This is a genomic window from Pseudooceanicola atlanticus (assembly GCF_000768315.1).
GTDB lineage: Bacteria > Pseudomonadota > Alphaproteobacteria > Rhodobacterales > Rhodobacteraceae > Pseudooceanicola > Pseudooceanicola atlanticus.
Window position 1 is genome coordinate 1 of sequence record NZ_AQQX01000002.1, and the last position, 449,702, is coordinate 449,702.

At 65.3% G+C, this 449,702-nt stretch carries 430 protein-coding genes, 3 tRNA genes, 3 pseudogenes and 1 riboswitch (1 of these 437 running past the window's edge); of the genes and pseudogenes, 204 read left to right on the forward strand and 232 right to left on the reverse strand.

What is annotated here, in order from left to right:
• The first annotated feature begins 447 nt into the window (after window positions 1–447).
• Together ATO9_RS04160 and ATO9_RS04165 are read left to right on the forward strand one after the other, a co-directional pair.
• Window positions 448–1,608, forward strand: coding sequence for a cation:proton antiporter (locus ATO9_RS04160; protein ID WP_420329709.1), 1,161 nt, complete (start codon window positions 448–450; stop codon window positions 1,606–1,608).
• 869 nt (window positions 1,609–2,477) lie between these two features.
• Window positions 2,478–2,798, forward strand: a complete 321-nt coding sequence (locus ATO9_RS04165; protein ID WP_162183056.1) for a hypothetical protein — start codon at window positions 2,478–2,480, stop codon at window positions 2,796–2,798.
• 54 nt (window positions 2,799–2,852) lie between these two features.
• Here ATO9_RS04165 and ATO9_RS04170 read toward each other — a convergent pair whose 3' ends face one another.
• The gene (locus ATO9_RS04170; RefSeq protein ID WP_081979444.1) at window positions 2,853–6,413 is read right to left on the reverse strand and encodes an ATP-binding protein; all 3,561 of its coding nucleotides are present in this window, start codon (window positions 6,411–6,413) and stop codon (window positions 2,853–2,855) included.
• Window positions 6,414–6,686: 273 nt separating this feature from the next.
• Here ATO9_RS04170 and ATO9_RS04175 point away from each other — a divergent pair, with 273 nt between their 5' ends.
• The 6 genes from ATO9_RS04175 to ATO9_RS04200 all read left to right on the forward strand — a co-directional run bounded on the left by ATO9_RS04175 (window position 6,687) and on the right by ATO9_RS04200 (window position 11,876).
• Entirely contained in the window at window positions 6,687–7,637 is a 951-nt protein-coding gene (locus ATO9_RS04175) for a homocysteine S-methyltransferase family protein (protein WP_043747329.1), read from the forward strand.
• Window positions 7,638–7,710: 73 nt separating this feature from the next.
• Window positions 7,711–9,423 (forward strand): tetratricopeptide repeat protein, encoded by a 1,713-nt coding sequence (locus ATO9_RS04180; protein WP_043745760.1) that lies wholly within the window; start codon window positions 7,711–7,713, stop codon window positions 9,421–9,423.
• Window positions 9,424–9,494: 71 nt separating this feature from the next.
• The gene (locus ATO9_RS04185) at window positions 9,495–10,094 is read left to right on the forward strand and encodes a GNAT family N-acetyltransferase (RefSeq protein WP_052418106.1); all 600 of its coding nucleotides are present in this window, start codon (window positions 9,495–9,497) and stop codon (window positions 10,092–10,094) included.
• 171 nt (window positions 10,095–10,265) lie between these two features.
• The gene (locus ATO9_RS04190) at window positions 10,266–10,787 is read left to right on the forward strand and encodes a GNAT family N-acetyltransferase (RefSeq protein ID WP_043745761.1); all 522 of its coding nucleotides are present in this window, start codon (window positions 10,266–10,268) and stop codon (window positions 10,785–10,787) included.
• Between the two features lie 8 nt (window positions 10,788–10,795).
• Window positions 10,796–11,464 carry a GNAT family N-acetyltransferase gene (locus ATO9_RS04195; RefSeq protein ID WP_081979447.1) on the forward strand — a complete coding sequence of 223 codons (669 nt, stop codon included), beginning with the start codon at window positions 10,796–10,798 and terminating at the stop codon, window positions 11,462–11,464.
• A 16-nt stretch (window positions 11,465–11,480) separates the two neighbouring features.
• Complete coding sequence (locus ATO9_RS04200) at window positions 11,481–11,876, forward strand: hypothetical protein (RefSeq protein WP_043745764.1); 396 nt, start codon at window positions 11,481–11,483, stop codon at window positions 11,874–11,876.
• Between the two features lie 448 nt (window positions 11,877–12,324).
• Here the strand turns inward: ATO9_RS04200 and ATO9_RS04205 are convergent.
• Window positions 12,325–13,671, reverse strand: a pseudogene (locus ATO9_RS04205) (transposase).
• A 229-nt stretch (window positions 13,672–13,900) separates the two neighbouring features.
• The gene (locus ATO9_RS04210; RefSeq protein WP_052418107.1) at window positions 13,901–14,818 is read right to left on the reverse strand and encodes a LysR substrate-binding domain-containing protein; all 918 of its coding nucleotides are present in this window, start codon (window positions 14,816–14,818) and stop codon (window positions 13,901–13,903) included.
• A 114-nt stretch (window positions 14,819–14,932) separates the two neighbouring features.
• On the opposite strand from ATO9_RS04210, the gene ATO9_RS04215 reads away from it, so the two are divergent.
• The 3 genes from ATO9_RS04215 to ATO9_RS04225 are packed head-to-tail and all read left to right on the forward strand — an operon-like array spanning window position 14,933 to window position 16,636.
• A complete protein-coding gene (locus ATO9_RS04215) occupies window positions 14,933–15,799 on the forward strand; it encodes a pirin family protein (RefSeq protein WP_043745767.1) in 867 nt (288 codons plus the stop codon).
• Between the two features lie 50 nt (window positions 15,800–15,849).
• Window positions 15,850–16,389, forward strand: coding sequence for an NADPH-dependent FMN reductase (locus tag ATO9_RS04220; RefSeq protein ID WP_043745770.1), 540 nt, complete (start codon window positions 15,850–15,852; stop codon window positions 16,387–16,389).
• 1 nt (window position 16,390) lies between these two features.
• A complete protein-coding gene (locus ATO9_RS04225; RefSeq protein WP_081979448.1) occupies window positions 16,391–16,636 on the forward strand; it encodes a DUF2798 domain-containing protein in 246 nt (81 codons plus the stop codon).
• A 241-nt stretch (window positions 16,637–16,877) separates the two neighbouring features.
• On the opposite strand, the gene ATO9_RS04230 is transcribed toward ATO9_RS04225, so the two are convergent.
• The 15 genes from ATO9_RS04230 to ATO9_RS04300 all read right to left on the reverse strand — a co-directional run bounded on the left by ATO9_RS04230 (window position 16,878) and on the right by ATO9_RS04300 (window position 30,767).
• Complete coding sequence (locus tag ATO9_RS04230) at window positions 16,878–17,681, reverse strand: HpcH/HpaI aldolase/citrate lyase family protein (RefSeq protein ID WP_043745775.1); 804 nt, start codon at window positions 17,679–17,681, stop codon at window positions 16,878–16,880.
• Window positions 17,678–18,529 (reverse strand): HTD2 family dehydratase, encoded by an 852-nt coding sequence (locus tag ATO9_RS04235; RefSeq protein ID WP_043745778.1) that lies wholly within the window; start codon window positions 18,527–18,529, stop codon window positions 17,678–17,680. Before ATO9_RS04235 ends, ATO9_RS04230 begins: the two co-directional genes overlap by 4 nt.
• A gap of 10 nt (window positions 18,530–18,539) precedes the next feature.
• A complete protein-coding gene (locus ATO9_RS04240; protein ID WP_043745780.1) occupies window positions 18,540–19,733 on the reverse strand; it encodes a CaiB/BaiF CoA transferase family protein in 1,194 nt (397 codons plus the stop codon).
• The gene (locus tag ATO9_RS04245; RefSeq protein ID WP_043745783.1) at window positions 19,730–20,881 is read right to left on the reverse strand and encodes a CoA transferase; all 1,152 of its coding nucleotides are present in this window, start codon (window positions 20,879–20,881) and stop codon (window positions 19,730–19,732) included. Before ATO9_RS04245 ends, ATO9_RS04240 begins: the two co-directional genes overlap by 4 nt.
• A gap of 16 nt (window positions 20,882–20,897) precedes the next feature.
• The gene (locus tag ATO9_RS04250) at window positions 20,898–22,121 is read right to left on the reverse strand and encodes an FAS1-like dehydratase domain-containing protein (RefSeq protein WP_202902103.1); all 1,224 of its coding nucleotides are present in this window, start codon (window positions 22,119–22,121) and stop codon (window positions 20,898–20,900) included.
• Window positions 22,122–22,320: 199 nt separating this feature from the next.
• Window positions 22,321–22,899, reverse strand: coding sequence for a cysteine hydrolase family protein (locus ATO9_RS04255; RefSeq protein WP_043745786.1), 579 nt, complete (start codon window positions 22,897–22,899; stop codon window positions 22,321–22,323).
• 54 nt (window positions 22,900–22,953) lie between these two features.
• The gene (locus ATO9_RS04260) at window positions 22,954–23,601 is read right to left on the reverse strand and encodes a GntR family transcriptional regulator (protein ID WP_043745788.1); all 648 of its coding nucleotides are present in this window, start codon (window positions 23,599–23,601) and stop codon (window positions 22,954–22,956) included.
• A gap of 48 nt (window positions 23,602–23,649) precedes the next feature.
• Window positions 23,650–24,450, reverse strand: coding sequence for an N-acyl homoserine lactonase family protein (locus tag ATO9_RS04265; protein WP_043745791.1), 801 nt, complete (start codon window positions 24,448–24,450; stop codon window positions 23,650–23,652).
• 9 nt (window positions 24,451–24,459) lie between these two features.
• Window positions 24,460–25,191 (reverse strand): ABC transporter ATP-binding protein, encoded by a 732-nt coding sequence (locus ATO9_RS04270; protein WP_043747334.1) that lies wholly within the window; start codon window positions 25,189–25,191, stop codon window positions 24,460–24,462.
• Complete coding sequence (locus ATO9_RS04275; protein WP_043745793.1) at window positions 25,184–25,963, reverse strand: ABC transporter ATP-binding protein; 780 nt, start codon at window positions 25,961–25,963, stop codon at window positions 25,184–25,186. Before ATO9_RS04275 ends, ATO9_RS04270 begins: the two co-directional genes overlap by 8 nt.
• Window positions 25,963–26,949, reverse strand: coding sequence for a branched-chain amino acid ABC transporter permease (locus tag ATO9_RS04280; protein ID WP_043745796.1), 987 nt, complete (start codon window positions 26,947–26,949; stop codon window positions 25,963–25,965). The genes ATO9_RS04275 and ATO9_RS04280 overlap by 1 nt, the downstream gene beginning before the upstream one ends.
• Entirely contained in the window at window positions 26,942–27,841 is a 900-nt protein-coding gene (locus ATO9_RS04285; RefSeq protein WP_043745799.1) for a branched-chain amino acid ABC transporter permease, read from the reverse strand. Before ATO9_RS04285 ends, ATO9_RS04280 begins: the two co-directional genes overlap by 8 nt.
• Window positions 27,841–28,725, reverse strand: coding sequence for an NAD(P)-dependent oxidoreductase (locus tag ATO9_RS04290; protein WP_043745802.1), 885 nt, complete (start codon window positions 28,723–28,725; stop codon window positions 27,841–27,843). Before ATO9_RS04290 ends, ATO9_RS04285 begins: the two co-directional genes overlap by 1 nt.
• 10 nt (window positions 28,726–28,735) lie before the next feature.
• The gene (locus ATO9_RS04295; protein ID WP_043745805.1) at window positions 28,736–29,485 is read right to left on the reverse strand and encodes an SDR family NAD(P)-dependent oxidoreductase; all 750 of its coding nucleotides are present in this window, start codon (window positions 29,483–29,485) and stop codon (window positions 28,736–28,738) included.
• Between the two features lie 73 nt (window positions 29,486–29,558).
• Complete coding sequence (locus ATO9_RS04300; RefSeq protein ID WP_052418108.1) at window positions 29,559–30,767, reverse strand: ABC transporter substrate-binding protein; 1,209 nt, start codon at window positions 30,765–30,767, stop codon at window positions 29,559–29,561.
• 257 nt (window positions 30,768–31,024) lie between these two features.
• Here ATO9_RS04300 and ATO9_RS04305 point away from each other — a divergent pair, with 257 nt between their 5' ends.
• A complete protein-coding gene (locus ATO9_RS04305) occupies window positions 31,025–32,254 on the forward strand; it encodes a CaiB/BaiF CoA transferase family protein (protein ID WP_043745809.1) in 1,230 nt (409 codons plus the stop codon).
• Window positions 32,255–32,514: 260 nt separating this feature from the next.
• Window positions 32,515–34,056, forward strand: a complete 1,542-nt coding sequence (locus tag ATO9_RS04310; protein ID WP_043745811.1) for a succinate CoA transferase — start codon at window positions 32,515–32,517, stop codon at window positions 34,054–34,056.
• 424 nt (window positions 34,057–34,480) lie between these two features.
• Here the strand turns inward: ATO9_RS04310 and ATO9_RS04315 are convergent.
• Window positions 34,481–34,570, reverse strand: a tRNA-Ser gene (locus tag ATO9_RS04315).
• A gap of 225 nt (window positions 34,571–34,795) precedes the next feature.
• Between ATO9_RS04315 and ATO9_RS04320 the strand changes: the two genes are divergently transcribed.
• The 10 genes from ATO9_RS04320 to ATO9_RS04365 all read left to right on the forward strand — a co-directional run bounded on the left by ATO9_RS04320 (window position 34,796) and on the right by ATO9_RS04365 (window position 43,945).
• On the forward strand, window positions 34,796–35,878 hold the full coding sequence (locus ATO9_RS04320; protein ID WP_043745814.1) for an SPOR domain-containing protein: 1,083 nt from the start codon (window positions 34,796–34,798) through the stop codon (window positions 35,876–35,878).
• 56 nt (window positions 35,879–35,934) lie between these two features.
• Complete coding sequence (locus ATO9_RS04325) at window positions 35,935–37,155, forward strand: D-alanyl-D-alanine carboxypeptidase family protein (protein WP_052418109.1); 1,221 nt, start codon at window positions 35,935–35,937, stop codon at window positions 37,153–37,155.
• Window positions 37,152–37,805 carry a dTMP kinase gene (tmk, locus tag ATO9_RS04330; protein ID WP_043745817.1) on the forward strand — a complete coding sequence of 218 codons (654 nt, stop codon included), beginning with the start codon at window positions 37,152–37,154 and terminating at the stop codon, window positions 37,803–37,805. The genes ATO9_RS04325 and tmk overlap by 4 nt, the downstream gene beginning before the upstream one ends.
• Window position 37,806: 1 nt before the next feature.
• Window positions 37,807–38,223, forward strand: coding sequence for a DUF7674 family protein (locus tag ATO9_RS04335; protein ID WP_052418110.1), 417 nt, complete (start codon window positions 37,807–37,809; stop codon window positions 38,221–38,223).
• Between the two features lie 59 nt (window positions 38,224–38,282).
• On the forward strand, window positions 38,283–39,410 hold the full coding sequence (locus tag ATO9_RS04340) for a DNA polymerase III subunit delta' (RefSeq protein ID WP_043745820.1): 1,128 nt from the start codon (window positions 38,283–38,285) through the stop codon (window positions 39,408–39,410).
• Window positions 39,411–39,432: 22 nt separating this feature from the next.
• Window positions 39,433–40,248: a TatD family hydrolase gene (locus tag ATO9_RS04345; protein ID WP_043745824.1), complete on the forward strand. Its 816-nt coding sequence runs from the start codon at window positions 39,433–39,435 to the stop codon at window positions 40,246–40,248.
• Window positions 40,248–41,045 (forward strand): MBL fold metallo-hydrolase, encoded by a 798-nt coding sequence (locus tag ATO9_RS04350; protein ID WP_043745828.1) that lies wholly within the window; start codon window positions 40,248–40,250, stop codon window positions 41,043–41,045. The genes ATO9_RS04345 and ATO9_RS04350 overlap by 1 nt, the downstream gene beginning before the upstream one ends.
• Window positions 41,045–41,980, forward strand: coding sequence for an AEC family transporter (locus ATO9_RS04355; RefSeq protein ID WP_043745831.1), 936 nt, complete (start codon window positions 41,045–41,047; stop codon window positions 41,978–41,980). The genes ATO9_RS04350 and ATO9_RS04355 overlap by 1 nt, the downstream gene beginning before the upstream one ends.
• A gap of 76 nt (window positions 41,981–42,056) precedes the next feature.
• On the forward strand, window positions 42,057–42,851 hold the full coding sequence (locus ATO9_RS04360; RefSeq protein WP_043747338.1) for an enoyl-CoA hydratase-related protein: 795 nt from the start codon (window positions 42,057–42,059) through the stop codon (window positions 42,849–42,851).
• A gap of 8 nt (window positions 42,852–42,859) precedes the next feature.
• The gene (locus ATO9_RS04365; protein WP_052418111.1) at window positions 42,860–43,945 is read left to right on the forward strand and encodes an alanine racemase; all 1,086 of its coding nucleotides are present in this window, start codon (window positions 42,860–42,862) and stop codon (window positions 43,943–43,945) included.
• Between the two features lie 23 nt (window positions 43,946–43,968).
• Here ATO9_RS04365 and ATO9_RS04370 read toward each other — a convergent pair whose 3' ends face one another.
• Entirely contained in the window at window positions 43,969–45,114 is a 1,146-nt protein-coding gene (locus ATO9_RS04370; protein ID WP_052418112.1) for an iron-containing alcohol dehydrogenase, read from the reverse strand.
• A gap of 93 nt (window positions 45,115–45,207) precedes the next feature.
• Window positions 45,208–45,486 (reverse strand): phasin family protein, encoded by a 279-nt coding sequence (locus ATO9_RS04375; RefSeq protein WP_043745834.1) that lies wholly within the window; start codon window positions 45,484–45,486, stop codon window positions 45,208–45,210.
• Window positions 45,487–45,622: 136 nt separating this feature from the next.
• Between ATO9_RS04375 and ATO9_RS04380 the strand changes: the two genes are divergently transcribed.
• From ATO9_RS04380 to speD, 3 genes are all read left to right on the forward strand, one after another.
• The gene (locus tag ATO9_RS04380; RefSeq protein ID WP_043745836.1) at window positions 45,623–47,014 is read left to right on the forward strand and encodes a bifunctional enoyl-CoA hydratase/phosphate acetyltransferase; all 1,392 of its coding nucleotides are present in this window, start codon (window positions 45,623–45,625) and stop codon (window positions 47,012–47,014) included.
• Window positions 47,011–48,153 carry an acetate/propionate family kinase gene (locus ATO9_RS04385; RefSeq protein WP_043745839.1) on the forward strand — a complete coding sequence of 381 codons (1,143 nt, stop codon included), beginning with the start codon at window positions 47,011–47,013 and terminating at the stop codon, window positions 48,151–48,153. Before ATO9_RS04380 ends, ATO9_RS04385 begins: the two co-directional genes overlap by 4 nt.
• A gap of 76 nt (window positions 48,154–48,229) precedes the next feature.
• The gene (gene speD / locus ATO9_RS04390; protein ID WP_043745842.1) at window positions 48,230–48,592 is read left to right on the forward strand and encodes an adenosylmethionine decarboxylase; all 363 of its coding nucleotides are present in this window, start codon (window positions 48,230–48,232) and stop codon (window positions 48,590–48,592) included.
• Here speD and ATO9_RS04395 read toward each other — a convergent pair.
• Genes ATO9_RS04395 through ATO9_RS04410 form a run of 5 tightly spaced genes read right to left on the reverse strand, consistent with a single transcriptional unit; the run spans window position 48,559 to window position 52,403 of the window.
• Complete coding sequence (locus tag ATO9_RS04395) at window positions 48,559–50,100, reverse strand: polyamine aminopropyltransferase (RefSeq protein ID WP_043745845.1); 1,542 nt, start codon at window positions 50,098–50,100, stop codon at window positions 48,559–48,561. The two genes, speD and ATO9_RS04395, sit on opposite strands and share 34 nt — an antisense overlap.
• 1 nt (window position 50,101) lies before the next feature.
• Window positions 50,102–50,320, reverse strand: a complete 219-nt coding sequence (locus ATO9_RS04400) for a DUF350 domain-containing protein (protein WP_043745848.1) — start codon at window positions 50,318–50,320, stop codon at window positions 50,102–50,104.
• A gap of 13 nt (window positions 50,321–50,333) precedes the next feature.
• Window positions 50,334–50,498 (reverse strand): hypothetical protein, encoded by a 165-nt coding sequence (locus tag ATO9_RS24525; protein WP_202902106.1) that lies wholly within the window; start codon window positions 50,496–50,498, stop codon window positions 50,334–50,336.
• A 1-nt stretch (window position 50,499) separates the two neighbouring features.
• A complete protein-coding gene (locus ATO9_RS04405; protein ID WP_043745851.1) occupies window positions 50,500–51,795 on the reverse strand; it encodes a DUF4178 domain-containing protein in 1,296 nt (431 codons plus the stop codon).
• The gene (locus ATO9_RS04410) at window positions 51,792–52,403 is read right to left on the reverse strand and encodes a DUF4178 domain-containing protein (RefSeq protein ID WP_043745853.1); all 612 of its coding nucleotides are present in this window, start codon (window positions 52,401–52,403) and stop codon (window positions 51,792–51,794) included. The genes ATO9_RS04405 and ATO9_RS04410 overlap by 4 nt, the downstream gene beginning before the upstream one ends.
• Window positions 52,404–52,586: 183 nt before the next feature.
• Between ATO9_RS04410 and ATO9_RS04415 the strand changes: the two genes are divergently transcribed.
• Together ATO9_RS04415 and ATO9_RS04420 are read left to right on the forward strand one after the other, a co-directional pair.
• The gene (locus ATO9_RS04415) at window positions 52,587–53,357 is read left to right on the forward strand and encodes a hypothetical protein (protein ID WP_043747341.1); all 771 of its coding nucleotides are present in this window, start codon (window positions 52,587–52,589) and stop codon (window positions 53,355–53,357) included.
• The gene (locus ATO9_RS04420; RefSeq protein ID WP_238318665.1) at window positions 53,354–55,324 is read left to right on the forward strand and encodes a sulfotransferase; all 1,971 of its coding nucleotides are present in this window, start codon (window positions 53,354–53,356) and stop codon (window positions 55,322–55,324) included. The genes ATO9_RS04415 and ATO9_RS04420 overlap by 4 nt, the downstream gene beginning before the upstream one ends.
• Here the strand turns inward: ATO9_RS04420 and ATO9_RS04425 are convergent.
• The gene (locus tag ATO9_RS04425; protein WP_043745856.1) at window positions 55,321–59,763 is read right to left on the reverse strand and encodes a Hint domain-containing protein; all 4,443 of its coding nucleotides are present in this window, start codon (window positions 59,761–59,763) and stop codon (window positions 55,321–55,323) included. The genes ATO9_RS04420 and ATO9_RS04425 overlap by 4 nt on opposite strands.
• A 287-nt stretch (window positions 59,764–60,050) precedes the next feature.
• Between ATO9_RS04425 and ATO9_RS04430 the strand changes: the two genes are divergently transcribed.
• From ATO9_RS04430 to ATO9_RS04440, 3 genes are all read left to right on the forward strand, one after another.
• Window positions 60,051–60,674 (forward strand): TetR/AcrR family transcriptional regulator, encoded by a 624-nt coding sequence (locus ATO9_RS04430; protein WP_043745859.1) that lies wholly within the window; start codon window positions 60,051–60,053, stop codon window positions 60,672–60,674.
• A 100-nt stretch (window positions 60,675–60,774) separates the two neighbouring features.
• The gene (locus ATO9_RS04435; protein ID WP_043745862.1) at window positions 60,775–61,740 is read left to right on the forward strand and encodes an NAD-dependent epimerase/dehydratase family protein; all 966 of its coding nucleotides are present in this window, start codon (window positions 60,775–60,777) and stop codon (window positions 61,738–61,740) included.
• The gene (locus ATO9_RS04440) at window positions 61,737–63,029 is read left to right on the forward strand and encodes a flavin-containing monooxygenase (protein ID WP_043745865.1); all 1,293 of its coding nucleotides are present in this window, start codon (window positions 61,737–61,739) and stop codon (window positions 63,027–63,029) included. The genes ATO9_RS04435 and ATO9_RS04440 overlap by 4 nt, the downstream gene beginning before the upstream one ends.
• A gap of 12 nt (window positions 63,030–63,041) precedes the next feature.
• Here ATO9_RS04440 and ATO9_RS04445 read toward each other — a convergent pair whose 3' ends face one another.
• The 16 genes from ATO9_RS04445 to ftsY all read right to left on the reverse strand — a co-directional run bounded on the left by ATO9_RS04445 (window position 63,042) and on the right by ftsY (window position 77,955).
• Complete coding sequence (locus ATO9_RS04445) at window positions 63,042–63,623, reverse strand: GNAT family N-acetyltransferase (protein ID WP_043745867.1); 582 nt, start codon at window positions 63,621–63,623, stop codon at window positions 63,042–63,044.
• Complete coding sequence (locus ATO9_RS04450; protein WP_043745870.1) at window positions 63,620–64,012, reverse strand: ketosteroid isomerase-related protein; 393 nt, start codon at window positions 64,010–64,012, stop codon at window positions 63,620–63,622. The genes ATO9_RS04445 and ATO9_RS04450 overlap by 4 nt, the downstream gene beginning before the upstream one ends.
• The gene (locus tag ATO9_RS04455) at window positions 64,009–64,407 is read right to left on the reverse strand and encodes an arsenate-mycothiol transferase ArsC (protein ID WP_052418164.1); all 399 of its coding nucleotides are present in this window, start codon (window positions 64,405–64,407) and stop codon (window positions 64,009–64,011) included. Before ATO9_RS04455 ends, ATO9_RS04450 begins: the two co-directional genes overlap by 4 nt.
• A 65-nt stretch (window positions 64,408–64,472) precedes the next feature.
• Entirely contained in the window at window positions 64,473–64,952 is a 480-nt protein-coding gene (locus tag ATO9_RS04460; protein ID WP_043745877.1) for a UPF0262 family protein, read from the reverse strand.
• A gap of 114 nt (window positions 64,953–65,066) precedes the next feature.
• Window positions 65,067–66,377 (reverse strand): histidinol dehydrogenase, encoded by a 1,311-nt coding sequence (gene hisD / locus ATO9_RS04465; protein WP_043745880.1) that lies wholly within the window; start codon window positions 66,375–66,377, stop codon window positions 65,067–65,069.
• 106 nt (window positions 66,378–66,483) lie between these two features.
• Window positions 66,484–66,684 (reverse strand): DNA gyrase inhibitor YacG, encoded by a 201-nt coding sequence (locus ATO9_RS04470; protein ID WP_043745883.1) that lies wholly within the window; start codon window positions 66,682–66,684, stop codon window positions 66,484–66,486.
• The gene (locus ATO9_RS04475) at window positions 66,681–67,736 is read right to left on the reverse strand and encodes a ribonuclease E/G (protein WP_043745886.1); all 1,056 of its coding nucleotides are present in this window, start codon (window positions 67,734–67,736) and stop codon (window positions 66,681–66,683) included. The genes ATO9_RS04470 and ATO9_RS04475 overlap by 4 nt, the downstream gene beginning before the upstream one ends.
• Window positions 67,733–68,308, reverse strand: a complete 576-nt coding sequence (locus ATO9_RS04480; RefSeq protein WP_043745889.1) for a Maf family protein — start codon at window positions 68,306–68,308, stop codon at window positions 67,733–67,735. The genes ATO9_RS04475 and ATO9_RS04480 overlap by 4 nt, the downstream gene beginning before the upstream one ends.
• A 22-nt stretch (window positions 68,309–68,330) precedes the next feature.
• On the reverse strand, window positions 68,331–68,549 hold the full coding sequence (infA, locus tag ATO9_RS04485) for a translation initiation factor IF-1 (RefSeq protein WP_005978431.1): 219 nt from the start codon (window positions 68,547–68,549) through the stop codon (window positions 68,331–68,333).
• A gap of 244 nt (window positions 68,550–68,793) precedes the next feature.
• Window positions 68,794–71,901, reverse strand: coding sequence for an efflux RND transporter permease subunit (locus ATO9_RS04490; RefSeq protein ID WP_043745894.1), 3,108 nt, complete (start codon window positions 71,899–71,901; stop codon window positions 68,794–68,796).
• Window positions 71,902–71,904: 3 nt separating this feature from the next.
• Window positions 71,905–73,179, reverse strand: a complete 1,275-nt coding sequence (locus ATO9_RS04495) for an efflux RND transporter periplasmic adaptor subunit (RefSeq protein WP_043745897.1) — start codon at window positions 73,177–73,179, stop codon at window positions 71,905–71,907.
• Complete coding sequence (locus tag ATO9_RS04500; protein ID WP_043745900.1) at window positions 73,169–73,654, reverse strand: GbsR/MarR family transcriptional regulator; 486 nt, start codon at window positions 73,652–73,654, stop codon at window positions 73,169–73,171. The genes ATO9_RS04495 and ATO9_RS04500 overlap by 11 nt, the downstream gene beginning before the upstream one ends.
• Window positions 73,655–74,103: 449 nt before the next feature.
• On the reverse strand, window positions 74,104–74,973 hold the full coding sequence (locus ATO9_RS04505; protein WP_043745903.1) for a carbon-nitrogen hydrolase family protein: 870 nt from the start codon (window positions 74,971–74,973) through the stop codon (window positions 74,104–74,106).
• A gap of 30 nt (window positions 74,974–75,003) precedes the next feature.
• Entirely contained in the window at window positions 75,004–75,615 is a 612-nt protein-coding gene (locus ATO9_RS04510; protein ID WP_043745906.1) for an inner membrane-spanning protein YciB, read from the reverse strand.
• A gap of 11 nt (window positions 75,616–75,626) precedes the next feature.
• A complete protein-coding gene (locus tag ATO9_RS04515) occupies window positions 75,627–76,535 on the reverse strand; it encodes a DMT family transporter (RefSeq protein WP_043745910.1) in 909 nt (302 codons plus the stop codon).
• A gap of 73 nt (window positions 76,536–76,608) precedes the next feature.
• Window positions 76,609–77,955 (reverse strand): signal recognition particle-docking protein FtsY, encoded by a 1,347-nt coding sequence (gene ftsY, locus ATO9_RS04520; RefSeq protein WP_043745913.1) that lies wholly within the window; start codon window positions 77,953–77,955, stop codon window positions 76,609–76,611.
• Window positions 77,956–78,279: 324 nt separating this feature from the next.
• Here ftsY and ATO9_RS04525 point away from each other — a divergent pair, with 324 nt between their 5' ends.
• Both ATO9_RS04525 and ATO9_RS04530 read left to right on the forward strand, forming a co-directional pair.
• Window positions 78,280–79,305, forward strand: coding sequence for an alkane 1-monooxygenase (locus ATO9_RS04525; RefSeq protein WP_043745916.1), 1,026 nt, complete (start codon window positions 78,280–78,282; stop codon window positions 79,303–79,305).
• A gap of 107 nt (window positions 79,306–79,412) precedes the next feature.
• Window positions 79,413–79,829, forward strand: a complete 417-nt coding sequence (locus tag ATO9_RS04530) for a hypothetical protein (RefSeq protein ID WP_043745919.1) — start codon at window positions 79,413–79,415, stop codon at window positions 79,827–79,829.
• Between the two features lie 41 nt (window positions 79,830–79,870).
• Here ATO9_RS04530 and xseA read toward each other — a convergent pair whose 3' ends face one another.
• Window positions 79,871–81,490 (reverse strand): exodeoxyribonuclease VII large subunit, encoded by a 1,620-nt coding sequence (gene xseA, locus ATO9_RS04535; RefSeq protein ID WP_043745922.1) that lies wholly within the window; start codon window positions 81,488–81,490, stop codon window positions 79,871–79,873.
• Window positions 81,491–82,007: 517 nt separating this feature from the next.
• On the opposite strand from xseA, the gene purD reads away from it, so the two are divergent.
• Window positions 82,008–83,273, forward strand: a complete 1,266-nt coding sequence (purD, locus tag ATO9_RS04545) for a phosphoribosylamine--glycine ligase (RefSeq protein ID WP_043745927.1) — start codon at window positions 82,008–82,010, stop codon at window positions 83,271–83,273.
• A gap of 4 nt (window positions 83,274–83,277) precedes the next feature.
• A complete protein-coding gene (locus tag ATO9_RS04550; RefSeq protein ID WP_043745930.1) occupies window positions 83,278–84,276 on the forward strand; it encodes a hypothetical protein in 999 nt (332 codons plus the stop codon).
• Window positions 84,277–84,283: 7 nt separating this feature from the next.
• On the opposite strand, the gene ATO9_RS04555 is transcribed toward ATO9_RS04550, so the two are convergent.
• On the reverse strand, window positions 84,284–85,096 hold the full coding sequence (locus ATO9_RS04555; RefSeq protein WP_202902107.1) for a VCBS repeat-containing protein: 813 nt from the start codon (window positions 85,094–85,096) through the stop codon (window positions 84,284–84,286).
• Window positions 85,096–85,419, reverse strand: a complete 324-nt coding sequence (locus ATO9_RS04560; protein WP_043745933.1) for a 2Fe-2S iron-sulfur cluster-binding protein — start codon at window positions 85,417–85,419, stop codon at window positions 85,096–85,098. The genes ATO9_RS04555 and ATO9_RS04560 overlap by 1 nt, the downstream gene beginning before the upstream one ends.
• Window positions 85,420–85,544: 125 nt before the next feature.
• Between ATO9_RS04560 and ATO9_RS04565 the strand changes: the two genes are divergently transcribed.
• Both ATO9_RS04565 and ATO9_RS04570 read left to right on the forward strand, forming a co-directional pair.
• Window positions 85,545–85,961 (forward strand): OB-fold nucleic acid binding domain-containing protein, encoded by a 417-nt coding sequence (locus ATO9_RS04565; RefSeq protein WP_043745936.1) that lies wholly within the window; start codon window positions 85,545–85,547, stop codon window positions 85,959–85,961.
• 131 nt (window positions 85,962–86,092) lie between these two features.
• Entirely contained in the window at window positions 86,093–86,644 is a 552-nt protein-coding gene (locus ATO9_RS04570; RefSeq protein ID WP_043745939.1) for a peptidoglycan-binding domain-containing protein, read from the forward strand.
• A gap of 112 nt (window positions 86,645–86,756) precedes the next feature.
• Here the strand turns inward: ATO9_RS04570 and ATO9_RS04575 are convergent, their stop codons facing one another.
• The 6 genes from ATO9_RS04575 to rpiA form a co-directional block, all read right to left on the reverse strand.
• The gene (locus ATO9_RS04575) at window positions 86,757–88,112 is read right to left on the reverse strand and encodes a Do family serine endopeptidase (RefSeq protein WP_238318677.1); all 1,356 of its coding nucleotides are present in this window, start codon (window positions 88,110–88,112) and stop codon (window positions 86,757–86,759) included.
• Between the two features lie 450 nt (window positions 88,113–88,562).
• Window positions 88,563–88,760, reverse strand: coding sequence for a DUF2065 domain-containing protein (locus ATO9_RS04580; protein ID WP_043745942.1), 198 nt, complete (start codon window positions 88,758–88,760; stop codon window positions 88,563–88,565).
• Window positions 88,757–89,821 carry a protease modulator HflC gene (gene hflC, locus ATO9_RS04585; RefSeq protein ID WP_043745945.1) on the reverse strand — a complete coding sequence of 355 codons (1,065 nt, stop codon included), beginning with the start codon at window positions 89,819–89,821 and terminating at the stop codon, window positions 88,757–88,759. Before hflC ends, ATO9_RS04580 begins: the two co-directional genes overlap by 4 nt.
• Window positions 89,822–89,823: 2 nt before the next feature.
• Window positions 89,824–90,984, reverse strand: a complete 1,161-nt coding sequence (gene hflK / locus ATO9_RS04590; RefSeq protein WP_043745948.1) for an FtsH protease activity modulator HflK — start codon at window positions 90,982–90,984, stop codon at window positions 89,824–89,826.
• A gap of 86 nt (window positions 90,985–91,070) precedes the next feature.
• Complete coding sequence (gene gor / locus ATO9_RS04595; RefSeq protein WP_043745950.1) at window positions 91,071–92,432, reverse strand: glutathione-disulfide reductase; 1,362 nt, start codon at window positions 92,430–92,432, stop codon at window positions 91,071–91,073.
• Between the two features lie 359 nt (window positions 92,433–92,791).
• Window positions 92,792–93,580: a ribose-5-phosphate isomerase RpiA gene (gene rpiA, locus ATO9_RS04600; RefSeq protein ID WP_043745961.1), complete on the reverse strand. Its 789-nt coding sequence runs from the start codon at window positions 93,578–93,580 to the stop codon at window positions 92,792–92,794.
• Window positions 93,581–93,883: 303 nt separating this feature from the next.
• On the opposite strand from rpiA, the gene ATO9_RS04605 reads away from it, so the two are divergent.
• Window positions 93,884–95,254, forward strand: a complete 1,371-nt coding sequence (locus ATO9_RS04605; RefSeq protein WP_043745963.1) for an L-serine ammonia-lyase — start codon at window positions 93,884–93,886, stop codon at window positions 95,252–95,254.
• 127 nt (window positions 95,255–95,381) lie between these two features.
• Here the strand turns inward: ATO9_RS04605 and ATO9_RS04610 are convergent, their stop codons facing one another.
• On the reverse strand, window positions 95,382–95,990 hold the full coding sequence (locus tag ATO9_RS04610; protein WP_043745965.1) for a hypothetical protein: 609 nt from the start codon (window positions 95,988–95,990) through the stop codon (window positions 95,382–95,384).
• A gap of 459 nt (window positions 95,991–96,449) precedes the next feature.
• Between ATO9_RS04610 and ATO9_RS04615 the strand changes: the two genes are divergently transcribed.
• Entirely contained in the window at window positions 96,450–97,400 is a 951-nt protein-coding gene (locus ATO9_RS04615; protein ID WP_043745968.1) for a DMT family transporter, read from the forward strand.
• On the opposite strand, the gene ATO9_RS04620 is transcribed toward ATO9_RS04615, so the two are convergent.
• Complete coding sequence (locus ATO9_RS04620) at window positions 97,318–97,938, reverse strand: thiamine diphosphokinase (protein WP_238318666.1); 621 nt, start codon at window positions 97,936–97,938, stop codon at window positions 97,318–97,320. The two genes, ATO9_RS04615 and ATO9_RS04620, sit on opposite strands and share 83 nt — an antisense overlap.
• A 277-nt stretch (window positions 97,939–98,215) precedes the next feature.
• Here ATO9_RS04620 and ATO9_RS23395 point away from each other — a divergent pair, with 277 nt between their 5' ends.
• Both ATO9_RS23395 and ATO9_RS04630 read left to right on the forward strand, forming a co-directional pair.
• Window positions 98,216–101,158: a hypothetical protein gene (locus tag ATO9_RS23395; protein WP_052418113.1), complete on the forward strand. Its 2,943-nt coding sequence runs from the start codon at window positions 98,216–98,218 to the stop codon at window positions 101,156–101,158.
• Between the two features lie 186 nt (window positions 101,159–101,344).
• Complete coding sequence (locus ATO9_RS04630) at window positions 101,345–102,190, forward strand: hypothetical protein (protein WP_043745974.1); 846 nt, start codon at window positions 101,345–101,347, stop codon at window positions 102,188–102,190.
• A 94-nt stretch (window positions 102,191–102,284) separates the two neighbouring features.
• Here the strand turns inward: ATO9_RS04630 and ATO9_RS04635 are convergent, their stop codons facing one another.
• Window positions 102,285–103,073 (reverse strand): crotonase/enoyl-CoA hydratase family protein, encoded by a 789-nt coding sequence (locus ATO9_RS04635; RefSeq protein WP_043745977.1) that lies wholly within the window; start codon window positions 103,071–103,073, stop codon window positions 102,285–102,287.
• Between the two features lie 181 nt (window positions 103,074–103,254).
• Between ATO9_RS04635 and ATO9_RS04640 the strand changes: the two genes are divergently transcribed.
• Entirely contained in the window at window positions 103,255–104,367 is a 1,113-nt protein-coding gene (locus ATO9_RS04640; protein WP_043745980.1) for a pyridoxal phosphate-dependent aminotransferase, read from the forward strand.
• Window positions 104,368–104,435: 68 nt separating this feature from the next.
• A complete protein-coding gene (locus ATO9_RS24530; RefSeq protein ID WP_202902108.1) occupies window positions 104,436–104,612 on the forward strand; it encodes a hypothetical protein in 177 nt (58 codons plus the stop codon).
• 214 nt (window positions 104,613–104,826) lie between these two features.
• Here ATO9_RS24530 and ATO9_RS04645 read toward each other — a convergent pair whose 3' ends face one another.
• Window positions 104,827–106,026, reverse strand: coding sequence for a pyridoxal-phosphate-dependent aminotransferase family protein (locus ATO9_RS04645; RefSeq protein WP_043745989.1), 1,200 nt, complete (start codon window positions 106,024–106,026; stop codon window positions 104,827–104,829).
• A gap of 259 nt (window positions 106,027–106,285) precedes the next feature.
• Here ATO9_RS04645 and ATO9_RS04650 point away from each other — a divergent pair, with 259 nt between their 5' ends.
• Complete coding sequence (locus ATO9_RS04650) at window positions 106,286–106,966, forward strand: tyrosine-protein phosphatase (protein ID WP_043745991.1); 681 nt, start codon at window positions 106,286–106,288, stop codon at window positions 106,964–106,966.
• 149 nt (window positions 106,967–107,115) lie between these two features.
• The gene (locus tag ATO9_RS04655; protein WP_052418165.1) at window positions 107,116–109,017 is read left to right on the forward strand and encodes an ABC transporter ATP-binding protein; all 1,902 of its coding nucleotides are present in this window, start codon (window positions 107,116–107,118) and stop codon (window positions 109,015–109,017) included.
• Here the strand turns inward: ATO9_RS04655 and ATO9_RS23835 are convergent.
• Window positions 108,953–109,567, reverse strand: a pseudogene (locus tag ATO9_RS23835) (glycosyltransferase); the annotation flags it as partial. The gene ATO9_RS04655 and the pseudogene ATO9_RS23835 overlap by 65 nt on opposite strands.
• A gap of 67 nt (window positions 109,568–109,634) precedes the next feature.
• On the opposite strand from ATO9_RS23835, the gene ygfZ reads away from it, so the two are divergent.
• The 4 genes from ygfZ (at window position 109,635) to ATO9_RS04680 (ending at window position 114,222) form a co-directional block, all read left to right on the forward strand.
• Complete coding sequence (gene ygfZ, locus ATO9_RS04665; protein WP_043745994.1) at window positions 109,635–110,390, forward strand: CAF17-like 4Fe-4S cluster assembly/insertion protein YgfZ; 756 nt, start codon at window positions 109,635–109,637, stop codon at window positions 110,388–110,390.
• Between the two features lie 123 nt (window positions 110,391–110,513).
• Complete coding sequence (locus ATO9_RS04670) at window positions 110,514–111,347, forward strand: fructosamine kinase family protein (RefSeq protein ID WP_043745996.1); 834 nt, start codon at window positions 110,514–110,516, stop codon at window positions 111,345–111,347.
• A 206-nt stretch (window positions 111,348–111,553) separates the two neighbouring features.
• The gene (locus ATO9_RS04675) at window positions 111,554–112,780 is read left to right on the forward strand and encodes a putative DNA modification/repair radical SAM protein (RefSeq protein ID WP_043745998.1); all 1,227 of its coding nucleotides are present in this window, start codon (window positions 111,554–111,556) and stop codon (window positions 112,778–112,780) included.
• Window positions 112,780–114,222 carry a UdgX family uracil-DNA binding protein gene (locus ATO9_RS04680; protein ID WP_043746003.1) on the forward strand — a complete coding sequence of 481 codons (1,443 nt, stop codon included), beginning with the start codon at window positions 112,780–112,782 and terminating at the stop codon, window positions 114,220–114,222. The genes ATO9_RS04675 and ATO9_RS04680 overlap by 1 nt, the downstream gene beginning before the upstream one ends.
• 219 nt (window positions 114,223–114,441) lie before the next feature.
• Here the strand turns inward: ATO9_RS04680 and efp are convergent, their stop codons facing one another.
• Window positions 114,442–115,005, reverse strand: coding sequence for an elongation factor P (gene efp, locus ATO9_RS04685; protein ID WP_043746005.1), 564 nt, complete (start codon window positions 115,003–115,005; stop codon window positions 114,442–114,444).
• 216 nt (window positions 115,006–115,221) lie between these two features.
• Between efp and ATO9_RS04690 the strand changes: the two genes are divergently transcribed.
• Complete coding sequence (locus tag ATO9_RS04690) at window positions 115,222–115,542, forward strand: DUF6280 family protein (protein ID WP_009805987.1); 321 nt, start codon at window positions 115,222–115,224, stop codon at window positions 115,540–115,542.
• A 103-nt stretch (window positions 115,543–115,645) separates the two neighbouring features.
• Window positions 115,646–117,100, forward strand: a complete 1,455-nt coding sequence (locus ATO9_RS04695; RefSeq protein WP_043746010.1) for a cobyric acid synthase — start codon at window positions 115,646–115,648, stop codon at window positions 117,098–117,100.
• Window positions 117,101–117,126: 26 nt separating this feature from the next.
• Here the strand turns inward: ATO9_RS04695 and ATO9_RS04700 are convergent, their stop codons facing one another.
• The 3 genes from ATO9_RS04700 to ATO9_RS04710 all read right to left on the reverse strand — a co-directional run bounded on the left by ATO9_RS04700 (window position 117,127) and on the right by ATO9_RS04710 (window position 120,580).
• On the reverse strand, window positions 117,127–118,383 hold the full coding sequence (locus ATO9_RS04700; protein ID WP_043746012.1) for a hypothetical protein: 1,257 nt from the start codon (window positions 118,381–118,383) through the stop codon (window positions 117,127–117,129).
• Window positions 118,384–118,456: 73 nt separating this feature from the next.
• The gene (locus tag ATO9_RS04705) at window positions 118,457–119,884 is read right to left on the reverse strand and encodes a TolC family outer membrane protein (protein WP_052418115.1); all 1,428 of its coding nucleotides are present in this window, start codon (window positions 119,882–119,884) and stop codon (window positions 118,457–118,459) included.
• 42 nt (window positions 119,885–119,926) lie between these two features.
• Window positions 119,927–120,580, reverse strand: a complete 654-nt coding sequence (locus ATO9_RS04710) for a protein-L-isoaspartate O-methyltransferase family protein (RefSeq protein ID WP_043746015.1) — start codon at window positions 120,578–120,580, stop codon at window positions 119,927–119,929.
• A 299-nt stretch (window positions 120,581–120,879) separates the two neighbouring features.
• Between ATO9_RS04710 and ATO9_RS23405 the strand changes: the two genes are divergently transcribed.
• Both ATO9_RS23405 and ATO9_RS04720 read left to right on the forward strand, forming a co-directional pair.
• The gene (locus ATO9_RS23405; RefSeq protein WP_052418116.1) at window positions 120,880–122,895 is read left to right on the forward strand and encodes a vWA domain-containing protein; all 2,016 of its coding nucleotides are present in this window, start codon (window positions 120,880–120,882) and stop codon (window positions 122,893–122,895) included.
• 169 nt (window positions 122,896–123,064) lie between these two features.
• A tRNA-Cys gene (locus tag ATO9_RS04720) sits at window positions 123,065–123,138 on the forward strand.
• Window positions 123,139–123,166: 28 nt separating this feature from the next.
• Here the strand turns inward: ATO9_RS04720 and ATO9_RS04725 are convergent.
• Window positions 123,167–123,664, reverse strand: coding sequence for a MarR family winged helix-turn-helix transcriptional regulator (locus ATO9_RS04725; RefSeq protein ID WP_052418117.1), 498 nt, complete (start codon window positions 123,662–123,664; stop codon window positions 123,167–123,169).
• Window positions 123,665–123,761: 97 nt separating this feature from the next.
• On the opposite strand from ATO9_RS04725, the gene ATO9_RS04730 reads away from it, so the two are divergent.
• The 7 genes from ATO9_RS04730 to ATO9_RS04760 all read left to right on the forward strand — a co-directional run bounded on the left by ATO9_RS04730 (window position 123,762) and on the right by ATO9_RS04760 (window position 130,549).
• Window positions 123,762–124,724 carry a nucleoside hydrolase gene (locus tag ATO9_RS04730; protein ID WP_052418118.1) on the forward strand — a complete coding sequence of 321 codons (963 nt, stop codon included), beginning with the start codon at window positions 123,762–123,764 and terminating at the stop codon, window positions 124,722–124,724.
• Window positions 124,725–125,231, forward strand: coding sequence for a hypothetical protein (locus ATO9_RS04735; RefSeq protein ID WP_043746019.1), 507 nt, complete (start codon window positions 124,725–124,727; stop codon window positions 125,229–125,231). It begins immediately after the preceding gene.
• Between the two features lie 84 nt (window positions 125,232–125,315).
• Window positions 125,316–126,263, forward strand: a complete 948-nt coding sequence (locus ATO9_RS04740) for an ABC transporter permease (protein ID WP_043746022.1) — start codon at window positions 125,316–125,318, stop codon at window positions 126,261–126,263.
• A 22-nt stretch (window positions 126,264–126,285) separates the two neighbouring features.
• Window positions 126,286–127,236 carry a sugar ABC transporter substrate-binding protein gene (locus ATO9_RS04745; protein ID WP_043746025.1) on the forward strand — a complete coding sequence of 317 codons (951 nt, stop codon included), beginning with the start codon at window positions 126,286–126,288 and terminating at the stop codon, window positions 127,234–127,236.
• Window positions 127,237–127,275: 39 nt separating this feature from the next.
• Window positions 127,276–128,028, forward strand: a complete 753-nt coding sequence (locus tag ATO9_RS04750) for an ATP-binding cassette domain-containing protein (RefSeq protein ID WP_043746029.1) — start codon at window positions 127,276–127,278, stop codon at window positions 128,026–128,028.
• A 77-nt stretch (window positions 128,029–128,105) separates the two neighbouring features.
• On the forward strand, window positions 128,106–129,557 hold the full coding sequence (locus ATO9_RS04755) for a xylulokinase (RefSeq protein ID WP_043746031.1): 1,452 nt from the start codon (window positions 128,106–128,108) through the stop codon (window positions 129,555–129,557).
• A gap of 83 nt (window positions 129,558–129,640) precedes the next feature.
• On the forward strand, window positions 129,641–130,549 hold the full coding sequence (locus ATO9_RS04760) for an MBL fold metallo-hydrolase (protein WP_043746034.1): 909 nt from the start codon (window positions 129,641–129,643) through the stop codon (window positions 130,547–130,549).
• A gap of 3 nt (window positions 130,550–130,552) precedes the next feature.
• Here ATO9_RS04760 and ATO9_RS04765 read toward each other — a convergent pair whose 3' ends face one another.
• The 14 genes from ATO9_RS04765 to ATO9_RS04830 form a co-directional block, all read right to left on the reverse strand.
• Window positions 130,553–131,614, reverse strand: coding sequence for a YeeE/YedE family protein (locus ATO9_RS04765; protein ID WP_043746038.1), 1,062 nt, complete (start codon window positions 131,612–131,614; stop codon window positions 130,553–130,555).
• Between the two features lie 54 nt (window positions 131,615–131,668).
• Window positions 131,669–132,898 carry a 5-aminolevulinate synthase gene (gene hemA, locus ATO9_RS04770; RefSeq protein ID WP_043746042.1) on the reverse strand — a complete coding sequence of 410 codons (1,230 nt, stop codon included), beginning with the start codon at window positions 132,896–132,898 and terminating at the stop codon, window positions 131,669–131,671.
• The gene (locus tag ATO9_RS04775; RefSeq protein ID WP_043746045.1) at window positions 132,895–133,326 is read right to left on the reverse strand and encodes a hypothetical protein; all 432 of its coding nucleotides are present in this window, start codon (window positions 133,324–133,326) and stop codon (window positions 132,895–132,897) included. The genes hemA and ATO9_RS04775 overlap by 4 nt, the downstream gene beginning before the upstream one ends.
• An 80-nt stretch (window positions 133,327–133,406) precedes the next feature.
• The gene (locus ATO9_RS04780) at window positions 133,407–134,669 is read right to left on the reverse strand and encodes an FCSD flavin-binding domain-containing protein (RefSeq protein WP_043746048.1); all 1,263 of its coding nucleotides are present in this window, start codon (window positions 134,667–134,669) and stop codon (window positions 133,407–133,409) included.
• A gap of 27 nt (window positions 134,670–134,696) precedes the next feature.
• A complete protein-coding gene (locus ATO9_RS04785) occupies window positions 134,697–135,404 on the reverse strand; it encodes a c-type cytochrome (RefSeq protein ID WP_043746051.1) in 708 nt (235 codons plus the stop codon).
• 1 nt (window position 135,405) lies between these two features.
• Complete coding sequence (locus ATO9_RS04790; RefSeq protein WP_043746054.1) at window positions 135,406–136,692, reverse strand: c-type cytochrome; 1,287 nt, start codon at window positions 136,690–136,692, stop codon at window positions 135,406–135,408.
• On the reverse strand, window positions 136,676–137,968 hold the full coding sequence (soxC, locus tag ATO9_RS04795) for a sulfite dehydrogenase (protein WP_043746056.1): 1,293 nt from the start codon (window positions 137,966–137,968) through the stop codon (window positions 136,676–136,678). The genes ATO9_RS04790 and soxC overlap by 17 nt, the downstream gene beginning before the upstream one ends.
• Window positions 137,969–137,993: 25 nt before the next feature.
• Window positions 137,994–139,691: a thiosulfohydrolase SoxB gene (gene soxB, locus ATO9_RS04800; protein WP_043746059.1), complete on the reverse strand. Its 1,698-nt coding sequence runs from the start codon at window positions 139,689–139,691 to the stop codon at window positions 137,994–137,996.
• A gap of 96 nt (window positions 139,692–139,787) precedes the next feature.
• Window positions 139,788–140,645, reverse strand: a complete 858-nt coding sequence (gene soxA / locus ATO9_RS04805; RefSeq protein WP_043746061.1) for a sulfur oxidation c-type cytochrome SoxA — start codon at window positions 140,643–140,645, stop codon at window positions 139,788–139,790.
• A 54-nt stretch (window positions 140,646–140,699) separates the two neighbouring features.
• Window positions 140,700–141,029 carry a thiosulfate oxidation carrier complex protein SoxZ gene (gene soxZ, locus ATO9_RS04810; RefSeq protein WP_043746064.1) on the reverse strand — a complete coding sequence of 110 codons (330 nt, stop codon included), beginning with the start codon at window positions 141,027–141,029 and terminating at the stop codon, window positions 140,700–140,702.
• Between the two features lie 17 nt (window positions 141,030–141,046).
• The gene (gene soxY / locus ATO9_RS04815) at window positions 141,047–141,463 is read right to left on the reverse strand and encodes a thiosulfate oxidation carrier protein SoxY (protein ID WP_043746065.1); all 417 of its coding nucleotides are present in this window, start codon (window positions 141,461–141,463) and stop codon (window positions 141,047–141,049) included.
• 25 nt (window positions 141,464–141,488) lie between these two features.
• A complete protein-coding gene (soxX, locus tag ATO9_RS04820; protein WP_043746068.1) occupies window positions 141,489–141,965 on the reverse strand; it encodes a sulfur oxidation c-type cytochrome SoxX in 477 nt (158 codons plus the stop codon).
• 100 nt (window positions 141,966–142,065) lie between these two features.
• The gene (locus tag ATO9_RS04825; protein ID WP_043746071.1) at window positions 142,066–142,635 is read right to left on the reverse strand and encodes a SoxW family protein; all 570 of its coding nucleotides are present in this window, start codon (window positions 142,633–142,635) and stop codon (window positions 142,066–142,068) included.
• A gap of 15 nt (window positions 142,636–142,650) precedes the next feature.
• The gene (locus ATO9_RS04830; RefSeq protein ID WP_043746073.1) at window positions 142,651–143,388 is read right to left on the reverse strand and encodes a cytochrome c biogenesis CcdA family protein; all 738 of its coding nucleotides are present in this window, start codon (window positions 143,386–143,388) and stop codon (window positions 142,651–142,653) included.
• A gap of 75 nt (window positions 143,389–143,463) precedes the next feature.
• Between ATO9_RS04830 and ATO9_RS04835 the strand changes: the two genes are divergently transcribed.
• The 3 genes from ATO9_RS04835 (at window position 143,464) to ATO9_RS04845 (ending at window position 145,323) form a co-directional block, all read left to right on the forward strand.
• The gene (locus tag ATO9_RS04835) at window positions 143,464–143,850 is read left to right on the forward strand and encodes a hypothetical protein (protein WP_043746076.1); all 387 of its coding nucleotides are present in this window, start codon (window positions 143,464–143,466) and stop codon (window positions 143,848–143,850) included.
• A gap of 96 nt (window positions 143,851–143,946) precedes the next feature.
• Window positions 143,947–144,240, forward strand: a complete 294-nt coding sequence (locus ATO9_RS04840) for an ArsR/SmtB family transcription factor (protein WP_238318679.1) — start codon at window positions 143,947–143,949, stop codon at window positions 144,238–144,240.
• A 36-nt stretch (window positions 144,241–144,276) separates the two neighbouring features.
• Window positions 144,277–145,323: a YeeE/YedE family protein gene (locus tag ATO9_RS04845; RefSeq protein WP_043746079.1), complete on the forward strand. Its 1,047-nt coding sequence runs from the start codon at window positions 144,277–144,279 to the stop codon at window positions 145,321–145,323.
• Window positions 145,324–145,340: 17 nt separating this feature from the next.
• Here ATO9_RS04845 and ATO9_RS04850 read toward each other — a convergent pair whose 3' ends face one another.
• From ATO9_RS04850 to ATO9_RS04890, 9 genes are all read right to left on the reverse strand, one after another.
• Window positions 145,341–146,129, reverse strand: a complete 789-nt coding sequence (locus ATO9_RS04850) for a creatininase family protein (RefSeq protein ID WP_043746081.1) — start codon at window positions 146,127–146,129, stop codon at window positions 145,341–145,343.
• On the reverse strand, window positions 146,126–147,058 hold the full coding sequence (locus tag ATO9_RS04855) for an isopenicillin N synthase family dioxygenase (protein ID WP_043746082.1): 933 nt from the start codon (window positions 147,056–147,058) through the stop codon (window positions 146,126–146,128). Before ATO9_RS04855 ends, ATO9_RS04850 begins: the two co-directional genes overlap by 4 nt.
• Window positions 147,055–147,681, reverse strand: coding sequence for an NAD(P)H-dependent oxidoreductase (locus tag ATO9_RS04860; RefSeq protein WP_043746085.1), 627 nt, complete (start codon window positions 147,679–147,681; stop codon window positions 147,055–147,057). The genes ATO9_RS04855 and ATO9_RS04860 overlap by 4 nt, the downstream gene beginning before the upstream one ends.
• A gap of 1 nt (window position 147,682) precedes the next feature.
• Window positions 147,683–148,264 (reverse strand): NAD(P)H-dependent oxidoreductase, encoded by a 582-nt coding sequence (locus ATO9_RS04865; RefSeq protein WP_043746088.1) that lies wholly within the window; start codon window positions 148,262–148,264, stop codon window positions 147,683–147,685.
• 16 nt (window positions 148,265–148,280) lie between these two features.
• A complete protein-coding gene (locus ATO9_RS04870) occupies window positions 148,281–149,681 on the reverse strand; it encodes an FAD-binding oxidoreductase (RefSeq protein WP_043746090.1) in 1,401 nt (466 codons plus the stop codon).
• The gene (locus tag ATO9_RS04875; RefSeq protein WP_043746093.1) at window positions 149,678–150,940 is read right to left on the reverse strand and encodes a cytosine deaminase; all 1,263 of its coding nucleotides are present in this window, start codon (window positions 150,938–150,940) and stop codon (window positions 149,678–149,680) included. Before ATO9_RS04875 ends, ATO9_RS04870 begins: the two co-directional genes overlap by 4 nt.
• Complete coding sequence (locus ATO9_RS04880) at window positions 150,941–151,807, reverse strand: ABC transporter permease (protein WP_043746096.1); 867 nt, start codon at window positions 151,805–151,807, stop codon at window positions 150,941–150,943. It abuts the gene before it with no gap.
• Window positions 151,804–152,589 carry an ABC transporter ATP-binding protein gene (locus tag ATO9_RS04885; protein WP_043746099.1) on the reverse strand — a complete coding sequence of 262 codons (786 nt, stop codon included), beginning with the start codon at window positions 152,587–152,589 and terminating at the stop codon, window positions 151,804–151,806. The genes ATO9_RS04880 and ATO9_RS04885 overlap by 4 nt, the downstream gene beginning before the upstream one ends.
• Window positions 152,590–152,842: 253 nt before the next feature.
• Entirely contained in the window at window positions 152,843–153,838 is a 996-nt protein-coding gene (locus ATO9_RS04890; RefSeq protein WP_043746102.1) for an ABC transporter substrate-binding protein, read from the reverse strand.
• Window positions 153,839–154,061: 223 nt separating this feature from the next.
• On the opposite strand from ATO9_RS04890, the gene ATO9_RS04895 reads away from it, so the two are divergent.
• A complete protein-coding gene (locus tag ATO9_RS04895) occupies window positions 154,062–154,457 on the forward strand; it encodes a RidA family protein (protein WP_043746105.1) in 396 nt (131 codons plus the stop codon).
• Window positions 154,458–154,489: 32 nt separating this feature from the next.
• Here ATO9_RS04895 and ATO9_RS04900 read toward each other — a convergent pair whose 3' ends face one another.
• The gene (locus tag ATO9_RS04900) at window positions 154,490–155,482 is read right to left on the reverse strand and encodes an isopenicillin N synthase family dioxygenase (protein ID WP_043746108.1); all 993 of its coding nucleotides are present in this window, start codon (window positions 155,480–155,482) and stop codon (window positions 154,490–154,492) included.
• A gap of 537 nt (window positions 155,483–156,019) precedes the next feature.
• On the opposite strand from ATO9_RS04900, the gene ATO9_RS04905 reads away from it, so the two are divergent.
• The 5 genes from ATO9_RS04905 to ptsP all read left to right on the forward strand — a co-directional run bounded on the left by ATO9_RS04905 (window position 156,020) and on the right by ptsP (window position 161,435).
• The gene (locus ATO9_RS04905) at window positions 156,020–156,493 is read left to right on the forward strand and encodes an NUDIX hydrolase (protein WP_052418120.1); all 474 of its coding nucleotides are present in this window, start codon (window positions 156,020–156,022) and stop codon (window positions 156,491–156,493) included.
• Between the two features lie 60 nt (window positions 156,494–156,553).
• Window positions 156,554–156,985 carry a DUF1178 family protein gene (locus tag ATO9_RS04910; protein ID WP_043746111.1) on the forward strand — a complete coding sequence of 144 codons (432 nt, stop codon included), beginning with the start codon at window positions 156,554–156,556 and terminating at the stop codon, window positions 156,983–156,985.
• 4 nt (window positions 156,986–156,989) lie between these two features.
• A complete protein-coding gene (locus ATO9_RS04915; protein WP_043746115.1) occupies window positions 156,990–157,637 on the forward strand; it encodes an SDR family oxidoreductase in 648 nt (215 codons plus the stop codon).
• Between the two features lie 117 nt (window positions 157,638–157,754).
• On the forward strand, window positions 157,755–158,990 hold the full coding sequence (locus tag ATO9_RS04920) for an aspartate kinase (protein WP_043746118.1): 1,236 nt from the start codon (window positions 157,755–157,757) through the stop codon (window positions 158,988–158,990).
• A gap of 201 nt (window positions 158,991–159,191) precedes the next feature.
• Window positions 159,192–161,435 (forward strand): phosphoenolpyruvate--protein phosphotransferase, encoded by a 2,244-nt coding sequence (gene ptsP / locus ATO9_RS04925; RefSeq protein ID WP_043746121.1) that lies wholly within the window; start codon window positions 159,192–159,194, stop codon window positions 161,433–161,435.
• A 243-nt stretch (window positions 161,436–161,678) separates the two neighbouring features.
• Here ptsP and ATO9_RS04930 read toward each other — a convergent pair whose 3' ends face one another.
• On the reverse strand, window positions 161,679–162,488 hold the full coding sequence (locus ATO9_RS04930) for a helix-turn-helix domain-containing protein (protein ID WP_043746124.1): 810 nt from the start codon (window positions 162,486–162,488) through the stop codon (window positions 161,679–161,681).
• Between the two features lie 162 nt (window positions 162,489–162,650).
• Here ATO9_RS04930 and ATO9_RS04935 point away from each other — a divergent pair, with 162 nt between their 5' ends.
• From ATO9_RS04935 to ATO9_RS04955, 5 genes are all read left to right on the forward strand, one after another.
• Entirely contained in the window at window positions 162,651–164,201 is a 1,551-nt protein-coding gene (locus ATO9_RS04935) for an ABC transporter substrate-binding protein (RefSeq protein WP_052418121.1), read from the forward strand.
• A 72-nt stretch (window positions 164,202–164,273) separates the two neighbouring features.
• The gene (locus tag ATO9_RS04940; protein ID WP_043746127.1) at window positions 164,274–165,218 is read left to right on the forward strand and encodes an ABC transporter permease; all 945 of its coding nucleotides are present in this window, start codon (window positions 164,274–164,276) and stop codon (window positions 165,216–165,218) included.
• A complete protein-coding gene (locus ATO9_RS04945; protein WP_238318667.1) occupies window positions 165,199–166,122 on the forward strand; it encodes an ABC transporter permease in 924 nt (307 codons plus the stop codon). The genes ATO9_RS04940 and ATO9_RS04945 overlap by 20 nt, the downstream gene beginning before the upstream one ends.
• A complete protein-coding gene (locus ATO9_RS04950) occupies window positions 166,119–168,212 on the forward strand; it encodes a dipeptide ABC transporter ATP-binding protein (protein ID WP_052418122.1) in 2,094 nt (697 codons plus the stop codon). Before ATO9_RS04945 ends, ATO9_RS04950 begins: the two co-directional genes overlap by 4 nt.
• Window positions 168,209–169,633: a C69 family dipeptidase gene (locus ATO9_RS04955; RefSeq protein WP_043746130.1), complete on the forward strand. Its 1,425-nt coding sequence runs from the start codon at window positions 168,209–168,211 to the stop codon at window positions 169,631–169,633. The genes ATO9_RS04950 and ATO9_RS04955 overlap by 4 nt, the downstream gene beginning before the upstream one ends.
• Window positions 169,634–170,007: 374 nt before the next feature.
• On the opposite strand, the gene ATO9_RS04960 is transcribed toward ATO9_RS04955, so the two are convergent.
• Together ATO9_RS04960 and ATO9_RS04965 are read right to left on the reverse strand one after the other, a co-directional pair.
• Window positions 170,008–170,541 carry an adenine phosphoribosyltransferase gene (locus ATO9_RS04960; protein WP_043746132.1) on the reverse strand — a complete coding sequence of 178 codons (534 nt, stop codon included), beginning with the start codon at window positions 170,539–170,541 and terminating at the stop codon, window positions 170,008–170,010.
• Complete coding sequence (locus ATO9_RS04965) at window positions 170,538–171,428, reverse strand: S-methyl-5'-thioadenosine phosphorylase (RefSeq protein WP_043746135.1); 891 nt, start codon at window positions 171,426–171,428, stop codon at window positions 170,538–170,540. Before ATO9_RS04965 ends, ATO9_RS04960 begins: the two co-directional genes overlap by 4 nt.
• 280 nt (window positions 171,429–171,708) lie before the next feature.
• Between ATO9_RS04965 and ATO9_RS04970 the strand changes: the two genes are divergently transcribed.
• On the forward strand, window positions 171,709–173,340 hold the full coding sequence (locus ATO9_RS04970) for a SulP family inorganic anion transporter (protein ID WP_043746138.1): 1,632 nt from the start codon (window positions 171,709–171,711) through the stop codon (window positions 173,338–173,340).
• Window positions 173,341–173,450: 110 nt separating this feature from the next.
• Here the strand turns inward: ATO9_RS04970 and ATO9_RS04975 are convergent, their stop codons facing one another.
• Both ATO9_RS04975 and ATO9_RS04980 read right to left on the reverse strand, forming a co-directional pair.
• The gene (locus ATO9_RS04975) at window positions 173,451–174,191 is read right to left on the reverse strand and encodes a sulfotransferase family protein (RefSeq protein ID WP_043746155.1); all 741 of its coding nucleotides are present in this window, start codon (window positions 174,189–174,191) and stop codon (window positions 173,451–173,453) included.
• Between the two features lie 70 nt (window positions 174,192–174,261).
• On the reverse strand, window positions 174,262–174,867 hold the full coding sequence (locus ATO9_RS04980; RefSeq protein WP_043746176.1) for a flavin reductase family protein: 606 nt from the start codon (window positions 174,865–174,867) through the stop codon (window positions 174,262–174,264).
• A 93-nt stretch (window positions 174,868–174,960) separates the two neighbouring features.
• Between ATO9_RS04980 and ATO9_RS04985 the strand changes: the two genes are divergently transcribed.
• Window positions 174,961–175,458, forward strand: a complete 498-nt coding sequence (locus ATO9_RS04985; RefSeq protein WP_043746179.1) for a GNAT family N-acetyltransferase — start codon at window positions 174,961–174,963, stop codon at window positions 175,456–175,458.
• 117 nt (window positions 175,459–175,575) lie between these two features.
• The gene (locus ATO9_RS04990; RefSeq protein ID WP_043747356.1) at window positions 175,576–176,346 is read left to right on the forward strand and encodes an EcsC family protein; all 771 of its coding nucleotides are present in this window, start codon (window positions 175,576–175,578) and stop codon (window positions 176,344–176,346) included.
• A gap of 6 nt (window positions 176,347–176,352) precedes the next feature.
• On the opposite strand, the gene ATO9_RS04995 is transcribed toward ATO9_RS04990, so the two are convergent.
• Together ATO9_RS04995 and ATO9_RS05000 are read right to left on the reverse strand one after the other, a co-directional pair.
• A complete protein-coding gene (locus ATO9_RS04995) occupies window positions 176,353–177,768 on the reverse strand; it encodes an FAD-binding oxidoreductase (protein WP_043746182.1) in 1,416 nt (471 codons plus the stop codon).
• A gap of 55 nt (window positions 177,769–177,823) precedes the next feature.
• On the reverse strand, window positions 177,824–178,693 hold the full coding sequence (locus ATO9_RS05000) for an MBL fold metallo-hydrolase (protein ID WP_043746185.1): 870 nt from the start codon (window positions 178,691–178,693) through the stop codon (window positions 177,824–177,826).
• A 318-nt stretch (window positions 178,694–179,011) separates the two neighbouring features.
• On the opposite strand from ATO9_RS05000, the gene trpA reads away from it, so the two are divergent.
• The 10 genes from trpA (at window position 179,012) to ATO9_RS05050 (ending at window position 188,612) form a co-directional block, all read left to right on the forward strand.
• Window positions 179,012–179,803, forward strand: a complete 792-nt coding sequence (trpA, locus tag ATO9_RS05005) for a tryptophan synthase subunit alpha (protein WP_043746188.1) — start codon at window positions 179,012–179,014, stop codon at window positions 179,801–179,803.
• A gap of 295 nt (window positions 179,804–180,098) precedes the next feature.
• The gene (locus ATO9_RS05010; protein WP_043746192.1) at window positions 180,099–181,265 is read left to right on the forward strand and encodes an alpha-hydroxy acid oxidase; all 1,167 of its coding nucleotides are present in this window, start codon (window positions 180,099–180,101) and stop codon (window positions 181,263–181,265) included.
• 146 nt (window positions 181,266–181,411) lie between these two features.
• The gene (locus ATO9_RS05015; RefSeq protein ID WP_043746195.1) at window positions 181,412–183,283 is read left to right on the forward strand and encodes a PhoX family protein; all 1,872 of its coding nucleotides are present in this window, start codon (window positions 181,412–181,414) and stop codon (window positions 183,281–183,283) included.
• Between the two features lie 324 nt (window positions 183,284–183,607).
• Entirely contained in the window at window positions 183,608–184,117 is a 510-nt protein-coding gene (locus ATO9_RS05020) for a CHAP domain-containing protein (RefSeq protein WP_052418123.1), read from the forward strand.
• A 350-nt stretch (window positions 184,118–184,467) separates the two neighbouring features.
• Window positions 184,468–185,124, forward strand: a complete 657-nt coding sequence (locus ATO9_RS05025; RefSeq protein WP_043746201.1) for a 50S ribosomal protein L25/general stress protein Ctc — start codon at window positions 184,468–184,470, stop codon at window positions 185,122–185,124.
• A gap of 135 nt (window positions 185,125–185,259) precedes the next feature.
• Window positions 185,260–185,709, forward strand: a complete 450-nt coding sequence (locus ATO9_RS05030) for an SRPBCC family protein (RefSeq protein ID WP_043746204.1) — start codon at window positions 185,260–185,262, stop codon at window positions 185,707–185,709.
• 11 nt (window positions 185,710–185,720) lie between these two features.
• Window positions 185,721–186,413, forward strand: a complete 693-nt coding sequence (gene pth / locus ATO9_RS05035; protein WP_043746207.1) for an aminoacyl-tRNA hydrolase — start codon at window positions 185,721–185,723, stop codon at window positions 186,411–186,413.
• On the forward strand, window positions 186,413–187,483 hold the full coding sequence (locus ATO9_RS05040; RefSeq protein WP_052418124.1) for a DUF2332 domain-containing protein: 1,071 nt from the start codon (window positions 186,413–186,415) through the stop codon (window positions 187,481–187,483). Before pth ends, ATO9_RS05040 begins: the two co-directional genes overlap by 1 nt.
• Window positions 187,484–187,581: 98 nt before the next feature.
• Window positions 187,582–187,962 (forward strand): DUF2237 family protein, encoded by a 381-nt coding sequence (locus ATO9_RS05045; RefSeq protein WP_043746210.1) that lies wholly within the window; start codon window positions 187,582–187,584, stop codon window positions 187,960–187,962.
• Window positions 187,963–188,075: 113 nt separating this feature from the next.
• Window positions 188,076–188,612, forward strand: coding sequence for a tetratricopeptide repeat protein (locus tag ATO9_RS05050; protein WP_043746214.1), 537 nt, complete (start codon window positions 188,076–188,078; stop codon window positions 188,610–188,612).
• Window positions 188,613–188,754: 142 nt separating this feature from the next.
• Here the strand turns inward: ATO9_RS05050 and trpB are convergent, their stop codons facing one another.
• On the reverse strand, window positions 188,755–190,008 hold the full coding sequence (trpB, locus tag ATO9_RS05055; RefSeq protein WP_043746217.1) for a tryptophan synthase subunit beta: 1,254 nt from the start codon (window positions 190,006–190,008) through the stop codon (window positions 188,755–188,757).
• A 154-nt stretch (window positions 190,009–190,162) separates the two neighbouring features.
• Between trpB and ATO9_RS05060 the strand changes: the two genes are divergently transcribed.
• From ATO9_RS05060 to ATO9_RS05080, 5 genes are all read left to right on the forward strand, one after another.
• On the forward strand, window positions 190,163–190,975 hold the full coding sequence (locus ATO9_RS05060) for a uracil-DNA glycosylase (protein WP_043746219.1): 813 nt from the start codon (window positions 190,163–190,165) through the stop codon (window positions 190,973–190,975).
• Window positions 190,975–191,586, forward strand: a complete 612-nt coding sequence (locus ATO9_RS05065) for a LysE family translocator (RefSeq protein WP_202902117.1) — start codon at window positions 190,975–190,977, stop codon at window positions 191,584–191,586. Before ATO9_RS05060 ends, ATO9_RS05065 begins: the two co-directional genes overlap by 1 nt.
• Complete coding sequence (gene moaB, locus ATO9_RS05070) at window positions 191,583–192,113, forward strand: molybdenum cofactor biosynthesis protein B (RefSeq protein WP_043746226.1); 531 nt, start codon at window positions 191,583–191,585, stop codon at window positions 192,111–192,113. The genes ATO9_RS05065 and moaB overlap by 4 nt, the downstream gene beginning before the upstream one ends.
• A 120-nt stretch (window positions 192,114–192,233) precedes the next feature.
• Window positions 192,234–193,697 (forward strand): efflux RND transporter periplasmic adaptor subunit, encoded by a 1,464-nt coding sequence (locus ATO9_RS05075; RefSeq protein ID WP_043746229.1) that lies wholly within the window; start codon window positions 192,234–192,236, stop codon window positions 193,695–193,697.
• Between the two features lie 3 nt (window positions 193,698–193,700).
• Window positions 193,701–197,105 carry an efflux RND transporter permease subunit gene (locus ATO9_RS05080; RefSeq protein WP_043746232.1) on the forward strand — a complete coding sequence of 1,135 codons (3,405 nt, stop codon included), beginning with the start codon at window positions 193,701–193,703 and terminating at the stop codon, window positions 197,103–197,105.
• A 5-nt stretch (window positions 197,106–197,110) separates the two neighbouring features.
• Here ATO9_RS05080 and ATO9_RS05085 read toward each other — a convergent pair whose 3' ends face one another.
• Window positions 197,111–197,917 carry a protein-disulfide reductase DsbD domain-containing protein gene (locus tag ATO9_RS05085; RefSeq protein ID WP_081979453.1) on the reverse strand — a complete coding sequence of 269 codons (807 nt, stop codon included), beginning with the start codon at window positions 197,915–197,917 and terminating at the stop codon, window positions 197,111–197,113.
• Window positions 197,918–198,062: 145 nt separating this feature from the next.
• Between ATO9_RS05085 and ATO9_RS05090 the strand changes: the two genes are divergently transcribed.
• Window positions 198,063–198,629 (forward strand): YqgE/AlgH family protein, encoded by a 567-nt coding sequence (locus ATO9_RS05090; protein ID WP_043746235.1) that lies wholly within the window; start codon window positions 198,063–198,065, stop codon window positions 198,627–198,629.
• A 14-nt stretch (window positions 198,630–198,643) separates the two neighbouring features.
• Here ATO9_RS05090 and ATO9_RS05095 read toward each other — a convergent pair whose 3' ends face one another.
• Window positions 198,644–199,585, reverse strand: coding sequence for an L-threonylcarbamoyladenylate synthase (locus ATO9_RS05095; RefSeq protein WP_043746238.1), 942 nt, complete (start codon window positions 199,583–199,585; stop codon window positions 198,644–198,646).
• Window positions 199,586–199,717: 132 nt separating this feature from the next.
• Here ATO9_RS05095 and ATO9_RS05100 point away from each other — a divergent pair, with 132 nt between their 5' ends.
• The 5 genes from ATO9_RS05100 to ATO9_RS05120 are packed head-to-tail and all read left to right on the forward strand — an operon-like array spanning window position 199,718 to window position 203,783.
• Complete coding sequence (locus tag ATO9_RS05100; protein ID WP_043746241.1) at window positions 199,718–201,445, forward strand: acyl-CoA dehydrogenase family protein; 1,728 nt, start codon at window positions 199,718–199,720, stop codon at window positions 201,443–201,445.
• Window positions 201,442–202,485, forward strand: coding sequence for an MBL fold metallo-hydrolase (locus tag ATO9_RS05105; protein WP_043746244.1), 1,044 nt, complete (start codon window positions 201,442–201,444; stop codon window positions 202,483–202,485). Before ATO9_RS05100 ends, ATO9_RS05105 begins: the two co-directional genes overlap by 4 nt.
• A 40-nt stretch (window positions 202,486–202,525) precedes the next feature.
• Window positions 202,526–202,990 carry a DUF6173 family protein gene (locus ATO9_RS05110; protein ID WP_043746247.1) on the forward strand — a complete coding sequence of 155 codons (465 nt, stop codon included), beginning with the start codon at window positions 202,526–202,528 and terminating at the stop codon, window positions 202,988–202,990.
• 57 nt (window positions 202,991–203,047) lie between these two features.
• Complete coding sequence (locus tag ATO9_RS05115; RefSeq protein WP_043746250.1) at window positions 203,048–203,182, forward strand: aa3-type cytochrome c oxidase subunit IV; 135 nt, start codon at window positions 203,048–203,050, stop codon at window positions 203,180–203,182.
• A gap of 43 nt (window positions 203,183–203,225) precedes the next feature.
• Window positions 203,226–203,783 carry a hypothetical protein gene (locus tag ATO9_RS05120; protein WP_043746252.1) on the forward strand — a complete coding sequence of 186 codons (558 nt, stop codon included), beginning with the start codon at window positions 203,226–203,228 and terminating at the stop codon, window positions 203,781–203,783.
• Window positions 203,784–203,795: 12 nt separating this feature from the next.
• Here the strand turns inward: ATO9_RS05120 and ATO9_RS05125 are convergent, their stop codons facing one another.
• Window positions 203,796–204,122 (reverse strand): AzlD domain-containing protein, encoded by a 327-nt coding sequence (locus ATO9_RS05125; RefSeq protein WP_043746255.1) that lies wholly within the window; start codon window positions 204,120–204,122, stop codon window positions 203,796–203,798.
• Entirely contained in the window at window positions 204,122–204,844 is a 723-nt protein-coding gene (locus ATO9_RS05130; protein WP_043747359.1) for an AzlC family ABC transporter permease, read from the reverse strand. The genes ATO9_RS05125 and ATO9_RS05130 overlap by 1 nt, the downstream gene beginning before the upstream one ends.
• Before the next feature lie 117 nt (window positions 204,845–204,961).
• Between ATO9_RS05130 and mobA the strand changes: the two genes are divergently transcribed.
• On the forward strand, window positions 204,962–205,558 hold the full coding sequence (gene mobA, locus ATO9_RS05135; protein ID WP_043746257.1) for a molybdenum cofactor guanylyltransferase MobA: 597 nt from the start codon (window positions 204,962–204,964) through the stop codon (window positions 205,556–205,558).
• Window positions 205,555–206,052: a molybdopterin-guanine dinucleotide biosynthesis protein B gene (gene mobB / locus ATO9_RS05140; protein ID WP_043746260.1), complete on the forward strand. Its 498-nt coding sequence runs from the start codon at window positions 205,555–205,557 to the stop codon at window positions 206,050–206,052. Before mobA ends, mobB begins: the two co-directional genes overlap by 4 nt.
• Before the next feature lie 27 nt (window positions 206,053–206,079).
• On the opposite strand, the gene ATO9_RS05145 is transcribed toward mobB, so the two are convergent.
• The 3 genes from ATO9_RS05145 to ATO9_RS05155 form a co-directional block, all read right to left on the reverse strand.
• Window positions 206,080–207,105: a hypothetical protein gene (locus tag ATO9_RS05145; RefSeq protein WP_043746263.1), complete on the reverse strand. Its 1,026-nt coding sequence runs from the start codon at window positions 207,103–207,105 to the stop codon at window positions 206,080–206,082.
• A 44-nt stretch (window positions 207,106–207,149) separates the two neighbouring features.
• A complete protein-coding gene (greA, locus tag ATO9_RS05150) occupies window positions 207,150–207,620 on the reverse strand; it encodes a transcription elongation factor GreA (RefSeq protein ID WP_043746266.1) in 471 nt (156 codons plus the stop codon).
• A gap of 107 nt (window positions 207,621–207,727) precedes the next feature.
• Entirely contained in the window at window positions 207,728–208,111 is a 384-nt protein-coding gene (locus ATO9_RS05155; protein ID WP_081979454.1) for a VOC family protein, read from the reverse strand.
• Window positions 208,112–208,184: 73 nt separating this feature from the next.
• On the opposite strand from ATO9_RS05155, the gene soxR reads away from it, so the two are divergent.
• From soxR to ATO9_RS05175, 4 genes are all read left to right on the forward strand, one after another.
• Window positions 208,185–208,655: a redox-sensitive transcriptional activator SoxR gene (gene soxR, locus ATO9_RS05160; protein WP_043746272.1), complete on the forward strand. Its 471-nt coding sequence runs from the start codon at window positions 208,185–208,187 to the stop codon at window positions 208,653–208,655.
• A gap of 117 nt (window positions 208,656–208,772) precedes the next feature.
• Window positions 208,773–210,422: an electron transfer flavoprotein-ubiquinone oxidoreductase gene (locus ATO9_RS05165; RefSeq protein WP_043746276.1), complete on the forward strand. Its 1,650-nt coding sequence runs from the start codon at window positions 208,773–208,775 to the stop codon at window positions 210,420–210,422.
• Window positions 210,423–210,552: 130 nt separating this feature from the next.
• Window positions 210,553–212,268 carry a tetratricopeptide repeat protein gene (locus tag ATO9_RS05170; protein WP_043746279.1) on the forward strand — a complete coding sequence of 572 codons (1,716 nt, stop codon included), beginning with the start codon at window positions 210,553–210,555 and terminating at the stop codon, window positions 212,266–212,268.
• Window positions 212,269–212,271: 3 nt separating this feature from the next.
• The gene (locus tag ATO9_RS05175) at window positions 212,272–213,102 is read left to right on the forward strand and encodes a 4-(cytidine 5'-diphospho)-2-C-methyl-D-erythritol kinase (protein WP_043746281.1); all 831 of its coding nucleotides are present in this window, start codon (window positions 212,272–212,274) and stop codon (window positions 213,100–213,102) included.
• On the opposite strand, the gene ATO9_RS05180 is transcribed toward ATO9_RS05175, so the two are convergent.
• From ATO9_RS05180 to rpsA, 4 genes and pseudogenes are all read right to left on the reverse strand, one after another.
• Window positions 213,081–213,740 carry a phosphoribosylanthranilate isomerase gene (locus tag ATO9_RS05180; RefSeq protein ID WP_043746283.1) on the reverse strand — a complete coding sequence of 220 codons (660 nt, stop codon included), beginning with the start codon at window positions 213,738–213,740 and terminating at the stop codon, window positions 213,081–213,083. The genes ATO9_RS05175 and ATO9_RS05180 overlap by 22 nt on opposite strands.
• 55 nt (window positions 213,741–213,795) lie before the next feature.
• A complete protein-coding gene (locus ATO9_RS05185; protein WP_043746286.1) occupies window positions 213,796–214,137 on the reverse strand; it encodes a lipopolysaccharide assembly protein LapA domain-containing protein in 342 nt (113 codons plus the stop codon).
• A 1-nt stretch (window position 214,138) separates the two neighbouring features.
• Window positions 214,139–214,423, reverse strand: coding sequence for an integration host factor subunit beta (gene ihfB, locus ATO9_RS05190; RefSeq protein WP_043746289.1), 285 nt, complete (start codon window positions 214,421–214,423; stop codon window positions 214,139–214,141).
• A 332-nt stretch (window positions 214,424–214,755) separates the two neighbouring features.
• Window positions 214,756–216,444 (reverse strand): annotated as a pseudogene (rpsA, locus tag ATO9_RS05195) (30S ribosomal protein S1); the annotation flags it as partial.
• Between the two features lie 333 nt (window positions 216,445–216,777).
• On the opposite strand from rpsA, the gene ATO9_RS05200 reads away from it, so the two are divergent.
• Complete coding sequence (locus ATO9_RS05200) at window positions 216,778–217,923, forward strand: sulfotransferase family protein (protein WP_043746295.1); 1,146 nt, start codon at window positions 216,778–216,780, stop codon at window positions 217,921–217,923.
• Window positions 217,924–218,000: 77 nt separating this feature from the next.
• Here the strand turns inward: ATO9_RS05200 and ATO9_RS24210 are convergent, their stop codons facing one another.
• The 19 genes from ATO9_RS24210 to coxB all read right to left on the reverse strand — a co-directional run bounded on the left by ATO9_RS24210 (window position 218,001) and on the right by coxB (window position 234,964).
• Window positions 218,001–218,150, reverse strand: a complete 150-nt coding sequence (locus ATO9_RS24210) for a hypothetical protein (RefSeq protein WP_156127799.1) — start codon at window positions 218,148–218,150, stop codon at window positions 218,001–218,003.
• A gap of 77 nt (window positions 218,151–218,227) precedes the next feature.
• Window positions 218,228–218,956, reverse strand: coding sequence for an SDR family oxidoreductase (locus ATO9_RS05205; protein WP_043746298.1), 729 nt, complete (start codon window positions 218,954–218,956; stop codon window positions 218,228–218,230).
• Window positions 218,953–220,278 carry an FAD-binding oxidoreductase gene (locus ATO9_RS05210; protein ID WP_043746301.1) on the reverse strand — a complete coding sequence of 442 codons (1,326 nt, stop codon included), beginning with the start codon at window positions 220,276–220,278 and terminating at the stop codon, window positions 218,953–218,955. The genes ATO9_RS05205 and ATO9_RS05210 overlap by 4 nt, the downstream gene beginning before the upstream one ends.
• Window positions 220,275–220,679: a GtrA family protein gene (locus ATO9_RS05215; protein WP_043746306.1), complete on the reverse strand. Its 405-nt coding sequence runs from the start codon at window positions 220,677–220,679 to the stop codon at window positions 220,275–220,277. The genes ATO9_RS05210 and ATO9_RS05215 overlap by 4 nt, the downstream gene beginning before the upstream one ends.
• A complete protein-coding gene (locus ATO9_RS05220; RefSeq protein ID WP_043746309.1) occupies window positions 220,676–222,130 on the reverse strand; it encodes a UbiA family prenyltransferase in 1,455 nt (484 codons plus the stop codon). The genes ATO9_RS05215 and ATO9_RS05220 overlap by 4 nt, the downstream gene beginning before the upstream one ends.
• A 114-nt stretch (window positions 222,131–222,244) precedes the next feature.
• Entirely contained in the window at window positions 222,245–222,868 is a 624-nt protein-coding gene (gene cmk, locus ATO9_RS05225; RefSeq protein WP_043746311.1) for a (d)CMP kinase, read from the reverse strand.
• Window positions 222,869–222,973: 105 nt separating this feature from the next.
• On the reverse strand, window positions 222,974–223,546 hold the full coding sequence (locus tag ATO9_RS05230; protein WP_043746314.1) for a PqiC family protein: 573 nt from the start codon (window positions 223,544–223,546) through the stop codon (window positions 222,974–222,976).
• A 1-nt stretch (window position 223,547) separates the two neighbouring features.
• Entirely contained in the window at window positions 223,548–225,938 is a 2,391-nt protein-coding gene (locus tag ATO9_RS05235) for an MlaD family protein (protein WP_052418126.1), read from the reverse strand.
• The gene (locus ATO9_RS05240) at window positions 225,935–226,555 is read right to left on the reverse strand and encodes a paraquat-inducible protein A (protein WP_043746316.1); all 621 of its coding nucleotides are present in this window, start codon (window positions 226,553–226,555) and stop codon (window positions 225,935–225,937) included. Before ATO9_RS05240 ends, ATO9_RS05235 begins: the two co-directional genes overlap by 4 nt.
• Before the next feature lie 14 nt (window positions 226,556–226,569).
• Window positions 226,570–227,184, reverse strand: a complete 615-nt coding sequence (locus tag ATO9_RS05245; protein ID WP_238318668.1) for a paraquat-inducible protein A — start codon at window positions 227,182–227,184, stop codon at window positions 226,570–226,572.
• A 283-nt stretch (window positions 227,185–227,467) separates the two neighbouring features.
• The gene (locus tag ATO9_RS05250; RefSeq protein ID WP_043746318.1) at window positions 227,468–228,052 is read right to left on the reverse strand and encodes a GNAT family N-acetyltransferase; all 585 of its coding nucleotides are present in this window, start codon (window positions 228,050–228,052) and stop codon (window positions 227,468–227,470) included.
• Window positions 228,052–229,314 carry a M16 family metallopeptidase gene (locus ATO9_RS05255; protein WP_043746323.1) on the reverse strand — a complete coding sequence of 421 codons (1,263 nt, stop codon included), beginning with the start codon at window positions 229,312–229,314 and terminating at the stop codon, window positions 228,052–228,054. The genes ATO9_RS05250 and ATO9_RS05255 overlap by 1 nt, the downstream gene beginning before the upstream one ends.
• On the reverse strand, window positions 229,311–230,699 hold the full coding sequence (gene thrC, locus ATO9_RS05260; RefSeq protein ID WP_043746325.1) for a threonine synthase: 1,389 nt from the start codon (window positions 230,697–230,699) through the stop codon (window positions 229,311–229,313). The genes ATO9_RS05255 and thrC overlap by 4 nt, the downstream gene beginning before the upstream one ends.
• A complete protein-coding gene (locus tag ATO9_RS05265) occupies window positions 230,696–231,382 on the reverse strand; it encodes an SURF1 family protein (RefSeq protein ID WP_043746328.1) in 687 nt (228 codons plus the stop codon). The genes thrC and ATO9_RS05265 overlap by 4 nt, the downstream gene beginning before the upstream one ends.
• A gap of 84 nt (window positions 231,383–231,466) precedes the next feature.
• Window positions 231,467–232,267 carry a cytochrome c oxidase subunit 3 gene (locus ATO9_RS05270; RefSeq protein WP_043746331.1) on the reverse strand — a complete coding sequence of 267 codons (801 nt, stop codon included), beginning with the start codon at window positions 232,265–232,267 and terminating at the stop codon, window positions 231,467–231,469.
• Window positions 232,268–232,300: 33 nt separating this feature from the next.
• Window positions 232,301–232,876 (reverse strand): cytochrome c oxidase assembly protein, encoded by a 576-nt coding sequence (locus tag ATO9_RS05275; RefSeq protein ID WP_043746334.1) that lies wholly within the window; start codon window positions 232,874–232,876, stop codon window positions 232,301–232,303.
• Window positions 232,876–233,037 (reverse strand): hypothetical protein, encoded by a 162-nt coding sequence (locus ATO9_RS24535; protein ID WP_043746336.1) that lies wholly within the window; start codon window positions 233,035–233,037, stop codon window positions 232,876–232,878. The genes ATO9_RS05275 and ATO9_RS24535 overlap by 1 nt, the downstream gene beginning before the upstream one ends.
• Entirely contained in the window at window positions 233,037–233,975 is a 939-nt protein-coding gene (gene cyoE / locus ATO9_RS05285; RefSeq protein ID WP_043746338.1) for a heme o synthase, read from the reverse strand. Before cyoE ends, ATO9_RS24535 begins: the two co-directional genes overlap by 1 nt.
• Window positions 233,976–234,055: 80 nt before the next feature.
• The gene (gene coxB, locus ATO9_RS05290; RefSeq protein ID WP_043746342.1) at window positions 234,056–234,964 is read right to left on the reverse strand and encodes a cytochrome c oxidase subunit II; all 909 of its coding nucleotides are present in this window, start codon (window positions 234,962–234,964) and stop codon (window positions 234,056–234,058) included.
• A 210-nt stretch (window positions 234,965–235,174) separates the two neighbouring features.
• Here coxB and tldD point away from each other — a divergent pair, with 210 nt between their 5' ends.
• From tldD to topA, 4 genes are all read left to right on the forward strand, one after another.
• Window positions 235,175–236,593, forward strand: coding sequence for a metalloprotease TldD (tldD, locus tag ATO9_RS05295; protein ID WP_043746347.1), 1,419 nt, complete (start codon window positions 235,175–235,177; stop codon window positions 236,591–236,593).
• Window positions 236,590–237,021 (forward strand): hypothetical protein, encoded by a 432-nt coding sequence (locus ATO9_RS05300; RefSeq protein ID WP_043746350.1) that lies wholly within the window; start codon window positions 236,590–236,592, stop codon window positions 237,019–237,021. Before tldD ends, ATO9_RS05300 begins: the two co-directional genes overlap by 4 nt.
• An 87-nt stretch (window positions 237,022–237,108) precedes the next feature.
• Complete coding sequence (dprA, locus tag ATO9_RS05305) at window positions 237,109–238,263, forward strand: DNA-processing protein DprA (RefSeq protein WP_081979457.1); 1,155 nt, start codon at window positions 237,109–237,111, stop codon at window positions 238,261–238,263.
• A 114-nt stretch (window positions 238,264–238,377) separates the two neighbouring features.
• Complete coding sequence (gene topA / locus ATO9_RS05310; protein WP_043746353.1) at window positions 238,378–241,035, forward strand: type I DNA topoisomerase; 2,658 nt, start codon at window positions 238,378–238,380, stop codon at window positions 241,033–241,035.
• Window positions 241,036–241,063: 28 nt separating this feature from the next.
• On the opposite strand, the gene ATO9_RS05315 is transcribed toward topA, so the two are convergent.
• Window positions 241,064–242,341: a Glu/Leu/Phe/Val family dehydrogenase gene (locus ATO9_RS05315; protein ID WP_052418128.1), complete on the reverse strand. Its 1,278-nt coding sequence runs from the start codon at window positions 242,339–242,341 to the stop codon at window positions 241,064–241,066.
• Window positions 242,342–242,554: 213 nt separating this feature from the next.
• Between ATO9_RS05315 and ATO9_RS05320 the strand changes: the two genes are divergently transcribed.
• From ATO9_RS05320 to ATO9_RS05330, 3 genes are all read left to right on the forward strand, one after another.
• Complete coding sequence (locus ATO9_RS05320; protein WP_043746356.1) at window positions 242,555–243,157, forward strand: L,D-transpeptidase; 603 nt, start codon at window positions 242,555–242,557, stop codon at window positions 243,155–243,157.
• Window positions 243,158–243,318: 161 nt separating this feature from the next.
• Window positions 243,319–244,026 (forward strand): CoA transferase subunit A, encoded by a 708-nt coding sequence (locus ATO9_RS05325; protein ID WP_043746359.1) that lies wholly within the window; start codon window positions 243,319–243,321, stop codon window positions 244,024–244,026.
• A gap of 61 nt (window positions 244,027–244,087) precedes the next feature.
• Window positions 244,088–244,711 (forward strand): 3-oxoacid CoA-transferase subunit B, encoded by a 624-nt coding sequence (locus ATO9_RS05330; protein WP_043746363.1) that lies wholly within the window; start codon window positions 244,088–244,090, stop codon window positions 244,709–244,711.
• A 180-nt stretch (window positions 244,712–244,891) separates the two neighbouring features.
• On the opposite strand, the gene ATO9_RS05335 is transcribed toward ATO9_RS05330, so the two are convergent.
• Window positions 244,892–245,707 carry a lytic transglycosylase domain-containing protein gene (locus ATO9_RS05335; RefSeq protein ID WP_043746366.1) on the reverse strand — a complete coding sequence of 272 codons (816 nt, stop codon included), beginning with the start codon at window positions 245,705–245,707 and terminating at the stop codon, window positions 244,892–244,894.
• Window positions 245,708–246,076: 369 nt separating this feature from the next.
• On the opposite strand from ATO9_RS05335, the gene ATO9_RS05340 reads away from it, so the two are divergent.
• The 12 genes from ATO9_RS05340 to ATO9_RS05390 all read left to right on the forward strand — a co-directional run bounded on the left by ATO9_RS05340 (window position 246,077) and on the right by ATO9_RS05390 (window position 256,849).
• Complete coding sequence (locus tag ATO9_RS05340; RefSeq protein ID WP_043747364.1) at window positions 246,077–246,256, forward strand: hypothetical protein; 180 nt, start codon at window positions 246,077–246,079, stop codon at window positions 246,254–246,256.
• A gap of 150 nt (window positions 246,257–246,406) precedes the next feature.
• On the forward strand, window positions 246,407–246,580 hold the full coding sequence (locus ATO9_RS24540) for a Flp family type IVb pilin (RefSeq protein ID WP_202902110.1): 174 nt from the start codon (window positions 246,407–246,409) through the stop codon (window positions 246,578–246,580).
• Between the two features lie 269 nt (window positions 246,581–246,849).
• Window positions 246,850–247,704, forward strand: a complete 855-nt coding sequence (cpaB, locus tag ATO9_RS05345) for a Flp pilus assembly protein CpaB (RefSeq protein WP_043746369.1) — start codon at window positions 246,850–246,852, stop codon at window positions 247,702–247,704.
• A gap of 172 nt (window positions 247,705–247,876) precedes the next feature.
• Window positions 247,877–249,301, forward strand: coding sequence for a type II and III secretion system protein family protein (locus tag ATO9_RS05350; protein ID WP_043746372.1), 1,425 nt, complete (start codon window positions 247,877–247,879; stop codon window positions 249,299–249,301).
• A 5-nt stretch (window positions 249,302–249,306) separates the two neighbouring features.
• A complete protein-coding gene (locus ATO9_RS05355; RefSeq protein WP_043747365.1) occupies window positions 249,307–249,975 on the forward strand; it encodes an OmpA family protein in 669 nt (222 codons plus the stop codon).
• A 192-nt stretch (window positions 249,976–250,167) separates the two neighbouring features.
• Window positions 250,168–251,412, forward strand: coding sequence for a CpaE/TadZ family protein (locus tag ATO9_RS05360; RefSeq protein ID WP_043746375.1), 1,245 nt, complete (start codon window positions 250,168–250,170; stop codon window positions 251,410–251,412).
• Between the two features lie 23 nt (window positions 251,413–251,435).
• A complete protein-coding gene (locus ATO9_RS05365; RefSeq protein WP_043746378.1) occupies window positions 251,436–252,932 on the forward strand; it encodes a TadA family conjugal transfer-associated ATPase in 1,497 nt (498 codons plus the stop codon).
• Between the two features lie 5 nt (window positions 252,933–252,937).
• A complete protein-coding gene (locus tag ATO9_RS05370; protein ID WP_043746381.1) occupies window positions 252,938–253,906 on the forward strand; it encodes a type II secretion system F family protein in 969 nt (322 codons plus the stop codon).
• Between the two features lie 11 nt (window positions 253,907–253,917).
• On the forward strand, window positions 253,918–254,916 hold the full coding sequence (locus tag ATO9_RS05375; protein ID WP_043746384.1) for a type II secretion system F family protein: 999 nt from the start codon (window positions 253,918–253,920) through the stop codon (window positions 254,914–254,916).
• A complete protein-coding gene (locus ATO9_RS05380) occupies window positions 254,913–255,479 on the forward strand; it encodes a tetratricopeptide repeat protein (protein WP_043746387.1) in 567 nt (188 codons plus the stop codon). Before ATO9_RS05375 ends, ATO9_RS05380 begins: the two co-directional genes overlap by 4 nt.
• Before the next feature lie 31 nt (window positions 255,480–255,510).
• A complete protein-coding gene (locus ATO9_RS05385) occupies window positions 255,511–256,356 on the forward strand; it encodes a tetratricopeptide repeat protein (RefSeq protein ID WP_043746391.1) in 846 nt (281 codons plus the stop codon).
• A gap of 1 nt (window position 256,357) precedes the next feature.
• Entirely contained in the window at window positions 256,358–256,849 is a 492-nt protein-coding gene (locus ATO9_RS05390; RefSeq protein ID WP_043746395.1) for a prepilin peptidase, read from the forward strand.
• On the opposite strand, the gene ATO9_RS05395 is transcribed toward ATO9_RS05390, so the two are convergent.
• Complete coding sequence (locus tag ATO9_RS05395) at window positions 256,846–258,294, reverse strand: cation-translocating P-type ATPase (protein ID WP_043746399.1); 1,449 nt, start codon at window positions 258,292–258,294, stop codon at window positions 256,846–256,848. The two genes, ATO9_RS05390 and ATO9_RS05395, sit on opposite strands and share 4 nt — an antisense overlap.
• Window positions 258,295–258,529: 235 nt before the next feature.
• Here ATO9_RS05395 and ATO9_RS05400 point away from each other — a divergent pair, with 235 nt between their 5' ends.
• Complete coding sequence (locus ATO9_RS05400) at window positions 258,530–259,843, forward strand: ATPase (RefSeq protein ID WP_043746402.1); 1,314 nt, start codon at window positions 258,530–258,532, stop codon at window positions 259,841–259,843.
• Between the two features lie 164 nt (window positions 259,844–260,007).
• Here ATO9_RS05400 and ATO9_RS05405 read toward each other — a convergent pair whose 3' ends face one another.
• The gene (locus ATO9_RS05405) at window positions 260,008–261,555 is read right to left on the reverse strand and encodes an MDR family MFS transporter (protein WP_081979458.1); all 1,548 of its coding nucleotides are present in this window, start codon (window positions 261,553–261,555) and stop codon (window positions 260,008–260,010) included.
• A gap of 160 nt (window positions 261,556–261,715) precedes the next feature.
• Here ATO9_RS05405 and ATO9_RS05410 point away from each other — a divergent pair, with 160 nt between their 5' ends.
• From ATO9_RS05410 to ATO9_RS05425, 4 genes are all read left to right on the forward strand, one after another.
• Complete coding sequence (locus tag ATO9_RS05410; RefSeq protein WP_043746405.1) at window positions 261,716–262,294, forward strand: MarR family winged helix-turn-helix transcriptional regulator; 579 nt, start codon at window positions 261,716–261,718, stop codon at window positions 262,292–262,294.
• Between the two features lie 37 nt (window positions 262,295–262,331).
• Window positions 262,332–264,734: a ligase-associated DNA damage response DEXH box helicase gene (locus ATO9_RS05415; protein WP_043746408.1), complete on the forward strand. Its 2,403-nt coding sequence runs from the start codon at window positions 262,332–262,334 to the stop codon at window positions 264,732–264,734.
• A gap of 151 nt (window positions 264,735–264,885) precedes the next feature.
• The gene (pdeM, locus tag ATO9_RS05420; RefSeq protein WP_043746411.1) at window positions 264,886–265,548 is read left to right on the forward strand and encodes a ligase-associated DNA damage response endonuclease PdeM; all 663 of its coding nucleotides are present in this window, start codon (window positions 264,886–264,888) and stop codon (window positions 265,546–265,548) included.
• Window positions 265,549–265,605: 57 nt separating this feature from the next.
• Complete coding sequence (locus tag ATO9_RS05425) at window positions 265,606–266,019, forward strand: PaaI family thioesterase (RefSeq protein WP_043746414.1); 414 nt, start codon at window positions 265,606–265,608, stop codon at window positions 266,017–266,019.
• Between the two features lie 18 nt (window positions 266,020–266,037).
• Here the strand turns inward: ATO9_RS05425 and folD are convergent, their stop codons facing one another.
• From folD to ruvC, 18 genes are all read right to left on the reverse strand, one after another.
• Complete coding sequence (gene folD / locus ATO9_RS05430) at window positions 266,038–266,940, reverse strand: bifunctional methylenetetrahydrofolate dehydrogenase/methenyltetrahydrofolate cyclohydrolase FolD (RefSeq protein ID WP_043746416.1); 903 nt, start codon at window positions 266,938–266,940, stop codon at window positions 266,038–266,040.
• A gap of 15 nt (window positions 266,941–266,955) precedes the next feature.
• Entirely contained in the window at window positions 266,956–267,510 is a 555-nt protein-coding gene (locus ATO9_RS05435) for an invasion associated locus B family protein (RefSeq protein ID WP_043746418.1), read from the reverse strand.
• Between the two features lie 76 nt (window positions 267,511–267,586).
• Entirely contained in the window at window positions 267,587–269,263 is a 1,677-nt protein-coding gene (locus ATO9_RS05440) for a formate--tetrahydrofolate ligase (protein ID WP_043746421.1), read from the reverse strand.
• Window positions 269,264–269,618: 355 nt separating this feature from the next.
• Window positions 269,619–270,215: an MOSC domain-containing protein gene (locus ATO9_RS05445; RefSeq protein ID WP_043746425.1), complete on the reverse strand. Its 597-nt coding sequence runs from the start codon at window positions 270,213–270,215 to the stop codon at window positions 269,619–269,621.
• A 36-nt stretch (window positions 270,216–270,251) separates the two neighbouring features.
• Complete coding sequence (locus ATO9_RS05450; protein ID WP_238318669.1) at window positions 270,252–271,025, reverse strand: methyltransferase domain-containing protein; 774 nt, start codon at window positions 271,023–271,025, stop codon at window positions 270,252–270,254.
• Between the two features lie 92 nt (window positions 271,026–271,117).
• The gene (ftsH, locus tag ATO9_RS05455; protein WP_043746431.1) at window positions 271,118–273,037 is read right to left on the reverse strand and encodes an ATP-dependent zinc metalloprotease FtsH; all 1,920 of its coding nucleotides are present in this window, start codon (window positions 273,035–273,037) and stop codon (window positions 271,118–271,120) included.
• A gap of 78 nt (window positions 273,038–273,115) precedes the next feature.
• A complete protein-coding gene (tilS, locus tag ATO9_RS05460; protein ID WP_081979459.1) occupies window positions 273,116–274,369 on the reverse strand; it encodes a tRNA lysidine(34) synthetase TilS in 1,254 nt (417 codons plus the stop codon).
• A complete protein-coding gene (gene ybgF / locus ATO9_RS05465; protein WP_043746434.1) occupies window positions 274,366–275,241 on the reverse strand; it encodes a tol-pal system protein YbgF in 876 nt (291 codons plus the stop codon). Before ybgF ends, tilS begins: the two co-directional genes overlap by 4 nt.
• 18 nt (window positions 275,242–275,259) lie before the next feature.
• Entirely contained in the window at window positions 275,260–275,775 is a 516-nt protein-coding gene (gene pal / locus ATO9_RS05470; RefSeq protein WP_043746439.1) for a peptidoglycan-associated lipoprotein Pal, read from the reverse strand.
• Between the two features lie 69 nt (window positions 275,776–275,844).
• Window positions 275,845–277,170 (reverse strand): Tol-Pal system beta propeller repeat protein TolB, encoded by a 1,326-nt coding sequence (gene tolB, locus ATO9_RS05475; protein ID WP_043746442.1) that lies wholly within the window; start codon window positions 277,168–277,170, stop codon window positions 275,845–275,847.
• A gap of 8 nt (window positions 277,171–277,178) precedes the next feature.
• Window positions 277,179–278,336 (reverse strand): hypothetical protein, encoded by a 1,158-nt coding sequence (locus tag ATO9_RS05480; protein WP_043746445.1) that lies wholly within the window; start codon window positions 278,334–278,336, stop codon window positions 277,179–277,181.
• Between the two features lie 13 nt (window positions 278,337–278,349).
• Complete coding sequence (tolR, locus tag ATO9_RS05485; RefSeq protein WP_043746449.1) at window positions 278,350–278,823, reverse strand: protein TolR; 474 nt, start codon at window positions 278,821–278,823, stop codon at window positions 278,350–278,352.
• A 1-nt stretch (window position 278,824) separates the two neighbouring features.
• On the reverse strand, window positions 278,825–279,520 hold the full coding sequence (gene tolQ / locus ATO9_RS05490; RefSeq protein WP_043746452.1) for a protein TolQ: 696 nt from the start codon (window positions 279,518–279,520) through the stop codon (window positions 278,825–278,827).
• 121 nt (window positions 279,521–279,641) lie between these two features.
• The gene (gene ybgC, locus ATO9_RS05495) at window positions 279,642–280,031 is read right to left on the reverse strand and encodes a tol-pal system-associated acyl-CoA thioesterase (RefSeq protein WP_043746456.1); all 390 of its coding nucleotides are present in this window, start codon (window positions 280,029–280,031) and stop codon (window positions 279,642–279,644) included.
• A gap of 119 nt (window positions 280,032–280,150) precedes the next feature.
• On the reverse strand, window positions 280,151–281,110 hold the full coding sequence (locus ATO9_RS05500) for a nucleoside triphosphate pyrophosphohydrolase family protein (protein ID WP_337588270.1): 960 nt from the start codon (window positions 281,108–281,110) through the stop codon (window positions 280,151–280,153).
• A complete protein-coding gene (gene ruvB / locus ATO9_RS05505; protein WP_043746461.1) occupies window positions 281,107–282,144 on the reverse strand; it encodes a Holliday junction branch migration DNA helicase RuvB in 1,038 nt (345 codons plus the stop codon). Before ruvB ends, ATO9_RS05500 begins: the two co-directional genes overlap by 4 nt.
• Window positions 282,141–282,809, reverse strand: a complete 669-nt coding sequence (gene ruvA, locus ATO9_RS05510) for a Holliday junction branch migration protein RuvA (RefSeq protein ID WP_043746465.1) — start codon at window positions 282,807–282,809, stop codon at window positions 282,141–282,143. The genes ruvB and ruvA overlap by 4 nt, the downstream gene beginning before the upstream one ends.
• Window positions 282,806–283,309 carry a crossover junction endodeoxyribonuclease RuvC gene (gene ruvC / locus ATO9_RS05515; RefSeq protein ID WP_043746468.1) on the reverse strand — a complete coding sequence of 168 codons (504 nt, stop codon included), beginning with the start codon at window positions 283,307–283,309 and terminating at the stop codon, window positions 282,806–282,808. Before ruvC ends, ruvA begins: the two co-directional genes overlap by 4 nt.
• Window positions 283,310–283,645: 336 nt before the next feature.
• On the opposite strand from ruvC, the gene ATO9_RS05520 reads away from it, so the two are divergent.
• Window positions 283,646–283,849, forward strand: a complete 204-nt coding sequence (locus tag ATO9_RS05520) for a DUF1127 domain-containing protein (protein WP_043746472.1) — start codon at window positions 283,646–283,648, stop codon at window positions 283,847–283,849.
• A 110-nt stretch (window positions 283,850–283,959) separates the two neighbouring features.
• Here the strand turns inward: ATO9_RS05520 and ATO9_RS05525 are convergent, their stop codons facing one another.
• From ATO9_RS05525 to ATO9_RS05545, 5 genes are all read right to left on the reverse strand, one after another.
• Window positions 283,960–284,322, reverse strand: a complete 363-nt coding sequence (locus ATO9_RS05525; protein WP_043746475.1) for a hypothetical protein — start codon at window positions 284,320–284,322, stop codon at window positions 283,960–283,962.
• Between the two features lie 104 nt (window positions 284,323–284,426).
• Entirely contained in the window at window positions 284,427–285,299 is an 873-nt protein-coding gene (locus tag ATO9_RS05530) for a 50S ribosomal protein L11 methyltransferase (RefSeq protein WP_043746478.1), read from the reverse strand.
• A gap of 72 nt (window positions 285,300–285,371) precedes the next feature.
• Complete coding sequence (locus ATO9_RS05535) at window positions 285,372–286,784, reverse strand: MATE family efflux transporter (RefSeq protein ID WP_081979460.1); 1,413 nt, start codon at window positions 286,782–286,784, stop codon at window positions 285,372–285,374.
• The gene (locus ATO9_RS05540) at window positions 286,741–287,973 is read right to left on the reverse strand and encodes an MFS transporter (protein ID WP_043746481.1); all 1,233 of its coding nucleotides are present in this window, start codon (window positions 287,971–287,973) and stop codon (window positions 286,741–286,743) included. The genes ATO9_RS05535 and ATO9_RS05540 overlap by 44 nt, the downstream gene beginning before the upstream one ends.
• Before the next feature lie 220 nt (window positions 287,974–288,193).
• Entirely contained in the window at window positions 288,194–290,389 is a 2,196-nt protein-coding gene (locus ATO9_RS05545) for a primosomal protein N' (protein WP_043746485.1), read from the reverse strand.
• A gap of 137 nt (window positions 290,390–290,526) precedes the next feature.
• Here ATO9_RS05545 and fsa point away from each other — a divergent pair, with 137 nt between their 5' ends.
• The 3 genes from fsa to ATO9_RS05560 all read left to right on the forward strand — a co-directional run bounded on the left by fsa (window position 290,527) and on the right by ATO9_RS05560 (window position 293,014).
• A complete protein-coding gene (fsa, locus tag ATO9_RS05550; RefSeq protein ID WP_043746488.1) occupies window positions 290,527–291,180 on the forward strand; it encodes a fructose-6-phosphate aldolase in 654 nt (217 codons plus the stop codon).
• A 191-nt stretch (window positions 291,181–291,371) separates the two neighbouring features.
• Entirely contained in the window at window positions 291,372–292,079 is a 708-nt protein-coding gene (locus tag ATO9_RS05555; RefSeq protein WP_043746491.1) for a DUF484 family protein, read from the forward strand.
• On the forward strand, window positions 292,079–293,014 hold the full coding sequence (locus ATO9_RS05560) for a tyrosine recombinase XerC (RefSeq protein WP_043746494.1): 936 nt from the start codon (window positions 292,079–292,081) through the stop codon (window positions 293,012–293,014). The genes ATO9_RS05555 and ATO9_RS05560 overlap by 1 nt, the downstream gene beginning before the upstream one ends.
• 3 nt (window positions 293,015–293,017) lie before the next feature.
• On the opposite strand, the gene ATO9_RS05565 is transcribed toward ATO9_RS05560, so the two are convergent.
• The 3 genes from ATO9_RS05565 to ATO9_RS05575 all read right to left on the reverse strand — a co-directional run bounded on the left by ATO9_RS05565 (window position 293,018) and on the right by ATO9_RS05575 (window position 295,938).
• Entirely contained in the window at window positions 293,018–293,743 is a 726-nt protein-coding gene (locus ATO9_RS05565; RefSeq protein ID WP_043746496.1) for an alpha/beta fold hydrolase, read from the reverse strand.
• A 104-nt stretch (window positions 293,744–293,847) separates the two neighbouring features.
• The gene (locus tag ATO9_RS05570) at window positions 293,848–294,591 is read right to left on the reverse strand and encodes an alpha/beta hydrolase (RefSeq protein ID WP_043746499.1); all 744 of its coding nucleotides are present in this window, start codon (window positions 294,589–294,591) and stop codon (window positions 293,848–293,850) included.
• A gap of 66 nt (window positions 294,592–294,657) precedes the next feature.
• A complete protein-coding gene (locus tag ATO9_RS05575) occupies window positions 294,658–295,938 on the reverse strand; it encodes an MFS transporter (RefSeq protein ID WP_052418172.1) in 1,281 nt (426 codons plus the stop codon).
• 460 nt (window positions 295,939–296,398) lie between these two features.
• Between ATO9_RS05575 and thrS the strand changes: the two genes are divergently transcribed.
• The gene (gene thrS, locus ATO9_RS05580; RefSeq protein ID WP_043746503.1) at window positions 296,399–298,378 is read left to right on the forward strand and encodes a threonine--tRNA ligase; all 1,980 of its coding nucleotides are present in this window, start codon (window positions 296,399–296,401) and stop codon (window positions 298,376–298,378) included.
• Window positions 298,379–298,581: 203 nt separating this feature from the next.
• On the opposite strand, the gene ATO9_RS05585 is transcribed toward thrS, so the two are convergent.
• From ATO9_RS05585 to ATO9_RS05595, 3 genes are all read right to left on the reverse strand, one after another.
• Window positions 298,582–299,229: an SGNH/GDSL hydrolase family protein gene (locus tag ATO9_RS05585; protein ID WP_043746505.1), complete on the reverse strand. Its 648-nt coding sequence runs from the start codon at window positions 299,227–299,229 to the stop codon at window positions 298,582–298,584.
• Between the two features lie 70 nt (window positions 299,230–299,299).
• The gene (locus ATO9_RS05590) at window positions 299,300–299,941 is read right to left on the reverse strand and encodes an NrsF family protein (protein ID WP_043746508.1); all 642 of its coding nucleotides are present in this window, start codon (window positions 299,939–299,941) and stop codon (window positions 299,300–299,302) included.
• Window positions 299,942–299,972: 31 nt separating this feature from the next.
• A complete protein-coding gene (locus ATO9_RS05595) occupies window positions 299,973–300,515 on the reverse strand; it encodes a sigma-70 family RNA polymerase sigma factor (protein WP_043746511.1) in 543 nt (180 codons plus the stop codon).
• 186 nt (window positions 300,516–300,701) lie between these two features.
• Between ATO9_RS05595 and ATO9_RS05600 the strand changes: the two genes are divergently transcribed.
• The 4 genes from ATO9_RS05600 to ATO9_RS05615 all read left to right on the forward strand — a co-directional run bounded on the left by ATO9_RS05600 (window position 300,702) and on the right by ATO9_RS05615 (window position 303,282).
• Window positions 300,702–301,022: a BufA1 family periplasmic bufferin-type metallophore gene (locus ATO9_RS05600; RefSeq protein WP_043746514.1), complete on the forward strand. Its 321-nt coding sequence runs from the start codon at window positions 300,702–300,704 to the stop codon at window positions 301,020–301,022.
• 90 nt (window positions 301,023–301,112) lie between these two features.
• Window positions 301,113–301,967 carry an MNIO family bufferin maturase gene (bufB, locus tag ATO9_RS05605; protein WP_043746517.1) on the forward strand — a complete coding sequence of 285 codons (855 nt, stop codon included), beginning with the start codon at window positions 301,113–301,115 and terminating at the stop codon, window positions 301,965–301,967.
• On the forward strand, window positions 301,964–302,722 hold the full coding sequence (locus ATO9_RS05610) for an HvfC/BufC N-terminal domain-containing protein (protein ID WP_043746520.1): 759 nt from the start codon (window positions 301,964–301,966) through the stop codon (window positions 302,720–302,722). Before bufB ends, ATO9_RS05610 begins: the two co-directional genes overlap by 4 nt.
• Entirely contained in the window at window positions 302,719–303,282 is a 564-nt protein-coding gene (locus ATO9_RS05615; protein WP_043746522.1) for a DoxX family protein, read from the forward strand. The genes ATO9_RS05610 and ATO9_RS05615 overlap by 4 nt, the downstream gene beginning before the upstream one ends.
• Here ATO9_RS05615 and ATO9_RS05620 read toward each other — a convergent pair.
• Both ATO9_RS05620 and ATO9_RS05625 read right to left on the reverse strand, forming a co-directional pair.
• Window positions 303,233–303,601, reverse strand: coding sequence for a hypothetical protein (locus ATO9_RS05620; protein WP_043746525.1), 369 nt, complete (start codon window positions 303,599–303,601; stop codon window positions 303,233–303,235). The genes ATO9_RS05615 and ATO9_RS05620 overlap by 50 nt on opposite strands.
• A 3-nt stretch (window positions 303,602–303,604) precedes the next feature.
• The gene (locus ATO9_RS05625; RefSeq protein WP_043746528.1) at window positions 303,605–303,925 is read right to left on the reverse strand and encodes an ArsC/Spx/MgsR family protein; all 321 of its coding nucleotides are present in this window, start codon (window positions 303,923–303,925) and stop codon (window positions 303,605–303,607) included.
• A 205-nt stretch (window positions 303,926–304,130) separates the two neighbouring features.
• Here ATO9_RS05625 and ATO9_RS05630 point away from each other — a divergent pair, with 205 nt between their 5' ends.
• Window positions 304,131–304,337 carry a cold-shock protein gene (locus ATO9_RS05630; protein WP_043746531.1) on the forward strand — a complete coding sequence of 69 codons (207 nt, stop codon included), beginning with the start codon at window positions 304,131–304,133 and terminating at the stop codon, window positions 304,335–304,337.
• A 30-nt stretch (window positions 304,338–304,367) separates the two neighbouring features.
• Here ATO9_RS05630 and ATO9_RS05635 read toward each other — a convergent pair whose 3' ends face one another.
• The 5 genes from ATO9_RS05635 to ATO9_RS05655 form a co-directional block, all read right to left on the reverse strand.
• Complete coding sequence (locus ATO9_RS05635) at window positions 304,368–304,652, reverse strand: hypothetical protein (protein WP_043746534.1); 285 nt, start codon at window positions 304,650–304,652, stop codon at window positions 304,368–304,370.
• A 148-nt stretch (window positions 304,653–304,800) separates the two neighbouring features.
• Window positions 304,801–305,076 (reverse strand): hypothetical protein, encoded by a 276-nt coding sequence (locus ATO9_RS05640; RefSeq protein WP_238318670.1) that lies wholly within the window; start codon window positions 305,074–305,076, stop codon window positions 304,801–304,803.
• Between the two features lie 105 nt (window positions 305,077–305,181).
• Window positions 305,182–305,589 carry a DUF2177 family protein gene (locus tag ATO9_RS05645; RefSeq protein WP_043746537.1) on the reverse strand — a complete coding sequence of 136 codons (408 nt, stop codon included), beginning with the start codon at window positions 305,587–305,589 and terminating at the stop codon, window positions 305,182–305,184.
• 126 nt (window positions 305,590–305,715) lie between these two features.
• Window positions 305,716–306,189: a dihydrofolate reductase gene (locus tag ATO9_RS05650; RefSeq protein WP_043746540.1), complete on the reverse strand. Its 474-nt coding sequence runs from the start codon at window positions 306,187–306,189 to the stop codon at window positions 305,716–305,718.
• On the reverse strand, window positions 306,189–307,004 hold the full coding sequence (locus tag ATO9_RS05655; RefSeq protein ID WP_043746543.1) for a thymidylate synthase: 816 nt from the start codon (window positions 307,002–307,004) through the stop codon (window positions 306,189–306,191). The genes ATO9_RS05650 and ATO9_RS05655 overlap by 1 nt, the downstream gene beginning before the upstream one ends.
• 212 nt (window positions 307,005–307,216) lie before the next feature.
• On the opposite strand from ATO9_RS05655, the gene ATO9_RS05660 reads away from it, so the two are divergent.
• The 5 genes from ATO9_RS05660 to ATO9_RS05680 all read left to right on the forward strand — a co-directional run bounded on the left by ATO9_RS05660 (window position 307,217) and on the right by ATO9_RS05680 (window position 311,754).
• On the forward strand, window positions 307,217–308,392 hold the full coding sequence (locus ATO9_RS05660) for a hypothetical protein (RefSeq protein ID WP_156127800.1): 1,176 nt from the start codon (window positions 307,217–307,219) through the stop codon (window positions 308,390–308,392).
• Between the two features lie 16 nt (window positions 308,393–308,408).
• Window positions 308,409–309,791, forward strand: coding sequence for a surface lipoprotein assembly modifier (locus ATO9_RS05665; RefSeq protein WP_043746549.1), 1,383 nt, complete (start codon window positions 308,409–308,411; stop codon window positions 309,789–309,791).
• Between the two features lie 105 nt (window positions 309,792–309,896).
• On the forward strand, window positions 309,897–310,325 hold the full coding sequence (locus ATO9_RS05670; protein ID WP_043746552.1) for a VOC family protein: 429 nt from the start codon (window positions 309,897–309,899) through the stop codon (window positions 310,323–310,325).
• Window positions 310,322–311,035, forward strand: a complete 714-nt coding sequence (locus ATO9_RS05675; RefSeq protein WP_337588271.1) for a DUF1194 domain-containing protein — start codon at window positions 310,322–310,324, stop codon at window positions 311,033–311,035. Before ATO9_RS05670 ends, ATO9_RS05675 begins: the two co-directional genes overlap by 4 nt.
• On the forward strand, window positions 311,020–311,754 hold the full coding sequence (locus tag ATO9_RS05680) for a DUF1194 domain-containing protein (RefSeq protein ID WP_043746555.1): 735 nt from the start codon (window positions 311,020–311,022) through the stop codon (window positions 311,752–311,754). Before ATO9_RS05675 ends, ATO9_RS05680 begins: the two co-directional genes overlap by 16 nt.
• Before the next feature lie 342 nt (window positions 311,755–312,096).
• On the opposite strand, the gene ATO9_RS05685 is transcribed toward ATO9_RS05680, so the two are convergent.
• From ATO9_RS05685 to ATO9_RS05695, 3 genes are all read right to left on the reverse strand, one after another.
• Complete coding sequence (locus ATO9_RS05685) at window positions 312,097–312,597, reverse strand: MarR family winged helix-turn-helix transcriptional regulator (protein WP_052418130.1); 501 nt, start codon at window positions 312,595–312,597, stop codon at window positions 312,097–312,099.
• Between the two features lie 71 nt (window positions 312,598–312,668).
• Window positions 312,669–312,917 carry a succinate dehydrogenase assembly factor 2 gene (locus ATO9_RS05690; RefSeq protein ID WP_238318682.1) on the reverse strand — a complete coding sequence of 83 codons (249 nt, stop codon included), beginning with the start codon at window positions 312,915–312,917 and terminating at the stop codon, window positions 312,669–312,671.
• Between the two features lie 58 nt (window positions 312,918–312,975).
• Window positions 312,976–313,386 (reverse strand): helix-turn-helix domain-containing protein, encoded by a 411-nt coding sequence (locus ATO9_RS05695; RefSeq protein ID WP_043746561.1) that lies wholly within the window; start codon window positions 313,384–313,386, stop codon window positions 312,976–312,978.
• Between the two features lie 90 nt (window positions 313,387–313,476).
• Between ATO9_RS05695 and ATO9_RS05700 the strand changes: the two genes are divergently transcribed.
• Genes ATO9_RS05700 through ATO9_RS05710 form a run of 3 tightly spaced genes read left to right on the forward strand, consistent with a single transcriptional unit; the run spans window position 313,477 to window position 315,471 of the window.
• Window positions 313,477–314,679 (forward strand): pyridoxal phosphate-dependent aminotransferase, encoded by a 1,203-nt coding sequence (locus ATO9_RS05700; protein WP_043747374.1) that lies wholly within the window; start codon window positions 313,477–313,479, stop codon window positions 314,677–314,679.
• Window positions 314,679–315,056, forward strand: a complete 378-nt coding sequence (locus ATO9_RS05705) for a bleomycin resistance protein (protein ID WP_043746564.1) — start codon at window positions 314,679–314,681, stop codon at window positions 315,054–315,056. Before ATO9_RS05700 ends, ATO9_RS05705 begins: the two co-directional genes overlap by 1 nt.
• A gap of 1 nt (window position 315,057) precedes the next feature.
• Window positions 315,058–315,471, forward strand: a complete 414-nt coding sequence (locus ATO9_RS05710) for a hypothetical protein (RefSeq protein WP_043746566.1) — start codon at window positions 315,058–315,060, stop codon at window positions 315,469–315,471.
• Window positions 315,472–315,636: 165 nt separating this feature from the next.
• Here the strand turns inward: ATO9_RS05710 and ATO9_RS05715 are convergent, their stop codons facing one another.
• From ATO9_RS05715 to ATO9_RS05725, 3 genes are all read right to left on the reverse strand, one after another.
• A complete protein-coding gene (locus ATO9_RS05715) occupies window positions 315,637–317,055 on the reverse strand; it encodes an MATE family efflux transporter (protein ID WP_052418131.1) in 1,419 nt (472 codons plus the stop codon).
• A 182-nt stretch (window positions 317,056–317,237) separates the two neighbouring features.
• The gene (locus ATO9_RS05720) at window positions 317,238–318,182 is read right to left on the reverse strand and encodes a nickel/cobalt transporter (protein ID WP_043746569.1); all 945 of its coding nucleotides are present in this window, start codon (window positions 318,180–318,182) and stop codon (window positions 317,238–317,240) included.
• Complete coding sequence (locus tag ATO9_RS05725) at window positions 318,164–318,829, reverse strand: DUF1007 family protein (protein WP_043746572.1); 666 nt, start codon at window positions 318,827–318,829, stop codon at window positions 318,164–318,166. The genes ATO9_RS05720 and ATO9_RS05725 overlap by 19 nt, the downstream gene beginning before the upstream one ends.
• Window positions 318,830–319,006: 177 nt before the next feature.
• Between ATO9_RS05725 and ATO9_RS05730 the strand changes: the two genes are divergently transcribed.
• Window positions 319,007–319,975, forward strand: a complete 969-nt coding sequence (locus tag ATO9_RS05730; protein ID WP_238318671.1) for a cyclase family protein — start codon at window positions 319,007–319,009, stop codon at window positions 319,973–319,975.
• A gap of 349 nt (window positions 319,976–320,324) precedes the next feature.
• A complete protein-coding gene (locus ATO9_RS05735) occupies window positions 320,325–320,753 on the forward strand; it encodes an SRPBCC family protein (RefSeq protein ID WP_043746576.1) in 429 nt (142 codons plus the stop codon).
• A 49-nt stretch (window positions 320,754–320,802) separates the two neighbouring features.
• Here the strand turns inward: ATO9_RS05735 and ppk2 are convergent, their stop codons facing one another.
• Entirely contained in the window at window positions 320,803–321,777 is a 975-nt protein-coding gene (gene ppk2, locus ATO9_RS05740) for a polyphosphate kinase 2 (RefSeq protein ID WP_052418132.1), read from the reverse strand.
• A 122-nt stretch (window positions 321,778–321,899) separates the two neighbouring features.
• Here ppk2 and ATO9_RS05745 point away from each other — a divergent pair, with 122 nt between their 5' ends.
• The 6 genes from ATO9_RS05745 to ATO9_RS05770 all read left to right on the forward strand — a co-directional run bounded on the left by ATO9_RS05745 (window position 321,900) and on the right by ATO9_RS05770 (window position 328,350).
• Window positions 321,900–322,775, forward strand: coding sequence for an alpha/beta fold hydrolase (locus ATO9_RS05745; protein WP_043746579.1), 876 nt, complete (start codon window positions 321,900–321,902; stop codon window positions 322,773–322,775).
• 57 nt (window positions 322,776–322,832) lie between these two features.
• A riboswitch (FMN riboswitch) is annotated at window positions 322,833–322,991 on the forward strand.
• A gap of 71 nt (window positions 322,992–323,062) precedes the next feature.
• On the forward strand, window positions 323,063–323,497 hold the full coding sequence (locus ATO9_RS05750; RefSeq protein ID WP_043746582.1) for a 6,7-dimethyl-8-ribityllumazine synthase: 435 nt from the start codon (window positions 323,063–323,065) through the stop codon (window positions 323,495–323,497).
• Between the two features lie 175 nt (window positions 323,498–323,672).
• Entirely contained in the window at window positions 323,673–324,332 is a 660-nt protein-coding gene (locus ATO9_RS05755) for a TIGR02453 family protein (RefSeq protein ID WP_043746585.1), read from the forward strand.
• Window positions 324,333–324,543: 211 nt separating this feature from the next.
• Complete coding sequence (gene parE, locus ATO9_RS05760; RefSeq protein WP_043746588.1) at window positions 324,544–326,502, forward strand: DNA topoisomerase IV subunit B; 1,959 nt, start codon at window positions 324,544–324,546, stop codon at window positions 326,500–326,502.
• A 154-nt stretch (window positions 326,503–326,656) separates the two neighbouring features.
• Window positions 326,657–327,049, forward strand: a complete 393-nt coding sequence (locus ATO9_RS05765) for a TadE/TadG family type IV pilus assembly protein (protein WP_043746591.1) — start codon at window positions 326,657–326,659, stop codon at window positions 327,047–327,049.
• Between the two features lie 47 nt (window positions 327,050–327,096).
• Window positions 327,097–328,350: a pilus assembly protein TadG-related protein gene (locus ATO9_RS05770; protein WP_043747378.1), complete on the forward strand. Its 1,254-nt coding sequence runs from the start codon at window positions 327,097–327,099 to the stop codon at window positions 328,348–328,350.
• Between the two features lie 222 nt (window positions 328,351–328,572).
• Here ATO9_RS05770 and scpA read toward each other — a convergent pair whose 3' ends face one another.
• Entirely contained in the window at window positions 328,573–330,702 is a 2,130-nt protein-coding gene (gene scpA, locus ATO9_RS05775; protein WP_043746595.1) for a methylmalonyl-CoA mutase, read from the reverse strand.
• 59 nt (window positions 330,703–330,761) lie between these two features.
• Window positions 330,762–331,769, reverse strand: a complete 1,008-nt coding sequence (locus tag ATO9_RS05780; protein ID WP_156127801.1) for a hypothetical protein — start codon at window positions 331,767–331,769, stop codon at window positions 330,762–330,764.
• Between the two features lie 132 nt (window positions 331,770–331,901).
• On the opposite strand from ATO9_RS05780, the gene ATO9_RS05785 reads away from it, so the two are divergent.
• Window positions 331,902–332,423 (forward strand): DUF4174 domain-containing protein, encoded by a 522-nt coding sequence (locus ATO9_RS05785; protein ID WP_081979463.1) that lies wholly within the window; start codon window positions 331,902–331,904, stop codon window positions 332,421–332,423.
• Window positions 332,424–332,451: 28 nt separating this feature from the next.
• On the opposite strand, the gene ATO9_RS05790 is transcribed toward ATO9_RS05785, so the two are convergent.
• From ATO9_RS05790 to ATO9_RS05820, 8 genes are all read right to left on the reverse strand, one after another.
• Complete coding sequence (locus tag ATO9_RS05790) at window positions 332,452–332,970, reverse strand: hypothetical protein (RefSeq protein WP_043746598.1); 519 nt, start codon at window positions 332,968–332,970, stop codon at window positions 332,452–332,454.
• Between the two features lie 142 nt (window positions 332,971–333,112).
• Window positions 333,113–335,158, reverse strand: coding sequence for an acetyl-CoA carboxylase biotin carboxylase subunit (locus tag ATO9_RS05795; RefSeq protein ID WP_043746601.1), 2,046 nt, complete (start codon window positions 335,156–335,158; stop codon window positions 333,113–333,115).
• Between the two features lie 137 nt (window positions 335,159–335,295).
• A complete protein-coding gene (locus ATO9_RS05800; RefSeq protein WP_043746604.1) occupies window positions 335,296–335,505 on the reverse strand; it encodes a hypothetical protein in 210 nt (69 codons plus the stop codon).
• A gap of 406 nt (window positions 335,506–335,911) precedes the next feature.
• On the reverse strand, window positions 335,912–336,301 hold the full coding sequence (locus ATO9_RS05805; protein WP_043746608.1) for a hypothetical protein: 390 nt from the start codon (window positions 336,299–336,301) through the stop codon (window positions 335,912–335,914).
• Window positions 336,302–336,403: 102 nt separating this feature from the next.
• Window positions 336,404–336,544, reverse strand: a complete 141-nt coding sequence (locus ATO9_RS24545; RefSeq protein WP_202902111.1) for a hypothetical protein — start codon at window positions 336,542–336,544, stop codon at window positions 336,404–336,406.
• Window positions 336,545–336,758: 214 nt separating this feature from the next.
• Window positions 336,759–337,175 (reverse strand): DUF6497 family protein, encoded by a 417-nt coding sequence (locus ATO9_RS05810; RefSeq protein WP_043746611.1) that lies wholly within the window; start codon window positions 337,173–337,175, stop codon window positions 336,759–336,761.
• Window positions 337,168–337,527, reverse strand: a complete 360-nt coding sequence (locus tag ATO9_RS05815; protein ID WP_043746614.1) for a hypothetical protein — start codon at window positions 337,525–337,527, stop codon at window positions 337,168–337,170. The genes ATO9_RS05810 and ATO9_RS05815 overlap by 8 nt, the downstream gene beginning before the upstream one ends.
• A 9-nt stretch (window positions 337,528–337,536) precedes the next feature.
• Complete coding sequence (locus tag ATO9_RS05820) at window positions 337,537–339,069, reverse strand: acyl-CoA carboxylase subunit beta (RefSeq protein ID WP_043746616.1); 1,533 nt, start codon at window positions 339,067–339,069, stop codon at window positions 337,537–337,539.
• A gap of 244 nt (window positions 339,070–339,313) precedes the next feature.
• Here ATO9_RS05820 and ATO9_RS05825 point away from each other — a divergent pair, with 244 nt between their 5' ends.
• Window positions 339,314–340,528 (forward strand): multidrug effflux MFS transporter, encoded by a 1,215-nt coding sequence (locus ATO9_RS05825; RefSeq protein WP_043746619.1) that lies wholly within the window; start codon window positions 339,314–339,316, stop codon window positions 340,526–340,528.
• Between the two features lie 87 nt (window positions 340,529–340,615).
• Window positions 340,616–342,016, forward strand: coding sequence for a helix-turn-helix domain-containing protein (locus ATO9_RS05830; RefSeq protein WP_043746623.1), 1,401 nt, complete (start codon window positions 340,616–340,618; stop codon window positions 342,014–342,016).
• Here the strand turns inward: ATO9_RS05830 and ATO9_RS05835 are convergent.
• Complete coding sequence (locus ATO9_RS05835; protein WP_043746626.1) at window positions 342,001–342,252, reverse strand: HP1242/YdcH family protein; 252 nt, start codon at window positions 342,250–342,252, stop codon at window positions 342,001–342,003. The genes ATO9_RS05830 and ATO9_RS05835 overlap by 16 nt on opposite strands.
• Window positions 342,253–342,421: 169 nt before the next feature.
• Between ATO9_RS05835 and ATO9_RS05840 the strand changes: the two genes are divergently transcribed.
• Window positions 342,422–343,210 (forward strand): SDR family oxidoreductase, encoded by a 789-nt coding sequence (locus ATO9_RS05840; protein ID WP_043746628.1) that lies wholly within the window; start codon window positions 342,422–342,424, stop codon window positions 343,208–343,210.
• A 257-nt stretch (window positions 343,211–343,467) separates the two neighbouring features.
• Window positions 343,468–344,241, forward strand: a complete 774-nt coding sequence (locus tag ATO9_RS05845) for a GntR family transcriptional regulator (protein ID WP_043746631.1) — start codon at window positions 343,468–343,470, stop codon at window positions 344,239–344,241.
• Between the two features lie 229 nt (window positions 344,242–344,470).
• Here the strand turns inward: ATO9_RS05845 and ATO9_RS05850 are convergent, their stop codons facing one another.
• From ATO9_RS05850 to ATO9_RS05860, 3 genes are read right to left on the reverse strand one after another with little or no spacing between them, the layout of a single operon-like run.
• The gene (locus tag ATO9_RS05850; protein ID WP_043746634.1) at window positions 344,471–345,040 is read right to left on the reverse strand and encodes a hemerythrin domain-containing protein; all 570 of its coding nucleotides are present in this window, start codon (window positions 345,038–345,040) and stop codon (window positions 344,471–344,473) included.
• A 55-nt stretch (window positions 345,041–345,095) separates the two neighbouring features.
• On the reverse strand, window positions 345,096–346,001 hold the full coding sequence (locus ATO9_RS05855; protein WP_043746637.1) for a DMT family transporter: 906 nt from the start codon (window positions 345,999–346,001) through the stop codon (window positions 345,096–345,098).
• Between the two features lie 56 nt (window positions 346,002–346,057).
• Window positions 346,058–346,687: a LysE/ArgO family amino acid transporter gene (locus ATO9_RS05860; protein ID WP_043746639.1), complete on the reverse strand. Its 630-nt coding sequence runs from the start codon at window positions 346,685–346,687 to the stop codon at window positions 346,058–346,060.
• Window positions 346,688–346,781: 94 nt separating this feature from the next.
• On the opposite strand from ATO9_RS05860, the gene ATO9_RS05865 reads away from it, so the two are divergent.
• Both ATO9_RS05865 and ATO9_RS05870 read left to right on the forward strand, forming a co-directional pair.
• Entirely contained in the window at window positions 346,782–347,666 is an 885-nt protein-coding gene (locus ATO9_RS05865) for a LysR family transcriptional regulator ArgP (RefSeq protein ID WP_043746642.1), read from the forward strand.
• Window positions 347,667–347,728: 62 nt separating this feature from the next.
• A complete protein-coding gene (locus tag ATO9_RS05870) occupies window positions 347,729–348,439 on the forward strand; it encodes a dienelactone hydrolase family protein (protein ID WP_081979464.1) in 711 nt (236 codons plus the stop codon).
• Between the two features lie 163 nt (window positions 348,440–348,602).
• Here ATO9_RS05870 and ATO9_RS05875 read toward each other — a convergent pair whose 3' ends face one another.
• A complete protein-coding gene (locus tag ATO9_RS05875; protein ID WP_043746649.1) occupies window positions 348,603–349,343 on the reverse strand; it encodes a YebC/PmpR family DNA-binding transcriptional regulator in 741 nt (246 codons plus the stop codon).
• 236 nt (window positions 349,344–349,579) lie between these two features.
• On the opposite strand from ATO9_RS05875, the gene ATO9_RS05880 reads away from it, so the two are divergent.
• Both ATO9_RS05880 and ATO9_RS05885 read left to right on the forward strand, forming a co-directional pair.
• Complete coding sequence (locus tag ATO9_RS05880; protein WP_043746652.1) at window positions 349,580–350,206, forward strand: MarC family protein; 627 nt, start codon at window positions 349,580–349,582, stop codon at window positions 350,204–350,206.
• Window positions 350,207–350,319: 113 nt separating this feature from the next.
• Window positions 350,320–352,092, forward strand: a complete 1,773-nt coding sequence (locus tag ATO9_RS05885) for an SLC13 family permease (RefSeq protein ID WP_043746656.1) — start codon at window positions 350,320–350,322, stop codon at window positions 352,090–352,092.
• A gap of 7 nt (window positions 352,093–352,099) precedes the next feature.
• Here the strand turns inward: ATO9_RS05885 and ATO9_RS05890 are convergent, their stop codons facing one another.
• The 5 genes from ATO9_RS05890 to ATO9_RS05910 form a co-directional block, all read right to left on the reverse strand.
• Complete coding sequence (locus tag ATO9_RS05890) at window positions 352,100–353,812, reverse strand: SLC13 family permease (RefSeq protein ID WP_420329714.1); 1,713 nt, start codon at window positions 353,810–353,812, stop codon at window positions 352,100–352,102.
• Between the two features lie 121 nt (window positions 353,813–353,933).
• Complete coding sequence (locus ATO9_RS05895; protein WP_043746658.1) at window positions 353,934–354,863, reverse strand: DMT family transporter; 930 nt, start codon at window positions 354,861–354,863, stop codon at window positions 353,934–353,936.
• A complete protein-coding gene (locus ATO9_RS05900) occupies window positions 354,860–355,681 on the reverse strand; it encodes a TIGR00282 family metallophosphoesterase (RefSeq protein ID WP_043746661.1) in 822 nt (273 codons plus the stop codon). The genes ATO9_RS05895 and ATO9_RS05900 overlap by 4 nt, the downstream gene beginning before the upstream one ends.
• 107 nt (window positions 355,682–355,788) lie before the next feature.
• On the reverse strand, window positions 355,789–356,580 hold the full coding sequence (locus ATO9_RS05905; RefSeq protein WP_043746664.1) for an SseB family protein: 792 nt from the start codon (window positions 356,578–356,580) through the stop codon (window positions 355,789–355,791).
• A complete protein-coding gene (locus tag ATO9_RS05910) occupies window positions 356,573–357,160 on the reverse strand; it encodes a uracil-DNA glycosylase family protein (RefSeq protein ID WP_043747382.1) in 588 nt (195 codons plus the stop codon). Before ATO9_RS05910 ends, ATO9_RS05905 begins: the two co-directional genes overlap by 8 nt.
• A 105-nt stretch (window positions 357,161–357,265) precedes the next feature.
• Here ATO9_RS05910 and ATO9_RS05915 point away from each other — a divergent pair, with 105 nt between their 5' ends.
• The 6 genes from ATO9_RS05915 (at window position 357,266) to ATO9_RS05940 (ending at window position 363,751) form a co-directional block, all read left to right on the forward strand.
• On the forward strand, window positions 357,266–357,616 hold the full coding sequence (locus ATO9_RS05915) for an ArsR/SmtB family transcription factor (protein ID WP_052418135.1): 351 nt from the start codon (window positions 357,266–357,268) through the stop codon (window positions 357,614–357,616).
• Window positions 357,609–358,658, forward strand: a complete 1,050-nt coding sequence (locus ATO9_RS05920) for a permease (RefSeq protein ID WP_043746667.1) — start codon at window positions 357,609–357,611, stop codon at window positions 358,656–358,658. Before ATO9_RS05915 ends, ATO9_RS05920 begins: the two co-directional genes overlap by 8 nt.
• A gap of 300 nt (window positions 358,659–358,958) precedes the next feature.
• Window positions 358,959–359,618, forward strand: coding sequence for an ABC transporter ATP-binding protein (locus ATO9_RS05925; protein WP_043746670.1), 660 nt, complete (start codon window positions 358,959–358,961; stop codon window positions 359,616–359,618).
• Window positions 359,596–361,395: a KpsE/RkpR family capsule polysaccharide export protein gene (locus tag ATO9_RS05930; protein WP_043746673.1), complete on the forward strand. Its 1,800-nt coding sequence runs from the start codon at window positions 359,596–359,598 to the stop codon at window positions 361,393–361,395. The genes ATO9_RS05925 and ATO9_RS05930 overlap by 23 nt, the downstream gene beginning before the upstream one ends.
• A 1-nt stretch (window position 361,396) precedes the next feature.
• Window positions 361,397–362,230: a 3-deoxy-8-phosphooctulonate synthase gene (gene kdsA, locus ATO9_RS05935; protein WP_043746675.1), complete on the forward strand. Its 834-nt coding sequence runs from the start codon at window positions 361,397–361,399 to the stop codon at window positions 362,228–362,230.
• A gap of 24 nt (window positions 362,231–362,254) precedes the next feature.
• The gene (locus ATO9_RS05940) at window positions 362,255–363,751 is read left to right on the forward strand and encodes a phosphomannomutase/phosphoglucomutase (protein WP_043746678.1); all 1,497 of its coding nucleotides are present in this window, start codon (window positions 362,255–362,257) and stop codon (window positions 363,749–363,751) included.
• A 75-nt stretch (window positions 363,752–363,826) separates the two neighbouring features.
• Here ATO9_RS05940 and ATO9_RS05945 read toward each other — a convergent pair whose 3' ends face one another.
• Window positions 363,827–364,276, reverse strand: a complete 450-nt coding sequence (locus ATO9_RS05945) for a nucleoside deaminase (protein ID WP_043746681.1) — start codon at window positions 364,274–364,276, stop codon at window positions 363,827–363,829.
• Window positions 364,277–364,337: 61 nt separating this feature from the next.
• Here ATO9_RS05945 and ATO9_RS05950 point away from each other — a divergent pair, with 61 nt between their 5' ends.
• The 10 genes from ATO9_RS05950 to dtd all read left to right on the forward strand — a co-directional run bounded on the left by ATO9_RS05950 (window position 364,338) and on the right by dtd (window position 373,229).
• Complete coding sequence (locus ATO9_RS05950) at window positions 364,338–365,336, forward strand: pseudouridine synthase (RefSeq protein WP_081979465.1); 999 nt, start codon at window positions 364,338–364,340, stop codon at window positions 365,334–365,336.
• A 285-nt stretch (window positions 365,337–365,621) separates the two neighbouring features.
• Window positions 365,622–366,509: a 5-bromo-4-chloroindolyl phosphate hydrolysis family protein gene (locus tag ATO9_RS05955; RefSeq protein ID WP_043746684.1), complete on the forward strand. Its 888-nt coding sequence runs from the start codon at window positions 365,622–365,624 to the stop codon at window positions 366,507–366,509.
• A gap of 37 nt (window positions 366,510–366,546) precedes the next feature.
• Complete coding sequence (locus ATO9_RS05960) at window positions 366,547–367,746, forward strand: toxic anion resistance protein (protein WP_043746688.1); 1,200 nt, start codon at window positions 366,547–366,549, stop codon at window positions 367,744–367,746.
• A gap of 7 nt (window positions 367,747–367,753) precedes the next feature.
• Complete coding sequence (locus tag ATO9_RS05965; RefSeq protein WP_052418136.1) at window positions 367,754–368,731, forward strand: DUF2927 domain-containing protein; 978 nt, start codon at window positions 367,754–367,756, stop codon at window positions 368,729–368,731.
• 16 nt (window positions 368,732–368,747) lie between these two features.
• Window positions 368,748–369,878 (forward strand): SPFH domain-containing protein, encoded by a 1,131-nt coding sequence (locus ATO9_RS05970; RefSeq protein WP_043746691.1) that lies wholly within the window; start codon window positions 368,748–368,750, stop codon window positions 369,876–369,878.
• A 5-nt stretch (window positions 369,879–369,883) separates the two neighbouring features.
• Window positions 369,884–370,255 (forward strand): nuclear transport factor 2-like protein, encoded by a 372-nt coding sequence (locus ATO9_RS05975; protein WP_043746694.1) that lies wholly within the window; start codon window positions 369,884–369,886, stop codon window positions 370,253–370,255.
• Window positions 370,256–370,318: 63 nt separating this feature from the next.
• A complete protein-coding gene (locus tag ATO9_RS05980) occupies window positions 370,319–370,906 on the forward strand; it encodes a cytochrome b (protein WP_052418137.1) in 588 nt (195 codons plus the stop codon).
• 117 nt (window positions 370,907–371,023) lie between these two features.
• On the forward strand, window positions 371,024–372,109 hold the full coding sequence (locus ATO9_RS05985; RefSeq protein ID WP_043746697.1) for a TFIIB-type zinc finger domain-containing protein: 1,086 nt from the start codon (window positions 371,024–371,026) through the stop codon (window positions 372,107–372,109).
• A gap of 9 nt (window positions 372,110–372,118) precedes the next feature.
• On the forward strand, window positions 372,119–372,790 hold the full coding sequence (locus ATO9_RS05990) for a nitroreductase (protein WP_043746699.1): 672 nt from the start codon (window positions 372,119–372,121) through the stop codon (window positions 372,788–372,790).
• Between the two features lies 1 nt (window position 372,791).
• A complete protein-coding gene (gene dtd, locus ATO9_RS05995; protein ID WP_043746702.1) occupies window positions 372,792–373,229 on the forward strand; it encodes a D-aminoacyl-tRNA deacylase in 438 nt (145 codons plus the stop codon).
• Between the two features lie 312 nt (window positions 373,230–373,541).
• Here dtd and urtE read toward each other — a convergent pair whose 3' ends face one another.
• From urtE to ATO9_RS06030, 7 genes are all read right to left on the reverse strand, one after another.
• Window positions 373,542–374,237 (reverse strand): urea ABC transporter ATP-binding subunit UrtE, encoded by a 696-nt coding sequence (gene urtE, locus ATO9_RS06000; RefSeq protein ID WP_043746705.1) that lies wholly within the window; start codon window positions 374,235–374,237, stop codon window positions 373,542–373,544.
• A 3-nt stretch (window positions 374,238–374,240) separates the two neighbouring features.
• Window positions 374,241–374,981, reverse strand: coding sequence for an urea ABC transporter ATP-binding protein UrtD (gene urtD, locus ATO9_RS06005; protein ID WP_043746708.1), 741 nt, complete (start codon window positions 374,979–374,981; stop codon window positions 374,241–374,243).
• Window positions 374,978–376,207 (reverse strand): urea ABC transporter permease subunit UrtC, encoded by a 1,230-nt coding sequence (gene urtC / locus ATO9_RS06010; protein ID WP_043746711.1) that lies wholly within the window; start codon window positions 376,205–376,207, stop codon window positions 374,978–374,980. The genes urtD and urtC overlap by 4 nt, the downstream gene beginning before the upstream one ends.
• A gap of 333 nt (window positions 376,208–376,540) precedes the next feature.
• Window positions 376,541–378,499: an urea ABC transporter permease subunit UrtB gene (gene urtB / locus ATO9_RS06015; protein ID WP_043746714.1), complete on the reverse strand. Its 1,959-nt coding sequence runs from the start codon at window positions 378,497–378,499 to the stop codon at window positions 376,541–376,543.
• 105 nt (window positions 378,500–378,604) lie between these two features.
• Window positions 378,605–379,888, reverse strand: coding sequence for an urea ABC transporter substrate-binding protein (gene urtA / locus ATO9_RS06020; protein ID WP_052418138.1), 1,284 nt, complete (start codon window positions 379,886–379,888; stop codon window positions 378,605–378,607).
• Between the two features lie 618 nt (window positions 379,889–380,506).
• Window positions 380,507–380,797 carry a hypothetical protein gene (locus tag ATO9_RS06025; RefSeq protein ID WP_043746716.1) on the reverse strand — a complete coding sequence of 97 codons (291 nt, stop codon included), beginning with the start codon at window positions 380,795–380,797 and terminating at the stop codon, window positions 380,507–380,509.
• Window positions 380,798–381,154: 357 nt separating this feature from the next.
• Window positions 381,155–382,081 carry an alpha/beta hydrolase fold domain-containing protein gene (locus ATO9_RS06030; RefSeq protein WP_043746719.1) on the reverse strand — a complete coding sequence of 309 codons (927 nt, stop codon included), beginning with the start codon at window positions 382,079–382,081 and terminating at the stop codon, window positions 381,155–381,157.
• Window positions 382,082–382,300: 219 nt separating this feature from the next.
• Here ATO9_RS06030 and ATO9_RS06035 point away from each other — a divergent pair, with 219 nt between their 5' ends.
• A complete protein-coding gene (locus ATO9_RS06035; protein WP_043746722.1) occupies window positions 382,301–383,605 on the forward strand; it encodes a M24 family metallopeptidase in 1,305 nt (434 codons plus the stop codon).
• Entirely contained in the window at window positions 383,605–384,282 is a 678-nt protein-coding gene (locus ATO9_RS06040) for a cysteine hydrolase family protein (RefSeq protein ID WP_043746724.1), read from the forward strand. The genes ATO9_RS06035 and ATO9_RS06040 overlap by 1 nt, the downstream gene beginning before the upstream one ends.
• Window positions 384,283–384,480: 198 nt before the next feature.
• On the opposite strand, the gene ATO9_RS06045 is transcribed toward ATO9_RS06040, so the two are convergent.
• Window positions 384,481–384,942 (reverse strand): SRPBCC domain-containing protein, encoded by a 462-nt coding sequence (locus ATO9_RS06045; protein WP_043746727.1) that lies wholly within the window; start codon window positions 384,940–384,942, stop codon window positions 384,481–384,483.
• Between the two features lie 179 nt (window positions 384,943–385,121).
• Between ATO9_RS06045 and ATO9_RS06050 the strand changes: the two genes are divergently transcribed.
• On the forward strand, window positions 385,122–386,357 hold the full coding sequence (locus ATO9_RS06050) for a ferredoxin reductase family protein (RefSeq protein WP_043746729.1): 1,236 nt from the start codon (window positions 385,122–385,124) through the stop codon (window positions 386,355–386,357).
• Window positions 386,358–386,597: 240 nt separating this feature from the next.
• Here ATO9_RS06050 and ATO9_RS06055 read toward each other — a convergent pair whose 3' ends face one another.
• From ATO9_RS06055 to ATO9_RS06070, 4 genes are all read right to left on the reverse strand, one after another.
• The gene (locus ATO9_RS06055; protein ID WP_043746733.1) at window positions 386,598–387,857 is read right to left on the reverse strand and encodes a hypothetical protein; all 1,260 of its coding nucleotides are present in this window, start codon (window positions 387,855–387,857) and stop codon (window positions 386,598–386,600) included.
• A gap of 25 nt (window positions 387,858–387,882) precedes the next feature.
• Window positions 387,883–390,426: a caspase family protein gene (locus ATO9_RS06060; RefSeq protein WP_043746734.1), complete on the reverse strand. Its 2,544-nt coding sequence runs from the start codon at window positions 390,424–390,426 to the stop codon at window positions 387,883–387,885.
• A 26-nt stretch (window positions 390,427–390,452) separates the two neighbouring features.
• On the reverse strand, window positions 390,453–392,765 hold the full coding sequence (locus ATO9_RS06065) for a caspase family protein (protein WP_043746738.1): 2,313 nt from the start codon (window positions 392,763–392,765) through the stop codon (window positions 390,453–390,455).
• Window positions 392,766–392,832: 67 nt separating this feature from the next.
• Window positions 392,833–396,156, reverse strand: a complete 3,324-nt coding sequence (locus ATO9_RS06070; RefSeq protein WP_043746741.1) for a c-type cytochrome — start codon at window positions 396,154–396,156, stop codon at window positions 392,833–392,835.
• A gap of 241 nt (window positions 396,157–396,397) precedes the next feature.
• Here ATO9_RS06070 and ATO9_RS06075 point away from each other — a divergent pair, with 241 nt between their 5' ends.
• Both ATO9_RS06075 and ATO9_RS06080 read left to right on the forward strand, forming a co-directional pair.
• A complete protein-coding gene (locus ATO9_RS06075) occupies window positions 396,398–398,197 on the forward strand; it encodes an autotransporter assembly complex protein TamA (protein ID WP_043746744.1) in 1,800 nt (599 codons plus the stop codon).
• Entirely contained in the window at window positions 398,194–402,387 is a 4,194-nt protein-coding gene (locus ATO9_RS06080; RefSeq protein ID WP_156127802.1) for a translocation/assembly module TamB domain-containing protein, read from the forward strand. The genes ATO9_RS06075 and ATO9_RS06080 overlap by 4 nt, the downstream gene beginning before the upstream one ends.
• A 30-nt stretch (window positions 402,388–402,417) precedes the next feature.
• On the opposite strand, the gene ATO9_RS06085 is transcribed toward ATO9_RS06080, so the two are convergent.
• Window positions 402,418–403,221, reverse strand: coding sequence for a DUF2189 domain-containing protein (locus ATO9_RS06085; RefSeq protein ID WP_043746750.1), 804 nt, complete (start codon window positions 403,219–403,221; stop codon window positions 402,418–402,420).
• A gap of 104 nt (window positions 403,222–403,325) precedes the next feature.
• A complete protein-coding gene (locus ATO9_RS06090) occupies window positions 403,326–404,744 on the reverse strand; it encodes an amidase (protein ID WP_043746754.1) in 1,419 nt (472 codons plus the stop codon).
• A gap of 139 nt (window positions 404,745–404,883) precedes the next feature.
• Between ATO9_RS06090 and map the strand changes: the two genes are divergently transcribed.
• On the forward strand, window positions 404,884–405,630 hold the full coding sequence (gene map / locus ATO9_RS06095) for a type I methionyl aminopeptidase (RefSeq protein ID WP_043746757.1): 747 nt from the start codon (window positions 404,884–404,886) through the stop codon (window positions 405,628–405,630).
• A 104-nt stretch (window positions 405,631–405,734) separates the two neighbouring features.
• Window positions 405,735–406,544 carry a lytic murein transglycosylase gene (locus ATO9_RS06100; RefSeq protein ID WP_043746760.1) on the forward strand — a complete coding sequence of 270 codons (810 nt, stop codon included), beginning with the start codon at window positions 405,735–405,737 and terminating at the stop codon, window positions 406,542–406,544.
• On the opposite strand, the gene ATO9_RS06105 is transcribed toward ATO9_RS06100, so the two are convergent.
• From ATO9_RS06105 to ATO9_RS06145, 9 genes are all read right to left on the reverse strand, one after another.
• A complete protein-coding gene (locus ATO9_RS06105) occupies window positions 406,545–407,432 on the reverse strand; it encodes an aldose 1-epimerase family protein (RefSeq protein ID WP_238318672.1) in 888 nt (295 codons plus the stop codon). It abuts the gene before it with no gap.
• Window positions 407,433–407,584: 152 nt separating this feature from the next.
• A complete protein-coding gene (gene prfB, locus ATO9_RS06110; RefSeq protein ID WP_043746765.1) occupies window positions 407,585–408,712 on the reverse strand; it encodes a peptide chain release factor 2 in 1,128 nt (375 codons plus the stop codon).
• Window positions 408,713–408,823: 111 nt separating this feature from the next.
• The gene (locus ATO9_RS06115; protein WP_043746768.1) at window positions 408,824–411,340 is read right to left on the reverse strand and encodes a penicillin-binding protein 1A; all 2,517 of its coding nucleotides are present in this window, start codon (window positions 411,338–411,340) and stop codon (window positions 408,824–408,826) included.
• Window positions 411,341–411,666: 326 nt separating this feature from the next.
• Window positions 411,667–412,908 carry an N-acetylmuramoyl-L-alanine amidase gene (locus tag ATO9_RS06120; protein WP_202902112.1) on the reverse strand — a complete coding sequence of 414 codons (1,242 nt, stop codon included), beginning with the start codon at window positions 412,906–412,908 and terminating at the stop codon, window positions 411,667–411,669.
• An 87-nt stretch (window positions 412,909–412,995) separates the two neighbouring features.
• Complete coding sequence (locus ATO9_RS06125) at window positions 412,996–413,358, reverse strand: nitrile hydratase accessory protein (RefSeq protein ID WP_052418139.1); 363 nt, start codon at window positions 413,356–413,358, stop codon at window positions 412,996–412,998.
• Window positions 413,345–414,001, reverse strand: a complete 657-nt coding sequence (nthB, locus tag ATO9_RS06130) for a nitrile hydratase subunit beta (RefSeq protein ID WP_043746774.1) — start codon at window positions 413,999–414,001, stop codon at window positions 413,345–413,347. Before nthB ends, ATO9_RS06125 begins: the two co-directional genes overlap by 14 nt.
• Window positions 413,998–414,645, reverse strand: coding sequence for a nitrile hydratase subunit alpha (gene nthA, locus ATO9_RS06135; protein ID WP_043746778.1), 648 nt, complete (start codon window positions 414,643–414,645; stop codon window positions 413,998–414,000). Before nthA ends, nthB begins: the two co-directional genes overlap by 4 nt.
• Before the next feature lie 78 nt (window positions 414,646–414,723).
• Window positions 414,724–414,800 (reverse strand) — tRNA-Arg (locus ATO9_RS06140).
• 94 nt (window positions 414,801–414,894) lie between these two features.
• Window positions 414,895–415,206 carry an ETC complex I subunit gene (locus ATO9_RS06145; protein ID WP_043746781.1) on the reverse strand — a complete coding sequence of 104 codons (312 nt, stop codon included), beginning with the start codon at window positions 415,204–415,206 and terminating at the stop codon, window positions 414,895–414,897.
• A gap of 579 nt (window positions 415,207–415,785) precedes the next feature.
• Here ATO9_RS06145 and uvrB point away from each other — a divergent pair.
• The 3 genes from uvrB (at window position 415,786) to ATO9_RS06160 (ending at window position 419,192) form a co-directional block, all read left to right on the forward strand.
• A complete protein-coding gene (gene uvrB / locus ATO9_RS06150) occupies window positions 415,786–417,957 on the forward strand; it encodes an excinuclease ABC subunit UvrB (protein ID WP_043747390.1) in 2,172 nt (723 codons plus the stop codon).
• A 215-nt stretch (window positions 417,958–418,172) separates the two neighbouring features.
• Window positions 418,173–418,538, forward strand: a complete 366-nt coding sequence (locus ATO9_RS06155; RefSeq protein ID WP_043746786.1) for a 4-fold beta flower protein — start codon at window positions 418,173–418,175, stop codon at window positions 418,536–418,538.
• A 63-nt stretch (window positions 418,539–418,601) separates the two neighbouring features.
• Complete coding sequence (locus ATO9_RS06160; protein ID WP_043746790.1) at window positions 418,602–419,192, forward strand: hypothetical protein; 591 nt, start codon at window positions 418,602–418,604, stop codon at window positions 419,190–419,192.
• Here the strand turns inward: ATO9_RS06160 and ATO9_RS06165 are convergent.
• Window positions 419,189–419,476, reverse strand: coding sequence for a TFIIB-type zinc ribbon-containing protein (locus ATO9_RS06165; RefSeq protein WP_043746792.1), 288 nt, complete (start codon window positions 419,474–419,476; stop codon window positions 419,189–419,191). The genes ATO9_RS06160 and ATO9_RS06165 overlap by 4 nt on opposite strands.
• Window positions 419,477–419,735: 259 nt before the next feature.
• On the opposite strand from ATO9_RS06165, the gene ATO9_RS06170 reads away from it, so the two are divergent.
• The 3 genes from ATO9_RS06170 to ATO9_RS06180 all read left to right on the forward strand — a co-directional run bounded on the left by ATO9_RS06170 (window position 419,736) and on the right by ATO9_RS06180 (window position 421,847).
• On the forward strand, window positions 419,736–420,437 hold the full coding sequence (locus ATO9_RS06170; RefSeq protein WP_156127804.1) for a response regulator transcription factor: 702 nt from the start codon (window positions 419,736–419,738) through the stop codon (window positions 420,435–420,437).
• Window positions 420,438–420,552: 115 nt separating this feature from the next.
• Window positions 420,553–421,290 (forward strand): hypothetical protein, encoded by a 738-nt coding sequence (locus ATO9_RS06175; RefSeq protein WP_156127805.1) that lies wholly within the window; start codon window positions 420,553–420,555, stop codon window positions 421,288–421,290.
• Window positions 421,291–421,331: 41 nt separating this feature from the next.
• Entirely contained in the window at window positions 421,332–421,847 is a 516-nt protein-coding gene (locus ATO9_RS06180; RefSeq protein WP_043746798.1) for a HugZ family pyridoxamine 5'-phosphate oxidase, read from the forward strand.
• Between the two features lie 27 nt (window positions 421,848–421,874).
• Here the strand turns inward: ATO9_RS06180 and ATO9_RS06185 are convergent, their stop codons facing one another.
• From ATO9_RS06185 to ATO9_RS06200, 4 genes are all read right to left on the reverse strand, one after another.
• A complete protein-coding gene (locus tag ATO9_RS06185; RefSeq protein ID WP_043746802.1) occupies window positions 421,875–424,166 on the reverse strand; it encodes a glycosyl hydrolase family 28-related protein in 2,292 nt (763 codons plus the stop codon).
• A 147-nt stretch (window positions 424,167–424,313) separates the two neighbouring features.
• Window positions 424,314–424,727, reverse strand: coding sequence for a DUF4864 domain-containing protein (locus ATO9_RS06190; protein WP_043746804.1), 414 nt, complete (start codon window positions 424,725–424,727; stop codon window positions 424,314–424,316).
• 67 nt (window positions 424,728–424,794) lie between these two features.
• On the reverse strand, window positions 424,795–425,523 hold the full coding sequence (locus ATO9_RS06195) for a DUF4336 domain-containing protein (protein ID WP_043746805.1): 729 nt from the start codon (window positions 425,521–425,523) through the stop codon (window positions 424,795–424,797).
• Between the two features lie 89 nt (window positions 425,524–425,612).
• Complete coding sequence (locus ATO9_RS06200) at window positions 425,613–427,187, reverse strand: lysine--tRNA ligase (protein ID WP_043746808.1); 1,575 nt, start codon at window positions 427,185–427,187, stop codon at window positions 425,613–425,615.
• Window positions 427,188–427,299: 112 nt separating this feature from the next.
• Here ATO9_RS06200 and ATO9_RS06205 point away from each other — a divergent pair, with 112 nt between their 5' ends.
• Together ATO9_RS06205 and ATO9_RS24215 are read left to right on the forward strand one after the other, a co-directional pair.
• Complete coding sequence (locus ATO9_RS06205) at window positions 427,300–427,725, forward strand: tellurite resistance TerB family protein (protein ID WP_043746811.1); 426 nt, start codon at window positions 427,300–427,302, stop codon at window positions 427,723–427,725.
• Between the two features lie 176 nt (window positions 427,726–427,901).
• Entirely contained in the window at window positions 427,902–428,039 is a 138-nt protein-coding gene (locus tag ATO9_RS24215; RefSeq protein ID WP_156127806.1) for a hypothetical protein, read from the forward strand.
• A gap of 99 nt (window positions 428,040–428,138) precedes the next feature.
• On the opposite strand, the gene dacB is transcribed toward ATO9_RS24215, so the two are convergent.
• The 3 genes from dacB to ATO9_RS06220 form a co-directional block, all read right to left on the reverse strand.
• Window positions 428,139–429,632 carry a D-alanyl-D-alanine carboxypeptidase/D-alanyl-D-alanine endopeptidase gene (gene dacB / locus ATO9_RS06210; RefSeq protein WP_043746814.1) on the reverse strand — a complete coding sequence of 498 codons (1,494 nt, stop codon included), beginning with the start codon at window positions 429,630–429,632 and terminating at the stop codon, window positions 428,139–428,141.
• Between the two features lie 62 nt (window positions 429,633–429,694).
• The gene (locus ATO9_RS06215; RefSeq protein ID WP_081979493.1) at window positions 429,695–430,297 is read right to left on the reverse strand and encodes a nicotinate-nucleotide adenylyltransferase; all 603 of its coding nucleotides are present in this window, start codon (window positions 430,295–430,297) and stop codon (window positions 429,695–429,697) included.
• Between the two features lie 135 nt (window positions 430,298–430,432).
• Entirely contained in the window at window positions 430,433–431,587 is a 1,155-nt protein-coding gene (locus ATO9_RS06220) for an AI-2E family transporter (protein WP_238318673.1), read from the reverse strand.
• A 368-nt stretch (window positions 431,588–431,955) separates the two neighbouring features.
• Here ATO9_RS06220 and ATO9_RS06225 point away from each other — a divergent pair, with 368 nt between their 5' ends.
• Together ATO9_RS06225 and ettA are read left to right on the forward strand one after the other, a co-directional pair.
• Window positions 431,956–433,383, forward strand: coding sequence for a YfcC family protein (locus tag ATO9_RS06225; protein WP_043746817.1), 1,428 nt, complete (start codon window positions 431,956–431,958; stop codon window positions 433,381–433,383).
• A 153-nt stretch (window positions 433,384–433,536) separates the two neighbouring features.
• Window positions 433,537–435,192, forward strand: a complete 1,656-nt coding sequence (gene ettA / locus ATO9_RS06230) for an energy-dependent translational throttle protein EttA (protein ID WP_043746820.1) — start codon at window positions 433,537–433,539, stop codon at window positions 435,190–435,192.
• Window positions 435,193–435,334: 142 nt separating this feature from the next.
• On the opposite strand, the gene ATO9_RS06235 is transcribed toward ettA, so the two are convergent.
• Window positions 435,335–435,772 (reverse strand): DUF4168 domain-containing protein, encoded by a 438-nt coding sequence (locus tag ATO9_RS06235; protein WP_043746823.1) that lies wholly within the window; start codon window positions 435,770–435,772, stop codon window positions 435,335–435,337.
• Window positions 435,773–436,152: 380 nt separating this feature from the next.
• Here ATO9_RS06235 and ATO9_RS06240 point away from each other — a divergent pair, with 380 nt between their 5' ends.
• On the forward strand, window positions 436,153–436,359 hold the full coding sequence (locus ATO9_RS06240; RefSeq protein ID WP_043746826.1) for a cold-shock protein: 207 nt from the start codon (window positions 436,153–436,155) through the stop codon (window positions 436,357–436,359).
• Window positions 436,360–436,463: 104 nt separating this feature from the next.
• Here ATO9_RS06240 and ATO9_RS06245 read toward each other — a convergent pair whose 3' ends face one another.
• Window positions 436,464–438,515: a calcium-binding protein gene (locus ATO9_RS06245; RefSeq protein WP_162183058.1), complete on the reverse strand. Its 2,052-nt coding sequence runs from the start codon at window positions 438,513–438,515 to the stop codon at window positions 436,464–436,466.
• Window positions 438,516–438,871: 356 nt separating this feature from the next.
• Here ATO9_RS06245 and cutA point away from each other — a divergent pair, with 356 nt between their 5' ends.
• A complete protein-coding gene (gene cutA, locus ATO9_RS06250) occupies window positions 438,872–439,183 on the forward strand; it encodes a divalent-cation tolerance protein CutA (RefSeq protein ID WP_043746828.1) in 312 nt (103 codons plus the stop codon).
• On the opposite strand, the gene ATO9_RS23845 is transcribed toward cutA, so the two are convergent.
• Window positions 439,180–439,617: a BrnA antitoxin family protein gene (locus ATO9_RS23845; protein ID WP_081979468.1), complete on the reverse strand. Its 438-nt coding sequence runs from the start codon at window positions 439,615–439,617 to the stop codon at window positions 439,180–439,182. The two genes, cutA and ATO9_RS23845, sit on opposite strands and share 4 nt — an antisense overlap.
• Window positions 439,618–439,918: 301 nt before the next feature.
• On the opposite strand from ATO9_RS23845, the gene ATO9_RS06260 reads away from it, so the two are divergent.
• A complete protein-coding gene (locus tag ATO9_RS06260; RefSeq protein WP_043746830.1) occupies window positions 439,919–440,482 on the forward strand; it encodes a L,D-transpeptidase in 564 nt (187 codons plus the stop codon).
• A 9-nt stretch (window positions 440,483–440,491) separates the two neighbouring features.
• Here the strand turns inward: ATO9_RS06260 and trxC are convergent, their stop codons facing one another.
• Window positions 440,492–440,920 carry a thioredoxin TrxC gene (gene trxC / locus ATO9_RS06265; protein WP_043746832.1) on the reverse strand — a complete coding sequence of 143 codons (429 nt, stop codon included), beginning with the start codon at window positions 440,918–440,920 and terminating at the stop codon, window positions 440,492–440,494.
• A 134-nt stretch (window positions 440,921–441,054) separates the two neighbouring features.
• Here trxC and ATO9_RS06270 point away from each other — a divergent pair, with 134 nt between their 5' ends.
• Together ATO9_RS06270 and ATO9_RS06275 are read left to right on the forward strand one after the other, a co-directional pair.
• A complete protein-coding gene (locus tag ATO9_RS06270) occupies window positions 441,055–441,945 on the forward strand; it encodes an alpha/beta fold hydrolase (RefSeq protein ID WP_043746834.1) in 891 nt (296 codons plus the stop codon).
• Window positions 441,945–443,093: a geranylgeranyl reductase family protein gene (locus ATO9_RS06275; protein WP_043746836.1), complete on the forward strand. Its 1,149-nt coding sequence runs from the start codon at window positions 441,945–441,947 to the stop codon at window positions 443,091–443,093. The genes ATO9_RS06270 and ATO9_RS06275 overlap by 1 nt, the downstream gene beginning before the upstream one ends.
• A gap of 177 nt (window positions 443,094–443,270) precedes the next feature.
• Here the strand turns inward: ATO9_RS06275 and ATO9_RS06280 are convergent, their stop codons facing one another.
• A complete protein-coding gene (locus ATO9_RS06280) occupies window positions 443,271–443,972 on the reverse strand; it encodes an arylesterase (RefSeq protein WP_043746838.1) in 702 nt (233 codons plus the stop codon).
• Here ATO9_RS06280 and ATO9_RS06285 point away from each other — a divergent pair.
• Together ATO9_RS06285 and ATO9_RS06290 are read left to right on the forward strand one after the other, a co-directional pair.
• Complete coding sequence (locus tag ATO9_RS06285; RefSeq protein WP_043746841.1) at window positions 443,971–444,657, forward strand: ABC transporter ATP-binding protein; 687 nt, start codon at window positions 443,971–443,973, stop codon at window positions 444,655–444,657. The two genes, ATO9_RS06280 and ATO9_RS06285, sit on opposite strands and share 2 nt — an antisense overlap.
• Window positions 444,654–447,197: an ABC transporter permease gene (locus ATO9_RS06290; RefSeq protein WP_043746844.1), complete on the forward strand. Its 2,544-nt coding sequence runs from the start codon at window positions 444,654–444,656 to the stop codon at window positions 447,195–447,197. The genes ATO9_RS06285 and ATO9_RS06290 overlap by 4 nt, the downstream gene beginning before the upstream one ends.
• A 422-nt stretch (window positions 447,198–447,619) precedes the next feature.
• Here ATO9_RS06290 and ccoP read toward each other — a convergent pair whose 3' ends face one another.
• The 4 genes in view from ccoP to ccoN are tightly spaced (at most 12 nt apart) and all read right to left on the reverse strand, a layout consistent with a single transcriptional unit that may run on beyond the window.
• Window positions 447,620–448,480: a cytochrome-c oxidase, cbb3-type subunit III gene (gene ccoP / locus ATO9_RS06295; RefSeq protein ID WP_043746847.1), complete on the reverse strand. Its 861-nt coding sequence runs from the start codon at window positions 448,478–448,480 to the stop codon at window positions 447,620–447,622.
• Between the two features lies 1 nt (window position 448,481).
• On the reverse strand, window positions 448,482–448,676 hold the full coding sequence (locus ATO9_RS06300; protein WP_043746850.1) for a CcoQ/FixQ family Cbb3-type cytochrome c oxidase assembly chaperone: 195 nt from the start codon (window positions 448,674–448,676) through the stop codon (window positions 448,482–448,484).
• Between the two features lie 10 nt (window positions 448,677–448,686).
• The gene (ccoO, locus tag ATO9_RS06305) at window positions 448,687–449,418 is read right to left on the reverse strand and encodes a cytochrome-c oxidase, cbb3-type subunit II (protein ID WP_043746852.1); all 732 of its coding nucleotides are present in this window, start codon (window positions 449,416–449,418) and stop codon (window positions 448,687–448,689) included.
• Between the two features lie 12 nt (window positions 449,419–449,430).
• Window positions 449,431–449,702: the 3' end of a cytochrome-c oxidase, cbb3-type subunit I gene (ccoN, locus tag ATO9_RS06310; RefSeq protein ID WP_043746855.1), read on the reverse strand. Its footprint extends 1,333 nt past the window's final position; the window shows 272 of its 1,605 coding nt (coding positions 1,334–1,605); its start codon lies beyond the right edge, outside the window; it ends in the stop codon at window positions 449,431–449,433.

A 449,702-nucleotide genomic window follows, 5' to 3' on the forward strand; every position in this document is an offset into this window, starting at 1 on the left:
ACCTGCAGACTCTCATTATGAACGAGGGACCAACAGGGGGCAGGTCACTGCCAATCTTTGTAACAAGCATGTCTGCAGGTCATCATTTGATGTTCCAGAGTGTTTCCAGAACTTCGAAGGTGGCGTGTTTCAGAGAGGCATCGATCGATTTCGGGCACGCCGGGCTGCAGCAAAGGATCCTTGGTTCGTGGCCTAACAGTGGAACCCGCAAGCGCTTGAAGTGTTTGAGTTTAGCACGCGAATTCTAAGAAAGGACTTCGAAAAGATGAGCGCCCCCTGTAGTGACAAGCCGATGACGCAATCCTGAGCGCCATGCTATTCCAGCAACTGTCGTCCTTTTTCGCATTCGAGACATACCACCTTCAACTCGCCTTCGTTGGCATGGTCATTATCGTTTCCTATTGGTTGCCTCGGATGGTGTCCAAGAGGGAACCTGTCGCGGCGCCGATGATGCTGATCTTCGGGGGTTTGGCTGCGTTCTTGCTTCCTGAGTTGCCACCGCTGCCGGATCCTGTCAGCTCGCCGGCGATTTGGGAACATGTTAGCGAGATGGCGGTGATTGTTGCGCTATTCGGTGCCGGGATGCGCATCGACGAAATCGGCTCGTGGGGCCGATGGCGCCCTGCTACAAGACTGCTGGCCGTCGCGATGCCGCTAACCATCATCGCCGTTGCGCTTCTCGGGGTGGGTGTTGCGAGCCTGTCCTTTGCAAGTGCGGTCTTGTTAGGAGCGATCCTAGCGCCCACCGATCCGGTGCTGGCTTCAGACGTTCAGGTCGGCCCGCCGCACAAGGGAGAAGAGCGCCCTGTACGCTTCGCACTGACGACAGAAGCGGGTCTGAACGATGGCCTTGCTTTCCCATTTGTCTACCTCGCTTTGTTCGTGGCTCACGAAGGAATAACGCCGGTTACTTGGGGGCTTGAGTGGATCGGCAAAGATGTCATTTACAAAATAGTTATCGGCGGCGTGGTCGGTTGGGCCGGTGGGCGCGCATTGGGCTTCGTGCTGTTCAACATTCCCAGAAATGCTGCCCTCGCTGAAACGGGCTCCGGCGTGATTGCATTGGCCGGAGTGTTCCTGTGCTACGGTTCGAGCGAGCTGATCGAAGGATATGGTTTCATCGCTGTCGCTGTAATGGGCTTCACTTTGCGACGGATCGAGAAAGAAAACGACTTCCACCGCAGGCTACACGATTTCTCCGAGGCTATAGAGCACGGGCTTACGGCCCTTATTCTGGTCGCTTTCGGAAGCGTCCTGCCCGTGCTTCTGGCGGACCTGATCTGGACCCATGTTGCAATTGCTCTGTTACTGATCCTTGTCGTAAGGCCAGTGACCGGATGGATCAGTCTCTTGGGAACCAGCTTGTCGGCGCGTGAGCGGCTAGTCGTCGCAATCTACGGCGTGCGTGGCATCGGTTCCATCTATTACCTCGCCTATGCAACCTCCCAGGGCGAGATCGAAGAGCAGGCCGAGCTTTGGTCTATCGTTGCGATAGTCGTGTTGCTGTCGACAATTCTGCACGGCTTTACCGGCGGGCGTGCAATGGAATGGTTGCGCCCGCCTGGGCGGCAGAACGAGAAAGCGGCGGGAGCGACAGAGCAGTTCTAAGCTTTGCGGCCGTTCAATCCCAGCGCAGGATGTTGCAGCGTAGCCCGCCGATACCTCCGTGCGCCGTACTTGCGAAACCTGGAATCAGGCCTAGGTCGGCAGAACTGGACGAAGAGGATATGCGATCACTCCAACGAATCGGTGAGGATTGTGTTCAGAATGGAATCGGAGCTTCATTGAGCCCCAAGAGACTGGCACTCGTCGGAATTTCAGAATGGTGTCGCATAAATGCGGTCCGGGAATTCGACGGTGAAGGCAGCTTCAGGCATCTTGCCGGCTCCTTCAAGGCGCTCTGGGGGGCAACCGCAGACCTCGTTAGCCCCATTGTGACGGTTAACCAAATCAGGAATCCCCACAAAACACTCTTCCAACCAATCCCGGCTGTAAATCTCCATTCGGCCAATGATTTAGGCTGTCACAGCACGCTCCTTCTTTGCGCATGAGCAGGCTGCCCAAGCAGCTTAGGATGCTAACTGGTCATCTGCCAGCGGGACGCTCCAATTGTCAGGTCCGGTAGAGGCACTCTACAAAGCTGTTTCCGGACAGTTGATGCCCGCCATGACAGTATGACCGAATATTTTCACGTTTATTTCACGCCGTGCCCCGTGCGGAATTCACTGCGACCTAGGAAACGACCTCATCATCGATTTCGAAAGTCTTGGCGAGGCCTCCATGATCCAGCATCTCCAACAACCGGGAAAATTCTCGGCTCTCCCTTTGCCAGCGCGCCACATCCGCGACTGGCGTGTGTGGCGCCTGCTCAATCTCATTTGCAAGGCGGAGATGTAGGGATGGGCTATCCAATTATCGAAAGGCCGGTCCTCGGCTCCGACGGCTGGCCCCTGTCCGGGGCAACGCAAGGCAGCGTTGTGCAATTCGACCGCGCGATCGGAATGCTGCGTTCTGCGCCCGGAGACGCCGTGCAGGCCGCCGCAATGGCGCTGCGCCTGGCCCCGTCTTTCATCATGGCGCATATCGTGATGGCGCATGCGTTAAAGGCCGACGACCCGACGATCGGCCGCGCCGCAAACCGCCTGCTGGCATGGCTTCCGGCAACCGACAGGGAAAAATCGCACCTGGCGGCTCTGGGGGACCCGATGCCCGTCGCGGCCCTGCAGCGACTCGTTCGGCGCTGGCCGGGCGACGCCCTTGCGATCAGTCTGCTGAGCGAGCCGCTGACAGTGGAATAATTCAATGGCGCCCCGCGTCCCGGCGGCGCGGGTTCAACCAAATCGCGCGACCTTTCAGGGTCTGACATAGCTTTGGTCTGGACGAAGCAGGATCAACGCACAATCCTCCAGCCCGGCGGCCCGGACGACCTCCGCGTGGCTTCGGCGATCCTGATCGGATGAGGGCCACAGGACCAATTCTGCGGTTCGGATATATAGCGACACGATCCCGATCGGTTCCTGCGCCGCGAAGGCCTTCATCGCCGCGATCTCCTCCTCGGCCAGGGCGTGGTCGCGGTCCATCACGGCACGTTCCAGAACGCTGGCGTGGTACCAGAAAACCGAATGGGCGAGAGAGCCACGCGCCAGGCATTCCCTGCCCTTCGCAATCCAGCCATCCCGCGCGGCGCGATCCTGTGCCAGCAAGGCGGCGAGGCCCAATATTTTGCCACCGATATAGGCATCGGAGCAGGCGTCATCGAGGAGCGGCTCGATGTAGTTGCGTGCCACATCCAACTCACCTCGCCGCATATGCAGCCAAGCGTAGCAGGTCTGCACATCCTTCATGAACCGGGTTTCACCCTTCGCCGTAGCCAGCTGTGAAATCGCGACGAGGTCTTCCTCCAGCCCCTTCAAGTCGCCATTGGCCGTGCGCATTTCAGCTCTTATTTCGCGGGCGATGAGCTCTGTTCGCGCGGCCCCGCACTGGACCGCACTGTCGACCGCAACGTCGGCCAGAAGGAATGCCTTCGGACCGGGATCGGCGAAGAACAGCGAAAAGGCCCGCATGAACATGTACTCTTCCCGCACCAGACCCAGCCCCGCCTTTTCCGCGGTTTCGATGGCCTTGGTGAAATGGTCGTAGGCGGTGGTGAACAGACCGGCGGCGTAGGTCGCATCGCCAAGGCCACCGTGGCCACGGGCGATGCCGCGCGGATCGCCCGCTGCTTCGGCTAGGTCCAGCGCAGCCGCATGATGCGCCCGGCAGGCGGCATGATCGCCACGCACGAAGGCCCGGTTGCCTCGCTGTTCATGGATTTCCGCTCGTACGGGGCCGCTCAGTCCGGCTGCATCGGCTATGTCCTCGGCTGCGTCCAGGGCCCGGTCGGCCTCGTCCCCCAGGCCAAGCCGATGCAGGACAAGCGCCTGGCGCGTCAGCATCGCCACGCGCGTTTCGGCCCGCGTGGCAAAAGCATGGGCGGTCCGGTAATCCTCCAATGCCCCGGCCATGTCGCCCCGGGTGCGGCGGATGCTGGCGCGGCACGAATGTAGCTCTGCCTGCGCTTCGGGGTCGCCGTCACGGGCCAGACCGGCCTCGATATAGGGAAAAGCAGCAGAGAACCGGCGCGCGGCGACCATGGCGTTCGCCGCAGCCACGGCCGCACGCCCGGCATCGACATCATCCGTCGCCCGCAACGCGTGATCGGCCCAGCTGAACGGTGCCACTCCGCGGAAATGGGCCGCCGCGCGCGCGTGCCAATCCTGCCGCGTCTCCTCGGGAATGGCCTCGTAGATCGCCAGGTGGATGAGGTCGTGACCGAAGGCAAGCCCGGTTTCCGTCTCGTGCAACAGGTCACCGCTGGATCGCAGACTTGCAGTATCGGGAAAGATCGCGGCAGCGTCGGCACGATCAAAGCTGACCCCGAGGATCGCAGCCTGCCGCAATCCGTTCCGCTCGACCTCGGGCAGGCGCTCAACCTGTTCCTGCACGAGTTCCGCGACGCTCGTAGGGAGCGCGCCGTCGATCCATTGCGCTTCGAGCAGGCGGATCAGGAAAAGCGGATGCCCGGCGGCCCGTTCGATAGCCGCCTCGGGGGTGGCGATATCAGGGGCCACGGCACGGACCAGGTCACGCGCCATCGCCTCGGGCAGCGGTGGCAGTGTGACCCGCACCAGACCCGACCGCGCCCGCACCGCAAGCCGACGATCAAGGCTGCGTGGTCCCGGCCGTTCGGTCAGCAGAAGAACGGTGCGACTGTCCTGAAGCTGCCTGACCAGGTCGAGGATGAAATCGCCCGCACCCATGGGACGCCAGTGACAATCCTCGATCACGACAAGCAGACCCGAGGGCTGCGCCGCGCGGGTCAGCGCGGCGGCAAGGACCTCCACGATCCGGGCCTGCTGTGCCTCGGGCGACAGCGCGCTCATCCGCAATTCCACGTCTTTGCCCGGCTCCGCATCGCGCAGCCACGACCAGACCGCCCGGTCAATCGACGACACATCGACCGGCCCCGGCAGGTTCGGTAGCCCGGCCATGATCCGTTGTGCCAGGTGACGCGTCCCGGAAGAGAACGCATCGAACCCGGCAGTCGCGATACTCATCCCGGATTGGCGGACGCTGCGGGCGATTTCCGTGGTCAGGCGACTCTTGCCAATCCCGGCCTCCCCGGCCAGGTGGATCGTCAGGCCCGTGCCCGCCGCCTGCGCTGTCGCGATCGCGGCTTTTACCTGAGCCAGTTCCGTGTCCCGTCCGATGAGCGGCAGATCAGGGCGCTTGCGCATCGCATCCGGCTGCAAGGCGACGGCGCGCTGGCCCGCCTCGACCGCGAGGCCAAGACGCGGCGCCAGGTCCGGGGCCACGAATACCTCACCAGGGGCAGCCATCGCCGCAATCCGTCGCGCCCGGACAAGCGAACGGGATGCCGCCTGCGCGTCAACGTCCTGAGCGGTCAGCCCGAAAGACAGCGCCTCTCCGGCCGCTTCAGCCAGTTGCAGAGCCGTATTCGACACGTCGCGCAAGGCCCGGTCGGTGAAGAGGAACGCCACCTCGCCCGGCCCTGTCTCCAGCTCCGTCGCACCTTCGGCACTCGCCCTGTCCCGCAGCCAGGCAAGATCGACCATGCCTTCGGCCTCCATGCAGATGAGCAGGAAGGCCGTGCCCGGCGTTGCTGCATCGGCCGTGTCGGGCATTGTTTTCGCTTCTGGCTCTTTGGGCGCAGCACCGGCCCCCCGGCGCAGCCGATCATAGAGCGCGCGCGTCTCGGCCGCGGGCTCCGCGCCAAGGTCGCGCCTCAGCGCGGCTTCCAGCGTTTCATACCGCGTCCGCACTGCCCCGCGCATGCCGCGCGCCGCATCCAGTTGCATCAGCCGGCGATGCGCCGCTTCGTTCAGCGGGTCCAGGCCCAGCAACCGATGTGCCAACGCCGCGGCCTCTGCACTGTCGCCCAAGCGATCCAGCTCCCGTGACAGGGCCTCCGTGGCGAGAGTTGCAAACCGCGCGCGATGCTCTGCGATGGCCTGCCCAAGGTCCGACGCATTCGCGTCGATGCCTTCCAGGAAGGATCCGCGATAAAGGCGCGCCGCCTCTGCCGGATCATTGCGCGCCAGTGCTGCTTGGAAAGCGTCGAGATCGGTGGACACATCCACGCCAAGGCGCAGCTCCTCACCTTCTGCCTCGACCCAGCCCCCTCCGCCGGCGCGCCGTATCTGGGCCAGCGCCTGGCGCAGACTGCCCCGCGCCTGGTCAGCGTCGCTGTCCTCCCACAACAAGGCGGCCAGCCGCTGGCGGGTCATCGTCCGATGTCGGGCAACCGCCAGAAGCCCCGCCAGCAGGCGCGGCTTGCGGGCGCTCAGCGGCACCTTCGCACCGTCCCGCGTCATTGCGAAACCACCCAGACATTCGAGTCGGAGACTCATCTTTCACGCACCTTTCACGCATGGGCCCCCGGGTGAATTCACGCAGACCGGGCAAAAGCCGTCTCATCAGACAATTTGAAAGAACCGACACATGACTCAATTCCATGCAATCCGCCGGCCTGGCCACAGGTCCGGACCGCCAAGGCCGAACATATTCTTCAGCCTGATCACACGCATGTTCGGCCTGCCACGGATCGATCCCCTCGACGAGGTGACCGGTCTGCCGCCGCAACGTCCGACGTTCCCTCAAAATCTCAACCTATGGTGACCCACATGACGACCTATCGCAATAATCTTCCCCAGCTCGAAAACACGCTGCTGCTGACAGATTCCGGCCTGGAAACGACGCTGATCTTTCATGACGGCCTCGACCTGCCGGCCTTCGCCGCCTATCCGCTGATGGAAACGCCTGAGGGGCGCGAGACGCTGGCGCGCTATTATCGCCGCCACATCAGCATCGCCGCCGATCACGGCACGGGTTTCCTGCTGGAGGCGCCGACCTGGCGCGCCAGCCGTGACTGGGGTGCGCAGCTGGGGCACAGCCCCGAGGACCTCGCGCGGATCAATCGCGCCGCGATCGGCTTCCTGTCCGACCTGCGCGGGGCCTCCGCTTCGGTTCGACCGATGGTGATTTCTGGCAATATCGGCCCGCGCGGCGATGGCTACCGGCCGGACACCGCCATGACGGCCAGCGAGGCGGAAGCCTACCATGCCGAACAGATCGGCTGGTTCGCTCAGACCGACGTGGACCTGGTGACTGCAGTTACCCTCTCGACCGTGGCCGAAGGCGTTGGCGTAATCCGCGCCGCGAAGAAGGCTGGCCTGCCCGTCGTGGTGGCCTACACCGTGGAAACCGACGGCCGACTGCCCGACGGCACCCAGCTGGGTCGCGCTTTCGAGGAAACGGATGCGCGGACCGACTGTGCTGCGGCTTATTTCATGGTCAACTGCGCGCATCCCGATCACTTCCGCGAAGCGCTCGAGGCCGGCAACGGTTGGCTGAAGCGGATTGGTGGCATCCGCGCCAACGCCTCCCGGCTCAGCCATGCCGAGCTGGACGAGGCAGAGGAACTCGATGCCGGCAACCCGGACGAGTTGGGCCGCGACTATGCCCGTCTGCGCCGCCTGCTGCCCAACCTCGCCGTGCTGGGCGGCTGCTGCGGCACCGATCACCGCCATGTCGAAGCGATGGCCGATTGCTGTGTCGGCGCCCACGCTGCCTGATCCGAACCTGACCGCCTGTCGCCCGGGCCGCGCCCGGGCGACGCTGCGACCTATTTCCAGAAAGGACTGACTAATGACCAACCGATTGACTTTGGCCGCCGTGCTTGCCGCGACAACCGCGCTGCCTTTTCCCGCCAGTGCCCATGACACCGACCGGCGGACCGAATTGTTCAAACCGGGCGTAGAACACGCCACGACCGACCTGCCCGCAGGCGACGCCGCCCGCTTGGCTGAATTTGCCGGATATGGCAATTTCGGCTTCGATCCGGGCACCGATGTGGCCGAAGCACGCAACGCATTCGAACAGGGCATTGCACTGCTCTGGGGCTTCAACCATGCGGCCGCCGTGCAGGCTTTTCGCGCGGCGCAGGCGGCCGACCCTCGGTGTTCCGCCTGCTTCTGGGGCGAGGCCTACGCACTTGGCCCGAACCTGAACGACGGGATGCACGAGGACAGCATCGATCGCGCGATCGAAGCCGCGCGCATGGCCGACGAAACCGCCTCGACCAAGAAGGAGCGGATGCTGGCCCGCGCCCTCCTGCAACGCTATGCTCCGCGCGACGCGGATCGTGCATCGCTGAACGCCGCCTTTGCCAATGCGATGGCCGATGTCGCCGCGGAGTTTCCTGAGGACGCCAACGTCCAGGTGATCCGCGCCGATGCGCTGATGAACCTGCAGCCTTGGGACTATTGGGACGCCGACGGCGTCACACCGAAAGGGAACGGGGCCGCGATCCTCGCCACGCTCGAAAGGGCGATGGCGCTTGATCCCGCGCATCCCGCGGCCCTGCACCTCTATATCCACGCGGTGGAGGCTTCGTCCGATCCCGCCCGGGCCGAGGCGGCGGCGGATGCCCTGCGCGGCAGCGTGCCGATGGCCGGGCACCTCGTCCACATGCCCGCGCATATCTACAACCGCATCGGGCGCTATCGAGACTCTATCGAGGTGAACAAGGCCGCCATTGCGGCGGACGAAGCCTATCTCGCTGCGACGGGCCACGGGGCCAGCGCGCTCTACCGCTACGGCTACTACCCTCACAACATCCACTTCCTGCTGGTCGGCGCACAGATGGCGGGCCTGAAAGACGAGGCACTGGAGGCGGCGGACAAGCTGGTCGCCGTGACCTCGGAAGAGGTGAGCGGGCAACTGGCCTGGGTGCAGGCGATCGAGACGGCGCCATATACAGCCCATGCCCAGTTCAGCGCCCCTGAGGAAATCCTGGGGCTAACCGATCCGGGCGACGCCTTCCCCTTCGTGAAGGGCCATTGGCACTATGCACGTGGCACGGCCTTCGCCCTTCTGGGCGATACCGACGCCGCGCTGGCCGAACAGAAGGCCATCGAACGGATCATCGCCGACGCCGACCTGTCCGGCCTTGAGGATCAGTTCCTGCCCGCCCGCGACGTCCTTGAAATCGCCAAGCACATCGTGGAGGCGCGGATCGCGCATGCGCAGGGCGACCTGCACCAGGCCGAACATCACCTCGAATCCGCGATCGAGCTGGAAGACACCATCGCCTACATGGAGCCGCCTTACTGGTACTACCCGGTGCGCCAGACGCTCGGTGCGGTGCGTCTGGAAGCATGGGACCTGCATGGAGCTCGCAAGGCCTTTGAGGCGGCATTGCGGACGCATCCGAACAATGCCTGGGCGCTTTGGGGCCTCTGGCAGGTCGAGAAGGCGGAAGAGGTCGACCAGCTGGACATTCCTACTGTTCAGAACGCCGAGCGCGCTTTCCGCGATGCGTGGCTGGGACAGGGTGAACCCGCTCTGAACCGTCTCTGATGACATGGGGTGCCGGCGCTCTCCGGCACCCTCAACCGACACAGGCCGCAATTCGGTCCAAGGACAAGACAATGACACACGCCACTCTGGCCACACTTTCGCCGCCCGCAAAGACGGCCTCCCGCACGCCCGCCGACCAGGCGCTTTCCATTATCCAGAGCGCCTTTGAACAGGACCCTCCCGTCCGCTGGCTCTATCCGAGTGACGCGGATTACCAGCGGTACTTTCCAGACTTCGCCGCCGCCTTGGGCGCGCCCGCCTTTACGGAGGGAACCCTGGCCCTCAACGCCGCTGCCGCCGCGCTCTGGGTTCAACCTGGCTCCGAACCGGATGAGGCCGCCTTGGGCGCACTCATCGAACGATCCATCCCGGCGCACCGCCAGGCGGACGTCTTCGCCGTGATCGAAGAGATGGGTGCGCATCACCCGGAGGAGCCGCACTGGTATCTGCCCGTCCTCGGCACGCACCCCGAGATGCAGGGGAGGGGTCATGGCGCCGCACTTCTCCGTCCCGTGCTTGAGGTCTGCGACCGCACCGGCGTGTCGGCCTATCTTGAGGCGACGACCGAACGCAATCGCGCACTCTACGCCCGCCACGGGTTCGAGGCGACGGCGGAAATCAGGGTTGCCGACTGTCCACCACTGACCGCGATGGTCCGCAGCCCCCGGTGACAGGACCAGAGCCATGACAGTCGAATTGTGTAAAACGATTGGCGCGTTCGACTGTCTGAATGCGGCCACAGACCGAAGCCCTGAACTTTTCACACGCCGCGTCGTCGTAACGCCTGGTACGACCCGAGCGGTGGACTTTCCACCGATCCACTTATTGTTGAGGCAACCGCGATGACATCCGGACTGACGCTACGACCCTACGAAAGCTCCGACGCAGAAGCCCTTTCTGCGATCTATCGCCGGGCCGTGTTCCAACTCGGGCCGCGCGCCTACCGGCCCGATCAGGTCGCGGCATGGCTCTCCATCGCGCCGGACGCCGGAATGTTGCACCAGATCTACACCGATGGCCGGCACGCCATAGTCGCTGCCAATGGAGCGAATGGGCTGATCGGGTTCGCTGATCTTGCCGACACCGGCCACATTCGATTTCTCTATGTGGATCCCGATCACGCCGGTCGCGGCATCGGCGGCGCCCTTGTGAACAATCTGCTTGAACATGCGCGCGATGCCAGGGTTTCCAGCGTTCATTCCGACGCCAGCGAACTGGCGCGTCGGGTGTTCGAGCGAGCCGGTTTTTCCTGCGTCTCTCGGCAGGAGCACGAGATCGCAGGCACCTGGATCCACAACTTCTTAATGCGCAAACGCGTGTTGGGCGCCCAGGCTTCAGCACGGCGTTCGCAGCCAAAGGAATAGATAGGCCAATGGGATTAAATCTCGAATTCGACATCCGACGTGCCGAACAGAAGGACGCCGCGGAAATCGCGAACCTCTTCCTCATCTCGTCGGACGGTCTGGCCACCTATATCTGGCGCAAGCTGGCCAAAGATGGCGCGTCGCTAGAAGACCTCGGTGCGGCACGCTATGCCCGCACGGAAACCGCCTTTTCCTATCAGAATTGCCTGCTCGCGACGCAGGGCGAAAGCATCATTGGAATGGCCCACGCCTATGAGATGCAGGTGGCCAGAGGGGAGCCGGAAACGGACCCTGTGCTCGCTCCCTACGCGGCGCTAGAAGAGCCGGGATCGCTCTACATTTCTGGACTGGCGGTGCACGCCCCGTTCCGCTCTCGCGGGATCGGAGCCGCCCTTCTAGACTGCGTCGAGGCCCTGGCCTTCACCCGCGCCATACCGCACCTGTCGCTGATCTGCTTCGAACGGAACACCCGCGCCATCGACTTCTACCTGCGTCTCGGATTTCGCGTCGCGGATCGGCGGCCCATCGTTCCGCACCCGGATCTGCACTATTCCGAAGGGGACGCGTTTCTCATGACCCGCACCGTTGGCAGAGTGCGGGCCGGCAAAGTGAGCGCCCCCCGCCGCGCCCTTGCCAGCCCTCACGGCGCCAGCGCCATCTCATCAACTCAGCAATGAACAAAGGCATAGCCCGATGACCTCCAGAATACTCCAAATCTGTCTTGCCGCGATCTTCCTTTTCCTCGGCGCCTGGTGCCTTCTGGCTCCGGGCATGGTGGTGCGCCTCACCTTCCGCCCTGAACTCGCAACCGCGACCGAACAGGCGCGCTTCCTGATGGGCTGCTTCGGCGCGCAGGCGGTGCTTTGCGGCACGATCATCGCCACCGCCCGTTTCACCCCCACGACTTTCCTGGTCTTCGGGCTGGTCGGTTCGGTCCCTTTCTTCGCATTCAACATCTGGTTCTGGCTGATTGAGCCGGTCCTCAACACCTGGATGCTCCTGGACCTTGCCGGCAACATCGGGATTCTCGCGACAGGTCTCTGGGGATGGCGTCTTTCGAAAAGAGAACTTCTGATCCCGTCCTATTGAACGACCCTGGCATCGACAAAATCCTGAAGGATCAGCACCCATACCACCCACAGTAATTACAGCGAAAGCGCAGACGGCCCCGTCAATGCCACGACGCCCAGATTCAGCCCATCGCGGTTTGGGCCGGCTACTCCGAAACGGCCTTCGCTGTGCGCAACGCCTTCGCTTCACAGGAGGCGCTGGAAGACTCGGCAAAATTGTCACCGAAGATCAGACATCGCGTTCCAGGACTAAATTGGTGCGCGCGCGGCAAACGTCCCGTCCCACCTACTTATTATCAACTTGCCAGCGCCAAACCGGGTAGACCGCTGAATATCCGCTTCGTTAGCCGCCTCGAAATACATTCGCACCGGCAGCGAAAGACCACTTTCCACCCATTCTATTGAAAAACACCTGTTCGCAAGCGCCGAAATAGCCCACCTGGTGCGAGCGTGAATGCATTTTTCTGTCAGGCTTTCCGCGGTTGATGCGGTGCGGGAAGGACCTCGGCCAGCTTGCGGATGTTCTGGGCGGTAGCAACGAGGAGGAATTCGTCATTTGCGCCGTATGGGCCGTGTAATCGGAGCCGTCCCGGGCCGGGTATCGGCTTGAGGCAGGCAAGTAGCATCTCGACCTTCTTCCGCAACCGCATCGAGCTCACATATTGTTCGGTCTTCGCGATCTCGCGGGCCACTTGCCGAACGTCTTCGTTCTCCTCGCGGGTGACGGACCGGAAGTCCATGTTTGGGCAGCAACGCGTCTTTAGGACAGGCCTTAAAGGTGTGCTTCAGGCGCCAGTATTTGGCCGTCCCTTTACCGGTCGGCCCCGCTAGGGATCTGAGTATTTCCGGCGGAATTGCTTCAGCGCGTGTCCTTCGGGGCAGATGTATTGGTCGTTCCAATTTGCGCGCCGACTTGTAAATGACGGGGATATGCGCGGCGAGCTTGCGATTGACCCGCCAATACTGCACCGGCCCGGTGCCACACGCAGTGTTTTCGATCAGGCATTCGGGAAGCAGGTCGACCTTGGTTTCAATGCCCCTAAGAATGGTTTTGGCTGATCCCACTTCAGTCTGCCGGATCGATCTGTCTCCACCACAATTCACGATAACACCATGGTCTCTGTCGACCAGGTAGTTATCGGAATAGCTGAAGAATGCCGGGCGTTTCCGGGCCGCAGTCCGTTGGTTTGCAGGGTCGGAATGCGAGGTGAACTTCGGGCTGGACTTCGGCGGCTTCGCCGAACGCTGCGTTATCCGGCGCGTCCAGATATTCTCGATCCGCCCGCAGCGCATCAGATGGATCGATCAGCCTGGCGCCCCGGTCCAGCTTCGGCGATGCGTTCTGCTTGTTCGCATCAGCTTCGATAAGGCCGGCGTCGACGGCCATACGCTGCCCGCTGACCATGCCCTCTTCGAGGCATCGCGCCACCGTCGTTTCGAGTACATGACGCAACGGTTCGCGGTCCCGGAACCGACCGTGCGGTTTCTTGGAAAAGGGTTGATTGATCGGGCACCCTTTCGCCAATGTCCAACCGACAGAACCAGCGATAGGCCAGGTTCAGATGCACCTCTTCGCAAAGCCGCCGTTCCCTCAGGGTGCCGAAGCAATACCCCACCAACAGCATGCGAATCATCAGCTCCGGATCGCCCGACGAGCGGCCCGTATGCCTGTAGAAATCGGCGAGATACGGGCGGATACCTGAGAGGTCGACGAACCGGTCAATAGAGCGGAGCAAATGGTCCTTTGGGACGTGATACGCCAGCGAGAACTCGTAGAACAGCGCCGGTTCCGCCTCTTGCCGCCGTCCCATCATTCCCGATCCTCCAACCCTATGAAAGAATTGCTTCAGCCGGGTGGGCGTCAAACAAGCACAAATTTTCAACGGAATACGCCCTCAGTGTCAGCGTCTGATTACTGGGTGCTCCTCGTGCGAATTTCTTGCAAGGGCCAATATCGGGTACTCTAACAGGGCCGAAAGCTGCTGTTCGCGGTCCCCAGGCCCCCACGTGATCAAAGCCACATTTTTCCACGCAGACAGAGCGCTAGCTTCCACCGGTTTCGTGCATCAATCCTGGCAAATGACGGATAAGGAACGTGGCAAGGGCGTCAACCTGTGGCGGGTTTCCCCGCCGTTCGTGCATGAGCAAGCTGATCTCGGGAGAACCCGCAGTCCAGTGCGGCAAGACGCGTCCCAGCCGCCCCAAGCTGATATCCTCGGCGCAGACATAAGCCGGCAGGGCCACCACACCCAAACCGTTGGCCGCCGCCTGTTTCAGGGTGGACATGTCGTCGCTACGCAGGCGCACGGCGTAGGGAACCGAGGCCGTGCTACCGCCCGGCCCGACCAGAGACCAGGAATTGCCCCCCGGGCGCCAGCCAAGAGCAAGCGCGGGTTCGCCGTCCAGATCGGTCGGAGAAGCCGAAGCATCCAGGCGTTTCGCGATGTCGGGGGCCGCGAAAAGGTGCCACGGCACTTCTGTGATGCGTCGTTGGATCAGACCGGAGTCGGGTAGCAGCTTGGCATGGCCCCGGATCGCTAGGTCGATGCCGTCCCCGATCATGTCCGCGTAGTCGTTAGAGGCCTGAAGGCGCAGCACCACGCGCGGGTTCTCGGCCAGGAAGCGCGGCAGGATGCGGCCGAGCGCGAACTGCGCGACCCCGACAGAGCATGACAGCGTGACCGTGCCCTCCAGAACGTCCGTGTCCTGGCGCACCGCCGCCTCGGCCGCGGCCATGCAGTCCAGCGCCATCTTTGCGTGGCGGTAGTAGGCCTCGCCCGCCTCGGTCAGGGACATGTGCCGTGAATCCCGGTTCAGGAGCCGGGTACCGAGCACTTCTTCCAGCGTTTTGACCTGCCGGCTGATCCGCGACTTGGGAATGCCCAGCGTGCGCGCCGCCGCGGAGAAGCCCTGTTTCTCGACGACATGCACCAGGTAATAGGCTTGGTTGAGGTCCATCATCTCTTTCTTACGCTTCGCATTACCGTTCTATTTTCAGAACGATGGGTTCCGAAATCAACGGATTTCCCAGCTATCGTCCCGCCCTTAGGTTCGCCATCAGCACAGGAGGCGAACATGAACGCACAAGACATACCCCGGATCGACGGGCCCCAGAGCACGATCACGGCGGTCCAGCATGGCGAGACAATGACTCGGAGCGAGGGATTCGAAGCGGTCAGCTTCATCCATCGCCAGCTTGACGGGCTGATGGACCCGCTGATCATGGTGGACCATTTCACCATGACCGCACCAACCTTTGCGCCCCATGCCCATGCAGGGATTTCGGCGGTCAGCGTGTTGTTCGAGGACAGCACCGGCCACTTCCGCAACAGGGATACGCTTGGCAACGATATCAACCTCGCGCCCGGCGATCTCTATTGGCTCAAGGCCGCGCGTGGTGCCGTGCATGACGAAGCACCGACACCCGGATCGCGCACCCATGCGCTCCAGGTCTTCGTGAACCTACCGGCGGCCCAGAAGTTGGACGCGCCCGATGCCCTTCACGTGGCCGCAAAGCAAATGCCGGTGATCGAGGGCCCCGGCCATCGGGTGCGGGTGATGACCGGCGCCAGCAATGGCGTGACCGGAGCGATGCCACCCGCCATGCCCCTCACCATCCTTGATATCGCATTGCAACCGAACGGCCGCTTCACGCACCACATAGCGGAGGGAGACGCGCTCTGGCTGCATACGATCCGAGGGGATGTCGAACTGGTCGTCGACGGCACCAGACAACGCCTCGGCCCTGACGAAGCGCTGGCGGTGCATGGCGTCGAAGAGATCAGCCTGCTGAGCACCCAAGGCGGACAGGCTGTTCTGCTGAGCGGCAGGCCCCTGCGAGAACCCTTCGTCCAGAAGGGCCCATACGCGATGAGCAATGCGCAGCAGCTGGCCTCGGTTATTGCCGCCCATGCTGCCGGAGAGCTTGGCGCGCTCGATTGAAGACTTCACCCGACAGCGAACCAACGACCTAAAATGAACGGAGAAAACCCATGAAAATCCTGGCCTTCGGCGCAAGCAACAGCAAGGCGTCCATCAACAAATCCCTGGCACGTTTCACCGCCACGCTGGTCCCCCACGCCGAGATCGAGGTGCTGGACCTTGCAGACTACGATCTTCCGATCTTCAGCACGGATCTTGAGGCCCAGATCGGGCATCCCCCGGCTGCCTTGGCGTTCTTCGACAGGATCGGCGCAGCGGACGGCGTGATCGTGTCCTTTGCAGAGCATAACGGCTCCTATTCCGCCGCATACAAGAACCTCTTCGACTGGGCCAGCCGGATCGACCCGAAGGTGTTTCAGGACAAGCCGACGGTCTACCTTTCGACCTCTCCGGGTCCAGGCGGTGCGGGCAGCGTTTTGGCCGCGGCCAAGGGCTCGGCTCGCTTCTTCGGGGCTGATCTGAGAGCTGCCGTGTCCGTAGCCAGCTTTTACGACGCCTTCGACAGCGAGACGGGATCCATCACCGAACCGACTGCCCTGGCCGCATTGACGGCCGCCGCCGAAACGCTGGCCCTGGCAGAGGTCGCCTGAGATGACCCGTAACATGAGCATTCACAGGCTGACCGGATCGTTCGTCATGTCGGCCTTCATGTCGATGGCCCTCTCGGGCGTCTTCAGCCTGCTTGAGTTCGGAGTGTCCTGGACCTGGCTTCGGACCTGGGGACAGAGCATCCTGATCGCCCTACCGATCGCTTTCGTGCTGGATATGATACTGGGAGAGAAACTCCGCGCTCTTGCCGATGATCTGGCGGACAAAGCGGCGAAAGCCTGGTCATGACGCCGTCCGTTACCGTGAGCCGGAGTCACTCCGCAGAAACGCCCAAGCCATTAGTTGAATATTGAAATTAGGCAACTGGGCGTTTCCGACACGACCTCATAATCGCCCGTCCGGCACAGGATGTCGATCCAGAACCACGTCCGATGCGCACGGGGGCTCCTCGACCTCATTGAGCCCCATGGGTCCGAGGACCTTGATTGCCGTCGCCGTGCGCAGGTCCAGGATCAAGCTGTCGACAAACTCATGGGGCCCGGCCGATATCGGCCAGGACCTGCCTTGCGCGTTCGATCACCGGCCGGTCGACCATCTTGCCATCGACCTGCACGACCGAGCCAGAGGCGACCGACAAGGCCGACAATACGCGGCTTGCCCAGTCGATCTCGGCTTCGGAGGGAGTGAACGCGTCGTTCGTGAAAGCGACCTGCGCGGGGTGAATGCAAAGCTTCGCGCTAAAGCCCAGCATGCGTGATCTCGCCACCTCGTCCTTCAGGAGCCCGCCGTCCTTGAGTTCCGGTGTCACGCCATCCACCGGCGGCACCAGTCCGCCAAGGCGCGAGGCCAGGACGATCTCGAACCGCGCGGGATCGAGGACCTGGCCGGTGCCGGGTATCCGAGTATCCGCGCCGAAATCCAGGTTGCCAAAGACCAGTCGGGTCACCCCGGGGCAGGTGACCGACCGGCGCAGGGCGGCAAGTCCCTCGGCCGTTTCGATCAGCGCGACCAGCGCGCGACCGGGCAGCCTTTCGGCCACAGCCACAAGGCTCTCCGGAGTGGCTTTCGGCACCATGACCGCCGAGACGTCGCAGGAGGCAAGGGCCGCGAGGTCATCTTCGAACCAGGGCGTATCCGCACCGTTGATCCGCACGAGGCCCGCCCCGCCGTTGCCGAACCAGTCGGCGACATGACCCCGTGCTTCGGGCTTCGCTTCGGGGCCGACCGCGTCCTCGAGGTCGAGGATGATGGCGTCGGCCCCCGACCCCGCCGCCTTGGCAAATCTGTCGGGCATGCGACCCGGAACGAAGAGGTAACTACGAGGGGTTTTCATGACGCGGGTTCGATCACGGCACTGGCCTGCATTGCAAGTTCACCGTCCGGTCCCTTTGCCCAGATCGGAATCGCGCCATCGGCCTCTTCCCCGGCCTCGAGCGTGAACGGGTGGTCGCCAAAGAGCGGCGCCATGCCGCGGAACTCGAAGCGGGTCAGTCGCCCAGCCCCGGAGGCCGTGGCAAAGCCCTGAAGCAAAGTGGCCGTCAGCGGGCCGTGCACGACCAGATCGCGGTAATCCTCTTCTTCGCGGGCATAGGTCCGGTCGTAGTGGATGCGGTGGCCATTCGAGGTCAGCGCGGAATAGCGGAACAGGAGCACGGGATCTGGGGTGACCTGCTCGAAACGGGTGGCGCCGTCGGGCGCAGCGGCAGGCGTCGGCTTGGGCGCACCAGGTGCAGGCGCCTCGCGGTAGACGATGTCCTGCTCCTCTTCGATGCAGAGCGTTCCACCCTGCGAGAGCGAGTGCTTCACGGTCACGAAGACGAGTTGCCCTGCGCGGCCGGACTTTGCCTTCACGGCGACGATCTCGCTGACCTTTTCGGCCTCGCGGCCGATCGTGAGCGGCGCGTGGTAATTGAGGCGTCCACCGGCCCACATGCGACGGGGCAATGTGACGGCGGGCAGGAAGCCCCCGCGCTTGGGATGACCGTCCGGCCCGATATTGCGGCGCTGCACGAACGGATTAAAATAGAGCCAATGCCAGCCGGGCGGCAGCGGGTCCCCGTCCGCTGGCGCGTGATCCAGGTCCAGCGTCGCAGCCAAGCCCGCGGCGCGGTCGGCCGAGATCGTCTGAACATGGCGTTCGGTCCGGCCGACCGCGTCGGAGTAATCAGGTGTAGATGTCATCTTTGGCCCTTCAGTAGATGGCCTCGTCCTCGATCAGAGCGCTGATCTGCGCCCCGCTGAGGCCAAGGAGTTCCCCGTAAACGTAATCTTCATCGCCGCCGAGCGCGGGCGTGCCTCGCGTGATCCCCGGGGCGTCATCCCCGGCGAACCGCGCGGGTCGGCCGACCGCGGCGCGCCGGTTGCCATCCGTTTCGGCGACGTCGAGGATCGCGCCCCGTGCCCTCATGTGCGGGTCTGACACGATGTCGGACGCAGCCCACGACAGATGCGCTGCAACGCCTGCTGCCTGCAACCGCTCCGCCGCCGCTTCGCCCCCCTGCCCCGAGGTCCAGTCGCTGATCGGCGCGTCAAGCGCGCGGCGGTTCGCGTACCGTTCGGCCTGCGTGGCAAAGCGGGGATCATCGGCCAAGTGCGGCTGCCCGATTATCGTCGTCAGCACCTTCCATTCTGCGTCGCTGGACACCGAGATCGAGAGCCAGCGATCGGTATCGGCCGTCGGGAAAAGTCCGTGCGGCGCGCGGGTCAAGTCGTCATTGCCCATGCGGCCGACGGACACGCCAGCGGACGCCGCCGTCAGAAAGTCGCCCACGAGGGACGAAGCAACCTCGCGCGCGGCGACATCCACGTGGCACCCCTCCCCCGTGCGCCGACGGCGATTGAGAGCGGCAAGCGTGGCCAGGGCCGCGTGCATTCCGACCGAATGATCCATGACGTGCCGCATCTCGACCGGCGGCCCATCGGCATGCCCCGAGAGATATCCCAGCCCTCCCCAAGCTCCGAAGAGCGGGGCGTAGCCGGCGAAATGGCTTTCCGGGCCGGTCTGACCCGATGACGACACGGAGACCATGACGATATCGCGCTTCACGCCGCGCAGGACCTCGTAGCCAAGCCCGAGGCGCGACATCACTCCGGCACGGAAACTCTCGGCGGCGACATCAGCGACACCGACCAGCTTCTTGGCCAGAGCGACCCCCTCCGGATGTTTCAGGTTCAGCCGCACCGAAAGCTTGTTCGACGACACCTGATCGAAGGTCGCCGGCCCCTGTCGCCCATAGACGGCATGTGACTTGCGGAAGATGTCGGGCCGCAGCGCGGTTTCTACCTTGATGACCTCTGCGCCCATCTGGCTCAGCATATGCGTGCAGAAAGGCCCGGCAGCATGGACCGTGAAATCGGCGATACGAAGACCTGTCAAAGGTTTCATGCGGTCGCCCTCCGACCTGGTTGGCAGGACAGGATCGACTGGTCCGCGCCGAGGCTGGCGAGCGTGTCGCGGACCGGCAGCGCGTCCGGCCCAAAGCGGAACGGCAGCGATTGCACCTGCACCGGCCCATCGGGCGTGTGGATCGTCGCGAAGATGCCGCGCGCGGTTTCCTGAAGACCCGTCAGAACCTGTTGCGGCGCATTGTAGCGCGCCATGGGAACACCGAGTGTCTGGGCCTGCGCCACCAGATCCTCGACCTTGCGATGGCGTGCCCAGTCGCGGATCCGCTGGTTGATCTCGGCGCCGCGCGCGCTGCGCCCGACCTCGTCGGCAAGTTCCGGGTCCTGCGCCCAGTCCTCGGCCCCGAGCAGGTCGATCAGCCCGAGCCACTGGCGAGTTTCCAATGTCAGCAGCTCAACGTAGCCATCGGCGCATTCGATCACGCCGCCGAACTTGAACGACCGGGTCAGGCGGTGCTCCACCGAACCGTCGCCGTAGCGCTGGATGGCAAAGGCCCCGACGGCGACGTTCGCATCCTGGACCGAAGCGTCGACGTACTGCCCCTCACCTGTCCAAAGCGCAGCCAACGCCGCCATTGCGGCGGTCGTTCCGCCCTGCATCTCGGCGAAATGACCGGCGATCTTCAGCGGCGGACGATCCGGGAACAAGTCAGCCGTCAACCCGTTCGGCAACAGGAAACCCTCTCCACCGGCATGGATCAGGTTGATCTCGTCCCCCTTCCAGCCCGCCTTGGGCCCGAAAGCGCCGAACGGCAGGACGGACAGATGCACGATATGCGGGTGCTCCCTTGCGATAGCCGCGTCATCAAGCGCCAACCCGGTGCGCTCCGCGACCGGTGTGTCGTCAATGAATATGTCGGCCTCCGCCAGGAGCTTATGCATATCCTTCCGAAAATCCGGTCCCGCCGGATCGCAAACGACGCTGCGCTTGCCGAGTGACAGGTAAGTGAACAATGCGCTTTGCCCCCCAGGGAGGAGAGGAGGCTCTTCCCTGAGAGGGCTGCCTTCGGAAGGCTCGGCCATGATGACCTCGGCACCCATCTGGCACAACAGGCGCCCGGCCTGAGCCGCGGCCACGCCAGTGGCACGCTCGATGACGCGAAGGCCGGAAAGAGGCTTGTCAGTCATGGCCGAACCCTTTTCTTCAACGAACGACCGGAAGGTCCAGTTCGAGGTTGCCGCAATCGAGGAACACCCGGAGCTCGGGATCCCGCGACTGGAGGGCGACGGTGGCGATGCCCGGCGTGGTGACTTCGCCGCGCTGGTTCTCACCCCAGATCTCGATGTCCACCAGGGCGTGACCGTCCTTGATGTATTTCTTCGACACCTTGCCCTTGCACCAGGTACTGTCACCCATGGTGTTGAAGCGGCGCATCTCGGTGCGGACGCGCTTGAGGAATGCCGCATCGCCCATCCAGTTGGTGACGAGCGACGCCATCCACGAAGATCGTTGCGGGCCGTAATCGTAGACCCCGGGCACGCCGACCTCCTTGGCCGTGCTTTCGCGGTGGTGACCGATACCGGTGTACTCGATGCCGCCTCCGGCCTCGGGATTGCGGAAGAAGTGACCAGGGTGCTTCATTGCATTCTGGAAGACCACGCCATGGGTATGACCGCGCCCAGAGCCCACGAGGAAACCCATGGTATCCATCAGTGACAGCGGGCCGCGCACGATGGTGTCGAGGCTTTCCCCTTCGGTCACGTCCTCCCAGTACCGCACCTTGGAGCCACGCATCTTCATCGGCTCCTCCATGATGCATGCGTCGAGCTCTTCGAACTCCTCCTGGGTGTACTCGTAGGTGGTGATATCCTTGTACTTGCCGGCGTCACGCGCGGCCTTGCGCTCGTGGCGGGTGCAGGTCCCCAAGGCGCGGGACAGCATGTCGCCGTGCTGGTTGAAGTAGGTCGCCTCGACGTACTGCAGCACGAGCCGGCCCGAGAACTTGCTTTCCTTCACGTCGATCCCGATCACGCGCTCGATTGCGTTGATGCGGTCGCCGGGGCGGATGTGGCGGAAGATTTCCCAGTCGTTGCCCGCGTAAAAGCCGTGCACGCCCGGCAGGCCCCAACGGGTCCGTCCGATCCAGCCAAGCGCCATCGGGAACATCGGATGGCTCAGCTGAGTACCGTAGCGCGATGCTGCGCCATAGCCCGGTTCCCGGTAAAGCGGGTTCAGGTCGCCGATCCCGTTGCACCAGTTGCGCAGCGTGTCCGCAGTCGCATCCTGAAGATACGGGCCTTCAGGGCGAAGCTGCAGCCCCACCATCTTTTCAGCGGCGGCAATCGCTTCGTCGGTGATTTTGCCTTCGGCCGGCGCGCCGCCCATGCCCTTGGCCTCGTCGTCCTTGATTTTCTCTGCGGTGGTCACTTTCAGGATCTCCCTATCAGTCTGGTGTCGGTGGCGTCATGCGCATCTTGCGCGATTATTTTTCATATAATGCATTCTTTTGACAGCGGTCAAGCGGGCACGTTGCAGGCATTTCGCCCTATTTTTCACTATTCCTGGGGAATTCCCCGCCCGTTTAGGCTCTAGTCCATCAATTTAATGCATTAAAATTGCATTCCGTCTAGAATGTCACGTCGGCTGCGCTGGTCACCTGCGCGAAGCGGCGCAGCCCGGACAGGGCGTGGTCATGCTCGTCGGCGGTTGCGCCGGCACAGCAGTCTTCAAGCAGCACGCATTCGTAGTCACGGTCGTGGCCTTCACGGACCGCCGCCGACACGACGCCGTTCGTCGATACGCCGGACAGGACCAGGCGCCGGATGCCCTGCGCTTTTAGGAGCGGTTCCAGCTTGGTCGCGTAGAACGGGCTGACCCTGTGCTTGATGATATCCGGGTCGCCGGGCTGCGGGGCAAATCGGTCCAGCACCTGGGTTCCCCAGTCGCCCAGCTTGAACACCCCGTTGTCGCGAGCCTTCGAGAAAACCGGCGATTCCGGCGGGCACTCGGCGTAGTCCGGGGAAAAACCGACACGTACATAACCGACCATCACGCCCGCAGCACGGGCCTTGGTGATCGCAAGTTCGGTCGCTTCGTAGACGCCGCGATCCTGCATGAGCGGGACATAGCTCTTGCCGCCCATCCCGTCGGGATGAACGAGGTCGTTCAGCATGTCCATGACAAGGAGGATAGAGTCAGATGCCATTGTGCAATCCTTTCAGGCTAGGGTTCGTCCCCGAGCCGGAAAGGGCGCGGAGGGCTATTCGGAGTAGCTGGCCTTGAACTCGTCCCAGGCAGAGCGGATGTGCGTTTGCAGGGCCTGGAGAAAGGCGGCCTCGTCGCGCGCGATGATGGCGCTCAGCATGTCCCGGTGCTCCTGCGAAGCTCGGTCGATGCGGTTGTCGAGGCGATTGATGAGGTCGAACGGGTAGCGCGCCCAGAGCGCCCGAACGAAGCGCAGCGTCTGCGGCAGTTCGGCCGCGATGTAGATAAGCTCGTGAAAGCGGTAATTGATCGTCCGGACCGCATCCTTGTCGCCGCGCGCCGCGGCGTCCTCGATCTGGGCCTGCAGGGAACGCAACTCCTCGATGTCCTGCGACGTCAGGCGATTGACCGCCTTCAGGCCCAGCTTGCATTCCAGCATGACCCGCAAATCGGTGATCTCTTCGGTCGCGTTGATGTCGAAGGGAGCCACGATCGCCCCGCGATGCGATGTGCCCAGGATAAAGCCCTCGGCCTCCAGCAGCTTGATCGCCTCCCGGACGGGGGTGATCGACGTACCGATCATCTCGGCGATCTGTGCCTGCTTGAGCTTGGAACCGCGCGCGAACTGACCCGAAATGATGCCTTCCCGAAGGAAATCCGCAACGAATTCTTCCTTGGTCTGATGCTTCGCCCGGCCTTCCATTACCAACTACCCCCAACAAGGTGACGCGTGAGTGCACAATGCATACCTTCATGCCCCGGCCTCCGGAGCCTGGTCAAGTCGGAGAATTCTGCCCTCCAGGTCGGGGCTGACAGCAGGGTAGAGGTCCAGAAGCCTTGGATCATGGGCTGGAAGGACGTGATCGTCGCTGTCGGCCAGGTCGCGGATGCGGTCGTGGGCCGCAATCATGTCAGAGATATTGAAGGCGACGGCGAAGGGGATGCCGCGTTCGTATTCTTCGTAATAATGCAATGCATCGGAGGCGAGCACGACCCAGCCCCTGTCGGTCCGGATGCGCAGCACCTCCTGCCCGGCGCAGTGTCCGCCAACCCAATGGGCGCTGATCCCGTCGGCCACATCATGGTCCCGTCCGTGCAGATGCAGGCGCCCCTCGTAGAGCAGATGTACCAGCCGGGCGATTTCATCCGGCCAATAGGCATGGCGGAAAGTCTGCTTCTCCATCCAGGGGCCCGTAACATAGGACATCTCTTCCGCCTGCATGTAGAAGCGCGCGTTCGGCAGAGCATCGAGATAGCCGAGGTGATCGTAATGCGCATGGGTCAGCAGAACGGTTGAGACCTGTGCGGGGTCGATGCCAAGCGCCGCCCAGCCGTCGGGCGGAGACATGACTTGCTCATGCCCGTTCCTGGCGCCCTTCTCGGGATCGATCCCGGTATCGACGATGATCACATCCTGACCGCTCCTGAGCACCCAGCAAAAGAAATCAAGCGTCAGGGGAGCCGTAGGGTCCGGGTCCGAAATGAAGTTGACCCCACGGGTACGAGTTTCGTTGGTCGCGTGCCGGATGGCGTAGATTTCCCAGGTTTTCATGGCATCCCTTCAAGCGGCGGCTGCGCCAAGATAGGCATTGATCGCCTCCTGGCGGGCAGTTTCATCCTTGAGTTCTTCGGCCCCGCGGTGCCCGACGATCCGTCCGCCACGCAGGAAGTGCAGATCATCGCACAGGCGCATTGTCACGGCCAGATTCTGTTCGACCAGCACGATGGCCAGGTCGCTTTCTTCGCGGATGGTGGCCAGACGGTCGAAGACCCGGCGCACAAGCAAAGGCGCAAGCCCGAGCGATGGCTCGTCGAGCAGCAGGAGCTTGGGATTAGCAACCAACCCGCGCCCGATGGCCAACATCTGCTGCTCACCACCCGATAGGCGCCAGGCCTGGCGGTCGACTTTCTCCGCAATTTCAGGAAACAGATCGAGAACCATCTCCATCCTTTCCTTTCGCTCTGCAGCCGGCTTCTGGTAGCCGCCCAGCACGAGGTTCTCGCGCACGGTCAGATCACCGACGATCTCACGCCCCTCGGGCACGTAGACGATGCCCTTGGCGACCCGCCTGCGGGCGGGTGACGATAGTAGCTCCTCTCCCATGAACCGGATCTTGCCGGTCGCTGGCGTCAGGCCCGAGACCGCCTTCATGATCGAAGATTTCCCCGCCCCGTTGGCGCCCAGCAGCGCGACCACCGCCCCGTGGCCGACGGTAAAGGAGACAGAGCTCACCGCCGGAGCTCCCGCGCCGTAGGCGACCGAAAGGTTTTCGACGCTCAGCAGGTCATTCATCGTCATCACTCCCCAGATAGATCTGGATCACGTCCGGGTTGCTGCGAACCTCTTCGGGCGACCCAACGGCGACGAACTCGCCAAAATTAAGCACGTAGATCCGGTCGCAGATCGACATCACGAGATCCATGTCATGTTCGACCACGACCAGGACGAGGTCCGTCGACGCAAGCTTGCGCAGCACGGTCGTCAGGTCGCGGGTTTCAGAGTTGTTGAGGCCGGCCGCCGGTTCATCCAGCATCAACACGGACGGCTTGCCGACCACGGCACGGGCAATTTCGACCAGGCGCTGCATGCCGGGTGGAAGCTCTGCGGGAAACTTGTCCCCGACATCTGGCAGTCCGAGATCGACAAGCGCCTTGTCGGCCGAGCGGGCCATTTCCTCGCGTTCGCGGGCGCCGGCCGGAAGGGGCAGGAAAGCCGACAGCCAGCCTGCCTTGCCGTAGCGTGCGATGCCCATCATCACGTTCTCGCGCACCGTCAGGTCCGGACAAAGCGCCACGTGCTGGAAACTCCGAACGATGCCCTTGTTGGCGCGCGCGGCTGGTGGCAGGCCGTTCAGCCGGTCACCAGCATAGGAAATCGTGCCTTGTTGCGGCGAATAGGCCCCGGTCAGGCAATTGAACAGGCTGGTCTTCCCGGCGCCGTTCGGTCCGATCAGGCCGGTGATTTCACCCGCGCGGAATTCTACATCGAGCCCCTTGAGGACCTTGATCCCGCCGAACGAGAGCGCGATCCCTTCGCCGCGCAGGGCGTTTGTCGTCTGGTCCATCACGCGACCTCCGATTTTTGGGCCATGGCTTTGCGGATGCGTGGCATGTAGTGACCGAGCAAGATCATCCCGAGCAGGGCCAGACCATAGAAGACGGGGATCCAAGCGCCGGATGCCGACAGAAGCTGCGGTACCAGTGTGACGAAGGCGCCACCGATCAGCACGCGAGGCAGGGAAAGGCCGTAAAAGCTGACCACCGAGCCAACGAGCAGGAAAATCGCCTGCCAGAAAGTGAAGCCGCCAGGAGAAACGGTGGAGCCGGAGAAGGCCAGCGTCGCCCCGCAGAGCGCACCGATCCCGCCCGAGATCCCCATGATGGAAATCCGCGCCCAGACCCTCCGCGTGCCGAAGGCGTCAGCCGCCGACGGATGCGTTTTGGCCAGCAACAGCGCCATGCCCTGACGCGACAACCGCAACCGCGCTACCGCAACACAGACGATCACCAGCATGACCAGCGCAACATAGTAGCGCTGCATTCCCATGCTCACGCCCGGAATGAACGGCGTCGATACGTAAAGACCCTCGTAGCCGCCGGTCAGTGCATCGAAGTTGTTGATCATTTCCGGCACGGCGAGGGCGAGCGCCAGGGTGGTCACAGCCAGGTAGATGCCGTGCAGGTTGCGCGAAGGCCATGCGAAAAGCAGGCCGAAGGTCACGCCAAGCAGCAGCGCCAGCGGGACCGACGCCCAGAGCGAGATACCGTACCGGACGTCCAGCACTCCAACGGAATAGGCGCCGAGCGCGGTAAAGAAGGTGTGGCCGATCGAAACCTCGCCACCGTAGCGAACCAACAACGAGACAGCGAGAACGCCGATCGAGTTGGCAAAGCAAAGGCCAAGCGTGAAGGTCCATGACCCACCCAGCAGGAATGGCATGAAGATCAGCGCCGCCACCAGGACAGTTGTTGTCACGCCGGAGGTCGCCACGCCGGACAGGCGTGACAGGACGGTTTGGTCCGGCGTCATATGCGTCGCTTGATCAGACACGGGAACCTCCGACCTTTTGCAGGATACCATTGGGGAAGATGTTCAGCGCCGCCAGGATCACCGCGAGCAGGAATGTCGAGGAGAACTCGGGCGAGACATAGAAGGTGAACAGGTTCATCAGCACGCCAACCAGGACACCGCCGACCAGAGCGCCGGGCAGCGAGGCGAAGCCGCCGATCACCGCCGCGGCGAAGGCCTGTAGCATGAATGTCGCCACGGTCGTCACCGACAGGAATGTGGTCGGCACGATCAGCAGGGCCCCGACCACGCCGAGGATGGCCGCCGTGATCCATGCAAAGTAATGCACGGAGCGAAGGTTCAGGCCGCAGACCTCGGCGGCAAAAGGGTTTTCAGAGATTGCGCGGAAAGCGATCCCCAGCTTGGTGTAGTCGATGATGATGAACAACGCGCCGATGGTCACCACCGCTACGGCCAGCACGGTCAGGTCATAGCCAGTGATCAACAATCCGAGGACCGAGAATGCAAAGCGCGGGATCGGCAGGTCGAGCGCGACGATATCTGCCCCGAAGATCAGCAGCGTGACGCCCTGCGCGATCAACCCGAAGCCAAGCGTTGCGATGGTCGATGTCAGATCGCTTTCGAACACCACCGGGGAAATAATGGAGTAGATCAGGAACGCGATGGCAACGGCAGCCAGCAAGGCGACCAGGACGGCCGCGCCCCAGGACAGTGACATCAGCACGCCCGACGACAGCCCATAGACGAGGAAGGCTGTCAGGCCGGCGACGTTGCCGTGGCTGAAATTGACGACCTTCGAGCACTTGAAGATCATGACCAGTCCGAGCGCGCCGAGCGCATAGAGGCAGCCAGTGATCATGCCTGACCAGATCAGAGGAAAAAGGTCGTAAAGCAGCGAATCCCAGAAACTCATCAGATTTTCTCCATCGCGTCTGACTCGACCAGTTGAATGACCGAGGGAAAGTATTTGTCTCCGAACCCGTTCTCGACCGCAGCCGCGTAATAGGCGCGCGCCTGGTTGGCCGTAGGCAGCGGAGTGTGGGTCTGGTCCGCCAGGTCAAAGACGTAGGAAATATCCTTGAGCACGTATTCGGCCGGGAACGACTGTGCGGGAAACTCTCGTGGGGCCATGGCTTTCATGCCGTGGTTGCGCAGGACGAAGCTGTCACCCGATCCTTTCGACACCGCTTCGAGCAGCGTCTCGGCCTTCACCCCGGCCCGCTCGCCCAGCACGATCATCTCGGCCAGCGCCACCGTATTGGCGAAAACCAGCATGTTGTTGACCAGCTTGAGCACCTGCCCCGCCCCGACATCGCCGCCGAGGGTGACGTCGGAGGCCATGTAGTCGAGCACGGGCTTGATGCGCTCATACAGCGCGGGCGGCGCGCCGACCATGATGCTCAGCTTGCCCTGCTGCGCGGCTTCGCGCGTGCGGGCGACAGGGCAGTCGGCAAAGCTGATCTCGTGCGCTGCGAGCAATGCCCCGGCCTCGCGGGCGTCGGCCACAGTCGTGGTGGACAAGTCGATAACCACGGTCCCCGCCCGGGCGGAGCCCGCGATGCTCTCGGCGACTTTCAGGACCTGCGGGCCGCCCGGCAGGGACAGGCAGACAATGTCGGCCTCTTTCGCCAGCGCCTCGACGCTGTCCATCTGCTCGACCTTCGTGTCCGCCAGCGCGGACCGCGCCGCGTCGGACAGGTCGAAGCAGAGGACGCGACCGGCATGCTTGGTCGCAATGTTGCGGCACATCGGGCCGCCCATGACGCCCAGTCCGATAAATCCGATTGTGTCGGTCATTGTCGTCCCCTCAATCCATCAACATGCCGCCGTTCACGTCGAGAACGGTTCCGGTGATCCAGTTCGAGGCAGGAGACGCGAGGAACAGGATCGCCTGGGCGATATCCTCGGGCTGGCCGAAGCGGCCAAGCGGGACGCTGCCGTGCGGTGATGGCGCTGCCCGTTGCGTCACGGTTTCCCACATGGGGGTCTCCACGGGCCCGGGTGCGATGACACTGGCATAGATGCCCTTGTCGGCCCCGTTCTTGGCGACCCATTTCATCAGCCCATGCACTGCGGACTTGGCCGCGACGTAGGACGGGCCCGAGGCCACGCCGCCGATCTTGGACGCGATCGACCCCAGGGCGACGATCTTGCCCATGCCCTGCTCTGCCATGATCGGGAAGATTTCCCGCACCGGGTTGACGACTCCCATGAGGTTCACGTTCAGGATCGACATCCATTCGTCATCCGTCGAGTCGACCAGGTGCTTGTGAGAGATCGTCCCGGCACAAAGGATCAGCGCGTCAATCGCCCCATGCTCGGCTTTCGTTTCGGCGATGATCGCCCGCGTTTCGTCGCGCGAGGTCACGTCGTAGCGGCGATAGACGACCTTGTCGGACTCGAACTCGGCCTGGTCCGCGATGTCGGTGGCGATGACCGTCGCACCGGCTTCGGCAAGGGCGAGTGTCGTTGCATGGCCGATGCCTCCTGCTGCGCCGGTGACGAGCGCAACCTTGCCATCAAGACGTGCGGGCGCGCTGACTGGGATGGTGGACATAGAGATCCCCGATTGTTGAATTTGAAAAAGTGTCGCCCGCCGACGGGAAGGCCCGCGGGCGACAGGACCGTCGTTACTCGCCCTTGGCGGCGTTGAATGCGACGTCGGGATAGGGCTGGAAGTCCCGGACGAGAACAAAGTCGCCATCCGTGTACTGTATGATGCCTTCCTGGCGGGTCCCGCGATGATCGTCGGCACTGAAGGTCACGCCGCGCGCACCTCCGACGGCCGCGTCGGTCATGGTGTTCATCGCCTTGACGAGGTTATCTCGCGTGATCTCGTCGCCGCTGTCGAGAAGCAGCTGGAACCCCTTGTGGAACAGGGCGGCGTTGCTCCAACCGTTCAGCCCCAGAACACCCACCGGGTCATTCGGAAAATACGTTGCAACAGCATCGCGGTAGGCTTTCACCTCCGGCTCGTCACTGGAAACCGGCAGCAGCCAGGACGAGAAATAGACACCTTCGAGCAGGTCTCCGGCCAGTTTCAGAGTCGACGGATCGGCCGTGAAGAAGGGCGCGAACCAGGCCACATCGACCCCTTGGAGATCAGCCGCCTTGAGCGCTGCCGCAAGGTTGGCGTTCGACCCGTAGAGCAACACCGTTTGCGCACCGGAGTTCTGGATGCGCCGGATATGTGCGCTGAAGCTGGTCGTCTTGACGTCGAAGGGGATGGATTCCGCGGGTGTAAGGCCGAGGTCTTCCATCACAAGATCGAAACCGCGCTTGGCGGATTTGCCCAGCTCGTCGTTTTCCCACAGCAGCGCGATCTTCTCATGGCCCAGGCCATTGGCAGCGTATTCAGCCGCAGACGCGGCGGACCACCCGTAATCGGGCAGGAGCGGGAAGACGGCCGGGACTTCGAAGAACTGGCTGGACCCGCCAACCGGACCAATGACGGGAACGCCGGCTTCCTTCGCATAGGGCAAGACCGCCACGTTGGTCGCGGTTCCGATCGGTGCGGACAGGGCGAAGACTCCATCATCCTCGACCAGGCTACGGGATACGGCGACGCTGCGCGCAGGATCATATCCATCATCCTTGGTCACATAGTTGAAAGTCCATCCATCTGCGTCGCCGGATTCGTTGAGCATCTTGAAATAGGCTTCGGCCGCATGGGTCAGAACCGCGTAGAACGGGACTGGCCCCGTCACCGGGGTAAAGGCCCCGATCGTGACCACTTTGTTGTCCAGGTCCACGCCGGTTTCGGCCAAAGTCGGACCGGCGGAAAGCGACGCTGTCGCGGCGACGGCAAAGGCCGCGCTTCTCCAAAAACTCTTGAGCATTTTGTCTCCTCCCTGAGACGTTGGTGCTGAATTTATCTTTCTACTGCGGCCGGGACGTCTCCCGATCGAAGCAACCCCAAGCACGGAACACGCAAAGTTTTGCTGCCGACAAGGCGTCCCTCCGGAGCCCCGCCCGTTCCGAGCCAAGAATGCACTTGACGCTCACATAATGCATTATGCATTCTATCGATGACAAGAGAAAATTGAAATTTCCCGATTTGGCGCTGCAAAGCGCCATCTGACAAGGAGAAGAATGCATGAAAACTGGTGTTCTCGCCGGCAAAACCGTGGTCGAACTGGGCAGCATGATCGCCGCGCCCTATGGCGCACATCTACTGAATCAGCTTGGCGCAGACGTAATCAAGATCGAGCCTCCCGCAGGTGAAACCACCCGCAAGCTGGTCCGCGGAGGCCCGAGCGGAAGCTACCTGGCGTTCAACAGGGGAAAACGGAGCCTCTGCCTCGACATGACTTCGGAAGACGGAAAGGAAGCCTTTCGGAGCCTGATCGCCAGCGCCGACATAGTTCTGCAGAACCTGTCGCCATCGGCCGCGCGCAAACTGGGCGCGACTTTCGAAGACTGCAACGCGATCAATCCCGACATCATCTTTTGCCATATCAAGGGATACGGCGCAGGACCGCTTGAAGAACAGGTCGCGTCCAACCCCATCGCCGAAGCGGCGACGGGTGTCATGTACTACAACCGCCCCGATGGCCGACCGGCCCGCCTCGGGCCATCGTATCATGACCAATTCGCAGGCTGTTACGCGGTGATTGCGATTCTCGCCGCGCTGCATTCGGACCGCTCCGAAGAGCGCCGCAATATCGAGATCGGCCTCTATGAAACCGGCCTGCACATCGCAGCGCGGGACCTGCTGGGCGTGCAATTGAAGTCGCAACTCCTGGGCCGACCCGAGCAGGAACCTTCGGCCGAATTCTCGATCCCCGGCTACGGCGCCTACGAAACGCAGGACGGGCGCTGGATCTACCTGGTCATGTTGACCGATGATCACTGGCGCAAGTTCTGCACAGCCGTCGGCCTTGCACACGACCCCGAACTTGCGACCTTGCGCCGACGGAGGGCCCGGCGCCCCGATGTCGAGCAGATCGTGAGCGGGGCCGTGGCGGCCTTCGGGTTCGACGCCCTGGTCGCCAAACTCGACGCCGCCGGCGTCGGCCATACCGAAGTGCTGCCCCTGGACCGCGTGCTCGACACGCCGCAGGCGCAGGCCGGGCAAAAGGTGTCCGACTTCGGGTTCGCGGGGTACGACTTCCAGACGCCAGAATTGCCCTTAGGTCCGTTGCTCGGTGACGTTGCGGGCTCCCTGCCCCCGCCGCTTCTGGGCGAGCACTCGACCCAGATCATGCAGGAACTCGGCTTCTCCGACGCGCGAATCGCGGATATTCTCGGCCATGGGTCGGCAGTCCAGGCTGACCCCGAGGCCACGCTCTGGGCCAAGCCGCGCCAGGCCGAAACCACCGGCTGACACGGCGTTCGTCGTCACGAAACCATCCGGAAATCTTCGCAAAGGCGGACCCACCAGCCGTGGGTCCGCCCTTTTCCGATCTTCGGCCCAGACCGCCTCCGGCCGACCGCTTTCAAAATGCATTATTTAGCCACACAAACAGCCACTCCAGCTGATATAATGCATTATAAGGGCAAAAATAACTATCGAATCGCCAATAGGCCCATAAATAATGCACCAAATCTCATTCCCTCGCTCACAGTCTCAAGTGGAGTTTACCGATGACCAAAATCCGATCCGACGCGCCGTGTGCTCGCATCCGTGACCGTTCGCTCTTAGCTCGCATCGTTTCGGCCGATGCGGCAGCGAACCTTATCCGTGACGGAATGGTCGTCGGCATGTCCGGCTTCACCAGGTCCGGCGAGGCCAAGGCGGTGCCTCTTGCCCTGGCGCGCCGGGCCACGACCGATCCGCTCGGGATCACCTTGATCACGGGCGCGTCGCTTGGCAACGACCTTGACGGGCTGCTGGCAGATAGCGGCGTGATCCGCCGCAGGCTGCCTTTCCAGTCCGACGCTCGGCTGCGCGCCAGGATCAACGACGGGTCGGTCATGTACCTTGATCAGCACCTGTCCGAGACGGTCGAACAGCTGCGCTCGGGGCAGATTCCGAAGCCAGACATCGCGATCATCGAAGCCGTTGCGATCACCGAAGACGGCGGGATCGTACCCACGACATCCGTCGGCAATTCGGCAGGCTTTGCAACCCAGGCCCGGCAGGTGATCGTCGAGCTCAATACATGCGCGCCCGCAGGTCTCGAAGGGATGCATGATATCTTCATTCCGGCCGACCGCCCTGCGCGCGAACCGTTGTTGCTGCGCAATCCTGACGACCGCATCGGTACACCCGTGATCCGGGTCGCCCGCGACCGGATCTCAGCCATCGTCCTTTCCGACCGCCAGGACAGCTATGCAAACCTCGGGGACCCGGACGACGACACGCGTGCCATTTCGCATCACATCACTGCCTTCCTAGAGCGCGAGGTCAGACGCGGCGCATTGCCGCCGTCGCTACCGCCGCTACAGGCGGGGATCGGCAGCATCGCCAATTCCGTGCTCTCCGGGTTGACCGATGCGCCCTTTAGCAACATGACCATGTATTCCGAAGTGCTGCAGGACTCGGCCTTCGACCTGATGGATTCCGGAAAGCTCGGCTTCGCATCAGCCTCCTCGATCACGCTGAGCGCCCCCCGGCATGCCGACGTCATGGGGCGGCTCGATCACTACAAGGACCGTCTTGTCCTCCGTCCGCAGGAAATCTCGAACCACCCCGAGATTGTGCGCCGCCTCGGCATCCTCGCAATCAACACTGCGCTGGAGTTCGACATCTACGGCAACGTGAATTCGACCCATGTGATGGGCAGCCACATGATGAACGGTATCGGCGGGTCAGGCGATTTCGCCCGCAATGCCGGACTGTCCATCTTCGTCACGAAATCCCAGGCCAAGGGCGGTCAGGTGACCTCAGTTGTTCCCATGGTCAGCCATGTCGATCACACCGAGCATGACGTGGACGTACTGGTCACCGAACAGGGTCTGGCTGACCTTCGCGGCCTGGCGCCGCGCGAACGGGCGCGCCTCATCATCGACACCTGTGCGCATCCGGACTGGCGCGACACGCTGAGCGATTATTTCGAACGCGCCTGCCAGCGGGGCGGCCAAACACCACACGTCCTGGAAGAGGCCTTTGACTGCCATTCCACCTTCAGGACGACCGGCTCCATGGTACGCAGTCCGGCTCGCGCCCGGCCTGCGATGACCTGATTTCAAACTGGCTTGCTCTATACTGACGCCACGCTTAGGTATCCACTTTACCGCTTCCTGCTTGAACGCGCGGCTGAATGCTTGTCTCGTCATGCAAATTCTACAGTTCCATGAACACCCTATCTCGGTGTCCACGAAACCGGCAGCAGTTCAGATCGATCAGGTCAGCAACTGCTCTTGACGAACCACAAGCCTCCGTAGCGTTCACCTTCAAGGCGAACCCGGACAAGCGAGCGAAGCTCGGTTCTCTTGAAAAAGAAGACCTTAAATTCATCGCAAGCACCTTACAAACACGGGCAAGACGCAGCGGGGCAAACCAATCGAACGTCGCGGCAAATCGCGATCAAACGCTTTTTCTGTTGGCCGGAAGTTTGGTGGGCAATCCACAATACTTCAGAATGAACGCCGCAAAATAAATATCATATGGCGGAGGAGGTGGGATTCGAACCCACGGTACGCTTTCACGCACGCCGGTTTTCAAGACCGGTGCATTCGACCACTCTGCCACTCCTCCGGTCCGCCTGCTCTAACGGGGTGATCGCGATTCTGGAAGAGGTGACGGGATACCCCTGACACGCCCGCTTCACACCAATGTCACAGGGGAAATGTCGCCGATCGGGCACGCCATGCTTTTCAGGCGGGCCGACACAGGATAGACTGCGTCAAAACAAATCGCGCAGGGCCGGGTATCGGCCGCATGGACCCAGCAAACCGGGCCATGCTGAGATAGGGGCAAAACATGGCAATCGCTCTCTGGAAACAGAAACGATCGGCGGTGCGGATTTCCGTGGCGATCGCGGCGCTGACCGCGTTGTCCGCCTGCATGGAAGACGGCGGTTCGCTGTTCCAGCCGGCCCCCGGGACCCAGACCAGCAGCGCCGGTTCGACCTCTACCCGCCTGGTGGAACGCGATGTCGAAGCCCCCGAAGTCTTTCAGAAAACCGAAGCCGGGCTCTGGGACGGGCGGCCGTCGCTCGGCGGTGTCTGGGTGGCGCATCCGGACGTCAAGGAACCGGAACGCGCGCTGATCCGCAATTCCTCGAATTCCAAGTTCGTCATCGGCGCGCTTTTCCGTCCCTCCGTCGAACGGCCCGGGCCGCGCTTCCAGGTCTCCTCGGATGCGGCAGAGGCGCTCGGCATGATTGCCGGGCAGCCGGTGAACCTCAACGTCACCGCCTTGCGCCGCGAAGAGGTGCCGAACGCAGCCCCCGCCGCCGCGGCGGAGCCGGCCGAGGACACCCAAGTCGCCAGCCTGCCCGCCTCTGAAGCGGTGGAAACCCAGACGCTCGACCCGGTGGCCGGAGCCGCCGCGGCCCTCGACCGGGCCGAAGCCGGGGCCGACGCCACGGCGGGCGCAGCCGCAGGCACCGCCGCGACCGTTGCCGCCGCCACGCACGAACCGGCCGAGGAACCGCGCAAGAAGCGCCGCTTCTTCTGGCAGAAGAAAGACCCCGAGCCCGAACAGACCATGGCCGACGCGGCGCCGGTCGAAAGCCCTGCCCCCGCCACCGCGCCGCAATCCGCGGCCAGCCCGGCGGTCGAGACGGCGGCGATTTCAAGCCCACCACCGGCCCGTCCGACGTCGAGCCTTGACAGACCCTACCTGCAGATCGGCATTTTCAGCGTCGAACAGAATGCCCGCAACACCGCCGTTGCCATGCGCCAGTCCGGGATCATCCCCACGGTGCTCAAGCAATCGTCGCAGGGAAAGACGTTCTGGCGGGTCATTGTCGGCCCTGCCACGACCACCGAAGAACGCGCCCAGCTGCTGACCAAGGTCAAGGCAGCGGGCTTCACAGATGCCTACGCGGTGACCAACTGACCCCATCCCCCACGGGGTGAGGCCGCCACCGCCCGCTGACGCTTGAAGGAGGAAGGATGCCTCACTCACCCCGTTTCCGGCCCGCCCTGCGGGCTTTGACCCTGACATTGCAGGGGGCCGTTCTGGCCGTGTCGCTGCTGGCCGCCGATGCGGCCCGCGCCTTCGACACCCAGGCCAAGGCCGCCTATGTCGTCGACCTGTCGACGCGCACGGTGCTGCTCTCCAAGAACGCGGACCAACCGCTGCCGCCCGCGTCGATGTCCAAGCTGATGACGCTCTACATCGCGTTCGAGGCGCTGCGCGACGGTCGCCTGCGACTGGACGAAAAGCTGCCCGTGTCTTCCCACGCGATGAGCTATGGCGGCTCCACCATGTTCCTCGACACCACCGACCGCGTCGCGGTCGAGGACCTGATCCGCGGCATCATCGTCCTGTCGGGCAACGATGCCTGCGCCGTCATCGCCGAGGCCCTGTCCCCCGACGGGACCGAGGCCGGCTTCGCCCGCTACATGACCCAACGGGCGCAGCAGATGGGCATGACCAATTCCACCTTCGCCAATTCCAACGGCTGGCCCGCGGCCGGACACCGCATGTCGATGCGCGATCTTGCCCTGCTGGCCACCCACCTGATCGAGGATTTCCCGAACTTCTATCCCCTCTTCAAGGAGCGGAAGTTCGAATTCGACGGCCGCGCCCCGCAGAACGTCAACAACCGCAACCCGCTGCTGGGGCTGGGGATCGGGGCCGACGGGCTCAAGACCGGCCATACCGAGGAAGCGGGCTATGGCCTGGTCGGCTCCGCCATGCAGGGCGACCGCCGCATCGTCTTTGCCTTTTCCGGACTGCAAAGCGCCGCACAGCGCGCCCAGGAATCCGAGGCGATCGTGAACTGGGCCTTCCGCCAGTTCACCCGCAAGAACCTGCTCAATGCCGGTGAGACGATCATGAAGGCGCAGGTCCATATGGGCGCCGCCCCCACGGTCGCGCTGACCACCGAAGAAGACCTCGTCGCGCTGGTTCCCGTCCTCGCCGGGCAGGAGCTGAAGGCAGAGGTCGTCTATAATGGCCCCATCGCCGCACCGGTCCGCGCGGGCGATCAGCTTGCCGAACTGGTGCTGAAACCGGGCGAATTGCCGGAAACCCGCGTGCCGCTGATCGCGGGTGAATCCGTGCCGCGTGGCGGCTTCATGGTGCGCGTCACCACAGCCATCGACCACCTGCTCAAGCGGATCGGCGACCGCGCGCAAGAGGTGGCGGAAGACGGGGCAACCTCTTGAGCGGAAAGGGATCCGCCCCTCGCGGGCTCTTCCTCAGCTTCGAAGGCATCGACGGGTCAGGCAAATCCACCCAGGCCCGGATGCTGGCCGACCGGCTGCGCGACCAGGGCCATGACGTGGTCCTGACCCGCGAACCCGGCGGCTCTCCGGGGGCCGAGGAAATCCGCGCCCTCGTCCTGCAGGGCGATCCCGACCGCTGGTCCGCCGAGACCGAGATCCTGCTCTTCACCGCCGCCCGCCGCGACCACCTGGAACGCACCATACGCCCCGCGCTCGATCGCGGCGCCGTCGTGATCTGCGACCGCTTCGCCGACAGCACCCGCATGTACCAGGGCATGTCCCGTGGCGACCTGCGCAAGACGGTGGATGACCTGCACGACCTGATGATCGGCGTCGAACCCGACCTCACCCTGCTGATCGACATGGACCCGGATCGCGGCCTGGCCCGCGCCAAGTCCCGCCAGACCATCGAGGAACGGTTCGAGGATTTCGGCGCTGCCCTGCAGCACAAGATGCGCGCCGGATTCCTTGGCCTCGCGGGTGAATTCCCCGGGCGCTACCGCATCGTCGACGGGGACGACACGCCCGAAAACGTGGCTGACCGCGTGGCCGATGTCGTGGCAGGCCACCTGCCCGCCATCGCCGGCTGAGATGATCCTGACCCGCAAAACCATGATCGCCCCGCTGCTCGACACGCATCCGGCGCTCGACGCGCCATGGCAGGCGTTTCGCGACGAATGGGAGCACCTCCCGCCCGAGGAATACCCGCTCTACCTCTTCATGGAGGATTTGGTCGGCGAATGTTCGGCCCTGCTCCACCGGGGCGACGAGGCGGCGGTGCAGGCCATCTTCGACGTGCTCGAAACCTGGCTGACCCAAGGCGACAAATACGTCACCGACTGCGCCATCGTGGGCTTCATCGAGGACATGCAGAACACCAATCTGCACGGCTCCGGCACCCGGCCCGACCAGTTCCGCCGCTTCCTCGGACCACAGGGCCGCATCTTCTGGCGCAAGGTCGACCGCTTCTGGTCGCACGGCGAAATCATCACCGACGACCGGCGCTGAGCCCTTTCCATTCCGCCCCCCGATCCGCATACTCTGCCCGCTGAAACGAAAGCCCGGCCATGAGCGACGACCTGCCTCAACCCGACCGCATCGAAGGCGCGCCGCATCCCCGCGACACGCCGCACCTCTTTGGCCAGGAACTTGCCGAGGCGGGGTTTCTCGACACGTTCAATTCGGGCCGGCTGCATCATGGCTGGCTGATCACCGGGCCGCGCGGCGTCGGCAAGGCGACATTGGCCTGGCGTATCGCGCGCTTCCTGCTGGCCACCCCCGCGCAGGAGGATGACGGCCTGTTCGGCGCGCCGCCCCCGCCCGAAACGCTCGATATCCCCGACGATCACCCGGTCGCGCGCCGCATGGCCTCGGGCGCGGAACCCGGGCTCTTCGTGTTGCGCCGCCCCTATGACGAAAAGGCCAAGCGCCTGAAACGCGAGATCACCGTCGAAGAGGCGCGCAAGCTCAAGGGTTTCTTCTCGCTCTCTTCCGCCGATGGTGGGCGCCGCGTCGTGATCGTCGATGCCGCGGACGAATTGAACGTCAGCGCAGCCAACGCGATCCTCAAACTGCTCGAGGAACCGCCCGCCAACACCACGCTGCTGCTGGTCGCGCACCAGCCCTCCGGCCTGTTGCCGACGATCCGGTCGCGTTGCCGCGAATTGCGCCTCTCGCCGCTGTCCCCCACCGATATCGCCCGCGCGCTGTCGCAGGCGGAAATCGACACCGATGCCGACGACACCGCGCTGGCCGCCCTGTCCGGCGGATCGGTGGGCGAGGCGGTGCGCCTGACCAATCTCAACGGCCTGCCGCTCTATGCCGATCTGATCACCCTGCTGGGCACCATGCCGCGCTTCGACCGTGCCCGCGCGCAGGCGCTCGCCGATGCCGCCGCCGCCCGCGGGCAGGAGGATCGCCGCGCCCTGCTCTACCACCTGATCGACCTGATGATGGCCCGCCTCGCCCGCACCGGCGCGATCGGTCAGCCCCCCATGCCCGAGGCCGCCCCGGACGAGGCCGCGATCCTTGCCCGGCTAGCCCCGACACCCGCCGCGGGACGCGCCTGGGCCCAGGCCGCGGAAGAGATCGGCGCCCGCCTGCGACATGGCGAGGCCGTCAACCTTGACCCTGCCGCGCTGATCCTTGATACCGTGTTCAAACTCCAAGGAATTGCTGGCGGTCAGGCCGCCTGAAACGGGTTCACCCAGAGGCATCATGACCACCGATACGGTCCAGATCACCGACAGCCATTGCCACCTCGACTTCGCCGATTTCGACGGCGAACACGACGCGCTTCTTGCCCGCGCGAAGGAGGCCGGGGTGACCCGCATGGTCACCATCTGCACCCGCCTGCGCAACGAACCGCAGGTGCGCGCGCTGGCAGAGGCGCATGACCCGGTCTTCTACGCCGCCGGCACGCACCCGATGTCCGCAGCCGAGGAACCGATGGCTTCGGTCGACGACCTCGTCGCGCTGGCCGATCACCCGAAATTCGTGGGCATCGGCGAGACCGGGCTGGATTATCACTACACCGCCGAAAGCGCCGAGGTGCAGAAGCAATCGCTGCGCATCCATTGCGCCGCCGCGCATCAGACCGGCCTGCCGCTGATCATCCATTCCCGCGCCGCCGATGACGACATGGCCCGCATCCTGGCCGAGGAACACGCCAACGGCGCGTTTTCCTGCGTGATGCACTGCTTCTCCTCGTCGGCAGAGCTGGCCCGTGCCGCGCTCGATCTGGGTTTCTACCTGTCGATGTCCGGCATCACCGCCTTCCCCAAATCCTCCGAGCTGCGCGAGATTTTCGCCGCCGCGCCCCTCGACCGTATCCTGGTGGAAACCGACAGCCCCTACCTCGCCCCGCCCCCGCATCGCGGCAAGCGGAACGAACCGGCCTACACCGCCCACACCGCGCGCAAGGGGGCCGAAACCTTCGGGATGGACTACGCCGACTTCGCCGCGGCGACCCAGGCCAATTTCGATCGTCTTTTCGCCAAGGCCGCGGCCTGGCCCGACCGAAAGGCCGCCTGATGGGAGAGCTCAGGTTCACCATTCTCGGCTGCGGATCCTCCGGCGGCGTGCCGCGCCTCGGCGGGCATTGGGGCGCCTGCGACCCCGACAACCCGCGCAACGTGCGGCGCCGCTGCGCCATGCTGATCGAACAGGAAACCGACGCCGGCATCACCCGCATCCTGATCGACACCGGCCCCGACATGCGGATGCAGCTGCTCGATGCCGGGATCGGCGAACTCGACGCCGTGGTCTACACCCATTCCCATGCCGATCACGTGCACGGGCTGGATGACCTGCGGATGATCGTCTTCAACATGCGCAAACGCCTGCCTGTCTGGGCCGACGGCGACACCCAGGCCGCGCTTTATGACCGTTTCGCCTATGCCTTCGTCCAGCCCGAGGGCTCGCCCTATCCGCCGATCCTGGAAATGCACACGATCGACGGGCCGGTGATGATCGACGGCGCCGGCGGCACCGTCACCCTGACACCGTTCCAGGTCAATCACGGCTCCATCGACGCGCTCGGCTTCCGCATTCGCGACCTGGCTTACCTGCCCGACGTCGCCGACATGTCCGCCGAGGCCTGGGAGGCCGTGCAGGACCTCGATTGCTGGATCCTCGACGCGCTGCGCCGCGACCCGCACCCGACCCATTCGCATCTCGAGAAATCGCTCGACTGGATCCGCCGGGCCGCGCCGAAACGCGCCGTGCTGACCAACATGCATATCGACCTCGACTACGACGCCGTCGCGGCCGAAACGCCTGATCACATCACCCCGGCCCATGACGGGATGCAGATCACCTATCAAATCTGATGGGATCGCTCATCACCGTCATCCTGCCCGTTTTCCTGCTGATCGGCGCAGGGTATCTGGCCACGCGCGGCGGCGCCTTCCCGCAGGTTGCCGTCGACGGGCTGATGAAATTCACCCAGAGCTACGCCTTCCCTTGCCTGCTCTTCCGCGCCGTGTCCGGCTTTGACATTGGCGAGGAATTCCACGCCCCCCTGCTGCTCAGCTATTACGTCTCCGCGACGCTCTGCTTCATCATCGGGGCTCTGGCCGCCTGGCTGGTCTTCAAACGCCCGGCCGAGGATTGCGTGGTCATCGGCTTCTGCTGCCTGTTCTCCAACACGCTGATGCTGGGCATCCCGATCACCGAACGGGCCTTCGGTGCCGACGCGCTAGAGGCGAACTTCGCCATCATCGCGATGCATGCGCCCTTCTGCTACACGCTGGGGATCGCGGTGATGGAAACCGTCCGCGCCCGTGGCAACGGTTTCAACCCGCTGAAGATCGCCGCGCAGATCGCGCGCCAGATGATCCGCAACCCGCTGGTCATCGCGCTGATCCTGGGCTTTGCCGTGAACCTCGGCGGCATTCCTCTGCCCCTGCCGCTGACCGACGCGGTCGACATGATGGTCGCCGCCTCCGTGCCGGCTGCGCTCTTTGCCGTGGGCGGCGTGCTGGTGCAGTACAAGATCGAAGGCGACTGGCGCGTCGTCATCGTCATCTGCATCATCACCCTGCTGATCCACCCCGCGCTGGTCTGGATGTTCGGCTCCTATGCCGGGCTCGACCGCGACGCCTTCCGCTCTGCGCTGATCACCGCTGCCGTGGCGCCGGGGATCAACACCTACGTCTTCGCCAACATCTACGACCGGGCCAAGCGGGTCGCGGCCTCTTCGGTCCTGGTCACCACCGCCGCCGCGCTCTTCACCGTCTGGTTCTGGCTGTCGATCCTGCCCTGACGCAGATTCCCGCCCACAGGATATGGACACCCATTCCGAAATGCGAAACATTATTCCGCAAATGGGAGGAACCAACATGACCGACTTTGTCCTGACCGAGCGCCGGGGCGCGATCCTGATCGTGACCCTGAACCGCCCCGAACGGAAGAACGCCTTCACCCGTGACATGATCACCGGGCTCGAGGACATCCTGCGCGACGCCGCAGAGGACGCGACCGTGCGTGCCCTCGTCCTGACCGGCGCCGATGGCACCTTCTGCGTCGGCGGCGACGTCAAGGCGATGAACGAAGGTGCGGGCCGCGATCTCAGCCTCGAGGAACAGCGCGCCTCCCTGCGCGCCCGGATGGAGGTCTCGGACCTCCTGCACAACATGCCCAAACCCACCATCGCCGCCATCGAAGGCGCGGCGGCGGGCGCGGGCCTGTCGCTGGCGCTGGCCTGCGATTTCCGGGTCTCCGCCTCCACGGCCAAGATCACCACCGCCTTTGCCAAGGTCGGCCTGTCCGGCGATTTCGGCGGCACCTATTTCCTGACCCAGATCCTCGGCGCTGCCAAGGCGCGCGAGCTTTACCTCTTCTCCCCGATTCTGTCGGGCAAGGAGGCAGAGACCATCGGCCTCGTCACCCGCTCCGTCGATCCCGGTGCGGCGCTGGATGCCGCGCTGGAACTGGCCGATCCGCTGGCCAATGGCGCGACCGTCACCCTGGGCCGGATGAAGGGCAACCTGAACCTCGCCGCAGGCGGCGGCACCCTGGCCGAGGTCATGGATCTCGAGGCCGACAACCACACCTTCTGCACCACCACCGAAGACCACCGCGAAGCCGCGGCCGCCTTCGTGGAGAAACGCAAACCCACCTTCAAGGGGGCCTAAACCCGCATATGACCGATCTACCGACCCCGGCCCTCCTGCTCGATCTCGACGCGCTGGAACACAACATCGCCACCATGATCGACATGGCGGCCGGGGCGGGGATCGGGCTGCGGCCCCACGGTAAATCGCACAAATCCCCGCAGATCGCCCGCATCCTGACCGAGATGGGCGCCAAGGGCACCTGTTGCGCCACCTTGGCAGAGCTTGAGGGCTTCGCGGCCGAGGATCTGCCGGGTCTGCTGCTGACTGCACCGATTGCGACGGGCGAACAGATCGCCCGCCTGGGCGCGCTGCATGCCAGGGGCGCCGACGTCATGGTCGTCGCGGACAATCCCGACATCGTGCCCGCCCTGTCGCGGATCGCCGGGGACCGCCCCCTGCCCGTTCTGGTCGATTGCGATGTCGGTCAGCACCGCACCGGCGTGGCCGATGCCGACGCGGCAGAGGCACTGGCCCGCGCCATCACCGACGCGCCCGGCCTGACATACGCGGGCGTACAGGCCTATTGGGGCCACCTGCAACAGGTCCCCGATGTCACCGACCGCCATGCCCGGGTCAAAGAGGCCGCCCGGATGCTGGCCGCGATCCTCGACCGCCTGTCCGCTGCCGGTCTGCCCGCCGGCATCGTCACGGGCGGCGGCACCGGCACCTTCGGGATCGACCGGCATCTTGGCCTTTTCACCGAATTGCAGCCCGGCTCATTCCTCGTGCTCGACAGTCTCTATGGCCCGCTGGCCATCGAAGCCGACGGCACCAATCCGTTCCGTTATGCGCTTTTCGTGCGGGCCGCGGTGGTCAGCACCAATCCCCGTGGCAACCTTGCGCCGCAGGTCACGATCAATGCGGGCCTCAAGGCCTTCGCTACCGACAGCGGCCTGCCTCGCCTTGCCACGGACCGCCCCGGCACGACCTTCCGCTACATGGGCGACGAACACGGCGCCCTGACCCAGCCCGACAACCAGCCGTTCAAACTGGGGGAAGAGGTCGACCTGATCCCTTCCCATTGCGACCCGACGGTGAACCTCTATCCCTGCTACCACCTGCTGCGCGGCGGCAGGTTGGAGGGCAGCTGGGCGATCACCGGACGGTACTGAACGGTCCGGCCTGGCGCCTACGCTCAATACATCTGCGCCAGCAGCGCGGTCAGTTCCGCCTCGTCCTGCGGGACCCGTGGGTTGATCGGCACATGCGGCAGCGCCATCGCCTTGGCTGACAGCCCGGTCACCTGGTCCTCGGTCACCTCCACCGCGTCGCGCACCCGACGTGGCAGGTCCAACCCTCGGATCAGCGCATCAACCGCGCCATGCCCCGGCCCGTCAAGGCCGCTGACCCGGCGCAGCACCGCATCCGCCTTGCCCCCGGCCGTGCCGTTCCACGCCATGACATGGGGCAGCGTGATGCAGGAACAGACGCCGTGCGGTACACCGAAATTGGCCCCCAGCAGGTAACCGATGCCATGGCTCAGCCCGGTCTGCGCGCCGGTACAGGCATTGCCCGCCAGCCAGGTCGCCTGCTGCACGTCCCCGATCGCCGCGATGTCCCCATGATCCGCATGGCAGCGCGGCAAAGCGGCAAACAGCAGCCGCAACGCCCCATCGGCCAGTGCGTCCGTATAGGCATTGGCCTGCGCCCCGCCCAACGCCTCCACCGCGTGATCGACGCTGCGGATGGCCGAGGACAGCCAAAGAAACGGTGGCGTATGGGCGACGACCTCCGGGTCCATCACCACCACGTCCGGCACGATGGCCGGGTTGCGCAGGGACCGTTTGTGCACCGCCTCCGGGTCCAGCACTCCCGCGCCCTTGGTGAATTCCGCGGCCGAGGCCGTAGTCGGCACCGCCACCTGCACCGGCATGCCCGGGATCGGCCGCCCGTCCTGCGCCGCCAGGTAATCGCGCAACCCCTGCGCATCCGCGATCCCCAGCGCCAGGCAGGCCGAGGCGATCTTGCCCGCATCCACCACGCTGCCCCCGCCAAGGGAAATCACCGCATCCGCCCCGGCCTCCCGCGCCGCCGCCATCGCCGCGACCAGTTCCGGCATCGGCGTATGCGCCCCGATTTCGGGATGCACCCCGGCAAATCGCGCGCCCAGCCCCGCCTTCAACCGCTCCAGCAGCGGTGTCCGCGTCGCGACAGACCGCCCCGTCAGCACGAAGGCGCGCGCCGCCCCCAGCCGGTCCAGCTCTGCACCGATGCCGCCCATGGCCCCCGGCCCGCGCAGCACCCGCATCGCCCGGGTCGTCTCGAATGTGGTGAAACTCATGCCCTGTCCTCCTCCGCGATCAGAAGACACGGACAGAACCGCCCTGTCGACCCTTGCGGACAGGACGTTCATACCCCCGCCGACCGGCAGATATCAGAGGTCGGGCATCCCGCCCTTATGCGCGATATCCACGAGGCGCCCGGCCTCTTCGTGGTAATCGTCCATCACGCCTTGCCAGAACTGCATCTGCAGATGCATCACTTCCTGCGGCTTCGCGCTCAGCAGCTCCTGCTGAAAGGCCACGTCCTTTTCCAGCCGCTTCGCGCCAAACGCGACGATCTCCGCGCCCATCGACATGCAGGTGGTCATCATCGCGGCCATAGGATTGCCCTTGGTCCAGTCCATCGTCGTCTCGGTCTTTTTCTGCGCCATCTTGCGCCTCCTCGCTTGTCCTTTGGTCACTCTCCCATCTTACCCTACGTCAGGTACGTCCGCGTTGATCAAAATCAACATCCTTGTCACGATCCCATGGCATTCCACCGCCAATGCCGACCCGCGAGGACCCGCCATGCATTTGGAAAACAAGACTTTTGATGAGCTCGAGATCGGCGCCCGCGCCGAAATCCGACGGCTCTGCACCACCGACGACCTGATTGTGTTTGCCAATGTTTCAGGCAATCACAACCCGATGCACCTGCATGACAAGGACGGCGACGGCGATGGCGTGGACGAGGCGATCTGCCCGGGAATGTTCGTCGGCTCCCTCGTCACGGCCGTTCTGGGCAATGTCCTGCCCGGTGCCGGCACGCTCTACCGCTCGCAAAGCTTCAGCTTTGTCGGCCAGGCCATGGCAGGCGAAGAGCTGATTTCGTCGGTCGAGGTCACCGCCCTCGACCGTGCCGAAAACACCGCCACTCTGCGGACCGAGGTGCGCCGCGCCACCGACGACACCCTCATCCTGACCGGAGAGGCGGTCGTGACCGCCCCCCGTCACAAGGTCAGCATGGACAGCGCCGACCTGCCCGGACTGATCGTGCAGCGCCACCGCCATTTCGAGAAGTTGCTGGACCTCGCCGCGCCCCTGCCGCCGATCCGCACTGCCGTCGTCTGCCCGGAGGATCCGAATTCGCTGGGCGGCGCGCTGCTGGCGCGGTCGCATACGCTGATCGAACCGATCCTCGTCGGCAACCCCGCGCGCATCACCGCCACCGCCGCCGAACTCGGCGCCGACCTGACCGGCATCGAAATCATAGAGGTCGACGACCACCCCCTCGCCGCCGCCCGGGCCGTGGCGCTGGTGAACGAACGCCGCGCCGATGCGCTGATGAAGGGGCACCTGCACACCGACGAACTGCTCCGGCCTGCACTGGACCGCGCCACCGGGCTGCGTGGCGGGCGGCGCTTCACTCATGTCTTCGTGATGGACGTGCCGGGCCTGCCCCATCCCCTGCTGGTCACCGATGCCGCAATCAATATCTCGCCCGACCTCAAGACCAAGGTCGACATCGTGCAGAACGCCATCGACCTCGCCCTGTCCATCGGGATCGAACAGCCCAAGGTCGGCATCCTGTCGGCGGTCGAAACCGTGAACCCCGACATCCCCTCCTCGATGGATGCGGCGCTTCTGTCCAAGATGGCGGAACGCGGCCAGATCACCGGCGGTCTGGTCGACGGGCCGCTGGCCATGGACAACGCCGTGGACCTCGCCGCCGCCCGCACCAAGGGCATCGTCTCCGAGGTCGCAGGCCGGGCCGAGGTGCTGGTCGTCCCGGGGCTCGACGCCGGCAACATGCTGGCCAAGCAGTTGACCTATATCTCCCATGCCGAGGCCGCGGGCGTGGTGATGGGAGCGCGGGTCCCGATCATCCTGAACTCCCGCGCCGATGACGACATGTCCCGCCTCGCCTCCTGCGCCGTTGCCGCACTGCATCACGCGCGCCGCAGCGGGGGCGCGGAATGACCCATATCCTGACGCTCAATGCCGGGTCCTCGTCCCTGAAATACGGGTTGTACGACGCGACGGATCCCCCCCGGCCCCTGACCACCGGAAAGGTCGGGCGCATCGGCGGCACCGCCCGTCTGTCGCCTGCGGACGGTCCCGCGCGCGACCTGCCGGGCGTGACAGATCACGCCACTGCACTCATTTCAGTATTATCAGAATTACACAACACTCACCCCAAGGCCCGCGTCACCGCCGTCGGTCACCGCGTCGTTCATGGTGGCCTCGACTACGACGCGCCCATCCGCCTGACGCCCGAGATCCTGACGAAACTCGACGCGTTGTCGCCCTTCGCACCGCTGCACCAGCCGCATAACCTGGCCGGGGTCCGGGCCGCGATCTCGGCCTTTCCGGACGCCGCGCAGATCGCCTGCTTCGACACGGCATTTCATCGCAACCACCCGTTTGTTAACGATACTTTCGCCCTGCCCCGCCGTTATTACGAGGCCGGGGTGCGCCGCTACGGCTTCCATGGCCTCAGCTACGACTACATTGCCTCCGACCTCGCGCAGCACGAACCCGACCTGTCCCGCGTGATCGTCGCGCATCTCGGCAACGGGGCGTCGATGTGCGCGATGCGTGATGGCCGCTCCATTGCGTCAACGATGGGGTTCTCTGCCCTCGACGGGCTTCCAATGGGCACACGCTCCGGCCAACTTGACCCCGGAGTTGTCCTCTACCTGATGGATCAAGAGGGAATGAGCCCCGGACAGATCACCGAGCTTCTGTATAATCAGTCTGGCCTGAAAGGACTGTCAGGACTGACAAACGACATGCGCGATCTTGAGGCGTCCTCCGATCCCCGCGCCGCCGAGGCCATAGATTACTTCACCTTCCGCATCCGCCGCGAACTGGGCGCGCTGGCCGTGTCGCTGGGTGGGCTGGACGGCGTCGTCTTCTGCGGCGGCATCGGCGAAAACTCTGCCATGATCCGCGCCCGCGTCTGCGAGGGGCTCGACTGGATCGGCATTTCCTGCGACGCCGACCGCAATGCGGCCAATGCACGGGTGATTTCGCCCGAGGGCAGCCCCGTCCGCGTCATGGCCATCCCCACGAACGAGGAGATCGTGATCGCCCGCGCCGCTCTGGCGCTTGGCTGATCGCCCCCGGAAAACCGACAGCGCACCGACGTAATACCGACGTGACACCGACGTGATACCGACCTATCAAAATCGCATGTCAGATTTCGTGCCCGGAACCCATCTCCTGATCGACCATCGCGGCGGCCGCTACGGCACCGACGCTGAAAAGCTTGAAGAAATCCTGCGCGGCGCCGCCGAAGCCGCAGGCGCCACCGTCCTGTCGGCCCATTTCCACGGCTTTCCCGACCACGCCGGTGTAACCGGCATGGTCATCCTCGCCGAAAGCCACATCTCGATACATACCTGGCCTGAACATCAATATGCTGCGCTCGATGTCTTCGTCTGCGGCCAGGCCAATGCCCAGAAGGCCGCCGATTATCTCGCCCGCGCCCTCCTCCCCGACTGGTCCAAGGTCACCGCGGTTCAGCGGAACCATTTCTCCCACCCGTCCACGTAATAGGCCACAAGTGCATGATCCCGCACGGAATTCACCCGTGCCGCCATGCGCTCGACATCGCTGCCAAAGACCCGCGCGGCCGCCCAGACCGGCCCGTTGAGGAACGCCAGCCCCTCCGGCAGGTCCAGCTCAAGCGATGCCGGGTCCTCCACCGTGGCCAGCACGAATCCCCAATCGCCGAAGGCCGGCACAAGCTCATGATAAGGCAGCACATTCAGCCCCTCGCCCGGCGCGTAGGGGTTGCGCGTCGCCTCCCATGTCTCGACCACGGACCAATAGGCCTGCCGGGCGTAGAGCGGCGATCCCGCCTGTGTCACCACCGCCCCGCCCGCCGCGACTCGCTCCATCAGGAGAGCATAGAACTCGCGCGAGTAAAGCTTTGACAAGGTTAGGTTCTTCGGGTCCGGCAGGTCGATGATGACCACGTCGAACGCGTCCCGGGTCTCCTCGACGAACCGCCATGCATCGCGATTGATCACCTCGACCCGCGGATCGTCAAAGCTGTGGTCGTTCAGCGGTGCCAGCTCCGGATGGTCGGAGAACAGGTCGGTCACCCGCGGATCGAGGTCCACCAACGTCACGGCCTCCACCGGATGGCGCAACACCTCGCGCAAGGCCATTCCGTCGCCGCCGCCCAGGATCAGGATGTTGCGCGGCGCGGGCACCAATCCCATGGCCGGATGCACCAGAGCCTCGTGATAGCGATGCTCGTCATAGCTGTCGAACTGGATCGAATGGTCGAGGAACAACCGCACCCGATCGCGGAACCGCGTCACCGTGATCTGCTGGTAGGGCGTCGCCTCGCTGAAGATGATGTCATCCTCGTAGAGCTGCGCCTCGGTCACCGAAACGATCCGCTCGGATTGCCATAAACCCAGCCCCGTCAGGCAGATGGCGACCAACCAGGCGGCCAGGGGGGCCACCCCGATCCGCCCCCGGAAAACCCAGAGCGACAGCCCCGCCACCACCAGGTTCAGCGCCCCGAAGGCGAGCGAGGCCGACATCAGCCCCAGATGCGGCACGATCAGCACCGGGAAGGCCAACGAGGCCACCAGCGCGCCCAGATAGTCAAAGGACAGCACGTTCTCGAACCGGAACTCCGGCGCGCCGATCTCCTTCAACACGCGGGCGATCAGCGGGATCTCCATCCCCGACAGGATGCCGATGCCGACCAGCATCGTGTAGAGCGGCAACGCAACGGCCCCGATCCACGCGTATAATGCAAAGATCACCGGCGCCAGGAACCCGCCCACCAGTCCCAGCAGGATCTGCGCCCAGGCAAAGCCGGGCAGCGGGTCGCGGACAAAGCGGGACACCCAGGCGCCCACGCCCATCGAGGCCAGGAAAATGCCCAGCACGAAGGAAAACTGGCGCACGGAATCCCCCAGCAGATAGCTGGACAGGGTCGCGGCGATCAGTTCGTAGATCAGCCCGGCCACCGCCACCAGGAAGGTCGCGGTCAGCAGCCAGACCTCGCGCGGGGATACCCGCGGGGCGGTCTGGGTCACGTCAGGACAGGATGACGGCGGCGATGATGATCGCCATGGCGACGAAGACCGCCCCGACCAGGATCGCGAGGGCGGAGTTCTGGTCCTCCTCGATCTCCTTGACGATCGGGAACGGCGTCAGCCAGGAAATCAGCATCCAGACCGCCGCCATCAGCCCCAGGCCGATGGCGGAATAGACGATGGTGCTGACCACCTCTGCCAATATGATCGTGTCGAACATGAAAGGTCCCTTTCTACTTGATGCGTCCGCCGGTGCCGATGACACGGCCCGCCGATCCCGCACGCACGGAAGTGTCCAGATCGGCGCTTTCCGCGCCGATCCCGTAATAGCCCATCCAGGTCGTGGTCCCGATCGCGGCCAGCCCGACGGCAAGAAAAACGATGCGGATCAAGGGCATGTCAGTCGTCCTCCTCGTCCACCCAATCGCTGCCGCTCCATTTGCGGCGCAGGGCCAGCATCCGGCGCAGCAGGAACAACGCCGGCACGACCGCAAAGATCGCCGCCAGCATGAACAGCCATTTGCCGCTGGATTCGCTTTCGAAGACCTCGACCCCGACGACGGTCAGCGCCGCGCCCTCGCGCAGCCATGTGCCGGCCTCGCTGACCTCAAGCTCGACGGTGTAGTCGCCCGGCTCCGGCGCGTGGAACAGCAGCGTCGTGCGGGTCGATCCTTCGGTCCAGCGTCCATCGGCATCGCGCCCGTGGTAATAGCCCACCTCGCGCCCCGCCTCGAAGACCGGCTGGTCGTCCGGGCCGGTCACCGCGATGTCCATGTAGGCCCAGGAATTCGACACATTTGTGTTGACCCGAACCTTGGTCAGCCGCTCCGTATCGGCGATCGCGAAGGGCACCTCCTGCGGCAGGGTGGAGACCGGAATGTCCTGCACCCGCGCCACCAGGGTCCCCGGCATCGTGCTGAGGACAAAACCCAGCAGCGCCGCCGCAATTCCCATCAACAGGGCAGACACCCAGAAGAAGGGCTGCGTATTCAATGCCTTGTAGGGCATCAGCGGGTGGTTGCGGCTGCGACCGGAGGGCAGTTCCGCCCCGAAATCCAGGTAGGTCTGCGGCGGCAGGTAGGAGGAGACCTCGACCTCCCGCTCCGTCGCGCTTTGCTGGAAGCTCAGCATCGTGCGGTCGCCCAGCAGGCTCACGGCGGTGGCCGTGTCGCCGATCCGCGGCATCCAGGTGAATTCGCCCTCGGCAAAGGTGATCTGCGCGGTGCTGGTTTCGTAATACCGGTAGCGCGCGCCGCCGGCCCGTGCCGTCGGGCGGCTCTCGGCGCGTTCGACCTGCGCCGGCGTGATGAACCCCGGAGAGACCGGCCCGCGATACTTGCGGGTGAAAACCAGGTGCCCCTCTTCGACGCTCATCCAGGCATAGCCGTGAGTGGGCGAAAACAGCTGGTGATCCACCCAGGTCCAGACCTGCCCCTGCCAGCGCTCCTCCCAGCCCAGCGTGCCGATGATGGTAAAGGTGACGCCCTCGATCTCGGCCTGCATGCCAAGGGCAAAGGGCGTGTCGGGCCGCGACATGCCGGAATATTCGCGCAGCACCTTGTAGCCGTGCACCGCATCCAGCGCCGCGCCGCAATAGCCGCAGATATGGGTTGTCACCCGGCCGCCGCCCAACACATCCAGCCCCGCCCCGCAGGCTGTGCAATTGATCGTGTGGGTCTGCGCGGCCAGCGTCATTGCGACGACTCCACCGTGACCTCGAACGGGTCGATCCACTCGCCGGCGAACCAGCTGTGACCGCCCGGCCAGAACTCACCGCTCAGCAGCACGCCCTCGACGGACAAGGCATTGACGAAATTGTAGGTTTCGCCAACCTTGAGTACTTCGTCGAATTCTCCGCGGATGGCCAGGCAGGTTGCCTCGTCGAACTCGGTGACACGGAAATGCATGCCGTCATAGCTGAAGGTACGGCCCAGGATCGGGGCCTTGGGGATGGCAGGCGCGCGGCCCTCGGGGATGACGCGCTGCACGGCGACGTCGCCCTCGTCGATGGACAGCCAGACGGGGTGGCCATCGGCATCGAGCGCCCAGAATTCATCCCACCAGCCGCGGCCATAGCTGAACCGCGCATGGCCCAGCACGTCGAACACCCCCGCCGCGCAACGCACCCTGTCGCCCAGCCCGAACAGCAACGGCGCGTCATGCATCACCCCGGCCTCGCCGGCCAGGCGCACGGCCTCGTCTTCGTGGAACAGGGTCGTGCCACAGGATGGACAGGTCAGCATCCGCACCCCCGAATGGGGCGTGATCCGGTCACCGCAATTGGGACAGCTGATCTGGGCCATGATGCGGCGAGTTCCCGTGACAAAAGGATCAAGTGAATGCCGTGCGACCATGGCCTGTCCAACCGGATATCGCAACCCGACACGGCGCAGCGATCCGCCGGTCCCAAGCTTGCCAGGCTGGCCGTTTCGCCTTACGAATTCCAGAAGGGCCGCGCCGGTCGCGTGCACCCTATGAGGCAAGCAATGCATTTTACAGTCAATTACTTCCGGGGTGATGAAGACCCCAAGAGCGGCCCGGTCAAGGTGGGCTGGCTTCTAGGTGAAACCGACAGTCCCGTGATCTACGATGCCCCTCGCCGCGTGAATTCCCGCAACGCCCGGCGCGAACATGCCAAGAGCGCCTCGCGCTGTCCGGCCGTCCTGAATCTGGAAAGCCGGTATTTCGAAGTGCCGGTGCCTTTCGACATCAATATCGGCTTCGAACGGGACCGAGACGGACGCCCGGTGCTCAAGAACCTGTCCGGCTCCGCCAGCACGATCCGCGGATCAACCCTGGGCAAGCGGATCTCGATCACCAACGAGACCGAGTGGCGCTATCCCGACCGGCCCATCATTCAATTGAAGCTGCCCTATCTCTTCATCGCCGACGAACCGGTCTACCTGACGCAGCTGGACGCCTACCTGCATTACCGCAGGCAACCCCTGCCCGGCACGATCTTTGGCGGGCGGTTCCCGATCAATGTCTGGCCGCGTCCGCTGATGTGGGCCTTCGAATGGCACGACACGACAAAACCGATCACCCTGAAACGGGGCGAGCCGCTGTTCTATTGCCAGTTCGAATTCGACAATCCCGAACGTACCGTCCAGCTGGTCGAAGCCGAGATGACGGACGAACTCAGCACCTATATCAAGCATATCGGCGGCGCGGTGAACTACGTGAACCAGACGTTTTCCCTGTTCGAGGCGGCTGAAAAGGTGCGACCCCAGACCCTTCTCAGCCCGCGCAAACCGTGACCGGACCGCAGCAGGCTACCGGACAGGCCCCGGGACAGACCGCGCCGGCAGAGAACGTCCCGCCGATCAAGCGCGCCCAGGACCTGTTCAATGCCGGGCGCGTGTCGGAATGCTACGCGATCATCAAGCCGATGATCGACACGCCACCCGCTGACGCGCGGGACCGCAGCAACATCGCCTATCTCCAGCTGGGCTGCGCGCTCTACAAGACCGGCGACATGGAGGCCGCGCGCAAGCTGAACGCCGCCCTGTCGACCGCGCATTGGCGGCCCATGCGGTATCGCCTGTCGCTGCGGCTGGGCGATATGACCACGGCGAAACGCATCCGCACCGCGCCCGACGTCACTGACCGCGAACGCGACGATTTCCGCACCACCGCCGGTCTGCACCTGATCTGGGCCAAGAAATACCGGCTGGGCTTTCCGCTCTATGCCTGCCGCCACAACGCGATCCTGTTCCCCAAGACGGTGCCCAACCGCTGCCGTCACGTGCCGCTGCCCGATGACCCGGCGCAGGACGAGACCACCATCGTTCTGGAACAGGGGCTGGGCGACGTGTTGTTCCACCTGGCCCACATCCGGGCCGAGGGGCAGCACGAGACCTCTCGCTTCATCGGGTTGCGCAAATACGGGCCGCTGATCCGGCGCTATTTCCCGCGCGCCACCTACCTCGCCCACGAGGACATGACGGATGCCCATGGCACGCCGCGCATCCACCTGGCCGCCGATTTCGTCGGGCGGGGGTTTCGCCGCAACTGGCACCTGGCGCCGGGCATCACCTTCGACACGCCGATCCGCCATGCCGGGGAACCGCCGGTCTGGGGGATTTGCTGGCGCGGCGGATCGGGGCAGAACCGGCGCGAGGAACGTCATATCCCGCTGCAGATCTTCCTGGACCTGCTGCCCCGCGACGCACGTTTCCTGGCGCTGCAATTCGACCTCACGAAAGAGGAACGCACGATCCTGCTGGCCGATGGCCGCTGCATGATCCCTCTGTCGGACATCACGCAGAACCCGGTCCACACGATCGACATGATCCGCCCCCTGGCCGGCGTGATCTCGGTCGACAGTGCGAACTGGCACATGGCGGGGCTGAGCGACGTTCCCATCTTTGCCATCATGAACCGCACCGCGCATTGGTTCTGGGGCAAGGAAAGCCGCGCCGAAACCGCCTTTCCCTGCGCCACCACGGTCCGCAAGGAAGATGTCGGTCCGGCCCGCGTCGGCGAATGGGTCCGCGACACCCGCAAGGCCTGGCGCGAACGCGAGGCGCAGGGCCATCCGAAACCCGCCAAGCTCAGCCGGACGGAGCCGCGCGACCGTCCCGTTCTGATCGTCGGCCTGCCACGCTCTGCAACCTCGATGACGACGCGGGTGCTGCACAGCCAGGGGCTGTGGCTGGGCGAAACCGTGCCGGGCAACCGCGAAAACCCGCAGGGCTATTTCGAAAGCCGGATGATCCGCGACCAGTTGATCAAGCCGACCCTGTCCGCACTTGGCGCAGACCCTCTCGGCGTGCGGCGGCTGCCGGCCTGGGATGTGCTGCCGCCCTTCCCCGCCCTGCGCGACACGCTGTTCGCGATGCTGCGGCGCGAAGGCTATGACGGGCGGCAGCCCTGGGGCTTCAAGGATCCCAAGCTCACGCTGCTCTGGCCGCTCTTTGCGCGGGCCTTTCCGCAGGCCCATTGGGTCATCGTCACGCGGGACCGGGACAAGGTGCTGGACAGCCTGTGCCGGACCTCATTCATGGCGCGGCATTCCACCAGCCCGGAATTCTGGCTGCCCTTCTGCAGCGCCTATGACCACCGCCTGAACCTGCTGCGCGCCAGTGGGGCGCAGGTGCACGAGGTGGACAGCGACGCGCTGTCGGGTGGATCACTGAGCCAGATCAAGGGCGTGATCCGCGCCGCCGGTCTCGGCTTCAATGCAAGGGATGCGCGGGCCGCGCTGGTGCGGGACGGCGGCTAGACCAGACGCGGCGCCATCGCCTCTGCCGAGGGGCGGGCAAAGACCCGCCGCAGCGACCGCGCCTCATGCGCGCGCAGGGTCAGTCGGGCCGGTTTCATCCAGTGGATATCGTCGCGCATCTGCGGGAAGACCTGGTAGAGTTCGGCCAGGTGATGATCCGGGATCGCATCCGCCCCGACGGCCCCGGGCAGGAAGCTTTCACAGGCCGCCCCTTCGGCAAAGATGACCTCGTGGCGGTCGAAGCACAGGTGGAAATACTCCACTTCTCCGCCATAGCGCCGATAGGTATTGTCGTAATCGATCAGGAACTTGGCCGGGACAAAGACCTCGGGCTCGCCGAACAGAACATCCGCCTGCCAGCCCGCGATCAGCATCCGGTGCTGTGGCGACACGACAAGCTCTCTCCGGTTGCCCAGCACGCCCTCGCCGATCACCACCGGGGCCGAAGACCCCATGGCGCTGACCGTGCGGCTGCCGATCCAGCGCAGCGGACGCATGCCGCGATCCTTGGTGCGCACCATGTCACCCGCGCGCAGCCGTTCGACCGGTCGATAGCCGTTGGCTGTCAGGATGTGGGTGCCGCGGGCGAAACAGATGACGTTCTCGAAGCCCGAGAATGTGGCCGTGTCCCCGCTGGTAAAGACGATGGTGCCGCTTTCATTGTCGCCGCCGCCATAGGTGATCGACGACACCTGGTTGCTGTCGCCAAGCGCCGACAGGTCCAGCGTGTCATTGTCGGTGTCGCCCGCATCCTCGCCGCCGAACAGCTGGTAATTGCCCGGTCCCGTCAGGGTGATGTAGTCGCTGCCCGACCCGCCATAGAGCGTATCGTCCCCACCGGCAGAGCTGATGCTATCATCACCCGACCCGCCATAGACTTCCTGTCCGCCGCCCGCGCTCAGCACGTCGGCCCCGCCGCCGCCCTGGATCGAGGACCCGGAGGCCGCAGAGGACCCGTCGATCGTGTCGCCGAAGTCCGAGCCCCAGACCTCTTCCACGTTGCTGGCGCCCATGTCGAAGGAAATGCCCGACCCCGCATCCGCCGCCGACACCGTGTCGCGCCCGGTGCCGCCGTCGATCACGCTGTCGGTCTCGTCGATGATCAGCAGATCATCGCCCGACCCGCCATAAAGGCTGTCGTCGCCGCTATTGCCGTCGATCTGGTCGTTGCCCGCGCCGCCGGCCATGCTGTCGCCCGCAGACGACCCGGACAACGTATCGGCCTGGTCCGTCGCCGCGACCTCTTCGATGCCGTAGAAGTTGATCGTGTCGCTGCCATGGGTGACGGTTCCGGACTCCGCGCTGGTATAGGTGATCGTCGCCCCGGTCGTGTCGAAACGGGTGAGGTCCAGTACGTCATTATCGGACCCGGCCTCGCCGCCATAGATCGTGTCGGTGCCGTAACCGTCATCCATGATGAACGTGTCATCACCCGACCCGCCGAACAGGGTGTCGGACCCGGTGCCCCCGTCGATCACATCCGCCCCGGCCTCGCCATAAACGGAATCGTCTCCGGAATTGCCCGACAGAACGTCTGCGCCAGAGCCGCCATAGATCGTGTCACCGGCCTGTCCGCCTTCGACGGTATCGGCGCCCTGACCCGCGACGATGCTGTCGGCCAGCGCGTAATCCCAATCCTCGACCGCGTCGCCCTGGCTGTCGATGTAGCCGCCGGTCATGACATCGTCGCCCGCTGTCCCGGTGACGGTGCCATCGGGGCGGTTGCCGCCGACGACGCTCTCCATCTCGGAGAAGCTCATGATGTCGCCGTTGGAGAACTTCACCGTCCCTGCCCCGTCATCGCCGCTGGCGAAGAAGACATAGGCGTCGCCCGACACGGCGCTCAGGTCCAGGATATCGTTATCGCCCGAGGTTTCGCCGCCCGCGACGCTGTGGTTGCCCGGCCCGGTGATGTAGAACGTATCGTCGCCCGACCCGCCGCTGAGGCTGTCATCTCCGGACCCGCTGGTGATGCTGTCATTCCCGGCACCACCGAAAACCGTGTCGCTGCCAGCCCCGGCCACCACGACGTCGTCCCCGGCATAGCCATAGATCACATCGTCGCTTGCCCCGGCCGTGACGCTGTCGGCCTGCGCGGTCAGGTCGATACGCTCGATCTCGGAGAAGGTGATCGTGTTGGTGCCGAAGGTGACTGTTCCGGCCTCCGGCCCGGAATAGGTCACCGTCACGGCAGAGGTGACGGCGGTCAGGTCCAGCACGTCGGTATCCGACCCGCCTTCGCCGCCCTCGATCGTGTCATTGCCCGCATTGTCGGCGATGCGGATCGTGTCCTCACCCGACCCGCCATACAGCTCGTCCGGGCCTTGCAGACCAGCCAGGTCATCATTGCCCGCGCGACCGTAGAAGATGTTCGTATAGGCGTCGCCCGACAGGCTGAAACCATCGAAACCGACCAACGTGTCGTCGTAGTCAGTACCATAGGCACCGTCTATGCCGGACCAGATCACATCCCCCGTGGCTGCCCCGCCCAGCGTATTCGTCGCCAGATTCAGAGAGACCGCAGAGGTTTCGTTGCCGAAGTCGATGTAATCCATACCGGTGCCGCCGGTATAGGTGTCGTTGCCCGGCCCGGAATAGAGCGTGTCCGACCCGTCCCCGCCGTAAAGCTGGTCGTCACCCGATCCGCCATCCAGCGCGTCATCGCCGGAATCGCCATACAGCGTGTCGGTGCCAGCCCCGCCATACAGCGCGTCGTTTCCAGCATTGCCATAGACGTAGTCCGTGCCAGTTCCGCCAAGGGCGGTATCGCTGCCGGCCCCGGATTGGATCGAGTCATTGCCGGAGCCCGCGAACAGGCTGTCATCGCCGGAATTGCCGTAAATGGTATCGTTGCCGGAATACGTCGCGATCGTATCGTTGCCGGTTCCGCCAGAAACGGTATCGTCACCGCTGCCGCTATCGAGACTGTCAGCCCCTGCGCCGCCGGAGATCGAGTCATTGGCCGTACCGCCGTATATCACGTCGTCGCCCGAGCCGCCGATCAGGCTGTCGGTCCCGCCTTCACCGTAGATGGTATCGGCCCCGGCCCCGCCATCCATCGTGTCGTTGCTGCTGTCTTCGGCCACACTGAACGAGTTGTTGTTGCCAGAGGTGCCAAGCGCCCAGAAGGCGGAGCTGGACTCGTCGTAGTAGACGAGGTTGCCGTCGGTCTGCATGACAAGCTCACCGGGCGATCCGCTGCTGGACCCAGTGGAGGCCAGGATATTTCCATCCTTGTCATAGGCGATCAGGTTGCCATCGGTGCCCACATGCAGGCGCTCGGCACCAAGGACGGTGTGCCCGAAGACGTTGTAGACCTCGAGCGTGCCATTGCCGTCATTGTCGATCTGCACGACGATTGATCCGTCCATACGGACGATCAGCCGGGCATCGTTGTTCGAGGAATAGAGCGCCTGCCCGATATAGAGGTCGTCGCCCGGCCCCATCCGGTCGGACGAACCGCCGAAATCGGGCGTTTCGTAACCGCCGCGCATGACGTCGTCGCCCGATCCGCCGGCCAGGTAATCTGACCCGCGGTCGGCGATCATCGTGTCGGACCCGGCCCCGCCGTAAAGCGAGTCGTTGTTCCAGCCGCCGCCAAGGTAATCGGCCCCGATGCCGCCATAGACGTTATCCGACCCGGCCCCGCCCTCAAGGCTGTCATCGCCCGTCCCGCCATAGACCCAGTCGCCATCGTTGCTGCCATAGACGGCATCGTCACCGGTGCCGGCGGTCACGGTGTCATTGCCGGCGCCTGCGTGGATCTTGTCGTTCTCGTTGCCATCGCCGCTGCCGATGGCGTCGCCTTCGCCGTCGGTATAGCCGTTGCCCATGTTTTCGGACCCGGAGCCGCCGGCGACGATCTTGTTGCTGTAATTCGTGAAATTCTCGATGCCGCGGAACTCCAGCCGCTCACCGTTGTAGAAGGTGATGTAGCCGTCGCTGCCGCTGTAGAAGCCGTAGCCCGAAATATAGGTGTCGGTCAGCCCGCTGAAATCGAGCGTGTCGTCGCCGCTATTGCCCTCGATATAGGCGCTGGTGCCCGAGGTGACGAAAATGATGTCGTTGCCGCGGCCACCGTAAACATCGTCATCGCCGCTATCGGAGTAGAGCGTATCGTCGCCGCTGTCGCCCTCTAGCGTGTCCTGCCCGGTGCCGCCATAGATGACATCGTTGCCGGAACTGCCCCAGAAACTGTCATTGCCGCTGCCGCCATACAGCCAGTCATTGCCGCCGCTGCCGCCATAGATCGTGTCGTCGCCCGACCCGCCATAGACGGTATCGTCCCCCGATCCGGCGTCGATCGTATCGCTGCCACCATAGCCGTAGACGGAATCGTTCCAGCCGTCGCCACCATCAATGGAATCACCATCCCCGTCCGAGTAACTGGACGAGATGGAATCATTGATAGATGTGCCGTCGACCTTGCCGTCAGCCATATCCCTACCTCAAACACCCATGTCCACTTCTACCGGCGGATCATGATCACTGCTGGGGATGCCGCGCATTGGTGGCTGACGTTTCGCCGTACTTCCCCGCGGCGACCATCAGGCAAAAATAGGGCCAAAATGTGGCGTCAACCTAAAGCCGCCACACTCAAGGGTTGTATTATTATTACAAATCAATGCTTAATTGAGTGATTGGACATGTGTACACCTGACGTTGAGGCAACGGTATTTCCTTCGACTTCTTGCAAGCTATACTTGTCGACAGGGAGAGTAACGCCATGGTCAGAGCAACGCAGGGCAGCCGAAAAGGCAGCTGGCGCAAGGATGAGATCATCGATGCAGCCGCGGAATGCTTCATGGAACGCGGCTACCAGGCCACCACGATCGACCATGTCGCCGCCCGGTTGAACGCCACCAAGGGCCGCATCTACCACCATTACGCCACCAAGACCGACCTCTTCTTCGAAGTGCACCGCGTCGGGATGGAACACCTGTTCGAGGCCATCGCCCCGGCGGAAACGATGCAGGGCACGGCGCATCAGCGGCTGAACGCGATGATGGTGGCGCATGCCAAGGCCATGCTGGATTACCACACCTATGAAAACGTCGTTGCACAGGGGGTTCAGCTGCACCGGTTCGAACAGATGTCGCCGGAACAACGCGCGACCCTGCGGGAACTGATCACCCTGCGCGATGATTTCGAGCAGAAATTCAAGACAGTGCTGCAACAGGCGATGGACGAGGGATCCATCGACCAGATGGATGTCTCGATCACCACCAAGACGCTGCTGGGTGGTCTGCAATGGTCGATCTTCTGGTATCGCCGCCAGCCGAACGAGACGCCGGAACACCGCGAAATGCTGGCCCGCAAGATGGTCGAGCCCTTCGTCAAAGGGCTTTGACCCCGGCGATGCGGAGGGGCGGTCCGGGGGCTGGGCGTAAGCGGCTGACGATTGACAGACCAAAAACATACTGACTAGTATCTTTTTGGGAGGACATTGCATGAAAGTCATGATCACCGGCGCCGCAGGGTTCCTGGGCCGCCGCCTGACGCAGGCGCTGATCGCGCGCGGGATGTTGACGGGGCCGGATGGCACGGACCAACCGATCACCCGCCTTATCCTGGCCGACCTGACCGAACCGCCGCTTCCCGAGGCAGAAGGGATCGAGGTCATTCGGCATACCGGCGACCTCTCCGATCCCGCGATCCGCGACGCGCTCTGCGCCGAACCCTATGACGCGCTGTTTCACCTGGCGTCCCAGTTGACGCTGCACGCAGAACAGGACCCCGACGGCGCGTGGGACGTGAACGTTGCCCCGCTTCGGGCGCTGATCGCCGCCGCGCAGGGCAGACCTCGAATCGTCTTTGCCTCTTCCATCGCGGTGTTCGGGGGGCACTTGCCGACCGAGGTGACCGACGATATCGCCCCGCTGCCCGAAACCACCTACGGCATCCACAAGGCGGTGAACGAATTGCTGTTGCTCGATGCCTCGCGCCATGGCCGGATCGACGGGCGCGCCCTGCGCCTGCCCATCGTGCTGATCCGACCCGGCGTGACCCAGCCCGTCGTGTCGGACCGCGTCGCCGCCATCGCCCGCGAACCGCTGGAAGGCCGCGACATGGAAGCCCCCCTCACGCCCGAGGCAGAGGTGCCCGTGATCTCGGCCGGGGCCGTGATTGACGGGCTGATCGCCCTGCATGACGCCCCCGCTCGCCTGCTGCCGCCGAAACGAGCGCTGAACCTGCCCGCGCTGACGGTCACCGTCGCCGAAATGGTCGCCGCCGCCAGCCGCGCGGGCGCGACGGGCAAGGTCACCTTTGCCCCTGATGAACAGATGCAGCGGGTGGTGAACAGCTGGCCCCGCCACTTCGCGTCGCATTACGCCAAGGGGTTGGGGATCGGGCCGGATGCCAGTTTCGACGCGATCATCCAGGATTACCTAACCCATAGGGAGGGCAGCGCATGACCGACACCTGCATCATCGGCGCCGGGTCCTCCGGCGTGACGGTTGCCAAGTCGCTGAAGGATGCGGGCCAGACGGCCGACATCTTCGAAAAGGGCAGCCAGATCGGCGGCATGTGGCGGTACGAGAACGATAACGGCCAATCGTCGTGCTACGCCTCGCTGCATATCGACACGAGCCGCCCTAACCTGGGCTATTCCGATTTCCCGATCGACCCGTCCCTGCCCGACTTCCTGAGCCACGCGCAGTTCTTGGGCCACCTTGAGGCCTATGCCGACCACTTCGGCATCCCGGAGATGGTCCGATTCAACACCGCCGTCACCTCGGTCGAGCCGGAGGGCGACCGCTATCGCGTGACGCTCGATACCGGGGAAAGCCGCGATTACGCGCGCGTCGTGATCGCCAATGGCCACCTCTCGGACCCGCGGATGCCGGATTTTCCGGGCCAGTTCGACGGCACCGCGATCCATTCGCACCATTACCGCAGCGCCGATCCCTATATCGGCAAACGGGTTCTGGTGGTCGGCATCGGCAATTCGGCCGTAGATATCGCCGTGGACCTGTGCCGTCGGGCAGAGCATGTGACCCTGTCGACCCGCCGCTCGGCCTGGGTGATGCCGAAATACCTGATGGGTGTGCCGATCGACCAATGGTCGGGCTTCCTGGGGCGGAAGCTGCGCCTGCCGACCCCTGCGGTGCGGCGCATCATGGCGCAGCTGATCAAGCTGGGGGTCGGCGACCAGCGCCGGTTCGGCCTGCCCCGGCCCGAACATCCGATGTGGCGCGAACATGCGACGCTATCGCAGGAATTGCTGCCCAATATCGGCCACGGCTATATCGACGTGAAACCCAACGTGAAGCGGCTGGACGGCACGCGCGTCGCCTTTGTCGACGGGACGGACGCGCCCTATGACGCGATCATCTACGCCACCGGCTATAACCTGACCTTCCCGTTCCTCGACAGGGGCGTGTTTGACCCCGACCTGCAAGCCGGAGAGCTGTATCGTCGCATGGTCGTGCCCGCCCATCCCGGCCTGATCCATGCCGGGCTCGTGCAGCCGGTCGGCCCGACGATCCCGCTGGTGGAAACGCAGGGAAAATGGATCGCCGCGCTCGCCTCCGGCCGGATGACCTTGCCCCCCAGGGCAGAAATGGACCGCGAGATCACCGCCCACAGGGATTACCAGCGCCGCACCTACCTGGACGCACCGCGCTATGCGCTGGAGGTCGATTACAAGACCTACACCAGGCAGATGCTGGCAGACATGAAGGCGGGACAGGCGGGCACCTGACCCGCCCGGGGGCTAGAGCGTCCGCATCCAGAATTGCAGTGGATGGGCGGTTTCGTCGGCCTCGCCCACGTCGCGCCAGTTGAAATGGGCGATCACGCCGGGCAGCGGGGCATAGCCACGGCCACGCCAGAACGGCTCGAGCGAGCGGGCAGCGGCGGGGCGCATCGGATGATCCTCGGGCCGCACGACACCGCAGAAGGCCGAATAACGGCGGCCCAGCTCGCGGGCATGGGCCTCTCGCGCGTCAAAGAACGCGTGGCCAAGGCCATGGCCCCGGTAGTCGGACAAAAGCACCGATTCCGCGCAATAGAAGATATCCGACAGCGCCTCGGGCCGGTCGGCGAAGGCCGTTGCGAAGTCTTCGTCCGACACTTCCAGCCCCATTCCGGTGGACGCGCCGACGATCCGCGGGCCGTCGAAGGCCGCCACGACAATGGCCGTGGGGTGGGTGTAGCCCGACAGGTACTTCCGCTCGTACTCGACGTCCCCATCGTAGAGATAGGGCCAGTCGCGAAACACCTCGATCCGCAGCCGCGCCAGGTCATCCAGCGCGGTCTCCAGCGCATCGCCTGTCAGCACGCGGGTCTCGATCATGAGACCTGCGCGATCCAGTCGGCGAGGTTGTAATAAGTGGTCACGCGGGCAATCTTGCCATCCTTCAGCGTGAAGAACGACCCGCCGGGCAGGCGGTAGGTCTGGCCGTTGGCTTCGGGCAGGCCTTCGTCGGTTTCAAGGTAGGTGCCGTTGACCATGAATTCCGCAGCGCCGCGCGTCCCGTCTTCCGAAACGAAGATCACCATCTCGGTCAGGCGTTCCTTGTAGCACCGCTCCATATGAGCGCAGAATTCGGCGAACAGCGCCTTGCCGGTGCGGATCTTGCCCTCGTTGACATGGTGGGCCACGTCGTCGGTCAGGCAGTCCAGCATGGCGGCGGTATTGCCGTCGTTGAACGCGTCGAAATAGGTCTGCAGGATAGTCGTCATAAGCTTACCAGGGGCGGACCGAACCGCCGTTGAAGGTTGTCGATGATCTGGTCGCGGCACTGGCGATAGGCGTTCAGCTTCTGCTCGCGCGTTTCGCCGATGGCTGTCGGGTCCACGATCGGCCAGAAATCGACCGAGAGGTGGTAGAACTTGGTCAGCTCCAGCGCCCGTTTCTGGGACATGCTCGACAGCGCGACGATCAGGTCGAACGAGGACAGGTCGTCCCCGAACCGGGCCATTTCGTCGAAGGACCGGGATTGATGCCGCGACAGCTCCACCCCGATCTCTTCACAGACGGAAATCGCGAAACCGTCGATTTCCAAGTCGTTGTAGCATCCGGCCGACTGCACGTAAGTGCCGGTGCCATAGAACTTTTTCATGATGCCTTCGGCCATGGGGGACCGAACCGCATTGTGGTCGCAGCAGAACAGCACAGACTGAGGAAGTTCTGCTGCCACGCTCAGACCCCGAAATGCAGGACGCAGATGAGGGTAAACAGGCGACGGGCCGTGTCGTGATCGACCTCGGCCTTGCCGTCCAGGCGTTCGATCAGGACGCGCGCGCCCTCGTCATGGATGCCACGGCGGGCCATGTCGATGGTTTCGATCTGCGCGGGCGGCAGGTCCTTCACGGCATCGAAATAGCTTTTGCAGATGGCAAAGTAATCCTTCACCACCTGGCGGAACGGCCCCAGCGACAGCAGGAATTGCGCGGCCGTGTCGCCGCTTTCCGTCTGGATGTCGAAGACAAGGCGCTTGTCCTGGATGGACAGGGCGATCTTGTAGGGGCCATCGGGCACAACCCGGTCGTCCCGCTTCGGCAGGGTAAAGCTGTTCTCTTCCAGCAGGTCGAACATCGCCACGCGACGTTCCTGTTCAATCTCCGGGGTGGGCGGCGGCAGATTGCGGTCGTCCAACTCGATTTGGGCAATATAGGACATCGGTCCGGTTCCCTCTGATCGGTTGCAGGTCTCCCTGCGCGCAATCTATGCTGCGCCGCAGCAAATTTCCACTTCAACCTGAAACTAAGTTAACATTTAGCGGATTGTCACCCGTTAATCTGTATCCTCGTTCAGGCGGTCCAGCCGGGCGCGGACGGAAAGCCCATGCGCCTGAAGGCTTTCCGAGGTCGCGAGCGTTTCCGCCGCCGGCCCGATAGCCGCCAGCGCGGCGGGCGACATCCGGGCCATCGTCGTGCGTTTGACGAAATCCATCACCGACAGGCCGGACGAGAACCGCGCCGACCGGGCCGTCGGCAGCACGTGGTTCGGGCCGCCCACATAGTCGCCGATCGCCTCGGGCGTCCAGGCGCCCAGGAAGATCGCCCCGGCATGGGTGCATTTCTCGGCCAGCGCCTCCGGATCGGCCACGCAGAGTTCAAGGTGCTCGGGGGCGATGCGGTTCGACAGGGCCGCGGCCTCGGCCAGGTCGTCCACCACGATCACCGCGCCGAAATCGCGCCATGACGCGCCGGCGATTGCACGGCGTTCCAGCGTTTGCAGCCGGGCCTCGACCGCGTCCGCCACGGCCTGGCCAAAGGCCGCATCATCAGTGATCAGCAACGATTGCGCGCTTTCGTCATGTTCCGCCTGGCTCAGCAGGTCCAGCGCGATCCAGTCGGGGTCGTTGTCGCGGTCGGCAATCACCAGGATCTCGGACGGGCCGGCGATCATGTCGATCCCCACCTTGCCGAAGACCCGGCGCTTGGCCGCGGCGACAAAGGCGTTGCCCGGCCCGGTGATCTTGTCGACCGGCGCGATCGTGCCGGTGCCATAGGCCAGCGCGGCAATCGCCTGCGCCCCGCCGATGCGATAGACCTCGTCGACACCGGAAAGTCGCGCGGCCAGCAGGACCAGCGGGTTCGCCACGCCATCGGGCGTCGGCACACAGATCGCCAGACGCTCCACCCCCGCCACCTTGGCCGGGATCGCATTCATCAGAACCGAGGACGGATAGGACGCCAGCCCGCCCGGAACGTACAGGCCAGCGGCAGACACCGGCGTCCAGCGCCAGCCCAGCGTCGCGCCTTCGGGGTCGGTCCAGCTGGCATCCTGCGGCATCTGGCGGGCGTGGTAGGCACGGATGCGTTCCGCCGCGGTAACCAGCGCCGCCCGGTCCGCATCGCCGACCTTTTCGCATTCGTCGTCGATCTCTTCGCGGGAAAAGGCCAGAGTTTCCGGGGAGAGGTCCATCCGGTCAAAGCGCGAGGTCAGTTCGATCACCGCCGCGTCGCCACGCGCCCGCACATCCGCGATGATCGCGGCGACGGTGTCGTCGACATCGGGGCTGTCCTCCCGCTTGGCGTTCAGCAGGGCGGTGAATCGGGCCTCGAAATCGGCGTCGCGACTGGACAGAAACTGCGGCATCGGCTTCTCCTTCCCGGCTTCCCTTACAGGGCGCTGCACGGGGCCTCAAGTGAGCGAATACAGATCGGGGCGATGCGCGATGACGCGCCCGGCAAGGCCCTGACGGTCAGTGATCGCGCCGGATCGTATCCTGGCCTTCGCCGCGTTCGAGGGCGTCGATCGCCTCTTCGATGTCCTCCGGGTCGGTCGAGGGCACGGCGTAGTTGCCTTTCAGCCAGCGGCCCAGGTCGACATCGGCGCAATGCTTCGAACAGAAGGGGCGGTATTTCGGGTCGGTATCCTTGGCGCAGATCGGGCAGCTGCTCATCGGATCATGTCCTCCGTCACAATCTCGGACAGGGGCTGGCGGGCGCGTTTGCGCTGCAATTCGTAATTGCCGAGCGGCGTCCAGCCGGCCAGCACCGTATCGGTTTCATCGGCGCGGAAGGCCGCGCGCAGGGTGGTTTCAAACCCCCGACGATCCTTTTTTGGCATCGGGGCCACGTCGAGGATGATCTGCCCGCCAAGCCCGCGCAACCGCAATTGCCGCGGCAGATCGCGCGCCGCGGCCATGTTCGCCTTGAGACCCGCGGCGAGCGAGGAATCGGTGCCGGTGTTGACGTCCACCGCGACGAAGGCGCGGGTCGGCTCAATCGCCATGGAGCCCTGGCCCAGCGACACCTCGGACCGCATCAGCGCCTCGATTTTCTCAATGACGCCATGGTCTTCGAAGCAGCCCGCGTTGTTTTCTACCTGCGCCGGGCCGGTCCATTCACGCCAGGCGGACGCATGGGGGCCGTCGCCTTCGAGAAGGGTTTCGACCTCGCCCTCGGCATCCGCCAGGACCTGCATGGCCAGATCGGCCATGGCCTGGATATCCTCGGCCACGGCCTCCGGGTCCGCGCCCTTGGCAGAGGACCGCACGATCAGCCCGCCGGCGGGGTCGGTCTGGGTGACCGGATGCCCCTCCAGCACGTCATGGGCGACCTCGAGCAGGGCGTCGCGTTCGTCATCGTCCTTGATCTGGCGCGAGACGTTCAGACCCGGCGCGCCGGGGGTGATGATCGCGTAGCGGCTCTTGAACAGGACCTTGGTCGTGACCGGGATCGCCTTGCCCGGTTCCGCATGGCCGGTGACCTGCACCAACAGCACCTGACCGGGGGACAAGCCCTTGACCTGGCGCAGGAATCCCGACCCGTCCGGTGTCTGCACGAACATGCCGCCCTGCCCTTTCACGGGGCGGTCGGCGCTGGCGCGGTAGATGGTGCCGGGGCGCGGGGCGTCGCTGTCGATCAGCAGATCCTCCAGCCGTCCATCGCGGATCAGGGCGGCCGATTCGGTATCGCCCAGGTGGTCGAGCAGGATGAGATCGCCTTTCATGAGGCCCTCCAGATTGGCCAGCCCGCCGCATCCAGCAGGGCGGCGGTTTCGGCCACGGGCAGGCCCATCACGGCGGAATAGCTGCCCTGGAGCCAGGGGATGAACGCCCCCGCCGGCCCCTGGATGCCATAGCCACCCGCCTTGCCCTGCCAGTCGCCCGTGGCAAGGTAGCCGTTCAGCTCGACATCCGAGAGGCGCTTCATCTTGACCTGGGTGACGACATCGCGTTCCCAGACCCGGTCGCCGCGACGGATCGCGACGGCTGTGATCACACGGTGCCTGCGGCCCGACATGGACCACAGGAACTGGGCCGCCTCACCGGCGTTTTCGGGCTTGCCCATGATGCGGCGACCAAGTGCGACGGTGGTGTCGGCACACAGCACGATATCGTCGCTATCCGCCTGAACTGCCTGCACTTTTTCACGCGTGACGCGGATGCAGTAATCGCGCGGAAGCTCGGCCTTGAGGGGCGTTTCGTCGATGTCTGGGGGGCGGATATCGTCTGGCACGACGCCAAGCGTCGCCAGCAATTCCAGACGGCGAGGGCTGCCGGATCCGAGGATCAGCTTCATCAGAACCCGCGCCGTCCGAGGCTTATTTAAAGCGGTAGTTGATCCGACCCTTGGTCAGATCATAGGGGGTCATTTCGACCTGCACCTTGTCGCCGGCCAGAACACGGATGCGGTTCTTGCGCATCTTGCCTGCCGTATGTGCGATAATCTCATGGCCGTTCTCGAGCTCGACCCGGAATGTCGCATTTGGCAGGAGTTCCTTCACGACGCCGGGGAATTCGAGAGTGTCTTCCTTGGCCATGTTGTCTCCATATCAGCGTTGCCCGCTTGACGCGCGGGTGCGCGTTAAATGGGCCTAAACGGGGTGGTTTTCAAGTCTCTAATGCGTGAGAGCGCATTTCATCCCAAGCCGGTGCAACACCCACCGAACGGGACGTCGGTATTGCGTCGGTATCACGTCGGTATCGCGTCGGTGCGAAACCGGACCCTAAGACGCGGCGAACCGGCGGGCACAGGCCGCCGGTCCGTTGGTGACCCGAACCGGGTCAGGCATGGGCATCGTCGGGTGCGCGGGGCAGCAGCGGCCGGATGACCCCCAGCAGGGCGTCGATATAGGTCAGCAGCACCGGCACCACGACAAGCGTCAGCAGCGAGGACGAGATCAGCCCGCCGATCACCGCGTGCGCCATGGGTGCGTTCTGGCCCGATCCGCCATGGATGTTCAGCGCCAGCGGCAGCATCCCGAAGATCATGGCGAGCGTCGTCATGACGATGGGACGGAACCGGGTGCCCCCGGCCTCGACCAGCGCGTCGAACAGGTTCATCCCCGCCTTGCGATGCTGGTTGGCATTGTCGACCAGAAGGATTGCGTTCTTCACCACCAGGCCCATCAGCATGATGAAGCCGATGATCGAGAACATGTTCAGGGTCGATCCGCCCACCAGCAGGCCCAGCATCACCCCGACCAGTGCCAGCGGCAGCGACGACATGATCGCGAAGGGCTGCACGAAGCTGCCGAATTGCGAGGCCAGCACGAGGTAGATGAAGACCACCGCCAGCAGCAGCGCCGCCGCGGCAGAGGCCCCGGATTCGGCGATCTGTTCGCTGTCACCACCAAAGCCGGTGCGATAGCCCGGCGGCAGGTCAAGCTCTGCCAGGGCCTCCTGGATGAGGGGCTGGGCAGTACGGATGTCGATCCCTTCCAGGCCCGAGGTCACCTGCACCGACCGTTCCCGGCCTTCGCGCGTGATCTCGCCCGCGCTGCGGGAGCTTTCGACGACGGCGATCTGGTCGAGCCGGACAAGCCCCGACCCGTCGGCATTGGCCGCCACGGGGAGCGAGCCCAGACGGCTGGCATCGTTGCGCACGTCCTCGGGCAGGCGCAGCACCACGTCGTAGCTGTCGCCATTGGGCGCGGTCCAGTCCGACACGGTTTCACCGGCGATCATCGGGGACAGGGCCTGCCCCACCTGGCTGATCGACACGCCGAGGTCCGAGGCCGCGTCGCGGTCGATCCGGATGCCGATGGTCGGCTGCGGATCGTCGAGGCTGGTGCGGACATCGGCAAAGCCGCCCTTGGAGGCGAGGTTGTCGGCCAGCTGACGCGACAGCCGGGTCAGCACGTCGAGGTCTTCGCCGAAGATCTTGATCTCGACCGGCGTGGCGACGCCCGACCCGAACGATCCCGGAGGACCGACGCGGAACCGCGCGCCCGGCACCGCCGACAGCGCGTCCCGGATCACCGGGGTCAGCGTGGTCGGGGTCAGCTCGCGTTCCGTCGGGTCGGTCATGCGCACGACGATGGCGGCGTTGTTCTCGCCGGAATTGGTGCCGGAATTGACAGTGGCATAAGTGCCCAGCACCTCGGGGAAGCCGCGCACGACCTCGTCGACCTGGGCGATCTTTTCGGCGGTGCGCTCGAGCGGGGTGCCGACCGGCATTTCGAGGTCGATCTGCATTTCGGAATTGTCCGCGGGCGGCACGAATTCCGCGCCCACCAGGGGGAACAGGCCCAGCCCGCCGACGAAGATCAGGAAGGCGGTGATCAGCGTCGTCTTGCGCCAGCGCAGCGTCACCTTGAGCAGCGCCCGGTAGCGCTGGCCCAGCCAGTCGAAGAAGCGTTCGAACTGGTGGATCAGCCGACCGATCGGCCCGCGTTTCACGTTCTGATCGGCGGCCGGGTCGTACCAGACCGAGGACATCATCGGGTCGAGCGTGAAGGACACGAAGAGCGAGATCAGAACCGCCACGGACACGGTGACGCCGAATTGCAGGAAGAACCGGCCCAGGATGCCTTCCATGAAGGCCACGGGCAGGAAGACCGCGACGATGGACAGCGTGGTGGCCAGCACGGCCAGCCCGATCTCGTTCGTGCCGTCCAGCGCGGCCTGGCGGTGATCCTTGCCCATATGCAGGTGCCGCATGATGTTTTCCCGCACAACGATGGCGTCGTCGATCAGGATGCCGACGGCCAGCGACAGGGCCATCATCGTCATCATGTTCAGGGTGAATCCCAGGAAGTAGATCGCCGCCATGGTCCCGATGATCGAGATCGGCAGCGTCAGCCCGGTGATCACGGTGGACCGCCAGGAGTTCAGGAACAGGAAGACGATGAAGGTCGCCAGCAGCGCGCCTTCGATCAGCATCGACTGCACGGTGTGGAAGCTGTTTTCGACCGGCACGGCATTGTCGCGGATGATCTCGAGGTCGATCCCGTCATAGAGCGGATCATGGCCCAGTTCTTCGATCTCTTCGCGGACGGCTTCGGCGACGGCAACGGTGTTGGCGCCCTGGGTCTTCACGATGTCCACGGCCAGCGCGACCTCGCCGTCGAGCATGGCAAGGCTGTCGCGTTCCGCCAGTTCGGTGCCGATCTGCGCGACGTCGCCCAGCCGGACCGGGTAGCCACCGCGCCGGGCGATGATGATCTCGTCGAAATCGGCCAGCGCCTCGATCCGGCCTTCGACCTGGACCGATTGCTTGGACGCGCCTTCGGTGACGGAGCCCGCGGGCAGGTCGGTGTTTTCGGCCGCCAGCGCTCCGGCGATTTCCGAGGCCCCGATGCCAAGCGCAGCCTGGCGGTCGGGGTCGATCTGGACATGCACCTCGCGCGGGACGCCGCCCACGACGGAGGCCCGGCCGACGCCGGGGATGTTCGACAGGCGGGTGGCCAGCTGATCTTCGGCCAGGGCGGTCAGGGTGCCGGGGCCGTAGCGGTCCGACGAGATCCCGACCGAGATGATGGGCAGTTCGGACGGATCGAAGCGCAGGATCTGCGGGTCATCGGCATTGTCCGGCAGTGTGCCCTGGATCTGCGCGATCCGGTCGCGCACGTCCTGCGCCGCGACCGAGCTGTCGACCTCGAGCTGGAACTGGATCAGCACCATGGAGGAACCGGTCTGCGCGGTCGAGGTGATGGTGTCGATGCCCGACAGGGTCGACACCCCGTCCTCGATCGGCTTGATGATATCGGCCTCGACCGCCTCGGGCGTGGCGCCCGGGTAGGAGGTGACGACGGCGACGACGGGGAAGTCGACCTCGGGCAGCTGTTCCACCGGCAGACGCTGGTAGGAGAACAGGCCGATCACGAAGATCGCCACCATCACCATGGTCGCAAAGACCGGCTGGTTGACGGAGATACGGGTCAGGAACATGGGTCAGTCTCCGATCACGGTGATCTTCATGTCCGGCTGCAACCGGTCCAGCGGCGCGGAAACGACCACGTCGCCCGGCGACAGCCCCTCGGCGATCTCGGCGATGCGATCGCGGTCCCAGGTGCGGGTCACCTCGACCGGCTGGCGGATCACGCGGTCACCATCCTGTTTCAGCACGAAGCTGCCCTCGTCATCCTCGCGCAGGGCATCGGCGGGGATGCCGATCGCGTCGGGCTTCTGTTCCAGCACAAGCGCGCCGGAGGCGAACATGCCGCCACGCAGCACACCATCGGGGTTGTCGATCGTGGCGTAGATCGGCAGCATCCGCGTGCCGCTGGCGGCGACAGGCGCGATGCGTTCCACGCTGCCTTCGAATTGCTGGCCGGCAAAGCCGTCGACGACAACCTCGACCGTCTGGCCTTCGCGGATCTGGGGGGCGTAGAGCACCGGCACCGCTCCTTCCAGTTCCAGCGAAGAGATATCGACCAGCGTCATCAGCGCCGTGCCGGGGCTGACATAGGCGCCCGGATCGACGTTGCGGTCCGAGATGTAGCCCGAGAACGGTGCGGTGATCGTGGCGTTTTCCAGCGAACGTTCGGCATTGGCGACCTGGTTTTCCAGCGCCGCGAGGTTGGCCTGAAGCTGCTGCACGTTGGCCGCGTCGGAATCCAGCGTCGACGATGTCGCGACGCCGCGATCCACCAGGCTCTGGGTGCGTTCGTACTTGGCCTCGGCGAATTCCAGCTGCGCACGCGTCGCATCGGCGGTGGAGCGTTGCTGTTCCAGCTGGTTGCGCAGGGTTTCGATGTCGATGCGCACCAGCACCTCGCCTTCCTCGGCGAATTGCCCGGCGCGTTTGGCGACCGCGTCGACCCGGCCCGAGACCTCGGCCGGGATGCCGAGATGCCGGTTCGGGGCCAGCGCGCCGGTCAGGCGCACGGTTTCGCGCAGCGTCGCGGCCTCGACCGTGGTCAGTTCCGAGGGCAGCAATTGCATCACCACCTCGCGGCCCTCTTCGGGCTGCGCGGCTTCCTCTGCCTCGGCCGGGGCGGCGTCTTCGTCCGACGGCTCCTGAAGGGCGGCAACCTGGTCGGTCGGGATCAGGCCATTCTGGCTGGCCCAGATACCACCGGCGACGAGCGCGGCGAGGACCAGCACGACCCAGGGCCAGACACGGCGGGGCGGCTTGCCGCCCGAGGCCTTGGCGCGGATCGCCTTGCGTTCACGGCGGGTCAGCGCCCATTCGGGTTTTGGCGGTGCGGTGTCTTTATCCGACATGAGGAGGGGTCTCTTTCTCGTGCTGGTCCGTGGTGGCGAGGGTCTGGGCCCAGCTGTCCAGGAAGTCTGCGGAGCGGAGGTAGAACTCGGCAAAACCTGCGACACGTGCGCCTTCGCCACTGTCATCTTCGGGGAAATCTGCGGCTATGGATTTGACGGTATCGGCATTGCGACGGAAGCGGTCGGCCAGGGTGGCCAGCACCTGCTGATGCGGGTTCTCGACCACGGCCCAGTGATCCTGTCGCGACCCGCGCATCGCCTCGCGCCGGGCCATGCCACGGATTTCGAGCAGCCGGACATTGGTCGAGACCGAGGCCTTGGACACGTCAAGCCGTTCCGCGATCTCGGTCAGGCTGAGCGGTTCGTTGGCCAGCACGAGGCAGCCGAGGATCTGGCCCGAGATACGGGGCGACCCTTCGGTCTGGGAGATCAGGCCGAGCGTTTCGATAAAGCGATCCTGGGGGGAGACTGGCATGGGGCTACTCCGTCGTTCGTATCGTTCAATATGTACTGAACGATATTTATGCAAGGGGCGGCTGGCGCGTGACGCTACGTCCGGGGCTGTCTGTACCGCCCTGCTTCGGTCGGGAGGGACGCGCCCGACCCTGGGTGGGCGGATGGATGCCGTTGATCTAGGCTGTACCCAGAAGCATCCATGTCGGGTTGCTTTGGATGACATCGCCGTGCGCCCTCCCGGGGGGAGGGTCGGGCGCGGCCCGGGCTTGCAGCCCGTGCCGTGGGGAGGGCTTTGTCTGTCACGGGGAGGGGTTTCCGCTGGTCCGGTCGCAGACCGGCAAAGGCTCCGGCGGAGCGTTTGAAGCGGAAACGGGCGGAGCCCCGGTGGGCGCGGCGAGGGGTATAAGCCCGAACCAGTTGAGCTCTCAAAAGACGAAAAAAGATCCGGGCGGGTGAAGCGCCCCCGGATCAGGCCAGCGTGACGGTCTCGATCCGGGCGGCGGTTTGGGCGGGCCAGTCGGCCAGAGTTCGGACGCCGCCGGCGTGGCGGACGTTGTCCAGCAGGGTCATGTCGAGATCGGCATAGGTCCAGCCGGGGCGGTCCAGAGCGCCGACCGCGACGATGCCGGTTTCGGGCAGGCCCTTGTCCGGCGGGCAGAAGATGCCCCCTGCCCCGTGGTTCTGTTCGACCGCCTCGATCGGGTAGGCGCCGGTGGTGGAGGACATGGCGGTGAAGCACTGCCCCTCGAGCGCGCGGGCCATGGAGCCGATGCGGACACGGTGATAGCCCGCCACCGTTTCGGTGCAGGAGGGCACGAGGATCAGCCGCACATCCTGTTCCACCAGCATCCGGCCCAGCAGGGGGAATTCGCTGTCATAGCAGATCAGCACGCCGATCTTGCCAAGCGCGGTGTCGAAAACATGGACCGGGCCATTGCCCTGAACCTGCCAGGGGGTGACCTCCCACGGGGTCATCATCTGCTTGTCCTGCAGGGCCCGCCCACCGGTCGGCGACAGGAAGGCCGCGCGGTTGACCAGGCGGTCCCCGTCCATCGCCGGACCCGAGGGGGCGAGGATATGCACGCCATGCGCCTGCGCGAGGCCCGACAGGATGTCATTGGCGCGCGGCAACAGCTCGACCACGGCGCCGGTCGCGGCGCCCAGATCGTCGGGGGCGATGCCCCCGAGCGAGGCAAGCTCCATCGCGCCGTATTCGGGAAAGAGCAGCAGATCGGCGCCAGCGCCGGCGGCCTCGGCGACCCATTCGGTCATCTTGGCCTCGTAGCCCTCCCAGTTGGCGAACCAGTCGAGCGGATAGGTGGCGGCGGCGATTTTCATCTGGGGCCTCGGGCGATCAGGGGTGGCAGGTCAGGTTTCGGGCTTGGACGTGTCCAGCGCATGATCGCGGAAGAGTCGCGACTGCGCCATGAAGAAAATGAACAGCGCAGCGGTCAGGCCGAAGGTCTTGAAATAGACCCAGATCTCGGTCGACTGGGTGCGCCAGATCACCTCGTTCGCCAGCGCCAGCGCAAAGAAAAAGGCACAGAGCCGGCGGGTCAGCTTCATCCAGCCCTCGTGATCGAGCGGCATCATCCCCTCCATCACGTGTTTCAGCCAGCTTTGGCCGCGCAGCAGGCCGATGCCCAGCAGGCCCCCGAAGATCAGGTAGATCAGCGTCGGCTTCATCTTGAAGAACCGGTCGTCGTTCAGCCAGACGGACAGGCCGCCGAAGACAGTGACCAGCACGGCGGTGACGATCTGCATCTTGGACAGATGGCCGGTCAGCCGCCACAGCAGCAGGGTCGAGAGCAGGATCACGGGGATGAAGCCTGCGGTGACGAGGATGAAGCCCTCGTATTCGCTGCCGCCGATGGTGAAGACGCGGTCCTTGAGCCAGAGATAGGCCACGAAGAACAGCACGATGGGCCCCAGTTCGAGGCCGGATTTCAGCAGCGGATTGATCTTGCGGGTGTCGGTCATGATATCTCCTGTCAGCCGCCAAGTTCCACGATCACGGCGCCGACCGCAATAAGCGTCATCAGGGCAATCCGGCGCGGCCCCACGGTTTCACGCAGCACCAGCCAGCCGATCAACGCGGCAAAGACGGTGGAGGTTTCGCGCAGCACCGCCGCCTCGCCGACCTTGTCGAGCCGCGTGGCCAACATCACCGCCCCGAAGGACCCGAAGGCGATGATCGACCCGGCCAGGCCGATCCCCAGCAGGCGGCGCGGATCAGGCCGCTGGGTCGCGGTCATGCTGCGCCAGCGCAGCGCAGCGATCACCGGGAAATCCACCGAGGCGATGACGAAGAACCACGCGAGGAAGGTGAACGGGTCGGGCGTGGCCCGGATCGCATAGGCGTCGTAGGTCGTATAGAGCGCGACCATCGCCCCGGTGCCCACGGCAAACCACAGCGCCGGGACCAGCGTGTCGCGGGCCACCTGGATGGTGCGCAGGTTGTAGATCGCCAGGCCGAAGATCCCCGACAGCAGCACCGCGACGCCCAGCCATTGCATCGGCGCGAAGGTTTCGCCGAAGACGATCCAGGCGCCGATCACGGTAAAGACCGGCCCCATGCCGCGCACCACCGGGTAGACCACGGTGAAGGCACCGCGCGAATAGGCCAATGCCATGCCCAGCTTGTAGACGAAGTGGATGGGCAGTGCGCCCAGGATCAGCAGCCATTCCGTGCCCTGCGGCCAGGGCACCAGGAACAGCGCCATGGGCAGCGCGAGCAGCACCTGCCAGCCGTCGATGGCGCCGCGCGACAGCCAGGGGTCGATCCGCCCCTTCTGCAACGATCCGAAGACCGCATGCAGGAAGGCCGCCATCAGCGCGAGGACCAGCGCGGCCTGGTGGCCGGCCTCTGTCCCCTCGATGGAGGTGATCCACTCGCTCATGCCGGGAATGCCCCGGGGCGACGGCTGAAACGACCCTGCGCCATGGCGAACCGGCGCGGGACGGGCGGATGCATCATCTGTCGGCCCCGGTCAGGGCGCGGGCGAAATCCTCGGGGTCGAAGGGGGCGAGGTCGTCGATCTGTTCGCCCACCCCGATGGCGTGGATCGGCAGGCCGAACTTGTCGGCCAGCGCGACCAGCACGCCGCCCTTGGCAGTGCCGTCGAGCTTGGTCATCACGAGGCCGGTGACATTGGCCATCTTCTGGAACGTGTCGACCTGGCTGAGCGCGTTCTGCCCCGTCGTCGCATCCAGCACCAGCAGGGTATTGTGCGGCGCGGTGTCGTCCTTCTTGCGGATGACGCGGACGATCTTGGCCAGCTCCTCCATCAGGTCGGCGCGGTTCTGCAACCGGCCCGCCGTGTCGATGAGCAGCAGGTCGGCGCCCTCGGCCTCGGCCTTGGTCATGGCGTCGTAGGCCAGCGCGGCGGGGTCGGACCCCTCGGCCGCCTTCAGCACGGGAACGCCGGCACGCTGACCCCAGACCTCGAGCTGTTCGACGGCGGCGGCGCGGAAGGTGTCACCCGCGGCGATGATGACCGACTTGCCGGCAGAGCGGAACTGCGAGGCGAGCTTGCCGATGGTCGTGGTCTTGCCTGACCCGTTGACGCCGACGACCAGCACGACCTGCGGCTTCTTGGGAAACAGCGGCAGCGGCTTGGCCACCGGGTCCATGATCCGGGTGACTTCCTGCGCCAGAAGGCCCTTGATCTCGTCGGTGGACAGGCGGCGGCCCATCCGCCCCTCGGCCATGTTGGAGGCGACGCGCAAAGCGGTATCGACGCCCATATCCGAGGCGATCAGCAATTCCTCGAGCTGTTCGAGCATGTCGTCGTCCAGCACCCGGCGCACGACCGGTTTCGACGCCGCACCGCCACCGCCGCGTCCGAACAGACGCGACATCAGCCCGCCGCCCTCTTTTGGGGCATCTTCGGGCGGGGTTTCGTCGGGGGGCATCGGGATCGGCTGCGGCTCCCGCGTCGGTTCGGGATCGGGGGCAGGCGTCGGGATCATGTCGGGCGCGGGCGGCGGCACCTCTCCGGGGCCCGGGGCGGGCAACTCCGGGGTGGCCGGTTCCGGGTCGGGTTCGACATCCGGCAGATCGGGCTGCGGATCCTCGGTCGGCGTGGGGACCGGGGTTTCGTCCGGCGCGGGCGGATCGGCCGGTTCCGAAGGCGGGGTTTCCCGGGGCTGGTCGCCGGGAATGCCGGGCGGGGCCTGATCGGGCCGGTCAGGACTGTCGGGGCTTTCCGGGCTGTCGGGTTCGGCTTCGCCGCCATCTTCGACGATGGCATCCAGCCCCTCTTCCAGCTTGGACGAGGATTTGAACAACCGATCCTTGAGTTTGGAGAAAAAGGCCATGTCCGCTCCGGCTCTTGTGACCCCTATCACCTAATCCCTTGCATGGCCGAGGGAAAGGGGGGACCTCCCGTCGCCTCTCCGGTGGGGGCCGGGCCGGCAGAAGGCAATGGACGCGGATCGGACCAAGGGGTCGGGACGGGCAGAGTATTTTACCTGAAACTCACCCATCGGCTGTATCGTGTCTTTGCAGGGTTTCTCGCTAAGGTTGCGCGGACCCCTTATAAACAAGAGTTTGCCGCTCATTTGCCCTATCCATGCCGACATAGCATCGTGTAAATAGGACGTAACGAGCGCAATTAACGCCGACACGAGGTAGAGCTGAGAATGCTAGGGTTTGTCATCGCAACTCTGTTGCCTGTTCCTTTGTTGATCCTGTCATCGGCACTGGGGGGCTATTGGGCGTGGATCGCGCTGATCTACCTGACCGTCTTCACGGCATTGCTGGACCACATCCTTCCGCGCAGCTGGCGCAACCTTGATGCGGCGCAGGAATTCAAGACCGGCCACGGCCTGTCCATCGCGCTTGGCGTGATCCACCTGTTCCTCGCGGTGATCGCGATCCGCTATCTTGGCGGCACCGGCTGCGCCGAAGGCTGGGACGTGCTGCCCGCGATCCTGGCCCATGGCACCTATTTCGGCCAGGTTTCGCACCCCAATGCGCATGAGCTGATCCACCGCACGGGGCGGGAATCGCGGCAGCTGGGCAAGATCGTCTACACTTCGATGATGTTCGGCCACCACGCGTCGTCGCATCCCAAGATCCACCACGTCTACGTGGCAAGCGTCTATGACCCCAATACCGCGCAGCTGGGCGAAGGGTTCTACCGCTTCTTCCTGCGCGCCTGGATCGGGTCGTTCCGCGAAGGCATGCGGATCGAGACCCACGACCTGCGCCGGTCCGGGCGCGGAATGCTGGCCCATCCATACCTGGGCTACGTGCTGGGCGCGCTCGGCATGGTCGTGCTGTCGCTGCTGCTGGCCGGTCTGCCGGGGCTGGGCGTGCTGCTGGGCATGATGGGACTGGCGCAGGTGCAGATCCTGCTGTCGGATTACGTGCAGCATTACGGGCTGGAACGCGGCGAGAAGGAAAACGGCAAGCTGGAGCCTGTCGGCCCGCAGCACAGCTGGAACGCGCCGCATGCGGTGACAGCGGCGATGATGCTGAACGCGCCGCGCCATTCGGATCACCACATGCATCCTGGGCGCATCTATCCGGGCCTGCAGATCGAGCAGGACAAGATGCCGATGCTGCCGCGGTCCCTGCCGGTCATGGCGACGGTGGCGCTGTTCCCGCGCCGCTGGCGCCGGGTGATGGATCCCCGCGTCCTGCCCTGGCAGCGCTATTTCTGAGCATTTCGCCGGGCCCACCCGCCCGGCAGAGGCAAGCCATCGCTGATCGCCCCGCCGTCACCGCTTTGTCAGTGGCCCCTGCCCTGCGGGTCTGGCAAGTTGCGGGCATGATTCAGATATTTCGCACCCTGCCCGCGCTGGCCCTGGCGGCGCTGACCGCCCTTCCGGCCCTGGCCGAAACGCCGATGACCGCCGAGGAATTCGACGCCTATTCCCGTGGCAAGACCTTCTATTACGGCTCCATGGGGCAGGCCTACGGGGTGGAGCAGTATTTCGACAATCGCCGCGTGCGCTGGTCCTTCCTGGACGGGCAATGCGCCGACGGGTTCTGGTACGAACAGAACGGCATGATCTGTTTCGAATACGAATCCTCGATCGATCCCGGCCCGCAATGCTGGACCTTCTACGACAGCCCTGGCGGGCTGGTCGCGCAGTTTCAGGGCGATCCGGACCAGACGACGCTCTACGAGGTCGATCAGGCGGACGAGCCGATGACCTGCCTCGGCCCGGAGGTTGGGGTCTGAACCCCGGCTGATCCGCGCCTTTCAGCGCATTCCTTGAGATTTCAGAACAGGCTGCCCTGCTCGGGCGGGGTGTCCTTGGGCGCTTTCGCCTTGGATTTCTTCGGCTTGGGCGCGGCTTTCGGATTGTCCTTGGGCGCGGCGGCCGGTTCGGGCGCGGTGGTCCCCATGGAGGGAGCGCCCAGCACGCCATCGGCGAATTCGATGGCCAGCGCGTCGGCCTTTTCGGCCTCGGCGCGGCGGGTCATCACCCGGCCCTCGCCATCCCGCACCACGGCATAGCCGCGCGCCAGCGTCTGGCGGTAGCCCAGGGTTTCGCGCAGCCGGTCCAGCGCCTCGAGACGGTCGCGGCGGGCGGTCAGCCCGCGCTCCGCGACCTCGGCAAAGCGCGTTGAAAGACGCTCGAACGCCTCTGCCCGGCGGTCCAGCTCGCGCCGCAGCGGCGCCGGTTGCAAGCGTCCGCCCCAGTTTTCCAGGGCGCGGCGATGCTGGGTCGTGTTGCGGATCAGCGCGGTCGGCAGGCGGTCGGCCCGGTCGGACAGGCGCCCCCTCTCCTGCCCGATGCGGGCGCGCAGGGTGGCGGGGCGCAGCGAACCGCCAGCCTCGGACAGGGCGACGCGACGGCGGCCGACGCCCCGGATCAGCGCATTGGGCAGCCGGTCCGACCAGGTGTCCAGCCGCTGGCGCGCGCCCTCGGTCAGGGTTGCGGGGCGCGGCAGGGCGCGGGCCAGGTCGGTCAGGCGCTGCCGGCGCGAGGTCAGCGCATAGGCCTGCCCCCGGATCAGCCGGGCCTGCATGTCCGCAGCCCAGGCCAGCAGTTCGGACCGGACCGGCACGGCCAGTTCCGCCGCCGCCGTGGGCGTGGGCGCGCGACGGTCCGAGACGAAGTCGATCAGCGTGGTGTCGGTTTCGTGGCCCACGGCCGAGACAAGCGGAATGTCACTGGCCGCCGCGGCGCGGGCGACGATTTCCTCGTTGAAGCCCCAGAGGTCCTCGATCGAGCCGCCGCCCCGCGCCACGATCAGCAGGTCGGGCCGTGGCACCTTGCCGCCCGGCGCGATGCGGTTGAAGCCTTCGATGGCCTTGGCCACCTGCGGCGCGCATTGCTGGCCCTGCACGGCGACGGGCCAGATCAGCACATGGGTCGGAAACCGGTCGCGCAGCCGGTGCAGGATGTCCCGGATCACCGCGCCCGAGGGCGAAGTGACCACCCCGATCACCCGGGGCAGGTAGGGCAGCGGGCGCTTGAGTTCGGGGGCGAACAGTCCCTCGGCCTGCAGCATCTTCTTGCGCTTTTCCAGCAGCGCCATCAGCGCGCCGGCCCCCGCGGGTTCGACATTCTCAACGATCAGCTGGTATTTCGACTGGCCCGGGAAGGTGGTCATGCGGCCGGTGGCGATGACCTCCATCCCTTCCTCGGGCTGGACCTGCATCCGCGCGACCTGGCCCTTCCAGCTGACCGCCGCCAGAACCGAGCGGTCGTCCTTCAGGTCGAAATAGAGATGCCCAGACCGGGGCCGCGCGACCCTGCCGACCTCGGCCCGGACCCGGATATGGCCGAACTCGCCCTCGATGGTGCGTTTGACCGCGCCCGACAGCTCCGAGACGGTGAATTCATGTGCATTGCCGCCGGGGCCGGCGGGCTCGTCCTCGAACATGTCCATCTGGGTCTCCGGTCTGCTTCGGGGGCAGTCTAGGGGTTGGGCGGAGGAGAGGCCAGAGGGGGCGGTCCGTCCCCAAACCGTGCGAGCGCCGTCCCGCGGGGTGGCGCCCTGACCGGTCCGCTGGTCTGCTTTTATGGTGCAATCTGCATCTTCGCAGTGGGCTAGGCGGTGCCTGCACCATAGCGCCGCCCCGTGGGGGCGGGACGGCGCTTGCACGGCGCCTACGGCTTGATTCCGTGCAGGGACTGAAGAGGAACCGTTCATCACGACGCCTTCAGACAATAGGTTGGCGCTATTGGCTGGGGACTTTCTAAGCCCAAGCCGGGGGAGCGCCGCCCTGTGGGGGCGGCATCGTCCATTGTCCTCGGACCGATGGCGGACAATGAACGATCGCTCGCACGGGGCCTTCGGCTTGATTCCGGGCGGGGCACCGAGCATTTGCCCCGCCCGCCCCCAAACCATTGCCAAAGCCCCCGACCGCCCCTAGAAACCGGCCAAGCAGAGCAAGGGGCCCTTCATGAACATCCTGATCCTCGGCGGCGGCGGCCGCGAACATGCCCTTGCCTGGGCGGTGATGCAGAACCCGAAATGCGACAAACTGATCGTCGCGCCGGGCAATGCGGGGATCGCGAAGATCGCGGAATGCGCCTCCATCGACATCGAGGACGGCGCGGCCACCACGACCTTCTGCGAGGAAAATGCCATCGATTTCATCATCGTCGGCCCCGAGGCGCCGTTGGCCGCCGGTGTCGCCGATGATCTGCGTCGCGCCGGGTTCCTCGTCTTCGGGCCGTCGAAAGAGGCGGCGAAACTCGAGGCCTCCAAGGCCTTCACCAAGGAAATCTGCGACGCCGCGAACGCCCCCACGGCCGCCTATGCACGCTTCACCGAGGCCGCGCCCGCCCGTGACTACATCCACCAGCAGGGCGCGCCCATCGTGGTCAAGGCCGATGGCCTGGCCGCCGGCAAGGGTGTCATCGTCGCCATGACCGAGGACGAGGCGCTGGCCGCCATCGACGACATGTTCGGCGGTGAGTTCGGCGCCGCCGGGGCGGAGGTCGTGATCGAGGAATTCATGGAGGGCGAGGAAGCGTCGTTCTTCGTGCTCTGCGACGGCGAGAACGCCCTGCCCATCGGCACGGCCCAGGATCACAAGCGCGCCTTCGACGGCGACGAAGGCCCCAATACCGGCGGCATGGGCGCCTATTCACCCGCCCCCGTGCTGACCCAGGCGTTGCAGGACCAGGTGATGGAGCAGATCATCTACCCCACCCTGCGCGAGATGGCCGCCCGTGGCACGCCTTACGAAGGCGTCCTCTATGCCGGGCTGATGATCAAGGACGGCCAGGCGCGACTGGTGGAATACAATTGCCGCTTCGGCGACCCGGAATGCCAGGTGCTGATGCTGCGGCTGGGGGCCCAGGCCTTCGACCTGATCCATGCCGCCGCCGAAAAGCGGTTGGACACGGCCCGCGTCAACTGGGCCGACGATCACGCGATGACCGTCGTGCTGGCCGCCGAGGGCTATCCCGGCAGCTATGACAAGGGGACCGAAATCCGTGGCCTGGACGACCTGGTCGACACCTCGTGGGAGGTCTGTTTCCACGCCGGCACCCGCGCCGAGGGCGGCAAGGTCCTGGCCAATGGCGGCCGCGTCCTGAACGCCACCGCGCGGGGCGATACGCTGCAACAGGCGCGCGAGCGCGCCTATGCCATGGTCGAGGCGATCGACTGGCCGGAAGGGTTCCACCGCTCCGATATCGGCTGGCGCGTGCTGGGCTGATCCGATGCAGCGCGTCTGGATCGGCACGTCGAGCATCACGCCCGAGAACACGACCTCGCGCTACCTGTCCGCGAATTCCGCGCTGGTGGCGGCGCTCCTGTCCCCGGCGATGCCCCGGATCGTCACCCGGTTCGGCGCGCCCCGCCCTGTCGAGGGCGGCTTCGACGTGTTCGACCTGGACGCCCCCGATGGCCCGGGCCGCGATGTCGATGCGATCCGCGACCGCCTGCCCTTCATCGCCGATCTGCCGGGCCTGGCCGCCGCGCTGGCCGAGGATCGGGAGGGGCAGCGGCTGCGCTCGGTCTTCTTCGTGCTCAGCGAGGAGGATCCCAGGCGCGTCTCGGACGGTTGCGTGACCATCACCGACGTGATCGACGTGGACCTGGCGGTCGAGGTCGAAGCCCCCGGGGACGAGGAAACCGGCCCCACCGGTTTCCTGCACCGCCCCGGAGAGCCCTTCGCCATCGCCTTCAAACCCGCCCTGCTGAGCGGGTCCAAGACCTGGCAAGTGCAGGGCAACATGCTGACCGGGCCGCAGGGGCCGCTGGACCTGACACAGGTGACCGAGGTCGGACTGAGCCAGACCCACCTGCGCAGCAGCGTGATCCGCGAAACAACGCTGATCCACCTGCATGGTCGGTTCCGGATCGGCTGCAACGGCACCACCACCAAGGGCGCGGACATGCGGGGCCTTGGCCTGCTGACCGACGCGATCCTGTCCGAGCTTGCGGTGATCAACCCCGACCTGCCGGTGCATATGGGCTATCTTGGTGGGCAGCGGGTGGCGATGTTCATCGTCGGGATCCTCACCGCGCTCTTCGCGCTCGGCATGGGGATCGCACTGATGGCGGGCAGCGGGCGCGCCGGGTTCGAGATCGTGATCGTGCTGATCGGCATGCTGCTCTTCGGGGCGATGCTGACCTGGCAGAACGCGCCGTGGCGCAAGGTGCCGTCCCTGCCGGTGTCGCTGGCCCCGGTGATCCTGGCGGCGCGGCGGCGCTAGGGCGCCGTCACGGAAAGGCGCAGTCCAGCGCGCGGGCCAGGTCCGACGGGTCGGTATAGGGGCCAAGCGCGCGGCTGCGATAGGTGCCGTCCGACCAGGCAATGGCCCGGACCTCGCGCCAGTCGCCCGAGGCCACGATCAGCTCCGGCCCCGCGCCGCAATCGCGCAGCCCGCCGGGGATGTGATCCCAGCCGATGCGATGGTTGGTCAGGCCGGGCAGCGTGGCAACCTCGCGCAGCGCGCCGTCCTCGAACCGCCAGATGCGCAGGGTCTTGGCCAGGTGGGGGCGGTCGATATAGGCGAACTCCACCGCGCCGTCGCCATCGAGGTCGCCCGCCCCGATCGGGGCCAGCCAGCGGTTGGACTGCCCGATGAACGGCGTCGCGGCGATCAGCCCCCCGCCATCGTACAGCGCCATCCGCGCGCCCTGACGCAGATCGCTTTCCACCACCAGCGCGGCGCGACGGCCGCTGGCGTCGATCTCGACGATGCGGGGAGAGAGGTCTTCGAAAACGCGGGTCTCAGGCAGTCGGATCACCCTCCTGGCCAGGCGCAGCGCGGCACAGCCGGGGCAGGTGTCGACGGACAGTTCCAGCGTGCCCCATTCCAGCGCGTCGCCCAGCACGCCATGGGCGTATCGGGCGGTCGGTTCGCCATATTGGGCGCGGATGATCGGGTCGGTCTGCCCCCCCTGCGCCATGGCGAGCACGGCCGGCCAAAGGGCGCCCGCAACGGCCGCCACACGGGCAGCGGCCCGCAAGGCGCGGCGGGCGGACCGTCGCGACGGGCGAGACGACAGACGCCGCGCCCCTTCGATCATCAGATCTGCTTTTCGGGCATCTGCACGACCAGCCCGTCCAGCGCGTCGCTGACCTTCAGCTGGCAGGTCAGGCGGGACCGGGTCGGGTCGGGCTCGTAGGCGAAATCGAGCATGTCCTCTTCCATGTCCTCGCGCTCGGGCAGCTTGTCGATCCAGGCCGGGTCGACATAGACATGGCAGGTGGAACAGGCGCAGGCGCCGCCGCAATCGGCCTCGATCCCCGGGATACCATTGTCGCGCGCGCCTTCCATGACGGTCAGGCCGTTGGGCACGTCGACGACATGTTCGGTGCCGTTATGCTCGATATAGGTGATCTTCGCCATCAGGCTCTCCCTCAAACTTGCTCCGTCCGTGTCTAGCCAAGCCGGGCCTCCGCTTCCAGCCCCTTTGAACAGCCGCGCTGTCAGGGGATTGTGACGCAGCGATATGTTCGCTATATGTTCTCATCATGCGCCCGCATCCGACCACGCCGCCCCCCTTTCCCGATCCGCGCCGGCCCGATCCCTATCCCTGGCCGCGCCCGCCCGCCTGCCTGCCCGCCGCGCTGCTGGACCGGCCGCCGCAGGGCGCGCGCGTCGCCGTGGCCGGGCTGGTGATCCTGCGCCAGCGGCCGGGCACCGCCAAGGGGGTGATCTTCATCACGCTGGAGGACGAGACCGGGGTGGTGAACGTGATCGTCTGGCGCAAGCTCTATGAACAATTCCGCCGCGCCGTGATCTCGGGGCGGATGCTGCGGGTCACCGGGCGGCTGCAACGCGAGAACGAGGTGACCCATATCATCGCCGAACGGGTCGAGGATATCTCGCCCATGCTGGACGACCTGCTGCGCCCCGGCGGACCGGGCGACCGGATGCCCGCCGGCTGAGGCTGGCCGGGGCGCCGCCCCACGCCCGTCCTCGTCACAGCCCCCGTCGCACAAGGCTTCCGCGGCGCTGCAAAAGCGGGTAGAATGCCGCCAAACGGCATCAGACCGACGAGCAGCAAAGGCACGCCGCCATGACCCAGACCAGATGGTCCGCCCCGACAGCCGCCGTGGCGTTGATCCTGCTTGCGGCCTGCGAAGCAGCCCTGCCCGTGCCCGGCATCGGCGAACCCGACGTGATCCAGCTGCGCGGCACGCCGCCACCCGGATCGCCCGCCGGCGCCTGCTGGGGCCGCGAGGCACAGCCCGCCGTCGTGGAAACCGTCACCGAACAGGTCATGCTGCAACCCGCCCAGGTCCGCGCCGACGGCACGGTCGAGGCACCGGCGATCTACAAGACCGAAACCCGCCAGGCGATCGTGTCCGAACGCAAGGAATTGTGGTTCCGCACCCCCTGCGAGGCCGAGCTGACGCCCGACGTGATCTCGTCCCTGCAACGGGCGCTACAGGCCCGCGGGCTCTATTCCGGCGCGATCAACGGCGAGATGGACCGCCCCACCCGCCGCGGCGTGCGCAAGTACCAGGCGCCCCTGGGGCTGGACAGCGGGATCCTGTCGCTGGCGGCCGCCCGCAAGCTGGGGCTGAGCGTGGTGGACACGCCGACCGACCCGACCGCCGAGGGCTAGGGCACGGGGTCTACGCCCCCCTTCCCGATCACCGCACATGAAAAAAGGGGCCGCTGTTTCCAGCGGCCCCGTTCTCTTTGCAGTCCGGTGCTTTTCGCAGAACCTGGCGCGATCACTCTTCGGCGATCGGCAGGGCCACGAAGCGCGGCTCGCCCTGGCGGCGGATCAGCAGCAGGATTGACTTGCGACCGGCCTCGCGTGCTTCTTCCACGCGGGTTTCCAGGTCGGCGATTGTTTCCAGTTTCTGCTGACCGGCTTCGGTGATCAGATCACCGGCACGCAGGCCTTTTTCATAGGCTTCCGACATCTCGTCCACGTCGCGCACGATCAGGCCGTCGGCATCGGGGTCGATGTCCAGCTGTTCGGCCAGTTCCGGCGTGACCGACGACAGCGACATGCCCATCAGGTCCTTCTCCATCGGGGTGGATTCGCCCGGCTGTGCGGCGGGGACCGCTTCGGCCTCTGCCTCTTCGCGGCGGCCCAGGGTGACGCGCAGGGTCTGGGTTTCCCCGTCGCGCATCACGGTCACGCGGACCGTCTTGCCGACCTGGGTGTTGCCCACCTGGCGGACCAGGCCGCGGGTATCCTCGACCTCGACACCATCGAAGGAGGTGATGACGTCACCCGCTTCCATGCCGGCATCCATCGCCGGTCCTTCCGGCACGTCCGACACGAGCGCACCGCTGGCCGAAGCCAGGCCCATGGCGTCGGCCATGTCCTCGGTCACGTCCTGGATGCGCACGCCCAGCCAGCCACGGCGGGTTTCACCGTATTGCTGCAGCTGGTCGACCACGCCCTTCACGACGTTTGACGCCATGGAGAAGCCGATCCCGATGGAGCCGCCATTGGGCGACAGGATCGCGGTGTTCACGCCGATCACCTCACCGTCGAGGTTGAAGAGCGGACCGCCGGAGTTGCCGCGGTTGATGGCGGCGTCGGTCTGGATGTAGTCGTCATAGGTGCCCGAAAGCGCCCGGTTGCGCGCCGACACGATGCCCGCGGAGACCGAGAAGCCCTGGCCCAGCGGGTTGCCCATGGCCACGACCCAGTCGCCAACGCGGGCCAGGTCGCTATCGCCGAAATTGACGAAGGGCAACGGTTCATCGGTTTCGACCTTCAGCAGGGCGATGTCGGTCTTTTCGTCGGTGCCGACCAGTTCGGCGTCCAGTTCGTCGCCGTTGAAGAACTCGATCGTGATCTCGTCCGCGCCTTCGATGACGTGGTTGTTGGTGACGATGAAGCCATCCTCGGAAATCACGAAGCCGGAGCCCAGGGCGGAGGAGCGGCGCGGCGCGCGCTCACCGCGGTTGCGGTCCTGGAATTCACGGAAGAAATCCTCGAACGGGGATCCTTCGGGGACGATGGGCGAGCCTTCGTCGCGTCCCGCCACCGTGGTGGCCGTGGTGATGTTGACGACCGCCGGGCTGAACCGGTCGGCCAGGTCGGCAAAGCTTTCGGGCCGTGCCATGGCCTGAATGGCCTGGGTCAGCACCAGAAGCGTCGCCAGTGTCAGGGTCCAGAAGGCACGCGCCGAAATCGCGGGTTGTCGCGATTGCGTGGCGGCTTGGGCCCGGGAAACTGCCTGATGTGTCACTCCCGTATCTCCTCTTGGTAGGTGATGCACTGCACCCCGTGCTGTCGGGGGCATCTCGCTCTGTCATGCAATGTAGGGTCGCATGGCCGCAACTCAAAGCCAATCGCGCAGTGACAAGTGACCGTGATTGTCACGTGATACCGCCGATGCCCCGCAGGGAGCGGTGACGCGCTTGGCCAATCCCTTGAAAACAGGACCCTGCGCGGCACGCTAGGGCGTCATCGTTTAAGAAGCGTAACCCCCGCCTCGAAGCCATCGCCCCGGGCGATATCCCTGACGCGCAAGGACAATCGTCCCGCCTTGCCGGTCGAGCCGGGCCAGCCCTCAGGCGCCCAGCATCTTGGCCGCCCAGACCAGAACGACACCGGCCGTGATGGCGATCAGGCCGATCACGCGGCGCTGATCCTCGGCCATGAGGCGGAGCATCTCAAGCATCCGCTCGATAAGCGAAGGGGCCAGCGCATAGGCCAGCCCCTCCACGATCAGTACCAGCCCGAGAGCCAGAAGCGCCGTTCCGATCATTCGGTGGCCGGCGCCGTGCTGTTGGACGCCTCGTCCGCCGGGGCGGCTTCGGGCGCGTCGTCCTGGGCCGGTTCCTCGGCCGCGGGGGCCGTGTCTTCAGCCGGTGCGGGCTCCTCTGCGGCGTCCGGTGCGGCTTCGGCTGCCGCGGACGTCTCAGAGCCGGCAGATTGCGTTGCCGCCGACGGACCGGTTGAGGAGACACCGTCGCTCTTCAGGTAGGTGAAGAACTCGCTGTCGGGGTTCAGGACCATCGTCGAATTCCCCGATTGCAGCGACCGCTGGTAGGCGGCGAGCGAACGGTAGAAGTCGAAGAATTCCGGATCGGCACCAAAGGCTTGCGCGAAGATCGCGTTCCGACGGGCATCGGCCTGACCGCGAATGATCTCGGCCTCGCGGTTGGCGTCCGACACGATCTCGACCTGGGTCCGGTCGGCCTGGGCGCGGATACGCTGTGCGGCCTCGTTACCGCGGGCAACCTCGTCGGCGGCCTCGCGTTCCCGTTCCGCCCGCATCCGGGCAAAGGTCGCGTCCAGGTTTTCACGCGGAAGGTCGGTGCGCTTCAGCCGGACGTCGATGATTTCCAGCCCGAGGTTGGCAGCCTCACCAATCGCACCGTTGCGGATACGCAGCATCAGCGCGGCCCGGTCGGTGGACAGGATGTCGTTCGAGGCAACGGAGCCGAGGATTTCCCGCGTTTGCGAGCGCAGGATCGAATCCAGCCGGCTTTCCGCGGCGGTGATGCCACCGACACCGACGGCCTGGCGGAACTGTTCCACGTCGACGATCCGGTAACGTGCGAAGGCGTCGACCACCAGACGGCGGTCATCCAGCGGCGTGACCTCGAGAGGGTCGATGTCGCGCGACAGGATGCGGTCGTCATAGCGCACGACCTCCTGGATCAGCGGCACCTTGAAGGCGAGCCCGGGCTCTTCCTTCACGTCCACGACGCGGCCGAATTGCAGCACCAGCGCCTTTTCGCGTTCATCCACGATGAAGATCGAGCTGAGGCCGACAAGGGCCAGAACCACGATCACTGGCAGAAGAATGGCAGATTTCCGCATGATCAATTCCCCCCGGTCGAGTTGGATTGGCCGGAATTGCGGCGCAGCTCGTTCAGCGGCAGATAGGGCACGACGCCCTGGCCCTGCTGCTGTTCGTCGAGAATGATCTTGTCGACGCGGCCCAGCACCTCTTCCATGGTTTCCAGGTACAGACGCTTGCGCGTGACCTCGGGCGCCTTGGAATATTCCTCGAGAACGGCGGAGAAGCGCGACGCCTCACCTTCGGCCTCGTTCACCACGCGGGCGCGGTAGCCCTCGGCCTGTTCCAGCACCTGCGCCGCTTCACCACGCGCGCCGGCGAGGACACGGTTGGCATAGGCATCGGCCTGGTTGGTCAGGGTTTCGCGTTCCTGTTCGGCGGCCTGCACTTCGCGGAAGGCGTCGATCACCTCCATCGGCGGGTCGGCCTTGTCGAAGTTCACACGCACCACGTTCATGCCGGAATCGTAGCTGTCCAGCGTCGACTGGATCATGTCGCGCAGACGCCCGGCAATGGCACCCCGGTCCCGGTTGAGGATCGGCGCCAGTTCCGATTGCGCGATGATCTCGCGCATGGCGGATTCCGACACGGCGCGGATGGTCATGCGCGGATCACGCAGGTTGAACAGGTACTTGGCGGGGTCGTTGATGTTCCAGACGACCTGGAAATCGATATCGACGATGTTCTCGTCGCCCGTCAGCATCAGCCCGGCTTCCCCGCCGCGCCCGCCGACACCGATCTCTTCGGTCTGTTCGCGGGTGACGGGAATGACCTCGGCGGTGACCACGGGCCACGGCGCGAAGTTCAGGCCCGGCTGCCCGGTCGAGGAATAATCCCCGAGGAACAGCTCGACCGATTGTTCTTCCGGCCGCACGGTGTAGAAGCTCGCCGCGAGCCACAGCGCCACGGCGATCAGCAGGCCCACGATCACGGTGCCGCGCCCGAAGGCCGGCCCGCCGGTGCCACCACCGCCAGAGCCATTGGCGCCGCCATTGCCGCGCCCGCCCATCAGTACGCGCAGCTGGTCCTGGCCCTTGCGCATCAGGTCGTCGATATCCGGGATCTGCGGTTTGTCCCCGTCGGGACGCCGACCGCCCCCGCCTCCTCCTCCGGAAGGCGGCTGCTGCCGCCCGCCGCCGGAATTTCCGCCGCCCCCCCAGGGGCCGCCCGAATTACCAGCCATGTCAGTCCTTCCTTGCAATCCCGGGGCGCGGTGACCCGCACCCACCTTATCTATTACCGTTCTACCTGTGTATCTGCGCGCAAAAATCAAGATTTTCGCGTCGGCGCCTTCATCGTCACGATCTCTTCGGACATGGTCGGATGCACTGCCACGGTCCGGTCGAAATCTTCCTTGGTCGCGCCCATCTTGACCGCGATCCCGGCCAGCTGGATCATCTCTCCGGCCTGGGGCGCGACGATGTGACAGCCCAGGACCTTGCGGGTTTCCTGGCTGACGATCAGCTTCATCAGCACGCGGTCGTCACGTCCGGCAAACAGCGTCTGCATCGGCCGGAACGAGGCGACATAGACCTCGATCGGTTCCTGGTCGCGCGCCGCTTCCTCGCTCAGGCCCACCGTGCCCATTTCGGGCTGGGTGAAGATCGCCGTCGGGATCATGTCGTGATCGGGCTTGGTCGGGTTGCCCTTGAACACGGTTTCCACGAAGGCCATGCCCTCGCGGATCGCCACGGGGGTCAGGTTCACACGGTCGGTCACGTCGCCGATCGCGTAGATCGAGGGCACGGCGGTCTGGGAATACTCATCGACGATGATCTCGCCGTTGCGGCCCAGCTCCACGCCCGCCTCTTCCAGGCCCATCCCGTCGGTATTGGGCTTGCGGCCTGTGGCAAAGAGAACCTGGTCGAACACTTTTTCGGTGCCGTTGGTCGCCTTGACCCAGATCCCGTCGCCTTCCTTGCGCATCTCCAGCAGGTTGGTGCCGCAATGCAGGTCGACGCCACGGTTGCGCATTTCCTCTGCCACCAGGCCGCGGGCCTCGTCGTCGAAGCCGCGCAGCACCTGGGCGCCGCGGTAATATTGCGTGACCTCCACGCCCATCCCGTTGAGGACGCCGGCGAATTCGCAGGCGATATAGCCGCCGCCGACGATCAGGATCGACTTGGGCAGCTTGTCGAGGTGGAAGATCTCGTTGCTGGTGATGCCCAGATCGGCGTTGTCCATCTCGGGCTTGACCGGCCAGCCGCCGGTCGCGACCAGGATATGCTTGGCCGTCTTGCGGGTGCCATCGGCCAGTTCGACCGTATGCGCATCGGCGACCCTGGCGCGCTGGTCGAAACGTTCGACACCGGAATTGTCCAGCAGGTTCTGGTAGATGCCTTCCAGGCGGTCCAGCTCTGCCTCCAGCTTGGGGCGGAACGTGTCCCAGTCGAAGGTCGCGTCGCTCATCTCCCAGCCATAGGCGCGGGCATCGGCGACCATCTCGCCGTATTCGCTGGCAAAGACCATCAGCTTCTTGGGCACGCAGCCGCGGATGACGCAGGTGCCGCCGAACCGGCTTTCCTCTGCAATTGCCACCTTGGCACCGGCATCGCCGGCGGCCACGCGTGCCGCGCGCACACCGCCCGAACCGCCGCCAATCACGAACAGGTCATAGTCGAAATCGCTCATGGAACCCCGCATATCAATCCGTTGCCTCCCCTATCCCATACCGGGCAGGGGAAGGCCAGCCACTCAGGGCCAGATAGGCACGGCCGGGGCGGCGGACAACCGACGTTGCAAACCGGAGCGCCTGCGGCGCACAGGATTTGATTTTGCTCACGCCGCAAGGGCGCTCAAGGGCGCTGCCCTTGAGAAGCCCGGAGTATTTCACGCAAGGTGAAAAGGGGTGCAGGTCCCCTGCTTCATCTTGCCGGAAATACTCCGGGGTGAGGCCGCAGGCCGAGGGGCAGAGCCCCTGAACCGCGACGGTCCATCACCCAGTGCAGACACCAGGGCGCATCGCGCACCTGGCGCATCCCCAAGAGGTCTTATTCGCTCAGGTCGGAGAACAGGTTGTCGTCTTCGAGGAAATCGAGGCGGCTTTCCTCGACGGTGCCGGCATTGATGTCGCGCACCTCGACCCGGCCATCGCCGAAGCCGACGATCACGCTGTCGCAAATGTCGATGAACAAACCGTTTTCCACGACGCCCGGCATCTGGTTCAGCACCATGGCCAGTTGCCGCGGTTCGCCGATCCGGTTCAGGTGCAGGTCGAGGATATAGTTCCCCTCATCGGTGATGAAGGGGCGCGGCCCGTTCATCCGCAGGGTCGAATTGCGGCCCAGCACATCCATGGAGATCAGCGTCTCCTCGATCAGCGCCTGGGTGGTCTGCCAGCCGAAGGGGATCAGCTCCACCGGCAGAGGGAAGGCGCCCAGCGTCTCAACCTCCTTGCCGATATCGGCGATCACGATCATCTGATCGCTGGCCGTGGCCACGATCTTTTCCTGCAGCAGCGCGCCGCCGCCGCCCTTGATCAGCGACAGGTCCCCGTCGAATTCGTCGGCGCCGTCGATCGTCAGGTCCAGCCATTTCGCCTCGTCCAGCGAAATCACCTCGATGCCCACTTCGCGCGCCAGTTCAGCGGTGCGGGTCGAGGTCGGCACGCCCTTGATCTTCAACCCGTCCTCGCGGACCAGCTCGCCCAGGCAGCGCACCATCCAGGCCGCGGTCGACCCGGTGCCCAGACCCACGCGCATCCCGTCCTCGACATAGTCGACGGACCGTTTCGCGGCGACGAATTTTGCCTTGTCGATCGGCGAAAGCTCTCCGGACATCGTATTCTCCTGCGCGCTTTTTCATTGTCCCTACGGGCTTATACGGTGCGACCGCTCAGGTTGCGAGAGACAATTGCCCCACGCCTGTCCGACAGGCAGAAAAACCGCGCCCCTGCCGCCCGCGCAATCGCATGGCGGGGGCAGCAGTCCCCTGGGCCGCGGAAACGACCCCACCAAACGGCCCGACAAAGCGCCGCCCGCAGGCCAAACGCCGCTCCCGTCCGCGCTTGCGTCGTATCCGGGATTGCCACGGCGCCGCGGCGCGGCGACGATCACGCAAAGACCCCCCTGCGAGGCCCCCTCATGTTTCTCTCCGTCTTCGATGTCTTCAAGATCGGCGTCGGCCCCTCATCCTCCCACACGATGGGACCGATGGTGGCGGCCGGGCGGTTCCTCGACATGCTGCGGCATGCGCCGTTCAAACCCCATGGCCTGCGCGCGTCGCTGCATGGTTCGCTGGCCTTCACCGGCAAGGGACACGCCACCGACCGTGCGGTGATCCTGGGGCTGGCCGGGTTCCTGCCCGACACGTTCGACGCCGACGCCGCCGAAGCGACGCTCTTGGCCATCGCCCGCACCCGCACCGTGTCGCCAGAAGGCTTGCCGCCGCTGCAATTCGATCCCGAAACCGACCTGATCTTCGATTACGACCGCCCCCTGCCCGGCCATGCCAACGGGATGGAGCTGATGGCGCTCGACGCGCAGGGTGACGTGATCCAGCGCGAAACCTATTACTCCATCGGCGGCGGGTTCGTCCTGACCGCAGCCGAGCTTGAATCCGGCAAGGCCGAGGCGGAGGGTCCCGAGATCCCCTTCCCGTTCAAATCCGCCGCCGAGATGCTGGAGATGGCGAAGGCGTCGGGGCTGACCATCGCCCAGATGAAATCCCGCAACGAGGCCGCCCGCCAGACCGGCGCCCTGACGCCCGGCACGCTGCGGATCTGGCAGGTGATGCGCGACTGCATGGATCGTGGACTGGCCACGCCCGGCATCCTGCCCGGCGGGCTGAACGTGCGCCGCCGCGCCCCCGCGATCCACGAAAAGCTGCTGGAGGAACGCGGCCGCAACATGGCCGCGCCGCATATCGTGAACGACTGGATCGGCACCTATGCCATGGCCGTGAACGAGGAGAACGCCGCCGGCGGTCAGGTCGTCACCTCGCCCACCAATGGCGCGGCGGGGGTCGTGCCGGCCGTTATCCGCTACTGGCTGGACCATGTGCCCGGGGCCACGGAAACCCGCGTGCCGGAATTCCTGCTGACCGCGGCGGCGATTGCCGGGCTGGTCAAGTTCAACGCCTCGATCAGCGGCGCCGAGGCCGGCTGCCAGGCCGAGGTCGGATCGGCCGCCGCCATGGCCGCCGCCGGGCTGTGCGCCGTGATGGGGGGCACGCCAGAACAGGTAGAAAACGCCGCCGAGATCGCGCTGGAACATCACCTCGGCATGACCTGCGACCCGGTGAAGGGTCTGGTCCAGGTGCCCTGCATCGAGCGCAACTCGCTGGGTGCGATCAAGGCGGTCAGCGCCGCGTCGCTGGCACTGCGCGGCGACGGCACGCATTTCGTGCCGCTCGATGCCGCGATCGAGACGATGCGCCAGACCGGGCGCGACATGCACGAGAAGTACAAGGAAACCTCGCTGGGCGGTCTGGCCGTGAACGTGCCCAATTGCTGAGGTCCGCTTGCTGAGGCGGGTCGCCTGTCGCATCAGGCCCGGACACCGCGTCCGGACATGAAAAGACCCCCGGGCGATTGCCCGGGGGCCTCGGGGCCGCGGGGGTCGGCCCCTGCGGGCGCAAGGATTACCCGCGATCGTCGACCAGCACTTCGAAGCTGTTATCGGCGGTGGAATACACACCGATCACGTCTTCCGCTTCGAACCCTTCGGCTTCCAGTGCGGCCTTGAGCTCTGCATTGCCATCGATCATGGCGTGGAAATCGGTCAGTTCGGCATCGGCCAGGGCATTGTCCAGCGCCTGGGCGTTTTCACCGGCATTCCCCTGCAGTTCCGACACGGTCATGGTCGAGATTTCGCTGTCCGCGTCGATGGACCCGATATCGGCCTCGGCATTGGTGCCCGTCTGCAGCGAGGACACGACGGCGCCGTAGGTCTGCTTCATGGCATCCGTGCCGTCTTCCATGGTGTCGCCGGTATCGGCGGCCATGTCGGTATCCATGTCCGCATCGGCGCCCATATCGGCCGAGCCATTGCCGTTCGACATGTTGCCTGCGGCATCCGCGCTTGCATCGGCGCCCAGCGACGCGCCGACGGATGCGGCGCCGTTTCCGGTCCCGACGGAGGCACCGGCATCGCCACCGGTCCCGACGCTGACACCCTGTGCGAGGGCGGCACCGGACACGGATGCGGCGAGGATGGCGGCAAGGCTCAGGCTCTTGGTACGAAAGGTCATGATAGTCTCCTTCAGTCTTGTGATCGGGGCGGTGTCGTTGCCCCGTTGCCAGCCCAATGGCCTGCCCCCCGGATACGTTCCGGCCCCCGTCCGGGCGGGCGAACCTTCGCCCGAAGCGGTCCCAACCTTCGGCAGAAGATCGCAGGAAAACCGCCCCCCGATGCCCCGGGGGCCGCAAAATGCGCGTCAGGTCATCCAGTTGACCTTGCGTAGACTTGAACCCCGGGTTGCGAGGGTCCGGCCCCGGCCTACGGCGGATCGTCCCCGTGGCGGTGGCAGGCGCCTCCGGCGGGGATATTTATCGGCCAGATGAAAGAGGGGCGCGCGCGAAAGGGCGGGACCGGCGCGGGCGTCGGGCCATGGCCTGCACGGGCGTTCTTGCATTGCGGGGGCGGTGGCAGAGCTTGCCCGGCGCGGCGCTGCGTGGTTTGGTCCGTCTATTCTGCCCCGGAGCCCCCGATGAACGCCGACCGTCCGATGCTTGGCATAGCCCTGATGCTGGGCTTTTGCGTGACCGCCCCCCTGGGCGACAGCACGGCGAAACTGCTGGGCCAGCCGGAATTCGGCCAGCCCGTCTTCCAGGTGGTTCTGCTGCGGTTCGTCATGCAGGGGCTGTTCCTCGTGCCGCTGGCCTGGGCCACGGGCCGCGCGATGCGGATTTCGCCGCAGATCGCCGCCTTCGTGTTCCTGCGCACGGTGCTGCACATCCTGGGCGTCGGGCTGATGTTCACCTCGCTGCAATTCCTGCCGCTGGCGGAAACCGTCGCCATTGCCTTCGTCATGCCCTTCATCCTGCTGCTGATGGGCTGGGCGCTGATGGGCGAACAGGTGGGCTGGCGCCGGCTGGCTGCCTGCGCCGTCGGCTTTGTCGGCACGCTGTTCGTGGTGCAGCCCAGCTTTGCCAATGTCGGCTGGCCGGCGCTTCTGCCGATCGGGGTCGCCTTTGCCTTTGCCTTCTTCATGCTGGTCACCCGCCGCATCGCCAAGGAAACCGACCCCATCGGCATGCAGGGCGTCAGCGGGCTGATGGCCACCGCGCTGCTGGTGCCGATCGCGCTGGTCGGCGCCGAATTCGAGATCACGCCGCTGGAAATGGTGTCGATCCCCACCGAGGCGATCAAGTTCTACATCATGCTGGGGATCCTGGGGTCGTTCGGTCACCTGCTGATGACCTGGTCCCTGCGCTTTGCCCCCTCGGCCACGCTGGCGCCGATGCAATACCTGGAAATCCCCATTGCCACGATCATCGGCTGGGCCGTCTTCGGCGACCTGCCCAACGGGCTGGCGGCCATCGGTATCGGGATCACCGTGGCGGCGGGCCTCTATATCATCCTGCGCGAGCGGGCCATCGCGCGTCAGACCGTGACAGAGCTTCAAGCAGAGGGCGGAGGGCCGGGCGCGGCAGTATGAGCAGCATCAGCGGCGCGCCCATTTCCAGCTGCACCGGGCCAGAGACTCGGTTGGACGTACCGACGCGGTCTGCCGGCGTCAGCTCCAGCCCGTCGATGGGCCATTCCAGCCCGTCCGAGCATCCGCTGACCGGACCCAGCGGATAAAGCGACAGCCAGGACCCGACCTCGGCCTGAAGCCGCAGGCGCGGCGGGCAGAGGCAGACGATATCCTCGGGCCCGACAAGGATGCAGGGCCGGTCCGGGTGGCGCGCCAGCACCGTCATCGCCGCCAGCTGATGATCCAGCCGCGCCCCGTGAAACCCGACGCCCACCACGACCGGCGCGCGGACCGCCCGCAGCGCCTTGTCGAAATCCGTCGTTTCCTGTTCCGCGACCCGGTGCAGCACCGACGGGTCGAGCCGCGCGCGGTCCGCATCCGACAGGCTGTCGAAGTCGCCGATCACCGCCGCCGGGGCCAGCCCGGCCGCAATCGCCAGCCCCGCACCGCCATCCGCGGCGACGACAGGGGCCTGCCCAAGCGCCCCGATCGCCAGCATATCGCGCAAAACCCCTTGCGTGTCCGCCGTCCTGGCCCCGCCCAGAAGCAGGACAGGCCCATCTGTGCTAACAAGGGGTTGAATAGAATCACGTGGGTTTATGTCGGATGTCATTGTTCTCGATTTCGGTCTGAAGTGGACGGGTACCACAGAATTGTCACAAAATGAGACGACCTGTTCCTTAGATTCGGACCTGTTCGGGCGCATCGTCCAAAGCCAGAGGTGGAAATAAGACCAATCCCGCCCCGAGTGGTAGAGACAAAGAGCGAGAAGTAACGTGGCTGAGTCAAACAAAATCCTGACCGTGTCTTATGGCACGTTCTCCTGCACGCTTGAGGGTTTCGACGACGCCTTCACGACGATGAAAGCCATTGCGGAATACTTCCGTGACCTGGCCGCGGATGATCGCTTTTTCGGGGCGGAACCGCCGACCCCTGATCCCGACCTGCTGGCCCAGCTGGCCAGCCGCACCGCCGCCCGCCGGATCGAGGCCCGCCACAGCGAGGACGGAATCGTCCTGCGCCAGGGCGACGACGCCCCCGCCGAAGAGAAGGCCGAGGCCCCGAAGGCAGAGGCCCCCGCAGAGGCCCCTGTTGCCAAGGCACCGGTCGCAGAGCCGGAAGCGCCTGCCGAAGATGTCGCAGACGATGCCGATGACGTGAACGAAGACGACATCGCCACCGACATCACCGAAGACGACGTCGAAGAAGAGGTCGTGGCAGAGGATGACGCCGCCGAGGATGAGGCACTCGACACCGCCCTCGCCGACGTGATCGCCGAAGCCGACGCAGAAGACGCCACCGCAGATATCGACGCGACCGAAGCCGAGGCCGAAGTGGCCGCGGAAGAGATCGCCGAGGCTGACGAAGACACCGAGATCGCCGCCGAAGCCGAAGTTGAAGCCGCAGCCGACATCGAAGCCGACGACCTGGCAGACGCCATCGCCGAGGACGAGGTCGAGGCGGCCACCCAAGACGAACCCGTCGCCCAGAACCCCGCCCCGCAGCCGCAGCCCCGCGTGCAGCCCCGTATCGCGGTGCCGTCCCGCGCGGCCTCGATCACCCCGGCGCGTCCCCGCGTGCAGGTGACCGGCGCGACCCGTCCGGCCCGCCTGGGCCAGGCACGCCCGACCCCGACCGTGCATCCCGACGCCAATTCCGTCGCCGCCAAGCTGCAGCGCATCCGCGAAGTCGTATCCAAGGACCGCGTCGCACCGATGCCCGATTTCAGCGAAGACCAGCATGCGGAAGAGGCGGATTTCGAGGAAACCGATGCCTTCCTCGAGGACAATTTCGAGAACGAGACGACCCCGGCCGAGGACCTGACTGACGCCGCTCTCGCGGAAATCGCCGACGAGGCTGTCGCTGACGAAGACATGGTCGAAGAGACCGTGACCGAAGCCGAAGACGACGTCGCAGCCGAGGCCGAAGAGGCCACCGCAGAGGACGATTCCGAGGACGATGACGACTTCACCGAAGCCGACATCGCCAAGATCGCCGAGATGGAGTTCGATTACGACGACGAAGACGAGGATGACAGCGTCGAGGCTTATGCCGAAGACGCGCCCGCAATCGCCGATATCGACGATGCAGATGCCGACGCCACGCTGGCCGCCATCGACGCCCATATGCGCCAGCAGGACGACGATGGGGACACCGATAAGGCCGTTGCCGACAGCGACGACGCCGAGGGCGATATCGATCTCTCTGCCGCCATGGCCATCGCCAATGCCGAGGGTGAAGATACCGCCGAGGACGAGGCCGTCAGCGAAGAAGACACCATCGCTGCCGTGATCGCCGCTGAGGCGGAGGATGAGGACGACGCCGACCTCTGGCTCGATGACGAAGACGATTTCGAGGACGCCGCCGAAGCGGACGACGCGGACGAGGTCGAGGCCTACGATGACACGTTCGACGCGGAAGACGCCGACGACGACGCCCAGGATGACGAAGCCTGGCTCGACGATGAGGACGACGAAGAGCCTGCAGCAGCCGCGCCGGCCCCCGAAGCGCCCCGCCCCGCCGCTGCCGCGCCCCGCGTGGTCAAGGTCAAGCGCCGCGACTTCGAAGCCGCGCTTCAGGACGGCACGCTGGAAGAAGATGACGACGCCGAGGACGAGGACGACGGCCCGCTTTCGACCCGCACCCTGGACCTGGGCGAAAGCAGCCTGAGCCCCGAGGACGAGGCAGAGCTTCAGCAGGAGCTTCTGGCCCTCGAAGCCGAGATCGCCCGCGACTCCGGTGCCGATCCGTCCGAACCCGCCCCCGCCGCAGCGGCCCCCAAGGCCGAAGCCCAGCCCGAAGAGGACTGGTCCTACGACGAGGACGAGGATGACGACGACCTGATGGACGCCGGCGAATCCTGGGACGATGAAGCCTGGGACGACGACGAGGACGATGAGGATGTGGCCGAGGCCCCCGCCCCGGTTCAGCCCGTCACCCCGCGCCGCCAGCGCCTGCTGGATACCGGGTCGGAAAACGACATGGACCGCATCCTGGCCGAAACCAACCACCAGCTGGGCGATACCGACGGCACCCGCCGCCGCTCTGCCATCGCGCATCTGCGCGCTGCCGTGGCCGCCACCAAGGCGGAAAAGCAGGCCGGCTCCGATCTGGCAGAACCGGATGAGGAAGAGGATACCGACGCCTATCGCGAGGACCTGGCCCAGGTCGTGCGCCCCCGCCGTCCCGCCGTCAAACCGGCCGGCGACACCCCGGCGCGCCGCACCGAGGACCGCCCGGCCCCGCTGAAACTGGTCGCCGAACAGCGCGTCGACATGACCGAAGCGGCCCCCGCCGGCCCGGTCCGTCCCCGCCGCATCCGCGTCGCCGACATCGCCAAGCAGGAAGAAGAAGCCGAACGCGCCATCGCCCGCCGCGAGGCCGATTCCGATCACGACGCCGACAAGCATGCGCAGGCCGCGGCCGCCCATGCCGCGTCCTTCACGGAGTTCGCCGCCCGCGTCGGTGCCGTCGATCTGCCCGACCTGCTGGAAGCCGCGGCCTCCTACCTCGCCTTCGTCGAGGAGCGCGAGCAGTTCTCCCGCCCGCAGCTGATGACCAAGGTTCGCCAGGTCGAGCAGGAGGATTTCAACCGCGAGGACAGCCTGCGCCATTTCGGCCGCCTGCTGCGCGAAGGCAAGCTGCGCAAGGTTGCCGGCGGTCGCTTCGCGGTCTCCGACCGGATCAACTTCCGCCCCGAGGAGCGCGCGGTCTCCTGACCCCGCGCGCCCGGCCAGCCAGCTTGGCCGCGCCGCACAGACCCACTCGCAAGGGCCCGGATGGAGGATTTCATACCTCCGCCGGGCCCTCTGCCTTTCCCCGCCTGGCGCGCAAACTGCGCATGTCCCGCAAATCGCCGCCGAGGATTTCGGGAATCACTATCATCCCGCGCCCCCGCCGTTAGATTGGTCCGACACGATCCAAATCTGCCCGAGGTCCGCGCCCTGCCCCGCCTGCTTCCTGCCCTTGCCCTCCTGCTGCTGGCCGACCAGGCCATGGCGCAGGTCGTCACCTCGACCCGCAAGGTCATCACGACCCGCCAGGACAGTGCCGAAGCCAGCTTGGACGACCTGACGACGCCGGGCCGATGGTCGCTGTCGCATCGCTGGGTCGAAGATGAATACGCCCTGTCCTATGGCGCACTGATCGCCGATCACGACGAACGGCGCAGCTACCGGCTCTGCCGCAACGACAGCGTCTCGGGGGGCGCCGATCCGGCACCGCTGTCGGTCTATATCGACGACACCGTCCTCGCGGGCGCCCGGCCCTATGCGCTGGATGCAGGGTCCTGCCTCGTCACCACCGCAGAGCGCATCGCGCTGCGCTATGACAGCCCCGTCCCGCCGCTGAGCGCCCCGCTGGAGGGCACGTTCACGGAAATCGACCCGCTGACCATGACCTCCTACGGGCTGGAACGGATCAGCCGCTGGGTCATGACCTGGGAAGACAGCGGCGCGCCCCTGCACGACGTGGTGCTGGTGAACGACCTGCCCGGCCGCTACCAGTTCTGCATCCGCGGCGGCTCTCCAAGCGCCGACGCGCGGCGCCAGCCCGCGGTGACCGTGTCGCTGCGCGTCGACGGTGCAAGACTGCGCGCCTTCGACCAGCCCGTCACCTATGCCGCGCAGACCTGCACCAATATCGACGGCGCCACGATCTCGGTCGAGATCGCGGGCGCGGCGGGCGGCCTCAGCTATTTCAGCCTGAGCGGAGAGCTGTTCCGCCGCACGATGGACTACGACCCGGAGTGATCCCGGCCAAGCCCCGCCGCGCCGACCCTGGCAGCACCAAAAAAGGGCGCCCCGGCCAGACCGAAGCGCCCTTTCTTGTCAGCCCCGGAAGCCCTCAGAATTCCGGCTTGCGCCCTGCCATGTTGGCCGACACGATTTCGATCTGGTGCGCGCCGCCGATCAGCTTGGCCTGTTCGACGCTTTCCGCCATCAGCACGTCCGCCTCGCTCGCACCGCTTTCCGCGGTCGCGATCAGCGCCTTGGCCAGCCGCGTGGCCGACGGCGACTTGTCGGCAATCGCCGTCACGATCTCCAGCGCGCGGGCCTGCGGGTCTTCGGCGATCTCGGTGACAAAGCCCCAGTCGACGCCCTTTTCCGCCGGCACCGGTTCCGCGGTGTAGGTCATCAGGCGGATCACGTCGGACCGCATCAGCTTGGGCATCAGGACCATGCCGCCCATATCGGGGATCAGGCCCCACTTGGCCTCCATCACCGCGAATTTCGTGCCCGGCGCAGCGATACGCACATCCGCGCCCAGGGCCAGCTGGAACCCCGCGCCAAAGGCCACGCCCTGCACGGCGGCGATCACCGGCACCGGTACGTCGCGCCAGACCGTGGCCACGCGCTGCATCAGGTTCGATGCGCCGTGGGTCCGGGCCACGATCCGGTCGGTCTGGTCCCCGCCCGAGGCATGTTTGCCAAACGACGCCACATCGAGCCCGGCGCAGAACCCCTTGCCGGCGCCCGACAGCAGCACGGCGCGGATATCCTCGTTGCCGATCAGCGCCTCGCCGGCATCGACGATGGCCTGCGCCATGTCGGGATCGACGGCATTCATCTTGTCCGCCCGCGTCAGCGTCACATGGGCGACGTGGTCCCTGATTTCCGTGGTCACTCTGGCCATGGCTATACCTCCCTCAACCTGGTTGGCGCCACTCTGCCCCCTCCCACCCGGAGAGGCCAGCCCGACGTTGCGGCGAGTTTGTCGCTGCGCTGCCGCATACGCCACGCTTGCCCGAACGACCCCGATCGGGCTATGCGCGCCGGAAACAGCGGCTCGTCGCGCCTGCAGAGAAGGATATGCCATGCCCCCGCGCCTGACCAAACTGGCAGACAGCCTGCCGGCCACCGTGCCCTTCATCGGCCCCGAAACCCTGGAACGGGATCGCGGCACGGCCTTCCGGGCAAGGCTCGGCGCGAACGAGAACATCTTCGGCCCCAGCCCCCAGGCCCTGCAGGCCATGCGCGAGGCGGATGCGGAGATCTGGAAATACGGCGACGCACCCAGCCACGACCTACGCCACGCACTGGCAGCGCATCATGGCGTCGGGTTCGACAATATCGTGATCGGCGAAGGCATCGACGGGCTGCTGGGCTACGTCACCCGCCTGATGGTCGAGCCGGGCGATACCGTCGTCACCTCGGCCGGGGCCTACCCCACCTTCAACTACCACGTGAACGGCTACGGGGGGACGCTTTCCATGGTGCCCTATGCGGATGACAAGGAGGACCTGCCCTCCCTTATCGCCCGCGCCAACGAAACGGATGCCAAGCTTGTCTACATCGCCAATCCCGACAACCCGATGGGCAGCTACTGGACCGGTGCGGAGATTGCGGCGGCGCTGGACGACCTGTCCGATGGCTGCCTGCTGGTGCTGGACGAGGCCTATTTCGAAACCGCCCCGCTGGACGCCACCCTGCCCCTGCCGGTGGAGGATCCGCGGGTCATCCGCCTGCGCACCTTCTCCAAGGCCTATGGCATGGCGGGCGCGCGGATCGGCTATGCGATCGGGGCCGCGCCGATCATCAACGCCTTCGAGAAGATCCGGCATCATTTCGGCATGAACCGCTCCGCCCAGGCGGGCGCGCTGGCAGCGTTGCAGGATCAGCAGCACCTCGCCTGGGTGATCGACGCCGTTGCCGCCGCCAGGGACGAGATCGGCCGCATCGCCCGCGACAACGGCCTGACACCGCTGCCCTCGGCTACCAATTTCGTGACCGTGGACCTGGGCGCCGATGGCGACCTGTCCCGCGCGCTGGTGGCCAGCCTGGCCAAGCAGGGCGTCTTCATCCGCATGCCCTTCGTCGCCCCGCAGGACCGCTGCGTGCGGATCTCCTGCGGGCGGCCCGAAGACCTGGCCGTGCTGGAAAAGGTCCTGCCCTCCGCCCTGGCAGAGGCCCGCGCAAGCCTGGCCTGATCAGATTTTGCGGTGATTTGCCGTCGGGATGCGCTACATTTCCTGCCATATAGCAGGACCTGAGACAGATGAACGGAGATCACCGCCCCCGCGCCCCCGATTACACCGTGGCCGCCCTGGTCATGGGGTTCGTGAACCTGCTGTGGATTTTCGGCGTGATCTGGTCGCTCTACGGATTGCCCGCGGTGATGGCCGCAGGCTGGCTTCTGAACATTGGCATCGACCGCCTCCGCCCCCGTGACTGAAGCCGCCGCCTGATCCAAAGGCGCGCCTGCGGCGCACACGATCTGATTTTGCTCACGCCGCAAGGGCGCTCAAGGGCGCTGCCCTTGAGAATCCCGGAGTATTTAACGCAAGGTGAAAAAGGGGCGCTGGTCCCCTGCTTCATCTTGCCAAAAATATTCCGGGGTAGCGCCCAAAGCGCAGCTTTGGGCGCCAGGGGCAGAGCCCCTTTCCGACCTATCCGGCGGCGATGACCTCGGCCGCGGCGCTCAGCGCGTTCGGGCCGTGATGGACGCCGATCGCCTGCATCCCGGCTTCCAGCGTGCCCAGCATGCCCAGCACCATATGCGCGTTCAGGTGGCCCATATGGCCGATCCGGAAGAACCCGTCGCCATTGGGGTCCTCCTTCGTCGCCATGCCGAGGCCCAGGCCCAGCGTCACGCCGGCATTGTCCGCCACCCAGCGGCGCAGGGCGGCGCCGTTGCGTTCGCCCAGGCCAAGCGCCGTCACCGCGTGGGACCGCAGCGTCCGGTTGGCGACGTTCATCCGCAGGGCCCCGTTATCCTCGCCCCAGGCCTCGCAGGCCGCCCAGATCGCGCGGGACAGGGTGACATGGCGCGCCCAGACGGTTTCGATCCCCTCGTCATGCAGGATGTCCAGCGCCGCCCGCAGACCGAAGAGGTGGTGGGTGGGCGCCGTGCCGCCGAAGAAATTGTAGAAGAATTCCGGGTTGATGCGCGGCGTCCAGTCCCAGTAGCGCGACACGCGGGGCACGGCCTTGCGCGCCTCTTCCGCCTTTGCGTTGACGAAGACGAAGGACAGGCCCGGCGGCACCATCAGACCCTTCTGCGACCCGGTCACGGCGATGTCCACGCCCCAGGCGTCCATCTCGAATTCCTCGCAGGCCATCGAGGCGATGCAATCGGCCATCAGCAGAGCCGGGTGGCCCGCCGCGTCCAGCGCCGCCCGCAGCGGGCGCGGATCGTTCAGCAGCGAGGTCGCGGTGTCGACATGGCTGAAAAGCACCGCCTTGTAGCCATGGCCGGTATCGGCGCGCAGCGCCTCTTCCAGACGGGCGGCGTCGATGCCCTCCTTGGTGCCGAAATCCAGCTTGGTGACGTCCAGTCCCAGACCTTCGGCCATGTCGGCCCAGCCATGGCCGAACCGGCCGGTGACACAGACCAGCACCTTGTCGCCGGTGCTGGCGATATTGGCCAGGGACGCCTCCCAGGCGCCGTGGCCATTGGCGATGTAGATCGCGACCTTGCCCTCGGTCCGGGCGACCCGTTTCAGGTCGGGCACCATGCCCTGCACCATCGCCACGATGTCACCTTCGTAGATGTTGGGCGCGGGCTGGTGCATCGCCTGCAGCACCGCATCGGGCATGACGGAGGGACCGGGAATGGCAAGGTAGGGACGGCCGGCGGCAAGGGGCATGGGACACCTGTCAGAATTTACGCCGCGCAAGTGTTAGCGGAGCCTCCGGCGGCGTCAATCGCTGCGGCGCGACCGGGCTGCGGCATTTGCGGCGACCGGCTTTGCAAAGTTGCAGGCCTCACTTCGCAAACCTGACCGTCCCGACGTCGCGCCCCGCCTTGCTTGCCACAGCCACGGCGACACCCTAAATGGGGGGACCGGACCGATCCGGACGTGAAAGGCCAGCAGTGACAGGCCAGTTTCGAAAGGCCAGAACCGCATGAATCCGATCGCACGGATACAGCAATGGGAAAAGGCGCTCCGGGCTTCGTACAACGTGGCGCCGACCACGCCGGAAAACCGCCGACGCGCCAATATCTACAACCTGTGGTTCGACCATGCGATCCTGCGCAAGGTCTGGACCAATTTCTTCCAGGTCGCCCCCGGCGTCTACCGGTCCAATCACCCAGATCACGCGCGGTTCGCAAAGCTCAAGCAGATGGGCATCAAGTCGGTGCTGAACCTGCGCGGCGCGGGCGGATCGGCGCATTACCTGACCGAAAAGGCCAGCTGCGAAGAGCTTGGACTGACCCTGGTCGATTGCAATCTTCAGGCCCGCAACGCCGCCTCGCGCGAACATATCCTGGGCGTGATCGACGCCTTTCGCACCATCGAGAAACCCTTCGTGATGCATTGCAAATCGGGCGCCGACCGCGCCGGGTTCGCCTCGGCCATGTACCTCATGGTGATCGAAGGCCGCCCGGTCGAAGAGGCCCGCAAGATGCTGGGTGCGAAATACGTGCATTTCAAATGGACCAAGACCGGGGTGCTGGACCATACTCTGGATGTCTACGCCGCCCGCCATGCCGAAACCGGCATCGGATTCGAAGACTGGATCCGCACCGAATACGACCCGGCCGTCATCCAGGACGGCTTCAACCGGAAACGGAGCAGGTCTTGACCCAACCCGATCCCAACGCCCCCAAGGACACAAAGGCCACCGGCGACAAACCGTCCGACGCGAGCAAAGCCGGTACGTCCGCCACCAATGGCGCCCCCAACGGCGCTCCCCCGGTCGGGCCTAACCCCGGCCCCGCCACCGCCGCCGCGCTGAGCGGCGCGGAACAGACCGCGCCGATTGCCGCCGACAGCCGCGGGCTGTTGCTGTGGCTCTGGCGCGGGTACCTGCACCAGTACAAATGGCCGATGCTGGCGGCGCTGCTGCTGATGTCGGTCGAAGGCTCGATGCTCGGCGCGCTCAGCTGGATCATGCGCCCGATGTTCGACGAGGTCTTCATCTCGGGCAACACCCAGGCGCTTGGCTGGGTCGGCGCCGCGATCCTGGGGATCTTCCTGGGCCGCGCCTTCGCCTCGATGGGGCAGAAGGTGCTGCTGGCGCGGATTTCCCAGCTCTCCTCGGCGCGGCTGCGCAAGGACCTGCTGGCGCGGATGATGCGGCAGGACGGGCTGTTCCATCAGACCCATCCGCCCGGCTACCTGATCCAGCGGATCCAGGGGGATGTGGGCGCCGTCAACGATGTCTGGAACGCCGTGCTGACCGGCGCGGGCCGCGACGCGGTGGCGCTGGTGATCCTGTCCATCGTCGCCCTGTCGGTCGACTGGCTGTGGACCGTGATCGCCCTGATCGGCGCCCCTCTGATGGTGCTGCCCGCCATCCTCGTGCAGCGCTTCGTGCGCAGCCGCGCCCGCGAGGTCCGCGACCTGGGCGCCAAGCTGGCCGTGCGGCTGGACGAGATCTTTCACGGCATTGTCCCGGTCAAGCTGAACCGGCTGGAGGCCTACCAGTCCCAACGCTATGGCGAGGCGACCGATGACCTCGTCTCCGCCTCGGTCAAGGTGACCGCCGGCACCGCCGCGATCCCCGGCCTGATCGACATCATGGCCGGTCTCGGGTTTCTCGGCGTGCTGGTCTATGGCGGCGGAGAGATCATCTCGGGCGAGAAGACGGTGGGCGAGTTCATGTCCTTCTTCACCGCCATCGGCCTGGCCTTCGAACCGCTGCGCCGGCTGGGCGCGGTGTCGGGCGTCTGGCAGGTCGCCGCCTCCGCGCTGGAACGCCTGCGCGAGCTGATGGAGACCCAACCGACCCTCGTTTCCCCGTCCAAGCCCGTGGCCCCGCCGACCGGCGTGCCCGGCATCACCCTGCGCGACGTGGAACTCAGCTATGGCGAGACCAAGGTGTTGCATGGGCTCAGCTTCACCGCCGAGCCGGGCAAGACCACGGCGCTGGTCGGGGCCTCCGGTGCGGGCAAGTCGACCGTGTTCAACCTCGTCTCCCGCCTGGTCGCGCCACAATCCGGCACGATCGAGATCGGCGGCGTCGGGGTCGATACGATGCGGCTCGAGGATCTGCGCGGGCTGCTCTCGGTCGTGTCCCAGGATGCCGCGCTCTTCGACGAAACCCTGCGGGAAAACATCCTGCTGGGCCGTACCGATGTCAGCGAGGACCACCTGCAGGAGGTGCTCGAGGCCGCCCATGTCGCCGACTTCCTGCCCAAGCTGCCCAAGGGGCTCGACAGTCCCGTCGGCCCGCGCGGCTCCAGCCTGTCGGGAGGTCAGCGCCAGCGCGTCGCCATCGCCCGCGCCCTGCTGCGCGACACCCCGATCCTGCTGCTGGACGAGGCGACCTCGGCCCTCGACGCGGAATCGGAAAAGGTGGTGCAGAACGCCCTCGACAGGCTGTCGCATGGGCGCACGGTGATCGTGATCGCGCACCGCCTGTCCACCGTGCGCGACGCCGACAAGATCGTGGTCATGGATCGCGGCCGTGCCGTGGACGAAGGCCCGCACGAGGAATTGCTGGCCCGCGACGGGCTTTATGCCCGGCTGCACGACCTGCAATTCAAGACCGACGGGATGACGGCCGATAAGATCGCGCTAGCGCGTGCGGGTCGGCTCCGGCCAGATAGCGCAGCAGGCACCACAGGTTCCGACGCCCTCGCCAGAACCAGCCTTCGGCAACGTATCTGGCGGCGCTTGTTCGGGCGGTGACCGGCAGCGCCACCAGCTGGCCCCGCAGCCGCCGGGCCAGCGCCACGTCCTCCATCAGCGGGATGTCGGGATAGCCCCCTACACCCTCGTACAACTCGGCCCGGATCAGCAGCCCCTGGTCGCCATAAGGCAGCCCCGCCAGCCGCGCCCGTAGGTTGGCCCAGCCCGCGACCCAGGCCGCGCGCCATCCGCCCCGGTCGAAAGCCAGCCGGAAATACCCCGCCCGCCCGTCACCCTGCGCCAGATGTTCGCCCACGGCCTCGGCCCAGCCCGGCGCCAGCTGCGTATCGGCGTGCAGGATCAGCAGCCAGGGCGCCTGCGCCGCCGCCACCCCGCGCCGCAACTGCCCGCCGCGGGAGGCAGCGCCCTCGACCCAGATCGCGCCGATCGCATCGGCCACCGCCCGCGTCCCGTCGCCAGACCCGCCATCGCTGACGATGACCTCGCGGATCAGGCCGGCCTCCAGCCCCTCCATCAGCGCCGCCGCGCAGCCCGGTAGCGCGGCCTGCGCATCGAGGGTCGGGATGACGATGGAGAGAGGAGCGCGCATGGTCACCTTTCATGGCCCGGCGAGAATGTTATATGTCAGCCAATATCCATGCGGGCAGAGGCAGACCATGACAAGTGAAAAGACCAACCGCACGATCCTGCGTATCACCGGCGGCGATGCCACGGATTTCCTGCAGAACCTTGTAACCAACGACATCTCACGGCTGGGCGACGGCCCCGTCTACGCGGCCCTGCTGACGCCTCAAGGCAAGCTGCTGGCCGATTTCATCCTCGCCGCCGATCCCGCCGATCCGGCGGCGATCCTGCTGGACGTGTCCGACGCCTTCGCCCCCGGCCTGCTGCAACGGCTGAAGATGTACAAGCTGCGCGCCGACGTACAGATCGAAGAGACGGAGCTTCAGGTGAAACGCGGCACCGGCCCCGCCCCCGAAGGCGCCGTGGACGACCCGCGCCACCCCGCGCTTGGCTGGCGCCTCTACGGGACCGAGGGTGGCGATGACGGCACCGATTGGGACGCCCTGCGCGTCACCCATGCGATCCCGGAAAGCGGGGTGGAGCTGACGCCCGACACCTATATCCTCGAGGTCGGGTTCGAACGGCTGAACGGCGTGGATTTCCGCAAGGGCTGCTATGTCGGGCAGGAGGTCACGGCGCGGATGAAGCACAAGACCGAATTGCGCAAGGGCCTGATCCCCGTCGCCATCAGCGGAACCGCTGATCCGGGGACCGAGGTCGAGCGCAATGGCAAAGCCATCGGCACGCTCTATACCAGCGCCGGCGACCGCGCCCTCGCCTATCTTCGCTTCGACCGGATGGGAGAGGACATGCAGGCCGGCCCCGCAACGCTGTCTCCCTTGCCCTGAAAGCGGAGCCAGCCCGAGCGTGGGCATCGGAGCGCACGGCGTTTCGCCCAACCCCCACGGGGTTGGCAGGGCGCGCTAATCCTCGCCTCTTGACCCGGTCGCACGACTGGCGATCCTGTGCGCATGGATGATACCACGCTCGACCAGGCCCTCACCCGCGCCCTCGGGGCACAGGTCCAGGCCCGGACACCGCTGCATGGCGGAGACCTGTCGGATGTCACCCGGCTGGACCTGTCCGACGGGCGGCGTGTCGTGCTCAAGACCGGCCCGGTCGCAGGGGTCGAGGCGCGAATGCTGGACGCCCTTCAGGCCGCAGGCGCGCCGGTGCCGCAGGTCCTGTGGGCCACCGACACGGCCTTCGTGATGACCTACCTGCCCACGGCCCCGGCCACGCCGACCCATTGGCAGGCCCTTGGCCACGCATTGCGCGCCCTGCACGACCATCGCCCCGAAGACGCGCCCTATGGCTGGCCCGAAGATTACGCATTCGGCGCCGTGACGATACCCGCCGCCCCGATCTCTGCCAGGCGCGAAGGGACATGGCCCGATTTCTGGGCCGAGGCGCGGCTGGCCGCCGACCTCTCCGCCCTGCCCGCGGATATCGCCCGCCGGATCGAGGCGCTCTGCCCCCGCCTGCCAGACATGCTGCCCCGCGATCCTGGCCCCGGCCTGCTTCATGGGGATCTCTGGCAGGGGAACCTGCATTTCGGCCCGGACGGCGCGGCGCATCTGATCGACCCGGCCTGTTGTCACGGCGATGGCGAGGTCGACCTCGCCATGCTGCACCTCTTCGGCCAGCCCGGCCCCGGCTTCAACGCGGCCTATGGCCCCCTCGCGCCCGGCTGGCAGACGCGGCGCCCCCTCTACCAGCTCTGGCCGGCCCTGGTGCATCTGCGCCTCTTCGGGTCGGGCTATCGTGGTTTGGTGGAGCGGCTGCTGACCGCTAGCGGCGCCTGATCTTCACCTGAATAAGGCGTTTCGCGAGACACCTGGAAAGCCTCCTTTTTTCCGAGCCAGGCGCGCTGCATCCAGTCTATAAGCACCCAGAATTTTCCGGCAGCAGTTCGAAGCAGACAAGTCCGCAATGTCACAAACGCGTGGGGCGGCGCTGGCAGGCCGCCTGTGCTATTGCGCGGGACCAAACATGAACATATCATGAACATATGCCCGGATTATCCCTTTCCCAGAAGCTCGCGATCCTGTCCGATGCCGCCAAATACGATGCCTCCTGCGCGTCGTCGGGGGGCGAGCGGCGGGATTCGCGGGATGGCAAGGGGCTGGGATCATCCGGCGGGTCGGGGATCTGCCATGCCTATGCGCCGGACGGGCGCTGCATCAGCCTGCTCAAGATCCTGATGACGAATTTCTGCATCTTCGATTGCGCCTATTGCGTGAACCGGGTGTCGAGCCAGGTGGACCGCGCGCGATTCTCGGTCGAGGAGGTCGTCAAGCTGACGATCGAATTCTACCGGCGCAATTACATCGAGGGGCTGTTCCTGTCCTCGGGCATCATCCGGTCGCCGGATGACACGATGGCCGACATGGTGCGTATCGCCCGCACCCTGCGCGAGCAGGAGAACTTTCGCGGCTATATCCACCTCAAGACCATCCCCGATGCCGCGCCCGAACTGATCGAGGAGGCGGGCAAATGGGCCGATCGCCTGTCGATCAACATCGAGATGCCGACCGAAACCGGACTGGCCAGGCTGGCCCCGGAAAAGGACGCCAAGGGCATTCGCAAGGCGATGGGCGAGGTCCGGCTGCGCCGCGAAGCCTCGCGCGAGGTGACCTATCGCGGCAAGCGCAAGGCGCGTTTCGCGCCGGCGGGGCAATCGACGCAGGTGATCGTTGGCGCGGACGGGGCCGATGACAAGGCGATCCTGTCGCAATCCTCGAACCTCTACGCCAATTACGCGCTGTCCCGGGTCTATTACTCGGCCTTTTCGCCGATCCCGGATTCGTCGAAGGCCCTGCCGCTGATCCGTCCGCCGCTGCTGCGCGAACATCGGCTGTACCAGGCGGATTGGCTGCTGCGGTTCTACGGGTTCGACGTGAGCGAAGTGGCGTCCAAGGGCATGCTCGACCTGGATGTCGACCCCAAGCTGGCCTGGGCGCTGGACCATCGCGGCGCCTTTCCCGTCGACGTGAACCGGGCCGCGAAGGAAATGCTGCTGCGCGTGCCCGGTTTCGGGACCAAGACGGTGGGGCGGTTGCTGGCGGCACGGCGGCACCGGACCCTGCGTTACGAGGATCTCAAGGCCATGGGCGCGGTGATGAAACATGCCGCGCCCTTCATCACCGCCGCCGGCTGGTCGCCCCGGGGACTGACCGATGCCGAGGCCCTGCGCGCGCGCTTCGCCCCGCCGCCCGAACAGCTGAGCCTGTTCTGATGCGCGAGGTCGTCCTGCCCGAGGTCGGAAGAGTCGCCGCCTGGCGGAAAGAGGCGCGGGCGCTGGCCAGTCAAGGGATCCGGGCCGAGGATGTCGTCTGGCGCGTGGGCGCGGCGACGGGCGACCTGTTCGCCGGGGCTGCCCCGACCCCCGGCCCCAGGCGCGAGATCAGGGTATCGCGCAAGGCGCTGTCGACCATCGAAAGCGCGCTGCATCATTCCGATCCGGAACGCTTCGCCCGCGCCTATGCCGCCGTGCTGCGCCTGTCGGACCGGCAGGTCACCTGGGGCGACCGCTCCGATCCGATGATCCGGCGCATCCTGGCCGACGCCAAGGCGGTGGGGCGCGACGTTCACAAGATGCATGCCTTCGTGCGGTTCCGTGAACTGCCCTCGGACGGGGCGCGGCGGGCCTTTGGCGCGTGGTTCGAACCCGAACATCCGATTGTCGAGGCCGCGACCCCGTTCTTTGCCAAGCGGTTCGGCGACATGGACTGGGTGATCGCGACGCCGACGCTGACCGCGCGGTTCACGGAGGCGGGGCTGAGCTTTTCACCCACCCCGCCCGACCAGCGCCCGCCCGAGGACGCGACAGAGGAATTGTGGCGCACCTATTACGCCTCGATCTTCAACCCGGCGCGGCTGATGGTCGGGGCGATGCAATCCGAGATGCCCAAGAAATACTGGAAGAACCTGCCGGAGGCCGCGCTGATCCCGGACCTGATCCGGGACGCACCGCGCCGCGCCGCCGAGATGCAGGCGGCCATGCCCACCGAACCGCCCGCGCGCCGGGCGATGGTGGCGCGGGCCATGGCGCGGCGCGAGGCCGTGGCGCCCCTGCCCGGATCGCTGGACGATCTGCGCGCGCAGGCGGCGGGCTGCACACGTTGTCCGTTGCACGGACCGGCGACGCAGGTCGTGTTTGGCGAAGGGCCGGTCGATTCGGATCTGATGATCGTCGGCGAGCAGCCCGGGGATCAGGAGGATCTGGCTGGGCGTCCCTTTGTCGGCCCTGCCGGTGCGGTTTTTGATGCCGAAGCCAATGCTGCAGGTCTCGACCGGTCGCGGGTCTACGTGACCAATGCGGTCAAGCATTTCAAATTCACCGCGCGGGGCAAGCGGCGCATCCACCAGCGCCCCGATGCCGGGGAGGTCGAACATTGCCGATGGTGGCTGGACCTGGAACGCCAGATGGTGGCCCCGAGGCTGATTGTTGCCATGGGGGCCACGGCCTGTGCGTCGCTGACCGGGTCGGGGGCGGGGCTGCTGAAACGGCGCGGCGGGATCGAGGCGGCAGCGGATGGCACGCCGGTCCTGGTGACGATCCACCCCTCCTACATCCTGCGGGTGCCGGATCCGACCGCACAGGCGGAGGCGCGGGCGCAGTTGCGCAGTGACCTGGTGGCGGCGCGGGATTGGCTGGCGGCGCAGGCGCGCATGTGAACAGTCAGACGCGCGGGCAACCCGCACGCTGTTATCGTGTTCGGAAAGCATGCGCTCCGGAAGAAAGCCAAGGCATTTCGCCAAATCTATGCCGTCACGTTCCTGCTAAACGCGAATGGGTGCTGCGCCCCTGCTTCATCTTGCCGGAAATACTCCGGGGTAGACGTCAAGGCGCAGCCTTGGCGGCAGGGGCAGAGCCCCTATGCCACCGCCGAACGCTTACGCGCGTTCGGAATATTCCATGGTCTCGGTGTTCACGACGATATCCTCGTCCTGGCCCACGAAGGGCGGCACCATGACCTTCACGCCGTTGTCCAGAATGGCGGGCTTGAAGCTGTTGGCGGCGGTCTGGCCTTTGACGACCGGCTCCGTCTCGACGATCTTGCAGGTCACCTTCTGGGGCACGGTCGCGTTCAGCGCTTCGGATTCGTAGAATTCGACCACGATGGTCATGCCGTCCTGCAGGAACGGGCGGCGATCGCCCAGAAGCTCTGCCGGAAGCTCGACCTGTTCGTAGGTCTCGGTGTCCATGAAGACGAGCATCCCGTCGGTTTCATAGAGGAATTGCTGGTCCTTCTGCTCGAGCCGCACGCGTTCCACCTTGTCCGCGGACCGGAAGCGTTCGTTCAGCTTGGAGCCGTTGCGCAGGTTGCGCATCTCGACCTGGGCGAAGGCGCCCCCCTTGCCGGGTTTGACGTGATCGACCTTCACCGCGGCCCAGAGGCCACCGTTATGTTCCAGCACGTTGCCGGGCCGGATTTCGTTACCGTTGATCTTGGGCATGCTGATTTCCGCCTATAGAGGTTGATCGCTTTCAGCCCGGTCCTATATCTGGACCTCTCGGTGCTGACAAGGTATCGGGTTCGCGGGGATGTCCATTGCGGTAGGTATGCGGTGAGAGCATGACAGGGTTGCAAAGGTTGCCGACCCGAATCGTCTCATTTTCGCCATAAACGGCGGCACGCCCTAAATCGCAAGAGCAATAACAAAGGTCGAAACATGAAAGATTTCGTTGACGGCACGGCATTCAACAACGAACAGGGCAACCGCTCCCGCAAGCTCTTCGCAGCTGTGGTTCTGGCGGCTCTGGACGATGCCATCGCCGATGACAAGAAATACGGAAACGGTCCGGAACAGATTGCACGTTGGGCTCGCTCTCGCGATGGCCGCGAAGTGCTGAGCTGTGCCGGCATCGATCCGAACGAACGCGTGGTTTCGGGGCTGATGGAATTCGTGTCTCGGGGTGTCCGCACCTCGGTTGCGCTGTCGCGCGAGGAAAGCGAACGCCGTCATGCCGCAGAGCAGGCCGACGCCGCCTGACCTCTGTCCGATCCACGGTAAAAAAACGCGCCTTTCGGGGCGCGTTTTTTTGTGCTCAATTCCGCGCGCAACGTTCGGTGGATGGCAAGGAACGCAACACCCCATGGCACGCGCGATCATGATCCAGGGCACCGGTTCCAACGTGGGCAAGTCGATGCTGGTGGCGGGGCTGGCCCGCGCTTTCCGGGATCGCGGATTGCGGGTCGCGCCGTTCAAGCCGCAGAACATGTCCAACAACGCCGCTGTCACCGAAGATGGCGGAGAGATCGGCCGCGCCCAGGCGCTGCAGGCCCGGGCCGCGCGCATCGCGCCGCGCATCGACATGAACCCCGTATTGCTGAAACCCGAGACGGATACGGGCGCCCAGGTCATCGTGCAGGGGCAGCGTTTCGCCACCCTGTCGGCCCGCGATTATGCCCGCGAGAAGCCCAAGCTGATGTCGGCAATCGTCCAAAGTTTCCAACGTCTTGGCGCGGATCACGACCTGATCGTCGTCGAAGGCGCGGGCAGCCCGGCAGAAGTCAACCTGCGGGCGGGCGACCTGGCCAATATGGGCTTTGCCGAGGCCGCCGGCGTGCCGGTGATCCTGGTCGGCGATATCGACCGCGGCGGGGTCATCGCGCAGATCGTCGGCACCCAGGCGGTGCTGTCGGATGCCGACGCCGCCCGGATCCGCGGCTTTGCGGTAAACCGGTTCCGGGGCGATCCGACCCTGTTCGACGATGGCATGACGCGGATCGCGGAACAGACCGGCTGGGCCTCTCTGGGGTTGGTGCCCTGGTTCCACGACGCGTGGAAATTGCCGGCCGAAGACGTGCTCGACCTGTCCTCGGGGCCGGAGCGCGGCGGGATCAAGGTGGCAGTGCCGCGGCTAAACCGGATCGCCAATTTCGACGACCTCGATCCGCTGACATCCGAGCCGGGGCTGGAGGTCCAGATTATCGAGGCCGGGCAGCCGCTGCCCGGGGATGCGACGCTGGTTCTGATCCCTGGCTCCAAGGCGACGATCGCGGATCTGGAGCATTTCCGCGCCCAGGGATGGGATATCGACCTGGCGGCGCATGTGCGGCGCGGCGGGCATGTGCTGGGGCTCTGTGGTGGTTACCAGATGCTGGGCGACTGGATCGACGACCCCGACGGGATCGAGGGTCGGCCGGGGCGGCATCCGGGGCTGGGCCTGCTGCGGATCGAAACGGTGATGAAGCCTGGCAAACGCGTCCGGCTGAGCGCGGCGCATCACGTCGAAACCGGCGAGGCGGTGACGGGCTACGAGATCCACCTCGGCCATACGACCGGGCCGGATTGCGACCGCGCCTGGCTGCGCATCGGCGACCGGCCCGAAGGGGCGGCCAGCGCGGATGGTCGGGTGCGGGGCTGCTACCTGCACGGGCTCTACGGCGCGGACGGGTTCCGCCGCGCGGACCTCGCCCGCATGGGCGCGCAGTCGGGGATCAGCTATGAGGCCAGCGTCGAGGAGACGCTGGACAAGCTGGCGGCGCATGTCGCGCAACACCTTGATCTGGATCGTATTCTGGAGCTTGCAGAACCGGTGGCCTGACGCGGCCGCCCGGTTTCTATCGTGGCTTAGACGATGTCGCGGGCCGACAGGGCGCGGTGGATTTCGCGGCGCACCAGCTTGCGGACATTGCGGGTGATGCGTTCGCCGAGGGCGCCCTGCAATTCCTGGCGGACGATTTCGGCGACCATGTCGCGCAGCATGTCCTCGTCCAGCAGGGTCGGATCATCGGCGCTGAGCGCGGCCTGATCGTCGGCATAGGGTTCGGCGCTGTAGCTGCGGCTGGCCGGGCGGGCCGGCTCTTCCTCGGGCAGGTCGTCTTCCCATTCCGCGGCCTCTTCGGCGGTCGGCTGCGGTGCGACGGTTTCGACCGCGCGGGGGCCGGCGGTGACCGGTTCGGGTTCGGACGCGGCGAGTTCGGGCTCCTCGTCCTCTTCCTCGACGAGGTAGGCATCGCGGCGGGCATCGGCGCCGCCCAGCTCCATTTCGGAACGGATCGAGTCAAAGTCGAAATTCAGCTCTGCTCCGTCGAACTCTGCCGTGGCAATGTCTTCTTCGGCCGGCTCGGGCTCGGCCGAAAAATCTTCGCTCTCATCCTCTTCGGCGAAGTGATCTTCCCACGGGACGGAGCTGCTTTCCGGTTCCGGTGCGGCGTCGCTGTCTTCGTCAACGTCCGGCTCCCATTCCCCACCGGAGGAGGACACGGCCTCTTCGACATCGGCGATGCGCTGCTTGAGCGACGACACGCCCGACCGGCGCAGGAAGGTCGGGATCACGTCGGATTCCGCTTCCTCTTCGGGATCGGCTTCAGCCTTGGTCTTGGCGGTCGTTTGCGGTGCAACCTCGGGGATGAAGCTGGCCTTGATCTTCTCGGGTTCGATGCTGGCAGTGTCATCGTCCTCGGCAACCTCGGGGGCCTTGGCCTCCGGGGTTTCGGGCGCGTCGTCTTCTGCACTGACCTCCGGATCGGGAGCGACGGCGGCGACGCGCTGCATCAGGTTCATGACCTCGGCCTCGCATTGCGGGTCATCCTCGGCCTCGGCATGGACGAAATCGGCTTCGTCCTCAATGGTTTCGGGTTCCTCCACCTCGGGCTCTTCAGTGGTGGGCGGCGTCACGCGCAGCGATTGCGTCAGGATCAGGCGGTCATCGGCGGGCTTCGCCTCTGGCTCAGGCGCGGGGTCAGGAACCACGCTGGCGGGACGGGCGGGCGCACGATTCGTCGCACTTCCGTCCCGTGTCTGGGCCCGGACCTCTTCGGATACAAGTTTTCGGATTGAAGACAGGACGTCCTCGATCTGCACGTTGGTTACAGAATCTGCCATCTCATTCCAGCCGATCTCGCCTCCGCCATAGGGTACAGCGAACCGCGATTTTTCACAATGGATGCAAAGGTTTTTAGTCTTTTCCGATCCGACGCAGCACACGATCAAGGCTCTTGCCCTGTTCGCTGAGCCCTGCCGGCGCATCCTTGATCATGTTGTAATAGCCTGCCGGGTCGTAGATTCTGACCTTGAGGTTCAGCTTCTGAGCGGTGAGTTCTCCCATCGCTGACAGCAGGGTATAGCCTGCCGCGATTTCGTCAACCTGCGCCGAAATCAAATTCGCGCGCGCGTCGAGCAATTCCTGTTCCGCGTTCAGCACGTCCAACGTGGTGCGTGCGCCCAGCGTCGCCTCTTCGCGCGTGCCGCGGAAGGCCAGTTGTGCGGCGCGGACCTGCTGGTCGCTGGCCTGTGCGCTGGCCCGTTGCACCTGAAGCGCAGAGATTGCGATGCCGACATTCTGCCGGATCGTGTGGCTGACCACGTGCAGGTTGGACCGGGCCGCGTCGCGGTTGTTCATCGCCTGCCGCTGGAGCGAGCTAAGCCGGCCACCGGCATAGATCGTCTGGTTCGCGGACAGCCCAATGGAGCCACCGAAATTGTTGGCCCGCGAGCCGAAATTCTCGGTGTGGCCGACACGGCCGGTCAGGCTGAGCGTCGGCGACAGGGCGGCGTCGGCCAGCATCACGCGCAGATCGGCGACGGTGGCCTCTTTCTGGGCCTGCAGCATGTCCGGATGCTGGCGCAGGGCCACCGCCAGAGCCGCATCCGCGGTACCGGGCAGGCGCGGAAGGCCACCGGCGGGGGACAGGCGGCCGGGCTTGTGACCGACAGCAGCGATATATTCCAGATTGGCCTGGGCGAGCTGCCCCTGTGCGGCGGCAAGGCCGGACCGGGCGGCGGCAAGGCGTGCTTCGGCCAGGGCCACGTCGGTGCGGGTCACCTCACCGACTTCGAACCGGTCACGCGCGGCGCGCAGTTCCTGGGTGATGAGGCGCACGTTGTTCTGGCGCAGAGCCAGGAATTCCGAGGCGCGACGCACCTCGAGATAGGCATTGGCGGCGCGCAGCAGCACCTGCTGTTCCAGCGACAGCAGCGCCTGACGGGTGGAAAGCACGGATTCCTTGGCGATCTCGACACCAAGCTGCGACTGGCCGCCATCGTATACGACCAATTGCGCCGAAAGGCTGAGCGAGGCGGAGGTGCCGGAGTTCGAGACGGCGACGAAATTGGAGGCCGCAGTCTTGGAATTGCTGAAGGTGTGGGTCAGTTCAGACCCCCAGGACACGATCGGGCGCAGCTGGGACAGCGCCTGGGCCACGCCTTCGTCGGCGGCACGCAGCAGGGCGCGGTTCTGTTCCAGAAGGCCGGAATGTTCGTAGGCCGAAGCCAGCGCATCGGCCAAGGTTTCCGCCCGGGCCTGTTGCGGTGCGGCCGCCAGACCAGCCACAAGGGCCAGGCTTGCGATCGTCGGTGCCAGAAGTCGTCGTGCTGCCCTGATCATTGTTGTCCTGCGCCCCTCAGCCTGTCTGTTCTTTTGCTTTTGTTAGAGTGCGAATGCCTGCTGCTTTTCGAAGCCCGGCAGAACCGGTGCCCCCGCATTGAAGGCAAAACGCCAGTTGATCTGTCCGTCGATGCAATAGCCTATCCGGACCGTGCCCAGGCGCCCCTCGACAAAGAGCACGGCGATCCGGCCGCCGTTCTTCAATTGCTCGGTGATGCCGTCGGGCAGGTCCTCGACCGCGCCTTCGATCAGGATCACGTCATAGGGGCCGTGCTGCGGCGCGCCTTCGGTCAGGACGCCCTTTTCCAACACGACATTGTCAGCGCCGATATCGCTCAACGGGCCCTGCGCGTCCGCCAGAAGCGACTCGTCTTCCTCTATGGCGATCACGGCCTCGGCAAGGCGCGACATGACGGCGGCGGAATATCCGGTGCCCGCACCGATATCGAGAACCAGCTCATCGGGCTGAATGTCCAGCGCGTCCAGTGCCTTGGCCAGCGTCCGGGGTTCCAGCAACACGCGGTCGCCACCCAGATCGACGTTTTCGCCAAGATAGGCGGCTTCTTTCTTTTCGGCCGGCACGAATATCTCGCGCGGGACCGCCAGCATGGCTTCGATGATCGGGAACTTCGTGACATCGGAGGGTCGGATCTGCGCATCGACCATCATGGTACGGCGGGCGGCGAAATCGGGCATACTGCACTCGTTCGTTCGGACTCTGTCTTGTGCGTTCTGCCACATTACCGCGAGACCGGCAACGGCTGGTAAAGGCGCAGCGAAAAAGGCGGGCGCTTGTGCCTCCCAAGGGTCACACCATCTGTCGTCCGGCAAAGGCGCGATGACCAGCTGAAACAGCCCGGAAAAAGCCATTTTGCGGGATCACGGGACCAAAAGGTCAGAAATGCCTGACGTTAGGGAATAGAATTGATCTGCTATACCATGTCCACGAGTCGACATTTTTGCACCCGACGCCTTTGCATCAAAGGAGCCCCGACATGCGGCATTTCATCCAACGCCTTCTGGCCCCTATGGCCCTGACATTCCTGGCCCTCACCGCCACCCTCGCGCCAGCACAGGCGCAGGACACCAAACAGAACGTGATCCTCGTCCTCGACGCTTCCGGCAGCATGTGGGGGCAAATCGACGGTGTCTCCAAGATCGAGATCGCCCGGGAACAGATCGCCGGAATGCTGGACGGCTGGGACGCCGAGCAATCGCTGGGCCTCATGGCCTATGGGCACCGCTCCAAGGGCGATTGCGCCGATATCGAAATGGTCCTGCCGCCGGGCAAGCTGGATGCCGCGGCCTTCCAAAGCGCCGTCAACAAGATCAGCCCAAAGGGCAAGACGCCCCTGTCGGATGCCGTACGCCAGGCCGCCGAACAGCTGAAATATACCGAGGAAGCCGCAACGGTCGTGCTGCTGTCCGACGGGCTTGAGAATTGCGAGGCCGATCCCTGCGCCCTGGGGGCCGCACTGGAAGCGGACGGGGTGGATTTCACCGCGCATGTCATCGGCTTCGACATCTCCGAAGGTGAGGCCGGGCAGTTGTCCTGCCTGGCAGAAAACACCGGCGGCGAATTCTACCTGGCCGGCGATGCTGCGGCGCTGACCCAGTCGCTGCAACAGACCGTGCAAAGGATCGCGGAGCCTGCCCCGGCCCCCGAACCCACCCCCGTCGTCCAGCCCGAACCTGCCGAAGAGCCCGAACCCGCCGGACCGCAGGGCCTGCGCGGGCTGGCCAGGCTCTGTGCCGATTGCGATATCCTCGACCAGGACGTGTTCTGGCGGCTCTACGAGGCCGAGCAGGACATCAACGGCAAGCGGAAGGAGATCGCCCGCGACGGCAAGGCGCAGCCGATCTTCGAACTGGCCGCCGGCGAGTATTTCATCCAGGTCCAGTACGGCGCCGCCTTTGCCGGACAGGCCGTCACGATCGAACCCAACACCCTGACGGAGGCCACGCTGACCCTGAATGCCGGTCTCCTGCGCCTCGAGGCAGAGGCCTCTCCGGGCGGTACGGACCTCGAGGATTCCATGTTTTACTGGGTCTACGAGAACAAGACCGACCTGCAGGGCAACCGCGAAGAGGTGTCGCGCGACGGCAACGCCACGCCGCTCTTCCGCCTGCCGGCCGGGGAATATTACGTCACCGCCCGTCACGGTGCCGCCTACAAGTCCGAGGTGCTGATCGTGCTGCCCGGCGAGCTGACCGAGTTCACCTTCGACATGGACGTCGCCTACCTGCGCCTGAAGGCGGTCGCGACGGAGGGCGGAGAAGAGCTGACCGACAACCAGTTCTACTGGGTCTACGACGCGAAGATCGACCTGCAGGGCAATCGCACCGAAACTGCCCGCGACGGCAACGCGACCCCGCTTTTCCGGCTCAGCGCAGGCGATTACCATATCGTCGCCCGCCACGGCAGCGCCTATTCCACGCTGGATATCTCGCTCGAACCCGACACCCTGACGGATCGCGTGATGGACATGAACGTGGGCTACGTGCGGATGAAATCCGTCATGGCCGAGGGCGCTGCGCCGATCGCCGAAGACACGTTCTACTGGGTCTACGAGGCCAAGTCGGACCTACAGGGCAACCGCAAGGAAGTATCCCGTGAGGGTCGGGCCGAGCCGTTGTTCCGCCTGCCCGCCGGCGATTACCATGTCATCGCCCGCCACGGTGCCTCGCGTATCTCGCACGACCTGACGGTGGTCGCGGGCGAACTGCAGGACATCACGCTGGTCCAGAATTCCGCCCGGATCAAGGTGACCACCGCGCTTGAAGAAGGCGGCGCGCCCCTGACCGGTGACCTCTTCTACTGGGTGATGTCAGCCGACACGAACCTTGAGGGTGAACGGACCGAAATAACCCGCGACGGCGGCGCCTCTCCGCTGTTGACGCTGAAGGCCGACGACTACGTGATCCGCGTCCGCCACGCCGGCGAGACCTACGACTTCCCGATCTCCCTGACCCCGGGCGAGGAGAGCGAGGTCAACCTCGTGCTGAACTGACCGGCCCCCTCGCCTGACCCTGAGGCCGCCCCCTCCAACGGGGCGGCCGTGCCCCGTCCCATGGCAGAGGTGGCAGGCCTGTCACCCCCCTCTCCTGCCGCCCGGTCGCACCCTACGAATTGCCCTTGATCCACCGCCCCCGAAACCGTAAAAGCCCACCACCACAGGCGGCGAGTTGGCGGAGTGGTGACGCAGCGGATTGCAAATCCGTGTACACCGGTTCGATTCCGGTACTCGCCTCCACAATCATTCAATTGAAACTTGAACGGCTTCAGTCCGCCTCTTGCCGCAGGGCGATCGTTGCGTTGACGGCGGCTTCGTAGTTGCGGTCGGCGAAATCGAGTAGGAGTTCCAGTTCCGCTTCGGAATAGCGGCCAAGCTCTTCGATCCAGGCGCGGTTGGTGCGGCGGTTGATGGCGCGGATCTCGTCGATTCGGTGCATGACGGGCTCAAGGAATACACGACGGCGATCATTGGTGTCGCGCACCCGGCGGATATAACCCGCCCGCTCGATCCGGTCGACGACGCCGGTGATCGCGCCCGTGGTCAGGCCGGTTTCCTGCGCCAGCATGCCGGGCGTCACCTTGTCCCCGAGCGTGATGATGAAAAGGCATTCCAGATCAGTCTGATGCATCCCCAACTTGCTGGCCAGGACACCGCCATAGAGCGTCCGCTGAGCGTTGGCCGCCCGGATTTTACGCTCCAGCTGTTCGATACGGGCCAGATGGTCGGCAGAGGGGCCTGACAAGTCTTCGTTCTTGACAGACATGGCCCGATTCCCCTTAACATCTGATTATCTTAGTAACTAAGATATCATCAACACGGCCGCAAGCGTCGTGACGCCAACAGGGGGTCGGGTCCGCATCATGGGACGCCGTATCATCATCGACACCGATCCGGGGCAGGACGACGCCCTGGCTATCCTGCTCGCCCTCGCGGCTGAGCCGGGGGTGGAGGTTGCCGGTATCACGACGGTGGCCGGGAATGTCGGTGTGGCGCAGACGACGATCAACGCGTTGCGCGTTTGCCAACTGGCCGGACGCGACGATGTTGCGGTTCATGCGGGCTGTGCCGCGCCGTTGATGCGCCCGCTGCACACGGCGGAGTTCATCTGCGGAGCCGATGGTTTGGCCGGGATGGCGCTGCCAGCCCCGCGCCGCGCGGCCAACCCGGGACATGCGGTTTCCTTCCTGGTCGATACGATCATGACGTCGGCAGAGACCGTGACGCTTTGCGCGCTCGGGCCGCTGACCAATATCGCCATGGCACTGCGGATGGAGCCCGCAATTGCCGACCGGATCGACCGGCTGGTCATCATGGGCGGCGCGCGGGATCTGGGCAACATCACCGCGGCGGCAGAGTTCAACACCTTCGTCGATCCGCACGCTGCGGCCATCGTCTTTGACGCGGGCCTTCCGATCACGTTGTTTCCTTTGTCGGCGACCTACCAGGCGGTGGCCACGCCGGACCGGTTGACCGGCTTCGACGCCAAGGCGCCGATTCAGGCGCAGATCCTGTCGATGCTGAGACGCGAACGCCCCGGCGGCGCGTCCCTTGGCGGCGCCGACGGGCACCCGATGCACGACCCTTGCGTGATCGCCTGGCTGCTCTGGCCGGACCTTTTCGAAGGGCGCGATTGCCGTGTCGATGTCGAGGTGACCGAAGGCCCGACCGTCGGGCGCACCACGATCGACTGGTGGGGCCGCAGCGGCGCCCCGGCCAATGCCCATGTCGTCGATCGGATCGACGCCGATGCGATGTTCGCCCGGATGGCGGAGGCCGTCCGCGCGCTGGACCTTGCACAACCCCCAACGAAGAAAGCGCTCTGAATGCCCCATATGCTCGACGATTACACGGCCACGGCAGAGCAGTCGATCGACGCCATGAAAGCGGCGGCGCAGCAGGCGCGGCGCGACCATGCCGCTGCCGAACTGACCCGCCACATGCTGCTGACGATGCAGAAATTCCTGCATCTCGGCCGGGACGGTGCGGTGCAGGCCGTGGTCGAGGACTGGATGGGCGCCTGGCACCTGGACCCTGAAGCCTGGCCCGAAATCGCGACCGAGATGCGGGCGATGACCGGCGCTTTCTACGATTACTGCGCCGCGCCGTCGGATGAGACCGATCAGGCGCTGCGGCAATCCTGGCAGGCACTGAAGTCGGTGCATGACACGTCCGAACGCACGCTGGAGGACCAGATGGCCTGGCGGTCGGTCTGCGCCCATGGCTGGTGGGGCGATGTCAGCCCCGCCCCCGCAGGCTATCGCGATCACGACACGGCCCGCGCGACCGACCCGTTCTGGACCAAGGGCTGCCCGCCCGAATGCCTGGGATGATCCGCCCGTCGCAACACGAAAGGGCCCGATACACAGAGGCCCGAGACGCACAGTCCCGTGCGGCAAGAAGAAGAGACGCATGACATGAGTACACGCAAGGTGATCGAGATGTACGGAACCGCGCTGGCCGGGCTGGGCCTGTTCGTGTTCCTGTCGATCTTTGCCAACAACTTCCTGTCTTCGGCCAACCTCTTCAACGTGCTGAAACAGGTGAGTTTTCTGTCCATGCTGGCCTTCGGCTTCACCTTCGCGCTGATCACGTCCGAGCTCGACCTGGCCTTTGCCAATGTCTGCAGCCTGGCCGCGGTGGTCATCGGCTTTCTGATTTCGACCGACGTGGCCTGGCCCCTGGCCGTGGCCGCGGGCGTGGCAACGGGGTTCCTGGCCGGTCTGCTGAACGGATTGCTGGTCACGGTGGCCAAGGTGCCGTCGCTGATCTCGACGCTTGGAACGGCCTCCATCGCCAATGGCCTGGCTTTCATGATCACGGGCGGCGTGGCCTTTGTCGGCCGGTGGGATCCGAACTTCCTGTTCCTGGGCCGTGGCAAGCTGGGCCCGATCCCGGTCATCATCCTGTTCACGCTGGTCCTGTTCCTGATCGTGCTGACGCTGTCGACCCAGACCCGTACCGGCGTCCACCTCCAGGCCACCGGCGAGAACGAAGAGGCCGCGCGCCGGTCGGGCATCGACACCCGCCGCGCCAAGATCATCGGGTTGGTCCTGTCAGGCCTCGCCGCCGGGATCACGGCCGTTTTTCTGGTCGCCAACCTGTCGTCCGCCGCACCGCAGATGGCCGGGGATTTCCTGCTGAACGGAATCGCCGCGACGCTGCTGGGCATGACCATGTTCACGCCCGCCAAGCCCAACATCCTGGGCACCTTCGTCGGTTCGCTGATCATCGTGATGCTGTCCAACGGCTTGGTTCTGCTGGGCGCGCAATATTACATCCAGGATATCATGCTGGGTATCATCATCATCCTATCGGTCGCCGTCTCGGCGTCTGTTCTGAAGAGGGCGGCTTTCGCCCTGTAAACAAAACGAAGGGGAGTTGACGATGAAGACGATCAAGACGGTGCTGGCCGCGGCCAGCCTGGCGGGGGCTGCCTTTGCGGGCAGCCAGGCCGCCGCATTCGAACTGGGCGTCGTGGCGTTCCAGATGTCCGCCGAAACCCAGGCGCGCTGCGCCAATACGGTGGGCGCGGAGGCCGAGAAACTGGGATGGGAGGCACAGGTCCTCAATTCCAACGGCGCGCTGGAAACCCATGCCTCGCAGCTGGACAACCTGATCCAGAAGGGCGTGGACGCGATGATCCTGTGCATGTCCAAGCCGGTGCAGTTCGACGCGCAGTTTCTGGCCGCGAAAGAGGCCGGCATCCCGGTCATCACCATTTCCTCGGGCGCCAGCCCCCACACCATGTTCGACGTGACCCCGAACGAATACATCATGGCCGCAGAGGCCGCGATCTACACGCTTGGCACGATCAACTTCGAGGGCAACATCCTCGCCCAGCGGTTTGAATCGAACACCGGCGCGCGCATCCGCGGCGCGATCCTCGATGCCGTGCTTGTCGAAAACCCGCAGGTGGAAATCGTCGGCGAGCATTCGATGGCCCGCACGAAAAGCTGGCAGGATGACGTCCGCAACGGGATGAGCGCGCTGATCCTTCAGAACGCCGGCAATTTCGATGCCGTCTGGGCCTCCTTCGACGGTCAGGCCCTGATCATCGACGACCTGCTGAAAGAAGCCGGTATGGAGAAAGGCGACGTGTCCCTCGTCTCCATCGACGGCGGCCAGGAAGTCTACCGCCGCATCAAGGACCCCTATTCCATGATGACCGCCACCGTCGCGATCCCGTTCGAGGACATGGCAGCCTCAGCCGTGTCGATGATGAAGCAGATCGCGGTCGACGGCACGCCCAAGGATGACCTGGTCCCCGGACCCTACCTGTTCATCCCGGCGACGCTTGTCGACAAGACCAATGTCGATGAGTTCCTGAACGAATAAGGGCCTGCCCGCACCGCCAACGTCACATGCGAGGACAACATGCCGGTCAAGATATCGACACGGAACATCGTCAAGAATTACGGCGCGGTCGAGGCCCTTCGCGGGGTCAGCGTCGATGTCCATGAGGGCGAAATCCACGCGATCTGCGGCGATAACGGTGCGGGCAAATCCACCTTCATCAAGATCCTGGCGGGCGTCGAACAGCCCGACCAGGGCGAGATCACCATCAATGGCGAGGCCCGGCGCTTTGACAGCCCGCAGGCCTCGCTTCAGGCGGGCATCGCCACGATCCACCAGGATCTGGCGGTCGCCGCTGACATGAGCATCTACCAGAACATCTTCATGGGTGCCGAACTGACCCGCCGGGTGCTGGGCCTGCCCCTGCTGGACAAGGCGCGGATGCGCAAGGACGCGCTTGGCTACATGGGTCAGCTGAACCCCTCGATCACCGACATGAACGCCAAGGTCACCGACCTGTCCGGCGGTCAGCGTCAGGCGGTCGCGATCTGCCGCGCGCTGCGCTGGAATGCGGATATCGTGATCCTCGACGAACCGACCGCCGCGCTTGGCGTCCGGGAAACCGAACAGGTGCTGGGACTTGTCCGGTCGCTCAAGGCCGCAGGCAAGACGGTGATCCTGATCAGCCATGCGATGCAGGACGTGGCCGCCGTGGCCGACCGGATCAGCATCCTGCGCACCGGCGAGAACCAGATCGACCTGGAGGGCGGCGAACTGACCGCCGACAACCTGTCCCATTACATCCTCAGCGGCGAAGTGAACCGCATCCACTGACGCCGCCCCGCGCCTTGACATCGCCTGCGCCCGGGCGTCCCCTGAGCGCGGATTTCTGACAGACCAAGGACCCGTCCATGCCGCATATCCTGGCCTATGATCTGGGCGGCAGCAGCCTGCGGCTGGCCATAGTCGATCAGGACGGCACCTTCATCGACCAGGTCCGCAGACCGCTGGGCTTCGCGGTTCAGGGCGACCGGCACGAGGCCGACCCCGACGCGAAATGGTGGGAGAGCTTCGTCGCCGCCAGCGCGGAGTTGGCCGCGCGCGGCAACGATTTCAGCGCGATCACAGCCGTTGCGGGCTGCGGTTTCACCCGGACGCAGGTGTTGCTGGATGCCGACGGGCAGTCGATCCGCCCCGCGATAGGTTTTCCCGATGCGCGTGCGGCCCCTTTGCTGGACAGGCTGCGGCATGACGCGCCCACCCCGCTTCAGGCCCTCGCAATAGCGCTCAGCCCCTATGACCCGCTGGCCCGCCTGCTCTGGCTGAAAGAGCACGAGCCGGAAAACTGGCAACGCCTGTCCCGGGTCATCGAACCCAAGGATTACCTGAACTTCCGCCTGACCGGCCGCGCCGTGTCGGACCGGATATCGCAATTGCCGATGACCCGCCCGCTGCACGCGGCGGGGCTGTCGGGACTGGACCAGATAGACCTTGACCCCTCCTTGCTACCGGAAGAGCTGTCGCCCTTCGAGCCGGTCGGACAGGTCCGCCCCGGCCTTCCCGCTCCGCTGGACCGGGTCGCGGGGGCCGTCGTTCATTGCGGATCGCTGGATACCTGGACCTGCGTCCTCGGCTCCGGCGCGCTGGTTCCCGGTGCGGGCTACAGCATCTCCGGCACCAGCGATGTCTTTGGCGTGATCGCGGACCGCCCGGCCGAGGCGCCGGGCCTGCTGTCGGTCGAATGGGGGCCGTTCCTGTGGCAATTGGGCGGCCCCAGCCAGGGGGCGGCATCCCGTCTGATCTGGGCGGCCGAACGATTCCACCCCGGCCTCACCCCGCAGGACGCGCTGGACAAGGCCCTGACCACCGCAGGTCCTGCGCCGCTTTTCCTGCCCTTCCTGGACGGTGAACGGACCCCATGGTGGGACCCGGACCTGCGCGGCGCGTTCCTTGGCCTCGGGATGACCGACGACAACGACGCCATGCTGCGCGCCGTGGCCGAGGGGATGACCTACCTGTCACGCGACATCCTGGCCCGGGCCGAAGACGCGACGGGCCGCCAGGTCGATCATGTCGGCTTTTCCGGCGGGTTGTCGCAACATGCCGGGCTGTGCCAGCTGAAGGCCGATATCCTCGACCGGCCGGTGATGGTGCCGCAGAATGCCGAAACCGGGCTGCTCGGGGCCTCTCGCCTGCCGCTCGGGTCCGCCGCTGCCCACCAGCCCCTGCCCCCCGGGGCCTGCACGATCTATCGCCCCTCGCCCGAGACGCGCGCCCATCATGCGGACCGCTTCGAAGTCTTCCGAGACGCGACCGAGGCGATCCGTCCGCTGTCCCACAGACTCGCCCGCCAAAACGGCTGATCCTGGCCGGTGTCGGCCCAATCCGCATTGTTCCCCGACTCAACTCATGCAAACATGCACATGTTTGAACATGGGAGGAGAACATGGACCTCAAGCGCAGGACTTTCATTGGCGGTGCGGGGGCGGCACTTGGCCTTGCCACCCTGCCCCGGATCGCGATGGCAGAGCTGAAGCTGGGCAACGCAAGCCTTGTCACGCTCAGCGACGGGCACCTGACCCTGCCCGCCAGTTTCATCTTCGGCCCCATGCCCGAGGTGGAGCTTGCCCCGATCCTCGCGGATTACGGGCTGACCGATCAGCCGCTGACGCCGGAATGCAATCTCACGCTCTACCGGGACGGCACCAATACGGTGCTATTCGATGCGGGGTCCGGCGCGACTTTCATGCCGACCGCAGGCACACTGCTCGACAGCCTCGACGCGGCCGGAGTCGCGCCCGAAGACATAACCCATGTCGTCTTCACCCATGCCCATCCCGATCACCTCTGGGGCGTGCTGGACGATTTCGACGACCCGCTTTTTGCCAATGCCGCCCACCTGATGGGGCGTGGCGAATGGCATTACTGGTGGGACCCGGACACCGTCGACCGGATCGGTCCCGAACGCGCTGCCTTTGCCGTCGGAGCCAAGCGCCGGATGGAGGCGATCGAGGACGCGACCGATTTCTTCGACGACGGCGACGAGATACTGCCCGGCATCGCCGCCGTACTGACACCGGGACACACGCCCGGCCACATGTCCTTTGAAATCCGCAACGGTTCCGACGCGGTCTTCGTCTCGGGCGATGCGATTTCCAACCACCACGTCGCCTTTGCCCGTCCCAGTTGGGAAAGCGGATCGGACCAGGACATGGCGCTGGCGGCGCAGACACGGTCCGCGCTGCTGGACAGGCTGGCATCGGACGGCACGACGCTTTTCGGGTTCCACCTGCCGGATGGCGGGATCGGGATGGTCGAAAAGGCGGGCGACGGCTATCGCTTCGTCCCGGCCTGAGGATCAGGCGGCGCGGTGCACCCCGACCATCTGTGTTACACGATAGGTCAGCACCGCGCCGACCCACATGCAGAAAACGGCGATCCAGGCCGTCAGCGACAGGGCCGACCCGCCCGACATGCCCGCGCCGACGGCACAGCCGCCCGCGAGCATGGCCCCGAACCCCATCAGGACCGCGCCGACAAGGTAACGCTCCATCGGGGCTTCCGGGCCGAAGCGTTCAATGGTCCAGTCGCCGCCGATCCAGGCCGCAAGCGCGGCCCCGACAGCGACGCCCGGCACGAGGCCGATCCCGAAGGACAGCTCGACCTCGCGCTGCGCGACCAGCACCATCAGTGTGTCCGTGGCCGGCCCGGTGAAAGTGACGGAAGACAGCGGCACGACCTCGAATGACACCTGGGCAATGGCGTAGGTCGCCGCCCATCCGCCCGCGACGGCAAGCCCGACAAGCGCCGCGCCCAGCATGTAGCGCAGGCCCAGCCCACGCAGCATCGCCAAGACCATAGCCGCAAGGACACCCGCCGCGGCCAGCGCCGTCACGACGATCGGCGATACACCCAGCAGCGCCGCAATGTCCCGCCCCTCTCCGCCCGGTACGGTCCACAGACCCGCAAGGTATTCCCGCGCCGGCGACAGCGCCCCCCGATAGGCCGATTGCGCGACCAGCGTGACCACCAGCCCGGTGACCAGAGCCCGCAGGTTCCCCGAAGACGCCAGCACCAGCAGCCGCGCCGCACAGCCCCGCGCAAGGATCATTCCGGCGCCAAACATCAACCCGCCAATCACCGCACCGCTCAGCGATCCGGTGGCGGCCAGTGTCCGCGCCGCGCCAAGGTCGATCCAACCGGCGGCCGAGGCGCCCTGAACGGCCAGCAGCGCGGTAAAGAAGGCGATCAGCCAGACGGCCAGGCGGGGGCCTGCGCGTTCCTCGGCGATTTCGACAGTGGCGGCGCGCATGCAGAATTGCGACCGCTGCGCCGCGGCCCCGAAGACCAGTCCGATCCCGGCCCCGGCAAGGGCCAGCACCGCCGGGTCCCCGTATCTGTCAATCAACTCTTCGATCATGGCGTCACCCTAGACCCCGCACCACGCACTGCCTTGCGGCAGATCAAGTGGTGCCTATTGCGCGGCCATCGGGCGTCGCGCCAGCTGGCACTGGGACCATAGATCGCACAGCGCCTCCACCAGCGCCGCGACATCGCCCGCGTCATGGACCGGCGACGGCGTGATCCTCAGCCGTTCTGTCCCCTTGGGCACGGTCGGGTAGTTGATCGGCTGGATGTAGATCCCGTGATCACGCAGCAGCAGGTCCGAGATGTACTTGCACTTGACCGGGTCACCGACCATCACCGGGATGATGTGGCTGGGATTGTCGATATGCGGAATGCCGATAGCGTCCAGCTTTTCCCGCACCTCGGCGACGATCCTTTGATGCCGCTCGCGCTCGGCCCTGCTGTCCTTCAGATGTCGGATGGAGGCCCGCGCCCCCGCCGCGACCGCCGGAGGCAGCGCGGTGGTGAAGATGAACCCGCTGGCAAAGCTGCGGATGAAATCGCACAGGTCGGCAGAGGCGGCGATGTAGCCCCCAACCACGCCAAAGGCCTTGCCCAACGTGCCCTCGATCACGGTCAGACGATCCATCAGGCCTTCGCGCTCGGCGATACCACCGCCACGCGGACCGTAGAGCCCCACGGCGTGAACCTCGTCGAGATAGGTCATCGCACCGTAGCGATCCGCCAGATCGCAGATCTCGGCGATCGGGGCGATGTCGCCATCCATCGAATAGACGCTTTCAAAGGCGATCATCTTGGGGGTGTCCGGCGGCAGCGCGGCCAGCTTGGCCTCCAGATCCTCAAGATCGTTATGTTTCCAGACCAGGCACTTGGCGCGCGAATGCCGGATACCTTCGATCATCGAGGCATGGTTCAGCGCGTCCGACAACACGACCATCCCCGGCACCTTCGCCGCCAGCGTGCCAAGCGCCGCCCAGTTGGACACGTAGCCGGAAGTGAACAGCAACGCCGCTTCCTTGCCGTGCAGGTCTGCCAGTTCGGCCTCCAGCAGGACATGCTCATGCGTCGTGCCGGAAATATTGCGCGTGCCACCGGCCCCGGCGCCAAAGCGGGTCAGGGCCTGCTGCATTGCGTCCAGAACTTTCGGGTGCTGCCCCATCCCGAGGTAATCGTTGGAACACCAGATCGTCACGTCGCGGGCCGCGACACCCTCGCGCTGCGTCGCATGGGGGAAATCTCCGCGATGGCGTTCGAGATCGGCAAAGACCCGGTAATTGCCCTCGTCGCGCAACCCGTCCAGCGCCTCGCGAAAGTAACCGTCATAGGAAAAGGTCATTGGAACGCCGCCTCCTCGATGATCGAGTCGAGCATCGCCTCGACCTTGTCCATGATGCCGGCGGGATAATCGCGGCGCCCAATGAAGACGCCCTCGCCGGTCTCGGCGACGAAGATGCCATAGGGGCAATGGGCCACGTTCATCGGATCGGCCTCCATCACCTCGCGCGAGACCACGGCCGAGCAGAAGCTGAACACGTCCGCCGCCTTGAAGATCTCCTTCGAGGATCCGACATCGCTGCCGGTCCGGGCCAGCATTTCACCGACATGGCTCACATGGTCGATGACGAGGCCCTGCCCGACGATGGCGCTTTCGACGGCAAAGGTCGCGTCGTCGAACGTGCCGTCATATTGCGTGGTTACCGGCCCTTCGGCCTGTCCGGCCACCGGCAGCGCGGCCAGAAGCGCGGCGATTGCGAGATGTTTCATGATCCCCCCTTCGGTCCTATTGCGGGCCCCCTCGGGCCCTGTCCGGTTGCGCGACCTGTGCCGCGCAACCTTTGCGTTGCTTAGCCGAACATGTCGGCGGTAATACCGGCATACCAGCCCTCGGATTCCTCGTAGGTTGCCTTGCGCAGGGCCGAATCCTCTCCGGTCTGGCTGATGAACCCGTCGACCTTGGCGATTTTTTCCGGCGTGGCCTCGTAAGTGGCCCCCACCTTGACCCCGTCGTCGGTGTGGATCAGCGACCAGCAGGTGTTGGAGAACCGGGCCGGGAACACCTTGGACCCGGTCAGCGCCCCGCGCACCGCATTGGCACAGACCTTGGCCTGGCTGTTGGCCGAGAAGCCCGATTTCGGCATGTCGCCCTGGGCGCTGGCATCCCCCAGCACGTAGACATCCGGGTCGGCCTTGGAGCTCATGTCCGCTGCGTTGACCGGGGCCCAGTTGCCCTCGGTCACTCCGGCGATCTCGGCGATGCGTCCAGCCTTCATGGCGGGAATGACGTTGCAGACATCCACGCTCTCGACACTGCCGTCGATATCGACTGTCATCGCCGCCGGATCGACCGACACGTTGTCGCCGCCGAAATCCGGACCGATCCGCTCGATCATGCCGGAGTAATGCTTGGTCCACCCCTCTTCGAACAGCCCCTGCTTGGAGAACTTGGCCTTCGGGTCGATCACCAGGATCTTGGCCGTCGGATTGATCTGTTTCAGCTTGTGCGCAACCATCGACACCCTCTCGTAGGGGCCGGGCGGGCAGCGAAAGGGGTTGGGCGGCGCGATCATCGCGAAGGTCCCGCCCTCGGGCATTGCCTCGATCTGGGCGCGCAGCAATTCCGATTGCGATCCGGCCTTGTAGGCATGCGGCATCGCATTCTGCGCGGTGACGTCCCAGCCCGGGACCGCGCCGTCGACAAAGTCGATACCGGGCGACAGGATCAGCTTGTCGTAGGACAGGGTCGCGCCGCCGGCCAACATCACGGTGCGGGCGTCGCGGTCCACATCCACAGCCCAGTCATGCACCACGTTGATCCCGTAATCCGAGGCCAGTTTGCCGTAGGTATGGCCGATATCCGACAGGTCCTTGAAACCGCCGAGATAGAGGTTGGAGAAGAAGCAGGTGAAATAGGTCCGGCTGGGTTCGACCAGCGTCACGTCGATGGCCCCGTCGCTGTCCTTGGCGATGTAGCGGGCCGCCGTGGCACCACCGGCCCCGCCACCGATCACGACGACACGCGGCTTCGATTGGGCAAAGACGGCCGGCGCGGATAATGTCGCCGTCAGGGCCGCCCCTGTTCCCAGGAACAGGCGTCTGTTCAATTTCATGGTCAACTCCTCCCTTAAATGGCCGGCCTACTCTCCGAGGCTGGCGAAATACGCCGCGAGCGCAGCGATCTCCTCGTCTCCCAATCGTCCCGCGACCATCTGCATGACGGGATGCGGGCGGACCTTGTCCTTGTAGGCGTGCATGGCGATCACGAAATCCTCGTCCGGCCAGCCGGTGATCGAGGGGATCCCACGGTCCGCCCCGTCCGACTGGTGGCAGGTCGTGCATTCGCCCGACAGGTATTCGCCGTAATCCGGGTCGCCCTCCAACGCCAGGATCGCGGGGTCCACGTCATGGTCGATGCCGACAGCGGTCGGATCGGCCTCGGGGATGTTCGCCGGGTTGTCCGAGTAGCGCCGTAAAAACGCGATCAGGTCGGCCCGCTCTGCGGGGTCGCCGATGCCGCGGAAGTTCATCCGCGTGCCGCTGGCAAAGGCCTTCGGGTTCTCGATATAGGCATCGAGCGTTTCGGCATGCCATTCCACGCCATTGGTGCCCGCCCGTTCCAGGCTGGCGGAATAGCGAAACCCGTCGATCCCGGCCGCAGACCGCCCGAACAGCATGTTCAGATGGGGGCCGACCCGGTTTTCCGCCCCGGCCCCGATCTCGTGGCAGGATTTGCACTTGCCGAACACGCGGGCCCCGGCATCGGCATCCCCGATCGGTTCCGCCCGGGCCGAGGTCACGCAGAGCACGGCCCAGAGCATTGCAACGCTGAAGGGCCGTGCGCTCATCTCACTCTCCGACGCTCGACAGGTAGGCGATGATCGCCTCGAGATCGGCATCCTTCTTGAGACCTGCAAAGGACATCTTGGTGCCCTTCATGAAGTCCTTGGGCTTGGCCAGGAATTCCGCCATCGACGCGGCATCCCAGATGCGGCCCTCGTCATGCGCAGCCTCGAACCCCTTGGAATACCGGAAATCCTCGACCGCCCCCATGGTCCGCCCGATCACGCCGTTCAGCTGAGGACCGGACTTGTTCTTGGCCCCGGCACCGACCTCGTGACAGGCGCGGCACTTGCGGAACACCTTTTCACCGTCGGCGATCAGCGCAGGGTCGGCAGCGGGGGCCGAGGCCTCCTGCACGGCGGGCTCTTCCGCTTTTGCTTCTTCAACGGGCTCCGCGGCAGGCTCCGCAGCCGGTTCCTCTGTCGTCGCGGCGGCTTGGGTCACCTCCTCGGTGGCCTCCCCACCTTCCTCTTCCGGGGTCACATCGAGGACCGAGGCGCGCATCGTGATCTCGACGCTCTCCTTGCACGCGGTCATGCAGGGTTCGGTCCGCCACTTGGTGTATTCCGTCTCCGCTCGGTCATCGACGATGAAGCCCTCGGCATTCGGCATCTCGACCTCGAGGAAGTTCTCGTTCGACAGCACGAAATCGTCTTCGACCAGGTAGTTGGAGTAGAGGATGTAGGCGACGATGGCATAGACATCGTCATTGGAAAGCGACTGCGCATTGCCGTAGGGCATCGACCGGTGGACGTAATCCCAGGCCGTCGACAGGTAGGGCCAGTAGCTGCCCACCGTCTTGACCGGGTCCTCGTCCGCCAGCGTCCCGTCGCCGCCGGCCAGTTCGGGCCAGTTGTCGACGCCTTCGGCAAATTCGCCATGGCAGACCGCGCAATTGTCGGAAAACAGCATCTCGCCATCCTCGACCGAGCCGGAACCGACCGGCAGGCCGGTCCCGTCTGGGCTGACATCCAGATCCCAAGCCGCGACCTCTTCGGGCAGGGCTGCGCGCCCGATGCCGAAATGCCCGCCCTCGGTGCGGATATCGGGGATGGCCGTCTCGCTTTGGGTCGACACCACCATCGCGTCTTTCTGCGGTTTCGCCGCAGGCTCTGCCGAGGCGGTCATCGCATCCGGAGCGTCGGGCGCCGCCGGGGCCGCGACCGGGGCTGAGGTCATCTGCATCATCCCGTCAGGGCGGTTCACCCCGCCATCCGCGCTGACATAGGCCAGCGTCAGGACACCGGCCGTGCCGGCGGCGATCCCAATGAACAAACTAGGAAACTTCGACATTTTCCGCCTCCCCGCTCGGCTTCACATGCCAAGTCTGTATGCAATTGTTGTGATAGATCGAATTGAGCCCGCGCACGTCGCGCAGCTGCGCCTTGGTGGGCTGGACATAGCCGGTCTCGTCCATGGCGCGCGATTGCAGCAGCATGTCCTCACCGTCCCATTCCGTATCCAGGTAGAAGCGGGTCAGGGCCATCTTCTCGCCCGGCTTGGCCAGTCGCGCGGTTTCCCAGGTCTTGCCGCCATCCTTGGACACGTCGACGCGGGTGATCGCGCCGTGCCCGGACCAGGCCAGCCCGGTGATGACCAGCGGCCCCTTGCCATGGGTGATCGGCGATTGCGGCGAAGGCGAGGTCACGACGGATTTCGCATCCATCACCCAGGTCCATTTCCGCGCGGTGCCGTCTTCCAGCACGTCGGTGTATTTCGAGGTCTCCTCGCGGCTTTCCACCGCCTGGTTGGTCACTTCGATCCGGCGCAGCCACTTGACCCACATGTTGCCTTCCCAGCCCGGCACGACCAGCCGGACGGGATAGCCATGTTCCTTGCGCAGCGCCTCGCCATTGGCCTTGAAGGCGACCAGCACGTCGTCGAGAGCCTTCGCCATCGGGATCGACCGCCCGTTGGAGGACGCATCCGCCCCCTCGACATAGACCCACTTGTCCTCGAGATCGCCGGCAGCCCCCAACCCGGCCTCTTCCAGTAGGGTCCGCAAGGGAATGCCGGAATATTCCATGTTGTGGATCATGCCATGGGTGAACTGAGCGCCGTTCAGCTGCGCGCCGGCCCATTCCATGCCGGTATTGGCCGCGCATTCGCAGAAATAGACGTGGTTTTCTCGCGGGAAGCGTTCCAGGTCCTCGTAGGTGAAGACCAGGGGCTGATCGACCAGCCCGTTGATCATCAGCCGGTAATCCTGCTTGCGCAGCTCGATCGCGCCGGAATGGTGCCGCTCGAACGCGCAGCCCTGCGGGGTGATCGTGCCATCCAGCGCGTGGATCGGCGTGAAGTTGATCGACGAGGTCGCATCCGCCGTCAGCCACGGCACGTTGCGCCGGATCACGTCGCTCTCGAAATCGATCGGCAGGCCATAGGGCGTGGCATCGACGCCTTCGCCGAAGGCCTGCGCCCAGGGCTGGATTTCGGTGATCAGCGGGTCGGCGGTCTGCGCCCGCGCCATGCCGGCCGCGACCGAACCCGCGCCAAGGGCGGCGGCGCTGGTCAGAAAGCGGCGGCGGGACGGACCGTTTGCGGGGCCCTGTCTGCTGTCTTCGCTCATGGGTACTCCTTTCCGGCAGGCGGGCTCAGACGCCCGTGACTTCTACGTTGTTGCTGGGATTGACCGTGACGGTGCCCATCTTGCGGATGTGGCTTTCCACCACGTCCCAGATCTGCGGCCCCTCGGTCCCTTCGTTGACGCTGGCCCAGCCGGCCACCTGGTAGGTTCGGGACGGGTCGATCGCCTCGCCCGTCTTCAGCAGCGTCATCTTGGAGATGCGGTCGCCCTGGGGCCGGGACACGTCGATGTGGTACCCCATGCCGCCGATGCGGACCATGTCCCCGCCCTGCTGGTAGTAGGGATCGGGGTTGAAGATATTGTCCGCCACGTCCTCCAGGATGACCTTGATGAACTCGCCGGTCATCTCGGTCCGGTAGGCTTCGCCGTAACTCATCGAGGTGACGTTCCAGATGTCCTCGCGGGTTATGTCGTCGCCGGGGATCAGGCTCGGCCCCCAGCGGACGCCAGGGGACATGGCGATATCGGCCTCGCGTTCGCTCAGCAGGGCATCGCAGATCAGGTCGTCCCAGGTGCCGTTGAAATTGCCACGGCGGTAGAGCAGGCTGTCGGTCTGGCCGATCACCTCGGCCAGCTTGTCGGCATGGGGCGCGCGCTGTTCTTCGATCACCGCGGCCATCTCTGCATCCGGTTCGATCACGTCCGAAAAGATCGGGATCAGCTTGTGGCGGAAGCCCATCATGCGGCCGTCGCGCACGTCCAGATCGACCCGCGACACGAATTTCCCGTTCGAGCCGGAGGCAACGATGATCGTCTCGCCGACCAGCACCGGTTCGGGCAGTGCGTCATGGGTGTGGCCCGACAGGATCACGTCGATTCCCGACACGATACCGGCCATCTTCTTGTCGACGTCGAACCCGTTATGCGACAGGCAGACCACCAGTTCGGCCCCCTGGGCGCGGACCTCGTCGACCATGGCCTGCATGTTCTCGTCCCGGATCCCGAAGGAGTATTCGGGGAACATCCAGCGCGGGTTGGCGATCGGCATGTAGGGGAAGGCCTGGCCGATCACTGCAATCTTCACCCCGCCGCGTTCGAAGAATTGGTAGGGTGGGAACAGCTCGGACGGTTCGTCCCATTCGGCGTCGAAGATGTTCTGGCCAAGCGCCGCGAAGGGCAGGCTTTCGACCAGTTCATTGACCCGCTCGGACCCCAGCGTGAATTCCCAGTGGAACGTCATCGCGTCAGGCTGAAGGGCGTTCATCACGTTGACCATGTCCTGCCCCTGGCTGTGATAGCAGGTGTAGGACCCATGCCAGGTATCGCCACCATCCAGCAGCAGCGCATCGGGACGCGCGGCCCGGATCGCCTTGACCACCGTGGCCACCCGGTCCATCCCACCGACCCGGCCATAGCCCTTGGCCAGCGACGCGAAATCACCCGAGGACAGCGCGTAATGCGAGGGGCTGCCATCGGCGATACCGTAGAGCTTGCGGAAATCGGCGCCGGTCACATGCGGCACCTCGCCCTTGTTCGGACCGACGCCCAGGTTCACCGACGGTTCACGGAAATAGATCGGCTTCAGCTGCGCATGGATATCCGTTACGTGGATCAGCGACACGTTCCCGAACGTGTCGAAGTCAAGCAGCTGGTCCTGGGTCAGACTTTGCTGCGCCGCCAGCCGGGCCCAGTTACCGAAGCCCGACGCACCGGTCAGGGCCGCCGCCGCCATCGAAACCTGCAGGAAATCGCGTCTAGAGATCATGTCGGTGTTGCCTCTGCTCACACCCACGCATTCATGAATGTGAATTCGTTTGAGTAAGAAAAACCCCGCGCAGGACATTCCCGCGCGGGGCCGGTTTCAGTTGCGGACGGAGGGACCTTCGACCGACAGGCCGTTGCCGCGCGAGGCGACGTATAGCTCCAGCGCCACGAATTCGGGGCTGCCCGGCGAATAGGTCTCGGCCCGCGTGTCACGCACGCAGCCCTTGAACCGGCCATGCACGGTGTTCAGCTTGGCATTCTTCAGACGGTAGGTCGGGAACCCGTTGATCTGACCCTGGCTGAGATGGTCCGAGCGGATGTTGTTGCCGTAATTGTCCTCGTGGCAATTGGCACAGGACAGTTCCAGCTGACCGGTCCGGGTGTAGTAGAGCGCCTTGCCCTGCTCCCAGGTTTCCGCAGCCGGGCCGCCGATGGCGACATTGACCGGCATCCCGCGCGATTGCACGGCGATCAGGGCCTCCATCGCAGCCATGGGCGCGCTGTCGTACTTGTAGGCATCGGCCCCCATCTGGTTTTCGCGGCAATCGTTGATCTGCATCGCCAGCGTCCGGACCTCGCCCGCATCGGCATTCCACTTGGGATAGACCGCGCGGACCCCCGCCATGCTTTCGGACGGGTCATCGCCGTGACAGGACGCGCAGGACTTGCCCTCGCTGCCCTCTGCACTGGCCCAGCTGTCCATCGCCTGATCGACGAAGATCATGCCAGGATTGTCGAAATCGTCCATCTCCAGTTCCTGGGTCTCGTCGGACCGGAACCGCCAGCCGGAATAGATCGTGTCCATCACGTCCGACAGGTGGTCGGGCGCGGCGGCCTCGGTGACGATTTCCAGATCGCCGTTGATGACCAGCTGATCCTCGTCCGGGTCGGCCAGGGCCAATCCGGCGGAGCCGATCAGGGCGGCGGAAACCGCCGTCAGAACCTTGATTTTCATGTGTCTCCTCCCCTGTGACCCCCGCCCCGCATCATGCGGAACGGGGCCTTTCGATCAGCTGACCGCGATCGACTTCGCCTCTTCGTAGACAGAGCCGTCATCGTCGTACCAGGTGAACTTGAACTCGCCGGCCTCGGGCACCTTGGCGACGAATTCGAAATAGGGATTGGTCGAAATCGCCGGCTCCAGCGTGACGTCGATGACGTTCTCGCCGTTGAAATCGCAGGTGAAGCGATTGATGATCGAACGCGGGATCTTGTTGCCGCTGCTGTCCTTGCGCTGACCGCTTTCCATCGGGTGGCTGATCAGCGTCTTGATGACGATGTCCTCACCGGCCGAAGCGGATTTCGGAACCTTGACTCGGGGTTTAACTCCGGATGCCATAACTTGATCTCCTCTTCTCAGCCGCCGCAGCCGCCGATGGTGACTTTCACGGTCTTGGAGGCACGGGCAAAGCTGCCATCCTCCATCTTCGCGATCGCGATGACGTCCTGCGTGCCAGCCAGGCGGACACGGGTCGCTGCGCGCTGCTCGGCCGCGAGCGGGCCGAAGTTGAAGGTCGCGACCGGCGGCGTCGGGTTGCCGGCGGCCAGCACCATGATCGCGGAGGCGCCAGCGGCGTCGACCTCGATCGGAACGGTGTTGCCGTTCTCCGCGATTTCGGGGGCGGTCAGGGTGATCCCCGTCTCCGCCATGTCGGCACCGCCGGTGAACTCGGCGATCAGGTCTTCGGTGGCCGCGTTGGCGCGGAACGGAAGCACCGTGATGATCGCTGCGCCCAGCCCGAGAGCCATGGTTTCGCGTCGTGTCAGTTGCATGTCAGAATTCTCCTCGGTCTCGGCCTCAGCCGTCCTTGAGCGTTTTCAGGAAGGCCACCACGTCCTCGATCTCCTGAGCGGTCAGGATCGGGGGCAGTTCGCCCTGCGCGGCCTTGCCCGAATACCCGTCGCCGGGACGTTCAAAGCCGGTGGTCTTGTAGAAGGCCGGCATCACCGACCCCTCGAAGGTCATCTTCGCATTCGCGACGATGCCGCGAAGCTCGGCCTCGGTGCGATATTCCCCGACGCCGTCCAGCATGGGCCCGACATTGCCGTGGAACGGCGCTTCGCTCAGGGCCGAAATCTCATGACAGGCAACACAGTTTCCCTTGCTGCGGGTCGTCATGATCACCTTGCCGCGTGCCGGGTCGCCGGCGTCGCTGGTCAAGGGCGTTTCCAATGCGCCATCGGCAAACTGAACGTCAGCCGGCGCCACCATCTCCGCCATTGCGGTGCCGGCGCTCAGCGCCAGAACCGACGGAATCAACAACGTGATCCTCATGTCTCCTCCCGAATTGTCCTGAAACGTTAGCGCACAGATCGTCAAAAACGCAACATCAAATTCATCTACATGAATGTCTTTATCTGTTTTCCTGCCTTAGTCATTGAGACTGCTCTTCAAATTTCCGGGCGTGGTACTTCTGGAACGGCTCGTCACCGGCATATCCCTCTTCCAGAACCCAGCTCAGCAGGTTCTGCGTGGTCCACCGACCGAAGGCCCCGGGCATCGTGACGACGGCGGCCTGGGCGGCGGTCTGCCCCTCTGCAACCTCGTGCGGGAAGAACATCAGCGTCGGCGTGAACAGCGCGTTCCAGCGCTTCACCATGTCCTTCTCGGGCAGCGCGGTGCCATCGAAATCGGTCACCTCGACATCGCCGAACATGTTGATCTGGATGACGAAGAAATCCTCTTCCAGCATCTTCTCGATCTCGGGGACGACAAAGACCTCCTCGTGCATCTTGCGGCAGTAGATGCAGCCCCGCTGCTCGATCAGGATCATCAGGCGCTTGCCCTCGGCCTCGGCCTCCGCCAGGTCCTCCGACAGATCGCGGAACGTGTCGTGCAGCCAGTCCGCCTTGTGCAGACCGTCATCCCCGACATGCTGCGCCTGCGCCTGCGCCGGCATGGCCGCCATCAGGACGGCAAGAATCAGTGCGTAGATGTGTTTCATGGTATCCTCCCAGGGTCAGCCCACCGAGGCGAACCACGGCACGTGGTCCAGCATCCATTGGGCGATGTAATTGACGGAATTCGTGGCGATCAGCACGGCAAAGAGAATCAGCAGCACGCCCATGGCCTTCTCCACCAGGCCAAGGTGACGCCGGAATTTCTGCATCCACCGCATGAAGGGCCCCACGAACAGCGCCGCCAGGATGAAGGGCGCGGTCATGCCGATCCCGTAGGACATCAGCAAGAGCGCCCCCCGCGCCGCAGTATCGGCGCCCGCCGCGGTGAACAGGATCGTGGCCAGCACAGGCCCCACGCAGGGCGTCCAGCCAAAGGCGAAGGCCAGCCCGATCACGTAGGCGCCGACCAGGCTGGTATTGCGCACGTCGGCATCCGCACGGAATTCCCGGAACAGCAGCCCGATCCGCAGGACGCCTAGGAAATGCAGCCCCATGACAAAGATGATGCCCGCCGCCACCCAGCGAAGCACGTCGAACCATTGCCGCACCAGCTGACCGAAGACCGTGGCCGTGGCGCCTAGCCCGACAAAGACCGTGATGACCCCAAGCGCGAACAGGACAGAGGCCAGCACCGCCCGCCGCTTCACCGCCGCCGGCACGCCGCCATCTTCGGCAAGCTGGTTCACCCCGGTGCCCGCCAGGTAGCTGAGGTAGAAGGGCACCATCGGCAGAATGCAGGGTGACACGAAAGACAGCAAACCTGCGACCAAAGCGCCCAAAAAGGTGACATCAAGCATCAGGCGGCCTCACCACGATTGTAAAATTCAATTATGCGATTATGTTCATGGAAACCCTTTGGTCAATGTGGCTTGATGAAGTCTTTTCTCCGCATATGCACGGCGCTGGCCGTTTTCGCCTTCCCATCAATGGGTTGGACCGATGTAAATCTGCTGATGGCAGAGGAGCCGGGCTGTTCGTGGTGCGCGCGCTGGAATGCCGAGGTCGGGGATGCCTATCACCTGACCGACGAAGGCCGCACCGCACCGCTGCAACGTTTCGACCTGCATGACGGTCCACCCGACGGGGTGACGTTAAAGTCAGGGATATATTTCACCCCGACATTCGTTCTGGTAAAGGATGGTGTGGAACTCTCGCGGATCGAAGGCTATCCGGGAGAGGACTTTTTCTGGGGTTTTCTGGCCCGTATGCTGGAAAACGCGGGTCTGCCGGCTGGGGAGCCGACACAGGATAACGGGTGACGCATGACACTGGACAACAGTGACCGAAACGGGGACATCGAACAACAGGGCGGCTCCAGCCTGCCTGTCTTCGACGAAAACACCTGCCCCGAAGACATGGACCGCATGATGCGGAACGCCACGCAGGCGTCCAACTTCCTCAAGGCGCTCGGCCACGAGGGCCGGATGATGATCCTGTGCCACCTCGCCTCGGGCGAGAAATCCGTGACGGAGCTTGAAGAATTGCTCTCTGCCCGCCAGGCGGCGGTCTCTCAGCAATTGTCCCGGCTGCGGCTCGAAGGTCTGGTGACACCCAGACGTGAAGGCAAGGCAATCTACTACGCCTTGACGGATGATCGACCCCGGAAGATCATGGAAGTTGTCTACGACCTGTTCTGTCGGGAGGAGTGATCGCGCCACCGCGCGGTCAAAGCACAGGACGAAACCATGCTGGACTATCTGTCCGAAGCGCAGGCAGTAGCGCTCTTCGGTCTGCTGGGCGGGTTCGCCCTCGGGCTGGCCGCACGGCTTGGGCGCTTCTGCACGCTCGGTGCCATCGAGGACATCCTGTACGGCGGCGATGACCGCCGCCTCAGGATGTGGGGGATCGCCATCGGCGCCGCCGTCATCTCGGCCCATGCCGCGATGGCGCTTGGCTGGATCGCCCCCACCGAAACCGCCTATGTTGCGCAGGCCTGGAACCCGCTCGCCTCGGTGATCGGCGGGCTTCTCTTCGGCTACGGCATGGCGCTGTCGGGCAATTGCGGCTACGGCGCGCTGGCCCGTCTGGGCGGCGGCGATTTCCGGTCTCTCGTGATCGTTGCCGTGATGGGCGTCTCGGCCTATGCCGTGATGTCGGGCCCTTTCGCGCACCTGCGGGTGGCGCTCTTTCCCGTCGAGATGGCGGACACCCCGCAAAGCATCTCGTTGCGCCTGTCGGCCATGACCGGCGCGGCGCCCTGGCTCTTCGGCGCGGTGATCGGCATCGTGATCCTGGGCTTTTCCGTCATCGGGGCGCGGTTGCCGCTGACACCGCGCCACTGGCTCTGGGGGGCGGTGGTCGGGCTGGCCATCACCTCGGGCTGGATCGGCACGCAATGGGTGTCGGTCAACGGCTTCGTCGGCGACACGCCCCGCACCCATACCTTCGCCGCCCCGATCGGCGAGACGATCATCTACCTGATGACCGCCTCCGGCACGTCGCTGTCCTTCGGGGTCGGGTCGATCTTCGGCGTCGTGGGCGGCGCGGCGCTCGGTTCGCTCGTCAAACGCGAATTCCGGTGGGAGGCCTGCGACGACACCCGCGAGCTGAGGCGCCAGATTTTCGGCGCGGTCCTGATGGGCACCGGCGCGATCCTCGCCGTCGGCTGCAGCGTCGGGCAAGGCATTTCGGCCTTTTCGATGCTGGCCTATGGCGCCCCGCTCACCCTTGTGATGATCTTCGTCGGCGCGGCCACGGGGCTCAAGCAGCTGATCGTCGGCTATTCGGTCTGACCAGCCCTGCCCCGGGTTCAGCCCAGCTTGGAAGGGGCCGTCGGCAGCTCCATCGCCTCGATTTCCCGCAGCATCGCGATGAAGCCCGCCACCTGATGATCCGCCGTCGCATTACCTTTCTCGACCGTCCCGACCGAGGCATTGCCGACCGTGCCGTCGGCATTCAGGTCCGACGCGATCCATCCGCGCGAGATCGGGCCGGTCGGCGGGATCGGCATCGTCTCGGCGGCAGACCGGAAATCCTTGGCCTGGCTCATGTCCACGGTTTCGGGCCGGAAGGCCAGCATGAGCGATGTTTCCACGTCCCCGCCATGGATCCCGAACTTCAGCTCTTCCGGCGGGTACATCCCCTCCGGATAACCGAAATTGCCCCATTGGCACTTGATGGCAAGCATCCCCGCCTCGACCCGCAATTCCCGCGACAGGATCGAGATCAGGTCGAGGTTTCCGCCGTGGGAATTCGCGATGACGATCTTGCGCACGCCCGCGCGAGCCACGGACAACCCGATCTCGGTCCAGGCGGCCAGCGCGGTTGCCGCGCTCAGCGTCAATGTCCCCTTCGCCCAGAGATGTTCATTCGACTTGCCCACGGCCATGACGGGCAGGATACGGATATCCAGATCCTCCGGGCAGGTCGCCCGTACCCGGTCCAGCATCCCTTCGGCAATCATCGTGTCTGTGCCCACGGGCAGATGCGGCCCGTGCTGTTCCACGGCCGCCGTGGGCAGGATCGCGATGGTCTTCATCGGGTCGATGGCGTCAAACTCGGGCGCGCGATGTGCGTGCCAGTCGTGGCGGCGGGTCATGTCTTGGCTCCGGGAACGGGGGCGGGCTTGTAGGTCGCGTCGAGACGCGAGCGCAGGTAATCAGCACCGGTGATCGGCGGATATTTCGCCGCCCCGGTGCCGGGCAGCGCCTGAACGATGCTGTCGGGATTCGGGTCGAGGAAGAAGGCGATGGACCGCCGCCGCGCCTTGGGCGGCAGCACCCGGTGCGGGGTCGAGACATAGATGTCGTTGGTCCAGCGCATCAGGCAATCGCCGATATTGACCACGAAGGCGCCGGGCACATGCGGCACGTCGGTCCAGTCACCGCCGCGCGGCTTGACCTGCAAACCACCTTCGCCATCCGTCATCAACAGCGTCACCGACCCGTAATCGGTATGCGCACCGGCACCGATCTCGCCCTCTTCGCCACTGGCGGGCGGGTAGGCCAGGATGCGCAGGGTCGCCATCGGTTCGGTGAAATGGGGTGCGAAAAACCCGGTGGGCAGGTCCAGGTCCGTCGCAACTGCTTCGTGCAGCCGGACGCTGAGCGCATGGACCGCGTTGTAATAGGCCAGCATCGTATCGCGGAACCCGTCCAGCTCGGGCCAGACATTGACGCCGCGAAAGGGCTCCCCGGCCTTCACGCGCGGGTCATCGGGCGACAGGTCGAACCCGACATTGAACGCCTCCTTCCGGTCCACCTGCCCCGAGGTGTCGTCCAGGCTTTCGCTGCCCATCTGAGCCCAGCCCCGGTTATGCGGGTTGAGAGAGATCGACAGCTTCGCCTTCTCCTCCTGCGGCAGGGCAAAGAAATCGTCCGCCGCCGAGAACACGTTCGCCACCAGGTTCGACGGGATCGGATGGTCGGCCAGCAGGAAGAACCCGGTTTCGCGGCAGGCCTCGCCCAGGGCTTCGGAAAACGCCTCCGGGTCGCCGGTGAAGTCCTTCCAGGACAGGATTGGGATCATGCCGTCACCTCCTCGCGGACGCGCTTGCCACCCAGGAAGCGGTCCATTTCCTTGTTCACGCGCCGCAGATGCTTTGCCCGGCTCGTATCCGAGGAGGAATCCATCAGGTAATGCGCGGCAAAGGCCGTCTTGCACCGCTTGGCACATAGCAGCCGCACGCCGCGCAGGATCGTCCTCCTCCCCGGCGCCCCGATCAGCCGGGTCAGCCACCACGATGCCCCGCAGGTGGTGAAGACGCCCAACCGGGTGATCTGCGTCAGGCCCGGCCCGATGGTTTCGTTCTCGGCCTGCGGCATGTCAAAGGCCACCCCGGGCAGCATCACCCGGTCCAGCCAGCCCTTGATCATCGCCGGCAGCCCGTACCACCAGGTCGGGTAGACGAAGATCAGCGTGTCGCACCATTCCAGCGGCTCGACGTGATCTTCCAGCGTCTTCCGGTTGATCCCCGGCTCCAGGTAATCCTCGTGCTCGCGCGCCGACAGGACCGGGTCGAACCCCATCTTGTAGAGGTCCAGCAGCCGCACCTCCGCCCCGAAATCGGTCAGCTTGTCCACCACGGCGTCCCGCACGGCAGAGGTGAAACTGCCCTCGCGGGGATGGGAATAGACGACTAGGGCGCGCATGTCACAGGGCCTCCATTTCACGTTTGACGCGGGCCAGGTGGGCCTTCAGTTGCGGTTCTTTGTTGTTGTTCATGTCGTACAGCGCGATGTACCGGGTCTTGTCCGGGCGGCACACATGCCACACCGCGCGGGTCACGCATTTGCGCGGCGGGTCGCCGACCAGCATCGCGCGGGTCCGCTTCCCACCATAGGTGGTGCAGGCGACAAGTTTGCGAATGTTGCGCAGGTTCGGACGCACCTTGCCGTCATCACCCAGGGCAAAGCTGACCCCGGGCAGGAAAACCCGGTCGAGGAACCCCTTCAGGATCGCCGGATAGCCGAAATTCCACACCGGAAAGACCATGATCAGCGCCTCGGCCTTGCGGATGCGGTCAACATATTCCGCCACCGGTTCGATATTCACCGGCTGGTCGTGATAGCCGCGCCGTTCCAGTTCGGTCAGGACAGGCATGAAGCCCTCGGCGTTCAGGTCGCAATCGTCGACCTCCCAGCCGCGGCCCTTCAGCGTCGAAACCACCGTCTCGTGCACCGCCGCGTTGAAGCTTTCGGGGCATGGATGGGCATAAAGGACCATCGCTTTCATTGTCGGGACTCCGCGCTCATTCCGCCGCCTTCATGCCCGGATAGGCATACATCTTGTCATAGGCGAAATCCGGATCGTCCCAGGCGATCATCTTGCCGGGGTTCAGCAGGCCCTTGGGATCGGCCTCCTTCTTGAAGGACAGCTGGGTGTCGTCGACGGTCTGCCGCCCGCCTTCCTCCAGCGTGTAGCGGTGCGGGTTGAAGATCATCGCGCCCGCATCCTCGTGCATCTGGATGATCTCGTTCAGCCGCTCTTCGGTGGTGAACTTGACCATCGACAGGCCGGCAAACGCCACCTTGCCGCCCATCCGCAGCGCCTCGAGGTGCTGCATGACCTCGCCGCCCGGGAACATGGCGCGGATTTTCTCGATCAGCTCCCGGTGGTCCGGGAAGGCATAGCGCACCTGCAGGTAAGTGATCGACGGATCGACCTTCAGCGCGCGCAGGGTCGTGTGGTTCCAGCCGTATTCAAAGATCTTGCCCGGTTTGCGCGGCCAGTCGTGATCGTCGGACCGGTAGATCATCCGCGCCTCGGGCCGGCGCCCCAGGAAGGTCAGGAAGGCATCCATCGAATGCGGCGCCACCATCAGGCCCACCAGGTTCGTGCCCTCCTCCACATGCGGTTTGACCCGCAGGAAGTATTCATGCGCGATCGGCGCCTCGTAGACCGAGGCAAGCTTCAGCAGGATGCCGTCCTGGTTCGCCAGGTCGTCGGCAAAGGCCATCGCCTCGGGGAAGTCATCCGTCGCCACGAAGATGTCGACCCAGTCATAGGCCGGGGCCAGCGGCAGTTCGAGTTCCGTGATGATCCCGTTGGTGCCATAGGCATGGGACACGCGAGCCAGCTCCTCGCCGCGGAATTCCAGGACCCTTGGCTCGGCCTCCATCGTCACGACGCGCAGGCGGATGATATTGCCAAGATCGCGCAGCGACCCCCAGTGCACCGACCCGACGCCGCCCGACCCCCCGGCGATGAACCCGCCCACGGTGGCCGTGTCCCAGGTGGACGAGAACATGCGGATCTCCTGACCCTGCTCGTTGCAGGCGGCATCCAGTTCCTTCAGCAGGCACCCCGGCTCGACAACGACCCGGCCCGGCGTGATTTCCTTCACCGCGTTCATGTTGCGCAGGTGCAGGACGCAGCCCCCGGCCAACGGCATCGCCTGACCGTAATTGCCCGTCCCGGCCCCGCGCGTGGTCACCGGCACGTCATGCTCGTAGCAGACCTTCAGCACCTCGATCACCTCGGCCTCGGTCTTCGGACGCACGACGAAATCGGCCATGACGTGATCCAGCCGGTCCTTCAGCACCGGCGAATACCAAAAGAAATCGCGAGACGCGGTGCGGATCGCGGCCTCCCGCTCTTCGATATCCAGGTGGGACAGCGCCTCTTTGGCGGCGGCGATATTGGCGGTCATGAGAGCCTCATCAGGTGGTCGAGTTCAGAATAATCCGGCAGCGTCCGGTCGATGGCCTGGCCTGCGCGCAGCACGATGCGATCCATCTGGGGCCGCGCGAACAGTTCCGTCCATTCACGGGCGCGGAAAATGATCAGGTCGGCGGGATCGCCGATTTCCAGCCCCGGCGCCGCGAAGCCACAACTTTCCGCGGGCGTCGAGGTCACCGATTTCAACCAGTCGGTTTCGGTGTGATCCAGATGCGCGATCCGGGTGGCCTGGCGCAGCACTTCCAGCATGTCCAGGTCGCCATAGGCGTAGAACGGGTCCCGCGTGTTGTCCGACGCAAAGCTGACTGGGATTCCCCGCGCCTTCATCTCGTGCACCAGCGTCACGCCGCGCCCGCGCGGGGTGCGGCCCGGCACGCGGTCCTGCAGGTAGAGGTTGCACATCGGCAGCGACACGACCTTCATCCCGGCCTTCGCGACCAGGTCCAGCGTCGACATCGCCCGGTCCTCGTCCTGCGTGGACACCGAACAGCAATGGCCCACGATGACGGGCTTGTCATAGCCCGTTTCCAGCACGACCTCCGCGATCAGGCGCAAGGTTTCCGAGGTCGGGTCCATCGTCTCGTCGGTGTGGAAATCCACCGACAAATCCATCGCGGCGGCCATTTCGAAAAACCCGGTCAGGATCTCCTTCAGCCCGTCCACGGGGTAGGAGACAAGGCCCAGCACTCCGTTCATCTGCTGCACCGTCTTGGCGATCTCGGTGAATTCCCCGGTGTTCGAGAACCGGTCGCAGCTCATCAAGCTGACGGCCTGAAGGTCGATCTTGCCGGACCATTCCTCGCGCTTTTCCGCCAGCACCGGCCAGGACCGCAGGTATTGCCCGTTCATGCTGTCCAGATGCGTGCGCACCCGCGCCGTGCCGTGGGCATAGGCGCATTTCAGGCCGAACTCCATCCGCGCGCCAACGTCCTGCGCGGTCCAGTTGGGGTGATCGTTGCGCACCGTGGTCAGCGCCCCCATGAACGTGCCGTCGGGGTTGGACGCGCGCGGCCAGATATGGCCCTTGTCCAGGTGGGTGTGCATGTCGGTGAAACAGGGCAGCACCATCGCGCCGGCCATCTGCACGTCCTCGCCGCCCGGTTCGGCGATCCGGCCGTTCTCGATCCCGATATCGGTGCGGACGAGGTCATCCTCGGCACCTGTGACGCAGCCGGGCACGGTGACGTCACGCAGGGTGAAGCGCCCTTGGGGTAGTGTCTTGAAATCCATTCAACTTTCTCTTTTCAGCGCACTTTCGTGCCAGCGATAGAGCGCAAGATGCGAGATCAGGCTCATCAGGGCGAAGATCACCACGCCCATAAGGGAAATCAGGATCAGCGCGGCATACAGCCGGCCGAAGTTGAAGCGGTAGGACGCCTCCAGCAGGGTCGAGGCCAGGCCCAGCCCGGTGCCCGCACGTCCGATCACGAACTCGGCCACCACGGCCCCGATCAGCGCCAGCCCCCCGGCGATCTTCAGCCCGCCCAGGAAGAACGGCAGCGCGGAGGGCGCCGCCAGGTAGCGCAGCCGTTGCCAGCGCGTCGCCCCGTAGATCGTGAAGAGGTCCTGAAGGTTGTGATCGGACGACTTCAGCCCGATCGTCGTGTTCGACAGGATCGGAAAGAACGCCACGATCCAGGCGCAGAGAAGCGCGGCGAGGAAGGCATTGTCCACGTAGATCTGGATCAGCGGCGCGATGGCCACGACCGGCGTCACCTGCAGGATCACCGCGTAGGGAAAGAACGACATCTCGGCCCATTTCGACTGGGTGAAGGCCACGGCCAGCGCCACGCCCCCGATCACCGCGAACAGCAGGGCCAGCAGGGTCAGCCGCCCGGTCAGGATCATCGCGGGCCACAGGATCGCCCAGTCCTCGATCATCTTCTGCCCGACCAGAAGCGGCCCCGGCAGGATGTAATGCGGCACCTCGGCAATGGTGACATAAAGGTGCCAGGCCAGCAGCGTCAGGATCATCACCAGCGAGGGCAGCGTCCAGCGGGCGATCTTCATGATCCGCTCGCGGCGGGCGCGGGCCAGTTCCTCCTGGTCTACGGTTTCGACAGGTTCGGTCGGCGTATCGGTTTCGGCGATGCTCATGCGGCTTCTCCGATGGCTTGATGCAGGGCGTCGGATGCCTCCCGGCAATGGGCGGCATATTCGGGCGAGGTGCGGAACATCTCGTCCCGCGGATAGGGGGCGGTCACTTCGAGTTCGCGGATCACCCGGCCCGGCCGCGCGGCCATCACCACGATCCGGTCGGACAGGAAGACGGACTCGAAAACCGAATGGGTCACGAAGATCACAGTGCAGCCGATCGCCTCGCGCAGGGCCAGCAGGTCGTTGTTCAGCTTGTGGCGGGTGATCTCGTCCAGCGCAGCAAAGGGTTCATCCATCAGGATCAGGCGCGGCTTGGTCACCAGCGCCCGCGCGATCGACACGCGCATCTTCATGCCGCCGGACAATTCGCGCGGGAAGGCCCGCTGGAATTTCTCCAGCCCGACCAGTTTCAGTGCCTCCAGCACGTCGTCGCGGACCTCGTTATAGCTGACCCCACGCAGGCGGAACGGCAGCCAGACATTGTCGGCGACCCGGGCCCAGGGCATCAGCGTGGGTTCCTGAAAGACGACGCCCAGGTCATCCTTCGACTTGCCCCCCGTCCACTCGATCTGGCCCGAGGTCGGCGACATCAGGCCCGAGATCAGCCGCAGCGCGGTGGATTTCCCGCAGCCCGACGGCCCGAGAAGCGAGATGAAGTCGCCATCGTTCACCGTCAGGTTCATGTCCTTCAGCGCGACGATATCGCCGCCGAAGGTCTTTTCCACATGACGCATCTTCAGCAGCGTGTCGCGCTGGCCAAGAGGGGGACGGGTCGTGGGCATCTTGCCTCCACAATCTATTCGGGGCGGGCCATGGGACCCGTATGTTTTCATGACTGGCGCGATCCTATGGGCAGATCACCCGCCCGGCGGTACGCCGGACAGCGCCGACACGGCATGACCCACCTCTGGTGGGACGGGCGGCGCTTTCGCGCCACCCCGCGGGTCGCCCCTGCCCTCTTTTCACCGGACCGCCGTCACGCTTGGCATCGGCGATCCATTCGGTCGCGGCGATCCCGAAAGACCGCCAGACCGATCACTTCAGGTCCATACCGACCTTGGCATTCACGAACTCGGTCGTGAAGGCTGCGGTCCAGTCGATGTCATCCTCGATGACGCCGACCTCGACCATCTTGTCGTAGAAGCCGCCGACCTTTTCTTCGGTCATGGCGCCGATGCCCAGCTCCAGCGCGTCACCGGAATCGACGATGCCCTCGGATTTCATCTTCTCGATCGCGTAGTCGATCTTGTCCTGGGTCATCTCGGGGTTGTCGGCCATGATCGCTTCGTTCGCGGCCGCGTTGTCACCGTAGAGGTAGTTGTACCACCCCTTGATGGAGCCCTCGACGAAGCACTTCACCTCTTCGGGCTTCTCGGCAATCGTGTCGGCCATCGTCTCGATCGTGGTGGCATAGGTCGAATACCCCGCATCCGCGATCAGGAAGACGTCGGGGGTGAACCCGCCCTCTTTCTCGACCAGGTAGGGTTCGGAGGACAGGTAGCCCTGCATGCCCTTGTTCTCGTCGGCCAGGAACGGGCCGGGGTTGAAGGTGTAGGGCTCGCGCTGTTCGGCGGTGAAGCCGTACTCGGCCATCATCCACTGGTAGTAGGACTGGTAGCCGTTATCGCCGATCAGCAGGGTCAGGCCGGTCAGGTCGGCAAAGGTTTCCGCCTTTCCGGGATGGGTCACGATCACCTGCGGGTGCTTCTGGAAGATCGCGGCGACGGACACGACCGGCACGCCTTCCTTCACGGCGTTGAACGCCTGCAGCAGGTCACCGCCCATGTGATAGTCGATGCGACCGGCCAGCATCAGCGCACGGTTGTTCACCTGCGGCCCGCCTTGCACGATGGAGGCGCTCAGCCCGCATTCCTCGTAGGTGCCGTCGGCCACGGCCTGGTAGAACCCGCCATGTTCGGCCTGGGCCAGCCAGTTCGTGCCAAAGACCACCTCGGTCATGTGGCTTTCCGCATGCGCGGCCCCGGCGGCCAGCACCAGCGCGGCGGAGGTGAGGGATTTCAGTTTGGACATTCGATTCTCCCGGTTGGTTTTCTCAATGATCCTGAGTGGGTTGTCCGGTTGACAGACCGGTCCCGGCGGAACCCCCGGCGCACCCTGCGCCAGTGCCGCTGGAATGGGCAGGCGCCCGAGGCTTGCCACCTTTTTGGGCGACGCCTGCAAGAAGGGCCAAGCCAGCGCTTGGCCCTGCGCCCCGCGCCTGCGAAAAAGGGTCCGCAGACAAGAGGAATTCGTGATGCTCCGCAGCCTGATCCCCGCCGATATCGCCCCGCCCTTCGCCCGCTACGCCCATGGCGTCGCGGCGTCTGAAATGGGGGGCATCATGGTCACCTCCGGACAGCTTGCCCTGGCGGATGACGGCACCGTGCCCGACGGGGCCGAGGCGCAGGCGGCGCTGATCTTTGCCAATCTCGACGCGATCTTGCGCGAGGGCGGCACCGACCGCGAGCATATCCTGCGCATCAACGCCTTCGTCACGGGCCGCGAGCACATGGCGGGCTACATGGCCGCCCGCGACGCGTGGTTGGCGGATGTCGCGCATCTTCCGGCCTCGACGCTGATGATCGTGTCGGGCTTCACCCGCCCCGAATTCGTGGTCGAGATCGAGGTGATGGCGGCCCTGCCCGCCTGACACCATACGGCGCCGGATATGCGCGACACGGCTCACTTGTAGTTCGCCCCGATGCGCATCTTGATGTAATCGCCACCGGTCATCGGTTCGTATTTCCGCGCCGGGCCTTCCAGCATGGTTTCCGTGTTGGCCTGGGCGAAGAAGGCGATGGAATAGCGCGGGCCAAGGTATTCCTCCGGCTTCGGCATCCTCACCCGGTGCAGGGTCGATTGCAGTCGGTCATCCGACCAGCGCATCAGCATGTCACCGATATTGCAGGTGATGATGCCATCTTCGGGCGGCACGTCGCTCCACTCGATGGCGCGGCCCTGGCTGTCCTTGCCGGGACACAGCTGCAACCCGCCCTGCCCCGTGCGCTGATGCAGCAGGGTCAGGCAGTCGAAATCCGTATGCGCACCGGCCCGCCAGAACTTGAAATCCTCGGGCTTGGCATCTTCCATGCCCAGGTAATGGATCAGCCGCAGGGTCGATTGGTAATCCGGCGCCAGCGGGTCATGGCCCTCCACGAACAGGTCCGGCGCAAAGCCCAGCTTGTCGGCGAAACACGACAGCACCTTCATCGCCAGCGCCCAGTTCTCGCGCTCGAAGGCCAGCATCGTGGCGCGGAACCCGGCGAGGTCGGCCTCGGACGGCCAGAGCCCGGCCATGCGAGGCAGCGTGATCTGGTAGCTTTCCTTCTGATCCGCCGTCCCGGTCGAAGGTCGCACCTGCGCCTTGTATTCCCAGCCCGCATTGGTGCCGGGCTTCAGCGGGAAACCCGCCTTCGTCTCCTCCGGCAGGTCGAAGAACCCGGCAGAGAGGGCAAAGGCCTCGTAGATCAGGGTCTGCGGAATGCCGTGGCCGGTCAGCTGGAAGAACCCGATCCCCGTCGCGGCCTCCCACAGCTCTTCGGTGATCTCGGCGCGGCGGTTGAAGAAATCCGACATGTCGATCCGCGGCGTATCGCGTTCGACCTCCCGGCCCATGCCGCCGATGCGGCTTTCCTTGTCCAGCTCTGCCAGGTGATGCGAAGTCGTTTCGGTCATTGATCCATCTCCATTACGCGGAGCCGGCCCTCTTCGGGCACCCCCTGCGCCAGAATGCGAACCACGTGCCGATCGAATTCCCCGCGGCGGGGCAGGATCTCATGGGAATCTCTGTGGCGAAACATCACTGGCTCATCACTCGGGCGACGGCCCCGAAAAGGGACCGGACCGCATTTACGAATTGATGAGCAATGTCAGGGCTGCGCCCCACCGCTTCTACTCAGCCCCCAGCAAACCGATCGCCCCCGGCCTTGTCATCGGAATGCGCCGCGCCACGCGGCCTGACCAGCGCATTCGCCCCCAAAATAAGCACTAAGCAGCCGGATAGACGCCAAATTAAGCACCCGGAAGACGCCTATCGGCCCGCGGCCCCGGAATCCGAGACAAATTTGGCGCAATCCGCGCCCCAACAGCACGGGCCAAGCTGTACACAAGTTGTGCGACAGCCCTTTTCAAGGTAAAATTCACAGCTAATTAACAATCATAATCTACCCAGTCAGGAATGGTTAACCTTAACCTCTTGTTGCAGGCACCGGCGTGAGCTTTCAAAGCAATCTCAGCATTCCCACCGAATTCCGGGAATACGACAAGGACGATATCCGCACTCAATATGCGGCGCTTTGCTATCGCGTGGTCCGCGACAAGACCCAGGTCCTGCTGATCACCAGCCGCGGCACGAAACGCTGGATCGTGCCCAAGGGCTGGCCCATGGCCAAGAAGGCCCCACACGAAGCCGCCCTTCAGGAAGCCAAGGAAGAGGGCGGCGTGATCGGTCGCGCCTCTGCCAAGCCGCTGGGCACCTATTCCTACATGAAGGTTCTGTCGAACGGGGACGAAGTGCCCTGCATCGGCCTGCTCTTCCCCGTCCGGGTCCGCCTGCTGCGCGCCGAATATCCCGAGGCCCGCGAACGCAAGCGCAAGTGGTTCAGCCTGAAGAAAGCCGCAAAAAAGGTCGACGAGCCGGAATTGGCCCGCATGATCCGTGACTTCGACCCGCGCCAGCTGCGCTAGCGCCTTGCATCGCGCCGGTTCGCGGCTACATAACATGACAGTTATGCAAACGGGATTGCGATGATCCAGTTTTCTCTGAAATGCGACCGGGACCACCGGTTCGACAGCTGGTTCCAGAACGCCGACGCCTTCGACACGCTCAAGTCTCGGGGGATGGTGTCCTGTTCTGTCTGCGGCTCCACCCAGGTGGACAAGGCGATGATGGCCCCCCGCGTCGCCAAGACCCGCGGCGCCGACGAGGCCAAACCCGCGCCCCTGTCGACCCCGGCCACCCCCGCCGAACAGGCCATGGCCGAGCTTCGCAAGAAGATCGAGGCGGAATCCGATTACGTCGGCGGCGACTTCGTGAAAGAGGCCCGCCGCATGCATGAAGGCGAGGTCAAGGCCCGCTCGATCCATGGCGAGGCCCGGCTCGACGAGGCGCGCAAGCTGGCCGAAGACGGCGTGCCCGTCATGCCCCTGCCCTTCCTGCCCAACCGCAAGGCAAACTGAACTCATGACCATCGTCATCACCGGCGCCAGCCGTGGCATCGGGGCCGAACTTGCGGCCCGCTATCGCGCCGCCGGCGAAACCGTGATCGGGACCTCCCGCAAGGGCGGCAAGGGGCTGGTTCCGCTGGACCTGGCCGACACACCCGATTTCTCCCCGGTGATCGAGGCGCTCGGCGCGGCCCCGATCGACCTGCTGGTCTGCAATGCCGGCATCTACCCCGACAAGGGCCACGACATCGCCACCGGCTTCCCGCCCGAAGACTGGGCCAAGGCCTTGGCCGTGAACATCACCGGCCCCTTCCTGACGATCCAGGCGCTCCTGCCGAAATTGCAGGCCTCGGACAAGGCCCGCATCGCCATCATTGCGTCTGCCATGGGCAGCCAGGAACGCGCCCCCGGCGGGTCCTACATCTACCGCGCATCGAAGGCCGCGGCGGTGAACCTTGCGCGCAATCTGTCGCGGGACCTGAAATCACAGGGCATCAGCGTCGGCGCCTATCACCCGGGCTGGGTTCGCACCGATATGGGCGGGTCTGGCGCCGACATCTCGGTCGACGACTCGGCCCGCGGCCTGATCGCGCGCTTCGCCGAACTCGACGCCTCCACCACCGGCTGCTTCCGCTCTTACGACGGCACCGACATCCCGTTCTGACCGCGCGGCCACGTCGCGCCCGTCGATATGGCCGTCGGCACGGCCCAAAACCCTATTCCTATTGCACTTTGCGCGCCGCTTGCCTAAACCGCCGCGGAACGACATCGGGGAAACACCATGCCCGTATTGGTGATGAAATTCGGCGGCACATCCGTCGCCACTCTGGACCGCATCCGCCGGGCCGCAAAACGTGTCGGCGTCGAGGTCGCCAAGGGCTATGACGTGATCGTCATCGTCTCTGCCATGTCCGGCAAGACCAATGAACTGGTCGGCTGGGTCGGGGAGACGTCGAAATTCTACGACGCCCGCGAATATGACGCCGTTGTCTCCTCGGGCGAGAATGTCACCGCCGGGCTGATGGCCCTGACCCTGCAGGAAATGGACGTGCCCGCGCGCTCCTGGCAGGGCTGGCAGGTGCCGCTCAAGACGAACTCGGCCCATTCCCAGGCCCGGATCGAAGAGATCCCGACCGACAACATCAACGCGAAATTCGCCGAAGGCATGCGCGTCGCCGTGGTTGCGGGCTTCCAGGGCATCAGCCCCGAGGGGCGCATCACCACCCTGGGTCGTGGCGGATCGGACACCACCGCCGTGGCCTTCGCCGCCGCCTTCGACGCCGAACGCTGCGACATCTATACCGACGTCGACGGCGTCTACACCACCGATCCCCGCATCACCGACAAGGCGCGCAAGCTCGACAAGATCGCCTTCGAGGAAATGCTGGAACTCGCCTCGCTGGGCGCCAAGGTGCTGCAGACCCGCTCGGTCGAGCTGGCCATGCGCTTCGGCGTCCGCCTGCGCGTCCTGTCCTCGTTCGAGGAACAATCTGATGAAGCCGGCACCCTGGTCTGTGCCGAGGAGGATATCATGGAAAATCGCCCGGTCTCCGGCATCGCCTTCTCTCGGGACGAGGCCAAGATGACGCTCATCTCGATCGCCGATCGCCCCGGCATCGCCGCCGCCATCTTCGGCCCCCTGGCCGAGGCGGGGATCAACGTGGACATGATCGTCCAGAACATCTCCGAAGAGGGGCGCACCGACATGACCTTCTCCTGCCCGGTCGACCAGGTCGCCCGCGCGGAAAAGGCGCTGAACACGGCCAAGGAGGCCGGCGACATCAACTTCCACGCGCTGGTCGCCGACACCAATGTCGCCAAGGTTTCGGCCGTGGGCATCGGCATGCGGTCGCAATCCGGCGTCGCCGCGCAGATGTTTAAGACGCTCTCGGACGAGGGCATCAACATCCGCGTCATCGCCACCTCCGAGATCAAGATCTCGGTGCTGATCGACCGCAAGTACATGGAACTCGCAGTCCAGGCCCTGCACGACACGTTCGAGCTGGAAAAAGCCTGACGCTTCGGGGCCGGTGAACATCACCGGCCCGCACCGCGCCCCTCCGCCCGCGCGAAACACCGTCCATTTCAATAGCATCGGCGCCGCCCGCGTACTGCGCGGCGACCGGCCGACTGGGGCTGAGGCGAAAAGTCGTTTCGGTTTTCCCGCCGATATGGTCTAGTCAGGTCCGGCACGGGCGAGAAGGACAGCCGACCTGACATGACCAACCACTTCCAGACCGACAGCCGGGAAATGCTGGCGCGGCTCCGCATGGTCATGGCCGAGGATGCGGCGGGCCAGGCGCGTCTGGACAAGATCACCGCCCTCATCGCCGATTCCATGCGCACCGAGGTCTGCTCGGTCTACCTGTTCCGCGATTCGGAAACGCTGGAGCTTTGTGCGACCGAGGGCCTGAAACCCGAAGCCGTGCACCAGACCCGGATGCGCCTGGGCGAAGGCCTCGTGGGCCGCGTCGCCCGCACCGGGCAGATCGTGAACACCGCCGACGCCCCCGCCGAAAAGGGTTTCCGCTACATGCCGGAAACCGGGGAAGAGGCCTATTCCTCCTTTGCCGGCGTGCCGATCCGGCGGCTGGGCGAAAAGATGGGCGTGCTGGTCGTGCAGTCCAAGACCGCCCGCACCTTTTCCGAAGACGAACTGACCGCGCTCGAGGTCGTCGCCATGGTCCTGGCCGAGATGGCCGAACTGGGCGTCTTCACCGGCGAAGGCGCAGCCCTGTCCGCGCCTCATACCCGCCCCGCCGTCTATCGCGGCCTCTCGGGCCAGGAAGGCGCGGCCGAAGGCCATGTCTGGCTGCACGAACCCCGCGTCGTGATCACCAACCCGATTGCCGACGACCCGCACCGCGAACGTGATCGCCTGGCCGAGGCGGTGGAACAGCTCCGCGCCGCGGTGGACAAGCTGCTGGAAGGCGTGGTCGAGGGCGACAAGGAGCAGCTAGAGATTCTCGAAGCCTACCGCATGTTCGCCAATTCCAAGGGCTGGCTGCGCCGGATGGAGGAAGACATCTCGCGCGGGCTGTCCGCCGAGGCCGCGGTGGAAAAGGAACAATCCTCGGCCCGGGCCCGGATGGAATCGATTTCCGATCCCTACCTGCGCGGGCGTCTGCACGACCTCGACGACCTGTCGAACCGCCTGCTGCGCATCCTGTCGGGCCAGGGGCATGAAACCGGCGCCGACATGCCCGCCGACCCGATCCTGGTCGCGCGCAATATAGGCCCCGCCGAATTGCTGGATTACGGACGCTCCCTGCGCGGCATCGTGCTCGAGGAAGGCTCGGTCGGGTCCCACGCCGCCATCGTCGCCCGCGCGCTGGCGATCCCGCTGGTCATCCATGCCAACCGCATCACCACTGAGGCGCTGAACGGCGACCACATCTTCGTGGACGGGGACGAAGGCGTCGTCCACCTGCGTGCCGAAGACACTGTCGTCACCGCCTTTCGCGACAAGATGGCGATGCAGGCCAAGGCGCAGGAACGCTATGCCTCCATCCGCGATGCGGAGGCCGTGTCGAAATGCGGCCAACGCGTCCACCTGCTGATGAATGCGGGCCTGATGGCCGACCTGCCCTCGCTGGAAGGGTCGGGGGCCGAAGGCGTGGGCCTCTTCCGGACGGAACTGCAATTCCTGATCCGCAACCAGATGCCCCGCCGGTCCGAATTGTCCGCGCTCTATGCCCGCGTGCTCGATTCCGCGGGCGGGCGGCGCGTGGTCTTCCGCACCCTCGATATCGGCTCGGACAAGGTGCTGAGCTACATGAAGGCCAATGACGAACCCAACCCGGCGCTCGGCTGGCGCGCGATCCGGGTCGGGCTGGACAAGCCGGGCGTGATGCGGATGCAGTTGCAGGCCCTGATCCGGGCCGCCAATGGCCGGCCCTTGACCGTCATGTTCCCCTTCGTCGCGCAATATGATGAATACCGACAGGCCCGGGCCGAGATGGACAAGGCGATGGAGCGTGAACGCATCCTTGGCCATCCGCTCCCCGAAACGCTGGAAATCGGCGCGATGCTGGAAACCCCGTCGCTGGCCTTCGCGCCCACCAAGTTCTTCGAAGAGGTCGACTTCCTGTCGATCGGCGGCAACGACCTGAAGCAGTTCTTCTTTGCCGCGGACCGTGAAAACGAACGGGTCCGGCGCCGCTATGACACGCTGAACGTATCCTTCCTCAGCTTCCTGCAGGGTATCGTCGCGCGCTGCAACACGACCGGCACCAGCCTCAGCTTCTGCGGCGAGGATGCCGGCCGCCCGATCGAGGCGATCTGCTTTGCCGCCCTCGGCCTGCGCACCCTGTCGATGCGCCCGGCCTCCATCGGGCCGGTGAAATCCCTGCTGATGCGCACCGATCTCGGCGCCCTGCGCCGCGTCATCGAGGACGCCCGCGAACGCGGCGAACAATCCGTGCGCCCCGCCGTCATGGATTTCCTGCGACAGCAGGGCTGACCCCTGACCTGATCCAACAGAGTCGATTGCAAGCCGGCGGCACGGATCAACAAAGGTGGGAGGGCGGGCGGCCTGACCGCTAGTTGCACTGCCGCACAGGCTCAATCCACGTGCCAGAAGCCCGTATGGACGAGCGGCCTGTTCCAACCGCTCTCTCGTCACGTGAAAACACATCGAATGTCTCCCGGGTGACACCAGAGCCGTCCGGGCAGACGGGCTACTGACAACTCGCTCAGCCGGGCCTTACGGTTCATCCACCTCAAGCACGAAGGCGCCCGGGTCGATACGGTTGTCGATGGCCTCCACGATTTCGCCGCGCAAAGACGGATCGTCCGGGTAGAACATCCCGGTCTGGCGCATGGCGCGCAGCACGCTGATATCGGTTCCCAGGAACTCCAGCGCAACGCGGGACGCGCCCGGTTTGCGGCCCCGGCGGGTCGGGCCGCCCATCTGGATGCCCAGAAGGAAATCCACCCGACTGCGATAGCTCGGATACAGGGTCATCTGCGTGACCGAGTTCATTTCCAGCGTTTCATATTCGAACAGCTGGATGCGGTCGGCCAGCTGGAACAGCATCCCTTCGTACTTGTTCGACCGGATCCAGCGGCCGCTATCCGGTTCGCGCAGGACCTCGACGTTCTTGAAATAGCCCCGGCCGTCGCGCACCACGATCCGCGCCAGGGACTTGATGATGCAGCCCTTGTTCCCGAACGAATAGAAGTAGCGGAAGTAGTAACCCTCATAGCGATCAACCGCGCTGGACCGGGCCAGCAATGCCTCCAGCCGCTGCATCGGAAGTTCAAGCTGCGGACGCGAGACAGGCTGACGCCGCAGGCCGATCACCTGCGAAAACCGGGCCTCTTCCATCAGTATCTCGGCTTCGGTTACACCGACGAAATCGCAGATCCGGCGCATGTTGTGGCGGGACGGATGAACCTGCCCGTTCAGGTACTTGTTGAACTGTTGCCGGTTGATTCCGATACGTCGGCACACTTCGGAGATCGACGGATAATAGCTGCAGGCCAGAGTGAGGTTCTTGGCGAAGTTTGACATGGCCCTATCGCATACTGACGCACTCAAAGTGTCAAGTGGCGCATATGTGCGAAATTGTCATGCGTAAGGCCTTCGCTCATCCTGTGGTCATAAAAACTACAAGATCCCTTTCCCAGGCCTGTTTTCCGGCCGCGGACGGGGCGACCAACCGGAGCGACGACCTTGACACTCACCAATACCACACGACGCACCTTCCTGACCTCGGCGGCAGCCCTTGGCGCGGCCGGGTTCTTTCCCGGCGGTGTCGGCATGCTGCGCGCGCAGGAGGGGCAGGTCCTGAACCTGCGCCTCGACGGCGACAACTCGATCCTCGATCCGGGCTACATGGTCGGCGGCACGGAAATCGAGGCACAGAAGCAGTGTCTGCCGTTCCTCGCCGAATATGTCCGCGATGGCGACACGTTCAGCTGGCAGCCGACGGCCTATGTCACCCGTCTGGAATATGTCGACGACACCCATATCGAATTCGAACTGGCCCCCGGGCTGGTCTGGTCCGGCGGGCATGGCACGCTGAAGGCCTCGGACGTGGCCTATTCCTATGCCCGCATGAAGGACAGCGAATGGTCGGGCTACTTCGACGCGCTGGAAACCGTCGAGGTCACGGGCGAGCTGACCGGCACCCTGGTGCTGAACAAGCCCTTCGCCCCCTTCATCATGGTCACGCTCTGCCACGGCCCGGGTGCCATCGTCTGCGAAGCGGCGACCGAAGCGGCGGGCGGCCGGTTCACCACCGAATTCCCCGCCGTCTGCGGCCCCTACACCTATTCCGCCACCCCCGGCCAGCGTGCGGTGTTCGAGAAGAACCCCGAATGGACCGGCCCCGCGCCGGGCTTCGACCGCGTCGTCTGCCATGTCATCACCGAGGTGCAGGCCGCCGAACTGGCCTATGAAGCCGGCGAGATCGACTGCACCGAACTGGGCCCCGACAGCCTTGCGCGCTACTCCAACGAGATGCCCGAGGGCACGGCGATCACCACCGCCGGTCAGCTGCAGTACATGTGGATGGGCATGAACACCCAGCACCCCAAGCTGCAGGACATCCGGGTGCGCCAGGCGATCCAGCACGCGGTCGACGTCGACAGCATCCTGGCGGGCGCCTTCGCCGGCACCTCGGCCAAGTCGCATGGCATCGTCTGCCCCGGCCTGCTGGGCGCGCGCTCGGATCATGGCTACAGCTACGATCCCGCGAAGGCGCGCGAACTGATGGCCGAATCCGGTGTCACCGGTCTGGAGCTGACCCTGCGCACGCTGAACTGGCAGGAACGCCTGCTGACGGCGCAGATCATCCAGGCCAACCTGGCCGCGATCGGCATCACCGTGAACATCCTGCCGATGGAAAGCGGGCCGTTCTGGGAAATGGGCATGGAAGAGGCCGGCGACACCTGGCAGGACCTCGAGCTGTGGATCATGCGCTTCGCCACCGTGCCAGACCCCTACGAGGCCACCCAGTGGTTCGTCGGCGACCAGGTCGGCGTCTGGAACTGGGAGCGCTGGACCTCGGAGGAATTCGACAGCCTCTACGACCAGGGCCTGTCGGAGACCGACACCGCCAAGCGCGAGGCGATCTACGTCCGCATGCAGGAAATCATGGACGAGACCGGCGCCTATGTCTGGATCAACCACGAGCCGGAAACCTATGCGCACAGCACCGACATCGAAGTTGTCGCGGCGCCCTCCGGCGAGCTGAACTATCACCGCTTCAAGCCGGTCTGATAAACAGGTTGCCCCCGCCCTGACAACATCCCCTGGGCGGGGGCTCCCAACACGAACCGGGGGCAATCCGGCATGATCATCTACCTAATGAAGAGGCTCGGGCTGGCGGCGATCGTCGTCATGGCCGTGCTTCTTCTTCTGTTCTCCATGTTGCACATGATCCCGGGCAACCCGGCGATCCTTGCGCTTGGCACCCGCGCCACGCCCGAGGCGATCGCGGAGTACACCGCCCGCATGCACCTGGACGAGCCCGTCCTGACGCAGTTCGTCTACTTCCTTGGCAGTGCGCTGCAGGGGGACCTGGGCCAGGACGTGTTTTCCAATCGCGCCGTCGTCGACATCATCGGCGAACGCATCGGCTTCTCGCTGGCGCTGATCTGCACCGGCATGGGCTGGGCCGTCCTGCTGGGCGTGCCGCTCGGCTGCCTGGCCGCCGTGCGCCCGGGGTCCTGGGTGGACCGTGTCACGGGGGTCTTTTCCGTCGGCATGATCGCCGTGCCCTCGTTCCTCGTCTCGATCTGGGCGCTGCTGCTCTTCTCGCTCGAGCTGCGCTGGCTGCCCGCCATCGGCGCGGGCGAGCCCGGCGATTTCGCCGACCAGCTGAGCCACCTCGTGCTGCCCGCCTTCGCCATCGGCCTGGGCTGGGTCGGCTACCTGGCCCGCATGGTCCGTGCCTCGATGCTGGAAGTGATGGGCGAGCCCTACATCCGCTCTGCCCGCGCCTTCGGCCTGACGCCGCGCCGCGTGGTGCTGGGCTATGCGCTGCGCGTCGCCATCCTGCCCACGATCACGCTGATCGGCATGGGCTTTGGCGGGCTGATCTCGTCCGCGGTCTTCGCCGAGATCATCTTTGCCCGCCCCGGCGTCGGCAAGATGATCTTTGACGCGGTCTCGGACCGCAACTTCCCCATCGTGCAGGGCGGCGTCCTGGTGGCCACCGGCTTCTACATCCTCGTCGTCCTGATGTCCGACCTTCTCATTGCCTGGCTTGATCCCCGTGTCCGCTCTTCCCTCTGATCCCGCCCGTTCCGCCACCGCGCCCGAGGCCCAGGACGGCGAGGCGCGCGAAAGCGCCGGCCGCGAGCGCCGCGAGAAGCTGATGCGCTTCCTGACCGACTGGCAGGCGGTGACGGGGCTTGTCCTTGTCGTGCTGTTCTTCGCCTCGGCCCTCTTCGCGCCCTGGATCGCGCCCTACGATCCCAATGCCATGGATATCCCCGCGCGCATGTCGGGCCCCACCTGGGCCCATATCGCCGGGACCGACCAGCTCGGCCGCGACACGTTCTCGCGCATCCTGCACGGCGGGCGCGTGGCGCTTTACATCGCGGCGATCGGGGTTTCGGCCTCGCTTTCGATCGGGCTGGTGCTGGGCATGATCGCGGGCTACGGGCCGCGCTGGCTGGACAACCTGCTGCTGCTGGCCTTCGACGCGGTGCGCTCGTTCCCCGCCGTGATCCTGGCCCTGGCCACGGTCGCCCTGACCGGGCCCAGCCTGACCGTGGTGCTGGCTATCGTGATCCTGACCACGATCCCCAGTTACGGCCGGGTCGCGCGTACGGCGACGCTGGCCCTGCGCCACACGGAATTCATCCTGGCGGAACGCTCGCTGGGCGCCTCGACCCCGCGCATCCTGTTCCAGCACATCATGCCGAATGTCATCGGTCCGCTGCTGATCCTGGCCGCGATGGAGGTGCCGGTGGTCGTCTCGATCGAGGCCGGGCTGTCGTTCCTGGGCATCGGCGTGCTGCCGCCCCAGGCCAGCTGGGGCACGATCCTGAACGAGGGCTACCTGGTGATCCGCGACGCGCCCTGGATGGTGGTGGCGGGGGGGATCCCGCTGATCCTGACCACGCTCGGCTTCACCTTCCTGGGCGAGGCGCTGCGCGACATCTTCGATCCACGCATGGGGAGGGGACGATGAAGGACATGGACACCCACATGACCGACGAGACACTGCTGAACATCGACGCCCTCAGCCTGGAGTTCCGCACCAACCGCGGCCAGGTGAAGGCACTGCGCGATATCTCCTTCCCGGTGAAGAAGGGCCGCATCCTGGGCATCGTCGGTGAAAGCGGCTCCGGGAAAAGCACCGTGCTGTGGTCGATCCTGGGCCTGCTGGCGGGCAATGCCAAGGTGACGGCGGGCCGGGTCGATTACGGCGACCGCGACCTGCTGACCCTCGATGCCGAGGCCCTGCGAGCCCTGCGCGGCGAGGAGGTCAGCGTGGTCTTCCAGGACCCGATGACCTCGCAGATCCCGGTGCTGCCCTATGCGCGGCAGATGTCGGATATCCTCTACCGCCGCGCCATGTCCGAGGCCGACAAGCGGGCCGCCGCCGTGGACATGCTGCGCCGTGTCGGCATCCCCGACCCGGAAAGCCGTGTCGATGCCTACCCGCACCAGTTCTCGGGCGGGATGCGCCAGCGCGCGGGCATCGCCATGTCGATGCTGACCGGCCCGAACCTGCTGCTGGCGGACGAGCCGACGACCGCGCTGGACGTCACCATGGAGGCCCAGATGATCGGCCTCATGCGGGGGCTGCGGGACGATTTCGACACCACCATCGTGGTGGTCTCGCATAACCTTGGCCTGATTGCCGAGATGTGCGACGACGTGGTGGTGATGTACGCGGGCGAGGTGGTCGAGACCGGCGAGGTCCACGACATCTTCCACAACGCCCGCCACCCCTATACCCGCGCCCTGCTGGAATGCGACCCGGCGCGGATCGCGGATGTGTCGCGCAAGCTGCCGGTGATCCCCGGCGACATCCCCGACCTGACCAAACCGCTGGCCGGCTGCATTTTCGCCAGCCGCTGCCAGAAGGCCATGCCCGCCTGCGCCACCAAGGCGCCGCCGCTGGTGGAGCGCGGCACCGGCGTCGCCCGCTGTCACCTGCTGGAAGGGCCGCTGGCCGATGCCTCCTGGCCGCCGCCGGCCTCTGTCAGCACCGTGGCCCGCGACGATGGCGCCGCCGCGCCCCTTCCCGCAAACGCAGGTGAGCCCCTGCTGGAGGTGCGCGATCTGAACGTGCAGTTCCGTACAATGGGCGCGCTGAAGGCCCGCATACGCGGGGTCGCGCGGCCCTTCGTCGATGCGGTGCTGGACGTCAGCCTGGACATCCGCCCGGGCGAGACCCTGGCGCTGGTCGGCGAAAGCGGCTCGGGCAAGACGACGCTGGGGCGGACGATCCTGAACCTGCAGGCTGCCGCCGGCGGCTCAGTCCGCTTCGACGGGACCGAGATCGGCAACATGGCCGAGCGCCGGTTCAAGCCGCTGCGCCGCGACATGGCGATGATGTTCCAGGACCCGACGGGCTCGCTCAGCCCGCGCAAGTCGGTGCGCGCGCTGATCACCGAACCGCTCCTGATCCACGGCGCCGAGGGCCGCGATCTGGATGCCGAGGCCGAGCGCCTGGCCGACATGGTGCGCCTGCCGCGCGGCTTCCTGTCGCGCTACCCGCACGAGCTGTCGGGCGGGCAGGCGCGCCGCGTCGGCGTGGCCCGCGCGCTGGCGCTGAACCCGCGCCTGATCGTGGCGGATGAACCAACGGCGGGGCTGGATGTCTCGGTCCAGGGCGAGATCCTGAACCTGATGGCGGATTTACAGGCCGAACACGGGCTCAGCTACCTGATCATCACGCACAACCTGCCCGTGGTGCGCCATATCGCGGACCGGATCGCCATCATGTACCTCGGTCGCATCGTCGAGGACGGCCCGGCGGCCGAGGTCTTTGCCAACCCCGCGCATCCCTACACCCGCGCGCTGGTCGAAGGCGTCCCGCAGCCGGACCCGGATCGCCGCCGTCCGCCCTCGGCCGCGATCGAGGGCGAGGTGCCCAGCCTGCTGCGCCGCCCCAAGGGCTGCGATTTCGCCACCCGCTGTCCGCTGGCGCGCGACGCCTGCCGCCCGGCCAAGCCCGAACACCGCCACATTACGCCGGATCGCAGGCATGCCTGCCTGTTCCCGCTGACCGACACGCAAGACAACAAGAACAAGACGGAGACCCCATGAGCTACGGGATCTATATCGGCCGCAACCTGACCGCGGACGGCCACGCCTGGCTGGCCGGCTACGGCGACGAACCCTCGTCGCACTGGCTGGAGATCGTCGATCGTGCCGAGCACGCGGCCGATGCGACCATCACCGTGGGCGTGGGCCCCGACAGCGACATGCCGGGCCATCGCACGCAGATTCCGCAGGCGGCGCAGACCGCGCGGCACATGCGGGTCAGCTACAGCTACTACCTGGGCGTGCCCGCACCGATCACCAATGGCGGGCTGAACGAACACGGCGTGGCCGTGCGCGACATCTGGTCGACCTCCTGCCAGGCGCTGATCGACATGACACCGAAGGACCAGACCGGCCCGAACTACTCGGATCTGGCGCGCATCGTCGTCGAACGCGCCACCACCGCCCGCGAGGGCGTCGAGATCATGGCGCAGCTGATCGCCGAGCACGGCTATTCCTGCTACGGCGGCAATTCCCACATCATCGCCGACCCTGACGAGGCCTGGGTGGTCATCCAGTTCTCAGGCGGTAAGGGCCTGTGGGTGGCCGAACGCCTCGGGCCGGACAGCATCCGCGCCTCGCGCCCCGGCTATATCGGCGTGGTGCCGCTGCAGCCGGACGAAACCTTCCTCTATCCCGATCACTTCATCAGCACGGCGGTCGAGCTGGGCTGGTACGACCCGGCCTCGGGCGCGCCCTTCGACGTGAATGCCATCTACGGTGACGGCAAGGGCCCCTGGAAGGGCATGGCCTGGGTCGAGGAGCAGATGCGCCAGCGCGCCGCTGCCGCGCCCCTGACCTTCGAGGACGTCTGCTGGTCGATCCAGACCGACAAGCTGACCGGCGACACTGCCGGCTACGGCCAGGTCGTGCCGCTGGTGCATCCCTCGCACCCGGACCTGCGCATGATGTGGCACGCCCCCGTCGGCCCCGTCACAGCGCCGCTGGTCCCGGTCTTCCTGGGCCAGACCGAGGTGCCCGACGCATTCGGCCAGCACCGCTACCTGACAACCGGCGAGGCGCACCGCTTCCTCGACCGCCGCAAGGAGGCGACGGACCCCGACACCGTCAGCCATGTCCCCCAGGGCATCGAGGTCGCCGACAGCGCGGTCTACCAGTACAAGCGTCTGATGCACCTGGCCTTCCAGGACGAGGGCCTGCTGCGCGAAGCCTGGGATCACTGGCGCCTGATGGAAGTGCAGCTGGCCGGGGAACTGCCCGCGGTGCTGCGCAGCGCCGAGTTGCTGCTGGAGGCCGGCGAGACGGACCTGGCCCGCCGGGTCCTGACCCGCGAAAGCGCCGGATGGCTGAACGCAGGGCTGGAGGATTGCCGCGCCCTGGTCGCCTCGGGCTATGCCCGCCTTCGCCTGCGCGGGACGCTCAACCGCGACGGCAAGCCGCTGGCGCCTGAGCAATACTGGTAGGGTCCGGCCTGAACAGGGCGGACGCCGCGCGGGCGGGCACGAACCGACGCGCGTATCCGTATCGGGCTCTTTGACGTCTCTGCGTGCGGGGATTGCGAGCGACGGCAGGGGGCGCTGCCCCCGTCGCTGCGCGACTCCCCCGGAGTATTTGGGCAAGGTGAAGCTTGGGGGCGCGCTGTCTGAGCGGGCGCACCAGTCGGTACAATGTTGTGGCAACGGACCTGTGGGGGGCCTTTCGCCCCGTTCCACGGGAGAACGGGGCGATCGGGGGGAAGCCGGGACAATGCCCCGGCAAGTGCAAGCTGGAACCGGGCCCCAATCGGCCCGATCTTGCTAAGGGCAATCTCTGAAGGAAGGGTTCACATCGGCGGGTTTTACGTGCCCTCGAAAGCGCAGAGCGTGACGAGGCTCATCCCAAGCTTTTCCAGTCGGTCCCGACCGCCCAGTTCGGGCAGATCGATGACGAAGGCGCAGCCGGCGATTTCGCCGCCCAGGCGTTCGATCAGCTTGATCCCGGCCTCGGCCGTGCCGCCGGTGGCCAGCAGATCGTCGACCACCAGCACCCGTTCGCCCGGCTGGATCGCGTCGTCATGCAGTTCTACCCGCGCCTCGCCGTATTCCAGCGTGTAATCCTGGCCGATCACGCGGCCCGGCAGCTTGCCCGCCTTGCGCACCGGCACGAAGCCCGTGGACAGCTGATGCGCCACGGCCCCGCCCAGGATGAAGCCGCGCGCCTCGAGCCCCACGACCTTGTCGATACGCTGGCCGGCAAAGGGCGCGACCAGCTGGTCCACCGCCATGCGGAAGCCCTGCGGATCGGCGAAGAGCGTCGTGACATCGCGGAACATGATGCCCTCATGCGGGAAATCCGGGATCGTGCGGATGAAGTCCTTAACCGTCCGGGTCATGCGTCACCTCCGCCCAGGATACGGCCCGCCACGGTCGACAGCCGGGCCACGAGGTCCGGGTCGCGCCGCTCGGGTGCCGTCAGGATCGCGTAATCCAGCGCATGGGCACAGCCCTGTTCGCAGCCCTGGTCGCCCGACGGCGCCATCAGGCCGGGCATCTGGGCGATCATGTCCCGCGCATGGGCGGAATTGGCGCCGAGGATGCGGATGATCTCGGTCACGTCGACCTCTCCGTGGTCGGGGTGCCAGCTGTCGTAATCGGTGACCATGGCGACCGTGGTGTAATGCATCTCGGCCTCGCGGGCGAGCTTGGCCTCGGGCATGTTGGTCATGCCGATCACGTCGCAGCCCCAGCTTTCGCGGTACATCTTCGATTCCGCCAGAGTCGAGAATTGCGGCCCCTCCATCGCCAGGTAGGTGCCGCCCACATGGGTGGTCACCCCGACCGACCGCGCCGCCTGGGCCGCCAGCCCGCCAAGCGCCGTGCAGGTCGGATGCGCCATCGAAACATGGGCGACGCAGCCCTTTTCGAAGAAGCTCTTCACCCGGTTCACCGTGCGGTCGATGAACTGGTCGACGATCACGAAATGCCCCGGGGCCATTTCCTCGCGGAAGGACCCGCAGGCCGAGACCGACAGGATATGCGTCACGCCCAACTGTTTCAGCGCGTCGATATTGGCGCAGTAGGGCACATCCGTCGGGGCATGCACGTGGCCGCGGCCATGGCGCGGCAGGAAGGCGATCTTCAGCCCGTCCAGCACCCCGGTCAGGATTTCGTCCGAGGGCTTACCCCAGGGCGTGTCGAGGCTGTGCCACTCCGCCTCTGCCAGACCGTCGATTTCATAGAGCCCCGATCCGCCGATCACGGCCAGCATGGGTTCGGCCATTCTATCCTCCTTGCGCGTCCGGCCCGGCGCCTGCGCGGCGGATCCGGACCTCATGCCTGGTACCGGATCCATTACTGGCCCCGGGCGCGGCCAAGGACAATCGGAAATCCGCCCGGCCCCCGGTTCTGGGCCAGATCAGGGCCCGCCCTGCCCGCCCAGTGACACCGATATCGCCCTTGCGGCCATGCAACATGGGGTCGCGGTCGTGCCCCGCGCCCTTGCCGCGACGCAGCGATGCCGCTATTGCGGCGCTGCGAACGAAAATCCCGATAGGCCTCCGATGACCCGTACAATCCTGGCAGCTTTTGCCAACCGACTTGCATTGCCCGATCTGCGTCTCCTGCCCGAGGAGAAGCTGACGCCGTCGCGGATCCGGATCGAGCTGCTGTCGGGCCTGACCGTCGCCCTGGCCCTGGTGCCCGAGGCCGTGGCCTTTGCCTTCGTCGCGGGGGTGCACCCGCTGGTCGGTCTTTACGCGGCTTTCCTCGTCGGCCTGATCACCGCTGTCTTCGGCGGGCGGCCCGGCATGATCTCCGGCGCGACGGGCGCGCTGGCGGTGGTGATGGTGGCGCTGGTGGCCGAACACGGGGTCGAATACCTGTTCGCGACGGTGGTCCTGATGGGGATCCTGCAGGTCATCGCGGGCGTCATGAGATGGGGCAAGTTCATCCGCCTGGTGCCGCACCCGGTCATGCTGGGCTTCGTCAACGGGCTGGCCATCGTGATCTTCCTGGCGCAGCTGACCCAGTTCAAGGTGCCCGGCACCGTTGAAAACACCGGCCACGGCGCGGGGGGCGGCGAATGGCTGTCCGGCACGCCGCTGCTGCTGATGCTGGGCCTTGTCGCCGCGACCATGGCGATCATCTGGGTCATGCCGCGCCTGACCCGCGTGATCCCGGCGCCGCTGGCCGGTATCGGCATCATCGCCGGCATCGTCATCGCCTTCGGGCTGGACGTGCCGCGCGTCGGCGACCTGGCCTCGATCCAGGGCGGCCTGCCGTCCTTCCACATCCCGACCGTGCCCCTGACCTGGGAAACCTTCGAGATCATCCTGCCCTACGCGGTGATCCTGGCCGCCATCGGCCTGATCGAGTCGCTGCTGACCCTCAACCTCGTCGGCGAGATGACGGGCAAGCGTGGCGGTGCCTCGCAGGAATGCGTGGCCCAGGGCGCGGCCAACGTCGTCACCGGTTTCTTCGGCGGCATGGGCGGCTGCGCGATGATCGGCCAATCGATGATCAACGTGAAATCCGGCGGTCGGACCCGGATCGCGGGGATCGCCGCGGCGCTGTTCCTGCTGCTCTTCATCCTGTTCGCCGCACCGCTGATCGAACAGATCCCGCTGGCTGCGCTGGTGGGCGTGATGTTCATGGTGGTGATCGGGACGTTTGCTTGGAATTCGCTGAAAATCCTCGCCAAGGTGCCGATGACCGATGCCTTCGTGATCGTGCTGGTGACCGGCGTGACGGTCTATGCCGACCTTGCCGTCGCCGTGGTCGTGGGGGTCATCGTCTCGGCGCTGGCCTATGCTTGGAACAACGCCCGCCGCATCCACGCCACCACCTACCGCACGCCCGAAGGGGCGAAGGTCTACAAGGTGCAGGGCCCGCTCTTCTTCGGCTCCTCCGATGGCTTTGCCGAGATGTTCGACATCAAGGCCGACCCGGCCCTCGTCATCGTCGATTTCGAAAACAGCCGTGTCGTCGACCAATCCGCCCTGCAGGCGATCGAGGCCATCGCCGCCAAGTACGAGGCCGCAGGCAAGCGCATCCAGCTGCGCCACCTCAGCCGCGACTGCCACGCGCTGCTGACCAAGGCGGGCCACCTGGTGGTCGACAGTGCCGATGACCCGGATTACGCGCTGGCCGTAGATTACGGCGTGCGCACCGGCATCCTGGGCGGCGGCCACTGATCAGACACAAACGGGCCGGGCGACATCACATCGCCCGGCCCGTTTTCTGTTATCTCATCAGACCATGTCCGGGGCGACCGGCGCGGCAGGCCCGACCAAGGCCCCCGAGCTCACGCCGTGATGCGAGATCCTCCCAGGAACGCATCGTACCAGCTGTTGTCAGGCTCGTAGCCCAGCCCCGTCACCACGTCGAACAGCTCCGGGAACTGCGTGAACTGGTCGATGATGCGGTCGCGATGTTCCGGGCGGCGCCATTTCTGCAACCGGCTCGGGTCCAGCGGACGCAGTCCGTTCATCGCCTGGGCGCTCTCGTCCTTCACCTCGCTTGTGTAGAAATCCCGGAACGAGCCTCGGAATGACAGGCCGAAGGCCTCGGCCAGCATCGCCTGGACCGCATCCGGGTCGGCCACCAGGTCCTCGTATTTCAGGATGAAGACACCCTGTGGGAAATGGCCCGACTGCATCACATCGACCATCGCGTAGTGGATCGGCAGCAGCCCCGGCATGTTGCGTACGGGCTTGCCGTCCTTCGGCACGCCATAGCAATGATCGGCCGCGCAGAAGTAATCATCCGGCACGCGCTTGTGGACCGATGTCAGGATGTCCCGCGGATCGCGCAGCGTCAGGATCAGGTCGACCTTCTTGAACCGCGGCGCGACCTTCATGATCTCGTTGACGTAGAAGATGTCGAAGGGCCGCTTGGAACAGGTATTGCCCGGTTCGCCCAGCAGGCCCGCCGCGCTGACCTCTCCGTCGGGCATAAAGAACCCCTGCAGCGTGTGCTGCAACATCGAATAGAACAGCGTGCTGCCCGCGCGTCCCTGCCCGGTGACCAAAAGATGTCTGTCCATGCCATCATCCCTCATCGGTTCTGCCCAATGAGATGTGACGGTCAGGTTTACGATACGTTAACAAACTGGATCAATCGTCCGGACGCTTCAGCGAAAAGACCTCGCGGACCACGGAATAATCGCGGTAGCCCAGCCGCGTCAGCGGATTGAACTTGGTCACGTCGAACATGCCGTCGGTCATGCAATCGTCGCGCATATGCACGCCGATCACCTCGCCAAAGACGACATGGTTGTTCTCGCCTTCCAGGTCGACGATCTGCGTCATCCGGCATTCCAGCGACGCCGGCGCGTTGGCAACGCGGGGGCAGTCGATCTCGCTGCACTCCGCCTTCTCGATGCCCGCGACCTGGAACTCATCCTCGCCCGCCGGCAGCGAGGCCGAGGATTTGTTCATCACGTCCCGCGCCGCGTATTCCACGATGTTCACGCAGAACACGCCGGTGTCGCGGATATTGCCGACGCTGTCCTTGCCGTAATCGCGGTCCGGCTTGCCCGAGGTCGAGGCGAACATGACCTGCGGCGGCACATAGGCGACGGCGTTGAAGAAGGAATAGGGGGCAAGGTTGTCCTTGCCATCCGATCCCCGCGTCGAAATCCAGCCGATCGGGCGCGGCGTGATCATCGCGTTGAACGGGTTATGCGGCAGGCCGTGGCCGTCCTTCGGGATGTAGAACATGGCGGATCTCCGTTGTTTGCCACCGACATAGCGCCATGCTACGCCCCCGGCCAGACCCAGTTAACCCGATTTCGCACACAGGAGGGCGGCGGCGTGTTCGACATCAGCCAGGAAACGCCCTCGGATTGGTGGGAAGTCGAAGCCCTCTACGATCTCTGTTTCGCCCCGGGGCGCGAGGCGCTGTCCTCCTACCGGTTGCGCGACGGCGTCGACAAGGTGGCCGATCTCAGCCTTGTTGCCCGCGATGCAGACGGCACGGTCGGCGGCGCGATCCGCTACTGGCCCATCCGCATCGGCGACGGCACCGACGCCCCCCGCGCCCTGCTGCTGGGCCCGGTTGCCGTGCACCCCACCCACCAGGGCGAAGGCCTGGGCGGCCTGCTCATCGCCGACTCGCTCGACCGGGCGCGGCACCTGGGCTGGGACCGCGTGATGCTGGTCGGGGACGCGCCCTATTACGGCCGGTTCGGCTTCGAACGTCTGGACGGGGTGGAAATGCCGCCCCCCACCAACCCCGACCGCGTGCTGGGCCTGCCGCTGCGCGACGGCGCCTGGGATGGGATAACGGGCCAGGTCCTGCGCGATCTCTGACCCCGACCCTGCACACACGATCTTGAAATCCGCGTCGCCGACGCCAACCTAAAGATCACGCCAACAGGGGGATCCAGCGTGACCGAGAGCGACCCGAAACCCGTCGCCCACCAGCAAATCCTGCTCGACGATGCGGGCGACCCGCCCGATATCGACGCAGAGCTTGACGCGCTCGCCCGCCGATACCGCCGCGCCGGGGGCGTCGGCCTACAGGTGCTGAACCTGATCGGCGACAGCGCCGAGGGTCTGCTCAACCGCCTGCCCGAAGACATCCGCTCCCGCCTCGACCGCGTCACCGAAAGCGCCCTGTCCACCGCGATGCGCACCGCCCACGGCTCGCGCCGCCTGGTCAAGGACCAGCCCGACTGGCTGAACCGCGCGGTCACGACCTCCATGGGGGCTGCGGGGGGCTTCGGGGGCCTGCCCACGGCGATGGCCGAACTGCCGGTCACCACCACCGTCCTCTTGCGCGCCATTCAGGATGTCGCGCTGGAACATGGCTTCGATCCGGCCTCCGAAAGCGTGCAATTCGACTGCATCCGCGTCTTCGCCGCCAATGGCCCGCTGGAAGAGGATGACGGCACCGATCTGGGCTTCTTCAGCTCCCGGGTCGCGGTCACCGGCGCCACCGTTCAGGCCCTGATCGCCCGGGTCGCCCCGCGCCTGGCCACCGTGCTGGGCCAGAAACTCGCCGCCCAGACCGTGCCGGTCCTGGGGGCCGTCGCCGGGGCCGCCACGAACTACGCCTATACCAGCTATTACCAGGAAATGGCCCATGTCCATTTCCGCCTGCGCAAGCTCGCCATCGAAGGCGACCGCCCCCATCCCGAGCTTCTGGCAGACCTCCAGGCCCGCATCGCCGATCCGCGCCTGCGCAAGGCCGGCTGAAGCGCGTCAGCCCTTCAGCACCGCGCCGGGGTTCAGGATCCCGTGCGGGTCGAAGGCTGCCTTGATCGCCCGCATCATCTCCAGCTTCACCGGATCGCCATAGCGTTCCAGGTCGCCGGTCTTCAGCCGCCCGATCCCGTGTTCGGCGCTGACCGATCCCTCCATCTCGTGGACCAGGTCATGCACCGCGCGCTTCACCTCGCCGGTATGGCTGCGCCATTCGGCCAGGTCGCCGCCCTGGGGCGGAAAGACGTTGTAATGCAGGTTGCCGTCGCCCAGATGCCCGAAGCAGTTGATGCGGAACGGCCCCATCCCCATCACCATCTGCGACGCCCGGTCGATGAAGGCCGGCAGGTTCGACAGTGGCAGCGAAATGTCATGGCTCGACACCGACCCGATCAGCCGGTTCGCCTCGGGGATCTGCTCGCGCACCTCCCAGAACTGCTCCGCCTGGGTCTCGTTCTGGGCCAGCACCGCATCGGCGACCAGCTCCCGCTCCCAGGCCTCCTCGATGATGCTCTCCATCGCCGCCTGCGGCTCCAGCCCGGCGGGCAGGCCCAGCTCGATCAGCACCATCCATTCCGGCGCCGGGTCGAAGGGGCGGCGCAGCTGCGGCAGCTTCTCCTCCAGGAAGGCCAGCGACTGCCCCGAGATCAGTTCGAAGGCCGACACGCCCTCGCCCACCCGGTCGCGCGCCAGCGACAGCAGCGCCAGCCCCGCCGCCGGGTCCGGCACCGCCGCATACGCCACCGCCGTGCCGACGGGCCGCGGCGACAGTTTCAGCGCCGCCGCCGTGATCACGCCCAGCGTACCTTCGGAGCCGATCATCAGGTTGCGCAGATCGTAGCCGGTATTGTCCTTGCGCAGACGGCTCAACCCGTTCAGCACCCGACCATCGGCCAGCACGACCTCCAGCCCCAGGCACAGGTCGCGCGCATTGCCATAGCGCAGCACGTTCACCCCGCCCGCATTGGTCGCCAGGTTGCCCCCGATCCGGGCCGACCCCTTGGCGGCCAGCGACAGCGGGAACAGCCGGTCGACCTTTTCGGCCGCGGCATGGATATCCGACAGGATCGCGCCGGCCTCGGCGACCATCACGTTCTCCACCGGGTCGGCGGTCCGGATCGCGGTCATCCGCTCCAGAGACAGCAGCAGCGGCGCGGGCCCGTCGGGCATGATCTGCCCGCCCACCAGCCCGGTGCCGCCGCCATAGGGCACGACCGGCACCCGCGCCTCATGCGCGGCCTTCATCACCGCCGACACGGCGGCCACATCGGCCGGCGCGACGACCAGCCCGGCATGGCCGGACCAGGTGCCACGCGGCTCGTCCAGGTAATGGGGGGACACCTCGCGAAACGCCTTGGGGTCAAGGACATCGCGCAGGCGATCGGCAAAGGCGGGGTCGGCGGAATTCAGGGTCATGGCCCTTGCATACAGCCTCGCCCCGCCGCCGCACAGACCGAAAAAACGGCGTTCCCTATTCCATTTCGTCGCGCAGGTATTCCGGCTGCAACACGATGATCGTCGGCCGCTCCGGCAGATCGCGCAACGACACGGTCAGGCTGCTCTCCTGGCGCAGGTCGATGTCGAACTCCTCCTCCACGCCGTCCAGGAACCAGCCCAGCGACGCGCCGGAAAACCAGTGCATCGGCAGCACGATCGAGGATTTCAGCCGCTGCACCACCCGCACCATGCTGGCCGTGTCCAGCGTCATGCCGCCATCCACCGGCACCATCACCACGTCCAGCCGCCCGATCGCCGCATATTGGTCGTCATTGGGCTCGTGATGCAGATGTCCCAGATGGCCGACGCACAGCCCCTCCACCTCGAAGATGAAGATCGAATTGCCGTTCTCCTCGACCCCGCCCATCGACCGGATATCGGTCGAGACGTTGCGGATCAGCATCTCGCCAAGGTCCAGGTGATGATCCGCCGCCTCGCCGAAGGTCTCCGACCAGCCGCGCAGCACATGCGGAATCGCCGGGTCCGGCGCCGTGGTGTAATGCGAGGAATGGGCGTGGTTCATCGTCACCACGTCGGGGATGAAATCCACGTTGCCCAGGTAGCCCGGGTAATCGGTGACCGCCGACAGCCCGCCCCGCGTCTGGATCAGGTAGGCCGAATGGGCCACATACGAAATCCGCACCGAATATTCCGGCACCGGATCGCGGAAAGACGCCTTGTGCAGGTATTCGATCCCCGGCGCCGCATCGGCAATCGCGATGCAATGGCTCATTCGGGGATTGGCACGGGGGGTCGTATCGGGACTGGAACTGGCCTGGCCCAGGGCCGGCCCCGCGATGCCGCATACCAGGCTCACCAGGACAGAGGACAAGATCGCACGCATGAAACACCTCCTGCCCGAACGCTAGCATGCCCACCTGCCGCGCCCGGTCACAAAACCGTGCCTCACCGCCCTCGGGCCCGGCAAACCCGGCTTTGCCACCCTTTTCAGCGCCCCCTCGTTCATCTTGCGAGAAATACTCCGGGATTCTCAAGGGCAGCGCCCTTGAGGGCCCTTGCGGCCCGAGCAAGATGAAATCGCGTGCGCCGCAGGCGCGCCGGGGTGCAACGCGCGGTTTTCATTGACCCCGCCCCCGCTTTTGGGCAAGTCGGGACGACCCGGCCACCAATGCCGTCACGACCCAGGGAGAGGGACCGCCAGATGACCCGCATCGATGCCACGTTCGACCGTCTGCGTTCGGAAGGAAAGAAGGCCTTCGTCGCCTATGTCATGGCCGGTGACCCGGACGAGGCAACCTCCCTCGACATCGTCCGCGCCCTGCCCGGCGCCGGGGTCGACATCATCGAACTGGGCCTGCCCTTCACCGATCCCATGGCCGACGGCCCGACCATCCAGGTCGCCGGCCAGCGCGCGCTCGAGGCGGGCATGACCCTGCAGAAGACCCTCGACCTCGCCACCGCCTTCCGGAAAGAGGACGACACGACCCCGATCGTGCTCATGGGCTATTACAACCCGATCTACAGCCGCGGCGTCGACACGTTCCTCGCCGATGCCAAGGCCGCCGGGATCGACGGCCTGATCGTGGTCGACCTGCCGCCCGAGGAAGATGACGAGCTTTGCATTCCCGCCCAGAAAGCCGGTCTGAACTTCATCCGCCTCGCCACGCCCACCACCGATGACAAGCGCCTGCCCAAGGTGCTCGAGAACACGTCGGGCTTCGTCTATTACGTCTCGGTCACCGGCATCACCGGCGCCGCCGCCGCCCAGGCCGACACCGTCGGCCCCGAGGTCGCCCGCATCAAGGCCAAGACCAACCTGCCCGTCATCGTCGGCTTCGGCATCCGCACCCCGGAAGTCGCCGAAAGCATCGCCGGCGTGGCCGATGGCTGCGTCGTCGGCTCCGCCATCGTCGGAGAGATCGCCAAGGGCCATTCCACCGACGAGGTCGCCGCCTACGTCAAGACCCTCGCCGACGGCGCCCACCGCGCCTGACCCGCACGGGTCCGAAGGCTGACACGATATCCAACGGGGCTCGCACAAAGCCCGTGCGGCGTCCTTGCCGCCTCGGCCAACGGGATGAGATCGCCCGACCTACCAAAGACAGGCCCGGCCGCATTCGGCGCGGCCCCGCGTTTCAGCCGGGCGCGACCGAAGCCACAAGGCCCAGAAAACAGCCAAACCGGCCCGGGCCCCTCCAACACCTCCCTCCCCCTGCGACACCCACACCACCTTGCCGTGCCGCACCCCCATTGCTAAACCGCATCAACTCACCGGGAGGGAAGCCAAAATGCCCGTCATCACCTGCATCGACGACCTGAAACGTCTGCACAAACGGCGCACGCCCAAGATGTTCTACGATTACTGCGAAAGCGGGTCCTGGACGGAACAGACCTTCCGCGAGAACACCTCCGATTTCGAGGATATCCGCCTGCGCCAGCGCGTCGCCGTCAACATGGAGGGCCGCACGCTCGCCACGAAGATGATCGGCCAGGATGTCTCCATGCCCGTGGCGCTCGCCCCCGTGGGCCTCACCGGCATGCAGCGCGCCGACGGCGAGATCAAGGCGGCGAAGGCGGCCGAGAAATTCGGCGTCCCCTTCACGCTGTCGACCATGTCCATCTGCTCGATCGAGGACGTGGCCGAACACACGACTAAACCCTTCTGGTTCCAGCTCTACACGATGAAGGACCAGGATTACCTGAAACGCCTGATCCAGCGCGCCAAGGATGCCAAATGCTCGGCCCTCGTGATCACGCTAGACCTGCAGATCCTCGGCCAGCGCCACAAGGACCTCAAGAACGGCCTGTCCGCCCCGCCGAAACTGACCCCCGCCGTCATCGCCGACCTGATGACCAAGTGGACCTGGGGCCTCGAGATGCTTCAGACCAATCGGCGCCAGTTCGGCAATATCGTCGGCCATGTGAAGGGGGTGAAGGACACCTCCCGCCTCGGCGAATGGACGGCCCAGCAATTCGACCCGGCGCTCGACTGGTCCAAGATCGAACAGATCAAGGAAATGTGGGGCGGCCCGGTGATCCTTAAGGGCATTCTCGATGCCGAGGACGCGGTGATGGCCAAGAAGGTCGGCTGCGACGCCATCGTCGTGTCGAACCATGGCGGCCGCCAGCAGGACGGCGCGCTCAGCTCGATCAGGGCGCTGGACCCGATCCTGCAGGCCGTCGGCGGCGACCTCGAAGTGCATCTCGATAGCGGCATCCGCTCGGGCCAGGACGTGCTCAAGGCGATCGCCATGGGCGCCACGGGCACCTATATCGGCCGTGCCTTCATCCATGGCCTCGGCGCCCAGGGCGAGGCCGGCGTGACCGCCGCGCTCGAGGTCATCCGCAAGGAAATGGACATCTCCATGGCCTTCACGGGCAAGCGCGACATCAAGGATGTCGACCGCTCCTGCATCCTGGTCCCCGAGGGCTTCTCCGGCCGCTGGCAGGACTGACCCGCCCCGACCACACTGGCACCCCCGGGCCGATCCCCGGGGGCCGCATCGGCGCCTTTGCGCCAGCGTCACGGATCCATCGAAAGCCTGTTACAATCCGGCCCTAGCAACACGCCCGAGATGACCCTCCGGAAAAGGCCAGGACCATGACCAAGCAAGACACCTCCGATCTCTCCTGGGACGCGTTCGACGAACTCCGCGACCCGCGCCCCGACACCAATGCCTTCGACGCCGTGGTCGAGGCCGCGATCTCGCGCCGGGGCTTCCTGGGCGGCGCACTGGCCTTCGGCTCGGGCGCCGTGGTCTTCGGCTCCGGCCTCGCGTCGTCGGCCCGCGCGCAGGCCGCCGGCTTCGGCTTCCAGCCCATCGGCATCGCCACGGATCACGAGATCCACGTGCCCGAAGGCTATGCCTGGAAACCGCTGGTCCGCTGGGGCGATCCGCTCTTTTCCGACGCACAGGGCGCCTATTCCTCGGAAACCGGCGTGCCGGTCGCCATGTCCGACCGCGTCTTCGGCGAAAACACTGACGGGATGGAGCTGTTCGAGGTCGACGGAAAACAGCTGATCGCGGTCAATTCCGAATACGTGAACCCCAGGATCAACCTGCCCGCCGCCTCCGAAGGCACGCCGCGCGATGCCGACGAGGTCACGCTGCTCAAGAACATGCAGGGCGTCACCGTGATGGAAATCGCCGATCAGGGCGACGGCTATGGCGTCGTGATCGACAGCCCCTACAACCGCCGCATCACCCATGAAACCCAGATGATTATGGACGGCCCCGCCGCTGGCTCGGACCTGGTGAAAACCAATGCCGACCCCGACGGCATGTCCCCCAAGGGCACGATGAACAATTGCGGCTCGGGCAAGACGCTCTGGGGCACCTATCTGACCTGCGAGGAAAACTTCAACGGCTACTTCGGCACCACCGCCGAGAAGGCGCCGACCGAAGGCGAGGTCCGCTACGGCATCGGCGGCCAGTCCCGCTATGCCTACGAAATCTACGACGCGCGCTACGACCTGTCCAAGGAACCGAACGAACCGCACCGTCACGGCTGGATCACCGAAATCGACCCCGCCGATCCCGAAAGCACCCCGGTCAAGCACACCGCCCTCGGCCGATTCAAGCACGAGAACGCGGAAATGGTACAGGCCGCCGATGGCCGCATCATCGTCTACATGGGCGATGATGAACGGGGCGAGTTCATGTATCGCTACGTCTCCAACGGCACGTACGAGGCGGGCGGTGCCACCGATGGCCTGCTCTCCGACGGCACGCTCTATGTCGCGCGGTTCAACGACGACATGACCGGCGAATGGCTGGCCCTGACGCCCGACACCACCGGCATGAGCGTCGAGGAAATCCTCGTCTTCTCGCGCATCGCCGCGTCCAAGGTCGGCGCCACCACGATGGACCGCCCGGAATGGATCGCCGCCAACCCGCTGAAGGTCGAGGCCTATTGCGCCCTGACCAACAACAAGAACCGCGGCGTGAAGCCCAATGCCGGCGGCGACGACACCGCCGTCAACGGCCCCAACCCGCGCGAGACCAACAATTTCGGCCAGATCGTGCGCTGGCGTCCCGAGGGCGAGGATCACGGTGCCGATACCTTCGCCTGGGATCTCTACGTGATGGCCGGCAACCCGACCGTCTACGACAATGAATATGCCGGGTCGGACAACATCACCGAGGGCAACATGTTCAACTCCCCCGATGGCATGGCCTTCGACACCAAGGGGATGCTCTGGATCCAGACCGACGGCGATGACGACAACGAAGGTGAGTTCGCCGGCATGGGCAACAACCAGATGCTTGTCGGCAATACCGAAACCGGCGAAATCGCCCGCTTCCTCACCGCGCCCAACGGCGCGGAGGTGACGGGCCTGTGCTGGTCCGCGGACCTAAAGACCGCCTTTGTCGGCATTCAGCATCCCGGTGGCGCCTGGCCCGATGGCAACGGCAAGCCGCGCTCTTCGGTCATCGCCGTCTGGCGCGAGGACGGCGCCGAAATCGGCTGAACCGACCCCGGATCGACAGCGACGGGCGGGCCACTTGGTCCGCCCGTTTGCGTTCCGGTCAACAGAACCGGACCCGGTCCCTGCGCCGATTAACCACATCACCGGCGATCAATTGTGCAGAGAATCGCAATTCTGCCCCGATAAATCCCCAGGAACTGGCGATTTCCCGCCAAAAGCCGCCAAACTCCCGTCCAAATTGCTTGTCAGAACACGGTTAATGACGAACATGTCATGAAAAGCCGCACAACCGGCACCTGCAGACAGAACTTTCGAGGGACAAACAGCGTGACAAACGCGAAACCGATCTTACGCGGCCTGGTTCTCATGACCGGCCTCCTCCTTGCCGCCGCCTGTGGCCGCAACGACCGCTTTGAAACCCCCGCCAGCCTTGGCCAGCTCGACCCCGCCCGGATGTCCTTCGCGATCTCCGAGGTGATGTCGCTTCAGGCCAATGGTCAGCGCGTCTGGTGCGTGCCCTTCGCGCGCAATGCCTCCGGCATCCAGATCCGCGGCGACGCCCATACCTGGTGGGCCGCTGCCGAAGGCGAATACCGCCGCGGCACGAAGCCCTCCGTCGGGGCGGTGATGGTCTTCTCCAAATCCTCCAGCCTGACCCGTGGCCATGTCGCCGTGGTGTCGCGCGTCGTGTCCAAGCGCGAGGTCCTGATCGACCACGCGAACTGGTCCCGCAACCAGATCTCCCGCTCCATGTCCGTGATCGACGTGTCCAAGCGCGGCGACTGGTCGGCCGTCCGGGTCGAAAGCATCCCCGGCGCCTATGGATCGACCTACCCGGTTTCGGGCTTCATCTACCCCAACGCCTACGACACCTGACATCGCAGGCATCCGCGTTTCACGGCCGCTCCGGTTCCCCGGGGCGGCCGTTTCGCGTTGCACGGCGCGCGGGGCGTTAACCCGGCCCCGGCACCGCCTGCGCACCGACGTGATACCGACGTCATACCGACGCGATACCGACCCCGCCAAAACGCTGCTACACAGGCATTAACCGGGGTCTCGCCGCCGATTCGCCCCATCCGGAGCGCCGCGACGCAACGCCCGCTGCCTCGCGGGCCCGGCAACGGCTCTTTTTCGCTTCCCATAAATCCAGAATCCGTGTAAGCGCGCAGCTTCACAGCGGACATACAGCCTTGGAGGATGTCCGCACCCACTTAGGAGAATTCAAAATGGCTGGAGAAATTCCTGATCTCGTAGCCCAGGAACGTGCGGGGACGGGCAAGGGCGCCGCTCGCGCAGCGCGCCGCGCTGGCATGGTTCCGGGTGTTGTTTACGGTGGCGACGCGGACCCGATCGCTATCCAGATCCCGTTCAACGATCTGCTCAAGAAGCTGAAAGCAGGCCGTTTCCTGGCGACTCTGTGGAACCTCAAGGTTGAGGGCCACGACGATGTCCGCGTGATCTGCCGCGGCGTTCAGCGCGATGTGGTCAAGGACCTTCCGACCCACCTCGACCTGATGCGCCTGCGCCGCACCAGCCGTGTGAACCTGCACATCCCCGTCGAGTTCCTCAACGAGGAAGAAGCCCCCGGCATCAAGAAGGGCGGCATGCTCACCGTGATCCGTGCGGACGTCGAACTGAACGTCGTGGCCGGCGATATCCCCGAAAAGATCGTTGTCGATCTGGCCGGCCTGGAAATCGGCGACACCATCACGATCAGCTCCGTCGACCTGCCCGCAGGTGCCAAGCCGACCATCGACCGTGACTTCGTCATCGCGAACATCGCCGCCCCGGCCACCCTCGGCAGCGGCGACGACGAAGAGGATGAAGGCGAAGAGGTTGCTGCAGACGAGGTCGAAGCGACCGAAGTCGACCAGTCCGAATAAGCCCTGCTTTCAAGGCTTTGATGAACGGCCCTGCCATTTGGCGGGGCCGTTTTGCATTTGCGCCTCCGCCCCTCCGCCGCCATTGCCGCAGCGCCGCATCCGTGCCAATCTGGCGGCACAGCCAGGAGGTCCCCCATGGGTAAGGTTCACGTCGTCAGCGAATATGCCTGCACCCCCGATCAGCTTTGGGCGGTGACCAAGGACCTCGATGCCCTGCGCAAGATGAATGCCCGCATGGTCCGGATGGAGGGCCTGCCCTCCGGTGACATGTACGCTGGTCAGGACATCCAGATCACCACCTCGCTCTTCGGTCGGACCAAGCCGCAGGTCTACCGCATCGTCGTCACCGAACTGAGCGACGAAACCCGCGAATTCCGTTCCACGGAACACGGTAATGGCGTGAAAAGCTGGAAACACCACGGCCGCGTCGAACGCGCGCCCAAGGGGTCCCGCCTCGTCGACGATATCGAAATCGATGCCGGTTGGATGACCCCCCTGGTGGTCGCCTGGGCCAACATACTCTACAAGGCGCGGCACAAGCCCCGCCTGCAAATCCTGCGCGACCGCGGGGCCCTGACGGAATAAGGACGAACCGAATGCTGCTTTTTGTCGGCCTCGGCAATCCGGGCGGTAAATACGCCCGCAACCGGCACAATATCGGCTTCATGGCGCTCGACCAGATCGCCTCGGATCACGGTTTCGGCCCCTGGAAATCCAAGTTCCAGGCCGAACTGACCGAGGGCAAGCTGGGCTCGGAAAAGGTCATGCTTCTCAAGCCGATGACCTTCATGAACCTGTCCGGCCAGTCGGTCGGCGAAGCCATGCGTTTCTACAAGCTGACCCCCGACGACATCACCGTCTTCCACGACGAACTGGACCTCGCCCCCGGCAAGCTGCGGGTCAAGCAGGGCGGCGGTCATGCGGGCCATAACGGGCTGCGCTCGATCCACCAACATATCGGCGCGGACTACCAGCGCATCCGCCTTGGCATCGGCCATCCCGGCCACAAGGACCGGGTCGCAGGCTATGTCCTGTCGGATTTCGCCAAGGCAGAGGAAGGCTGGCTCGACGACATGATGCGCGGCATCAGCGACGGCGCGGCGGAACTCGCCGCCGGCGACACGGGCCGCTTCATGAACGCCGTGGCCCTGCGCACCGCACCGCCCCGGTCCTCGACCACGAAGCCCAAGCCCGACGCCGCGAAACCCGCGCCCGAGGACACACAAGATGCCGCGCCGGAACCCGACAAACGCTCCGCCCTGCAAAAGCTCGCGGACAAGTTCAAGTGATGCCGCCCCCCGCCGCGCCCGCACCGCTTGAGGCGCTGTTCGAACAACAGGCCGGGGCCTGCGAACGGCTCGGGTCTCCGTTCATGGCGCGGCTCCTGCGGGTCTGCGGCGCGCGGCTCAGGCCCGGCACACCTGTCGCCGACCGCCTGATCGGCTGGCCCGGCGATGCCACCGCCCTGGGCGACGCGACCGCCCTGCGCTTTGCCGGTGCCCTGCACGCCCTCGTGCTGATGCAGCGCGACCCGGCGCTCATGGCCGCCTATCCGCCCAACGACGCCGACGACGACATGCTCTGGCGGGCCGTGGCGAACGCGCTGGTCACCCATGAAATGCACATGATGACCTGGCTCGACAGCGCGCCCCAGACGAACGAGGTGCGCCGCTCCGTTGCCATGCTGTCCGCCGCGCAGATCGTCGCGCAACGCTTTCCGGGCCTGCCGCTGCGGGTGTCGGAAATCGGCGCCTCTGCCGGGCTGAACCTCTATTTCGACCGCTATGCGCTGGCCCTGCCCGATGGCTCCACCCGTGGCGCCGCCGATCCGGTCATCACCCTGCAGCCCGACTGGTCCGGGCCGCTCCCCGCTGATGCGCCCTTTGAAATCGCGGAACGGCGCGGGGTCGACCTGAACCCGCTGGACCCGACCGATACGGCCGCCCGGCTGCGCCTGCGCAGTTACACCTGGCCCGATCAGCCCGACCGGATGGCGCGGCTCGATGCAGCGCTGTCGATTGCCGAACCCTGCGTCGACCGGGCCGATGCCGCGCTCTGGCTGCCGGAACGGCTGGCCGAACCGACACCGGGACAGGTGGATTTCGTCTTCCACACCATCGCCTGGCAATATTTCCCGCCCGAGATCGACGCCGCCTGCCGCAAGGCCCTGGAGGACGCCGCCGCCCGCGCCACACCCGATGCGCCCTTCGCGCATCTGTCGGTCGAAACCCTGCGCAATGGCAACGGGGCCGAGGTCGCGCTGACCCTGTCCACCGGCGGCACGCCGGAGCGCCTGATCCTGGGCCACATGGACCCGCATGGCCGCCGTATGGAGGCCACACCGGCGATCGCCGGCTGACCGCCCGCACCACGTCTGATCAAAACAGTCGGAAAGACCCCCTCGTCAGGGGCGGTCCAATGCACTACCTGTGGCGCGTGCACCCGAAAGGAGCCACCATGCCCCCCGTAAAAGACCCCTCCCTCAACGTGTTGGGAGAGGCGCTCGCCCCTTGCTCCACCCGGCCCGTGACCGGTTTCTTCCGCGACGGCCATTGCAATACCTGTGCCGAGGATCAGGGGTCCCACACTGTCTGCGCGGTCATGACCGCCGAATTTTTGGCCTATTCGAAATACGTGGGCAACGACCTGTCGACCCCGATTCCCGCCTTTGCCTTTCCCGGCCTGAAGCCCGGCGATTGCTGGTGCCTCTGCGCGGGCCGGTTCCTGCAGGCCCATGACGAGGGCTGCGCGCCGCAGGTGAACCTTGCCGGGACGCATCAGCGCGCGCTGGAAATCGTGCCGTTCGACGTGCTGCGCCGCTACGACAGCCAGGCCTGAGCGCCCCGCCCAAACGCCACAGGACCGGCGGAACCCGGCCGGTCTGGGAAAAATTTCGCAACGACTCGGCCCGGATGCTACCGTGGTGCCATCCCACGTCACCGGAGCCCGCCATGCGCCAGACCCTCACCGCCGCCCTCTTCGCCCTGCCCTTCCTCGCCGGAGCCGCACTTGCGGTCGGCGATGACGACAGCCCGCCCAAACCGACCGAGACCTCGACCGAGTGCCCGGACGGCTATGTCTTCGACAAGGAAAAGGACGGCTGCGTGAAATCCGCCTCGCTCGACCTGGACGACGACCAGCGGTACCAGGCCGTGCGCGAACTGGCCTATGCCGGTCGCCCGGCCTCCGTGCTCAAGGTCATCGACGGGGCCAAGGCAAAGGACAGCCCCCGCTTCCTGACCTATCGCGGCTTCGCCCTGCGCGAGATGGGGGATTTCGACGGCGCGATGCAGGCCTATCAGCGCGCTCTGGCCATCGACCCGGACAACCTGCTGGCCCGCTCCTACATGGCTCAGGGCCTCCTGACCCAAGACCGCCGGGACGAGGCGTTGACGCAGTTGCAGATCATCGAGGCGAAGGGCGGCTCAGGCAGCTGGGCGCATGAATCGCTGAAAATGGCGCTGCGCGGTGAGTACACGAATTATTAAGGGTTTCGTCGGGGGCCCGTCGCTCGACGAAACCCGGCTGCGTCATCCCCGGGCCTGACCCGGGGCAGCCTTCGTCGTTCCTGTCGAAATGCCGGCCATCCGCACCGCCCGGCGGCTAAACCGAACAGCGCCGGACGGCAGGTCAGTCCGCCTCGCGGCCTTCCGTGTCGGACATGTCGAAGCCCAGGTAGCGCGCCACGGTCTGCACGTCCTTGTCGCCACGACCGCACATGTTCATCACGATGATATGGTCCTGGGGCAGGTCCGGCGCGATCTTCATGACATGGGCCAGCGCGTGGGAAGGCTCCAGCGCGGGGATGATGCCCTCGGTCGAACAGGACAGCTGGAACGCCTCCAGCGCCTCCATATCGGTGATCGAGACATATTCGGCCCGGCCTACATCGTGCAGCCAGGAATGCTCGGGCCCGATGCCCGGATAATCCAGACCGGCCGAGATGGAATAGCCTTCGAGGATCTGCCCGTCCTCGTCCTGCAACAGGTAGGTGCGGTTGCCATGCAGCACGCCCGGGCGCCCGCCGGTCAGCGAGGCGCAATGTTCCATCTTGTCGTTCACGCCCTTGCCGCCGGCCTCGACCCCGATGATCTTGACCGAAGGTTCGTCCAGGAATTCATAGAACAGGCCCATGGCGTTGGACCCGCCACCGATCGCGGCGATCACCGTATCGGGCAGGCGACCTTCGCCTTCCTGCTCTGCCAGCTGCCAGCGCACTTCCTTGCCGATGACCGACTGAAAGTCGCGGACCATCGCCGGATAGGGGTGCGGCCCGGCCACGGTGCCGATGCAGTAGAACGTGTCGCGCACATTGGTCACCCAGTCGCGCAGCGCATCGTTCATCGCGTCCTTCAGCGTGCCGCGACCGCTGGTCACCGGCACCACCTCCGCGCCCAGCAGGCGCATGCGGAACACGTTGGGGGCTTGGCGCCGCACATCGTGCGCGCCCATGTAAACCACGCATTTCAAACCGAATTTCGCGCAGACCGTGGCCGTTGCCACGCCGTGCTGCCCGGCACCGGTTTCCGCGATGATCCGGGTCTTGCCCATGCGGCGGGCCAGGATGATCTGGCCCAGCACGTTGTTGATCTTGTGCGCGCCGGTATGGTTCAGCTCGTCCCGCTTGAGATAGATCTTCGCCCCGCCCAGATGCTCGCTCAGCCGCTTGGCATGATAGAGCGGCGACGGACGCCCGACATAGTTCTTCCACAGGTCGTCCATCTCGGCCCAGAAGGTCGGATCGTCCTTGGCATGGTCGTATTCCGCCTGCAGATCGAGGATCAGCGGCATCAGCGTTTCCGAAACGAAGCGTCCGCCGAACTCTCCGAACCGGCCCTTTTCGTCGGGGCCATTCATGAAGGAGTTGTATAGATCGTCAGCCATCGGCCCATCCCCTGCGCAAAGCTCTCTGGCCGTGATTAAGCGTGACGTCCTGCAAATTCCAGCCCTAGTTTGCCTTCGTGGCCCGTCGGGCACGCGGCACAGCGCCTCAAACCGTCCAGTTTCCCCCGCCCGCGGTTCGGCGTAACCTCCGGCCATGGAATCGGCACTGGACTGGCATACCGCGAAGGCCCTGCTCGACTGGCAGATCGAACTGGGCGCGGACGAGGCGATCGGGGACACCCCCGTCGACCGCTTTGCCGTGGCCAAGGCGGATGCCGAAGCGGCCGCCAACAAGGCCAAGGAACCCGCCCGCGACAGCCGCACCGCCGCCACCCCACAGGTCCAGGAACGGACCGAGATCGACGCGGTCGAGGTCGCCCGCCACGCCGCCTCCGCCGCCACCAGCCTCGACACCCTGCGCGAGGCGATGGCGGGCTATGATCATTGCGCGCTCAAGCGTGGGGCACGAAACCTCGTCTTCTCCGACGGCAATCCGGCCGCGCGCCTGATGATCCTGGGCGAGGCTCCGGGCCGCGACGAGGATCGCGAAGGCCGTCCCTTTGTCGGCCGCGCCGGGCGCCTGCTGGACCGGATGCTGGACGCGATCGAGATGGACCGTACCACCGACACCCCGGACCGCGCGGTCTATATCACCAACGTCCTGCCCTGGCGGCCGCCGCAGAACCGCGACCCCGAACCCGAAGAGATCGCGATGATGCTGCCCTTCGTGCAGAAACATATCGAGCTGGCGAACCCGGATGTCATTGTTCTGATGGGCAATATCGCCTGCCGCGCCGGTCTGGGCCGGCAGGGTATCCTGCGCCTGCGCGGCAAGTGGGCCGAGGCCTTCGGCCGCCCCGCCATGCCCATGACCCATCCCGCCTACCTGCTGCGCCAGCCCCATGCCAAGCGCGACGCCTGGGCGGATCTGCTGGCGATCCGGGCGCGGCTGGGGGGTGCTTCTTGATCCTCGATCCGCTGACCCTGCTGGCGTTTCTGCCCGCCAGCCTGGCCCTGAACCTGACGCCCGGCGCGGACATGATGTTCTGCTTTGCGCAAGGTCTGCGACGCGGGCCGGTCGCGGCCTGGCGCGCCTCGGGCGGGATCGCACTCGGCGCGTTCATCCACGCCGCCGTGGCCGGTCTGGGCCTTGCTGCACTGATCGCGGCGCATCCGGCGCTGCTGGACCTGATCCGCTGGGTCGGGGTTGCCTACCTGCTGTGGCTGGCGGTGAAATCGCTGAAATCCGGCCGCGCCGATGTGCCCGAGGACACACCGACCCACGCCTTTCGCGAGGGGCTGATCGTCAACCTGACCAACCCCAAGGTGATCCTGTTCGTGCTGGCCTTCCTGCCGCAATTCGTCGACCCGACCCTGCCGCTCATGCCCCAATTCCTGGTCTTCGGGGCGGCGCTCGGCGCGGGCGGCTTCGTCATCAACGGCACGGTCGGGCACCTGGCGGGCGGCGCGGGCCGCCGCCTGGCCCGATCGGCGCAATTTTCCCGCTGGCTGGGGCGCGTCAGCGCCGGGGTCTTCACCCTGCTCGCCCTGCGCCTTGCCCTTGCAGAGACCAAATGACCGAAAAATCCTTCATTCCCATCGGCATCGCCGTGCTCACCGTCTCCGACACACGCGGGCCCGAGGATGACCGTTCGGGCGACACGCTGGTCGCCCGGATCGAGGCGGCAGGCCACCGCCTGGCCGCCCGCGCCATCACCACCGACGACCGCGACAGGATCAGCGCGCAGCTGCGCGACTGGATCGCCGACCCGGCCATCGACGCCGTGATCTCGACCGGCGGGACGGGCCTGACCGGGCGCGACGTCACGGTTGAGGCGCATCGCGACGTCTACGAGAAAGAGATCGACGCCTTCGGAACGATCTTCACCATCGTGTCGATGAAGAAGATCGGCACGTCTGCCGTGCAATCCCGTGCAACGGCCGGCGTGGCCGGCGGCACCTACCTCTTTGCCCTGCCCGGCAGCACGGGGGCGTGCAAGGACGCCTGGGACGAGATCCTCTTGCACCAGTTCGATTACCGCCACGCGCCCTGCAATTTCGTGGAAATCATGCCCCGGCTCGACGAACACCTGCGTCGAAAATAATTGCCCCGATCCGCGACGGAAACCGTATCAAGCTGCGTAACACCATCGTGGCTTGGTTCTGCGGGGCCGGGTGTTACCTTATAAGACCTGGCCCGGACGGGCCCTGATTGGACTGGCAAGATGCGCTTCATACGACACAGCCTGACCGGGCTTTTCCTGATCGCGGTCACACTTGGCTTGGTGGTCTATGCCGCCGCGCTGGTGCGGGACGCGGTGGAAACCCGGCTGGCCGATGAACCGCGCATGCCCCAGGCCCGCGAACGGGTCTTTGCCGTCAACGTCGTTCAGGCCCGCGAAGAAACGATCACCCCGATCCTCACCGCCTTCGGCGAGGTCCGCAGCCGCCGCACGCTGGAAATCCGCGCCGCGACCACGGGCACGGTGATCGAACTGGCCGAGACGTTCGAAGAGGGCGCGACGGTCCGTGCGGGCCAGGTGCTGGCGCGGATCGACCCGGCCAATGCGCAATCGGAACTGGACCGCGCCAGCAACGACCTGCGCGATGCCGAGATCGCGGTGCGCGACGCCGACCGTGCGCTCGAGATCGCCCGCGACACCCTCACCGCAGCCGAGGAACAGGCCGCCCTGCGCGAACGCGCCTTCCAGCGCCAGGTCGATCTGCGTGACCGCGGCGTCGGGACCGAGGCGCTGGTCGAGGATGCGGAACTCTCTGCCGCCTCTGCCCGACAGGCCGTGCTGTCCTCGCGCAATGCGCTGGCCCAGGCCGAAACCCGGATCGAGAACGCGGAAACCACGCTGTCCCGCGCGACCATCGCCCGGGACGAGGCGCAAAGAAACCTGGACGACACGACCATCACTGCCGAATTCGACGGTACCCTGTCCGAGGTCACGGCGGTCGAAGGCGGGCTGGTGTCGGCCAACGAACAGCTGGCCCAGCTGGTCGATGCCAACGCGCTTGAGGTCGCGTTTCGCGTGTCCACCTCGCAATATGCGCGGCTGTTGAACAGCGATGGCGACCTGCTGCGCGCCGATGTCACCGTGATGCTGGACGTGCAGGGCATCGCGCTCAGTACCGATGGCACGATCACCCGCGACAGCGCAGCGGTCGGCGATGGCCAGACCGGCCGCCTGATCTTTGCCCGCCTCGATACGGCCCGCGGCCTGAAGCCCGGCGATTTCGTCACGGTCGAGATCACCGAACCCCCGCTGGAGCGCGTGATCCGCCTGCCCGCCACCGCCGTCGATGCCTCCCAGACCGTGCTGGTCCTGACCGAGGATGAACGGCTGGAAACCCTCGATGTCGACCTGATGCGGCGCCAGGGTGATGACGTGCTGGTCCGGGCCGAGGCTCTGGCCGGGCGCGAAGTCGTGTCGCAGCGCTCGCCGCTTCTGGGGCCGGGGATCAAGGTCCGTCCCCTGCGCCCCCGCGGCGCGGTCGAGGCCGAAGAGGCCCAGCCCGATTTCGTCGAACTGACGCCCGAGCGGCGCGACAAGCTGCGCGCCTTCATCACCGCCAGCAGACGCCTGCCCGAGGACGTGAAGACCCGCATCCTGACGCAGCTGGAAAGCGACCGGGTCCCGGCCTCGATGGTGGCGCGGATCGAATCCCGGATGGGGGGCTGATCCATGGCCAGCGGCGTCAAGGGCGGGGTCGGCGGGATCCTCAGCTATTTCACCCGCCACCGGACCGCGGCGAACCTTCTCCTGGTGATCCTGCTGGCCGCGGGCATGACCGCCGTACCGCGGATGCGGGCGCAGTTCTTCCCCGATATTGTGTCCGACAGCATCGACGTCTCCGTCCGCTGGGATGGCGCGGGGGCCGAGGATATCGACACCGCCATCGTGCAATTGCTGGAACCGGCGCTGTTGGCGGTCGAAGGGGTCGAAAGCTCTGAAAGCCGCTCGACCGAGGGGCGCGGTTCGATCGGGCTGGAATTCGAACCGGGCTGGGACATGTCCCGCGCAGGCGACGACGTGCAGACTGCGGTGGATGCGGTCACCAACCTGCCCGAAGAGGCCGAAGACCCGGTGATCCGGCGCGGCGGCTGGCGCGACCGGGTCACGGATGTGGTCATCACCGGCCCCGTCGGTCCCGATCAGCTGGGACGCTTCGCGGATGAGTTCGTCACCCGCCTCTTTGCCGAGGGCGTGACCCGCACCACGATCCGCGGCGTCGCCGCACCGCAGACCCTGGTCGAGGTGCCCTCGGTCAACCTGATCGCCCGCGACATCACCATGGCCGAGATCGCCAGCGCCATCGCCGCAGAGGTGAACGCGGACCCCGCCGGCGACGTCACCGGCGCCAATGCCCGCGTCCGCACCGGGGTCGAGAAACGGTCGGCCGATGAAATCGCCGGGATCGTGCTGCGCTCCAACCCCGACGGATCCTCGCTGACCATCGGCGACGTGGCCAATATCCAGGTCTTCGGCACGGCGCGGGAACGCGGCTATTTCGTGGGCGAAAACCCCGCCGTTTCGGTACGCGTGGACCGCTCGGAACAGGGCGACGCGATCAAGATCCAGCGCCAGGTCGAAGAAGTCGCCGCCGCAATGGAGCCGACCCTGCCGCAGGGCAGTTCCATTGACCTGATCCGCACGAGGGCCGAGGCGATCACCGGGCGGCTCGATATCCTGCTGGATAACGGGCTGATGGGCCTCGGGCTGGTGCTGGTGTTGCTGTTCCTGTTTCTCAATGCCCGCACCGCCTTCTGGGTGGCCGCCGGTATTCCCGTGGCGATGCTGTCGGCCATCGCGTTCATGTACCTGGCGGGCCTGACGCTGAACATGATCTCTCTGTTCGCGCTGATCATCACGCTGGGCATCGTCGTCGATGACGCCATCGTCGTGGGCGAACATGCCGACGCGCGGGTGCGCAAGCTGGGGGAAGGCCCGGTCGTGGCGGCGGAACGCGCGGCCCAGCGGATGGCCCTGCCGGTCTTTTCCGCCACGCTGACCACGGTGATCGCCTTCTTCGGGCTGACGGCGATCAGCGGGCGGTTCGGCGAAATGATCGCCGACATCCCCTTCACCGTGATCGTGGTGCTGATCGCCTCGCTGGTGGAATGCTTCCTGATCCTGCCGCGCCACATGTCCCACGCGCTGGCCCATTCGGGCGAAAAGCACTGGTACGACTGGCCCTCGCGGCAGGTGAACCGGGGCTTTGGCTGGGTCCGCGACACGCTGTTCCGGCCCTTCATGGCGGGCGTCATCAAGGCGCGCTACCCGGTGCTGGCCGGTGTCGTCGTGGCCTTTGCCAGCCAGGCCGCCTTGTTCATCCAGGGCGACGTGCAATGGCGGTTCTTCAACTCGCCTGAACGCGGCTCGATCTCTGGCAACTTCATGATGGCCGAGGGCGCGACCCGCGAAGAGGCGATGGAACAGATGCGCGCCATGCAGCGCGCCGTAGAAGAGGTCGCGGCGGAATACGAGGCCGAATATGGCCGCAACCCCGTAGACTACGCCATCGCCGAGATCGGAGGAAATACCGGGCGCAGCCTCTCCGGATCCGACAGCAAGGAGCCCGATCAGCTGGGCTCCATCGCGATCGAGCTGATCGACCCCGATGACCGGCCCTACTCCTCCTTCGCATTCCTGGGCGTGCTGCAGGACCGGATCGAACGCCACCCCATGGTCGAGGAACTCAGCTTTCGCGGCTGGCGCTCCGGCCCCGCCGGTGACGCGCTGGACGTGCAGTTCTACGGGGCCTCCGCCGAGACCCTGAAGGCGGCAAGCGAGGCGTTGAAGGACGCGCTCCTGCCCTTCCCCGAAGTGTCGGCGGTCGAGGACAACCTGGCCTATGACAAGGAAGAGCTGATCCTGGAGCTCACCCCGCAGGGACAGGCGCTCGGCTTTACCATCGACGAGCTTGGTCGCGTGCTGCGCAACCGCCTGAACGGGATCGAGGCCGCGACCTATCCCGACGGCCCCCGCTCTGCCGAAATCCGGGTGGAGCTGCCCGAAGGAGAGCTGACAGCCGATTTCCTGGACCGCACCCAGATGCGCACCGCCTCGGGCGGCTACGTGCCGCTGGCCGACATCGTGCAGGTCGAGAACCGCACCGGGTTCTCCACCGTGCGGCGCGAAAACGGCATTCGGCTGATCTCGGTCAACGGGGATATCTCGGAAGACGACCCCGCCCGCGCGGCCGAGATCATGCGCATCCTGCAACAGGACATCCTGCCCACCATCGCCAGCGAACAGCAGGTCGAATGGCGCATGTCCGGCCTGAGCGAGCAGGAGAACGACTTCCTGACAGATGCCGCGACCGGGTTGATCCTTGTCCTGCTGGGTATCTACCTTGTCCTCGCCTGGGTCTTTTCCAGCTGGACCCGGCCCATGGTCGTGATGGCGATCATTCCCTTCGGCCTCGTCGGCACGATCTACGGCCACCACCTGTGGGAGGTGCCGCTGTCGATGTTCACCGTGGTCGGCCTGCTGGGCATGACCGGGATCATCATCAACGATTCCATCGTGCTGGTGACCACGATCGACGAATATGCCGAGGAACGGGGCCTTGTTCCGTCGATCATCGACGGTGCGGCGGACCGGCTGCGCCCGGTCATGCTGACCACTCTGACCACGGTGCTGGGGCTGGCCCCGCTGCTTTACGAGCAATCCAGCCAGGCGCAGTTCCTGCGGCCCACGGTCATCACGCTGGTCTACGGGCTGGGCTTTGGCATGGTGTTGGTCCTGATGATCGTGCCTGCCCTGCTGGCCGTGCAGGACGATGTCGCGCGCCTGACCACGTCCTGGCGCCGCAGCCTGACGGCCCGTCGTGCCACCGGATTGCGATCGGCCAACGGCATCGCGACCGCGCTGATCGGTGGCTGGCTTGTGGCGACGATGGGCTGGGCCGCCTGGACCGGAGAGCTGCCGACGCCGATCACCACGGTGCTGCCATTGCCCGGCGGGCTGCCGGTGATGGCCCTTGCGCTGGCGCTGTTCGTGCTGGGTGCGGCGCTGGTGGTGCTGGGGGTCTACGCGATCACCGCAATCACCTATGGATTGCGGCGGCGCGGGGCGCGGGCGTAACCGGCCTAGCGGGCCGGGCAGCCCTGGATATCGACGGCGCGATCCGCCCCCAGAACGGTAAGCCGCAGCCCCGACCGGTCCAGCGCAAAGGGCTGGCCGTTCATCTGCATCAGCTCCGTCTCGGCGATCAGGCGGTTGCCCTCGCGGCGGGTCTTGGCCTCGGCGATCCAGATCGCGGGGTTGGAGGTTTCAAAGACCACATGTTCCGTGCCGCCAATGGCGGGCATGTCGATCTCGGCCCGCAGGCGCATCTTCTTGGGCCCCGGTTCAACCGCGCAGGACACGTCACGCAGCCCGACCTCGCGCCCCGAATAGGGCCGGTCGGCCAGCGCGGCGGCGATGGCCGGATCGCGGCGCCCCTGATCGGGCAGCTGCACGGCGTCCAGCGACAGGGTCATCGGCACGCAGACATCGGAACAGATCCCGATCTGGATGTCGCCATCCAGCTGCATCTGCCCGCCATTGCCGCGCGGTTCGATCCGCAGGGGCAGGACCATCCGCTTGGAATACCCAATGGAGCGCATGCCGTTCTGGTAGAACACCTCGGGCCGTGGCCAGATCACCTGAACGCTGTGCACGTTGCGCGACCCGGACCAGGAAAAGACCGGCGGTACCCCGGCATCGCCCGGCGCACGCCAATAGGTCTTCCAGCCATCCGACAGCGTCACCTCGAGCGCGGCCACATGCGACCCGTCCGCCTGCTGCCAACCAGGCAGAAGCCGGGCAGAGACATGTGCGTCATAGGGATTCGCAAGGGCCGGCACGGCGGCCAGCGCAGCGATCAGGGTGGTAAGGCGTCGGATCATCTTCATGGTAGGTATCAAATGCGCATTCCCGCGATCAATGCCAACTCACATTCCGGCGAGACGATCAAAAGCGTCAAATTGCGTTGAAACCGACGCGCAAAAGCATCAAGTTAATGGTCAGCGCCAGGCGCCGAAACACTGGATGGGCTGAGTGGAACCGACGACACAACTTGCCGGCAAGGTCTTGATTGCCATGCCTGAAATGGGAGACGACCGCTTCGCCCGCAGCGTCATCCTTCTGTGCGCGCATTCCGAAGAAGGCGCCATGGGCCTGATGATCAACCTGCCCACCGACGATGTTTCCCTGCGCGATCTGTCCGCCCAGCTGGGGCTGGAAGAACCCTCGGACGCCGACAATTGCCCCATCCATTCCGGTGGCCCGGTCGAAACGGAGCGCGGCTTCGTCCTCCATTCCTCCGAATACAGCAGCGCGATTTCCACCATGCCGGTGACGCCCGACGTGTCGCTGACCGGCACGCTGGACGTGATCGAGGACCTGGTCGAAGGCACCGGCCCCGACATCGCCTTGGTCATGCTGGGATATTGCGGCTGGGGTCCAGGCCAGCTGGAGGGCGAGATCGCCCAGAACGCCTGGCTGGTCGGCGAGGCGCCGATGAAGCTGATCTTTGGCACACCCGACGCCCGCAAATGGGAGGCCGCGCTGGCCAACGAGAAGATCAGCGCGCTCAGCCTGTCATCGGTCGCGGGCCACGCCTGATCCGTTCCTGACCCTTACCGTGGCGCGGCGGCGCGGCGCAGCCTGTCGTTGATCGCCCGGCCCAGCCCGGTTTCCGGTACCGGGGCCACCGCGATCCGGCCGGCCCCCATGGCATCCAGCGCATGGAAATGGCGAAACAGGTTGGCCGCTGCTTCGGCCAGGTCCCCGCTTTCGGACAGATTCAGGTCGCAGGCCATCGGGCCAAAGCCCAGCATGACCTCACCCGGTTCGGGCACGGTGACATTCAGCCGCACGGCCCCTTCGGGCGCGTAATGCGACAGGAGCTGCCCCGGCGCGCTGATCGCCGCGCCCTCGGCCCGGTGCCCCACCGGATGGCCCAGAACCTCCGCCAGTGCCTCCTCGGGAATGCCGCCGTCGCGCAGGACAACGGCCTGCCCGGTCTCGTCGAATCCGACGATGGTGCTTTCCACTCCGATGGTGCAGGCCCCGCCGTCGAGAACCGCCGCGATCCGACCGTCGAGGCCGGCCATGACATGCGCGGCCTCGGTCGGGCTGATCCGGCCGGACGGGTTGGCCGAGGGGGCGGCCACGGCCCCGCCGAAGGTCGACAGGAGGGCGCGGGCCACAGGGTGCGAGGGCATGCGCACGGCCAGCGTGGACAGGCCCGCCGTGACCAACGGCGACACTTTCGCCCCCGCGCGCAGCGGCAGAACCAGCGTCAAGGCGCCGGGCCAGAACGCCGCCGCCAGCGCGCGCGCCGCATCCGACATTTCGACCAGCCCCTCGGCCATTGCGATGTCGCTGACATGGGCGATCAGCGGGTTGAAGGAGGGCCGCCCCTTGGCCTCGTAGATCGCCGCGACGGCCCGGTCATCGGCCGCGTTTCCGGCCAGTCCATAGACCGTCTCGGTCGGCATGGCGACCAGCTGTCCTTCATGCAACAGACTAGCCGCACGGGATAATCCGGCATCGTCGGGTCGCAGCAATTCGGTCATTGGGGCATTCTCCGTGACGCCGCGTTTGGGGTTGAAGCGGGCGGCGGGGTGGCTAGCCTTCCCTATCAAAGACGTGCATAGAAGACGGCACATTGCTTGCCAAGCGCGGCGCGCATCGCCGAGGAGGACCCCATGCCATTTCGCTCCCCTGTTTCCGAATACCGGTTCCTGCTGGATGAGATCGTCGATTTCGCCAAGGTCGCCGCGACCGACGCCTATGGCGAGGCCAGCCCCGAAACGGTCGAGGCGATCCTGTCCGAGGTCGGCAAGCTGTCCGAAGAGGTTCTGGCGCCCCTGAACCGCAACGGCGACCTGGACCCGGCTGTGCTGGAAAACGGTGTCGTTCGGACCTCGAAGGGGTTTGCCGATGGCTACAAGGCGATTGCCGAGGGCGGCTGGCTGGGCCTTTCCGCCCCTGCCGATCACGGTGGCATGGACCTGCCGCAGACCCTGACCTGCGTGGTCAACGACCTGTTCTCGGCCGCCTGCCTGTCGCTTGGTCTGAACCCGCTGCTCAGCCAGGGCCAGATCGAGGCGCTGGATCACCACGCCCCCGACTGGATGAAGGAAACCTACCTGCCCAAGCTGATCTCGGGCGAATGGACCGGCACGATGAACCTGACCGAACCGCAGGCCGGATCGGATGTGGGCGCGCTGTCGTCCAAGGCCGTGCCGAACGGCGACGGGTCCTACGCGGTCACGGGGACGAAGATCTACATCTCCTGGGGCGATCACGATTTCGGTGGCAATGTCTGCCACCTCGTCCTGGCGCGCCTGCCCGATGCAGCGCCCGGCACCAAGGGCATCAGCCTGTTCATGGTGCCCAAGTACATGGTCAACGAGGACGGGTCGCTGGGCGATCCCAACAGCCTTCGCGTCCAATCGCTGGAGCACAAGATGGGCCTGCATGGCTCGCCGACCTGCGTGATGCAGTTCGACGGCGCGATCGGCTGGCTGGTCGGTGAAGAAAACAAGGGCATGGCCGCGATGTTCACCATGATGAACAACGCCCGCCTGGGTGTCGGCATCCAGGGTATCGGCGTCGCCGAAGGCGCGCTGCAACATGCCTTCGCCTATGCAATGGACCGCAAGCAGGGCAAGACGCCGCTCGACGGCAAGCCCGGCGGCACCGGCACCATCATCGACCATGCGGATGTGCGCCGCATGCTGACCACGATGAAGGCCGACACCTTCGCCGCCCGCGCCATCGCGCTGGCCTGCGGTGTTGCCATCGACATGGAAACCGCCACCGGCGAAAAGGAATGGGGCGCCCGCGCGGCCTTCCTGACGCCGATTGCCAAGGCCTTCGGCACCGAAACCGGGATGCGCGTGTCGGAAATGGGCGTGCAGGTCCATGGCGGCATGGGCTTCATCGAGGAAACCGGCGCCGCGCAATACAGCCGCGATGTCCGTGTCACCGCGATCTACGAGGGCACCAACGGCATCCAGGCGATGGACATGGTCGCCCGCAAGATGATGGATGGCGGTGAAATGGCCACCACCCTGATCGAAGAAATCGAGGCCCAGGCCGAAACCGCTCGCGCCGATCTGCCGGAACTGGGCGGCGCGGTGTGGGAAGCCGCGGAAACCCTGCGCGAAGCGACCGAATGGATGATCGCCCAGGGCGACCTGAACGACCGTTTCGCCGGCGCGGTGCCCTACCTGATGGGCTTTGCCCGTGTGCTGGGCGCGCATTACCACCTGAAGGCCGCGATGACCGAAGATGGCGACGGCCCGCGGACGCGCCTCGCCCGGTTCTACATCAACCGTCTGCTGCCCGAGCATGTCGGTCACCTGGCCCACGCCACCTGCGGGGCCGAGGACCTGTATGCGCTGACAGCCGAGGAGTTGTCTGCGTGAGCCCATCCAAACACGCACCGCTGAACTTCCCCTGGCCCGAAATCCCCGCCCCCGGTGAGGCGGTCGAAATCGCCGAAGGCGTGCTCTGGCTGTCGATCCCGCTGCCCATGGCCCTGAAATGGGTGAACGTGGTGGCGCTGGATGACGGCGACAGCTGGACCCTGGTCGATACCGGGTCCTACACCAAGGCCACGGTCGGCTATTGGGAACAGAACCTGGCCGGGCCGCTCAAGGGCAAGCCGGTGGGGCGCGTGATCTCGACCCACCACCATCCCGACCACGTGGGGATGCTGGGCTGGTTCATGGAGAAACACGGCGCAGAACACTGGGCGTCGCGCACCACCTACCTGCTGACCCGGATGCTGGTGCTGGACGAAGAGGAAACCCCCTCTCCGGCGGCGATCCGGTACTGGGTGCAGGCCGGGATGCCGCCCGAACGTCTGGAAAAGCGCAAGAGCGAACGGCCCTTCAACTTTGCCGATATCGTGCACCGCGTGCCCGTCGGTCATGTCCGGATCCAGCAGGGCGACGTGATCCGCGCCGGTGGCCGCGACTGGGACGTGCACATGGGCAACGGCCACGCGCCGGAACATGTGACCCTGTGGTCGCGCGACGACAACCTCGTCATCGCGGGCGATCAGGTGCTGCCGACGATCAGCCCCAATGTCGGTGTCCAGCCCGCCGAACCCGAAGCCGATCCGCTGGCCGAGTGGCTAGAGGCCTGCGAACGCCTGCAGCAACTGGCCCACGAGGATCACCTGGTCATCGGTGGTCACAAGTTGCCCTTCACCGGCCTGCCGCGTCGCATGAACGACCTGATAGAGAACCACCATAGCGGCCTGAACCGCCTGGTGGATCACATCGCAGAGCCGAAAACGGCGGTCGAATGCTTCTCTCCGCTGTTCAAGCGGGAAATCGTCGACGAGATCTATGGTCTTGCGATGGTCGAGGCCTATGCTCACCTTCAGCACCTGCACAAGATCGGCCGGGCCTCACGCACTCTGCGCGAGGATGGCGCGTTCCTCTGGCAGGCGATCTGACGGCCCTTCCGGGTCCCGCGACGCAATCAAGGAGCCCCTGATGGACAACGACATCGCCACCTCTGCCGAGGCGCACGAGGCCGACGCCCTGCCCCGCCGCTACGACGCGCTGCCCGATGGCGAGCAGGAGGACCGGCCCGATCACGTCACCGCCAAGCCCGCCAAGCAGAAAAGCCCGGCGGAATGGGCCTATGAACGCCTGATTCTCTACATCCAGAATTTCGAGGAAACGCTGGATTCGGAACACGAGGTCGCCATGGGCTTTGCCGGCGGCGAGGCTGGCGTTCTGCGGATCGAGGGCATGGGCTTTTTCGATCCCGATATCGTCACCTTCTATGGCCGCGATCCGGTGGGCGGTAAGACCCAGCTGATCCAGCATGTCAGCCAGCTGTCGGTGCTGCTGCGCGCGATGCCGAAGATGGTGAAAGAGGCAAAGCCCAACCGGATCGGGTTCCGCCTGCGACAAAGTCTCGAAAAGACAACGCAGGACGCGCCTGAGGCGTGACAGGACCCGACAAATCCGCTAATCACCCGTTCGACTGAAATCTGAAAGGATTGTACCATGGCCGACCACAAGCACGGTGAAATGGATATCGAAGTTCAGGAAAAGACCTTCGAAGGATTCATCAAGGCATCCACCTGGGTTGCCGGTATCTCCATCGGGATCCTGATCTTCCTGGCGCTGTTCAACAGCTAAACCCCTCAGCGGGCGCCAATATCCGCCCGGACAGGAGACGACGATGAAACGCCTGTTTCTTGCCCTGGCGGCGATTTCCGTGATGGCGGCCTGTACCCGGAACCCCGACGTACTGCCGCCGGAACAACTGGCGCCCCTGGCCTATCGCAGCTCTGCTGCGCCCTCTCTCAAGCTTTACACGGTGGTCAACCGCCGAACCAACTCCGGCGCCCATACGGCGCTGGCGGTCAATGGCTCCGAAACCGTGCTGTTTGACCCCGCTGGCGGGTTCGAGGCGCAGGATATCGTCCGGTCCGGTGACGTGATCTACGGGTTCTCTCCCGCAGTCGACCGTGCCTTTACCAGCGCCCATGCCCGGACCGAATTCCTGGTGACCACCCAGACCATCCCGGTTTCGGCACAGGTCGCGGAAATGGCGTTGCAGATGGTCAAGGCCAATGGGCCGGTTGCCGCAGCACATTGCGCGGCCAGCACTTCTTCGATCCTGAAATCTCTGCCGGGCTTCGAGTCGATCGAACAGACCTACTATCCGAAAAAACTGGAAGAGCAGCTGGTCAATTTCCCCGGCGTGCAGGGTCAGACTTACCTGGAAAACGACTGACCGGCGGCTGGTTCAGCCCAGCCACCAGAGCATCACGTAAAGCACCGCGATCCCCGCAAGGATCGCCGCCATTGCACGTTTGCTGACGAACCCGACAATCAACGCCGCAAAGGCCGCAAGCAGGCGGGCCGGGTCGACCTCGCCATTCGTAGCGGCCGGCCAAGCGACGAGCGGCGCGACCAGCGCGGGCAGCACGGCCACCGCCGTGTAACGCAGGTGCCGCAGCAGCCATTCCGGCATCTGCCGGTCGCCCACCAGCCCGGTAAAGGCGAACCGAAGGCCAAAGCTGCCGATTCCGAGCGCGATCATCACGATCCAGAGCTGCAGATCGTTATCCATCACGCGGCCTCCTGCTTCAGCTTGCGGCGTTCCACGAACAATTCGACCTGCGCGCCGGTCATCATGCCCAGCAGCGCAGCGACCAGAAGGCCCAGGTTCAGCGGCAGCGGCGCGCAGACCAGCGCCATCACCACCGCAACGGTGGCCGCCGACAGGTGCGGCAGGGAGCGCAGCATCGGTGCGATCATCGCGATGAAGGTGATCGGCAGGGCGAAGTCCAACGCAAATTCGGGCGGGATCGCACTGCCCAAGATAGCCCCGACCAGCGTCAGCACGTACCACATAGGGCAAACCGGGGTTATGACACCAAAGAAATACGACACCTTCCGCGCCACCGACCAATCCGGGTTCTTCTCGAACGTCGTGATCGAGATCGCATAGCTCTGATCGACCGTGAAATAGGCCGCCACGGCCCGCTGCCACATCGGCGCCTTGCCGATATGCGGCGTGAGGGAAGCCGAATACATCGCCATCCGCAGGTTGACCGCAAGGGCCGACAGGATGACGACGATGGTCGGTGCGCCGTCCTGCAACAATTGCAGCGCGGTGAACTGCGCCGCCCCCGCGATCACCATGACCGAGAATGTCAGCGCCTCGAACACGTTCAGCCCGGCTTCGGTCGCCACGACGCCGAACAGCATGCCGAACGGCCCCACGACGAGGAGATAGGGCAGACCGTCGCGGAAACCCTGCCAAAAGGCGGAATCGGGTGTGGAGGACATGGCGGGAAGCTCATAGACTGGATAACAGAACCGACCTACGTCCAGCGCCCGGCCGATGCAATTGCCCATGCCTCACAACTCCGCCTTTGCACTGCGCAGATTTGCGACGGTCACCCGGTGACCGCGCCCCCCTTGGTCATTCTGAGCGGCGGCGCTGGCCGACGCATGGGCCGCGCCGACAAATCCACGCTGATGCTGGCGGGGCGTCCCCTGCTGGCGCATCTGCTGGACCGGCTTGAGCCGCAGACAGACCATATCGCGCTGAACGCCCCGGCGGATCATCCCGCTCCCATGGGCCTGCCCCTTGTCCCCGACCTCGACGCCGATCGCCCCGGCCCGCTGGCCGGCATCCGCGCGGCGATGGAATGGGCGGCGGCGCAAGGGGCGACGCATGTGGCGACCGTGGCCATCGACACGCCATTCCTGCCGGGCGACCTGATCCCGCAACTGATGCTGCATGCCGAGGGGCATGAGGGGCCAGTCATCGCCTCCTGCGGCGGGCGGCTGCATCCGGTTGTGGGGCTGTGGCCAGTGCACCTGCGCCAGGACCTTGCCGCCGCCCTTGCCGCCGGCATCCGCCGCGTCACCGACTGGACAGAGGCCCAGGGCGCGATACCTTGCGATTTCCCGGCGACCCGACCAGACCCCTTCTTCAACATCAACACGCCAGAGGATCTTCGCCACGCCGAGGACCTGATCGGAGCCGCAATATGAAACTCTACGGCGTGGCCGGATGGAAGAATTCCGGCAAGACCGGGCTGATGGAGCGTCTGGTGACCGAATTCACCGCGCGTGGCCTGACCGTGTCGACGGTCAAGCACACCCATCACCGGGTCGACCTGGATCAACCCGGCAAGGACAGCTATCGCCACCGCGAGGCCGGCGCGCAGGAGGTGCTGATGGTTTCGGGGTCTCGCTGGGCGCTGCTGCACGAGCTGTGCGACGCGCCCGAGCCGCCCTTCGAAGACCTGATCGCGCGGATGAGCCCGGTCGATCTGCTGCTCATCGAAGGCTACAAGACCGGCACTCATCCCAAGATCGAGGCGCACAGGCAGGTGACAGGCAAGGCCCCCTTCGCCGGCGACGATCCGACCGTGCGCGCCCTGGCCAGCGATCAGCCGGAGGCCATCGTACTGGATCGCCCCGTCTTCGACCTGGACGATACGCGCGCCATTGCCGACTTCATCGCCGGCGACCTGTCACTCTGATTGCCAATAACCTTGGGGACCAGCCCCCTAGTTGAACGTCCCCGCCACACGGCCCAGGAGCATGAAGGCGCGGGCGGTACGGGTTTCCGACAGTTCCGCGATGTCCTGGTCGGTGGCGGTCGGTTCGAATTCCACGAACATCTGGTCGAACCGGCGCAGGAAGTGATGCGCCGCGTCGCGGAAGATCGGGTCCTGCCGCATTCGCCCCGCCGTCAGGGCCAGCGAGGACCGGTCGCGGATACCGCCAAGCGCCGCAACCACGCGGCCCCGTTCGCCCTGGGCAAAGCGGCGCCAGATCTCGGGCCGCGCCAGGTCGGGGCGCAGGTCGTCCATGTAGATGCCGTCCTGGCTGAGCAGGGTCAGCACGTCCTGCGCCGCCTGGATCAGGTTCGCCGCCTGACGATCCTTCAACGCCTTGCGCAGGGCTGCAAAACCTTCCTCGTCCTCGGCGGTTTCGGGGAAGTTCAGCGCCCTGACAAAGACATCACGTGCCAGCGGCGGACGGTTCGCCTCGGGCCCCAGTTCCAGCGGCAGATCGGCCTGCCCTTCGGCGGCGGCCGGTTCGGGTTCGGCCTGCACAACGCGGGCCGCGGCCTCGACCGCGCGGGTCGAATGGAAGGTCGCCAGCGCGGTTTCCGTCTTGCGCTGTGCATCCGCGATCTCGTCCAGCTTCTTGGCGATGGATTCGTCCGAAGCACGCCCCATCCCCTTCTGAACCTCGGCCAGATAGGAGGTGCGGATCGCCTCTATCGCGGAATGCAGGCGGCGGCTTTCCTCGCGTACCACGCGGCTGGAGCGGGCAGCCGTTGCCGCCACCCAGACCAGCGCGACCGGCATGAAGATCGCCAGCAGCACCATCACGAAGTTCAGCGGATCGAAGCTCGCATTGCTCTGGACGTTCGGGTCCTGCAACAGCAGGAAGAACAGCCCCGCGCCAAACAGCCAGAGCACCGACAGGATCAGCGCGATTGCTTCGGCAGGGGACATGCGTTCGCGCGTCGGCTTGTCGTAGACCCCAAGGGGGGTCGGGCGCGATTCGGGGCGTTCGGGCATGTCGTCCTGGTCCGTTGGGCGGCGAAGATTCGCGGCTATTCCGCTCAACTATAGTCGATTTTCAGGATTTCATAGGACCGCTCGCCACCCGGTGTGCGGACCTCCACCGAATCGCCTTCTTCCTTGCCGATCAATGCCCGCGCGATCGGCGATTTGACGTTCAGAAGGCCCTTTTCGATATTGGCCTCGTATTCGCCGACAATCTGCCAGACCTTTTCCTCGTCGGTATCTTCGTCGACGACGGTGACCTTCGCACCGAATTTCACCGAGCCGGACAAGGTCTTGGGGTCGATGACATCGGCCAGCGACAGGACGCTTTCCAGCTCCTTGATGCGGCCCTCGATGAAGGACTGCTTTTCGCGCGCGGAATGGTACTCGGCATTCTCGGACAGGTCGCCAAGTTCACGGGCCTCCGCGATCGCCTTGATGATCTCGGGGCGTTCTTTGCTCTTGAGATGCTTCAGTTCGCTCTCCAGGGCGACAAAGCCCTCGCGGGTCATCGGTATCTTTTCCATTGCTCTCTCCGCGGCAACGACGAAGGGGCCCGCTTACAGGCCCCTTCGCTCTTTATCAGGTTCAGACAACCTCGCTCAAACGGGTACTGAAATGCAAGGGGTTTGCGTTACCCCTGATGCGATGCGACCTCCCATTCGATACCGTCGCCGTCATGGAAATAGAACCGCCGTCCCGGTGCGTAATCGTTGTGATTGATCGGGTTGAACCCGGCCCCGCGCACCCGATCCTCGACCGTGTCGATGTCTTCCTCGGTGAAGACGGCGAGGTGATTGAGCATGCCGATGGTCCGATAGCGATCCGTGGCCGACGGTTTCGCATCCCCGTAGGAAAACAGCGCGACATAGCTGTCATCAGTGCCGATATGCACCGTGTGGCCCGTCTGCATCCCCGGCCCCTCCCAACGGATGTGCCAGCCGAAGACGTCGCTCAGCCAGGCGGCGGTGGCCTTGGGGTCGGATACGGTGACATTCGCGTGTTCCAGGCGGATCATGATTTTTCCTTTCCTCCATCCTTTGAGACAGGCTACTCCTTCAAGTTAACTTGAGGGCAACGGAATTGATCCTATGCGAACCAGAGGCTTACCGATCAGCACCATCGCCGACCGCACCGGCCTGGCGCCATCCGCCATCCGCTATTACGAGGATCAGGGCCTGATCGACCCCGGCCGCGGCCCCGGCGGGCAGCGCCAGTTCGAAAAGGCCGACATCCGGCGGCTGAGCTTCATCATGATCGCACAGAAACTGGGCTTTTCGATTTCCCAGATCCGGCAGCAATTGTCGGCCCTGCCGCGGGGCCGCACCCCGACCGCCGCAGATTGGCGCAAGCTGTCGACGCTGTACCGGGCCGATCTGGATCAGCGCATCGCGACGCTGGAAAAACTGCGGGATGACCTAGATGGTTGTATCGGGTGCGGTTGCCTGTCCCTTGACCGGTGCAGCCTGTACAATCCCGACGACCGTGCGGCACGGCATGGCAGCGGGCCGAGATATCTGATGGGGGACAAAGCCGACCCCGTCACGCCGGAAAATGGATGATTTCGGCATCAAAAGGCACGGAATGACGCTCTGTTGCGATTGACCCGCTGCATCGCGGCGCGATATTCACAGCGAAAGAAAATTTCGCAAACGACCCCGGAGGGGAGAGGAAAGAACATGTCCGAGACGCAGCGCGAGACGATGGAATATGATGTGGTCATCGTGGGCGCCGGCCCTGCCGGTCTGTCGGCCGCCATCCGCCTGAAGCAACTCGACGCCGATCTCGAGGTCGTCGTCCTTGAAAAGGGCTCCGAGGTCGGGGCGCATATCCTTTCGGGCGCCGTGCTGGACCCGTCGGGCCTGGATGCGCTGATCCCCGACTGGAAAGAAAAGGGCGCGCCGCTGAACGTGCCGGTCAAGGAAGACAATTTCTACATGCTGGGCGAAGCGGGCAAACTGCGCGTGCCGAACTTCCCGATGCCGCCGCTGATGAACAACCACGGCAACTACATCGTCTCGATGGGCAATGTCTGCCGCTGGATGGCCGAACAGGCCGAGGAACTGGGCGTCGAGATCTTCCCCGGCATGGCCTGCTCCGAGCTGGTCTATGGTGAGAAGGGCGACGTCAAAGGCGTCGTCGCCGGTGAATTCGGCCGCAACCCCGACGGCACCGAGGGCCCGGGCTACGAGCCGGGGATGGAACTGCACGGCAAGTATGTCTTCCTGTCCGAAGGCGTGCGTGGGTCCCTGTCGAAGGAGGTCATCAACAAATACGGCCTGTCCGACGGGAAGGACCCGCAGAAATTCGGCCTCGGCATGAAAGAGATCTGGGAAATCGACCCCGCCAAGCACCGCGAAGGCACCGTGACTCACACGATGGGCTGGCCGCTCGGCTCCGAAGCGGGGGGCGGGTCCTTCATCTACCATTTCGAAAACAACCAGGTGCTGATCGGCTTCGTGGTTCACCTGAACTACAAGAACCCGCACCTCTTCCCCTACATGGAATTCCAGCGGTTCAAGCATCACCCGATGGTCGCGGAGCTGCTGGAAGGCGGAAAGCGTGTCGCCTATGGCGCGCGGGCGATCAGCGAAGGTGGCTACCAGTCGATGCCGCAGATGGTGGCACCGGGCGTCGCGCTGCTGGGCTGTACCGTGGGCATGGTCAACGTCCCGCGGATCAAGGGCAACCACAACGCCATGCTGTCGGGCAAGGCCGCCGCAGAGGCCGCGCATGAGGCGATCAAGGCGGGTCGTTCGGGCGATGAGCTGCACGATTACGAAACCGAGGTCCGCACCGGCGCGATCGGCAAGGACCTGAAGAAGGTCCGCAACGTCAAGCCGCTCTGGTCCAAGTATGGCCTGACCGCATCGCTGGCGATCGGTGGCTTCGACATGTGGACCAACACGCTGGGCTTTTCCCTGCTGGGCACGCTCAAGCACGGCAAATCCGACGCCGAGGCGACGGAAATCGCGGCGAACCACAAGCCAATCGACTATCCGAAACCGGATGGCAAGCTGTCGTTTGACCGCCTGACCAACGTGTCGTTCTCCATGACGAACCACGAGGAAAGCCAGCCCGCGCACCTCAAGCTGAAGGACGAAAACGTCCCCGTGCTGGACAACCTGCCGAAATATGCCGGCCCCTCGGCCCGCTACTGCCCGGCAGGCGTCTACGAATTCGTCGAGGAAGAGGGCAAACCGGCCAAGTTCGTCATCAACTTCCAGAACTGCGTCCACTGCAAGACCTGCGACATCAAGGACCCGGCCCAGAACATCAACTGGACCACGCCGCAGGGCGGCGACGGCCCGAATTACCCCAATATGTAAGCAAATGATCGCCGGTCGGTTGTGCGCCGGCGTCACAATTCGAAAAATGCGGGGGGCGCGATGCGTCCCCCGCATTGCGTTTCGCGGCGCCCTTCCCTTAGGCTGAAGCAACACAGGATGAGGTGAGGGAATGATTACCACAGGACGCATCTTGCGCGCCGTAACTCTGGCAGCCGCTCTGACGACCACTGCGCTGCCGGTGATGGCCGGAAATTCAGGCGATTATCTGGCTGCCCGGCAGGCCCGGATATCCGCAGATTTCGACAAGGCTGTGTTCTACTACATCCGCGCCCTGGGCAAGGATCCTCACAACCCTCAATTGCTGGAAGGCGCCGCCCTGTCCCAGCTGTCCGCCGGTGACCTGGAACGCGCCGTCTCCATCGCGAAGCGGATGGAAGATGACGATCTGGAAAGCCAGATCTCCCAGGCGATCCTGTCGGCCGATGAATTCATGACCGGCGAATATGCCGCCATCCTCGACCGTGTCACCGCCGACCGGGGCGTCGGGCCGCTTGTCGACGGGCTGATGGTCGCCTGGGCCCAGCTGGGCAAGGGCGAGATGAGCCAGGCCCTCGCCACCTTCGACAAGGTCGCCGATACCAAGGGGCTGCGCGGCTTTGCCCTGTACCACAAGGCGCTCGCGCTCGCGATGGTCGGTGACTTCGAAGGTTCCGAGGCCATCTATGCCGCGGATGGCGCAGGCCCGCTGCAGATGACCCGCCGCGGCGCCATGGCCCGTATCGAGGTACTGAGCCAGCTGGACCGCAGCGACGACGCGCTGGCCCTTCTGGATCGCCTTTTCGGTACCGACCTGGACCCCGGCCTTGCCGACATGCGCGAACGCCTGGTCGCCGGAGAGATCCTGCCATTCACCCATGTGACCGAGATCACCGATGGCGTGGCCGAGATCTTCTATTCCGTGGCCGCCGCCCTGAACGGCGAAGCGACGGACGATTACACGCTGATCTATTCCCGCATCGCTGAAAACCTGCGCGCCGACCACGTCGACGCGATCCTGCTGTCGGCGCAGTTGCTGGAATCCATGGGTCGCCCCGAGCTGGCCACCCGCGCCTATCGCCGCGTCCCCCGTGAAAACCCTGCCTTCCACGCCGCCGAACTGGGCCGCGCGGATGCGCTGAACAAGTCCGGCCGTGGCGATGCCGCGCTGGAGGTGCTGGACCAACTGGCCGAAAGCCATGGAGAGCTGCCCATCGTTCACACCACGCGTGGGGACCTGCTGCGCGGCATGAACCGCTATGTCGACGCCATCGCGGCCTATGACACGGCCATTTCGCTGTATGGCGAGGCCGACCCGTCGCAATGGTTCGTCCTGTACGTGCGGGGGATCAGCCATGAACGTCTGGGCCAGTGGCCCGAGGCCGAACGGGACTTCCGCGCCGCCCTCGAGCTCAACCCCGAACACCCGCGCGTTCTGAACTATCTCGGCTATTCGCTGGTCGAGAAGAAGGAAAAGCTGGACGAGGCGCTCGACATGATCGAACGCGCGGCGTCGGCCCGGCCCGACAGCGGCTATATTCTCGACAGTCTTGGCTGGGCGCTCTACAGCCTTGGCCGCTACGAAGAAGCCGTGTCCCACATGGAACGTGCGGCCGAACTGATGCCGGTCGATCCGGTCGTGACCGACCATCTGGGCGACGTCTACTGGGCCGTCGGTCGCCAGCTTGAGGCGGAATTCCAGTGGAACCGTGCCTTGTCCTTCGATCCCGACGACAAGGACGCCACCCGCATCCGCCGCAAGCTGAAGGTGGGCCTGGATGCCGTGCTGGCCGAAGAGGGCTCCGCGCCGCTGAAGGTCGCGCAGGACATCAACAACAACGGCGGCTGATCCATGTCGCCAAAAGGGGCGGTGCAGGAACTTGCACCGGCCAAGATCAACCTGACCCTGCATGTCACGGGCCAACGGCCCGACGGCTATCACCTGCTGGATTCGCTGGTCGTCTTCGCCGATTTCGGCGACCTGCTGACGATCGCTCCGGCCGAGGCGCCGTCGCTGACCCTGACTGGCCCGCTCTCGGCCGGGCTGCCGACGGATGACAGCAACCTGGTGCGCAAGGCCATGGCCTTTGCCGGCTGGACCGGGGCCGTGACGCTGGAAAAACGCTTGCCCGCCGCGGCGGGGATCGGCGGTGGCTCCTCCGATGCGGCGGCGACGTTGCGGGGGCTGGCGCGCTTGCTGGACGCCCCCCTGCCCGCCGGGACCGAAGCCCTGGGCGCCGACGTGCCCGTCTGCCTTGCCGCTCGCGCCGCACGAATGCAGGGCGTCGGTGAGGTCGTGACGCCCCTGCCCGCCTTGCACCCGCTGCATGCCGTCCTGGTCAATCCCGGCATCGACATCCCGACGCCCCTGATCTTCCGAGCGCTGAGCTCCAAGACCAACCCGCCCATGCCTGTGGACCTGCCGGACTGGCCCGACGCGGCTGCACTGATCGACTGGCTGTACGGCATGCGCAACGATCTGGAACCGCCCGCACTGTCACAAGCGCCAGAGGTCGGCGCGGTGCTGGACCGCCTGCGACAGGACAAAGCCTGTCTGCTGGCTCGTATGTCCGGGTCGGGCGCGACCTGTTTCGCCCTGACCGACACGCGCCATGCGGCTGAGGCGATGGCAGATCGCCTGTCCGATACGGGATGGTGGGTTCAGCCGGTGACGCTGGCCTGACCGGTTGCCGCGGCGACGAAGGCGTCAATCTTGGCCGCGTCCTTCACCCCCGGCGCGCTTTCCACGCCCGAGGACACGTCCACCTGGCGCGCGCCGGTCAGACGCACGGCTTCGGCCACGTTTTCGGGGGTCAGGCCACCGGCCAGCATCCAGGGTTTGGTCCAGTATTTCCGGCCCTGCAACAGCCGCCAGTCAAACGACAGCCCGTTGCCGCCCGGCAGAACCGCATCCTTCGGCGGCTTGGCGTCGATCAGCAACTGGTCGGCGACTTGGGAATAGACATCAATCGCCGGCAGGTCGTCTTCGCCGGACACCCCGATGGCCTTCATGACGGGCAGGCCGGTGCGCGCGCGCAGCTCTGCCACGCGTTCGGGGCTTTCCTTGCCATGAAGCTGCAGCATGTCGAGCGGCACTTTGGTGGTGATCTCGTCGATCAGCGCGTCATCCGCATCGACCACCAGCGCGACCTTTGCCAGCCCCACCGGCGCATCGACTGCCAAGGTCTGCGCCACGTCGGCGCTGACGGCGCGCGGGGATTTCGGGAAGAAGACAAAACCGCCGTAAACCGCCCCGGCCCTGGCCGCGGCGGTCACATCCTCGGGGCGGCTCAGGCCGCAGATCTTGACGCGAATATCCATGGGTCGGGCTTAGGCCCTCGGGCGCGGCCCGTCCAGAGCCGCGACACCGTTGGGGTCAGTCCAGCAGGGCCAGTACCTCGTCCTTGCCCTTGTGCTTTTCGCCCTTCAGGCGCTTGACCTCTTTCTCCAGCTTGCCGACCTCGCGCGCCTTGCGGTTCACTTCCGCCCGGTGCTTGTGCTCGCGCAGCCATTCCCAGACGAAACCGATCAGCAGGCCGGCGACGACGCCACCGAAGATCACGACGAACAGCGGCAGGTCGATGGTCTGGTTCATGCCCACGATGCGGGACAAACCGTCGGGCATCAGCTTCAGCGACACCATGTTGCGGTTGGCCAGCGCCACGGCGATCAGGGCCACGCCCAGACAGGCGAGGAAGAGGTAGCGGATATATTTCATGTCACTCTTGTCCGTTCAGACGATCGCGCAACAGCTTGCCGGTCTTGAAGAAGGGCACGTGTTTCTCTTCGACATGGACCGCCTCGCCGGTGCGGGGGTTCCTGCCCGTTCTCGCATCTCTTTTCTTCACGGAAAAGGCGCCGAAACCGCGCAGTTCGACCCGATCGCCGCGCGCCATGGCCTCGATCACCTCTTCGAAGACGACATTGACGATACGCTCCACATCCCTCTGATAAAGATGCGGATTTTCATCGGCGATTTTCTGGATCAGTTCAGAGCGGATCATTTGTGGTTTCTCCCCAGGACCAGACAGCAGCACATTCTATGACACTTCACGACTATAGGAGGATTCGTGAAGTCTCGAAACTGTCTCATCGAGGGTATCAGTCGGATTTTTCATGGAATTTCCGGCGATTGCGGCCATAGCAGGCGGATTCCCGCACCATTGTGGAGCGCGGGCAAACATCCGGCCGGAACGCTGCATTGCGGCAATTTGACCTGATTCGGCCTGCCGGATGGCGGCAAACCGGTTCCGGTACTCGGAACATCACGGCGCCCGCCCAAAGCAAAAGGCCCCGGTCTTCACCGGGGCCTGCGCAAAGATCATGGGGACTGGGATCAGTCGTCGCCCTTCAGAGCGGCGCCCAGGATGTCGCCCAGCGATGCACCGGAGTCGGAGGAACCGTACTGTTCCACGGCCTCTTTCTCTTCGGCGATCTCGCGTGCCTTGATGGACAGGCCCAAGCGGCGGGTCTTGCTGTCGACATTGGTGACGCGGACGTCGACCTTGTCACCAACCGAGAACCGCTCGGGGCGCTGTTCGGAGCGATCGCGGGACAGGTCGGAGCGGCGGATGAAGGACTTCATGCCTTCGTATTCCACTTCGATGCCACCGTCTTCGATCGCGGTCACTTCGACCGTGATGATCGAGCCGCGCTTCACGCCACCAACCGCTTCGGCAAACTTGTCGCCGCCGACGTTCTTGATGGAGAGCGAGATGCGCTCCTTGTCGGTGTCGACTTCGGAGACAACGGCCTGAACCATGTCGCCCTTGCGGTAGTTCTGGATGGCGTCTTCGCCACGCTCGTCCCAGGACAGGTCGGACAGGTGAACCATGCCGTCGATGTCGCCGTCGAGGCCAACGAACAGACCGAATTCGGTGATGTTCTTGACTTCGCCTTCGACAACGGTGCCTTCGGGATGGGTTTCCGCGAAGACTTCCCACGGGTTACGCTGCGTCTGCTTGAGACCCAGGGAAACACGACGCTTGGCGCTGTCGATTTCCAGGACCATGACTTCGACTTCCTGCGAGGTCGACACGATCTTGCCGGGGTGCACGTTCTTCTTGGTCCAGGACATTTCGGACACGTGAACGAGGCCCTCGACACCCGGCTCCAGCTCCACGAATGCACCGTAATCGGTGATGTTCGTGACGCGGCCCTGGTGGACCGACGACAGCGGGTACTTGGCAGCAACCAGATCCCACGGATCTTCCTGCAGCTGCTTCATGCCGAGGCTGATACGGTGGGTTTCCTTGTTGATCTTGATGACCTGGACCTTGACGGTCTCGCCGATCGACAGGATTTCCGAAGGATGGTTGACGCGGCGCCATGCCATGTCGGTGACGTGCAGCAGGCCGTCCACACCGCCCAGGTCGACGAAGGCGCCGTACTCGGTGATGTTCTTGACCACGCCGTCCACGGCCTGACCTTCTTCGAGGTTCGAAATGACCTCGGCGCGCTGTTCGGCGCGGGACTCTTCCAGGATGGCACGGCGGGAGACAACGATGTTGCCCCGGCGGCGGTCCATTTTCAGGATCTGGAAGGGCTGCTTCAGACCCATCAGCGGGCCGGCGTCACGCACGGGGCGGACATCGACCTGCGAACCGGGCAGGAAGGCCACGGCACCGCCGAGGTCGACAGTGAAGCCACCCTTGACGCGGCCGAAGATTGCACCTTCGACGCGGGCGTCGTCGGCGTAAGCTTTTTCCAGGCGATCCCAGGCTTCTTCGCGGCGGGCCATCTCGCGCGAGATGACAGCTTCGCCACGGGCGTTCTCGGCGGCGCGCAGGTAAACCTCGACCTCGTCACCAACGGTGATTTCGGGCGCTTCGCCGGGATTTGCGAATTCTTTCAGATCAACGCGGCCTTCCATCTTGTAGCCGACGTCGATGATGGCTTGGCCTGCTTCAACTGCGATGACCTTGCCTTTGACAACCGAACCCTCTTCGGGGGTGTCCATTTCGAAGCTTTCGTTGAGGAGGGCTTCGAATTCCTCCATGGATGCGTTCTGAGCCATGTGGCTTGTCTGTTCCTTTACTAGCGTTTTGTCTGGCCGAACGGTTGTCTCCGCCGGTCTTGGGGTTGGTCATTTGAGCCGCCGCGAAACGAAGAAGGGCCGGTGCTCCCGACCCTGCCTGAGACTTCCATCGCGGCTTTTCGCCTTGTCGACGGGCTGCAAGTACCCCTCATGCCCCTGTAAATCAAGCCCCAAAACATGCTGGGCCATATCCTGCCGGGCCTATCCGGGGCCTTTCCCAGACCTGACACGGGGCCAGCACCGGGCTGTCGGGGCCGACGGCTCTGGAAAAGCAGCGCAAAAGCAACTATCCCGCGAATATCCCCAACGATCCGAGCCGACATGCATTCGCAATCCGACTACAATCGCTTGAACCTGTTGTCACGTCGGGCCGAAGAGGTCATGAACCAGGGCGATTTCGACGCCGCCCGCCGGTTCGCGACCGAGATGTTCTCGCTCGATCCCAACAACCTGGCCGGTTTCCTTGTCTACACCAACTCCGGTCGGATGAGTGCAGACGATCCGGTGACGCAACGGCTGCTGGCCATCGGGGATGGCAAGGCACTGGATCGGCCGATCCGGACGATGATCCTGTTCCTGCAGGGCAAGGCGCTGGATGACTTGGGCGATCACAAGGCCGCGTTCGACAAGTTCGTGCTGGCGAACTCCACCTATCGCGGGCAGACGGATCACAAGGCGACGCGCAAACGGGTGACGCAGGTGCTGCGCAACCCGCCGGCACATCGTGATCCGTTGCCGCCGACGAAACCCCGGATGGTCTTTGTCCTGGGCATGCCGCGATCCGGCACCAGTCTGACGACCCAGATCCTTTCGGCCCATTCGGGTATCGTCAGCGTCGGCGAACAGACCAGCCTGGCGCTAGCCGTAAACAAGCCGCGCGGCATTCCCAATCCGCAGACCGTCGCGGCCTTCGCCACTGCCGATCTTGAGCAGATGCGCCAGGATTACTTCAAACGTCTGCCGCAGGATGCTGTTGCGCAGGGGTTGGAGGGCAAGATCCTGGTCGACAAGCTGCCGGGAAATTACTGGTCGGCCTTCGCCATCCCGATCTTGTTCCCCGATGCGCTGATCATCCATTCCCACCGGGACAAGCTGGCCAGTTGCTGGTCCTGCTTCCGCAACCATTTCGGCACGGGGCACGATTACGCCTACGATTTCAAGGACACGCTCAGCCAGTACGACCTGCATCTGAAACTGTGCGAGACGTGGAAGACCTACGCGGCCCCGGGCCAGTGGATCGACATGCAGTTCGAGGATGTCGTCGGCCGCACGCGCGAGACCATTGAACCCGTGCTCAACAAGCTGGGCCTGGACTGGGAAGAGGCCTGCCTCAACCCCTCTGCTGCAAAGACCGAGATGAACACGATTTCGCGCTGGCAGGTTCGGCAGGGCATCAAGCCGTCGATTGCCCAAGCCTGGAAAGTGTATGAACCGCTGATCCGCGCCAAGTGGAATGTGCGCGGCTGAGGGACCGCTTACAGCCCCCACATTGGATCGAAAAGGTCGCCAGGCGTCTCCTTCGCGGATCGCCTGGCGCCAAAAGATCAGCTGTCTTCGGCAGCCTTGACCGGGCGGCGGACCAGGCAGTCCTCCGCAAAGTCGAACTGGCGCCAATCGTCGCCGGTATTGCGCGCGGGGACCGTCTGGGCCTCTTGCGATTTGGGCGCTTGCGCCGTGGTTTGTGCGGGTTGCATGGTGCTTTCCTTGCTGCTCGGTCTTTGGCCCTCTGGCACCCTTTATGCTGCCGCCCTTGCAGGGCGATCTTGAGGCATCAGATGGACATCTTCTTGAATATGGCTTCCGGGATGCTGCGGATGATTCCCATAATCAGCCGCCAGACGCCGCGCACATAGATCACGTTCTGACCCTTGTCGACGGCTTTCAAAATCGCCGCGCCAACTTCCGCCGGTTGCGCGGTCAGCCGCTCTGGCAGGTCCATATGTTCGGTCATCTGCGTCGCCACGAAACCCGGTTTCACGGTCACCACATGCACCCCGGTGCCGGTCAGCCGATTGCGCATCCCCGACAGGAACGCGGTGAAGCCTGCCTTGGCCGATCCGTAGATGTAATTCGTCGCGCGTCCCCGGTCCCCCGCCACCGAAGAGATCCCGACGATGGTCCCCGTGCCCCGCGCCTCCATGCGCGTGGCATAGGCCCCGAGGATCGCCGCCGGCCCCTCGTAATTCGACCGCATCACGGCGACAGAGGCAGCGACGTCGTCCTGATCCGCGTCCTGCTCGCCCATCCGGCCCACGGCACAGATGACGATGTCGGGCAGCGGGTCCGCGGCAGCAAAGTCCTCGTGCCCGTCGACATCCAGCGCGTCGAAGTCCCGCAGGCCGACGGTGACACCGTAGCGCAGTTCGATATCCGCCTTCTCGGGGCCCAGCGTTTCGGATCGGCGCGCCGCCAGGACGATATCATGTCCGGCCCCCGCGAAGGCATGGGCGCAGGCCAGCGCCATATCCGACCGCCCACCAAGGATCATGACCTGGCTCATAGCTTCAACCTTTCCGATTGCGCCGAGGCAAAGACCCCGGCATATCCCGCCGCCTGCCGCGCCCTGGCAAATTCGCCCGCCCGTGGATCGGCCTTGTGCAGCACCTCGGCCGGGACGCGGCTGTCCTTGGCCAGGTAATACCGTCCGCCATGATCCAGCGTGATCGCATCCAGCCGGTCCAGCAACCGCAGCGCCGCCGGGCTGACCGGGAAATCCAGGGCCAGGGTGTATCCCTCCATCGGGAAGGAGAACTGCCCCTTTTCCGGCCCCAGCCGTTTCAGGACAGCCAGGAAGGACCCCTGCTCTGCCGCCGCGATCACATCCAGCAGGGTCCGCAAGCCATCGCGCGAAGCCTCCAATGGCAGCACCACCTGGTACTGTGCAAAGCCGCGCCGCCCGTAGATGCGGTTCCACTCATGCACCGCGTCCAGGGGATAGAAATAGCTGTCCCAATCCACGACCGACCGCCCGGCCTTGCCCGCATTCACCCTGTAATAGAGCGCGTTGAATGCGCGCAGGGTGTACTTGTTCAAGGCAAAGCCCGGCGCATCCAGCGGCACCCGCCGCGCCTTGCGCACGGGCACGTCGAAAGGCACGGGGCGCCGGTTGGCGGGCAGATCCGACGGCTCCGCATGATCGCCAAGGATCACCAGCGACCGGCCCAGATCGGCGCCCTTGGCCAGACAGTCGAACCAGGCAACGGCATATTGCGCGGCATCGCGTTCGAACACCTCCATGGCGGCATCGAGGTCAGGCGTCGGGATCATCTCCTGTCGGATCCAGCCGGTCTGCACCGGGGCCAGTTGCAGGGCACAGCGCAGGATTACCCCGGTCAGGCCCATCCCGCCAATGGTCGCCGCGAACAGATCGGAGTTCTCACTGCGGGAGGCGCGGCGCAGCTCGCCGTCCGCGCCCATCACCTCGACCCACAGAACGTGGCGACCAATGGTGCCGTCGCGCCTGTGGTTCTTGCCGTGCACATCGGCTGCGATCATCCCGCCCAGCGTCACCAGCTTGGTGCCCGGCGTCACAGGCGGGAACCAACCGCGCGGCAGGAAGGCGGCGATCACGTCACCCAGGATCACCCCGGCTTCGGCCGTCAGCACGCCGGTATCGGCGTCGAAGTCCAGCATCCGGTTCATCCGCCGCATGTCGAGCGTCCCCCCCACCTGCGCCGCCGCATCGCCATAGGACCGGCCATTGCCGCGCGCGATCACCGGTCCGTCCGCCATCGCCGCGCGCAATCCGTCCTCGTCCCGCACCGGGATGCGGCGCCCCTCGATCCGCGGGTAGCGGCCCCAGCCGGACAGATCGGCGCTCATGCGGCCACCCCCCGGTCAAAGACGAACCGCCGGTCCAGCCGGTACTTGACCACGTAGCCGATGCTCAGCCCGATCACCGCCCCGACCTCGCGCGCGGTTTCGGTGCCCCAGATCAGCCAGGCCCCGGTTTCCGCCCCCCAGAAGATCGCCGTCGTGGCCACCCCCATGAGGGTATAAAGCGAGAACTTCTTCCCATGCGCGCCGGCCCCGCGACTGCGGTCGTCGAAGATCCAGCGCTTGTCGAGGACGTACTTCACCACCAGCCCCGCCGCCGTCCCGGCCAGCAAGGCCAGAACAAAGCCCAGCCCAAGCCCCAGAACGCCACGTTGAACGGCAAGGTTGACCAGCACCGCGATCACCGCGAAACCCGCATAGCGCAGGATCAGGCCCGGCAGGCTCACAATTGCGCTCCCGCGACGACCAGCAGGAAGACCAGACCAAAGGCCGCATAGCTGACTTTGTCCTTGGCCGCGAAGACCACCGGGTCGTCATGCATCTTGCCCCGATGGGTGATCAACACGATCCTGCTGATCCAGAACAGTAGGATCGCACAGATCCCGAACAGCACCTCGGGCCGCGCGTATAGGTCCGTCACCTCGGGCGAATTCACGTAAAGCGCCATGACCAGGACCGAGACATAACCCGCCCCGACCGCCATCATCGCGACCAGCGGCAGGTCCTCTGCGCGATAGCCACGCCGCGCGTTCAACGCCCGGTCCGACGCGACCGCATCCACCAGTTCTGCCTGTCGTTTCACCGCGGCAAGCGAGAAGAAGAAGAAGATCGAGAAGGCCAGCAACCAGACCGAAAGCGGCGTGCCCGTCGCCACGGCCCCCGCCACGATCCGCAATGTGTAAAGGCCCGCCAGCGTGCAGATATCCAGCACCGGCACCTGTTTCAGCCACATCGAATAGGCCGTCGTCGTCAGGTAATAGGCGAGCAGAACCGCGACGAAGCCCGGCCCCAGCAGCGCGCCCAACCCGAACCCCGCGACCAGCAGGAAGGGCGTCAGCCACAGCCCGTGCCGCAACGCCAACTGGCCGGAGGCAAAGGGCCGCGCACGCTTGCGCGGATGTGCCCGGTCCGATGGCAGGTCCAGCAGGTCGTTGATCACGTAGACCGAAGAGGCCAGCAGCCCGAAGGCGATGAAGGCCAGCACCGCCTGCGACACCCCCGGCGTATCCATCCGGTGCGCCGCCAGCAGCGGCAGGAAGATCAAGATGTTCTTGGCCCATTGATGCGGCCTGAGCGCGCGCATCAAGGCTCGGGGGAAGGAGGGCAGGTCGGTGTCCAGATGTTCCACCCCGCCCTCTGCCCGGACCCGCTGCCGCAGGGAGTGCGGCGCACCGACCGTCACCGCGCCCGAAGATGCGGCCCAGACCGGCAGATCAGCCTCGGAATCGCCGATATAGTGAAACCCGCCCGCGCCGTAGCGGTCGATCAGGAAGGCCGCCTTGACCCCACCTTTCAGGTTCACGCCGCCGTCCGATCCATGCACCTCGTCGAAGAGGTTAAGATGCGCCGCGACGCGTTCCGCCAGGTGGCGGTCGGCGGCGGTGACAAGAGCGACCTTTCCGCCCTGCGCCCGCCAATCCCGCAGCCGGGCCAGGATATCCTCGCGATAGGGCAGATGGCGCACATCGACATCGCCGCGCTGCGCCAGCACGGATTTCAGCGCGGCCCGCCCGCGCAACAGGCCGGCAAAGGCGGCAATAGGCGCAGTCCAGCGGCTGGCCAGCGCCGCCCAGAAGGACTCATCCAGCAGGTCGGTCCGGATCAGCGTCCCGTCCAGGTCACAGACCAGAACCGGGCGATCCACGCCCGAAATGTCGTGCAAATGCGCCTGCGCCATGGCGTCTGCCTATGCTGCCTCACGACGCGCCGGGTTCTGCGCCCGGTCGCCCCAATGCGATCAGGATAGTCGAACCCGCCTTTTCCGACAATCTTTTCGAGAAAATTAAGGGGATTAGAGCTTGGGCTGTTGCCCCGAACGCTCGGTCACCAGTTTGATCGCGGCTTCCACGGCCTGATCGATCGACATCTCGGACGTGTCCAGCACCACCGCGTCCTCGGCCGGGATCATCGGTGCCGCGGCGCGTGCCGAATCCCGGGCATCGCGTTCCCGCAGATCGGCCAGCACCTGGTCCAGCGTCACGTCATGGCCGGTGCCCGACAGCTCCGCGTAGCGCCGCTCGGCGCGGACCGCGTCGGAGGCGGTGACGAAGAACTTCACCTCGGCCTCGGGACAGATCACCGTGCCGATATCGCGCCCGTCCAGAACGGCCCCGCCGGACCGGCGGGCAAAGGCGCGCTGGAAATCCACCAGCGCCTCGCGCACCTCGGGGATCGCGGCGACCTGGCTGGCGGCGCGGGCAACATCGGGGGTGCGCAGGCCGTCGGCCTCCAGGTCAGCAGCTTGCAGGGTTCGCGCGGCCTCCACCGCTTCGACACCGTCCAGCAGGCGACGACCGGTCGCGCGGTAGATCAGACCGGTATCCAGGTGCGCTATCCCGAAGGCATTGGCCAAAGCCTTGGAAATCGTGCCCTTTCCGGCTGCGGCCGGGCCGTCGATTGCAATCGTGAAAGCCACGTGGCGCCCCCTGTTCTTCGGTCCGCCCTGTTTAGCCCGTGCCAAAGGCGCTGTCATCCCGCCAACCGCCCCGCGAACCGCTTTGCGGCGGGATGGCGCGCGGCATCAGCGCAGGCCGCGTCGGGCGATCTCTTCGGCGAGGGACCGAACCACCTGCCCCCGCGCAGCGGCAATGGCGCTCGCGCCCTCTCCGACGATCGGTGCGGACAGGTCAAAGAGGCCCGACCGCCCGCCGACGCCGCTATCCGGCGCCACGTAATACTGCCCCGACAGGCGGAACGTGCCATCGGCATCGGCCAGCATCTGTTCGACCCGGATATCTACCAGCGCGGCGGCGCGGTCCAGGAAGGGCCAGGGCTCTGCCGCGACCTGGGCGCGGGTCATAAGGCCCAGAAGCCGCGCCAGTTCCAGCGTCATGCCCCGCGACGGCTGATCCGCCCAGAGCAGCGAGGACTCCGATGTGATGGCCCCGGTCTCCCCCCGTTTCGCGATCTCTTCGGACGACGCGTAGCTGGGCAGCGACACCTCGCGCAGTTCGATACTGCCATACCGGCTGGAAATCCGCGGCAGGTCGGCGGTCTGGCTGGACGCGGGCACCGCGTAGCGTTCGATGGTCCCGCCCCCACAGGCGGCCAGCAGCGACAGGGTCAGGGCGAGCAGGGTAGTGCGATAGGTCATGTCAGCGTCCGAATAGCAGCGAATTGGGCGAGCGTTCCAGCGCGCGGGCCAGAGAGGACACGGCTTCGGCCGCCCTCTGCACCTCGCGCACGGCGATGGCAAGATCACGGCCCACGCCCCGGTCCGCGTCATATCCTTCGATGGTCGACCCCGCACGGGACAGGACCGACCGCGCCTGCGACAGGATCGCCGGCAATTGCTGGGCAATCTCGCGCAGCGTGTCCGCGGCCTGGCGGGCAGAATCGAAGGTGGCATTCACGTTCTCGACCGTGCCGCCCTCGCGCAGCTCCTGCAACACCGCCTGCAGTTCCTGAAGCGCGTTGCCAAGATCCTCGGGCAATTGCCGCGCACCGTCCGTGTCCAGCACCTGATTGGCACTGTTCAGCAGGGCCGACAGGTCCTCGCCCAGCTGATCCAGCGGCACGGTTTCCGCCTTGGCCGCCACGGCGTTCAGCCGGTCCACGAGGTCCGGCACCCCTTCGAAGGACCGCGACACGGTTCCGGCCGCATCCCGCGCCGCGTTCAGCGCGGTCACGATGCTGTCGGTCATGCCCTGTTCGCGCGCCTCGGACAGAATGGTGTCGATTTCGGCCAGGGTGGCGGTCACCGCCGCCGGCAGGGCCTGCGCCTGATCCGATCCCAGCAAGGTCCGGGCGTTGCGGGTCAGGCCCGTCAACTCCTCGGTCAGCTGCTCGATCTCCAGGTTCGCGGCCTTCTTGGCCACTGCGTCGATGCTCTCGAACAGCTCCGGCAGGCCTTGCGAGACCTTGCTGACATCCGCCGCGGCCTCCTGCGTTGCGTCGAAGGCAGCAAGGACCCGCCCCGCCACGTCGCGTTCGTTCAGGTCCGACACGAGGATCTCAAGCTGGTCCGCCACGGCCGTGATCCGGCCCGGCAACGCCTGGATATCTTCGGAGCCGATCACATTGCGCACCTCTTCGACGGTGCCACGCACCTCGCCGATGGTGGCGCGCAAGTCGGTCGGCAGCGCTCGCAGATCCGGGCTGCCCGCGACGCGACTGATATTGTCCATCAGGCCGATGGCGCTATCCAGCAATTCCTCGATCGGCAAGGCGTTGATCCGCTCGAACACACCCTCCGCCGTGGCCGAGACATCCGCGATATCGCTTTCGGTCGTCGGGAACAGCGGGTTCGGTTCATGGGTCAGGTCGATCTCGGCCGGATCGAGGTCCGGCTCCTCGATCTCGATCATTTCGACCTTCAGCCCCCCGGTCAGAAGCGAGGCATTCACCAGCCGCGCCCGCACCCCTTCCTGCGCGCGTCGTTGCAGGAATTCCAGCGCTGCGTCGGCCCCGATATCGCCGTCCATGCCCAGCCGGGACGGGTTGATCGACAGCGTCACCGCCAGCCGCACCCGTTCGTCCCCGAACCGGTCTGCGTCCACAACGCCGTTCAACGCCGTCACCCGACCGATCCGGATGCCGCCCAGTTCAACCGGGGCGTCCTCGCTCAGGCCCGAGGCGTGATCCTCGAAGATCGCGCTCAGGTTCAACCGGGGCCCGTCCTCCTCGCTGAAGACACTGGACCGGGCCGATCCCTCGTCCGGGTAGACCACGAAAACCTGGCCATCCTCGACCGGCTCCCCGCCCGAGACAACGGTGCGGAAGGTCACCCCGCCCGATACCAGCGACGCGACCGAGGAAAAGTCGAGACGTGCGCCCCCCGGCCCCAGCGAAAAGCTGAAGCCAGACGCATCCCAGAACCGGGTCGCCGAGGAAATCAGACGGTCATGCGGGGCAAAGACCACCGCCTCCGCCTCGATCGTGTTGCCGTCATCGGTGATGTTGGCGCGACCGATCTGACCCACTTCCAGCCCCTGGTAAACGATGGGCGACCTCTCGGTCAGGCTGGCCTCGGGGGCCGCGCGCAACACCAGGCGCTTGCCGCGTTTGCCGCCAACCATCAGCGGCGAATCCGCGCTGCCCTCGTGCAGAGGGGTGAAGCCGCCCGGCTCCGTATCCCAATCGCCCTGGATGTAGACACCGGACAGCACCGTCTCCAGCCCCGACACCCCGCGCGAGGTGATCTCGGGCCGGACCACGAAGAACTCGGATTCGTCGTCCACATACTCGGCCACGGCCTTGTCCAGCCGGACGCCCACCAGCACCTTGCCCAGAGACTCGGTGAAGGACACGGTTTCGACCAGCCCCACGGCAACATCGCGATAGCGCAGCTCCGTCTGCCCTGCGACCACGCCCGACGCGTTTTCAAAGGCGATCTCGACAACCGGCCCGCGATCCGCATAGCTCTGCCAGGCCACGCCAAGTGCAATCACCAGGGCGACCAGCGGGACGACCCAGACGATCGACACCCGTTCGAAGAAACTGCGTCGCGCGGGGCGGATCGGCACGTTCGGCGGTGTCTCGGTCACGCATGGACCTCCTGAGGCTGTAGCGGCTGGGGCGTGGGCTCACTGTCCCGGTCCCAGATCATGCGGCTGTCGAAGCTTTGCGCCGACAGCATGGTGAAAATGACCGACAGGGCGAAAAACAGGCTCGCCTTGCCCGGGGCAATGGATGCCAGTGCCCCCAATTGCACGAGCGAGGACAGGATGGCCACGACAAAGACGTCGATCATCGACCAGCGCCCGATATATTCGACCACCTCGTATAACTGGTGACGCCTGAGCTGGCTCATCCGCGTGCCGCGACGCACCCCAATGGCCAGTGCCGCGATCACCGCGAACTTGCCGATGGGGATCAGCACCGAGGCGACAAGGATGACGATGGCGATGCCATAGCTGCCGTGATGGGCCAGCTCCACCGCGCCGCCGACGATCGTGTCCTCGGATTTCGACACCAGCGTGCGCGTGGACAGCATCGGGTAGGTATTGGCGGGTATGTAGCAGATCAGCCCCACGACCCACCATGCCCAGGCCCGCTGCAACGACCCCGGATCGCGCGATTGCATCCGGTGACCGCAGCGGCCGCACCGCTCCGTCTCTCCCGGCCACACCTTGGTGCAGCGGGTACAGGCCACCAGCCCCATCTGCCGGGCCGTGGTTACGTTTCCAGGGATTTCCATACCGAATACCTGCACATGTAGCTGTCTTTGAGCATCATCAGGACCACGAGGGCCGAGAACATCCAGAAGGCCGGGCCGAAATGCACGTCCGCCAGATCCGCCACCTTCACCAGCGCCACTGCGCAGCCGATGGCAAAGATTTCGGCCATCGACCAGGGCCGCAGCCCCTCCGACAGGCGGAAGGCGCGGATTGCACCGGGCCAGGGCGGCCGGTCGAAGACCACCGGCGTCAGCACGTAGATCACCAGCAGGGCCCGCAGAACCGGGATGAAGACGATCAGCGCCGCCACGGCCAGCGTCAGCACGACAAGAAGGCTGGAGGACGAAAAGGCCAGCGCCGCATCCAGGACCGACGACCCGTGGCTTACCCCCGCCGCGCGGATGCTGAGAAACGGAAAGATCGTCGCCGCGATCACCAGCACAACGATGGCCAGCGCAATCGCGATGATCTGCTTGCCGGCCCGTTTGCGCGGCGCGATCAGCACGTTGTGACACCGCGCACAGACGGCCCGTTCTCCCATGCCGGGCTCTTCGACATGGTAGACGGCATCGCAGCGCGGGCAGGCGATCAGCTGATCGAGGTCCCGGCTCACGTCGCGAAAGGTCCGAATTTGAGGGCCGACGGGCTCATGACGCTCCTGAAGAAACAAAAGGTTGGTTGTAGAAACATAGGCGGATTCGCCCGAACGCAAACAAGTGGACAGGATTTCACTGTCCTGCGCCCACGGCAAGGCCCCGCGCCGCCGCAGCACTCGGCACCGTCACCGCAGATCGCAACCGGTGCCGCCCGCGCCCGCCGCCTTTGCCCGCGACAAAGGCCTCAGGTCGTGTGCGCCGCAGGCGCGCCTTTGGATCAGGACGCGAGGATCGGGCGCCTTAGCCCACATCGGTGCGGCCGCGCCGGTCCATCCGCAGCGCCGCATAGAGCACATGCGTCCTCCAGCGTCCGTCGATCTGCAGATAGCTCTGCGCGACACCTTCGTATTTGAACCCGCATTTTTCCAGCAGCGCCCGCGACGGTGCGTTCTCGGGCAGGCAGGCCGCCTCGATCCGGCTCAGGTCCATGCGGTGGAAGGCATGATGCACCAGTGCGTCTATGGCTTCGCGCATGTACCCTTCCCGGGCATAGCGTTCCCCGGTCCAGTAGCCGATGGTCCCGGCCTGGGCCGGACCGCGACGGATATTGTCCAACGTGATCGCGCCCAGCAGCGCCTCATCCTCGCGTCGGATCAGGAACAGCGGCAGGGCAGAGCCGTTGTTAATCGACCGCTGCGCCCAGTAGACCCGGTTGGTGAAGGCGCGCCGGGACAGGTGATCCGGCGCCCAGCTGGGCTCCCACCTCGTCAGGAAATCGGCGCTGTCGCGTCGCAGAGCCGACCAGGCACGGTGATCGCCATGGACCGGCGGGCGCAGGGACATCCGCTCGGTCTCGATCCGCACCTTCCGCCGGTTCAGGATCATCAGGCCGCCCGTGCCTCGTTCAACGCTGCGTGGTCCGGCGCACCGGCCACCGGGCCGTAAAGCGCCAGCGCCATCGGTGCCTCGACGGCCATGCGTTCCGCATAGCGGCGCAGGTCGTCGCGGCTGACCGCCTCGATGCGTTCGACCACATGGTCCAGTGCCGGGACATACCCCCAGATCTGCACCATGCGCGCCATCCGTTCGGCGCGGCTCGACGGGCCTTCCAGCCCCATCAGCAGCCCCGCTTTCATCTGCGCCTTGGCCCGCGCGGTTTCCTCTTCGGTGAAATCCTCGGCGGCGCGCTTCATCTCGTCGATGGTCAGCCGCGCCAGGTCCCCCACCTGATCGCCCGAGGTTCCCGCATAGACGGTCGTCATCCCGGTATCGGTATAGGCCCCGGCCTGGGCGAAGATCGTGTAGCACAGCCCGCGCTTTTCGCGGATTTCCTGGAACAGGCGCGAGGCCATGCCCCCGCCCATGGCCGCGGCATAGACCTGCGCGACATAGGCATCCTCGCTGCGGTAATTGGGGCTTTCGAAGCCGATGGCGACATGAGCCTGCTCCAGCTGCTTTTCGCGCCGAACCTCGCCTCCGACGAACTTGGCGGCGCCGGCCACCTTCTGATTCACCGGGGTCATGTCTCCGAACTGGCGTTCCGCGATCTCGACGATGGCGTCGTGATCCACGTCACCGGCGGCCGACAGGATCATCTGGCCTGGCCCGTAATGTTCGCCCACGAAGCCCGACAGGTCATCGCGCGAGAAGCCCTTGACCCGTTCCGCCGGGCCCAGGATCGTCCGGCCCAGCGGCTGTTCCGGGTAGGCCTGTTCCTGCAACCAGTCGAAGATCACGTCGTCGGGCGTGTCCAGCGCTTGCCCGATCTCGGACAGGATCACGCCGCGTTCGACCTCCAGCTCGCGCGCATCCAGCGTCGAATTGCGAAGGATGTCGGCGATCACGTCCAGCCCCAGCGGCACGTCCTGCCCCAGGACCCGTGCGTAATAGGCCGTCACCTCGCGCGAGGTATAGGCATTCATGTAGCCGCCGACATCCTCGATCGCCTCGGCGATCTGCACGGGGCTGCGGGTCTTGGTCCCCTTGAACGCCATGTGTTCCAGGAAGTGCGCGATCCCGTTCTGTTCGGGCCGTTCATCCCGCCCGCCTGCTGCCACCCAGACCCCGATAGAGGCCGATTGCAGCCCCGGCATCCGTTCGGTGACAATACGGAACCCGTTGGAAAGCGTGTGAAGCTGTGGGGTCAATTGGCGATCTTTCCTCGCATGAAGTCTTCGATCTCGGCCAGGTCGTTCTCGACCCGGGTCACCCGTTCGTCGCGGTCGAACAGGTCCGCCATGCGCGGCGGCAGGCCCGGGCGCAGGCCCGTCGCAGCCTCGACCGCGTCGGGGAACTTGGCCGGGTGGGCCGTGGCCAGCGTGATCATCGGCACGGCAGGGTCCAGGTTCTCTTCGGCCACCTTCACGCCCACGGCGGAATGCGGGCACAGAAGCTCTCCGGTCGTCTCGCGCAGTCGCTTGATCGTGGCCGAGGTCTCCTCCTCCGAGGCGCGCCCCGACAGGAACAGGTCCTGCAGATGCTGCAACGCGCCCTGGCTGACGGTGAACCCGCCCGATTTCAGCTCGTCCATCAGCTGCGCGACCGCCTTGCCGTCACGGCCGTAGGCATCGAACAGCACCCGTTCGAAATTCGACGACACCTGGATGTCCATCGACGGGCTGATCGACGGGATCACGCCGTCGGGCTTGTACGCGCCCGTGCTCAGGCAGCGGTGCAGGATGTCGTTCTGGTTCGTGGCCACGACCAGCTTGTCGATGGGCAGACCCATCTTGCGCGCGATGTAGCCCGCGAAGATGTCGCCGAAATTGCCCGTCGGCACGGTGAAGGACACCTTGCGCTGCGGCGCACCCAGGCTGACGGCGGAGGAGAAGTAGTAGACGACCTGCGCCAGCACCCGCGCCCAGTTGATCGAGTTCACGCCCGCCAGCCGCACCTCGTCGCGGAAGTCGAAATCGTTGAACATGTCCTTCACGCGGGCCTGGCAATCGTCGAAATGGCCGGTCACCGACAGGGCGTGGACGTTGGCTTCGGACGGCGTGGTCATCTGGCGGCGCTGCACCTCGGACACCCGGCCATGCGGGAAGAGGATGAAGACATCGACCGCGTCCAACCCCTTGAACGCCTCGATCGCCGCTGACCCTGTATCACCCGAGGTCGCGCCGACGATGGTCACCCGGTCGCCCGAACGGGTGAGCGACGCCTCGAACAGCTGGCCGATCAGCTGCATCGCGAAATCCTTGAAGGCCAGGGTCGGCCCATGAAACAGCTCCAGCAGGAAATGCCCCGGCGCCAGCTGGACCAGCGGCGCGCGGGCGGCATGGCCGAAGCCGTCATAGGCCTTGGCGATGATCTCGCGGAATTCATCATCGGTGAAGGCATCGCCCAGGAACGGGCGCATGATGCGGAAGGCGGTTTCCTCGTAGGACAGTCCCGCCAGCGCGGCGATATCGCCTTCGGACAGGGTCGGGATCGTGTCGGGAACGTAGAGCCCACCATCCCGGGCCAGCCCGGTCAGCATCGCCTGTTCAAAGCTCAGATCGGGGGCCGCGCCCCGGGTCGAGATATACTTCACGTCGTCTCACCTTTTTGCGGTCTGCCCGTGCGATAAAGCAGATAAAGGGTCATGGCCAGCCAGATTGCCGCCAAAGAAAACCAGGTGATCGCATATTCCCGGTGATCGTTCGGAATGGGAGCGGTCGAGACCGGCATCGGGTCGACCGGCACGGCGTCGTAGGACAGGCTGCGCGCCACGATCAGCAGCGGCTCCGTGTCCAGCGCGGCGGCCATGTCGGGCACTTCGCGGGCAAACCACTGGTTGGTGGCCTCGTCCGGTTCCGGGGTGAAGCCGTCGGTTTCCTCGGGCCAGGCCAGATTGCCGGTGATCGTCACCTCGCCCTCGGGCAGCGGAGGCGCGGTATCATTCAGTTTCAGGAAGCCGCGGTCGATCATGATCCGCCGCTCGCTCGTCTCGAAAACCTGGATCAGGCGATGCCCGGCGCCGATCTGCTTGCGGCTGGCCAGGACGCGCAATCCCGCCTCGCCGAACTGGCCCGTCACCTCGACCGGCAGGTATTCGTCCGCCACCGGGTCCACGCTGGCTGGAAGCGCGACCGGGGCCGCGGCGATCCGCGCCTCGATCTCGGCCAGGATGCCTTCTTTCCAGGCCAGCCGCTGCACCTGCCACATCCCCAGGGAGACAAGGATGGCGACGCCGCCGATCCCCATGACAAGGGGTCCGATCCACTTCTTGATCACGCTATGCCCTTTCAATGCCAAAGGCGCGAAGCCCTGCCCCGCGCCTTTCAATCTCTCATGCGGCGGGCCGGGGCCCGCCCGTGCTTAGCCGCCCCAGATGTAGACTGCCGCGAACAGGAACAGCCACACGACGTCGACGAAGTGCCAGTACCAGGCGGCCATTTCGAAGCCGACATGGCTTTTCGGGGTGAATTCACCGCCATAGACCCGGAACAGGCAGACGATCATGAAGATCGTGCCGATGATCACGTGCGCGCCGTGGAACCCGGTCGCCATGAAGAAGGTCGCGCCGTAGATGTTGCCCGAGAAGCCGAAGGCGGCGTGGCTGTATTCGTAGGCCTGGAAGACCGTGAAGATCGCGCCCAGGGCGATGGCCAGCAGCAGGCCCCACTTGACGTCCTGGCGGTTGTCTTCGTGCACCAGGGCGTGGTGGGCCCAGGTCAGCGCCGCACCGGAACACAGCAGGATCAGCGTGTTGATCAGCGGCAGGTGCCAGGGGTCGAAGGTTTCGATCCCCGCCGGCGGCCACTGACCGTCGCGAATCGGGGACATTTCACCCATCGGGTACAGCGCGTGCTTGAAGAAGGTCCAGAACCACGCCGAGAAGAACATCACCTCGGACATGATGAACAGGATGAAGCCGTAACGCAGGCCGATCTGCACCACCGGGGTGTGATCGCCGACCTTGTTTTCCTTCACCGTTTCAGCCCACCAGCCGAACATGGTGTACAGAACGGCAGCAAGGCCGATCAGGAACATCCACGGGCCGCCATCGTGCATCCAGCGCACTGCGCCGAAGAGCATGATGAATGCCCCAATCGACCCGATAAACGGGTAAATTGACGGGCTCAGAATATGGTAGTCGTGGTTCTTCTCATGCGCCATCCTGGTTCCCTCGTTCCCTCACCTGAGGAGGTCTTAGTTTACATCCTTGGTGCCATCCGTCTCAAGCGCAGCTTGCCGATCGGGAAGGTCAATCTCGTAGAAAGTGTAGCCCAGCGTGATCGTCTGGACGTATTTCGCGTCGCGGTCCTCGACCATCTCGGGGTCGACGTAGAAGGTCACCGGCATCTCGACCCGTTCACCGGGCTGCAGGACCTGCTCTTCAAAGCAGAAGCAGTCGATCTTGGTAAAGAAACCGCCGGCCTCGTAGGGGTAGACGTTGTAGCTCGCCGATCCGGCGACGGGGCGGTCGGTCGGGTTGTAGGCCTCGTAGAAGGCCAGGCCCGTCTCGCCGATCCGCAGCTCCATCTCGCGCTGCATGGGCTTGAATTCCCACGGCATGTTCCGGTCCAGCGACGCGTCGAAACGGACCTTAATGGTCTCGTCCAGGATCTCGTCGCTGGCGGCATCCGCCTCCTGCGTGACGCCACCGAACCCGGTGACGCGGCAGAACAGGTCGTAAAGCGGGACAGAGGCAAAGCCGAGGCTCGCCATCACCGTCACGACGCCGACGGTGGTCAGAACGGTTTTCTTGGGTCCGGAGATCGCCATTACTCAGTTCCTCCCTGCGCCGGCAGCTGGATCGGGTTCTGCGACACCTTCACGATCGTCAGGCCAAAGACCAGCGATACGAAGACAATCAGAACCAGGCCAAGGCCCAGGTTGCGACCGAACCGACGCTTGTGCAGTTCATGTTCTTCACGAAACGACATTACCATCCTCCAAGGCCCCAGGGGCGCAGTGCGGCTTCGGCCAGGATCGCGCCGAAGTGGAGGAAAAGATAGAGCAGGGAGAAGGCGAAGAAACGCTTCTCGACCTTGTATTTGTCAGCTTCCGCTGCGTCCTCGTCCCGGCGCAGGATGTCCCAGGCGCCTTTCAGGAAAAGGGCGTTCATGATCACGGCCGCGCTCAGGTAGATCGGCCCGCCGATCGAGGTGAAGCCCAGCCCGATCGCAACCGGCGCCAGCAGGATGGTGTAGGCCAGAACGTGGCGGCGCGTGGTGCGGCGGCCATGGGTGACCGTCAGCATCGGCACCCCGGCTTCCTCGTAATCGGATTTCATGAACAACGCGAGCGCCCAGAAATGCGGCGGGGTCCACATGAAGGTCAGCGCGAACATCAGCACCGATTCCAGCGATACGCCACCGGTGACCACGGCCCAGCCGATCATCGGGGGGAAGGCGCCGGCGGCACCGCCGATGACGATGTTCTGAGGCGTCCAGCGCTTCAGCCACATCGTGTAGATGACCGCGTAGAAGAAGATCGTGAAGGCCAGCAGCCCGGCGGCAACCCAGTTGGAGGCCAGCCCCAGCATGACGACCGAAAAGCCCGACAGCGTCAGGCCGATGGCCAGCGCGTCCTGCGGCGTCACCCGGCCCGACGGGATCGGGCGGCCCTTGGTGCGCTTCATGATGCGGTCGATATCGGCATCGTACCACATGTTCAGCGCGCCCGATGCGCCGCCGCCGATGGCGATGCACAGGACCGCGAAGAAGGCCAGAAAGGGATGCACGCCACCCGGTGCGGCCAGCAGGCCGACCGCCGCGGTGAACACGACGAGCGACATCACGCGCGGCTTCAGCAGGGCGACGAAATCGCCGAATTGCGCCTCGCCCGGCTCAGTCTGCGTCTGGATGCTCGCGTCAGTCATAGCGTTCCCGTAAGTCGGGGCGGATCACCCGGATCCGCCCGTATTGAACCCCCGGCCGATGCTCCGGCCGGGATGATGGATCAGCCGTTCAGCTGCGACGGATCAACATAGGTGCCGGCTTCTTCCGAAGCGGCCAGCCATGCGTCGTAGACTTCCTGGCTGACGACCTTGACGGTGATCGGCATGTAGGCGTGGTCCTTGCCGCACAGTTCCGAACACTGGCCGAAATAGACGCCTTCCTTGTTGGCGGCGAACCAGATCTGCGCCAGGCGACCCGGCACGGCGTCCTGCTTCACGCCGAAGGCGGGAATGGTCCAGGAGTGGATCACGTCGGCGCCGGTCACGGTCAGCACGACGGTCTTGCCGACGGGCACGACCATCGCGGTGTCGGTGGCCAGCAGGAACTCGTCCTCGTTATAGCCATTGGCGACCAGCTTGGCCTTCATGGCGTCGCTGTTCACGTAGGCCTGGGCACCGGCATTCTGGTCTTCCTCGGTCATCGTGGCGGGCTGGCCGATCATGTAGGCGTCGTAGGCCAGTTCGGCTTCGCTGTCGGTGTATTCATAGCCCCAGTACCACTGGTAGCCGGTCACCTTGATGTTGATCTCACCGTCCGGGAAGGTCTGCTGCTTGAACAGAATCGGCAGGGAGAACGCGCCGATGAAGACCAGGATCAGGATCGGAACGATCGTCCACGCGACTTCCAGCGGCGAATTGTGGGTGAAGGTGCCCGGGGTCGGGTTGGCCTTCTTGTTGTAGCGGAAGATCACGATCAGCAGCAGGATACAGACCAGGATCACGATCGCCGTGATGATATACAGGATCATGTGATCCAGCCATTGCAGGTCGCTCGCGACCTCGGTCACGGCGGGCTGGAAGCCAAGCGCGCCAGGCTCGGGCTTACCGACGGTTTCCAGCGCGTCCTGCGCGAAAGCGGGAAGGGCGGCGAAGGACGCCAGAAGGGCCAGAAGGCTCGTGATAATACGCATGTGTCACCCTGATCGGTTAAGGCTCGTGATCCGTCCACGGGAGCCGGACTCGGAATCCCGGATCCGCCCGTTGTTTGCGGCTGCTTAAAACCATATTCTTCACAACACCACAATAATCACGCTTGCGGCAAACGGACGCTTTTTTGACATGGATCAAGAAAAACCGCCCTCCCGCAACGCGTAACGGCCACCGGCCACGGAGCAGACAACATGTCGGATACCCCATTCAGACCCTTTGAATCCTTGCTCGACGAGGGCCGCGCCCTCGGTCTCCTGCGCGAGGCGACGGCGGGCGGCGACGACGGCGAGCTGTTTTTGGAACGCAAGCGCTCCGAGATGCTGCATTTCGACGATGGCCGGGTGAAAACCGCCAGCTACGACGCCTCCGAAGGGTTCGGGTTGCGCGCGGTGCGCGGCGACGTCACCGGATATGCCCATGGCACCGAGATCACGGAATCCGCCCTGAAACGCGCGTCCGAAACCGCGCGGCTGGCCGTCGGCGATGGCGGCGGCACCATGGCGCCCCCGCCCAAGGCCACAAACCGGCGGCTCTATACCGATGCCGATCCGATTGCCGGGGCCGATTTCCCGGTCAAGGTCGAAACGCTTAGGGAAATCGACGCCTTCGCCCGCGACATGGACCCCCGCGTCGTGCAGGTCAGTGCCTCCATCGCCGCCTCCCTGCAGGAAGTCGAGATCCTGCGCCCCGAGGGTGACATCACCCGCGATGCCCGCCCCATGGTCCGGGTGAACGTGTCGGTGATCGTCGAACAGAACGGCCGGCGCGAATCCGGTACGGCGGGCGGTGGCGGCCGCGTGGGCCTCGACGGTCTGCTCGATCCCGCCGACTGGAAGGCCAAGGCGCAGGATGCGCTGCGCATCGCGCTGGTCAACCTCGAAGCGGTCCCCGCCCCGGCCGGGGTCATGGACATCGTGCTGGGCCCGGGCTGGCCCGGCATCCTGCTGCACGAGGCGATCGGCCACGGGCTGGAGGGCGACTTCAACCGCAAGGGCAGCTCCGCCTTTGCCGGGCTGATGGGCCAGCAGGTCGCGGCCAAGGGCGTGACGGTGCTGGATGACGGCACGATCCCCGACCGCCGCGGTTCGATCTCCGTCGATGACGAGGGCACGCCGTCGGGCAAGAACGTGTTGATCGAGGATGGCGTGCTGGTCGGCTACATGCAGGACCGGCAGAACGCCCGCCTGATGGGGGTCGAACCCACCGGCAACGGCCGCCGCGAAAGCTATGCCCACGCCCCGATGCCGCGGATGACCAACACATACATGCTGGGCGGCGATGCCACCCCGGACGAAATCGTGGCCGAGATGAAGGACGGCATCCACGCCGTCGGTTTCGGTGGCGGCCAGGTCGACATCACGAGCGGCAAGTTCGTCTTCAGCTGCACCGAGGCGTATATCGTCAAGGACGGCAAGCGCGGCGCCCCGGTCAAGGGCGCGACCCTGATCGGCGACGGCCCTCAGGCCCTGACCCGCATCCGGGCGCTTGGCAACGACATGGCGCTCGATCCGGGGCTGGGCAATTGCGGCAAGCAGGGCCAATGGGTCCCCGTCGGTGTCGGCCAGCCCACCGTGCTGATCGGCGGCCTCACCGTCGGCGGTTCTGCATGACGACATGGCCGGCCTGGCAGACCGACCCCGAAGCGCCCCGGCTTCGGGTCCGGTCGCTCCTGGGCGCCATTGTCCTGGCCTGGATATCCCCGATGGGGCTGGGCGTTGTGCTGTTGGCCCTGTCCAACACGTTGGCCGACGCAAGCGAGGCGCACCTGAACCTCGGCATCGCCGCGATCCTGAGCTTCTACGCCCCGATGTTTTCCTGGATCGGCGTCCTGCCGGCGGCCCTGCTGCATTGGGGCGCATTGCGAAACGGCTATGGCGGCTGGGCCACGGCGCTGGTCATCGGACTGCTGCTGGGCCTGATCCTGTCCAGCTACCTGGGCCCGCTGGCCGCGATCTTTGCCCCGCCCATAGCGATCTTCTACTGGTGGGTCCTCAAACTCTTCGATCCGCAGGCCCTGCGCCCGCCCCCGGCGACGTAGTCCTGCGCTGTCGCAGTTTGTTAACCAAGTTGTTCATCCTTAATTAACCGGGCGCTCCTATACCTGATTCCGCAAGCAGGCGGAGTCATGACGGTCGTGGATACACATCCTTCCACTCACCCCCCACTCCCACCCACCACGGAAGATGAGCGGCTGTCGTGGCTTCGCCTCTTGCGCTCCCGACGGGTCGGCATCGCGACCTTCTACCGGCTCCTCTCCGAACATGGCACGGCCGACGCGGCACTCGACGCACTGCCGGATATCGCCCGACAGGCCGGCGTGAAAGAGTACCAGGTCTGCCCGCCCGAGATCGCAATCGCCGAACTCAAGGCCGCGCGCAAAACCGGGGCGCGGCTGATCTGCATCGGGCAGCCGGACTACCCTGCAGCCCTGCTCGATATTCCCGACCCGCCCCCGATGCTCTGGATGATGGGCCAGCTCGAAGTGCTGCATCGCCCCATGATCGCCCTCGTCGGGGCCCGGAACGCCTCTTCCCTCGGGCTGCGCATGGCCCGCAACCTCGCCGCGGAACTGTCCGAGGCGGGGTTTGTCACCGTGTCGGGCCTGGCCCGCGGCATCGACGCGGCCGTGCACCGCGCCAGCGTCCATACCGGCACCATCGCGGTCATGGCCGGGGGTGTCGACGCGCTCTATCCGGCTGAAAATGCCGGGTTGGCGGACGAATTGATCGTGCATGGCGCCCGGCTGTCGGAAATGCCCATGGGCCTGCAACCCCAGGCCCGCCACTTCCCGCGCCGCAACCGGATCATCTCCGGCCTCGCCCAGGCCCTCGTGGTGGTAGAGGCCGCGGCAAAATCCGGCAGCCTCATCACCGCCCGCGCCGCGCTCGACCAGGGGCGCGACGTGCTGGCCGTGCCCGGTCATCCCTTCGATGCCCGCGCCGCCGGTGGCAACATGCTGATCCGGGACGGCGCCGTCCTGGTGCGCGATGCCGCAGATGTGATCGACGCATTGCCCGCCGAACTGACCGCCCCCGCCCAGCCCGCGCTGGACCTGCCGCCACCCGCGCCGACCAACCAGCGCCCGCTGCGCGACATCGCCGCGCTGCACACAGAAATCCTCAACCGCCTCAGCCCTGCCCCGCTGGCCGAGGACCAGCTGATCCGCGATCTGCGCCACGATCCGGGCCGGGTCACGCCGGAAATCACGCGGCTGGAAATGCTGGGCCGGATCCGCCGCAGTGCCGGCGGATTGCTCTCGAAAGCCGGGGAAAAAGGCTGATCGCATCGCCGCCCTTGCGAAAAAAGGGCCGACTGACGCTCCATTGACATTACCCTCTTGCGGGCCACATGTTCGCCCGCCATATAGCTCGCCCAGAGTTGAAAGGATCATTTCATGCCCGTCGTTGTTGTCGAATCCCCTGCCAAGGCCAAGACAATCAACAAGTATCTGGGGTCCGATTACACGGTTCTCGCCTCCTACGGCCACGTCCGCGACCTGCCGCCGAAGGACGGGTCGGTCGATCCCGAACATGAATTCGACATGAAATGGGAGGTCGCCTCCGACAGCAAGAAACACGTCAAGGCAATCGCCGACGCGCTGAAGGACGACAACGCCCTGATCCTCGCCACCGACCCCGATCGCGAGGGCGAGGCGATCAGCTGGCACCTGGAAGAGGCCCTGCGCAACCGCAAGGCCATCAAGAAAGACACGCCGGTCAGCCGCGTGGTCTTCAACGCCATCACCAAGAACGCCGTGACCGAGGCGATGCAGAACCCCCGGCAGGTCGACAGCGACCTGGTCGAAGCCTACCTGGCGCGCCGGGCGCTCGATTACCTCGTCGGCTTCAACCTGTCCCCGGTCCTGTGGCGCAAGCTGCCCGGCGCGAAATCCGCTGGCCGCGTGCAATCGGTCTGCCTGCGCCTCATCGTCGAGCGCGAGATGGAGATCGAGGCCTTCCGCGCCCGTGAATACTGGTCGGTCAAGGCGCTGCTCGCCACGCCCCGCGGCCAGGAATTTGAGGCCCGCCTGACGATTCTCGGCGGCAAGAAACTCGACCGCTACGACATCGCCGACAGCACCGCCGCGGAACTGGCCGTGCAGGCCATCACCTCGCGCGATCTGACGGTGCAATCGGTCGAGGCCAAGCCGGCCTCCCGCAACCCGTCTCCGCCCTTCATGACCTCGACCCTCCAGCAGGAGGCGTCGCGCAAGTTCGGCATGGGTGCCCGCCAGACCATGCAGGCCGCCCAGCGTCTCTACGAGGCGGGCCACATCACCTATATGAGGACCGACGGCATCGACATGGCCCCCGAGGCGGTCGAGGCCTGCCGCGCCGCCATCGGCGACCGGTTCGGCAAGGAATACGTGCCGGGCTCCGCTCGGGTCTACAAGAACAAGGCCAAGAACGCGCAGGAAGCGCACGAATGTATCCGTCCCACGGACATGACCGCCGATGCCGACGGCCTGCGCCTGACCGAGGCGGACCAGAAAAAGCTCTATGACCTGATCTGGAAACGCACGCTCGCCTGCCAGATGGAAAGCGCCCGGCTGGAACGCACCACCGTCGACATCACCAGCCGCGACGAACAGGTCGGCCTGCGCGCCACCGGTCAGGTCGTGCTGTTCGACGGCTTCCTGCGGATCTACGAGGAAGGCCGCGACGACGTCGTGGATGACGACGACAAGCGCCTGCCGCAGATCTCGCAGGGCGACAAGATGGACAAGCGGTCCATCACGCCCGAACAGCATTTCACCCAGCCCCCGCCCCGCTACACCGAGGCCACGCTGGTAAAACGGATGGAAGAGCTCGGCATCGGCCGGCCCTCCACCTATGCCTCGATCGTCACGACGATCCAGGACCGGGGCTATGTCCGCAAGGACAAGAACCGTCTCTTCCCCGAGGACAAGGGCCGGCTCGTCACCGCGTTTCTGGAAAACTATTTCCGCCGCTACGTCGAATACGATTTCACCGCCGACCTCGAAGGCGAACTTGACGACGTGTCCGCCGGGGACCGCGATTACAAGGACGTGCTGAACCGCTTCTGGCGCGATTTCTCGGCCGCGATTTCAGAAACGTCCGAGCTTCGGATCACCGAGGTCCTGGAAAAGATCAACGAGGTGCTGGAACCGCACCTCTTCCCGCCGAACGAGGAAGGCACCGATCCCCGGATCTGCCCGAATTGCGGCGAGGGTCGGCTGTCCATGCGCACTGCCCGGTCGGGCGGCGCCTTCATCGGCTGCTCCAACTACCCCGAATGCCGCTACACTCGTCCCTTCGGTCCCCCCGACCCGGAAGCCGAAGCCAGCGCCATCCCCCCCGAGGGCAAGCTGCTGGGCGAGGACGAGGGCGACGAGATCCGCGTGTTCAAGGGCCGGTTCGGGCCCTACGTCCAGCGCGGCCCCGTCACCGAAGAGAACAAGAAGCCCCCGCGCCAGTCGGTGCCCAAGGATTGGGTGCCAGAGGATCTGACGCTGGAACAGGGCGTCATGTTGCTGACCCTGCCCCGCCTGATCGGCACCCATCCCGAGGACGGGGTGAATGTCTGGGCGAATATCGGGCGCTATGGTCCCTACATTAAACACGCGGACACGACGTCGGACCGGGGCGGCACCAATGCCAACCTCGACGGCATCGACGAGGTCTGGACCGTGGGCATGAACCGCGCCGTGCAGCTGCTGGCGGAAAAGGTCGCCTCTCGCGGGCGTCGTGGCCAGCCGGCCACCCCGATCCGCGAACTGGGCGAACACCCCGATGCGGGCGGTCCGGTCAATGTCTATGACGGCAAGTACGGCCCCTACGTGAAGTGGGACAAGATCAACGCGACCATCCCCGACACGGTCGAGGTCGACGCGCTGACCCTGGGCCAGGCCGTCGAACTGATCGCCGAACGCGCCGCCAAGTCCGGCAAGAAGGCTCCGGCCAAGAAAAAGGCCCCCGCCAAGAAGACCGCCACCAAAAAGACGGCGGCCAAGAAAACGACGGCGAAAAAGACGACAGCCAAGAAACCGGCTGCCAAGACGACCGCGAAAAAGGCCGACGACGCGGAGTGATCCGCGTCGCCCTTGCTCGGCTCGTTCCTCAGCCCGCGAAGTAGGTCCGGTCCCCCCGGCTGCGCACTGCATCCGCGATCCGGTCCACGGCCAGCGAATAGGCGGCCTCCCGCATCGGGATGTCCTCTTCGGCGGCCAGGTCGAAACAGCGCTCCGCGATATCCTGCATCCGCTCGGCCAGGCGTTCGTTTACGACCCTTTCGCTCCAGCGTTCACCGGTCCGGCCCTGCACCCATTCGTAATAACTGACCGTGACGCCACCCGCATTGGCCAGAACGTCGGGCAGAACCGTCTTGCCGTCCTTGGCCAGCGCCTCGTCCGCCTCGACCGAAACCGGGCCATTGGCGATCTCCAGCACGACCGGCGCCCTGATGTCCCCGACATTGTCGCCGGTCACCGCATCCTCCATCGCCGCCAGGACCAGCACGTCGACATCCAGACCCAGCAATTCGGATTGCTCGATCTCCTCGCCACCATCGCGTTCCTTGACCGAACTGTCGGCATAGAGAGCGCCGGAAAGCTCCTTCTCGCGCTCCTTGTAATCCAGCAGTTTCTGCGGGTCCAAACCGTCTTGCGAATGGATGGCCGCCCGGCTGTCCGAAACGGCCACGACCTTGTAACCCTCATCATGCGCCAGGCAGGCGAAATGCGCCCCGGCATTGCCAAAGCCCTGAACCGCCAGCGTCACATCCTCCGGCTTGCGATCCTGCCGCTTCATCCAGGCATCCAGCACGATGAGCGCGCCACGCCCCGTCGCCTGGCTGCGCCCCTCGGACCCGCCCAGGCAGACCGGCTTGCCGGTGATCGAGGCGGGCTGGTGGCTGCGCTTGATCGTGCCGTATTCATCGGCCATCCACCCCATGATCCGCGCATCGGTGTTCACGTCCGGCGCCGGAATATCCATGTCCGGCCCGATGATATCCGCGATCGCCCCGATGTAATTGCGCGACAGCCGCTCAACCTCCAGCGGGGACAGCGTCTTGGGGTCGACCTGCACGCCGCCCTTGCCGCCGCCGAAGGGCAGGTTCAGCAGCGCGCACTTGATGGTCATCCAGAAGGCCAGCTGCGTGCATTCCTCTGCCGTCACGTCGGGATGGAACCGGATGCCGCCCTTGGCCGGGCCCAGCGTCGTGTCGAACTGCACCCGCCAGCCCGGATAGACGTCCAGCGACCCGTCATCGCGCCGCAGCGGAACGGCCACGCCAAGCGCACGCTTGGGCTGGGCAAGCATCGAGCCCAGGTCCGGCGACACGTCCCGCGTGTCGAGGATTCGGGTCATCAGGTCGGGCAGCTTGAAATCGGTCATCCGGGGTCCTTTCGTCACCGGCCGGGTCGGGGATGCGACCGCCGGGCTGCATCAAGTAGCGGGAAAACCGGCCCCGCACAGGGCGGACAGCTGGTGCAAACCCGCCTGTGCCCCATGGAACATATCGTATCAACTGAATGTTATTGGCGGCGTGACCGCCAGCTGTGGAATGTCACACCCAAACCCGATCCGCATAACGAGAGAGGCAGAGACATGAACCGCAAGATCCTCCACCCCACGCGCCGCGCCTTCGTGGCGGGCGGTGCGCTGGCCCTCGCCGCGCCCGGCCTGCTGCGCGCGCAGGATGCCGAAACCCCCGCCCCCGACGCCGCCACCGACCAGCCGGTCGACGGCGTCCGCCGCAATGTCTCCAGCTTTGTCCGGCAGGACTGGCAGGACCATTTCGACAGCCTCGGCAAGGGCGCCATCGTGGCCGACACGACCTCCCGCGCGCTGCATTACTGGTCCGGCGACGGCAGCGATTACCGCATCTACCCCACCTCCGTGCCTCGCAGCGACGAGCTGACCAAGCGTGGCTATACCGAGGTCGTGCGCAAGAAGGTCGGCCCCGACTGGACGCCCACGGCCTCGATGATGGAACGCTTCCCCGATCTCAAGTACATGCCTCCCGGCCCGGACAATCCGCTGGGCACCCATGCCATGTATCTCAGCTGGCCCGCCTACCTGATCCACGGCACCCACGACACGCGCAAGATCGGCCGGCAAAGCTCCGACGGCTGTATCGGCCTCTACAATTTCGCCATCGAAGAGCTCTTCGCGATCACCCCGATCGGCACCCAGGTCCGCATCATCTGACCATCTGCGCTCTGCCCGAACCTTGGGCAGAGCGCGCGCCGATATCTCCGCATCGCGCAAAGCGGGTCCACCATGCGGAACCCCGGCCGCAAGGCCCGCCCGGATGATTGACTCTCGCCCCCCTCCCGGCCAAGACATTGCCAATCTTCAAGGAGGACTTCATGAAAAAGATCTACGGATCCGCGGCCGAGGCGCTCGACGGACTTCTGTTCGACGGGATGTTCATCGCCGCCGGCGGCTTCGGCCTCTGTGGCATCCCTGAACTGCTTCTGCAGGCGATCAAGGATGCCGGCACCAAGGACCTGACCTTCGCATCCAACAATGCGGGCGTCGACGATTTCGGCATCGGTATCCTGCTGCAATCCAAGCAGGTGAAGAAAATGATCTCTTCCTACGTGGGCGAGAACAAGGAATTCATGCGCCAGTACCTCTCGGGCGAGCTCGAGCTCGAATTCAACCCGCAGGGCACGCTGGCCGAGCGTATGCGCGCCGGTGGCGCCGGCATCCCGGGCTTCTACACCAAGACCGGCGTCGGCACCCAGATCGCCGAGGGCAAGGAGCACAAGGATTTCCACGGCGAAACCTACATCCTTGAAACCGGCATGTTCGCCGACCTGTCGATCGTGAAGGCCTGGAAAGCGGATGAAACCGGCAACCTAGTGTTCCGCAAGGCCGCCCGCAACTTCAACCCGCCCGCCGCCACCTGCGGCAAGGTCTGCGTGGTCGAGGTCGAGGAAATCGTGCCGACCGGGTCGCTCGACCCCGATCACATCCACCTGCCGGGCGTCTACGTGCACCGGATCATTCAGGGTGAGCATGAAAAACGTATCGAACAGCGCACCGTGCGCACCCGGGAGGCCGCGCAATGAAAAGTGGGAACCGGTTTTCATGCCCGCGCGGCGACCAGATGATGAATAGGGAGGACGCATAATGCCTTGGGATCGTAACCAGATGGCCGAACGCGCGGCCCAGGAACTTGAAGACGGCACCTATGTGAACCTCGGCATCGGCATCCCGACGCTAGTGTCGAACTACGTGGGCGACAAGGACATCACCCTGCAATCCGAAAACGGCATGCTGGGCATGGGTCCCTTTCCCTTCGAGGGCGACGAGGATCCGGACCTGATCAACGCGGGCAAGCAGACGATCACCGAACTGCCCCGCACCGCCTATTTCGACAGCGCGACATCCTTCGGGATGATCCGTGGCGGCAAGATTGCCGCGGCGATCCTCGGCGCGATGGAAGTGGCCGAGAACGGCGACCTCGCGAACTGGATGATCCCCGGCAAGCTGGTCAAGGGCATGGGCGGCGCGATGGACCTCGTCGCCGGCGTGCAGAAGGTCATCGTCGTGATGGACCACCAGAACAAGGCCGGTGAATCCAAGGTGCTCAAGGAATGCACCCTGCCGCTGACCGGCACGGGCGTCGTCGACCGGATCATCACCAATCTCGGCGTGCTGGACGTGGTCGAGGGCGGGCTGAAGATCGTCGAACTCGCCGACGGCGTCACCGAGGAGCAGATGCGCGACGCCACCGAGGCAACGATCGTCTGATCCTCCGCCCCCAAAAGAACGCCAAACGCCCCCGCAGCACCCTGCAGGGGCGTTTTTCTTGTCACGACAATGCCAGCCGGGCCTCCGGCCGCCCCGCCCCTCTTTCATCTGGCCAGTAAATATCCTCGCCGAAGGCATGGGCGCGGCGGGGCTCGATGCCCCGACGGGGCCACCCTGCCCTCAGGGCTGGCGGAACGCGCAGCCATCCGACACCAGCACGGGTGGCGTCAGGCACAGGCCCCGGGCGACGTTGAACGCCGCAAGAACCTTGGGCACGTAATCCCGGGTCTCAGCGTAAGGCGGCACGCCGCCATGCTTGCGCACCGCGTTCTCGCCGGCATTGTAGCCCGCCAGCGCCAGCACCGGGTCATTGTCGAAATCCTGCAGCAACCGGTCGAGGTAGCGGATGCCGCCCCGGATGTTCTGCGCCGCGTCCAGCCGGTCACTTACGCCAAACCGCTCCGCCGCCGCGGGCATCAGCTGCATCAGCCCCTGCGCGCCCGCGCCGCTCTGCGCATCCGCACGGCCTGCCGATTCCACCGCGATCACCGCCAGGGCCAGCGCGGGCGATACCCGCGTGTCGATCGAGGACATGAGGATATCGGCGCCATAGGCCTCCGTGATCTTCAACAGCATGTCGAGCCGCGGCTCCGGCACCCGCGCGCCCGCAGGGCCATTGGCCAGGTGAACCAGCGCAGGGCCCAGCCGATCGGGGCTCGACGCGGTGAGGTCGGGTGAGATCTCGGTCCAGAACCAGTCCAGCGCCCCGCGGGGCGCGGCGGCGGCCGGGGTCACCTCGGCCTCGTTCTTGCGCGGCTTCGGCACCGGCAGGGGTTCGGTGATCTGCACATTGATCCGCTTGCCCGCCGACGCCTTGGGCGGCTTGACCCGCTTGAAGGTGAAATCCTGAAAGGCCGGCGGTTCGGCCGAAACGGGCAGCCCATGCAGGCACAACACGCAGCCGGCAACGGCTAAGGGTCTGGCAAGTCGACGCATTTCTATTGCCTGTCTCTATAAAAGATGTTTTTTGTCTGCTCTTTTGCAGCAAGTGTCGCAGAATCCCGTGATTCAGACCACCCTGCCGGTAAAATGCGTGACATTTGCGCACCACAAACCGCATGGAACGCGTTTCCGAACAGAAAAATCGTTAACTTTTCCTAGCCCTGTCAAGGCGTTAACAATTTTTCAGTTTCCGTTGCGCATTTCTTTATTTCCGAACCAATCACGCCCAAATGCTGCCCCAATCCGCTGGCTATATTGCGTTGTGCCGCCGAGGTGGTGCCCTGGAAAGAGAGAGCCAAAGGGTACCGGAATACCGAAACGGACAATCGAAACACTTACATGATCCTTTGGAGGGACATCAAAATGATCAAGTTCATCAAAAACTTCCGCAAAGACGAAGCTGGCGCCGTGACCGTTGACTGGGTTGTGCTGACCGCAGCCGTGGTTGGCCTGGGCGTTGCCGCCTACGGTTCCATCGAAACCGGCGCAAGCGGCCTGACGTCCAACGTCTCGACCTACATGGGCTCCCAGAACCCGAACTAAGTTTCGCGCTTGGCGTAAGCTGACGAAAATGGACCGTGCCCTTGCCCAAAGGGCGCGGTCCTTTCGGTTTCATACGGAACCGAACGGCCGAAGAATCGGCGTCTCAAGGGTCGCAAGACCATCAACCCTCTGATTCTGGGGAAGAGCAGGATGAAGAAGGTCGTGAAGACATTTCGCCGGGACGAAGCCGGCGCCGTTACGGTCGATTGGGTCGTTCTGACCGCACTGGGAATCGCGCTTTGCGTGGCAACGTTCAATGCCATGAGCGACGGCGCGACCGGTCTGGCCGGAAACACGGAATCCTTCATGGGATCCCAGCGGTAAGGACCACCCGGCCCGTCACCGCGCCATGCACCTCGCGAACCGTGCCCGCATCGCTGGCGCGGCGTTCACCGTTCGGCCCCGCGCCTCATGCGACAGTCACCTCACTGGACTGGTTCAACATGACGCTACGGGACACCGAACAACCCAACACTGTCCAATATTTGGCCACAATCCGCTTCTAATCTGACGCTTGTGGTAGCCCCGTGCCGACAGTCCGGGGCTTTGTGGGGGCCGGAACTTTCCGACCCTGAGCTGGAAAGGAACGCAATATGAGAGCTGTATTCGGATTGGTACTTGTCGTCGGTCTCGGCCTTGCCGGGTTTGCCGTCGTCATGGTCAAGAACCTCCTGAATGAACAGGCCATGCTGGCCCAGTCCCAGGCGGGACAGGTGCAGAAGGTCCCGACAAAGATGGTCTACGTGGCCAACCGCCAGGTTCAATATGGCGAGGAACTGAAGAAGGAAGACGTCCGCCGCGTCGAATGGCCCGCGGCCGCGATGCCCGAAGGCGTGTTCTTCGAAGAGGACCAGCTCTTCCCCGCCGGTGACACCCGCCCCCGCTACGTCCTGCGCATGATGGAGCCGAACGAGGCCGTCATGGAGGTCAAGATCACCAAGCCCGGCGAAGATGCCGGCCTCACCTCGCGCCTCGAAAAGGGCATGCGTGCCTTCGCGATCAAGGTCGACGTGTCCTCGGGCGTGTCGGGCTTCCTGCGCCCCGGTGACAAGGTCGACATCTACTGGACGGGCCGTGTCGAAGGTGCCAACCGCTCCGGCGAAGTGACCAAGCTGATCGAAACCGGCATCAAGCTTGTCGCGGTCGACCAGATGGCCAATGGCGATGTCAGCGAGGCGATGATCGCCCGCACCGTCACCGTCGCAATCAACCCGCAGCAGGTCGCCTCCCTCGCCCAGGCACAGTCGACGGGCAGCCTGTCGCTCTCGCTCGTGGGCAATTTCGACGATACCGTCGCCGAGGCCATCGAGGTCGACCAGCGCTCCCTGCTGGGACTGGCGGAAATGCCCGAAATTCAACAGCAACGCGAGGAACCCAGAGAGCGCGTCTGCACCATCCGGACCCGCCGCGGCGCAGAGGTCGTGGAGACCCCGGTCGCCTGCAACTGACCCCCTGCCACATCGCGAATTCGACAAAGCCGCAGCCTCGCTCTGCGGCTTTGTTGCATCAGGAATGGCGCGAAAGTCATTGATTCTTGCAAAAAATCGGCTTTTGCCCCATCATGAAAGGAACGACGGGCGAAAAGACCCGACCAGAGGCGTGATCGGAGAGGCAGGTCACATGAAAAATTGCACGTTCCTACGGGCCGCCCTTTTGGGGCTGACCCTGGCCATTGGCAGTACGGCTGTGCCCGCTCAGGCAGAGCGGCTGACAGTGGTGAACCGAAATTCAGAACAATCGCTCAAGGTGTCGATCAACCGCGCCGTGGTGGTCGAAAGCGACGTGGCCTTTGCCGAACTCAGCATCGCCAACCCGCAGATCGCCGACATCTCGTCGCTCTCGGACCGGTCGATCTACGTTCTGGGCAAGGCGCCGGGGATCACCACGCTGACCCTGCTCGACGCAGAGGGGCGGCTGATCTCCAATGTCGACGTGGTCGTGTCCGCCGATATCTCGGAATTCAAGGAACGGCTCCGCCAGATCCTGCCCAACGAGAAGATCGAGGTGCGCACCGCCAATGACGGGATCGTCCTGTCGGGCGTCGTGTCCTCCTCCCAGCGGTTGCAACGCGCCCTGGACCTTGCCGAACGCTACGCGCCGGAACGGGTGTCCAACCTGATGTCCGTGGGCGGCGTCCAGCAGGTGATGCTGAAGGTCCGATTCGCCGAAATGCAGCGGTCCGTGTCCAAGAACCTCGCCGCCTCGCTGGCGGCCGACGGCTCCGCGCTTGGCGGTGGCCTGGGGATCTCCACCGGCACCGGGCGCTATTCCAACTCCGGCAGCCAGACCTCCGGCATCGGCGGCACGCTTCCGGGCTCCAACACCAATTCCGGCGCGACCCTGCTGGGCTTCAACGCCGGTGCGGTGCAGGTCGGCATCCTGCTGGAAGCGCTGGAAACCAAGGGCGTTGTCCGCACCCTGGCCGAACCCAACCTCACCGCCCTGTCGGGGCAGGAGGCCAAGTTCCTCGCCGGTGGCGAATATCCCGTGCCCGTCGCCCAGGATGGCGGCACCGTCACGGTCGAATTCAAACCCTTCGGCGTTGAGCTCAACTTCATCCCGCGGGTCGTCGACCAGGACCTCATCAACCTCGAACTGCAGGCCGCCGTGTCGGCGATCGACCCCAATAACGGGTTCGAACTCAACGCCTTCCGGATCGACGCCTTCACCCGCCGCGAAACCTCCACCACGGTGGAAATGCGCGACGGTGACAGCTTTGCCATCGCGGGCCTGCTTCAGGACGATTTCCGCGACACCAAAAGCCAGGTGCCATGGCTCGGGGACATCCCGATCCTGGGCGCGCTGTTCCGCTCCGCCGAATACCAGCGTGAGCAATCCGAACTGGTCATCATCGTGACCGCGCACCTTGTGACCCCCACGCGGGGCGAGGCGCTGGCCCTGCCGACCGACCGGGTCAAACCCCCGTCGGAAAAGGATCTTTTCCTGTTCGGCAAGGTCGAAAAAGATCAACGCAAGCTCAAGGGGGCCGCGGGCGAAGTCGCCAAGCAGGACTTCAAGGGCTCCTATGGCTACGTGATGGAGTGATCGGGATGGCTCGCACAACTCACCTGATCCTCATCGGCGCGCTGGCCACCACGGCCCTGTCCGCCTGCACCACGGACAGCCGCCGGTCCTTCCTGAACGAGGCCGGTACCTTCCAGGGCGATGGCACCTTCGGCAACGCCACGATGAACAACACGCTCGTCCAGAACGGCGAAAAGCGCTACGTTCTGGATCTCGCCAACCGGTTCGCCAACGAAGTCGACAGCACCGTTAACTTCGCCTTCAACTCGTCGCAGCTCGATGCGGCGGCGCGGGCAACGCTGAACCAGCAGGCCAATTTCATCCGCCAGTTCCCCGAGGTCCGGTTCCGTGTCTACGGCCATACCGACCTGGTCGGGTCCGCCGCCTACAACCAGCGCCTCGGCCTGGCCCGGGCGCGTGCGGTGGTCGGATACCTCGTCTCCCACGGGATCAGCGCCACCCGGCTCGAAGCGGTCGTCTCCAAGGGCGAAACACAGCCTCTGGTTGTTACACAAGGTCGCGAGCGGAAAAATCGCCGCACAGTGACTGAAGTGACCGGCTTCGTCGAGGATAACCCGATGATTCTAGACGGAAAATACGCCCAGGTCGTGTATCGCGGCTATGTCGAATCCGCCATCGCCCCGACCGGTCTGACCGGGGTCGATTTCACCGGTGGGTCCTCGGGTGGTGAATAATCCCGGTTTGTGACCGGGATCGTTCTCACCGGTCGCACAATTACAGAGTTTTGGCCCAACTATTGCCTAGATTGACCTGCATTTTCCTACCCAGACCATAATACCCGAGCGACTCGGGACGGCGTCTAAGCCCACGAAGAACGGGCATGTCAGGTAGAACGGCAAGGCGCCGGTTGGATAGGATTTGAGGCAATGAACGCGACTGCACCATCGCAACCGGAAACGGACACGATCATCGCTTGCACCATCCGCCGTGAACCGGACGGGTTCGAGCTGCTGATCGAAGACATGGAATCCGCGCTTGGCGACCAGTGGGGCGACCTCGGCTTTGCCGAAGCGCTGATGTTCTTCAACCAGCCCGAAGCCCAGACCCTCGAATTCGTCGCCATCGCGATGGATGCCGAGGACGAAAACAACATCGTCATGCTGGGCGAGGTCATCACCCAGGCCCGCAACAACGGCATCAAGGTCATCCTGATCGCCGAAGACGTCAGCCCCTCCGCCCTGCACCAACTGCTGCGCAAGGGCGCCGACGAATTCGTGCCCTACCCGCTTCCCGAAGGCGAACTGGCCGCTGCCATCGCGCGCATCCAGACGCCCGAACCGGAACCCGACCACGACGCGCCTCAGCGCAAGGCCTCGGCCCGCGGCACCAAGGAAGGCGCCGTGATCGTCTGCCACGGCCTGGCCGGTGGCGTCGGCGCCACCACCTTTGCCGTCAACCTCGCCTGGGAACTGGCGACGGTGGCCAAGGAAAACGCGCCCAAGGTCTGCGTACTGGACCTCGACCTGCAATTCGGCGCCGTCAGCACCTATCTCGACCTGCCCCGCCGCGAGGCCGTCTACGAACTCCTCTCCGATACCGAGGCGATGGATGACGACGTGTTCAAGCAGGCGCTCCTCGGCTTCGAGGACAAGCTGCAGGTCCTGACCTCTCCGTCGGAAATGCTGCCGCTGGACCTCATCACCTCGGACGACGTGACCCGGGTGATCGAAATGGCCCGGTCGCATTTCGACTTCGTCTTGATCGACATGCCCTCGACCATCGTGCAGTGGTCCGAAACGGTGCTGAACGCCGCGCATGTCTATTTCGCCCTGATGGAGCTCGACATGCGCTCCGCCCAGAACACGCAGCGCCTCAAGCGCGCGCTCCAGGCCGAGGAACTCCCGGTCGAAAAGCTGCGCTACGTGCTGAACCGCGCACCCAAATCGCTCGACCTGAACGGCAAGGCCCGGGTCAAGCGTCTGGCCGAAAGTCTGGATATCTCGGTCGAGGTGCAGCTGCCCGATGGCGGCCGCCCGATCCTTCAGGCCTGCGACCACGGGCAGCCGCTGGCGTTCTCCGCTGGCAAGAACCCGATGCGCAAGGAAATTCAGAAACTCGCGAAATCGCTTTTCGAACTCGGGGAACAAGCCACCGAAGTCGAAGCGGCATAAGGACGAGAAGGGGGTAGGCAGAGATGTTTTCACGCTACAAGAAAGACGGCGGCACCGCCGCGGCACCACGGCCCAAGCCGGCCGCCGCCCCTCAGCCCGCCTCCCAGCCTTCGCTCAAGCCGGTCGGCGCCAACGTGCCCAAGGCCGCGCCGGAACAGCCCGCCCAGCCTCCAAAAACCGCCTCCATGCGCAAGCCGATGCCCAAGGCCGCCGCACAACCGGCCGCCGCGGACAAGAACCGCAAGCGCAAGGAACGCCTGGGCGAGATCAAGCTGGAACTGCACCGCGCCCTTCTGGACAACCTGAACCTCGCCGCGCTGGACAATGCCAGCGAAAGCGACCTGCGGATGGAAATCAACTCCATCGCCACCGAGGTGCTCCAGGAAAAGGGCATCGTGCTGAACCGCGAGGAACGCACGACCCTCAACCAGGAACTCTATGACGAGGTGAAGGGCCTGGGCCCGCTGGAAAGCCTGCTCAAGGATGACAGCGTCTCGGATATCCTGGTCAACGGCCCGCAGAACATCTTTGTCGAACGTAACGGCAAGCTCGAAATGTCGGACGTGACCTTCAAGGATGAAAAGCACCTGCTGCGGATCATCGACAAGATCGTTTCCGCCGTGGGTCGCCGCGTCGACGAGATGAACCCCTATGTCGACGCCCGTCTTGCCGACGGGTCGCGTTTCAACGCCATGGTCCCGCCGATCGCGGTGGACGGGTCGCTCGTCTCCATTCGTAAGTTCAAGAAGGACAAGCTGGCCATCGACGACCTGGTCAACTTCGGCGCCTTCACCGAAGAAATGGCCGCCTACCTCCAGGCCGCCGTGTCGACCCGCCTGAACGTCATCGTCTCGGGCGGTACCGGCTCCGGTAAGACGACCACGCTCAACGCGCTGTCCTCGTTCATCGACAATTCCGAACGCATCCTGACGATCGAGGATACGGCGGAACTTCAGTTGCAGCAGGTCCATGTGGGCCGGATGGAAAGCCGTCCGCCCAACGTCGAGGGCAAGGGCGCGGTCACCCCGCGCGACTGCCTCAAGAACGCCCTGCGGATGCGTCCCGACCGCATCATCGTCGGCGAGACGCGCGGCGAGGAAGTCATCGACATGCTCCAGGCCATGAACACCGGCCACGACGGCTCGATGACCACGATCCACGCCAACTCCGCCCGCGACGGTGTCTCGCGTCTCGAAAACATGATCTCCATGTCCGGGATCGAAATGCCGCTCAAGGCGATGCGCTCGCAGATCGCCTCGGCTGTGCACCTGATCGTGCAGGCCTCCCGCCTGCAGGACGGCACCCGGCGCATGACCTCGATCACCGAAATCACCGGCATGGAAGGCGACGTGATCTCCATGCAGGAGATTTTCCGCTTCCAGCGCACCGGCGTGACCCCCGAGAACAAGATCATCGGGCATTTCACCGCCACCGGCGTGCGCAGCCACTTCTCTGAACGGTTCAAGATGTGGGGCTACGACCTGCCCGCGCATATCTTCGAACCCACCCGGATGGACTGAAGACCATGGCCATTTCCGTCGCACCCGTCATCTACATCGTGATCTTCGTCGGCGTTCTTGCGCTGGTCGAGGGCCTGTATCTCGTCTTCTTCGGCAAATCCATCAGCCTCAACAGCCGCGTGAACCGCCGGCTCGAGATGATGGAAAAGGGCGGCAACCGCGAAGAAGTGCTGGAAAAGCTGCGCAAGGAAATGCAGCAGCACATGAAGGCGCAGCAGATCCCGCTCTATTCGCTGCTGGCCGAAAAGGCCCAGAAGGCGGCGATCGCCTTTACCCCGCAACAGCTGCTTCTGCTGATGGCGGGCCTTGGCATGGTGTCCTTCATGGGCATGACCATCGCCACCGACACCGCCCTGCCGCTGCGCGCCGCGATGTCCGGTGCCATGGGTGTCGGCGCGGTCTATTTCTGGGTCAGCTCCAAGGCGAAAAAGCGGATGTCCCTGATCGAGGAACAGCTGCCCGACGCCGTCGAACTCATGGTCCGCTCGCTGCGTGTCGGCCACCCGTTCTCCTCGGCCATCCAGATCGTCAGCCGCGAGGTCGCCGACCCGCTGGCCTCCGAATTCGGGATGATCGCCGATGAAAACGCCTATGGCCGCGACATGGGCGAGGCGCTCAAGGAAATGGCCGACCGGATCGGCCTGCAGGATCTGCGCTTCCTCGCGGTTGCGGTAACCATTCAGCAGACCTCGGGTGGTAACCTCGCCGAGATTCTGGCCGGCCTGGCCAAGGTGATCCGCGCCCGGTTCCGCCTGTTCCGCCGGGTCAAGGCCATCACCGCCGAAGCACAATGGTCGGGCAAGTTCCTGTCGGCCTTCCCGATCATCGCGCTGATCGCGATCAACGTGATGGATCCGCATTATTACGACGAGGTGATGGATCACCCGTACTTTATTCCCGCCTGCCTTTTCGTTGCAGGGTTCCTGGCGGTGAACCTGATGGTCATGCGCAAGCTTGTCGACATCAAGGTCTGAGGGGGCCGGACATGGAAGCGATCAATTCACTCCTGGTCGGGGCACTCGGGCCCCTTGGGCCGCTCATGGTCGTCGGCGGCCTCGGGCTGCTGCTGATCCTCGTCACCCTGCCCTTCCTGATCACCAAGAAGGAAGACCCGCTCGAGAAACTCAAGCGCAGCAATGCCGAACAAAGCCGTGGCGATGCCAAGCATGACCGCCTGCGCAACGCCAAGTCGAACAAGAAACTGGAACGCTATTCCAGCTTCCTCGAACCCCAGAACGAGGCGGAATATTCCGCCATGCGCCAGAAGATGCTGCAGGCCGGCTATCGCTCCAAGGATGCGGTCCGGTACTTCCACTTCGCGCAGTTCTCGCTGGGGATCCTCGGCCTGATCGTCGGCGTCGTCTACTTCCTGCTGTTCCTGGCCGCCGACGATCCGGACATGCAGAAGACCCTGATGTACACGATGGGCCCGGGCATCATCGGCTACATGTTTCCGAAATACTGGATCAACAAGCGGATGGAGACCCGCAAGGAAGAGATCGTCAACGGGTTTCCCGACGCGCTCGACATGCTTCTCGTCTGCGTCGAGGCCGGCCAGTCCATGGACCAGGCGATCCTGCGCGTCGCCGGGGAAATCCGCACCTCCTATCCCTCGCTGGCCGATGAATTCGAAATCGTCAGCCACGAGATCAAGGCCGGCAAGGACAAGCCCACCGTGCTGTCGGAAATGGCCGAACGCTGCGGCGTGCCGGACATTGCCAGCTTTGTCACCGTGCTCGTCCAGTCCGCCACCTTCGGCACCTCGGTCGCCGACGCCCTGCGCGTCTACGCGGCGGAAATGCGTGACAAGCGCGTGATGCGGGCAGAGGAAAAGGCGAACAAGCTGCCCACCAAGATGACGCTGGCCACGATGATGTTGACCGTGCCGCCGCTTCTGATCATCCTGATCGGGCCGTCGCTCCTCGGCATCTCCAAGATGGGCGAGATGAGCGCGCAGCAGACCCAGGAAGAGGCGCGTAAATGATCCGAACGACCCTGACGGTGCTGACCCTCGCACTGGCCCTGTCGGGCTGTGCGCGCGTCTTTCCCGCCAAGGTCGACAAGGACAGCCCCTTTGCCCCCGGCGTCGATTACCGGAAAGAGGCCGTGGACGGCCTGACCGTCGGCAACCGGCTTCTGGCCAACAAGGAATACAACCTCGCCCTCGACGCCTTCACCCGCGCCGCGATGGAGGAAGGCTTTACCGGCGAAACCTATGCCGGGCTGGGCGCCGCGAATTTCGGGCTGGGCCGTCTGGGCCAGGCGGAAAAGCAACTGCGCGAAGCCGTCAAGTCCCCCGAAGCCCCGCCCGAGGCCTGGAACAACCTGGGCCTCGTGCTGATCGAAAAGGGCGAATTGCCCGAAGCGGTCGAGGTTTTGCGCCGCGCCTTCGCCCTTTCGAACGGCCAGAACGATGAAATCCGCGAGAATTTGCGCTTGGCACTCGCAATGCAGGGCAAAAACGACTATGATCCGGACGTAGAACAAGAACTCGACTTGGTCCAAAGCGGTAAGGGGCAGTATAGGCTTCACCAGCAGGTACCTTGATTGGGGCGACGGCAGTAAAGGACGCAGGCATATGCGCCACCCTGTATTCGTATTCTCCTGTCTGGCGGGGGCGCTTGCCCTGTCCGCCTGCTCTCAGACGTCGACAAGCGAGGTCAATCGCGCCTTTCGCGATGTGAACGTCGTGGACGAGAGCAATCTCAACGACATCATGCTCACCGTCGGGGACCCGAACGAGGCGGTCGTCTACTTCCAGCGCACGCTGAAGGACAATCCCGACCGTATCGACGTGCGCCGCGGCCTCGCGCAAAGCCTGATCCGCGCCAAGCGCCCGACCGAGGCCGTGATCGCCTGGTCCAAGGTGGTCGACCATCCCGACAGCAACGGCGAGGACAAGGTCGATTACGCCGATGCCCTGATCCGTGACGGGCAATGGGACAAGGCCGACAAGGTGCTCGACACGATCCCGCCCACCCACGAGACCTACAAGCGGTACCGGCTCGAGGCGATGGTCGCCGACAGCAACCAGGAATGGAAGAAGGCCGACAGCTTCTATGAAACCGCCGTCGGCCTGACGACCCGCCCCGGCGGCGTCTTCAACAACTGGGGCTATTCCAAGCTGACCCGCGGCGATTTCGCCGAGGCGGAAAAGCTCTTCGCCCAGGCGATCCAGCACGACAGCGATCTCTTCACCGCCAAGAACAACCTGATCCTGGCCCGCGGCGCACAGCGCAACTACACCCTGCCCGTCATCCCGATGCAGCAGACCGAACGCGCGCAATTGCTGCACACGCTGGGCCTGACGGCCGTGAAACAGGGTGATGTCGAGATGGGCAAGACGCTGCTCCGCGAAGCCATCGAAACCCATCCCCAGCATTTCGAGGATGCGGTGCGGTCGCTCCGCGCGCTCGAAGCCTGACATGCTGGCGCTCGACCCGGTCGCGGCGCGGCTGTTCCTGCCCTTCGCCGCGCTGATCGGGCTCTACGTGTCCTGGACGGACCTGCGCGGCATGCGCATCCCCAATGCCTCCGTCATCCTGCTGGCACTGGTCTTCGTGATCCTCGGCCCCTTCGTCCTGCCGCTGGACACGTATGGCATGCGCCTGCTGCACCTCGTGGTGATGCTGCTGGCCGGCATGGCCGCCACCGCCGCCCGCATGATGGGCGCGGGCGACGCCAAGTTCATTGCCGCCGCCGCCCCCTTCTTCGCCCTGTCCGATATCAGCGCGGTGATGATGCTGCTGGCCGCCTGCATGCTGGCCGCCTTCGCCACGCATCGCGCGGCCAAGCATTCGCCGCTCCGTCGCCTCGCCCCCGATTGGGAAAGCTGGGACAGGGGCCGCGAATTTCCCATGGGCACCGCCCTGTCCACCACCCTGACGCTCTACCTCGCGCTCGCGGCCTTCGGTTAGCGCCGGATCGCAAACAGCCGGAAATCCTCGGTCTCGCCCGCAGGCTCCAGCGCCAGTCCCCGCGCCGCGACAAGCGCCATGATCCGCGCGCGCGCCTCCGGATCGGCGGCACATTGCGGCACCATCAGGTGGCTGGCCGCCTCGATCCCCGGCAGACCGTCGTAATACCACGGCGTCCCGCCCGGCAGCGCCTCCAGGTCGCCGAAGAGCCAATGCGGCGCGAACAGATCGGCAACGAAGGGCTGCACAATCATCTCCGGCGCCAGCCGGGCCAGCGCGGCCGCATCCCGCTCCAGCACCCCGATCAGCCCCGATTGCAGCTTGCACGCCCGCATTGCCTGCCCCTCGACGATCAGCGGCTCGGACCCCGGCGCCGCGATCACGGTGATCCGCGCATAGGCGACCTCGGCCCGCGCCGTGACCATGTTCAGCTGCGCCCCGGCGCTCAGCATCGGGCGATAGGCGCCTTCGGGCTGGATCAGGTGACGCACCGGGCTCCACAGGATGTTGATCGCCACGGGCAGGATCAGCCCCGCCGCCACCAGCGCCACAGCCCCCTGCCCCAGCCGCCAGGCGCCTTCGGCGCGCTGTGCCAGCACCCAGGCAAAAATCACCAGGAACAGCAGCCAGAGCGGATCATTCCCGAAGTTCTGCCAGCTCACGTAGATCAGCGCCGGCAGGAACAGCAGCCAGCTGACCGCCAGCGCCCCATGTCCCGCCCGGCGCAGCATCAGCACAACAGCCAGCCCCGCCAACAGCACCGGTGTCCCGCTGGGCGACAGAACCAGCGCGATCAGCGGGTCCGAAGGCATCGCCCGGTTCTCCGACCCGATCACGGCCAGCAGATCCCGCGCATAGGCCAGCCAGAACCCGAACCCGTAAACCAGCGTGACCCCCGCCAGCCCGGCCAGCGCGACGCCCAGCGACACCGCCAAAACGACAAACCGGCCCATGCACAAAAGTGCGATGACCACCGGAATGGCCAGCGCGACGGCAAATGTCACCTTGCTCATCGCCAGCGCCACCATCAGCGCGCCGATCGCGACCCCGTCCAGCACCGGCCGGTCCGTCCGCCGCACGGGCAGCAGGACCAGCGCCATGACGATCAGCGCCGCGGCCCAAGCCCAGCGGTTGTAATGCATCGACAGGGACAGCAACGGCTCCTTCCCGCCATAGACCAGGCCGGTCGTCAGGCCGATCACGACGACCCCGAAAAACGCTGCCTGCCAGCGATCCAGCCGGCTGATCCCGACCCAGAGCAAGGGCAGGAAAAACAGAGTCGCGACAAGCACTTGGGCCCAGACCAGCGCCGCGCCCAGCGGCAGGCCCCAGCCCATCAGCACGGCCATCGGTCGCATCGCCCAATCCCCGATCGGGGTCACGAAGTCCCGGTGCGGATTCGCGCCTTCTGCCATCCGTTGAACGATATCCACCAGATGGACCATGTCAGCTTCATGAGAGGTAAACCAAAGGCCCTTACCAAGGGTGACAAATGCCACATTCACGGCAAGAACTGCCGTCAGAATGACCCCGATTTCGCGTTGCTCGGATGACAATGCCTGCCCTTTCGTTGTTTTTGTGCAGCCTAGCAACATGAACAGCGCTAAACACTCAATTTTCTTGGCTAAATGCCTTGAAACACGCTAAGATTGATTTGACATAAAAAACGAGCATCTAGAAATGAACATGCAGGTTTCGACGGCGGTCGTCGCCCCGCCACCACCGAGATCGCTGGAAGACCTGGAACTGCCCATCGTGATGGCGCGGGATATCCTGATCAAGACGATGTTCCGCAAGAGCGTCGACAAGATCAGCAAGATTTCCGAGGCCATCTGCCTGCCGCCGAACGTCACCCAGGAACTGGTCGACATGGCGCGGGAACAATTGCTTCTCGAGGCGACCGGCACGCTCAAGGCCACCGCCAACAAGGAAATGGGCTACCAGCTGACCGACAACGGCAAGGCGCGTGCGCTCGACGCCCTGTCGCAGTCGGAATATTTCGGCGCGATGCCCGTGCCGCTGCATATCTACCACCAGCAGATCAAGCGTCAGTCGATCCGTGATATCCAGATCACCCGCGACCACCTGACCGCCTCCATGGGGCACCTGGTCCTGCCCGATGATCTGATCTCGAACCTCGGCCCCGCTGTCAGCTCCGGCCGCTCGATCCTGATGTACGGCCCGCCGGGCAACGGCAAGTCCTCGATCTCGAACGGCATCCGCGATGCCCTTGGCGACAAGATCTACGTCCCGCGCGCCGTGGAATATTCCGGCCAGGTCATCACCGTCTACGACCCGATCGTGCATTCCGCCGCCGAGGAACAGTTCGACGACCCCACGGCCCTGCGCCGCGCCGGCAACCGCTTCGACAGCCGCTACGTGCGCTGTGAACGCCCCACCGTCATCACCGGCGGTGAACTGTCGCTCGACATGCTCGACCTCAACTACAACGCCGTTGCCCGGACCTACCAGGCACCGTTGCAGATGAAGGCCACCGGCGGCGTGTTCATCGTCGACGACCTTGGCCGCCAGGCGGAACCGCCGCAGGCGCTGATCAACCGCTGGATCGTGCCGCTGGAAGAGGGCAAGGACATCCTTGCCCTGCAATCGGGCGAGAAATTCGAGGTCCCCTTCGACACGCTGGTGATCTTCTCGACCAACTTCCACCCGAACGAGATTTTCGACCAGGCCGCGCTGCGCCGGATCTTCTTCAAGATCAAGATCGACGGCCCGAACCAGGAAAACTTCCTCAAGATCTTCGCGCTCGTCGCCCGGAAGAAGAAGATGCCCCTGGACGAAGCGTCGCTGGTGCACCTGCTCAAGAAGAAATACCCGACGATCAACAACAACTACGCCAACTACCAGCCGGTCTTCCTGATCGATCAGATGATCTCCATCTGCGAGTTCGAGGGCATCCCCTACCAGATGACCCCCGACCTGATCGACCGCGCCTGGGGCAACATGTTCGTCAAGCACGAAGAGATCACCAAGTAAGGTCCCCTTCCATGCAGCCGCCATTGGCTCGTCGCGTCGCGCGGCGGGCCTCTGGTGCTGCGGGCCTCTGCCACGCACGGCATGTCGGTCTTTGCACCGACGCAATACCGACGTGACACCGACGTAATACCGACGCGGGTTTTCAGGGTGTTAGGTGTCTCGGATCATTCCGCCGGCGTGGTCTGCTGACGGCTGGTCGATCCCGGCCCCAGAGGCAATTCCACCAATCGGGTCGACGCCAGGCAGGCCACCGCCGCCACCGCGGCCCCGACGAAGAAGATCGGTGTCAGCGCATCGGCAAACCCTTGCAGAACAGCGCCCTGGCTCTCTGTTGGCAACGCGTCCACCATCTCGCCGGTCAGCTCGCGAATCTCGTCGACCTGTGGCAGCAGCGGCTTCACGTGCTGCCCCAGCCCAAGGGTGAAGATCGCACCGAAGACCGACGTCCCGATGGACCCGCCGATCAGCCGGAACATGTTGGCACTCGCCGTCCCGACCCCCAGATGTTCCCGCGGCACCGCCGTCTGGATCGACACGATCCCGACGCTCATCGTGGGGCCGATCCCGATACCGACGAAGAAGAGGAAAATGGTGATCACCCAGAGCGGCGTATCCGGCCCGATCGTGGTCATCAGCAGCATGGCCACTGTCAGGATCGACGTTGAAATCGTTGGCAAAATTTTGTAACGGCCCGTGCTGGTGATGAACCGGCCCGCCACGAAGGACGTCCCGATCAGACCCACCATCATCGCCACCAGGTAGAGGCCCGAGCTGATCGGATCCACGTGTTTCACGACCTGCAGGAAGAGCGGCATGAAGGCGATCGTGCCGAACATCGCCATCCCCACGAGGAAGTTCACCCCGTTGGCCGCCTGGTAGTTGCGGATGCGGAACAGATCCAGCGGCATGACAGGTTCGGCCGCGCGCCGCTCGGCCGAAATGAAGCCCACCAGCGCCATGGGGGCCAGCGCCAGCAGGAACAGCACCGGCAGCGAGGACCACGCATAGACCGTGCCCGCCAGGTTGGCGATCAGCACGAAGGTCGACAGCAGGATCATCAGCAAGGCGGAGCCCACGAAATCCATCTTGTGTTTGCGGTGATCCTCCTGCGCGGGCAGCGACCGGCTCAGGATCACAAAGGCCAACACGCCGATGGGGAAATTCACGAAGAAAATCCAGTGCCAGCTGACCGACTGAACCAGGAACCCGCCCAGCAAGGGCCCGACAACAGTGGAGAATCCAAAGACGCTGGACAATGCCCCCTGCGCCCGGCCGCGTTCGCGCGGCGGCAGAACGTCGGCGACCACGGCCATCGACACCACGATCAGCGCGCCGCCGCCCATGCCCTGGACGAACCGCCCGGCGATCAGCATCGCCATGCTGCCCGCAACGCCGCAGATCAGGCCGCCGAACAGGAACACCCCGATGGCCGCCTGAAGCACGATCTTGCGACCGTACATGTCGCCCAGCTTGCCCGCGATCGGCGCGCCCACGGTCGAGGCCAGAAGGAACGCTGTCACAACCCACGAGATATAGGACAAACCGCCGAGATCGCTGACGATTTTCGGCAGGGCCGTGGTGACGATTGTATTGCCGGTCGAGGCCAGGAACAGGGTCGATGCAACCGTGATCAGCACCACCCGCAAGCTGGCTGGATCAAGATCGGGCACAGCCTCCATCGCGGGGCCATCTGGATGGGATTGCTCTTGCATAATGCTCCTTTGACCGGCGGAATGGTGGGGCATCCGGTCTCGGCGTCAAATGTGCGGTTTGAAACCGCCAGCTTTGGTGTCATATATGTGACGACGACAGTTACATGTCAAGAGCACGTATTTTTGGGAGGGTTCTGTCATAGGAACGCGTGACGATGAAATGAAGGCCATTCTCGACGGTTTCGGGGTCGATGGCGAAACCTCGGACCACGCGCTGGAACTGGACGCGATCCTGCAGGCGTGGCGACGCCGTGTGCAAAAGCGCGAGCTGGGTGAGATGGCCCTGCGGGAGCTGAACCTTCCGCTGGACCTGCCCAAGCTGGACGTGATGATCGCGATCTGGGCCCCATCGAATGAATTCGGCGCCACCGGAGCGGATGAAACCATGGTCGCCACCATCGCGTCCCGCCTTGGCATCGACCCGTCCCGCGCCTCCCGCCTTGTCAGCGAACTGATCACCGAGGGCTACGCCGCCCGCGCCGTCAGCCAGCAGGATGCCCGCCGCACCATCGTCACCCTGACCGCGCGCGGCAATGCCGTCGTCACCGCGGTGCGGACGATCAAGTTCCTGATCCTGGGCTCTTTCCTCGCCGATTGGAGCGAGGAAGAGATCGCGACCTTCACCCCCTTGCTCAAGCGGTTCTCGCTCTGGGCGGACGAGGTCGACAAGACCGCGCCGGAGAGATTCCGGGCCGAAATTGCCTCTTTGCGGGCGGGTCTGGACGAAGGGCAGGATTGACCTCGCCAAGGGCGGGCTTTGCCCCTATGTTCCCCTTATGTCCAGCCTGCCCACCCGATTTGAAACCTGGTTCGCGGAACGCGGGTGGTCGATCCATCCGCATCAGAGCCAGATGCTGGATCGTGCCTCTGCCGCTTCGCTTCTGCTGATCGCGCCCACCGGGGGCGGCAAGACGCTGGCCGGGTTCCTGCCCACGCTGGTGGAACTGGCCGATGGCGATCACGAAGGGCTGCACACGCTCTATGTCTCTCCGCTCAAGGCGCTGGCGGCTGACATCCGGCGCAACCTGTCGACCCCGATCGAGGAGATGTCTCTGCCCATCCGGGTCGAGGACCGCACGGGCGATACGCCCTCCTCGCGCAAGCGGCGGCAACGGGCGGACCCGCCGCATATCCTGCTGACGACGCCGGAAAGCCTGGCGCTGATGACATCCTACGAGGATGCGGCGCGAACCTTTCGCGGACTGAAACGGATCGTGGTGGATGAAATCCATGCGCTAGCCGACAGCAAACGGGGCGATCAGCTGTTCCTGGCGCTGGCGCGTCTGCAACGGCTTTGCCCCGATCTGCGGCGCGTCGGCCTGTCGGCCACGGTCGAGGATCCGCAGGCCATCGCACGCCTGCTGGCCCGTCATCCCGACCCTTGCGAGATCCTGCACGCCGATCCCGGCCCCGACCCGGATATCCGCATGCTGGAGACCGAGGAGAACCCGCCCTGGTCCGGCGGCGGCGGGGCCTATGCGATCCCCGCGGTGCTGGAGCAGATACGCCAGCACAAGATCACCCTGATCTTCCACAACACCCGCGCCCAGGCCGAGATCTTCTTTCACAATCTCTGGCTGGCGAACGAAGACGCGCTGCCCATCGGGATCCATCACGGGTCGCTCGACCGGCAACAGCGGGAACGGGTCGAAAAGGCCATGGTGCAGGGCAAGTTGCGGGCTGTGGTCTGCACCGGATCGCTGGACCTGGGTATCGACTGGGGCGACGTGGACCTGGTGATCCAGGTCGGCGCCCCGAAGAACGTGAAGCGGCTGGTCCAGCGGATCGGGCGCGCCAATCACCGCTACAACGCCCCGTCCAAGGCGCTTCTGGTCCCCGCCAACCGGTTCGAGGTCGTCGAATGCGTTGCCGCGCTGGAGGCGGTGAAAGCCCATGACCTGGACGGTGATCCGCGCGGGCCGGGGCCGCGCGACGTGCTGTGCCAGCATATCCTCGCCACGGCCTGTGCCGGCCCGTTCGCCGCGGATGACCTGTTCGCCGAAGTGAAGACCGCCGGCGCCTATGTCAGCCTGACGCGCGCGCAATTCGATGCCTGCATGGATTTCTGTGCCACCGGTGGCTACGCGCTGCGGGCCTATGACCGGTGGCAGCGCCTGATGCAGAATGCCGAAGGGCTATGGCACCTCCGCGATCCGCGCGCCTCCCAGTTGATCCGCATGAACCTGGGCACGATCCACGACAGCGACAAGCTGAAGGTGCGGATGCGTTATGGCGGGGGCCGCCCCCTGGGTGAGGTCGAGGAGCATTTCGCCTCGCAGCTGAATGCCGGCGACACGTTCCTGATCGGCGGCCGCATCGTGCGCTATGAAGGCCTGAAGGAGATGACGGTGGAGGTCACCCGCGCCGCGGTGCGCAAGCCCAAGATCGCCGTGTTCTCGGGCACGAAGTTCGCCACCTCCACCCAGCTGTCGCACCGCATCCTGCGGATGTTCCAGCAGGACAGCTGGCCCGCCCTGCCCCGGCACACCGCCGAATGGCTGGCCTTGCAACGCGAGGTCTCGTCCCTGCCCCAGCCCGGCCGCCTGCTGATCGAGAGCTTTCCCCATGACGGGCGCCAGCATCTGTGCCTCTACGGCTTTGCCGGGCGCAACGCGCAGCAGACGCTTGGCCTGATCCTGACCAAGCGGATGGAGGAGATGGGGCTGGACCCTCTGGGCTTCGTCTCGACCGATTACGCCACGCTGATCTGGGGGCTGGAGGCCGTGCGCGACCCCGCCCCCCTGCTGGACCGCTCTGCCCTGCTGGACGGGCTGGACCGGTGGCTGGCCGGCAACGCAGTGATGAAGCGGACATTTCGCGTCGCCGCCCATATCGCCGGGCTGATCCAGCGCAACGCGCCCCAGGCCCGCAAGACCGGGCGGCAGGCGACGTTTTCCTCCGACATCCTGTACGACACGCTGATGAAATATGATCCCGACCACCTGTTGCTGGACATCACCCGCGAAGAGGCGATGCGGGGCCTCGTCGATTTCGGCCGCATCGAAGAGATGCTGGACCGCGTGGGCGACCGCATCGACTGGACCCCGCTGGAACGCGTCTCGCCCCTTGCCGCGCCGCTCTTCCTCGAGGTCGGCAAGGTGCCGGTCGAAGGGGCGGCCCAGGAACGGCTCGTCGCGGAGGAAGCGGAGCGGCTGATGAGCGAGGCGGGGCTCGCATGATCCGGTGGTCGCGTGGGATGCAGAGGACGGAAAGGGGCGCTGCCCCTTGCCGCCAAAGCTGCGCTTTGACGGCTACCCCGGAGTATTTTTGGCAAGATGAAGCAGGTGGGGCGCGCCCGGCGGCCCCGCCCCGCCCTGTAACGGAGCACGCATGAGAGGGTTCGAGTTTTCCTTGGCCGGGGTGGAGCTGGTCGCGCGCGGCTCTGGCGCCCTGTGGTGGCCGGGGCTGCGCATTCTTGTCGTGTCGGACCTGCATCTTGGCAAGTCGGAACGCGTGCTGCGGCTGGGCGGCGCGCCCCTGCCCCCCTACGAGGCACAGGACACCCTGGCGCGCCTGGAGCAGGATATCGAGGCCTGCGATCCGGCGCTGGTCATCTGCCTGGGCGACAGTTTCGATGACGACCTGGCCGCGCAGGGACTGCCGGAGCCTATCGAGACCTGGCTGACCCGCCTCCAGGCCGGCCGGCGCTGGACCTGGATCGAGGGCAACCACGATCCCGGCCCCGTCGGGCTGGGCGGCACGCATCTGTTCGAACTGCCGCAGCCGCCGCTGACCTTCCGCCATATCGCGCAGCCGGGCGCGGCCGGAGAGGTGTCGGGCCATTACCATCCGAAAGCGCGGCTGTCGGCACGCGGTCGCTCCGTGTCGCGTCGGTGTTTCCTGCTGGATTGCGACCGCCTGATCCTGCCCGCCTATGGCACCTATACCGGCGGCCTGCGCTCGGAAGACGCGGCGCTGACCGGCCTGATGCGGCCCGAGGCGCTGGCGATCCTCACAGGTCCGGTGCCCAGGCCCATTCCGATGCCGCGTTAGGACTGTTCGGGGGGCGCGGGTCGGGCTATTGCTCTTCCCGGCAATCGGGGAGGACCAATGGACAGCCAGACAGAGGCACGCATTCGCGAGAGCTTTGCCAAACAGGCGATGATGATGACACTCGGGGCGGAACTGGAGGCGATCACCACCGGTGAGGTGTCGATCCGCGCCCCGATCCTGCCGATCGCGCGCCAGCATACCGGACACGCCCATGCGGCGCTGAGTTTTGCCATCGGGGACACGGCGGCGGGTTACGCCGCATTGACCGTGATGCCGGAGGGGTCCGAGGTCGTCACCGCCGAGATCAAGATCAACCTGCTGGCCCCTGCGGACGGGGATTACCTGCTGGCCACCGGCCGGGTGGTGAAACCCGGACGGCGACTGGTTGTCGTGACCTCGACCGTCACCGCCGTCACCGGCACGCAGCGGCGGGACGTGGCCATCCTGCAGGGCACGATGATGGCGCTGTGACGCTCCGCGCGGGCCGGATCAGGCAGTGAGGCCTTCCGGCTCCGCAATGCCGTTGGCGCGGCAGCAGGCCGTCACGGTATTCGCCAGCAGGCAGGCGATGGTCATCGGCCCCACGCCGCCCGGTACAGGGGTGATCGCACCCGCAACTTCGGAGGCCGAGGCGAAATCGACATCGCCCACCAGACGGGTCTTGCCCTCGCCCTTTTCCGGCGCGTCGAGCCGGTTGATGCCCACGTCGATCACCGTCGCGCCGGGCTTCAGCCAGTCGCCGGGCACGAATTCCGGGCGCCCGACCGCCGCCACGACGATATCCGCGCCGCGCACCACAGCCGCAAGGTCCTTGGTGCGGCTATGGGCGATCGTCACGGTGCAGCTGTCGCGCAGCAGCAATTGCGCCATCGGCTTGCCGACGATGTTCGACCGGCCGATCACCACCGCGTTCAGCCCCGACAGGTTGCCCAGTTGATCGCGGAGCAGCATCAGGCAGCCCAGCGGCGTACAGGGCACCATGCTTTTCTGCCCCGTGGCCAGCAGCCCGACATTGGAGATGTGGAACCCGTCCACGTCCTTTTCCGGCGCGATGGAATTGATCACCAGAGCTTCGTCGAGGTGATCGGGCAGCGGCAGCTGCACGAGGATACCATGCACCGCCGGGTCGGTGTTCAGCTGGTCGATCAGCGCCAGCAGATCGGCCTCCGAGGTCGAGGCGTCCAGCTTGTGCTCGAAAGAGGCCATGCCGGCCTCGATCGTCTGCTTGCCCTTGGAGCGGACATAGACCTGGCTGGCCGGGTCCTCGCCCACCAGCACGACGGCCAGACCGGGGGTCAGCCCATGATCGGCCTTGAGCCGCGTGACATGTTCGGCCACCTGGCCGCGCACCTTGGCCGAAAAGGCCTTGCCGTCGATGATCTGTGCCGTCATGGAACCCTCTTTGGATCAGTTGCTGCGGTCTTGGACATGTGCCTCGACCGCGTTCATGGCCGCGGTGATACCGCGCAAGGAAAAGCGTGCAAGCCCGTCCTGCCCGATGGGCAGATAACGGACGGTTAAACGGTTGCCGGCCCGCATGGCGGCAACCAGATCTCGCGTCAGGTCGGGATCGACCAGGTGGATCGTTTCGATCACGTTGCCGAAATCCCGCTCGCCCGGCTGCCAGGCGCCGTCCGGCAGGTCGGTGACCGTTCCGTCTATCTCGAACCCGACGAAGGTCAGCTCCCGGTCGGGCATGCCGCGATCCATCACCTCGATGGTCCACGCGCCACTTTCGTCACGGAAATGCAGGCTCATCCGATGATCGAAGAAAGCCTCCGACCCCTCATCCTTGCCCGAGGCGACGATCCTGCAGGCCCCGGCCCCGTTGTCGCTGCACAAGGCCAGCCAGTCCCCGTGATAGGCCCACAATTCGCCAAAGCGATGCGTGAACCACTCCTGCGCCATCAGCGGCACGGGGGTGAGGGCCAAAAGGGCCGCGAGGGAAGCAGCAAGGCGCATGACAGGGTCCAGAAGCGCTAGAGGGATGGCGGGCGGGGCGACGGGCCCGCAAGGGGCCGAGCGCCGGGCGACGAGATCAGAAAAGGCCTTCGACATCTCCTGCATCGTTCAGGCGGATCGCCTCGGCCGAGGGCCGGCGCGGCAGGCCGGGCATGGTCATGATCTGACCGCAGATCGCCACGACAAAGCCCGCCCCGGCGGACAACCGGACCTCGCGGATCGGCACGTCGAACCCGGTCGGCGCGCCGCGCTGGCCCGGGTCGGTCGAAAAGGAATACTGGGTCTTGGCCATGCAGACCGGCAGGGAGCCATATCCCGCCTCTTCCCAGGCGGCCAGCTGATCGCGCACTGTCTTGTCGGCCACGACCGCATCGGCGTGATAGACCTCGCGGGCGACGGTCTCGATCTTTTCCAGCAAGGGCATGTCGTCGGGATAGAGCGGCGCGAATTGCGACACGCCGCTATCTGCGATCTCGGCCACGCGGGTGGCCAGCGCCTCGATCCCTTCGCCGCCCTTTTCCCAATGCCGGCACAGGATCGCCTCGGCCCCCTGGGCGGCGACGAAATCGCGGACGGCTTCGACCTCCGCATCCGTGTCGGTGACGAAATGGTTGATCGCGACGACCACCGGCACGCCAAAGCTCTTCAGGTTGCCGATGTGACGGCCCAGGTTCGGGCAGCCCGCTTCCACCGCGGCGACATTCTCCGCGCCCAGGTCGGCCTTGGCCACGCCGCCATTCATCTTCATCGCCCGCACCGTGGCGACCAACACGACCACGTCGGGGGCCAGGCCCGCCTTGCGGCACTTGATGTTCATGAATTTCTCTGCACCCAGGTCCGCGCCGAACCCGGCCTCGGTCACCACGTAATCCGCCAGCTTCAGCGCGGTTTTCGTGGCGATCACCGAATTGCAGCCATGGGCGATATTGGCAAACGGACCGCCATGCACGAAAGCCGGGTTGTTCTCCAGCGTCTGCACGAGGTTCGGCTGCATCGCATCCTTAAGCAGCACGGTCATCGCGCCGTCGGCCTTGATATCGCGGGCGAAGACCGGGCTCTTGTCGCGGCGATAGGCGACGATCATGTCCCCCAGCCGGCGCTGCAGGTCATCGAGATCGGCGGCAAGGCAGAGGATCGCCATCACCTCGGACGCGACCGTGATGTCGAACCCTGTCTGGCGCGGATAGCCATTGGCCACACCGCCAAGCGAGGTCACGATATCGCGCAGCGCCCGGTCGTTCATGTCCATCACCCGACGCCACACCACGCGGCGTTCGTCGATGCCCAGTTCGTTGCCCCAGTAGATGTGGTTGTCTATCATTGCCGACAGAAGGTTGTGTGCACTGGTGATGGCGTGGAAATCACCGGTGAAATGGAGGTTCATGTCCTCCATCGGAACCACCTGCGCCCGGCCACCTCCGGCGGCACCGCCCTTCATCCCGAAATTCGGCCCGAGAGAGGCCTCGCGGATACAGATCGCCGCCTTCTTGCCGATCCGGTTCAACCCGTCACCCAGCCCCACGGTCGTTGTCGTCTTGCCCTCGCCCGCTGGCGTAGGGTTGATCGCGGTCACCAGGATCAGCTTGCCGTTCTCACGCCCCTCCAGCCCGTCGATGAAATCCTGGCTGACCTTCGCCTTGTCGTGCCCATAGGGCAGCAGGTGCTCTGCCGGAATGCCCAGGGCTTCGCCGATCTGCTGGATCGGCTTCTTGGTGGCGGCACGGGCAATTTCGATATCCGTGGCAAAGGTCATCGCGGGTCCTTCCTGACTGTGGGCCCTCATGACCCAGCGTTAATTGAACAAGACAGGGCGAGAACGGGTGTTTCCGACACTTCAGCGCCGAAATCGCCTTGGGGTCTTGTTGCTCTTGATGTGATTCGTTGTGGTTCCGATCCGACTTAAAAAATCAAGTCCGGGAACCATCCCTGTTCAGTTTTCGTTAATTCCTCAAGATGACACTGATCGCGGCGCCCTTCGCCGCCCAGACCAACGGAGAGACACGATGAAAGCTGCCACTATCGTCTTCCATGCAAGCTTTGCCTTCACCCTTCTCATTGCGGTTGCCCTCCTGGCGTGACGCAACGCGACCTGCCCGGGGCCGTTTCCCTCAGCCCCGGGCGGTGTCCAGCTGCCCCCAGGCCCTTTGATCGGGCACGTGCAGGCGCATCACATCCCCCATTTTCAAAACACCTTCGCGTTCGACCCATGCGGTCACACCGCGCCGCCCGTCCGCGGCGCGTTTGAATTTCTTGCCGATGCCCGGCAGATGATCCTCGATCACCTTGGCGGGCAACTGGCACGGCCGGTTCTGCATGTCGACGACCAGCGTCACCCCGTCCGGCCCCTGCAATCGTGAGGAGGGCGGCAGATGGCTGAAATCCGGCAACCCCTCCAACACCAGCGTCGCACCCAGCCAGGCCGGGTCCAGCGCCTCGGCCCCCATCCGTTCCGCGATCTCGGCGATCTCTTCCGCGGACAGGACCGAAAACTGTCGCACATTGCGGATCTCGGTGTTGCGCGGATGCTGGGAGAGAACCCGGCTGCAGGAGGGGCGCGTCAGCCCGCCATGGGCTTCGCCTTCGGGGCCATCGAACCCGGCCGCCAGTTCGGTGCGTGCGGTAGAGGCGAGCGCGGCGTCGCGGTCGGGCACGTGGCCCAGCCAGGTGATCGTGCCGGAGAAGTCGGTCGGCTTTAACGCGGGCATGGAGGGTCCTTCCTGTCCTGCCCGGTTCGCCCGGGCCTAGTTTTCCGGCGTGACGGTATAGAATAGCCTCCGGAAAGGAAACAGAACGCTCCCGTCCGGGCGACGCGGATAGGCCTTGTCCATGGCGCGGTCGTAATGCTTCAGCAGCTCTGCCTGTTCCTCGGGCTCCAGCACGTCGAGAACCGGCCGCGCATAGGTCGACGCGGTAAAAAGCCGGACGGGATGGGCCGCTTCCGCGGGCGGCAGAAGCTGGAAATATTCCGTCTCCCACATCTGTGCCGCACCGATCCCCGACAGGATATCGAAGGTCGTGGCCGCATCGGGGATACCGGGCGCCGTCGCCGGATCGAACCGTCCCGGAAAGTGCAGCGCGACAAGGTCATGCCAGCTGCGATGCGACACGGCGGGGTTCTGGTGCGGGACCTGGACCGCGAGCATTCCGCAATCGGCCAGCAAGCCGGCAAGCCGGGGCAACAGCGCCTCATGATCGGGCAGCCAATGCAGCGCGGCATTGGAAAAGATCAGCGCCGGGGCGGTCTCGGGACGCCAGGTGGCGATGTCCCCTTCCTGCAGGGCATCATATGCGCCGGTGGCCTCTGCCTTTTCCAGCATCGCCGGGGACGTATCGACCCCGATGATCCTGCGATCCGGAAAGCGGCTGCGCAGGGCAGGACCGACCGGACCATTGCCACACCCAAGGTCGATCACGTCGCCGTCCGGCAGGGTCGGCACCTGCATCAACAGGTCAAGCGCGGGACGCAGGCGCAGATCGGTGAAACGGGCATACAGGTCGGGATTCCAGTCGGACATCCGCATATCCTCATAGTGTATACAATTGCATACAATAGTTTGCCGCAAAAAGAAAGGGCCGGATCGCTCCGGCCCTTGCTTGAAACCTTGGATCAGGCGGTCGGTTCAGGCTCCATCCCGCCGGTCCCGCCGGGCTTGGAGCGCGGCTTGGTCTTGGGGATCGCGGTCACCGACGGGGCGCTGCCCTCGTCCGAACCTTCATCCTCGTCTTTCGAATGCGGCGGTTCGCCGTTCATGACGCGCTTGATCTCGTCACCGGTGAGGGTCTCGTATTCCAGAAGACCCTGCGCCAGGCGTTCCCACTCTTCCTTGCGGTCGGTGAGGATCTTGTAGGCGTGCTGGTAGGCATCCTCGATCATGCGCTTCACTTCTTCCTCGATCAGCTCCTTGGTGTGAGCCGAGATCGAGAAGCCGCCGGCGCCATTGCCGCTATAGCCTTCGTGCGCCTGTTCGTAATCGACATTGCCGACCTTGTCGGACATGCCCCAGCGAAGAACCATCGCACGCGCCAGCGCGGAGGCCTGCTGGATATCGCCTGCCGGACCGTTGGAAACCTCGTCTTCACCATACTTGATGATCTCGGCCGCCTTGCCCGCCATGGTCATGGCCAGCTTCTGTTCGCATTCGGACTTGTGCCAGTTCAGGCGGTCGATCTCCGGCAGAGAAACGACCATGCCAAGCGCACCGCCCCGGGGGATGATCGTCGCCTTGTAGACCGGATCGCATTTCGGCAGTTCCAGGCCCACGACGGCGTGACCGGCCTCGTGATAGGCGGTCTTTTCCTTCTGGTCCGGGGTCAGCACCATCGACCGGCGCTCTGCCCCCATCATGACCTTGTCCTTGGCGTTCTCGAAATCGACCATGGTCACGAAGCGGCGTCCGACACGGGCGGCCATCAGCGCAGCCTCGTTCACGAGGTTCGCCAGATCGGCACCGGAGAAGCCCGGCGTACCGCGCGCGATGATCCGCAGATCGACATCGGGGCCAAGCGGCGTCTTGCGCGCATGCACACCAAGGATCTTTTCGCGGCCCTTGATGTCGGGATTGCCGACCATGACCTGGCGGTCGAAACGGCCCGGACGCAGCAGCGCGGGGTCCAGAACGTCGCGGCGGTTGGTGGCGGCCAGGATGATCACACCCTCGTTCGCCTCGAAACCGTCCATCTCGACCAGCAGCTGGTTGAGGGTCTGTTCGCGTTCGTCGTTGCCACCGCCATAACCGGCGCCACGATGGCGACCGACGGCGTCGATTTCGTCGATGAAGACGATACAGGGCGCGTTCTTCTTGGCCTGTTCGAACATGTCGCGGACACGGGATGCACCCACACCGACGAACATCTCGACGAAGTCGGAACCGGAGATGGTGAAGAACGGCACACCCGCCTCACCCGCAATCGCACGGGCCAGCAGCGTCTTACCGGTGCCCGGAGGGCCCACCAGCAGCGCACCCTTGGGGATCTTGCCACCCAGGCGCGAGAACTTCTGCGGATTGCGCAGGAATTCGACGATTTCTTCCAGTTCTTCCTTGGCTTCGTCGATGCCGGCGACATCGTCAAAGGTCACGCGGCCATGCTTTTCGGTCAGCATCTTGGCCTTGGACTTGCCAAAGCCCATGGCACCGCCCTTACCGCCGCCCTGCATCCGGTTCATGAAATAGATCCAGACACCGATGAGCAGCAGGATCGGAAGCAGCGAGACCATGAAGGCCTGGAAACCCGATTCCTCCTGGCTCTTGGCAGAGACGGGGATGTCGTTGGCGATCAGCGTATCGGTCAGTTCCGCGTCTTCGGGCTTGATGGTGACGTAGTCGTTTCCATCCTTGCCACGGTAGCGGACCTTCTCACCGTCCAGCGTGACGGAGCTGACATTGCCAGCCTCGACGTCGCGCACGAATTCGGAATAGGCAATCTCTCGGCTTTGCAGCGTATTGCCGGATCCGCTGAAGAGATTGAACAGGGCCACGATCAGCAGCAGCAGAACGACCCAAAAGGCGAATTGTCTCGCGTTGCCCAATGAAAGCTCCTCCGGTTGGGGGTAGGCAGCGCCTATCACAGCGCGTCATGACATAAAATAAGTTTCGTTGCGACGTATTCAATGCGTCAGAAGTGTCGCGAAGAATTGCTCGTCGCTGCGAAGAAGTTCGGCACGCCACCCCTCGGCCCGTCCGGCAAGCGGTGCGGCGACCAGTTCGTCGCCCTGCCAGACCGCCGGCGCGGCCAGCAAAGTCGTCCGCGGCAGGCCGGTCTCGCGCCAGTCCGGGCAAGTCTTCAGGCCGGTTTCGCCGGTCACGCGCACTTCGGCCCCCGGCACGGCCGGGCCGATCAGGCGCCAGCGTCCATCCCAGGGCTCGCCCGGGGCGGCGGTCAGGTCCTTCAGCGCGGCGGCCTCGCGGGTGATCCGGATATCCCCCCTAGCAACGGTGACCCGACACCCCGCAAGCGGCATCCCGGTCCCCGCGCTCAGGCTGAGTTGCAACAGCGTCATCCCCTTGCGACGCGGCGGATATTCGGCCCCCGACACCCAGATCAGCGCCTGTTGCAACAGGCGCCGTGAAATCTCCGGCCGAAAGGTGCGATAGGCCGCAAGCGGGATCACGATATCGCCGTGATCGACGCGCACATGCTGCCGCGCCTCGACAAAGGTGTACCAGGCCAGGGTTTCACGGATGTCCGCCAGGTTCCGGGACACCTGGTTCAGCGACGCCACGGTCACGCCCAGAGGTTCCAGCACTTGCAGCGCTTGCCGGGCGCGGACCCGGTCATAGCGCGGGTCATCATTGCTGGGATCGGACACCCAGGTCAGGTCTCGACGGGTCAGGAAGGCCTGCAATTCGGCCCGGTGCAGGCTGAGCATCGGTCGCAGAAAGGTGATCCCACGCTGAAGCCGCTTGGCCTGCATCGCCGCCAGCCCATCGGCCCCGGCTTCGCGCGACAGGCGCATCAGGAAGGTTTCGGCCTGGTCATCCGCCGTATGGCCGAGGGCGATCACCTCGATCCCGTTCTCCTTGGCCCAGTCGGTCATCAGGGAATAGCGCGCACGTCGGGCGCGATCTTGCAGGTTGCCGGTGCCGTCCCAGCCCTGCCAGCGCAGAATGTCATGGGACAGGCCCAGATCGGCGGCGATCCGGCCGACATATTGCGCTTCTTCGGCGGCTTCGGCCCGGAGGCCATGATCGACGGTGACAACCCGCAGATCCGCACCGACCTCCTGCGCCCAGTCCCGCATCAGGATCATCAGCGCGAGGCTGTCCGATCCACCGGACACAGCGACACCGATCGGTGCGGAGGGCGTGGCGGTCAGATACCCCGCCACGACCTCGCGCAGGATCGTGTCGCTCAGCGTCACGAACAGCCCAGGTTGGCCATTTCCGTTTGCGCCTGTGACACTTGCGGCGCGCCGGGGAAGCGGTTGCCGACCTCGCGCAGGGTAGTGCAGGCCTCTGGCCCCTGCCCTAGCTGGGCCAGGCCGCGCCCGAGATTGTAGAGCGCCTCTGCCGCGACGGGACCGTCAGGCGCGGCAGAGAAGGAAGCGAGGTAGGCCCGCGCAGCCTGTGTCGTCTCGCCCTGCGCCTCAAGCGCCTTGCCGCGGCCCAGTTCGGCCTGCGCCTGCATCGGAGAGCCGGGGTAATTGGCCAGGAATTCAGTGAACGCCTCCGCGGCGGCAGCATTTTCACCGTTGGTCAGCGCGGTTTGCGCGGCGTCGAAATCCGCACGTTCGGCCACGGCCAGTTCCGTCCCGGCAGAGCTGCCGCTCGTATCCGCAGCGCCGGTATTGGCTGCCGGCAGCGTGCCGCCGGTCGTTGTGCCGCCCGTCGTGCTGCCAGAGGGCGACCCTTCGGGGACTGCCCCGCCAAGGGTCGAGGTTTCGCCCAGCTGCGACAGGTCTCCGCCCTCAAGCTCGACCAGACGGAATTCCAGGTCACCGATCCGGTTGGTCCCGTCCTCGACGATGGAGTTGATCCGAAACTCGAGCTCTTCGGTCTTGGAGGTCAGGCGCACCGCTTCGGCCTCCAGCGCGTCGAGCCGTTCCAGAACCGAACCGCCCACCGTCACGCCCGCAGCGCCGCCGGTGGTCGACAATTCGCGTTTCAGCTTCTGGATCTCGACGTTGAGAACCGTCAGTTCCTGCCGGATATCGGCCAGGGTTTCATCCTGCGACTGTGCCACCGCCCCGAGGGGCAGCAGCACGAACAGCAGAGAGGCCAGGATATGGCGCATGCGATTTCTCCGTGCGGGTTAGCCCGACAGACCCGATTTCAGAACCGTCACGGCGCGGCGGTTCTTGGAATAGCAGGCCTCGTCGGAACAGATCTCGATGGGGCGTTCCTTGCCGAAGGTGACGGTCTGAAGACGTCCGGCGGCCACGCCCTGCGTGATCAGGTATTCGCGCACCGCGTTGGCCCGGCGGGCGCCCAGTGCGAGGTTGTATTCGCGCGTGCCCTGTTCGTCGGCATGGCCTTCGATCACGGCGTTGTAGTCGGTGTTGGTGCCAAGCCACTGCGCCTGACCGTTCAGGACCATGCGCGCCTCGTCCGACAGCGTCGACTGGTCGACGGCAAAGAGGACACGATCCCCCACGCTGGACTGGAAGTAGAGCGGCGAAGCCGGGTCGTTGGCGGTGCCGGGCTGAATGCCGGCCTGGGCGCCATTGTTCTGGCCCATCATGCCGTTTTCGCCGAACCGTTCGTTCTGCGAACAGGCGGCCAGCGCAAGGGCGGATACGATCAGCGCCGCGCGTGTCAGGTGTTTCATCTCGTGCCTCGTTTTCTCATGTTTTGCCTCATCCTACCACGGGAGTGGGCATGTGGGAAACTCTGCCGCCTAGTTCTGGAGCGGCGACCAGGACGGGTCGGAAGCGGCGCCTTCGGTCCGGACCTGCTTCAGATTTCGGCCTGAAATATCAACGGAATAGAGAGAGGATGCCCCCTGCGCCCCCTGGGTTTCGCGGGTGAACATGATGACACGGCCATTGGGCGACCATGTCGGCCCCTCGTCCAGGAAGGACGCGGTCAGCAGGCGTTCCTCGCCGCCATCGGTGCGCATCACGCCGATATGGAACCGGCCCTTGCTCTGCTTGGTGAAGGCGATCAGGTCACCGCGCGGGGACCAGACCGGCGTGCCGTAGCGACCCTGGCCAAAGCTGATCCGCGTCGCCTCTCCGCCGGTGGCGGGCATGATGTAAAGCTGCTGGGACCCGCTCCGGTCGCTTTCAAACACGATCCGGCTACCATCAGGCGAAAAGCTGGGCGCGGTTTCGATCGATGGCGCGGAGGTCAGCCGCGTCGACCGGCCAGAAGTGATGTCCATGCTGTAGATGTCGGTATTGCCGCCGTCCGTCAGCGAATAGACGATGGTCTGGCCATTTGGCGAAAAACGCGGCGCGAAGGACATGGAGCCGCTGCCGGTTTCCAGCACACGCCGCCCGACCGAAGCCACGTCGAGTACGTAGATCCGCGGGAAACCCGTCTCGTAGCTGGTGTAGAGCACGCGGTCGCCGGTGGGGCTGAACCGCGGCGCCAGCACGATCGAGGAACTGTCGGTCAGGTACTGCACGTTGGCGCCGTCATAATCCATGATGGCCAGTCGCTTGCGACGATTGTCTTTGGGGCCGGTTTCCGCGACATAGACGACGCGGCTGTCGAAATAGGGGCCTTCGCCTGTGATCCGGGAATAGACCGCGTCGGCCACCTTGTGGGCCATGCGCCGCCATCCCGAGGTCGTGCCATTGAATTGCAGGCCCGACCCCATCTCCTGCCCCGAAAAGACATCGTAGAGCCGGAACTTGACCGTCAGCGCCCCGCCTGCCCCGACGCTCACAGCGCCGGTAATCAGGGCCTGAGCGTTGATCGCCTTCCAGTCGGCATATTGCACCGGGCTGGAGAAGCTGGTGATCCGCGCGATATGCGCATCGGGCGGGATTTCGCGGAACAGGCCGGTGCCCATCAGGTCCTGCGCGACGACGCGGGTCAATTGCTGCGACATGTCGGCGGCGGCCGTGTTCTCGGCCACGAAATTCGGCACGGCGAAGGGCAGCGGTTCGATCACACCCTCGGTGATCTCGATCCGCAGCGGACCGTCCTGGGCCAGCGTGGCAAGGGGCAGGACCGCCAGAACGGCAGCGGCAAGAACCGAAAGGAACCTGGTCATGTGTCTCATCATTTGATCCGCATCTTCTCAGGATTGAATGTCATTTCAATGTCGCGCCATTGGCCGTACTTGTCGACCGGAAGCCCGTAACCGTTGGTGCCGCAGCGGATGATAGCCCGCCGGGCGGCCTCGAATGCCTGTCTGGCAGCCTCGTTCGACCCGCCCGAAGACGACACCATGCGGATCGTGTCGATCCGGGGGCGGGCATCTTCGGTCATCGAGACGGACACGACCACGGTGGTGCGCAGCGCCTCGGTCGAGAGGGAGCCGGTATTCCAGCACGACGACACGGCAACGCGCAGGGCGTCCTTTTCGCCCGACGTCAGCGGCGGACCGGACTGGCCCTGGGGCACGTTGCTGCTGTCCGCAGACGAACTGGAGCCCGCAAGCGCGCGTTCAAGGGCCGAGTTGATCGCGTCCTTCTGGGTCTGATTTTCGGACGTCGGTTCCACGTCGGTATCACGTCGGTCTTGCGTCGGTGCGGTTGTCGGTTCCGGCTCGGGCTCTGCGGCGGCGGTGCGCACGGGACGCGAGGTCGGCGGGCGCTTGGACACCTTGGGCGGCCCACCATCGGGCGTCGCATCCGGAGTGATCTGGGTCGTGGCTTCCTCGGGGGCGGCCTCTTCGGCTTCGGGTTGCACCTCGGCGGCGTCGGGCGTCGGCGCGGTCGGCGTCTGCGGCACCTCGTCGGTCGCCACGTCGGGATTGGGCCGCAACACGGGGCGCGGCGCGACGCGGGGAATGCTGCGCGGGGTTTCCGCGGGCTGTTCCGGCATCAGCACGGCCGTATCCTCGGACGGAGGTGTGATCTCCGGCGGCGTATCGGCGACCTCGGCCTGGGGCGGCGCGATCTGCGGGCGCTCCGGCGCGGTTTCCGCCTCGGGTGCCGCGGCCTCTGCCGGGGCGGCCTGTTCGGGCGGGGTGTCCTGGGTGGGCGTGACCTGGGGCGCGTCGGTGGCCGGCGCGGGCTGGGGCAGTTCCGACACCTCGTCCGTCGCGCCGGGGGGCTGGACCGCCGGGGTCAGCGCCGCGAATTCCTCGGGCGAGATGAGAGCGACATCCGTCACCTCGATCGTGTCCTCGGGGGGCGCGGCGAAACCGCCGAACATGAGCCAGCCGATAAGGGCCAGGTGGCCCGTCCCCGATATGATGTGCCCGACATGCATGTCAGATCACCAATCAATTCCCGCTGTCCAGGCTGGGACCGCCGGGTTCGGTGACCAGACCGATATTCTTGAACCCGCCCCGGTTCAGCGCGCCCATGATCTGCATCACGTTCTCATAGGGCACGACGCCATCGGCACGCAGGTAGACCCGATCGCTTTCGCGTTCGGCAGCCACCGCGCGCAGGCGGGTGATCAGTTCTTCACGCGGGATTTCGGAGGTCTGGATCATCACCGCGCCCTCGGCCGTCACCGTGACGGTCAGCGGTTCTTCCTGGTCCGCCGGCAGAGAAGTCGCCGCGGTTTCCGGCAGCTTGACCGGCACGCCCACGACCATCAGCGGCGCGGCCACCATGAAGATGATGAGAAGCACCAGCATCACGTCCACGAAGGGCGTGACGTTGATCTCTGCCATCGGGCGGGCGCGTCCGCCGCGGCGACGCCCCCGGCGACCCGATCCGCCTTCCTTGCCGATCACCCCCGCGCCCATGTCAGCTGTCCAACTGGCGGCTGAGGATGGTCGAAAACTCGTCGGCGAAGGCTTCGTAATTGCCGACGATGCGATCCGCGTCAGTCGACAGCTTGTTGTAGAAGACCACGGCCGGGATCGCGGCCAGCAGGCCAAGGCCTGTGGCCAGCAGCGCCTCTGCAATGCCCGGCGCGACGACGGCAAGGTTGGTGTTCTGGCTTTCGGCGATGCCGATGAAGGCATGCATGATGCCCCACACTGTGCCGAACAGACCGACGAAAGGCGCGGTCGAGCCGACGGTGGCCAGCACCGGCAGACCCGCTTGCAGGCTTTCGACCTCTTTCGCGATGGTCACGTCCATCGACCGGTCGATCCGGGCCTGGGCCCCGGCGATCATCTGGCCGTCTTCGCGATGCGAGCGGTGCCATTCCGTCATCCCGGCGGCAAAGACGCGATGCGCCCGGCCCTTGGGATCGGGGCCGATCTGTTCGTAGAATTCGTCCAGCGGTTCACCCGACCAGAAGGAGCGGTCGAAATTGGCGGCCTCGCGTCGGGCCGACCGGAAGGTGATGATTTTCTGTACGATGATCGACCAGGACCAGAACGAGGCGGCGATCAGAAGGATCATCACCAGTTTCACGGTCAGGGTCGCACGTGCGAAGAGCGCCCACATGGAAAAATCCAGCTGCTGCGCCAGTTGAAGAGTCTCGGTTTCCATTCTGCCTGCTCGTCAGAAACAAGGGTTCGGGCCGTCTTGCGCGGCCTCATTGTCCTTGAATGTAACGGATCACAAGCCGAAAGGCCAACACATTGCCGAGAGGCGCAGGTGGCCGCGCCGTTCAGTGCAATTGCAGGCGGATATTCGCCGGAAGACGCGCCGGTTGCCCGGTCTCGTTCAGCGCCACAAGGGTGACCTGGGCCGAGAACAGCACCTCGCCATCGCGCAGCACGTCCTGTTTCAGAACGATGCGGGCACCGGTGACGGCTTCGGGGGCGGTCTGAACCTCCAGTTCGTCATCGAAATGGGCGGGGGCCAGGTAGTCGGCCTCGATCCGGCGGACGGCAAAGACCATGCCGTCCTCTTCCTTCATGCGGCGCTGGTCGATGCCCAGCTCGCGGACCCATTCGCTGCGGGCGCGTTCGATGAATTTCAGGTAATTCGCGTAATAGACGATGCCGGCCAGATCGGTATCCTCGTAATAGACGCGCAGTTTGAAGAGATGGCTCATCCTCGGGTCCTTTCCGTCTCTGGTCTGTGTCTGGCCTGCCTCGGGCGCGGGCCGTCTCGTCAGGCTTCCGTTTCCAAAGTCGCTACAGTCGCGGCTTAATGCTTCGCATTTAAGAACAATCAGGCAGAGCCGACATCGCGTTGCATCCGCGCGAAAAGCCGCAGCGCATGGGCGGCATTGGTCGCACTGGCCGGCATGACCGGATCATAAGCCCCGTGCAGCAGCGCGGCGATGTCCGGGCGCAGCCGGGCCAGGCCATCCGCCCCGCGCAGGAGCGGAGAGCGCGACGAAAACGCCCCCGGCCCCCAGTCGAGCAGCGCCTTGACGGCCTGCTCCAGCCCGATCTCCTCGGCCGGGAGGAGGGTCTGCTTGCCGCGCATCAGCACGAACACGAAACAGGCACGGATGGCACCATCCTCGTCGAAGCGGAACAGGCGATACTGGCTGGCCTCGGCCCGGGCGAGGCGCGGCACGAGGGACGAAAGCTCGGGCAGAAGGCGATCCAGGTTCTCGACCTCCAGCAATTCCTCCCAATCTTTGAGGAAGAAGAGCATCAGGTTTGTGCCAAGCTCGGGGTCGGTTTCGGCCATGTGGTGACCCGCCATGCCGACCAGCGCCTCGATCGCGCCCTTCAGGGGCGGCAGGCTCTGATCCTCGACGCCGAAGACGACCGGCACGATGGGCCGGCCCCAGCGGGCGAAATGGAAGGACCCGTCATCGCGGGTGAACCAGCGTTCAATCTCTTCCGGGGCGGGCAGGTCGGTCTCGGTCAAGATATCGTCCCCACTTGCGGTCAAAGGCTTCGGGAAGGTCGATGCCCTGCCAATCCGCAAAGAGCAAGAGAAAGCCGAACGGATCCGCCGCCTCGTCCTCCAGATCGCGGCGCAATTCGGCCTCGGGGCTTTTTTTTCGTGGCGCGCGCGACCGGTCATCTTGAGGTGCGCGGCGGTCAGTTCGCCCAGTTCCTCGGTCAGCTTGCCGATGTGGAAGGCGCTGTCGGGCGTGATCCCGAAGGTTTCGGCATAGAGGGCGCCGACACGGGCCGCGCGGGCCTGCAGGTCGTCGAGGTCGCGGGTCATCCCTCGAACAGGCTGCCCTGCCCGCCACGTGTCGGCGGCGCGATCCCGAGGTGGTGATAGCCCTTGTGCGCCAGCATCCGGCCGCGCGGGGTGCGCTGGATCAGGGCCTGTTGCAGCAGGTAGGGTTCGATCACGTCCTCGACCGCGTCGCGGCTTTCCGACAGCGCGGCGCAGAGCGTTTCGATCCCCACCGGACCGCCCTGGTATTCGACGCCGATCATGTTGAGATACCGCCGGTCCGCCCCGTCGAGGCCCAGGCTGTCCACTCCGAGCCTTGTCAGCGCGCTGTCGGCCAGTTCCCGCGTGATGCGGCCGTCGCCTTCGACCACGGCGAAATCGACGACGCGGCGCAGCAGCCGACCGGCGATGCGGGGGGTGCCACGGGCGCGGCGGGCGATCTCGCGGGCGCCGGCATCGTCGGCGGGGGCGCCAAGTTTGCGGGCGTTGCGGGTGACGATCTCGTGCAGCTCGTCCTCGTCATAGAATTGCAGCCGCGTCGGGATGCCGAAACGGTCGCGCAGCGGTGTCGTCAGCAGGCCAAGCCGGGTGGTCGCGCCAACCAGCGTGAAGGGCTGCAACTCGATCCGGACGGTGCGGGCGGCGGGGCCTTCGCCGATCACGAGGTCGAGCTCGAAATCCTCCATCGCGGGGTAGAGCACTTCTTCCACGGCCGGGTTGAGGCGATGGATCTCGTCGATGAAGAGCACGTCGCGCGCCTCGAGATTGGTGAGGATCGCGGCGAGGTCGCCGGCCTTGGCCAGAACGGGGCCGGAGGTCATGCGGAACCCCACCCCCAGCTCGCGCGCCATGATCTGCGCCAGCGTCGTCTTGCCCAGCCCCGGCGGGCCGTGGAACAGCGTGTGATCCATCGCCTCGCCCCGCTGCCGCGCGGAGGAGACGAAGACCCTCAGGTTGGCCCGTGCCTCCTTCTGCCCGATGAAATCGTCGAGCGTCTGGGGCCGCAGGGCCCGGGTGTCGTCGGCATCCTCCGGAAGGGGATCGGGGCGCATGGTCGGGTCGGGCTGATCGGTCATGCCGGGGCCAGCCGTTTCAGGGCGCTGCGGATCAGGGCGGCAGTGTCGGCATCCGGTGCCTCACTGGCGGCCTGTGCGACGGCGGTTGCGGCCTCGGACGGGCCGTAGCCGAGATTGGCGAGGGCCGACAGCGCCTCGGCCTGGGACGCGCCAGAGGTCGGCGGCGCGGGTTGCGGGGCGGGTGCCGGCTCGATCACCTCGGTCTCGTCCGTGGGTGCGGCAGCGGGTGTGACACTGGCAGGGGCACCGCCCATGGCCATGATGGTGGGCGCCTTGTCCTTCAGCTCCAGCACGATGCGCTGCGCGGTCTTGGGACCGACGCCCTTGGCCGACTTGACCGAGGCCTGGTCACCAAGCGCAATCGCCCGGGACAGCCCGTCAGCGCCAAGCGCACCCAGGATCGCCAGCGCGCCCTTGGCCCCCACCCCCTGAACCGAGGTCAGCAGGCGGAACCATTCCTTTTCCACCAGCGTCGGAAAGCCGAACAGCTGCAACAGGTCCTCGCGCACCACCAGTTCGGTATAGAGCGCCGCAGCCTCTCCGGGGCCGGGCAGCGCGGCCAGGGTGCGTTCCGAGACGAAGACGACATAGCCCACGCCGCGCACGTCGATCAGCACGTGATCGGTGGACCGCATGTCGATCCGGCCAGCCAGCCGCCCGATCATGCGCGCACCTTGGCGGCGCGGGCCAGCGACGCGGCCGACCCCATGTGATGGGCATGACACAGGGCGATGGCCAGGGCATCGGCGGCGTCGGGACCGGTGAATTCGACACCGGGCAATTGCAGGCGGACCATGTGCTGCACCTGTTCCTTTGCGGCGTGGCCGACACCGACCACGGATTTCTTGATCGTGTTGGGGGCGTATTCCCCGACCTCCAGCCCGGCCTGGGCCGGCACCAGCAGGGCGATCCCCCGCGCTTGGCCCAGTTTCAGCGTCCCGGCCCCGTCGCGGTTGACGAAGACCTTTTCGACGGCGGCCTGGTCGGGCTCGTGATCGCGAAACACCTGTGTCAGCGCCGTGTGCAGGGCCAGAAGGCGGGCGGCCATGTCATCCCCGACACCGTTGCACTGACCATTTGCGACATGGCTGATTCGGCTGCCGGAGACCGAAATGACCCCCCAGCCCAGGCTGCGCAGGCCCGGATCAATGCCGATGACTTTCATTCAGGCCCCTCGATCTGCCCCGGTTTATCAACTTTTTTCGACAAATAGCACGAATGGTGAACATTCGCCAAGGGACAAGCACGACACGGCGCGAGGTCTGTTTGCGACATTCGGGTCGCGGAGGCCGACTTTCGGGGCCTGCCTGCGACACCCTGAAGACGAAAAACGACGCAAATTTGGGCGGAATTATGATCGCGTTATCAGTCTCTTAACCCTGTTTTCGAGCTATGCGCACCGGTCATGCGACCCATGCAAAAATGCCTCTTCTCTAACCGCGAATGCTCGAATAATTGGCGCTTTGAAAACTCATCACCCCTCTTGCGAAGGAGCCCCACTATGACCGTCTATCAGATGAATACCACCACCCAGTCCGGGCTGGCTGTTGTTTTTGGCCAGTTCGGCCGCGCCGTTTCCAACGTTGTCCTGACCATCCGCGACTGGAACGACCGTCGCGTGACCCGCAAAGTGCTCGGCGGTCTGACCGACCGTGAGCTGAACGACATCGGCCTGATGCGCGCAGACCTCAACGACCTGCGCTAACCCCCCTCTCTTCGGCTCCGCGCTGATGAGAAAAGACCGCGTCCCGAGGGGCGCGGTCTTTGCTTTTGGCACCTGCCGGATGCGGCAGGTGTTTGTCGTTGGAAAAGGGGTCAGCCGATCAGCGGGCTGATGACCTCGGCAATTTTCAGCGTCACCGGATCGACCTGCATCAGCCAGCCGCCGATCTGGTCGACTGCCCGGCCCGACGCGTTGAGAAGAGACACCTTTTCCGCGTAATTCGCGCTGCCCAGGCTGACCAGCAGGAAGCTTTTGTAACCGACGCCGATCACGGCAAGGATCATCAGCGCCCGGATCGGCAACATGCGAAAGAAGGCGCGGCGCATCTGGCCATGCGGCTTCAGCTCGACAAGGCCGGTGTCGTCCATCTCGGCCTTGGCACCTTCCTTGATAGCGGCCTTTTTCTTGTCCAGCGACCTCAGCCGCTGGTCGAATTCTCTATACCCTGAGTTCATGCCCGTCTCTCCTACGGAACCTTGTACGAGAAGGTGTATGCAGGTTGATTACGGCCATTATTTGGCGAATTGATTGAAAATCAGCGCCATTGATGCGCCGCTGATCAGTCCGGCTTGCGCAGGACCAGCGTGGTCCAGTCGCCGATCTGGCGTGCCTCGGTCTTTTCCAGACCCTCGGCGACGTAGGCGGCGGCGACCTCCTCGGCCTGTTCGTTCAGCAGGCCCGACAGGATGCAATGTCCGCCCGCCGCAAGATGGCCGGCCACGTCGGGGGCCAGGTCGATCAGCGGCCCCTTGAGGATATTGGCAAAGATCAGGTCGTAAGGCGCACCGGCGGCGATATCCGGATGGTCGAACCCCGTCGCCTCGAGGCAGGTGACACGCCCCTGCATCCCGTTGGCGGCCAGGTTCGCCTCGGCCACCTCGACGGCGACCGGATCGATGTCGCTGGCCAGCGGGGTGCCGGGCCAGATGCGGGCGGCGGCCATGGCCAGAACGGCGGTGCCGCAGCCGATATCGGCAACCTTTTCGGCGACGATGCCCTGTTCGGCCAGGCGATCCAGCGCCTCGAGGCAGCCCTGCGTGGTGCCGTGATGCCCGGTGCCGAAGGCCATCGCGGCCTCGATCAGCAACGGCACGCAGCCCTCGGGCACGGTATCCGCGTCATGGCTGCCATAGAGGTAGAACCGCCCGGCCTTCACCGGGGCCAGTTCGCGGCGCACCTTGGCGACCCAATCGGTATCGGGCAGTTCGGAGACGGCAAAGGGCTTGGCCCCGTGGATCGTCGCCAGCAGCGCCAGCCCCGCCTCGTCCGGGCGATCCTGGAAATAGCCGCCGACCTCCCACAGGCCAGAACCGTCCTCGATCTCGAAGACGCCGACGCCGTAAGGTTCGGGGCTCAGGCTCTCCATCGCCTCGCCAAGCGCTTCGGCGGGGGTCTTGCCGGTCAGGGTGGTGAAGGCGGTATAGGTGGGCATGGCGGGCTCCTGCGTGATCCGCCTAGCGCCTAGTCGGCGGCGCGTGGCCCGTCAAGGTTCCTCGCCATCGCATCAGGCCGCCGGCGGCGCGGGATCGACGATGTCAGGCGGGGTGTCGCGCAGCAGGCGGTTGATCAGACGCCAGGCGATCCAACCGGCCAGCCCGCCCGCGAACACGGCCGCCAGCCCATAGCCCAGCATCGCCCCTGGCCCGCCCCAGACCTGCCCCAGCAGCAGCGCCAGCGGATAGACCAGCACCCCGTCGCGGAGCCAGGCCGACCAGGTCGCCCAGGTCGGCTTGCCCAGGTTGTTGAACGCCGCCCCCGCCACGAACAGCACCCCGTTCAGCAGGAAGGACAGCGTGACCCAGAAGGTGAAGGCCTTCATCACCTCGATCCCCGGCCCCTCGAGCCCGAACCCACGGATCAGCGGCCCGGTCAGCGCCATCATCAGCAGCCAGGCGATCAGCGTGTAGATCGTGCAGAAGATCAGGCTGTCGAGATAGGCGCGCCGGACCCGGTCGATCCGCCTGGCCCCGTAATTCTGCCCGATGATGCCGCCGATTGCCCCCGACAAGCCGTAGATACCGCCGAAGACCAGCATCATCAGCCGCATCGCAACCGCCATCGCCGCCACCGCTTCGGGCCCGTAAGGCGCCATGGCCAGTGTCAGCATCCATTGCCCGGCGGGCGGCGAGGCCTGTGTCGCGATCCCCGGCACAGCGATGGCGAAATAGGGACGAACCGCCCGGCGCAGCGCGCCGAAGGACGGACGTTTCAACAGCCCGTGATGCCGGATCAGCCAGTAGAGCCCCAGCCCCGCCATGATGACCCGCGAGATCACCAGCGACCAGGCCGCCCCGGTCACGCCCCATTCCAGGGCGACGATCAGCAGCGGGTTCAGCACCATCATCACCATGCCGGCAATCAGCGTGACCAGCATCGACCGCCAGGCATCGCCCACGGCCCGCAACAGCCCGGCCGAATTCACGCCGAGCGCGATGATCGGCAGCGACATCAGCGTGATCGACAGCACATGCGCCGCGATCTCCAGCACTTCGCCCTCGGCCCCCGCCAAGCGCAGCAGGTCGTGGCGGAAGGTCACGCTCGGCACCGAAAGGGTGAACTGGATCAGGAAGGTGAAGATCAGCGCGGCGGTGGCGTAATCGCGGGCCGTCTCGCTCGACCCGGCGCCCAGATGGCGCGACACCAGCGCCACGCCCGAGATCATCATGCCAAGCGCCACGGACACCATCAGGAAGGTGACCATCGCCGCATAGCCCATGCCCGCCAGCAGTAGCGTGTCGTCCAATTGCCCGACCCAGTAGAGCGCCAGGAAATCCACCAGGAACATGAAGGTCAGCCCGACCGATCCCGACGCGGTCATGACGACCACGTGCCGCATCGTCGACCCGGTCACGAACCGGGCCTGAAGCCCATCCTTATTCGGCAGCGGCCGGGATGGGTCGGGCAAAGATCGTCTCATGTCCGGGCTCCGGATGACGGGGGATCAGCATCGACAGGCAAAGCGATCCGGCGGCCATGCCCGCGGCCAGGACGAAGACCCCCCCAGGCGAGACCAGCCACAGATACCCCAGCAGGGCCGGCAGGAAGACCGCCGCGATATGGTTGATCGTAAAGGCCACGGCCGCCGTCGGGGCGATATCGCCGGGATCGGCGATTTTCTGGAAATACGTCTTCAGCGCCAGCGCCAGCCCGAAGAAGATGTGATCGATCACATAGAGGACCGAGGCCAGCACCACGCCCCAGCTGAAATAGTAGATGCCGCCATAGGCGGAAAACACGCAGACCAGCCCGACATATTCGAACATCAGCGTCCGGCGCTCGCCGAACCGCGCCACGGCGCGCCCCAGCAACGGCGCGAAGATCATGTTGGCCACCAGGTTGATCAGGAACAGGCCCGTGACCTCGTGCACCTCGAAGCCGAACCGCTCGACCATCATGAACCCGGCAAAGACGACGAAGATCTGCCGCCGCGCGCCGGCCATGAATTGCAGCGCGTAATACAGCCAGTAGCGCTTGCGCAGGACCATCTTCTTGACCTGCGGATTGGGCGCCTCGAATTGCGGATAGGCGATCATGGCAAAGATCGCGATGGCCGCGGTGACCCCGCCCGCCAGCATGTAGACGATGTTGTAGGTCAGGCCCAGCGGCTCCCACAGCACGACCAGCAGACCGTAGGAACACAAGGTCGCCGCCGACCCGGTGGCCAGCAGCAGGCCCAGCACCTGCGGCGCCTCTTCCTTCTTCAGCCATTGCAGCTGCAGCGACTGGTTCACCGTCTCGTAATAGTGGAACCCGATGGAGCTGAGCATGGTGATCGTCAGGATGCCCCCAAGCGTCGGGAACCAGGCGGTCACCGCCGTGGCCACCCCCAGCAGCAACAGCGACACCAGCCCCAGAACCTGTTCGCGCACGACCATGATGATGGCGATCACCCCGATCGCCAGGAAGCCCGGGATCTCGCGCACCGTGTGCAGCCAGCCGATATCGGAGCCGTCGAACTGCGCCACCTCGATGACGAAATTGTTCAGCAGGGCAGACCAGGTCGCAAAGGCGATCGGCATCGCGGCCGCCATCAGGAACAGCAACGTACGGGGGCGGCGCCAGAGCGGCAGATGCCGCGCGTCGGCAAGGGGCGTGGTCTGAGTCATACCACCGCCATTACGCCGATTTTCGGACGGACCCAAGACAAATAAATGCACATAGCATCTATTTCCAGCGCGCAGCGCCCCCTTTCATCTGGCCGGAAAATATCCCGGGATCCTGAAGGGCAGCGCCCTTCAGAGCCCTTGCGGCTCGAGCAAGATAAAATCGTGTGCGCCGCAGGCGCTCCGGTTTGCAACACGGGTCAGGGGCGGGCCAGAGGGCGGATCAGAAGAAGGATTGCGGGTCGATATCCACCGCCACTCGCAGGTCCTTGTCCGCGCGCAGCTGCGCCACCCATTGCGCCATCGCGCCCTGCAGGGCGACGCCCTTATCGGCCTTGACCAGCATCCGCACCCGGTGCCGCCCCCGTATCCGCGCGATCGGGGCCGGGGCCGGGCCGAAGACCTGGGCCGATACGCGGTCCAGCGGTCCGGTCCGCCGGGCCAGGTCCTGCCCGGCGCGGAACGCCGTCTCGGCCTCCGTCGCCGACAGGATCACCGCGGCCAGCCGGCCATAGGGCGGCATCCCGGCGGCACGGCGGCCCTCGGCCTCGGCCTTCCAGAACGCCTCCTCGTCGCCGGTCAGGATGGCGCGGATCACCGGGTGTTCGGGCTGGTAGGTCTGGAGGATCGCCTCGCCCGCCGCCTCGGCCCGGCCCGCACGCCCCGCCACCTGGCGCATCAGCTGGAAGGTCCGTTCGGCAGCGCGCAGATCAGAGCCTTGCAGGCCCAGATCGGCGTCGATCACCCCCACCAGCGTCAGCTTGGGGAAGTTGTGCCCCTTCGCCACCAGCTGCGTGCCGATGATGATATCCGCGCCGCCCTCCGCGATCTCGGCAATCGCCGCCTTCAGCGCCCGGGCCGAGGTGAAGAGGTCCGAGGACAGCACCGCCACCCGCGCCTCGGGAAAGAGGCCGGCGACCTCTTCGCCCAGCCGCTCCACGCCCGGACCGACCGGGGCCAGCCGTCCTTCGACTTCGCAGCTTGGGCAGGCCTCGGGGATCGGCTTCGTCTCGCCGCATTGGTGGCAGACCAGCCGTTTGAGGAACCGGTGTTCGACCATACGCGCATCGCAATGGTCACAGGCGATCTGTTCGCCGCAGGCCCGGCAGATCGTGACCGGCGCATAGCCGCGACGGTTCAGGAACAGCAGCGCCTGTTCCCCCGTCTCGATCCGCTGCCGCACCGCGTGAGCCAGCGAGGGGGAAATCCAGGTGCCCGGCTGCATCTGTTCGTTGCGCATGTCGAGCGTGCGCATCTCGGGCAGGACCGCGGCGCCGAAACGGGCATCCAGGTCGACCCGGTCATACTTGCCCGCATCGGCATTGGCCCAGGTTTCCAGCGACGGCGTGGCCGAGGCCAGCACCACCCGCGCCCCGGTGATCGAGGCCCGCAGCACCGCCATGTCCCGCGCGTTGTACAGCACCCCGTCCTCCTGCTTGTACGAGGTGTCGTGTTCCTCATCCACGACGATCAGGCCCAGGTCCCGGAACGGCAGGAACAGCGACGACCGCGCGCCCACCACCAGCTCCGCCTGACCCTGACCGATCATCTTCCAGGCGCGGCGCCGTTCGGTCATCGTGACGCCGGAATGCCATTCCACCGGTTTCGCGCCGAAGCGCTGTTCGACACGGATGAGGAATTGTTCGGACAGGGCGATCTCGGGCAGCAGGACCAGCGCCTGGCGGCCCGCGGCAAGACAGGCCGCCACGGCCTCGAGATAGACCTCGGTCTTGCCCGACCCGGTCACCCCGCGCAGCAGGGTTGTGCCATAGCCGCCTGTACGGATCCCCTCGGCCAGCTTGGCCGCGGCGGTCGCCTGTGCCTCGGTCAGGGCCTTGCCGTGGCGCTCCACGTCGAGCGGCGGATAGGGCGTGTCACGGGGGGCCTTTTCCTCGCGGACCGCCCCCTGTTCGACCAGCCCCTTGACCACGCCCGAGGACACGCCGGCCATCTCGCTCAGTTCCTTCAGGGTAAAGGACAGCCCGCCGTAATCGCGCAGCACCTCCAAGACGCGGCGGCGGGCATCGGTCATCCGTTCCGGCTCCGTCTCGCCGAGGCGGTAGACCTTCTGCATGGAGGGCGGATCGGACAGGCCAGGCGCCCGCGTCGCCAGCCGCAGCATCGCCGACATGGGCGTCAGCGTGTAATCGCCGGCCCGCACCAGGAACTCGCGCATCTCGTCCCGCATGGGGGCGACGTCCAGCACCTTGGTGACGGGGCGAATCTTGGAATAGTCGAAATCGCCCTTGCCCGGGCCCCAGACGACCCCCGGCACCTGGCGCGGGCCCAGCGGCACCTGCACGAAGGCGCCCTGGAACACGCCGCCCTCGGGCGCCTTGTAATCAAGGAACCGGTCGATGGGCTGCGTCGTCACCACCGAAACGAGCTGGCCGGGAGCAAAGAAGGAGGGTTCGTCCAAGCGGGATCCCCACAAAACGGGTTAGCGATAACAGGCAGGGGGTTTCGAAACGCCCCCCTATCGGGTAAATCGCGAGCGACGTCTTTCCAACCCCCGACGCAATTTTGCCGCGGCGGGCGCAACCCGAAGAGGCCCCGATGAAATTCTTTGTCGATACCGCCGATGTCCCCGCCATTGCCGAGCTGAACGAGCTGGGCATGGTCGACGGGGTGACCACCAACCCGTCGCTGATCAAGAAATCCGGCCGCGATATCCTGGAAGTGACCAAGGAAATCTGTGACCTGGTCGACGGCCCCGTATCGGCCGAGGTCACCGCGACCGATGCCGAGACGATGATCGCCGAGGGCCGCAAGCTGGCCAAGATCGCCGACAACATCGCCGTGAAGGTGCCGCTGACCTGGGACGGGCTGAAGGCCTGCAAGGTGCTGACCGGCGAAGGCAACATGGTCAACGTGACGCTGTGCTTCTCGGCCAACCAGGCGCTGCTGGCGGCCAAGGCCGGCGCGACCTTCATCTCGCCCTTCATCGGGCGGCTGGACGATATCAACCTCGACGGGCTGGACCTGATCGCCGATATCCGCACCATCTATGACAATTTCGGCTACGAGACCGAGATCCTCGCGGCCTCGATCCGCACCGCGAACCACATCGCGGAATGCGCCAAGATCGGTGCCGACGTGATCACCGCGCCGCCCGCCGTCATCAGCGGCATGGTCAAGCATCCGCTGACCGACAAGGGCCTCGACGCGTTCCTGGCCGACATCAAGGAGGCCGGGATCAGCATCCTCTGATCCTGCCGACCCAAGCCAAGCGTGCGATCCCCGGACCGACCGGGGATCGTGCCGCCCCCGGACACGCCCAAGGCCCGTCGCCCTGTTCCCCTGAGGACTCACCCCGGCGAAATCTGCCGCGCGTCTGAAAAAGATCCCCACATTCCCGCCTGCTCTGCTATGGTCCCGAGCAAAAGAAGACCGAGGCAAACATGAGCAGTCACCCCAAGATCGACGACGATCTTCGCGCGAAGATCATCGCCGAACCTACATCCATCCTTGACGATCGCGACCTGATGCACGCCCTGATCGCCGCCAATGACCGGGCGATCGGTTCCAATGTCGTGGACCTGCGCGGCATCGCCATGGAGCGGCTGGAGGCCCGGCTGGATCGTCTGGAAGACACCCACCGGTCCGTCATCGCCGCAGCCTATGAGAACCTGGCGGGCACCAACCAGGTCCATCGGGCGATCCTGCGGATGCTGGACCCCACCGATTTCGAGACCTTCCTGCGCGACCTGGACGGCGAGGTTGCCGACATCCTTGGCGTCAGCCACATGCACCTGGTGCTGGAAAGCCTGCAGAACGATGGCGACAGCACCATTGAACGGCTGGGCGAGGTCCTGCGCGTCGTGGCGCCCGGCTATTGCGAGATCTTCGCCGATGGCGGTCGCGGCGCCCCGCCGCGCCAGGTCACCCTGCGCCAGATCCGCAATGGCGAGGAGGTCGTCTATGGTGCGGGTGGCGAATACGTCCGCTCCGAAGCGGTGCTGCGCCTGAATTTCGGCGAGGGCCGCCTGCCCGGCATGCTGGTCATGGGGTCCGAAGATCCGCATCAGTTCACGCCGCAGCACGGCACGGACCTGCTGGCCTTCTTCGCCGGGGTCTTTGAACGCACGATGCGGCGCTGGCTGAACTGATGAGCCTCGCGGTCTCTCCGGCCGCACGGGCCGCCCTGGCCGACTGGTTGTCCTCGCTGAAATCCCTGCGCGGCGCGTCCCCTGCGACGATCGCCGCCTATCAGCGGGACGTCGTCGACTACCTGAGCTTCATGGCCGAACACCAGGGGGGGCCGCAGGGCATCGCCGCGCTTGGCGAGGTCGGAACGTCGGACATGCGGGCCTGGATGGCGCGGGAACGCGCCTCGGGCCTTGGTGCACGGTCGCTGGCGCGGAAATTGTCGGCGGTGAAGACCTTCTATCGCTGGCTGGCCGAGCGCGAGGGGCTCGAGGTGACACCGGTCCTGTCGGCCCGCGCGCCCAAGTACCAGCGCAGCCTGCCCCGCCCCCTGCCCGAAGACGCCGCGCGCGCCATGATCGGCGCCGTGGGCAGCCAGGATGAACGCGCCTGGGTCGCCGCGCGCGATGCCGCCGTGATGACGCTGCTCTACGGCTGCGGCCTGCGGATTTCCGAGGCGCTGTCGCTGACCGCCGATGACCTGCCCCTGGGCGACACGCTGCGGATCACCGGCAAGGGCGGCAAGGAACGGATCGTGCCGGTCATCGCACCGGCCCGCACCGCCGTGCAGGCCTATCTCGATATCCTGCCGCATCCGATGGAGTCGGGCACCCCGGTCTTTCGCGCCATACGCGGCGGGCCGTTGTCAGCGCGTACCGTGCAGAAATCCATGGAACAGGCCCGCATGGCGCTTGGCCTGCCGGCCAGTGCGACACCCCATGCGATGCGCCATTCCTTCGCCACCCACTTGCTGAGCGCGGGCGGCGATCTGCGGGCGATCCAGGATCTGCTGGGCCATGCCTCTCTGTCGACAACGCAGGTTTACACGGCGGTCGATACGGCACGGCTGATGGAGGTCTACGACGCCGCCCATCCCCGCGCGCGGGCCAAGTCGTAATCCCTAGCGCGCGCCGACCGCGGGCTTGACCGCCGGCATCGCCAGCCAGTCGAAGATCACGCGGCAGAAGGCCTCTGGCTGTTCCAGCATGGGGAAATGGCCCGCATCCTCGATCAGTTCCAGCTGCGCATTGGGGATCAGTTCGGACATGAATTCCATCCGCTTGGGCGGCACAAGGCCGTCCTGCGCCCCGCCGATCACAAGGGCCGGCACCTTGACCTTGCGCAGCGTCCCTTGCTGATCGCGGCGGCGTTGCAGGGCGCGGGTCTGGCGGCGGAAGATCTCGGGGCCAAGCGCCATGGCCGTGTGGATGTAGCGGTTCACGATCTCGAAGCGATGCGGGCCTGGGGCCAGGTAGTCGGGTTTCATCACGTCGCGCAGCGCGGCCTCGAGCTGACCGGCGCGGCACTTGACCAACAGGTCCTCGCGCGCTGCCGATTGCTGGGGCGTATCCGCCAGCGGCGTGGTCGAAACCAGCGCGATCCGCTGCACCCGTTCGGGGGCGCGGCGAAACAGCTCCATCGCGATGGCACCGCCGAAATCATGACCCAGCAGGGCGAATTTGGGCGGCAATTCGGAGAGAAGCTCGGACGCGATCTCCTCCATCCGTTCGCCGCGGGTGGGCATGGCAAAGGTGATCGACCGGTCCGGCCCGAAGGCCGAGATCAGGGCGTCAAAGACCTGATGGTCGCACATCATGCCGGGGATCAGGACAAGCGGTTCGCTCATGTCTGGGTATCGGGCCCTGGGCCGTTCTGTTTCTGCTCACCCGGAGGGTCGCAGAGCAGAGCGGAAAATCAAGTGATTTGATGGGGCCAGCCGGAAATTGGCGGTCAGCCCCGCGCCAACACCTTTTCAACCGTCTTTTCGATCAGCACAAGGCAGTCCGGGTCCGAGAAGCGGTGATCCGCCCCCTTCACCAGGGTCAGGCGGATATCCGGGCCTTCGGCGCGGTCCAGCAGGCGATGCGCGACGCTGATATCGACATCCGCATCCGCAGTTCCCTGCAGGAACCGCACCGGGAAAGGCAGCGGGATGGGACCACGCAGCAGCAGGTGGTTGCGCCCGTCCTCGATCAGCCGCTTGGTGATGATGTAGGGTTCGCCGTATTCCGAGGGCAGCGCGACCTGTTCCACCATGTCCAGCGCGGTCTTCTGCGCGTCATCGAACCCGGCCCACATGCTGTCTTCGGTGAAATCGGGTGCGGCGGCGATGGTGACCAGGCCGGCGATCCGGTCCGGCATCCGCTGGGTCATCAGCAGGGAAATCCAGCCGCCCATCGAAGACCCGACAAGGATCTGCGGCCCCTCGGTCAGTTCGGAAATGGCGGCCTGCGCGTCTTCGGCCCAGTCACCGATGCAGCCTGCGATGAATTCCCCGTCGCTTTCCCCGTGGCCGGAATAGTCGAACCGCAGGAAGGCGCGGCCCTTGCGTTTCGCCCAATCCTCGAGCGCGACGGCCTTGGTGCCCTGCATGTCCGATTTGAACCCGCCCAGGAAGACGACGCCGGGGCCTTCGCCCTCGGTCCGGTTATAGGCGAGCCGGCGGCCCTGCGGGGTGGTCAGGTAGTCGGGCATGGCGAGGCTCCTCCGCGATCGGGTGTTGATCCAGATGTGCCATGCCCGGCGCGGTGGCGCAACGCGTCAGGCGTCTTCGACCTCTTGCAGGCGCAGCGCCAGCAGCCCGCCCGCCACCGCCATCGCCGCGAACCCGCCAAGCGCGAGCGACGCCGAGACCGTGCCCAGCCCGCCGCCGAACGCCCCCGCGGCCAGAAGGATCAGGCCGATGGACAGGTTGGCCACCGCCGAATAGGTCGCGCGCTGATCCTCGGGCGAGGCATCGACAAGGTAGGTGGACCGCCCCTGCCGCACACCGTGATAGGCCAGCATCAGCACGAAAAGCACCGCAGGACCCGCCCAGACCGTGTCTGCCAGGCCAAGCGCGGCCAGCACCAGCATCCCGGCCATCGCCAGCGCGGCGATCACGCCGGCCAGCGCCAGCACACGGCGCGACGATTGATCGGCCAGCCGCCCCCAGACGAACGAGCTGACAAAGGACGCCGCGGCAGAGGCCAGGACCAGCGCCCCCAGCTGTTGCAGGATCGCTCCATCGCCCGCTAGCACGACCAGCCAGGGCGGGGCCAGTGCGGTCGAGACCAGCAGCCCCCGGACCAGGATGAAATGGCGCAGGTTCGCATCCTCGGACAGGATCTTGCGGATCGGCGGGAATTGCGGATGGTCGCGGGTTTCCACCGCCGGTTCCTCGATCGTGGAAAACAGCCCCGCCGCCAGCAACCAGAAGACACCGGCCAGCGCCACGGCGATCAGCACCGGGGTCCGGTCCTGCAACAGGCCCGACATCAGCAGCAGCGCGAAGATCAGCACCCCGATCGACGCGACGGAGCCGGCAAGCCCAGTGACAGCGCCCCGGCGGGTCTGTTCGACGGTGCGGCCCAGAACGTCCTTGGTGCTGATCGAACAGGCCGCCCGCGACAGCGCGAGGATTGCCAGCAGGGCACAGATCACCAGGCCAGCGGCCGTACCTTCCAGCGTCGTACCCGCCGCCGCGATGCCGAGGGCCGACAGCCCCTGCCCCAGCGACCCGGCCACCCACATCCACTTGCGATGCGACAGGCGGTCGACGATGGCGGCATAGCCGACCTGTGGCAACAGCGCCCCGGCCTCGCGGATCGGCACCAGGGCGGCAGCCAGCGCGCCGGGCGCGCCCAGCGATGTCATCAGCCAGGACAGCACGAGTTTCGGGTCGATCAGACCGTCGGACACCTTGGTGAGGGACAGCGAGGAGATGAAGCGCAACCCGTTGCGGCCTTCCTGCGCGTCGGGTCCGTCGCTGCCTTCGGCGCCGGCGATGCGGGCGAAAATCTGCGCGGTGCCGCTGTCATTGTCGCCTTGGGGCGTATCCATCTGTGTCATGAAAACTCCCCTTCAAGCAGCGGCGCGTCAAACGTGTTTCGTGAAGACAGGATGGGCAAAAATCGGGATGTCGTCATTGAAATGAGTATGTCCTTCGCTCCCGCGGGGCGGCCCGCGAAATTCCTTGAGTTCAACTCGGGTAATGCCTTGTCGCGCGGTGTGTCCGTCTTGATGCGGCCCGTCGCGTGTCCCGTTCTCACAGCACCCTGCCTTCGCAGACCGAACGCCCCGGATCGCAGGGGGTTCCGAAAAAATTCAGGAATTTGCATTACTCGCCGCCGGTGACGCGGCCCAGGCGACCGCGAAGACCCAAAAGACGCACCCCGGGCGTTCGGGGCCGGCGGGCCGAATTCCGCGGTTGACAAGGCACGCGGGCCGCCGCACCTATGCGCCCACACATATACCCGCAACCGGGCGTTCCGTGGGCGCCAAACCGACGAGGAGGACTGACATGTCCCAGATCACCCTCTCCTTCCCCGATGGAAACACGAAACAGGTCGCATCCGGCATCACCCCGGCCGAGGTCGCGGCGGATATCTCCAATTCGCTGGCGAAAAAGGCGATCTCCGCGACCGTGAACGGTGCGCATCACGATCTGCAATGGCCGATCACCGAAGATGCCTCCATCGCGATCCACACCATGCAGGACGACGACCAGGCGCTTGAGCTGATCCGGCATGACCTGGCCCATATCATGGCCCGCGCCGTGCAGGAGATCTGGCCCGACGTGAAGGTCACGATCGGCCCGGTCCGCGATGCCGGCTGGTTCTACGATTTCGACCGCGAAGAGCCCTTCACCCCCGAGGACCTTGGCCAGATCGAGGCCAAGATGAAGGAGATCATCAACGCCCGCGACGCCGTCCGCACCGAGGTCTGGGATCGGGATCGTGCCCGCAAGCATTACGAGGACACCAACGAACCCTACAAGGTCGAGTTGCTGGACCGTATTCCTGGCGACGAACCGATCCGGATGTACTGGCACGGCGAGTGGCAGGATCTGTGCCGCGGCCCGCACCTGCAGAATACCGGCCAGGTGCCCGCCGATGCGTTCAAGCTGACCCATATCGCAGGCGCCTACTGGCTGGGCGACAGCACGCGGCCCATGCTGCAGCGGATCTACGGGATCGCCTTCAAGAACCGCAAGGACCTGAAGGCCCACCTGACCATGCTGGAGGAAGCCGCCAAGCGCGACCACCGCAAGCTGGGCCGCGAGATGGACCTGTTCCACATGCAGGAAGAGGCGCCGGGCCAGGTCTTCTGGCACCCCAACGGCTGGACCATCTACACCGAGTTGCAGGATTACGTGCGCCGCAAGCAGCGCCGCGGCGGCTACCAGGAGGTCAACACCCCCCAGGTCGTCGACCGCAAGCTGTGGGAGGCCTCGGGCCACTGGGACAAGTACCAGCACCACATGTTCATCGTCGAAGTCGACGAGAGCCGTGACGGCGAAAACGACGATGCCGCCGCCAAGAGCCGGGAACACACCCGGATCAACGCGCTCAAGCCGATGAACTGCCCGTGCCACGTCCAGGTTTTCAACCAGGGTCTGAAATCCTATCGCGATCTGCCGCTGCGCCTGGCCGAATTCGGCTCCTGCGCGCGGTTCGAACCTTCGGGCGCGCTGCATGGCATCATGCGGGTGCGCGGTTTCACCCAGGACGATGGCCACATCTTCTGCACCGAGGACCAGATCCAGGAGGAATGCGCACGCTTCATCGACTTCCTTGCCAATATCTACGCGGAGCTTGGCTTCCCGGAATTCGAGATCAAGTTCGCCACCCGCCCCGAAAAGCGCGTGGGGACCGAGGAATCCTGGGATTACGTCGAGAACGCGTTGGAAAACGCGATCAAGGCCGTGGGCCGCGACTACACGCTGGAACCGGGTGACGGCGCGTTCTACGGGCCCAAGCTGGACTTCTACCTGACCGACGCGATCGGGCGGACCTGGCAGTGCGGCACCTTCCAGGTGGACCCGAACCTGCCGGAACGGCTGGGCGCGAACTACGTCGGCGCAGATGGCGAAAAGACCCGACCCTTCATGCTGCACCGCGCGACGCTGGGGTCCTTCGAACGCTTCATCGGCATCCTGATCGAAGAACATTCCGGCAAGCTACCGGTCTGGCTGGCGCCCCGCCAAGTCGTCGTGGCGGCCATCGTGTCGGATGCGGATGAGTACTGCCTCGAGGTCGTCGAGGCGCTTAAGGCCGCCGGCGTCCGCGCCGAGGCCGACCTGCGCAACGAAAAGATCAACTACAAGGTCCGCGAACATTCCGTCGGCAAGGTGCCCTACATCCTCGCCTGCGGGATGCGCGAGGTCGAGGAACGCAGCGTGTCGACCCGTCGCCTGGGCGAGAAGCAGACCCAGACGCAGACCCTGGACGAGATCGTGGCCGAACTGAAAGCCGCCGCGACCCCGCCCGACCTGCGCTGAGCGCGATACCTTTGTGAATGCTGGAATGGCGGGGGGCGACCTCCGCCATTTTTTGTTCGGGAATGGCGCTGCGCACATGTTCGCGCGCGTAACGTGGAGGGACGGCAGCACCCACTCGGGTCGGTCACGGCCCTCAGCGCGTCACGTCAACCGAGGCACGAAACCCGCGATACAGGCGCCACACAATGTGCCGCCGCCAAACCTCAACGCCCGAACACCCGGGCGATCTGCCCGGCGATCAAGGCCGACCCCTTGGCCGACGGGTGGGTGCGGTCGCCTGCGAAGAGCGTCAGGTCCTCGGGGCTGAACACGTCGTCCATATCAACCAGCGTCACCCCGGCATCGGCCTGGGCCATCCGGCCCAACCGCACCTCGAGCGCATCATACGGGGCCACGCAGGCTGTACCCGCATAGCGCGGGGAGGTGTAGTAATCCGCCCAGATCACCCGTGACCCACGCGCGCGCAGATCGGACACCAGCGCCGGGATCGCGCCCCGCGTTCCGTCTTCGGAAATCAGGCGGTCGACGACGGGGCCGCAATTGCCGCAATCGCAGGACCCGCTCAGGTCATTGGCGCCCCCGTTCAGCACGACCCAATCGGCCCGTACCCCGGACAATTGGTTGGGGATGTTCAATGGTCCGCGCCCGCCCGTCACCCGCGCCAGCGGCAGGGAGACATCGCCAACCGGCTGGCCCAGCCGCGCCTGCAATCCATCGGCGACCGAGGCGCCCTCGATCCGGTTCCAGGCCATGACGGAATCCCCCGCCACGACCACGCGTGCCTCGTCCGGCACGCCGCGCCCGCAGGCGACCAGCAGGCCGATGGCCAGTAAGATGATCCAGTGTTTCATGACAGGTGATCTGATCCGCGCGGCACCCGCTTCAAGGGCCCGCTTCAAGAGGCGCCGCGTGCGGAGGCGGTTACCAGCGCAGCCAGCGTCCCGCCGCCCAGGCCCCGATCGCCGCCGAAGCGAGGATGCCCAGCGAATACCAGGTGGCGTAGAACAGCGGCGAATCCTCGGTGCAGAAGGTCGAGTAGATCACCGTCGACAGGCCCGCCGCAGCCAACCCCGCCATCGCACCCGTGCGGCGCAGATGCACCGGGGCACCGCGCCGGAATGCGGCCAGCAGGCCCGCCGTCATCGGTAGCGACAGCACGGTGATCGCGGGCAGGCAGATCGGGATGGAATGGCCGATGAAATCGCGCCAGCGCTCGGCCGGTGGGGTGACCGCAAAGCTCCAGCCGAAGAGCAGAACCGCCAGCGCGGGCACGGCCCAGACGATCCAGCCGGTGCGGCCGGCGCCGGCGCCTGGCCGGGCCGTGCGCACGGCCAACACCAGCGCCAGGGCGAACAACGCAAGCGGCAGCCCCATCTTGGCCAGCACCAGCGGATCGGCCATATGCCCCAGCAGATCGGGCCGCGGCCCCAGCACCAGAAGGTACAGCACCAGCGCCCCAACAAACCCGAGCGCCAGCCCAGCCCACGCGCGCCGTTCGACCGAAGGGCCCGGCGGCGGCGCGGCATCCTGTGCCAGCATGGTGATCAGATCATCCGTTTTCATCCCAGGGTCACACCCGTTTCCGTTCTCAATCTCAGTCTTCGATTTCGGCCTCGGCCAGGTCTTTCAGCCGCACCATGGCGCGGTGATAGGCGACCCGCACCGCGCCTTCGCTCATGCCCAGCCCGGTGCCGACCTCCTGCGCGCTGAGCCCTTCGATCCCGACGCCCCGCACGATCCGCGCGGAACGGTCGTCGATCCGGTCCAGCAACGCAGCCAGGTCGCGGGCCGCGGTGGTTTCACCCCCCTCGTCGGGCAGGATGTCGGCCAGGTCGTCGATATCGACCTCTGTTCCGACCTTGCCGCGCCGCCGACCGGCATCCGCCGCCTTGTAGCGCGCAATGGCATAGAGCCATGGCGTCACCGGATCACTCACACGCCATGTATGGCGCTTGGCATGAACCGCAAGAAGGACCTCCTGCAGGATGTCCTCCACGTCCTCGGCACCGCCGGTCCGGGCGCGCACGATATTGCGCAGCACCGGGGTGATCCCGGTCAGGAAGGCGGCATAGGCCGTGGCGTCTCCGCCAAGCCCCCGGCGCAGCAGATCGCCCCATCGTTCATTGCGATCCGACATTCCCCTCTCCATTCGCGCCCGGGACCGAAACGTTACAGCCGCTCGCGAAAATCCTTCATTTCATCACTCGTTCGTGAGCCGTGTAACGACCCCGCCCTGCCCCGCGAAAGGAGAGGCACGGACGCCACGATAGGCGCCGCAACCTTACAGCGCCAGCCCGGCGCAACAACACGGAGTTATGTTCCCATGACCAACAAGGCCCTGATCCTCACCGCCCTCGCCGCAGCCGTCAGCACCGTCGGTGTCGCATCCACGGCTGCCGCTGCCGACAACGTCAAGTGCTACGGCATCTCGATGGCCGGCAAGAACGACTGCGCCGCTGGCCCGGGCACGACCTGCGCCGGGACGTCCAAAGTCGATTACCAGGGCAACGCCTGGACCCTGGCCGAAGAAGGCACCTGCGAATCCGCCATGCCCGTGCTGGCCGACGGCACCGAGGTGATGCTGCCGGAAGGCAAGATGGGCAGCCTGGAAGCGCTTGAGCGTGACCTGCCGATGGACGGCTGATCCAGACCAGGTTGCGGGCCGGTTCGTCCGGCCCGCCAACCGCATCCGGCGCCCCGCCGCAGGGCGCCTCACCAGGAACCGGAGGACATCATGAGCATCACCAAACTGCCCCACGGGCCCGGCGTCGGCTACAAGCCGCAGCATTACGCCGCGATCCTGGACGACGCCGCCCCGGTTCGATGGCTGGAAATCCATGCGGAGAATTACACGGGCGCCGGCGGACGGCCGATCGCCCAGCTGCGCCACCTGGCGGAGCGGTTTCCCATTTCGGTCCATGGGGTTGGCCTGTCGATCGGCGGCGAAGGGCCGCTTGATCCCGACCACCTGGCCCGGCTGAAAGACTTGTGCGACTGGCTGAACCCGGCCAGTTTCTCGGAACACCTGGCGTGGTCGACCCATGACGGCGCGTTCCTGAACGACCTCCTGCCCCTGCCCTACAACGCCGCCACGCTGACCCGCGTCGCCGACCATATCGATGCCCTGCAAGATGCGATCGGGCGGCCGATGCTGCTGGAGAACCCCTCCAGCTACCTGGCCTTCACCGACAGCACGATGAGCGAGACGGAGTTCCTGGCAGAGGTCTCGCGCCGCACCGGCTGCGGGCTGTTGCTGGACGTGAACAACGTCTTCGTCTCGGCCACCAATCTTGGCCTCGATGCCCGTCAATACGTCGCCGACTTCCCGATGGATCGCGTCGGAGAGTTGCACCTGGGCGGCCATGACGAGGACGAAGATGACCATGGCGCTCCCCTGCTGATCGACAGCCACGGGCGCGAGGTCGCCGACCCGGTCTGGACCCTTCTGGACGACGTGCTGGCCCGGCTGGGCCCTGCGCCCCTGCTGATCGAATGGGATACCGACGTGCCCGACTGGCCGACCTTGGCGGCCGAGGCGCGGCGCGGCGAAACCGCCCTCACCCGTGCCGCGAACCGGGTGGCGGCATGACCGGGCAGACGGGGTTTCACGCGGCCCTGCTGGACCCGTCCGCACCCGTGCCGCCGGGCCTGACCGACGGGGCGGGTCGCGCTGCCGGTCGCCGCTTTGCCGTCTATCGCAACAACGTGGCCGTCAGCCTGACCGAGGCGCTGATCGAAGGCTTTCCCGCCTGTCATCGCCTTCTGGGCGACGACACGTTCCGCGGCATGGCCGGGGCCTACCTGCGGGAGCATCCCCCGGCCTCGCCGGTCATGGCGCAGTTCGGGGCGGATCTGCCGGGCTTCCTGGACGCCGCGCCGCAATTGGCCCGGATGCGGTGGCTGGCGGATGTGGCGCGGCTGGAATACGGGTTGCGCCTGTCCTACCACGCCGCCGACGCGGTGCCGCTCGATGGGACGGCGCTGGCCGCGATGGCAGCAGAGGACCTGTCGGCGTCGACCTTTGGACTGGCCCCGGCTATGCGGCTGTTACGCTCCGACTGGCCGGCCCTGTCGATCTGGCGGAAGGCGATGAACCCGTCTGCCCCGCAAGCCGCGAACCGGCCCGAGGATATCCTGATCGCCCGCCCCGATTACGACCCGGAGCCGCATCTGCTGATGCCCGGCGACGCGGCCTTTGTCGCTGCCCTGTCGGACGGCGCGCCGCTGGGCCAGGTGGCGGAACAGGCGCTGACCGCGCAACCGGACCACGACACCACACGCATCCTTGGCCTGCTGCTGCAGACCGGAAGCCTGACCCCACCACAGCCGGAGACCATGCCATGACCGATCCCACCACCCCGCTCGTACGGCTCAGCCCGGTCTTGCCGATCCTCGCCCGCCTGACCTTTGCCGCCGTGCTGCTGCAATATTTCTGGAGCTCGGCCCTGACCAAGATGGGTAACGGTGTCTTCGGGCTCTTTTCGCCGTCTCTGGGCGCCTACGCGCAGATCTTCCCCCGTCAGATGGAGGCGGTCGGCTATGACGCGTCGCAACTGGGTGTGCTGCACTGGGCAGTTGTCGTGGCGGGCATGTGGGCGGAATTCCTGTTGCCCGCATTGATCGTCGTGGGGTTGCTGACACGGCTTTCGGCGCTTGGCATGATCGGGTTCATCGCGGTGCAGAGCCTGACCGACCTCTACGGTCACGGCGCGATCGAACATGCGGAAACCCTGGGGGCGTGGTTCGACAAGACGCCGGATGCGCTGATCCTCGACCAGCGGGCGTTCTGGGTCTACCTGCTGCTGACGCTGGTGGTGATGGGCGGCGGTGTGCTGTCGCTGGACCGCGTGGTCTTCAGAAATGCGACTTCGGCTCGTCCGGCTTCCCCGCAGCCAGCGCCATGAGGCCGGCAGCCCCGCAGAAGGCCATCGGGAAGAGCGTGAAGAACCCGTAGCCAAAGCCCATATACATCCCCGCGACCGACACCAGCAGAAGCACCCCGCCAACCAGCGCGTTGGCCCGGGCCATCCCTGCCCCGGCCAGCGCCAGGATGGGTGAGACAACGGCGGCCACGCGGATCGCCTCGACATTGGCGACCTGCTGGAACAGGCCATCGACCTCTCCGAAATGGTCGATGGCAGCGGTGTAGCCATAGCTGAACAGCCCCACGACCAGCCCCATCAGCCCGCCGATCAGCCCCAGGATCAGTGCCGCGTTGCGCATCCGTTAAGCCTTTACATTCAAAGATTTGCGAGTGTCCGCGGTCCAGCCCAGATACATCGTATCGCCATCCACGATCAGCGGGCGCTTCATCAGCGCGGGATGTTCGCCCAGCAGGTCGCGGGGCGGACGCGCCCGCTCTTCCTCGCTGAGGCCGCGCCAGGTGGTGGAGCGGCGATTGACGAGGTCATCCCCGAAGACCTCGAGCGCGCGATCCAGAATCGGTGACGGCAGCGGCGAATCCCTGACATCCGAGAATGTTGCATCAGGAAGTGCCTTGCGCGCAGCCCGGCACGTGTCGCAGTTTTTTAGCCCAAAGAGTTCCATTACAGCCTTTTTCGTGAACCGTTTATGTTCAGATAGGTAACAATTCGAAGAGTTTCACCCCAGTTTTGCTTGCTTTTTACATGGCATATGCACCTTCTTTTGTATGACACGGGTGTTTGGATCCGTCCGACCCGAAGAGCGGACAGGCTGGTTTCCGTGTCATTTCCCGCAATTCCGCGGGGCGAAGACAATAAGGAGACGCGGCATGCCGACGGGCACCGTTAAGTGGTTCAATACAACCAAAGGATACGGGTTCATCGAACCCGAAGAAGGCGGAAAAGACGTATTCGTTCACATTTCCGCGGTCGAGCGGTCCGGACTGACCGGATTGGCGGACAACCAGAAAGTCGGCTACGAGCTGCAGGACGGGCGTGACGGACGCCAGATGGCAGCCGACCTCAAGCTTCTGTAAAAAATCATTATTTCCGCACTCGGCCTGGGCTCAGGCCGGGTCCTTGCGGGGCAGGTCTGTCCAGGCCTCGCCCATGGCGACGATGCAGCTTTTGCCTGAGGCATAGGTGATGACCATCGTCCAGTCACCGCGTTCGTCGGTCCAGACCTCGACCACCTGTTCGGGCCCTCTGAGACCGATGGACTGTTTTTCCGCGCGCAACTGACGTTCCAGCTTGGTCTTCATCCGAGGGGTGTCATCACAGATGACATCGGCAATCGGATTGGCCGCGGCGGGCGCGGCGAAGAGGAGTGTCAGAATGAATGCTCGGATCAAACTGGGCCTGCCTTTTCTTGGTTTCACCCAGTGTAACAGTTTTATGAATGCGTTGCGAGAATCGAATGCGTCCGCGCCCGGCGCAAAAGAATAGGCGCGCCCGTTTCCGGACACGCCTTTGAAAATTCGCGATCTTTCGGAATGAAGATCAGTATTGCGGGGATTTCGACCCGGTATATCCGCCCGGTGATTTCGACCCGTATTCGGCGCGCGGCGCGTAGTATTTCTTGCGCTGGACCGGGTGGCGGTTCCAATCGGAATAGGTGGCGTGGGTATTGGGCGTACCGCAGCAGATCACGCCGTTCAGCACAATCGGCTGAAGGCCGGACGGGCAGTAATTGGCGGATGCGGGATAGGTGAACAGCACGGGTTCCGCCGCGGCGGGCGCCGCAAGGGCCATCAGGCCCAGTCCTGCGGTCAACATCAAAGTCTTCATTCGTGAGCCCTCGTCAAATCTTTGCCTTCTGGCGGTCTGACAAAAGCTTAACACCTTGACGGTGAAACGCAAAACCTGATTGCGCCTTTTGCGTTACCCTGTGGTACGAAAGAGCCAGTTGGTGATCAGCACCCCCACCAGGGCCGCCGATCCGGTCAGCAGGGTCCCCCAGGCGACATCGACGATGACCATCTTGGGCGCCCAGTCCCGCAGGGTGGCGTAATTGGTGAATTCATAGGTCCCGTAGGCCATCGCCCCCAGCAGGGCGCCATTGGTAAACGCCTGGAAAGACTGGCCTTTCAACGCCGGGATTGACACGAACCAGACCAGCCCCCCGACGTAGAAGAGATAGAAGATCGCGGCCGGAACCAGCCGCAAATCGTCCAGCAGCAGGGAGGAGATGCGGGTTTCGAACAGGGGCCGCATCACGTTCTTCAGCATGATTGCGTCGAGGCCCAGGAAAAACAGGGCGGTGGTGAAGTAGAGAACGAGAATTTGCATGGTGACTCCGGGACATTCGAAAGGGATACGACCGGGGTCGGAAGGCGGATCGGTTTTACGTCGGTATCACGTCGGTATTACGTCGGTGCGGGCGTCGGTTTCGCGCATGGGCCATGGCCGCGCCGATCAGCGCAGCAATTCCCGCACCACGCCGGTCACACCCTCGCCGGTGACGGTGGCGCGGCCCAGCTCATTCCATTCCGTTTCGTCGAAATCGGGGAAGTAGGTATCGGCATCCGGGACCTCGAGGTCGACCTCGGTCAGCATCAGGCGATCGGCCAGGGGTAGCAGCGCGCCGTAGATGCCCGCGCCGCCGATGCCGTAGACGCGGTGATACCCCTCGGCCCGGGCCAGGGCGAGCGCGGCTTCGACATCCGGGACGACATGGTCGGTCAGCGTGCTGTCGCGCGACACGACGATGTTCAGACGGCGGCTGAGCGGTTTGACCGGCAGGCTTTCCCAGGTGGCACGGCCCATGACGAGCGCGCCGCCCAGGGTTTCGCGCTGAAACATCCGCAGGTCGGACGGCAGGTGCCAGGGGATGTCCCCGTCACGGCCGATGGCACCGTGGCGGGCGCGGGCAACGATCAGGGTCAGCATCAGACGGCCACCGGTGCCTTGATGGCGGCGTCATGCACGTAATTTTCGAAGATGAAGTCCTCGTAGCAGAAATCGAAGATCGAGGGCACGTCGCGGGCCAGCCGAAGCGTCGGCAGGGGGTGCGGGGTCCGGGCCAGCTGGGTTTCGACCTGCTCCATGTGGTTGAGGTAGATATGCGCGTCGCCGATGGAATGCACGAAATCGCCGGGCTCATACCCCGTGACATGGGCCAGCATCACCGCCAGCAGCGCGTAGGAGGCGATGTTGAACGGCACGCCCAGGAACATGTCGGCCGATCGCTGGTAAAGTTGCAGGTGCAGCTTGCCGCCGATGATGCGCACCTGCCAGAGCGTGTGACAGGGCGGCAGCGCCATCTGGTCGATCTCACCGGGGTTCCAGGCGGACACGATCAGGCGGCGGCTGTCGGGGGTCTTCCTGATCTGGTCGACAAGCTTGGCGATCTGGTCGACCTCGCCGATCACCGGCTGCGGGCCGGTCGTGTCGACCACCGGAAAGCGCCGCCATTGCGCGCCGTAGACGGGGCCGAGATCGCCGTTCTCGTCGGCCCATTCGTCCCAGATCGAAACGCCGTTTTCCTTGAGGTACCCGATGTTCGTGTCCCCGGCGAGGAACCACAGCAATTCGTGCACGATGGACTTCAGGTGCAGCCGCTTGGTCGTCACCAGCGGGAAGCCGTCGGCCAGCGGATAGCGACATTGCATCCCGAAATGAGAGATCGTGCCGGTCCCGGTGCGATCGCTGGAGCGTTCGCCGTGATCCAGTACGGTCTGCAGAGCGTCGAGATATTGGCGCATGTCGAAACCTTCCCCCTAGGGCTAGATGAGTCCCTTCGCAGATTATCTTGTGTTGAGCCGGATTTGAACCGCTAGATAAAGTAGGGACAATCCTGCCGCACCTGCATGAGGAATGCGGTGAAACCCCCTTGAATCCTTGACTTTTTACCCAATTGGCCGGAACCTGCGACGCAAAGGGGCATCAGACCCCACGATCTGAGAGGCAGTTTTCGATGTTGAGGCGTTCCGCACTCCCGTTGTCGCTTGTCGCCCTGTTGGCGGCCTGCGGGTCGACCAACCCGTTCATGGAAATCCCTGAAATCGACGAAGAGGTCGTGGATACCACGGACCCCGAGACGAGCAATTCGCTGTTCAATTTCGACGCGAGCTCCGGCCTCGTGATGAACGATGTCGAATACGATTCGATCAACAACAAGCTGGTCATCTACAACATCCCCTTCGACGGGCCGGATGGCATCTATGACCAGGAGCGGACCCAGAACGGCGTGCCCGTCTATGGCAGCCGCCAGACCGGCACAACCGGTCAGGTCAAGCATTACGCGGTCTATATCAGCACCGACGACCTGGAAGGCACCGCCGTGGGCGATGCCCAGTGGAACCCCGATGGGTATGGCAATGCGGGCGCCAATATCCGGCGCACGACCTACAACCTGCCCGGCGGCGTCGGCGAATATGTCTATCTCGGCACCTATGCAGGGGTGCGCCAGAAGGATGAATTGGGCGGTTTGCACACGGTGACGGGCGACGCCCGGCTGGTGCTGGACGTTCTGGACCCCGAGGGCGACGGCACCGTGATCGGCGCCATTGCCGGCGTCGTGACCAACCGTCAGCGGACCACCGGCGACGGCACGTCGCGGCACCCCCTGCCCGCGCTCTACCTGCACGAGGTCGCCTTCGACGTGGATACCGGTGCCTTTACCGAGGGCGGCGCCTCGACCCGCGACCCGGAAGGCGAGGTGCGCGATACCGGCACCTACGAGGGCATCATCGCCGGGGCCGAGGGCGAAGGCATGGGCAGCCATGTGCTGATCGACGGCCCGTCAGAGGTGCAGCTGGTGACCTATGAAGTGCTGAACTGGACCGCCGATGTCGATGTCCCGGTCATCGACCCGGCGACCGGCGTGCAGGCCGTGGACCCCGTCTCGGGCGATCCGGTCTTCGAGACAGTGACCCAAACGGGCACGTCCAGCGGCCTGAACGAGGACAACCGCGAAGCCGTGGAAAACACGGTCACTGTGGGTGAAACCGTCGGCTACCTGGCCGCGGACCGGTTCGGCATTCCGGCCAATGCGACGATCACGTCGGAAGATCAGGAAGAGATCTTTACCGCCGACGGCAATGCCCGCGAGATCGGCGTGATCGTCACCGAACGGGAACCGGACAGCTGAGCCGCGAGGCAGAGCCATGGGCATCTCATCCCGTTCCCGGCTGTTCGCCTGCCTCACCGCGCTGGCGTTGAGCCTGGCCACCCCCGGCTGGGCGCAGGGCAACGAAGGCACCGCACTGACGCCCGCCCAGGCGCGGGCCGTGGCCGGGCAATTGCTGCGCGACGGGCAACCGGGCCTGTCCCAGAAGATCGCCATCCGCCTTGTGCAGGCCGATTCCGAGGATATCGAAGCGCTGCTGATCCTGGCCCGCGCCGAATACCAGCTGGGCGCGCCCGCCCGGTCGGCCTTTGCCGCGCGCAAGGCCTATCGCCTGGCCGACACGCCCGACGAACGCTTTGCCTCTGCTCTGGTCGTGTCCAAGGCCTTGGCCGCGCAGGAAAACTACGCCCTGTCGCAATGGTGGCTGCGGCGGGCCGGGCAGGTCACCGACAACCCGCGCTATGAACAGGCCGCGAAGAACCAGTTTCGCCAGGTCGAGGCCCGCAACCCCTGGAGCGCGAAGCTGCGCTTTTCGGTGCAGCCCTCCTCCAACATCAATGGCGGGCCGACGACGAACACCTACCGGCTGGGCAATTACGTCTTCGTCGACCCCACGGCGGTGCCGCTGTCCGGGGTCGAATACGGCACCAACCTGTCGATCAAGCGGACCTTCGGTCAGCGCAAGCGCGGCGCGCCGCTGTTTCATCTGGGGCTGGAGCTGGACGACACCCGCTTTACCCTGTCCAACGATGCCAAGGCCGCCGTGCCCACGGCGCGGGCCGAGGATTTCACCCTGACCCGCCTGACCGCCAGCGCCGGTGTCACCCTGCCCGATGCCAAGGGGGCCGCTGCCACGCGGGCAGAGCTGACCCTGGGCCGGACCTGGCGGGGCGGCAAGCCGCTGGCCGAAACCGTCGGGCTGGAGCTGAACCGCGACCATCGCCTGCCCACGGGCGCGCGGCTGGGATATGGCATCGGTTACGAACGGCAGGAGCGGCTGGACCGGCCGATCCGGTCCGCCGATATCGTCAGGGGTCAGGCCTATTGGGCGCAGCGGATCGAGGGCGCGGGGCAGGTCAGCTTCAGCCTGGCGGTCAGCGACACGACCTCTCAATCCGGTGAGATCGCAGCCGATGCGGTGACGCTGGCCATGCGGTTCGTCCCCGAGGGCAAGATCGCGGGCGCCACCCCGTCGCTGCAACTGAGCCACGGCGCCCGGTTCTATGACCGCGCCGTCTATGGCGCCGACAAACGGCAGGATCGCAGCACCGTCCTGAGCGGAGAGCTGTTTTTCCAACAGCTTGATTACATGGGCTTCGCGCCGACGCTGAGCGTCACCTATTCGCGCAACCACTCCAACATCTCGTTCTTCGATTACGAGGAATACGGGGTGGGTTTCGGCATCCGGTCGACTTTCTGACCGCGCGACCGCTCGACAGCCCCTCGCAGTCCGCTATCGTATGTCGGGACCGGCACGGGCATGACGCCGCCGGAGCAAAACTGACAGTACAGACGAGGTTCCCTCATGACGACGCGTTACCTGCACACCATGGTCCGGGTGAAGGACCTGGAACGCACGATGGCCTTTTTCGAATTGCTGGGCCTGAAGGAAACCCGCCGGATGGACAGCGAACAGGGCCGGTTCTCGCTGATCTTCATGGCCCCTCCGGGACAGGAGGATTGCCCGGTCGAACTGACCTACAACTGGGACGGGGACGAAGGCCTGCCCTCCGACAGCCGCCATTTCGGCCACCTCGCCTATGCGGTCGATAACATCTACGAGATGTGCCAGCACCTTCAGGATAACGGCGTGACGATCAATCGCCCGCCGCGCGACGGGCACATGGCCTTTGTCCGCTCGCCCGACAATATCTCGGTCGAGCTGCTGCAGGCGGGCGACAAGCTGCCCCCGCAGGAACCCTGGGCCAGCATGGAGAATACGGGCCATTGGTGACCCGGCCGATGGTCCGGGGCGCGGTTTCGGCGCTGTGCCTGACGCTCTGGCCGCTGGCGGCCGGGGCGGAATGCAGGCTGGCGCTGTTGCTGGCCCTGGATGTCTCGGCCTCCGTCGACGAGACGGAATACACGCTGCAGCGCGACGGCCTGGCCGCCGCGCTGAACCGCCCGCTGATCCGCCGCGCGATCCTTGAGGGCGCCCCCGGCGAGGTCGCCATCGCCGTCTACGAATGGAGCGGGCGTTACCACCAGACGATCGTGCTGGACTGGACCATGCTGGACAGCCATGGGGCGATCGACGGCGCGGTCGCCACGATCGCGCGGACCCAGCGATCCTATTCCAACTGGCCCACGGCGCTTGGCTATTCGCTGGGCTTCGGCGCGGGGATGCTGTCACGCGGGCCGGAATGCCTGCGCCAGGTGATCGACGTGTCGGGCGACGGGATCAACAACGAGGGGTTCGGCCCCGAACTGGCTTATGCCAATTTCCCCTTCGACGAGGTCACGGTGAACGGGCTGGTGGTCGAGGGGCGCGACGCGGCGCTGGTCGATTACTACCTGAACGAGGTGATGCGCGGCCCTGCCTCTTTTGTCGAAATCGCGCTCGGCTTCGACGATTTCGAGGATTCGATGGTCCGCAAGCTATTTCGGGAAATCAACGGCTTGTCCGTCGGCTGGCTGCAGGAGGACGGATGGTTCCCCGGCTGAGGCGCGCGCTTTGGCTGCTGGGGCTGGTCGCGTCGCTCTGGGCGGGCGCGGCGGCCGCATCATGCCGACAGGCGCTGCTGCTGGCGCTGGACGTGTCGGGATCGGTCGATGCCCGTGAATACCGGTTGCAGCTGGACGGGCTGGCGGCGGCGCTGGTGAACCCGCAGGTCATCGCGGCCTTCGAGGCGATGCCGCAGGCACCGGTGCGGCTGGCGGTGATGGAATGGTCGGGGCCCGGTTTCCAGCGGATGATCCTGCCTTGGCGGGAGGTTACGGGCGCGGCGGATCTGGTGTCGGTTGCGGGCGTGTTGCGCGGGACGGCACGGGTCGAGGCGGATTTTTCCACCGCGATCGGATCGGCCCTGTTGCGCGGTGCGGCCGAGATGGCCGGACAGTCCGAGTGCTGGCGGCAGGTGATCGACGTGTCCGGCGACGGCAAGTCCAATACCGGCCCGACGCCCGGCCCGGTGTCAAAGGGGATGGGCGAGGTCACGGTGAACGGCCTCATCATCGGAGAGGCCGTGCCGACCGCCGGAGAGGGCCGCAGCCCCGGGATCGGAGAACTGGTGGCCTATTACCGCGCCTACGTGCTGCACGGGCGCGACGCCTTTACCGAAACCGCCAACGGGTTCGAGGATTTCGAAGCCGCCATGGTGCGGAAATTGCTGCGCGAATTGCAGGTCGTGGCGGTGTCGGAGGTCCGGCCCGCCGGGCGCTGAACCGCTTTTCGGCCGCCCGGTTTGATCCAGTGGCGTTCTTACGACTGTCCTTTCTTCAGGCTGACCCTTTCCGGACTACCGTCTTCTACGCGGGCTGATTCCTGGCGTGGGCTTTGGTACGGCCTGCGCCCCGGCAGCCCCTCTCCAGCGCCAATCATTGTCCAGAAAATTGTCCCGAAACGGAAAAGGGCCGGGATCCCCATCCCGGCCCAGTGCCTTCTACTCACATTGTCATCGCTCGGGCGATGACCCCTTTGGATGTGTCTGCATCCATTCCCAAAGTCCGTTCTGGACAGACACCATCCCGGGTGTACCGGAATATTCCTGTGGCCGAGGCCCCGCTCAGTAGATGTAGCGGATCTGGTCGGACCAATACCGTTCGACACGGCGGAGCGAGGCTGCGATCAGGTCAATCCCGCCCGTGTCGAGAATTTCGCGTTCGGACAATTCGCGCGATTGCCGTTCGAAGAGGCCGGAGACGATATCGCGAATCTCGCGCCCCTTGGGGGTCAGCCGCACCCGGACGGAGCGGCGGTCAATCTCGCAGCGCTGGTGATGCATGTAGTCCATCTCGACCAGCTTCTTCAGGTTGTAGCTGACATTCGAGCCCTGGTAATAGCCGCGCGATTTCAGTTCGCCCGCCGTCACCTCGTTATCGCCGATGTTGAACAGCAGAAGCGCCTGCACCGCGTTGATCTCCAACACGCCGACGCGTTCGAATTCATCCTTGATCACGTCAAGCAACAGCCGGTGCAGCCGTTCGACCAGCGCCAGCGCATCCAGATAGCTTGCCATGAATGCCTGCTCTGCCGCGGGCATGGGCGTATGTTCCTGCAGTGCCATGGTGGTTTTCCGTCTCCGTCACGTGCTGCTCGGAGAGGAAATTGAGGCAAAAAAACCAAGAAAAAGTTAAGTCAGACAGGTCTTTTTGCAACCGGATCGTCAGAAGCCGCATTGGCGATGCGGTCGATCATCGGCGCGATCTGCGCGGGCGCGGGGATCTGCCCCGTCACCCACTGGTAGAGGTCCTGGTCGTTCTGCGACAGGACAAGGTCGTACATGTCCAGTTCAGCATCATCGAGCGTGTCGAGATGCGCCTCGGCGAAGCGCATCATCAGGATGTCCATTTCCTTGATCCCGCGCCGCATGGAGCGCATGCGCATCCGGCGCACGCGCGTGGCACGGGGTTCGTTGCTGGGAAACGGTTCGGTCACTTGGCCCTCAGAGCTCGTCCTTGAGTTTCGCGCGCAGCCGTTTTTCGAGGATGCCGAGCCGATCCGCCCGGGCATAGAAATCGGCCCGCAATTCTCGAATCTCGCCCAGAATCGCGGCGATGTCCTGCGGCAAATCCGCCCCTTCGCCCGGAGGCTGCACGCCGTCGCCCTCGCCGGTCAGCAGCCAGGGCAGCGACACGTTGAGCAATCCCGACAGCATCGAGAGCTTGTTGGCGCGCGGTTCGGACACGTCGTCTTCCCAGCCGCGCACGGTGGTCAGCTTGACCCCTAGACGCTTGGCCAGGGTGCCCTGGGTCATGTCCGCCGCTTCGCGGGCCGCCGCCAGGCGATCCCCGAACGTCGCGCTTTCCGCCGCAAACCAGCCGGCACCGGCTTCTTCCGCAACCTGATCCGTCATCTCAAAACCCTTTCCGCCGTTCCCGCTTGAACGGCTTGGCCCTTTGCTTCTATGACAGAGCCGACCGAAACTCAAATCCGGGGGCCCATGATGCCTTTCCTCTCCGACACGCTGTCCCGCGTCAAACCGTCGCCGACCATCGCCGTGACCAACATGGCCGCAGAGCTGAAGGCGGCCGGCAAGGACGTGATCGGTCTTGGCGCCGGTGAGCCCGACTTTGACACGCCCGAGAACATCAAGGCTGCTGCAATTGCGGCCATCAATGACGGGAAAACGAAATACACCGCACCCGACGGGATCGCCGAGCTGAAACAGGCGATCTGCGCCAAGTTCAAGCGCGATAACGGGCTGGATTACGAACCCGCCCAGGTCAGCGTCGGCACCGGCGGCAAGCAGGTGCTCTACAACGCGCTGATGGCCACGCTGAACCCCGGCGACGAGGTTCTGATCCCCGCGCCCTACTGGGTGTCCTATCCCGACATGGTGCTGCTGGCGGGCGGCGAGCCGACCTTCGTCGAAGGTCAGCTGCAGACCGGGTTCAAGATCACCGCAGACCAGCTGGACGCGGCGATCACGCCCAAGACCAAGTGGTTCATCTTCAACTCTCCGTCCAACCCGACCGGCGCGGGCTATTCCTGGGACGAGCTGAAGGCGCTGACCGACGTGCTGAAGAAGCATCCGCATGTCTGGATCATGACCGACGACATGTACGAACACCTGGCCTACGACGATTTCAAGTTCTGCACCCCGGCCCAGGTCGAGCCCGAGCTTTATGACCGCACCCTGACGGTCAACGGCGTGTCCAAGGCCTATGCCATGACCGGCTGGCGCATCGGCTATGCCGCCGGCCCGAAAGAGCTGATCGGTGCGATGCGCAAGATCCAGTCGCAATCGACGTCGAACCCCTCGTCCATCTCGCAATGGGCGGCAGTCGAGGCGCTGAACGGCACGCAGGATTTCATCGCCCCCAACAACGAGACGTTCAAGCGCCGCCGCGACCTGGTTTGCGACATGCTGAACGCGATCGAGGGGATCACCTGCCCGGTGCCGGAAGGGGCGTTCTACGTCTACCCCTCCATCGCCGGCCTGATCGGCAAGACAACCCCCGGCGGCACCGTGATCGAGGATGACGAGACCTTTGCCAAGGCGCTGCTGGAGGACAAGGGCGTCGCCGTCGTCTTTGGCGCGGCCTTCGGCCTGTCGCCGAACTTCCGCGTCTCCTACGCGACCTCGGACGAGGCGCTGAAGGAAGCCTGCACCCGCATCCAGGATTTCTGCGCCGGGCTGAGCTGATGATCCCCAAGGGGGACCGCATCAGCGCCAACCTGCCCTCGCGCGATTTCGATGCGACGGAAGCGTTTTACGGAAGGCTCGGCTTTGGCCGGGCCTTTCGCAATGAGGGCTGGATGATCCTGACCCGCGGCGGGATGGAGCTGGAATTCTTCCCGCATCCCGACCTCGACCCGCGCGAGAGCTGGTTCAGCGCCTGCCTGCGGGTCGACAATCTGGATGCACTTCTGGCCGAGTTTCGCACGCTTGGATTGTCCGGGGATTCGCAACACATCCCGCGATTGACGGGCCTGCTGGATATTCCCGACGCGCCCCGCATGTTCGCCCTTGTGGACTTGGACGGGTCTCTTCTACGTTGCCTCGAAAACGGAGCACCCTGACATGGCTGGCGAATTGCCCCCGTATTATTTCCGCGTCCGCGACAATGGCGCCTTTGCCTTCCGCGTTCACGCCGCCGACCGCGCGCGCCGGATCGAGATGGAACAGATCGCGGTCATCAACATCCGCAACGGCGAGATCAAGCCGCATGGCGACCGCGCCCTGACCGACGAGGATGTCGCCGCGATCAAGGAATGGATGCAGGACCGGGTCGAGACGCTGGCGGCGCGGGATATCGACGACATCTTCCGCTCGGTCGACGTGCTGAACCAGACGGCCCATTGGGCGCAGACCAAGGCCACCGAAGACCAGCTGGAGCTGGTGACCGACGCGCTTCTGCTGTCCATGCACGACCTGCGCACGGTGCTGGTGCGCAAGAAGGCGGACCGGGTTCTGAAGGAACGCGGCATGGCCTGAGGGGGCTGTTTGCAAGCGGCTGGCGGTTCAGAGCGATGTGACGCCTTTGCCTGCAACGAAGACAAGCTCTCGACCGCCTTTTGACGGCTCAACTATCCCACCCCATGGCAATACGCTGATCGTGGTCCCGCCCGGCGGCACCGCCGGGCAGCGCCGACCCACCCCTCAGCTACCGGTCGGCCCCAGTGGCGGTGTCTGGACCGGCGGATCGGGTGGCAGGGCGGCGTCGCGGCGGACGAGCTCGGGGTAGACGCGGCGCCAGAACCACAGCATCAGCAGCACCGCCGCCGTGGCCAGACCGGCGGCCAGGCCCAGCCAGATACCGACCCCGCCCCAGCCCAGGCCGAAGCCCATGCCATAGGCCACCGGCACCCCGATCACCCAGTAGCTGACCACCGCGATCAGCATCGGCACGCGGGTGTTCTGCACCCCGCGCAGCAGCCCCACGGCCATGATCTGCGCCGCGTCGCCTGTCTGGAACAGGGCCGCCGCCGCCAGCAGCGGCACGCCGATGGCAATGACCATGTCACGCTTGGGATCGCCGGGATCGAGGAACAGGCCGATCATCGATTCGGGCAGCGCGAGGAAGAGCACGATGGTCAGTGCCACGACCATGCCCGACAGCGCGATGGCCGTCACGGCGCCGTCGCGCAGCCCCTGCCAATCCGCCGCCCCAAGCGCCCGGCCCGCGCGGATCGTGGCCGCATTGGACAGGCCCACATGGATCATGAAGACGACCGAGATGATCTGCAGCGCGATACCATGCGCCGCCAGGAACCCGGCGCCCAGCCACCCCATCATGAAGGAGGAAGCGGTGAACAGCCCGACCTCGGACAGGGTGGTCAGGCCGATCGGCGCGCCAAGGTGGAAGACCCGGAAGAAGGCCTCCCAATCCGGGCGCCAGAGGCGCTGGAACAGCGCATGTTCCGGCAATGTGCGGCGGATATAGGCCACCAGCAGCAGCATCGAGGCCAGGTGCGTGATGGTCGAGGCGATGGCGGCGCCGTGGATGCCCAGCTCGGGGAAGCCGAAGAGGCCGAAGATCAGCAGCGCATTGGCGATGGCATTGACGACCACCGCGGCCAGGGTGATCCAGAGGATGATCCGCGTCCGCTCCAGCGCCGAGAGGTAGCTTTTCAGCACCATGACGATCAGCGCCGGCACGATGCCCCAGCCCGCGATGTCGAGGTAATTGTCCGCCAGCCGCGCCACGTCGGGCTCCTGCCCCGTGGCGCGCAGGATCGGCCCAGCGGACAGCATCGGCGCCAGCAGCAGCAGCGAGAAGAGCACCACCAGCCACATCGACATGCGCGTCACCCGGCGGGCCTGGGTTTCATCGCCCTTGGCCTCGGCCTCGGCGACGAGGGGGGTGACGGCCCAGGCAAAGCCCGACCCGGTGATGAAGATCGCGAAGAAGAACCCACCCGCCAAGACCTGCGCCGCCAGCGCGGTGACGTCGTACCAGCCCAGCATCATCGCATCGGTCAGCGTGATGGCGAATTGCGCCACGTGCGAGCCGATCAGCGGCAGGCCGAGCGACATCAGCGCCGCGGCATGTTTGCGATATGGATTCTGGGTGGCCATGTCCCCCCTTATGTCGGGCGCGCGGACGCGGCAAGGGGCGCGGCTTGCAGGCTCGGCAAGGTCGGGTATGCGTCTGGATCGGACGTTTCCCGCGGGCGGCGGCCGGGTCGGAGGGGCGCTGCCCCTCGGCCTGCGGCCTCACCCCGGAGTATTTCCGGCAAGATGAAGCAGGGGCGCGCGCCTCAGAGCACGCGGAGCGCGAGAGAGACCGCGATGGCGCAGATCAGCGCCCCGAAGGCCAGTTCCGTCAGGGCGGCGGCGCGCGCGGCCTGGGTCGCGTCGGGCAGCGCCTGCCCGATCCGGTCGAGGCTGGAGCGGCGCAGCGTCACCGCAGCGAAGGCCGCGAGGATCGTGATCGAGGCCGTGCCCAGCCCCATGGCGAAGGTCCCGGCAATGCCCGCGGGCAGGATGTCCATCCGCCAGGAGATGATCAGCAGGAAAAGCGCGCCGGTACAGGGCCGCACGGCAATCGCGCCGATCAGGGCCAGCGCGTCGCGCAGGGAATGGACCCGGGCGGCGTCTTCGGGCGTGGGGGCATGGGCATGGCCGCAGCCGCAATCGGGACCGTGGGCGTGATCATGGTGGTGATCGTGATCGTGGTGGTGATGAGGCGCATGGGCCGCGCGGCTGCGGGTCAGGGCGCGTAGCCCTCGCAGGGCCAGCCAGGCGCCGACACCGGCAATCGCCAGGTAGGAGATCGCCGTCAGCGTGGTATCGGCCAGCCCGGTGACGCGGTCGCGGGTCCAGCCCAGCAGGCCGATCCCGGCCAGCACCAGCAGCACCGCCGTGGCCGATTGCGCGAGGCTGGAAAGCAGCGCGAGCCCCGCCAACCGGGTCGCCGCCACGGGCCGCCCCATGCCGTAGCCGCCGATCAGCAGCTTGCCATGGCCCGGCCCTGCCGCGTGGAAGAGACCATAGAGGAAGGCCACGCCCATCAGCCCCGCCAGCGCGCCCGGTTCACCGGTGCGCAGGGCGCGCAGGGTGCGGGCGAGCGCATTCTGGGCGTCACGCTGGCCGGCGGCGGCCCAGGCCTCGATCTGGGTCATGCCGCCGCCCCACCAGAGCCAGATCACCACCGGGAGGATCAGCGCCAGCGGCAGCCAGCGGATCAATCCTGCGGCGCGCATGCGATCGTCACCGTTTCGGCGAAGAGATGGCCCAGCAGCGGCACATCCGTCGCGGTTTCGGGGAAGGCGGCCATGACCTCCTGCGCCTCGCGGTAGGCCTCGTCCTGATCGGGGGCGATGATCCGCGCCTCGCAGGGGGCGGTGGCAGACGCGGCACCGGTCAGGGTGACGCCACGGGTCATGTCATAGGCAGTGTAGAATTCCGGATCGAAGGCGCGCATCTGCGTGCCCTTTGCCACAACGCGCTCGGCCAGGATGCGGCGATGGCGGGAGATGATCCGCCCCTCCACCACCTCGATCCCGAGGTCTTCGGGCGGGCCGAGCGTGACCTCGGCACCCTCGGGGCCGGTCATGACCAGATCGCCGTTATAGCCCTCGATCCATTGCAGGTCCCAGCCCTGGATGCGGGCGGTTTCAGCCTCGGTCAAGGTGCCGTCGGCATCGTCGTCGAGGCCCATATCCTGCAGCACCAGCAGGGAATAGAAATCGTCATAGGCCCAGGTGACCTGCACCGCGCCGATCGTGCCGTCGGCCTGCAGTTCGACCACGATCCCGGTATCGACGAAGATATGCGGATGCGCGCCGCCCGGGGCGGCGGTCAGCGCCCAGATCAGGGCGGGCAGGGTCAGGCGGAATGCGGGTCTCATGCCCCTGATCTACCCGCCGGCGCGGAGGCCCACAAGCGGACGATCCGCATCCCCCCGCCCGCCTGCGACTTGCCGCCGCAGCGCGGCGTGACAAGGCGGGGCAGTTTTCCTAACGTCACCCCAGCGATGCGGCGGGAGGAACTTATTTCCGCATTGCGAAACCGGGAGGAGAGAACCTTGAATATATTTCTGAAACCGGCCCTGGCCGGGCTGGTATCCTGTGCCCTGATGTCAGGCGCGGCCCTGGCCGAGAGCCATGCCGACATGAGCTGGACCGAAAGCAAATACGGCCCCGACGACGAGATCGGCGCGGCCAACCTGCTGACGCCGGAGCGGGCAAAAATGGCCGCAGAGCTGGTGACCGAGGGCAAGACCTATTCGCTGGGCCTGACGCTGGACAGTTCCGTCCCCGCCTTTGCACCACGGTCGATGTCGATCGCGATCCTGCAGCCCGGCCAGGTCAACAATTCCGGTCTGGGCCCGACCGAGACGACCTATAACGACGACATCTTCATGGGGTGGCTGGGCATCGGATCGCAGATCGACGGGCTGGGCCATATCGGGGTCGATCACACCTATTACAACGGGTTCGAAGGGTCGGATTTCGTGGCTGCCGACGGGATGACCAAGCTGGGCATCGAGAAGGTTCCGCCGATCGTGACCCGGGGCGTGCTGCTGAACATGGCCGCCTATTACGGGCAGGACATGCTGGACGAGGGCACCGCCTATACCCGCGAGGACATCATGGCCGCTGCCGACCAGCAGGGCGTGGAGATTCGCGAGGGCGACGTGGTGCTGTTCCATTCCGGCTGGCTGGACCTGCTGAAGGAAGAGACCCGGGATGCGGCCCGCTATGGCTCGGTCGAGCCGGGGCTGGGCAAGACCGGCGCCGAATACCTGGCCGAGATCGGGGTCGTCGCCGTGGGCGCCGATACCTGGGGGCTGGAGGCCGTGCCCTTCGAGGAAGGCGTCGGCGTGTTCGAGGTGCACCAGATCCTGCTGGCGCATAACGGGATCTACATCCTTGAAAACATGGTCACCGAGGAAATGGCCGCCGATGGCGTGACGGAGTTCATGTTCGTCCTGGGCCAGGCCAAGGTGCGCGGCGCCGTCCAGATGATCATCAATCCGGTGGCGATCCGGTAGGAGGCCACGGTACGTCGCCGGACGGATGGTGGGCCTTTCGGGGCCCGCCATCCGATCAGGCCATGGGAGCGAAGGGTAACGACAGTCGAAGCCATAGCACCGGCGACGGCAGCGGGCGGGTCCGACAGGGTCCGCCCGTCTTGTTTTTTTCGCCGTTTTGTTTTTGGCCTTTCTGTATTCGCCCGTTCTGGGTTCGGCGTCGCCTGTCGCCACGGAAACCGACCGGCGACCGTCCCTGCCCGTCACAAGGCTTGACCCGGGGCGGTTCGGCGGGTGCAGATGGAACCGGGGCGGTCCCTCGCCCTGGCGCGGCCGCCCGGCGCGCCTGTTTTCGCAAACGAGTGAGACCATGACCCTGGATCTGCCCCTGCGCCTGTCGCGCACCATTCCCGCCGAACGGGAGAAGGTCTTTGACGCCTGGCTGGACCCGGCACTGATGCAGATATTCCTCTGCCCCGAAGAGGGCAGCATGGCAAAGGTCAAGAACAATGCGACCGAGGGCGGGCGCTTTGACATCCTGATGGAGGGCGGCCCCGATGACGAGGGCGTGCCGCATTGGGGCGAGTATCGCGTCATCGACCGGCCGGAGCGGCTGGATTTCACCTGGAACTCCCCGCATGCCGCGCCGGACAGCCTGGTTCACCTGACCTTCGAGGACAGCAAGGACGGCACGCATGTCCGGCTGGTCCACGATTGCTTTCCGTCCGAAGAGGCACGGGACGGGCATGAAAAGGGCTGGACCTCGATCCTGGAAAAGCTGGAAGCGGCGCTGGACTGACTGGTCCAGAAATGACCGGAGTGGGCTGGCAGCCAACCGGACCGGCGCCTTACGGCGCGCGGCGCAGGTCGGGATGCAGCGCGGTGCCCAGCATGTGGTCGCTGTTGTGGATCACGTGATGGGCGGTGGACACGATCTTGGGATCGGGCGCATGGGCGATGCGGTGATCCTTGCCGGGATAGTCGATCGAGCTGAGAAAATGCAGCATGCAGTTCAACCGGGCGCGTTTCTTGTCGTCGGACTTGATGATCGTCCAGGGCGCATCGGCGGTGTCGGTGTAGAAGAACATCGCCTCCTTCGCCTCGGTGTAATCCTCCCACTTGTCGAGGCTGGCCTTGTCGATGGGTGACAATTTCCAGCGTTTCAGCGGGTCGGTTTCGCGGGCCAGGAAGCGGGCGCGCTGTTCTTCCTGCGTGACGGAGAACCAGTACTTGTAGAGCCGGATGCCCGACCGGGTCAGCATCCGCTCCAGTTCCGGCGTCTGGCGCATGAATTCGAGGTACTCGGTCGGCTCGCAGAAGCCCATGACCCGTTCGACACCGGCGCGGTTGTACCAGGACCGGTCATACAGCACCATTTCGCCCGAAGTAGGCAGGTGCTCGACATAGCGCTGGAAGAACCACTGGCCCTTTTCTGCCTCGCTCGGCTTGTTCAGCGCCACGACGCGGGCGTGACGCGGGTTCAGATGTTCGGTGAACCGCTTGATCGTGCCGCCCTTGCCGGCGGCGTCGCGGCCTTCGAACAGAAGCACGAATTTCTCGCCGCTCTCCTGCGCCCAGAGCTGCACCTTGAGAAGTTCGGCCTGCAACTTGGCCTTCATCGACTCGTAGCTGCGGCGCGACATCCGCTTGTCATAGGGGTAATCCCCGGCCTCGAAGGCCCGGCGCAGGGCATCGGTCGAGGTGGGGGAGGCCACGGGCGGCTGCACCTCTTCGACGGGTGCGGCAACAGCGGACGGTACGGCCTGCAGGATCGGTTCGGAGGCGTCGGTCGTGCTGGGATCATTGGAGAGGGTCTGCGTCATCGGGGCCTCCTGCAGGGACGGGATCAATCTGTGTGAACGAGCCGATCCTAGCCGCCTGACGCGGCATCCGCCTTGATCGGGGTCAAGATCGCGGTAGGCTCCGCCGCAGGGAGGATTTCACGATGCATGAACGCGATATAACGCTGCGCGGGCGGCGCTTTCACCTGAGGGAATGGGGCAGCGGGGCGGATCACCCGACTGTGCTGATGCTGCATGGCTTCCCCGAGTTCGGCGGCGCCTGGGAAGGGCTGGCAGAGCGTCTGTCGGACCGGTTCCATTGCGTGGCCCCCGACCAGCGCGGCTTTGGCCAGAGCGATGCCCCGGCAGAGGTCGAGGCCTACAGGATCACTGAACTGGTCGGCGACATGGCCGCGCTGATCGAAACGCTGGGCGGCCCGCTGATCGTCATCGGGCACGATTGGGGCGCGGCAGTGGCCTATGGGCTGGCGACGATGCGACCCGACCTGGTGGAGCGGCTGATCATCCTGAACGGCGTGCATCCCGGCCCCTTCCAGAAGGCGCTGGCCACGGGCGGGCCGCAGGCGGAGGCGTCGCAATACATGCTCTATCTGCGTCGTGACGGGTCGGAGGAGCGGCTGGCGGCGGACAATTACGCCAAGCTTCTGGCGCTCTTCGCCGAACACATGGATTTCAGCTGGATGACGCCGGAGCTTCGCGAGCGCTACATCGCGGAATGGTCGCGGCCCGGACGGCTGCGCGGCATGGTGAACTGGTACCGCGCCTCGGGGGTGAAGATCCCCGCCCCGGGGGAGGTGCTCGATATACCCGATCTGCCCGTCGACAAGTTCCATGTGCCGATGCCGCATCTGCTGATCTGGGGGCCGGGCGATACCGCGCTGCTACCCGAGGCGACCGAGGGTCTGGAGGCCTATTGCGCCGACCTGACCCGGATCGAGATCCCCGGCGCCGATCACTGGGTGATCCACCAGGAAACCGATGCCGTCGCCGGCCATATCCGCGACTGGTTGCAGCGCTAAGGCAGGTCGTCTGTGCATCTTTGCACTTGTCTGTGCCGCGTCGCGGTGATCTGATCGGCGCGTTCTCAGGGCGGGGCGGAATTCCCCACCGGCGGTATGCGGGCGACGCCCCGTAAGCCCGCGAGCGCCCCGGCCCGGCCAAGATGGCTCCGGGGGTCAGCAGACCAGGTGAGAGGCCTGGGCCGACGGTCATAGTCCGGATGGAAGAGAACGAGCGACGCGGCCCCATCGGGCGGCGTGGCCCGTGATCGCCTTGGGTGACGTGTCTGTTGCGAAAGGAGATCACCATGACACACACCCGCTATGCCTTCATCAAGGCCAACTGGCATTCCGATATCGTCACCCGCGCATTGGACGGGTTCTGCGAGCTGATCCCGGCGGACCAGGTCGATGTCTACGACGTGCCCGGCGCCTTCGAGATGCCGTTGCTGGCACGCGACCTGGCCGCGTCGGGGCGCTATGCGGCGGTGGCCGCGGCGGCGCTGGTCGTCGATGGCGGCATCTACCGGCATGATTTCGTGGCTCAGGCCGTGGTCGACGGGCTGATGCGTGCGGGCCTCGACAGTGGCGTGCCGGTCCTGTCGGTGTCGCTGACCCCGCATCATTTCCAGGAAACCCAGCATCACACCCGCATCTATGCCGAGCATTTCGTCCAGAAGGGGCGCGAGGCGGCAGAGGCGGCGCTGATGATCGGCCGGACGCGGGCGGCGCTGGCCGCCTGATCCGGCCCCGGCAGCACGCTGACGGCGGCAAGAGCCACATTGGCCGAAGGGTCAATGGCAAGAGCCTGTCAGGACGCCGCATCCGCGGGCTTGGCGAAACCGGCGAGGCGGATCAGGATGGGGTAACTTGCGACCCGATCCAACCCGCCCGCCACCGCCACCCGGAGCCCGACACATGAGCGACGCCTTCGATCAGCTGATCCCCGATGCGCAGGATTTCTGCCGGCGCCTGGCCGACAACAACACCCGCGACTGGTACCAGGACCACAAGGACGAATATACCACCCGGCTGAAACGCCCGGCGGAATTGCTGCTGGATACGCTGCGCCCGCGGCTGGCGGCGCTGACCGGCGGCCCGGCCCGCACCAAGCTGTTCCGGATCAACCGCGACCTGCGTTTCGCCAAGGGCCAGCCGCCCTACAAGGATTACCTGCACATGCTTTGGTACGCGCCCGATGACGGGCTGGCCCCGCTGGGCTGGTTCCTGGGCATCGAGAAGACGCGCGTCCGGGTCGGGGCCGGATACATGAGCCTGGAGGGCGCCGCGCTGACCCGCTGGCGCGAGGTGATGGGCGGCGACGCGGGCGCCGAGATCGCCGCCGGGATCGAGGCCGAACTGGCCAGCGGCGCGGAGATGCGGGAGCCGGCGCTGAAGCGCGTTCCCTCCCCCTACGGCCAGGATCACCCGCGCGGCGCATTCCTGCGGCGCAAGGGCATGGCGGTCTTTCGTGACATCCCCGCCCCCGAAACGGACCTGCCCGGCGCGGTGATGGCGGAGTTCGAAGGGCTCTGGCCCATCTTCGGCCCGCTTCACGCGGCGCTCAACCGCCTTTGAAGCCAACACTGAGATCGACGTAATCCAAAGGAGCGCCGCAAGCGGCGCATTTCCTCTACTCGGTATTTTGCGCTGCAAAATCCCTCGGATTGCCTCCGGCGGGAGTATTTTTGGCAAGATGAAGCTTCGTGGAGGCGCAGGCCTGCATCCATGGCTTGTAGGGACCGGTGCGGGCCTGCCATAATGGGGCAAACAACGAAAAGAGCTTCCCATGGCCGACGATCTGCTGAGCGAGACAGTTTCCGATACCTATGACGCCTCCTCCATCGAGGTTCTGGAGGGGCTGGAGCCCGTTCGAAAACGGCCCGGCATGTATATTGGCGGCACCGATGAACGGGCGCTGCACCACCTTGTGGCCGAGGTCCTGGACAATTCCATGGACGAGGCTGTGGCGGGTCATGCCAACCGGATCGAGGTGGAGCTGCACGCGGACAATTCGATCACCATCCGCGACAATGGCCGCGGCATGCCCTTCGATCCACATCCCAAGTTTCCCGGCAAGTCGGCACTGGAAGTGATCCTGTGCACGCTGCATGCGGGCGGCAAGTTTTCCGGCAAAAGCTATGAGACTTCAGGCGGTTTGCACGGTGTCGGCGCATCGGTCGTGAACGCGCTGTCGGATTCGCTGGTCGTCCAGGTGGCGCGCGACCGCAAGCTGGTGGAGCAGCGGTTTTCCCGTGGCACGCCGCTGGGCCCGCTGGAGGAAATCGGCGCGGCCCCGAACCGGCGCGGCACCACCACGACCTTTCATCCCGACGCCGAGATCTTCGGGTCGCACAAGTTCAAGCCGGCGCGGCTGTTCAAGTCGATCCGGTCCAAGGCCTACCTGTTCTCGGGCGTCGAGATCCGCTGGAAAAGCGCGGTCGAAGATGGCGAGACGCCGCAGGAGGCCGTGTTCCACTTCCCCGGCGGCCTGGCCGATTACCTGAAGGAATCACTGACCGGGGCGATGACCTATTCCGACGAGGCCTTTGCGGGCCGCGTGGATTTCCAGGGCCGCTTCGGCGTGCCGGGCCGCGTGGAATGGGCGATCAACTGGACGCCGGTGCGGGACGGGTTCGTGCAATCCTATTGTAACACCGTGCCCACGCCCGAGGGCGGCACCCATGTGGCGGGGTTCTGGGCCGCGATCCTGAAGGGGATCAAGGCCTATGGCGAGCTGGTCAACAACCGCAAGGCCGCGCAGATCACCCGTGACGACCTGATGGCCGGGGGCTGCGCGCTGGTGTCGTGCTTTATCCGCGAGCCGGAATTCGTCGGCCAGACCAAGGACCGGCTGGCCACCGTCGAGGCGCAGCGCCTGGTGGAAAACGCCGTGCGCGACCATTTCGACAACTGGCTGGCCGCAGACACGAAATCCGCCGGCGCGATCCTGGATTTCCTCATCCTGCGGGCCGAGGAGCGGCAGCGCCGCCGCCAGGAAAAGGAAACCCAGCGGAAAACGGCGACCAAGAAGCTGCGCCTGCCCGGCAAGCTGACCGATTGTACCGCGACCAACCGCGACGGGACCGAGCTGTTCATCGTCGAGGGCGATTCGGCCGGCGGCTCGGCCAAGATGGGGCGCGACCGGAAGACCCAGGCGCTGTTGCCGCTGAAGGGCAAGATCCTGAACGTGCTGGGCGCGGCCAGCAACAAGATCGGCACCAACCAGGAAATCAACGACCTGTGCCAGGCCATGGGCGTTGGCATCGGCACCAAGTTCAACATCGACGATCTGCGCTATGACAAGATCATCATCATGACCGACGCGGATGTCGACGGCGCGCATATCGCGTCGCTGCTGATGACCTTCTTCTTCACCCAGATGCGGCCGCTGATCGACAAGGGGCACCTCTACCTGGCCTGTCCGCCGCTTTACCGCCTGACGCAGGGCGCGACCCGCGTCTATTGCGCCGACGAGGCCGAGCGCGACGCCTGGCTGGAAAAGGGCCTGGGCGGCAAGGGCAAGATCGAGGTGAGCCGCTTCAAGGGCCTGGGCGAGATGGACGCCAAGGACCTGAAAGAGACCACCATGGACGCGAAGACCCGCAAGCTGATCCGCGTGACGGTGGACGAGGATGCGCCGGGCGAGACCGGTGACCTGGTGGAACGGCTTATGGGCAAGAAACCCGAGATGCGGTTCCAGTACATCCAGGAAAACGCACGCTTCGTCGAAGGGCTGGACGTCTAGCCTGTTGAATTTGCTCTTTTAAGAGATTGTGAAGATTTGCGGCCACGGTCGCGGGGTCTTCGCATTTCCGTCACGTTTCTGCCCGGATTGGCGGGATAACTGTCCTTTGTCTCACTCAACGGGTCGCTGCGGCCCGGCAGGCAAAGGCAAGGGAATGAAGAAATTGCTGCACAGGTTCCGTACCGGGGAAGACGGAACCGCCACCATCGAATCGGTCCTCTGGATACCGATCTTCGTCTGGATCCTCGTCCTGATCGTCAACGCGTCGATGATCATCTTCGAGAAGAACCAGGCCTACCGCATCGTCCAGAATGCCAACCGCATCCTGTCGACCGGCTACATGCAGACCGAAGCGGAAGTCGAAAGCTACATCGCGGCACAGCTTCAGGACATCGCCCCCTCGGCATCGGTGACCACCACGATCGCGAACGGGGTCGTGACCTCGGACGTGTCCTACCAGGTGTCGGATGTCTTCATGCCCCATGTGGTGACGGAATTGCTGAACGTCTGGGTGACGATCTCGGCGCAACATTTCATGGAGTACTGATGATGGTTCGCTGGCTCACCCGCTACGGGAGGCGCGATGAGGGGAGCATGACGCTTCTGGGGATTTACGTCCTGGCCGGGGGTCTGCTGATCTCGGCCTTCGCGATCGACTTTGCCTACCTGCTGTCGGCACGCACGCAGCTTCAGGTGGCGGCCGATTCCGCCGCCCATGCCGCGCTCTATTTCCGCGAGACCAACACCGAGGAGCAATCCAAGCTGAAGGCCGTGGAAATGGCCCAGCACGACATGCCCGCTTCGGAATACGGTGCGGTGCTGGAGGCCGAGGATGTCGAATTCGGCAACTGGGACTACGCCACGAAGACCTTCACGCCCGCCTCCGGGTCGATGGAGGCCGTCCGCGTGCGCCCCAGCCGGATCGAGGCCAAAGGCAATGCTGTCGCCGTCTTCCTGTTCCGCCTGCTGGACCGCCCGGAATGGGACGTGGCCGCCCAGGCGATCTTCGTCACCTTCCAGCCGCATTGCTTCCGCGAGGGGTTCGTCGCGCAGGGGGTGGTCGACATCCAGTCCAACAACGGCTTTGCCGACGGGTTCTGCCTGCATTCCAACACCTACGTGTCCGTGAACCAGAACAACACGTTCGAGGCGGGCACCGTCGTCTCCATGCCCGACAGCAACGATATCAACATGCCGCGCTCGGGCTTCGAGAAGAACGAGGGCCTGCAGGCGGCGCTGCGCAACGGATTTTACCGGCTGCGGATGCTGCTGAAGCTCGATGAGGTCTATGATTCGCTCTATTTCGGCTATGGCGATCACGTGCCCGATTACATCACCGCCAGCGTGCCCATCGTGCTGAGTGACACCAAGCTGGGGGTCACGGATTTCGAGCAGGGCCGGATCCACAGGCTGACCTGTGGCGGGCAGACGATCAATATCGATGGCGGGATCACCCTGCGAAATATCGTCATCATCACCGATTGCGATATCAAGTTCGGCAACGACCTGGCGTTGGTGGATTCGATCGTCTTCACCCGGTCGACGGCGACCAAGAGCATCTATTCCGCCTCCGGGCTGCGCATCGGCGACGATGACGGCTGTGCCGAAGGCGGCGGGGCGCAGATCATCACCTATGGTGGCGTCGACGTGGCCGCAGACATGCATATGTATGGCGGCCAGATCATCGCCATGGGCGATGTGGCCTTTGCCGCGAATGCCAATGGCATCCAGGGCGCGTCGATCCTGGCCAAGGGCACGATCTCGGGCACGTCAAACATGGATATGGGGTTCTGCGGGACCGGCATGGATGATAATTTCGAAGCCCAGTATTTCCGCCTGGCGCTTTGATCCTGCCGCGGTTGCCCGCTTGGTGGCCACCGATTTTTCGAGACATGCAGCGGGGTCCCTGACGGGACCGGCCGGGGGCTCTGCCCCCGGACCCCCGGGATATTTATCGGCCAGATGAAAGGGGGGCGCGGGACGGGATGGAGGCGGTGCGCGCCCGTTCCCTGAACGCGAAACAGGGGGCCGAGGCCCCCTGTTCGATGGCTTGGCTGTCGTGAGGGGCGCCTAGGCGCGGGCCTCGCGGATCAGCTTGAGGATGTCCTGCGCGGCGGCGGGGATATTCGTGCCGGGGCCGAAGATCGCCTTCACGCCGGCCTTTTTCAGGAAGTCGTAATCCTGCTGCGGGATCACGCCGCCGCAGATCACGATGATATCGCCGGCATCCTTTTCCTTCAGCGCCTCGATCAGCTGCGGCGCGAGGGTCTTGTGACCGGCGGCCTGGGACGAGATGCCGACGACATGCACGTCGTTGTCGATCGCGTCCTGCGCGGCCTCGTCCGGGGTCTGGAAGAGCGGGCCGACATCCACGTCGAAACCGATATCGGCAAAGGCGGTGGCGATCACCTTGGCGCCGCGGTCATGGCCGTCCTGGCCCATCTTGACGACGAGCAGGCGGGGGCGGCGGCCCTCTTCCTCGGCGAAGGCCTCGATATCCTTCTGGATCGCGGCAAAGCCCTCGTCGCCTTCATAGGCGGCGCCGTAGACACCGGCGAGCGTCTTGACCTCGGCCCGGTGGCGGCCGAATTCCTTCTCCATTGCCATGCTGATTTCCCCTACGGTGGCCCGGGCACGCGCGGCTTCGACCGCGGCTTCCAGGAGGTTGCCGCCTTCCTTGGCGCGGCGGGTCAGTTCGTCGAGCGCCTTGGTGCAGGCGTCTTCGTCACGCTCTGCGCGGATGCGCTCCAGCGCCTTCACCTGGCTGTCGCGAACCTTGACGTTGTCGACATCGAGGATGTCGATCGGGTCTTCCTTGTCCTTGCGGTACTTGTTGACGCCGACGATCACGTCCTCGCCACGGTCGATCAGGGCCTGACGGCGGGCCGCCGATTCCTCGATCCGCAGCTTGGGCATGCCGGAGGCCACGGCCTTGGTCATGCCGCCCATTTCCTCGACCTCTTCGATCAGGGCCCAGGCTTTCTCAATCAGTTCGTTGGTCAGGCTTTCCACGTAGTAGGAGCCGGCCAGCGGGTCGACCACATTGGTGATGCCGGTTTCCTCCTGCAGGATCAGCTGCGTGTTCCGCGCGATGCGGGCCGAGAAATCGGTGGGCAGGGCGATGGCTTCGTCCAGGGCGTTGGTGTGCAGCGACTGGGTGCCGCCCAGGACCGCCGACAGCGCCTCGTAGGCGGTGCGGATGACGTTGTTGTAGGGGTCCTGTTCCTGCAGTGACACGCCCGAGGTCTGGCAGTGCGTCCGCAGCATCTTGGATTTCTCCTGCTCCGCACCGAACTCGGTCATGATGCGGTGCCACAGGGTGCGGGCCGCGCGCAGCTTGGCCGCTTCCATGAAGAAGTTCATGCCGATGGCAAAGAAGAAGGACAGGCGGCCGGCGAACTTGTCGACATCCATCCCGGCCTCGATCGCCGCCTTCACGTATTCGCGGCCATCGGCGAGGGTGAAGGCAAGCTCCTGCACCAGGTTCGCGCCGGCTTCCTGCATGTGGTAGCCGGAGATCGAGATGGAGTTGAAGCGCGGCATCTCGTTCGAGGTGTATTCGATGATGTCGGAGATGATCCGCATCGAGGGCTGGGGCGGATAGATATAGGTGTTCCGCACCATGAATTCCTTGAGGATGTCGTTCTGGATCGTGCCGGACAGGACGGATTTGTCATGGCCCTGTTCCTCGCCGGTCACGATGAAATTCGCGAGGATCGGGATCACCGCGCCGTTCATCGTCATCGAGACGGAAACCTGGTCCAGCGGGATGCCGTCGAAGAGGATCTTCATGTCCTCGACGCTGTCGATGGCGACGCCCGCCTTGCCGACATCGCCCACCACGCGGGGGTGGTCGCTGTCATAGCCGCGGTGCGTGGCGAGGTCGAAGGCGACCGAGACGCCCTGCTGACCGGCGGCGAGGTTGCGGCGGTAGAAGGCGTTGGATTCCTCGGCGGTGGAGAAGCCCGCATACTGGCGGATCGTCCAGGGGCGGCCGGCATACATCGTCGCCTTGGGGCCGCGGGTGAACGGGCCGAACCCGGGCATGGAGCCCATATGCTCAAGCCCTTCCGTATCCTCTTCGGTGTAGAGCGGCTTGACCTTGATCCCTTCAAGGGTTTCCCAGTCGAGATCGGAGAGCGGCTTGCCCCGCAGCTCCTTCGCGGCAAGCTCTGCCCATGCGTCCTTCTTCGATGCCATCTGTTCTTCCTCTTCCTAGGGCCAGCCGGCGGATGTGTCCCCGCTCGGGCCGGTCCGGTTTACCCTGATCCGGCCAGGGGCGGCCGGTGCGTCATGTGATCCGTGGTGGTGCGGGCGATATGGCCCGCCGCTGCGCGCCAGGGCGCATCGGCTAGCTGCGCCAGCCCCTCTGCCCCTGCACGCAGCCAATAGAGATCGTCCTGGTAGTCCTCGCGCAGGGCGGCCTGCTGGACCCGGTCGAAGGGTTGCCAATGGCCATCCGGCCCCTCGGTGAGCGCGGTCAGACCGGTGGGCTGGCCCTTGGCCCGGCGCGCCTTGCGCAACTCTGCCACGTTGGGCGCGCGGTTCAGCCAGACCCGCGCATGCGCCGACGGGCCGTGCAGTTCTCCGCCCGTCAGGTGCCACAGCCGCCGTTCGGGCAGGCCCGCCATGGCCTCGTGCGGGATCACGGTCAGCCGTGCCTCGGGCGCGACGCGGGCGATGTCGCGGATCACGTGCTGCCAGAGGCGCGGCTGGTCCACCAGCGCCTGCAACAGGTCATTGCCCGGCAGATCCATACCGCGATGCACCGCAAAGGCCAGGCAGGAGCGCCAATAGGCCTCCTGATCGCGGACCGACAGGGCGATGCGCGTGACCCGGCCGCCAAAGGCGCCAAGGTAGCGGGACAGCCGGTCCCCAACATCGGGGTAGAGCCGCCGCTTGCGCAGGTTGCGGCGCGGGGCGCCCAGCATGTTCTCGTCACTGACGATCAGGTGGCGCAGCCCGGTGGCGCGCACCCGGTCCAGGTTCAAGGCGATACGCTGGCAGGCCAGGTCATATTGCCGTTCCGGGCTGATCGCGGAGCCCCGGTCCTCGTGGAGCAGGCCGGCGAACAGGCCGCCACGCGTGCGATGCGGCCCCCAGAACCCGACCCCGTGCCGCGCCAGCGTTTCGGCGTTTTCCCGCAGGTAGCGCTGGAAAGAGGTCGTGGCGGTGCGATGCGCGCCGATATGCAGCGTGATGTCCATGGGCCGGGCCTTTGTGGGCCGCACGGGGCGGCGCAGGGGGATGGGACGAATGCGATGCATTATCCCCTCCCACCCGTGACAAAGGTCTTAACTCCGGTCACAGTCCCGACACCGGACGCGAAAACGGGCGCCCCGCCCATGGCGAAACCCTGCCGACCGCCTATATCGGTAAGGACAGGAGAGACGACACAGATGACAGCCCCCCTGACCCGATCGCCCTTGACCAAGGCCTTGGCCCTGCTTGCAATTCTGGCCGCCACACCGCTTGCCGCGCAGGAGGCGACAGCCGCCCCCGGCGATGAAACCGGAAGCGGGGCCGAAGCAACGGACGGCATTTTCCCGGAAGAACGGCCCGATACGCTGGACGGTCTGAAATGGGAGAAACGGGTGCTGGTCGTCTTTGCCGACAGCCCCAACGACCCGTCGTTCCGGCGCCAGATGACGGCGCTGCGCGAACGGCCCCTGCCCCTGCTGGACCGCGACGTCGTGGTGTTCACCGACACCGAACCGGACGGCGACAGCGGGCTGCGACGGACGTTCCGGCCCCGCGGTTTCATGCTGGTGCTGGTCGGCAAGGACGGGCAGATCAAGCTGCGCAAACCCTTCCCCTGGGACGTGCGTGAATTGTCGAATTCCATCGACAAGACGCCGCTGCGCCAGCAGGAAATCCGCGACGCGCAGGGCGAACGTTCGCAGGGCGTGGTGCCGGAATAGGCCAGCCGTTGATCCGCGCGGGGCGCCATCACAGGTCCCCCCGGACGTAGTAGATCAGCCGCGTCACCCGATCGAGCAGGATCAGCGCATCGTCTTCCAGGTCGAGGATCAGAACCGCCTCGGGCCGCATCAGCGAATTGTAATAGCCCTGCTGCACCGGTGCGGTCATGCAGGACCGCGCCCCGGCCCCGGCAGCCAGAACGGCAACGCCAGCGGGCAGGTTCTTGGAGGCGATTTCCTCGGAAATCATGTTGGGCGAGAAATCGGGATTGTCGAAGGCCACGGCCTGGCCACGCCCGATCCGCGAAAACGCCTCTTCCACGCTGCCGACGATGGGGACGGCGGATTTCACCTCTCCGATATGGGCGGCGTAGACGCCCACCATGCAGCCGAGTTGCTGTTCGAAATAGAGCGTCTTGCCCGGGTGCAGCAGCCGGGCAACGTGGTTGCGTACCTCATCCTCCCGGTCGGAGCAGGCAGAGAGCGTCAGCGCCGCAAGGGCCGCGGCGCCGGTCTTGTTGAGGATGGAGCGGTGTCGATGCCGCATGAGACGGACCTCCCTTGGCAGAGAGACCCGTCTACACCCGAAACCTTGCGAAACCCTGTCACGCCGCCTGCAACCCGCCGGAGCGGGGCAAAACGAGCGTGGCTGGGGCCGCGCAGGGGATCGGGCCGGGTGCGGCATCGGCTTATTCGAACTCCATGATGACTTCGTCGACGGCCAGGCTGTCGCCCGGACCCGCGTTGATCTTGGTCACCACGGCCTTCTTCTCGGCGCGCAGGATGTTTTCCATCTTCATCGCCTCGATCGTGCAGAGCGCCTGGCCTTCCTGGACCTCCTGCCCCTCTTCCACGTCGACTTTGACGACGAGGCCCGGCATCGGGCAGAGCAGCATCTTGGAGGTGTCGGGCGCTTCCTTCTCGGGCATCAGGTCGGCCAGTTCGGCATGACGCGGCGACCGCACATGCACCTTCAGGTCCGCCCCACGCGACCGGATGCGGAACCCGTTGGTGATCTTGCCGACCTTCAGCACCAGCGGATCACCATCCACGGTCATCGAGGCCAGCGGTTTGCCCGGCGTCCAGTCGCCTTCGACCCGCACCGCGCCGTCATCGGCGAAGGTCACGGTCGCACCGTCATGGTCCGCGTCGATCGTCACGTCGAAACGCTGGCCCTGAAGGGTCACGACCCAGTCCGTGCCCACACGGCGTTCATGGTTGTCCATCCGGCCGGACACGCGGGTGCGCCGGATCTCGGCCACGCGGTTCATCGCGGCACAGGCGGCGGCGATGCGGCGCAGGGCCGGCGTCTGCAGTTCCACCCCTTCGAAGCCTTCGGGATATTCCTCGGCGATGAAGGCAGTGGTCATGTCGCCAGAGACGAATTTCGGGTGGTCCATCACGGCGGCGACGAAGGGCAGGTTGTGGCCGATCCCCTCGACCTCGAACGTATCCAGCGCCACGCGCATCGCCTCGATCGCCTCGGCACGGGACGGGGCCCAGGTGCAGAGCTTGGCGATCATCGGGTCGTAATACATGGAGATCTCGCCGCCCTCGTAGACGCCGGTATCGTTGCGCACGGCGGTCAGGCCCTCGGGCGCATCCCCCTGCCACTTGCCGGTCTTCAGCAGCGGGCCGGCGGCGATTTCCTGAGGCGGACGATAGCGGGTCAGACGGCCGATCGACGGCAGGAAGTTCCGATACGGGTCTTCGGCATACAGACGGTTCTCGATCGCCCAGCCGTTCAGCTGCACGTCGTCCTGGGTGATCGACAGCTTTTCGCCCGAGGCCACCAGGATCATCTGTTCGACCAGGTCGACGCCGGTGATCAGCTCGGTCACCGGGTGTTCCACCTGAAGGCGGGTGTTCATTTCCAGGAAGTAGAAGTTCTTGTCACCGTCGACGATGAATTCCACCGTCCCGGCAGAGGCATAGCCCACGGCCTTGGCCAGCGCGACGGCCTGTTCGCCCATGGCCTTGCGGGTCGCTTCGTCCAGGAAGGGCGACGGCGCCTCTTCGACGACCTTCTGGTTGCGGCGCTGGATCGAGCATTCGCGCTCGCCCAGGTAGATGCCGTTGCCGTGGCTGTCGCAGAGCACCTGGATTTCGATATGGCGCGGTTGCGTCACGAACTTCTCGATGAAGATCCGGTCGTCGCCAAAGGAATTCGCCGCCTCGTTCTTGGACGACTGGAAGCCCTCGCGCGCCTCGTCATCGTTCCAGGCGATCCGCATCCCCTTGCCGCCACCGCCGGCAGAGGCCTTGATCATCACCGGGTAGCCGATCTCTCCGCTGATCTTCACGGCTTCCTCGGCATCCTCGATCAGCCCCATGTAGCCGGGCACGGTCGACACGCCGGCCTCCTGCGCGATCTTCTTGGAGGTGATCTTGTCGCCCATGGCCTCGATCGCCTTGACCGGCGGGCCGACAAAGGCCACGCCCGTGGCCTCGAGCGCCTGGGCGAATTTCGGGTTCTCGGACAGGAAGCCATAGCCGGGATGCACGGCCTGCGCCCCGGTCCGCTTGATCGCATCCATCACCTTGTCGATGACGATGTAGGACTGGTTTGCGGGCGGCGGGCCGATATGCACCGCCTCGTCGGCCATTTCCACGTGGAGCGCGTTCTTGTCCGCATCCGAATAGATGGCCACGGTCTTGATCCCCATCTTCCGCGCGGTCTTCATCACGCGGCAGGCGATCTCGCCCCGGTTGGCGATCAGGATTTTGTCGAACATGTCAGTCCCTTCTTCCTTCTTGGCCCCGGACATCCCGTCGGGGCGTTTGGACACGCAAAACCCCCGCGGCAGCAGGGCTGCGCGGGGGCTCAAGGTTCAGTTGGCCGCGCCGGGAAACCCGACGGGCAAAAATGATGTTACTGGCAGGCGCCGGGGTTGGTCTGGCAATAGGCGACGTTGGCCGCTGCACCGACGAGGGCGCCCGTTCCGACGTTGCCATTGGTGACTGCGGCTGCACCGATACCGGTTGCACCACCGACCAGGGCCTGTTCGCCCACGGTCTGACCACATGCTGCGAGGCCTGCACAGGCGATCGTCGCGGCGACCCAAATCTTTGCTTTGCGCATTGTTCCGTTACTCCTGGTTGACTGCGTATCACCAGATTAACAGACCGCTTCGGAAAAGGTTCCAGCGACTTTTCGGACTCGGCCAAAAATTGCCGAGTCACAGTGGCTTGGCCCTGAAGCGGAAAAAAGGCGGGCGGTCTGATCTTGGGGACATCAGACCGCCCTGTTAGGGAAGGGTAACGGTATTGACATGTCGCCCCCGGGCCCGTCTTGGACACGCGAGCAACACAGTCAGTGTTGTCAATGATTCCGCGGCGGTCAAAGTTGGTTTTCCCACGACCCTTTTTCTGAGCCAAATCCTGCTCAACTTCGACGGCGCACGGCAAAATCGCGCTCAATCCAAACGCGTATCTGCTGCGCGAGCAGGCACTTAGCCGGAAACCGGCACGACGGACGGAACAGCGGATCACCACTCGTCCTCCTCGTCGTCTTCGGCATCATCCCACGCATCGTCTTCGAAGATCTGCGGAAAGCTCTGCCGGGCGACCTTTTCGTCCACCTGCAGCAGCGCGTCATAGCTGGCGGGATCAAAGGGATCCTCGGCCGCCACGACCTCCCGCCCGAACAGCCAACTGAGCCGGCCCGCATCCAGGTTGCCCCGCTCGAACGGTTCATCCCCGAAATGCGCCCAGAGCGCGCGCAGGAACCCTTCGTCCGCGCGACGGTCGGCGGGCTTGCGGTCGCGATAGCGTTCGCGCCGGGTGATCGGCGTGACCCCCTTGGGGTTGGCGCGACGGATTGTGAACTGGAAATCAGTGCCGGACAGGCGTCCGGGGAACCCACGATGCTTCAGCATGTCCGCACCTCCTTGGTCAGAGACACGGGCCCGGTCCGCGACAGGATCGACGCGACGGGCGGGGAAAACGGGGCCGGCCCGAAGGCCAGGCCCCGGGTCGTCTTACTTGTACTTGCCGGTGTAGACCGGTTCGACCGAAATCGGCTCGGGTGCGACTTCGACATATTCCGGTTCGGGCTGGGCACAGGCTGCCGCGAGTGCGACGAGACCGAGTGCCAGCGAGAATTTGATGCTCTTGGACATCTGTAGCTCCTGTTTGTTCTGCCAACCGTGCGCGGCCCGGCCGAGGCCAGGCTTTGCCGGTACGTGGTCGGCGCGTCTTGGGAAACGCCTTCACGGAGAATAGCCCAATTGTGTACGTTTTCATATGTTCCGTTGCGCGCGACCCTGCCCTGTGGCTGGAAAGACGCAACCGGGAATCCACCGGAACACCGCTTCTCAACATGTTGTGGACGCATCAGAACGCCTCCCAAATACAGGCCCCATTCTCGAGCCGGAACGCCTCGAAAAACTGGGTCACATCGGGTGCGGTTGAGCCGAATTCCACCGTTGCGGAGGCGATCGAGATCACCGCCTGGGACGCGATGAGCGCGTTTTCGCCGGCATATGTCAGGGCCTGTTCGGAACACAGCACTGCGAAATCCTCCTCCACGCTGGCATAGTTGTCGGGCGCCAGGTCCGGCGCCACGTAACGCAGCCGCAGCCAGAGCTGACCGTCAGGTTGCGGGTCTTCCAGAACCTCCTGAAGCGTCAGCACCAATCCTGACGGCACGGCCGGGATCCCCTCCTGACCCCGGGCCGTGGTCGCGGCAGCCAGGAAGGCCCCCATCACCGCGACGAAAACACATCTGCCGGGCGTGACGCGCTCAGACATGCGCGCGCCTCCCCGCATGGGCCAGCCAGCGCCGGCGATTGGCCGGATCGGCCAGAACCGCGGCGATCCGGGCCTCGGCCCCACCGGCTGCGCCGGTCCGGTCCAGCCGTCCACCGGCCGCGATCCGCAGGTCATCCCCGCTCCGGGCCACTAGCACCACCGGCGACAGGCCCCGCACATGGCGCAGCGCGCGCCACATGTCCTGGCGCACCTGGTGGGCCACCGCGCTGCGCGACACGGGCCGGTCCGCGGTCAGGACATCGTCCACCCGCAGATCGAACCGCACCGGCAGGTGCCGGGCCAGCGTGACCGCCTCCGCGTCACGCAGGATATGCCACCCCTGGCGCGCCATCCGGTCCCGTTACAGCGGAATGTTGTCGTGCTTTTTCCAGGGGTTCTGCAGCTTCTTGTTGCGCAGGCTGGCAAAGGCACGGGACACGCGCTTGCGGGTCGACCGGGGCTGGATCACCTCGTCGATGAAGCCCTTTTCGGCCGCCACGAACGGGTTGGCGAAACGGTCTTCGTAATTCTGGGTGCGCTCGGCGATCTTTTCGGCATCGCCCAGTTCGGAGCGATACAGGATCTCGACCGCGCCCTTGGCGCCCATCACCGCGATCTCTGCGGTCGGCCAGGCATAGTTGAAATCGCCGCGCAGATGCTTCGACGCCATCACGTCATAGGCACCGCCATAGGCCTTGCGGGTGATGACCGTGACCTTGGGCACCGTCGCCTCGCCATAGGCGAACAGCAGCTTCGCGCCGTGCTTGATGACGCCGCCATATTCCTGCGTCGTGCCGGGCAGGAAGCCGGGCACATCGACGAAGGTCAGGATCGGAATTTCGAAAGCATCGCAGAACCGCACGAAGCGCGCCGCCTTGCGCGAGCTGTCGATGTCGAGGCAGCCCGCCAGGACCATCGGCTGGTTCGCGACGACGCCCACGGTCTGGCCTTCCAGCCGGATGAAGCCGGTGATGATGTTCTTCGCGAAATCCTCCTGGATTTCGTAGAAATCACCCTCGTCCGCGACCTTCACGATCAGTTCCTTCATGTCGTAGGGCGAGTTGGCGTTTTCCGGCACCAGCGTGTCGAGGCTGGTTTCGATCCGGTCGGATTCGTCGAAGAAGGGACGTACCGGCGCCTTCTCGCGGTTGTTCAGCGGCAGGAAGTCGACCAGGCGGCGCACTTCGGACAGCGCCTCCACGTCGTTCTCGAACGCGCCGTCGGCGACCGAGGATTTCTTGGTGTGGGTCGATGCGCCGCCCAGTTCCTCGGCGGTCACGACCTCGTTCGTCACGGTCTTCACCACGTCGGGGCCGGTCACGAACATGTAGGAGCTGTCCTTCACCATGAAGATGAAGTCGGTCATCGCCGGCGAATAGACGGCACCACCGGCACAGGGCCCCATGATGACGGAGATCTGCGGCACCACGCCCGAAGCCATGATGTTGCGCTGGAAAACTTCCGCATACCCGGCGAGGGACGCGACACCCTCCTGGATGCGGGCCCCGCCGGAATCGTTGATGCCGATGACAGGTGCGCCGTTCTGCACGGCCATGTCCATGATCTTGCAGATCTTCTGGGCGTGGGTTTCGGACAGCGAACCGCCGAAGACGGTGAAGTCCTGGGAAAAGACATAGACCATGCGGCCGTTGATCGTGCCCCAGCCGGTGACGACGCCGTCGCCATAGGGGCGCTGTTCTTCCATGCCGAAATCGGTGCAGCGATGCGCGACGAAGGTGTCGAATTCCTCAAAGCTGTCGTGATCCAGCAGAACCTCGATCCGTTCGCGCGCGGTCAGCTTGCCCTTGGCGTGCTGGGCGTCGATCCGTTTCTGGCCACCGCCCAGACGGGCCGTTTCGCGGCGGTCTTGCAGCTCTTGAATGATGTCTTTCATCGCGGGTCTCTCCCCCTGGCAGGTCGCGTTTCGGGCCTTGCGGCCTCGGGCCGGCGCGGGGATCTCCCCGGCGCGGGCACAATCTGGCCGGACCATAAGAGCAGGACCGTCTCGAACAAAGGAAAATTCGGCAAATTTGCAAATTGTTGGCAAGCGGATCGCTGCTAATTGCAAAAATGCGAAGTTGCGGAAAACGCATGTGCCCAGCATGGACTTTTCCGCAGCCCGGTTCTAGCTCTCTGTAATGAGCCTCTCGACACCCCGCCGATACCTGCATAACGACAGTGCCCCGCACCTGTCCACGTTGATCCTGCTGGCCGGGATGACGGCCGTGGCGATGAACATCTTCCTGCCGTCGCTGCCCAAGATCGCCGACCATTTCGACACGCCCTACCGGGTCGTGCAGCTGTCGGTCGCGATCTTCCTGGCCACCAATGCAGTCATGCAGATCTTCATCGGGCCGCTGGCCGACAAGTTCGGCCGCCGTCCGCTGATCCTGGGCGGGCTCATCATCTTCTGCATCGCGACGCTGGGCTGCCTTTTCGCGCCCAACATCACCACCTTCCTCGCCTTCCGCATGCTGCAGGCGACCTGCGCGGTGGCGATGGTCCTGTCCCGCGCCGTGGTGCGCGACATGCACCCGGCGGACAAGGCAGCCTCGGTCATGGGTTACGTCACGATGGGCATGTCGATCGTGCCCATGGTCGCGCCGGCGCTTGGCGGCATGCTGGACCAGCTTTTCGGCTGGCAATCGACCTTCTGGGCGCTGTTCCTCTTCGGCCTCGTCGTGCTGGTGATCAGCTGGTACGACCTGGGCGAAACCGGCACGCCCAGCGAACTCAGCGTCATGGGCCAGTTCCGCGAATACCCCGAGCTTCTGACCTCGCCGCGCTTCTGGGGCTATTGCCTCGCCTCGGCCTTCTCGTCCGGGGCGTTCTTCGCCTTCCTGGGCGGTGCGCCCTATGTCGCAAGCGATGTCTTCGGCATGACCCCGGCGCAGTTCGGCTATTTCACCGCCTGTCCGGCCGTAGGCTATTTCCTCGGAAACTGGTTCACCGGCGTCGCCGCGACCCGCATCGGCACCAACCGGATGATCCTGTGGGGCACGCTGATCATCGGCGTCGCCATGTCGCTTGCTTTGCTGCTGGCTTATGCGGGGTTCGGCGGGCCGATCCTCTTCTTCGGCGTGATGGGCTTTGTCGGGATCGGCAACGGCATGACCATTCCCTCGGCCACCACCGGGATGCTGTCGGTGCGCCCGCACCTGGCCGGCACCGCTTCGGGCCTCGGCGGCACGATCATGATCGGCGGCGGCGCCATCCTGTCGGCCCTGGCCGGCACGCTGCTGACCGCCGGCACGGACGAAACCCCGCTGCTCTGGATCATGCTGCTGACCTCGGTCCTGGGCTTCATGGCCATCGTCCTGGTGATTTTTCGCGAACGCCAGCTCCGTCTATAACCGCTTGTTTACGACGATTTGCAAAGTTAGCGTCATCCGGCGGAGTGCGCCGTGCAAAACTTGCAAAGTCGTTAAGGCGGGATGGGAATGGGTACCAAGAAACTCTATGCCGGGGCCAAGCTTCGGGAAACGCGCCAGCGCCTTGGCCTGACGCAAAAGGATTTCGCGGCCAAGCTTGGCGTGTCGCTGCCCTATCTCAACCAGATGGAAAACAACAACCGGCCTGTCTCAACGACGGTGGTCCTGTCGCTGGCGCAGGAATTTGGCTTCGACGTCACCGAATTGTCGACCGGCGACAGCGAACGGCTGGTGTCGGACATGCGGGAGGCGATGGCCGATCCGGTCCTGGCCGACGCCGCGCCGCCCCTGTCGGACCTGCGGCTGACCGCCTCCAACGCACCGGCACTGGCCCGCGCCTTCCTGCATCTGCACCGCGCCTACCGGCAGACGCACGAGCGCCTCGCCTCCCTCGACGAGGCTTTGGGCCGCGAAGATGCCCGCACCCTGCCCTCGCCCTGGGACGAGGTGCGCGATTTCTTCCATTACTGCGACAATTACATCGACGCGGTGGACCGTGCGGCGGAAAACTTCGCTTCTCCCTCGGGCCCGGAAAAGAACATCCGCGTGCGCGCCGTCTCGGCGCTTGGCCACCTGGGCGTGGCAGTGCATTTCACAGACACCCCGGCGCTGCGCCATTACGACCCCGACACCAAGCGGCTGACCCTGTCGCGCGGGGCGGCAGCGGAAACCCAGACCTTCCAGCTGCTGCTGCAGGTCGCGCTTCTGGAACAGGACAAGCTGCTTGAGGCGACGCTGGATCTGGCCCGGTTCCAGTCCGACGCGGCCCGCGCCATCGCCAAGATCGGGCTGGCCAATTACTTCGCCGGGGCGGCGCTGATGCCCTATACCAGCTTCCTCGAAACCGCGCAGGAGGTCCGCCACGACCTGGAAATCCTGTCGCTGCGCTTCGGCGCCTCGATCGAACAGGTGGCGCACCGCCTGTCGACCCTGCAACGGCCCGGTGCCAAGGGCATCCCGTTCTTCTTCGTCCGCGTCGACCAGGCCGGCACGATCACCAAGCGGCATTCGGCCACGCGGCTGCAATTCGCCCGGTTCGGAGGGGCCTGCCCGCTGTGGAACGTGCACCGCGCCTTCGAAACGCCCGGCCGGTTCCTGCGGCAACTGGCGGAAACCCCGGATGGGGTGCGCTATATCTCGATCGCTCGGGATGTGTCGAAACCGGGCGGATCCTGGGGCGCGCCCGACCGCCGTTTTGCCATCGCCCTGGGCTGCGAAATCACCCACGCCCCGGCGCTGGTCTATGCCGACGACCTCGACCTGTCGCGGCCCGGCACCTTCGAACCGATCGGCATTTCCTGCCGGATCTGCGAACGCGAGCATTGCCACCAGAGGTCCGTTCCGCCGCTGGAACGGCGCCTGACCATCGACGTCAATGCCCGCGGTACGCTGCCTTACGAAGTCGGCTGAGTGTCCTTCAGGACGGCATAAAGCTTGTCCTTCAGCGCCCCGCGTTCCTTGCGCAGGGAAATCATCGCCAGATCCTCGATCGGCTCGATATTCGTCTCGGAGCGGTGAATCTGCCGGTTCAGCTCGTGATATTGCTCTGCCATCCGGGCAAAATGCGCATCCACGGATTTCAGCGTGGTGATCCGGTCGGCAAAATCCGGAAAGTCGTCGTGCAGTTCATGCGGTGTGTTGGACATGTCGTTCCCTTTCTTCCTGTCACGCCTCATCCAACCCGAATCGCGCGCGTCGCACCTTGACCCCGATCAAATCCCGCGCTCCGGTGCGGTGCGAAGCGCAATCCCGCTTTCGCCCTTGACCCCAATGGTCACACATGCGGAAATATCTTCCGCATAACGGGAGGACATCATGAATATCGACACGCTTTTCTCACTCGAAGGCAAGGTTGCCGTCATCACGGGCGGCTCGCGCGGGCTGGGCAAGCATTTCGCCCGGGCCTTCATCGCCTCGGGCGCCAAGGTCTACATCACGTCGCGCAAGGCCCCGGCCTGTTTCGAAACCGCCGAGGAACTGGGCGAGATGTGCATCCCCCTGCCCCACGACCTGTCGACCCTCGAGGGCATCGACGCCTTCGTGGCCGAGCTGAAGGAAAAGGAAGACCACGTCGATATCCTGATCAACAATGCCGGCGCCGCCTGGGGCGAGGATTACCTCGACTATTCCGAGGCCGGCTGGGACAAGACGATGGACCTGAACCTGAAGTCGCCGTTCTTCCTGACCCAGCGGATGCATGATCTGCTCAAGGCCAAGGCGACGAACGAGGACCCCTCGAAGGTGATCAATATCGCCTCCATCGACGGGCAGCGGCTGAACCCCTGGGAAACCTATGCCTACCACGCGTCGAAATCGGGGCTGATCTACCTGACGCGGCGGGTCGCTGCGCGCCTGATCGAGGACAATATCGTCGTCAACGCCATCGCACCGGGTGCCTTTGCCTCGGACATGAACCGCGCGGCACGCGATCATGGCGACGAGGTCGGCAAGCGGATCCCCTCCCGCCGGATCGGCACGGACGAGGATATCGCCGCCGCCGCCATCTACCTGGCGGCCCGGTCCGGCAATTACGTCGTCGGCCACACCCTGACCGTGGACGGCGGGCTGGTGAACGCCGCCATCGGCACCTCGATCGACGCCTGAGGGCCGCGCCACAGGTCGCGCTCTGACCCAAAGGCGCGCCTGCGGCGCATACGATTTGATCTTGCTCGGGCCGCAAGGGCCCTGGAGGGCTCAGGCCCTCCAGACCTCCCGTCCGGCCCGGGCATCGTGATCCGGATGGGTGCCGGGGCGGATTGCGCCCGAACCAGGAACAACCTGAAATTCTGGACCAAGCCGTCTAGCATGTGTCATGTATATGAATGAACTGATATGTCAGACTTACAGGACACGGCACGAACATGGCTAAACCGGAAGAGGGGCAGACCCGGCGTGGCCGTGGACGGGTTCAGATCGCGGCGCCGGCACTGGCCCCCGTCGATCCCGCATCCCGCGAACCCGCCGAACGGCAGGTCTACAGGATCATCCGCCAGGCGCTGATGCAGGGCCTGATCCCGCCCGGCGGCACCCTGACCAGCCGATCCCTTGCGCAACAGCTGAACGTTTCGACCCAGCCTGTCCGCGACGCGCTGAAACGGCTGGAGGCGGACGGCGTGCTGGTCGGTCGCCCGCAAAGTGGCTTCTACGTGCGCGACCTGGGCCAGTCCGAATTCGCGGAACTGACGGAGATTTGCGTGCGCCTCGAAGGGCTGGCCGCCCATAGGGCCGCCGCCTTCGTCACGAAGGACGACATCGCCACCCTGCGTCGGATGAACGACGCGTTCAGCCAAGCGGAGCATCTGCCAGACCTGCTTGACCTGAACTATCAGTTGCACTTCCTGATATATTCCAGGGCCCGCATGCCCCAATTGCTGAACATGATCCGCAACACGTGGGTCAAGATCGGACCGGCCCTGCATCACATCCCGATCACCGGCAAGGCGGAATTTGCAGCCATCCTGCACGCGGCCTGCATCGACGCGCTGGCCGCCCGCGACGGTGAGGCCGCCGAGGCCATGATCCGCGAGGACATCACCAAGACGTCGCAGATGATCATCACGCTTCTGCCCAGGCATGACGCCCCGTCATCCGGCCTGGCCGGACAACCGGACGAAACGGAATCCTTGTTCGACTGACTGGATCGGACTGGCTGCGTCGGACCGGCTGGCGCAAACCGCCCGCTTCGTCCGCATCAGCGCTTCGGAGCGGCCGGTTTTCTGCCTGTCACGTCATGTGACGGCGGCCCAGGTTACCGCAAATCGGTACGCAAGGAACGCGCGCAATCCGCCCCAAGGATACGCACCGCACATCACCCAACCTTGGCAAGTCGGTCACAGACGCCTACCCGGCTTCGGACAAACCCGCTTATTCCAGCGCGGCGCCGTATTCCAGGATTACCGGCACGACGAGGTCTTCTTCGTCATCCAGATGCCGGTGCAGGAAGGTGCGGAAGGCCCGCTGCGCTTCCAGTAGCGTCACGGCCTCCTTCTCGTCATCCTCTCCGGCGGCGATCTTGCGCAGCACGGCGTTCGTGCTTTCGGCCAGCGCATGGATGTGCCCGTCCAGCGCGTGATGATCGCGGTCCAGGATCTCGAACCCCTGCTCCAGCCGGCTATCCAGCGGGATGAATTGCGGGAAGTAGTGGTGATCCTCGATCTGGTGATGCCCGTGCAACTGGTTCAGGAAAGCCGAGGTGTAATGCTGCATTTCGCGCCCATAGCGCGGATTGGCGCCGTCCAGCCGCTTTTCCGTCCCTTCGACCAGCAGGTCGTTCAGCTGCCGAAACATGCCGTGCCGTTCCAGCCAGAAGGCCGTCAGCTGGTTGAAATTGGGATGCCCCTGCCACTCTGCCTTCGGGTAGAGATCGGCCAGGACACGCAGATGCGGGGGCAGGCCCTTGCGGGCATCAAGCGCGAGCGGATCGGGATCGGTCATGGTCGAAGTCTAGCCCTCTGCCCCCCGCCGTCCAGAGCCATCACCCTGCATCAGCTCACATTTTCTGTGCGGGAACCGGGGGTGTCACCTGCCGCTTCTTCACCTGAGCCTCGCGCCAGGTGATGAAACTGATCGCGCTGATGATCATCACGCCACCCACGACCACCCAGGGATCGACCGGTTCGCCAAAGAAGATGGCCCCCAGCGACACCGCCCAGACCAGTTGCAGGAAGGTCACCGGCTGCGTCACCGTGATCGGCGCGGCCCGGAACCCCAATGTCATCACGTAATGGCCCAGCGTGGCGAAGATCGCGATGACGAACAGCACCAGCAATTGCCAGGCCGTCGGCACGACCCAGACCGGCGCCGCCATAGGGATCAGCCCGATCGTCACCCAGGCCGACAGCATCGTCACCACCGTCACCGGGTCGGTTTCGTCCGTCATGTGCTTGGCCAGCATGTAGGATCCGGCAAAGACCAGCGCCGCGATCAGCATGGCGTAATGCCCTGCCCCGATCTCGCGAAAGCCCGGCCGCAGGATGATCAGCGCCCCGATCAGCGCCACCACCACCGCCAGGATGCGCCGCAGGGCCAGCTTTTCGCCCAGGAACAGCGCCGCCCCGATGGTCACGTAGATCGGCGAGAGGTAGTTCATCGCCGTCACGTCCGCCAGGGGGATGCGCGCCATGGCATAGAACCACAGCGCCACACCCACGGCGTGCAGCGCGCCGCGCGCGATGAAGAACAGCCATTGCCCACGGCTCAGCCGGATCCGCAGGATCTGGCGCAGCGCCGGCACCAGCAGGATAAGGCCCAATGCGTAGCGCAGGAACGCCGCTTCGGGCGCGGGCACGACGGGGCCAAGATACTTGACCCCCGCATTGACCAGAACGAACAGAAGCCCGGCGGCAAAGGTCCACAGGACGCCCTCGACAGGCCGGGAATTGGCTGCTGATAACATGTATTCTGGGTGCCACGCCCGGGAACTGACCGCAAGGTCAAATCATCAAGGTCAAATCATCTGGCGACCAGCGTATAGGCGATGGCGAACATCACCAAAGCGATGACCAGGTCCAGAATGCGCCACGCCACGGGTCGGGCAAAGACCGGCCGCAGCAGCCCCGCCCCATAGCCCAGCGCGGCGAAGAACAGCATCGACGCCGTCGCGCCGCCCAGGATGAAGCCCTGCTTGTTCTCGTAGGGCGCCGACACCGCACCCATCAGCGCCATCGTGTCCAGGTAGACATGCGGATTGCCCCAGGTCAGCGCCAAACATGTGGCCACCACGCGGCCCAGCCCCTCGCCGCCGCCACGCGCCTGGTCCAGCACCTGTCCGCCCCGCCAGGCGGACCGCAGGGTCAGCGCCCCGTAGACCAGCAGGAACCCCGCGCCGCCGTATCGCATCGCCGGCTCCAGCCAGGGCAGACGCGCGGCCAAAGTGCCAAAGCCCAGCACACCGGCGGTGATCAGAACCGCGTCCGACACCCCGCAGATCAGCACAACGGCGGTCACGTGCTCCTGCCGCAGACCCTGGCGCAGGACAAAGGCGTTCTGCGCGCCGATTGCCACGATCAGCGACAAACCCAACCCGAAGGCTGCCAGGAAGGCGCGTAGAAAATCAGGCTCTAATGCAGGTGAATTGGGCATTCTGGGGCCTTTCCGGGTGGCGGGTCGGCCTTCGGATAGGCGCTGCACTCAAGTAAGTGTAGCGAATAATCCTAAAGCTGGATAAGCATTGCTAATGTTCGACTACACCCAGCTTGCCACCCTGTCCGCGATCCTGCGCCATGGCGCCTTTGACGCCGCGGCGGTCGAACTTGGCATCACCCAATCTGCCGTGTCCCAGCGGCTCCGGGCGCTGGAGGACCGGGTCGGCCAGCCGCTGGTGCAACGCGGCACGCCCTGCACCGGCACCGCCCTTGGCCAGCGCCTCGCCCGCCACGCCGAAGAGGTCGGGCTGATGGAAAGCCGCCTTGCCGCAACCGCCGGGCTGGACCGCGCGGGGCCGCGCCGGGTGCGGATCGCCGTCAATGCCGACAGCCTCGCCGCGTGGATCCTGCCCGCCCTCGCGGATGCCCAGGCCGCCGCGCCGGACCTGCTCTTCGATCTGATCGTGGATGACGAAAGCCATTCCGCCAGCTGGCTCCGCGCGGGCGAGGTCACAGCCGCCGTCACCAGCACCGAGGCGCCCCCGACCGGCTGCGACAGCCATCCGCTGGGGCAGCTGCGCTACCTCGCCGTGGCCAGCCCCGACTGGGTCGCCCGGCATTGCCCCGACGGGGTGACCGGCGACGCGCTGCGCCGGGCGCCCTGCATGACCTTCGACCCGAAGGACCGGTTGCAGATGCGCTGGCTGGATCGCGAATTCGGCCCGGGCAAGCCGCCACCCACCCATTTCCTGCCCTCGCCCCGCGCCTTCCACGACGGCGCGCTGCTGGGGCTGGGCTGGGGCATGAACCCCGAACCGCTGATCCGCGACGACCTCGCCGCAGGTCGGCTGGTCCCGCTGCGCCCGGACCGGCCGCTGGATCAGGCGCTTTACTGGCAGGTGTCGCGCCGCATGGCCCCGGCCATCGCCGTTCTGACCCAGTCGGTGCGCAAAACGGCAAGGCTGCATCTGCATTGACCCCGCACCGCGTCGCGCCCACTCTCGCGCCGAATGACTCGTCCAGGACGCGGGAGGTCGCGATGACGCAAGGCACCAATCACCCCTACATGTGCAACGGCACGGAATGCATCGGCTACCTAGCCCTGCCCGACGGCGATGGCCCGGCGCCGGGTATCCTCGTCTCGCCTGCCTTCATGGGGCTGTCGGACACCGAACGCGCCGCCTGTGACCGGTTGGCCGCGCAGGGCTATGTCGCGCTTGGCGTCGACTATTATTCTGGCGGCACCCTGGCCAAGGATCGCGAAGAGGCGGCCTCCCTGATGGCCGAGATGCAGAACAACCGCCCCCTTCTGGCCGAACGGATGCAGGGCGCGCTGGCCGAACTGGCCGCCCAGCCCCGCACCAAGGGGCAGAAGCTGGGGGCCATGGGCTATTGCTTCGGCGGCAAGTCGGTGCTCGACCTCGCCCGCATCGGGGCAGAGTTTGCCGCCGGTGTCTCGCTCCACGGGGTCTATGACGCGCCGCCCTCCGGCTCGCAGAGGATGCACCCGGCGCTGCTGATCCTGCATGGCTGGGATGACCCGCTCTGCCCGCCCGACGCGACCGTCGCCCTCGCCGCCGAGATGACCGAACATTGCGACGACTGGCAGATCCTGTCCTTCGGCGCGACTGGCCATGCCTTCACCAATCCCAAGGCCGCCCCCGGCAACGGCTTCGGCTATTCGGAAAAAGCCGCCAAACGGTCCTGGCGCGCCCTATCGGACTTCTTCGAGGACGAGCTGCGCAGCTAGGGCCCGACAGGTCAGGCCCCGTGTCCGGCCCGAAATCGCACCGACGCAATACCGACGTGATACCGACGTAATGCCGATGTGAAATTTCGGGTCTTTTCAAAAGGAAAGGCCCGGATCCTGCGATCCGGGCCCAAACCCACCGTACGGTGCGCAACAGCTCGGGTCAGAGCTGTTCCATCACCTCGTCGGACGCTTCGAAGTTCGCCGTGACGCGCTGCACGTCGTCATCGTCTTCCAGCGCCTCGATCAGCTTCATCAGCTTCTGCATGTTCTCGAGGTCCATGTCGGTCGTGGTGGTCGGCTTCCAGATCAGCTTGGTCGATTCACTCTCGCCCAGCTCGCCTTCCAGCGCCCCCGACACGTCGTTCAGATCGGTGTCCGCGCAATAGATGATATGCCCGTCTTCCGAGCTTTCGACATCTTCCGCCCCGGCCTCGATCGCGGCCATCATGACGGTATCCGCATCGCCGACTTCAGCCGGGTAGACCACCTCGCCCTTGCGTTCGAACATGAAGCCCACGGACCCGGTTTCGCCCAGGTTCCCGCCGTTCTTCGAGAAGGTCGAACGCACGTTCGATGCCGTACGGTTGCGGTTGTCGGTCATTGCCTCGACGATCACCGCCACGCCGTTCGGGCCGTAGCCCTCGTAGCGGATTTCCTCGTAATCGTCGCCGTCGCCCGCCTGGGATTTCTTGATCGCGCGTTCGATCACGTCCTTCGGCACGGATTGCGATTTCGCTTCCTTCACCGCGAGGCGCAGGCGCGGATTCTTGTCGGGATCGGGATCACCCATCTTGGCGGCAACGGTGATCTCCTTGGAAAGCTTGGAGAAAAGCTTGGACCGCGCAGCGTCCTGACGCCCTTTGCGGTGCTGGATATTTGCCCATTTGGAATGGCCGGCCATGGTGCCTCCGTGGCATGAAGTCCGAATGTCGATTGATCTGCGCTTCTATATGTCAAGCGAGGATGGCGGTGCAAGTGGGCCGCGCCGTATCCTCCTTGATAGCAGGCATTTCACGGCACGATCCGGGCCGCACGCAGCGTCAGAACCGCCCGTTCCGCGTTTGCCGTTTGCGCCGCATCGCGAAACCTGTGATGGAGGTGACGCCCCTTCCCTCCACCCCTCTGACATCGCGGCCCATGAACTCCCTCTTCGAGCAATTCGTCATCCTGTGGGTCGTCATCGACCCGATCGGCACCATCCCCGTCTTCGTCGCCGTCACCGCCGGAATGCCCTCTGCCGCGCTGCGCAAGACGGCCATCCAGGCCGCGCTGGTGGCGACGCTGGTGCTGGGCTTCTTCCTGGTGCTGGGGCAGTTCCTGATCGACGCGCTCGGCATCTCGCTGCCGGCCTTCCAGATCGCGGGCGGGGTAATCCTGTTCCTCTTCGCGCTGACGATGATCTTCGGGCTGAATTCCGGTTCCAACGGGGTGGAGCAGGAACGCGGCGACGGCATGCCCGCGATCTTCCCCCTCGCCGTACCCTCGCTGGCGTCACCCGGCGCGATCCTGGCCATCGTCCTGCTGACCGACAACAACCGCTTTTCCATTCCCGAGCAGGCCGTTACGGCGGCGATCATGGTATCGGTGATGATCATCGCCCTGCTCTTCATGCTGACCGCCGGCCCGATCCTGCGGGTGATCCGCAAAAGCGGTGCGGCCATCGTCAGCCGGGTCATGGGCATGGTCCTGGCCGCCGTCGCGGTCGACAACGTGATCGAGGCGATCTTTCAACTGGTCGCCGAAGGTCCCTCCGCCCCGCTCTGATCCTGCGCCCCGGTCGGGCATCCGCACGGAACGGCACTAAGCGCATTCCAAGCCCAACCCGACCCCGCGCAATATCCGCGTGACCTTGCCGAGGGCAACGCTATTGTCCCCGCATGGATATGGATCAGATCATTCTCTTTTCGCTGTTCGGCGGGGTCTTCGGCTTCTTGCTCTGGGGGCGCTGGCGCTATGATATCGTTGCCTTTTCCGCGCTTCTTCTGGGCGTGGTTCTTGGGGTGGTCGAGGTCGACAACGCCTTTTCCGGCTTCGGTCATCCGGCCACGCTGGTGGTCGCGCTGGTCCTGATCGTATCCGCAGGGCTGGTCCGGTCCGGGGCGGTCTACCTGATCACCCGAACGCTCGTGGACAGCACCCGTTCGCTTGGCACGCATATCACGATCATGGGCGGGATCGGCGGCGTGCTGTCGGCCTTCATGAACAATGTCGCGGCCCTTGCGCTGTTGATGCCGGTGGACATCCAGACCGCGCGCAAGGCGGGCCGTGCACCGGGCCTGTCGCTGATGCCGCTGAGCTTTGCGACGATCCTGGGCGGCATGGCAACGCTGATCGGCACGCCCCCCAACATCATCATCGCCACGATCCGCGAAGACAGCCTGGGCGAGTCGTTCCGCATGTTCGACTTCGCCCCCGTGGGTGCGGTCACGGCGCTTGTCGGCCTGGCCTTCGTCGCGCTGTTCGGCTGGCGTCTGATCCCCGCGCGCGAGGATGCAACGGTCCAGGGCAAGGACCTTGCCCCCTACGTCGCCGAACTAACCGTGCCCGAAGGCAACAAGCAGATCGGCGCGCGGGTCGGCGAATTGTCCGAGGCCGCCGAGAAGTCCGACGTCGCCATCATCGGTCTGATCCGCAACGGAAAACGGCTGTACGGCAACGCGCGAAACAATGTGATCCAGGCCGGCGACGCCCTGGTGCTGGAGGCCACGCCCGATGCCCTGGACGAATTCCGCGCGGCCCTGTCCCTCGCCTTTTCCGATGACCGGCGCGAAGAGTTGTTGAAGGCCGATAGCGAGGGCCTCGACATGATCGAGGTCGTGGTGAAACCGGAAAGCCGCATCAACGGCAAGACAGCGCAATCCATCGGCCTGTCCTGGCGCCAGCGGGCCGTGGTCATGGGCATTGCGCGCCAGGGCCGTCGGATCACCTCGCAGGTGCGCAAGACCACCGTGCAGCCCGGGGATATCCTGCTGATCCTCGTGCAGAAAGATACCGGCAGCGATGTGGCCGACTGGCTGGGCGTGCTGCCGCTGGCCGACCGGGGACTGGCCGTGACCCAGGACAGCAAGACCTGGGCCGCCATCGGCCTGTTCGGGGCGGCGGTCGCGGCGGCGAGCTTTGGCCTGATCTACCTGCCCATTGCCCTGGGGATCGTCGTGGTCGCCTATGTCCTGATGCGGATCCTGCCGTTGCAGGAGCTGTATGATCACGTCGAATGGCCCGTGGTCGTCCTGTTGGGGTCGATGATCCCATTGGGGCAGGCGCTGGACAGTTCCGGGGGCACTTCGCTGATCGCGGAGAACCTGATCTGGCTGACCGATGGCTGGCCCGCCTGGGCGATCCTGGCCGCGCTGATGGTGGTGACGATGTCGCTGTCGGACGTGCTGAACAACACCGCCACGGCGATTGTCGCGGCCCCAATCGGCATCCAGATGGCGCAGGGGCTGAACGTGTCGCCCGACCCGTTCCTGATGGCCGTTGCTGTCGCCGCGTCCTCGGCCTTCCTGACGCCGATCGGGCACAAGAACAACACGCTGATCCTTGGCCCCGGCGGCTATCGCTTCGGGGATTACTGGCGCATGGGCCTTCCGCTGGAGATCCTGGTGGTCGCGGTGTCGATCCCGGCGATTCTGGTGTTCTGGCCGCTCTGAGCGGGGCTTACAGCGGCCAGATCAGGGGGATGACCGCCGACACGATCAGGCCCATCGACAGGTTCAGCGGGATGCCGATCTTCATGAAGTCGGTGAACTTGTAGCCGCCGGGGCCGTAGACCATCATGTTGGTCTGATAGCCGATCGGCGTCGCGAAAGAGGCAGAGGCCGCCACCATCACCGCGATGACCAGCGGCCGCGGATCGACCCCGATGGCCTGCGCCAGCCCGATGGCAATGGGGGTCACGACCACGGCGACGGCGTTGTTCGACACCATTTCCGTCAGGACCGAGGTCAGCAGGTAGATCGACCAGATCACGAAGAAGATCGGCAGGTCCATCAGGAAGGGCGACACGGCCTGCACGATCAGCTCCACCGCGCCGGTATGTTCCAGCGCCGCCCCGACCGCGAGCATGGAAAAGATCATCGCCAGCAATCGCCCGTCGACATAGGAAAACGCCTCGTCAGCGTCGATGCAGCGGGTGACCAGAACCAGCGCGACGGCCAGCACCGTCAGCATGAAGATCGGCGCCACGCCAAAGCCCGCCAGCGCCACGATGGCAAAGAGCGCGATGATCGCGATCGGGGCCTGTTCGCGGCGGAACCCGCGGGCCGAAGGCTGCGAGACATCCACCATCTGCATGTCCTGGGACAGGCGGCGAATGTCCTCGGGCGCGCCTTCCAGCAGCAGGGTATCGCCCACGCGGACAACGGTTTCATCCAGTTGCCGCCCGATATTCTGGTTCCGGCGATGCACGGCCAGCACGTAGACACCGTAGCGGCGGCGCAGGCGCAGCGATCCCAGTTCACGGCCCACCATGGTGCAGCCGGGGGTGATCAGCGCCTCGACGGTCGTGGTTTCCACGGCCGAGATCTGATCGACCCGCTTGAGGCTCTTGTTGCGCTGCAGGCTCAGCAATTCGGAAATCTGAGAGCGCAGGACGACCCGGTCCCCGACCTCGAGAACGACGTCCTTGAGGTTGCGGCGCAGCGACACGTCGCCCCGAACGACGTCGATCAGCCGCACGCCCTCGCGCTTGAACAGCTGCACGTCCAGCACATCGCGGCCCACGAGGTTCGATTCGGGCGGGATCACGGCCTCGGTGAAGAACTTCATCTTGGAGCGGTCAGACAGAAGTGTCGCCATGCTGTCCCGCTTGGGCAGCAGGAACGGCCCCAGCACGCCGAGGTAGAGCATCCCCCACGCCACGACGACCAGGCCGATCGGGGTCACCTCGAAGATCGAGAACGGCTCCATCCCGCGGGCGCGCGCGACACCGTCGACCAACAGGTTGGTCGAGGTCCCGATAAGGGTCAGCGTGCCGCCCATGATCGCCGCGTAGGACAGCGGGATCAGCAGGCGCGAGGCCGACGCGCCCAGCTTGCGCGCCAATTGAACGAAAACCGGGATCATCACGACGACCACGGGCGTGTTCGCCACAATGGCCGAGGCCACGATGACAAAGGCCAGAAGCGCCGCGATGGCCACCTTGGGCCGTGTCGCGTAGCTTTCGGCCAATTGCGTGAAGGCATCCAGCGCGCCGGTTCGGACCAGGGCGCCCATGATGATGAACATCGCGCCGATGGTCCAGGGCGCCGGGTTCGACAGCACCGACAGGGCGTTGTCGTAGGGCAGCAGGCCAAGGGCCAGCATCAGTGCCGCGCCGGTGACGGCCACGACTTCTGCCGGGTAGATCTCGCGCACGAACAGCGCGAACATGACGATAACCACACCCAGGGTCAGAACGGCGGCCCCGGTCTGGGACACGTTCAGGAATTCGATCACGTCAATGCTCCGGCTTCTGGTCTGACGGGACGCATCACAGCGCGCCGTCGCCTATCTAGGCGTCTTGGCCCGCTTCGGGCAAGGCCGCTCTTGGTTTGAGCTCAGGTCGGGGTTGGACAAGCGCCATTCCCACCAGCATCAGCGCCAGTGCTGCCCAGATCTGAGGCGCATAGCGTTCCCCCAGCAGCAGCATCGACCAGACCAGCCCGAACACCGTCACCAAGTAACTGACCTGCACCGCAAAAAGCGGCCCCGCGCGGCCCACCAGCCAGACATAGCCGGTATAGACCGCCGCATGGACGGCCGCCGAGACGATCAGCGCAGCCTCCGGCTTGCCGATTTCCGCGGGCAGGATGAATTGCCCCATGGCCAGTGCCGCGGGCAGCGCGGTCACAGCACCTATGCAGGAGGCCAGAAACAATGTCTGCACTGCGTCCATCCGGTAGGTGCCGAATTTCGCGACGACATTGCCCTCCAGCGCGTAGAAGGCTGGGGCAATCAGAGCGACGGGGATCCAAAGGACCATGGCCGGGTCAGGCAGGCTGGCCTCGGGCAGCGCGATCAACAGGACGGCGACCAGCCCGGTCGTCAGCCCGGCAAAGCGGCGCAGGCTGAAATGATCCGTCGCCATGGCCATCGCAATCGGAAAGCTGATGATCGGCACGAGGGAGAGCAGGATCGAAAGCACCCCCGCCGGCAGATGCACCGCCGCGCGGTAGGACGCGACCGCCGGCAGCACGGTTCCGATCAGCGCAATGACGAGGGCCATGACCCATTGGTCGCGGGTAGGCCGGAACAGGCGACCCGTTGCGGCGCAGATCGCGCCCAGGATCACCGCGCCGATCAGCGCCTGCCAGAACACCAGGCCCAGCGGTTGATACCCGGTGCTGACCGCGATCTTGTTCAGGGGCTGCGTCAGCGCCCAGCCCGCCCCGATGACGATCAGCAGGAGGGTCAGGATCAGGGTGGTCCGTCGTCCGCTCACACCGGGCCGGGGCCGGACTGGGCCAGCCGCCCGCCCTGGCGCACCATCTCGACCCGCTTGGCCAGGCCCGTGCGGTCATCGGTTTCGACGTAGATACCCGACAGCGTGGCCTCGCCCTTGGCGGGTTCATAGCGGCCCTTGCCCATGCCGGTGACGAAGCGGCGCAGCGGCTCGGCCTTGTCCATGCCGATTACGGAATTGTAGTCACCGCACATCCCGGCATCGGACATGTGGGCTGTGCCCTTGGGCAGGATCTGTGCGTCCCCCGTGGGCACATGGGTGTGGGTGCCGACGACGAGGCTGGCCTTGCCGTCGCACCAATGGCCCATGGCCATCTTTTCCGACGTCGCCTCGCAATGGATGTCGATGATCGACGCCTGGACCAGCCCGCCCGGCGGATGCGCTTTCAGCAACTGTTCGATGGCCGAGAACGGATCGTCGAAGGCCCGCTTCATGAAGACCTGGCCGAGGATTTGCGCCACCAGCACCTTGCGCCCGCCCGGCGCGTCGAAGATGCGATAGCCGCGCCCCGGTGCGGACTTGGCATAGTTGATCGGCCGGATGATCCGCGATTCGCCCTCGATGAAGGTCATCATGTCCTTCTGGTCAAAGGCATGATCGCCCAGCGTCAGGCAATCCGCCCCGGCATCCAGCAACAGCTTGGCATGATCGCCCGTCAGCCCGGCCCCGTTCGACGCGTTCTCGCCGTTGACCACGACGAAATCGAGCTTCCAGGCCTCCCGCAGCTTGGGGAGGGTTTCCGATATGGCCGTCCGTCCGGTGCGGCCCACGACATCGCCGAGGAACAATAGTTTCATGACTTCACGGCTTAGTCATCACCGCGCGAGAGGGCAAGCGAAAGGGCCGCCCCGAAATGCAGGTCGCGAGTTTGCGGTGCGGGATGCGGCACCTGGCCGGCCGTGGATCACTTCAGGATCGGCGGTTTCTCAGGGTCGCTGCCGGGGGCCGGGCGCACGACCTCGGACACCTTGGCGGGTTCCGGCAGGTCGAAGCGCAGACCGTGGCGGGCCAGCGCCGCTGCCGCAGGGTCATGCGCGGCGAAGAAACCGACATCCATCACCCCGGCCTCCAGCCCCGAAAAGGTCAGCGCCTCTCCGGCGGCCTTGGCCAGCGCGGCACGGGCGCCGTCCTCCGCGTCGATGAAGGCCAGAAGGTGGCCGCGCGCGCCGCTTTCGCCAACCGTGCCGACCAGGAAGGCCTGCCGGGCCAGGCCTGCGGTCATCGCCAGCTTCTGGTCCAGCGCGGCCAGCAGGTCTTCGGGCAGACCGGCGGGGCGGGTGAATTCGGCAATGCGTTCCTCGACCTCCGAAGGTGCTTCGGCCAGCGTCGCAGCCAGCCAATCGACCGCATCGGGCGGGATCAGGATCGAGGACGGCGCGACTTCCAGGTTCAGGCCCAGCCCGATCCCCTGCCCTGCCAGCATGCCAGCGATGGCCCGGCCCGACAGGCCCGCATAGGGCACCGCGCGACCGGCGAAGGTGGAGAGCCGTTCCTCCCGGTCGAAGACCAGCACGTAGGTCGCCTCGGGCAATTCGAACAGTTCGGGCGAGACGCGGTCGTCCTTCGCCTCTTCGGTCAGCATCAGGAACAATTCGCTGTCCGCGAGGCGTTCGTAGAAACGCAGCCGGGCGCGGTCGTCGTCGGGCGCGGCCTGCATCGCGTCATGGGCGGTATCGAGCGGGGTCAGTTCAGTCACCAAGCGCCTCCTTCACCTTTTGCCGCAGCACGGGCAGCAGGTCGGTTTCGAACCAGGGGTTCTTCTTCAGCCACCCGGTATTGCGCCAGGACGGATGAGGCAAGGGGATCGCGTCCGGCAGATGGTCGCGGAAGCCGCGCACCGTCTCGGTCAGCGGCCCCTTCCGGCCCAGGTGGTATGCCTGCGCATAGGCCCCGATCACGACGCGCAGGCGCAGGCCGGTCAGCCCGCCGATCACCGCATCGTGCCACGTCGTGGAACAGATCGGCGGCGGCGGCAGGTCCGACCCGCGCGCATCGTAGCCGGGAAAACAGAATGCCATCGGCACCACGGCCACGCGGTCGAGGTCATAGAACGTGTCCCGGTCGATCCCCAGCCAGTCGCGCAGCCGGTCGCCCGAGCGGTCGTCGAAGGGTCGCCCCTTTTCATGCACCTGCAATCCCGGCGCCTGCCCCGCGATCAGCAGCCGGGCGGAGGGGCGGAACCACGGCACCGGACGCGGCTGGTGCTGCGTCTTCGTGGCCGCGAAGCGGGCGGTACAAAGGCGGCAGGCGCGGATATCTTCGGCAAGGTCGGTCACGGACGGGATGATGCATCGGTCCGCGCCAGGGTCAAACAGAACCATATTTCGAGAAATATGAAAGTATCCCTTGCATCCGGGCGTAACTTCGATATTTCTAGAATCATGAAAACGACTCAGACAGACGACCTGCGCCTCGAACGCGCCGCCTCAACCTTCGCCGCGCTTGGCAGCGAGCAGCGCCTGACCGTGCTGCGCACGCTGGTGCGCGCCGGCCCCGAGGGCGCGACGATCGGCGAGTTGGGGGAGCGTACCGGGATCACCGGGTCGACCCTGACGCATCACATGAAGATCCTCGCCCAGGCGGGGCTTGTGACCCAGGAAAAGAAGGGCCGCAGCATCATCTGTGCCGCGGTCGCCTATGACGAATTGCACGACCTGGCCGGGTTCCTGCTGCGCGAATGCTGCGCGGATGCCCGGCCAGGTATCACGCCGGAGGACCATGATCATGGCTGACACGACGCATTCCCACCCCTCCGCAGGCCCGTCGCTGTGGAAGCGGATCGACAAGGCCTGGCTGGCCAGCGGGGTTCTGATCCTGCTGCTGGTGATCTTCGACACCGCCCAGACCGGCCCGACCCTGCGCTTCGCGATCGAGGCGCTGCTGGGCACCGCACCGATGATCGCTTTCGCGGTGCTGTCGATCGGGTACCTCAAGGCCAGCGGGGCGGAGACGATGATCTCCCGCGCGTTCACGGGCCGCGAGGCGACGATGATCGTGATGGCCGCGCTGGCCGGGGGGCTGTCGCCCTTCTGCTCCTGCCAGGTGATCCCCTTCATCGCCGCGATGCTGGCGCTTGGCGTGCCGCTGTCGGCCGTCATGGCCTTCTGGCTGGCCTCGCCGCTGATGGACCCGCCAATGTTCTTCATCACCGCGGGCACGCTGGGCTTTGATTTTGCCCTGGCCAAGACGCTGGCCGCCGTGACCATCGGCCTGGCGGGCGGGGCGCTGACAATGCTGGCCAAGACGTCCCCGGTCTTTGCCGATCCGCTGCGTGAACGGCCCCAGGTCGGTGGCTGCTGCGGGGTCAAGAAACCGTTCGAGGGCAAGCCGGTCTGGAAATTCTGGGGTGAGGCCGACCGCCGCGCGACCTTCCGCGACGCCACGGTCGAGAACACGGTCTTCCTGCTGAAATGGCTGACCCTGGCCTACCTGCTGGAATCGGTGATGATCACCTATGTCCCGGCCGAGATGATCGCGGGCGTGGTCGGCGGCACCGGCATCGGTCCGATCCTGCTGGGCGCGTTGGTCGGGGCACCGGCCTACCTGAACGGCTATACTGCGGTGCCGCTGGTGGACGCGCTGTTGACCCAGGGCATGTCGCACGGCGCGGCAATGTCCTTCATCATCGCGGGCGGCATGACCTGCATCCCCGCCGCGGTCGCGGTCTGGGCCCTGGTCAAACCGCGTGTCTTTGCCGCCTATGTCGGTTTTGCCTTCGCCGGCGCCGTTCTGGGCGGCCTTGGATGGGGTCTTTTCTCCACGCTGATCGCATAAGGCATCAAGATAGAACAACTGAAGGGGCGGCCTGCGGGTCGCCCTTTTTGCCGATCAGGCGGGGCAAGGCGAAGGGATGACGTCACGGCAGAGTTGCCGGCCCGCGAACCATCCCACGACAATACCTTGAAAGTTAACGAAACTTGGCACAATTGCGCCATCTTTCTGGCGATTTCGCCACATTTTCGCCGTGTTAGCTTGGCATCAGTGGCAGAAATCAGCAATATTGCGCCAAAACCCAAAGGTGCCGTTAATAATGCTCCGCTAAAGGAGTGCGGTAGAGCAGAACCGGAGCGAGCGATGCTCGAGTTCGACAATGTCAGCAAGTCCTTCTGGACAGGCTCCCAACGAAAGGTGATCCTCGAAAAGGTCTCCTTCCGGGTGGAGCTTGGGCGTTCGCTGGGCATTCTGGCCCCCAACGGCACCGGCAAGACCACCCTGATCAACATGATGGCAGGTCTGGAAAAGCCCGACGAAGGTGAAATTCGCCGCCTCGGCCGCATCTCCTTCCCGCTGGGGTTCATGGGCGGCGTGGTGAACAAGCACTCCGCAATGGAAAACTCGCGCTATATTGCGCGGATCTACGGGCTCGACCCCGACTACGTGGAGGCCTATTGCCGCTGGCTCTGCGGGCTGGGGGAATATTTCGACCAGCCGCTGGGCACCTATTCCACCGGGATGCGCGCGCGGTTTTCCTTTGCGCTGCTGCTGGCGCTCGATTTCGACATGTACCTGATCGACGAGGGCATGCCGGCCTCCACCGATGTGGAGTTCAACCGCAAGGCGGGGGACATCCTCAAGGAACGCCTGCGCACGACGACTGTCGTTATCGTGTCCCACGATCCCGAAACGTTGAAGAAATTCGCCAGCGAAGCCGCGGTACTGATGGGCGGCCAATTGTACATGTTTGATTCCTTGGAAGAAGCGAAAGAGCTCTATGACTACGAAACCCAAGGCTAAGAAATTCCGCATCCGCCGCAACAGCGTGGACGAGCAGCCGCAGACCGCGGCGCGCCCCGAAACCGATCAGGATGACACCGCGCAGGCCGCGCCTGCCCAAACCGCGCCCTCCGCTTCGGACGTCGCGCGCCGCCGGGCCGCCGCGCTGGCCGCGCTGAAGGCCCAGCAGGGCGAACAGGCCGGCACCCGTCGCCCCGCCCGTCCCGAAGAGGCACCGAAAGGCACCGACGTCGCGGCCCGCGGCAAGGCCCCGGCCCCGGCGCCGGATCAGGATCAGCCGCGCGATGGCGATGTCGCCTCTGCCGGCGAGGTGCAGTCCGAAACCGATATCGACGCGATCCGGCAGGAAGGCCTGACCGGTCGCCAGCTGCGCATGGCGCGGCGCGTCGCGCAGAAACACGGGCTGGCCCCGACCTCTGATTTCGACGCGGTGCGCCAGTTGCGGTCACGCGGGATCGACCCGTTCAAGCCGACCAACATGCTGGAACTCGTCGTCCCCGGGTCGAAGGATGGCGGCGACAAGGGTGATGCGGGCGACGCGAAACTGCCCGCCAAGACGAAACCGAACCTGCCCAAGACGATGCCGCTGGGCGATGCGCAACTGCCCTCGACCGAGGTCAGCCCCGCACAGCGCCGCGCGCAGGAGATCATGTCGATCCAACGCGACATCGCGCGCCGCCGCCGCCGCCGCCTGTTCCTGCTGTTCACGCGGCTGTCCTTCTTCGTCTTCGCCCCGACGATCCTGGCCGGGTATTACTTCTTCGTCGTCGCGACGCCGATGTATTCGTCGAAATCCGAATTCCTGATCCTGCAGGCCGACAGCACCGGTGGCACCGGCCTTGGAGGTCTGCTTCAGGGCACGCAATTCGCGACCAACCAGGATGCGATCGCGGTGCAGTCCTATCTGGAATCCAAGGACGCCATGGTTCGTCTGGATCAGGATATCGGCTTCAAGGATCACTTCAGCCAGCCCTGGATCGACCCGATCCAGCGCCTGGTCGAGAACCCCTCGAACGAGGAAGCCTACAAGGTCTACCAGAAATACGTGAAGATCGGCTACGACCCGACCGAAGGCGTGATCCGCATGGAAGTGTCTGCGGCAGATCCGCAGATCGCCGCCGATTACTCCGACCGGCTGATCCACTATGCCGAGGAACGGGTCGACGAATTGTCCCGCCGCAAGCGCGAGGACAGCATGAAATCCGCCCGCGAAAGCCTCGCCAGCGCCAAGGCGGAACGCCGCGAAGCGCAGGAGGCGTTGGTCCGCCTGCAGGAATCGAACTTCATCGACCCCGAAGCCTTCATCGCGTCGCTGCGGTCCCAGATCAACAATTACGAGATCCAGTTGCAGGAAAAGCAGCTGCAATTGCAGGCCCTGATCGACAACCGTCGCCCGAACCAGGCACGCGTCGACGGTGCCCGCGGCGACATCCGCCGGCTTGAGGCGCTGCTAGACGACCTGAACGCCAAGATGTCGGACGCCACCAGCGGCGAAGCCTCGCTCGCCGAGAAAGCCGCACGCGTCCAGATGGCCCAGGCCGACCTGGCGACCGCGGATCTCTTCCTGCAATCGGCGATCACCAACGAGAAACAGACCGAGATGGAGGCGAACCGCCAGGTCCGCTACCTGACCACATCGGTCAATCCCGTCGCGGCAGAGGACCCCTCTTATCCGCGCAAGTTCGAGAACACGGTGCTTGCCTTCTTGATCTTGTCGGGGATCTACCTGATGTTCTCGCTGACCGCGTCCATTCTAAGGGAACAGGTATCCTCCTGATATGAAGACCATTGATATCGGCGCACTCCGCGTCGGCAACGACCAGCCGTTGACCCTGATCGCCGGCCCCTGCCAACTGGAAAGCGCCGATCACGCCCAGATGATCGCCGGCACGCTGGCCGAGATCTGTGCGCAGGCGGGGACCCAGTTCATCTTCAAGGCCTCCTACGACAAGGCCAACCGCACCTCCGTATCCGGCAAACGTGGCCTTGGGATGGAGGACGGCCTGAAGGTCCTGCAGGGCGTCAAAGCGGCGATCGGCTGTCCCGTCCTGACCGACATCCACACCGAGGCCCAATGCGCCCCGGTGGCCGAGGTCTGCGACGTGATGCAGATCCCCGCCTTCCTGTGCCGCCAGACCGACCTGTTGCTGGCCGCCGGACAGACCGGCGCCGTCATCAACGTCAAGAAGGGGCAATTCCTGGCCCCCTGGGACATGCCCAATGTCGTGGCAAAGATCGAAAGCACCGGCAATGAACGGATCATGCTGACCGAACGCGGCACGTCCTTCGGCTACAACACGCTGGTTGCCGACATGCGGTCGCTGCCGCAGATGGCGCAGGGCGGATACCCGGTGGTCATGGACGCCACCCATTCCGTGCAGCAGCCCGGTGGCCAGGGCGGATCGTCCGGCGGCCAGCGCGAGTTTGCGCCGGTCATGGCAAGATGTGCCGTTTCTTTGGGCATCGCCTCGGTTTTCATCGAAACCCACGAAGACCCGGACAATGCTCCCTCTGACGGACCGAACATGATCCCGTTACAACAGATGGGCAAATTGGTTGACACGCTGATGGCCTTTGACCGATTGGCAAAGGCGGACCCGGTCCGTTTGTGAAGAAAATTATTGGAAGAGATTAAAGTGACCAAACCGATTGCCGACGTCACCCCGAACACCTGGGAATTCCTGCGCGACCCGATGATGAAGCCGACAGGCTTCCGCGAATACGACGCACGCTGGAAATACCCGGACGAGATCAACCTGCCCGGCATGACCGCCCTTGGCCTGGGTCTTGGTACCCAGATGCACAAGCGGGGCATCAAGCCGGTCATCGCGGTCGGCAACGACTACCGGGATTATTCGCTGGCGATCAAGAACGCGCTAATCCTGGGCCTGATGCAGGCCGGGATCGAGGTGAAGGATATCGGCCCCTGCATCACGCCGATGGCCTATTTCTCGTCCTTCCACCTGGGCGGCTGCGCTGTCGCCATGGTCACTGCCTCGCACAACCCGAACGGCTGGACCGGGGTGAAGATGGGCTTTGACATGCCCCTGACCCACGGCCCCGACGAGATGGGAGAGCTGAAGGACATCGTGCTGGAAGGCAAGGGCGAGCCGCGTCCCGGCGGGTCCTACGAATTCGTCGATGGCGTCTGGGATGCCTACATGGACGACCTGGTGGGCGATTTCAAAATGTCCCGCAAGCTCAAGGTCGTCTGCGCCACCGGTAACGGCACCGCGGCGGCCTTTGCGCCCGAAGTGTTCAAGCGGATCGGGGTCGAGATCGTCGATAGCCACAATACGCTCGACTACACCTTCCCCAATTACAATCCGAACCCCGAAGCGATGGAGATGCTGCACGACATGGCCGACAGCGTCCGCGCGTCCGGTGCCGACATGGCGCTTGGTTTCGACGGCGATGGCGACCGCTGCGGCGTGGTCGATGACGAGGGCGAGGAGATCTTTGCCGACAAGGTGGGTGTCATCATGGCGCGCGACCTGTCCAAGCTCTACCCGAACTCGACCTTCGTGGCGGATGTGAAATCCACCGGCCTCTTCGCCTCCGACCCCGAGCTTCAGGCCAATGGCGTGAAGGCCGATTACTGGAAGACCGGTCACAGCCACATGAAGCGCCGCGTGCACGAATTGGGCGCCCTGGCGGGCTTCGAGAAATCGGGCCATTACTTCATGGCCGAACCCGTGGGGCGTGGCTATGACGACGGCATGCGTGTCGCGGTCGAGATCTGTAAGCTGATGGACCGCAACCCGGACATGAAGATGTCGGACCTGCGCAAGGCGCTGCCCAAGACCTGGTCGACCCCGACCATGTCGCCCTACGCGGCGGATACCGAGAAATACGACATCCTCGACCGGCTGGTCGAGAAACTGGTCGCCAAAGGCGAAGCCGGCGACACCTTCGCGGGCCGCGCCATCAAGGAAGTCGTGACGGTGAACGGGGCCCGCGTGATCCTGGACAACGGGTCCTGGGGCCTGGTGCGCGCCTCGTCGAACACGCCGAACCTGGTGGTGGTCTGCGAAAGCTCTGACAGCGAAGAAGAGCTGCGCGCGATCTTCAAGGAGATCGACGACGTCATCCGGACCGAACCCTCGGTCGGCGATTACGACCAGACGTTCTGAACCGCTACGGCCCCTGCGAGGGCCGTGACCGGCACCAACCCGGCGTCGTTTCGCACGGGTTGGTGCCCATGGCGCCTACCGCCGCGCTGCGAAGAACTCTTTCAGCAATGCCTCGGACGCCGCCCCGGCAATGCCGTCGTAAACCTCGGGCACGTGATGGCATTGCGGATGGGCAAAGACGCGGGGCCCCTGCGCGACACCGCCCGATTTCGGGTCGGACGCGCCATAATATAGCCGCCGCAGCCGCGCCGCACCGATCACGGCGGCGCACATAGGGCAGGGTTCCAGCGTCACGTACAGATCATGGTCCGGCAACCGCTCGGACCCGGTAGCGGCGCAGGCCTCGCGGATCACCAGCATCTCGGCATGGGCCGACGGGTCGGACAATTCGCGCGTCCGGTTGCCGGCGCGGGCAACGATGGCTCCGTCCGGCCCCACCAGCACCGCACCCACCGGCACCTCGCCCCGGGCGGCGGCGGCGCGCGCCTCTTCCAGCGCCTGATCCATGAACGACGTGAACTCCATATGCCCTGTTGCCCCACACTCCGTTCTTTCGCAAGCATCGGAAAGCGGGTAAGTCCCGGACATGACGCAGACACCCGACACCCCGAAGACCCCCGCCGGAGACCGGATCGCCAAGGTCCTGGCCCGCGCCGGTATCGCGTCGCGCCGCGAGGCCGAAAAGATCATCGAGGCGCGCCGGGTCACCGTGAACGGCAAGGTGATCGACAGCCCCGCGCTGAACGTGACCGACCGCGACAGGATCGAGGTGGACGGCAAACCGCTGGCCGCGCCGGAACCCGCGCGCCTGTGGCTCTATCACAAGCCGACCGGGCTGGTGACGACCAACAAGGACGAACAGGGCCGCCCGACGATCTACGACAACCTGCCCGAGGACCTGCCCCGGGTCATGTCGGTCGGACGGCTCGACCTCAATTCCGAGGGCCTGCTGCTGCTGACCAACGATGGAGAGCTGAAGCGCAAGCTTGAACTGCCCTCCACCGGCTGGCTCCGGCGCTACCGGGTCCGGGTGAAGGGCAACCCGACCGACGCCACCCTGGCCCCCCTGCGCGACGGCGTGGTGGTGGATCGCGAGACATTCCAGCCCATGCAGGTCACGCTCGACCGCCAGCAGGGCGCCAATGCCTGGCTGACCGTCGGCCTGCGCGAGGGCAAGAACCGCGAGATCCGGCGCGCCATGGAAAGCGTCGGGCTAAGCGTGAACCGGCTGATCCGCGTGTCCTACGGGCCGTTCCAGCTGGGCCAGCTGGCCGCCGGTGACGTCGAAGAGGTTCGTCGCAAGGTGCTGCGCGATCAGCTGGGCATGGAAGACGAGATGCCCGCGCCGCGCCCCGGCCACAAGCGACCGATCCGCAAGAAGGGCAAATCCCTGGCCGGCAAGCCCGGCCCGGCAAAGCCCGAGACCGCTGAAAAGGCCCGCCCCGGTTCGAAACCCGGCCAGAAAACGGGCAAACCGACGCTCAGAGGCCGTGGACGGCCTGATCGCGGCGGCTCGGGCGGGCAGGCCCCGTGGGATAACGGTCCGGGCCAGAAGCCGTCGCGCCGCAAGCCCCGCAAGGATTGACCGCAGCACAGCCGCTGCGTGCAACTGGCGCGAAATGCTCAATCATTTGGCGAAACCGGCCAATTGCGATGTCGGGCGCTGGCCATGCGCGGGAAGGTGTCAAAGTACCGCCATGGAACCGCAGTAAACCTAGGCAGGGGGTGCCATTGGTGCTACGCATCCCCATATTAACCGGTACGCCAGACACAAGGGGGGCGACATGACCGGCAGCGGATTACAGAAATTGGCCTTTTTCCTTCTGGTGGCCCTGACGCTTTACGCCACCCTGACGGCGTCGGGGGTGTAATGGCACAACGGTTCGGCGGAGAATTCAGCCCCCAGGGCAAATCGGACGATACCCGGCCCACGCAGCCCGGCGGATCATTCAAGGGCGCCACGCGCACCCGCGCCGGTGGCCGTGTCAACCTGTTGTTCCTGGCGCCGTTTCCCCTGATCTGGAAGGCCTTCACCTCGGGGCCCGTGGACATGGCGCAATACCTCGTCGCCTTCGGCGCGCTGATCCTGGCCGCCTGGATGACCCGCGAAGGCATCAAGGCGCAGGAAGCCTACGAGGCACGCAAGGTCGCCCGCCGCCCTGCCCTCCCGCGCAAGATCCTGGCCTCGCTGCTGACCGGGGTCGGGCTGGGCATTGTCGGCATCGTCGGCCATGGCGTGATCGAGGCCGGCATTTTCGCGGTCCTCGGCGCGGTCCTGCACAGCTTTGCCTTCGGCTTCGACCCGCTGCGCGACAAGGGGATGGAAGGGGCCAACCTGCACCAGACCGACCGCGTAGCCCGCGCCGTCGACAAGGGCGAGGCTCATCTGGCCGCGATGACCGACGCGATCAAGCGGGCGCAGGACCGGCGCCTCGAGGCGCGGGTCGAGAATTTCCAGACCGTGGCACGCGACCTGTTCCGAACCGTGGAAAACGACCCCCGCGATCTGACCGCGGCGCGCAAGTATATGGGCATCTACCTGCAGGGCGCGCGGGACGCGACGGTGAAGTTCGCCGATCTCTACGCCCGCACGCGCGATGCCCAGGCCCGGGCCGATTACGAGGCGCTTCTGACCGACCTGGAGCAGAATTTCGCCGCCCGGACACAAAAATTGTTGTCGGACGATGCCACCGACGTGACCGTTGAAATAGAAGTGTTGCGGGAGAGACTGCAACGTGAGGGCGTCCGCCCGGATTAATCGGCCCCGTGCCGGCAAAAATATCGGAGTAAGCCACATGTCCCAGAACATTCGTTCCAAGGCGGAAGAGACCCTCAAGGATGTCGAGGAGGTCAACGCCGTCATTCTGCCCGAACCCAAACCCGCCGATGCGCTGGTGCCGATGGCCGATGCGGACGAACCGACCGCCGCCGAGATCACCAAGCGGATGGCCGAACTGGACATGACCGATACCGGGTCGATCGTGCGCTTCGGATCGGGCGCCCAGGCAGAGCTGCAGGAGATCTCGCAGGCGATGCTTCAGGACGTCCGCAACAAGGATGTCGGCCCGGCCGGGGACAGCCTGCGCAACATCGTCACCACGATCCGCGGCTTTTCGGTGTCCGAACTGGACGTGCGCCGAGAACGGTCCTTCTGGGAAAAGCTGCTGGGCCGCGCCGCGCCCTTTGCCAAGTTCACCGCCCAGTTCGAAGAGGTGCAGGACCAGATCGACAAGATCACCGAGGATCTGCTGGGCCACGAACACACGCTTCTCAAGGATATCAAGTCGCTCGACCTGCTCTATGAAAAGACGCTGACCTTCTACGACGAACTCGCGCTCTACATCGCTGCGGGCGAGGAAAAGCTGAAGGTGCTGGACGAAAGCGACATCCCCGCCAAGGAAGCAGAGGTCAACGCCGCCCCCGAAGGCGAACAGGTGATGAAGGCGCAGGAGCTGCGCGACCTGCGCGCCGCCCGTGACGACCTGGAACGCCGGGTGCATGACCTGAAGCTGACCCGCCAGGTGACGATGCAATCCCTGCCCTCGATCCGCCTGGTGCAGGAAAACGACAAGTCGCTGGTCACCAAGATCAATTCGACCCTCGTGAACACCGTGCCCCTTTGGGAAACCCAACTGGCCCAGGCCGTCACCATCCAGCGTTCCGCCGAAGCCGCCGCCGCCGTGCGCGAGGCCAACGACCTGACCAATGAATTGCTGACCTCCAACGCCAAGAACCTGCGCGAAAGCAACAAGATGATCCGCGAAGAGATGGAGCGCGGCGTCTTCGACATCGAGGCGGTGAAACAGGCCAACGCGGACCTGATCGGCACGATCGAGGAAAGCCTGCAGATCGCCGACGAAGGCAAGGCCCGCCGCGCCGCGGCCGAAGAAGAGCTGAAGAAGATGGAATCCGAACTGCGCGACACGCTGGCCTCGGCCAAGGCCCGTGGCGACGGTGTCGGCGACAATGCCGCAACCGCGGTCCCGGCGAACTGAGGCAGCGATGCGCAGGCTGGCACCACGTTTCCGGCGCGCACGCGCCACCGGGATGGCCCTGTCAGGGCTGGCCCTGCTGACGTCGTGCCAGCTGATCGAACAGCCCTCGTCGCTGAAACCGCAGGCCCGGCCCGCGAGCCTTAGCCAGCCGCGCCCCACCGTGCCAGAAGGCCCTTCGGCGGAAAGCGAATTTCTGCGCCAGTATTACGCGTCCTTCCAGGCGGACCTGCTGACCCAGGGCCTGCTGCGACAGGATGGTGGAGGGGCCGACACACCCTTCACCGCACGGGAACTGGCGCGCAATTTCGAACAGATCGCTTTCTACGACGAATATGCGCGTGGTGGCGGGTTGCGGTCCGGCAATGGCGCGCCCAGCTTCCTGCGGCGCTGGCCCGGCCCGGTGCGGATCACCGCGGAATTCGGCGACTCGGTCCCCAAGCGCATCCGCGACAAGGACAACAGCACCATCCGCGGCTACACCTCGCGGTTGGCCCGCCTGACCGGCCATTCGATCAGCTACGTCAACAGCGGCGCCAATTTCCACGTCCTCGTCATGGGCGAGGATGACCGCGACGACGTGGTCAAACGGGTGCAGGAACTGGTGCCCAACATCTCGGCCGGGTCGCTGGGCATCTTCCGCCGGTTGCCGCGCACGATCCATTGCCTGGTCGTCGCCTTTTCCACCGAGGACAGCGACGCGGCCTATGGCCAGGCGATCGCGCTGGTGCGGGCCGAACATCCCGACCTGATCCGCCGCTCCTGCTATCACGAGGAAATGGCGCAGGGGCTGGGCTTGGCCAATGACAGCCCGCAGGCGCGTCCGTCGATCTTCAACGACGACGACGAGTTCGCCCTGCTGACGACCCATGACGAGATGCTGTTGAAGATGTTGTACGATCCCCACCTCACTGTCGGCATGCGCCTGGAGGAGGCCCGCCCGATCGTGGCCGACCTGGCCCGCGAGCTGACCGGCGGGGACAGTTGAACCAAGGAGGCCTGACATGGGCATTTTCGATTTCCTGAGCGGCGAATTCATCGACGTCATCCACTGGACGGACGACACCCGCGACACCATGGTCTGGCGGTTCGAACGTGAGGGACATGAAATCAAGTACGGCGCCAAGCTGACGGTGCGCGAAAGCCAGGCCGCCGTCTTTGTCCACGAAGGGCAGCTGGCCGATGTGTTCACCCCCGGGCTCTACATGCTCGAGACGAACAACATGCCGATCATGACGACGCTCCAGCACTGGGACCACGGCTTCAAGTCGCCTTTCAAGTCCGAGATCTACTTCGTCTCCACCAACCGGTTCACGGACCTGAAATGGGGCACAAAGAACCCGATCATGGCGCGCGACCCCGAGTTTGGCCCGGTCCGCCTGCGCGCCTATGGCACCTATTCGATCCGCGTCACCGACCCCGGCCGCTTCCTGACGGAAATCGTCGGCACGGACGGCGAATTCACGATGGACGAGATCAGCTTCCAGATCCGCAACATCATCGTGCAGGAGTTTTCGCGGGTGATCGCAGGCTCCGGCATTCCGGTGCTCGACATGGCCGCCAACACCGCCGATCTGGGCAAGCTGGTCGCCAAGGAAATCAGCGGCACCATCGCCGAATACGGGCTGGAAATCCCCGAACTGTATATCGAGAACATCTCGCTGCCCCCCGCTGTGGAAGAGGCGCTGGACCAGCGGACCTCCATGGGGATCGTCGGCGATCTGAACAAGTACACCCAGTTCTCCGCCGCCGAAGCGATGAGCGCGGCCGCCAGCAATCCCGGTGGGGATGGCGGCATGGGCGCGGGCCTCGGCATGGGGATGGGCATGGCGATGGCCAACCAGATGGCACAATCCGGCCCCTGGGGCGCGCGCCCCGCACAGGCCGCACCGCAGCCCGCAGCAGCACCGGCCCCACCGCCCCCGCCGGTCGAACATGTCTGGCACATCGCCGAGAACGGGCAGACCCATGGCCCCTATTCCAAGGCCGACCTGGGCCGGATGGCGACCAGCGGCAAGCTGACCCGCACCACCCATGTCTGGACCGCTGGTCAGGACGGATGGAAACACGCGGAGGACGTGGCAGAGCTGGCCCAGCTCTTCACGATCATGCCGCCGCCCCCGCCCCCGGCCTGAGCCTCGTGACTCAGGTCACACGCTCCGCCGATTGCGCCAATTCACCCAAGAACGCCCGGGCCGAGGATATCGCCCTGGCGATCATGGGCGAAGGCCGGCTCGACCCCGCCTTGCTGGCAGAGAATGCCGTCTGGGAACGCCCCGGCGGCGCGCTGACCGGCCCGGATGCCATCAGCACGGCCCTTGCGGGTCTCGCGCCATCGCAGCAGATCGCCGTCACCCAGGTCATGACCCATGGCAAAAGCGGATCGGTGCTGGGCACGCGCATGGATCAGGACGGGGCAAAGCACCTCTTCTGTCACGTGATCAAGTTCAGCTCGGCCGCGGCGAAACAGGTGGCGCAGATCGTCAGCTTTGAACATCGCGGCAAGGGTTAGGCCGTGGATCGGTCGGGCGTGCCAAGATGAAACCAAAGCAACCGCCCCGCCGTATCTGACAGCATGAACAGCCCGACGTCGCCTTCCCCCGCCCTGCGCGCCCGTATCGCGGCGCGCCTGCCGCATCGGCGGGTGGCGTTGAAATGGCTGCACTGGACGATGGTGCCGCTGATCATCTGGTTCCTGATCGTCACGCCGGACGTGGCGCTCAGCATCGGGGGCCGCACGGCCTTCCTGATCCATTCCAACGTCGCGCTTTTCTTCGTCACCCTTTCGCTGCTGTGGTTCGCCGACCTGATGCGCCGGGGCCTTGCCGGACGCCCGGGGCCCAAGCTGCCCCCATGGGCGCGCCGCGTCCATCGCTGGCTGCATCTCTCGCTGATCTGGGGCCTGTTCCTGGTGGCGCTGACCGGCTTCCTGCTGGGCCTGACCTCGGCGACGCAGCTGCGCGCAGGCGGCTTCCTGCCCTTCGCCCCGCCGCTTGGCCTGCGCGACGCGAACGAGATCATCGGCACCATCCACATCTACGAATTCTACCTGTTGGCAGCGATCGTCCTGCTGCATGCGGGGTTCCATATCTGGCGCCATGTCCGCCTGCGGGACAACGCGCTGCGGATCATGGTACCGCGCCGGTTCCATCGCTACCTCTGAGGCCCCTTTGGACCGGCGCAGGAGGGCAGCCCCGCCTGTGCCCGACCCACCCGCAAAAGCAGGTTTTCCCCGCCCGTTAACCCGTCTAGGTTCGCATCAGGCGGACGGAGGGGTGCCATGACCGAAGATCACCGTTTCCCGTGTCCCAATTGCGGCGCGGATTACCGGTTCGACCCGGATGCCGGTCAATTGGTCTGTGACCATTGCGGCCATTCGGAACCGATGCATGAACCCCGCGCCCGAAACACCACCATCGAAGAGCTCGACTTCAACGCCGCCCTCTCGCAGACGCTGCCAGAGGCCGAGATCGAGGAGACCCGCGTTTCCAAATGCCCCAATTGCGGCGCCGAGGTCGAGTTCGACGCCGACACCCATGCCACCGAATGCCCGTTCTGCGCGACACCCGTGGTCACCGATACCGGCACGCATCGCCATATCAAGCCGCGCGGCGTGCTGCCCTTCCGCCTATCCGAACGCGAGGCCCAGAAGGCCATGGCCGATTGGCTGGGCCGGCTTTGGTTCGCGCCCAACGGGTTGAAGGACTATGCCCGCAAAGGGCGCAAGATGGATGGCATCTACGTCCCCTACTGGACCTTCGATGCCGACACGAAAAGCCGCTATTCCGGGGCGCGCGGCACGATCTACTACGTCACCGAAACCCGGATGCGCGATGGCAAGCCCGAACAGGTGCAGGTGCAGAAGATCCGCTGGACGCCCGTCTCGGGTCGGGTGGCGCGGTTCTTCGACGATATCCTGGTGCTGGCCTCGAAATCCCTGCCCAAGAAATACACCGACGCGCTGGAACCCTGGGACCTGTCCGAACTGACCCCCTATTCGCCGGAATTCCTGGCCGGTTTCCGGGCCGAGGGCTATCAGGTCCAGCTGGAAGAAGGCTTTGCCGAGGCGCGCGCCATCATGGACCGCACCATCGACCGCGACGTGCGCTTTGACATCGGCGGCGACCGGCAGCGGGTGAACGGGATCGAAACGCAGGTCTCGGACGTGACCTTCAAGCATATCCTGCTGCCCGTCTGGATGGCCGCCTACAAGTTCCGCGGCAAGACCTACCGCTTTGTCGTCAACGGGCGCACCGGCCGGGTGCAGGGCGAACGGCCCTGGTCCGCCTGGAAGATCGCCCTGGCCGTGATCGCCGGCCTCATCGTGGCCGGGGTCGTCGGCTACGTGATCGCAATGAACCAATAGGATACACGCATGAGCCGTTTTGACACCCTGACCGAGTTGCTGATGGAGCGTCACTCCTGCCGCGCTTTCCGCCCCGATGCGGTAGCCGATGACGTGATCGCCCGGATCGTCACCGCCGCCGGGCGCGCACCGTCGTGGTGCAATGCCCAGCCCTGGCAGGTGATCGTCACCCGTGGCGCGGAAACCGACCGCTTCCGCGAGGCGCTGATGCAGGCCGCGCAGACCACCCCGGAAAACCCCGACCTGCCGGGACCGGAGGCCTATACAGGCGAACATCAGCAGCGCCGCCGCACCTGTGGCTGGCAGCTTTACGAAGCCGTGGGCGTGACCAAGGGCGACCGGGCGGCCTCCATGAAGCAGGCCTTCGAGAACTTCCGCCTCTTTGGTGCGCCGCACACGGCGATCATCACCTCGGGGCGGGAACTGGGCAGCTATGGCGCGCTGGATACCGGCGGTTTCATCACGACCTTCTGCCTGGCCGCCCAGGCGCTTGGCGTGGCGACCGTGCCGCAGGCCGCGGTGGCGTTCCAGTCGCCCGCCGTGCGCGATTTCTTCGACATCCCCGAGGACCGGCTGATCCTTGCGGCAATATCCTTCGGTTACGAAGACCCGGATCACCCGGCCAACGCCTTTCGCACCGAACGGGCGGACCTGTCTGAAATCATGGAGATCCGGGGCTGAGATGCGGGCGCTATTGCAACGTGTGACCGACGCGCAGGTGCGTGTCGACGGTGAGGTGATCGGCCAGTGCGGCCGGGGCCTGATGATCCTGGTCTGCGCCATGCGCGGCGACGAGGAATCCCAGGCCGAGGCGCTGGCCGCCAAGGCCGCGAAATGCCGTATCTTTCCTGACGAGGCGGGCAAGATGAACCGCTCGCTCCTCGACATCGGAGGAGAGGCGCTGGTGGTCAGCCAGTTCACCCTGGCCGCCGATACCCGTTCGGGCAATCGGCCGGGCTTTTCCACCGCCGCCGCGCCGGAGGACGGGCGCCGGCTATACGAACATTTCGCCGCGCATCTGGGCAGCCTTGGCGTGAAGGTCGAGACCGGACAATTCTCCGCCGACATGAAGGTGTCGCTGACCAATGACGGCCCGATCACCATCTGGATGGAGATCTGATCCCGCCGGTCTTCGGGCGGTGAAGGCAACTATTCCGGCTGTCACCCGTTATCCCTCCAGATCATCACAAGATTTGGAGAGAGACAGTGAACCGCATCATCTACCTCGTAGGCCTCGTCGTCTTCGTCATCGCGATCCTCAGCTTCCTGGGGTTTGCCTGAGTTCGAGCCCTTCCTGAGAGACAAGGGCTACATAGACCCACGGGGTGGCGCCAAAGCGCCGCCCCATCTGGGTGGGTCAGAAGCTTAAGGCACTACCTTGGTGGAACCGACAAACAACGCCTCGGATGACGTTTGAGGATAGTGTGATCCCTCAGACAGACACTTCCGCCATCAGCTGATCCTTGGTCAGGTCGGCCTTCGTGCCCGAGGTCGTGACCTCGCCCCGGCGCATCACGTAGAACGTGTCGGCCAGGCCGTAGGCGAACTCGAAATACTGCTCCACCAGGATGATCGCCATGTCGCCCTTGTCGCGCAGGTATTCGATCACGCGGCCGATCTGCTGGATGATGTTGGGCTGGATGCCCTCGGTCGGTTCGTCCAGCAACAGCAGCTTGGGCTGAGTGATCATCGCCCGGGCAATCGCCAATTGCTGCTGCTGCCCCCCCGACAGGTCACCCCCGCGACGATGCAGGAAGTCCTTGAGGATCGGGAACAATTCGAAGATCTCGTCGGGGATCTTGTGTTCGCTCCGCGGCAGGCAGGCAAAGGCCGTTTCCATGTTCTCCTGCACCGTGAGCAGCGGGAAGATCATCCGCCCCTGCGGCACGTAGCCTATCCCCTTCTGTGCCAGTTGATGCGCGGGCAACCGACCCAGGTCCTCGCCATCCAGCGACATGTCCCCGCCGGACCGTGGATGCGTGCCCGAAATCGCGTTCAGAAGCGACGTCTTGCCCACACCGTTCGTACCCATGATGCAGGTGACCTTGCCCGTCTGGGCCTCCAGGTCGATGCCGTGCAGGATCTGGCTCTGGCCGTAATGCAGGGTGAGGTTTTGAACATTCAGCATGGCTCAGCGTCCCAGGTAAACGTCGATGACTTCTTGGTTGGCCGTGACGTGATCCAGCGACCCTTCGGCCAGGACCGATCCCTCGTGCAGGACCGTGACCTTGCATTCCAGCCGGCGGACGAATTCCATGTCATGTTCCACCACGACCACGGCACGGGTCTTGGCGGCCTCTTTCAACAGGTCGGTCGTATGTTCCCGCTCAGCCAGTGTCATGCCGGCGGCGGGTTCGTCGACCAGCAGCAGGCGCGGTTCCTGCGCAAGCAGCATCCCGATTTCCAGCCATTGCTTCTGACCATGCGACAGCTCTCCGGACTTGCGGTAAAGCTCGTCCGACAGACCGATTTCGGAGGCCAGTTCCTCGACCCGGCCGCGATCGGCGAAGCTGGGCTTGTAGAAGAGGCATGGGAAGGATCCACGCGGGTTCTTGACCGCCATCAGCAGGTTATCGTGAACGCTCTGGTCCTCGAAGACGGTGGGGCGCTGGAACTTGCGGCCGATCCCCGCCTGGGCAATCTTGGCCTCGTTCATTTTCAACAGATTGACGGATTTTTCGCCCCAGATAACACGGCCCTCGTCGGGCTTGGTCTTGCCGGTGACGATGTCCATGAAGGTGGTCTTGCCGGCGCCGTTGGGACCGATGATCGCCCGCATCTCGGCCTCGCCGATCTGGAAGGACAGGTTGCGGATGGCCTTGTAGCCATCGAAGGTCACGGAGACGCCGGAGACCTCGAGAAGCGTGCTCATTTCCGGCCCTCCTCTTCCATGAGCGACCCCTTGTCCGGGCCGTAATCCGCGCCGTGGCGGTTGGGGGTCAGGCGGCCGGTGACGATGTCGACCAGCCCGCCGATGCCCTTGGGCGCGAAGAGCGTGACGAGGACGAAGCTGAGGCCCAGCAGGACAAGCCACCAATCGACCCAGTCGACCGTGTAGAAGCCCAGCGGCAGCGAGGGCACCAGGCCGCCGGTGAACCAGGTGGAGATGAGCGAGACCAGCGCGGCCCCGATCACGGCACCGTAGAGCCGGCCACGGCCCCCGATGGCCACCCAGACCGCCAGGTAGATCGAGGCGATCGGGGCGATCTCGCCCGGGTTGATGATGCCCGCCTGCGGATAGTAGAGGGCACCGGCGATGGCGGCGATGATCGCGGTGAAGGTGAAGATGAAAAGCTTGTAGCCTTCAACGGAGTAGCCCAGGAACCGAACCCGCGCCTCGTCATCGCGGATGCCGCGCACGACCGAGCCGAACTTGCCCGACACGACCCAGGCGCAGACCACGTATCCGATGGCCAGGGCGAGGGCGGAGGCCCAGAGGAACCAGACCGACACGACCGCCTGCGAGGCGGTGACACCGGGGAGATTCTGCAGCCCTGACAGGCCGTTATTGCCGCGCAGACCGGATTCGTTCTGGAAGAGGTAGAGCGACAGCGCCAGCGTCATGGCCTGGGTCAGGATCGACAGGTAGACGCCGGTCACGCGTGAGCGGAAGGCGAGCCAGCCGAAGACCAGCGCCAGCAGCCCGGGCACCAGCAGCACCATCAGGAGCTGCAACGGCAGGGAATGCGCGAAGGCCCAGATCGGCGGGAAATCGGAGGAGCCGACAACGCCGAAGATCTGCGTGCCGATGGCATCCACGACCTCCTGATCGGTGGGCGGGATCGCGGCGTTAGACATTGATTCCGCAACAATAAGTTCGGTCCGCGCATACATCAGCCACATGCCGATCATGTAGCCGCCCAGCCCGAAGAAGGCGAAGTGACCGAGGCTGAGGATACCGCAATAGCCCCAGACCAGATCCATCGCGAGCGCCACCAGGCAGAGGCAGAGCGTCTTGCCCAGGGTCTTGATGAAGGAGGTCGAAATCAGGCTGGCGCCGAAGGCTTCGGACATCAGCGTGACCGCGATGGTGAAGACCGCGAGCAGGGCCAGGAAGACCAGGATCGAGGGGTTCCGGACGAGGAAGGTACGGCTCATGCGCGGCCTCCTTTGCGGGAGGTTAAGGGCCCGGACGGCACGTCGGTATCACGTCGGTATTGCGTCGGTATTGCGTCGGTGCCGCGCGCCGTTTTCCCGGACCCGGCTTTTTCGCTTGCGGCGGGCGGGGCTGGGGGCTCTGCCCCCGTCGCCCTGCGGGCGCCTCCCCCGGAGTATTTCCGGCAAGATGAAGAGGGGGCGTCGAGCGCGGAAGGCGACGGCACCGCACGGGGCCCCGGGGCGGCCGGATGGGTGCGGCGCAGATGTTCGATCAGCAGCAGCGCGGCGGGGGCGGCGTTGGTATTGGCGGGGGGCGAGGTCAGGATCATGGGATCAATCTCCGGCAGCGCGGCCCTTGAGGGCGATGATGCCGCGGGGGCGGAACTGGATGAAGATGATGATGAAGACGATCATGTAGGTCTGGGCCGCCAGCGTGTTGGACGGGTTGAACCATTCGATGCCCTTCTGCAGGAAGCCGATCATCGTGGCGCCCAGCAGGGTGCCCCAGATATTGCCGACCCCGCCGACCACGACGGTCATGAAGCTTTGCACGATGTAATCGGCGCCGAGTTCCGAGGTGACCTTGGCATAGAGCCCGATCGCCACACCGGCGATGCCGGCGATGCCGGAGCCGAGGCCGAAGGTCATCATGTTCACCTTGTCGGGGTTGATCCCCATGGAGGCGGCCATTTTCGGGTTCTGGGTCACGGCGCGGGTTTCGAGGCCGAGGCGGGTCTTCTTCATGATGAAGAGGAAGATGCCGAGGAAACAGAGCGCCAGGACGAAGATCGCGATCCGGATATAGGAGATCGAGACGACGTCGTTGAGGATCCATGCCCCGTCGAGCCAGCCCGGGGAGGTCAGCGGACGGGCCTGGGTGCCGAAGATGTTCTTGGCCAGCTGTTGCAGCGCGATGGAAATGCCGAAGGTGGCCAGCAGGGTTTCCAGCGGGCGCGAATAGAGGTGGCGGATCACCAGCCGTTCCATCGCGACGCCGGCGCCGAAGGTCACCGCGAAGGCCACGGGGATCGCGACCAGGATCGACACGGTGTAATTGGGGATGATCTGCTGGATCACGTAGCCGGTATAGGCGCCCATCATGATGAATTCGCCATGCGCCATGTTGATGACCCGCATCACGCCGAAGGTGATGGCGAGGCCGATGGCGGCGAGGAAATAGATCGAGGCCAGCGACAGCGCGTCGAGCGACAGGTCGAAGAATTGGTTGAGCGAGACCGAAAGCTCGATCGAGTTCAACACGTCCTCGGCCGCGTCGGTGACCGCCTGGTTCGGTTCGAGATAGGTCTCGTAGAAGACATGGTCGTCGATGGCCTGGGCGACCTCGGCATTGGTGGCGGCGGCTTCGGCGAGGCCGGCCTCGACCAGGGCGGCATAGGCGCGGTCGCGGGCCTCGGGCGAGGACAGCGAGGCGACGGGCACGCCGCCGACATTGTCGCCGTCGATATTGTCCTGCAGGGTGCGGCGCTGCATGTCGTCGGTCAGGCGGGCCGGCGCGAGACCTTCGGAAACGAGGAGTTCGTAGGCCTCGACCTCGGTCAGGTCCTCACCGGGCTCCAGTTCGCGGGCGATGTTCACGCCGTCGGGCAGCGCGGTGCCGGCGGAGGTACGGGTGGCGAGGATCGGGTTCAGCTTGGCCCGGACATCGACCGAGAGATCGCCGCGAAAGGCATCCATCGCCTCGATCCGCGCCTCGGGCGTGGCGCCGAAGGAGATCGTGAGCAGCCGTTCCAGCCGTTCCTTGCGGGTCTTGATCTCGGGATCGGTTTCGTCCTCGATCGAAGCGCGCAGCACCGGCAGGTGACTTTCATTGCCGTTGCGGGCCAGGCTGTCGAGCGCGTCGATCCGGGCGGCGGGATCGGGATCGGAGAGCTGGAATTTCACCAACGCGGAACCGATCATGCCACGGATGCCGGAATTGGGCTTCAGCTGGTCATAATTTTCGTCGGAGACCTCGCCGATTTCCTCGGCGGTGGCGAAATCGAAGATGCGCAGCGTGTCGCGGTCGATCTCTTCGGCATAGACGAAAAGGCCGGTTTCCTCGTCGAGCCACATCTCGCGGGCGGCCCAGCGTTCGAGGACCAGCTGCGCTTCGGGCAGGCCGGAATCGCGGATCGCGTCGATGGCGGGTCCGATGGTCCGGCGGGAGCTGTCCTGGATGATCTCGCTATGCTCCTGGAGCAATTGCTGGATCGGAGCGTCGGCATCCTGGGCGTGGCCGGGCGCGGCGAAGGCAAGCACAAGGGCCGCAGCCGAGAGGAAGCGTGAGATCATCGAAGCCTACCGGATGGAATTGGGAGAGAGTTTGCATGGCGGGGCCGCCAGGGCCGCCCCGACCGGGGGTAGAACGCGGGGCCGGCCAGGCCGGCCCCTGTCCTATCAGTAGTTGGATTCCAGCTGGACGCAGGTTTCCGTGTCGGTGTTGTACATACCGCATTCCAGCTCTTTCCAGTCGGACTTGAGCACGGCGGATTCCGGCAGGAAGTCGGTCCATGCATCGCCCGGAACCGGATCGGTTTCGGAGATGATGTCGAACTGGCCGTCTTCCAGGATTTCACCGATCAGCACCGGCTTGGCCAGGTGGTGGTTGGTGCCCATCACGGCGGTGCCGCCGGTCAGGTTCGGGAATTCCTGGCCCCACATGGCTTCGCGCACGGCGTCCACGTCGGTGGTTCCGGCCGCTTCGACCGCGTTCACCCACATGTTGAAGCCGATGTAATGCGCTTCCATCGGATCGTTGGTCACGCGGTCTTCGCCGGCGAAGGCCTTCCACTTCTCGATGAACTCGGCGTTGACGTCGGTGTCTGCGGACTGGAAGTAGTTCCAGGCAGCCAGGTGGCCGACGAGGTTGGAGGTGTCGAGGCCCGAGAGCTCTTCTTCACCCACGGAGAAGGCGACGACGGGGATGTCCTCTGCGGAGATGCCCTGGGCAGCCAGTTCCTTGTAGAAGCCGATGTTCGCGTCACCGTTGATGGTGGAGATCACGCCGACCTTCTTGCCGTCTGCGCCCAGTGCCACGACGTCGGAGACGATCTTGGACCAGTCGGAATGGCCGAAGGGGGTGTAGTTGACGAAGATGTCTTCCTCGGCGATGCCTTTATCCTTGAGGTAGGATTCCAGGATGTTGTTGGTCGTGCGCGGGTAGACGTAGTCGGTGCCGAGCAGGGCGAACTTCTCGACGCCCAGTTCTTCGAGGTAGTAATCGGTGGCCGGGATCGCCTGCTGGTTCGGCGCGGCGCCGGTGTAGAAGACGTTCTTGGAAGATTCCTCACCCTCGTACTGCACCGGGTAGAACAGCAGGCCGTTCAGTTCCTCGATGACGGGCAGGACGGATTTCCGGGACACGGAGGTCCAGCAGCCGAACATCACGTCGACCTCGGACACGGTCAGCAGTTCACGCGCCTTTTCGGCGAAGAGCGGCCAGTCGGAGGCCGGGTCGACAACGACCGCTTCCAGCTGCTTGCCCATGACACCGCCCTTGGCGTTCTGCTCTTCGATGAGCATCAGCATGGTGTCTTTCAGCGTGGTTTCGGAAATCGCCATCGTGCCGGAGAGCGAATGCAGGATGCCCACCTTGATGGTATCGTCCTGAGCGATCGCGGCGGTGCTGATCATCAGCGAGCCGGCGGCGGCGCCCAGCATCTTTTTCAGAAATTGCGACATGACGTTGTAGTCCCCTCTGTCGTCCGTCGCCGGTGGAGCGATTGAAACATCGCCAACACGTTATATGTAAACACCAGCGACAAATTGTTGCTTGCGTGCGGCGGTGACCGGACTGGCGAATGGTGCGCCGTCGCACGTTTCAATGCCTCCCCCCATAGGGATGCGGGGCTACAAAATCCGCTTTGCCGTGACTTGGGAACGACTCGTGATCCGTTCGGGACCGGATTGGGGTGAGCGATGAATTAATGGGCGCATAAACGCGGTTAATGCCCGATTGTTAGGCGAAATGACCCCGGGTCATGCCGGAATTGAGGCCGGAACGGTCGCAAAAACGGGCCCGGGCGCTGGATTGCCACGCGCCCGGGCCAAAGCGGCCACCCGGAGGGCGGCGGCAGAGACGGCGGTGCGAGAGCTGCACCGCCGTTCATGAAAGGCGAAATGGAAAACGTTAGGGGCCGATCAGGGACCCGGACGCACCGGGCCGTCGGCAGGGCTGTCACATCCGGGGATGCGCACAGGGTATCGGGACGGTGACGCACCTCCCGACCCGACCACGCCCACCATTAACCAACAGAACAACACCATTGGCAGACGCGGTCAGGCGAACCAGAGTAATCGTTAACAGAAATCCCCTGCGGCCATGCGGGTCGGCCCCGCGGCCACGAAGGGGAGGACATTGCCCGCACCGGCAGCGCTGGCTGCCTGTTCCGCGCGGCGCATGCGCTCGATTTCGTTTGCGAGAAGGAAGAGACGGGTGGAAGATTTGACCACGCCGGTGCGTGCGGCTTCATAACCGCTGAATTCCACAAAGCTCGATGCGATCTGGAGTGCGAGGTCAGCGCGTTCGCTTTCCGGAGCGTTCATGATTTCGTCTGCGATCCGGGCGCTGAGTTCGTCGAGCTTATCCATACCTACGTTACCTTTCATAACTTCGTGTCGCCGCTTTCTTAGCCCCGACACCTGGGGTCACGCCGTTTTCCTTCGGCTGTATACAAATGTACGTGAAAAAAGGCGGAACTTGGGCAGCGCTCGGACCCGTAAAAGACATTGTTACGAAATCACGAACAATGTGTTCGGAAAGTCACGCTTTCTTCCCCTGCGTCACCTGTCGACTATCCCAAAGGTTAGGGGATTCTAAAGGTTGATTACGGAATCCTTTTTTGACGCGCGCAAAACCTCTCAACCTGTATACCTTTGTATAGGATCGATTCGGGGTTCGATTCGGAGCCGTCCGGAAATCCCATTTTTTTCAGCAAATCCAGAAAGTTAAGAAGACATTGCCCGCGCGAGTGCCGCAAAGTAGCCACTTTCGAATAGCCGTGTTTGCCTGGCATCGGGCGCCTGGCGCTGGAATGCATGATAGGCACCGGGGATAACCCTTATTTCACAGGGAATTTGACGCGCGATAAGCCTCATTGCAAAATCCACATCCTCTGCCACAAAAAGGTCAATATCTCCGGATCCGATCCATGCGGGCGGCAAATCCGACAGATTCGCGGCCCTTGCGGGCGCTGCGAGGTAGGAAACGCCCTCTCCGCCGGGTACGTGACCCAGATAGGCGGTCCAACCGGCGACATTGGACGCGGCCGTCCAGACATGGTGGCGCGGCCCGGTCCATGGATTGGCGGGAGATCCGGTGCGATCGTCGATCATCGGGTAGATCAGGCACTGAAAGACGGGCTGCACCCCGCCCGCATCGCGCAAGGCCAGTGCCAGCGCGGCGGCCAGCCCACCGCCTGCGCTTTCCCCCAGCAGGGCGATCCGGCCGGGAACGAACCGATCCCCCTGCCCCTGCATCCAGTGCCATGCTGCGATCATGTCGTTCAGGGCGGCGGGATAGGGATGCTCCGGCGCCTTGCGATAATCCACGCTGAGCACCGCCACCCCAAGGTCCAGCGCCAGCGCCCCGTTGCGACGATGCGATTGCTCGGGCAGACCGAACATGTAGCCGCCCCCATGGCTGTGCAGCACGCCAGGCAGCGGACCCTGCGCGCCTTCGGGGCGATACAACAGGGCGCGCGGGCCATCGGGCGTGATCCAGAGCTCTTCGACCGTGACCCCGGCCAGCGGCGCGCGCGGCAGATGCGTCGCCCGTGCCTCCTCCCGTCGGCGGGCGATGGTGTCGGGGCCCTGGTCTTCGGTCACGTAATCCCGCAGGCCGATTTCCATTTCCGGATCGACGATGAATGTCATGCGGGTCCTCCTCCCCAAGCATCACGTTGCAGCAAAGGGGAGGCCAACGGGACGGGGCTGTCAATCTTGCCACCTGCAGAGACCTGCCCATTGATATAGCAGATATTTGCCCGGATGTCGGAAACAGACCCCCCGGGGACGCTGCGGCACATGGCGACGCCATTGCAATGCGACCAGACTGACCGAAGAGTAAGTCAAAAGACGGACCGGAGGTATAATATGTCCATTGTCGTTTTCGACCCCGACAGCACCGATGATGTGGATTGGAGGGATCGGATGCGGCATCCGATGGCCGACGACCCCGCGGGCGGCATGTTCCTGTCGGATACGGAGCCGTCCTTCATCGACGCCCCCAAGCTGCGCGCCGAACGGCTGAACAAGCTGCGCCGCTGGATGAAGGAGGCGGGATTTGGCGCCGTGCTTCTGTTCGATCCCTACAACCAGCGCTACGCCACCGGGTCGCGCAACATGCACGGTTATTTCCTGCGCAATTCCTCGCGGTACTTCTTTGTCCCGCATGAGGGGCCGATCACGCTCTTCGAATATCCGCAGACCTACCACCTGTCCCTGTCGCTGGAGACGGTGGACGAGGCGCGCCCCTCGAAACTGGTCTGGTCCTCCGTCTCGGGCGCCGACGAGGAAACCGCCGGACCCTTCGCCAGCGAAATCGCCGAGCTGATGCGCGAACGCGGCGGCGGGTCGCTGAAGATCGGCATGGACCGCTGTTCCCACCTTCAGGCGCTGGAGCTGGAAAAGGCCGGGCTGGAGGTGCACGACATCATGGGCGACATCCTGTGGGTGCGCGCCGTGAAGACCCCCGAAGAGGTGAAATGCCTGCAGGCCTCCATGGCGGGGGCAGAAGCCGCGGTGGCCGCCGTGCGCGAGGCGATCAAGCCCGGCGTGTCGGAAAACGAGCTGTTCGCGGTGATGTATCACGAGGTGATCCGCCAGGGCGGCGAATTCATCGAAACCCGCCTGATCAATTCCGGCCAGCGCACCAACCCCTGGTTCAACGAGGCCTCGGGCCGCAAGGTCCGCCCCGGGGAACTCGTGGCGCTCGATACCGACACGATCGGCTGCTACGGCTATTATTCCGACTTCTCGCGCACCTTCCGCTGCGGGCCTGGATCGCCCACGAAGTACCAGAAGGAACTCTACCGGATGGCCTGGGACCAGGTGCAGTACAACATGGACATCCTGCGCCCCGGCATGGAGTTCCGCGAGATCGCCGAGAAGGCCTGGAAGATCCCCGACCGCTTCGTGGAAAACCGCTATACCTCGGTGATGCACGGGGTGGGGATGCATGGCGAAACGCCGTTTATCGCCCATTCGATGGATTACGACACCTATGGCCGCGATGGCATCCTCGAACCCGGCATGGTCGTGTCGGTGGAAAGCTATATCGGCGAAAAGGGCGGCAACGAGGGCGTCAAGCTGGAGGACGAGGTGCTGATCACCGATACCGGCATCGAACTGCTGTCCCGCTTCCCCTACGAGGAAGAGTTCCTGGACGGACATGTCTGATGCATGAAGACCTGAGCCTGCCGTTGGGGCGGACAATGCTCCTGCCCATCGACATGCAGGAGGAACACCGCATTGATGCGCGCTACCTGGTCGAGGGCTATGACCGCGTCCTGGCCAATGCCGCCACGCTTCTGGACGCGGCCCGCTCGTCCGGCGTCCGGGTCCTGCATGCGGGGTTCCGGCGCGATTTCACCCGCGTGCCGCCCCGCCCCTTCGAACCCGTCGCCTCGGACGGCACGCCGATCTTTTCGGACCCCGACCTGCCCGGCTGCGCCATCTGCCCCGAGGTCGCCCCGCATCCCGGAGAGGACGTGCTGTGGAAGAACGACCTCAGCTGCTTCTCCGAGCCCGGCTTTGACCAGATGCTGGACCACCCCGACTGGCTGGTCATCTGCGGTGTCTGGGCCGAGGCCTGCGTGGCCGCCACCATCCGCGACGCGGTGGCCCGGGGCATCCACGTGCTGCTGGTCAAGGATGCCGTCGGCTCGGGCACGACCGACATGCAGAAAAGCGCCGTGATCAACCTGGCCAACCGCCTCTATGGCGGGGCCGTCTGCGACACCCAGACCGCCGCCGCGCTGCTGTCGGGCGAAACCCGCCCCGCCTGGCACCTCGTCGGCTCAGCCCCCCTGCGCTATACCGGCGACACGATCGCCCCGGTCTACGACGCCCTTTGACCCGGCACACCGCCCGAAAGGTGCGCGCCACGGACCAGCCAGGCCCCCTTCCGCTTCATCTTGCCGGAAATACTCCGGGGTGAGGCCGCAGGCCGAGGGGCAGAGCCCCTCAAACATCATGGATGGAATGCGCGTGAAACGCGCGCCTTTGGATCAGGTCTCCGGATCCCGAAGGCGCGCGGGCAAGGAAGGACCGGCTCAGGCGGCGGTCGGCAGGCGCAGGCAGTCGCTTGCGCCGCTGGTGACGGAGCCGCGCTCAAGAAGGCCCTTTAGATCGGAGAGCATATTGGCGGCGGCACGGGTCGCCTCGGCGACCTCTTCGGGGTCCGGGGAGGCCCCGAAACCGCATTGGCAGAAATGCACAACCGTGCCGCCTTCCTCGAACCGGTCGAGGGTCAGCATGATCCGGGTGCCGTTCGACAGCGACAGGCGGATCAGGCAATCGGGGACCAGTTCGTCGCATTCCACGCGCAGCTGCGCGCCCGTCTCGGACATGCGCCAGTAGCAGACGGCACCGGGCTCGAGCGGGGTTTCCCCGGCGCAATCGGGCCAGAACTCGGCCAGCAGGTCCGGATCGGTGAAGGCTTGGAACACTTCGCGACGAGGCCGGCGGATCGGCAGCGATACACGGGCAACGGCGACAGGCTTGGCATGGATCATGAAGGGTCCCTCCCAGGGTCTGCCGGTCAACGCGCGGGGGATGACACGGTTCCGGCCCGTGGTCAAAAACAGATCACCTTCGGGGCCGTTCCGCCGATGGACTTGGCAAGAACCCGCGCATAGGGTCAACTGGTATTCAAACGGGGGACCAACCCCGGACTTTTCGACAGGAGAGACAGATGGCCCTTTTGCTGCGCTGGACGCCGCAGATCATTCTGATCCTTGCCATTGCCGCCCTCGTTCTGGTGGCGAACCCGACCGAAGACCTTCTGACCGTGGGCGCGATCTATGCCGGGCTTCTGGCCTTCGCCTCGATGTCGCTGAACCTGCTGCTGGGCGCCCGCCTGCCGCCGCTGGAGCGGCTTTTCAACGGCATGGACAAGATGTTCCTGCAGCACCGGCAATTCGGCTACCTGGCGCTGGCCGCCGCGGTGGCGCACTGGCTGTCGCCGCCGTCCTTCCCACAATTCCTGGCCGCCTGCGACGATGTCTGCAAGACCGCGATCGAGGCCGGCGAGATCGGATTCAACCTTCTGGCCATTCTCGGCATCGCATCGATCATCCGGCGCCGGTCCTTCCGTGGGTTCCGCATCCCCTATCACTGGTGGAAGCTGACCCATTACCTGCTGCTGGCCGCCTGGGCGCTGGCCTGTTTCCACCTGATGTTCAACCGCAAGATGCCTGCCACCTACCAGGGCCTGGCGGAAACCCTGGGCGTCATCGGCATCCTGTGCCTGATCCTCTACGTTATCGGCTGGGGTCTGCGCATGGCCCGCACCAAGACCTACCTCGTCGAGGAGGTCAGCACCGGCGGCGGCGTGGTCGGTATCCGCGCCCATCCCAAGGGCAAGGGCATCCGCCACCGCGCCGGGCAATTCGCCTTCATCCGCGCCAAGAAACCGGGCCTGCGCGAGGCGCATCCCTTCACCATCTCGGGCGGCGAGGATCGCGACGGCGTGGTGCAGTTCAACATCAAGGGGCTGGGCGATTTCACCAAACGTCTGCATGACGATCTGAAACAGGGCGACGAGCTGATCGTCGAAGGCCCCTATGGCGATTTCAGCTATCCCGACCGCGAGGGCAAGCAGGTCTGGGTGGCCGCCGGCATCGGCATCACCCCGTTCCTGTCCTTCGTGCGCTCCATGCCTGACCAGATCCGCGGCCAGGTCGACATGGTCTACCTGGTGCGCACCCCGGACGAGGCCGTGGGCCTTGCCGAATTCGAAGCCGCCGCGAAACGGGTCGACAATTTCAACTTCACCCTGCACCCGTCCGAGGAAAAGGGCCGCTGGCCCGGCATCCAGGACAGCACGGGCGACCTGAAGGCGGTGCTGTTCTGCGGCCCGCCGGTGCTGCGCGATATCCTGAAGGCAAAATACGGCCGGAAGCTGCGGTTCGAGTATTTCGAGTTCTGATCGGCACATCTGACCGGCACGCCCGGTTGCGCCGTCGGATGCCTCCGGCGGGGATATTTACGGCCAGATGAAAGGGGGGCGTCGGGAGGACCGGCGCCCCCTGTGCCTGTGACCAGTCTGGCAAGGCATGGCTTGGCGCTGCTGCGCAATGGCGCGCCGGTGGAGAGCGCGGACGCCTCCGGCGGGAGTATTTTGGCAAGGTGAAGCGGGGGCGGGGCGCCCCTGCCCCAACCGCTGCGGTCAGTACAGTGGGCGCGCGCCGATATAGTTCATCAGCGCGTCGAGGATCGCCTTCTGGGCCTCGACCCGGCCGTGTTCGACCTCGATATTATAGTAATCCCCCATCTTGTTCAGCAGCGTGTGGAACGAGAAGGAGCAATCGTTCTTCTGCGGTCGGACATGTTCGTAGATCACGTTGATGCCCAGCGGGCTGAAATGCTGCACCAGGCGCTGCGCCTTGGCTTCGCTTTCATAGGGGTTCAAGCCGGCGGTGAGGATCGCGTTGTCCTCGTCCGACAAGCCGCGCTTGGGGTTCGTCGACATGAAGCCGCGCATCGTGGCCGAAGACCGCGCTGCAGAGATATGGCCCGAGCCGCCATTGCCCGCATAGCCGTTGTCGTTCGAATGCATCGTCATCACCGGGAAGCGGCGGTTGAAATGCTTGGAGATCGCCTGGGTGAATTTCGGCGAGGGCTTGGGGCTCATGTCGAGGCAGGGGCCGGTGATGTTCGCCGACTTGCCGAAATTGCGGTTCGGATCCTGACCCTTGAAGCTGCGCTGTTCGCCGGCTTCGACCGCCACCATGGAGCCGCCGTAACGGGACACGGAATAAAGCCCGGCATCGAAGGCCGAATCCTCGTTGTCATGGAGCGCCGCCCAGACCGGCCCGCGCTTGCGGCCCTTGTTGGTGACGATCACCAGGTGCCATTGGCGGCCATGTTCGGTGAACACCTCCTGCGTGATGCAGAGGTCGGGATCGGCGGCGAAGGCCGCCATGTTGCGCGCCACGTCCCGGTCGCGCACGGCGGCGGGATCGGTGCATTTGCCGCCTGCGACCTCGGTCGGGGTGAGAACCAGCCCCTCGGGCCGGGCACGGGGGCGGATATGGGTGGTCAGCGATGCGACCTGGACCTGTTCGTCCTGCGGCGCGGGGGGCGGCGTGATGCCCGCAGGCTCTGCCATCGGCTGGTCAGGGTCGGCGCTGGCGGGTTCGTCGCCGATCGTGTCGGCAAGCGCGGTCGGTTCCGGCACGGGGGCGACCGCCGCGCCGGACGGGCCGCCGAGCGAGGCCGGGCGGCGCGGGAAGAGCGAGGCGCCGGCGCTGTCGCGCGCCTCTGACCCCGGGGCGGCAGGGGCTGGTTCCGGTGTCGCGGCAGTTTCGGCCAGGGGGCGCGCCTTCGGGCGGATCAGGCCGAGATCCTCGGCCATCAGCGCGGCGGGCACCGTCAGGGCGGCCAGCGCAAGAGCCGCGGTCGCGTGGCAGGCAAAGTGGTTCTTCATAGTCGTCCTGTCCTGTACCGGGCGGTTACAGCTGAAGCTTGAAATAGCCGTTTCCGCAATAGCCCGAATACATTCGCGCATTATTAAGCGGACCTTCGATCGAGAAGGCGGTCTTGGAGCTGGGCGAGAGGCCGGAGCGGTCGATCCGGACAAAGCCGTTGCTGTCCACCGAGCCGGAGAAGGTGCGCCCATCGGACCAGAAGCGGATCGTGCCGTTATTGATCTCGGCGGTGAAGTTGTAGCGGCCCAGGCATTCCTTGTTCGGCGACCGGCGCCCGCCATCGGTATAGCCGCGCCAGCCCGACCAGGACCCGTTGAACCGCGCCGCCGGATGCGCCTGCGGCACCGGTGTGGGCGTCGGTGTCGGGGAGCTGTTGGTGGCGCCGTAGGCCGCCAGTTCGGCCTGCACCTCGGTCAGGTATTCCTCGGCATCGGCGCGGCCGGGCGCGGACATGGAGGCGCGGCCCAGATAGGAGGTCAGGCAGCTTTCGCTTTCCTCGAGCCGGCGGCGCGGGGACAGCTGCCGTTCCGCATCGTCGAGACAGCCCAGCAGCGTGTCGTAGGCGGCAGAGGTGCTGCCCAGGCTGGTGCCGCTGGAGCTGACGGTGGACAATTTAGCATCGGCGGGGCCGTAATTCAGGTTCTTGGCCCGTTCGTACCATTGCTGCGCCTTCTTGACGTTCGGCACGCCATGGGCGCCTTCTTCCCAGGCTTCGCCGATCTGGAAGGCGACCTGCCCCTCGTTCCACTTGTTGAAGACGAGATCGTAGAGGTCATCGGGCGGCATCCGGCCCTGCCGGCCTTCGGGGATGGTGCGGGCATGGTCCAGCAGGTCGCGCGGGTTGCGCTCGATCTGGACGATCCGGCGATAGGCATCGGTGGCGAGATGGGCCGAGCCGAGCTCGTCATAGAGCGACGCGATATTGTAGAGGCTCTTGACCATGTCGGGGGCCGAGATGTTCTGCATCTTGGTGGCCCGTTCGTACCAGGTGAGCGCCTGGTTCAGGTCGCGGGTCAGGAAGCCCGCGTCGTCGGCGGAGTAATAGTCACCCAGGCGGATCGCGGCCTTGGGGTAATCCGAGATCGCGGCGGAGGACAGCAATTCGACCGCCTGCTGCCAGTCGCTGTCACGGCCGGTGGCCAGCAGCAACTCGGCCCGCTTGAAGCCCAGCTCGTAATCGGTGGGGCGCGCGTTGGAGGCCGCCTTGCAGCTTTCGGTGGCGCGGGTCAGGTCGTTCTCGGGGATCTGGGTGCCGAAGGTGATGTTGCGATAGACGCTTTCGCAGACGCCGATGTGGTGGGCCAGTTCGGCGGGCGAGAGGACCTTGCACAGCTCTGCCTCTTTCTCCTGTGCCTTGGCGGCGTGGGCGGAGCTGGGGAAGTTGCGCAGGTAGGTTCGGTAGGCGTTGCAGCTGTCGGTGGCGACGGTGCTGTCCCAGTTCACGGTGGCGATACGCGCGTCGATGGCACCGCGCAGGGCAGCGCACTGGAAATAGGTGTCGCGTTCACGGCGCAGCTGCGCCAGGTCGGTGATGCCCGACAGGGTGCCGCGGATGGGGGCGGCTTCGCAGAAGGCCGCCGAGGCCTCGGACGAGGAGGCGGAGATCTGTTGCAGCCCTTCGCGCCCGGTGCAGCGCGGCGCGCCGTTCACCACCACGGTCGACAGGCAGAATTCGTTGTGATCGGAGCGGGAATAATCCAGCTCGTCCTCGAAGACGGGATGCTGGCGGTGGCCGCCTGCCTTTTCGCGGGCCAGCTGCGAGACCTCGGATTGCACGACGGCGTGCAGGTCCGACAGGCGCATCGTCGGGTTTTCGGCCAGCTTCGACACCAGCACGCGGGTATAGACCGACAGGTTGGCATCCTTTTCGCTGTTCAGCGAGGCCAGCGAGGTCTGGCCGGGGCGTGCGGAATAGAACATCGCGGTGCCCTGGATCTTGGCCGGAACGAAGGACGCGGCAGAGCCCACGGATTTGGTGCTGTCATCGCCGCCCAGCGGAGAGTTCCGGCAGGCATCGTAGAAGACGACAACGCCCTTGGGACCGGCGAACTTGATGACCTCGAGCACCTCTTCGTTGAAGTTGAGCGAGCGGTCCTTGAAGATCCGTTCCTTCAGCTCGCGGGCAGAGCCGGGCACGACCGGGTCGAGGTCGACCGGCACGATGTAATTGTTGTTGTCCGACGGGAACGAGATCCCGTGGCCGGAATAATAGATGACGACAGAGCTGTCCGAGGTCAGCTTGCCTGCGAATTCGTAGACCGCGTTCTTGGCCGCCGATTTGCTGGCGTTTTCGACCAGGGTGATGTTGCCGGAGGGATAGCCCATCCCTTCCAGCAGCTTGCGCACGGCCTTGGCGTCGTTTTCGGTCACCGGCAGGTCCGAGATGCCTTCGTGCTCGTATTGCGAGTTGTACATGATGAGCGCGTAATTGTCCTGGCTCAGCTCCCGGGACACGGCGCCGGTCACCGTGACTTCGGAGAAGTTCTTGAACAGGACTTTCTGGGCCATGGCCGGGACGGCCGACAGCGCCAGGAGCATTGCGAGGGCGAGCGTGCGAATTGCGGTCATCTTCTGTCTTCTCCGGGCGGAGGCCGTCAGAACGGCTTCTCGCCCCATTGGTTTGCAAGGTATTGGCCATAGGCCCAGCCGATCGTGCCGGTGGAATGTTCCACCGTGCACCAGCGCATTTTCCAGCCCTTCACCTTCTGGCAGTCGCGGACGCGGATATTGGTGGCGTCCGGGGCCAGTTCGCCGACGATCGGGAAGGTCGTGCCGGGGCCGGAGCGCACGTTGAGCAGGGAATCGCGGGGGTGGTCGACGACGCGGTAGATGCCTGCCAGGGCGCCATCGGGGTTCGATCCGCCACGGCCCAGGTAATTGCCGAAGGCCCAGCCCGAGGTGCAGCCGTACTGGACCCGGCACCAGCCGTTGGACTGGCAGTTGGCCACCGACACGCCGGTGGCGTTGAAGGACATGGCGCCCAGGATACTGGCCGAGGATTGCGGCGCGCTGCGCACGTTCAGCCAGTCGCCGGTGGACACCCCCTGCACCTTCCAGGCGCCGTTGGTCGGCGGGCAGGACGCGTAGCTGCTGCGCAGTGACGAGGACGGGCGCGAGGCGGCGCGCTGCGCGATCGTCTCAAGCTCGGAAATGCGTTCCTGCATAACGCGGCTGTGGCAGAAGGTGTTGCTGCCGCAGGCATCGCGCTTGAACACGCGCCAGTCGCGCTGTTCGCCCGCGGTGACATTGTTTCCGGCCTGTCTGAACGCGACGTTGAGCCGGTCGTCGAGGCGGCCAAGCTCGTAATGGTCGCAGATCGTGCGTTCGGCGAGGTTCAGGCTGGCCGAGCCGCGGCACCAGGACGGCTGGTAGAGCGACTGCATCCGCGCCAGGTGGTTGCGCACGGCAGAGGCATGTTCGCCGTTGGGATAGAGGTTCAGGTAGTTCTCGTAAGGCGCCTGCTGGTCGGACCGCTGGGCGTCTTCGTAAGTCTGCTGGGCGCGGGCGCGTTCGGCATCGACGGCAACGTTTTCCAGTTGCGCGATCCGGGCCTCGGCCAGGGCGCGGAATTTTCCATCGGGGTACTGGGTGATGTAGAGGCGGATCATCTCTGCATCATCCATGTCCTTGACGGAATTCCAGAACGCGGCCTCGGCGGCGGTTTCGCTGGAGGCCTGGGCGGCCTTTTGCAGGCGTTCGATGCGCAGGCGGGCGATCGGGGCGAAGGCGCCGTTGGGATAGAGGTCGAGGTAGCTTTGCACCTCGCGCGCATCCTGGCTGTTCATCACCGATTCCCAGTAGAGCCGTTCGGTATCCGCCTTGCCGCCCGCCACGACACCCGCCGTGCCGAGATTGGTGCCGCTTTCGCTGGCGGCGGCGTTCTGGACCACGGCCCCGCCGGTTTCGGTGCCGCCGACCAGGATCTCGTCCCGGCCGGTGCAACGGGCGACACCGTTCACGGCAACGGTGGCCAGGCAGAATTCGTTATGGTCGGAGCGGGAATAATCCAGCTCGTCCTCGAAGACGGGATGCTGGCGGTGGCCACTGGCCTTTTCGCGGGCCAGCTTGGACACGTCCGATTGCACGACGGCGTGCAGGTCCGACAGGCGCATCGTCGGGTTTTCGGCCAGTTTCGACACCAGAACGCGGGTATAGACCGACAGGTTGGCATCGGCTTCGCTGTCGAGCGAGGCCAGAGAGGTCTGGCCGGGGCGCGCGGAATAGAACATCGCGGTGCCCTGGATCTTGGCCGGCACGAAAGAAGCAACGTCGCCCACAGCCTTGGTGCTGTCGTCGCTGGCGATCGGAGAGTTCCGGCAGGCATCGTAGAAGACGACAACGCCCTTGGGACCGGCCAGCTTGATCGTGCCCAGCACATCCTCGTTGAAGCTGACGGAGCGGTCCTTGAAGATGCGTTCGCGCAGCTGCCGCGCCCCGCCGGGCACCGCCGGGTCGAGGTCCACCGGGACGATGTAATTGTGGCTGTCGCCCTGGAAGGAAATCCCGTGGCCGGAATAGTAGATGACGACGGTGCTGTCCTTGTCGAGCTTCGCGGTGAAGTCGAACACCGCCCGCTTCATCGCCGACTGGCCGGCATTTTCCACCAGCGTGATATTGGCGGAAGGGTAGCCCATCCCTTCGAACAGCCGCTTGACCGCCTTCGCATCGTTGGCCGTCACCGGCAGGTCGGAAATGCCGGGATGGTCATATTCCGAATTGTACATGATGAGCGCGTGGGAATTCGCGCTTGCCGCCGCACTGACCGCGCCGGTGACCTGCACCTCGGAGAAGTTCTTGAACAGGACCTGCGCCGAAGCCGCCCCCGGAAGGACGGCTGGCAGGGCCAGGGCCAGAGACAAGGACAGGGCGAATGGCAGCGCCCGGAACATCTTGCGCAGACGGGTCATGGCGCGGCTCTCCTCATTCGCTCATCCCCTGTCATGTGCACCGGGCCTGTCATATGCTCCGGGCCCCTCACTTGCACTGGCCGTTGGCATCGAGCGCCGACCGGTCCTCGGAGATCGAGAAGCGCACCGTCGAGGTGATCGGCGCCTGCGGATCGGTGGCGACCTGGGTCGGGTTCTGGTTCTGCTGGAACGTCTCTTCGGTGACGGTGGACACCACTTCGGAGAAGTTCTTGGTCTGGCCCCGGCTGGATTGGTATTCCTCCAGCGTCTTCAGCAGATCGCGGCCCAGCTGGTCATAGCTGGTCAGGCCCGGATAGCAGTTGATCGCGATATCCACGCCCGAGGTCGGGGTGTGCGACTGCAATTCGCGGCCCGGCTGCGGGATCTGGCGGACTTCGCCCGGTTGCAGGATCGGGTTGCCGATCGCGGCCGGCGACAGGCGGAAGAACGTGCCGGCGCGGGTGTCGGGATAGATCACGTCAAGCAGGCAGGCCCGGTCGGTGGACACGGTGAACCGCGCGCCTTCGCAGACCTTGAGGTCGGATTTCTCGACCCGGACGGTCAGGCCGTGGCGTTGCGGCTGGGTCGCGCCCGGTGTCACCTCGACCGTGCGCTGCTGCGGGACGTGAACCGGGGCCGAGACGGGGGCCGGCACATGGCTGGCAACCGGGGCGCTGGCCGCGACATGGGTCGGCTGGTAGCTGACCTGCTGCACGTGCTGACCGGCGGTGGTGTGGTCGCGCGGCGTCGTCAGGTAGAGCGCGGCCGCCACGATCTGGTAGCTTTCCTCGACCTCGTAACGTTCCACCAGCCCACGGCCGTCGATATCGGCGAACCAGGAATAGAGCCGGTCCTTGGCCGCCGAGAAGGGCAGCGTGCGGGCGCGGTCCTGCAATTCCTCGTAGGTCAGGCCGAATTCGGCCGCCAGCAGGTCCTTGTCGAGCTCGTCGAAATACTTGGCGACGGTGTTGGTGACCGGTTCGTGGTGATAGCGGCCGGGGCCTTCCATCACGGTATAGTCACCGCCCGCCGCGGCCAGCGCGTCGAGATAACGGTTGGTGTCTTCGGCATAGGCCTTTTGCAGGTCTTCGTCATCGGCATAGATCTCGCGCACCTTTTCCAGGGTCACGCGGTCGGTGCCGGTGGATTCGACCGATTCCTTGATCTGGTCATAGCCTTCGATGGGGCCGTTCAGGTGACAGGTCATGCAGGCCGACCCGTTGGAAATCGTGGCGCCGGAGACCGGGCTTTCGCCCTTGAAGAACACCACGGAGGTTGGGCCATCGGGGATGAAATTGCCCGGACCGTCCGTCAGGTAATACCCCTGCATGCCGTTGGGCAGGGAGAAGATCATCTCTCCGCCATCGCCTTCGAAGACCTGCTGATGCGCGGGGAAGGCCTCTTCGGGGCCCAGCGGGCTTTGCTTGAGGCGCTTGGAGGCGTCGATGGCGCGGTCGAAATCGTAGGAGATCCAGTAGTAGCCACCGGTCGGTTGCACCATGCGTTCGATCAGGCGGTTGTTCTGCGACACGCCGGAGCCACCTTCGAGGAACCCGGCGCGCATCACGTCGCCATCCTGGATTTCCTTGATCCGATCGACCCGCATCAGGTGACGTTCGAAATCGTGCAGGTTGTCGGGCAGGTTCAGCATGAACTTGTAGTAGAACGGTTCCCCGGCCACGGCGACGAACCAGTCGCCGCGCATGATCGGCACGGTGGTGCCGGTGATCCGCGCGATCTGGGTCAGGTTCTCGTTCCGCTCGGCGCCGAAGGGATCAAGGCCGTAGGGATAGGGCAGCGCCTCGTCCTCGCCCGGGATCTCGCCCGAGATCAGCGCCTCCCACTGGCGGGGGGTCCAGCCGTAATCGCGGATGTCGATGGCGTAGATGCCCATGCCGTCCGAAATCGGTTCGACCTGCTTGATCCGCGGCTCCCACGACATGGAGTTCACCAGCTTGTTCAGACCGGCAAGGTAGCCCGCCATGTGCTGTTCGAAGAAATCGTCCATCGACTGGCAGGGCAGCAGGCCGTTCTGCAGGTGGCGGAAGCTGAAGTAGCGCATGAAGGGCCGCTTGCTGTCGTCCTGCTGCACCAGGTGTTCCTGCACGGCGCGGTACTGGTCGTCGAAGGCCATGTGCATGCGGCTGTCGTCGCGCGGCGGCTCCTTCTTCTCGGCGGTCAGGAATTCCTTGTCGACGGCGAGGCCGGCAATCCAGTCCTCGACCAGCTTCTTGTCGGCGTCGGAGGCCGAGTTGCCCGGCGGCATCGTGTTCAGCGACCGGTAAAGCGCGGAGGTCGACGGATCGCCCGGCGTCACCAGAGAGGTGTCGGACGCCACGCGCGAGGCGGAGGCCAGCACGGCCTTGGACGCGGCAGAGGCGCCGCGGACGTGGCAGGATTTGCACTGGGCCGAGAAGAAGCTGTCGACCGCTGCCGTCAGCTCGGGCGCGGGTTCGGAAACGGGCGAGCGGGGCGCCTCGCAGGACATTTCGACCACCGGCTTGGGCAGTTCCTTGAGGTCGGCCAGGTATTGGTAAACAGCGGTCTGGTCGCTTTCGGGCGCCTGGGCCAGCTGGGCCGAGACACGCTGCATCGTACCCTTGACCGGGGTCGACCCGTCAAGGCCCGTGCCCGCCGCCAGCATGTCGGTGAACCCGTCGGGACCGAGGCCCGACACGGCGGATTTGGAGATATCGCCGGCCACCTCGCCCAGCGGGCTGATACCGCCCTTGTGGGTCTGGCTGTCCTCGAGGATGAAGGCCGAATTGCGGGGTGTGTGGCAGGCGCCACAGGCCGCGACGCTTTCCGTCAGATACTTGCCCCAGGCGATCGGGTCGTTTTCGTTGTCGCCCGCACCGTCATAGGCGGCCGGTTCGAAGCTGAAGCGCCAGGGGTTCTTGCCGAAGATGCGCCGGGTCAGCAGCATGGAATGCTTTTCCGAGGCGCGGTCGGATTTCGGCGCGCTCTGCTTGATGTATTCGAACAGGTCGACGACGTGTTCGGGCTTCATCTTGGCGTAGAATTCGTAGGGAAACAGAGGGGTATAGCTGCCGCCATCGGGCGAGGTGCCGTGCAGCATCGCGTTCAGGAAATCGCCGCGCGACCAGTCACCGATCCCGGCCGAGGACCCGGTGATGTTGGGCACACGAACGATGCCGAAGGTGGGGCTGTCGATCTCCATCCCGCCGCCGAGCAGCGGGGCCGAGGCATCGAGCGCCGTTCCCTTCTCCTGATGGCAGGACGCGCATGAACCGACATGAAACAGCCGCTCGCCACGGGCGAGGTTCGGCGAATAGCTGGTGAAGCTGCTGTCGTCGAAGGCCTGGGCGATCGCCGGGCCCCCGGCAACAAAGGAAAACGCGGCAGCAGCAGCAAAGAGCAAATGTTTCATGGTCAATCCACAGTATGTAACGACTCGAACAATAGAAAAAATACATGCAGCAAGCAAAACACTTTAGGCGGGATTTCCTTACCTGGGGACAGGTGACACAAATTGTCATGTTGGCGGGGGCCGCCGCCGATCACGGCAAATTGCTGCGACTTCGGCGCCGGGACGGCGAATCCGCTGGAACTCACCCCTTGGTGTATTACCCTTGTCATCAGCGAACACTTTTTCCGGGACTTTCTGGCCAATGCCTTTTTCCTTCCGCGCTGCGCTGCACGGACCCACACTGGCCGGTATCCTCGCTCTCAGCCTCGGTTTGACGCCCACATGGGCGGCCGAGGTGGTCGTGCGGGTGCCGGGTGCCGAGGATCTGGCGGACGGGGTGCGCGGCGCGTCCCTGTCCCAGACCGCCGTCGACGAGGGACGTACTGCCCCGCAAGACCTGATCGCTGCCGCCCGTGCCGATTACCGGCGCGTTCTGGCCGCGCTGTATGAACAGGGCTATTTCGACGCCGAGGTGAATATCCGTGTCGACGGGCGCGAGGCGGCCAACCTGTCCGCGCTGAACGCCCCCACGCAGGTCGGCCAGATCGAGATCGCGGTGATCCCCGGCCCCCGATTCGCCTTTGGCCGGGCCGAGGTGACCCCCCTGCCCCAGGGCGTACGCCCGATCGAAGGATTTGCCACCGGCGCGCCGGCGGGCACAGCGATCATGCGCGACGCGGCCAATGGCGGCGTGAATGCCTGGCGCAATGTCGGCCATGCCAAGGCCGAGGTCGCCAGCCAGGATATCGTCGCCGATCACGCGGCCAACACCGTGTCGGCCCGGTTCGGGATCGCCCCCGGCCCGCGCCTGACCTTCGGCCGCGCCCGCGTATCGCCCGACAGTGCCGACAGCGCCGTGCGCCCCGACCGGATCCGCGCCATCGCGGGCGTGCCCGAGGGCCGTACATATTCGCCCGAGGAAATCACCCGGGCCGAGCGCCGCCTGCGCCGCACCGGGGCCTTCCGCGCCGCCAACATCACCGAGGACGAGGCAATCGGGCCCGGGAACACCCTGGGCACCGAGATCTCGGTCGAGGATGCCAAGCCGCGCCGCTTTGGCGTGGGGGCCGAGATTTCCACGGTCGAGGGGCTGCGCCTGTCCGGGTTCTGGCTGCATCGCAACGCCTTTGGCGGAGCCGAACGGCTGCGCTTTGACGCGGAGGTCGCCGGGATCGGGGGCCAGACCGGCGGCATCGACTACAGCCTTGGCGCGACCCTGACGCGGCCCGCCTTCCGCCACCCCGATGCGCAGCTGAGCTATGGTGTCCTGCTGGAACGCGAGGACGAACCGACCTACCTGAGCGATCGGTTCCACATCTTCGCCGGCGTCGAGCGGATCCTCGACGACAAGACCACCGTGACCGGGGAAATCGGGTTCCGCGCCGCGCGCACCAAGGACCCGTTCGGCACCCGCAATTTCCGCCATGTCCTGCTGAATGCCGGCGGGGTCTGGGACAATCGCGACAGCACGACGAACCCGACCACGGGCGCCTATGTCGAGATCGACCTGATGCCCTTCATCGGGGTCAGCGGATCGGCCAGCGGCGTGCGGGCCACCACCGATGTGCGGGGCTACCTGCCGCTGGGCGACAGTGTCGTTCTGGCCGGGCGGACGCAGCTGGGATCGCTGATGGGTGCCTCCATCGCGTCGACCCCGCCGGATTTCCTGTTCTTCTCGGGCGGTGGCGGCACGGTGCGCGGCCAGGGCTACCAATCGCTGGGCGTGGGCACCGGACCGGGCCGCACCGGCGGGCGCAGCTTTGCCGCGCTGTCGGCTGAACTGCGCACGGATATCACGGACAAGATCGGAGCCGTCGCCTTTGTCGATTACGGCTACGTCGCCGCCAGCAGCACCTTTGACGGTGGGCAATGGCATGGCGGTGCCGGGCTGGGCATCCGTTACCAGACCGGGCTGGGCCCGATCCGCGCCGACATCGCGATGCCGGTGACGGGGGGTGGCAACTCGGTGAACCTTTATGTCGGAATTGGACAATCGTTTTGACCGGACTGCCCCGCATGCTGGCCCGCCTTCTTTCCCGATTTCTGCTGTGCCTGACCCTGGTCGCCCTGCCCGTCACCGCCTGGTCGCAGGATGACGATGGCGAGGGCTACCTGACCCGCCTGTTGCAGGACACCCTGTCCCAGGCCGGGCGATCGGTCGACATCACCGGCTTCCGCGGCGCGCTGTCGTCGCGGGCGACGCTGGACAGCCTGACCATCGCCGATGACGAGGGCGTCTGGCTGGAGATGACCGGCGCGGTGCTGGAATGGAACCGCTCTGCCCTGTTGCGCGGGCGGCTGGACGTGACGGAATTGTCGGCGGAAACGCTGGTGATCTCGCGCCTGCCGGCGGGCGATGACAGCGCCGATACCGAAGCGTCTGGCTTTGCCATCCCGGACCTGCCCGTGTCGATCGACGTGGAGCGTCTGGCCATCGGGCGGCTGGTCCTGGCGGAACCGGTGATCGGCGAGGCGGCGGAGTTCACCTTCGACGGCGCCGTGGCGCTGGATGACAGCCTGAACGCCGCACTGTCGCTGAACCGGCTGGACCGCGCGGGCCAGATCGGGGTCAACGTCGCGCTGGCCCCCGAGGCGAACACGCTGACGCTGGATATCACCGCCGAAGAACCCGAGAACGGCATCGCCGCGACCCTGCTGGATCTGCCCGGCCGCCCGGCGCTGAATCTGTCGGTCAAGGGCGACGGCCCGCTGGACGATTTCACCGCCGATGTGCTGCTGGCCTCTGACGGGGTGGAGCGACTGGCCGGCCAGGTCACCCTACGTGGCCAGAGCGACGGGGCGCAGGCCTTTGCCGCCGATATCGGGGGCGACCTGACGGCGCTGCTGCTGCCGCAGGCCCGCGACTTCCTGGGGGATGACGTGCAGCTGGTGGTCGAGGGCGAAAGCGGCGCTGACGGATCGCTGACCCTGGACGCGCTGTCGGTGCGCGCGGCGGCGGTGCGGCTGAACGGGTCGCTGGCGCTTGGTCCCGATGGCCGGCCCGACCGCTTCGACCTGAGCGGCGATATCGCCGATCCCGAGGGCGAGCCGGTCACCCTGCCCTTCGGCGACGCGATCCGCCTGCAGGAGGCCACGATCAGCGCCCGGTTCGACGCCGCCGAAAGCGATGGCGTATCGGCCGAGGTCCTGATGACCGGTTTCGCGCAGCCCGGCCTTGCGCTGGAACGTGCGCGCCTTGGCATCAGCGGCGATATCGTGACCGAGGGCACGCCGTCCGTCGATATTCGCCTGCAATCGGATCTGGGCGGCCTGACGGTCGACGATCCGGGCCTGCAGGAGGCGCTCGGCACCGAGGTGACGGCCAGCGCCCAAGTCGATTGGATCAGCGGCGGAGAGGTCAATCTGCGCGACCTGAACCTTGAGGGCAGCAATTACAACGCGCAGATGGATGCGACCCTGACCCCGGGTGGCGGCACCTCGATCCTGACGGCGGCCGGGCGCGCGGCCTTCGAGGATCTGTCGCGGCTGGCGCAGCTGTCGGGGCTGGACCTGTCGGGCAGCGCCGATCTGGGCTTCGACGTGTCGATGGACCTGCTGGGCGGGTCTTTTGCCGTCAGCGCAGAGGGCGGCACCACCGACCTCGCCCTCGGGATCGAGGCGCTGGACCCGGTGCTGGGCGGCGATGCGCGGCTGGCCGTGGCGGCAAGCCGGGGGCCCAACGGCATCACGCTGGACCAGTTCGACCTGACCAATGGCCAGATCGGGCTGGAGGCAAGCGGCGCGGTCTCGGATACCGGCGGACGGTTCGATTATGCCGCGCGGCTGGCCAATTCCGGCGCCTTCACCGGCACCAGCGGCGGGCCGCTGGCGCTGGAAGGCGTGGTGCTGATCCAGGACGACGAAACCCAGGTCACGCTGGATGGCGGCGGGTCCGACCTGCGCGTGGGCATCGAGCAGGTGGACCGGCTGCTGGCCGGGGAGACAACCCTGTCGGCCGAGCTGAACCTGGGCCAGCGGATGGAACTGACCCGCGCCGAGATCGCCACGGATGCCTTCAGCGCGCAGGCCAGCGGCGACCTGACCGCCGGGCAGCGCGACGTGGCCCTGCGGCTGCGCCTGCCCGATAGCGGCGTCGTTCTCGACGGCGGCGGCGGTCCGCTGGACGCGGTGATCAACGCCGTGCAGGACGGTGAGGCCTACCTGCTGGACCTGACCGCGACGGGGCAGAATATCGGCACCGGGATCGACCAGGTCGACGCCCTGCTGGCCGGTCAGACCGACGTGACCGCCAAGGCCCGGCTGCTGGGGTCCGACCTGTTCCTGGAAAGCGCCGATATCAGCAACGCCGCGCTGCGCGCGCAGGCGGACGGCCTGATCTCGGCCGCGCTGATCGAGCTGGATTTCAACGCCCGGCTGAACCGTCTGCGCGATGTGGTGGCCCAGGCCCCCGCGCAGCCCTTGACCGCCACCGGCATGGTGCGCCGCAGTGACGGTGCGCTGACGCTGGATGTCGATATCGAAGGCGCCGGGATCACCGCCAGCGCCGAGGGCGTGGTGGCCGATGGACGAACCGATGTTGGCTTTGACGCGCGTGTCGCCGATCTGCGCAGCTATGTGCCGCAGGCGCCCGCGGGTCCGGTCACCGCGACCGGCAGCCTGCAACAGGCGGGTGGCGCGCTGTCGCTGGACGTGGACGTTTTGGGCTCCGGCCTGTCGGCGCAGGCCGATGGCACCGTGGCGGGCGGGCGCACCGACGTGACCTTCAACGCGCGCGTCGCCGACCTCAGCCGCTTTGTCCCGCAGGCCCCGGCCGGCACGCTTTCGGCCCGCGGCACGGTGCGGCAGGAAAACGGGCAACTGGCGCTGAACATCGACGCCGACGGCGCGGGCGGCACGGCGGCGCAAGTGTCGGGCCGCGTAGGCCTGCCGGGCGGCGCGGTCGATCTGGACATCACCGGGACCGCACCGCTGGCGCTGGCCAACCCCTATATCGCGCCGCAGGCCGTGACCGGGCAGGCCAGCTTTGATCTGTCGATGAACGGCCAGCCGGGGCCCGAGGCGCTGTCGGGCCGCGTGACCCTGTCGGGCGCCCGCGCCACCGCACCGGAGCTTGGCCTGGCGATCGACAACCTGGGCGGCGGGGTCGTCCTGTCCTCCGGCCGGGCCAACGTGGAAATCGGCGGCACGGTCAATGGCGGCCAGGTGGGCGTGCGCGGCTCTGTCGGGCTGTCGGGCAATTTCCCCGCCGACCTCGTGGTCAACCTGAACAACGTCCCGGTCGAGAAGCCGGGGCTGGTGACGACCCGCGCCAATGGCCAGATCACCGTCAGCGGCGGGCTGACCGCCGGCGGCACGGTCGCGGGCCGGATCGGCCTGCGCGACACCGAACTGCGCATCCCCGCCGGCGGCTTTGGTGGCGTGACCGAGATCCCCGAAATGCGGCACATCAACGAAAGCGCCGGGTCCCGGGCGACGCGCGCCAAAGCCGGGCTGATCGGCGATGGCAATGGCGCAGGCGGCAGCGGCGGGTCATCGGGGCTGAACCTGAACCTCGCCGTGCAGGCCGAAACCCCGATCTTCCTGCGCGGCCGTGGCATCGACGCGGAATTGCAGGGCGGGCTGATCCTTGAAGGCACCACCAACGACATCCGTCCCGTTGGCCAGTTCGACCTGGCGCGCGGCCGGATCGACATACTGACCAAGCGGCTGGACCTGACCGAGGGCCGGATCCGGCTGGCAGGCGCCTTTGACCCGATCATCCGGCTGGTGGCCGAAAGCCAGTCGGGCGAATACGTGATCCAGATCGTGCTGGAAGGGGCTGCGGCCCAGCCCGAGGTGGTGTTCACCTCGCGCCCCGAATTGCCCGAGGACGAGGTGCTGTCGCAGCTCTTCTTCGAGCGCGACATCGCCTCTCTGTCGCCGTTCCAGGCGGCGCGGCTGGCGCTGGCGGTGGCCGAACTGACCGGACGCGGCAATGGCGGCGTGGTCGGGTCGCTTCGCGAAGGCGCGGGACTGGACGACCTGGATGTGAGCCAGACCGCGGAGGGCGAGACCTCGCTGAGCGCGGGCAAGTACATCTCGGACAATGTCTATACGGAGGTCGAGGCGACGAGTTCGGGCAAGACCAGCCTGTCGATCAACCTCGACGTGACGGACAGCCTGACCGCGAAGGGCAAGGTCGGGTCGGACGGGGACAGCAGCCTCGGGATCTTCTTCGAGAAGGATTATTGAGGGGCGGCGCTTGTCAGCCCTTCAGCCCGGTCACGCGGGCATTGCCGCGCCCTCGGCCGGCCCGTTCCCATAGGCCACCTGATCGTAAAGATGCCAGGTCGCATGGCCCAGCAGCGGCAGCGTCAGGAAGAGGCCCAGGAACCCCGGCAGCATCGCCACGAAGGTCATGAGCGCGATGAAGCCTGCCCAGGCCAGCATCGGCACCGGGCTGTCCGTGACCGTCTGGAACGACGTGATCATCGCGGTAACAAAATCGATCTCGCGATCCAGCAGCAGCGGCAGGGCCATCACCGTGATCATGTAGAGCAGCAGCGCGAAGCCCGCCCCGACCACGCTGCCCACGCCCAGCATGGTCAGGCCGTTCGCGGTCAGGAACACCTCGTAGGAGGTCGAGACATTGGTCATCGTCGACAACCCCATGAACAGCGCAAAGATCATGTGGGCGATGAAGAACCAGAACAGGAACAGGAAGATCACGATGGCGCAGATCGACGGCAACTGGCGTCGGGACTGGCGCGCGATGACGGTCAGGATCTCCTTCGCGTTGAGCGGTCGGCCCTGTTCGATCCTGCGCGACACATCATATAGCCCGACCGCCGCGAAGGGGCCGATCAGCGGAAAGGACACTGCTGCGAAGATCAGCCAGTAGCTCTGCCCCGTGGCGAGCGTGATCCAGGCAAGGATCCAGCCGATCAGCACGTAGGTGAAGGCAAAGAACAGCCCCCAGAGCGGCGCGCGGCGCATGTCGCGGCCGGCGCGGCGCAGGGCCTCGCCCAGCATGGCAAAGGTGACGGGCCGCATCTGCGGCAGGCCGGGTTTGGGCGTATCGGGCATTCGGGTCTCCTCCTGTCAGGAAGAAGAGCCGCAAAAGCCCGCGCCGATCAAGTTTATCCCCGGCACATCTTTTGGTGCCGTTGCTGTTGCCGTCGTTGCGGCCGTCAGGACGTCCCGCGCAGGGCGGGGGCACGGGAGGGCCAGTCGGTCGCGTGATGCCAGCCCTGGGCCAGTTGCAGCACGCCCAGATCGCCATGCAGCGGCCCGGTGATCTGCACCCCCATGGGCAGCCCATCAGGTCCCAGCCCCGCCGGCACCCCGGCCGAGGGCAGACCGATCAACGAGGCGGGGATCACGCATTCCATCCAGCGGTGATAGGTATCCATCTGCTGCCCGGCGATCTGCGTCGGATGCGCCTGGTCCACCGGGAAGGGCCAGCATTGCGCCGTGGGGCTGAGCACTGCATCCACCTTGCCGAACATGGCGACGCTGGCCTGGAACCAGCGCGACCGGATCGTGCTGGCGCGCTGGATCTCCGGCGCGGTGAAGGCGCGGCCGCGCTCGACCTCCCAAATCGCGTCGTCACGCAGCAATGCGCGCTTTGCCGGATCGTCGTAGAGCGGCCCGACCCGTGCGGCCACGGCGAAGGAGCGCAGGGTGATCCACGCCTCCCACAGCTCTTCCGCCGGGAAAGGCGGATCGAGGGGGATGACCTCGCACCCCATGTCCTCGAAGCCGCGCAGCGCGGTTTCGCAATGAGCGATCACGCCGTCCTCCATCGGCCAGGCACCGCCCCAATCGCCCAGCCAGCCCAGCTTGCGCCCCGTCAGGTCGGTCTCGAGGCTGCCGGCCAGAGCGGGGGCCGGGGTCGAGAGCGGCAGGCGCGGATCGGGGCCGGACAGGATGTCCAGCAGATGTGCCAGATCGGACGGGCTGCGCCCCATCGGGCCCGAGGTCGACAGCGGATGCAGGTAGACATCGCCCGCCGGTTCGCCCGGCACGCGGCCCCAGGACGGACGGAAGCCGTAGACATTGTTCCACCCCGCCGGGTTGCGCAACGATCCCATCATGTCCGACCCGTCGCAGACCCATTGCATCCCCGCAGCCAGCGCCGCCGCCGCCCCGCCCGAGGACCCGCCGGCACTGCGCGTCGCGTCATAGGGGTTGCGCGTCGGGCCATGGACCGGGTTCACCGTGTGACTGCCCAGCCCGAATTCCGGCGTGTTGGTCTTGCCGATGAAGATCGCGCCCGCCGCCCGCATCCGGCTGACGAACAGGTCGTCCTGGCGCGGCACGAAGCCCGCAACGGCCGGGGACCCCATCGAAGTCGGCAGCCCCGCCGCATTCGCCAGGTCTTTGACCGTCACCGGGATCCCGTGAAGCCAGCCCTTGCGGGGCGCGGCATCGGCGGCGCGGGCCTCGGCCATCAGGTCATCCGCGTCGCGCAGGGCGACGATGGCATTGACCTGGCCGTTGACCTCTTCGATCCGGTCGAGGCAGGCGCGCATCGCCTCCTCCGCCGTGGTGGTGCCGCTGGCGATCTGAGCGCTCAGCGTGGTGGCGTCGATATCGATGAGGGTCATGGGCGTCTCCTTTGCGCGGGCACCATAAACCGGCCCCGCGCCGGGCGCATCGGCCAATCTTGGCCCGACATGTCGGGCCGGGGGCGACAACCGCGCCCGCAACGATTAGACAGGTCCGATCATCACGAAGGGGCAGACGATGACGATCACGCAACAGGACCAGCTGGACGGGCTGAAGGATATCGGGCGCATCGTGGCCAACACGATGCGGGCCATGGCCCGCGCGATGGAGCCCGGCATGACCACGGCAGAGCTGGACCGGATCGGCGCCGACCACCTGGCCGCCGCCGGTGCGCTGTCAGCCCCGCAGGCCACCTATGATTTCCCCGGTGCGACTTGCATCAGCGTGAACGAGGAAATCGCCCACGGCATCCCCGGCGACCGCATCCTGGCCGAGGGCGACATGGTCAATATCGACGTCTCGGCCTCCAAGAACGGGTATTTCGCCGATACCGGTGCGACCTACCGCCTTGGCCGCCTGCGCCCCTCGCAGGAAAAGCTGCGCCGCGACGGCAAGCGCGCGATGGAGATCGGGATCGCCCGGGTCGGTGCCGGCAAGCCGCTGGCCGGGATCGGCCAGGCCATCGGCCGCTTTGCCGAGGCGCGGGGCTATACGCTGATCCGCAACCTGGCCAGCCACGGTGTCGGGCACAGCCTGCACGAATACCCCGAGGAGATCCCCACATGGCCCTCGCAGGACAAGCGCCGCATCGACAAGGGGCTGGTCCTGACCGTGGAGCCGTTCCTGTCCCGCGGCGGGCTCTGGGCGGAAGAAGGCGATGACGGCTGGACGCTCTACAGCGACCCGGCGGCCCCGGTCGTGCAGTTCGAACACACGGTCGTGGCCACCGATCGCGGCGCCATCGTGGTGACCCTGCCCGGCTGACAGCGCGGAATCGCGCCGCCCGCGCGGCATGGGTCCAATAAAGTGGCCTGATCGCCCGGGATGAACTAGGTTTGCACCAGCCTGTTCCTGTCGGAGACCCCGCAATGTTGCGTCTGATCCGGGCCAGCCTTCTGGCCCTCGCCCTGCCCCTTCCTGTCCTGAGCCTTCCCGCCCTGGCCGCGCCCTGCGGCAACACCTCTTCGGGGTTCGAAGCCTGGAAATCCGCCTTTGCCGCCGAGGCGCAGCGCGCCGGTGTCGGCCAGCGTGGCCTGCAGGCCCTGGCCGGGGTGCGCTATTCCAACGGCACCATCGCGGCGGACCGGCGCCAGACCGGCGTGCGCTATTCGCTGCCCGATTTCATGCGCATCCGCGGCGTCGATGCCATCGTCCGGATCGGCCGGCAGAAAAAGGCGGCGAACCCGCAATTCTACGCCTCTCTCGAACGCATCTACGGCGTGCCGTCGGGCATCCTGCTGGCGATCCACGGGATGGAAAGCGGCTTTGGCTCGACCTTCGGGAAATACCATGTGCTCAGCTCCAACGCGACGGTGGCCTATGATTGCCGCCGGTCGGATTTCTTCTCGGGCCACCTGATCGCGGCGCTCAAGCTGGTGGATCGCGGCTGGCTGGATCCCGGCGCGATCGGGGCCGCCCATGGCGAGATCGGACACACGCAATTCCTGGCCGGCAACGTGCTGGAATACGGCCGCGACGGCGATGGTGACGGGCGGGTGAACCTCTACGGTCTGTCCGATGCCATGGCCTCCACCGCGAATTTCCTGCGCCAGAAGGGGTGGCGCCCCGGCCAACCCTATGCCGAGGGGACGCGCAATTTCCGGGTGCTGAACGACTGGAACGCCGCGACCGTCTACCAGCAGGCCATCGCCATCGCGGCAGCCCGTATCGACGGCTGATCAGGCAATGGTGACCGAATAGCCGAACCGGGCGCTGTCGCCGGGGGCCAGGGTGACGGTGCCGGGCCGCGCCTCGATCTCGGGCCCCGCGCCCTGCCGCGCGGCCATGCCGTGCCAGGGCTCGATGCAGATGAACGGCGCGCCGGGCTTCTGCCAGATACCCAGGAACGGTGCGTTGTCGAAGGCAAAGCGCAGCGCCGGCCCGGTCTCGGCCCGGTAGGTCAGCCCCGCGCCTGCCCCTTCCGGAAAGATCATCGCATCCGCCTCGAACAGCGCCGGATCAAGCCACAGCTGCCCAAGCCGGAAGGGCGAGGGCATCCGCGCCTCCTGCAACAAACCATCTCTCAGCCGCGCCAGCGCCGGCTCGCCCCCATTGTCGAGGATCAGCCGATGCGCCCCCCCGGCCCCCGGCAGGGGCCAGCGAAAGGCCGGATGGAACCCAAAGCCGAAGGGCAGATCCAGATCGCCGGTATTGGCCACCTGCGCGCTGACATGCAGCGTTGCCTCCGTCACTTCATGGGTCACGGTCAGGGCGAAGGCACGGGGGTAGACGGCCCGCGTCTCCGCGCTGTCGGTCAGGCGATGCACGACCCGCTGCGCGGTCGCCTCCACCAGGTCAAAGACCGCGCGGCGGGCGAAACCATGCTGCTTCATCTCGGCCTGCGCGCCGCCGACGCTGATCACGTCCTCCGGCGCGCGTCCGACGATGGGAAAGAGGATCGGCGCCCGGCCCGACCACCACGCCTCCTGCCCGTCCCACAGGAATTCGCGCCCGTCAGCGTCGGTCAGGCTCTGCATCTCGGCCCCCAGATCGGCCACGCGGACGCGCAGCGCGGCGCTGGCGATCTCGGTCATCCCTGGCGGGGTGGCATCTGGCAGGTCGGTCATCGCGGGTCTCTCCGGTTCACCCGGTCAATCTGACACGCGACGGCCGGGGCCAAAAGACCCCTCCCCTGCTTCATCTTGCCAAAAATACTCACGACGCAACGCCACCGCCCGCGCAACACCGCAGACGTGGGCGCAGGCAGAATGCGGCGGGATCAATCCTCCGCCGTCGCCTCCGCCCGGGTCTTGCCGGACACGTTCATGGCCAGCGTTGCCGCCATCAGCCCGTCCAGGTCACCGTCCAGCACGCCCTGCGTGTCCGAGGTCTCGTAGGCCGTGCGCAGGTCCTTCACCATCTGGTAGGGCTGCAGCACGTAGGACCGGATCTGGTTGCCCCAGCCCGCATCGCCCTTGTTCTCGTGCGCCTCGTTGATCGCCGCGTTCCGGCGATCCAGCTCCATCTGGTAGAGCCGCGATTTCAGCGCCTTCATGGCGATGTCGCGGTTCTGGTGCTGCGACTTCTCGGACGAGGTCACGACGATGCCGGTGGGATGGTGGGTGATCCGCACGGCCGAGTCGGTCGTATTCACGTGCTGACCGCCCGCCCCCGAGGACCGGTAGGTGTCGATGCGGATATCGGCGGGGTTCACCTCGATCTCGATATTGTCGTCGACCACAGGGTAGACCCAGACCGAGCTGAACGAGGTATGGCGCCGGGCCGAACTGTCATAGGGGCTGATCCGCACCAGGCGATGCACGCCCGATTCCGATTTCAGCCAGCCATAGGCATTGTGCCCGGAAATCTTGTAGGTGGCGGACTTGATCCCCGCCTCTTCGCCCGCGCTTTCGGACTGAAGCTCGACCTTGTAGCCCTTCTTTTCGGCCCAGCGGACATACATCCGCGCCAGCATCGAGGCCCAGTCGCAGCTTTCCGTGCCGCCGGCGCCGGAATTGATCTCGAGGAAGGTATCGTTGCTGTCGGCCTCGCCGTTCAGAAGCGCCTCCAGCTCCTTCTCGGCGGCGCGCGCCTTGAGCGTCTTCAGCGCGGCCTCGGCCTCGGACACGACCTCCGCGTCGTCCTCCATCTCGCCCAGTTCGATCAGCTCGACATTGTCCGACAGCTCCTGCTGGATGCCGTCATGGGTGTCGATCGCATCGACCAGGGCCTGGCGATCGCGCATCAGCGCCTGCGCCTTTTCCGGATCGTCCCAGAGGTTCGGGTCCTCGACCCGCGCGTTGAATTCCTCCAGCCGGTGCTTCGCGGTCTCCCAGTCCATCCGCTGGCGCAACAATTCCAGCGAATTCTCGATGTCAGAGACAATGTTCTGGGTCTCGGCGCGCATGGTGGCTCGGCTCCTGCTGTAAGTGCCGCGTGATACCGCGAAGGGGAAGGACGGGCAAGGGAGCGTGATCCGCCCCCCGCCTTTGTCTGTGCCCGCCCTTGTCTTTGGATGTCAGTAAAGACCGCCGGAACTGAGCGTGCCGAAGCTCGCCTTCGGCCCCACCGTGGCCTTGCGCCCGGTCGAGGTCGTGACCTCGCGCGCAGAACTGGTGCCGACCTCTTCGAAAAGCGGCAGGTCCGACCCCATGGCGAAACCGCCGTCGAAGCTGACACCGAAGATCGGCTCTTCGCCATCGCGGAAATATTCCGCCACGACATTCGGGCCGGAGGCATTGTCGGCCAGGCGCGCCCCGGTGAAACGGTCGATCTTGATGAAATGGCCACCCGGCGGGATCTTGAACTTGCCGCCGCCGTATTTCTTGATCGCCTCGGACATGAAGCGCTGGAAGACCGGCCCGCAGAACCCGCCGCCCGACGCACCCCGGCCCAGCGGCTCGGGATCGTCATAACCGATATAGCAGCCCGCCACGACGTTCGAAGTGAAGCCGATGAACCACACGTCCTTGGCGTCGTTGGTCGTGCCGGTCTTGCCGGCGGTCGGCACCGGCAGGTTCACCGCACTGGACGCCGTGCCTCTTTCCACAACACCCTGAAGCATCGATGTCAGCTGATAGGCGGTGATCGCATCCATGACGCGCGCCCGGTCCGACACGATGCGCGGGGACCGCGAACGCGGGATCGTCGGGTCGTCGCAATCGACGCAGTCGCGGCGGTCATGGCGATAGATCGTCTTGCCGTAGCGGTCCTGCACCCGGTCGACCAGCGTCGGCTCCACCCGTTCGCCGCCATTGGCGAACATCGCGTAGGCCGACACCATCTTGAACAGCGTCGTTTCCTCGGACCCGAGCGCGTTGGCCAGGTACTGACCCATGTTGTCGTAGACGCCGAACCGTTCCGCGTAGGAGGCCACGACATCCATGCCGACCTCCTGCGCCAGGCGGATCGTCATCAGGTTCCGCGACCGTTCGATGCCGGTCCGCAGCGGGGTCGGCCCATAGAACTGGTGCGACGCGTTGGTCGGGCGCCACATGCCCTGCGGCGTGTTGATCTCGATCGGGGCGTCGATGATGATCGTCGCCGGCGTGTAGCCACTGTCCAGCGCGGAGGCATAGACGAAGGGCTTGAAGCTCGACCCCGGCTGGCGACGCGCCTGTGTCGCGCGGTTGAAGACGGAGTTCTGGTACGAGAACCCGCCCTGCATCGCGATCACCCGGCCGGTATTCACGTCCATCGCCATGAAGCCGCCCTGCACCTCGGGCACCTGGCGCAGCGACCAGCGGATGAAGTTGTCGCCCTCGGCCATGCGGCGCACATGCACCACGTCGCCAACCTCGAAATTGTCGAAGAAGTTGCCGCGCAGCCAGCCGATATCCTTGCGCGGTACGACGAAGGGCTCCGCCTCGGTCTCTTCCACGCCTTCGATGCCCAGGCGCAACTGCTGATCCTCGATCTCCAGCACCACCGCCGGATGCCAGGGCGACTCAAGGTCGATGTCCCGTGCGACACGGGTATCGGCCAGCGCGGCGCGCCAGCTTTCCTCGGTCTTGAGCTGTGCCGGGTCGATCGTCTTGCCGGTGCCGCGCCATTCGCCCCGGCCCCGGTCATATTGCTCCAGCTGGATGCGCAGGGATTCGGCGGCCAGAACCTGCATTTCCGGGTCGATCGTCGCCCGCACCGTGAAGCCGCCGGTAAAGAATTCACCCTCGCCGAAATCGCGCGACAGCTGGCGCCGGATCTCGTCGGTGAAGTAATCGCGGTCGGGGCGTTCGGTGCGATAGCTCTCGAAATCGCCGTTCTGAACCGATCGCAGCGGCTGGTCGACCTCCGCCTGGTAGGCGGCCTCGGTCAGGTAGCCGTTCTCCATCATCTCCTTCAGCACGAAGTTCCGGCGCTGCATCAGGCGATCCTTGCGGCGGACCGGATGATAATCCGACGGGGCCTTGGGCAGGGAGGCGAGGAAGGCCGCCTCGTGCGGGGCCAGTTCCGACAATGCCTTGTTGAAATAGGTCTGCGCGGCCGCGGCCACCCCGTAGGAGTTCTGGCCCAGGAAGATCTCGTTCAGGTACAGTTCGAGGATCTTCTCCTTGGGCAATGTCTCTTCCAGGCGGGCGGCGAGGATGATCTCCTTGATCTTCCGCTCCACCCGGCGATCGCCGGAGAGCAGGAAGTTCTTCATCACCTGCTGCGTGATGGTCGAGGCACCGCGCACGTTCTGGCCGCGCGACTTCACGGCTTCGACGATGGCCGCGGCGATCCCGCGCGTGTCATAGCCCGCATGGCTGTAGAAGTTCTTGTCTTCGGCCGAGATGAAGGCCTCTTTCACCAGGTCCGGGATCTCGTCCGCGGGCGCGAACAGCCGGCGCTCCACAGCGAATTCGTCGATAATCTTGCCTTCGGAGGAATAGATCCGGCTGATCGTCTTCGGCTGGTACTGTGCCAGGCTCTCATGGCTGGGCAGATCCCGCCCGTAGACCCAGAACACCGCACCGATGGACAGCGCGATGACGGCGATGCCGAGCGTGACGAGTGAGAAAATCGCCCCGAAAAAGGATAAGACGAATCTGAGCATGGAGTCCCCTGGCTGATAAGGCCCATATAAGCAGGCAGGGCGCGCTGGTCAAAACACGATGGTGTTGAGATTGCGCGAGATGCCGCCAAGTCGCGCCCTTTGCCCCCCTCGCGCCCGTTCAGGGGCGCTGCCCCTCGGCCTGCGGCCTCACCCCGGAGTATTTCCGGCAAGATGAAGCAGGGGACCAGCACCCTTATTCATCTGGCCCTCATTCATCTGGCCGACAAATATCCCGGGAGGTTTGGAGGGCAGAGCCCTCCATGGCCCTTGCGGCCCGAGCAAAATCAAATCGTGTGCGCCGCAGGCGCGCTACATGGCAACGGCGGTCACTGGCGGATCAGCGGGCGCATCGCGGCATCGGCCTGTTGCCAGGCCAGGATCGCGTCGCGGATCGACAGGGCCATGCGGTCGATGAAAGCCGGGTCGGACAGGTTTTTCCGGTCGCGCTGCGAGGACAGGAACCCGACCTCGATCAGCACGGACGGGATATCCGCCGCCTTCAGAACCGAGAAATCCGCGGCCCGCATCGGGTGCGAGTTGAGCGGTGCGCCCGAGGCCTCGATCGACAGTTTCAGCGCCTTTGCCAACGCCTCGGTCCGAGGGGTCGTCTCCAGCCGGGCGAGGTCCATCAGCACATCGGCGATCACGTCGTCCTTGCCGGTCAGGTCCACGCCGGACAGCAGGTCATCGCGGTCGTGACGCTCTGCCAGCTTGGCCGAGGCCTCGTCGGTGGCGGTGTCGGACAGGGTGTAGATCGTCGCCCCGTGCGCCCGCCCATAGGCCAGCACATCCGCATGGAGCGAGATGAAGAGGTCCGCCTCCACCTCGTGCGCGATGGCGACCCGCCGTTCCAGCGACACGAAGGCATCGTCGTTGCGGGTCAGGATCACCCGAGTGTCACCTTCGCGGATCAGGGTCTCGCGTACGGCCTGGGCCAGTTGCAGCATCAGGTCCTTTTCGGTCAGCCCGCCCTGCACCGCGCCCGGGTCGATCCCGCCATGGCCCGGGTCGATCACCACCGTCAGCGGCGCATCGCCATCGCGCGGCGCGGGGCGTGGCAGGCCATCTTCTGGCAGGTCCCAGTCAGGATCGCGCGGGGCGCCGGCCTGGGCGGCGAATACCTCGGCCGAGACCTTTTCGAACCGGGCCGACAGGCGCGCCCTGCCGGTGGCCGGGTCGACCTCCATCCCCGCCCGGGACAGGGCCAGCGGTTCGGTCAGCGTCAAGACCAGCCGGGACCAGCCCGGACGATAGGTGCCGAACCGCAGGTCCGCGGCCAGATCGGAATTCAGCATCCCCAGCCGCGACAGGCCCGACCAGTCGATTTCGCGGAAATCCATCACGATCCGGTCAGGTTCCGTCAGTGAAAAGACGCGCCACGGCACGCCCTGCGACAGCGCCAGCGTCAGGTCGATCCCGCCGCTGCGATCCGACACGAGGCTGCCCGCCGGATCGACGCGCGCCAGCGCCGACAGGTCCTGCGCAGCGGCGGGCCGCGGCAACAGCGCGCCAAGCCCCACGGCCAAGGCCAGGGCAAACGCGGGTAGGATGCGTGACAGACTGCTCATGATCGGGCCCGGTTCTGGTGCCATTCTTCGCCTGCCAGTCTACGTCAACCGGCGGCTCTTGGAAATGGGGCGCAGCCCGGTGCCGCGCTATTCCTGGCCCGTCTCGTACACGATCGGCGTCCCATGCGGCGTCGCCCGCGCCGCGCGCTGCCATGTCAGGGCCATATCGCCGATCATGTCGGCCTCGGCCAGGCCCTTGGCGGCCAGCAGATCCTCAAGCGCGCCCAGCCAGTCGAGGTAGTAGCGCGTCGCGTGATCCTCAGGCGTGTCGCGCTGCGGCAGGGGGGCGCCGCCGATCCGGGCCGACAGCGCCTCGGCCCATTCGGTCCAGGCGAACAGGCCCGCCTCGTGCAGCGCGACGGTCAGGGCAAAGGCCTTGACCTGCCAGGGCGCGAAGAAATGCGGCTCTGCCCCTTCGGTGCCGGGGATCGCCAGGTCAGGCGCGGTCAAGATAGGGCTCCCACAGATCGACACAGACCTCGTCGGTTTCCCCGGCCGACGGGCCGAACAGGGCGCGCGCCGGGAACCGCACGGCATAGAGCCAATGCGCCGTGTCCCGGTCCCCCTGGGCGGAGGTGTCGGGAAAGACGTGATAGCCATGCACCGCCTCGATCACGCCCTGCTTGTCGCGGGCATAGCCGGGCAGGCGGATATGCGACGGCCCCTGCAGGTTGCGGCTGCGCACGCTGTCACCGGGCGCAAAGGCCGGCTGGCTGGCACCGGGATCGCGGTCGACCGGACCGCCCCTGGCCAGCACCGCATCGACCCTGTCGGCGGTCAACGGCGCGACAGAGGTCTTGCCCTCGGCCTGCCCGCTTTCCAGTTCCGAGGCCGAGACCAGCCCCTTGTGCTGCATCAACTCGGCCAGCGCGGTGACCCAGAGCTGGTAATAGCTCATGTCGTAATAGGCGCCGGGCGCGCGGTTCTCGCGGGCAAAGCGGCTTTCGTCGATCGTCCATTGTCCGGTCGCGCCAACGGCAATGGTCATCGCCATGGCGCGGCGTTCCCAGGGGGCGTGGAACAGCGGCTCGTCCGGTTCGGGCCGGACCGGGCCAAAGCCGTGCCGCCCACCGATATCCTGCGGCCCGTTCATGCTGCCTGACCTTCGGCATCAGGCCCCGTCGTGTCAGGCACAAGGGCCAGCCCGGTGCCGATCATGCTGTCGCGGGTGACGAGGGGGACCAGTTTTTCGGCGGTCCAGCCCTCGGTCCCGGCGGGTCGCATCGGGATGACGAGGTAGCGCATCTCGGCGGTGGAATCCCAGACGCGGATCGCCGTGCCCTCGGGCAGGGTCAGCCCGAATTCGGCCAGCACGGCACGGGGTTCACTGACGGCGCGGGATCGATAGGGCATCGACTTGTACCAGACCGGCGGCAGCCCCAGCACCGACCACGGGTAGCAGGAGCACAGCGTACACACGACCATGTTGTGCCGTTCGGGCGTGTTGAACAGCGCGGTCAGGTGTTCGCCCTGCCGCCCGCCGAAGCCCATGGAATGGATCGCCGCCGTGGCGTCCTGCTCCAGCCAGCGGGCGAAATCGGGATCGGTCCAGGCGCGGGCCACGACCTCGGCCCCGTTGCGGGGGCCGACCTGCGTCTCGTAGGTATCGAGGATGCGATCCAGCGCAGCGGGATCGACCAGGCCCTTGTCCGTCAACAGCTTTTCCAGTGCCATGACCCGCGCGGTCATGTCGTCCAGGTGACTGCCGTCGTCGTGATCGTGATGGTCATGAGGCATCGTGCTCTCCTCTCCGCCGATGCGGGCAGAGGACCATGGGCGGCGTCAAAAGACAATCCGGGGAAAGCGGTGGCAAGATGGCGATCCCTGAAGGACTCGAACCCTCAACCTGCTGATTAGAAGTCAGCTGCTCTATCCAGTTGAGCTAAGGGACCGCTGTGGGTCTTGTCTTGTATCGCAGGCGATTTGGCAAGACATGAGCCATGGGCCGGGGCCCGGATCGGGGCTGCCCGGCGCGATGGCGGGTCTTCAGTGGGTCCAGACCTGGCGGCGGTTGGTGGCGAAGTTGTCGCCGTAGCCGCCGTTGCGGATGTTGACCTTGCGCGAATGCGGGTCCTGCACGACTGCGTCGATGCCGTGATCGGCAGCGTATTCCAGCGCGGCTTCCTTGGTCGAGAACCGCAGACGCACCTGGGCCTGGGTGTCGGCATTCGACGTCCAGCCCATCAGCGGATCGACCTCGCGCGCGGTTTCCGAAACATATTCAAGCACCCAATCGCGTGTCTTGGCCGTGCCGGACTGCATGGCGTTGCGGGCGGGGCGGTAGATACGTGCGGACATGTGGCTCTCCTTCGACGGGGTGCTTATCCGATATTGCACCCTGTCAGACAAGAGGCAAGCGGACGTCACAGGACCGGGACCGGCAATCCGCGGGAGCGAAGGGTGGGTAAGGAGCAGATCGAAGGTCGAACCGGCCTGTGACGCCAGTTTTGATGCTTCCACAACACACCTTTTCGAACAAGGTAGTTATATTTTTCCACTCGGTCAGGTTTGCCCGGCAAGAGCCAGCCTGTTCAAAGGATTACATGAATTTCTGTCAATCGCGACAAACCCGGCCTTGCCTTTCCCGCGCCCGCTTTCGCGCCTGTGGGCTGCTCACATATTCAGCAAACTTGATTCGTTTTGCGCGCGGTTTTCAGGGCGCGGGACGAGGCTCCTGACAACAGGCTGTCAGGAGGCCGGCTTGCCATGCCCGCGCCACCGCGCATGATCGGGGGGAATAGGGGTGTTGCGGGGCGCCGCCCTTGCCTCCCCCACCCATGCGCCACATGTTGTGGCGGACCAATCGCCCCGCCCTTCCGACTCCTTTCGACACACGGACGCCCAGACATGACCCAACAGAGCGAAACGATCTCAGGCATGCCCTCTACCGTGACCGCGGACGAGGTGCGCCAGCGCATGAAGCTTGAGGGCGGCCAACGCCTGTCGATGAACACCAGTTTTGACCCGGCGGGCGACCAGCCCACGGCGATCAGGGAACTCAGCGGTGGCATCCTGGGCGGGGAACGCGACCAGGTGCTTCTGGGCGCGACCGGCACCGGCAAGACCTTCACCATGGCCAAGGTGATCGAGGAAACGCAGCGCCCCGCCATCATCCTGGCCCCCAACAAGACGCTGGCAGCGCAACTCTACGGCGAATTCAAGGGCTTCTTCCCCGACAACGCGGTCGAATACTTCGTCAGCTACTACGATTACTACCAGCCAGAGGCCTACGTGCCGCGGTCGGACACGTATATCGAGAAGGAAAGCCAGATCAACGAACAGATCGACCGGATGCGCCACTCGGCCACCCGGGCGCTGCTGGAGCGTGACGACGTGGTGATCGTCGCCTCGGTGTCCTGCATCTACGGTATCGGGTCGGTCGAAACCTACGGCGCCATGACGCAAGAGCTGAAGGCCGGCAAGACCTATGACCAGCGCCAGGTCATCGCCGATCTCGTCGCCCAGCAGTACAAGCGCAACGACCACGCGTTCCAGCGCGGCTCCTTCCGGGTGCGCGGCGACAGCCTGGAGCTATGGCCCGCCCACCTCGAAGATCGCGCCTGGCGGCTGTCCTTCTTCGGGGAAGAGCTGGAAGGCATTCAGGAATTCGACCCGCTCACGGGGCAGAAGACCAACACGTTCGACCAGATTCGCGTCTATGCGAATTCCCACTACGTGACGCCCAAGCCGACGATGCAGCAGGCCATCATCAACATCAAGAAAGAGCTGCGCCACCGGCTCGACCAGCTGGTGGGCGAGGGCAAGCTGCTGGAGGCACAACGCCTGGAACAGCGCACCAATTTCGACCTCGAGATGCTTGAGGCCACGGGCGTCTGCAACGGGATCGAGAACTATTCGCGCTACCTGACGGGGCGCGCGCCGGGCGAACCGCCGCCCACGCTGTTCGAGTTCATTCCCGACAATGCCATTGTTTTCGCGGACGAATCCCACGTCTCGATCCCGCAGATCGGCGGCATGTACCGGGGCGACTACCGGCGCAAGTTCACCCTGGCCGAACACGGGTTCCGCCTGCCCTCCTGCATGGACAACCGCCCGCTCAAGTTCGAGGAATGGGACGCGATGCGGCCCCAGTCGATCTATGTCTCCGCCACCCCCGGCGGGTGGGAGATGGAACAGACCGGCGGCGTCTTCACCGAACAGGTCATCCGCCCGACCGGCCTGCTGGATCCGCAGATCGAGATCCGCCCGGTGGAGATGCAGGTGGACGACCTGCTGGACGAGGTCCGCAAGGTCACCGCGGCGGGGTACCGGACGCTCTGCACCACGCTGACCAAGCGGATGGCGGAGGATCTGACGGAATACATGCACGAGCAGGGGATCAAGGTCCGCTACATGCATTCCGACATCGACACGATCGAACGGATCGAGATCCTGCGCGACCTGCGGCTGGGCGCCTTCGACGTGCTGATCGGGATCAACCTGCTGCGAGAGGGGCTCGATATCCCCGAATGCGGGCTGGTGGCGATCCTCGATGCCGACAAGGAGGGCTTCCTGCGTTCCGAAACCTCGCTGATCCAGACCATCGGCCGCGCCGCACGGAACGCCGAGGGCCGGGTGATCATGTATGCCGACAAGATTACCGGGTCGATGGAGCGCGCGCTGGCCGAAACCGACCGCCGCCGCGAAAAGCAGATGGCCTATAACGAGGAGCACGGGATCACCCCCGAGACGGTCAAGAAGAACGTCGATGACATCCTCGCCGGGCTCTACCAGGGCGATGTGGACATGAACCGCGTCACCGCCCAGGTCGAAAAGCCGATACATGGCGCCAACCTTCAGGCCCATCTGGACGGGCTGCGCGACGAGATGCGCAAGGCCGCCGAGAACCTGGAATTCGAAGAAGCCGCCCGCCTGCGGGACGAGGTCAAGCGGCTTGAGGCCGTGGACCTGGCCGTTGCTGACGACCCCATGGCCCGCCAGCAGGCGGTTCAGAAGGCCGCCGACGAGGCGACGAAATCCAAGGGCCGCTCCACCGCCGGCCGTCCCGGCCAGCGCGGCGGCAACGTGCAGCGGCGGAAAAAACGCTAGACCATCGACTGGCGGGTGTCTTTCGGGTCTGGAAAGGGCTGAAACACACCCGGCCACCGATCGGAAACAATGCCTCACCGTTGCCGCGCAGCAGCCAGCATCCAGAAACTATTACATATAGTTAACGGCTAACTCGGCCCGCCGCGATCCCGCATCCCGCCACATTCCCGGGTTACCTTCGCCGCACTTGGCTCACGAAAGGAGAGAGTGCCGCCATGGACCCTTTATTTGACCGTTTCGGTCGCCTCGTGGCCTGGCTGCGCGGCGACAACATATTTGATCCCGAAATGAACTGGGTGGCTTTCCGCTCCAGCGGGAACCTCTTTTCCAGGACCTCTGTCGCCTGGCTCGGCCCGGTCGACGGCGATACGATCTATGACCGCAAGGGGCGGCCCGTCGCCCTGACCGACGGCGCCACGCCCGACCGGCGCGACACGCCCGTTCCGCCTCCGCGCCCGGCCAGCCCTTTGATGCCGCAGCGCCCGCTTGCCACGACACAGCATCGCCGCCCGACAAGGCCGATCCCGGTCAATGCGCCATGGTCGGACCTCAGCTGGTCGCAATACGTCAACCAGCGCTAGGACCTTCACAGACCGGAATTGGGTGCTACTCTGCCGGCATTTCCCATTGTGAAAGCCCGTTTGATGCGCCCATTTCCCATCCTTACCCCGATCCTCGCGCTCTGCGCCGCGCCCGTTCTGGCCGATGACTGCGCCGACCTGGCCCGGCACCTGATTGCCACCCCGCCCACCGAACACGGCCCCTATATCGTCGATGCGGCGGGGACGATGGGCGGCATGGCGACAGTCACCCGGCAGCACGTGATCGAGGATCAGCACATGCTGGCCGAAACGATCGAACCCAAGGGGATGCATGACGTGCTGCATTACAAGGGCGGCGCCTATGCCCCCGAGGTCGAGGGCTGGCGGTTGCTTTACCAAAGCGACGCGGCTGCCATGCAGGAGCAATCCACCCAAGGGCGGCAGGAACAGGCCGACGCCATCCTGACCGCCACCTGTAGCGACGATGACATGGACGGGCAGACCCTCACCCGGGTCGAGGCGCAGCTTGGCCCCGTCCAGGTCTTCGAAAAGGGCATGACCTACATGTTCTGGGTCACCCCGGACGAAAACCGCCGTATCCGCATGGACATGGATTACGAACTGAACGGGATGCCCACGAAAGTGCGGTTCGACTTCACCTGGGTGCCGGACCTGGCGCTGCCGAGCCCTTAATCGAAGTCGAAGATCTCGCTCAGCAGCGATTTCCGCTTCTTCTTGCGGTAATACTTGTCCTTGTGATCGTAATACCGGCGCTCCTCGCGGCGCGGTTCGTCATAGCTTTGCGGGCGGACAGGGCGCGGCGGCGGGGTATGCGCGGTTTCCGAGACCTGGCGCTCGATGATCTTGTCCAGCTCTCCACGATCCAGCCAGACGCCCCGGCATTGCGGGCAATAGTCGATCTCGACCCCCTGCCGTTCCGTCATCAACAATTCCGTGCCGTCCACCGGACATTTCATACCGTAAATCCTCCTTCTCGGTCGCTTCCTTCCAGATGGGCGGCGTGGGGCCTGATGACAAGCGGGCGTTAACCAAACATCTGGAAACCCAGCCGAATTATCCTTTCGGAGAGGTGCGCGGTGCGGTGCCTTGAGGTATCTACACGGCATCCGCGGCGCCGAGGGGCCCGCATTCACAGACAACGACGGTGTGGGCCGGGATGCCCGCATCGCGGCGCATTCACAGGACCGGACCGCCCAGCAAAAGGGTGACGGCACGATGCGTATTCTGATGACTGACACGACCTGGACCATGGCAATTCTGGCTCACGCCCTGCGCGACGCCGGCTTCTTCGTGACCGAAGCCGCAGATGCCCACGAGATCCGCGAATTCGCCGCCAGCGCCCAGCAGGATGCGATCCTGATCGACCCGGACCTGCCGGACGAGGATTACGCGACGCTGGTTCGCCACCTGCGCGCCCAGGACCGGCATATCCCGATCCTGATGTTCTCCCGCAAGGTCACACGCGAGGAAAAACTGCGCGCCATGGCACTTGGCGCCGACGACTTCATCGAATGGCCCAGCGAGGGCTGCGCCGACCTGCCGTCCCGGCTGCGCGCCATGGTGCGACGGGCGGCCGGGTATTCCAGCTCCGAAGTGCGGATCGGGGATCTCTACCTGGACCTGGACCGCCAGACCGTCCGCTGCCTCGACATGCCACTGCGCCTGACCCGCCTTGAATACGAACTGATGGAGACGATGGCCCTGCGTGGTGGAGCCCTTATCACCCGGGACGAGATCATGCTTCAGCTCTATGCCTGGGACAACGAACCCGACGCCAAGATCATCGACGTCTACATCTGCCGCCTGCGCGCCAAGATCGCCGCCGCCGGGGCCACCCACGATGTGATTGTAACCTCCTTCGCGCAAGGCTATCGTCTGAATACGACACCGACCGAGACGCTGCCGCAAGCTGTCTGATCGTCTCGCGGGGGCCACGCCCCACCCTCCAGCAAAGCCCGTCGGTCTCTCTCCCGGCGGGTTTTTTGTTAACTGGGCCAGACCCCATTAGGGTTCGGTTAACCAAGATCGATGCATGATCCCCTCACGCCACCCATTGGCCCGAGGGGATATGTGGAAAGCCGCGATCATCTGGATTTGTCTCGCCGGAACGGCTTTTGCCGGGCCATGGCCGCGCGGCAAGGGCAATCATTTCATCTCGGCCTCACTGGCCTATGACATCGGCGGCAGTGGCGTTTCGCCCTCCTATTATCATGAGATGGGCCTGTCCCCGCGCACCACGCTGATCCTAGAATACAGCAAGGCGTTTTCCGGCGGCGACCGGGTCATCGCCCGCCTGTCGCGCAGTTTCGAACTTGACCGCCTGAACCTGCTGGTCGGGCTGACCGCCGGGGCCGGCCATGTCTCCGGCGACGCCGCGGGGGTGCTTGGCCTGTCGGCCGGCCGCGACATTACCCTTCTGGGGATGAGCGGCTGGGCCAGCGGCGCCGTCATTGCCGAAGCCACCAAGGCTGAAATCGTCGGCAAGGGCGAACTCACGCTGGGCATCAACGCCAGGAACGGCGCGAAATACTATGCCCAGGTCTCCGGCACCACTTACCTGAACCCCGCGCCGACGATCTCCATCGTGCGGCCGCTCTGGTGGAGCCCGCCGATCACCTACACGATCACCCGCTACCCGCCAGAGGTGCGCCTGGGCCTGAACGCCGCCATCCCGATCGCCAAGAAGACCTGGCTGGATGTCGGCCTGTCCCGCGGCGTGCAGGAGGGCGGATCGACCCGGATCAAGCTGGGGCTCTGGCGTCAGTTCTAGCCCCCATTGGCACCGCTGGCCCGGCACGCCATAAAGGCGCCATGACAGATCCCATTCGCCCCACCGATGATGAGGCCCGCGCCCTCGCCCAGTCCCTGCTGAAAGAGGCGCGGTTCTGCGCCATCGGCGTGATCGACCCGGAAACCGGCACGCCCAGCGTCAGCCGTGTCGCCCTGGCCACCGCGCCGGATGGGCGCCCGGTCACGCTGATCTCGACCCTGTCGGCCCACTCCCGCGCGCTTCAGGCTTGCCGCGATTGCAGCCTGCTGGTGGGCGAACCCGGCGAAACCGGCGATCCGCTGACCCATCCCCGCCTGACCATCCAGGCGAAGGCCAGCTTTGTCCGTCACGGCGATGACACCGAGGATGCAAACCACAAGGCGCTGCGCGATCATTACCTCGCACAGCGCCCCAAATCGAAACTCTATATCGACTTCGCGGATTTCTTCTTTGCCCGGTTCGACGTCACCCGCGCCTTCCTGAACGGCGGCTTCGGCAAGGCGTTCAACCTGACGCCCGCCGACCTGGCCCTGCCCGACCCCGCCGAACGGGTCTAGGCCCCCGGCGGCGCACAGGCAGATTGGTCAGATGGGATTATCCATCCGCACCCGCATCAGCACCGTCCCCTTCACCTCACCCTGCCAGCGCAGGTCGATCTCGTCCCTGTTGGACCCCTGTTCGGTCGTGACATAGGGCATGTAGAACTGCTTCACGTTGTTCGATGCCGTGATCGCGTTCCTGGCCATCAGGCTTTCCACCTGCTGCGCCCAGCCCCCGAACGGCAGTTTCGGGGCGCAGGATACGGTCCAGACCAGCGATTCAGAGTTTTCCGTATGCTCCAGCGTCAGCGGGTTCGTCGTCGCCGTCGACACCTGGTTGAAACTGTTGTCCGAGAAGGTGATGTTCTTCATCCGGCTGTAATCCATGTCCGCGAAGGACGTATCGATCGTCTCGACCCGGTCGATGGCCCCGGCGATGATCCGGAACGTGTTTCCGGTCAGCGACAGCCCGTTGATGAAATGCCCCGCCCCGTGTGGCCGCACCGTCAAGAAGGTGAACCAGGGCGCGACATGGCTCGCCAGGAAGATGTTGTCGCTGATATTCAAAGCCGAGAAGCTCAGCTCGGAGGCGAATTCCGGTGCCTGGTCATGTTCGTTTGCCCATTCGATATGGCAATTGTCGATGTAGTTGCCGGTGATCGTCGTGCGGCAGGACGTGGCCGTCAGGATCAGTCCCGCCGTGCGGACCGCGTTGGACGATGAATCCCCCTGGAAGAAGTGGTTGCCTGCAAACATCGACCCGGTGCCCGCCACCACACCGAAATGCCGCATGTGCATCGCGCGGTTGTCGCGGATCTTCAGGTCGTTCGCATTGGCGTTGAACCCGACGGACACGCGATCCTGCCCCAGTTTCTGGCTTTCATCCGACAGGAACTGGCACCGGTCCAGCATCATGCCCTGGCAGCCAGACCCGTGCGAGGTGATCCCCTTGTCCTTGGGCCGCGTCAGGAAACAGTCGCGCAGGTGAAAGATCGATCCGGTGGGCGCCAGCAGGATGCCGGAACAATCGCCCCAGCACTGGAACTCGATATCCGCCATCTCGAACTTGTCGAGCTTTGAGAACCCGCTGAAATCCAGCATGTGCTGGAACCGCTTGAACGTGTAATTCTGCGTTCCTGCCGCATCGTAGAGCGGGCGGGACAGGGTGATCTCGGCCGCACCGACATTCTTGTCGCGGACATAGATCTCGCGGCCCACGCCGTTCGCCTCGATCCGGGATCCGACGGGGATATTGGCGATGTTGTTGACGTTGGTCAGCTTCAGCGGGTTCGAGGTCGAATAGGTCGCCTGCCCCGTAACCGTCACCGTGTCCCAGGCCGGCCCGGCGATACACTCGAACTGGCCGTTCCGGATCAGCCGCCGCGTCGCATAGGACCCCTTGTTCGGCACGGCCGCCTGCATGTCGATGGGCGCGGTCACCCCGATCCGCCGCCCGCCCAGGTCCAGCGATTCATGATCGGCGTTGTTCAACAGCGCCTGGAACGCCTTCTTGAAGGCCAACTCCTCGTTTCCGAAGGCGTCGATATAGGTGGGCAGGTTGAAATCCTTGGTCAGCGACAGGATCTTGTCCGTCGCCATGGTCACCGTGCCCTCGAACCGGACCCGGCTCGACAAGACCAGGCTCTCGCCCAGCAGGTAGGTCCCCGCGGGCACCATCACCAGCCGCCCGTTCGCCGCATCATCCGCCGCCTCGAAGGCCGCCACATCGTTGGTCGACCCGTCACCCTTTGCCCCGTAATCGCGCACGTCGACCCAGGCCATCATGTCGCGCAGGAAGATGCTGGTGACGTCCTCGATGATGATATCGTCGATCCGCACGACCCCGCCATTGGCCCCGGTCAGGTCGATGCCGAAATAGCCATAATCGGGCTCGTTCCCCCAGACCATGTCGACGCCCGGCCGGTCGCCGGTGCCGACGATGGCCGCGACCTCCACGACCTCGCCATAGCTTGTCAGGGTGGTCGCCCCGGCGACCTCGGTCAGGCCGCCCACGTGGCTGTCACTGTTCTTGCCCGCCCAACCGGCGATCCGCACGCCGGGCAGCGCGCCGCTCACCGCCTTGATCCGCACCCGGACGCGCAGGTAGCAGCCCGGAATGATCGGCGTCTTCCCCATGTAGCGCAGCTTCTGGGTCGAACTGGTCTTGAGCAGCTCCAGGCAACCCCCGAAATCCTGGTCCGCCGGCACAAAGGCCGCATTGGCCGCGCCGTCATAGGTATCCGACCCCGCGGTGCCGTCCTGGCTCGACCAGACGCCCAGCCCGTCCTCGAACGCTGTCGGCATGAACTGGATGCCTTCGGTAATCGCCTTGTTCATCGCTATCCCCTTTTGCTCGGCCCCGGCGGGCGCGTCGCGATCCTCCGCAAGGGACAGACCCCGCGCGGCTACGGCGAAAGGGATAGGGACAGGGATTGAAGGGCAGCTTAGGCCACCGTCACGATGCCCGGCGCTGCGGGCAACGGCTCAGGTCGCCAGCGGCGGGCTTTCGACAAACCGGACACCGTTGATCTTCCAGCCTTCCTCGGTGCGGATCATGTCGTAATCCAGCAGGTAGAGCGTGCCCTTGCCATCGAGGATCTCGACCCGCTGAACGGTACGGCCGCCCTCTTCGCGCAGGTCCAGCATCCGCACCTGGCCGGGATCGCGCACCATCGGATAGCCCCGCTCGACCATCATGCCGAAATTCTGCGGGTCCTGGAACTGGAACTGGATCATCGGACTGGCATAGGAAAACGCCTCGTCCAGGTTGTCGGTGCGGAAGGCATCGAATTGTCGTGTGACGATGTCGCCGGGCGCGTCCGGCCCGGCCTGCTGGGCCTGAAGCGGTGTCAGGGCAAGGCTCGTCATCAGGGCGAGTACGGTCAGGATCAGGCGCATGGGAACTCCTCCTTGCCGGTAAGGATAGCGCATTTTCCCGACGCGGCCAAAAATCCGCAGCCCGTATCTAGCCAGAGAGCCGCCGCAGCCCCTTGCGCAACCGCGCCGTGGCATCGTCCTCGTAGCAGGCCCCATGGGCGACGATCACCTTTTCCGGTGCCAGATCGAGCATCCAATCGACATGCGCCCGGACCTCGGCCCGGTGCTTGCGAAACGTCCAGGCCATGTCCGGCGGCGTCCGCCCGTCAGGGGCGACGATCCCCGCCATCCGCACCAGCCCGGCCATCCACCACGGCAGATGCTCCGGTTCGAAATTCTCGATCAGGTCCGTCAGGATCAACACGCGTGAGGCGCGGTGATGGAACACCGCCTCCCGGTGCACGTCACTGCCGCTGACCAGCCGCGCGTCGAAGGCGCCCCAATCGGGCATCGCGCCCGCCTCCAGCACGTGATCGACCCGGATCGGCACGTCGTGACGCTCCGCCCGTTCGGCCACGCCCGGCGCCGCCCAGACCTCGATCCCCTCGCCCAGATCCTGCCATTGCCAGACGCTGGCATAATGGATCCAGTTGGGCGCCACGATGTGGCGGATCGGGCCAATCGCCTCGATCTCCTGCCACAGGGCCTCGTCCAGGGCGATCGGCGAATGCAGCCAGACGGTGCCATCCGGCAGGCGCACCACGGTCATTCGGGTGGGAAAGGGCAGGCCGTAGAACCGGATCGACGGGCCGTCCACGATCCAGATATCCGGACCGAACGGCTTGAGCGTATTCAGCGGTTCATACCCCGTCGTCACGTCAGCCTCCCCGGCGCGAATCCTTCTTCATCTTGCCGGAAATACTCCCGCCGGAGGCAACGGCCCGCAAGGGCCGTCGCCCGAAGGACTCAGCCCAGCTCTCCGGCCAGGCCCTTGTCGATCAGCGCGATGGTCTCTTCCACGCCGTAAAGCGCGATGAACCCGCCGAAACGCGGCCCCTGGGACGCGCCCAGCAGCACCTCGTACAATGCCTTGAACCAGTCGCGCATCGGGTCGAACCGGTCCCGGCCCACGTCGAACACGACCTGCTGCAACGCGTCGCCATCCACAGGCCCGTCATAGTCGGCCAGCGCGGCGCGCAGCGCTTCCAGCGCCTCGCGCTCGGCATCCGTCGGCGCGCGATAGACCTTCTCGGGCTTCACGAAGTCGTTGTAGTACCGCACCGCGTAACCGGCCGCCGCGTCGAGATCGGGATGCGTCTCCGCCGTCGCCTCGGGCGCATAGCGGCGGATGAAGCCCCACAGCGTCTCCTTGTCCTCGGCCCCAGCGACCGAGGCGAGGTTCAGCAGCATCGAGAACGGCACCACCATCTTCGATTCCGGCACATCGCCGTTGTGGATGTGGAAGACCGGGTTCGCCGCCTGCTGTTCGATCGTCTGGGTCGGATAGGCCCGGAGCTGCTGGTGATATTCGTCCATCGCCTTGGGGATGACGTCGAAATACAGCCGCTTGGCGGTCTTCGGCTTGGCGAACATGAAATAGGACAGCGACTCGGTCGAGGCATAGGTCAGCCATTCGTCGATCGAGATCCCGTTGCCGGAGGATTTCGAGATCTTCTGCCCCTTGTCGTCCAGGAACAGCTCGTAGGTGAAATGCTCGGGCTTCTTGCCGCCCAGGATCTCGCAGATGCGGTCGTAGATCGGCGTGTTGGTGCTGTGATCCTTGCCGTACATCTCGAAATCGACGTCCAGCGCGGCCCAGCGGGCGCCGAAATCGGGCTTCCACTGCAGCTTCACCTGGCCGCCGGTGACCGGCAGGGTCCATTCCTTGCCGTCCTCGTCGTCGAAGGTGATCGTGTAATCCTGCGCGTTCACCTCCTTCATCGGGACATACAGCACGCGGCCCGTCTCGGGATGGATCGGCAGGAAGATCGAATAGGTCTGCTGACGCTCCTCGCGCAGCGATTTCAGCATGACCTTCATGACGTCGTCGTATTTCTCGACCGCGCGCTTCAGCACCTCGTCGAACTGGCCGGACTTGTAGAATTCCGTGGCCGAGTAGAATTCGTATTCGAACCCGAACGTATCCAGGAACCGCCGCAGCATCGCGTTGTTGTGGTGGCCAAAGCTCTCATGCGTCTCGAACGGGTCATAGACGGCGGTCAGCGGCTTCTGGATATCCTCGCGCAGACGCTCCTGGTTCGGCACGTTGCCGGGGATCTTCCGCATCCCGTCCATGTCGTCGGAAAAACAGATCAGCCGGGTCGGAATGTCCGAGATCACCTCGAAGGCGCGACGGATCATCGTCGTGCGCAGCACTTCGCCAAAGGTCCCGATATGTGGCAGACCAGACGGGCCATAGCCCGTTTCGAACAGGACATAGCCCTTTTCGGGCGGTTTTTTCTCGTACCGTTTGAGTAGACGGCGCGCTTCTTCGAAAGGCCACGCCTTGGAAGTCATCCCCGCGTCACGCAGATCGCCCATCATTCTCTCCATAGGTTCGACCCGGGCCCTTGCCCGGCAACGTCGCCCTCTCTATTGCCCCCCTTGCAGAGCGTCAATATTCTGCACCGCAACACGATCCGTCGGAGCCACCATGACAGAAACCGAATCGCACCCGCTGACGCCGCAGGACTGCCTGGTCCTGCTCATGTTCTCCGTGTCCGTCTCCGACACCAACATCCGGACCTCCGAACTCATCAAGATCGAGAACCAGGTGAACACCCTGCCGATCTTCGGCACCTTCGACATCGACCGGATCACCGTGCTGTCGAACATGGTCTTCGACCTCTTCTCGGAAGAAGACGGGCTCGATGCGCTTTTCGGCCTGGTGCACGATAACCTTCCGGAAAAGCTGAATGAAACCGCCTATGCGCTGTGTTGCGACGTGGCCGCAGCCGACGGCATCCTGCGCGAGGGCGAGATCCGCCTGCTCGAGGAAATCCGCGACCAACTGAACATCGACCGCCTGCATGCCGCCGCGATCGAACGCGGCGCGCGGGCCCGTCACATGACCGTCTGACCTCCGCATTCCGCCGCAAAAATAATCCGCGCCGGCCCCGCCACGCGCGGATTTTCGCCCGTCCGCCCGCGAAACCGGCGACAGCACGCCATTTTCCGCAGGTCGGGAAAGCCTGACTTGCCGTGGCGGCAATCCGGGCGCAGGATAATCCTTATTTAGAAAACGGATTATCCAAGATGAAGAACCGTGGCATCCTGATACTGGGACTTGTCCTCCTCTGCACCCTGCCCGTCCTCGATACCCTCCTGGACGAGAACACATCGCACCGCACCGTGCGGCTCGATACCCCCTTCTCGCAGACGCAGAACAACTGAGCCGACCGGCCGCATAGCGGCCGGCGCGCGCTCCCAAGCCCCGCCTTTCACGACACCGGCAGGCCGCACCGGGCCGCCATGACCCGTCGTCGTGCCTGATTATCCTGCGTGAATCACACCCCAGCGTTGCAGCAGCGCCTGCTGCAGCAACCGTGACCGCCGCGCCCACGCACGACCACCCGCGGGGCGTTCCCGCTCCGCCTCGCTCAGCGCGTCGCGGCGCGGTATGTCGGCGGTCAGGATGGCAAAGGCCATGTCCCGCCCGTCCGGCATCTCTGCATAGCCCGCCAGGGTCGAGACAAAGTTCAACGTCCCGGTCTTGGCCACCACATCCAGCGGATGGTCGGGCATCACCTTGTAATCGCGGTTGCGCATGTCGATGGTCTTCAGCAGTGGCCGCAATTCCGCGCGGGCCAGCGGCGTCGACAGCGCGCGGACCAGGTCTTCCACCGTGGTCCGCGACCGGTCGCCCAGCCCCGAATGATCCACGAAATCGGTATCCGTCAGGCCCAGCCGTTCGCGCGCCCAATCCGACATCCGCCGCGCCGAGGCCTCAAGCGTCGCCGCCCGCCCCGACAGGCCCGCCGTCGCGGCCAGCCCGACCATCTCTGCGGTGATGTTGGTGGAATAGAGCAGCATGTCCCGCAGGATGTAGCGCATCGGCTCGCTCTCGCGCTCCGCCACGACGCGGCCCTGCGGCAGGACCTGCGTCACCCGCGGCGTTTCCAGCACGATGCCATACGACCGCATCAGCGTCTGGAACACCTCGCCGGCATAGAGTTCGGGCTTGCGCACCGGCAGCCAGCGCGACCCGCCATTGCCCAGCGCGCCCTGCGCCACGGTCCAGTCGTCGCGCCCACCCTCGTCGGCATAGGTATAGACGGGCCCGGACCGGTCCACGATCCGCATCCGCGCCATGGCAACCTCGGGCCGGTACTTGTCCGACCGCGCATCCATCGTCACGCCCCAGCGCCCGCCATCCCGGCGCCATTCGAAATGCACCCGGTTGAAGTTCAGCGCCAGCCCCGAAACCGAGGGGTTGTAGCCCACATGCGGCGGCTGCAGCACGTCGATCACCTGCGCATAGGGCAGCGCGCCGCCCCAGACGTAGAAATGCCCCTCGACTGCGCGCAGCCCGGTGGCCTTCACCGCCGCGGCCAGTTCGGCCAGGTCATTGGTCTGCAAGGTCGGATCGCCCCCGCCCTGCAGGATCAGGTCGCCCTTCAGCACCCCATCCTCGATCGGGCCCGTGGCCGTGACCTGGGTGGCAAACCGATGCTCGGCCCCCAGCACGTCCAGCGCATAAAGCGCGGTCAGCGCCTTGGCCACGCTGGCCGGCGGCAGGGGCAACGTTGGGTTACGCGCCTCCAGCAGCTGGGTCTGCGACAGGTCGGCCACGTGGAACGCCGCCTCGCCGGACAGACCGGCCTCGGCGATCATCTCTTCTGCGGTGACGGAGAGCGGCTTGGTCGAACCCGGACGGGCTTCGGGGCGCTTCGACGTGGCCGGCGGCTGTGCCGCAACGATGGCCGGAACCGCGACGGATGCGGTCAGGCCTGCCAGAAATAAGCGTCGATCAAAATGCCTTGTCATGGCGACACGTTAAGCGCCAAATCCCGCTCCGCTCAAGAGGCTGCAACGCCCTATTGAACACCTTATCGCGACCAGTCACCCCGATTTCGCAGGATTGTAGACGAAAGCGAAACCATTGGCACGTTCACGAAACACCAGGCCGGCGTTTCGGCATGACCCAAAAGATGCGAGGACCGACCCGCCAGCCGGTACTCCCTGTAGAACCGCGCCGCCTTGGACATCCGCGCCGAGATCCGGTCGCCCGGTCGCGCCAGCACGCCCACCGGCACGTTCTCCATGATCCAGCGCCAATCCTGCCACTGATCCAGCTGCGCCAGGTTGTCCGCCCCCATCAGCCAGACGAACCGCGTCCGCGGATACAGATGCACGATCCGGTGCAGCGTCTCTGCGGTATAGCGCGTGCCCAGCACCGCCTCTATGCCGGTGATCTCAACCGCCGGATGGTCGATCACGTCCCGCGCCCGGGCAATCCTGTCCGCCATCGGCGCAGGCTGTCGCGCCTTCAGCGGGTTACCGGGGCTCACCAGCCACCATACCCGGTCCAGCCCGAACAATTGCAGCGCCTCGCGGGTGATATGCGCATGACCGTCATGGGCCGGATCGAAAGACCCGCCCAGCAATCCGATCACTTGCCCGGGGGCCGCATGGGGTATCGCGTAACGCATGCCTTCGCCATATCCGAGAAAAGGAAGAACCCCAAGGCCCTGCGCGCGCGGCCCCTGTTTCATCTGGCCGACCAATATCCCGGGAGGTCCGGAGGGCAGAGCCCTCCGCCACACCGCCCGCAACAGGCGTGGACGTCAAAGCCGGGGCGGCTTCTCCGCCCCCAGGAAGCGGCCCAGGAAATCCAGCGCTGGCAGGTTGTCACAGACGACCTTCAACCCGACCAGGAAGGGCACCGCCATCAGCGCACCCGCAACGCCCCACAGCCAGGCCCAGAAGATCACCGCGACGAAAACGGCCGCCGCGTTCAGGCTCAGGTGCCGGCCGACCAGCACCGGCGTCACCATCTGCCCCTCGATCGAGGTCAGCAGCAGGTAGACCGCCGGCGGCACCAGCATCGCACCCGCCGTTTCGAAGGTGATCAGCGACACCGCCGCCACGGCCACCACGCCAATCATCGCGCCCAGGTAAGGCAGGTAGTTCAACAGGAAGGCCGCGACGCCCCAGACATGGGCATAGGGCATCCCGATCGCATGCATGCTCAGCCCGATACACAGGCCCAGCGCCGCGTTGATGACCGTGATCGCCCCCAGGTAGCGCGAGATCTGCCGCTCGATGTCATGCGACACTCGTAACGCCCGTTTCTTGTCCTGCATCCGGGAAAAACTCTGCACCAGCTTGCGCTGGAACATGTCGCCCGAGGCCAGCAGGAACATCGCCAGGATCAGCGCGATCACCAGCGCAGTCCCCGTCCCCGCCAGGGAGGACAGCGCCGTTTCCACCATGCCCGGCTCGTCCACCAGCACCGTGGTCACATCGTCTTCATTTTCGGGGGTCGCAGGGTCATCGCCACCGCCGCCCTTGGCCAGCTCCTGCATGTCCTCTTCGGCTTCCTGCACCTGGCGCAGCTTGTCCCGCACGTAGTCCAGCTTGCCCTCGGCCGAGGCCCGCACCTCCGGCAGGGTCTCCACCAGGTTCGAGGCCGGGCCACTCAGCATGTAAAGCCCAAAGCCCGATCCCAGCCCGATACTCGAGATCAGCACGATCGCCGCCACCCCGGCCGGCACGCCAATCTTGCGCAGCCACCGCACCAGAGGCGACAGCGTCAGCGCGATCAGGAAGCCCAGCACGATGGGCAGGATGACATCCTTGGCCATCGAAATCGACCAGAAGAAGAACAGGATCAGGATCCCGCCCAGCAGATATTCAATCCGGTGAAGCGATTCCAGGCGGAGGGTCTCCGCCGGCTCCTCTTCGATCTCGCTGGCTTCGCTTGCTGGCTGACCGTCCACGTCCGTCCCCTTTTGCACCGGGTTCAACGCCGCACCCCCGCAACGGTTCCGGAATCCCCCACCGCCGCACCGATTTTCGGCATTTCCCATCGGAAAACAGCCAAGGACTGAATTTGTAGCGATAAATTCAACCATGACACTTTATCAAAGGCGCATTCTTCGTGCAGGTTTAACCTAGGCATCGCCGCTTCGCCGCGCAACGGGGCCGGCTTGCCCGCCATCACTGGCAGATGGCCGAGACCGATGCGTCCCCCCCGCCGGGTCCCCTCTCCGGCGGGCAGGATCGCCTCCCCCAATCCTCCGGTCTCCCTCGAAATCGCGGCCCCTGTTCCCCCGCGACACAGCGAACTCCCGAAAGGAGCGTAACGATGACTGATACGACGGACAGTGCCACCAAGCGGAAATGGCAATTCCCCGATCCGATGGTGATGATCTTCTACATCCTGCTGCTGGCCAGCCTGCTGACGCTGATCGTGCCCGCAGGGTCCTATGACCGCGAAGAGGTGAACGGCGCCACCCGCGTCGTGCCCGACAGCTTCGCCTATACCGACAGCGACGGGGCGTTCTCATTCGGCGGGGTGATCGACTTCCTGTTTTCGATCTTCGTGTCGATCCCGCGCGGCCTGCTGGATGCCGCCCCCTACCTGTTCATCGTCTTCATCGCGGGCGGGCTGTTCCACACGATGACGAAAAGCCACGCGATGGAACATGCCATCGGCACCATGGTGAAGCATATCGGCATGGAACGGCGCGGCCTGATCGTCTGGATCGGGACGTATCTCTACGGACTCTTCGGCATCGCCGTCGGGTTCGAGAACAACATCGCCCTCGTGCCCGTCGCCATGATCATCTCGGCCACGATCGGCTATGGCAATGTCGTCGGCGTCTGCATGGCCGTCGGCGGGATCGGCATCGGCTTTGCCCTGTCGCCGATCAACCCCTACACGGTCGGCGTGTCCCAGACGATCGCGGAACTGCCGCTCTTCTCCGGCGCGATCTACCGCTTCATCCTGTGCATGGCCTCGCTCACCCTGCTGGCGCTCTACATCAACCACTACGTGGTCAAGCTGAAGGATGCGCAGCCCTCGTCCGAGGACGAATCCGGCCTGACCAAGGACATTTCCGAATATTACATGCGCAAGAGCGACAAGATCATCATCGGCGCCTTCGCCCTGGGGATCGTCGTCATCGCCGTCTGTTCCTACCTCTCGGGCACCGGCGCGCTTGGCCGGTCGTGGTACATCAACGAAATCGCGGCCGTCTTCCTGATCGTGTCCGTCGTCGCTGCCATCGCCAGCGGGATGAGCGCGAACGACTATGTCGCCAACATGGTCGAAGGCGCCTCCAAGGTCACCGGCGGCGCGCTGGTCATCGGTCTGGCCGCCTCGATCAAGATCATGCTCGACGATGGCGGCATCATCGACACGATCATCTACGGGCTGAACGCAACAGCCCAGGCCGTGCCGCTGCAATTGCTGGCGCCGGTGATGAGCGTGATCCAGGGCGTCATCAACTTCTTCGTGCCCTCCGGCTCGGGTCAGGCGCTCGTGACCATGCCGATCCTCGTGCCGCTGGCGGACCTGACCGGGATGACCCGGCAGCTGATGATCATGGCCTTCCAGGTGGGCGACGGGTTGACCAACCTGATCGTGCCGACCTCGGGCGGGACGCTGGCGATGCTGGCGCTCGGCGGGGTCAGCTACCCGCTCTGGATCAAGGTGTTCATGCCCTTCATGATCGCCGTCTACATCCTGTGCTTCGCCTTCCTGATCATGGGCCACTACATCGGCTATTGATCTGGCGTGCCCTCTGCGCGGCCCGCCACGCCCGGGCCGCGCAGCCCCCGAATGACCCAGCATGAAAAGGCCCTGCGGCCCCTACGGCGATTGCCCCGCCCCACCGCTTTCGGTATGGGAGGCGAAACGCGTTCAAGCTGACGGAGTATCAACATGGCCGCCTATCAATATGTCTACCACATGTCCGGCGTCTCCAAGACCTACCCGGGTGGCAAGAAATGCTTTGAAAACATCAACCTGAACTTCCTCCCCGGGGTGAAGATCGGGGTCGTCGGCGTCAACGGCGCCGGTAAGTCCACCCTGCTCAAGATCATGGCCGGCTGGGACAAGGATTTCTCGGGCGAAGCCTGGCATGCCGAAGGCGCCAAGGTCGGCTACCTGCCGCAGGAACCGGAACTCGACGCCAGCCTCGACGTGCGCGGCAACGTCATGCTGGGCGTGGCCGAAAAGAAGGCCAAGCTCGATCGGTTCAACGAACTGGCGATGAACTATTCCGACGAAACCGCGGATGAGATGGCCCAGCTCCAGGACGAGATCGACAGCCAGAACCTGTGGGATCTCGACGCCCAGATCGACATCTCGATGGAGGCGCTGCGCTGCCCCCCCGACGATGCCGACGTGACCACCCTGTCGGGCGGTGAACGCCGCCGCGTCGCCCTGTGCAAGCTGCTGCTGGAACAGCCCGACATGCTGCTGCTGGACGAACCGACCAACCACCTGGACGCGGAAACCATCGCCTGGCTGCAACAGCACCTGATCGACTACAAGGGCACCATCCTGATCGTCACCCACGACCGCTACTTCCTGGATGACATCACCGGCTGGATCCTCGAACTCGACCGCGGCCGCGGCATCCCCTACGAGGGCAACTACTCCTCCTGGCTGGAACAGAAGGCCAAGCGGCTGGAACGCGAAGCCAAGGAAGACAAGGCCCAGCAGAAGACGCTCCAGCGCGAGCTTGACTGGATGCGCCAGGGCGCCAAAGCCCGGCAGGCCAAGTCCAAGGCCCGTATCCAGGCCTACGAGGAACTGGCCAACCAGTCCGAACGCGAAAAGATCACCCGCGCCCAGATCGTGATCCCCGCCGGCCAGCGGCTCGGCTCCAAGGTGATCGAGGTCGAGGGCCTGAAAAAGGCCATGGGCGACAAGCTCCTGATCGAGAACCTGTCCTTCTCCCTGCCGCCGGGCGGCATCGTCGGTGTGATCGGCCCCAACGGCGCCGGCAAATCCACTCTGTTCAAGATGCTGACCGGGCAGGAACAGCCCGACGAGGGCAGCATCGAATTCGGCGACACGGTCGAACTGTCCTATGTCGACCAGTCCCGCGACGACCTGGCCGATGGCGACACCGTCTGGGAGGCGATCACCGGCGGCGCCGAGATCATCCAGCTGGGCGACGCCCAGGTGAATTCCCGCGCCTATTGCTCGTCCTTCAACTTCAAGGGCGGCGACCAGCAGAAGAAGGTCAACCTGCTGTCGGGCGGTGAACGCAACCGCGTCCACATGGCCCGCCTGCTGAAATCCGGCGGCAACGTGCTGCTGCTCGACGAACCGACCAACGATCTCGACGTGGAAACCCTCCGCGCCCTCGAGGACGCCCTGACCGAGTTCGCCGGCTGCGCCGTGGTGATCTCCCACGACCGGTTCTTCCTCGACCGCATCTGCACGCACATCCTCGCCTTCGAGGGCGACGCCCATGTCGAATGGTTCGAAGGCAACTTCGAGGATTACGAGGAAGACAAGAAACGCCGCCTCGGCCCCGACGCGCTGGAACCCAAGCGGATCAAGCACAAGAAATTCGTGCGCTGATCCCCTCGCGCCGATGCTGGGCGGCCCGACCGCCTGGTAAATCGCGCACGCACAGTCTCAAACGCAAAAACGCCGCCCCGGATCGGGGCGGCGTTCCTGTCCGGACGCGCTGGAGGTCGCGCCCGGCAGACGATGGGCTGGGTTACCCTTCGTCGTTCTGGGTGCCGGGATCCATCCCGACACGTTGCTGCACCATCGCGACCAGTTGCGCGCGCAGGGATTCGTCTTCCTGGGCGGCGCGGCCGATGGCGTTGTAGGTTTCGACGTCGATGCCTTCGGCGGCTTCGACGGCGCTGACCATCTCGGAATTGGCCTGCTGCGCCAGCTCCTGGCGTTCGGCGTCATCCGCCGCGGCCTCGATCTGCGGCATGTAGGTCTGGCGGACCTGCTGCATCTTCACCGTCGCATCGGCAAAGCCCGAAAGCTCCGCATCGGTGAAGGACAGTTCGCTCTGCAATTCCTCGGATGCGCCGGCTTCGGGGGCGGTGCTGTCCGCGGCCTGGGCAAAGGCTGCCACCGGGGACAGGGCCAGCCCTGCCACCATCACACCACGCAGAAGTTTCGATTTCGTATCGGTCATCAGATCCTCCGATCTTCGGTCTGTTCCGGTCTGGCGCGGGGTCCGCGCCGCTCCCGATCGACCTAAGGGCCCGCCCGGTCTGCACAACCGCCAGCCAACCGAAACAGCGGCACCTCGCTGAAATCGCCTGCACCGGACGGCGGGGATTTGCTGATACCCACCGCCCCGTTGCCTCGCAAAACAAGCGTCAGCGCCACTTGGCCGAAAACGCACGGGCCCGAAAACATTTCTTCCCAAACGCCACGGAACCTGTCACACAGGGTGTGCTTTACGACCTCTACCGACTCTACTGTTTCTCTACACGGCTACAGTCTTCGTTAGACACAATTTAGCCGCGGCCGTCGCATTCCGCGGGCGGCACAGAAACAGGAGACACGGATATGGCCACTGGCACCGTGAAATGGTTCAACTCGACCAAAGGCTTCGGCTTCATCGCCCCCGAGGGCGGTTCCAAGGACGTTTTCGTCCACATCTCGGCCGTCGAACGCTCTGGCCTGACCGGCCTGGCAGACGGCGCAAAGGTCACCTTTGACCTCGAAGCCGGCCGCGATGGCCGCGAGAGCGCGACCAACCTCGCGCTGGTCTGATCTACCATCCGATCATTGATCTGATCGGCATTCGATCTTGAACGAAACGCCCGCGATCCTGAATCGCGGGCGTTTTTCTTTTGGTCGATGCGAAGGTGCGGGGATCAGACGATCTGGAAATCGTCCGACGTCAGCATCGCGTCATTGCCGATTCTTGCAAACAGAACCTGATCCGCGCTGCCCGACCCATCGGCATCATAGTAGACGTTACCCAGGTTGCTGTCGAAGATGATACGGTCGTCCGCATCCGCCGCGATTTGCCCCATGACAAAGCTTTCCGCCGCCAACGTGCCACCGGACGTGGTTTCCAGATCGGAGAAAATATTGCTGCGCAACAGTATCATGTCCGAACCGCTCTCGAAATCTGCGATCGTATCGACATTGGTTTCGGCATTCAGCTGACGGTCAAAGACAAATGTGTCGTCACCGCCTTGGCCGCGCAGCCAGTCATTGCCACCGCGCCCAATCAGGACGTTATCGGCCATGTTGCCCGTGATCATATTGTCGATGTCATTGCCGATCCCGTTCAACCCGACGGTCGTCTGAAGGGCCAAGTTCTCGACATTGGATTCCAAGAGGTGCGTCTTGAACGCAAAGACGGTGTCCGTACCGCCTCCGGAGTCTTCGACGATCGTGTCGCCCGGGGTGCGGACTCGGTAGATATCGTCACCGTCTCCACCGACCAGCGTATCGACATTGGTACCGCCATCCAGGATGTTATTGCCCGAATTGCCGGTGATCACATTGGCCAAGCCGTTGCCAATCGCTGTCAGGTCATCCGTCCCGGTCAGTGTCAGATTCTCGATATGTTGACGGCCCATTGCAAAGTCGACGCTGGACATCACCGTGTCGGTGCCCGACCAGCTGCGGCTCTCAAAGATCATGTCGCCCAGATCGCTCACAAGGAACGTATCAGAACCCTCTCCGCCAACCATGGTGTCGTTGCCGCCACCACCGCCGATATTGTCATCTCCTGCATCACCGCGAAGCAGGTCATCACCGCCCGCGCCACGCAGAATATCATGACCGTCACCGCCAAAGGCCGTGTCGTTGGCCATGCCGGTCTGTGCATTGGGCAGCCCCTGATCGCTGTCGGACCACGACCCTGTATGGATCTCATCGTTGCCGGCACCGCCATAGATCACATCGGACCCGTCAGCGCTGGCATCGAAGGCCCGGTTGGTAACCGCCGTGATCCGGCTGTCATCGTCCCCGGTGATGATGTCATCGCCGGCACGACCCACGATCAGGTCATCGCCAGCACCACCGGCCAGCCCATTGTCGTAATCCGACAATGTCAGCGCGCCCGAGGCACCCATGTCCGCGGCATTTGCCTGGTTATCGTCATCCACACCGGAATCCAGCGTGTCGTTGCCGGTTCCGCCGTCCAGAACATCGCTGCCCGCGCGGCCGATCAGCTTGTCATTGTCGGCACCGCCACGGATCACGTCGTCATCCGCTCCGCCATCCAGCGTGTCGTTGCCATCTTTGCCAAGCATGGTGTCATCACCGGTACCGCCTTTGGCCCGGTTATCATTCGCGTCGAGCGAGAAGATATCGCTTGCCACGTCGCGTTGCTGTGCAAGCAATTGCAAAGCCTCTTCATAGGTTGCGGTCTCGATCTCACCCGCGGCAACCGGCAGAATCCCGGTGTAACCGTTGGTGCCGCCATCAACCTCTCCACCGGTCCCGGCGCCCAGGCCATCAGGAACGACCATGCCGTGCAGCACGATCTCTCGCAGGGCCAGCGGCATCAGGTCTTCCGCGGTGTAGTTGGCATTCGTCACCGGGCTTACGAACTGGCTGTTGTCGCTCAGGTCATAACTCTGGATGAAAGACAGCTGACCATTGGCGTCTGTCTCGACGAAATTTCCGTCCGCATCGGTCAGGCCAAGTAGAACGTCGCCGTATTTCCCGACGCCTTCCAGAACTTCCACAATGCCATCGCCGTCAGCGTCATCAGCCAGCGTCGGGGTGGTTGCATCGGTCGGGTTGCCCTGACCATCGAACGTGCCGTGGATGTGCTGCGCATGGCCGATATTCGCAGTCATGCCCTCTCCGACGATCGAAACGTTCAGGTAGGGTGTGCCATCGTCTTCCGTCGACATGGCCAGAACCGCCGTCGACTGAACGCCGGAACTGTTAAGCGCGGTCAAATCTACCGTCCAGAACGCGTCTGCACGGCCCAAGAATGCCTCAAATGATGTGTACGTGGAACCTAGATGTGCCATGGAACCTCCTTTTCCGTTGGTCCCTAAAGGCACGATTTACAGGCCATGAAGTTTCGATCTTTCTTTGAATTTATTGAGGAAATCCGGAAATCAACACGCCAAGACACTGCAATAAAACATTAAATTCATGAAAAATTCTAAATCTGAGAAATATATTTCGCGGGCGGAAGCCTATCTATGAGAAAACGCTTTTTCTGTTTCAGCCATTGAAACTTGGCCTCCTTGAAACAAGGATCAATGCAACCGAACTCCTCCGGCGCAAAAGGCAACAGGAGCCTTCAATGACCATCCTCTCCGTCACGACCCTTTGCCCCGACCGGGACAATGCAAAAGAGATCGCAGAGGCCCTCCTGACCCACCGCCTTGCCGCCTGCACGAATATCCAGGCGCCGGTGCAATCGCAGTTCACCTGGCTGGGCCGCCAGGAAACCGCCGAAGAGATCCCGCTGATCATCAAGACGCGGCCCGATCTGTGCGACCGTGTCGTTGCGGCGATCCGCAAGCGGCACCCCTACGACGTGCCCGCGATCTTCTGGCACGAGGAAGAGGCACCCAACGATTACACCCACTGGGTCCGCGAAGAGACGCGCTAGGGTCTGTCCTCGGGGGGCAGGTCGTCTGACGGGGCCTCCGGCCAGTCTTCCACCCTGTCGTCCAGCGCGGGCCTGTCGCCCGACCGCCGGGCCTTGTGATCGGCGTTGATCACCTCGTCCCGCCGATCGCGGATCGCGTCCTCGAAACGCAGGAACTCCCCGATCTTGGCCTGCATCCAGCAGCGCAGCACCCGGTTGACCACCGATTGGTAGCCCGGCCCCATGCCACGGAACATCCGCGCCACCGACCGGTCGAGGTAGAGCGTCACCTTCTCCTTCTTCTCCTGCACGTCCATGTCGTGTTCCAGAAGGTGCCATTCGCGCGGCAGTTCCACCTGCAGGCGGTCCTCCAGCAGCATCTGGTCCAGCACGTACCAGTCGCGGCTGAAATTGCGCCGGGCGATGCGTTCGGTCTTGGTCATGCGATAGGCCATGGCGGGCTCCCTTCTGGCAGGTGGGATCAGCCTCCCAGCCCGGGGTTAACGCCGCCTTCCGGCACCGTTCCCGCGCACCGACGCAATACCGACGTGATACCGACGCAATGCCGAAACCGGTCATCTGCGGTCTCGACGCCGCCGATCACGGCCGCCATCACGCTGTTGTGACCCGGATTCCGTGTCGGGCAGGCAACACATAAGGTGCTGAAATGGAACAGGTAAGGGTTTCCAGCCGTTACGAATCGGAAGCCGCGTGTCAATATCGGCAACAATTCACCTATGAAAGGCTGCCACCTTCATGACCAATCGTCGTACATTCATTGCCTCCGCCGCCGCGGCCACCGCTGCCGCCGCATTTCCGATGCCCGCCCTGGCCTATACGCCGCCCAAGCATCTCATGCCGACCAAGGTCCGCATCTCCTCGGCCTACCAGCCCGGTGAGATCGTGATCCTGCCCAAGGCCTATTTCCTGTATTTCGTCACCGGACAGCGCGAAGCCATCCGCTACGGGATTGCCGTTGCAAAACCGGGGCTTGGCTATACCGGCACCGCGACGATCAAGCGCAAGGTCGAATGGCCGACCTGGCGGCCGACCGAAGAGATGATCGAACGTGACCCCGGCGCCTATGGCCGCTTCAAGGGGAACGAAGAACGCATGGCAGGCGGTCCGCGCAACCCCCTCGGCGCCCGTGCTATGTATCTCTACGAAGGCAACAAGGACACCTACATCCGCATCCACGGCACGATCGCACCGCGTTCCATCGGCCGCGCGGCCTCGTCTGGTTGTTTCCGCATGATCAACGAACACGTGATCGACCTGTATAATCGTGTCCCGATTGGAACCAAGGTCACCGTTCTCTGATCACCGGTTTCAGACGCTCCGCGCCCAGTCGACGATGGCGGGCGCGGGCATCGCACCGGATTGGCGCTTGCGCTCCTTCCCGCCGGCAAAGCCGACCATCGTCGGAATACCGCGGATATTATAGGCGCTGCCCGCCTCGGGATTGGCCTCGGTGTTCAGCTTCACCAGCCGCGCAGACCCGCTAAGCTCCTGCGCTGCCTTGGAAAATTCCGGCGCCATCATGCGGCAGGGGCCACACCACGGGGCCCAGAAATCCACCACCAGCGGCACATCGTCATTGCGCGCGGCTTTGCGCAGAGTCGCCAGGTCGACCTCCGCCGCCTTTCCGCCCATCAGCTTCGCGCCACAGGTTCCGCATTTGGGCCCCGCGCTCAGCTTGTCCTCGGGAACGCGGTTCACCTGACCGCAATCGAAACAGGTCACTTTCTTGCCGGCCATCGCCGATCCTCCATTCACATTCAATCGACAATATATGTACGCCGAGCAGCGGCGAAAAGCCCCCCGACGTCACCAAGTCTGGCATATCCCGGCGCGCAGCCTATGCTCTGCCAAGCAGCCCTCAAGCGGAATCGATGCGCCTTCTTCTGACCCTCGCCTTCCTCGCCCTTTCGGCCTGTTCGCTTCTGCCGCCGCCGCAGCAGGCGTCTGAAACGCCGATGCTGCATGATGGCAATGCCGAAAAGGGGGTCGAGAAGGTGATCATGCTTATCCCCGGCGCCCTTGCCTCCGTGGGTCTGTTCGAACCCGTTCTGGACTGGCACGTGCCCGACAGCGCGGTGATGGCCTATCGCTTTCCCGGCATCGACGACCTGCCGCTCGATCACCGCGTCGACATCGTCGACAGTGGCAAGCTGATTGCCGACCAGATCAACGACCTGGCCCCGAAAGAGGTCTACCTGATCGGCTATTCCACCGGCGGCCCGATCGCCCTGGAAACCGCCCGCCGCCTGCAGGCGGATGACGTGCAGATCGCCCTGATCTCCTCGGCCAGCGACAGCCCGGCGGCGCTGCTGGCCTCTGCCCGCGGGGCCATCGACGTCGTCAAGGCCATGTTCCGCGCCAAGCAGCCCGGTCTGGATGAGACCTGGCTCGAGAATTACCGCACCCTGCTCTATGGCCGCCGCCACTTCACCGAAGAGGAACTGGCCGAACGCTCCCGCCAGATGGCGGCGATGCAGCGCGGCCATATCACCAAGCCGCCGAACAAGATGACGCTGGCCCATACGTCGGACCTGATGACCTGGTATCTCGACCGGCCCGAGGATGTGCAGGACGCGCGCATCGGGTTCTTTCACGGGGCCGAGGATTCGATCTTCTCCCAGGACTTGACGCGCCGCTTCGCCAGCCGCATTCAGGCCGAAACCTTTTACAGCTATCCCGGACAGGGGCATCTGCTCTTCGTGACATCACCCAGCCTTTTCAACGACATCCGGACGTTCTTCGGATTGCAGCCAGACAGTTGATGGACCATTTCGACCTAATCGTGATCGGGGCCGGCCCCGCCGGTGGCGCCGCCGCCCATACCGCCGCCCGCAACGGGCTGCGCGTGGCCCTGATCGACCGGCACAAATTCCCGCGGGAAAAGCTCTGCGGTGGCGGGTTCACCGGCCGCAGCTATCGCTATTACCGCGAGATCTTCGGCCGCAACATTTCCGACGACATCATCCTGACCAAGGACGTGGTCGAGTTTCATGCCCACGGCCAGGCGCTGGCCCGGATCGAGGATATTCCGCCGATCCACATGACCATGCGCCGCGACCTCGACAATGCCATCGTCGATTACGCCCTGGCCTCGGGGGCCGAGGATTTCACCGGGCGCAGCGTGGCCGAGCTGGATTTCGACCAGCGCCGCGTCACCCTGACCGACGGCCAGACCCTGTCCTACAAGGTCCTGATCGGCGCGGACGGGGCGAATTCCCAGGTGGCCCGCGAGCTTTACGGCACCGCCTTCGACCATGACCGCATCGGTTTCGGGCTCGAGATCGAGGCCCCGACGCCCCCCGCCTCCGCCCCCGTGCGGATCGACTTCGGCGCCGCTGAATGGGGCTATGGCTGGTATTTCCCCAAGGCCGGGTCGACCACGATCGGCATCGGCGGCGTGCACCGCCGCAACCCCGACATGAAGGGCGCGATGCAGGATTACCTGTCGCTGTTCGGGGCAGAGGGGCAGCACAAGGTCAAGGGCGCCTTCCTGCCCTTCGGCGATGTCCGCCGCTGGCCGGGCCGACGCGAGGTTCTGCTGGCCGGGGATGCCGCCGGCCTTGTGGACCCGATCACCGGCGAAGGCATTGCATACGCGATGAAATCCGGCGCCCTTGCCGCCCGGGCCGCGGCCGAGGCGATCGCCGCCAACCACCCGCCCCGCGCCCTGACGCTCTACCGGCAGCACCTGCGTCCGATCCACCGCGCCATGTTCCATGCCCGCTGGATCCGCCAGATCATCTTTGCCAAGGGGTTCCGCAACACCTTCATCCGCGCCTTCCGCGGGTCCGGCACGGTGCGGTATCAATATCTGCGCCTCATGGCCGGAGAGATCGAATACCCCGCCCTCGCCTGGGCCACGTTCAAGAAGGTGCCCTCCTTCCTGCTGCGCAGCGCCACGGGGCGCTAGGCTACTCGTCAACGCCCGCATCCTCCCGCAGATGTGACCGCTGTCCGGGGGAAGCTATGCCGCCTCGTCGGCCCCACCATCGGGCGCCGCAATGCGCGCGGGCGCAACACCGCCCCGACCCGTGCTAATCTCCGCCCCGTCGATGGTGCCAAAGTCGATGGTACCGAAATCGCAGGTTCAGGACGTGCCCTCGACCTGCGCGATCAATTCCTCGACGCGCGGCCCGATCGCCTCGACGATGCGGGCGACGCCCTCGGCGGCGGGGTGGATGCCATCGGCCTGCATGTATTGCAGCGACAGGGACGGATCACCGCCCTCCTCCATCAGCCCGGCGAAGAAGTTGGGCTCGTAGAGCGTGCCGAACTCCTCGGACAGCTCGGGGTAGATCGCCTCGAAATCCTCTTTGTATTCAAGTCCGTAGTTGGATGATGCGGTCAACCCGATCACCAGCATCTCGACCCCGGCGGCCTGCCCTTCCTCGAGGATGCCGCGCATGTTGGCCCGGCTGTCCGCCGGGTCCAGGCCGCGCAGCAGGTCATTGCCCCCCAGCGTCACGATCATCGCGTCGATCTCGTCTGTCAGGGACCAGGCCACCCGCGACAGCCCGCCCCGCGTCGTGTCGCCCGACACGCCGCCATTGACGATCTTCACCTCGTGGCCACGCTCGGTCAGCCAGGCCTCGAGCTGCGGGACGAACCCTTCATCAACCGGCAGCCCGTATCCTTGCGTCAGCGAATCCCCCAGGGCCAGGATCTCCACCGGCTCCGCCATCACGGGCGCGGCGACCCCCAGGCCAATTATGAGCGCCGCTGCCTTGCCCCGCGCGCGCCCGTGCCCATATGACCCTAAGGCCCGACGCAGCAAAGGATAAAGCCGCATGACCGACCCGATCCTGTCCCTCAACGATGCGCGGCTGACCCTCGACGGCAATGCCGGTCCGGTCGACATCCTGCGCGGCATCACGCTGGACGTGGAAAAGGGCGAAACCCTGGGTCTGATCGGGCCATCGGGATCGGGCAAATCGTCTCTCCTCATGCTCATGGGCGGGCTGGAACGCGCCACCGGGGGGCAGATCACCGCGCTTGGCCATGACCTGACCGCCATGTCCGAGGACGCGCTGGCCCGCTTTCGTAGGGATCATATGGGGGTGGTCTTCCAATCCTTCCACCTGATTCCGACGATGACGGCGCTGGAAAACGTGGCAACGCCGCTGGAACTGGCCGGCAAGCCCGATGCCTTCGAACGCGCGGCCGAGGAACTGGCCGCCGTCGGTCTGGCCGGCCGCGCCGATCACTACCCCGCCCAGATGTCGGGCGGCGAACAGCAACGGGTGGCGCTGGCCCGCGCCTCTGCCCCGCGCCCCGATATCCTGCTGGCCGATGAACCCACCGGCAATCTCGACGGGCCCAACGGGCAGGCGATCATGGACATGCTCTTCGGCTTGCGCGACCGCCACGGCGCGACCCTCGTCCTGGTGACCCACGCCCCCGACCTGGCGCAGCGATGCGACCGGGTGATCCGCCTGCGCGACGGCGCCCTCGACCGGGCGGAGGCCGCGGCGTGAGCCTTGCAGCAGATGCCCGCCTGGCCCTGAAATTCGCCTCCCGCGAATTGCGCGGCGGCCTGTCGGGGTTTCGTATCCTGCTCGCCTGCCTGGCCATTGGCGTCGCCGCGATCGCTGGTGTCGGATCAATCCGCGCCGCCATCGAAGCGGGGCTGGAGGCCGAGGGCGCGGCGCTGCTGGGCGGCGATGCCGAGGTGTCCTTCACCTACCGCTTCGCCAACGAGGAAGAGCGCGCCTGGATGACCGAGACGGCGCTAAGTGTCTCCGAAATTGCCGATTTCCGCTCCATGGCCACGGTCCCGCGCGAGGATGGCAGCACCGACCGCGCCCTGACCCAGATCAAGGCCGTCGACACGACCTACCCGCTGATCGGCACCGTCGGCCTGTCGCCGGACATCCCCCTGCCAGAGGCGCTGTCCTGCGCCGCTGACACCCCCTGCATCGTGGCCGAACAATTGCTGACCGACCGCCTTGGGCTGACGCCCGGCGATACCCTGCGGCTCGGTTCCAAGACCTTCGTGCTGGGCGCGATCCTGACCAATGAACCCGACAGCGCCACCGGCGGCTTCGGCTTCGGCCCACGGATCATCGTTCGCCGCGCCGACCTGGAGGGATCGGGCCTGCTGCAACCCGGCACGCTCTTCGACAGCCATTACCGGATGACCCTGCCCGAGGGCGCCGATATCGACGCCATCAAGGCCGAGGCCGAGGGCCGCTTCGAAAGCAGCGGCCTGCGCTGGCGCGACGCCCGCAACGGGGCGCCCGGCGTGGCGCGCTTCGTCGACCGGCTGGGGGCATTCCTGATCCTCGTTGGCCTGTCGGGCCTGGCCGTCGGCGGGGTCGGTGTCTCCGCCGCCGTCCGCGCCTACCTGGCGCGCAAGACCTCTGTCATCGCGACCCTGCGAACGCTGGGCGCGACCCGGCAGGTGATCTTCCTCACCTACTTCCTGCAGATCGGCGCGCTGGCCCTGCTGGGTATCGTCGCGGGCCTCCTGCTGGGGGGCTTCGTGCCGCTCGCGCTGGCCCCGATCATCGCCGATCAATTGCCGGTGCCCGCCCGGTTCGGCCTTTTCCCCGGCACCCTGGCCGAGGCCGCGATCTATGGCGCGCTGACCGCGCTGGTCTTCACCCTCTGGCCCCTCGCCCGGGCCGAGGAGGTGCGCGCCGCCACGCTGTTCCGCGACGCGCTGTCTGCGGGCCGCGCCCTGCCGCGCCCGACCTACCTGGTGGTGATCGCGGTCTTCCTCGCGGTCCTGGTGGGCACCGCAGCGCTCTTCTCCGGCACGTGGGAGCTGACCCTGTGGACCGCGGGCGGCATCGCCTTCGCCCTTGTGCTGCTGAGGCTGGCGGGGCTGCTGCTGCGCGCCGCCGCCCGCCGCGCGCAATCCGCCGCACGGGGCCGCGCCCCGCTGAGGTGGGCGCTCGCCTCCATCGGCGGACCACGCAGCGAGGCCCTGCCGGTGGTCCTTTCCCTCGGGCTCGGCCTGTCGGTGCTGGCCGCCGTGGGCCAGATCGACGGCAACCTGCGCGGCGCGATCACCCGCGAATTGCCCGACCGCGCGCCCTCGTTCTTCTTCGTCGACATCCAGAAGGACCAGATGCCGGCCTTCCTCGACCGCGTCGAAACCGACCCCGCCGTCAGCCGCGTCGACAGCGCACCGATGCTGCGCGGGATCATCACCCGCATCAACGGACGCCCGGCGGCCGAGGTCGCGGGCGATCACTGGGTGCTGCGCGGCGACCGCGGCGTGACCTATTCCGGCCCCTTGCCCGACACGACCCGGATCACCGCCGGTGAATGGTGGGGCCCCGATTACGATGGCCCGCCCCAGATCTCCTTTGCCGCCGAAGAGGCCGCCGAGATGGGGCTGAACCTCGGTGACGAGATGACGATCAACATCCTGGGCCGCGACATCACCGGCACGGTCACCTCGTTCCGCGAGGTCGATTTCTCGACCGCCGGAATGGGCTTCATCACCGCCATGAACCCCTCTGCGTTGGAGGGCGCGCCGCACAGTTTCATCGCCACGGTCTATGCCGACGCGCAGGCCGAGGCCGCGATCCTGCGCGACATCGGCAACGAGGCCCCGAACGTTACGGCAATCCGCGTCCGCGACGCGATCGACCGGGTGGCGGTCCTTTTGCAGGGTATCGCCTCGGCCACGTCCTGGGGCGCCGCGGCGACGCTGCTGACCGGGTTCCTGGTGCTGATCGGCGCGGCCCTGTCGGGCGAACGCGACCGGGTCTACGAAGCTGCGGTGCTGAAGACCCTGGGCGCCTCGCGCCGCCGCATCCTGGGCAGCCTCGCCCTGCGGTCCGCGCTGCTGGGCGCGGGCGCGGGGCTGGTCGCCCTGGCCGCCGGGATCGCCGGGGCCTGGGCCGTGTCGTATTTCGTGCTGGAAACCGATTTCGCGGTGATCTGGGCCAATGCCCTGGCCATCGTGCTGGGCGGGCTGCTGGCCAACCTGCTGGCCGGGCTGGCCTTTGCCTGGCGCCCGCTCTCAGTGCGCCCAGCCCAGGTGTTGCGCGCACAGGACTGACGGTCGCGTTGGCCGAGAGTGCGGAAAGGGGCTCTGCCCCTTGCGCCCAAAGCTGCGCTTTGCGCGCTACCCCGGAGTATTTTGGGCAAGATGAAGCAGGGGGGCGGCGCGGGCTGAGCAATCTTGCGCCCGGCAGCCCCGGCGGAATGGCGCGGCAGGATCGAAACCTACGCCACCGCCCCCTTTCATCTTGCCCAAAATACTCCGGGATTCTCAAGGGCAGCGCCCTTGAGCGCCCTTGCGGCGCGAGCAAGATAAAATCGTATGCGCCGCAGGCGCTCCGGCATGGAAAAAGCCCCCCGGATCAATCCGGGGGGCTTTGCATTTCGGGCACCGGCCGTTCAGGAAACGCGCGAACAGGACGAACGGGCCGGTGCCGCCCCGCCAGCCAACGGGCCGGCAGGGAGGGCGTCAGGCAGGGGTCATTCCCCCCCGCCAAGCTGGTGGACATAGGCCGTCACCGCGCGGATCTGGGCCTCTGACAAACGGGTCTGCCAAGCAGGCATCACGCCGAAGCGGGAATTGGTCACCGTCTCCTTGAGCGTCGCGTAGTCGCCGCCATAGAGCCAGATCGCATCCGTCAGGTTGGGCGCGCCCTGGTCTCGGTCGCCAGTGCCGTCTTCCATGTGGCAGGCGGCGCAATTGTCGGCATAGACCGTGGCGCCGGTTTCCACGAGGCTCGCATCCACCGGATCACCGGAGAGCGACATGACGTAGTTCACCACCGCCTCGATATCGCCTTCCTCCAGCAGCTCGTCGCGACCGAAGGCCGGCATCTGCGACCAGCGCGGATCCTCGCCTTCCTCGTTGCGCACACCGTTGGAGATCGTGTGGTGGATCGCCTCGATATCGCCACCCCAGAGCCAGCTGTCGTCCAGCAGGTTCGGGTAACCCTTGGCGCCGGCCGCACCGGAGCCGTGGCACTGCGCGCACCAGGTCTTGAAGACGGCGGCCCCGGCGGAAACGGCATAGCCGTTCAGCTCCGGGTTCTCGGGGATCGCGGTCAGCTCGACCGAGGCCAGCTGGGCGTTGATCTCGGCGTTGCTTTCGTTGACCGCCTCGATCTCGGCCGCGACTTCGCCGCGGGTCGAGTAGCCCAGGATCCCGGCCGTGGCCTGGTTCACCAGCGGCCATGCGGGGTAGAGGATGGTGTAGATCACCCCCCACACGATGCAGGCATAGAAGGTCCACAGCCACCAGCGGGGCAGCGGGGTGTTGAGTTCCTCGATCCCGTCCCAGCTATGGCCCGTCGTGCCGTGCTTGTCTTTAAGGTCTTCGCTCATCTCAGGCCTCCTTTGCGACCTGTGCCGCGTCAGCAGCAGGCTTTGTTTCGTTCCGGAACGGGATGCTGGCCGTGTCCTGGTAGGTCTTGCGGCTTCCCGGGCGAAAGACCCAGATGATCACCGCGATGAAGAAGCTGAAGAGCGCCAGGAGCATCCAGCTGTCGGCGAATTCCCGAAGGATGGAATAGGTGTCCATGATCGCCCCCTTACCGGCTTGCGTCGGGCGTGAAGGTCGAGAAATCGACCAGCGTGCCGAGCATTTGCAGATAGGCGATCAGGGCATCCATCTCGGACACGCCGGGCCGGCCATCGAAGTTGCGGACCTGCACCGTGTCCTCGGAGTACCGCTCCAGCAGACCGTCATAGTCGCTGTCCGGATCTGCCTGGGCCAGGAAGTCGGCCTGGCCGTTTTCCAGCATCTCCTCGGTATAGGGCACGCCGACGATGCGGTGCGTGGCCATGATGTCCTGGATGTATTCGCCCTCGATCAGGGTGTTCTCCAGGAAGCCGTATTTCGGCATCACCGATTCCGGCACCACGGATTGCGGGTCGCGCAGGTGATCCACGTGCCATTCATCCGAGTAGCGGCCGCCGACGCGGGCGAGGTCGGGCCCCGTCCGCTTGGAGCCCCACTGGAACGGGTGGTCGTACATCGATTCCGCAGCCAGCGAGTAGTGACCATAGCGCTCGACCTCGTCCCGCATCGGGCGGATCATCTGGCTGTGGCACACATAGCAGCCTTCGCGGATGTAGATGTCGCGACCGGCCAGTTCCAGCGGCGTGTAGGGGCGCACCCCCTCGACATCCTCGATCGTGTTCTCGAGGTAGAAGAGGGGAGCGATCTCCACGATGCCGCCGACGGTGACCACGGCGAAGGAGAGGGCGAGCAGGAGCGTCGCGTTCTTCTCCAGGACCTTGTGCTTATCAAGAATTCCCATTGTCCTGTTTCCTTATTCCGCGGGCACGAGGCCGTTATTGGTCTCGACAGCCGGCTGGCGCTTCACCGTCAGGTAGAGGTTCACGCACATGATGATGGCCCCCGCCAGGTACATGACCCCGCCCAGACCGCGCACGATGTACATCGGCAGTTTGGCGGCCACGGTGTCGGCGAAGGAGTTCACGAGGAAACCGTTCGCGTCGACTTCACGCCACATCAGGCCTTCCATGATCCCGGTCACCCACATGGATGCCGCGTAGAGAACGATGCCGATCGTGGCGAGCC

What these genes read in the sequence shown, in the direction of transcription:
- ATO9_RS05425 (WP_043746414.1), top strand. Translation starts at nt 265,606, where the DNA reads ATGGACAGCCAGACAGAGGCACGCATTCGCGAGAGCTTTGCCAAACAG.
- ATO9_RS04895 (WP_043746105.1), top strand. Translation starts at nt 154,062, where the DNA reads ATGCTCCGCAGCCTGATCCCCGCCGATATCGCCCCGCCCTTCGCCCGC.
- ATO9_RS04185 (WP_052418106.1), top strand. Translation starts at nt 9,495, where the DNA reads ATGACACACGCCACTCTGGCCACACTTTCGCCGCCCGCAAAGACGGCC.
- ATO9_RS04650 (WP_043745991.1), top strand. Translation starts at nt 106,286, where the DNA reads ATGAATCCGATCGCACGGATACAGCAATGGGAAAAGGCGCTCCGGGCT.
- ATO9_RS04340 (WP_043745820.1), top strand. Translation starts at nt 38,283, where the DNA reads ATGAGCGACGACCTGCCTCAACCCGACCGCATCGAAGGCGCGCCGCAT.
- hflK (WP_043745948.1), bottom strand. Translation starts at nt 90,984, where the DNA reads ATGGCTGGTAATTCGGGCGGCCCCTGGGGGGGCGGCGGAAATTCCGGC.
- ATO9_RS05100 (WP_043746241.1), top strand. Translation starts at nt 199,718, where the DNA reads ATGCCATTTCGCTCCCCTGTTTCCGAATACCGGTTCCTGCTGGATGAG.
- ATO9_RS04410 (WP_043745853.1), bottom strand. Translation starts at nt 52,403, where the DNA reads ATGGCCCAGATCAGCTGTCCCAATTGCGGTGACCGGATCACGCCCCAT.
- ATO9_RS04335 (WP_052418110.1), top strand. Translation starts at nt 37,807, where the DNA reads ATGATCCTGACCCGCAAAACCATGATCGCCCCGCTGCTCGACACGCAT.
- ATO9_RS04960 (WP_043746132.1), bottom strand. Translation starts at nt 170,541, where the DNA reads ATGACCCGGACGGTTAAGGACTTCATCCGCACGATCCCGGATTTCCCG.
- ATO9_RS04355 (WP_043745831.1), top strand. Translation starts at nt 41,045, where the DNA reads ATGGGATCGCTCATCACCGTCATCCTGCCCGTTTTCCTGCTGATCGGC.
- ATO9_RS04180 (WP_043745760.1), top strand. Translation starts at nt 7,711, where the DNA reads ATGACCAACCGATTGACTTTGGCCGCCGTGCTTGCCGCGACAACCGCG.
- ATO9_RS05655 (WP_043746543.1), bottom strand. Translation starts at nt 307,004, where the DNA reads ATGCGCCAATATCTCGACGCTCTGCAGACCGTACTGGATCACGGCGAA.
- ATO9_RS05570 (WP_043746499.1), bottom strand. Translation starts at nt 294,591, where the DNA reads ATGCCCGACTACCTGACCACCCCGCAGGGCCGCCGGCTCGCCTATAAC.
- ATO9_RS05930 (WP_043746673.1), top strand. Translation starts at nt 359,596, where the DNA reads ATGACTACGAAACCCAAGGCTAAGAAATTCCGCATCCGCCGCAACAGC.
- ATO9_RS06225 (WP_043746817.1), top strand. Translation starts at nt 431,956, where the DNA reads ATGACTGATACGACGGACAGTGCCACCAAGCGGAAATGGCAATTCCCC.
- ATO9_RS04645 (WP_043745989.1), bottom strand. Translation starts at nt 106,026, where the DNA reads ATGCCCCTTGCCGCCGGCCGTCCCTACCTTGCCATTCCCGGTCCCTCC.
- ATO9_RS06105 (WP_238318672.1), bottom strand. Translation starts at nt 407,432, where the DNA reads ATGACCGACCTGCCAGATGCCACCCCGCCAGGGATGACCGAGATCGCC.
- ATO9_RS05965 (WP_052418136.1), top strand. Translation starts at nt 367,754, where the DNA reads ATGCGCAGGCTGGCACCACGTTTCCGGCGCGCACGCGCCACCGGGATG.
- ATO9_RS05795 (WP_043746601.1), bottom strand. Translation starts at nt 335,158, where the DNA reads ATGTTCGACAAAATCCTGATCGCCAACCGGGGCGAGATCGCCTGCCGC.
- ATO9_RS06160 (WP_043746790.1), top strand. Translation starts at nt 418,602, where the DNA reads ATGCGCCCATTTCCCATCCTTACCCCGATCCTCGCGCTCTGCGCCGCG.
- ATO9_RS04480 (WP_043745889.1), bottom strand. Translation starts at nt 68,308, where the DNA reads ATGAAGCTGATCCTCGGATCCGGCAGCCCTCGCCGTCTGGAATTGCTG.
- ATO9_RS04840 (WP_238318679.1), top strand. Translation starts at nt 143,947, where the DNA reads ATGGACCGCATGATGCGGAACGCCACGCAGGCGTCCAACTTCCTCAAG.
- ATO9_RS05315 (WP_052418128.1), bottom strand. Translation starts at nt 242,341, where the DNA reads ATGACCGATTTCAAGCTGCCCGACCTGATGACCCGAATCCTCGACACG.
- ATO9_RS05175 (WP_043746281.1), top strand. Translation starts at nt 212,272, where the DNA reads ATGTCGCCAAAAGGGGCGGTGCAGGAACTTGCACCGGCCAAGATCAAC.
- ATO9_RS04580 (WP_043745942.1), bottom strand. Translation starts at nt 88,760, where the DNA reads ATGATCGGAACGGCGCTTCTGGCTCTCGGGCTGGTACTGATCGTGGAG.
- ATO9_RS05765 (WP_043746591.1), top strand. Translation starts at nt 326,657, where the DNA reads ATGAAGAAATTGCTGCACAGGTTCCGTACCGGGGAAGACGGAACCGCC.
- ATO9_RS04620 (WP_238318666.1), bottom strand. Translation starts at nt 97,938, where the DNA reads ATGCTGGCGATCGGGGCGCTTGGGCAGGCCCCTGTCGTCGCCGCGGAT.
- ATO9_RS04425 (WP_043745856.1), bottom strand. Translation starts at nt 59,763, where the DNA reads ATGGCTGACGGCAAGGTCGACGGCACATCTATCAATGATTCCATCTCG.
- ATO9_RS04565 (WP_043745936.1), top strand. Translation starts at nt 85,545, where the DNA reads ATGCGCCCGCATCCGACCACGCCGCCCCCCTTTCCCGATCCGCGCCGG.
- ATO9_RS04995 (WP_043746182.1), bottom strand. Translation starts at nt 177,768, where the DNA reads ATGACCCTGAATTCCGCCGACCCCGCCTTTGCCGATCGCCTGCGCGAT.
- gor (WP_043745950.1), bottom strand. Translation starts at nt 92,432, where the DNA reads ATGAGCGATTTCGACTATGACCTGTTCGTGATTGGCGGCGGTTCGGGC.
- ATO9_RS05130 (WP_043747359.1), bottom strand. Translation starts at nt 204,844, where the DNA reads ATGTCCTCCACACCCGATTCCGCCTTTTGGCAGGGTTTCCGCGACGGT.
- ATO9_RS04525 (WP_043745916.1), top strand. Translation starts at nt 78,280, where the DNA reads ATGCTAGGGTTTGTCATCGCAACTCTGTTGCCTGTTCCTTTGTTGATC.
- ATO9_RS05500 (WP_337588270.1), bottom strand. Translation starts at nt 281,110, where the DNA reads ATGACCCGCGACCTCGACGACCTGCAGGCCCGCGCGGCCCGTGTCGGC.
- ATO9_RS04910 (WP_043746111.1), top strand. Translation starts at nt 156,554, where the DNA reads ATGATCCAGTTTTCTCTGAAATGCGACCGGGACCACCGGTTCGACAGC.
- dprA (WP_081979457.1), top strand. Translation starts at nt 237,109, where the DNA reads ATGACGGTCGTGGATACACATCCTTCCACTCACCCCCCACTCCCACCC.
- ATO9_RS05980 (WP_052418137.1), top strand. Translation starts at nt 370,319, where the DNA reads ATGAACAGCCCGACGTCGCCTTCCCCCGCCCTGCGCGCCCGTATCGCG.
- ATO9_RS05845 (WP_043746631.1), top strand. Translation starts at nt 343,468, where the DNA reads ATGGCTAAACCGGAAGAGGGGCAGACCCGGCGTGGCCGTGGACGGGTT.
- ATO9_RS05405 (WP_081979458.1), bottom strand. Translation starts at nt 261,555, where the DNA reads ATGCAAGAGCAATCCCATCCAGATGGCCCCGCGATGGAGGCTGTGCCC.
- ATO9_RS06050 (WP_043746729.1), top strand. Translation starts at nt 385,122, where the DNA reads ATGGCCCTTTTGCTGCGCTGGACGCCGCAGATCATTCTGATCCTTGCC.
- tolR (WP_043746449.1), bottom strand. Translation starts at nt 278,823, where the DNA reads ATGGGCGCGGGGGTGATCGGCAAGGAAGGCGGATCGGGTCGCCGGGGG.
- ATO9_RS05080 (WP_043746232.1), top strand. Translation starts at nt 193,701, where the DNA reads ATGGCCAGCGGCGTCAAGGGCGGGGTCGGCGGGATCCTCAGCTATTTC.
- ATO9_RS05695 (WP_043746561.1), bottom strand. Translation starts at nt 313,386, where the DNA reads ATGACGGATCAGGTTGCGGAAGAAGCCGGTGCCGGCTGGTTTGCGGCG.
- ftsY (WP_043745913.1), bottom strand. Translation starts at nt 77,955, where the DNA reads ATGGCCTTTTTCTCCAAACTCAAGGATCGGTTGTTCAAATCCTCGTCC.
- ATO9_RS04170 (WP_081979444.1), bottom strand. Translation starts at nt 6,413, where the DNA reads ATGAGTCTCCGACTCGAATGTCTGGGTGGTTTCGCAATGACGCGGGAC.
- ATO9_RS05110 (WP_043746247.1), top strand. Translation starts at nt 202,526, where the DNA reads ATGGACAACGACATCGCCACCTCTGCCGAGGCGCACGAGGCCGACGCC.
- ATO9_RS04285 (WP_043745799.1), bottom strand. Translation starts at nt 27,841, where the DNA reads ATGAGTTTCTGGGATTCGCTGCTTTACGACCTTTTTCCTCTGATCTGG.
- ATO9_RS04455 (WP_052418164.1), bottom strand. Translation starts at nt 64,407, where the DNA reads ATGGCCGAAGGCATCATGAAAAAGTTCTATGGCACCGGCACTTACGTG.
- ATO9_RS05710 (WP_043746566.1), top strand. Translation starts at nt 315,058, where the DNA reads ATGGCTGGCGAATTGCCCCCGTATTATTTCCGCGTCCGCGACAATGGC.
- ATO9_RS05860 (WP_043746639.1), bottom strand. Translation starts at nt 346,687, where the DNA reads ATGCCCAATTCACCTGCATTAGAGCCTGATTTTCTACGCGCCTTCCTG.
- ATO9_RS05440 (WP_043746421.1), bottom strand. Translation starts at nt 269,263, where the DNA reads ATGACCTTTGCCACGGATATCGAAATTGCCCGTGCCGCCACCAAGAAG.
- ATO9_RS05025 (WP_043746201.1), top strand. Translation starts at nt 184,468, where the DNA reads ATGGCTGGAGAAATTCCTGATCTCGTAGCCCAGGAACGTGCGGGGACG.
- ATO9_RS04610 (WP_043745965.1), bottom strand. Translation starts at nt 95,990, where the DNA reads ATGACCTTTCGTACCAAGAGCCTGAGCCTTGCCGCCATCCTCGCCGCA.
- ATO9_RS04175 (WP_043747329.1), top strand. Translation starts at nt 6,687, where the DNA reads ATGACGACCTATCGCAATAATCTTCCCCAGCTCGAAAACACGCTGCTG.
- ATO9_RS05820 (WP_043746616.1), bottom strand. Translation starts at nt 339,069, where the DNA reads ATGAAAGACATCATTCAAGAGCTGCAAGACCGCCGCGAAACGGCCCGT.
- ATO9_RS05595 (WP_043746511.1), bottom strand. Translation starts at nt 300,515, where the DNA reads ATGTCGGATCGCAATGAACGATGGGGCGATCTGCTGCGCCGGGGGCTT.
- ATO9_RS05770 (WP_043747378.1), top strand. Translation starts at nt 327,097, where the DNA reads ATGACGCTTCTGGGGATTTACGTCCTGGCCGGGGGTCTGCTGATCTCG.
- ATO9_RS04865 (WP_043746088.1), bottom strand. Translation starts at nt 148,264, where the DNA reads ATGAAAGCGATGGTCCTTTATGCCCATCCATGCCCCGAAAGCTTCAAC.
- ATO9_RS06240 (WP_043746826.1), top strand. Translation starts at nt 436,153, where the DNA reads ATGGCCACTGGCACCGTGAAATGGTTCAACTCGACCAAAGGCTTCGGC.
- ATO9_RS05810 (WP_043746611.1), bottom strand. Translation starts at nt 337,175, where the DNA reads ATGTCTGAGCGCGTCACGCCCGGCAGATGTGTTTTCGTCGCGGTGATG.
- ATO9_RS05000 (WP_043746185.1), bottom strand. Translation starts at nt 178,693, where the DNA reads ATGCGTGCGATCTTGTCCTCTGTCCTGGTGAGCCTGGTATGCGGCATC.
- ATO9_RS04785 (WP_043746051.1), bottom strand. Translation starts at nt 135,404, where the DNA reads ATGAGCGCACGGCCCTTCAGCGTTGCAATGCTCTGGGCCGTGCTCTGC.
- nthA (WP_043746778.1), bottom strand. Translation starts at nt 414,645, where the DNA reads ATGCCTCATGACCATCACGATCACGACGACGGCAGTCACCTGGACGAC.
- ATO9_RS05565 (WP_043746496.1), bottom strand. Translation starts at nt 293,743, where the DNA reads ATGAGCGAACCGCTTGTCCTGATCCCCGGCATGATGTGCGACCATCAG.
- ATO9_RS05700 (WP_043747374.1), top strand. Translation starts at nt 313,477, where the DNA reads ATGCCTTTCCTCTCCGACACGCTGTCCCGCGTCAAACCGTCGCCGACC.
- trxC (WP_043746832.1), bottom strand. Translation starts at nt 440,920, where the DNA reads ATGGCCGGCAAGAAAGTGACCTGTTTCGATTGCGGTCAGGTGAACCGC.
- ATO9_RS04505 (WP_043745903.1), bottom strand. Translation starts at nt 74,973, where the DNA reads ATGAAAATCGCCGCCGCCACCTATCCGCTCGACTGGTTCGCCAACTGG.
- ATO9_RS24215 (WP_156127806.1), top strand. Translation starts at nt 427,902, where the DNA reads ATGAAGAACCGTGGCATCCTGATACTGGGACTTGTCCTCCTCTGCACC.
- ATO9_RS06085 (WP_043746750.1), bottom strand. Translation starts at nt 403,221, where the DNA reads ATGCCCGATACGCCCAAACCCGGCCTGCCGCAGATGCGGCCCGTCACC.
- ATO9_RS06300 (WP_043746850.1), bottom strand. Translation starts at nt 448,676, where the DNA reads ATGGACACCTATTCCATCCTTCGGGAATTCGCCGACAGCTGGATGCTC.
- ATO9_RS06055 (WP_043746733.1), bottom strand. Translation starts at nt 387,857, where the DNA reads ATGAAGAACCACTTTGCCTGCCACGCGACCGCGGCTCTTGCGCTGGCC.
- ATO9_RS04160 (WP_420329709.1), top strand. Translation starts at nt 448, where the DNA reads ATGATGCTGATCTTCGGGGGTTTGGCTGCGTTCTTGCTTCCTGAGTTG.
- ATO9_RS05185 (WP_043746286.1), bottom strand. Translation starts at nt 214,137, where the DNA reads ATGAAATATATCCGCTACCTCTTCCTCGCCTGTCTGGGCGTGGCCCTG.
- ATO9_RS05855 (WP_043746637.1), bottom strand. Translation starts at nt 346,001, where the DNA reads ATGTTATCAGCAGCCAATTCCCGGCCTGTCGAGGGCGTCCTGTGGACC.
- ATO9_RS05325 (WP_043746359.1), top strand. Translation starts at nt 243,319, where the DNA reads ATGAAAAAGATCTACGGATCCGCGGCCGAGGCGCTCGACGGACTTCTG.
- ATO9_RS05665 (WP_043746549.1), top strand. Translation starts at nt 308,409, where the DNA reads ATGGGCATCTCATCCCGTTCCCGGCTGTTCGCCTGCCTCACCGCGCTG.
- ATO9_RS05955 (WP_043746684.1), top strand. Translation starts at nt 365,622, where the DNA reads ATGGCACAACGGTTCGGCGGAGAATTCAGCCCCCAGGGCAAATCGGAC.
- ATO9_RS04265 (WP_043745791.1), bottom strand. Translation starts at nt 24,450, where the DNA reads ATGAAAACCTGGGAAATCTACGCCATCCGGCACGCGACCAACGAAACT.
- ATO9_RS04775 (WP_043746045.1), bottom strand. Translation starts at nt 133,326, where the DNA reads ATGAAACATCTCGCAATCGCCGCGCTTCTGGCCGCGCTGCCGGTGGCC.
- ybgC (WP_043746456.1), bottom strand. Translation starts at nt 280,031, where the DNA reads ATGAGCCATCTCTTCAAACTGCGCGTCTATTACGAGGATACCGATCTG.
- ATO9_RS06280 (WP_043746838.1), bottom strand. Translation starts at nt 443,972, where the DNA reads ATGCGGCTTTATCCTTTGCTGCGTCGGGCCTTAGGGTCATATGGGCAC.
- ATO9_RS05690 (WP_238318682.1), bottom strand. Translation starts at nt 312,917, where the DNA reads ATGCGCATGCGCTCCATGCGGCGCGGGATCAAGGAAATGGACATCCTG.
- ATO9_RS05340 (WP_043747364.1), top strand. Translation starts at nt 246,077, where the DNA reads ATGATCAAGTTCATCAAAAACTTCCGCAAAGACGAAGCTGGCGCCGTG.
- ATO9_RS04490 (WP_043745894.1), bottom strand. Translation starts at nt 71,901, where the DNA reads ATGTTCCTGACCCGTATCTCCGTCAACCAGCCGGTCTTTGCGACCATG.
- ATO9_RS04370 (WP_052418112.1), bottom strand. Translation starts at nt 45,114, where the DNA reads ATGAGTTTCACCACATTCGAGACGACCCGGGCGATGCGGGTGCTGCGC.
- speD (WP_043745842.1), top strand. Translation starts at nt 48,230, where the DNA reads ATGTCAGATTTCGTGCCCGGAACCCATCTCCTGATCGACCATCGCGGC.
- ATO9_RS04295 (WP_043745805.1), bottom strand. Translation starts at nt 29,485, where the DNA reads ATGTCCACCATCCCAGTCAGCGCGCCCGCACGTCTTGATGGCAAGGTT.
- folD (WP_043746416.1), bottom strand. Translation starts at nt 266,940, where the DNA reads ATGACGGCACAGATCATCGACGGCAAGGCCTTTTCGGCCAAGGTGCGC.
- ATO9_RS05865 (WP_043746642.1), top strand. Translation starts at nt 346,782, where the DNA reads ATGTTCGACTACACCCAGCTTGCCACCCTGTCCGCGATCCTGCGCCAT.
- ATO9_RS05630 (WP_043746531.1), top strand. Translation starts at nt 304,131, where the DNA reads ATGCCGACGGGCACCGTTAAGTGGTTCAATACAACCAAAGGATACGGG.
- ATO9_RS06270 (WP_043746834.1), top strand. Translation starts at nt 441,055, where the DNA reads ATGCGCCTTCTTCTGACCCTCGCCTTCCTCGCCCTTTCGGCCTGTTCG.
- ATO9_RS05120 (WP_043746252.1), top strand. Translation starts at nt 203,226, where the DNA reads ATGAAACGCCTGTTTCTTGCCCTGGCGGCGATTTCCGTGATGGCGGCC.
- ATO9_RS06175 (WP_156127805.1), top strand. Translation starts at nt 420,553, where the DNA reads ATGATCCCCTCACGCCACCCATTGGCCCGAGGGGATATGTGGAAAGCC.
- ruvA (WP_043746465.1), bottom strand. Translation starts at nt 282,809, where the DNA reads ATGATCGGGCGGCTGGCTGGCCGGATCGACATGCGGTCCACCGATCAC.
- ATO9_RS05685 (WP_052418130.1), bottom strand. Translation starts at nt 312,597, where the DNA reads ATGGCACTGCAGGAACATACGCCCATGCCCGCGGCAGAGCAGGCATTC.
- fsa (WP_043746488.1), top strand. Translation starts at nt 290,527, where the DNA reads ATGAAATTCTTTGTCGATACCGCCGATGTCCCCGCCATTGCCGAGCTG.
- ATO9_RS05415 (WP_043746408.1), top strand. Translation starts at nt 262,332, where the DNA reads ATGTCCAGCCTGCCCACCCGATTTGAAACCTGGTTCGCGGAACGCGGG.
- ATO9_RS05450 (WP_238318669.1), bottom strand. Translation starts at nt 271,025, where the DNA reads ATGTCCGACTGGAATCCCGACCTGTATGCCCGTTTCACCGATCTGCGC.
- ATO9_RS05360 (WP_043746375.1), top strand. Translation starts at nt 250,168, where the DNA reads ATGAACGCGACTGCACCATCGCAACCGGAAACGGACACGATCATCGCT.
- ATO9_RS04380 (WP_043745836.1), top strand. Translation starts at nt 45,623, where the DNA reads ATGCATTTGGAAAACAAGACTTTTGATGAGCTCGAGATCGGCGCCCGC.
- ATO9_RS05645 (WP_043746537.1), bottom strand. Translation starts at nt 305,589, where the DNA reads ATGCAAATTCTCGTTCTCTACTTCACCACCGCCCTGTTTTTCCTGGGC.
- ATO9_RS04790 (WP_043746054.1), bottom strand. Translation starts at nt 136,692, where the DNA reads ATGTCGAAGTTTCCTAGTTTGTTCATTGGGATCGCCGCCGGCACGGCC.
- ATO9_RS23845 (WP_081979468.1), bottom strand. Translation starts at nt 439,617, where the DNA reads ATGGCCTATCGCATGACCAAGACCGAACGCATCGCCCGGCGCAATTTC.
- ATO9_RS04255 (WP_043745786.1), bottom strand. Translation starts at nt 22,899, where the DNA reads ATGGCATCTGACTCTATCCTCCTTGTCATGGACATGCTGAACGACCTC.
- ATO9_RS05800 (WP_043746604.1), bottom strand. Translation starts at nt 335,505, where the DNA reads ATGCGCAAAGCAAAGATTTGGGTCGCCGCGACGATCGCCTGTGCAGGC.
- ATO9_RS04825 (WP_043746071.1), bottom strand. Translation starts at nt 142,635, where the DNA reads ATGAAACACATCTACGCACTGATTCTTGCCGTCCTGATGGCGGCCATG.
- ATO9_RS06260 (WP_043746830.1), top strand. Translation starts at nt 439,919, where the DNA reads ATGACCAATCGTCGTACATTCATTGCCTCCGCCGCCGCGGCCACCGCT.
- ATO9_RS05725 (WP_043746572.1), bottom strand. Translation starts at nt 318,829, where the DNA reads ATGAGACCCGCATTCCGCCTGACCCTGCCCGCCCTGATCTGGGCGCTG.
- mobB (WP_043746260.1), top strand. Translation starts at nt 205,555, where the DNA reads ATGAAACTCTACGGCGTGGCCGGATGGAAGAATTCCGGCAAGACCGGG.
- ATO9_RS06115 (WP_043746768.1), bottom strand. Translation starts at nt 411,340, where the DNA reads ATGCTCAGATTCGTCTTATCCTTTTTCGGGGCGATTTTCTCACTCGTC.
- ATO9_RS05615 (WP_043746522.1), top strand. Translation starts at nt 302,719, where the DNA reads ATGACCGATCCCACCACCCCGCTCGTACGGCTCAGCCCGGTCTTGCCG.
- xseA (WP_043745922.1), bottom strand. Translation starts at nt 81,490, where the DNA reads ATGGACATGTTCGAGGACGAGCCCGCCGGCCCCGGCGGCAATGCACAT.
- ATO9_RS06200 (WP_043746808.1), bottom strand. Translation starts at nt 427,187, where the DNA reads ATGGGCGATCTGCGTGACGCGGGGATGACTTCCAAGGCGTGGCCTTTC.
- ATO9_RS06040 (WP_043746724.1), top strand. Translation starts at nt 383,605, where the DNA reads ATGCATGAAGACCTGAGCCTGCCGTTGGGGCGGACAATGCTCCTGCCC.
- ATO9_RS04555 (WP_202902107.1), bottom strand. Translation starts at nt 85,096, where the DNA reads ATGATCGAAGGGGCGCGGCGTCTGTCGTCTCGCCCGTCGCGACGGTCC.
- ATO9_RS05875 (WP_043746649.1), bottom strand. Translation starts at nt 349,343, where the DNA reads ATGGCCGGCCATTCCAAATGGGCAAATATCCAGCACCGCAAAGGGCGT.
- ATO9_RS05610 (WP_043746520.1), top strand. Translation starts at nt 301,964, where the DNA reads ATGACCGGGCAGACGGGGTTTCACGCGGCCCTGCTGGACCCGTCCGCA.
- ATO9_RS05970 (WP_043746691.1), top strand. Translation starts at nt 368,748, where the DNA reads ATGGGCATTTTCGATTTCCTGAGCGGCGAATTCATCGACGTCATCCAC.
- pdeM (WP_043746411.1), top strand. Translation starts at nt 264,886, where the DNA reads ATGAGAGGGTTCGAGTTTTCCTTGGCCGGGGTGGAGCTGGTCGCGCGC.
- ATO9_RS04570 (WP_043745939.1), top strand. Translation starts at nt 86,093, where the DNA reads ATGACCCAGACCAGATGGTCCGCCCCGACAGCCGCCGTGGCGTTGATC.
- ATO9_RS06045 (WP_043746727.1), bottom strand. Translation starts at nt 384,942, where the DNA reads ATGATCCATGCCAAGCCTGTCGCCGTTGCCCGTGTATCGCTGCCGATC.
- ATO9_RS04740 (WP_043746022.1), top strand. Translation starts at nt 125,316, where the DNA reads ATGAGTACACGCAAGGTGATCGAGATGTACGGAACCGCGCTGGCCGGG.
- ATO9_RS05220 (WP_043746309.1), bottom strand. Translation starts at nt 222,130, where the DNA reads ATGGCGCAGGCGCATTTGCACGACATTTCGGGCGTGGATCGCCCGGTT.
- ATO9_RS05525 (WP_043746475.1), bottom strand. Translation starts at nt 284,322, where the DNA reads ATGAACTCAGGGTATAGAGAATTCGACCAGCGGCTGAGGTCGCTGGAC.
- ATO9_RS05015 (WP_043746195.1), top strand. Translation starts at nt 181,412, where the DNA reads ATGACCAAGCAAGACACCTCCGATCTCTCCTGGGACGCGTTCGACGAA.
- ruvB (WP_043746461.1), bottom strand. Translation starts at nt 282,144, where the DNA reads ATGACCGATCAGCCCGACCCGACCATGCGCCCCGATCCCCTTCCGGAG.
- ATO9_RS04300 (WP_052418108.1), bottom strand. Translation starts at nt 30,767, where the DNA reads ATGCTCAAGAGTTTTTGGAGAAGCGCGGCCTTTGCCGTCGCCGCGACA.
- ATO9_RS04870 (WP_043746090.1), bottom strand. Translation starts at nt 149,681, where the DNA reads ATGACCGCCAATATCGCCGCCGCCAAAGAGGCGCTGTCCCACCTGGAT.
- ATO9_RS05900 (WP_043746661.1), bottom strand. Translation starts at nt 355,681, where the DNA reads ATGAAACTATTGTTCCTCGGCGATGTCGTGGGCCGCACCGGACGGACG.
- ATO9_RS05400 (WP_043746402.1), top strand. Translation starts at nt 258,530, where the DNA reads ATGAACATGCAGGTTTCGACGGCGGTCGTCGCCCCGCCACCACCGAGA.
- ATO9_RS04245 (WP_043745783.1), bottom strand. Translation starts at nt 20,881, where the DNA reads ATGACTGACAAGCCTCTTTCCGGCCTTCGCGTCATCGAGCGTGCCACT.
- ATO9_RS04400 (WP_043745848.1), bottom strand. Translation starts at nt 50,320, where the DNA reads ATGTTCGACACGATCATATTGGCAGAGGTGGTCAGCACCATCGTCTAT.
- ATO9_RS04375 (WP_043745834.1), bottom strand. Translation starts at nt 45,486, where the DNA reads ATGGCGCAGAAAAAGACCGAGACGACGATGGACTGGACCAAGGGCAAT.
- ATO9_RS05660 (WP_156127800.1), top strand. Translation starts at nt 307,217, where the DNA reads ATGTTGAGGCGTTCCGCACTCCCGTTGTCGCTTGTCGCCCTGTTGGCG.
- urtB (WP_043746714.1), bottom strand. Translation starts at nt 378,499, where the DNA reads ATGATCTCACGCTTCCTCTCGGCTGCGGCCCTTGTGCTTGCCTTCGCC.
- ATO9_RS06235 (WP_043746823.1), bottom strand. Translation starts at nt 435,772, where the DNA reads ATGACCGATACGAAATCGAAACTTCTGCGTGGTGTGATGGTGGCAGGG.
- ATO9_RS05275 (WP_043746334.1), bottom strand. Translation starts at nt 232,876, where the DNA reads ATGGCGATCTCCGGACCCAAGAAAACCGTTCTGACCACCGTCGGCGTC.
- ATO9_RS04210 (WP_052418107.1), bottom strand. Translation starts at nt 14,818, where the DNA reads ATGATGGACCTCAACCAAGCCTATTACCTGGTGCATGTCGTCGAGAAA.
- nthB (WP_043746774.1), bottom strand. Translation starts at nt 414,001, where the DNA reads ATGAACGGGCCGCAGGATATCGGTGGGCGGCACGGCTTTGGCCCGGTC.
- ATO9_RS24530 (WP_202902108.1), top strand. Translation starts at nt 104,436, where the DNA reads ATGAACGGAGATCACCGCCCCCGCGCCCCCGATTACACCGTGGCCGCC.
- dtd (WP_043746702.1), top strand. Translation starts at nt 372,792, where the DNA reads ATGCGGGCGCTATTGCAACGTGTGACCGACGCGCAGGTGCGTGTCGAC.
- ybgF (WP_043746434.1), bottom strand. Translation starts at nt 275,241, where the DNA reads ATGCGCCATATCCTGGCCTCTCTGCTGTTCGTGCTGCTGCCCCTCGGG.
- scpA (WP_043746595.1), bottom strand. Translation starts at nt 330,702, where the DNA reads ATGGCATCGAAGAAGGACGCATGGGCAGAGCTTGCCGCGAAGGAGCTG.
- ATO9_RS05355 (WP_043747365.1), top strand. Translation starts at nt 249,307, where the DNA reads ATGGCTCGCACAACTCACCTGATCCTCATCGGCGCGCTGGCCACCACG.
- ATO9_RS23405 (WP_052418116.1), top strand. Translation starts at nt 120,880, where the DNA reads ATGCGGCATTTCATCCAACGCCTTCTGGCCCCTATGGCCCTGACATTC.
- ATO9_RS05155 (WP_081979454.1), bottom strand. Translation starts at nt 208,111, where the DNA reads ATGATCCGCCTGGAACACGCGAATGTCACCGTATCCGACCCCAAGGCC.
- hemA (WP_043746042.1), bottom strand. Translation starts at nt 132,898, where the DNA reads ATGACCTTTTCCTATGACGGTTACTTTCGCGAGGCGCTGGACGGGTTG.
- ATO9_RS04735 (WP_043746019.1), top strand. Translation starts at nt 124,725, where the DNA reads ATGCCCCATATGCTCGACGATTACACGGCCACGGCAGAGCAGTCGATC.
- ATO9_RS05885 (WP_043746656.1), top strand. Translation starts at nt 350,320, where the DNA reads ATGGATATGGATCAGATCATTCTCTTTTCGCTGTTCGGCGGGGTCTTC.
- ATO9_RS05085 (WP_081979453.1), bottom strand. Translation starts at nt 197,917, where the DNA reads ATGAAGATGATCCGACGCCTTACCACCCTGATCGCTGCGCTGGCCGCC.
- ATO9_RS05600 (WP_043746514.1), top strand. Translation starts at nt 300,702, where the DNA reads ATGACCAACAAGGCCCTGATCCTCACCGCCCTCGCCGCAGCCGTCAGC.
- ATO9_RS04225 (WP_081979448.1), top strand. Translation starts at nt 16,391, where the DNA reads ATGACCCGTAACATGAGCATTCACAGGCTGACCGGATCGTTCGTCATG.
- ATO9_RS24210 (WP_156127799.1), bottom strand. Translation starts at nt 218,150, where the DNA reads ATGCAACCCGCACAAACCACGGCGCAAGCGCCCAAATCGCAAGAGGCC.
- ATO9_RS04360 (WP_043747338.1), top strand. Translation starts at nt 42,057, where the DNA reads ATGACCGACTTTGTCCTGACCGAGCGCCGGGGCGCGATCCTGATCGTG.
- ATO9_RS04305 (WP_043745809.1), top strand. Translation starts at nt 31,025, where the DNA reads ATGAAAACTGGTGTTCTCGCCGGCAAAACCGTGGTCGAACTGGGCAGC.
- ATO9_RS04680 (WP_043746003.1), top strand. Translation starts at nt 112,780, where the DNA reads ATGCGCGAGGTCGTCCTGCCCGAGGTCGGAAGAGTCGCCGCCTGGCGG.
- ATO9_RS05680 (WP_043746555.1), top strand. Translation starts at nt 311,020, where the DNA reads ATGGTTCCCCGGCTGAGGCGCGCGCTTTGGCTGCTGGGGCTGGTCGCG.
- ATO9_RS05200 (WP_043746295.1), top strand. Translation starts at nt 216,778, where the DNA reads ATGCATTCGCAATCCGACTACAATCGCTTGAACCTGTTGTCACGTCGG.
- ATO9_RS05350 (WP_043746372.1), top strand. Translation starts at nt 247,877, where the DNA reads ATGAAAAATTGCACGTTCCTACGGGCCGCCCTTTTGGGGCTGACCCTG.
- ATO9_RS04290 (WP_043745802.1), bottom strand. Translation starts at nt 28,725, where the DNA reads ATGACCGACACAATCGGATTTATCGGACTGGGCGTCATGGGCGGCCCG.
- ATO9_RS04950 (WP_052418122.1), top strand. Translation starts at nt 166,119, where the DNA reads ATGAAGGACATGGACACCCACATGACCGACGAGACACTGCTGAACATC.
- ATO9_RS06070 (WP_043746741.1), bottom strand. Translation starts at nt 396,156, where the DNA reads ATGAAACATTTGCTCTTTGCTGCTGCTGCCGCGTTTTCCTTTGTTGCC.
- ATO9_RS06185 (WP_043746802.1), bottom strand. Translation starts at nt 424,166, where the DNA reads ATGAACAAGGCGATTACCGAAGGCATCCAGTTCATGCCGACAGCGTTC.
- ATO9_RS04965 (WP_043746135.1), bottom strand. Translation starts at nt 171,428, where the DNA reads ATGGCCGAACCCATGCTGGCCGTGATCGGCGGATCGGGGCTCTATGAA.
- ATO9_RS05375 (WP_043746384.1), top strand. Translation starts at nt 253,918, where the DNA reads ATGGAAGCGATCAATTCACTCCTGGTCGGGGCACTCGGGCCCCTTGGG.
- ATO9_RS05805 (WP_043746608.1), bottom strand. Translation starts at nt 336,301, where the DNA reads ATGCTGAAGCATCGTGGGTTCCCCGGACGCCTGTCCGGCACTGATTTC.
- ATO9_RS24525 (WP_202902106.1), bottom strand. Translation starts at nt 50,498, where the DNA reads ATGCCCTTGATCCGCATCGTTTTTCTTGCCGTCGGGCTGGCCGCGATC.
- ATO9_RS04705 (WP_052418115.1), bottom strand. Translation starts at nt 119,884, where the DNA reads ATGATCAGGGCAGCACGACGACTTCTGGCACCGACGATCGCAAGCCTG.
- parE (WP_043746588.1), top strand. Translation starts at nt 324,544, where the DNA reads ATGGCCGACGATCTGCTGAGCGAGACAGTTTCCGATACCTATGACGCC.
- tldD (WP_043746347.1), top strand. Translation starts at nt 235,175, where the DNA reads ATGTCGGATACCCCATTCAGACCCTTTGAATCCTTGCTCGACGAGGGC.
- ATO9_RS06275 (WP_043746836.1), top strand. Translation starts at nt 441,945, where the DNA reads ATGGACCATTTCGACCTAATCGTGATCGGGGCCGGCCCCGCCGGTGGC.
- ATO9_RS05815 (WP_043746614.1), bottom strand. Translation starts at nt 337,527, where the DNA reads ATGGCGCGCCAGGGGTGGCATATCCTGCGTGACGCGGAGGCGGTCACG.
- ATO9_RS04850 (WP_043746081.1), bottom strand. Translation starts at nt 146,129, where the DNA reads ATGACCCGCCGCCACGACTGGCACGCACATCGCGCGCCCGAGTTTGAC.
- ATO9_RS04560 (WP_043745933.1), bottom strand. Translation starts at nt 85,419, where the DNA reads ATGGCGAAGATCACCTATATCGAGCATAACGGCACCGAACATGTCGTC.
- ATO9_RS05750 (WP_043746582.1), top strand. Translation starts at nt 323,063, where the DNA reads ATGACACACACCCGCTATGCCTTCATCAAGGCCAACTGGCATTCCGAT.
- ATO9_RS04435 (WP_043745862.1), top strand. Translation starts at nt 60,775, where the DNA reads ATGAAAGTCATGATCACCGGCGCCGCAGGGTTCCTGGGCCGCCGCCTG.
- ATO9_RS04450 (WP_043745870.1), bottom strand. Translation starts at nt 64,012, where the DNA reads ATGACGACTATCCTGCAGACCTATTTCGACGCGTTCAACGACGGCAAT.
- ATO9_RS05620 (WP_043746525.1), bottom strand. Translation starts at nt 303,601, where the DNA reads ATGCGCAACGCGGCACTGATCCTGGGGCTGATCGGCGGGCTGATGGGG.
- ATO9_RS05165 (WP_043746276.1), top strand. Translation starts at nt 208,773, where the DNA reads ATGTCCGAGACGCAGCGCGAGACGATGGAATATGATGTGGTCATCGTG.
- tolB (WP_043746442.1), bottom strand. Translation starts at nt 277,170, where the DNA reads ATGACCAGGTTCCTTTCGGTTCTTGCCGCTGCCGTTCTGGCGGTCCTG.
- moaB (WP_043746226.1), top strand. Translation starts at nt 191,583, where the DNA reads ATGACCGAAAAATCCTTCATTCCCATCGGCATCGCCGTGCTCACCGTC.
- ATO9_RS04835 (WP_043746076.1), top strand. Translation starts at nt 143,464, where the DNA reads ATGAAGTCTTTTCTCCGCATATGCACGGCGCTGGCCGTTTTCGCCTTC.
- ATO9_RS05850 (WP_043746634.1), bottom strand. Translation starts at nt 345,040, where the DNA reads ATGACCGATCCCGATCCGCTCGCGCTTGATGCCCGCAAGGGCCTGCCC.
- ATO9_RS05030 (WP_043746204.1), top strand. Translation starts at nt 185,260, where the DNA reads ATGGGTAAGGTTCACGTCGTCAGCGAATATGCCTGCACCCCCGATCAG.
- ATO9_RS06025 (WP_043746716.1), bottom strand. Translation starts at nt 380,797, where the DNA reads ATGGATAAGCTCGACGAACTCAGCGCCCGGATCGCAGACGAAATCATG.
- ATO9_RS05920 (WP_043746667.1), top strand. Translation starts at nt 357,609, where the DNA reads ATGGCTGACACGACGCATTCCCACCCCTCCGCAGGCCCGTCGCTGTGG.
- ATO9_RS06035 (WP_043746722.1), top strand. Translation starts at nt 382,301, where the DNA reads ATGTCCATTGTCGTTTTCGACCCCGACAGCACCGATGATGTGGATTGG.
- ATO9_RS04890 (WP_043746102.1), bottom strand. Translation starts at nt 153,838, where the DNA reads ATGTCCAAACTGAAATCCCTCACCTCCGCCGCGCTGGTGCTGGCCGCC.
- soxY (WP_043746065.1), bottom strand. Translation starts at nt 141,463, where the DNA reads ATGCAACTGACACGACGCGAAACCATGGCTCTCGGGCTGGGCGCAGCG.
- ATO9_RS04530 (WP_043745919.1), top strand. Translation starts at nt 79,413, where the DNA reads ATGATTCAGATATTTCGCACCCTGCCCGCGCTGGCCCTGGCGGCGCTG.
- ATO9_RS04670 (WP_043745996.1), top strand. Translation starts at nt 110,514, where the DNA reads ATGGATGATACCACGCTCGACCAGGCCCTCACCCGCGCCCTCGGGGCA.
- ATO9_RS04510 (WP_043745906.1), bottom strand. Translation starts at nt 75,615, where the DNA reads ATGACCGACACCCGCAAGATCAATCCGCTGCTGAAATCCGGCCTCGAA.
- ATO9_RS05300 (WP_043746350.1), top strand. Translation starts at nt 236,590, where the DNA reads ATGACGACATGGCCGGCCTGGCAGACCGACCCCGAAGCGCCCCGGCTT.
- ATO9_RS04345 (WP_043745824.1), top strand. Translation starts at nt 39,433, where the DNA reads ATGACCACCGATACGGTCCAGATCACCGACAGCCATTGCCACCTCGAC.
- ATO9_RS04780 (WP_043746048.1), bottom strand. Translation starts at nt 134,669, where the DNA reads ATGAAATTGAACAGACGCCTGTTCCTGGGAACAGGGGCGGCCCTGACG.
- ATO9_RS05115 (WP_043746250.1), top strand. Translation starts at nt 203,048, where the DNA reads ATGGCCGACCACAAGCACGGTGAAATGGATATCGAAGTTCAGGAAAAG.
- ATO9_RS04575 (WP_238318677.1), bottom strand. Translation starts at nt 88,112, where the DNA reads ATGGCACGGCCCGAAAGCTTTGCCGACCTGGCCGACCGGTTCAGCCCG.
- ATO9_RS05670 (WP_043746552.1), top strand. Translation starts at nt 309,897, where the DNA reads ATGACGACGCGTTACCTGCACACCATGGTCCGGGTGAAGGACCTGGAA.
- ATO9_RS05095 (WP_043746238.1), bottom strand. Translation starts at nt 199,585, where the DNA reads ATGACCGAATTGCTGCGACCCGACGATGCCGGATTATCCCGTGCGGCT.
- ATO9_RS05250 (WP_043746318.1), bottom strand. Translation starts at nt 228,052, where the DNA reads ATGATCCTGAACCGGCGGAAGGTGCGGATCGAGACCGAGCGGATGTCC.
- ATO9_RS06065 (WP_043746738.1), bottom strand. Translation starts at nt 392,765, where the DNA reads ATGACCCGTCTGCGCAAGATGTTCCGGGCGCTGCCATTCGCCCTGTCC.
- soxX (WP_043746068.1), bottom strand. Translation starts at nt 141,965, where the DNA reads ATGAGGATCACGTTGTTGATTCCGTCGGTTCTGGCGCTGAGCGCCGGC.
- ATO9_RS05060 (WP_043746219.1), top strand. Translation starts at nt 190,163, where the DNA reads ATGGAATCGGCACTGGACTGGCATACCGCGAAGGCCCTGCTCGACTGG.
- ATO9_RS24535 (WP_043746336.1), bottom strand. Translation starts at nt 233,037, where the DNA reads ATGTCGTTTCGTGAAGAACATGAACTGCACAAGCGTCGGTTCGGTCGC.
- ATO9_RS05520 (WP_043746472.1), top strand. Translation starts at nt 283,646, where the DNA reads ATGACCGTCTATCAGATGAATACCACCACCCAGTCCGGGCTGGCTGTT.
- uvrB (WP_043747390.1), top strand. Translation starts at nt 415,786, where the DNA reads ATGCCCTCTACCGTGACCGCGGACGAGGTGCGCCAGCGCATGAAGCTT.
- ATO9_RS05985 (WP_043746697.1), top strand. Translation starts at nt 371,024, where the DNA reads ATGACCGAAGATCACCGTTTCCCGTGTCCCAATTGCGGCGCGGATTAC.
- ATO9_RS04845 (WP_043746079.1), top strand. Translation starts at nt 144,277, where the DNA reads ATGCTGGACTATCTGTCCGAAGCGCAGGCAGTAGCGCTCTTCGGTCTG.
- ATO9_RS04675 (WP_043745998.1), top strand. Translation starts at nt 111,554, where the DNA reads ATGCCCGGATTATCCCTTTCCCAGAAGCTCGCGATCCTGTCCGATGCC.
- ATO9_RS04690 (WP_009805987.1), top strand. Translation starts at nt 115,222, where the DNA reads ATGAAAGATTTCGTTGACGGCACGGCATTCAACAACGAACAGGGCAAC.
- ATO9_RS24540 (WP_202902110.1), top strand. Translation starts at nt 246,407, where the DNA reads ATGAAGAAGGTCGTGAAGACATTTCGCCGGGACGAAGCCGGCGCCGTT.
- ATO9_RS04495 (WP_043745897.1), bottom strand. Translation starts at nt 73,179, where the DNA reads ATGTCGGATAAAGACACCGCACCGCCAAAACCCGAATGGGCGCTGACC.
- ATO9_RS05395 (WP_043746399.1), bottom strand. Translation starts at nt 258,294, where the DNA reads ATGGTCCATCTGGTGGATATCGTTCAACGGATGGCAGAAGGCGCGAAT.
- ATO9_RS05780 (WP_156127801.1), bottom strand. Translation starts at nt 331,769, where the DNA reads ATGCATCGCATTCGTCCCATCCCCCTGCGCCGCCCCGTGCGGCCCACA.
- trpB (WP_043746217.1), bottom strand. Translation starts at nt 190,008, where the DNA reads ATGGCTGACGATCTATACAACTCCTTCATGAATGGCCCCGACGAAAAG.
- ATO9_RS04230 (WP_043745775.1), bottom strand. Translation starts at nt 17,681, where the DNA reads ATGAAAACCCCTCGTAGTTACCTCTTCGTTCCGGGTCGCATGCCCGAC.
- ATO9_RS04640 (WP_043745980.1), top strand. Translation starts at nt 103,255, where the DNA reads ATGCCCCCGCGCCTGACCAAACTGGCAGACAGCCTGCCGGCCACCGTG.
- purD (WP_043745927.1), top strand. Translation starts at nt 82,008, where the DNA reads ATGAACATCCTGATCCTCGGCGGCGGCGGCCGCGAACATGCCCTTGCC.
- tolQ (WP_043746452.1), bottom strand. Translation starts at nt 279,520, where the DNA reads ATGGAAACCGAGACTCTTCAACTGGCGCAGCAGCTGGATTTTTCCATG.
- ATO9_RS05320 (WP_043746356.1), top strand. Translation starts at nt 242,555, where the DNA reads ATGAACCGCAAGATCCTCCACCCCACGCGCCGCGCCTTCGTGGCGGGC.
- pal (WP_043746439.1), bottom strand. Translation starts at nt 275,775, where the DNA reads ATGAAACACCTGACACGCGCGGCGCTGATCGTATCCGCCCTTGCGCTG.
- ATO9_RS04875 (WP_043746093.1), bottom strand. Translation starts at nt 150,940, where the DNA reads ATGGATTTCAAGACACTACCCCAAGGGCGCTTCACCCTGCGTGACGTC.
- ATO9_RS04310 (WP_043745811.1), top strand. Translation starts at nt 32,515, where the DNA reads ATGACCAAAATCCGATCCGACGCGCCGTGTGCTCGCATCCGTGACCGT.
- ATO9_RS05790 (WP_043746598.1), bottom strand. Translation starts at nt 332,970, where the DNA reads ATGCGGCATCGACACCGCTCCATCCTCAACAAGACCGGCGCCGCGGCC.
- ATO9_RS05870 (WP_081979464.1), top strand. Translation starts at nt 347,729, where the DNA reads ATGACGCAAGGCACCAATCACCCCTACATGTGCAACGGCACGGAATGC.
- ATO9_RS05010 (WP_043746192.1), top strand. Translation starts at nt 180,099, where the DNA reads ATGCCCGTCATCACCTGCATCGACGACCTGAAACGTCTGCACAAACGG.
- ATO9_RS04930 (WP_043746124.1), bottom strand. Translation starts at nt 162,488, where the DNA reads ATGTCAAACTTCGCCAAGAACCTCACTCTGGCCTGCAGCTATTATCCG.
- ATO9_RS05125 (WP_043746255.1), bottom strand. Translation starts at nt 204,122, where the DNA reads ATGGATAACGATCTGCAGCTCTGGATCGTGATGATCGCGCTCGGAATC.
- ATO9_RS04430 (WP_043745859.1), top strand. Translation starts at nt 60,051, where the DNA reads ATGGTCAGAGCAACGCAGGGCAGCCGAAAAGGCAGCTGGCGCAAGGAT.
- soxR (WP_043746272.1), top strand. Translation starts at nt 208,185, where the DNA reads ATGCGAACCAGAGGCTTACCGATCAGCACCATCGCCGACCGCACCGGC.
- ATO9_RS24545 (WP_202902111.1), bottom strand. Translation starts at nt 336,544, where the DNA reads ATGTCCAAGAGCATCAAATTCTCGCTGGCACTCGGTCTCGTCGCACTC.
- ATO9_RS05045 (WP_043746210.1), top strand. Translation starts at nt 187,582, where the DNA reads ATGCCCCCCGTAAAAGACCCCTCCCTCAACGTGTTGGGAGAGGCGCTC.
- ATO9_RS05270 (WP_043746331.1), bottom strand. Translation starts at nt 232,267, where the DNA reads ATGGCGCATGAGAAGAACCACGACTACCATATTCTGAGCCCGTCAATT.
- urtC (WP_043746711.1), bottom strand. Translation starts at nt 376,207, where the DNA reads ATGAGCCGTACCTTCCTCGTCCGGAACCCCTCGATCCTGGTCTTCCTG.
- ATO9_RS04325 (WP_052418109.1), top strand. Translation starts at nt 35,935, where the DNA reads ATGCCTCACTCACCCCGTTTCCGGCCCGCCCTGCGGGCTTTGACCCTG.
- ATO9_RS06145 (WP_043746781.1), bottom strand. Translation starts at nt 415,206, where the DNA reads ATGTCCGCACGTATCTACCGCCCCGCCCGCAACGCCATGCAGTCCGGC.
- pth (WP_043746207.1), top strand. Translation starts at nt 185,721, where the DNA reads ATGCTGCTTTTTGTCGGCCTCGGCAATCCGGGCGGTAAATACGCCCGC.
- ATO9_RS05170 (WP_043746279.1), top strand. Translation starts at nt 210,553, where the DNA reads ATGATTACCACAGGACGCATCTTGCGCGCCGTAACTCTGGCAGCCGCT.
- soxC (WP_043746056.1), bottom strand. Translation starts at nt 137,968, where the DNA reads ATGAGCGAAGACAGCAGACAGGGCCCCGCAAACGGTCCGTCCCGCCGC.
- ATO9_RS05380 (WP_043746387.1), top strand. Translation starts at nt 254,913, where the DNA reads ATGATCCGAACGACCCTGACGGTGCTGACCCTCGCACTGGCCCTGTCG.
- ATO9_RS04855 (WP_043746082.1), bottom strand. Translation starts at nt 147,058, where the DNA reads ATGATCCCAATCCTGTCCTGGAAGGACTTCACCGGCGACCCGGAGGCG.
- ATO9_RS05330 (WP_043746363.1), top strand. Translation starts at nt 244,088, where the DNA reads ATGCCTTGGGATCGTAACCAGATGGCCGAACGCGCGGCCCAGGAACTT.
- ATO9_RS05555 (WP_043746491.1), top strand. Translation starts at nt 291,372, where the DNA reads ATGAGCAGTCACCCCAAGATCGACGACGATCTTCGCGCGAAGATCATC.
- ATO9_RS06120 (WP_202902112.1), bottom strand. Translation starts at nt 412,908, where the DNA reads ATGAGCAGTCTGTCACGCATCCTACCCGCGTTTGCCCTGGCCTTGGCC.
- ATO9_RS05020 (WP_052418123.1), top strand. Translation starts at nt 183,608, where the DNA reads ATGACCGGCCTCCTCCTTGCCGCCGCCTGTGGCCGCAACGACCGCTTT.
- ATO9_RS04240 (WP_043745780.1), bottom strand. Translation starts at nt 19,733, where the DNA reads ATGAAACCTTTGACAGGTCTTCGTATCGCCGATTTCACGGTCCATGCT.
- ATO9_RS05960 (WP_043746688.1), top strand. Translation starts at nt 366,547, where the DNA reads ATGTCCCAGAACATTCGTTCCAAGGCGGAAGAGACCCTCAAGGATGTC.
- ATO9_RS05240 (WP_043746316.1), bottom strand. Translation starts at nt 226,555, where the DNA reads ATGGGGCTGGTGGCCTGTACCCGCTGCACCAAGGTGTGGCCGGGAGAG.
- ATO9_RS04200 (WP_043745764.1), top strand. Translation starts at nt 11,481, where the DNA reads ATGACCTCCAGAATACTCCAAATCTGTCTTGCCGCGATCTTCCTTTTC.
- rpiA (WP_043745961.1), bottom strand. Translation starts at nt 93,580, where the DNA reads ATGTCCGGAGAGCTTTCGCCGATCGACAAGGCAAAATTCGTCGCCGCG.
- ATO9_RS05480 (WP_043746445.1), bottom strand. Translation starts at nt 278,336, where the DNA reads ATGCATGTCGGGCACATCATATCGGGGACGGGCCACCTGGCCCTTATC.
- ATO9_RS05435 (WP_043746418.1), bottom strand. Translation starts at nt 267,510, where the DNA reads ATGCGCCTTGCTGCTTCCCTCGCGGCCCTTTTGGCCCTCACCCCCGTG.
- ATO9_RS06060 (WP_043746734.1), bottom strand. Translation starts at nt 390,426, where the DNA reads ATGACCGCAATTCGCACGCTCGCCCTCGCAATGCTCCTGGCGCTGTCG.
- ATO9_RS05590 (WP_043746508.1), bottom strand. Translation starts at nt 299,941, where the DNA reads ATGAAAACGGATGATCTGATCACCATGCTGGCACAGGATGCCGCGCCG.
- ATO9_RS04515 (WP_043745910.1), bottom strand. Translation starts at nt 76,535, where the DNA reads ATGAGCGAGTGGATCACCTCCATCGAGGGGACAGAGGCCGGCCACCAG.
- ATO9_RS05335 (WP_043746366.1), bottom strand. Translation starts at nt 245,707, where the DNA reads ATGCGTCGACTTGCCAGACCCTTAGCCGTTGCCGGCTGCGTGTTGTGC.
- ATO9_RS06100 (WP_043746760.1), top strand. Translation starts at nt 405,735, where the DNA reads ATGTTGCGTCTGATCCGGGCCAGCCTTCTGGCCCTCGCCCTGCCCCTT.
- ATO9_RS05945 (WP_043746681.1), bottom strand. Translation starts at nt 364,276, where the DNA reads ATGGAGTTCACGTCGTTCATGGATCAGGCGCTGGAAGAGGCGCGCGCC.
- ATO9_RS05720 (WP_043746569.1), bottom strand. Translation starts at nt 318,182, where the DNA reads ATGCGCGCCGCAGGATTGATCCGCTGGCTGCCGCTGGCGCTGATCCTC.
- bufB (WP_043746517.1), top strand. Translation starts at nt 301,113, where the DNA reads ATGAGCATCACCAAACTGCCCCACGGGCCCGGCGTCGGCTACAAGCCG.
- ATO9_RS04385 (WP_043745839.1), top strand. Translation starts at nt 47,011, where the DNA reads ATGACCCATATCCTGACGCTCAATGCCGGGTCCTCGTCCCTGAAATAC.
- ATO9_RS04970 (WP_043746138.1), top strand. Translation starts at nt 171,709, where the DNA reads ATGACCCGTACAATCCTGGCAGCTTTTGCCAACCGACTTGCATTGCCC.
- infA (WP_005978431.1), bottom strand. Translation starts at nt 68,549, where the DNA reads ATGGCCAAGGAAGACACTCTCGAATTCCCCGGCGTCGTGAAGGAACTC.
- ATO9_RS05625 (WP_043746528.1), bottom strand. Translation starts at nt 303,925, where the DNA reads ATGGAACTCTTTGGGCTAAAAAACTGCGACACGTGCCGGGCTGCGCGC.
- ATO9_RS04500 (WP_043745900.1), bottom strand. Translation starts at nt 73,654, where the DNA reads ATGCCAGTCTCCCCCCAGGATCGCTTTATCGAAACGCTCGGCCTGATC.
- ATO9_RS04765 (WP_043746038.1), bottom strand. Translation starts at nt 131,614, where the DNA reads ATGATCGAAGAGTTGATTGACAGATACGGGGACCCGGCGGTGCTGGCC.
- ATO9_RS06090 (WP_043746754.1), bottom strand. Translation starts at nt 404,744, where the DNA reads ATGACCCTCATCGATATCGACGCCACCACGCTGAGCGCTCAGATCGCC.
- ATO9_RS04440 (WP_043745865.1), top strand. Translation starts at nt 61,737, where the DNA reads ATGACCGACACCTGCATCATCGGCGCCGGGTCCTCCGGCGTGACGGTT.
- ATO9_RS04270 (WP_043747334.1), bottom strand. Translation starts at nt 25,191, where the DNA reads ATGAATGACCTGCTGAGCGTCGAAAACCTTTCGGTCGCCTACGGCGCG.
- ATO9_RS05880 (WP_043746652.1), top strand. Translation starts at nt 349,580, where the DNA reads ATGAACTCCCTCTTCGAGCAATTCGTCATCCTGTGGGTCGTCATCGAC.
- ATO9_RS04920 (WP_043746118.1), top strand. Translation starts at nt 157,755, where the DNA reads ATGCCCGTATTGGTGATGAAATTCGGCGGCACATCCGTCGCCACTCTG.
- ATO9_RS04460 (WP_043745877.1), bottom strand. Translation starts at nt 64,952, where the DNA reads ATGTCCTATATTGCCCAAATCGAGTTGGACGACCGCAATCTGCCGCCG.
- ATO9_RS05990 (WP_043746699.1), top strand. Translation starts at nt 372,119, where the DNA reads ATGAGCCGTTTTGACACCCTGACCGAGTTGCTGATGGAGCGTCACTCC.
- urtD (WP_043746708.1), bottom strand. Translation starts at nt 374,981, where the DNA reads ATGAGCACGCTTCTCGAGGTCTCCGGCGTCTCCGTGACCTTCGATGGC.
- ATO9_RS05915 (WP_052418135.1), top strand. Translation starts at nt 357,266, where the DNA reads ATGAAAACGACTCAGACAGACGACCTGCGCCTCGAACGCGCCGCCTCA.
- ATO9_RS04215 (WP_043745767.1), top strand. Translation starts at nt 14,933, where the DNA reads ATGAACGCACAAGACATACCCCGGATCGACGGGCCCCAGAGCACGATC.
- ATO9_RS05830 (WP_043746623.1), top strand. Translation starts at nt 340,616, where the DNA reads ATGGGTACCAAGAAACTCTATGCCGGGGCCAAGCTTCGGGAAACGCGC.
- ATO9_RS05825 (WP_043746619.1), top strand. Translation starts at nt 339,314, where the DNA reads ATGAGCCTCTCGACACCCCGCCGATACCTGCATAACGACAGTGCCCCG.
- ATO9_RS04900 (WP_043746108.1), bottom strand. Translation starts at nt 155,482, where the DNA reads ATGACCGAAACGACTTCGCATCACCTGGCAGAGCTGGACAAGGAAAGC.
- ATO9_RS04470 (WP_043745883.1), bottom strand. Translation starts at nt 66,684, where the DNA reads ATGAGCAGCTGCCCGATCTGCGCCAAGGATACCGACCCGAAATACCGC.
- hisD (WP_043745880.1), bottom strand. Translation starts at nt 66,377, where the DNA reads ATGCCGCAGTTTCTGTCCAGTCGCGACGCCGATTTCGAGGCCCGATTC.
- urtA (WP_052418138.1), bottom strand. Translation starts at nt 379,888, where the DNA reads ATGTCGCAATTTCTGAAAAAGATGCTGGGCGCCGCCGCCGGCTCGCTG.
- hflC (WP_043745945.1), bottom strand. Translation starts at nt 89,821, where the DNA reads ATGCGGAAATCTGCCATTCTTCTGCCAGTGATCGTGGTTCTGGCCCTT.
- ATO9_RS04320 (WP_043745814.1), top strand. Translation starts at nt 34,796, where the DNA reads ATGGCAATCGCTCTCTGGAAACAGAAACGATCGGCGGTGCGGATTTCC.
- ATO9_RS04700 (WP_043746012.1), bottom strand. Translation starts at nt 118,383, where the DNA reads ATGGCAGATTCTGTAACCAACGTGCAGATCGAGGACGTCCTGTCTTCA.
- ATO9_RS04550 (WP_043745930.1), top strand. Translation starts at nt 83,278, where the DNA reads ATGCAGCGCGTCTGGATCGGCACGTCGAGCATCACGCCCGAGAACACG.
- ATO9_RS05445 (WP_043746425.1), bottom strand. Translation starts at nt 270,215, where the DNA reads ATGCCCGCGTTAAAGCCGACCGACTTCTCCGGCACGATCACCTGGCTG.
- ATO9_RS06205 (WP_043746811.1), top strand. Translation starts at nt 427,300, where the DNA reads ATGACAGAAACCGAATCGCACCCGCTGACGCCGCAGGACTGCCTGGTC.
- trpA (WP_043746188.1), top strand. Translation starts at nt 179,012, where the DNA reads ATGACCCGCATCGATGCCACGTTCGACCGTCTGCGTTCGGAAGGAAAG.
- ettA (WP_043746820.1), top strand. Translation starts at nt 433,537, where the DNA reads ATGGCCGCCTATCAATATGTCTACCACATGTCCGGCGTCTCCAAGACC.
- coxB (WP_043746342.1), bottom strand. Translation starts at nt 234,964, where the DNA reads ATGCGTATTATCACGAGCCTTCTGGCCCTTCTGGCGTCCTTCGCCGCC.
- ATO9_RS05890 (WP_420329714.1), bottom strand. Translation starts at nt 353,812, where the DNA reads ATGTTCGCGCTGTTCGTGCGCGAGATCTACCCGGCAGAAGTCGTGGCC.
- ATO9_RS05530 (WP_043746478.1), bottom strand. Translation starts at nt 285,299, where the DNA reads ATGCCCACCTATACCGCCTTCACCACCCTGACCGGCAAGACCCCCGCC.
- ATO9_RS05715 (WP_052418131.1), bottom strand. Translation starts at nt 317,055, where the DNA reads ATGGCCACCCAGAATCCATATCGCAAACATGCCGCGGCGCTGATGTCG.
- ATO9_RS04760 (WP_043746034.1), top strand. Translation starts at nt 129,641, where the DNA reads ATGGACCTCAAGCGCAGGACTTTCATTGGCGGTGCGGGGGCGGCACTT.
- ATO9_RS05210 (WP_043746301.1), bottom strand. Translation starts at nt 220,278, where the DNA reads ATGAGCGCCGATCTGTCCGGCTGGGGCCGCTACCCGCGGATCGAGGGG.
- ATO9_RS05540 (WP_043746481.1), bottom strand. Translation starts at nt 287,973, where the DNA reads ATGACTCAGACCACGCCCCTTGCCGACGCGCGGCATCTGCCGCTCTGG.
- soxZ (WP_043746064.1), bottom strand. Translation starts at nt 141,029, where the DNA reads ATGGCATCCGGAGTTAAACCCCGAGTCAAGGTTCCGAAATCCGCTTCG.
- ATO9_RS05040 (WP_052418124.1), top strand. Translation starts at nt 186,413, where the DNA reads ATGCCGCCCCCCGCCGCGCCCGCACCGCTTGAGGCGCTGTTCGAACAA.
- soxB (WP_043746059.1), bottom strand. Translation starts at nt 139,691, where the DNA reads ATGATCTCTAGACGCGATTTCCTGCAGGTTTCGATGGCGGCGGCGGCC.
- ATO9_RS04730 (WP_052418118.1), top strand. Translation starts at nt 123,762, where the DNA reads ATGGGACGCCGTATCATCATCGACACCGATCCGGGGCAGGACGACGCC.
- ATO9_RS06190 (WP_043746804.1), bottom strand. Translation starts at nt 424,727, where the DNA reads ATGCGCCTGATCCTGACCGTACTCGCCCTGATGACGAGCCTTGCCCTG.
- ATO9_RS05785 (WP_081979463.1), top strand. Translation starts at nt 331,902, where the DNA reads ATGACAGCCCCCCTGACCCGATCGCCCTTGACCAAGGCCTTGGCCCTG.
- ATO9_RS04605 (WP_043745963.1), top strand. Translation starts at nt 93,884, where the DNA reads ATGTTTCTCTCCGTCTTCGATGTCTTCAAGATCGGCGTCGGCCCCTCA.
- thrS (WP_043746503.1), top strand. Translation starts at nt 296,399, where the DNA reads ATGTCCCAGATCACCCTCTCCTTCCCCGATGGAAACACGAAACAGGTC.
- prfB (WP_043746765.1), bottom strand. Translation starts at nt 408,712, where the DNA reads ATGCGCGCCGAGACCCAGAACATTGTCTCTGACATCGAGAATTCGCTG.
- ATO9_RS05230 (WP_043746314.1), bottom strand. Translation starts at nt 223,546, where the DNA reads ATGACCTATCGCACTACCCTGCTCGCCCTGACCCTGTCGCTGCTGGCC.
- ATO9_RS05840 (WP_043746628.1), top strand. Translation starts at nt 342,422, where the DNA reads ATGAATATCGACACGCTTTTCTCACTCGAAGGCAAGGTTGCCGTCATC.
- ATO9_RS04635 (WP_043745977.1), bottom strand. Translation starts at nt 103,073, where the DNA reads ATGGCCAGAGTGACCACGGAAATCAGGGACCACGTCGCCCATGTGACG.
- ATO9_RS04710 (WP_043746015.1), bottom strand. Translation starts at nt 120,580, where the DNA reads ATGCCCGATTTCGCCGCCCGCCGTACCATGATGGTCGATGCGCAGATC.
- ATO9_RS05650 (WP_043746540.1), bottom strand. Translation starts at nt 306,189, where the DNA reads ATGCTGACCCTGATCGTTGCCCGCGCCCGCCACGGTGCCATCGGCCGT.
- ATO9_RS04260 (WP_043745788.1), bottom strand. Translation starts at nt 23,601, where the DNA reads ATGGAAGGCCGGGCGAAGCATCAGACCAAGGAAGAATTCGTTGCGGAT.
- ATO9_RS05755 (WP_043746585.1), top strand. Translation starts at nt 323,673, where the DNA reads ATGAGCGACGCCTTCGATCAGCTGATCCCCGATGCGCAGGATTTCTGC.
- ATO9_RS04885 (WP_043746099.1), bottom strand. Translation starts at nt 152,589, where the DNA reads ATGCCCACGACCCGTCCCCCTCTTGGCCAGCGCGACACGCTGCTGAAG.
- ATO9_RS04980 (WP_043746176.1), bottom strand. Translation starts at nt 174,867, where the DNA reads ATGTTCTACATCCCGAAGGACGGCCACGGCCTGCCGCATAACCCGTTC.
- ATO9_RS05585 (WP_043746505.1), bottom strand. Translation starts at nt 299,229, where the DNA reads ATGAAACACTGGATCATCTTACTGGCCATCGGCCTGCTGGTCGCCTGC.
- ATO9_RS04190 (WP_043745761.1), top strand. Translation starts at nt 10,266, where the DNA reads ATGACATCCGGACTGACGCTACGACCCTACGAAAGCTCCGACGCAGAA.
- urtE (WP_043746705.1), bottom strand. Translation starts at nt 374,237, where the DNA reads ATGCTGAATGTTCAAAACCTCACCCTGCATTACGGCCAGAGCCAGATC.
- ATO9_RS05735 (WP_043746576.1), top strand. Translation starts at nt 320,325, where the DNA reads ATGACCCTGGATCTGCCCCTGCGCCTGTCGCGCACCATTCCCGCCGAA.
- ATO9_RS04955 (WP_043746130.1), top strand. Translation starts at nt 168,209, where the DNA reads ATGAGCTACGGGATCTATATCGGCCGCAACCTGACCGCGGACGGCCAC.
- greA (WP_043746266.1), bottom strand. Translation starts at nt 207,620, where the DNA reads ATGGAAAAGATACCGATGACCCGCGAGGGCTTTGTCGCCCTGGAGAGC.
- dacB (WP_043746814.1), bottom strand. Translation starts at nt 429,632, where the DNA reads ATGACAAGGCATTTTGATCGACGCTTATTTCTGGCAGGCCTGACCGCA.
- ATO9_RS04445 (WP_043745867.1), bottom strand. Translation starts at nt 63,623, where the DNA reads ATGATCGAGACCCGCGTGCTGACAGGCGATGCGCTGGAGACCGCGCTG.
- ATO9_RS05390 (WP_043746395.1), top strand. Translation starts at nt 256,358, where the DNA reads ATGCTGGCGCTCGACCCGGTCGCGGCGCGGCTGTTCCTGCCCTTCGCC.
- ATO9_RS05180 (WP_043746283.1), bottom strand. Translation starts at nt 213,740, where the DNA reads ATGGATATTCGCGTCAAGATCTGCGGCCTGAGCCGCCCCGAGGATGTG.
- ATO9_RS05410 (WP_043746405.1), top strand. Translation starts at nt 261,716, where the DNA reads ATGAAGGCCATTCTCGACGGTTTCGGGGTCGATGGCGAAACCTCGGAC.
- ihfB (WP_043746289.1), bottom strand. Translation starts at nt 214,423, where the DNA reads ATGATCCGCTCTGAACTGATCCAGAAAATCGCCGATGAAAATCCGCAT.
- efp (WP_043746005.1), bottom strand. Translation starts at nt 115,005, where the DNA reads ATGCCCAAGATCAACGGTAACGAAATCCGGCCCGGCAACGTGCTGGAA.
- ppk2 (WP_052418132.1), bottom strand. Translation starts at nt 321,777, where the DNA reads ATGACGCAGACCCTCTCCAATGATCCCAGCACGACCGACGCCTCCGAA.
- ATO9_RS04220 (WP_043745770.1), top strand. Translation starts at nt 15,850, where the DNA reads ATGAAAATCCTGGCCTTCGGCGCAAGCAACAGCAAGGCGTCCATCAAC.
- cyoE (WP_043746338.1), bottom strand. Translation starts at nt 233,975, where the DNA reads ATGACTGACGCGAGCATCCAGACGCAGACTGAGCCGGGCGAGGCGCAA.
- ATO9_RS06165 (WP_043746792.1), bottom strand. Translation starts at nt 419,476, where the DNA reads ATGAAATGTCCGGTGGACGGCACGGAATTGTTGATGACGGAACGGCAG.
- ATO9_RS04830 (WP_043746073.1), bottom strand. Translation starts at nt 143,388, where the DNA reads ATGCTTGATGTCACCTTTTTGGGCGCTTTGGTCGCAGGTTTGCTGTCT.
- ATO9_RS04940 (WP_043746127.1), top strand. Translation starts at nt 164,274, where the DNA reads ATGATCATCTACCTAATGAAGAGGCTCGGGCTGGCGGCGATCGTCGTC.
- ATO9_RS05385 (WP_043746391.1), top strand. Translation starts at nt 255,511, where the DNA reads ATGCGCCACCCTGTATTCGTATTCTCCTGTCTGGCGGGGGCGCTTGCC.
- ATO9_RS06215 (WP_081979493.1), bottom strand. Translation starts at nt 430,297, where the DNA reads ATGCGTTACGCGATACCCCATGCGGCCCCCGGGCAAGTGATCGGATTG.
- ATO9_RS05370 (WP_043746381.1), top strand. Translation starts at nt 252,938, where the DNA reads ATGGCCATTTCCGTCGCACCCGTCATCTACATCGTGATCTTCGTCGGC.
- ATO9_RS04695 (WP_043746010.1), top strand. Translation starts at nt 115,646, where the DNA reads ATGGCACGCGCGATCATGATCCAGGGCACCGGTTCCAACGTGGGCAAG.
- ATO9_RS04235 (WP_043745778.1), bottom strand. Translation starts at nt 18,529, where the DNA reads ATGACATCTACACCTGATTACTCCGACGCGGTCGGCCGGACCGAACGC.
- ATO9_RS05560 (WP_043746494.1), top strand. Translation starts at nt 292,079, where the DNA reads ATGAGCCTCGCGGTCTCTCCGGCCGCACGGGCCGCCCTGGCCGACTGG.
- ATO9_RS05640 (WP_238318670.1), bottom strand. Translation starts at nt 305,076, where the DNA reads ATGTTGACCGCAGGACTGGGCCTGATGGCCCTTGCGGCGCCCGCCGCG.
- map (WP_043746757.1), top strand. Translation starts at nt 404,884, where the DNA reads ATGACGATCACGCAACAGGACCAGCTGGACGGGCTGAAGGATATCGGG.
- ccoP (WP_043746847.1), bottom strand. Translation starts at nt 448,480, where the DNA reads ATGAGCGAAGACCTTAAAGACAAGCACGGCACGACGGGCCATAGCTGG.
- ATO9_RS04615 (WP_043745968.1), top strand. Translation starts at nt 96,450, where the DNA reads ATGAACGCCGACCGTCCGATGCTTGGCATAGCCCTGATGCTGGGCTTT.
- ATO9_RS05075 (WP_043746229.1), top strand. Translation starts at nt 192,234, where the DNA reads ATGCGCTTCATACGACACAGCCTGACCGGGCTTTTCCTGATCGCGGTC.
- kdsA (WP_043746675.1), top strand. Translation starts at nt 361,397, where the DNA reads ATGAAGACCATTGATATCGGCGCACTCCGCGTCGGCAACGACCAGCCG.
- ATO9_RS06155 (WP_043746786.1), top strand. Translation starts at nt 418,173, where the DNA reads ATGGACCCTTTATTTGACCGTTTCGGTCGCCTCGTGGCCTGGCTGCGC.
- ygfZ (WP_043745994.1), top strand. Translation starts at nt 109,635, where the DNA reads ATGACAAGTGAAAAGACCAACCGCACGATCCTGCGTATCACCGGCGGC.
- ATO9_RS05145 (WP_043746263.1), bottom strand. Translation starts at nt 207,105, where the DNA reads ATGCCCGAACGCCCCGAATCGCGCCCGACCCCCCTTGGGGTCTACGAC.
- ATO9_RS05365 (WP_043746378.1), top strand. Translation starts at nt 251,436, where the DNA reads ATGTTTTCACGCTACAAGAAAGACGGCGGCACCGCCGCGGCACCACGG.
- ATO9_RS04975 (WP_043746155.1), bottom strand. Translation starts at nt 174,191, where the DNA reads ATGGACAGACATCTTTTGGTCACCGGGCAGGGACGCGCGGGCAGCACG.
- ATO9_RS05205 (WP_043746298.1), bottom strand. Translation starts at nt 218,956, where the DNA reads ATGAGCCAGGTCATGATCCTTGGTGGGCGGTCGGATATGGCGCTGGCC.
- ATO9_RS04750 (WP_043746029.1), top strand. Translation starts at nt 127,276, where the DNA reads ATGCCGGTCAAGATATCGACACGGAACATCGTCAAGAATTACGGCGCG.
- ATO9_RS05835 (WP_043746626.1), bottom strand. Translation starts at nt 342,252, where the DNA reads ATGTCCAACACACCGCATGAACTGCACGACGACTTTCCGGATTTTGCC.
- ATO9_RS06285 (WP_043746841.1), top strand. Translation starts at nt 443,971, where the DNA reads ATGACCGACCCGATCCTGTCCCTCAACGATGCGCGGCTGACCCTCGAC.
- ATO9_RS05575 (WP_052418172.1), bottom strand. Translation starts at nt 295,938, where the DNA reads ATGGATACGCCCCAAGGCGACAATGACAGCGGCACCGCGCAGATTTTC.
- ATO9_RS06030 (WP_043746719.1), bottom strand. Translation starts at nt 382,081, where the DNA reads ATGACATTCATCGTCGATCCGGAAATGGAAATCGGCCTGCGGGATTAC.
- cutA (WP_043746828.1), top strand. Translation starts at nt 438,872, where the DNA reads ATGACCATCCTCTCCGTCACGACCCTTTGCCCCGACCGGGACAATGCA.
- ATO9_RS05050 (WP_043746214.1), top strand. Translation starts at nt 188,076, where the DNA reads ATGCGCCAGACCCTCACCGCCGCCCTCTTCGCCCTGCCCTTCCTCGCC.
- ATO9_RS05925 (WP_043746670.1), top strand. Translation starts at nt 358,959, where the DNA reads ATGCTCGAGTTCGACAATGTCAGCAAGTCCTTCTGGACAGGCTCCCAA.
- ruvC (WP_043746468.1), bottom strand. Translation starts at nt 283,309, where the DNA reads ATGAAAGTCATCGGCATTGATCCGGGCCTGCGCAGCCTGGGCTGGGGG.
- ATO9_RS06170 (WP_156127804.1), top strand. Translation starts at nt 419,736, where the DNA reads ATGCGTATTCTGATGACTGACACGACCTGGACCATGGCAATTCTGGCT.
- ATO9_RS05705 (WP_043746564.1), top strand. Translation starts at nt 314,679, where the DNA reads ATGATCCCCAAGGGGGACCGCATCAGCGCCAACCTGCCCTCGCGCGAT.
- ATO9_RS04880 (WP_043746096.1), bottom strand. Translation starts at nt 151,807, where the DNA reads ATGAGCATCGCCGAAACCGATACGCCGACCGAACCTGTCGAAACCGTA.
- ATO9_RS04475 (WP_043745886.1), bottom strand. Translation starts at nt 67,736, where the DNA reads ATGAAAGGCGATCTCATCCTGCTCGACCACCTGGGCGATACCGAATCG.
- ATO9_RS04860 (WP_043746085.1), bottom strand. Translation starts at nt 147,681, where the DNA reads ATGCGCGCCCTAGTCGTCTATTCCCATCCCCGCGAGGGCAGTTTCACC.
- ccoO (WP_043746852.1), bottom strand. Translation starts at nt 449,418, where the DNA reads ATGGGAATTCTTGATAAGCACAAGGTCCTGGAGAAGAACGCGACGCTC.
- ATO9_RS04405 (WP_043745851.1), bottom strand. Translation starts at nt 51,795, where the DNA reads ATGACGCTGGCCGCGCAGACCCACACGATCAATTGCACAGCCTGCGGG.
- ATO9_RS04915 (WP_043746115.1), top strand. Translation starts at nt 156,990, where the DNA reads ATGACCATCGTCATCACCGGCGCCAGCCGTGGCATCGGGGCCGAACTT.
- ATO9_RS04195 (WP_081979447.1), top strand. Translation starts at nt 10,796, where the DNA reads ATGGGATTAAATCTCGAATTCGACATCCGACGTGCCGAACAGAAGGAC.
- ptsP (WP_043746121.1), top strand. Translation starts at nt 159,192, where the DNA reads ATGACCAACCACTTCCAGACCGACAGCCGGGAAATGCTGGCGCGGCTC.
- cpaB (WP_043746369.1), top strand. Translation starts at nt 246,850, where the DNA reads ATGAGAGCTGTATTCGGATTGGTACTTGTCGTCGGTCTCGGCCTTGCC.
- ATO9_RS04365 (WP_052418111.1), top strand. Translation starts at nt 42,860, where the DNA reads ATGACCGATCTACCGACCCCGGCCCTCCTGCTCGATCTCGACGCGCTG.
- ATO9_RS04725 (WP_052418117.1), bottom strand. Translation starts at nt 123,664, where the DNA reads ATGTCTGTCAAGAACGAAGACTTGTCAGGCCCCTCTGCCGACCATCTG.
- ATO9_RS05950 (WP_081979465.1), top strand. Translation starts at nt 364,338, where the DNA reads ATGACGCAGACACCCGACACCCCGAAGACCCCCGCCGGAGACCGGATC.
- ATO9_RS04350 (WP_043745828.1), top strand. Translation starts at nt 40,248, where the DNA reads ATGGGAGAGCTCAGGTTCACCATTCTCGGCTGCGGATCCTCCGGCGGC.
- ATO9_RS05745 (WP_043746579.1), top strand. Translation starts at nt 321,900, where the DNA reads ATGCATGAACGCGATATAACGCTGCGCGGGCGGCGCTTTCACCTGAGG.
- ATO9_RS04755 (WP_043746031.1), top strand. Translation starts at nt 128,106, where the DNA reads ATGCCGCATATCCTGGCCTATGATCTGGGCGGCAGCAGCCTGCGGCTG.
- ATO9_RS04415 (WP_043747341.1), top strand. Translation starts at nt 52,587, where the DNA reads ATGCATTTTACAGTCAATTACTTCCGGGGTGATGAAGACCCCAAGAGC.
- ATO9_RS06075 (WP_043746744.1), top strand. Translation starts at nt 396,398, where the DNA reads ATGCCTTTTTCCTTCCGCGCTGCGCTGCACGGACCCACACTGGCCGGT.
- ATO9_RS05535 (WP_081979460.1), bottom strand. Translation starts at nt 286,784, where the DNA reads ATGAGACGATCTTTGCCCGACCCATCCCGGCCGCTGCCGAATAAGGAT.
- ATO9_RS04275 (WP_043745793.1), bottom strand. Translation starts at nt 25,963, where the DNA reads ATGGACCAGACGACAAACGCCCTGCGCGGCGAAGGGATCGCGCTCTCG.
- topA (WP_043746353.1), top strand. Translation starts at nt 238,378, where the DNA reads ATGCCCGTCGTTGTTGTCGAATCCCCTGCCAAGGCCAAGACAATCAAC.
- ATO9_RS06180 (WP_043746798.1), top strand. Translation starts at nt 421,332, where the DNA reads ATGACAGATCCCATTCGCCCCACCGATGATGAGGCCCGCGCCCTCGCC.
- ATO9_RS04745 (WP_043746025.1), top strand. Translation starts at nt 126,286, where the DNA reads ATGAAGACGATCAAGACGGTGCTGGCCGCGGCCAGCCTGGCGGGGGCT.
- soxA (WP_043746061.1), bottom strand. Translation starts at nt 140,645, where the DNA reads ATGAAAATCAAGGTTCTGACGGCGGTTTCCGCCGCCCTGATCGGCTCC.